409 protein-coding genes, 6 tRNA genes, 14 pseudogenes and 1 riboswitch (2 of these 430 running past the window's edge) are annotated in these 461,373 nt (G+C 64.9%); of the genes and pseudogenes, 194 read left to right on the forward strand and 235 right to left on the reverse strand.

Annotated features, from left to right (window positions below):
* Positions 1 to 4,830 carry the 5' portion of a PE family protein gene (locus AADZ78_RS21670; protein WP_204903336.1) on the reverse strand. It extends 1,548 nt beyond the left edge of the window, so the window shows 4,830 of its 6,378 coding nt (coding positions 1–4,830); the start codon lies at positions 4,828 to 4,830; its stop codon lies off the left edge, out of view.
* 210 nt (positions 4,831 to 5,040) lie between these two features.
* On the opposite strand from AADZ78_RS21670, the gene AADZ78_RS21675 reads away from it, so the two are divergent.
* Positions 5,041 to 5,679: a TetR/AcrR family transcriptional regulator gene (locus AADZ78_RS21675; RefSeq protein ID WP_085252732.1), complete on the forward strand. Its 639-nt coding sequence runs from the start codon at positions 5,041 to 5,043 to the stop codon at positions 5,677 to 5,679.
* Between the two features lie 62 nt (positions 5,680 to 5,741).
* Here the strand turns inward: AADZ78_RS21675 and AADZ78_RS29255 are convergent.
* Together AADZ78_RS29255 and AADZ78_RS21685 are read right to left on the reverse strand one after the other, a co-directional pair.
* Positions 5,742 to 5,873: pseudogene (locus tag AADZ78_RS29255) on the reverse strand (hypothetical protein); the annotation flags it as partial.
* A gap of 261 nt (positions 5,874 to 6,134) precedes the next feature.
* Positions 6,135 to 6,500 carry an AAA family ATPase gene (locus AADZ78_RS21685; protein ID WP_239655071.1) on the reverse strand — a complete coding sequence of 122 codons (366 nt, stop codon included), beginning with the start codon at positions 6,498 to 6,500 and terminating at the stop codon, positions 6,135 to 6,137.
* A gap of 683 nt (positions 6,501 to 7,183) precedes the next feature.
* Here AADZ78_RS21685 and AADZ78_RS21690 point away from each other — a divergent pair.
* Together AADZ78_RS21690 and pth are read left to right on the forward strand one after the other, a co-directional pair.
* The gene (locus tag AADZ78_RS21690) at positions 7,184 to 7,840 is read left to right on the forward strand and encodes a 50S ribosomal protein L25/general stress protein Ctc (RefSeq protein WP_085252735.1); all 657 of its coding nucleotides are present in this window, start codon (positions 7,184 to 7,186) and stop codon (positions 7,838 to 7,840) included.
* A 12-nt stretch (positions 7,841 to 7,852) separates the two neighbouring features.
* Positions 7,853 to 8,428 carry an aminoacyl-tRNA hydrolase gene (gene pth, locus AADZ78_RS21695; protein ID WP_085252733.1) on the forward strand — a complete coding sequence of 192 codons (576 nt, stop codon included), beginning with the start codon at positions 7,853 to 7,855 and terminating at the stop codon, positions 8,426 to 8,428.
* Between the two features lie 74 nt (positions 8,429 to 8,502).
* On the opposite strand, the gene AADZ78_RS21700 is transcribed toward pth, so the two are convergent.
* From AADZ78_RS21700 to AADZ78_RS21735, 6 genes and pseudogenes are all read right to left on the reverse strand, one after another.
* The gene (locus AADZ78_RS21700) at positions 8,503 to 10,137 is read right to left on the reverse strand and encodes a fatty acyl-AMP ligase (RefSeq protein ID WP_085252734.1); all 1,635 of its coding nucleotides are present in this window, start codon (positions 10,135 to 10,137) and stop codon (positions 8,503 to 8,505) included.
* A 225-nt stretch (positions 10,138 to 10,362) separates the two neighbouring features.
* Positions 10,363 to 11,316, reverse strand: a complete 954-nt coding sequence (locus tag AADZ78_RS21705; RefSeq protein WP_085252736.1) for a 4-(cytidine 5'-diphospho)-2-C-methyl-D-erythritol kinase — start codon at positions 11,314 to 11,316, stop codon at positions 10,363 to 10,365.
* Positions 11,317 to 11,505: 189 nt separating this feature from the next.
* Positions 11,506 to 13,136: pseudogene (locus AADZ78_RS29260) on the reverse strand (transposase).
* Between the two features lie 76 nt (positions 13,137 to 13,212).
* Positions 13,213 to 14,157: a 16S rRNA (adenine(1518)-N(6)/adenine(1519)-N(6))-dimethyltransferase RsmA gene (gene rsmA, locus AADZ78_RS21725; RefSeq protein WP_085253254.1), complete on the reverse strand. Its 945-nt coding sequence runs from the start codon at positions 14,155 to 14,157 to the stop codon at positions 13,213 to 13,215.
* A complete protein-coding gene (locus AADZ78_RS21730) occupies positions 14,121 to 15,248 on the reverse strand; it encodes a resuscitation-promoting factor (protein ID WP_204081211.1) in 1,128 nt (375 codons plus the stop codon). The genes rsmA and AADZ78_RS21730 overlap by 37 nt, the downstream gene beginning before the upstream one ends.
* A 144-nt stretch (positions 15,249 to 15,392) precedes the next feature.
* Entirely contained in the window at positions 15,393 to 16,262 is an 870-nt protein-coding gene (locus tag AADZ78_RS21735; protein ID WP_085253220.1) for a TatD family hydrolase, read from the reverse strand.
* A 19-nt stretch (positions 16,263 to 16,281) separates the two neighbouring features.
* On the opposite strand from AADZ78_RS21735, the gene metG reads away from it, so the two are divergent.
* Positions 16,282 to 17,823: a methionine--tRNA ligase gene (gene metG / locus AADZ78_RS21740; RefSeq protein ID WP_085253221.1), complete on the forward strand. Its 1,542-nt coding sequence runs from the start codon at positions 16,282 to 16,284 to the stop codon at positions 17,821 to 17,823.
* Between the two features lie 16 nt (positions 17,824 to 17,839).
* On the opposite strand, the gene AADZ78_RS21745 is transcribed toward metG, so the two are convergent.
* Complete coding sequence (locus AADZ78_RS21745) at positions 17,840 to 19,540, reverse strand: hypothetical protein (protein WP_085253222.1); 1,701 nt, start codon at positions 19,538 to 19,540, stop codon at positions 17,840 to 17,842.
* Between the two features lie 436 nt (positions 19,541 to 19,976).
* Between AADZ78_RS21745 and AADZ78_RS21750 the strand changes: the two genes are divergently transcribed.
* From AADZ78_RS21750 to AADZ78_RS21765, 4 genes are all read left to right on the forward strand, one after another.
* Complete coding sequence (locus AADZ78_RS21750) at positions 19,977 to 21,161, forward strand: NAD(P)/FAD-dependent oxidoreductase (protein WP_085253223.1); 1,185 nt, start codon at positions 19,977 to 19,979, stop codon at positions 21,159 to 21,161.
* The gene (locus AADZ78_RS21755; RefSeq protein ID WP_085253224.1) at positions 21,158 to 22,057 is read left to right on the forward strand and encodes an RNA polymerase sigma-70 factor; all 900 of its coding nucleotides are present in this window, start codon (positions 21,158 to 21,160) and stop codon (positions 22,055 to 22,057) included. The genes AADZ78_RS21750 and AADZ78_RS21755 overlap by 4 nt, the downstream gene beginning before the upstream one ends.
* Positions 22,058 to 22,104: 47 nt before the next feature.
* Positions 22,105 to 23,379 (forward strand): aminodeoxychorismate synthase component I, encoded by a 1,275-nt coding sequence (locus tag AADZ78_RS21760; protein ID WP_204903335.1) that lies wholly within the window; start codon positions 22,105 to 22,107, stop codon positions 23,377 to 23,379.
* Positions 23,380 to 23,507: 128 nt separating this feature from the next.
* Positions 23,508 to 24,875: a hypothetical protein gene (locus AADZ78_RS21765; RefSeq protein WP_239656691.1), complete on the forward strand. Its 1,368-nt coding sequence runs from the start codon at positions 23,508 to 23,510 to the stop codon at positions 24,873 to 24,875.
* A 12-nt stretch (positions 24,876 to 24,887) separates the two neighbouring features.
* Here the strand turns inward: AADZ78_RS21765 and rsmI are convergent, their stop codons facing one another.
* Entirely contained in the window at positions 24,888 to 25,745 is an 858-nt protein-coding gene (gene rsmI / locus AADZ78_RS21770) for a 16S rRNA (cytidine(1402)-2'-O)-methyltransferase (RefSeq protein ID WP_085253226.1), read from the reverse strand.
* Between the two features lie 25 nt (positions 25,746 to 25,770).
* On the opposite strand from rsmI, the gene AADZ78_RS21775 reads away from it, so the two are divergent.
* Complete coding sequence (locus AADZ78_RS21775) at positions 25,771 to 27,339, forward strand: dolichyl-phosphate-mannose--protein mannosyltransferase (RefSeq protein WP_085253227.1); 1,569 nt, start codon at positions 25,771 to 25,773, stop codon at positions 27,337 to 27,339.
* Between the two features lie 66 nt (positions 27,340 to 27,405).
* On the opposite strand, the gene arcA is transcribed toward AADZ78_RS21775, so the two are convergent.
* Positions 27,406 to 28,617 carry an arginine deiminase gene (gene arcA, locus AADZ78_RS21780; RefSeq protein WP_085253228.1) on the reverse strand — a complete coding sequence of 404 codons (1,212 nt, stop codon included), beginning with the start codon at positions 28,615 to 28,617 and terminating at the stop codon, positions 27,406 to 27,408.
* A gap of 69 nt (positions 28,618 to 28,686) precedes the next feature.
* Between arcA and AADZ78_RS21785 the strand changes: the two genes are divergently transcribed.
* On the forward strand, positions 28,687 to 29,283 hold the full coding sequence (locus AADZ78_RS21785) for an alpha-ketoglutarate-dependent dioxygenase AlkB (protein WP_204801987.1): 597 nt from the start codon (positions 28,687 to 28,689) through the stop codon (positions 29,281 to 29,283).
* Here the strand turns inward: AADZ78_RS21785 and AADZ78_RS21790 are convergent.
* The 4 genes from AADZ78_RS21790 to AADZ78_RS21810 form a co-directional block, all read right to left on the reverse strand.
* Entirely contained in the window at positions 29,280 to 29,939 is a 660-nt protein-coding gene (locus tag AADZ78_RS21790) for a DUF5642 family protein (RefSeq protein ID WP_085253256.1), read from the reverse strand. The two genes, AADZ78_RS21785 and AADZ78_RS21790, sit on opposite strands and share 4 nt — an antisense overlap.
* A 27-nt stretch (positions 29,940 to 29,966) precedes the next feature.
* Entirely contained in the window at positions 29,967 to 30,635 is a 669-nt protein-coding gene (locus tag AADZ78_RS21795) for a DUF5642 family protein (protein WP_085253230.1), read from the reverse strand.
* Positions 30,636 to 30,640: 5 nt separating this feature from the next.
* On the reverse strand, positions 30,641 to 31,591 hold the full coding sequence (locus AADZ78_RS21800; RefSeq protein ID WP_139829072.1) for a GNAT family N-acetyltransferase: 951 nt from the start codon (positions 31,589 to 31,591) through the stop codon (positions 30,641 to 30,643).
* 538 nt (positions 31,592 to 32,129) lie between these two features.
* The gene (locus AADZ78_RS21810) at positions 32,130 to 32,381 is read right to left on the reverse strand and encodes a hypothetical protein (RefSeq protein ID WP_085253257.1); all 252 of its coding nucleotides are present in this window, start codon (positions 32,379 to 32,381) and stop codon (positions 32,130 to 32,132) included.
* A gap of 201 nt (positions 32,382 to 32,582) precedes the next feature.
* On the opposite strand from AADZ78_RS21810, the gene AADZ78_RS21815 reads away from it, so the two are divergent.
* Entirely contained in the window at positions 32,583 to 33,110 is a 528-nt protein-coding gene (locus tag AADZ78_RS21815) for a hypothetical protein (protein WP_085253258.1), read from the forward strand.
* A gap of 8 nt (positions 33,111 to 33,118) precedes the next feature.
* Here AADZ78_RS21815 and AADZ78_RS21820 read toward each other — a convergent pair whose 3' ends face one another.
* The 6 genes from AADZ78_RS21820 to AADZ78_RS21845 form a co-directional block, all read right to left on the reverse strand.
* Positions 33,119 to 34,096 carry a helix-turn-helix transcriptional regulator gene (locus AADZ78_RS21820; protein WP_085253232.1) on the reverse strand — a complete coding sequence of 326 codons (978 nt, stop codon included), beginning with the start codon at positions 34,094 to 34,096 and terminating at the stop codon, positions 33,119 to 33,121.
* Between the two features lie 90 nt (positions 34,097 to 34,186).
* A tRNA-Ala gene (locus tag AADZ78_RS21825) sits at positions 34,187 to 34,259 on the reverse strand.
* 51 nt (positions 34,260 to 34,310) lie between these two features.
* A complete protein-coding gene (gene glpR, locus AADZ78_RS21830) occupies positions 34,311 to 35,330 on the reverse strand; it encodes a gephyrin-like molybdotransferase receptor GlpR (protein WP_085253233.1) in 1,020 nt (339 codons plus the stop codon).
* A 137-nt stretch (positions 35,331 to 35,467) separates the two neighbouring features.
* On the reverse strand, positions 35,468 to 36,121 hold the full coding sequence (locus tag AADZ78_RS21835) for a GNAT family N-acetyltransferase (protein WP_204801981.1): 654 nt from the start codon (positions 36,119 to 36,121) through the stop codon (positions 35,468 to 35,470).
* Between the two features lie 21 nt (positions 36,122 to 36,142).
* Entirely contained in the window at positions 36,143 to 37,420 is a 1,278-nt protein-coding gene (gene glp, locus AADZ78_RS21840) for a gephyrin-like molybdotransferase Glp (RefSeq protein ID WP_085253235.1), read from the reverse strand.
* 53 nt (positions 37,421 to 37,473) lie between these two features.
* A complete protein-coding gene (locus tag AADZ78_RS21845; RefSeq protein ID WP_085253236.1) occupies positions 37,474 to 38,385 on the reverse strand; it encodes a UTP--glucose-1-phosphate uridylyltransferase in 912 nt (303 codons plus the stop codon).
* Between the two features lie 75 nt (positions 38,386 to 38,460).
* On the opposite strand from AADZ78_RS21845, the gene AADZ78_RS21850 reads away from it, so the two are divergent.
* From AADZ78_RS21850 to AADZ78_RS21865, 4 genes are all read left to right on the forward strand, one after another.
* Positions 38,461 to 39,054, forward strand: coding sequence for a 5-formyltetrahydrofolate cyclo-ligase (locus AADZ78_RS21850; RefSeq protein ID WP_085253237.1), 594 nt, complete (start codon positions 38,461 to 38,463; stop codon positions 39,052 to 39,054).
* 76 nt (positions 39,055 to 39,130) lie between these two features.
* Entirely contained in the window at positions 39,131 to 39,454 is a 324-nt protein-coding gene (locus AADZ78_RS21855) for an FmdB family zinc ribbon protein (RefSeq protein ID WP_085253238.1), read from the forward strand.
* A gap of 66 nt (positions 39,455 to 39,520) precedes the next feature.
* Positions 39,521 to 40,174, forward strand: a complete 654-nt coding sequence (locus AADZ78_RS21860; protein ID WP_085253239.1) for an SAF domain-containing protein — start codon at positions 39,521 to 39,523, stop codon at positions 40,172 to 40,174.
* Between the two features lie 53 nt (positions 40,175 to 40,227).
* The gene (locus tag AADZ78_RS21865; RefSeq protein ID WP_085253240.1) at positions 40,228 to 41,184 is read left to right on the forward strand and encodes a polyprenyl synthetase family protein; all 957 of its coding nucleotides are present in this window, start codon (positions 40,228 to 40,230) and stop codon (positions 41,182 to 41,184) included.
* 15 nt (positions 41,185 to 41,199) lie between these two features.
* On the opposite strand, the gene AADZ78_RS21870 is transcribed toward AADZ78_RS21865, so the two are convergent.
* The 8 genes and pseudogenes from AADZ78_RS21870 to AADZ78_RS21905 all read right to left on the reverse strand — a co-directional run.
* Positions 41,200 to 42,093: a UbiA family prenyltransferase gene (locus AADZ78_RS21870; protein ID WP_085253241.1), complete on the reverse strand. Its 894-nt coding sequence runs from the start codon at positions 42,091 to 42,093 to the stop codon at positions 41,200 to 41,202.
* A gap of 26 nt (positions 42,094 to 42,119) precedes the next feature.
* Complete coding sequence (gene ubiG, locus AADZ78_RS21875) at positions 42,120 to 42,830, reverse strand: bifunctional 2-polyprenyl-6-hydroxyphenol methylase/3-demethylubiquinol 3-O-methyltransferase UbiG (RefSeq protein WP_085253242.1); 711 nt, start codon at positions 42,828 to 42,830, stop codon at positions 42,120 to 42,122.
* Complete coding sequence (locus AADZ78_RS21880; RefSeq protein WP_085253243.1) at positions 42,827 to 43,957, reverse strand: sedoheptulose 7-phosphate cyclase; 1,131 nt, start codon at positions 43,955 to 43,957, stop codon at positions 42,827 to 42,829. Before AADZ78_RS21880 ends, ubiG begins: the two co-directional genes overlap by 4 nt.
* Positions 43,954 to 44,433 carry an S-ribosylhomocysteine lyase gene (locus AADZ78_RS21885; RefSeq protein WP_085253244.1) on the reverse strand — a complete coding sequence of 160 codons (480 nt, stop codon included), beginning with the start codon at positions 44,431 to 44,433 and terminating at the stop codon, positions 43,954 to 43,956. The genes AADZ78_RS21880 and AADZ78_RS21885 overlap by 4 nt, the downstream gene beginning before the upstream one ends.
* Positions 44,434 to 44,471: 38 nt before the next feature.
* Entirely contained in the window at positions 44,472 to 45,713 is a 1,242-nt protein-coding gene (locus tag AADZ78_RS21890) for a sugar phosphate isomerase/epimerase family protein (protein ID WP_085253245.1), read from the reverse strand.
* Between the two features lie 59 nt (positions 45,714 to 45,772).
* The gene (locus AADZ78_RS21895; protein WP_085253246.1) at positions 45,773 to 46,927 is read right to left on the reverse strand and encodes a lipocalin-like domain-containing protein; all 1,155 of its coding nucleotides are present in this window, start codon (positions 46,925 to 46,927) and stop codon (positions 45,773 to 45,775) included.
* Between the two features lie 6 nt (positions 46,928 to 46,933).
* Entirely contained in the window at positions 46,934 to 49,504 is a 2,571-nt protein-coding gene (locus AADZ78_RS21900; RefSeq protein WP_085253247.1) for an FtsX-like permease family protein, read from the reverse strand.
* Between the two features lie 203 nt (positions 49,505 to 49,707).
* Positions 49,708 to 50,274 (reverse strand): annotated as a pseudogene (locus AADZ78_RS21905) (ABC transporter ATP-binding protein); the annotation flags it as partial.
* Between the two features lie 368 nt (positions 50,275 to 50,642).
* Between AADZ78_RS21905 and mscL the strand changes: the two are divergent.
* Positions 50,643 to 51,092: a large-conductance mechanosensitive channel protein MscL gene (gene mscL / locus AADZ78_RS21910; protein ID WP_085253248.1), complete on the forward strand. Its 450-nt coding sequence runs from the start codon at positions 50,643 to 50,645 to the stop codon at positions 51,090 to 51,092.
* Positions 51,093 to 51,103: 11 nt separating this feature from the next.
* Here mscL and AADZ78_RS21915 read toward each other — a convergent pair whose 3' ends face one another.
* The 6 genes from AADZ78_RS21915 to AADZ78_RS21940 form a co-directional block, all read right to left on the reverse strand.
* The gene (locus tag AADZ78_RS21915; RefSeq protein ID WP_085253249.1) at positions 51,104 to 51,649 is read right to left on the reverse strand and encodes a MogA/MoaB family molybdenum cofactor biosynthesis protein; all 546 of its coding nucleotides are present in this window, start codon (positions 51,647 to 51,649) and stop codon (positions 51,104 to 51,106) included.
* Complete coding sequence (locus AADZ78_RS21920) at positions 51,649 to 53,088, reverse strand: S1C family serine protease (RefSeq protein WP_085253250.1); 1,440 nt, start codon at positions 53,086 to 53,088, stop codon at positions 51,649 to 51,651. The genes AADZ78_RS21915 and AADZ78_RS21920 overlap by 1 nt, the downstream gene beginning before the upstream one ends.
* Before the next feature lie 89 nt (positions 53,089 to 53,177).
* The gene (locus tag AADZ78_RS21925) at positions 53,178 to 54,710 is read right to left on the reverse strand and encodes a HAMP domain-containing sensor histidine kinase (RefSeq protein WP_085253251.1); all 1,533 of its coding nucleotides are present in this window, start codon (positions 54,708 to 54,710) and stop codon (positions 53,178 to 53,180) included.
* Positions 54,710 to 55,399, reverse strand: a complete 690-nt coding sequence (gene mprA, locus AADZ78_RS21930; protein ID WP_085253252.1) for a two-component system response regulator MprA — start codon at positions 55,397 to 55,399, stop codon at positions 54,710 to 54,712. Before mprA ends, AADZ78_RS21925 begins: the two co-directional genes overlap by 1 nt.
* 217 nt (positions 55,400 to 55,616) lie before the next feature.
* Positions 55,617 to 55,790 carry a 50S ribosomal protein L32 gene (rpmF, locus tag AADZ78_RS21935; RefSeq protein WP_085253253.1) on the reverse strand — a complete coding sequence of 58 codons (174 nt, stop codon included), beginning with the start codon at positions 55,788 to 55,790 and terminating at the stop codon, positions 55,617 to 55,619.
* A 114-nt stretch (positions 55,791 to 55,904) separates the two neighbouring features.
* Positions 55,905 to 60,050 (reverse strand): PecA family PE domain-processing aspartic protease, encoded by a 4,146-nt coding sequence (locus AADZ78_RS21940; RefSeq protein WP_204806542.1) that lies wholly within the window; start codon positions 60,048 to 60,050, stop codon positions 55,905 to 55,907.
* 209 nt (positions 60,051 to 60,259) lie between these two features.
* Here AADZ78_RS21940 and AADZ78_RS21950 point away from each other — a divergent pair, with 209 nt between their 5' ends.
* From AADZ78_RS21950 to AADZ78_RS22000, 11 genes and pseudogenes are all read left to right on the forward strand, one after another.
* Entirely contained in the window at positions 60,260 to 61,963 is a 1,704-nt protein-coding gene (locus AADZ78_RS21950) for an acyclic terpene utilization AtuA family protein (protein ID WP_085253112.1), read from the forward strand.
* Positions 61,960 to 63,108: an acyl-CoA dehydrogenase family protein gene (locus tag AADZ78_RS21955; protein ID WP_085253111.1), complete on the forward strand. Its 1,149-nt coding sequence runs from the start codon at positions 61,960 to 61,962 to the stop codon at positions 63,106 to 63,108. Before AADZ78_RS21950 ends, AADZ78_RS21955 begins: the two co-directional genes overlap by 4 nt.
* An 88-nt stretch (positions 63,109 to 63,196) precedes the next feature.
* Positions 63,197 to 64,786, forward strand: a complete 1,590-nt coding sequence (locus AADZ78_RS21960) for an acyl-CoA carboxylase subunit beta (RefSeq protein ID WP_139829053.1) — start codon at positions 63,197 to 63,199, stop codon at positions 64,784 to 64,786.
* A 5-nt stretch (positions 64,787 to 64,791) separates the two neighbouring features.
* Positions 64,792 to 66,831, forward strand: a complete 2,040-nt coding sequence (locus AADZ78_RS21965) for an acetyl/propionyl/methylcrotonyl-CoA carboxylase subunit alpha (protein ID WP_085253110.1) — start codon at positions 64,792 to 64,794, stop codon at positions 66,829 to 66,831.
* On the forward strand, positions 66,828 to 67,994 hold the full coding sequence (locus AADZ78_RS21970) for an acyl-CoA dehydrogenase family protein (protein ID WP_085253109.1): 1,167 nt from the start codon (positions 66,828 to 66,830) through the stop codon (positions 67,992 to 67,994). The genes AADZ78_RS21965 and AADZ78_RS21970 overlap by 4 nt, the downstream gene beginning before the upstream one ends.
* A 10-nt stretch (positions 67,995 to 68,004) precedes the next feature.
* Positions 68,005 to 68,232, forward strand: a pseudogene (locus AADZ78_RS21975) (enoyl-CoA hydratase-related protein); the annotation flags it as partial.
* 189 nt (positions 68,233 to 68,421) lie between these two features.
* A pseudogene (locus AADZ78_RS21980) lies at positions 68,422 to 69,063 on the forward strand (enoyl-CoA hydratase family protein); the annotation flags it as partial.
* 89 nt (positions 69,064 to 69,152) lie between these two features.
* Positions 69,153 to 69,755 (forward strand): DUF1707 SHOCT-like domain-containing protein, encoded by a 603-nt coding sequence (locus AADZ78_RS21985; protein WP_085253107.1) that lies wholly within the window; start codon positions 69,153 to 69,155, stop codon positions 69,753 to 69,755.
* A 107-nt stretch (positions 69,756 to 69,862) separates the two neighbouring features.
* Complete coding sequence (locus AADZ78_RS21990) at positions 69,863 to 70,153, forward strand: hypothetical protein (RefSeq protein ID WP_085253106.1); 291 nt, start codon at positions 69,863 to 69,865, stop codon at positions 70,151 to 70,153.
* Complete coding sequence (locus AADZ78_RS21995; protein ID WP_085253105.1) at positions 70,150 to 71,844, forward strand: alpha/beta hydrolase; 1,695 nt, start codon at positions 70,150 to 70,152, stop codon at positions 71,842 to 71,844. Before AADZ78_RS21990 ends, AADZ78_RS21995 begins: the two co-directional genes overlap by 4 nt.
* Positions 71,841 to 72,503: an LppA family lipoprotein gene (locus AADZ78_RS22000; RefSeq protein ID WP_085253104.1), complete on the forward strand. Its 663-nt coding sequence runs from the start codon at positions 71,841 to 71,843 to the stop codon at positions 72,501 to 72,503. Before AADZ78_RS21995 ends, AADZ78_RS22000 begins: the two co-directional genes overlap by 4 nt.
* A gap of 25 nt (positions 72,504 to 72,528) precedes the next feature.
* Here the strand turns inward: AADZ78_RS22000 and AADZ78_RS22005 are convergent, their stop codons facing one another.
* From AADZ78_RS22005 to AADZ78_RS22040, 8 genes are all read right to left on the reverse strand, one after another.
* Positions 72,529 to 72,912, reverse strand: coding sequence for a type II toxin-antitoxin system VapC family toxin (locus tag AADZ78_RS22005; RefSeq protein ID WP_085253103.1), 384 nt, complete (start codon positions 72,910 to 72,912; stop codon positions 72,529 to 72,531).
* Positions 72,909 to 73,130: an antitoxin gene (locus AADZ78_RS22010; RefSeq protein WP_085253102.1), complete on the reverse strand. Its 222-nt coding sequence runs from the start codon at positions 73,128 to 73,130 to the stop codon at positions 72,909 to 72,911. Before AADZ78_RS22010 ends, AADZ78_RS22005 begins: the two co-directional genes overlap by 4 nt.
* 166 nt (positions 73,131 to 73,296) lie before the next feature.
* A complete protein-coding gene (locus AADZ78_RS22015; RefSeq protein ID WP_085253101.1) occupies positions 73,297 to 75,333 on the reverse strand; it encodes a VWA domain-containing protein in 2,037 nt (678 codons plus the stop codon).
* A complete protein-coding gene (locus AADZ78_RS22020) occupies positions 75,326 to 76,711 on the reverse strand; it encodes a sigma 54-interacting transcriptional regulator (RefSeq protein ID WP_085253100.1) in 1,386 nt (461 codons plus the stop codon). The genes AADZ78_RS22015 and AADZ78_RS22020 overlap by 8 nt, the downstream gene beginning before the upstream one ends.
* Positions 76,712 to 76,814: 103 nt before the next feature.
* Positions 76,815 to 78,383 carry a bifunctional phosphoribosylaminoimidazolecarboxamide formyltransferase/IMP cyclohydrolase gene (gene purH, locus AADZ78_RS22025; RefSeq protein ID WP_085253099.1) on the reverse strand — a complete coding sequence of 523 codons (1,569 nt, stop codon included), beginning with the start codon at positions 78,381 to 78,383 and terminating at the stop codon, positions 76,815 to 76,817.
* A complete protein-coding gene (gene purN / locus AADZ78_RS22030) occupies positions 78,380 to 79,009 on the reverse strand; it encodes a phosphoribosylglycinamide formyltransferase (RefSeq protein WP_085253098.1) in 630 nt (209 codons plus the stop codon). The genes purH and purN overlap by 4 nt, the downstream gene beginning before the upstream one ends.
* A gap of 251 nt (positions 79,010 to 79,260) precedes the next feature.
* Entirely contained in the window at positions 79,261 to 80,571 is a 1,311-nt protein-coding gene (locus AADZ78_RS22035; protein ID WP_204903331.1) for a DUF6350 family protein, read from the reverse strand.
* Positions 80,572 to 80,610: 39 nt separating this feature from the next.
* Positions 80,611 to 81,519 carry a DUF5336 domain-containing protein gene (locus AADZ78_RS22040; protein ID WP_085253097.1) on the reverse strand — a complete coding sequence of 303 codons (909 nt, stop codon included), beginning with the start codon at positions 81,517 to 81,519 and terminating at the stop codon, positions 80,611 to 80,613.
* Between the two features lie 180 nt (positions 81,520 to 81,699).
* Between AADZ78_RS22040 and AADZ78_RS22045 the strand changes: the two genes are divergently transcribed.
* Positions 81,700 to 82,548 carry an LLM class F420-dependent oxidoreductase gene (locus AADZ78_RS22045; protein ID WP_085253096.1) on the forward strand — a complete coding sequence of 283 codons (849 nt, stop codon included), beginning with the start codon at positions 81,700 to 81,702 and terminating at the stop codon, positions 82,546 to 82,548.
* Between the two features lie 61 nt (positions 82,549 to 82,609).
* Here the strand turns inward: AADZ78_RS22045 and sucD are convergent, their stop codons facing one another.
* Complete coding sequence (gene sucD / locus AADZ78_RS22050) at positions 82,610 to 83,512, reverse strand: succinate--CoA ligase subunit alpha (protein ID WP_085253095.1); 903 nt, start codon at positions 83,510 to 83,512, stop codon at positions 82,610 to 82,612.
* 20 nt (positions 83,513 to 83,532) lie between these two features.
* Positions 83,533 to 84,696, reverse strand: coding sequence for an ADP-forming succinate--CoA ligase subunit beta (sucC, locus tag AADZ78_RS22055; protein ID WP_085253094.1), 1,164 nt, complete (start codon positions 84,694 to 84,696; stop codon positions 83,533 to 83,535).
* Between the two features lie 246 nt (positions 84,697 to 84,942).
* On the opposite strand from sucC, the gene AADZ78_RS22060 reads away from it, so the two are divergent.
* Both AADZ78_RS22060 and AADZ78_RS22065 read left to right on the forward strand, forming a co-directional pair.
* Positions 84,943 to 86,031 (forward strand): M23 family metallopeptidase, encoded by a 1,089-nt coding sequence (locus AADZ78_RS22060; RefSeq protein WP_085253093.1) that lies wholly within the window; start codon positions 84,943 to 84,945, stop codon positions 86,029 to 86,031.
* Positions 86,032 to 86,034: 3 nt separating this feature from the next.
* Positions 86,035 to 86,649, forward strand: a complete 615-nt coding sequence (locus tag AADZ78_RS22065) for a hypothetical protein (protein ID WP_204801950.1) — start codon at positions 86,035 to 86,037, stop codon at positions 86,647 to 86,649.
* A 4-nt stretch (positions 86,650 to 86,653) separates the two neighbouring features.
* Here the strand turns inward: AADZ78_RS22065 and pcrA are convergent, their stop codons facing one another.
* Complete coding sequence (gene pcrA, locus AADZ78_RS22070) at positions 86,654 to 88,966, reverse strand: DNA helicase PcrA (RefSeq protein ID WP_085253091.1); 2,313 nt, start codon at positions 88,964 to 88,966, stop codon at positions 86,654 to 86,656.
* A gap of 42 nt (positions 88,967 to 89,008) precedes the next feature.
* Positions 89,009 to 91,033 carry a PPE family protein gene (locus tag AADZ78_RS22075; RefSeq protein WP_085253090.1) on the reverse strand — a complete coding sequence of 675 codons (2,025 nt, stop codon included), beginning with the start codon at positions 91,031 to 91,033 and terminating at the stop codon, positions 89,009 to 89,011.
* Between the two features lie 291 nt (positions 91,034 to 91,324).
* Here AADZ78_RS22075 and AADZ78_RS22080 point away from each other — a divergent pair, with 291 nt between their 5' ends.
* The 4 genes from AADZ78_RS22080 to pgi all read left to right on the forward strand — a co-directional run bounded on the left by AADZ78_RS22080 (position 91,325) and on the right by pgi (position 95,223).
* Entirely contained in the window at positions 91,325 to 91,633 is a 309-nt protein-coding gene (locus AADZ78_RS22080) for a chorismate mutase (RefSeq protein ID WP_085253089.1), read from the forward strand.
* 93 nt (positions 91,634 to 91,726) lie between these two features.
* Positions 91,727 to 92,668, forward strand: coding sequence for an esterase family protein (locus AADZ78_RS22085; protein ID WP_275580677.1), 942 nt, complete (start codon positions 91,727 to 91,729; stop codon positions 92,666 to 92,668).
* Positions 92,669 to 92,677: 9 nt separating this feature from the next.
* The gene (locus tag AADZ78_RS22090; RefSeq protein ID WP_085253087.1) at positions 92,678 to 93,496 is read left to right on the forward strand and encodes an SDR family oxidoreductase; all 819 of its coding nucleotides are present in this window, start codon (positions 92,678 to 92,680) and stop codon (positions 93,494 to 93,496) included.
* A gap of 62 nt (positions 93,497 to 93,558) precedes the next feature.
* Complete coding sequence (pgi, locus tag AADZ78_RS22095; protein ID WP_085253086.1) at positions 93,559 to 95,223, forward strand: glucose-6-phosphate isomerase; 1,665 nt, start codon at positions 93,559 to 93,561, stop codon at positions 95,221 to 95,223.
* A gap of 72 nt (positions 95,224 to 95,295) precedes the next feature.
* Here the strand turns inward: pgi and AADZ78_RS22100 are convergent, their stop codons facing one another.
* The 6 genes and pseudogenes from AADZ78_RS22100 to cobF form a co-directional block, all read right to left on the reverse strand.
* Positions 95,296 to 96,045 (reverse strand): SDR family oxidoreductase, encoded by a 750-nt coding sequence (locus AADZ78_RS22100; RefSeq protein WP_085253085.1) that lies wholly within the window; start codon positions 96,043 to 96,045, stop codon positions 95,296 to 95,298.
* A gap of 90 nt (positions 96,046 to 96,135) precedes the next feature.
* Positions 96,136 to 96,603 (reverse strand): zinc finger domain-containing protein, encoded by a 468-nt coding sequence (locus tag AADZ78_RS22105; protein ID WP_239655317.1) that lies wholly within the window; start codon positions 96,601 to 96,603, stop codon positions 96,136 to 96,138.
* A gap of 159 nt (positions 96,604 to 96,762) precedes the next feature.
* Positions 96,763 to 96,999, reverse strand: a pseudogene (locus AADZ78_RS22110) (DNA-formamidopyrimidine glycosylase family protein); the annotation flags it as partial.
* Between the two features lie 48 nt (positions 97,000 to 97,047).
* Positions 97,048 to 98,736, reverse strand: a complete 1,689-nt coding sequence (locus AADZ78_RS22115) for a PE family protein (RefSeq protein ID WP_085253083.1) — start codon at positions 98,734 to 98,736, stop codon at positions 97,048 to 97,050.
* 116 nt (positions 98,737 to 98,852) lie between these two features.
* On the reverse strand, positions 98,853 to 100,193 hold the full coding sequence (locus AADZ78_RS22120; protein ID WP_085253082.1) for a PE family protein: 1,341 nt from the start codon (positions 100,191 to 100,193) through the stop codon (positions 98,853 to 98,855).
* A gap of 147 nt (positions 100,194 to 100,340) precedes the next feature.
* Positions 100,341 to 101,090, reverse strand: coding sequence for a precorrin-6A synthase (deacetylating) (gene cobF, locus AADZ78_RS22125; protein WP_085253081.1), 750 nt, complete (start codon positions 101,088 to 101,090; stop codon positions 100,341 to 100,343).
* Positions 101,091 to 101,191: 101 nt separating this feature from the next.
* Here cobF and AADZ78_RS22130 point away from each other — a divergent pair, with 101 nt between their 5' ends.
* The 4 genes from AADZ78_RS22130 (at position 101,192) to AADZ78_RS22145 (ending at position 105,414) form a co-directional block, all read left to right on the forward strand.
* Positions 101,192 to 102,097 (forward strand): AurF N-oxygenase family protein, encoded by a 906-nt coding sequence (locus AADZ78_RS22130; protein ID WP_085253080.1) that lies wholly within the window; start codon positions 101,192 to 101,194, stop codon positions 102,095 to 102,097.
* 188 nt (positions 102,098 to 102,285) lie between these two features.
* The gene (locus AADZ78_RS22135; RefSeq protein WP_239656817.1) at positions 102,286 to 103,254 is read left to right on the forward strand and encodes a DUF4873 domain-containing protein; all 969 of its coding nucleotides are present in this window, start codon (positions 102,286 to 102,288) and stop codon (positions 103,252 to 103,254) included.
* 429 nt (positions 103,255 to 103,683) lie between these two features.
* A complete protein-coding gene (locus AADZ78_RS22140; protein WP_085253114.1) occupies positions 103,684 to 104,448 on the forward strand; it encodes an STAS domain-containing protein in 765 nt (254 codons plus the stop codon).
* A gap of 96 nt (positions 104,449 to 104,544) precedes the next feature.
* On the forward strand, positions 104,545 to 105,414 hold the full coding sequence (locus AADZ78_RS22145) for an LLM class flavin-dependent oxidoreductase (RefSeq protein ID WP_085253079.1): 870 nt from the start codon (positions 104,545 to 104,547) through the stop codon (positions 105,412 to 105,414).
* An 11-nt stretch (positions 105,415 to 105,425) separates the two neighbouring features.
* Here the strand turns inward: AADZ78_RS22145 and AADZ78_RS22150 are convergent, their stop codons facing one another.
* Both AADZ78_RS22150 and AADZ78_RS22155 read right to left on the reverse strand, forming a co-directional pair.
* Positions 105,426 to 106,826, reverse strand: a complete 1,401-nt coding sequence (locus AADZ78_RS22150) for a WS/DGAT/MGAT family O-acyltransferase (RefSeq protein WP_085253078.1) — start codon at positions 106,824 to 106,826, stop codon at positions 105,426 to 105,428.
* A gap of 174 nt (positions 106,827 to 107,000) precedes the next feature.
* Positions 107,001 to 107,699, reverse strand: a complete 699-nt coding sequence (locus AADZ78_RS22155) for a GAF and ANTAR domain-containing protein (RefSeq protein WP_085253077.1) — start codon at positions 107,697 to 107,699, stop codon at positions 107,001 to 107,003.
* A gap of 315 nt (positions 107,700 to 108,014) precedes the next feature.
* Between AADZ78_RS22155 and AADZ78_RS22160 the strand changes: the two genes are divergently transcribed.
* Positions 108,015 to 108,932: an SAM-dependent methyltransferase gene (locus AADZ78_RS22160; RefSeq protein WP_085253076.1), complete on the forward strand. Its 918-nt coding sequence runs from the start codon at positions 108,015 to 108,017 to the stop codon at positions 108,930 to 108,932.
* A 128-nt stretch (positions 108,933 to 109,060) separates the two neighbouring features.
* Here the strand turns inward: AADZ78_RS22160 and AADZ78_RS22165 are convergent, their stop codons facing one another.
* Both AADZ78_RS22165 and AADZ78_RS22170 read right to left on the reverse strand, forming a co-directional pair.
* Positions 109,061 to 110,995, reverse strand: a complete 1,935-nt coding sequence (locus AADZ78_RS22165) for a fumarylacetoacetate hydrolase family protein (protein WP_085253075.1) — start codon at positions 110,993 to 110,995, stop codon at positions 109,061 to 109,063.
* Complete coding sequence (locus AADZ78_RS22170) at positions 110,992 to 113,259, reverse strand: ATP-dependent DNA ligase (RefSeq protein WP_085253074.1); 2,268 nt, start codon at positions 113,257 to 113,259, stop codon at positions 110,992 to 110,994. The genes AADZ78_RS22165 and AADZ78_RS22170 overlap by 4 nt, the downstream gene beginning before the upstream one ends.
* A gap of 22 nt (positions 113,260 to 113,281) precedes the next feature.
* Between AADZ78_RS22170 and AADZ78_RS22175 the strand changes: the two genes are divergently transcribed.
* The 7 genes from AADZ78_RS22175 to AADZ78_RS22205 all read left to right on the forward strand — a co-directional run bounded on the left by AADZ78_RS22175 (position 113,282) and on the right by AADZ78_RS22205 (position 120,760).
* On the forward strand, positions 113,282 to 114,187 hold the full coding sequence (locus AADZ78_RS22175) for a carbohydrate kinase family protein (protein ID WP_085253073.1): 906 nt from the start codon (positions 113,282 to 113,284) through the stop codon (positions 114,185 to 114,187).
* A gap of 410 nt (positions 114,188 to 114,597) precedes the next feature.
* On the forward strand, positions 114,598 to 114,897 hold the full coding sequence (locus tag AADZ78_RS22180) for a PE family protein (protein WP_085253072.1): 300 nt from the start codon (positions 114,598 to 114,600) through the stop codon (positions 114,895 to 114,897).
* 15 nt (positions 114,898 to 114,912) lie between these two features.
* Positions 114,913 to 116,145, forward strand: a complete 1,233-nt coding sequence (locus AADZ78_RS22185; RefSeq protein ID WP_085253071.1) for a PPE family protein — start codon at positions 114,913 to 114,915, stop codon at positions 116,143 to 116,145.
* A gap of 434 nt (positions 116,146 to 116,579) precedes the next feature.
* A complete protein-coding gene (locus AADZ78_RS22190) occupies positions 116,580 to 117,524 on the forward strand; it encodes a magnesium transporter CorA family protein (RefSeq protein WP_085253070.1) in 945 nt (314 codons plus the stop codon).
* Between the two features lie 177 nt (positions 117,525 to 117,701).
* Entirely contained in the window at positions 117,702 to 118,748 is a 1,047-nt protein-coding gene (idsB, locus tag AADZ78_RS22195; protein ID WP_085253069.1) for a geranylgeranyl diphosphate synthase IdsB, read from the forward strand.
* Between the two features lie 693 nt (positions 118,749 to 119,441).
* On the forward strand, positions 119,442 to 119,783 hold the full coding sequence (locus AADZ78_RS22200; protein WP_139829048.1) for a hypothetical protein: 342 nt from the start codon (positions 119,442 to 119,444) through the stop codon (positions 119,781 to 119,783).
* 101 nt (positions 119,784 to 119,884) lie between these two features.
* Positions 119,885 to 120,760, forward strand: a complete 876-nt coding sequence (locus tag AADZ78_RS22205; protein ID WP_085253067.1) for a Ku protein — start codon at positions 119,885 to 119,887, stop codon at positions 120,758 to 120,760.
* 7 nt (positions 120,761 to 120,767) lie between these two features.
* Here the strand turns inward: AADZ78_RS22205 and AADZ78_RS22210 are convergent, their stop codons facing one another.
* Complete coding sequence (locus AADZ78_RS22210) at positions 120,768 to 120,908, reverse strand: hypothetical protein (protein ID WP_169726416.1); 141 nt, start codon at positions 120,906 to 120,908, stop codon at positions 120,768 to 120,770.
* Positions 120,909 to 121,179: 271 nt separating this feature from the next.
* On the opposite strand from AADZ78_RS22210, the gene pstS (AADZ78_RS22215) reads away from it, so the two are divergent.
* Together pstS (AADZ78_RS22215) and AADZ78_RS22220 are read left to right on the forward strand one after the other, a co-directional pair.
* Positions 121,180 to 122,295, forward strand: coding sequence for a phosphate ABC transporter substrate-binding protein PstS (gene pstS, locus AADZ78_RS22215; RefSeq protein ID WP_085253113.1), 1,116 nt, complete (start codon positions 121,180 to 121,182; stop codon positions 122,293 to 122,295).
* 271 nt (positions 122,296 to 122,566) lie between these two features.
* Positions 122,567 to 124,657 carry a serine/threonine-protein kinase PknD gene (locus AADZ78_RS22220; protein WP_085253066.1) on the forward strand — a complete coding sequence of 697 codons (2,091 nt, stop codon included), beginning with the start codon at positions 122,567 to 122,569 and terminating at the stop codon, positions 124,655 to 124,657.
* A gap of 8 nt (positions 124,658 to 124,665) precedes the next feature.
* Here AADZ78_RS22220 and pstA read toward each other — a convergent pair whose 3' ends face one another.
* The 3 genes from pstA to pstS (AADZ78_RS22235) are packed head-to-tail and all read right to left on the reverse strand — an operon-like array spanning position 124,666 to position 127,684.
* Complete coding sequence (gene pstA / locus AADZ78_RS22225) at positions 124,666 to 125,568, reverse strand: phosphate ABC transporter permease PstA (protein ID WP_085253065.1); 903 nt, start codon at positions 125,566 to 125,568, stop codon at positions 124,666 to 124,668.
* A gap of 13 nt (positions 125,569 to 125,581) precedes the next feature.
* Positions 125,582 to 126,556: a phosphate ABC transporter permease subunit PstC gene (gene pstC, locus AADZ78_RS22230; RefSeq protein ID WP_085253064.1), complete on the reverse strand. Its 975-nt coding sequence runs from the start codon at positions 126,554 to 126,556 to the stop codon at positions 125,582 to 125,584.
* A gap of 12 nt (positions 126,557 to 126,568) precedes the next feature.
* Positions 126,569 to 127,684 carry a phosphate ABC transporter substrate-binding protein PstS gene (gene pstS / locus AADZ78_RS22235; protein WP_085253063.1) on the reverse strand — a complete coding sequence of 372 codons (1,116 nt, stop codon included), beginning with the start codon at positions 127,682 to 127,684 and terminating at the stop codon, positions 126,569 to 126,571.
* 348 nt (positions 127,685 to 128,032) lie between these two features.
* Between pstS (AADZ78_RS22235) and AADZ78_RS22240 the strand changes: the two genes are divergently transcribed.
* The 11 genes from AADZ78_RS22240 (at position 128,033) to AADZ78_RS22290 (ending at position 138,028) form a co-directional block, all read left to right on the forward strand.
* Positions 128,033 to 128,824 carry an SDR family oxidoreductase gene (locus AADZ78_RS22240; RefSeq protein WP_085253062.1) on the forward strand — a complete coding sequence of 264 codons (792 nt, stop codon included), beginning with the start codon at positions 128,033 to 128,035 and terminating at the stop codon, positions 128,822 to 128,824.
* A gap of 10 nt (positions 128,825 to 128,834) precedes the next feature.
* The gene (locus AADZ78_RS22245; protein ID WP_085253061.1) at positions 128,835 to 129,920 is read left to right on the forward strand and encodes a diacylglycerol kinase; all 1,086 of its coding nucleotides are present in this window, start codon (positions 128,835 to 128,837) and stop codon (positions 129,918 to 129,920) included.
* A 168-nt stretch (positions 129,921 to 130,088) separates the two neighbouring features.
* Positions 130,089 to 130,829: a flavodoxin family protein gene (locus AADZ78_RS22250; protein WP_085253060.1), complete on the forward strand. Its 741-nt coding sequence runs from the start codon at positions 130,089 to 130,091 to the stop codon at positions 130,827 to 130,829.
* 97 nt (positions 130,830 to 130,926) lie between these two features.
* The gene (locus AADZ78_RS22255; RefSeq protein WP_085253059.1) at positions 130,927 to 132,153 is read left to right on the forward strand and encodes an Nramp family divalent metal transporter; all 1,227 of its coding nucleotides are present in this window, start codon (positions 130,927 to 130,929) and stop codon (positions 132,151 to 132,153) included.
* On the forward strand, positions 132,154 to 133,218 hold the full coding sequence (locus AADZ78_RS22260; RefSeq protein ID WP_085253058.1) for a poly-gamma-glutamate hydrolase family protein: 1,065 nt from the start codon (positions 132,154 to 132,156) through the stop codon (positions 133,216 to 133,218).
* An 18-nt stretch (positions 133,219 to 133,236) separates the two neighbouring features.
* Positions 133,237 to 134,061 carry an LLM class F420-dependent oxidoreductase gene (locus AADZ78_RS22265; protein ID WP_085253057.1) on the forward strand — a complete coding sequence of 275 codons (825 nt, stop codon included), beginning with the start codon at positions 133,237 to 133,239 and terminating at the stop codon, positions 134,059 to 134,061.
* A 269-nt stretch (positions 134,062 to 134,330) separates the two neighbouring features.
* Positions 134,331 to 134,837: a nucleotidyltransferase family protein gene (locus AADZ78_RS22270; protein ID WP_085253056.1), complete on the forward strand. Its 507-nt coding sequence runs from the start codon at positions 134,331 to 134,333 to the stop codon at positions 134,835 to 134,837.
* Complete coding sequence (locus tag AADZ78_RS22275) at positions 134,834 to 135,193, forward strand: DUF86 domain-containing protein (protein WP_085253055.1); 360 nt, start codon at positions 134,834 to 134,836, stop codon at positions 135,191 to 135,193. Before AADZ78_RS22270 ends, AADZ78_RS22275 begins: the two co-directional genes overlap by 4 nt.
* A 264-nt stretch (positions 135,194 to 135,457) precedes the next feature.
* Positions 135,458 to 135,530 (forward strand) — tRNA-Arg (locus tag AADZ78_RS22280).
* A gap of 288 nt (positions 135,531 to 135,818) precedes the next feature.
* Positions 135,819 to 136,304 (forward strand): helix-turn-helix domain-containing protein, encoded by a 486-nt coding sequence (locus AADZ78_RS22285; RefSeq protein ID WP_085253054.1) that lies wholly within the window; start codon positions 135,819 to 135,821, stop codon positions 136,302 to 136,304.
* A 944-nt stretch (positions 136,305 to 137,248) separates the two neighbouring features.
* Entirely contained in the window at positions 137,249 to 138,028 is a 780-nt protein-coding gene (locus AADZ78_RS22290; RefSeq protein WP_204903328.1) for a hypothetical protein, read from the forward strand.
* A 127-nt stretch (positions 138,029 to 138,155) separates the two neighbouring features.
* Here AADZ78_RS22290 and AADZ78_RS22295 read toward each other — a convergent pair whose 3' ends face one another.
* A complete protein-coding gene (locus AADZ78_RS22295) occupies positions 138,156 to 139,595 on the reverse strand; it encodes an ISNCY family transposase (protein WP_085251832.1) in 1,440 nt (479 codons plus the stop codon).
* Positions 139,596 to 139,747: 152 nt separating this feature from the next.
* Between AADZ78_RS22295 and AADZ78_RS22300 the strand changes: the two genes are divergently transcribed.
* Positions 139,748 to 140,143, forward strand: a complete 396-nt coding sequence (locus tag AADZ78_RS22300; RefSeq protein WP_204080593.1) for a DUF732 domain-containing protein — start codon at positions 139,748 to 139,750, stop codon at positions 140,141 to 140,143.
* A gap of 244 nt (positions 140,144 to 140,387) precedes the next feature.
* Here AADZ78_RS22300 and AADZ78_RS22305 read toward each other — a convergent pair whose 3' ends face one another.
* Positions 140,388 to 140,930: a PE domain-containing protein gene (locus AADZ78_RS22305; RefSeq protein ID WP_204903327.1), complete on the reverse strand. Its 543-nt coding sequence runs from the start codon at positions 140,928 to 140,930 to the stop codon at positions 140,388 to 140,390.
* Between the two features lie 70 nt (positions 140,931 to 141,000).
* Here AADZ78_RS22305 and AADZ78_RS22310 point away from each other — a divergent pair, with 70 nt between their 5' ends.
* On the forward strand, positions 141,001 to 142,209 hold the full coding sequence (locus tag AADZ78_RS22310) for an IS4 family transposase (RefSeq protein WP_204080107.1): 1,209 nt from the start codon (positions 141,001 to 141,003) through the stop codon (positions 142,207 to 142,209).
* A gap of 206 nt (positions 142,210 to 142,415) precedes the next feature.
* Here the strand turns inward: AADZ78_RS22310 and AADZ78_RS22315 are convergent.
* Positions 142,416 to 142,496: pseudogene (locus tag AADZ78_RS22315) on the reverse strand (PE family protein); the annotation flags it as partial.
* A 317-nt stretch (positions 142,497 to 142,813) separates the two neighbouring features.
* Between AADZ78_RS22315 and AADZ78_RS22320 the strand changes: the two are divergent.
* The 6 genes from AADZ78_RS22320 to AADZ78_RS22345 all read left to right on the forward strand — a co-directional run bounded on the left by AADZ78_RS22320 (position 142,814) and on the right by AADZ78_RS22345 (position 148,200).
* On the forward strand, positions 142,814 to 143,131 hold the full coding sequence (locus AADZ78_RS22320) for a PE domain-containing protein (RefSeq protein WP_239655060.1): 318 nt from the start codon (positions 142,814 to 142,816) through the stop codon (positions 143,129 to 143,131).
* A gap of 202 nt (positions 143,132 to 143,333) precedes the next feature.
* On the forward strand, positions 143,334 to 143,468 hold the full coding sequence (locus tag AADZ78_RS22325) for a PE domain-containing protein (protein ID WP_372510549.1): 135 nt from the start codon (positions 143,334 to 143,336) through the stop codon (positions 143,466 to 143,468).
* Between the two features lie 15 nt (positions 143,469 to 143,483).
* Positions 143,484 to 144,743 (forward strand): PPE family protein, encoded by a 1,260-nt coding sequence (locus AADZ78_RS22330; protein WP_085252618.1) that lies wholly within the window; start codon positions 143,484 to 143,486, stop codon positions 144,741 to 144,743.
* 228 nt (positions 144,744 to 144,971) lie between these two features.
* Complete coding sequence (locus AADZ78_RS22335) at positions 144,972 to 146,207, forward strand: acetyl-CoA acetyltransferase (protein ID WP_085252617.1); 1,236 nt, start codon at positions 144,972 to 144,974, stop codon at positions 146,205 to 146,207.
* Positions 146,208 to 146,209: 2 nt separating this feature from the next.
* On the forward strand, positions 146,210 to 147,724 hold the full coding sequence (locus AADZ78_RS22340; RefSeq protein WP_085252616.1) for a carotenoid oxygenase family protein: 1,515 nt from the start codon (positions 146,210 to 146,212) through the stop codon (positions 147,722 to 147,724).
* The gene (locus AADZ78_RS22345; protein ID WP_085252615.1) at positions 147,721 to 148,200 is read left to right on the forward strand and encodes a VOC family protein; all 480 of its coding nucleotides are present in this window, start codon (positions 147,721 to 147,723) and stop codon (positions 148,198 to 148,200) included. Before AADZ78_RS22340 ends, AADZ78_RS22345 begins: the two co-directional genes overlap by 4 nt.
* 5 nt (positions 148,201 to 148,205) lie before the next feature.
* On the opposite strand, the gene AADZ78_RS22350 is transcribed toward AADZ78_RS22345, so the two are convergent.
* The 10 genes from AADZ78_RS22350 to AADZ78_RS22395 all read right to left on the reverse strand — a co-directional run bounded on the left by AADZ78_RS22350 (position 148,206) and on the right by AADZ78_RS22395 (position 169,625).
* Positions 148,206 to 148,640, reverse strand: a complete 435-nt coding sequence (locus tag AADZ78_RS22350) for a hypothetical protein (protein WP_085252619.1) — start codon at positions 148,638 to 148,640, stop codon at positions 148,206 to 148,208.
* Between the two features lie 35 nt (positions 148,641 to 148,675).
* Positions 148,676 to 149,920, reverse strand: a complete 1,245-nt coding sequence (locus AADZ78_RS22355) for an IS701 family transposase (protein ID WP_085251499.1) — start codon at positions 149,918 to 149,920, stop codon at positions 148,676 to 148,678.
* 211 nt (positions 149,921 to 150,131) lie between these two features.
* Entirely contained in the window at positions 150,132 to 150,905 is a 774-nt protein-coding gene (locus AADZ78_RS22360; protein ID WP_085250995.1) for a VOC family protein, read from the reverse strand.
* 91 nt (positions 150,906 to 150,996) lie between these two features.
* The gene (locus AADZ78_RS22365) at positions 150,997 to 151,434 is read right to left on the reverse strand and encodes a type II toxin-antitoxin system Rv0910 family toxin (RefSeq protein WP_085250996.1); all 438 of its coding nucleotides are present in this window, start codon (positions 151,432 to 151,434) and stop codon (positions 150,997 to 150,999) included.
* A 4-nt stretch (positions 151,435 to 151,438) separates the two neighbouring features.
* The gene (locus AADZ78_RS22370; RefSeq protein WP_085250997.1) at positions 151,439 to 151,618 is read right to left on the reverse strand and encodes an antitoxin; all 180 of its coding nucleotides are present in this window, start codon (positions 151,616 to 151,618) and stop codon (positions 151,439 to 151,441) included.
* A gap of 100 nt (positions 151,619 to 151,718) precedes the next feature.
* The gene (locus AADZ78_RS22375) at positions 151,719 to 160,514 is read right to left on the reverse strand and encodes a PPE family protein (RefSeq protein WP_341343621.1); all 8,796 of its coding nucleotides are present in this window, start codon (positions 160,512 to 160,514) and stop codon (positions 151,719 to 151,721) included.
* Positions 160,515 to 160,792: 278 nt separating this feature from the next.
* Positions 160,793 to 163,180, reverse strand: a complete 2,388-nt coding sequence (locus AADZ78_RS22380) for a cation-translocating P-type ATPase (protein WP_085249003.1) — start codon at positions 163,178 to 163,180, stop codon at positions 160,793 to 160,795.
* Complete coding sequence (locus AADZ78_RS22385; RefSeq protein ID WP_085249004.1) at positions 163,177 to 164,769, reverse strand: serine hydrolase; 1,593 nt, start codon at positions 164,767 to 164,769, stop codon at positions 163,177 to 163,179. The genes AADZ78_RS22380 and AADZ78_RS22385 overlap by 4 nt, the downstream gene beginning before the upstream one ends.
* A 65-nt stretch (positions 164,770 to 164,834) precedes the next feature.
* On the reverse strand, positions 164,835 to 167,966 hold the full coding sequence (locus AADZ78_RS22390) for a PPE family protein (RefSeq protein ID WP_085249005.1): 3,132 nt from the start codon (positions 167,964 to 167,966) through the stop codon (positions 164,835 to 164,837).
* A 120-nt stretch (positions 167,967 to 168,086) separates the two neighbouring features.
* The gene (locus AADZ78_RS22395) at positions 168,087 to 169,625 is read right to left on the reverse strand and encodes a PE family protein (RefSeq protein ID WP_085249006.1); all 1,539 of its coding nucleotides are present in this window, start codon (positions 169,623 to 169,625) and stop codon (positions 168,087 to 168,089) included.
* A gap of 349 nt (positions 169,626 to 169,974) precedes the next feature.
* Between AADZ78_RS22395 and AADZ78_RS22400 the strand changes: the two genes are divergently transcribed.
* On the forward strand, positions 169,975 to 170,607 hold the full coding sequence (locus AADZ78_RS22400) for a TetR/AcrR family transcriptional regulator (RefSeq protein ID WP_239655059.1): 633 nt from the start codon (positions 169,975 to 169,977) through the stop codon (positions 170,605 to 170,607).
* A 19-nt stretch (positions 170,608 to 170,626) separates the two neighbouring features.
* Here AADZ78_RS22400 and AADZ78_RS22405 read toward each other — a convergent pair whose 3' ends face one another.
* On the reverse strand, positions 170,627 to 171,268 hold the full coding sequence (locus AADZ78_RS22405; protein WP_169726220.1) for a CDP-alcohol phosphatidyltransferase family protein: 642 nt from the start codon (positions 171,266 to 171,268) through the stop codon (positions 170,627 to 170,629).
* A gap of 549 nt (positions 171,269 to 171,817) precedes the next feature.
* Here AADZ78_RS22405 and AADZ78_RS22410 point away from each other — a divergent pair.
* Entirely contained in the window at positions 171,818 to 172,450 is a 633-nt protein-coding gene (locus tag AADZ78_RS22410) for a TetR/AcrR family transcriptional regulator (protein ID WP_239656690.1), read from the forward strand.
* A 220-nt stretch (positions 172,451 to 172,670) separates the two neighbouring features.
* Here the strand turns inward: AADZ78_RS22410 and AADZ78_RS22415 are convergent.
* The 3 genes and pseudogenes from AADZ78_RS22415 to AADZ78_RS22425 form a co-directional block, all read right to left on the reverse strand.
* Positions 172,671 to 172,904, reverse strand: a pseudogene (locus AADZ78_RS22415) (CDP-alcohol phosphatidyltransferase family protein); the annotation flags it as partial.
* A gap of 488 nt (positions 172,905 to 173,392) precedes the next feature.
* On the reverse strand, positions 173,393 to 173,599 hold the full coding sequence (locus AADZ78_RS22420; RefSeq protein WP_169726222.1) for a hypothetical protein: 207 nt from the start codon (positions 173,597 to 173,599) through the stop codon (positions 173,393 to 173,395).
* Positions 173,592 to 173,879: a hypothetical protein gene (locus AADZ78_RS22425; protein WP_169726223.1), complete on the reverse strand. Its 288-nt coding sequence runs from the start codon at positions 173,877 to 173,879 to the stop codon at positions 173,592 to 173,594. Before AADZ78_RS22425 ends, AADZ78_RS22420 begins: the two co-directional genes overlap by 8 nt.
* 45 nt (positions 173,880 to 173,924) lie before the next feature.
* Between AADZ78_RS22425 and AADZ78_RS22430 the strand changes: the two genes are divergently transcribed.
* Positions 173,925 to 174,191 (forward strand): hypothetical protein, encoded by a 267-nt coding sequence (locus AADZ78_RS22430; RefSeq protein WP_169726224.1) that lies wholly within the window; start codon positions 173,925 to 173,927, stop codon positions 174,189 to 174,191.
* A gap of 18 nt (positions 174,192 to 174,209) precedes the next feature.
* Here AADZ78_RS22430 and AADZ78_RS22435 read toward each other — a convergent pair whose 3' ends face one another.
* Complete coding sequence (locus AADZ78_RS22435; RefSeq protein WP_085249011.1) at positions 174,210 to 175,322, reverse strand: MBL fold metallo-hydrolase; 1,113 nt, start codon at positions 175,320 to 175,322, stop codon at positions 174,210 to 174,212.
* A 5-nt stretch (positions 175,323 to 175,327) separates the two neighbouring features.
* Complete coding sequence (locus AADZ78_RS22440) at positions 175,328 to 176,059, reverse strand: enoyl-CoA hydratase (RefSeq protein WP_085249012.1); 732 nt, start codon at positions 176,057 to 176,059, stop codon at positions 175,328 to 175,330.
* Positions 176,060 to 176,087: 28 nt separating this feature from the next.
* Between AADZ78_RS22440 and AADZ78_RS22445 the strand changes: the two genes are divergently transcribed.
* Both AADZ78_RS22445 and AADZ78_RS22450 read left to right on the forward strand, forming a co-directional pair.
* Complete coding sequence (locus tag AADZ78_RS22445) at positions 176,088 to 177,605, forward strand: acetyl-coenzyme A carboxylase carboxyl transferase subunits beta/alpha (RefSeq protein WP_085249046.1); 1,518 nt, start codon at positions 176,088 to 176,090, stop codon at positions 177,603 to 177,605.
* Between the two features lie 226 nt (positions 177,606 to 177,831).
* A complete protein-coding gene (locus tag AADZ78_RS22450; protein ID WP_420891249.1) occupies positions 177,832 to 179,190 on the forward strand; it encodes a PE family protein in 1,359 nt (452 codons plus the stop codon).
* Here AADZ78_RS22450 and AADZ78_RS29265 read toward each other — a convergent pair.
* A complete protein-coding gene (locus AADZ78_RS29265) occupies positions 179,156 to 179,323 on the reverse strand; it encodes a hypothetical protein (RefSeq protein WP_169726226.1) in 168 nt (55 codons plus the stop codon). The genes AADZ78_RS22450 and AADZ78_RS29265 overlap by 35 nt on opposite strands.
* Before the next feature lie 80 nt (positions 179,324 to 179,403).
* Between AADZ78_RS29265 and AADZ78_RS22455 the strand changes: the two genes are divergently transcribed.
* The gene (locus AADZ78_RS22455) at positions 179,404 to 180,261 is read left to right on the forward strand and encodes an endonuclease domain-containing protein (protein WP_085249013.1); all 858 of its coding nucleotides are present in this window, start codon (positions 179,404 to 179,406) and stop codon (positions 180,259 to 180,261) included.
* On the opposite strand, the gene AADZ78_RS22460 is transcribed toward AADZ78_RS22455, so the two are convergent.
* Positions 180,243 to 180,788, reverse strand: coding sequence for a TetR family transcriptional regulator (locus AADZ78_RS22460; protein WP_085249014.1), 546 nt, complete (start codon positions 180,786 to 180,788; stop codon positions 180,243 to 180,245). The two genes, AADZ78_RS22455 and AADZ78_RS22460, sit on opposite strands and share 19 nt — an antisense overlap.
* 102 nt (positions 180,789 to 180,890) lie before the next feature.
* Between AADZ78_RS22460 and AADZ78_RS22465 the strand changes: the two genes are divergently transcribed.
* The 3 genes from AADZ78_RS22465 (at position 180,891) to AADZ78_RS22475 (ending at position 184,548) form a co-directional block, all read left to right on the forward strand.
* A complete protein-coding gene (locus AADZ78_RS22465) occupies positions 180,891 to 182,030 on the forward strand; it encodes an FAD-dependent monooxygenase (RefSeq protein ID WP_085249015.1) in 1,140 nt (379 codons plus the stop codon).
* A 39-nt stretch (positions 182,031 to 182,069) separates the two neighbouring features.
* Positions 182,070 to 182,777: a TetR/AcrR family transcriptional regulator gene (locus AADZ78_RS22470; RefSeq protein WP_239655058.1), complete on the forward strand. Its 708-nt coding sequence runs from the start codon at positions 182,070 to 182,072 to the stop codon at positions 182,775 to 182,777.
* 100 nt (positions 182,778 to 182,877) lie between these two features.
* Complete coding sequence (locus AADZ78_RS22475) at positions 182,878 to 184,548, forward strand: FAD-binding dehydrogenase (RefSeq protein WP_085249016.1); 1,671 nt, start codon at positions 182,878 to 182,880, stop codon at positions 184,546 to 184,548.
* A 620-nt stretch (positions 184,549 to 185,168) separates the two neighbouring features.
* On the opposite strand, the pseudogene AADZ78_RS22480 reads toward AADZ78_RS22475, so the two are convergent.
* A pseudogene (locus AADZ78_RS22480) lies at positions 185,169 to 185,763 on the reverse strand (amylo-alpha-1,6-glucosidase); the annotation flags it as partial.
* Between the two features lie 70 nt (positions 185,764 to 185,833).
* Positions 185,834 to 186,067, reverse strand: coding sequence for a hypothetical protein (locus AADZ78_RS29270; RefSeq protein ID WP_249044858.1), 234 nt, complete (start codon positions 186,065 to 186,067; stop codon positions 185,834 to 185,836).
* A gap of 59 nt (positions 186,068 to 186,126) precedes the next feature.
* Between AADZ78_RS29270 and AADZ78_RS22485 the strand changes: the two genes are divergently transcribed.
* From AADZ78_RS22485 to AADZ78_RS22495, 3 genes are read left to right on the forward strand one after another with little or no spacing between them, the layout of a single operon-like run.
* The gene (locus AADZ78_RS22485) at positions 186,127 to 187,104 is read left to right on the forward strand and encodes an MFS transporter (protein ID WP_249044859.1); all 978 of its coding nucleotides are present in this window, start codon (positions 186,127 to 186,129) and stop codon (positions 187,102 to 187,104) included.
* Positions 187,105 to 187,158: 54 nt separating this feature from the next.
* Complete coding sequence (prrA, locus tag AADZ78_RS22490; protein ID WP_204081616.1) at positions 187,159 to 187,869, forward strand: response regulator transcription factor; 711 nt, start codon at positions 187,159 to 187,161, stop codon at positions 187,867 to 187,869.
* A complete protein-coding gene (locus AADZ78_RS22495; RefSeq protein WP_085249018.1) occupies positions 187,870 to 189,210 on the forward strand; it encodes a HAMP domain-containing sensor histidine kinase in 1,341 nt (446 codons plus the stop codon).
* Positions 189,211 to 189,243: 33 nt separating this feature from the next.
* Here the strand turns inward: AADZ78_RS22495 and AADZ78_RS22500 are convergent, their stop codons facing one another.
* The 3 genes from AADZ78_RS22500 to AADZ78_RS22510 are packed head-to-tail and all read right to left on the reverse strand — an operon-like array spanning position 189,244 to position 190,967.
* Positions 189,244 to 189,798: a hypothetical protein gene (locus AADZ78_RS22500; RefSeq protein ID WP_085249019.1), complete on the reverse strand. Its 555-nt coding sequence runs from the start codon at positions 189,796 to 189,798 to the stop codon at positions 189,244 to 189,246.
* Positions 189,798 to 189,977 carry a hypothetical protein gene (locus tag AADZ78_RS22505; protein ID WP_085249020.1) on the reverse strand — a complete coding sequence of 60 codons (180 nt, stop codon included), beginning with the start codon at positions 189,975 to 189,977 and terminating at the stop codon, positions 189,798 to 189,800. Before AADZ78_RS22505 ends, AADZ78_RS22500 begins: the two co-directional genes overlap by 1 nt.
* Positions 189,978 to 189,989: 12 nt before the next feature.
* On the reverse strand, positions 189,990 to 190,967 hold the full coding sequence (locus AADZ78_RS22510) for an OmpA family protein (protein WP_139828516.1): 978 nt from the start codon (positions 190,965 to 190,967) through the stop codon (positions 189,990 to 189,992).
* Positions 190,968 to 191,117: 150 nt separating this feature from the next.
* Between AADZ78_RS22510 and AADZ78_RS22515 the strand changes: the two are divergent.
* Both AADZ78_RS22515 and AADZ78_RS22520 read left to right on the forward strand, forming a co-directional pair.
* A pseudogene (locus AADZ78_RS22515) lies at positions 191,118 to 191,249 on the forward strand (DUF2630 family protein); the annotation flags it as partial.
* A 21-nt stretch (positions 191,250 to 191,270) separates the two neighbouring features.
* Positions 191,271 to 192,857, forward strand: coding sequence for a phytoene desaturase family protein (locus AADZ78_RS22520; RefSeq protein ID WP_204080740.1), 1,587 nt, complete (start codon positions 191,271 to 191,273; stop codon positions 192,855 to 192,857).
* A gap of 41 nt (positions 192,858 to 192,898) precedes the next feature.
* Here AADZ78_RS22520 and AADZ78_RS22525 read toward each other — a convergent pair whose 3' ends face one another.
* The gene (locus AADZ78_RS22525; protein WP_085249022.1) at positions 192,899 to 194,194 is read right to left on the reverse strand and encodes a citrate synthase; all 1,296 of its coding nucleotides are present in this window, start codon (positions 194,192 to 194,194) and stop codon (positions 192,899 to 192,901) included.
* A 136-nt stretch (positions 194,195 to 194,330) separates the two neighbouring features.
* Positions 194,331 to 194,867 carry a TrmH family RNA methyltransferase gene (locus AADZ78_RS22530; protein ID WP_239656689.1) on the reverse strand — a complete coding sequence of 179 codons (537 nt, stop codon included), beginning with the start codon at positions 194,865 to 194,867 and terminating at the stop codon, positions 194,331 to 194,333.
* Between the two features lie 203 nt (positions 194,868 to 195,070).
* Here AADZ78_RS22530 and AADZ78_RS22535 point away from each other — a divergent pair, with 203 nt between their 5' ends.
* On the forward strand, positions 195,071 to 198,250 hold the full coding sequence (locus AADZ78_RS22535) for an AAA family ATPase (protein WP_085249048.1): 3,180 nt from the start codon (positions 195,071 to 195,073) through the stop codon (positions 198,248 to 198,250).
* 95 nt (positions 198,251 to 198,345) lie between these two features.
* On the opposite strand, the gene AADZ78_RS22540 is transcribed toward AADZ78_RS22535, so the two are convergent.
* From AADZ78_RS22540 to AADZ78_RS22570, 7 genes are all read right to left on the reverse strand, one after another.
* Positions 198,346 to 199,320: an acyltransferase domain-containing protein gene (locus tag AADZ78_RS22540; protein ID WP_204080742.1), complete on the reverse strand. Its 975-nt coding sequence runs from the start codon at positions 199,318 to 199,320 to the stop codon at positions 198,346 to 198,348.
* Positions 199,321 to 199,474: 154 nt separating this feature from the next.
* Positions 199,475 to 201,715, reverse strand: a complete 2,241-nt coding sequence (locus tag AADZ78_RS22545; RefSeq protein ID WP_085249024.1) for an MMPL family transporter — start codon at positions 201,713 to 201,715, stop codon at positions 199,475 to 199,477.
* Positions 201,709 to 202,371 (reverse strand): GNAT family N-acetyltransferase, encoded by a 663-nt coding sequence (locus AADZ78_RS22550; protein WP_085249025.1) that lies wholly within the window; start codon positions 202,369 to 202,371, stop codon positions 201,709 to 201,711. The genes AADZ78_RS22545 and AADZ78_RS22550 overlap by 7 nt, the downstream gene beginning before the upstream one ends.
* Positions 202,372 to 202,384: 13 nt before the next feature.
* A complete protein-coding gene (locus AADZ78_RS22555; protein WP_085249026.1) occupies positions 202,385 to 203,686 on the reverse strand; it encodes an aminotransferase class I/II-fold pyridoxal phosphate-dependent enzyme in 1,302 nt (433 codons plus the stop codon).
* A complete protein-coding gene (locus AADZ78_RS22560) occupies positions 203,683 to 209,970 on the reverse strand; it encodes a type I polyketide synthase (protein ID WP_169726227.1) in 6,288 nt (2,095 codons plus the stop codon). The genes AADZ78_RS22555 and AADZ78_RS22560 overlap by 4 nt, the downstream gene beginning before the upstream one ends.
* Before the next feature lie 428 nt (positions 209,971 to 210,398).
* The gene (locus AADZ78_RS22565) at positions 210,399 to 213,026 is read right to left on the reverse strand and encodes a helix-turn-helix transcriptional regulator (protein WP_085249028.1); all 2,628 of its coding nucleotides are present in this window, start codon (positions 213,024 to 213,026) and stop codon (positions 210,399 to 210,401) included.
* An 83-nt stretch (positions 213,027 to 213,109) separates the two neighbouring features.
* Positions 213,110 to 213,676 carry a PE family protein gene (locus AADZ78_RS22570; RefSeq protein ID WP_085249029.1) on the reverse strand — a complete coding sequence of 189 codons (567 nt, stop codon included), beginning with the start codon at positions 213,674 to 213,676 and terminating at the stop codon, positions 213,110 to 213,112.
* A 287-nt stretch (positions 213,677 to 213,963) separates the two neighbouring features.
* On the opposite strand from AADZ78_RS22570, the gene AADZ78_RS22575 reads away from it, so the two are divergent.
* Positions 213,964 to 214,092 carry a hypothetical protein gene (locus AADZ78_RS22575; RefSeq protein ID WP_264033329.1) on the forward strand — a complete coding sequence of 43 codons (129 nt, stop codon included), beginning with the start codon at positions 213,964 to 213,966 and terminating at the stop codon, positions 214,090 to 214,092.
* Positions 214,093 to 214,163: 71 nt separating this feature from the next.
* On the opposite strand, the gene pdxH is transcribed toward AADZ78_RS22575, so the two are convergent.
* Positions 214,164 to 214,790, reverse strand: coding sequence for a pyridoxamine 5'-phosphate oxidase (gene pdxH, locus AADZ78_RS22580; RefSeq protein ID WP_085249049.1), 627 nt, complete (start codon positions 214,788 to 214,790; stop codon positions 214,164 to 214,166).
* Positions 214,791 to 214,878: 88 nt separating this feature from the next.
* Here pdxH and AADZ78_RS22585 point away from each other — a divergent pair, with 88 nt between their 5' ends.
* Positions 214,879 to 216,000, forward strand: a complete 1,122-nt coding sequence (locus AADZ78_RS22585; protein WP_085249030.1) for a citrate synthase 2 — start codon at positions 214,879 to 214,881, stop codon at positions 215,998 to 216,000.
* Between the two features lie 14 nt (positions 216,001 to 216,014).
* Here AADZ78_RS22585 and AADZ78_RS22590 read toward each other — a convergent pair whose 3' ends face one another.
* Both AADZ78_RS22590 and AADZ78_RS22595 read right to left on the reverse strand, forming a co-directional pair.
* Entirely contained in the window at positions 216,015 to 217,439 is a 1,425-nt protein-coding gene (locus AADZ78_RS22590; protein WP_085249031.1) for an Ig-like domain-containing protein, read from the reverse strand.
* A 553-nt stretch (positions 217,440 to 217,992) separates the two neighbouring features.
* On the reverse strand, positions 217,993 to 218,193 hold the full coding sequence (locus AADZ78_RS22595) for a hypothetical protein (protein ID WP_085249032.1): 201 nt from the start codon (positions 218,191 to 218,193) through the stop codon (positions 217,993 to 217,995).
* A gap of 146 nt (positions 218,194 to 218,339) precedes the next feature.
* Between AADZ78_RS22595 and AADZ78_RS22600 the strand changes: the two genes are divergently transcribed.
* Positions 218,340 to 218,798 carry a VOC family protein gene (locus tag AADZ78_RS22600; RefSeq protein WP_085249033.1) on the forward strand — a complete coding sequence of 153 codons (459 nt, stop codon included), beginning with the start codon at positions 218,340 to 218,342 and terminating at the stop codon, positions 218,796 to 218,798.
* On the opposite strand, the gene AADZ78_RS22605 is transcribed toward AADZ78_RS22600, so the two are convergent.
* A complete protein-coding gene (locus tag AADZ78_RS22605) occupies positions 218,795 to 220,507 on the reverse strand; it encodes an FAD-dependent oxidoreductase (protein ID WP_085249034.1) in 1,713 nt (570 codons plus the stop codon). The two genes, AADZ78_RS22600 and AADZ78_RS22605, sit on opposite strands and share 4 nt — an antisense overlap.
* A 6-nt stretch (positions 220,508 to 220,513) precedes the next feature.
* Positions 220,514 to 221,551 carry an AurF N-oxygenase family protein gene (locus AADZ78_RS22610; protein ID WP_139828512.1) on the reverse strand — a complete coding sequence of 346 codons (1,038 nt, stop codon included), beginning with the start codon at positions 221,549 to 221,551 and terminating at the stop codon, positions 220,514 to 220,516.
* A 156-nt stretch (positions 221,552 to 221,707) separates the two neighbouring features.
* Between AADZ78_RS22610 and serC the strand changes: the two genes are divergently transcribed.
* Positions 221,708 to 222,826 carry a phosphoserine transaminase gene (gene serC / locus AADZ78_RS22615; protein WP_139828513.1) on the forward strand — a complete coding sequence of 373 codons (1,119 nt, stop codon included), beginning with the start codon at positions 221,708 to 221,710 and terminating at the stop codon, positions 222,824 to 222,826.
* Between the two features lie 111 nt (positions 222,827 to 222,937).
* On the forward strand, positions 222,938 to 223,705 hold the full coding sequence (gene sepH / locus AADZ78_RS22620; protein ID WP_085249036.1) for a septation protein SepH: 768 nt from the start codon (positions 222,938 to 222,940) through the stop codon (positions 223,703 to 223,705).
* Here the strand turns inward: sepH and AADZ78_RS22625 are convergent.
* Genes AADZ78_RS22625 through AADZ78_RS22635 form a run of 3 tightly spaced genes read right to left on the reverse strand, consistent with a single transcriptional unit; the run spans position 223,688 to position 225,194 of the window.
* Positions 223,688 to 223,954 carry a DUF2537 domain-containing protein gene (locus tag AADZ78_RS22625; protein ID WP_085249037.1) on the reverse strand — a complete coding sequence of 89 codons (267 nt, stop codon included), beginning with the start codon at positions 223,952 to 223,954 and terminating at the stop codon, positions 223,688 to 223,690. The two genes, sepH and AADZ78_RS22625, sit on opposite strands and share 18 nt — an antisense overlap.
* A complete protein-coding gene (locus tag AADZ78_RS22630; protein ID WP_239656688.1) occupies positions 223,951 to 224,766 on the reverse strand; it encodes a TrmH family RNA methyltransferase in 816 nt (271 codons plus the stop codon). The genes AADZ78_RS22625 and AADZ78_RS22630 overlap by 4 nt, the downstream gene beginning before the upstream one ends.
* Positions 224,763 to 225,194, reverse strand: coding sequence for a MarR family transcriptional regulator (locus AADZ78_RS22635; RefSeq protein WP_085249039.1), 432 nt, complete (start codon positions 225,192 to 225,194; stop codon positions 224,763 to 224,765). The genes AADZ78_RS22630 and AADZ78_RS22635 overlap by 4 nt, the downstream gene beginning before the upstream one ends.
* A 136-nt stretch (positions 225,195 to 225,330) precedes the next feature.
* Between AADZ78_RS22635 and AADZ78_RS22640 the strand changes: the two genes are divergently transcribed.
* Complete coding sequence (locus tag AADZ78_RS22640; protein WP_085249051.1) at positions 225,331 to 225,603, forward strand: DUF2530 domain-containing protein; 273 nt, start codon at positions 225,331 to 225,333, stop codon at positions 225,601 to 225,603.
* A 73-nt stretch (positions 225,604 to 225,676) separates the two neighbouring features.
* On the opposite strand, the gene AADZ78_RS22645 is transcribed toward AADZ78_RS22640, so the two are convergent.
* Complete coding sequence (locus AADZ78_RS22645) at positions 225,677 to 226,474, reverse strand: DUF3027 domain-containing protein (RefSeq protein ID WP_139828514.1); 798 nt, start codon at positions 226,472 to 226,474, stop codon at positions 225,677 to 225,679.
* 138 nt (positions 226,475 to 226,612) lie between these two features.
* Here AADZ78_RS22645 and AADZ78_RS22650 point away from each other — a divergent pair, with 138 nt between their 5' ends.
* The 3 genes from AADZ78_RS22650 to AADZ78_RS22660 all read left to right on the forward strand — a co-directional run bounded on the left by AADZ78_RS22650 (position 226,613) and on the right by AADZ78_RS22660 (position 229,741).
* The gene (locus AADZ78_RS22650) at positions 226,613 to 228,286 is read left to right on the forward strand and encodes an MFS transporter (RefSeq protein ID WP_139828517.1); all 1,674 of its coding nucleotides are present in this window, start codon (positions 226,613 to 226,615) and stop codon (positions 228,284 to 228,286) included.
* On the forward strand, positions 228,283 to 228,771 hold the full coding sequence (locus tag AADZ78_RS22655) for a DUF2771 domain-containing protein (protein WP_085249042.1): 489 nt from the start codon (positions 228,283 to 228,285) through the stop codon (positions 228,769 to 228,771). The genes AADZ78_RS22650 and AADZ78_RS22655 overlap by 4 nt, the downstream gene beginning before the upstream one ends.
* A gap of 103 nt (positions 228,772 to 228,874) precedes the next feature.
* Positions 228,875 to 229,741, forward strand: a complete 867-nt coding sequence (locus tag AADZ78_RS22660; protein ID WP_085249052.1) for a DUF559 domain-containing protein — start codon at positions 228,875 to 228,877, stop codon at positions 229,739 to 229,741.
* Between the two features lie 85 nt (positions 229,742 to 229,826).
* Here AADZ78_RS22660 and AADZ78_RS22665 read toward each other — a convergent pair whose 3' ends face one another.
* Both AADZ78_RS22665 and AADZ78_RS22670 read right to left on the reverse strand, forming a co-directional pair.
* Entirely contained in the window at positions 229,827 to 230,831 is a 1,005-nt protein-coding gene (locus AADZ78_RS22665) for a glutathione S-transferase family protein (protein WP_085249043.1), read from the reverse strand.
* A 27-nt stretch (positions 230,832 to 230,858) separates the two neighbouring features.
* Positions 230,859 to 232,787 carry an acyl-CoA dehydrogenase family protein gene (locus AADZ78_RS22670; RefSeq protein WP_085249044.1) on the reverse strand — a complete coding sequence of 643 codons (1,929 nt, stop codon included), beginning with the start codon at positions 232,785 to 232,787 and terminating at the stop codon, positions 230,859 to 230,861.
* Positions 232,788 to 232,992: 205 nt separating this feature from the next.
* Between AADZ78_RS22670 and AADZ78_RS22675 the strand changes: the two genes are divergently transcribed.
* On the forward strand, positions 232,993 to 234,846 hold the full coding sequence (locus AADZ78_RS22675) for a PE family protein (RefSeq protein WP_204903321.1): 1,854 nt from the start codon (positions 232,993 to 232,995) through the stop codon (positions 234,844 to 234,846).
* A gap of 79 nt (positions 234,847 to 234,925) precedes the next feature.
* Here the strand turns inward: AADZ78_RS22675 and AADZ78_RS22680 are convergent, their stop codons facing one another.
* A complete protein-coding gene (locus tag AADZ78_RS22680; protein ID WP_085249057.1) occupies positions 234,926 to 235,333 on the reverse strand; it encodes a cold-shock protein in 408 nt (135 codons plus the stop codon).
* A 162-nt stretch (positions 235,334 to 235,495) separates the two neighbouring features.
* Between AADZ78_RS22680 and AADZ78_RS22685 the strand changes: the two genes are divergently transcribed.
* The 4 genes from AADZ78_RS22685 to AADZ78_RS22700 all read left to right on the forward strand — a co-directional run bounded on the left by AADZ78_RS22685 (position 235,496) and on the right by AADZ78_RS22700 (position 238,857).
* Complete coding sequence (locus tag AADZ78_RS22685; protein ID WP_085249058.1) at positions 235,496 to 235,906, forward strand: YccF domain-containing protein; 411 nt, start codon at positions 235,496 to 235,498, stop codon at positions 235,904 to 235,906.
* Entirely contained in the window at positions 235,903 to 236,985 is a 1,083-nt protein-coding gene (gene moaA, locus AADZ78_RS22690) for a GTP 3',8-cyclase MoaA (RefSeq protein ID WP_085249059.1), read from the forward strand. Before AADZ78_RS22685 ends, moaA begins: the two co-directional genes overlap by 4 nt.
* Entirely contained in the window at positions 236,978 to 237,268 is a 291-nt protein-coding gene (locus AADZ78_RS22695; protein WP_204080251.1) for a MoaD/ThiS family protein, read from the forward strand. The genes moaA and AADZ78_RS22695 overlap by 8 nt, the downstream gene beginning before the upstream one ends.
* 211 nt (positions 237,269 to 237,479) lie before the next feature.
* Positions 237,480 to 237,702, forward strand: a riboswitch (cyclic di-AMP (ydaO/yuaA leader).
* A 9-nt stretch (positions 237,703 to 237,711) separates the two neighbouring features.
* The gene (locus AADZ78_RS22700; protein ID WP_204903320.1) at positions 237,712 to 238,857 is read left to right on the forward strand and encodes a transglycosylase family protein; all 1,146 of its coding nucleotides are present in this window, start codon (positions 237,712 to 237,714) and stop codon (positions 238,855 to 238,857) included.
* 9 nt (positions 238,858 to 238,866) lie between these two features.
* Here the strand turns inward: AADZ78_RS22700 and AADZ78_RS22705 are convergent, their stop codons facing one another.
* From AADZ78_RS22705 to AADZ78_RS22720, 5 genes and pseudogenes are all read right to left on the reverse strand, one after another.
* Positions 238,867 to 239,292 carry a molybdenum cofactor biosynthesis protein MoaE gene (locus AADZ78_RS22705; protein WP_085249079.1) on the reverse strand — a complete coding sequence of 142 codons (426 nt, stop codon included), beginning with the start codon at positions 239,290 to 239,292 and terminating at the stop codon, positions 238,867 to 238,869.
* Between the two features lies 1 nt (position 239,293).
* Positions 239,294 to 239,393: pseudogene (locus AADZ78_RS29275) on the reverse strand (hypothetical protein); the annotation flags it as partial.
* Positions 239,390 to 239,881, reverse strand: coding sequence for a MogA/MoaB family molybdenum cofactor biosynthesis protein (locus AADZ78_RS22710; RefSeq protein ID WP_169726228.1), 492 nt, complete (start codon positions 239,879 to 239,881; stop codon positions 239,390 to 239,392). The gene AADZ78_RS22710 and the pseudogene AADZ78_RS29275, both read right to left, overlap by 4 nt.
* Complete coding sequence (moaC, locus tag AADZ78_RS22715) at positions 239,878 to 240,357, reverse strand: cyclic pyranopterin monophosphate synthase MoaC (protein ID WP_085249063.1); 480 nt, start codon at positions 240,355 to 240,357, stop codon at positions 239,878 to 239,880. The genes AADZ78_RS22710 and moaC overlap by 4 nt, the downstream gene beginning before the upstream one ends.
* Positions 240,358 to 240,365: 8 nt before the next feature.
* Positions 240,366 to 240,569: a hypothetical protein gene (locus AADZ78_RS22720; RefSeq protein WP_139828519.1), complete on the reverse strand. Its 204-nt coding sequence runs from the start codon at positions 240,567 to 240,569 to the stop codon at positions 240,366 to 240,368.
* Between the two features lie 71 nt (positions 240,570 to 240,640).
* On the opposite strand from AADZ78_RS22720, the gene AADZ78_RS22725 reads away from it, so the two are divergent.
* Positions 240,641 to 242,899, forward strand: a complete 2,259-nt coding sequence (locus AADZ78_RS22725; protein WP_085249064.1) for a helicase-associated domain-containing protein — start codon at positions 240,641 to 240,643, stop codon at positions 242,897 to 242,899.
* 8 nt (positions 242,900 to 242,907) lie between these two features.
* Positions 242,908 to 244,542: a DNA repair helicase XPB gene (locus AADZ78_RS22730; RefSeq protein ID WP_169726229.1), complete on the forward strand. Its 1,635-nt coding sequence runs from the start codon at positions 242,908 to 242,910 to the stop codon at positions 244,540 to 244,542.
* 71 nt (positions 244,543 to 244,613) lie between these two features.
* Here AADZ78_RS22730 and AADZ78_RS22735 read toward each other — a convergent pair whose 3' ends face one another.
* Positions 244,614 to 245,759: a thiolase family protein gene (locus AADZ78_RS22735; protein WP_085249066.1), complete on the reverse strand. Its 1,146-nt coding sequence runs from the start codon at positions 245,757 to 245,759 to the stop codon at positions 244,614 to 244,616.
* 1 nt (position 245,760) lies between these two features.
* Positions 245,761 to 246,192, reverse strand: a complete 432-nt coding sequence (locus tag AADZ78_RS22740; RefSeq protein ID WP_085249067.1) for a Zn-ribbon domain-containing OB-fold protein — start codon at positions 246,190 to 246,192, stop codon at positions 245,761 to 245,763.
* A 108-nt stretch (positions 246,193 to 246,300) separates the two neighbouring features.
* On the opposite strand from AADZ78_RS22740, the gene AADZ78_RS22745 reads away from it, so the two are divergent.
* Complete coding sequence (locus AADZ78_RS22745; protein WP_085249068.1) at positions 246,301 to 246,594, forward strand: putative quinol monooxygenase; 294 nt, start codon at positions 246,301 to 246,303, stop codon at positions 246,592 to 246,594.
* Here the strand turns inward: AADZ78_RS22745 and AADZ78_RS22750 are convergent.
* Positions 246,591 to 247,580 carry an LLM class F420-dependent oxidoreductase gene (locus AADZ78_RS22750; protein ID WP_085249069.1) on the reverse strand — a complete coding sequence of 330 codons (990 nt, stop codon included), beginning with the start codon at positions 247,578 to 247,580 and terminating at the stop codon, positions 246,591 to 246,593. The genes AADZ78_RS22745 and AADZ78_RS22750 overlap by 4 nt on opposite strands.
* A 158-nt stretch (positions 247,581 to 247,738) precedes the next feature.
* Here AADZ78_RS22750 and AADZ78_RS22755 point away from each other — a divergent pair, with 158 nt between their 5' ends.
* The 4 genes from AADZ78_RS22755 (at position 247,739) to AADZ78_RS22770 (ending at position 252,365) form a co-directional block, all read left to right on the forward strand.
* On the forward strand, positions 247,739 to 248,008 hold the full coding sequence (locus AADZ78_RS22755) for a metal-sensitive transcriptional regulator (protein WP_085249070.1): 270 nt from the start codon (positions 247,739 to 247,741) through the stop codon (positions 248,006 to 248,008).
* A gap of 532 nt (positions 248,009 to 248,540) precedes the next feature.
* On the forward strand, positions 248,541 to 248,972 hold the full coding sequence (locus tag AADZ78_RS22760; protein WP_085249071.1) for an MmpS family transport accessory protein: 432 nt from the start codon (positions 248,541 to 248,543) through the stop codon (positions 248,970 to 248,972).
* Positions 248,973 to 249,010: 38 nt separating this feature from the next.
* Positions 249,011 to 251,953: an RND family transporter gene (locus tag AADZ78_RS22765; RefSeq protein WP_085249081.1), complete on the forward strand. Its 2,943-nt coding sequence runs from the start codon at positions 249,011 to 249,013 to the stop codon at positions 251,951 to 251,953.
* A gap of 187 nt (positions 251,954 to 252,140) precedes the next feature.
* Positions 252,141 to 252,365 carry a universal stress protein gene (locus tag AADZ78_RS22770; protein ID WP_085249072.1) on the forward strand — a complete coding sequence of 75 codons (225 nt, stop codon included), beginning with the start codon at positions 252,141 to 252,143 and terminating at the stop codon, positions 252,363 to 252,365.
* Positions 252,366 to 252,659: 294 nt separating this feature from the next.
* On the opposite strand, the gene AADZ78_RS22775 is transcribed toward AADZ78_RS22770, so the two are convergent.
* A complete protein-coding gene (locus AADZ78_RS22775; protein ID WP_085249073.1) occupies positions 252,660 to 253,079 on the reverse strand; it encodes a DUF302 domain-containing protein in 420 nt (139 codons plus the stop codon).
* A 284-nt stretch (positions 253,080 to 253,363) separates the two neighbouring features.
* Between AADZ78_RS22775 and AADZ78_RS22780 the strand changes: the two genes are divergently transcribed.
* The 3 genes from AADZ78_RS22780 (at position 253,364) to AADZ78_RS22790 (ending at position 255,523) form a co-directional block, all read left to right on the forward strand.
* A complete protein-coding gene (locus AADZ78_RS22780; RefSeq protein ID WP_085249074.1) occupies positions 253,364 to 253,738 on the forward strand; it encodes a carboxymuconolactone decarboxylase family protein in 375 nt (124 codons plus the stop codon).
* A 376-nt stretch (positions 253,739 to 254,114) separates the two neighbouring features.
* Positions 254,115 to 254,849, forward strand: a complete 735-nt coding sequence (locus AADZ78_RS22785; protein WP_264033332.1) for a peroxiredoxin — start codon at positions 254,115 to 254,117, stop codon at positions 254,847 to 254,849.
* Positions 254,849 to 255,523 (forward strand): PIG-L deacetylase family protein, encoded by a 675-nt coding sequence (locus AADZ78_RS22790; protein WP_085249075.1) that lies wholly within the window; start codon positions 254,849 to 254,851, stop codon positions 255,521 to 255,523. Before AADZ78_RS22785 ends, AADZ78_RS22790 begins: the two co-directional genes overlap by 1 nt.
* A gap of 5 nt (positions 255,524 to 255,528) precedes the next feature.
* Here AADZ78_RS22790 and AADZ78_RS22795 read toward each other — a convergent pair whose 3' ends face one another.
* Positions 255,529 to 256,071 (reverse strand): TetR/AcrR family transcriptional regulator, encoded by a 543-nt coding sequence (locus AADZ78_RS22795; RefSeq protein ID WP_085249076.1) that lies wholly within the window; start codon positions 256,069 to 256,071, stop codon positions 255,529 to 255,531.
* Positions 256,072 to 256,142: 71 nt separating this feature from the next.
* Here AADZ78_RS22795 and AADZ78_RS22800 point away from each other — a divergent pair, with 71 nt between their 5' ends.
* On the forward strand, positions 256,143 to 257,345 hold the full coding sequence (locus tag AADZ78_RS22800; RefSeq protein ID WP_085249077.1) for an FAD-dependent monooxygenase: 1,203 nt from the start codon (positions 256,143 to 256,145) through the stop codon (positions 257,343 to 257,345).
* Positions 257,346 to 257,661: 316 nt separating this feature from the next.
* Positions 257,662 to 258,945, forward strand: a complete 1,284-nt coding sequence (locus AADZ78_RS22805; RefSeq protein WP_085253334.1) for an IS110 family transposase — start codon at positions 257,662 to 257,664, stop codon at positions 258,943 to 258,945.
* Between the two features lie 109 nt (positions 258,946 to 259,054).
* Here the strand turns inward: AADZ78_RS22805 and AADZ78_RS22810 are convergent, their stop codons facing one another.
* Both AADZ78_RS22810 and AADZ78_RS22815 read right to left on the reverse strand, forming a co-directional pair.
* Entirely contained in the window at positions 259,055 to 261,199 is a 2,145-nt protein-coding gene (locus AADZ78_RS22810) for a 3-hydroxyacyl-CoA dehydrogenase NAD-binding domain-containing protein (RefSeq protein ID WP_085248418.1), read from the reverse strand.
* 4 nt (positions 261,200 to 261,203) lie between these two features.
* Entirely contained in the window at positions 261,204 to 262,415 is a 1,212-nt protein-coding gene (locus AADZ78_RS22815; protein ID WP_085248420.1) for an acetyl-CoA C-acetyltransferase, read from the reverse strand.
* A gap of 211 nt (positions 262,416 to 262,626) precedes the next feature.
* Here AADZ78_RS22815 and AADZ78_RS22820 point away from each other — a divergent pair, with 211 nt between their 5' ends.
* On the forward strand, positions 262,627 to 263,820 hold the full coding sequence (locus tag AADZ78_RS22820; RefSeq protein ID WP_085248422.1) for a pyridoxal phosphate-dependent aminotransferase: 1,194 nt from the start codon (positions 262,627 to 262,629) through the stop codon (positions 263,818 to 263,820).
* Here AADZ78_RS22820 and AADZ78_RS22825 read toward each other — a convergent pair.
* The 5 genes from AADZ78_RS22825 to AADZ78_RS22845 all read right to left on the reverse strand — a co-directional run bounded on the left by AADZ78_RS22825 (position 263,817) and on the right by AADZ78_RS22845 (position 268,814).
* Complete coding sequence (locus AADZ78_RS22825) at positions 263,817 to 264,251, reverse strand: SRPBCC family protein (RefSeq protein WP_204080242.1); 435 nt, start codon at positions 264,249 to 264,251, stop codon at positions 263,817 to 263,819. The two genes, AADZ78_RS22820 and AADZ78_RS22825, sit on opposite strands and share 4 nt — an antisense overlap.
* A 654-nt stretch (positions 264,252 to 264,905) precedes the next feature.
* Positions 264,906 to 266,129, reverse strand: coding sequence for an IS110 family transposase (locus tag AADZ78_RS22830; RefSeq protein ID WP_204800883.1), 1,224 nt, complete (start codon positions 266,127 to 266,129; stop codon positions 264,906 to 264,908).
* 638 nt (positions 266,130 to 266,767) lie between these two features.
* Entirely contained in the window at positions 266,768 to 267,223 is a 456-nt protein-coding gene (locus AADZ78_RS22835) for an SRPBCC family protein (RefSeq protein ID WP_139828723.1), read from the reverse strand.
* Positions 267,224 to 267,282: 59 nt separating this feature from the next.
* Positions 267,283 to 268,362: a CaiB/BaiF CoA transferase family protein gene (locus AADZ78_RS22840; RefSeq protein ID WP_085250701.1), complete on the reverse strand. Its 1,080-nt coding sequence runs from the start codon at positions 268,360 to 268,362 to the stop codon at positions 267,283 to 267,285.
* Positions 268,363 to 268,367: 5 nt separating this feature from the next.
* Entirely contained in the window at positions 268,368 to 268,814 is a 447-nt protein-coding gene (locus tag AADZ78_RS22845; protein ID WP_085250700.1) for an SRPBCC family protein, read from the reverse strand.
* A 66-nt stretch (positions 268,815 to 268,880) separates the two neighbouring features.
* Between AADZ78_RS22845 and AADZ78_RS22850 the strand changes: the two genes are divergently transcribed.
* A complete protein-coding gene (locus AADZ78_RS22850; RefSeq protein ID WP_139828722.1) occupies positions 268,881 to 270,569 on the forward strand; it encodes an alpha-keto acid decarboxylase family protein in 1,689 nt (562 codons plus the stop codon).
* A gap of 66 nt (positions 270,570 to 270,635) precedes the next feature.
* Here AADZ78_RS22850 and AADZ78_RS22855 read toward each other — a convergent pair whose 3' ends face one another.
* The 4 genes from AADZ78_RS22855 to AADZ78_RS22870 are packed head-to-tail and all read right to left on the reverse strand — an operon-like array spanning position 270,636 to position 274,404.
* Positions 270,636 to 271,256: a fatty-acid--CoA ligase gene (locus tag AADZ78_RS22855; protein ID WP_085250698.1), complete on the reverse strand. Its 621-nt coding sequence runs from the start codon at positions 271,254 to 271,256 to the stop codon at positions 270,636 to 270,638.
* Positions 271,253 to 272,719 carry a FadD3 family acyl-CoA ligase gene (locus AADZ78_RS22860; RefSeq protein WP_085250728.1) on the reverse strand — a complete coding sequence of 489 codons (1,467 nt, stop codon included), beginning with the start codon at positions 272,717 to 272,719 and terminating at the stop codon, positions 271,253 to 271,255. Before AADZ78_RS22860 ends, AADZ78_RS22855 begins: the two co-directional genes overlap by 4 nt.
* A 16-nt stretch (positions 272,720 to 272,735) precedes the next feature.
* Positions 272,736 to 273,926 (reverse strand): amidohydrolase family protein, encoded by a 1,191-nt coding sequence (locus tag AADZ78_RS22865; protein ID WP_085250697.1) that lies wholly within the window; start codon positions 273,924 to 273,926, stop codon positions 272,736 to 272,738.
* A 58-nt stretch (positions 273,927 to 273,984) separates the two neighbouring features.
* Positions 273,985 to 274,404 carry a lipoprotein LpqH gene (locus AADZ78_RS22870; protein ID WP_085250696.1) on the reverse strand — a complete coding sequence of 140 codons (420 nt, stop codon included), beginning with the start codon at positions 274,402 to 274,404 and terminating at the stop codon, positions 273,985 to 273,987.
* Between the two features lie 131 nt (positions 274,405 to 274,535).
* Here AADZ78_RS22870 and AADZ78_RS29280 point away from each other — a divergent pair.
* Together AADZ78_RS29280 and AADZ78_RS22875 are read left to right on the forward strand one after the other, a co-directional pair.
* A pseudogene (locus tag AADZ78_RS29280) lies at positions 274,536 to 274,655 on the forward strand (enoyl-CoA hydratase/isomerase family protein); the annotation flags it as partial.
* 29 nt (positions 274,656 to 274,684) lie between these two features.
* Positions 274,685 to 275,083, forward strand: a complete 399-nt coding sequence (locus AADZ78_RS22875; protein WP_085250727.1) for a hypothetical protein — start codon at positions 274,685 to 274,687, stop codon at positions 275,081 to 275,083.
* Here the strand turns inward: AADZ78_RS22875 and AADZ78_RS22880 are convergent.
* On the reverse strand, positions 274,999 to 275,700 hold the full coding sequence (locus tag AADZ78_RS22880; protein ID WP_085250695.1) for a TetR/AcrR family transcriptional regulator: 702 nt from the start codon (positions 275,698 to 275,700) through the stop codon (positions 274,999 to 275,001). The genes AADZ78_RS22875 and AADZ78_RS22880 overlap by 85 nt on opposite strands.
* A 199-nt stretch (positions 275,701 to 275,899) precedes the next feature.
* Between AADZ78_RS22880 and AADZ78_RS22885 the strand changes: the two genes are divergently transcribed.
* Positions 275,900 to 277,177 carry a cytochrome P450 gene (locus AADZ78_RS22885; RefSeq protein WP_085250694.1) on the forward strand — a complete coding sequence of 426 codons (1,278 nt, stop codon included), beginning with the start codon at positions 275,900 to 275,902 and terminating at the stop codon, positions 277,175 to 277,177.
* Here the strand turns inward: AADZ78_RS22885 and AADZ78_RS22890 are convergent.
* From AADZ78_RS22890 to AADZ78_RS22905, 4 genes are read right to left on the reverse strand one after another with little or no spacing between them, the layout of a single operon-like run.
* On the reverse strand, positions 277,174 to 277,461 hold the full coding sequence (locus AADZ78_RS22890) for a cytochrome C oxidase subunit IV family protein (protein WP_085250693.1): 288 nt from the start codon (positions 277,459 to 277,461) through the stop codon (positions 277,174 to 277,176). The genes AADZ78_RS22885 and AADZ78_RS22890 overlap by 4 nt on opposite strands.
* 3 nt (positions 277,462 to 277,464) lie before the next feature.
* Positions 277,465 to 278,043: a cytochrome c oxidase subunit 3 family protein gene (locus tag AADZ78_RS22895; RefSeq protein WP_085250692.1), complete on the reverse strand. Its 579-nt coding sequence runs from the start codon at positions 278,041 to 278,043 to the stop codon at positions 277,465 to 277,467.
* On the reverse strand, positions 278,040 to 278,882 hold the full coding sequence (locus AADZ78_RS22900) for a hypothetical protein (RefSeq protein ID WP_085250691.1): 843 nt from the start codon (positions 278,880 to 278,882) through the stop codon (positions 278,040 to 278,042). Before AADZ78_RS22900 ends, AADZ78_RS22895 begins: the two co-directional genes overlap by 4 nt.
* Positions 278,879 to 279,634, reverse strand: a complete 756-nt coding sequence (locus tag AADZ78_RS22905; protein ID WP_085250690.1) for a hypothetical protein — start codon at positions 279,632 to 279,634, stop codon at positions 278,879 to 278,881. The genes AADZ78_RS22900 and AADZ78_RS22905 overlap by 4 nt, the downstream gene beginning before the upstream one ends.
* A 95-nt stretch (positions 279,635 to 279,729) precedes the next feature.
* On the opposite strand from AADZ78_RS22905, the gene AADZ78_RS22910 reads away from it, so the two are divergent.
* The 3 genes from AADZ78_RS22910 (at position 279,730) to AADZ78_RS22920 (ending at position 281,745) form a co-directional block, all read left to right on the forward strand.
* Positions 279,730 to 280,314, forward strand: coding sequence for a TetR/AcrR family transcriptional regulator (locus AADZ78_RS22910; protein WP_085250689.1), 585 nt, complete (start codon positions 279,730 to 279,732; stop codon positions 280,312 to 280,314).
* A 112-nt stretch (positions 280,315 to 280,426) separates the two neighbouring features.
* Complete coding sequence (locus tag AADZ78_RS22915) at positions 280,427 to 281,191, forward strand: hypothetical protein (protein WP_085250688.1); 765 nt, start codon at positions 280,427 to 280,429, stop codon at positions 281,189 to 281,191.
* Entirely contained in the window at positions 281,188 to 281,745 is a 558-nt protein-coding gene (locus AADZ78_RS22920; protein ID WP_239655055.1) for a hypothetical protein, read from the forward strand. The genes AADZ78_RS22915 and AADZ78_RS22920 overlap by 4 nt, the downstream gene beginning before the upstream one ends.
* Positions 281,746 to 281,997: 252 nt before the next feature.
* Here the strand turns inward: AADZ78_RS22920 and AADZ78_RS22925 are convergent, their stop codons facing one another.
* Positions 281,998 to 282,417: a hypothetical protein gene (locus tag AADZ78_RS22925; protein ID WP_085250686.1), complete on the reverse strand. Its 420-nt coding sequence runs from the start codon at positions 282,415 to 282,417 to the stop codon at positions 281,998 to 282,000.
* A gap of 193 nt (positions 282,418 to 282,610) precedes the next feature.
* Between AADZ78_RS22925 and AADZ78_RS22930 the strand changes: the two genes are divergently transcribed.
* Both AADZ78_RS22930 and AADZ78_RS22935 read left to right on the forward strand, forming a co-directional pair.
* Positions 282,611 to 283,393 carry a hypothetical protein gene (locus AADZ78_RS22930; protein ID WP_085250726.1) on the forward strand — a complete coding sequence of 261 codons (783 nt, stop codon included), beginning with the start codon at positions 282,611 to 282,613 and terminating at the stop codon, positions 283,391 to 283,393.
* Positions 283,390 to 283,965 (forward strand): hypothetical protein, encoded by a 576-nt coding sequence (locus AADZ78_RS22935; protein WP_085250685.1) that lies wholly within the window; start codon positions 283,390 to 283,392, stop codon positions 283,963 to 283,965. Before AADZ78_RS22930 ends, AADZ78_RS22935 begins: the two co-directional genes overlap by 4 nt.
* A gap of 17 nt (positions 283,966 to 283,982) precedes the next feature.
* Here AADZ78_RS22935 and AADZ78_RS22940 read toward each other — a convergent pair whose 3' ends face one another.
* Complete coding sequence (locus AADZ78_RS22940; protein WP_085250684.1) at positions 283,983 to 284,291, reverse strand: hypothetical protein; 309 nt, start codon at positions 284,289 to 284,291, stop codon at positions 283,983 to 283,985.
* A gap of 157 nt (positions 284,292 to 284,448) precedes the next feature.
* Here AADZ78_RS22940 and AADZ78_RS22945 point away from each other — a divergent pair, with 157 nt between their 5' ends.
* Positions 284,449 to 284,979 (forward strand): hypothetical protein, encoded by a 531-nt coding sequence (locus AADZ78_RS22945; protein ID WP_085250725.1) that lies wholly within the window; start codon positions 284,449 to 284,451, stop codon positions 284,977 to 284,979.
* Between the two features lie 37 nt (positions 284,980 to 285,016).
* On the opposite strand, the gene AADZ78_RS22950 is transcribed toward AADZ78_RS22945, so the two are convergent.
* From AADZ78_RS22950 to AADZ78_RS22995, 10 genes are all read right to left on the reverse strand, one after another.
* Positions 285,017 to 286,753, reverse strand: a complete 1,737-nt coding sequence (locus AADZ78_RS22950) for an MCE family protein (RefSeq protein WP_085250683.1) — start codon at positions 286,751 to 286,753, stop codon at positions 285,017 to 285,019.
* On the reverse strand, positions 286,754 to 287,971 hold the full coding sequence (locus AADZ78_RS22955; protein ID WP_372510519.1) for an MCE family protein: 1,218 nt from the start codon (positions 287,969 to 287,971) through the stop codon (positions 286,754 to 286,756).
* Positions 287,968 to 289,401 carry an MCE family protein gene (locus tag AADZ78_RS22960; protein WP_239656687.1) on the reverse strand — a complete coding sequence of 478 codons (1,434 nt, stop codon included), beginning with the start codon at positions 289,399 to 289,401 and terminating at the stop codon, positions 287,968 to 287,970. The genes AADZ78_RS22955 and AADZ78_RS22960 overlap by 4 nt, the downstream gene beginning before the upstream one ends.
* Positions 289,398 to 290,516 (reverse strand): MCE family protein, encoded by a 1,119-nt coding sequence (locus AADZ78_RS22965; protein ID WP_085250723.1) that lies wholly within the window; start codon positions 290,514 to 290,516, stop codon positions 289,398 to 289,400. Before AADZ78_RS22965 ends, AADZ78_RS22960 begins: the two co-directional genes overlap by 4 nt.
* On the reverse strand, positions 290,516 to 291,538 hold the full coding sequence (locus tag AADZ78_RS22970) for an MCE family protein (protein WP_085250681.1): 1,023 nt from the start codon (positions 291,536 to 291,538) through the stop codon (positions 290,516 to 290,518). Before AADZ78_RS22970 ends, AADZ78_RS22965 begins: the two co-directional genes overlap by 1 nt.
* Complete coding sequence (locus AADZ78_RS22975; RefSeq protein WP_239655315.1) at positions 291,535 to 292,698, reverse strand: MCE family protein; 1,164 nt, start codon at positions 292,696 to 292,698, stop codon at positions 291,535 to 291,537. The genes AADZ78_RS22970 and AADZ78_RS22975 overlap by 4 nt, the downstream gene beginning before the upstream one ends.
* Before the next feature lie 134 nt (positions 292,699 to 292,832).
* Positions 292,833 to 293,678: an MlaE family ABC transporter permease gene (locus AADZ78_RS22980; protein ID WP_085250680.1), complete on the reverse strand. Its 846-nt coding sequence runs from the start codon at positions 293,676 to 293,678 to the stop codon at positions 292,833 to 292,835.
* Positions 293,679 to 293,702: 24 nt separating this feature from the next.
* Complete coding sequence (locus AADZ78_RS22985) at positions 293,703 to 294,509, reverse strand: MlaE family ABC transporter permease (protein WP_085250679.1); 807 nt, start codon at positions 294,507 to 294,509, stop codon at positions 293,703 to 293,705.
* 338 nt (positions 294,510 to 294,847) lie between these two features.
* Complete coding sequence (locus AADZ78_RS22990; RefSeq protein ID WP_085250678.1) at positions 294,848 to 296,053, reverse strand: CaiB/BaiF CoA transferase family protein; 1,206 nt, start codon at positions 296,051 to 296,053, stop codon at positions 294,848 to 294,850.
* Positions 296,050 to 297,579 (reverse strand): aldehyde dehydrogenase family protein, encoded by a 1,530-nt coding sequence (locus AADZ78_RS22995; RefSeq protein ID WP_085250677.1) that lies wholly within the window; start codon positions 297,577 to 297,579, stop codon positions 296,050 to 296,052. The genes AADZ78_RS22990 and AADZ78_RS22995 overlap by 4 nt, the downstream gene beginning before the upstream one ends.
* 275 nt (positions 297,580 to 297,854) lie before the next feature.
* Between AADZ78_RS22995 and AADZ78_RS23000 the strand changes: the two genes are divergently transcribed.
* The 6 genes from AADZ78_RS23000 (at position 297,855) to AADZ78_RS23025 (ending at position 302,529) form a co-directional block, all read left to right on the forward strand.
* Positions 297,855 to 298,556 carry an SDR family NAD(P)-dependent oxidoreductase gene (locus AADZ78_RS23000; RefSeq protein ID WP_085250676.1) on the forward strand — a complete coding sequence of 234 codons (702 nt, stop codon included), beginning with the start codon at positions 297,855 to 297,857 and terminating at the stop codon, positions 298,554 to 298,556.
* Positions 298,557 to 298,571: 15 nt separating this feature from the next.
* Positions 298,572 to 298,766 (forward strand): ferredoxin, encoded by a 195-nt coding sequence (locus tag AADZ78_RS23005; RefSeq protein WP_085250675.1) that lies wholly within the window; start codon positions 298,572 to 298,574, stop codon positions 298,764 to 298,766.
* Positions 298,767 to 298,787: 21 nt separating this feature from the next.
* Positions 298,788 to 300,152 carry a cytochrome P450 gene (locus AADZ78_RS23010; RefSeq protein WP_085250674.1) on the forward strand — a complete coding sequence of 455 codons (1,365 nt, stop codon included), beginning with the start codon at positions 298,788 to 298,790 and terminating at the stop codon, positions 300,150 to 300,152.
* Positions 300,153 to 300,620: 468 nt separating this feature from the next.
* Positions 300,621 to 301,064: a hypothetical protein gene (locus AADZ78_RS23015; protein ID WP_085250673.1), complete on the forward strand. Its 444-nt coding sequence runs from the start codon at positions 300,621 to 300,623 to the stop codon at positions 301,062 to 301,064.
* Positions 301,065 to 301,150: 86 nt separating this feature from the next.
* Positions 301,151 to 301,924, forward strand: a complete 774-nt coding sequence (locus AADZ78_RS23020; RefSeq protein ID WP_085250672.1) for a hypothetical protein — start codon at positions 301,151 to 301,153, stop codon at positions 301,922 to 301,924.
* Between the two features lie 26 nt (positions 301,925 to 301,950).
* Entirely contained in the window at positions 301,951 to 302,529 is a 579-nt protein-coding gene (locus tag AADZ78_RS23025; protein ID WP_085250721.1) for a hypothetical protein, read from the forward strand.
* Positions 302,530 to 302,602: 73 nt separating this feature from the next.
* Here AADZ78_RS23025 and AADZ78_RS23030 read toward each other — a convergent pair whose 3' ends face one another.
* Both AADZ78_RS23030 and AADZ78_RS23035 read right to left on the reverse strand, forming a co-directional pair.
* Positions 302,603 to 303,775, reverse strand: a complete 1,173-nt coding sequence (locus tag AADZ78_RS23030; RefSeq protein ID WP_085250671.1) for an acyl-CoA dehydrogenase family protein — start codon at positions 303,773 to 303,775, stop codon at positions 302,603 to 302,605.
* Positions 303,759 to 304,769: an acyl-CoA dehydrogenase family protein gene (locus tag AADZ78_RS23035; protein ID WP_085250670.1), complete on the reverse strand. Its 1,011-nt coding sequence runs from the start codon at positions 304,767 to 304,769 to the stop codon at positions 303,759 to 303,761. Before AADZ78_RS23035 ends, AADZ78_RS23030 begins: the two co-directional genes overlap by 17 nt.
* Positions 304,770 to 304,877: 108 nt before the next feature.
* On the opposite strand from AADZ78_RS23035, the gene AADZ78_RS23040 reads away from it, so the two are divergent.
* The 10 genes from AADZ78_RS23040 (at position 304,878) to AADZ78_RS23085 (ending at position 314,754) form a co-directional block, all read left to right on the forward strand.
* Entirely contained in the window at positions 304,878 to 305,378 is a 501-nt protein-coding gene (locus tag AADZ78_RS23040) for a nuclear transport factor 2 family protein (RefSeq protein ID WP_085250720.1), read from the forward strand.
* Positions 305,375 to 306,460, forward strand: coding sequence for an NAD-dependent epimerase/dehydratase family protein (locus tag AADZ78_RS23045; RefSeq protein WP_085250669.1), 1,086 nt, complete (start codon positions 305,375 to 305,377; stop codon positions 306,458 to 306,460). The genes AADZ78_RS23040 and AADZ78_RS23045 overlap by 4 nt, the downstream gene beginning before the upstream one ends.
* A 5-nt stretch (positions 306,461 to 306,465) precedes the next feature.
* Positions 306,466 to 307,461, forward strand: coding sequence for an NAD-dependent epimerase/dehydratase family protein (locus AADZ78_RS23050; RefSeq protein ID WP_085250668.1), 996 nt, complete (start codon positions 306,466 to 306,468; stop codon positions 307,459 to 307,461).
* Between the two features lie 177 nt (positions 307,462 to 307,638).
* Positions 307,639 to 308,091 carry a DUF4189 domain-containing protein gene (locus tag AADZ78_RS23055; RefSeq protein ID WP_085250719.1) on the forward strand — a complete coding sequence of 151 codons (453 nt, stop codon included), beginning with the start codon at positions 307,639 to 307,641 and terminating at the stop codon, positions 308,089 to 308,091.
* Between the two features lie 638 nt (positions 308,092 to 308,729).
* Positions 308,730 to 309,230 (forward strand): hypothetical protein, encoded by a 501-nt coding sequence (locus AADZ78_RS23060; RefSeq protein ID WP_204806496.1) that lies wholly within the window; start codon positions 308,730 to 308,732, stop codon positions 309,228 to 309,230.
* A gap of 748 nt (positions 309,231 to 309,978) precedes the next feature.
* Complete coding sequence (locus tag AADZ78_RS23065; protein ID WP_085250718.1) at positions 309,979 to 310,875, forward strand: aminoglycoside phosphotransferase family protein; 897 nt, start codon at positions 309,979 to 309,981, stop codon at positions 310,873 to 310,875.
* Between the two features lie 349 nt (positions 310,876 to 311,224).
* A complete protein-coding gene (locus AADZ78_RS23070) occupies positions 311,225 to 312,316 on the forward strand; it encodes an amidohydrolase family protein (protein WP_085250717.1) in 1,092 nt (363 codons plus the stop codon).
* A 33-nt stretch (positions 312,317 to 312,349) separates the two neighbouring features.
* A complete protein-coding gene (locus AADZ78_RS23075) occupies positions 312,350 to 313,495 on the forward strand; it encodes an amidohydrolase family protein (protein WP_085250666.1) in 1,146 nt (381 codons plus the stop codon).
* Entirely contained in the window at positions 313,496 to 313,888 is a 393-nt protein-coding gene (locus tag AADZ78_RS23080; protein ID WP_085250665.1) for a Rieske (2Fe-2S) protein, read from the forward strand.
* Complete coding sequence (locus AADZ78_RS23085; RefSeq protein ID WP_085250664.1) at positions 313,885 to 314,754, forward strand: alpha/beta fold hydrolase; 870 nt, start codon at positions 313,885 to 313,887, stop codon at positions 314,752 to 314,754. The genes AADZ78_RS23080 and AADZ78_RS23085 overlap by 4 nt, the downstream gene beginning before the upstream one ends.
* 5 nt (positions 314,755 to 314,759) lie before the next feature.
* Here AADZ78_RS23085 and AADZ78_RS23090 read toward each other — a convergent pair whose 3' ends face one another.
* Positions 314,760 to 315,215: a hypothetical protein gene (locus AADZ78_RS23090; protein WP_085250663.1), complete on the reverse strand. Its 456-nt coding sequence runs from the start codon at positions 315,213 to 315,215 to the stop codon at positions 314,760 to 314,762.
* A 37-nt stretch (positions 315,216 to 315,252) separates the two neighbouring features.
* Between AADZ78_RS23090 and AADZ78_RS23095 the strand changes: the two genes are divergently transcribed.
* The 5 genes from AADZ78_RS23095 to AADZ78_RS23115 all read left to right on the forward strand — a co-directional run bounded on the left by AADZ78_RS23095 (position 315,253) and on the right by AADZ78_RS23115 (position 320,790).
* Complete coding sequence (locus tag AADZ78_RS23095; protein ID WP_085250662.1) at positions 315,253 to 316,548, forward strand: NADH-ubiquinone oxidoreductase-F iron-sulfur binding region domain-containing protein; 1,296 nt, start codon at positions 315,253 to 315,255, stop codon at positions 316,546 to 316,548.
* The gene (locus tag AADZ78_RS23100; protein ID WP_085250661.1) at positions 316,545 to 316,847 is read left to right on the forward strand and encodes a ferredoxin; all 303 of its coding nucleotides are present in this window, start codon (positions 316,545 to 316,547) and stop codon (positions 316,845 to 316,847) included. The genes AADZ78_RS23095 and AADZ78_RS23100 overlap by 4 nt, the downstream gene beginning before the upstream one ends.
* Positions 316,848 to 316,941: 94 nt before the next feature.
* Positions 316,942 to 318,597, forward strand: a complete 1,656-nt coding sequence (locus AADZ78_RS23105) for a thiolase C-terminal domain-containing protein (protein ID WP_085250660.1) — start codon at positions 316,942 to 316,944, stop codon at positions 318,595 to 318,597.
* Complete coding sequence (locus AADZ78_RS23110; protein ID WP_085250659.1) at positions 318,594 to 319,481, forward strand: alpha/beta fold hydrolase; 888 nt, start codon at positions 318,594 to 318,596, stop codon at positions 319,479 to 319,481. Before AADZ78_RS23105 ends, AADZ78_RS23110 begins: the two co-directional genes overlap by 4 nt.
* Before the next feature lie 103 nt (positions 319,482 to 319,584).
* Positions 319,585 to 320,790: a cytochrome P450 gene (locus AADZ78_RS23115; RefSeq protein ID WP_085250658.1), complete on the forward strand. Its 1,206-nt coding sequence runs from the start codon at positions 319,585 to 319,587 to the stop codon at positions 320,788 to 320,790.
* Between the two features lie 208 nt (positions 320,791 to 320,998).
* Here the strand turns inward: AADZ78_RS23115 and AADZ78_RS23120 are convergent, their stop codons facing one another.
* On the reverse strand, positions 320,999 to 321,445 hold the full coding sequence (locus AADZ78_RS23120) for a type II toxin-antitoxin system VapC family toxin (RefSeq protein ID WP_085250657.1): 447 nt from the start codon (positions 321,443 to 321,445) through the stop codon (positions 320,999 to 321,001).
* A complete protein-coding gene (locus AADZ78_RS23125; RefSeq protein WP_085250656.1) occupies positions 321,442 to 321,696 on the reverse strand; it encodes a type II toxin-antitoxin system Phd/YefM family antitoxin in 255 nt (84 codons plus the stop codon). Before AADZ78_RS23125 ends, AADZ78_RS23120 begins: the two co-directional genes overlap by 4 nt.
* A gap of 364 nt (positions 321,697 to 322,060) precedes the next feature.
* Between AADZ78_RS23125 and AADZ78_RS23130 the strand changes: the two genes are divergently transcribed.
* Positions 322,061 to 323,710, forward strand: a complete 1,650-nt coding sequence (locus AADZ78_RS23130) for a PE family protein (protein ID WP_085250655.1) — start codon at positions 322,061 to 322,063, stop codon at positions 323,708 to 323,710.
* Here AADZ78_RS23130 and AADZ78_RS23135 read toward each other — a convergent pair.
* The 5 genes from AADZ78_RS23135 to AADZ78_RS23155 form a co-directional block, all read right to left on the reverse strand.
* Positions 323,707 to 323,904, reverse strand: a complete 198-nt coding sequence (locus tag AADZ78_RS23135) for a ferredoxin (RefSeq protein WP_085250654.1) — start codon at positions 323,902 to 323,904, stop codon at positions 323,707 to 323,709. The two genes, AADZ78_RS23130 and AADZ78_RS23135, sit on opposite strands and share 4 nt — an antisense overlap.
* Positions 323,901 to 325,172: a cytochrome P450 gene (locus AADZ78_RS23140; protein WP_085250653.1), complete on the reverse strand. Its 1,272-nt coding sequence runs from the start codon at positions 325,170 to 325,172 to the stop codon at positions 323,901 to 323,903. Before AADZ78_RS23140 ends, AADZ78_RS23135 begins: the two co-directional genes overlap by 4 nt.
* Before the next feature lie 134 nt (positions 325,173 to 325,306).
* Positions 325,307 to 325,810, reverse strand: a complete 504-nt coding sequence (locus AADZ78_RS23145; RefSeq protein WP_085250652.1) for a hypothetical protein — start codon at positions 325,808 to 325,810, stop codon at positions 325,307 to 325,309.
* On the reverse strand, positions 325,807 to 326,412 hold the full coding sequence (locus tag AADZ78_RS23150) for a TetR/AcrR family transcriptional regulator (protein WP_085250651.1): 606 nt from the start codon (positions 326,410 to 326,412) through the stop codon (positions 325,807 to 325,809). The genes AADZ78_RS23145 and AADZ78_RS23150 overlap by 4 nt, the downstream gene beginning before the upstream one ends.
* A gap of 92 nt (positions 326,413 to 326,504) precedes the next feature.
* On the reverse strand, positions 326,505 to 327,662 hold the full coding sequence (locus AADZ78_RS23155; protein ID WP_085250650.1) for a thiolase family protein: 1,158 nt from the start codon (positions 327,660 to 327,662) through the stop codon (positions 326,505 to 326,507).
* A gap of 202 nt (positions 327,663 to 327,864) precedes the next feature.
* On the opposite strand from AADZ78_RS23155, the pseudogene AADZ78_RS23160 reads away from it, so the two are divergent.
* A pseudogene (locus AADZ78_RS23160) lies at positions 327,865 to 328,398 on the forward strand (PPE family protein); the annotation flags it as partial.
* A gap of 11 nt (positions 328,399 to 328,409) precedes the next feature.
* On the opposite strand, the gene AADZ78_RS23165 reads toward AADZ78_RS23160, so the two are convergent.
* Both AADZ78_RS23165 and AADZ78_RS23170 read right to left on the reverse strand, forming a co-directional pair.
* A complete protein-coding gene (locus tag AADZ78_RS23165) occupies positions 328,410 to 329,576 on the reverse strand; it encodes an acyl-CoA dehydrogenase family protein (protein WP_085250649.1) in 1,167 nt (388 codons plus the stop codon).
* Positions 329,577 to 329,695: 119 nt separating this feature from the next.
* The gene (locus AADZ78_RS23170) at positions 329,696 to 330,994 is read right to left on the reverse strand and encodes an amidohydrolase family protein (RefSeq protein ID WP_085250715.1); all 1,299 of its coding nucleotides are present in this window, start codon (positions 330,992 to 330,994) and stop codon (positions 329,696 to 329,698) included.
* A gap of 288 nt (positions 330,995 to 331,282) precedes the next feature.
* On the opposite strand from AADZ78_RS23170, the gene AADZ78_RS23175 reads away from it, so the two are divergent.
* Genes AADZ78_RS23175 through AADZ78_RS23205 form a run of 7 tightly spaced genes read left to right on the forward strand, consistent with a single transcriptional unit; the run spans position 331,283 to position 336,899 of the window.
* Positions 331,283 to 331,807, forward strand: coding sequence for a carboxymuconolactone decarboxylase family protein (locus AADZ78_RS23175; RefSeq protein WP_085250648.1), 525 nt, complete (start codon positions 331,283 to 331,285; stop codon positions 331,805 to 331,807).
* A gap of 4 nt (positions 331,808 to 331,811) precedes the next feature.
* On the forward strand, positions 331,812 to 333,092 hold the full coding sequence (locus AADZ78_RS23180; protein WP_085250647.1) for an aromatic ring-hydroxylating oxygenase subunit alpha: 1,281 nt from the start codon (positions 331,812 to 331,814) through the stop codon (positions 333,090 to 333,092).
* Positions 333,076 to 333,399, forward strand: a complete 324-nt coding sequence (locus AADZ78_RS23185; protein ID WP_085250646.1) for a hypothetical protein — start codon at positions 333,076 to 333,078, stop codon at positions 333,397 to 333,399. Before AADZ78_RS23180 ends, AADZ78_RS23185 begins: the two co-directional genes overlap by 17 nt.
* A 3-nt stretch (positions 333,400 to 333,402) precedes the next feature.
* Positions 333,403 to 334,617, forward strand: coding sequence for a metal-dependent hydrolase family protein (locus AADZ78_RS23190; protein ID WP_085250645.1), 1,215 nt, complete (start codon positions 333,403 to 333,405; stop codon positions 334,615 to 334,617).
* Complete coding sequence (locus AADZ78_RS23195; protein WP_085250644.1) at positions 334,601 to 335,020, forward strand: nuclear transport factor 2 family protein; 420 nt, start codon at positions 334,601 to 334,603, stop codon at positions 335,018 to 335,020. The genes AADZ78_RS23190 and AADZ78_RS23195 overlap by 17 nt, the downstream gene beginning before the upstream one ends.
* Positions 335,017 to 336,111: an acyl-CoA dehydrogenase family protein gene (locus AADZ78_RS23200; protein WP_085250643.1), complete on the forward strand. Its 1,095-nt coding sequence runs from the start codon at positions 335,017 to 335,019 to the stop codon at positions 336,109 to 336,111. The genes AADZ78_RS23195 and AADZ78_RS23200 overlap by 4 nt, the downstream gene beginning before the upstream one ends.
* Positions 336,108 to 336,899 carry an acyl-CoA dehydrogenase family protein gene (locus tag AADZ78_RS23205; RefSeq protein ID WP_085250642.1) on the forward strand — a complete coding sequence of 264 codons (792 nt, stop codon included), beginning with the start codon at positions 336,108 to 336,110 and terminating at the stop codon, positions 336,897 to 336,899. The genes AADZ78_RS23200 and AADZ78_RS23205 overlap by 4 nt, the downstream gene beginning before the upstream one ends.
* Positions 336,900 to 336,907: 8 nt before the next feature.
* Here the strand turns inward: AADZ78_RS23205 and AADZ78_RS23210 are convergent, their stop codons facing one another.
* Positions 336,908 to 338,083 (reverse strand): acyl-CoA dehydrogenase family protein, encoded by a 1,176-nt coding sequence (locus AADZ78_RS23210; RefSeq protein WP_085250641.1) that lies wholly within the window; start codon positions 338,081 to 338,083, stop codon positions 336,908 to 336,910.
* A gap of 170 nt (positions 338,084 to 338,253) precedes the next feature.
* On the opposite strand from AADZ78_RS23210, the gene AADZ78_RS23215 reads away from it, so the two are divergent.
* The 8 genes from AADZ78_RS23215 to AADZ78_RS23250 all read left to right on the forward strand — a co-directional run bounded on the left by AADZ78_RS23215 (position 338,254) and on the right by AADZ78_RS23250 (position 344,163).
* Positions 338,254 to 338,913, forward strand: a complete 660-nt coding sequence (locus tag AADZ78_RS23215; RefSeq protein WP_085250640.1) for a TetR/AcrR family transcriptional regulator — start codon at positions 338,254 to 338,256, stop codon at positions 338,911 to 338,913.
* 180 nt (positions 338,914 to 339,093) lie between these two features.
* Complete coding sequence (locus AADZ78_RS23220; RefSeq protein ID WP_085250639.1) at positions 339,094 to 340,296, forward strand: cytochrome P450; 1,203 nt, start codon at positions 339,094 to 339,096, stop codon at positions 340,294 to 340,296.
* Between the two features lie 23 nt (positions 340,297 to 340,319).
* Positions 340,320 to 341,159, forward strand: coding sequence for a mycofactocin-coupled SDR family oxidoreductase (locus AADZ78_RS23225; RefSeq protein WP_085250638.1), 840 nt, complete (start codon positions 340,320 to 340,322; stop codon positions 341,157 to 341,159).
* A 12-nt stretch (positions 341,160 to 341,171) separates the two neighbouring features.
* Positions 341,172 to 342,008, forward strand: a complete 837-nt coding sequence (locus AADZ78_RS23230) for an SDR family NAD(P)-dependent oxidoreductase (RefSeq protein ID WP_085250637.1) — start codon at positions 341,172 to 341,174, stop codon at positions 342,006 to 342,008.
* Between the two features lie 119 nt (positions 342,009 to 342,127).
* Positions 342,128 to 342,475 (forward strand): hypothetical protein, encoded by a 348-nt coding sequence (locus AADZ78_RS23235; protein WP_085250636.1) that lies wholly within the window; start codon positions 342,128 to 342,130, stop codon positions 342,473 to 342,475.
* 580 nt (positions 342,476 to 343,055) lie between these two features.
* The gene (locus AADZ78_RS23240; protein ID WP_085250634.1) at positions 343,056 to 343,292 is read left to right on the forward strand and encodes an antitoxin; all 237 of its coding nucleotides are present in this window, start codon (positions 343,056 to 343,058) and stop codon (positions 343,290 to 343,292) included.
* Positions 343,285 to 343,635, forward strand: a complete 351-nt coding sequence (locus AADZ78_RS23245; RefSeq protein ID WP_085250633.1) for a type II toxin-antitoxin system PemK/MazF family toxin — start codon at positions 343,285 to 343,287, stop codon at positions 343,633 to 343,635. The genes AADZ78_RS23240 and AADZ78_RS23245 overlap by 8 nt, the downstream gene beginning before the upstream one ends.
* 87 nt (positions 343,636 to 343,722) lie before the next feature.
* The gene (locus tag AADZ78_RS23250) at positions 343,723 to 344,163 is read left to right on the forward strand and encodes a DUF5990 family protein (RefSeq protein ID WP_085250632.1); all 441 of its coding nucleotides are present in this window, start codon (positions 343,723 to 343,725) and stop codon (positions 344,161 to 344,163) included.
* A 13-nt stretch (positions 344,164 to 344,176) separates the two neighbouring features.
* Here AADZ78_RS23250 and AADZ78_RS23255 read toward each other — a convergent pair whose 3' ends face one another.
* The 11 genes from AADZ78_RS23255 to AADZ78_RS23305 form a co-directional block, all read right to left on the reverse strand.
* On the reverse strand, positions 344,177 to 344,983 hold the full coding sequence (locus tag AADZ78_RS23255; RefSeq protein WP_085250631.1) for an SDR family NAD(P)-dependent oxidoreductase: 807 nt from the start codon (positions 344,981 to 344,983) through the stop codon (positions 344,177 to 344,179).
* 79 nt (positions 344,984 to 345,062) lie between these two features.
* Positions 345,063 to 347,459 (reverse strand): CaiB/BaiF CoA-transferase family protein, encoded by a 2,397-nt coding sequence (locus AADZ78_RS23260; RefSeq protein ID WP_204801791.1) that lies wholly within the window; start codon positions 347,457 to 347,459, stop codon positions 345,063 to 345,065.
* The gene (locus AADZ78_RS23265; RefSeq protein WP_085250714.1) at positions 347,459 to 348,439 is read right to left on the reverse strand and encodes an enoyl-CoA hydratase/isomerase family protein; all 981 of its coding nucleotides are present in this window, start codon (positions 348,437 to 348,439) and stop codon (positions 347,459 to 347,461) included. The genes AADZ78_RS23260 and AADZ78_RS23265 overlap by 1 nt, the downstream gene beginning before the upstream one ends.
* Positions 348,440 to 348,441: 2 nt before the next feature.
* A complete protein-coding gene (locus tag AADZ78_RS23270; RefSeq protein WP_085250629.1) occupies positions 348,442 to 349,557 on the reverse strand; it encodes a M24 family metallopeptidase in 1,116 nt (371 codons plus the stop codon).
* Positions 349,547 to 350,776, reverse strand: coding sequence for a M24 family metallopeptidase (locus AADZ78_RS23275; RefSeq protein ID WP_085250628.1), 1,230 nt, complete (start codon positions 350,774 to 350,776; stop codon positions 349,547 to 349,549). The genes AADZ78_RS23270 and AADZ78_RS23275 overlap by 11 nt, the downstream gene beginning before the upstream one ends.
* Before the next feature lie 2 nt (positions 350,777 to 350,778).
* Entirely contained in the window at positions 350,779 to 351,840 is a 1,062-nt protein-coding gene (locus AADZ78_RS23280) for an amidohydrolase family protein (RefSeq protein WP_239656816.1), read from the reverse strand.
* A gap of 143 nt (positions 351,841 to 351,983) precedes the next feature.
* On the reverse strand, positions 351,984 to 353,168 hold the full coding sequence (locus tag AADZ78_RS23285) for a cytochrome P450 (RefSeq protein ID WP_139828726.1): 1,185 nt from the start codon (positions 353,166 to 353,168) through the stop codon (positions 351,984 to 351,986).
* A 62-nt stretch (positions 353,169 to 353,230) separates the two neighbouring features.
* Positions 353,231 to 353,428 carry a ferredoxin gene (locus AADZ78_RS23290; RefSeq protein ID WP_085250626.1) on the reverse strand — a complete coding sequence of 66 codons (198 nt, stop codon included), beginning with the start codon at positions 353,426 to 353,428 and terminating at the stop codon, positions 353,231 to 353,233.
* A 10-nt stretch (positions 353,429 to 353,438) separates the two neighbouring features.
* Positions 353,439 to 354,095, reverse strand: coding sequence for a TetR family transcriptional regulator (locus AADZ78_RS23295; RefSeq protein ID WP_085250625.1), 657 nt, complete (start codon positions 354,093 to 354,095; stop codon positions 353,439 to 353,441).
* 87 nt (positions 354,096 to 354,182) lie between these two features.
* Positions 354,183 to 355,007, reverse strand: coding sequence for an SDR family NAD(P)-dependent oxidoreductase (locus AADZ78_RS23300; RefSeq protein ID WP_085250624.1), 825 nt, complete (start codon positions 355,005 to 355,007; stop codon positions 354,183 to 354,185).
* 99 nt (positions 355,008 to 355,106) lie between these two features.
* Positions 355,107 to 355,904, reverse strand: a complete 798-nt coding sequence (locus tag AADZ78_RS23305; RefSeq protein WP_085250623.1) for an SDR family NAD(P)-dependent oxidoreductase — start codon at positions 355,902 to 355,904, stop codon at positions 355,107 to 355,109.
* Between the two features lie 171 nt (positions 355,905 to 356,075).
* Between AADZ78_RS23305 and AADZ78_RS23310 the strand changes: the two genes are divergently transcribed.
* Positions 356,076 to 356,846 carry an SDR family oxidoreductase gene (locus tag AADZ78_RS23310; RefSeq protein WP_085250622.1) on the forward strand — a complete coding sequence of 257 codons (771 nt, stop codon included), beginning with the start codon at positions 356,076 to 356,078 and terminating at the stop codon, positions 356,844 to 356,846.
* Positions 356,847 to 356,858: 12 nt separating this feature from the next.
* Positions 356,859 to 357,581 (forward strand): SDR family NAD(P)-dependent oxidoreductase, encoded by a 723-nt coding sequence (locus AADZ78_RS23315; RefSeq protein ID WP_085250621.1) that lies wholly within the window; start codon positions 356,859 to 356,861, stop codon positions 357,579 to 357,581.
* Between the two features lie 9 nt (positions 357,582 to 357,590).
* On the opposite strand, the gene AADZ78_RS23320 is transcribed toward AADZ78_RS23315, so the two are convergent.
* From AADZ78_RS23320 to AADZ78_RS23340, 5 genes are all read right to left on the reverse strand, one after another.
* The gene (locus AADZ78_RS23320; RefSeq protein ID WP_085250620.1) at positions 357,591 to 357,800 is read right to left on the reverse strand and encodes a hypothetical protein; all 210 of its coding nucleotides are present in this window, start codon (positions 357,798 to 357,800) and stop codon (positions 357,591 to 357,593) included.
* 5 nt (positions 357,801 to 357,805) lie between these two features.
* A complete protein-coding gene (locus AADZ78_RS23325; protein ID WP_085250619.1) occupies positions 357,806 to 358,162 on the reverse strand; it encodes a PPE domain-containing protein in 357 nt (118 codons plus the stop codon).
* A gap of 58 nt (positions 358,163 to 358,220) precedes the next feature.
* Positions 358,221 to 359,486 carry an MDR family MFS transporter gene (locus tag AADZ78_RS23330; RefSeq protein WP_085250618.1) on the reverse strand — a complete coding sequence of 422 codons (1,266 nt, stop codon included), beginning with the start codon at positions 359,484 to 359,486 and terminating at the stop codon, positions 358,221 to 358,223.
* Positions 359,486 to 360,604: a PLP-dependent cysteine synthase family protein gene (locus AADZ78_RS23335; RefSeq protein ID WP_139828725.1), complete on the reverse strand. Its 1,119-nt coding sequence runs from the start codon at positions 360,602 to 360,604 to the stop codon at positions 359,486 to 359,488. Before AADZ78_RS23335 ends, AADZ78_RS23330 begins: the two co-directional genes overlap by 1 nt.
* A 163-nt stretch (positions 360,605 to 360,767) precedes the next feature.
* Positions 360,768 to 361,175 carry a hypothetical protein gene (locus AADZ78_RS23340; protein ID WP_275578859.1) on the reverse strand — a complete coding sequence of 136 codons (408 nt, stop codon included), beginning with the start codon at positions 361,173 to 361,175 and terminating at the stop codon, positions 360,768 to 360,770.
* Positions 361,176 to 361,295: 120 nt separating this feature from the next.
* On the opposite strand from AADZ78_RS23340, the gene AADZ78_RS23345 reads away from it, so the two are divergent.
* Positions 361,296 to 362,912 (forward strand): multicopper oxidase family protein, encoded by a 1,617-nt coding sequence (locus tag AADZ78_RS23345; RefSeq protein WP_085250616.1) that lies wholly within the window; start codon positions 361,296 to 361,298, stop codon positions 362,910 to 362,912.
* A gap of 53 nt (positions 362,913 to 362,965) precedes the next feature.
* Here the strand turns inward: AADZ78_RS23345 and AADZ78_RS23350 are convergent, their stop codons facing one another.
* From AADZ78_RS23350 to AADZ78_RS23385, 8 genes are read right to left on the reverse strand one after another with little or no spacing between them, the layout of a single operon-like run.
* A complete protein-coding gene (locus AADZ78_RS23350) occupies positions 362,966 to 363,790 on the reverse strand; it encodes an alpha/beta fold hydrolase (protein ID WP_085250615.1) in 825 nt (274 codons plus the stop codon).
* Positions 363,790 to 364,779 (reverse strand): cyclase family protein, encoded by a 990-nt coding sequence (locus AADZ78_RS23355; protein WP_085250614.1) that lies wholly within the window; start codon positions 364,777 to 364,779, stop codon positions 363,790 to 363,792. Before AADZ78_RS23355 ends, AADZ78_RS23350 begins: the two co-directional genes overlap by 1 nt.
* A gap of 5 nt (positions 364,780 to 364,784) precedes the next feature.
* The gene (locus AADZ78_RS23360; RefSeq protein ID WP_085250613.1) at positions 364,785 to 365,588 is read right to left on the reverse strand and encodes a coniferyl-alcohol dehydrogenase; all 804 of its coding nucleotides are present in this window, start codon (positions 365,586 to 365,588) and stop codon (positions 364,785 to 364,787) included.
* Positions 365,585 to 366,898: an LLM class flavin-dependent oxidoreductase gene (locus AADZ78_RS23365; RefSeq protein WP_085250612.1), complete on the reverse strand. Its 1,314-nt coding sequence runs from the start codon at positions 366,896 to 366,898 to the stop codon at positions 365,585 to 365,587. Before AADZ78_RS23365 ends, AADZ78_RS23360 begins: the two co-directional genes overlap by 4 nt.
* Positions 366,895 to 368,652 carry an FAD-binding protein gene (locus AADZ78_RS23370; RefSeq protein WP_085250611.1) on the reverse strand — a complete coding sequence of 586 codons (1,758 nt, stop codon included), beginning with the start codon at positions 368,650 to 368,652 and terminating at the stop codon, positions 366,895 to 366,897. The genes AADZ78_RS23365 and AADZ78_RS23370 overlap by 4 nt, the downstream gene beginning before the upstream one ends.
* Positions 368,649 to 369,569, reverse strand: coding sequence for a 3-carboxyethylcatechol 2,3-dioxygenase (locus AADZ78_RS23375; RefSeq protein WP_239655049.1), 921 nt, complete (start codon positions 369,567 to 369,569; stop codon positions 368,649 to 368,651). Before AADZ78_RS23375 ends, AADZ78_RS23370 begins: the two co-directional genes overlap by 4 nt.
* A complete protein-coding gene (locus AADZ78_RS23380) occupies positions 369,517 to 371,217 on the reverse strand; it encodes a bifunctional 3-(3-hydroxy-phenyl)propionate/3-hydroxycinnamic acid hydroxylase (protein ID WP_085250609.1) in 1,701 nt (566 codons plus the stop codon). Before AADZ78_RS23380 ends, AADZ78_RS23375 begins: the two co-directional genes overlap by 53 nt.
* Positions 371,217 to 372,080 (reverse strand): alpha/beta fold hydrolase, encoded by an 864-nt coding sequence (locus tag AADZ78_RS23385; RefSeq protein WP_085250608.1) that lies wholly within the window; start codon positions 372,078 to 372,080, stop codon positions 371,217 to 371,219. The genes AADZ78_RS23380 and AADZ78_RS23385 overlap by 1 nt, the downstream gene beginning before the upstream one ends.
* Before the next feature lie 99 nt (positions 372,081 to 372,179).
* On the opposite strand from AADZ78_RS23385, the gene AADZ78_RS23390 reads away from it, so the two are divergent.
* The gene (locus AADZ78_RS23390; protein ID WP_085250607.1) at positions 372,180 to 372,845 is read left to right on the forward strand and encodes an IclR family transcriptional regulator; all 666 of its coding nucleotides are present in this window, start codon (positions 372,180 to 372,182) and stop codon (positions 372,843 to 372,845) included.
* A gap of 13 nt (positions 372,846 to 372,858) precedes the next feature.
* On the forward strand, positions 372,859 to 374,553 hold the full coding sequence (locus AADZ78_RS23395) for an FAD-dependent oxidoreductase (protein ID WP_085250606.1): 1,695 nt from the start codon (positions 372,859 to 372,861) through the stop codon (positions 374,551 to 374,553).
* On the opposite strand, the gene AADZ78_RS23400 is transcribed toward AADZ78_RS23395, so the two are convergent.
* Positions 374,520 to 375,734 (reverse strand): sensor histidine kinase, encoded by a 1,215-nt coding sequence (locus tag AADZ78_RS23400; protein WP_276062981.1) that lies wholly within the window; start codon positions 375,732 to 375,734, stop codon positions 374,520 to 374,522. The two genes, AADZ78_RS23395 and AADZ78_RS23400, sit on opposite strands and share 34 nt — an antisense overlap.
* A gap of 130 nt (positions 375,735 to 375,864) precedes the next feature.
* Here AADZ78_RS23400 and narL point away from each other — a divergent pair, with 130 nt between their 5' ends.
* Positions 375,865 to 376,518, forward strand: coding sequence for a two-component system response regulator NarL (gene narL / locus AADZ78_RS23405; RefSeq protein ID WP_085250604.1), 654 nt, complete (start codon positions 375,865 to 375,867; stop codon positions 376,516 to 376,518).
* Here narL and AADZ78_RS23410 read toward each other — a convergent pair.
* The 13 genes from AADZ78_RS23410 to AADZ78_RS23470 form a co-directional block, all read right to left on the reverse strand.
* Positions 376,444 to 377,766, reverse strand: coding sequence for a hypothetical protein (locus AADZ78_RS23410; protein WP_085250603.1), 1,323 nt, complete (start codon positions 377,764 to 377,766; stop codon positions 376,444 to 376,446). The genes narL and AADZ78_RS23410 overlap by 75 nt on opposite strands.
* Before the next feature lie 54 nt (positions 377,767 to 377,820).
* Entirely contained in the window at positions 377,821 to 379,110 is a 1,290-nt protein-coding gene (locus tag AADZ78_RS23415) for an ATP-grasp domain-containing protein (protein ID WP_085250711.1), read from the reverse strand.
* A complete protein-coding gene (locus tag AADZ78_RS23420) occupies positions 379,107 to 379,871 on the reverse strand; it encodes an SDR family NAD(P)-dependent oxidoreductase (RefSeq protein WP_085250602.1) in 765 nt (254 codons plus the stop codon). The genes AADZ78_RS23415 and AADZ78_RS23420 overlap by 4 nt, the downstream gene beginning before the upstream one ends.
* Positions 379,868 to 380,884 (reverse strand): alpha-ketoacid dehydrogenase subunit beta, encoded by a 1,017-nt coding sequence (locus tag AADZ78_RS23425; protein ID WP_085250710.1) that lies wholly within the window; start codon positions 380,882 to 380,884, stop codon positions 379,868 to 379,870. The genes AADZ78_RS23420 and AADZ78_RS23425 overlap by 4 nt, the downstream gene beginning before the upstream one ends.
* Before the next feature lie 22 nt (positions 380,885 to 380,906).
* Complete coding sequence (locus AADZ78_RS23430; RefSeq protein WP_085250601.1) at positions 380,907 to 381,887, reverse strand: thiamine pyrophosphate-dependent dehydrogenase E1 component subunit alpha; 981 nt, start codon at positions 381,885 to 381,887, stop codon at positions 380,907 to 380,909.
* A 216-nt stretch (positions 381,888 to 382,103) separates the two neighbouring features.
* A complete protein-coding gene (locus tag AADZ78_RS23435) occupies positions 382,104 to 383,321 on the reverse strand; it encodes a sensor histidine kinase (protein WP_085250600.1) in 1,218 nt (405 codons plus the stop codon).
* 115 nt (positions 383,322 to 383,436) lie between these two features.
* Positions 383,437 to 384,402: a thiamine pyrophosphate-dependent dehydrogenase E1 component subunit alpha gene (locus AADZ78_RS23440; RefSeq protein ID WP_085250599.1), complete on the reverse strand. Its 966-nt coding sequence runs from the start codon at positions 384,400 to 384,402 to the stop codon at positions 383,437 to 383,439.
* 10 nt (positions 384,403 to 384,412) lie between these two features.
* Positions 384,413 to 385,675: an MFS transporter gene (locus AADZ78_RS23445; protein ID WP_420847880.1), complete on the reverse strand. Its 1,263-nt coding sequence runs from the start codon at positions 385,673 to 385,675 to the stop codon at positions 384,413 to 384,415.
* Positions 385,676 to 385,814: 139 nt separating this feature from the next.
* Positions 385,815 to 387,371 (reverse strand): glycosyltransferase family 2 protein, encoded by a 1,557-nt coding sequence (locus tag AADZ78_RS23450; protein WP_085250598.1) that lies wholly within the window; start codon positions 387,369 to 387,371, stop codon positions 385,815 to 385,817.
* Entirely contained in the window at positions 387,368 to 388,675 is a 1,308-nt protein-coding gene (locus AADZ78_RS23455; protein ID WP_372510520.1) for an MFS transporter, read from the reverse strand. Before AADZ78_RS23455 ends, AADZ78_RS23450 begins: the two co-directional genes overlap by 4 nt.
* 110 nt (positions 388,676 to 388,785) lie before the next feature.
* On the reverse strand, positions 388,786 to 389,910 hold the full coding sequence (locus AADZ78_RS23460; RefSeq protein ID WP_085250597.1) for a PPE family protein: 1,125 nt from the start codon (positions 389,908 to 389,910) through the stop codon (positions 388,786 to 388,788).
* Between the two features lie 15 nt (positions 389,911 to 389,925).
* On the reverse strand, positions 389,926 to 390,225 hold the full coding sequence (locus tag AADZ78_RS23465) for a PE family protein (RefSeq protein WP_085250596.1): 300 nt from the start codon (positions 390,223 to 390,225) through the stop codon (positions 389,926 to 389,928).
* A 124-nt stretch (positions 390,226 to 390,349) separates the two neighbouring features.
* The gene (locus AADZ78_RS23470; protein ID WP_085250595.1) at positions 390,350 to 391,489 is read right to left on the reverse strand and encodes a thiolase family protein; all 1,140 of its coding nucleotides are present in this window, start codon (positions 391,487 to 391,489) and stop codon (positions 390,350 to 390,352) included.
* Between the two features lie 177 nt (positions 391,490 to 391,666).
* Here AADZ78_RS23470 and AADZ78_RS23475 point away from each other — a divergent pair, with 177 nt between their 5' ends.
* Complete coding sequence (locus tag AADZ78_RS23475) at positions 391,667 to 392,539, forward strand: proline iminopeptidase-family hydrolase (RefSeq protein WP_239656685.1); 873 nt, start codon at positions 391,667 to 391,669, stop codon at positions 392,537 to 392,539.
* An 85-nt stretch (positions 392,540 to 392,624) separates the two neighbouring features.
* On the opposite strand, the gene AADZ78_RS23480 is transcribed toward AADZ78_RS23475, so the two are convergent.
* From AADZ78_RS23480 to AADZ78_RS23500, 5 genes are all read right to left on the reverse strand, one after another.
* A complete protein-coding gene (locus tag AADZ78_RS23480; protein ID WP_204800579.1) occupies positions 392,625 to 393,647 on the reverse strand; it encodes a hypothetical protein in 1,023 nt (340 codons plus the stop codon).
* Between the two features lie 102 nt (positions 393,648 to 393,749).
* Positions 393,750 to 394,544 (reverse strand): enoyl-CoA hydratase/isomerase family protein, encoded by a 795-nt coding sequence (locus tag AADZ78_RS23485; RefSeq protein ID WP_085250592.1) that lies wholly within the window; start codon positions 394,542 to 394,544, stop codon positions 393,750 to 393,752.
* 1 nt (position 394,545) lies between these two features.
* Positions 394,546 to 395,634, reverse strand: a complete 1,089-nt coding sequence (locus AADZ78_RS23490; RefSeq protein ID WP_085250591.1) for an acyl-CoA dehydrogenase family protein — start codon at positions 395,632 to 395,634, stop codon at positions 394,546 to 394,548.
* Complete coding sequence (locus AADZ78_RS23495; RefSeq protein ID WP_085250590.1) at positions 395,621 to 396,526, reverse strand: acyl-CoA dehydrogenase family protein; 906 nt, start codon at positions 396,524 to 396,526, stop codon at positions 395,621 to 395,623. The genes AADZ78_RS23490 and AADZ78_RS23495 overlap by 14 nt, the downstream gene beginning before the upstream one ends.
* Complete coding sequence (locus tag AADZ78_RS23500; protein WP_085250589.1) at positions 396,504 to 397,916, reverse strand: class I adenylate-forming enzyme family protein; 1,413 nt, start codon at positions 397,914 to 397,916, stop codon at positions 396,504 to 396,506. Before AADZ78_RS23500 ends, AADZ78_RS23495 begins: the two co-directional genes overlap by 23 nt.
* Before the next feature lie 106 nt (positions 397,917 to 398,022).
* On the opposite strand from AADZ78_RS23500, the gene AADZ78_RS23505 reads away from it, so the two are divergent.
* On the forward strand, positions 398,023 to 398,304 hold the full coding sequence (locus AADZ78_RS23505; RefSeq protein ID WP_085250707.1) for a 2Fe-2S iron-sulfur cluster-binding protein: 282 nt from the start codon (positions 398,023 to 398,025) through the stop codon (positions 398,302 to 398,304).
* 30 nt (positions 398,305 to 398,334) lie between these two features.
* Entirely contained in the window at positions 398,335 to 398,649 is a 315-nt protein-coding gene (locus tag AADZ78_RS23510; protein WP_085250588.1) for a DUF4286 family protein, read from the forward strand.
* A gap of 3 nt (positions 398,650 to 398,652) precedes the next feature.
* Here AADZ78_RS23510 and AADZ78_RS23515 read toward each other — a convergent pair whose 3' ends face one another.
* The 3 genes from AADZ78_RS23515 to AADZ78_RS23525 form a co-directional block, all read right to left on the reverse strand.
* Complete coding sequence (locus tag AADZ78_RS23515; protein WP_085250706.1) at positions 398,653 to 399,609, reverse strand: TIGR03564 family F420-dependent LLM class oxidoreductase; 957 nt, start codon at positions 399,607 to 399,609, stop codon at positions 398,653 to 398,655.
* A gap of 128 nt (positions 399,610 to 399,737) precedes the next feature.
* A complete protein-coding gene (locus AADZ78_RS23520) occupies positions 399,738 to 400,502 on the reverse strand; it encodes a M15 family metallopeptidase (protein ID WP_139828719.1) in 765 nt (254 codons plus the stop codon).
* A gap of 41 nt (positions 400,503 to 400,543) precedes the next feature.
* Complete coding sequence (locus AADZ78_RS23525) at positions 400,544 to 401,155, reverse strand: TetR family transcriptional regulator (protein ID WP_085250705.1); 612 nt, start codon at positions 401,153 to 401,155, stop codon at positions 400,544 to 400,546.
* Between the two features lie 51 nt (positions 401,156 to 401,206).
* On the opposite strand from AADZ78_RS23525, the gene AADZ78_RS23530 reads away from it, so the two are divergent.
* The gene (locus tag AADZ78_RS23530) at positions 401,207 to 402,919 is read left to right on the forward strand and encodes a CocE/NonD family hydrolase (protein ID WP_085250586.1); all 1,713 of its coding nucleotides are present in this window, start codon (positions 401,207 to 401,209) and stop codon (positions 402,917 to 402,919) included.
* 70 nt (positions 402,920 to 402,989) lie between these two features.
* Here the strand turns inward: AADZ78_RS23530 and AADZ78_RS23535 are convergent, their stop codons facing one another.
* The 3 genes from AADZ78_RS23535 to AADZ78_RS23545 form a co-directional block, all read right to left on the reverse strand.
* On the reverse strand, positions 402,990 to 403,640 hold the full coding sequence (locus AADZ78_RS23535; RefSeq protein ID WP_169726301.1) for a sensor domain-containing protein: 651 nt from the start codon (positions 403,638 to 403,640) through the stop codon (positions 402,990 to 402,992).
* 24 nt (positions 403,641 to 403,664) lie between these two features.
* Positions 403,665 to 404,828 (reverse strand): AAA family ATPase, encoded by a 1,164-nt coding sequence (locus AADZ78_RS23540; protein ID WP_085250585.1) that lies wholly within the window; start codon positions 404,826 to 404,828, stop codon positions 403,665 to 403,667.
* 80 nt (positions 404,829 to 404,908) lie between these two features.
* Positions 404,909 to 407,494, reverse strand: coding sequence for a PE family protein (locus tag AADZ78_RS23545; RefSeq protein WP_264033248.1), 2,586 nt, complete (start codon positions 407,492 to 407,494; stop codon positions 404,909 to 404,911).
* 540 nt (positions 407,495 to 408,034) lie between these two features.
* On the opposite strand from AADZ78_RS23545, the gene AADZ78_RS29285 reads away from it, so the two are divergent.
* The 4 genes from AADZ78_RS29285 (at position 408,035) to AADZ78_RS23560 (ending at position 413,237) form a co-directional block, all read left to right on the forward strand.
* Positions 408,035 to 408,157, forward strand: a complete 123-nt coding sequence (locus AADZ78_RS29285; RefSeq protein WP_353955323.1) for a hypothetical protein — start codon at positions 408,035 to 408,037, stop codon at positions 408,155 to 408,157.
* A 326-nt stretch (positions 408,158 to 408,483) separates the two neighbouring features.
* A complete protein-coding gene (locus AADZ78_RS23550) occupies positions 408,484 to 410,931 on the forward strand; it encodes a PE family protein (RefSeq protein ID WP_204903317.1) in 2,448 nt (815 codons plus the stop codon).
* Positions 410,932 to 411,400: 469 nt separating this feature from the next.
* Positions 411,401 to 412,690, forward strand: coding sequence for an ATP-binding protein (locus tag AADZ78_RS23555; protein WP_085251953.1), 1,290 nt, complete (start codon positions 411,401 to 411,403; stop codon positions 412,688 to 412,690).
* A 187-nt stretch (positions 412,691 to 412,877) separates the two neighbouring features.
* The gene (locus AADZ78_RS23560; protein ID WP_085251952.1) at positions 412,878 to 413,237 is read left to right on the forward strand and encodes a hypothetical protein; all 360 of its coding nucleotides are present in this window, start codon (positions 412,878 to 412,880) and stop codon (positions 413,235 to 413,237) included.
* A gap of 35 nt (positions 413,238 to 413,272) precedes the next feature.
* On the opposite strand, the gene AADZ78_RS23565 is transcribed toward AADZ78_RS23560, so the two are convergent.
* From AADZ78_RS23565 to AADZ78_RS23605, 9 genes are all read right to left on the reverse strand, one after another.
* On the reverse strand, positions 413,273 to 413,968 hold the full coding sequence (locus AADZ78_RS23565; RefSeq protein WP_249044894.1) for a hypothetical protein: 696 nt from the start codon (positions 413,966 to 413,968) through the stop codon (positions 413,273 to 413,275).
* A gap of 6 nt (positions 413,969 to 413,974) precedes the next feature.
* Positions 413,975 to 414,163, reverse strand: a complete 189-nt coding sequence (locus AADZ78_RS23570; protein WP_085251955.1) for a hypothetical protein — start codon at positions 414,161 to 414,163, stop codon at positions 413,975 to 413,977.
* Positions 414,164 to 414,314: 151 nt separating this feature from the next.
* Positions 414,315 to 415,505 (reverse strand): Wadjet anti-phage system protein JetD domain-containing protein, encoded by a 1,191-nt coding sequence (locus tag AADZ78_RS23575; RefSeq protein ID WP_085251951.1) that lies wholly within the window; start codon positions 415,503 to 415,505, stop codon positions 414,315 to 414,317.
* A complete protein-coding gene (locus tag AADZ78_RS23580) occupies positions 415,502 to 418,900 on the reverse strand; it encodes an ATP-binding protein (RefSeq protein WP_085251950.1) in 3,399 nt (1,132 codons plus the stop codon). Before AADZ78_RS23580 ends, AADZ78_RS23575 begins: the two co-directional genes overlap by 4 nt.
* Positions 418,893 to 419,471 carry a DUF4194 domain-containing protein gene (locus tag AADZ78_RS23585; protein WP_085251949.1) on the reverse strand — a complete coding sequence of 193 codons (579 nt, stop codon included), beginning with the start codon at positions 419,469 to 419,471 and terminating at the stop codon, positions 418,893 to 418,895. Before AADZ78_RS23585 ends, AADZ78_RS23580 begins: the two co-directional genes overlap by 8 nt.
* Positions 419,468 to 420,910, reverse strand: a complete 1,443-nt coding sequence (locus AADZ78_RS23590) for a DUF3375 domain-containing protein (protein WP_085251948.1) — start codon at positions 420,908 to 420,910, stop codon at positions 419,468 to 419,470. Before AADZ78_RS23590 ends, AADZ78_RS23585 begins: the two co-directional genes overlap by 4 nt.
* A 758-nt stretch (positions 420,911 to 421,668) precedes the next feature.
* Positions 421,669 to 421,742, reverse strand: a tRNA-Phe gene (locus tag AADZ78_RS23595).
* Positions 421,743 to 421,768: 26 nt separating this feature from the next.
* Positions 421,769 to 421,845: transfer RNA gene (locus AADZ78_RS23600), tRNA-Asp, on the reverse strand.
* Between the two features lie 35 nt (positions 421,846 to 421,880).
* Positions 421,881 to 421,954: transfer RNA gene (locus tag AADZ78_RS23605), tRNA-Glu, on the reverse strand.
* Between the two features lie 125 nt (positions 421,955 to 422,079).
* Between AADZ78_RS23605 and AADZ78_RS23610 the strand changes: the two genes are divergently transcribed.
* Both AADZ78_RS23610 and AADZ78_RS23615 read left to right on the forward strand, forming a co-directional pair.
* Positions 422,080 to 422,152 (forward strand) — tRNA-Lys (locus AADZ78_RS23610).
* 163 nt (positions 422,153 to 422,315) lie between these two features.
* Positions 422,316 to 423,131: a TIGR04255 family protein gene (locus AADZ78_RS23615; protein WP_085251947.1), complete on the forward strand. Its 816-nt coding sequence runs from the start codon at positions 422,316 to 422,318 to the stop codon at positions 423,129 to 423,131.
* Between the two features lie 6 nt (positions 423,132 to 423,137).
* Here AADZ78_RS23615 and AADZ78_RS23620 read toward each other — a convergent pair whose 3' ends face one another.
* Positions 423,138 to 424,058: a class I SAM-dependent methyltransferase gene (locus AADZ78_RS23620; protein WP_085251946.1), complete on the reverse strand. Its 921-nt coding sequence runs from the start codon at positions 424,056 to 424,058 to the stop codon at positions 423,138 to 423,140.
* Between the two features lie 73 nt (positions 424,059 to 424,131).
* Between AADZ78_RS23620 and AADZ78_RS23625 the strand changes: the two genes are divergently transcribed.
* Together AADZ78_RS23625 and AADZ78_RS23630 are read left to right on the forward strand one after the other, a co-directional pair.
* Entirely contained in the window at positions 424,132 to 424,632 is a 501-nt protein-coding gene (locus tag AADZ78_RS23625; protein WP_239656188.1) for a nucleoside deaminase, read from the forward strand.
* A gap of 53 nt (positions 424,633 to 424,685) precedes the next feature.
* A complete protein-coding gene (locus AADZ78_RS23630; RefSeq protein ID WP_085251945.1) occupies positions 424,686 to 425,063 on the forward strand; it encodes an ArsR/SmtB family transcription factor in 378 nt (125 codons plus the stop codon).
* 51 nt (positions 425,064 to 425,114) lie between these two features.
* Here the strand turns inward: AADZ78_RS23630 and AADZ78_RS23635 are convergent, their stop codons facing one another.
* Positions 425,115 to 426,173: an oxygenase MpaB family protein gene (locus AADZ78_RS23635; RefSeq protein ID WP_085251944.1), complete on the reverse strand. Its 1,059-nt coding sequence runs from the start codon at positions 426,171 to 426,173 to the stop codon at positions 425,115 to 425,117.
* A gap of 79 nt (positions 426,174 to 426,252) precedes the next feature.
* On the opposite strand from AADZ78_RS23635, the gene AADZ78_RS23640 reads away from it, so the two are divergent.
* From AADZ78_RS23640 to phoU, 7 genes are all read left to right on the forward strand, one after another.
* The gene (locus AADZ78_RS23640; protein WP_085251943.1) at positions 426,253 to 426,894 is read left to right on the forward strand and encodes a TetR/AcrR family transcriptional regulator; all 642 of its coding nucleotides are present in this window, start codon (positions 426,253 to 426,255) and stop codon (positions 426,892 to 426,894) included.
* Positions 426,895 to 427,041: 147 nt separating this feature from the next.
* The gene (gene desA1 / locus AADZ78_RS23645; protein ID WP_085251942.1) at positions 427,042 to 428,058 is read left to right on the forward strand and encodes an acyl-ACP desaturase DesA1; all 1,017 of its coding nucleotides are present in this window, start codon (positions 427,042 to 427,044) and stop codon (positions 428,056 to 428,058) included.
* An 87-nt stretch (positions 428,059 to 428,145) separates the two neighbouring features.
* Positions 428,146 to 429,348 carry a tRNA dihydrouridine synthase DusB gene (gene dusB, locus AADZ78_RS23650; protein WP_139828899.1) on the forward strand — a complete coding sequence of 401 codons (1,203 nt, stop codon included), beginning with the start codon at positions 428,146 to 428,148 and terminating at the stop codon, positions 429,346 to 429,348.
* A 109-nt stretch (positions 429,349 to 429,457) separates the two neighbouring features.
* On the forward strand, positions 429,458 to 429,883 hold the full coding sequence (locus AADZ78_RS23655) for a DUF6788 family protein (protein WP_085251679.1): 426 nt from the start codon (positions 429,458 to 429,460) through the stop codon (positions 429,881 to 429,883).
* A gap of 59 nt (positions 429,884 to 429,942) precedes the next feature.
* Positions 429,943 to 431,220, forward strand: a complete 1,278-nt coding sequence (locus tag AADZ78_RS23660; protein WP_169726357.1) for an ISKra4 family transposase — start codon at positions 429,943 to 429,945, stop codon at positions 431,218 to 431,220.
* Between the two features lie 201 nt (positions 431,221 to 431,421).
* Entirely contained in the window at positions 431,422 to 433,539 is a 2,118-nt protein-coding gene (locus AADZ78_RS23665) for an LCP family protein (RefSeq protein ID WP_239656684.1), read from the forward strand.
* Between the two features lie 52 nt (positions 433,540 to 433,591).
* Positions 433,592 to 434,263 (forward strand): phosphate signaling complex protein PhoU, encoded by a 672-nt coding sequence (phoU, locus tag AADZ78_RS23670; protein WP_085249656.1) that lies wholly within the window; start codon positions 433,592 to 433,594, stop codon positions 434,261 to 434,263.
* A gap of 4 nt (positions 434,264 to 434,267) precedes the next feature.
* Here the strand turns inward: phoU and AADZ78_RS23675 are convergent.
* The 7 genes and pseudogenes from AADZ78_RS23675 to AADZ78_RS23705 all read right to left on the reverse strand — a co-directional run.
* Positions 434,268 to 434,426, reverse strand: a pseudogene (locus AADZ78_RS23675) (hydroxyneurosporene methyltransferase); the annotation flags it as partial.
* 199 nt (positions 434,427 to 434,625) lie between these two features.
* Positions 434,626 to 435,402, reverse strand: a complete 777-nt coding sequence (locus AADZ78_RS23680) for a hypothetical protein (protein ID WP_139828581.1) — start codon at positions 435,400 to 435,402, stop codon at positions 434,626 to 434,628.
* 66 nt (positions 435,403 to 435,468) lie between these two features.
* Complete coding sequence (gene pstB / locus AADZ78_RS23685; protein WP_085249654.1) at positions 435,469 to 436,245, reverse strand: phosphate ABC transporter ATP-binding protein PstB; 777 nt, start codon at positions 436,243 to 436,245, stop codon at positions 435,469 to 435,471.
* Positions 436,246 to 436,443 carry a hypothetical protein gene (locus AADZ78_RS23690; protein WP_139828580.1) on the reverse strand — a complete coding sequence of 66 codons (198 nt, stop codon included), beginning with the start codon at positions 436,441 to 436,443 and terminating at the stop codon, positions 436,246 to 436,248.
* 5 nt (positions 436,444 to 436,448) lie between these two features.
* Entirely contained in the window at positions 436,449 to 437,567 is a 1,119-nt protein-coding gene (gene pstS, locus AADZ78_RS23695; protein ID WP_372510545.1) for a phosphate ABC transporter substrate-binding protein PstS, read from the reverse strand.
* A 117-nt stretch (positions 437,568 to 437,684) separates the two neighbouring features.
* Positions 437,685 to 438,593 (reverse strand): mycothiol synthase, encoded by a 909-nt coding sequence (gene mshD, locus AADZ78_RS23700; protein WP_085249651.1) that lies wholly within the window; start codon positions 438,591 to 438,593, stop codon positions 437,685 to 437,687.
* A complete protein-coding gene (locus tag AADZ78_RS23705; RefSeq protein ID WP_139828579.1) occupies positions 438,590 to 439,360 on the reverse strand; it encodes a winged helix-turn-helix transcriptional regulator in 771 nt (256 codons plus the stop codon). The genes mshD and AADZ78_RS23705 overlap by 4 nt, the downstream gene beginning before the upstream one ends.
* Positions 439,361 to 439,682: 322 nt before the next feature.
* Between AADZ78_RS23705 and lmeA the strand changes: the two genes are divergently transcribed.
* From lmeA to AADZ78_RS23735, 6 genes are all read left to right on the forward strand, one after another.
* Positions 439,683 to 440,495, forward strand: coding sequence for a mannan chain length control protein LmeA (gene lmeA, locus AADZ78_RS23710; protein WP_085249650.1), 813 nt, complete (start codon positions 439,683 to 439,685; stop codon positions 440,493 to 440,495).
* Positions 440,496 to 440,761: 266 nt separating this feature from the next.
* A complete protein-coding gene (locus AADZ78_RS23715) occupies positions 440,762 to 441,595 on the forward strand; it encodes a sulfurtransferase (protein WP_085249649.1) in 834 nt (277 codons plus the stop codon).
* Position 441,596: 1 nt separating this feature from the next.
* Complete coding sequence (locus AADZ78_RS23720) at positions 441,597 to 441,899, forward strand: DUF1416 domain-containing protein (protein WP_085249648.1); 303 nt, start codon at positions 441,597 to 441,599, stop codon at positions 441,897 to 441,899.
* A 150-nt stretch (positions 441,900 to 442,049) separates the two neighbouring features.
* The gene (locus AADZ78_RS23725; protein WP_085249647.1) at positions 442,050 to 442,697 is read left to right on the forward strand and encodes an FABP family protein; all 648 of its coding nucleotides are present in this window, start codon (positions 442,050 to 442,052) and stop codon (positions 442,695 to 442,697) included.
* 93 nt (positions 442,698 to 442,790) lie between these two features.
* A complete protein-coding gene (locus AADZ78_RS23730; protein ID WP_085249646.1) occupies positions 442,791 to 445,163 on the forward strand; it encodes a hypothetical protein in 2,373 nt (790 codons plus the stop codon).
* Positions 445,164 to 445,250: 87 nt separating this feature from the next.
* A complete protein-coding gene (locus tag AADZ78_RS23735; protein ID WP_085249645.1) occupies positions 445,251 to 446,771 on the forward strand; it encodes a sensor domain-containing protein in 1,521 nt (506 codons plus the stop codon).
* A 47-nt stretch (positions 446,772 to 446,818) separates the two neighbouring features.
* On the opposite strand, the gene AADZ78_RS23740 is transcribed toward AADZ78_RS23735, so the two are convergent.
* On the reverse strand, positions 446,819 to 447,691 hold the full coding sequence (locus AADZ78_RS23740; RefSeq protein WP_085249671.1) for an aminodeoxychorismate lyase: 873 nt from the start codon (positions 447,689 to 447,691) through the stop codon (positions 446,819 to 446,821).
* A gap of 136 nt (positions 447,692 to 447,827) precedes the next feature.
* On the opposite strand from AADZ78_RS23740, the gene AADZ78_RS23745 reads away from it, so the two are divergent.
* Both AADZ78_RS23745 and AADZ78_RS23750 read left to right on the forward strand, forming a co-directional pair.
* Positions 447,828 to 448,919 (forward strand): YgfZ/GcvT domain-containing protein, encoded by a 1,092-nt coding sequence (locus AADZ78_RS23745; RefSeq protein ID WP_085249644.1) that lies wholly within the window; start codon positions 447,828 to 447,830, stop codon positions 448,917 to 448,919.
* A gap of 135 nt (positions 448,920 to 449,054) precedes the next feature.
* Positions 449,055 to 449,240 (forward strand): DUF3073 domain-containing protein, encoded by a 186-nt coding sequence (locus AADZ78_RS23750; RefSeq protein WP_085249643.1) that lies wholly within the window; start codon positions 449,055 to 449,057, stop codon positions 449,238 to 449,240.
* Positions 449,241 to 449,268: 28 nt separating this feature from the next.
* Here AADZ78_RS23750 and purM read toward each other — a convergent pair whose 3' ends face one another.
* From purM to AADZ78_RS23765, 3 genes are all read right to left on the reverse strand, one after another.
* The gene (purM, locus tag AADZ78_RS23755) at positions 449,269 to 450,369 is read right to left on the reverse strand and encodes a phosphoribosylformylglycinamidine cyclo-ligase (RefSeq protein WP_372510546.1); all 1,101 of its coding nucleotides are present in this window, start codon (positions 450,367 to 450,369) and stop codon (positions 449,269 to 449,271) included.
* Positions 450,370 to 450,454: 85 nt separating this feature from the next.
* Positions 450,455 to 451,981 carry an amidophosphoribosyltransferase gene (gene purF, locus AADZ78_RS23760; RefSeq protein ID WP_085249642.1) on the reverse strand — a complete coding sequence of 509 codons (1,527 nt, stop codon included), beginning with the start codon at positions 451,979 to 451,981 and terminating at the stop codon, positions 450,455 to 450,457.
* Positions 451,982 to 452,118: 137 nt separating this feature from the next.
* Positions 452,119 to 452,508, reverse strand: a complete 390-nt coding sequence (locus AADZ78_RS23765) for a sterol carrier family protein (RefSeq protein ID WP_085249641.1) — start codon at positions 452,506 to 452,508, stop codon at positions 452,119 to 452,121.
* Positions 452,509 to 452,527: 19 nt separating this feature from the next.
* On the opposite strand from AADZ78_RS23765, the gene AADZ78_RS23770 reads away from it, so the two are divergent.
* The 3 genes from AADZ78_RS23770 (at position 452,528) to AADZ78_RS23780 (ending at position 456,811) form a co-directional block, all read left to right on the forward strand.
* Complete coding sequence (locus AADZ78_RS23770; protein ID WP_085249640.1) at positions 452,528 to 453,742, forward strand: MCE family protein; 1,215 nt, start codon at positions 452,528 to 452,530, stop codon at positions 453,740 to 453,742.
* Positions 453,743 to 453,767: 25 nt separating this feature from the next.
* On the forward strand, positions 453,768 to 455,015 hold the full coding sequence (locus AADZ78_RS23775; RefSeq protein WP_085249669.1) for a haloacid dehalogenase-like hydrolase: 1,248 nt from the start codon (positions 453,768 to 453,770) through the stop codon (positions 455,013 to 455,015).
* Positions 455,016 to 455,221: 206 nt separating this feature from the next.
* A complete protein-coding gene (locus tag AADZ78_RS23780; protein ID WP_085249639.1) occupies positions 455,222 to 456,811 on the forward strand; it encodes a stealth family protein in 1,590 nt (529 codons plus the stop codon).
* Here AADZ78_RS23780 and AADZ78_RS23785 read toward each other — a convergent pair.
* A complete protein-coding gene (locus tag AADZ78_RS23785; protein WP_085249638.1) occupies positions 456,756 to 457,712 on the reverse strand; it encodes a phosphodiesterase in 957 nt (318 codons plus the stop codon). The two genes, AADZ78_RS23780 and AADZ78_RS23785, sit on opposite strands and share 56 nt — an antisense overlap.
* 100 nt (positions 457,713 to 457,812) lie before the next feature.
* The gene (gene purL / locus AADZ78_RS23790) at positions 457,813 to 460,089 is read right to left on the reverse strand and encodes a phosphoribosylformylglycinamidine synthase subunit PurL (RefSeq protein WP_139828586.1); all 2,277 of its coding nucleotides are present in this window, start codon (positions 460,087 to 460,089) and stop codon (positions 457,813 to 457,815) included.
* A gap of 65 nt (positions 460,090 to 460,154) precedes the next feature.
* Between purL and AADZ78_RS23795 the strand changes: the two genes are divergently transcribed.
* Entirely contained in the window at positions 460,155 to 460,811 is a 657-nt protein-coding gene (locus AADZ78_RS23795; protein ID WP_085249636.1) for an acetyl-/succinyl-CoA transferase, read from the forward strand.
* Here the strand turns inward: AADZ78_RS23795 and AADZ78_RS23800 are convergent.
* Both AADZ78_RS23800 and AADZ78_RS23805 read right to left on the reverse strand, forming a co-directional pair.
* Entirely contained in the window at positions 460,805 to 461,149 is a 345-nt protein-coding gene (locus tag AADZ78_RS23800; protein ID WP_085249635.1) for a VOC family protein, read from the reverse strand. The two genes, AADZ78_RS23795 and AADZ78_RS23800, sit on opposite strands and share 7 nt — an antisense overlap.
* Positions 461,150 to 461,163: 14 nt before the next feature.
* On the reverse strand, positions 461,164 to 461,373 hold the 3' end of the coding sequence (locus AADZ78_RS23805; protein ID WP_085249634.1) for a M18 family aminopeptidase. The gene runs 1,056 nt beyond the window's last position; only the last 210 of its 1,266 coding nucleotides appear in the window; the start codon falls outside the window, past its right edge; it ends in the stop codon at positions 461,164 to 461,166.

Below are 461,373 nucleotides of genomic sequence, written 5' to 3' on the forward strand. Positions count from 1 at the left end.
GCCCCCATTACCGCCGCGGCCGCCGGTGCCGCCGGTGCCGCCGACATCGCCGGTGCCGCCGCCGTTGCCGCCGTTGCCGCCTAACCCGCCGTGGCCGCCGGCCCCGCCGTTGCCGTTGGTTCCGCCGGCTGCCGCGTTGCCGCCGCCGCCGCCGTTGCCGCCGGCCCCAGCGTTGCCGCCGTTGGCGCCGCCGCCCTTGCCGTTGTGACCGCTGCCAGCGTTGCCGCCGGCACCGCCGTTGCCGCCGTGGCCGGCGGTCCCGGCCGTGCCGACAGTGCCGGTGGCCCCGCCCGCGCCGCCGTTACCGCCGTTACCACCGGGACCGCCGCCTCCGGCGCCCCCGCCGGTGTCCGGGACCCCCGAACCGCCATTACCGCCGTTGCCGCCCTGACCACCGGCCCCGCCGTTGCCGCGGGTGCCGGCCGCGCTGCCGGCGCTGCCACCTGCGCCGCCGGTACCGCCGTTGCCGCCTTGGCCGCCCGCGGTACCGGTGTCGGCATTGCCGCTCAAGCCTTGGCCGCCGCTACCACCGGCGCCGCCCGTACCGCCACTGCCCACGGTGCCGCCACTGCCGACCGAGCCAGCCGCACCACCGGTGCCGCCGTTGCCGCCGTTACCACCGCTACCGCCGTCCTGGCTGGCGGTGGAGCCCGCATGTCCGTTGCCGCCGGTACCGCCGGCGCCCCCGGCTCCGCCGTTGCCGCTGGTCCCCGAGGCTCCGCCGGCACTACCACCGGTGCCGCCGGTACCGCCCGCACCGGCGTTGCCGCCGGCGGTAAGGACTGGGCCGCCGTCCACGCCGATCCCGCCGGCCCCGCCGGCGCCCCCGTTGCCGCCATTGCCCACCGCGGCACCTTCGCCGACCGAGGCCGCACTGCCGCCGGTGCCGCCAGCCCCGCCAGCCCCGCCGTCCCCCGCGAGGGTCGGGATCCCCGCGCTGCCGCCCCTGCCGCCCTGGCCGCCGGCCCCGCCATTGCCGCTGACACCGGCGGTGCCGCCGGCGCCGCCAGCGCTGCCACCGATGCCGCCGGTGCCGCCCGTGCCGCCTTTACCGCCAACGTGACCGGAGCCGAGTCTGCCGTCGGCGCCCTGCCCGCCGTGACCACCGACACCGGCGTTACCGCCATTACCCACGAGTCCGCCTGTGCCGACCGCGCCGGCCGCCCCGCCGTTACCCCCGTTACCGCCGTTCCCAGCATTGCCGCCGTGGCCGGCGCCTGCACCGGTGTCGGCGACACCCGATGCGCCGTTACCGCCTGTACCGCCCGCACCGCCGGCTCCGCCATTGCCGCTGGTCCCCGTGGCGCCGCCGGCGCTACCCCCGGTGCCGCCGGCGCCGCCCACACCGCCGTTACCTCCGGCGTGACCGCTACCGGCGTTGCCGTCGGCACCCTGTCCGCCGTGACCACCGACACCGGCGTTACCGCCATTACCCACGAGTCCGCCTGTGCCGACCGCGCCGGCCGCCCCGCCGTTACCCCCGTTACCGCCGTTACCGCCACCGCCGCCGTTACCGGAGCCGACTACACCCGATGCGCCGTTACCGCCAGTGCCGCCGTGACCACCGGCCCCGCCATTGCCGCTGGTCCCCGTGGCGCCGCCGGCGCTACCCCCGGTGCCACCGGCGCCGCCAGTCCCGCCGTTGCCGCCGGCCACGCCGGTGCCCGCCTTGCCATCAATGCCGGCGCCACCAGCGCCGCCGGCGCCGCCGTTGCCGCCGTTGCCCACGGCGCTACCGTTGCCCACCGCGGCCCCGATGCCGCCGGCGCCACCGTTACCCCCGGCACCGCCGGCCCCAGCGCCGGCCGGGGCTCCGCCCGGCACGCTGCCACCCATGCCGCCGGTCCCGCCGGCCCCGCCGTTACCACTGATACCGGCGGTACCGCCGGCGCCACCGGCGCTACCACCCTGCCCGCCGTTACCGCCCGCCCCGCCTTGACCGCCGACGTGACCGGTGGCCGCCTTGCCGTCAGCGCCCGCGCCGCCGACGCCACCTGCGCCGGCAGCCCCACCGCTGCCCACCGTGCCACCGCTGCCGACCGCGCCGGCCGCCCCACCGCTACCGCCGTTGCCGCCGAGGCCCCCGTTACCGCCGTTACCGGCGCCGCTGCCGGTGTCGGTGACACCCGAACCGCCGTTGCCGCCGGTCCCGCCGGCGCCGCCGGCCCCGCCGCCGCCGCTAGTCCCTAAGTCGCCCCCGGCGCTACCACCCGTGCCGCCGCTCCCGCCGAGACCACCTCGACCGCCAGCGTGACCGCTGCCGGTCGCGGCGTCGGCGCCCGCGCCGCCACGACCGCCGTCGCCCGCGGCCCCGCCATTGCCCACCGTGCCACCGCTGCCGACCGCGCCGGCCGCCCCACCGCTACCGCCGTTGCCGCCGAGGCCCCCGTTACCGCCGTTACCGGCGCCGCTGCCGGTGTCGGTGACACCCGAACCGCCGTTGCCGCCGTTGCCGCCGCGACCACCGGCCCCGCCGCTGCCATTAGTTCCTGCGGCGCCCCCGGCGCTACCCCCCGTGCCACCTGCACCACCCACACCGCCGTCACCGCCGGCCACACCGGAATGGGTGTTTCCGTCGATGCCGGCGCCACCGGCACCGCCGGCCCCCGCGTTGCCGCCGTTGCCCACCGTCGCACCCATGCCGACTGTTGCCGCGATACCGCCGGCGCCGCCGTTACCGCCGGCCCCGCCGGCCCCCGCACCGCCCGGCGCCGCGCCGGTCCCACCCACCCCACCCGCGCCGCCATCACCGCCGTTGCCGCTAATGCCCGCGGCAGCGGCCGCGCCGCCGGCGCTACCACCCGTGCCGCCGCTACCGCCGAGGCCACCTCGACCGCCGGCGTGACCGCTGCCCACCGCGGCGTCGGCGCCCCGGCCGCCGTTGCCACCGTCACCGGCGCCACCACCATTGCCCACGCTGCCACCGCTGCCGACCGCCCCGGCCGCCCCGCCGCTACCGCCGTTGCCAGCATCACCGCCAGCACCGCCGTTGCCGGCGCCGCTGCCGGTGTCGGTGACACCCGACCCACCGCTGCCGCCGTTGCCGCCGTGACCACCGGCGCCGCCGCCGCCGCTGGTCCCCGCGGCACCCCCGGCGCTACCCCCGATGCCGCCCGCGCCACCCACACCGCCGTTGCCGCCTACCACACCGGTACCGGCCGCGCCGTCCGCGCCGTTACCGCCGGCACCACCATTGCCCGCGTTGCCGCCGCTGCCCACAACGCCCGCCGCCCCAGGCCCGCCGCCGGCCGCCCCGCCGGTGCCGCCGTTACCGCCATCGCCGCCACTGCCGCCGTCGTGACTATTGCCGACCCCCGCAGCGCCATTACCGCCACTGCCGCCATGACCACCCCGTCCACCGGCGCCGTTGCTGCCGCCAGAGCCGGCCGAGCCACCGGCGCCGCCCGCACCGCCGTCGCCACCGTTGAAACCCGTGCCGCCAGCAGTGACGGCGTTGCCGCCGGTCCCACCATCACCCCCGGCACCACCTTTACCGCCAACGCCCGCACCACCCGCGACGCCCGCCGCACCCGCACCACCGCCAGCCGCCCCACCCGCACCTGCATGTCCGCCGTTACCACCCGCACCGCCGTCGTTACCGTTGCCGCCCACACCCACGGCACCATGACTCCCTGCGCCACCGGTACCGCCCGCGCCGCCAGCGCCCCCGTCAAAGCCGCCGCCCCCAGCCGCGGCGGCGTTGTCGCCGGCCCCGCCCGCACCCCCAGGTCCGCCGCTACCACCCACACCCGCCGCTCCGGCGGCCCCCGCCCTGCCGAAGAAGTTGAACAGGCCCGTGGAGCTGCCCCCGGCCCCCGCGCTCCCGGCAACACCACCGGCCCCGCCGGTGCCTCCGTCCGCTCCGGCCATGCCCGCGCCCAGCCCGCTGCCGCCGGCCCCGCCGGCGCCGCCGGCCCCGCCAACGCCGCCGGCCCCGCCGGTCCCGCCGGTCCCGCCCAGCCACGCTTGATTGGCCCCGCCCGTCCCGCCGTCCCCGCCGTGGCCGCCGACCGCGCCCGGCGCACCGGCCACCCCGACTGCCGTACCCGAAACGCCACCGACCCCCGCTCCGCCGCCACCGCCGGCCCCACCGACACCGCCGGCACCCCAGAGCGACAACAGCTGCCGGTTAGCCCCGCCGGGCCCGCCAGCTCCGCCGTTACCCCCAACGCTGCCGCCACCGCCTGCTCCACCGGCCCCGCCGTTACCGCCGCCAATCAGCCCATTGGCTCCACCGGCCCCGCCGTTGCCGCCGACCCCACCGGCCGTGGTGGCATTCCCGCCGGCCCCACCGGCACCGCCGTGACCCCACAACCCCGCCGACCCGCCAGCCCCACCCGCGCCGCCGTTGGCGCCGTTGCCGCCAGACCCGCCGTTGCCGCCGTTGCCGATCAGCCACCCGCCGTCACCACCAGCCTGCCCGGTGCCCGGCGCGCCATCAGCGCCGTTACCGAACAACGGGCGGCCGGTCAGGTCCTGCACCGGATGAAAGTGCGCCACGGCGGCCAATAGGTCCTGGCCTTGGCCTGCAGCGGCCAGCGGCAGCACATTAGCCGCCTCGGCCGCCGCATACGTCCCCGCACCGGTGTTCAACGCCTGGACAAACCGGGCGTGGAACGACACCGCCTGCGCCTGCACCGACTGAAAGTCCTGACCGAACGTGCCGAACAACGCCGCGATCGCCGCCGACACCTCGTCCCCTGCTGCAGGTAGCAGTTGTGTTGTCGAGGTCGCCACCGCCGTACCGGCCGCTTCGATGGCCGATCCGATACCGGTCAATTGCTCCGCTGCGGCCGCGATTGCCTCAGATGCTGCGATCACGTAGGACATGTGCATCTCCGGGAACAGGCAACCAGACGGGACCCGAGCGACAATATGGTCATATCGACAACGGGCATCTCGACAATATAAGCATATTGTCGAGATTGCGGGGTGATTGGGGATTGTTCAGGACGCGTCTGGGAGTGATCGCGGCAGTCGACATCGTCGGCGTTAGAAATCCACGCACCTTGATGGTGAGGTGTCTAAGCTAGCTGGGTGATGCCCACTGACGTGGGGACTTCGAGTCCGGACGACGGAGACAAACCGGCAAGCATCCAGCGGATCCGCGACGCAGCCCTGGTGTTCTTGGCCGCCCGGGGCGCCGAAACCACATCGCTGCGGATGGTTGCCGACGCGGCGGGGGTGTCAATTGGGTTGGTTCAGCATCACTTCGGCACCAAGGCCAACCTCATCGAGGCGGTGAACGATCATGTGCTGACCGTGCTCAGCGAGACGCTGGCTACCCCCTTGGTGAGGGAGCCAGCAGACGACCCTGTCGCCGACGTCGCAGATCGGGTGATCTTGCTGCTTGCCGAACACACCGAGGTCGTCGACTACATCTCCCGGGCTATCGCCGACAACACCCCGATAGGTGTGCGGATCTTTGACGCTCTAGTGCAAATCAGCACCGAACACTGGGAGCAGCTTCACGAACAGGGCCTCACCCGATCCAACCTCGACCCGATCTACCGCACCCTCAGCCCGCTGACCCTTGTGCTCGGCACCTTTATACTCCGGTCGCACTTGAGTCGACACTTGCCCGAGCCGTTCGACACCCCCGCGCAGTTGGAGAGATGGCGTAACGCGACAGAGGCGATCATCGGGGTTGGCCAACTGCAACGCCCAGGCCACGACTGAGCGCCGTCACCGGGCGTGACTGACTGCCCGGCTCCTTACTCGCGCCGTCCCGGCGCTCGCCGTCACCGGGCGAACGCGGTGTCGAGAATCTCCTGCTGCTCGACGGCGTGCACCTTCGACGAGCCCGACGACGGGGCCGACATGGCCCGGCGCGAAACCCGCTTGATGCCGGCGAGCCGCGGCAGGGTCAGCGGCGTTGCGCACCTTTGCTGTTCGTGTTGCCTGTTCGATAACAGTGCGCACGAACCGTCCGTTAGCGGCGGTATCGATGAGCGCCGCCGCATCGGGTGAGCTTGTGCTAGGTGTGGTGCACAACCACTCAACGATCCTACTGAAATGCGCTAGCGCCTCGGCGTGAATGTTGACGTGGGATCGGCTGGCGAACAGTTCTGCGATCTGTATCAGCTCATCGGGAGTGTTGAGCTGAACTCGAGTTGGTGTGGGAACCGTGAACGTTAACCGGGGTTGGCGGCCAGCATGAGGTTCATTGGCGCGGCGTACCCGGCGAGCGCGATCATGGTGTCGCCGCGGTGATCTTCGGCGAATTTCATCATTGTGTTCAACTCGATGTGGCCGAAGTCGCGTTCTAGGTCAGGCTTGTAAAGCTCGGGTGCTTCGTCGATGAAAAGAGCTCGCCCGCGCGCGCTTTCAAGGACCGCGCTGGTCTTCGCCTCGGTTTCGTCGATGACGGCCCCGACGAGTTGTTTTTGCGAGACTTCGATGAATTCAGGTGATTCGAGAATGCCTAGGCCGAAATACATTTCGCAGATCAGCCGAGCGATGGACGTTTTGGCTGTCCCAGGCGGCCCGACCACGGTCATGTGCAGGGTTTCGCGCTGACCGATCTGGACGCCGCGCTCGGCCGTTTTCTGGTCATAATCTTGGCGTACTTCGGTTCGTTGACGTGTCCTTTGACGCGTTGCAGTCCCACGAATTCTTCGAGCGCATGCTGGCCTACAGCCAGGCGAAGCTGGCCAACCTGTTGTTCACCAGCGAGCTACGACGGCGCCTCGATGGAGCCGGTTCGCCGCTGCGCGCGCTGGCAGCTCATCCCGGCTACTCACACACCAACCCGCAAGGCGCGTCTGGCCGCAAACTCGGCGATGATTTCATGTCGGCCGTCACCCGGGCGATCGCCACCGATGCGGATTTCGGAGCCTGGCAAACGCTGCGCGCGGCCTCGCAGGACTTGCCGGGCAACACCTACATCGGCCCCAGATTCGGTTATGTCGGTCCCACCCTGCCGGTCGGTCGCAGCCGGCGGGCCCAAACGCGACGACCGCCGGCGCGCTCGGGGAGCTTTCTGAGCAGCTCACCGGAACCAAATTTCGGCTCTGAACCGCCCGCGTCACATCTCCGGTGCCGAATTTCCCCTCCACGACACGCATGCGCTAACCTGACCGGGCGTCACGGCGAGGGTCGCTGGGTTTACCAGCACCGTTATCGACGGAGACCGACGGACTGTCGCGATCCTGGCCGTGCCTTTACCCACAGGAGCGACACTATGGCGAAATCCGCAGTCAACCAGCTCAGCGTCACGGTGCGTACCGAGACCGGCAAGGGTGCGTCCCGCCGAGCCCGGCGCGAGGGCAAGATTCCCGCCGTTCTCTATGGCCACGGCGCAGATCCACAGCACCTGGAGTTGCCCGGGCACGACTTTGCGGCCGTGCTCCGCCATTCGGGCACCAACGCGGTGCTGACCCTGGACATCGGGGGCAAGGAACAACTGGCGCTCACCAAGGCGCTCGACATCCACCCGATCCGTCGCACTATCCAGCACGCCGATCTGCTGGTCGTGCGTCGCGGCGAGAAGGTCGTCGTCGAGGTCAGCGTCGTCGTCGAGGGTGAGGCGGGACCCGACACCCTGGTCACCCAGGACACCAATGCGATCGAGATCGAGGCTGAGGCCCTGTCGATTCCCGAGCAGTTGACCGTATCGGTCGAGGGCGCCGAACCGGGCACCCAGTTCACAGCCGGACAAATCCCCCTGCCGGCGGGCGTCAACCTGATCTCGGATCCGGACATGCTGGTGGTCAACGTGGTCCAAGCGCCCACCGCAGCCGACCTCGAGGAAGCGGGCGCCCCCGAAGAAGGCGAGGCTGCAGAGGAAGCGGCTGCCGAAGAAGCTGGCGAAGCCGAGACCGCGGCCGCGTCCGAGTAGGCGGTTCAGTAGATGGCCGAACCGCAATTGGTGGTCGGCCTGGGCAACCCCGGCGACTACTACGCCCGGACCCGGCACAACCTCGGTTTCGTCGTCGCCGACCTGCTTGCCGCGCGTTTGGGCGCGAAATTCAAGGCGCACAAGCGATCTGGCGCCGAAGTCGTCACGGGCCGGCTAGCCGGACGCTCCATTGTGTTGGCCAAGCCGCGCTGTTACATGAACGAGTCCGGTCGTCAGGTGGGACCGCTGGCGAAGTTCTACTCGATCGCCCCGGCTGACATCATCGTCGTCCACGACGAGCTCGACCTTGACTTCGGTCGGGTCCGGCTCAAGTTCGGTGGCGGCGAAGGTGGCCACAACGGCGTCCGTTCGGTGGCAGCCGCGCTGGGTACCAAAGACTTTCAGCGGGTGCGGATCGGGATCGGCCGGCCACCGGGCCGCAAAGACCCCGCAGTGTTCGTGTTGGAAAACTTCAGCGCGGCCGAGCGAGCCGAGGTCCCCACGATCTGCGAGCAGGCCGCCGACGCAACGGAATTGCTCGTCGAGCTAGGCCTAGAACCGGCGCAGAACCGCGTCCACGCCTGGTAACCGGCTCGGCGAGCAGACGCAAAATCCCCCCTCGACCGAAGTGTCGAGGGGATTTTGCGTCTGCTCGCCCAACGCTAGGTGACCAGGGTGACGGAGTTGGCGCGGCGCAGCTTGCCGGACGGGGTCTTCGGGATGGTCCCGGGACCCAGAACCACGACGTTGCGCGGCCGCACGTCAACCTCCTTGACCACCTCGTGGGCCACCTGGTGCTCGATGCGACGAACCTCGGCGGGATCCTCGAAGGCATTCGACTCGACAGCGACGGCGAAGGATTCGCGCGAATGTCCGGCATCGAGCCGCACGGCCACCGCGCAGCCGGGACGGACGCCGTCGACGCGGCCGGCCGCCCGCTCGATATCGGTCGGATAGATATTGCGCCCGGCCATGATGATCACGTCCTTGACGCGGCCACACACCACGACGTGGCCTTCCTCGGTGAGGTAGCCGAGGTCACCCGTGTCGTACCAGCCGTGCTCGTCCTGGGCCGGAATAAAGCCACCCATGGTGAGATAGCCCGGCGTCAGTGACTCACCGCGCAGCTCGATAACGCCGACGCCGCGGGCCGGCATGACATCGCCCTGCTCGTCGATGATGCGGGCTTCGAGGTCTTGCAGCAGCGGACCGAGCGTGGCCAGCCGGCGGGTGTTGCCCTTGGTGGCGGGAACGGCCCGGCGCAGGGCGGCCAGCAGGTCGGCGTCGACCTCGTCGACGACGAGACCGGAATTGCACTTCGAGAACGACACGGCCAGCGTGGTCTCGGCCATGCCGTAGGCGGGCAGGATCGCCGAGGACCTCAGGCCGAACGGCTTGCCCGCATCGAGCAGGTCCTCAACGTCGGCGGGTTCGACGGGCTCAGCACCGGACAGCGCAAACCGCAGGGTCGAAAGGTCGAAGTCGCCGGGCTTGGCCTGGCGACGCAACCGCTTGGCGAGCAGCGCGTAGGCGAAGTTGGGCGCCGCGGTCATGGTGCCCTTGTACTTGTCGATGAGCTTGGCCCACAACAACGTGTCGCGCAGGAAGTCCATCGGCGTGACCTTGACCAGCTCCGCACCGAAGAACATCGGGATGGTGAGGAAGCCCACCATGCCCATGTCGTGGAAGCAGGGCAGCCAGCTGACCATGACGTCCTTGTCGACGTCATACTCGGCGCCGATGAACATCGCCTCGGCGTTGGAGTAGATGTTGCGGTGCGTGATCTGGACCGCCTTCGGCGACCCGGTGGACCCGGACGTGAGCTGCATGAGGGCCAGATCATCCTCGCCGACCTCGATGGGGTCGACCGGGTCCGACGCCAGCAGGTCAGCGACGGTGAGGACCTTGATGCCCTTTTCCTCGAGGACGGGGATGGCCGCCAGGAAGGGCTCGGAGACAATGACGGCCTTGGCCTCGATCATCCCGATGACGGTCATGGTGTCCTCGGCCCACACGGCCAGGTCGGTGCGCGGTGTGGGCTGGTGCAACATGGTCAGGCTGGCCCCGCGCATCCACAGGGCCTGCGCCGTGGGTGCGATCTCCACCGGGAAGCCGGCCAGCACGCCAACCGCGTCGCCGAGCCCGATACCCGCCGCGGCCAGGCCGCCCGCGATGCACCGAGCACGCTCATGGACCTCGCCCCAGGTGTGACGGACGGGCGCGTGCGGTTCACCTGTGACCATGCCCGTCGTCGCGGTGCGGGCGTTGCGGAACATCTTCTCGGTGAACCTGCTCAAGGCAACCTCCTCGGTTCCGGCACTGTCCCCAAGGTCCGGGTTTTCATAGTCCGCCTGTCGGATGTCACATTGCGACAGGCGCGCGCATACAGTTGGGGAGCGGTTAGGTCTCGGTTCGGTGATGAGCCAACGGCCCAATGTTGGGTCGTCACCGCGAGTTATCTTAAGCAACTCTTAAGTAACTGCCAAACGCTCATACGATTTGAGGCAGATTTCACATCGAGGTCACGCTTCTGTCATGGGCGACGGCACGACGCGCGCTCCGGGTATCGGCCCGGTGGCGACCCGGACGGTGCGGCACACGCCCGCCCCCGACAGCTGCGCACCCACGTCGATGGCCGACGCCGCCGAGGAACATAGGAAGGCACACGTTGGGCCCGAGCCAGATACGATGCCGGCCAGCGCGCCGGCCTCCACACCGGCGCGCAGCGCACGCCGCAGCGCCGGGTCCAGGCTGACCGCTGCCGCCTGCATTTCGTTGCCCAGCAGCGGCGCGAGCTGCTCCGGATCACCCGCCGCCAGGGCGGCTAGCACCGGCCCCGGTTCAGCAAGCCGTGGCGGATCCCCGGCATCCCTGAGTCGGTCGAGCTCGGCGAATACCGCCGGGGTCAGTAGCCCGCTCTGCGCGAAGGCCAGCACCCAGTGGAAGGTGTTGCGGGACAAGACCGTCGCCAGCTCCTCACCGCGCCCAGTCCCCAGCGCGGTGCCCCCGTGCAGGGCGAACGGCACATCGCTGCCCAGCCGCGCGGCAAGCATCCGCAGATCGCGGCGGGGCAAGGAGAGCTCCCACAGTGAGTTCATCGCCACCAGAACGGCGGCCGCATCGGCACTGCCGCCACCCATCCCGCCGGCCACGGGGATGGACTTGTTGATCATGATCGACACATCAGGTGCCCGGCCCACGTGCTCGGCCAACAGTTCGGCCGCCCGCCAGGCGAGGTTGCGGTGATCGGTGGGCAATTTGTCGGCGCCCTCGCCGACGAGCTCGAGCGACAGCACGTCGGCGTTGCGCACCGTCACCTCGTCGACCAGTGAGACGGCATGAAACACCGTCGTCAGCTCGTGATAGCCGTCCCGGCGGCGATCACCGACGGCCAGGTAGAGGTTGACCTTTCCGGGCACCCGGACGGTAACCGACCCGGTCGGTACCCATTGCACAGCGGTGCTTCCGTCAGACATTGCCAGCCACCGACACGGCAGCAGACTATCGCTGCAACCGGTGAACCACACGAAGCGGCGGCCCAACAATGGGTGACTAGGACGCCGCTGATGTAATGGCCCCTGGTGGGTTGGCGTCGACGGCGTCCGAATTCTGACCCGTGACGGCATCTGAAAATTGACCCCTTGGATGGTCGGTCGGTGGTGGGGTCAGGCAATCGCCCAGCCCGCGGCTCCGTGGTGTAGGCCCAGGGCGGCCAGTCGGGCGAGGTTGATGGCGCCGGCTCGGGCCAGGATGTCGGTCAGGATGCGTTTGTGTCCGCGGCAGCGGGCTCTTCGGCCACCCCAGGGGCGGTGGGTGAAGTGGCTGATCTTGCGTTCCACCACCGGCCGATAGGTCCGGTAGTCCTGCTGCCAGGCCGGATCTCGTTGGCGCCGCTTTGGCGTGCTGCAGCGCGGCTTCCCGCGGGTGAATGCTGATCACGCGCCCCCGACGGGACTTCGTGCACTCCGCCCGCAACGGACACGACTGACACAGCACACCGAAGCGCGCCACGGGGTGACGCACACCAGCGCGGATGCTCACGGTGTGATCAGCCGGGCAGGTGACGGTGCGGCCGGCCAGATCAATCCTGAACTGGTCTTTGGAATAGCCGTTGGCGTTGCGCACCGGAGGCACTTTGGCGCGCATGTCATGACCCCGCTGGGTCTGCTCATCCAGCGTAGCCCCGCCGGCGTAGGCCGAATCCCCATACACCTCAAACCCTTTGGACCCCGAACCATTCTGTGAGTCGCTACCGTCGTCATCGTCATCGTCCGATTCGGCATCGGCAGGTGCGCCCGCGACGGGTTCGTTCAGCAGCTCGTCGATGACCTCGCGATCGGCGGTGTTGGCCGCGGTGATGGCCACATTGGTGATCAGCTCCTCATCCGGATCCACACTGAGGTGACTTTTGTAACCGTCGAAGGTACGGGCCCGTGACTTGTGCCCGTGGCGGGCCTCGACATCGACGGTGGAGATCAGCCGATCCCGGGCCACCCGCCGGGCGATACGAAACACCCCATCCTCGCCGGCCTCGACGTCTTGGCCGGCCACCAACCCCAGCAGCTGGGCGGCTTCGGCGAGCGGCCCGTCCAACTCGCGGCCATCCAGCACCTCCAACGCCGCCTGGGCATCGCGGGCCAGCGCATCCACCAGCGACTCTCGGGCTTTCGGGTCGTCCCAGTCGCACGGCGGCTTACCCCAGGCTGGCGTAGTCATCGTCGCGGGTCAGCACCTGCCGCACCGCACCCGCCAACGCAGGATCGGCCCGGTCAGCCACGGACAGTACTTTGCGGATCGCGGCCCGCAACTGGATCACCGTGTCCTGAGTGGCCACCGCATCAAACAACGGGGTGGAATCCAACACCCGCCGCCGTCCCCGTAACAACCCGGCCGCTTGGGCGGTGGTATTGACGTCATCGAACAACCGCCGCGGCCGATCGGACTTCCGCAGCCGGTTGCGCATCCCAACGAGCACCGTGGGGTGAAAAGCCTCCGCCCCCACTGTCAACCCGGCAGCGGCCTTCCAACGCAAGTCGAAAGCCAGCCGGTCACACGCTTCCCGATCCGACAAGCCCTCGTAGGCCTGCAACAGCATCACCGTGGCCACCACGCGCGCCGGCACAGTCGGGCGGCCCCGCGTCGAGGCCTTGAACAAGTCGGCGAAATAGTCATCGCCGAACAGCGCGCCGCCGTGCTCGGCCAACAGCCGATAGATGCTGCCCTCGGGCAACTGATCACCCACCAGAAGCATCGCGTCATCGAACCGGCCCTGCCGATTCTCACATCCCAACGCCACCCACCGATCCTCATGGCACACCCGCGCCAAACCCGGTCAGGCACGCCGAAACCCGGGCCACTAAATCAGCAGCGTCCTAGCCCGCCGAAGCCTGCCCCAGCACCGCGTCTTGGCCAGGTTGGCCAGCCGACCGTCGCAACAGTCGGACGAAGTCGTCGATGGTCAGCGTCTCGCCACGACGGGCCGGGTCGATGCTGGCGGCCAGCAATCGGTTCGCCGACTCGTTTCCCGAACCGGCCCACACCGCGAATGCGTTGCGCGATGTCTTGCGCCGCTGCGCGAATGCTATGTCGACCAGCTCAAACACCCGCTCGCGGAAAGTTTCGTCGGTGGGCCACGGCGAAGCCTCGTACCGATCGATCCGGACCAACCCGGAGTAGACGCGTGGAATAGGCCAGAAAACAGTCGGCGACACCGTGCCGCAGCGACGAACCCGTCCGAAGAAACGCACCTTGACGCTGGGCACCCCGTATTCCTTGCCCCCCGGCTCCGCGGCAAGCCGCTCGGCAACCTCGGCTTGCACCATCACCGTCACGACACGGATCGACGGAAATTCGGCGAGCAGATGCAGCAAGGCGGGCACTGCGACGTTGTACGGAAGATTGGCGACCAAGGCTGTCGGGCCTGTCGGCCCCATCTCCAGGTTGTCCTTGCGAACCGACAGGATGTCGCGATTGAGCACCGTCAGCCGCTGGATTTCGCTGTTCGAGTGTTCGGCCACCGTCTGCGGCAGCCGACCGGCCAAGACGGGGTCGATCTCGACAGCCGTGACGGTCGCGCCGCGGTCCAGCAGCGCCAGCGTGAGCGACCCCAGGCCGGGTCCGACCTCGAGAACTTGGTCAGACCGGCTGATCCCGGCGACCGAAACCACCCGTCGCACGGTGTTGGCGTCGTGAACAAAGTTCTGACCGAGCGACTTCCGGGGCCGAAACTCGAGCTCTTTGGCCAGCCTCCTGATCTCGGTGCGCCCGAGTAACCGGATGGTCAGCGCGCACCCGCTCGGCCGCTGCACACCGGCCAGGCGCCCCAGCCCTGCCGCTGCCGCGTCACCTCGGCAACCGCGATCTGCTCTTCGCGGGTGGCCAGGTCGGCGCGGGGGGCATACCGCAGCCCACCGTTGGCCTCCCACGTGCCCTGATCGAACTGCACACCGCCGTAATACCCGTTGCCGGTGTTGATCGCCCAGTTTCCGCCGGCCTCACAACCGGCGATGGCGTCCCAGATCTCTCCGTCGCTTACCGGCGGCACTTCGGTGCCGGGCTTGCTGCCTACCCGTACCACAGCCTCGCGGGCCGGCGACACCACCACATTGGCGATGGGCAGCCGGCCGATCTCGACGCCGTTGACCTTGGCCACCGCGAACGTCACGTCCTGGGTGCCTGGGGCACCGGGATCTTCGACGATTTCCCGGCTGATGTTCATCTCGGGGTCTTCGATGCGACGGGCGTTCGGCGGCAGCGGCAACCGCTCGGTGACCCGCTCGATGCGGTTACGGGTCACCTGGATCTGCATACCGTCAACGATCGGGGACGTCGCACTGGGCATCACCTGATCGCTGTCCAGCAGCGGCGTGCCGGCCGCGGTCAACAACCCCGCGACGTTCGGCGCCGGTAGGTGCACCGTGCGCACCACGCCGGCATCGTTGATTTGCACGGTTTTCGCGGACACGACGGGCAGCGCCATGCCGGCCAGCGGAACGCGGCTCCCACGAGAAGCCGCGGCGGGGGCGGTGTCGGTCATCGCGAGCTGGGCCAGCGCCTCGTCGACGGTCGACGCCGTCGTCCACACCTGCTTGGGATCGTGGCCGTCCAGTGAGATCTCCAATGGCCGGCTGCGCCGCAGCACGATATTGGCGGCGTCATGGATCACCACATCAGCGGCGGGATACAGATCATCGCGATCGCCGACGGCGAACCCGTTCTCCTGGACGATGTCGATCACCCGCGATTTCATCGTCGTCACCCGCATCGCCGTTCCGTCGACGGTCAATGTCACCGTCTTGAACGAGGAGACCGCGTAACCACCGGCGCACGCCAGTGCCAGCAGCAGCGCGCCAACCATGAGGCGCAATATTGGCGATTGGGTTTGGTGAAGTTTTGTAAGCAGATTCAATGTGCGCTATCCCGACCTAGGTAACACTTAACGACCCTCGCAACCGAAAACGACAAAACGGGCCCTTCGGAAGATAGAGCCCACCCGTTCGATCACAAGACGGTAACGAACCGGCCAATGTTCGGCAACTCCGACGCGAGGCTGCTATATGCGATCGGCTACCTCGCATTCCAGTCCATACACCCGACGAGCATTGCTCGTGGTGGCTTGCGCCAATTCCTCAGGCCGACGATGTAGCAGGTCAGCCAGGGCTCGCACGGTGTAAGGCAGGCAATAGGATTCGTTCGCTGCGCCGCGGTAGGGGTGCGGGGTCAAAAAAGGTGCATCGGTTTCGACCAACAGCTGCTCCATCGGTATCAGCGGAACGGCTTCCCGTAGGTCGCGCGCGTTCCGGAAACTCACCGTCCCCGACAGGCTGAGCGACCATCCGGCGGCCACGCACTCGCGTGCCATCGCAGTGTCCGACGAGAAGCAGTGAAAGATCACGGCGTCCGGCGCGCCCTCGGCCCGCAGCACGTCAAGCACCTCACGGTCGGCCTCCCGGTTATGAATCATCAGCGGTTTCCGGGCCCGCTTCGCAAGGTCGATGTGCCAGGCGAAGGCCTCTCGCTGCACGTCGGGCTGTGCACAGCCGCCAAGTCGACCCGGCCAGTACATATCCAGGCCGGTCTCGCCGACGGCCACCACCCGCGGATGGGCCACCAACTCCTCGATCTCGGCGCGGGCGGCGTCGGTGAGCGCGTCGGCGCGAGTCGGGTGCAGCGCCACCGCAGCGTACACGCGCGGATCCCAGTCGGCGGCCCGGGTTACCCAGCGCGCCGAATCCAGATCGTCGGCAATGGTGACCACCGCGACCACACCGACCGCCGCGGCGCGCTCAACGATGGCAGTCACGTCTTCGGCGTTGCGGGCACCACATGCGTCGAGGTGGGTATGGGCGTCGATCAACGGAGCCAAGGGCTCGGGCGCCGGAGGCGGTTCTTGTCTGGCTGGGCGCTTAGAACTCACCCGCACACAATAGGGTGGAGTCCCGATGAAGCCCTATTACGTCACCACCGCGATCGCGTATCCGAACGCGGCGCCGCACGTGGGTCACGCCTACGAATACATCGCCACCGACGCGATCGCCCGGTTCAAACGGCTCGACGGCTTCGACGTGCGCTTCCTGACCGGGACCGACGAGCACGGCCTGAAGGTCGCACAGGCCGCCGCGGCCGCGGGCGTGCCGACCGCGGAGCATGCCCGGCGCAATTCGGACGTGTTTCAGCGCATGCAGGAGGCGCTGAACATCTCCTTCGACCGGTTCATCCGAACGACCGATGCCGACCACCACGAGGCATCCAAGGACATCTGGCGGCGGATGTCGGCGGCCGGCGACATCTACCTGGACAACTACGCCGGGTGGTACTCGGTGCGCGACGAGCGCTTCTTCGTCGAATCCGAGACCCAACTTCTGCCGGACGGCACCAGAATCGCGATCGAAACCGGCACCCCGGTGACCTGGACCGAGGAGCAAACCTACTTCTTCCGGCTTTCGTCGTATGCCGACAAGCTGCTGGCCCACTACCACGCCAACCCCGATTTCATCGCGCCCGAAACGCGGCGCAACGAGGTGATCAGCTTTGTCTCCGGCGGCTTAGACGATCTGTCGATCTCTCGCACCTCGTTCGACTGGGGAGTGCAGGTGCCCGAGCATCCCGACCATGTGATGTACGTCTGGGTCGATGCGCTGACCAACTACCTGACCGGAGCCGGCTTCCCCGATACCGATTCGGAGCTCTTCCGCCGCTATTGGCCCGCCGATTTGCACATGATCGGCAAGGACATCATCAGGTTTCATGCCGTCTACTGGCCGGCGTTTTTGATGTCGGCGGGAATCGAGCTGCCGCGAAGGGTTTTCGCGCACGGGTTCTTGCATCATCGCGGCGAGAAGATGAGCAAGTCGCTGGGCAACATCGTCGACCCGGTTGCGCTGGTGCAGACATTCGGTGCGGACCAGGTGCGCTACTTCCTGTTGCGTGAGGTTCCCTTCGGCCAGGACGGTAGCTATAGCGACGAGGCGATCATCACTCGGACCAACACCGACCTGGCCAACGAGCTGGGCAACCTGGCGCAGCGCTCACTGTCGATGGTGGCCAAGAACCTGGGCGGCGTGGTGCCCGAACCGACAGAGTTCACCGAGGCCGACACCGAGCTGCTGACGACGGCCGACGGCTTGCTGGAGCGAGTGCGCGCGAACTTCGACGCTCAGGCGATGCACCTGGCCCTCGAGGCGATCTGGCTGATGCTCGGCGACGCGAACAAGTATTTCTCCGCGCAGCAGCCGTGGGTGCTGCGTAAGAGCGAGGCCGAGGCGGACCAGGCCAGGTTCCGTACCGTTCTCTACACCACGTGTGAGGCGGTCCGTGTCGCGGCGGTGCTGGTCCAGCCCGTGATGCCGGACTCAGCCGCCAAGCTGCTGGACCTGCTCGGCCAGTCCGAAGACCAGCGATCGTTCAGCGCTCTAGGCGTACGGCTGGCTCCGGGCACGGTGCTGCCGCCGCCGACGGGTGTGTTCCCCCGCTATCAGGGGTGAATAGCTCCATGTCTGGTCATTGGCTGTTGGCTGCGGTCTGGGGATCGCGCGGAACATCAAGCGTTGCAATCGGATAGAAGCCGGAATCGTCGCGGCCATCGCGGGCCAGTTGCATTGGCGGATAGTTCACCACATGTGAACCGTTCGGCTTGTGTTGTTGCCAGTCGATCGCGGCCCGAAGCGTGTAGTGGCCCGGCTGCAAGCCCTTGAGATCAACACGGACCGTCTCGGTAGCAGATGCCGGTGTCGGCTGGTCACTGCTGCGATCTCCCGAATCGGCGACCAAAGCTTTCAGGTCCACGGTGGCGGGCAGCGTCCGAATCACCTGTCCGGTGAAGTCGACCAACCGGTAACCGGGCACCCACTTCTCGGTAGCCGCGGCCGCGCCGTAGTTGGTCCACGCGACGGATATCGTCGCCACCTTGTCCTGCAGCGCCTGCGACCCAGGACGCGCTTCCACCGAGTACCGATAGCCGGCGACGGCGTTGGCTTGGGCCCACAGCACATATAACTTGGAATCCATCGGAGACATCGCGGCCTGGTCCGGGAAGTTGATGCTCGACGTCATTGACACGTGATACCTAATGACGTCGTGCAGGCCCTTCTCGTAATACGCCTGCGGCGTGGTTCCGCCGGGCAGTTTGCACCATTCGGTGATCACCGGCGCTGTTGCGAGCCGTTGCCGAAGCGCGGCGACGAGTGGGTCTCTGGTCTGGACGTAACGGGAACTGTTCGACTCGGCCCAGTTCGGTAGCGGCGCGGAGACACCCAGGCAATCCGAGCGCACGCCAACGGGCGCGGTGAGCCGCTTCGTCACCTCATCGGCGAGCAACCCGCGCACGATTTCGGGATTGTTGGGAGCGACCACCAATTGCGTGTGCGGGAACGCGCCGACATTGGCCGCGACCAGTTGCCGGATGGATGCGGCGGTGATGGTTTGGTCGCTGAATTGGCTGTAATACCCCAGGGCCTTCTCGCTTTCGTCGGGCCCGGGTCCCGGTGCGCCCAGCGCGTCGCGCAGATAAGCGAGGTGGTTTTCGTTGAAGTCGCCATACCCGGCGAACTCGAAGACGCTGAGCCGCTCGTCGCCGTCGTAGCGGCGGCCCAGTGCGGCCAGCAGCTGCGAAAAATCGTTCAGATACGTCGGGTCATTAAAGTTCGGCACCACCTGCGTCACCCCGGCTGCGGAGCCGCTTGCGGGCCCGGGGTAGGCGGTGTTAGTGCCGGGAATCGCGCGCTCCCAATCGGGAATCGCGATGTTGGTGTTGTTCGGATACGACGCGTTGCAGCAGGAGTTGTAGGCGTAGACCCCAAGCGTCAACCGCATGCCCCGTTCGCCGAGCTTGGACAGTGCATCGTCGATCGCGCTGAAGTCGTACTTGCGATCATCAGGAGCGTCGGGGGGCAGGGTGTGCGGATCGGTGGGCTGCAATTGCCGCCACGAGACACGCAAGCTGGCGTCGTACGAGGCGGGCCAGGCCGGATAACGCTGCTGCACGGTTGCGCCCTGTGGGAACAGCGGTTGCATCAGGTCTTCGTACTGGCCGCGCAGCGGATTCGGGATTTCCTGCGCGCTCGACGGTATCGCCGGACTCACCATCGCCGTCAACGGACTGGTGTGGTCCTGGTTACTGCCGCATCCACTGAGCGGCCCACCCAGCACCAGGGTCGCCGTCGCGACAACAACAAGTACTTGTTTCCTAATTGTTCGAACCATTCTCTGCTAGAGCTTGATTGCGCCGGGCGTCAGCGGCACGCGGTCAGCGAGGAACGGCATCGGCATCCAGCGCGACACCAAGTATCCTTGCGTACGCTGACGGACATGTCGCATCAAAGTTGGTGCGGCAGCCGAGGTTTCGGCACCCTCAAGGCTGCGCGGCAACTGGGACCTCCGATGTATGCAACGTTTCCGATATGGGCGACGTGCCCAAATAACGGCGACTAACCCAGTCAACGGACGCGACATTAGCGAGACGAGGGTAGCATGCGGGCCTTCTGCGAAGCCGTCCCGTGAGCGCGCCGAAACGCACCGGAACCCACCGCCAAATGCCCGTCGCCATAGTGAGACAGCTCACAAGTCGCGGCCGTATTGTCACGCCTGGCCGGTCCGTGGTGTCTGAAGGACGTCACCTTCGCACGAACAGGAGAAAACCATGACCGAGCTGCCTGTCCGAAAGAGCCACGTCGTCGTTATCGGCGGGGGCTACGCCGGCACCGTGGCCGCCAACCACCTGCGCCTACGTGCCGACGTCGACATCACTCTGGTGAACTCACGTCCCGTCTTCGTCGAACGGATCCGCCTGCACCAGTTGGCCGCGGGCTCCGGCACCGCCACCGTCGATTACGGCACGCTGCTCGGCGACGGCATCCGGCTGGTCGTGGACACCGTCGACCGCATCGACACCGGCGACCGGAAGTTGCTGCTGGCCTCGGGTGCGGAGTTGACCTACGACTACCTGATCTACGCGGTGGGCAGCACCGGGGCGCTGCCGGCGGTGCCGGGCGCGGCCGAATTCGCCTATTCCGTCGCCGATCTGGAAGGGGCAACGCGGCTGCGCTACGCCCTGGCGGATCTGCACTTCGATGCTCCGGTCACCGTGGTCGGCGGCGGCTTGACCGGCATCGAAGCCGCGTCCGAGCTCGCCGAGCAGGGACGCCGGGTCACGCTGGTCTGCGGCGGCATCCTGGGGCCGTCGCTGAGCGAACGGGGTCGGCGTTCGGTGCGCAAGCAACTGCGCAAGCTCGGCGTCGAGCTACTCGAAGCCGTGGCGGTTCGCCAGGTGCAGTGGAACGCGGTAGTGCTCGCCGACGGCGCAGTGCTGCCCAGCGCGGTCACGGTGTGGACGGCGGGATTCGGCGTGCCCGATCTGGCTACCCGCAGCGGGCTTCGCACCGATGCGGAGGGCCGGGTGCTCACCGACGAATCATTGACCAGCCTCGACGACGACCGTGTCGTCGCCGCTGGTGACGCGGTCGCGCCGTCGGGCCAGCCGTTGCGCATGAGCTGCCAAGCGGCCGGTCCACTCGGGGCCCAGGCCGCAAACACGGTGCTCAGCCGCATCGCCGGGGACATCCCCGCGCCACTGAGCCAGGCGTTCGTCGGGCAGTGCATCAGCCTGGGCCGCTCGCATGGCACCGTTCAGCTCTCGCGCTCCGACGACACCCCGGTGAACGTGGTTGTCGGCGGCCGCAGCGCCGCCTCTATCAAGGAAGCGATCTGCAGGGGCACCGTGTGGTCGATCCGGCGCGAGGCCGCCAAGCCCGGCACCTACTTCTGGCTCAAGGGCGGCAAGCGGCCCGCGCAGCTGCCCACCGACCAGCGGGTCGCGCTCCCATGACGTCAGCGTCAGAAGAGCACGCCGAACGGTTTACCCTGCTGCGGCCGTTGCTGTTCACCATCGCCTACGAAATCCTGGGCTCGGCAACCGAATCCGACGACGTGTTGCAGGACAGCTATTTGCGGTGGGCTGCGGTCGACCTGTCGACCGTGTATGACACCAAGTCCTACCTGGCCCAGCTGGTTACCCGGCAGGCGCTGAACGCGTTGCGGGCCGGCAGCCGTCGTCGCGAGGAGTATGTGGGGCCGTGGCTGCCCGAGCCGCTGCTCCTCGACGACCAGGACCCGTCCGCCGATGTGGTTCTGGCGGAATCGGTTTCGATGGCGATGCTGGTGCTGCTGGAAACTCTGAGCCCCGACGAGCGGGCGGTGTTCGTGCTGCGCGAAGTGTTCGGTTTCGACTACGTCGAGATCGCGGACGCGGTGGGCAAACCGGCCCCAACCGTGCGACAGATTGCACACCGGGCACGCGAACACGTACGCGCGCGCCGCAAGCGATTTAGCGACGTTGACCCGCAGCGCAACGCGGAGATCACCGCGCAGTTCTTGGCCACAGCCGCCAGCGGTGACGTGGAAGCACTGATGGCAATGCTGGCCCCCGACGCCACCTGGATGGCCGACAGTGGCGGCAAGGTGAGCGCGGCGCGGCGGCCGGTGGTCGGCGCCGAGCGGGTGGCCAGAGCCATTGCCGGGCTGATGCGAAAGGCTGGACCGCAGCTGCACGTGGAGTTAGTGACCTGCAACAGCGCTCCGGCGATATTGCTCTATCTCGGCGAAAGCCTCGAGGGGGTGATCACGTTGGAGATTGCCGACGACAAGATCACCAACTTCTACGTGATGCGCAATCCCGACAAGCTGGCGGCCCTGGCCACCGCACGGGCGATCAGCCGCGGCTAACCCGGTCCCTGGCGTGCGAAAGTCCACCGTTCTGTCAAGCTAGGGCGGTGCGGGTCGACCGGCTTGGTGATCTGGGTGACGCAGCTGCGGTGCTGCGCGCGGTCGGCTATGCCACCAGTCGACTCGATCTGGCGCCGCCGGCCGCGCTGACTGGTGAATGGTTTGGTGCGCTGGCGGTGATAGCGCCGAGTGTGGCGGTGCGACCAGTGAACTTCTACGACGCGTTCGCCGGACCAGTCGAGCCCGGCCGCTGGGTAGCACTCGAAACTGGCGCCGTGGGCGGCGGTTGGGTCGGCTATCTGTCCTACCCGGACCCCGGCGCGGACGGGCGGCCCAGCAGAATTCCCGAAGCCGCCGGCGGCTGGACCGACTGCGTGTTGCGCCGCGACCGCGCCGGGCAGTGGTGGTACGAGAGCCTGTCAGGTGCGGCCATGCCGGACTGGCTGGTCGGCACGCTGGGAGCGACCCCGGCGCCGGCCACCCGATCGGCACCCGCGTGCCGAATTGATTGGGAGGCCGCAGACCGGCCAGCACACCGCGACGGTGTGCTGGCGTGCCTGGAGGCGATCGCCGGCGGCGAGGTCTACCAGGCGTGTGTGTGCACCCAATTCGCCGGGACCGTCAGCGGCTCACCGCTGGACTTCTTTATCGACGCAGTGGCCCGTACCGCTCCGGCCAGGGCGGCCTTCGTCGCCGGCGATTGGGGTGCGGTGGCGTCGCTGTCTCCCGAGCTTTTCCTGCGGCGCCACGGTGAGCTCGTGGCGTCCAGCCCGATCAAAGGCACCCTGCCTTTGCAGGCCTGGCCATCGGCGCTGCGGGCTTCGCCCAAAGAGGTCGCCGAAAACATCATGATCGTGGATTTGGTCCGCAATGACCTTGGCCGCGTGGCGACTACGGGCTCCGTCACGGTGCCCGAGCTGTTGGTGGTACGGCGTGCGCCCGGGGTGTGGCACCTGGTGTCCACGGTGTCGGCGCGGGTTCCAGTCGAGTTGCCGAACTCCGCCCTGCTGGATGCCGCGTTCCCTCCGGCCTCGGTCACTGGAACACCCAAACTTCGTGCCCGCCAACTAATTTCGCGATGGGAACAGCACAGGCGCGGGATATATTGCGGCACAGTCGGTTTGGCGTCACCGGTCGCCGGATGCGAACTCAATGTCGCCATCCGCACGGTCGAGTTCGACGCGGCCGGCAATGCCGTGCTGGGCGTGGGCGGCGGCATCACCGCCGACTCCGATCCGGATGCCGAATGGCAGGAATGCCTGCACAAGGCCGCCCCGGTGGTGGGGTTGCCGGCCGCGCTGAACGCCCCGCGGGTGGTTTGATCAGCAAACTTGCGCCGGCTCGGGATGCGGCCGAATTTGGCCGTAACGCCCCCACGAGCGACCGGGTCGGCATAAGCTCCTTGGATCGACCCGTGTGAATCGCGCGTCGAATCTGAGAGGGGTCTTTCATGAGAGTCGCCGTCGTTGGCGTCGCGGCCGCGGCCGCGGTAGGCGCATCGCTGGCGGTTGCGCCATTGACGCTAACCGGGCAGATGCAGCAGATGCACACTCCAGGCGAAGAGACGTGCAGCGCAGGCCAGCAATGCGACAAGCTGGCGTCGGTATTGATGCCGCAGCCGACGGGACAGCCAGGACCCGCCGCAGGCGCAACCGCGGCACCTGCGGTCGTCGAGCCACCCCATGCGATGGTGGCAGGACCACCGCCGCGACCAGAGCCGGCGGTCGCCCGCGTGGTACCCGGGGTAGCAAATCCAGGGGGGCCGGGCGGCCTGTTGCCCGGCGGACCCAACGCGGCCAACGCGGCAGTCCCCGCGTTGCCGCCCCCGGCGGCTGCCCTGCCGGACGCAGGGCTGCCGGCGGTACCCAACCTCGGCATACCAGGCCTCACCATCCCCGGGATCGGCATCCCCGGCGTGCCCGACGTGACCGGCTTGGCCCAAGTCCCCCAAGGGGTGAACGCGGCCACTGCCGTCGTCAACGGCGTCCTCGGCGTCGGAAACAGCGTCGTCGGCTTGGTGAATGCGACCGCGTTGAGCATCACTTACGTCGTGCTTGCCTATAACGCCCTGCAGAACTCCGGCATCCTGCCGGCCGCCAACAACGCCGTGACCGGCGCAGTGAACACGGTGAGTTCGATGCTGCTGCCCGCAGCGGCGGAGGCTCTGCCGACGCTGACCTTGCCCGGACTGCCGGCCATCCCGGGCTTGTCACCCGCGAGCCTGGTCGGGCTGGTGGCCTCGGGTAGCCTGCCCAGCATTGGCTTGCCGAGCCTGCCGGGCGTGGCACCGCAGGATCTGGTAGGGATGGCCGCGGCCGCTCTGCCCGGTATCGGCTTGCCGAGCCTGCCGGGAATGTCACCGCAGGACGTATTGGCACTGGCGACCGGCAGCCTGCCGCAGCTGGCGGCGGTCCTGCCGGCCATCCAGGCGCTGGGGTTGCCAAGTCTGCCGGCCGGTCTGCCGGCCCTACCGGGGCTCGACCCCGCGGCGCTGGCCAGCGCGCTGCCAGCAATGATGGCTGCGGCCGGGATACCCGCGGATCCGGCAGCACTGGCGGCCGCGCTGCCAGGTCTAGCGGCTGCAGGCCTGCCGGCGCTCCCGCCGGGTATACCGACGGATCCGGCGGCACTGGCCGCCGCGCTGCCAGCACTGTTGGCCGGGGCTGGTGTCCCGGGTGGGCTGCCGGCGCTACCCGGCGGTCTGCCGGCCCTGCCGGGGCCGCCCCCGCTGCCGGCGCTGCCATCCGCACCGTCACCGCTGGCGGTGATTCCGCATCCGGTGGTTTGCTTGCCAAATACCCCGATCTGCACGCCTTGAGCTGACGCGCACCTACGATCCTTCCAACTCGCCGGAATCTCGGCGTGTTTGGAGTACCGCGTCGTAGAGCTGGCGCGAGCGCACCCCCGCGTGCGCCGCAGCCACCTCGCTGCAGGCGTCCTTGACGCGAACGCCCGCGGCGACGAGGCGCTCCACCTCGTCGACCAGGGACGCCACGTCGGGTTGCGGGGTCGCGCCGGCCAAAACGACGGTGATCTCGCCGAGCACGCCGCGGTCCGCCCAGATCGCCAACTCGCCCAGCGAGCCGCGCACCACTTCTTCGTGCACCTTGGTCAGCTCCCGGCAGATCGCGGCCCGACGCGCACCCCCGAGCTGCTGCACCGCATCTCGCAGGCAGGCGGCTAGCCGGCGGGGTGATTCGAAGAACACGCAGGTGCGTTGCTCGTCGGCCAACGATGCCAGCCAGGCTCGGCGCGCCGAGCTCTTACGTGGGGCAAAGCCCTCGAAGCAGAACTTCTCCGCCGGCAGACCGGATAACACCAAGGCGGTGGTCACGGCGGACGGCCCGGGCAGGCACTGCACCGGCAAGCCGGCCTCGATGCACGCCGCGACCAGGCGGTAGCCGGGGTCGCTGATCGCCGGCATCCCGGCGTCGCTGACCACGAGCACGGTCGCACCGGCACTGATCGCGGCGACCACGGCGGCCGCGCGCGACGCTTCAACCCGGTCGAACAGGCTGATCACCCGTCCGCCAATCTGGATGTCAAGCGCCTTGGCCAGATTTCGCACCCGCCGGGTGTCCTCGGCCGCCACCACGTCGGCACTCGTCAGCGCGTCGATCAGCCGTGGCGACGCGTCCGACGGCTGGCCCAATGGAGTCGCACCGAGCAATAGGCGGCCAGCGGTCATGACGGACAGCCTACGATCGACACCGATGTCCGCCCCGCCTGCCGAAAGCTCCGTCTTTAACGAGGACTCCGTCGAGCAAAGTGCGATACCCGTCGTCAGCCCTGGGCCGACGCTGCCGATCGCCGATTTCGGGCCGGTAGACCGGCTGCGGGGCTGGCTCGTTACCGCGGTGATCACCTTGCTCGCGACGGTGACCCGGTTCCTGAACCTGGGCTCGCCGACCGATGCCGGCACCCCCATCTTCGACGAGAAGCATTACGCGCCGCAGGCGTGGCAGGTGCTCAATAACCACTGGGTAGAAGACAACCCGGGGTTCGGACTGGTCGTTCACCCACCGGTCGGTAAGCAACTGATCGCGATGGGCGAGGCCATCTTTGGTTACAACGGCTTCGGCTGGCGATTCACCGGCGCGGTGCTGGGGGTGGTCCTGGTGGCATTGGTGACACGGATCGTCAGGAGGGTCAGCCGGTCAACCTTGGTCGGCGCGATCGCGGGATTGCTGCTCATCTGCGACGGCGTCAGCTTTGTCACCGCGCGAACCGCGCTGCTGGATGGATTCCTGACGTTCTTCGTAATAGCTGCGTTTGGCGCGCTGATCGTTGACCGCGATCAAGTTCGGCAACGGATGCACGTCGCTGCGGTGGAGAACCGTACCGCCGATACGGTGTGGGGACCGCGGCTGGGTGTGCGTTGGTGGCGGTTCGGTGCCGGAGTGTTGCTCGGATTGGCTTGTGGGACAAAGTGGTCCGGCCTGTACTTCGTGGCGTTCTTCGCTGCGATGTCGCTGGCGTTTGACGTGGCGGCGCGCCGCCAGTACCAGGTGCCCCGGCCCTGGCTGGGGACGCTCAGGCGTGATGTGGTGCCCACTGGGTATGCATTGGCGCTGATTCCCTTCGCGGTCTACCTGGCCACCTATGCGGGGTGGTTCGCCTCCGAGACCGCGATCGACCGGCATCAGGTGGGCCAGACAATCGGCCCCAACAGCGTGGTCCCGCTGCCCGATGCCATTCGCTCGCTGTGGTACTACACCGCCAAGGCCTTCCACTTCCATGCGAGCCTGACGAATTCCGCGGGCAACTACCACCCCTGGGAATCCAAGCCGTGGAGCTGGCCAATGTCGCTGCGGCCGGTGCTGTATGCCATCGACCAGCAAAACGTTCCCGGCTGCGGCCCCCAGTCATGCGTCAAGGCGGTGATGCTGGTTGGGACCCCGGCCATGTGGTGGCTGGCGGTGCCGGTATTGCTGTACGCGTCGTGGCGCATGTTTGTTCGCCGGGACTGGCGATACGCGGCTGTCTTGGTTGGTTATTGCGCTGGCTGGCTGCCGTGGTTCGCCGACATTGACCGGCAGATGTACTTCTTCTACGCGGCGACCATGGGGCCGTTCCTGGTGATGGCGCTCGCGCTGATTCTCGGCGATATCCTCTACCACCCTGGCCAAGGTAGGGAGCGGCGCACCTTGGGTCTGATCACCGTGTGCTGTTACGTCGCTCTCGTGGTGACGAATTTCGCGTGGCTGTTCCCGGTGCTCACTGGTCTGCCAATCTCACAGCAGACCTGGGACATGGAGATCTGGCTGCCCAGCTGGCGCTAGTGCCGAGCAGACGCAAAAGCCCCTAGAACGAGCCGAATTTGGGGGCCTTTGCGTCTGCTCGCGGTTCTAACTGAGTGGATCACGGGCGGCTGGACAGCACATGCAGCGGGGCCCGCCACGGCCCGTTCCCAATTCGGAGCCGGCGATGGTGAGCACTTCGATGCCCGCGTCCTGCAGGCGGGCGTTGGTCTGCACGTTGCGTTCATAGGCAACGACGACACCGGGGGCCAACGCCAAGGTGTTGTTGCCGTCGTCCCATTGCTCGCGTTCGGCGACGACGGGGTCCAACCCGGTGTGGATCACGCGCAACTTGTCGATCCCCATCGCCTGGGCCGCCGCTTCCAGAAAGGGCGCCGCGTCGCTGATGGTCACACCATCGGCCGTGCGCTGAATCGTGAACGCCGAGAGCGTGTCGACGATGTTGGCGTACATCACCACCGTGTCGGTATCGACCATCGTCAGCACCGTATCCAGATGCATTTGCGCGCGCTTCTGCGCGATCGGCACGGCGAGCACGGTGTCGGCAAGATCATCGTCAAAAAGGCTGCGCGCCAATGCTTCCGCACCGGCCGGGGTGGTCCGCTCCCCCACTCCGACCGCGACCACACCCGGGGCGAGCAACAGCACGTCCCCACCCTCGACGGGAGCGGTGCGCGATTCGTAGGCACGCCGCACACCGGTGAACCGCGGGTGATGGGCATAGATGAGGTCGGTCAACGACGCCTCGCGAACCCGCGCCCGCAGCGCCAGCGAAGGAATCACCACCCGCGGCCCTATCCAGATTGACGAGTCTCGGGTGAACACCAGGTTCGGCAATGGCTCGATGACGAAATCCGCCCCGTGGTGCATCCGAAGCACCAACGACACAGCGGTCCGAGTGTCCGGCGGAAGCTCGTTGAAGGTCATGCCGGCCGTCAACACATGAGCCAGCCTTGCCGGATCGAGGCTGCGCAGGTGCGCCGAAAGCTCTTGCGCCAACGGCATTCCCAACCGGCGCGCATCGACGGCGGAGGCAACCCCTTGCATTCGAGCCGCCCCGCTGTGATACAGCGCCTCGGTCAGCAGGTCCGACAGCAGCAGCACTTCCACACCGCGCGAACGCAGCAGCTCGGCGAACTCGTCGTGCTCGTCCTGCGCTCGCGCCACCCAGGGCAGACCGTCGAACAGCAGTTGGTCATTGTTACGCGGGTTGAGTCGGCCTAGCTCTGCGCCTGGGCGGTGCAGGATCGCGACTCGTAGCGTTCCGACCTCGGAATCCGAACCCAACTCGACACCCACAGGTCAAACGTAGCCTGCGGTCGCGTCACACACCGGATCATCGAACTAGTGTGCGATAGACTCGTGGTCGTGGCGATCGCGGTACAGGGCTCGCTATTCCAACACAGCGAGCGCAGGCAACTCGGTGATGGCGCCTTTATCGACTTCCGCGCGGGCTGGTTGACCGATGGCCAGGACCTGCTGGAGGCGCTGCTAGACAAGGTGCCGTGGCGAGCCGAGCGCCGCCAGATGTACGACCGCGTGGTCGACGTCCCCCGCCTGGTGAGTTTTCACGACCTGACCGTCCAAGACCCGCCGCATCCGCAACTCGCGCGGCTGCGCCGGCGGCTCAACGACATCTACGGCGGCGAACTGGGCGAGCCGTTCACCACCGTCGGGCTGTGCTGTTACCGCAACGGCTCGGACAGCGTCGCCTGGCATGGCGATACCATCGGCCGTGGCAGCTCAGAAGACACCATGGTGGCGATCGTCAGCCTCGGCGCCACGCGCACTTTCGCGATGCGCCGGCGCGGCGGCGGCCCATCGTTGCGGCTGCCACTGGCGCACGGCGATCTGCTGGTGATGGGCGGATCGTGTCAACGCACCTGGGAGCACTCCGTCCCCAAGACATCCGCGTTCGCAGGGCCGCGCGTCAGCATCCAATTCCGACCGCGCGACGTGCGTTAGGCACAGATCGCGGCCGTCGCCGTGACGAGCAAGTCGCGGGCACGTTGCGTGTCGACTTTGGCCAGCGGCTGGTCCGGAATCACCAGCGGATTGGCGATGACGATCACCTGGTAGTCACCGAAGTGCGCGGAGTAGTCGTAGAGCTCGCCGGTGCGCGCGGACCCGCCAACGACCGTCTGTAGCACGCGGTGGATACCCAGCGTCTGCGTCCCGTCAATCTTCGGGGCATCGACCACCTCCATGGCGCCGCGTAGTCGCCCACCGGTGAATGCCACCTTCTTGCAGTCTTGCCCCGGGTCGTTGACCGCCAGCGGCCGGGACGTCTCCACCGCGATCACGACGAACCGGTTGCCATTGCCCTCCGCGGAAACAGCGGCCATGTTGCCCTGAATTCCCGCTGGCATCTCCGGCCCGGCGGCAATCTTCGCGCACTTCGCCGGATCGAAGCTCAACCCCTCGGGCAACTTCCGGGAGGAGAAGAACGCGGGATCGATGGCCCTGAGCGTGACTTCGGTGATTTTGAACTCGGGTCCGAAGCTCGACTTCACCTCGGCAACCTTGGCGATATCGGTTTTGGCGGGTTGCGAGGACTCGGCGCCCGGCGAACAGCCGACCAGCAAGCACGCTGACGCCATCGCGAGCACCACCTTGAACACCGTCGCCACCCTACCCAACGCGGGGGCTCAGTTGCGTAACGTCGACACCGTTTTGACCAGCAGATCAGCGGCAAACTGCGGCGGCAGCGGCGGCAGCATTGAACCGGGGTCGGTGGTCAACGCGGTGAATGCGTAGTAGTCGCCTAGGTAGGCGATGAATGTGTATGTCCGCGAATCGATTTGGGCGCCTGACTCGACGGCCCTGCGAATGTTGGCCACCATGCCAACGGTGTCGGCGCCATCGATATGCGGCGCGTCGATCAGACCGACGTTGGCGGTAGTGTGCCCATCGGACATGGTCCACTGCCCACAGCGTGCGACCACGTTGCGGTCGAGCGTTACGGGCACGGCCACCACGACAGCGTTGACCACTCCCCCCGAGCCCGAGCCGGACACTCCTTGGGCGGATTGGCCAATTCCGTCGCCTGGATCGGCAAGTGTGGCGCACTCAGCCGGTTTCGCCTGTGCATTTGGTGCAGGACCCCAGACCACCCGCGGCGAGACTCCGCCCGGAATGGCACTTGTCACCTCGTAGCCCGGTGGCAGCTCGCGACTAATCCTTTTGATGTTGGCGGGGTTGACGGGGTTGACGGCACGGGCATGGGTCGACGGGGTTGGCGACGACGTGGGTGCGGGCGAGTGCGCGCACGCGGCCACCGGCAGGGCTACCAGCAAGCCAATCCAGAACGGCCGCATGCCTTTCAGCCGACCGCCCCAATCACTTGACGGGCGACCCGTTTGATCTGGTCAGCCATCTCCGGCCCGAAACCCAAGTCATGCAGACCGGGCACATCGATGACGGTGGTGATGATCCCGACATCCTCACGCTGCCAGATCGCGCCATGGCGGTCCAGGATCGCTCGCATCGGTCCATTGTCGGAAAGCATCCGGGCAGAGAATCTTTCGACGCCGTCGACGCTGGCGGCCACGGACAACGCGCCGGTCAGAAAGCTTCCGAGCCCCCGTCCCTGGTACGCGTCGGCGACGGTGAACGCGATCTCGGCGATCGTCGCATCGGTATCGTCACGGACAAAACGCGCGTCAGCCACGGGGTCGCCCTCGTCGGTCACCACCCAGACGAAGTGGTCAACGTAATCGACCTCCGAAAGGTACTGCATCAGAGCATGACTGGGGACGCGAGCCGACATGAACCGCCGGTAGAGGGTCTCACTGGAAAAATGAACGTGGCCGTGCACGGTGCGCTGGTCGTCGCCGGGCAGGACCGGGCGTAGCAACAGCTCGGTCCCGTCACGAATCCGAATTGGAATCGGCGTAATAAAGGCGGCAAGACGCTGTCGAGCCGTGCGCAGCAGCCGCCGCATGATCCCGGGGATGTGCACCAGCCGGGCGAAGGCGTCGTTGTCACCGATCCAACCCGTCAGCGGTTCCATCGTGGTGACCGTCGCCGTTCGTGGAATATTCCGCAGCAGTGCGATTTCGCCGACGATCACCCCCGGCAGTGCCCGCCCGACGACCACGACACCGTCATCGCCAAGGTGCTTGACTTCGGCTCTACCCGAGGAGATCAGCAAGAATGAGACCGCCCGCTCCCCCTGCTTCATCAGCACCTGGCCGGCGGCCGCCCGCAGGGGCGCAACACTTGCCGCCAAGGGCATCAAGTCCTCGGCCGGGCATCCCTCGAAGATGTCCATTCCCGCGAGTTCCGCCACCCGCGCGCCGATCAATTCGGCCACTGCGATATCCGCCCTGCTGCTCCGCGATCAGATCGGACTCAGGTTATGGCGTCGGCTGTTGCCGCGGCAAGATGGACCGAAATGTAGTCTCCGCAACAAGGCCGCCGTGGTGCGGCACGGATTCCGCGACGTATCGGGCGAATCGACGACCGCTGGGGTTCCGACGTTCGCTCACCGGGCGATGAACAGCTCGTTCTTTGCGACCGTCTCCCAAAGGCTATGGCGGCCAACGTCCTTCTACCGCGCCAGTGGCGTTACGACGCGGGCCGGGCAACGCCGCGCGGCGACGGCTCTGGGTTTGCCCACCGCTGGCAGATTGCTCGACGTTGCTTGCGGCCCAGGCAATTTCACCGCGCCGTTGGCCGAAGATCTGCCGACGGGAGGCAACGAAACATTTCATGCTGTCTGCTGTTACGGCCTCAGTGCGGTTGTCGCCGCCGCGAAGCCCGCATCAGAATGCCGGCTGACAGGCGCTAAGACGCAGCTTGGGACAGGCTTAGGACGCGGCCTCGCAAACGCCAAGAAGCCGGACTACCGGCGTGCCCGCTTCATGTTCCAAGACCCACGGATCACCGCCATCGACGGGCTCGGACACCAACTTGATCATCACCGGCCGGCCGCTGCGCTGAGACATCTGGGTACATTCGACCTGAAAGAGGCGGTAGTCGTCACCGTCGCGGACGGCCAGCGAAAAGCCCGGCTCAACGGATTCGACGGGTACCTTCTGCAGATAGTACTTGGTGCTCATGTCCCGACTGTAGGGTTAACCCGACGCGGGATCAGCGTCGCCACGCGTGTCTTAGCGAATGTTCAGCCGAATTTTGGGACTTCATCAGACTTCACGCCGAATCGGTGCGGCCGCAGCGCATTCCGCACCATCAGAGCTAGACACGGCCGCCAGAACGTGATAATCCATCGCAATGCCGACAGCCCTGCCAGGCCTTGCACCGTGACCGTCGCCGCGTTCGTCCTCGGTGTCGTTGCCACGGTACTCGCGGCCGCATCGCTCGCCTGGCAACTAGCTGCCTTCCGGCTCAGAGGCGCACAACCAAAATTGACACCCGTAGTCGGCCTACTGACACCCCACGGGCTGGTCACCAACGACGCCGGCTCCAACGCGAGCGATGCGCTGGCGCGCGCGGCGGACCAACTCCAGCCCGGCCGCTTCGTCCTCGGCGTCAAGGTCGTCAACACCGGGCGGGCACCGTTCCATGTCGACGAGTGGGCGATCCGCGCCGAGAAAGACGGCACATCACTGGGACCCGGCGAAGCACCCGACGGCGGGGCCCGGGTTCCGCATGACATCCCGCCTGGCGCGAGTGCGATTTTCATCACCGATATGCAGCACGCGCAGCGCTTCGCCGATGTGACCAAAGGTCTCGCCGGCCTACCGATTGTGCTTACTGTTTCGTCGGGTGCACGCACATATGTCACTAAACCCGTTGCACCGGAATTGTTTTCGCTCGGAAAATCCTAGGGTAGCGACTATTGGCGCAGCGTGTCGTGCGGACTTTGGCCGTAGGCCTGCCGATAGTAGGCCGCGAACCGGCCCAGGTGGCCGAATCCCCAACGACGGGCAACGTCGGCAACCGTCGTCGCGAGCACGTCGCTCCCGGCAAGATCGCGATGCGCATACTGCAGGCGGACTTTGCGGACGTATTCCATTGGAGTGCACTCGCAGTGGCGCCGGAACGCATACTGCAACGCTCGCGGCGTCATGTAGACGGCGGCGGCTATGTCGGCGACAGAGATGGCGGCCTGGGCATTCTCCTCAATGAATGCGATCGCCCGTCGCACCACCGCCGGCGTGCCGTCATGGCGGTCTTCGGCGGTGGCGTCAAGCGGGGCGTTGTTGGGGAAGGTCGCCAGGGCGCTGGCGGCCAGATAACGCTCGACCGCCCCGGCGATAAGCGGTTGCTCCATGGCCTGCGGATTGGCGGCGACACAGTGGCATACGTAGTCGATGGCGTCGACCATGTGCTGGTTGGCCGCGCGAGACACGGGTGCTGATCCGGTCAGTCGGACCGCTTGCGATTTGGTGCCCGGCGCCAGCGCCGCGACCTTGCCCAACATGTTCCTGTCGAGCATGACGATGGTGTAGTGCGCTCGGTCAACGTGGCCGCCGAATGGCACTCCGTCGGTGACACCGAACGCTGCCACCTCACCCGTGCCGAACGTTCCGGCTTCCCAGTCCGGGTATTGAGCGTCGATGAAGCCGGTGCGGACGCGGCACAGCAGCATCTTGTCGGAAGGTTCGCTGTCGTAGCTCATGTCGTACGTGAGGTATGCGTCGTCGATAGTGACCGACCCGACATGTGAGCGCGAGCAACGCGTCCAGGTTGGCGCGTCCCCGGAACGGGTGCCGATCCGGAACTTCGAAATGGCCGCACTCAGTTTCACCTCGGCCTCACCGAGGTCGTCGGTATCGACGAGCAGCGTGCTCACCGGGTTGCCAGGAACCACTCACAACGAGTACCCCATGTGTGGTGAGCAGACGCAAAAGCCCCCGAAAACGGCCGTTTTCGGGGGCTTTTGCGTCTGCTCACCACACTGTGGAGCTAAGGGGATTCGAACCCCTGACCTACTCGATGCGAACGAGTCGCGCTACCAACTGCGCCATAGCCCCTGATCGCTAGCAGGCTACCAGCCGCGAACCCCAATGGCCGAACCGCGAGGACTACTGGCCGACAGCCCGCGGCAGGTCACGGGGCCAGCCGTAGTTGCGCATCGGCACCGCATTGTCCAAGTGCTCGAAGATGGGGTCCTCGTCATCGATCTCTAGCACCACCGCGCCCGGGCGGCGCAGCCGCGAAGGCACCACGTCGTATTCGCGGTCATGCGCGTTCTCCACGCCGAGCCGCGCACGCGCCATCCGCTGCATCCGGCGGCGCCGGACTTTCTCCTCGATCCGGGTTTGTCGGCGCAGATACCCCAAGTAGAGCACCGTTATCGCGGTGGCACTGCCGCATACCCACCACGCGATCGGCGTCACTTCGAACGCGGCGGTGGCCGAGCCAACCAGGATCACCGCCATCATCATCAGCACGCGCTTGCGGAATGCGTACTTGCGCGCGCTGACCGCAGCGGCGGTCTTTGTTTCGAATCGGCGTCGCCGGGATGCCCCCGGCGTCACCGATGCGAACACATCCTCGTCGTCGTCCTCGTCTCCCCCGGGCTCCAAACCGGACGAATCCTCGACGTACTCGTATTCGTCGTCGGCCCGTTCCTGGTCAGCCTGTGGGTCGGCCGCGGGCTCCGCGACTTCCGCTTCAGCTACTTCATCGAGGGAACCCGCTCCCGCCGGAAGGGCGCCTGAGTCCTCGACGACATCGACGTCCAGATAGTCGGCCTCGTCCGGCTCCTGGGCGGCGGCAACCTTCATCACAACCGGGCGCCGATGGTCCACCTCGTCGGCTTCCTCGTCAAGGTCACTGTCTTGCTCAGCTTGCTGTTCATCGACCGGCTCGTGCGTCCAGTCTTCCTCCGGCTTCCAGTCCGGGTCGCTGCGATGACCCGCGGCCGGACCACCACGCTTGATCAGGCGCGCACTCGCGCCGCCGTTGAGTACCCGGGTCGCCAGCGCCACGTCGCTGGTACGCCGGACCGCGTCGCGTTTGCTGATCAGCATGGGAACCAACACGAACAGCCACAGCACCACGAGCGAGATCCACAACAATGATTGCGGGATGCTTGGCATGATGACCTGCTCCTTTCACCGGCGAGGCGCATCGGTGGCCAGCGCGGCCGGCCCAGGACAATTACACACCTGTAATTTCTCTCCCACAAGCACCACGCGCCACACGTGTCGCGCCAGCCACACCCATGCTCGATCCGTCAGGGCCAGCTGGCGTGCCCGGCCCGCACCAGCGTCGAGGCCACCGACCCGTAGACCTCTTCGACGGTCAGCGCCACCAAGACGTGGTCTCGCCACACTCTGTCGACCTCGAGGTAGCGACGCAACAACCCCTCCTCGCGGAATCCGACTTTTGCAAGCACCGCCCGGCTGGCCGCATTCTCCGGGCGCACCGTGGCCTCCACGCGGTGCAACATGACCGGGCCGAAGCAGTGGTCAAGCCCCAGCGCCAAAGCTCCCGTGGCCACCCCTCCCCCGGTCGCCGAGCTCGGTACCCAATAGCCAATCCAGGCAGACCGCAGCGCGCCATGCGTGACGTTGCCAATGGTCAACTGACCGCAGAACTGCCCGTCGAGTTCGATCACGTACGGCAGCATGCGACCCTTGCGGGCCTCCGAACGCAGACTCGAACACACCGTCGGCCACGCGGCAACCGTGTTGCGGACATTCCAATCGCCGTCGGCACTGGGTTCCCACGGCTCGAGGTGCGCGCGGTCGGCGAGCCGGATCCGGCTCCACTGCGCGCCGTCACGCAACCGCACCGGGCGCAGCCGGATAACGCCCGCCGGAACCCGCAGCGGACCAACCTCCATCGGCCAGCCCGGATGCCGGGAATTTGGGCGCAACAGGCTCACGAGGATTCGGAGTGCACCCGCTCAGCCGTGCTGAGCCAGGAAGGCGACATCGACGATCTCACCGGTGCGAATCTGCTCAGCGCCGCTGGGAACCACGACCAGACAGTTGGCCTCGGCGAGCGTTGCCAGCAGATGCGATGACCCTCCGGGACCGCCACCCAATGCTTGCACCAGGTATTCGCCACTGTCCTGATCACGCATCAGCTGGCCACGAAGATAGCCCTTACGCCCGGCTACCGAGGAGATCGGGGACAGCGTGCGCGCCTGCACGATTCGGCGCATCGGCTGTCGCCTACCCAGCGACAGCCGAATCAGCGGCCGGACCATCACCTCGAAGACCACCAGGGCGCTGACCGGATTGGCCGGCAACAGGAATGTGGGGACGCCATCGCGGCCGAGCTGCCCGAAGCCCTGCACGGATCCCGGATGCATGCCAACCCGCACGACCTCCATGTCACCAAGTTCGGACAGCACCGAGCGGACCGCCTCGGCCGCCGCACCGCCGACGCCGCCGGCGATCACCACCACTTCGGCTCGATTGATCTGACCCTCGACGATCTCCCCGAGTTCCCTGGGGTTGCTGCTGACGATGCCGACCCGGTTCACCTCCGCACCGGCATCCCGTCCTGCCGCGGCCAACGCATAGGAATTGACGTCGTAGACCTGTCCATTGCCCGGGGTCCGCGAGATGTCGACCAGCTCGCCCCCCACGGCCATGACCGACAGACGCGGGCGCGGATGCACCAACACTCGTTCGCGGCCGACCGCCGCCAACAGCCCCACCTGAGCCGCGCCGATGATCGTGCCGGCCCGCACCGCGACGTCGCCCGGCTGCACGTCGTCGCCGGCGCGCCGCACATAGGCGCCCGACGGCGCACCGCGCAGAATCCGAACTCGGTTCATGCCACCATCGGTCCACCGCAGCGGCAGCACCGCATCGGCGAGCGTCGGCAGCGGTGCCCCGGTCTGCACGCGGGCCGCCTGCCGCGGCTGCAGCCTGCTGGGTGTGCGGGAACCGGCCTCGATGGTTCCCATCACCGGCAGGGTCAGCACGTCGCGGCCGTCAAGGTCTCCCTCAGCGAAAACCTCGACTCCGCCGGCATCGCCCACTCCGACAACGTCGACGCTGCGCACGGCGTAACCGTCTATGGCGGCCTGATCGAAACCGGGCAAGGGGCGTTCGGTCACAACTTCTTCGGCACACATCAATCCCTGCGCCTCGGCAATGGCAACACGTATCGGCCTCGGGGCTACCGCTGCTGCCGTTATTCGGGCCTGCTGCTCTTCCACAGAACGCACAGCGCGCCTTTCCGTCGACCCATGTGGCGAACTGGGCCGGTCATATCGGCCGGCTACTGCTCGGTCAGGCCCAATCGCGCCACCAACCATCGCCGCAAGTCCGGGCCATAGTCTTCGCGATCCAATGCAAAGTCAACCGCAGCCTTGAGGTAGCCGCCGGGATTTCCCAAGTCGTGTCGGGAACCGCGATGCACCACAACGTGCACCGGGTGGCCCTCGGCAATCAGCAGCGCGATCGCATCGGTGAGCTGCACCTCGCCGCCAGCACCGCGGTCGATGCGGCGCAGCGCATCGAAGATGGCGCGGTCCAGCACGTAGCGGCCGGCGGCCGCATACATCGACGGCGCGTCGGAGGCCCTGGGCTTTTCGACCATGCCCTTGACCTTGAGCACGTCGGGATTGTCAGCGTCGGGAACTTGCTCGACGTCGAAAACGCCGTAGGCGCTGATCTCATCCGGCGACACCTCGATGGCACACAACACCGTGCCGCCGTACAGGGCCCGCACCTGCGACATCGTCTCCAGCACGCCCGTCGGCAGCACTAGGTCATCTGGCAGCAGCACCGATACGGCGTCCTCGTCGTCGGACAGCGTGGGTTCCACACAGCCGATCGCGTGTCCCAGTCCGAGCGGCTCGGCCTGCACGACGGACTCGACCTTGATCAATGCCGGGGCCCGACGCACCTTGGCCAACATGGCTTTCTTACCGCGAGCCTCGAGGGTGCCCTCGAGCACCAGGTCTTCGACGAAATGCGCAACGACACCGTCCTTGCCCTCGGAGGTGACGATCACCAGGCGCTCGGCACCGGCGGCCGCCGCCTCTTCGGCAACCAGCTCGATGCCAGGAGTGTCGACGACGGGCAACAGTTCCTTGGGCACCGTCTTGGTCGCCGGGAGGAACCGCGTGCCCAGGCCGGCGGCAGGGACGATCGCCGTAAATGGGATCGGTACTTCTGGGCGTGACATCGTTCAAACCATAGCCCCATAAATCTGCGGAGTCGCTGTGGCGGCGTGAAAGCCCGGGCTGCCATCGTTGAGGACATGGCAACCGCGGGCAAGGCAGCGTTGCGCGACCAGCTGCTGGCGGCCCGGCGTCGCGTTGCCGACGACGTCCGCGCCGCCGAGGCCAGAATGCTCTGTGAGCACCTAGAACGCATGGTGACCAGCGGCAGTACCGTCTGTGCGTATGTCCCGGTGGGCGCCGAGCCGGGCTCGATCGACATGCTGGATGTGTTGCTGCGCAGCGCGGATCGGGTGCTGTTGCCGGTGGCGCGCACCACGGCCGACAACACTCCGTTGCCGCTGCGCTGGGGCGAATACCGAGCGGGTGGGCTGATCACCGCGCGCTGGGGGCTGCTCGAGCCGCAACCGCCCTGGCTGCCGGAGACGGCGTTGGCCGAGGCCGACCTAGTGCTGCTGCCGGCGCTGGCGGTGGACCGTCGAGGTGTGCGGCTGGGGCGAGGCCAAGGCTTCTATGACCGCTCGTTGCGCGCTCGGAATCCGCAAACGCACCTGGTCGCGATGGTGCGCGAGGCCGAATTCGTCGACGAGCTGCCCGCAGAACCGCACGATGTGCCGATGACTCACGCACTCACGCCCCAGCGCGGCGTCATCGCGTTGCCATGTGGGGAATGATCCAGCTCACGTGGCGGTTCTAGCACTTGACACGGTAGAGTGCTAACTCAGCGTTTATATCATCCGGAGGTTTTCTGTGCCGACCTACAGCTACGCGTGCACCGAATGCGGTGACCGCTTCGACGTTGTGCAGGCCTTCACCGACGATGCGCTGACCACCTGCACGCAGTGCTCGGGCCGGCTGCGCAAGCTATTCAACGCCGTCGGTGTGGTCTTCAAGGGCAGCGGCTTTTACCGCACCGATAGCCGCGAGCCAGGCAAGAAGGCCAACAGCTCGAGCAACGGATCCGCGACGAGCGAGTCGGGTTCGGGTTCTGGGTCGAGCGAGAAGCCCGGATCAAGCGAAAAGTCGAGCGGCAGCACCACGCCCGCCAAAACCGCCACCGCCGCCTCGAGCTAGCAAGTTATCCACAAATCACGTTGCTGAGCGGCATCGCCGACGCCGCACCGCGCCTACGGTTGCGGCGTGCGGCAATCGCTGAATCCAACCCTGCTCAGCCGGATATCAACATCGTTGCGACCGGACTGGTCTCGAACCGTGCTGGCGCGACGCATCGCCGCCGGCGGACTCGTGGTGTTGGCAGGGTTGGCCACGCTGCGGTCGAATCCAGACGGCGATCGTACCGATGTGGTGGTGGCCGCGCGTGACCTCAGCCCGGGCACCGCGCTGACCGCCGACGATGTTCGGCTGGAGAAGCGTTTGACGACCACGGTTCCCGACGGATCACAAACCAACCTGGGCTCGGTCGTCGGTGCCACCCTGGCCGGTCCGACCCGGCGCGGCGAGATGCTCACCGACGTCCGGTTGCTGGGCAGCCGGCTAGCCGAATCGACGGCCGGGCCCGGCGCCCGCATCGTGCCGCTACATATGGCCGACGGTGCCCTGGTCGACCTGGTCCGGGTCGGCGATGTCGTCGACGTGCTGGCCGCACCGACGCACGACTCGCAGCCCGTTTCCCGCGTGCTGGCCACCGACGCCATCGTGGTTCTGATTTCCGGCCAGCCCAAGCACCAGGCCGCCGACAACGACCGGGTGGTATTGGTGGCGCTGCCGGCGCGGGTGGCAACGACGGTGGCCGGCGCAGCGCTGGGTCAGACGGTAACCCTCATCCTGCACTGAGCACCGCGCCGAATACGCCTACACGACGCCGACAGAGCCCCTAAGTTGTACGCGTGAGGACACCGATGAGCGTGGCCGCGGGCGTAACACTTGGAGACTCGGAATTCGGCGCCAGCGTTTGTAACGGCGTCACCCGAATCGACGAGCTCATCAGCACCGAACTCTCCCAGAGTGAGGAGATTATCCGCGACGCGGTGCGGCCTCCGCTGCATGCCGAAGGCACGCGGCTCAGGCCGCTTTTCACCGTTCTTGCCGCCCAGTTTGGCCCGGATCCCAACACGTGGCAGGTCGCCGTGGCGGGCGCGGCCATCGAATTGATGCACCTGGCGACGCTTTGTCATGACGACGTGCGGGATGAATCCCAGGTGCGCTCCGCGGCATGTCGCACGACCAGCCGCTGGGACAACAACGTCGCAATCCTGGTGGGCGACTACCGGTTTGCCATTGCCTCACGGTTGGGCTCGCGGCTGGGCACCCGCGCCTTCGGAATTATCGCCGAGACGTTCGCTGAGCTGGTCACGGGTCACATGCGCGAGACCCGCGGCACAGCCAACCAGGTTGATCTCCTGGACCACTACCTACAGTGCGTGGGCGAGAAGTCCGGGTCTCTGGTCGCGGCGTCCGCCAAGTTGGGAGCGACCTTTTCGGGCGCGACTGATGAGCAGACCGTTCGCCTGTCGCGGCTGGGCCGCCTAGTCGGCACCGCCTTTCATATCTCCGACGACATTGTCGCCATCGCCAGCAACTCCGACCAACCCGAGCAGCTACCGGCCACTGACCTGGGCGAAGGGCACCAAACGCCCGCCATGCGCAAGTCGCTGGACGGCCCGAACAACAACCTTGCCGAAGTCGTCGCATTGCTCCAAACCGCCACGGGCATGGTTAAGGCCAAGGAAGCCGTCGCCAGCTACGCCGCACAGGCGCGCGACGAGCTTGCCTGCTTACCCGATTGCGCGGCTCGACGGGCATTGTTGGCACTGGTCGATTCCACGGTCTCCCGCCACGAATAGGGGCACGCCCGAGGATTACTTAATCAGAACGAACACTATGACGATGATTAATTGCGCCAGCGGGTAAAAACTGGCGCTGTCAAACAGCTTGGCGGCTTGTCTCCCTTCGCGACTGCGGTGCAGTTGCCAAGCAGGCAAGAGGAGCAAAAAGACGCCAACCGCGGCGCTTGCCAGCACGTAAGGGACACCGAGTTTTAGTGGTGAAACGAATGGCATAAATAGGCTAGCGACGACTGTGATTCCCAATGAGAACAGAACGACGTTACCTGCTGTTCGCGTGCCGAGTTCCAGCGGAATTGTCTTGGCGTTGACTCGCCGGTCTTCCACGGTATCGTTCCAGTCGGCCGGTACATTCTGTCCGCCGATCTCCCAGAAAAAAACCCAGGCGAGTACCAATAAAACCAACGCGGCAGAGGGCGTGCGTTCTACCACAAAGATAGCGCAAACAGGTCCGCTGGATTTCACCAGCCCACTGATCAATGTTCTCAAGTAGGTGACTTTCAGCAGCAGCACATAGACAACTTCCAAAACAGATGCGATGACCAGAATCACCGCGATAACCGGATTAAGAAAATACGAACCAATCATTGCAGCAATAAACCACAGCGCAAACCAAAGGATTCCACTGCGAAAGCTCAGCGCCTGCTGCGCCAACGGGTACCGCAGACCAGACGCCTCGACGGAATAGCCGGGATTGATGCCGCCCGCAAACTTCTCCTCATCTACAGCTTTGCCAACCAGGTCATTCAATGCGTAGATTGCGGTATACGCCGCGAAGCCCGTGAAGACCGCAAGAAGAATGACCCGCCACGCGGGGAAGCTTCCCAACGCAATCCCCGCCGCAAAGGCGGGAGTGGCGAGGTCCAAAACACCATGCGTGGTCCGGGATAGGGCTAAGAAACGCTTCATCCGCGATGACTCCGTTGTCGACTCGTTTAGGTCTTTTTGGTGAAATGCGCCAAGTAGTTGACATCCGCAATCGCCGCGGCGAGTTTGAATTTGCTGGTGAAAGGATTGTAGATCAAGCTAGCGAACCTGACAAAATCCAGACCGTTGCTCCGATTCCAAGCTGTCAATTCCGCCGGGCGGATCAATTTGCTATACGTGTGGGTTCCACGCGGCAGCAGACGCAGAATATATTCGCCGCCGATGATCGCAAACAGGAATGCCTTCGGCGTACGGTTGATGGTCGAGAAAAAGGCGTGTCCTCCAGGTTTCAACGCTTTGGCGCACGCCGCCACGATCTGCTCCGGCTCCGGCACGTGTTCGAGCATTTCCATACATGTGACAACGTCGAAGCGGCCCGCGTCTTTCTCCGCGATCCTTTCGACGCTCTCATACAAGTATTCGATATTCAATCCTTCTCGTCGGGCGTGATCTCGCGCGACGTCCAGCGATTGCAGTGATAAATCTATGCCAGTCACACGTGCGCCCGTTTTCGCTAACGCCTCCGAAAGGATGCCGCCCCCGCAGCCCACATCCAGAACTTCTCGACTTCGAACAGCGACTCTCTCCGTGATGAATTTTGTGCGCAAGGGATTGACAGCATGCAGCGCCCCCATTTCACCCTTCGGGTCCCACCAGATCTGCGAAATACTGTCAAACTTCTCAATCTCGTTTCCGTCTACATTATCAAATGCTGTCATCGTCCTAGGACCATCCAGTTCTCAAGTGCTTTCGTAGCATTCGCTATGTCGTTATACGTAATGTCATTGAGGAAGATGCAGTTCCCAATGCCTTGTGGCATGGGTACGCGTTGCAATCCGTTGCGGTGATAGACGCGCTCCTGCAATGAGCCCCAGAGCTGGTGCGGTTCAAGCAGTGACACGTCCAACACGATTGTGAGTTTTTCGACGAGCTGGAAGATTCGGCTCGTTTCCTCATCGGTCAACAGGTTGCGCGCGCGCGCGATCAAGACCGAAAGGAGCACATCGAGCAACACCGCCTCACCATGTAAAAGGTCCGATTCGTGGCGGGTTTCTAATCCGTAACTAAAGGTATGACCGAAATCCATTTTGCGGTCGAGGTCCGCCTCAAAGAGATTGGGCTCGAGTTCCTCAAGCATCCCGGCGACGGCGCGGTTCAGAATCGTACAGCCCGCATCACTTTGCAAATGGACGTCGACGCTTTCAGGTCCGCAAGTCTCCAATATATGGAATAAGTGTGCATCCGTGATGACCGCCAACTTGATGATCTCGCAAACACCGTTCAGGAGGTGGCGGCGTGGCAGGGTGCGCAAGAAAGATTTGTCGAGCAGTACCTTTTGCGGAGCCTGGAAGGCGCCGAGGCGGTTCTTATTTCCATTGAAGTTGATGCCATTTTTGATGCCTACCGACCCGTCGACATACCCCATCAACGTGGTAGGCACTTTGATATGCGGTACGCCGCGGCGATAGGTGCTTGCCACGAAAGCCGCCACATCGGTCAACACGCCACCACCGATGGCGATGATCGGTTCGTCCCGGCGATGGATGGGGAAGGCATCCAGCTCCCGAACAATGGAGAAATAGTATTCGGCGGTCTTGTTCTCTTCGCCACCGGGGAATACAACGATCTTGGTCTTGATACCATGATGCGTGAAGTAGCTTCGCATGTCATCGCCATAATGTCGATCCACGTTTTCATCAATGACAACGAAGCGGCAACCATTTTTGACCTTCCCCGAGGAGAGCAAAGCCAAATTCTGTGGATCGAAGATGTTAGGCGCGCTGGCAACTTCGTATTCGACTGTGGACGCGTATTTGACGCGCCTAGTGAACAGTATGTCCGTCATACCACCCGCCGCCAGTTTGCTCGTGCATCCAGCACTTTTTTGGCGACGGCCTGGGCGAGTTCCACGCTGTGATTTTTGGCGTTGCCACACTGTTGGACGTTAGCGTAGGGGACTTCACTCGCGACCAATACATCGTTGAGAACAGCCTCGTAGGTGCTGCAGATCGTTTCGGCGTTGCCTTCGTTATAAAGGACAAGGTAAAACCCGGTTTGACAACCCATCAATCCAACAGAGAGAAAGTTCGCCGTCATGTATTTGACAAAGCCATACAGCAGAAAGTGCTCGAGGGAGTGCATTTCCGTCGACGACAAAAATTCCACGTTGGGTTGACTGATACGTAGGTCAACACAATAGACAACATCGCCTCGAGATCCCACATTTGCGGAGCGGAGTTTTACATGCGGTGCCCTCAATAATCGGTGATCGAGTTCGCCGACCGTCTCAGCATCCCAGCCGAGCTGCTTCAGGTCAACCATAAGCGCTCCTGTACTTCCGCAACCGAAGTTACAATTTTCTAAACAAACTGCGACAAGTGTTTGAAGCTGTCGTTCATCGCCTGCTCCCAGGACGCAACGTGGTGGTACAACTCCACTGACGCATAACCGGAGAAACCGTTATCGACCAGCGCCTTGAAACTGGCGGCGAAGTCCATCGTCCCTTCGCCGGGAACCTCATGGAAGTGGACGATACCAGTCAACGTATTCGCGACCATCTTGTCCATCAATAACTTGCCTCGCGTGTCTCTCGTAGTCCGCAAGTACAGGATGATCGGCCGGGCCCGTTCGAGTACGTCATAGCTCAGGCCAGGAACGGAAATGAGATAAGTGAAAATCTCGTCATCATGCGCCGAGACGCTTGCATCAAGTTTGCCGTAGTTCACCAGAGTGAGTTTCTTCGTGATGTGCACAGAGTCTAAAAGATTGTGTAGCTGTTTTTCCTGCGCTTTGGAAGGGGGCTCATCGCAGAAATATATCGGATGATCGGCATCCAGGAGAAGGTAATCCGCGAATTCAGGAAAGTAGATCAGGTAGTTGGCGAAATCAAGATCGGGCTCCAGGTCGTCCGCCATTTTCAGGATTTTCAGGTTGTAACCACGCCGCGCATCGGACACGTGGAGAAAACGGGCGTAGGGCGCGGCCTTCGCCAAGGCGCCCACATAGTCCTTATCGGAGCAGTACAAATGACACATATCCACATGCAGTTGGAACTTCGGCGAGTTCACTTCGTCGATCAGGCTCAGTCCCTGTTCTATCGTTTCGATGAACATGCCCGGTTCCGGCTCGATCAGCAGCGTGATGTCTTCATCGTCACGCACGCTCGCCAGGCATTGATGGATGCTGTCGACCAGCAGCTCACGCGGGTTGGCCGACGGATTCATCAGGTGTTCATCGCGGATGAATCCGCTGCCAAAGGTCACCAGCGGAACATCGAGCTTGCGGGCGAGTTCGATGCCGCGGCGGATCAGGTCGATGCGGCGTTTCCGGCCCGCCAGATCGGGGCTCATCAGGGATGGTTCGTGGGGACGGGAGGGGGTGAAGAAGTGCGAGGCGGTCGCCACGCAAGCGGCTTTGGTCTTCACGGAGGAGAGTCGTTTTTTGATCAGGCCCACATACTCATCGGTAACGTTGAACGGGTTGAAATGGTCCCGGTGAAAGGCTAACTCGATTCCGGGGTATCCAGCCTTGTCTACTTCAGTAATGGAATCCAGAAAATCAACATTGGTTAAGCCAAAGGTGCTGTAACTGAGTTCGATCATTATCCTTACTCCCAAAGTCGATCCTGCGCGCCACCGGGATATGTCCTGTTGTCCAACCGTCAATGCGAGGGCCGCGAATAGCCCGTCATTTCAACATAGCCCCGACCCTTAATGGGTGTATTCCGATAATGTCCGTCAAACGCCACGGCCCCCTCCCAATAGGTAGTTGATAGCGGCGACTCCTGATTGGGCATCAAGGCAGACCCGGAAAGTGTTAAGCCGATCCGATTGATCTCGATTTCCCACCGGACAGGGTACTTGGCGCCACTTTGCTGACTCGTCCAGCGATCCTTCGTTGTCAAGCGCCAATCGGGTAACGCCAGATGGGTCACAGTGCCATCGCTGGCGATAAAAGAACCACTTGATGTTGGCTTCACACGGCCATTGGATTCGCGAATCTGAAACATCATCAAGGCTGAACCGTTGTCAAATTGCAGCGAGAACCAATCCCACCCGACATCGTCGGGATCCAAAGCGCTGCTACCGTACTCATGATCGTTCCAACTCAGGCCACTGACGGTGAAGTTCTGGCCATCAACCGTCACCGTTCCCTGTGTCTCTTGCCGCACGACGGAATAGTAGTACGTGGCGTTTCCGGGTTGCTCGCCTTTGGCACTTAAACCCTGATTTCCGTGCAAAATAGGAGCGAGGGTCGGGCGCAGCCTCAGATCAACGCTAGCGTCGTCCGTTTTCGCAACAATGTGGATTGAATTATTCTCCGCTTCACGGACATACCAATCTTCCAACCACACAGCGTAGGGCTGTGCTCTGGCACCGGCAAGCCCTAGCGCTTCCCGGCTGAATTTTTCAGCAGGATGAAAGGCGCTGTTAGCAATGTCACTCACCGCAAAATGCGCTGAATAGATTTGATCGGTACGCCACGAGGATGCATCGGCCACGGCCGCCGCCTCCCCGGGGGGCGCCAACGCCCGGCGGAAAAACGTGAGCTGGTAACCAAATAGCCGTCCATCAGCGGTCGCCAGGTTGCCGGTGTAATACCACCATTCACCTTGGTAATCGTCGTGCGGCCCGAGGTCGCGGGGAAAGCGTATGACACCCGGTTCGGTCGCCAAGGCATATCCCGCCGTATTTTCATCGGCCAACATGCCAAGTAAGGATCCAGCTGCCGCAGCCGGCTGCTCCGGCCGTTGCCACCACCACCCTGCCGCCACCAAAACAAGGAGCGCAACAAGAACGCAGCCCAGCCTTTTCATATCTTGTTACTCTTCCCGAATAGCCGAGGCGATGCTCAACCGTGCCGAACGCCAAGCGGGATAGACACCTGCCGCCAGTGCCGCGACGACTGCCACCAAGAAGGCCTGGCCGAAGTACCCAAATTCAAACTTCATCTCCAAGGTCCAACCAAATGAACGAACGTTAATGATGTGGATAAGAATCCACGCCAATACAAAACCCGCAGGCAATGCCATCGAACCAGCCATACCGCCCATTAACCCGGCTTCGAGGCAAACCAATCTCCACAATTGACGGCGAGACATGCCGAGCGCACGAAAAACGCCCAATTCATGCACCCGCTCCAGTGCCAAACTCATCAAGGCGCCTAACACCCCAATAATGGCGATTGTTGTGGCCACCAGTCGCAACGCACCGGTGACGGCGAAGCTGCGATCAAATGTAGCCAGTGCCGCATCGCGAAGACTACGGCTGGATTGAATCACAATATCTTTTCGGCCTGCGAACCTTGCATGCAATTGGTCCAGCAATCCATCGACACTCACACCCGGCTTCAGAAGGAGGGCCACGGTCGTCGCATCGCGGTCCTGCCAATGGGACCGATACGTGGCCTGATCCATCAGCACTACCCCGTGATCTGAGGTGTAATCGGAATAAATCGCCAAAACAGGAAAAATTCGTGGTCCCGACTCCGTCATCAGCGTTATCGGCCCTGGCGGAGTCGTCAAATTTTGGCGTGCTACCAATGGTTCCGATAACATTACTCCTTCGCCGGCCAAGAAACGTTTCCACAGCGTGCGCTGATCGCCGCCAATCCAGCGATACGGCCGCTTGCCGTCAGATATATCGCCCGAGACCGCCGTCAAGTCCACCTCTTGCCCCCAGGCGGGGGCGAAGACGGTCGCATAACGACTCGAAATTGCCTCACGTACGCCCGGCCATTCATTCAAAATCCGTACGGCATCCGCCGGCAAATTACCACTGGGGCGAGTGGACGTTAGGGAAGGCGCAGACACGTAGATATCCGTTTGCAAAGTCAGCCCGAGCCAGGTGGCGAACGTTTGCCGAAACGAACCCACCATGAGCGAGACGCCGACAATCACCGAAACGGCCGTCATCAAAGCGGCAATAGCGACCGAGGTTCGGCTCAGTGAGCGCACGATATCTCGTGGGGCCATCCACCCCAGTGGACCGCACAAGCGACCCAGCCCAGGAGCCAGGCGCAACATCACCAACCGGGCAACCGGCGCAGTAATCAGCGCAAACGCAATCAGAACGGCACATAGACCGATGAACCCGAGGACCACGTTCTTGCCCGGCCACCACAACATCACAACACCAAAGCCGCCCATACCGAGACCCGCAGCCCACAACCACGGCACCAGGGTGGTCACTTTGCCTTCCAGGGCGGAGCGGCGCAAGGTACTGGCTGGGGCGCTGCGCATCGCTTCTACGGCCGGTGGCAGCGCGGCCAATAGCGCAGCAAAGATGCCGATGGCCAACCCTTTCAACAAACTTTCAGCCGACAACGCCACCTCACGCACATTGACAACAAAGTAGAGATCGTTGATGGATTGAGTCACCAGGCCAATTAGACCTTCGCCGAGCCAAACTCCGAACAAGAGGCCCAATCCGCTGCCGACCAGTGCCGCGACCAGGGTTTCCGTCATTATCAGCCAAAACAACTGCCCACGAGTGACGCCTATACAGCGGAGAATGCCAAACAACCTACGGCGCTGCACAACATTGAACGTTACGGTGTTGTAGATCAGAAACGTGCCGACGAGCAAAGCGATTAAACTCATCGCGGTCAGATTGACGGTAAAGCCCGTCATCATCTGTTTCATGGTGTTGTTTTGAGCAGCTGCCGCCTCTAGACGCACACCACTCGGCAATCTTTGTTTGATCTGCATGGCAATGGCCTGATCGTTGATAATCAGATCGATATGACTAAGCTTGCCCGGCATGTGAAATAGCTCTTGAGCGGTGGCAATATCCGCAAGGATTAAGTCTCGTAACCGTTGTCCGGTAATTGCATCTGCTGGCGTGATGAGGCCCACTAAGGTGACGGTGGTGGGCGCACCTTGCACTTGTAGGGCGAAGTTGTCTCCCAGCGCTAGATGATACTCTGTCGCCACGTCTCGGCTTAGAATGACCCCATTCGGACGGATGAGGAAATTACTTGCCGCCTCAAGATCTTGCTGCCTCCATAAATCGGGGCGAAAGGGCGGCTCAGCAAAAGGGTCGATCCCCATCAGACGCATCACGCGATTTCCCATTTTGGGAGCCAACACATGCCCTTCGATCACGGGAGCGGACAAATCAAATCCCTGTTTCCGAATATCCAGGTAGACCTGTTGGTCGAGGCTGCCGCCCCGACCACCAGCCAAGCGATGAGTGGCCTTTCCCGTGATTGCCTCGGCAGAGATGTCAAGAGCGCGTTGGGCTGAGCCGTTGGACAGGTCGATGGCCACGATCATGGCCACACCCAGGGCGATACCGAGAACCAACAGAATATATTGAAACGGCCGTTGCCGCACGCGGCGCCAAGCTGTGCGCCACAGCGGTAAATATCCAAATACCGTTCGGTTTTTCATATCAATCACATGATCTGACCCGAGCTGATCCGGTCATTGATTTCAGTTTCTTGCGCCAAGTCGGGCACCAATTTACCGCCATGCAAATAGAGAACTCGATCGGCATGATGAACGACCGCCGGATTATGTGTGGCCATGATTAATGTCTTACCTGCTTGACGAGTGAGATCGAGCAGAAGTGCCAATACCCTATCCCCGGTCTTGTTGTCGAGGTTACCCGTGGGTTCATCCGCGAGGACCAGCACGGGATTGTGCGCCAACGCCCGACAAATAGCCACCCGTTGTTGTTCTCCACCCGAAAGCTTATCGGGAAGACTGCTTTCACGTCCGCCCAGGTCCACCTTTTCCAAAAGGTCGCGAGCAACATTCGCCGCTTTTCGTTGGGGCACCCCGGCTAGCTCCTGGGGCAATGTAATGTTTTCGAGCACCGTAAGCGTGGGGATAAGGTTAAAGAATTGGAAGACGAAGCCGATCTGGTCGCGCCGGAAACGCGTTCGGTCCCGCTCACGCATTTTGGTGATGTTGAAGCTGTCAATTATGACGTCACCCGCGGTGGCCTGTTCGATGCCACTGATGAGGTTGAGCAGGGTGCTTTTGCCGCTGCCGCTATGACCCAATAGCACCACAAACTGGCCTGTTTCAAAATCAACATTGACGTCGTCTAAGACACGTCGTTGGCCTTCGCCCTCTTGAAAAACTCGGCTTACGTTCCTGAGCTGAATGATTGGTTGCGCGTTCATCAAGTCCTTTTGCCGGATACCCGGCAGCATTGTAGCCCTATCGTTCACGGGTGATGGACGTTTTTGACGCGACTGTTGAATCGCGAGCTCACAGGTGCGTTTGAGCCGGATCTCGCCATGGTTACGTGACGTGACGATGTCAAGACGGTCGACATCGATACGGTGCCCGGTGCCCACCTCCCCGGTGGGCAGCAGCGCGGCGCCAAACCGGGCGCTCGTCTCGATCCGGTTCCGCTATCGACGAGCGTGAATCGCGATCCGTCACCAGCTACCCGGCGCATCCGCGGTCGGCAGGCGCAGCGCGCTCACCATCGTGGCAACTCACACCGAATGCGTTAGGTTTTTCTTGGGGTTTCAATCCGGGGGTTAGCAGCCGCCCACTGCAGAAAGGAAGTCCCATGCTCAAAGGATTCAAAGAGTTTCTGTCGCGGGGAAATATCGTCGATCTTGCCGTTGCGGTGGTCATCGGTACGGCATTCACGGCGCTGGTCACCAAGTTCACTGACAGCATCATCACGCCCCTGATCAACCGGATAGGCGTTAAACAGCAGTCCGACGTCGGGATCCTCAAAATCGGCATCGGCGGAGGCCAGACCATCGACTTGAATATCTTGTTGTCGGCGACGATCAACTTCATCCTCATCGCCGCCGTCGTGTACTTCTTTGTCGTGCTGCCCTACAACACGCTGCGCAAGAAGGGTGAGGTCGAGCAGGCGGACGACGCCCAAGTCGTACTGCTCACAGAAATTCGCGATCTGCTCGAGCAAACCAACGGAAGCTCATCCGGCAAGCACGGAAGCGCGACCGTGGCACCTCCGCCCGAGCACGGGCCTCGCGCAGATACCTGACCGCAGCGAACTCAGATCTCCAGGCTGGACAATTGCCCGATGATATGAGCGGCTAGCGGATTAAGCGTCGCCATGCCGTCACGCACGGCATAACGGGAACCGGCGAGGTTGACCACCAACGTGCTGCCGGAGACACCGGCCAGGCCACGCGACAGTCCCGCGTCGGTGATGCCCGCGGAAAGTCCCGAGGCGCGGATGGCCTCAGCGATGCCGAGAATTTCGCGGTCCAGGATGTCGCGGGTAGCTTCCGGCGTGACATCGCGAGGCGTCACACCGGTCCCGCCGACCGACACCACCAGGTCCACCCCGCCAATCACCGCAGTGTTCAGCGCGTTTCGAATCTCGACCTCGTCCGCCTCGACCGCCACCACACCATCGACGACGAACCCCGCTTCCGTCAGCAACTCGGTGACAAGCGGCCCGCTGTGGTCCTCATCACCGTGCGCGGTGCGATCGTCGACGACGACGACTAGTGCCCGCCCGACTACCAACTCCGCACCCTGTTCCATGGGAGCAACCGTATATCCGAGGTCTGACAACTGCGGATCGACCTTCATCACTGTTCCGCCTTGCCAAGCGTGACCTGCACGGTACGACTGCCGCCCGCGGGATCCTGAAAGGTCAGCGATACCTTGTCGCCGGGCGCCTTGGAGCGCACCGCGGCGACCAAGCCGTCGGCGCTGTTGATCGGACGGTCATCGACCTTGGTGACGACGACGCCCTTGGGTATTCCGGCGCCGGCGGCCGCACCGTTTGCCACCACCTCGACAACCTTGGCGCCCGGTACCCCCTTATCGGTGGTCACCTGCACGCCCAGCGAGGCGTGCGACGCTTTGCCGGTGCTGATCAATTCGTCGGCAATGCGCTTGGCCTGGTTGATCGGAATAGCAAAGCCGAGGCCGATCGAACCGCTCTGCGCATCACCGGAATCGGCGCCCAGAGTGGCAATCGCCGAGTTGACGCCGACAAGCTGGCCGCTCATGTTGACCAACGCGCCGCCGGAGTTACCGGGGTTGATCGCGGCGTCGGTCTGAATCGCGTCCAGCACCGTGTTTTGGTTGCCCACCTCACCCGTCGTGGACACCGGCCGGTTGAGCGCGCTGACGATCCCGGTAGTCACCGTGCCCGCCAGTCCAAGCGGTGAGCCGATGGCCACCACCGGTTGACCGACCCGTAGATCCGACGACGAGCCCATCGCGATCGGATTCAGGTTGGAAACGCCCTGAACCCGGACCACTGCGATATCACTGGTGGGATCGGCCCCGACCACCGTGAACGATGCGGTACGCCCGTCGGAGAATGTCACCGTCGTTTTCGGCGGCGGGCCCGCGGGGGGTTTGGCCGCGGCGGCGACGACGTGGTTGTTGGTCATGATCAGGCCGTCGGCCGACAGGATGATGCCGGAACCCTCCTCCGACTGCCGGCCCAGATCGGTCTCCAGCATGACGACACTGGGCACCACCTTGGCCGCTACCTGCTCGACCGATCCCGGCGGCATGTTGGCCGCCGGGACGCTGGGCGCCGCCCCCGATGCCACCGTCCCGCCGTTGCCACCGCCGGGTGACCGGTTGAGCTCGACAACCGAGGCCGCCGCGCCGCCGATACCGGCGGACACCACCGCGATCACGAGCGCACCAACGGCCAACATGCCTGCGCGAGGCCGTCTTTGGGGGATCGCCTGAGGAGGCGGCCCCATTGGCGGCAGCATCCCGGGGATCGGACCCGGCCCGGTGCCACCCGGTATCGGCCCCGGTCCAGTACCACCGGGGATCGGTCCTGGTCCCGTGCCCCCGGGTATCGAACCCGCCCCGGTCCCGCCGAGCGTCTCGTAGGGCTGCCGGAACTGGGCCGTCTGGGACGGCGGGGACTGCTGATAGCGCCAATCGAACTGCTGGTTATACGCGGGCCCCTGGGCATAAGCGGGGGGAACAGGCTGATTAGGCGCGCGGTATCCCGGCTGCTGCGGCGGTGGCGAATACCTCGGGTGATTCGTCATGTCGCTAAGTCGCTCTTCCTCTGCTCGGGCTTAGGTGAAGCTCGGCCATGCACTGCTGCATGGGCTTGGTTTCAACAGTAACTGCACACCTACCTTGCGCGCGCGGACTGAGAATCCTCTGAGATAACGTTCGCCGAAGCCCGAGAGTTCGTCGTCTTGATCACTGGGTCCGTCTTAGCCTCCGCCAGCGACGCCGAGTAGGGCGCGGTCGGCATCGGCCGACCAGGTAACAGCACGTAAATCGAGGTGCCCGGGGGCTGACCACCGGGGTTGGTGTCCTCGACGCGCAGCGATCCGCCGTGATTGAGCACCACCTGTTTGACGATGGCCAGCCCTAACCCCGAGCCCGGCATCGCCCGCGCCGACGTCGATCGGTAGAACCGTTCGAACACCAGACGCCGCTCTTGCGGTGGGATGCCCGGCCCTTGATCCGAGACCACCAGCTCGGCGTGTGACGGATCGAGCTGTGTCAGCCGAACACCGACGTGACCGCCCGGTGGGCTCCATTTCGCCGCGTTGTCCATAAGGTTCAGCGCCGCCCGCGACAGCCCGGCGGCATCGCCGTAGACCTGCCAGGGAATTACCTCGACGTCGAAGTGGATGTCGTTGCGCCGCCGCCTGACCCGCTCCAGGCTGCGGTCGACCACGTCGGCCATGTCCACCGGCTCATGCACCACTTCACCGGCATCGCCGCGGGTGAGGTCCACCAAATCGCCGACCAGCGTGGACAATTCCTCGATCTGCGCCAGCACGTCAGCACGCAGATCGACCATCTCCTGCTCCGGTAGCCGAGGCGCTCCAGGCGCCATCGAGGCAATCAGCAGTTCGACATTGGTGCGCAACGACGTCAGCGGGGTTCGCAACTCGTGTCCGGCGTCGGTCACTAGCCGTGACTGCCGTTCCCGAGACTCGGCCAGCGCCCGCAACATCAGGTTGAACGCCTCGGTGAGCCTCGCCAATTCGTCGCTGCCGAAGACCGGGATGGGCCGCAGGTCGTCGGTGCGCGCCACCCGCTCGGCCGCTTCGGTGAGGCGACCCACCGGACGCAGCCCGGCGCGGGTGACCATTCCTCCCGCCACCGCCGCGACCGCGACGCCGACCCCACCGACGATGAGCAACACCGCGCGCAGTTTGGTCATGACCGCCTCGGTGGGCCTCAAACTCTTGGAGATCAAGAGGGAACTGCCGTTGGGAAGGTGGATGGCAAGGACCCGTTGATCGGCTGCGGTGCGCCGTGACATGAACAACTCGCCGCGGATGACCGCTTTCTCCGGCGATCCGACGGGCAGGGTCTGACCGGGCTGGTTGGCCGTGTAAATCGACCGGCCCGGGTTCACCAGCATCGCATTGACGTCCGAATAGGCCGTGCCCTCGATGGCCTTTCCCGGGTCGGCGGCCAGCGAACCACTGGCGATCAGCAACTGCGCTCGGCTCTGCAGCTGGTTGTCGATGTCGCTGTAGAGGGCGGCCGAGACCACCGCGTAAACCGCGAATGCCATCAGGACGACCGCCATCGCGACCATGGACATCGCCAGCAGCATCACCCGCCACCGCAGGGACAACGAGCTGGTAGTTCTCAGCGGCGCACGCCTAGAACGGACGCGCCGACGCAACCGAATCATCAGGGCGGCGTTTCGCGTAGCACGTAACCCACTCCGCGCACGGTGTGGATCAGCCGCGGCTCGCCATCGGCCTCGGTCTTGCGGCGCAAATACCCGACGTAAACTTCCAGCGCGTTACCAGAGGTGGGAAAGTCAAACCCCCACACCTCTTCGAGGATGCGGCTGCGGGTCAACACCCGGCGCGGATTGGCGATCAGCATCTCCAGTAAGGCGAACTCGGTGCGGGTGAGGCTGATCCGGCGCTGGCCGCGAGTCACTTCGCGGGTCACCGGGTCCAGGGTCAGGTCGGAGAATCGCATGGCCACGGACTCGGCGGCGTCATCTTCGGGTTTGGTGCGACGCAGCAACGCCCGCATCCGGGCCAACAGCTCTTCGAGGGCGAACGGCTTCGGCAGATAGTCGTCGGCGCCAGCATCTAGGCCGGCGACCCGCTCGGACACCGAATCACGAGCGGTCAGTACCAGAATGGGCAGGTCATCGCCGGTGCTGCGAAGCTGACGGCACACCTCCAAGCCGTCCAGCCGCGGCATCATGACATCCAGAACCAACGCGTCAGGTCGATCGCTGGCAATCATGTCGAGGGCCTCGACGCCATCGTGGGCGAGCTCGACCGAGTAGCCATTGAAGGACAGTGACCTGCGCAGCGACTCCCGCACCGCGCGATCGTCGTCCACGACAAGTATTCGCACGCAAACTAGTTTCGTACGAGCGCCTGAGACAGGCCTGAGAGGCGCGCCGCTGTCGTGGGCTTGCCCCGCAAACTCGAATCACATTCGTCACATTGGCCCCCGGCGGGAGGGATGCCCTGCCTACCCACCCCATAGCGACTGCGGCAGTCGCTATGAGATGACACAAAGCGTGCCCGCTCCCGAGAGACTGGTGAAGCCGCTGTGACGAGCGGTACCGTTAGCGCTTGTCGAGATCAATGAGGCCCAGGCGGGCGGCTTTGAGCAGCCTGCGGGGCACTTTGTGCTTGTGGCCTGCAACGGTCACCCCGACGAGCTCGGTCTTGGTGGCCTTCCACTGCGAGCGCCGGCTTCGGGTGTTCGCGCGCGACATCCTGCGCTTTGGTACGGCCATAGTCGAGTCTTCCTCTTGTGTAGGAGCTTCCGCGCGCACGTGGGCACGGCGACAATCGCATCGAGGATACCCGTTGGACACGGCCCAGCCCAATTGCGGGCTGCGGGGTGACCGTCAGTTAAAGGTTGTCGTCCCGATGGCGGTGGGGCTGTAGCTGATGTACACAGGTTGCTGCGCGAACGGGATGTACCCGGTATTCATCACGCCGCCCGAGGTAACAAATGGGCTGTTTGACCCGGTCGTCGTGTACGAGTACAGCAGCGTCTGGCCGTCGCTGGTGTAGACCGAAATTGTCGTTCCGGCCGGCACGAATCCCCCCGAAGGCAGGCCTGCAAGGGATGACGGGATGGTTCCATTGATACCGCCCGAGTCGAACATCACGGGAGCGGTCTGTAGAGCCCCGCCATTGATCTGTACGGCGACGTTGGCGATCGGGGCTCCGGAAACCGTGATACCGCCTGGCAATGTATTGGGACCAAACTGCACCACGCCCGCGGATTCGTTGATCAGCACACCATTGTTGAGCAGCCCTGGCAACGCCGTGATTATGGAGCTGGTGCCGGGGAATCCGTTATTGGGTCCGATACCCAAGACGCCAACCGCACCGGATCTCGACAAAAATTCACTGAGAGTTCCCGGCGACGACGACGTGACGACGTTAACGCCGGTCGGTAAAGTGACGAGGCCATTCCCGAAACTCAACGTCGTCGAGTACGTGTTGTAGTTGTAAGTCAGCCCGCCGGCGTAACCGGCGGTACCCGACCCGATGACAGGGCCGAGGTTCTGCGTCAGGAACGTGTTGTCCAGAACGAGACCGGTGGACCCGGTGTCAAGCAGCACCGGCACCATCTGTCCGCCGTTGATGGAGATGAATACCACCGGCTCGGTGGTATTCACGATCTGCAGCGGAATGGTGGCGTTTGTCAAAGTGGTGCTGCCCGCCGCCGTGCCGCCCGTGGCGCCGTTGAGGCCGGTGCTGCCGTTGTGGCCGCCGAGCAGAGTGCCGAGCCCGCCGGTGCCGCCGGCGCCGTTGGTCCCGAACGTGCCGTTTATGCCACCGCTGCCACCGTTGCCACCGTTGCCGCCATTGCCGCCGTCGGCGCCGTTGCCGCCGGCGCCCCCAGTGCCGCCAAAGCCGGCGGCGCCGCCAGCACCACCCTCACCGGCGTTTGCGCCGACACCACCGGTGCCGCCCTCGCCGCCGTAAGAGCCGGAACCATTGGCGAAGGTGGCAGTGCCGCCGTGTCCGGCGTTCGCGCCGTCGCCGCCTTGGCCCGCGTCGCCTCCGCGACCGCCGTCGGCACCGGCCCCGCCAGTACCGCCGGTGCCGCCGTTGCCGCCAACGCCGCCCGCGCCGCCGTCGCCGCCGTTGTTGGCTTGGGCGTTGAAGTTGCCGCTGGCATCACCGCCGGGGCCGCCGTCACCGCCTAGGCCGCCTTGGCCCCCGGTACCGCCGGCGAAGCCGGTGTCGCCCTGCCCGCCGTCGCCACCAGCGCCTGCGACGCCGCCGGCCCCGCCCGCACCGCCGGTCCCGATCGGCAGCCCTTTCGGCGCGGGCTGCTGGTAGTAGCCACTACCGGGCGCGCCGCCCGCCCCAGCCGCCCCGCCGGCGCCTCCGGCGCCGCCATCGCCCCCGGCGCTGCCGATGCCGGTGCCGCCGTCGCCGCCGCCGCCGCCAGCGCCGCCATTGCCGCCCGCACCGCCGTCGCCGTTGGAGCCGAACAACCCGTGCCAGTCCTCGTCGAGGTTGGGTGGGCTAGCCGCGCCGCCTTGACCGCCTTGACCGCCGGCACCGCCGTTACCTCCGGCGAAGCCGGGGTTGCCGCCGGCCAGGCCGTTGTCGCCGGCGCCTCCGGCGCCGCCATCGCCGCCGTCGCCCCCGGCGCCGCCGCTGCCGAAGAAGACGCCGGCAGCAGCGGAGGCTTCTCTGCTGGAGCCCAGGCCGGGGCTGCCACCGGCACCGCCGTTACCGCCGTCGCCGCCGCTGCCACCGAGGCCGCCGGCGCTGTTGATGCCCGCCCCGCCGTTAGTGCCCTGGCCGCCGGCGCCGCCGTCGCCGCCGTTGCCGCCGCTGCCGCTGACGGTGTTCACGCCGCCGTCGCCGCCGATGCCGCCCGTACCGCCGGCGCCGGCGTTGCCGCCGTCGCCGCCGTCGCCGCCGTTGCCGTTGGCGGTGGCCACGCCGCCGTTGCCACCGCCGCCGCCGTCGCCGCCGTCGCCGGCGGCCCCGCCCTTACTGCCGTTGCCACCGTTGCCGCCGATGCCGCCCGCACCCCCGGCGCCGCCGGAACCCGCGGTGCCCGCGGTCCCGGAGCCATTACCGGCCTGCCCACCGGTGCCGCCACTGCCGCCTTGTCCGCCGTCGCCACCAGCGTGTCCGACGCTAGTGGCGGTGCCGGCGGCGCCGGTACCGCCGCCGCCGCCGGCGCCGCCGGTACCGCCTTGCCCGCCATCGCCGTTGGTGCCGCCGCCAGCGGCTGCACCGCCCGTGCCACCGGCGCCACCGCTGCCGCCGCTACCGCCGGCGCCGGCGATGACGCCCAAGCCGCCGCTGCCGCCGGCGCCGCCAGTGCCGCCAGCCCCGCCGGATCCGGCGCTGCCCGCCACCCCTTGGATGGAGCCCGCACCGCCGCCGCCGGCGTCGCCGCCGGTGCCCCCGGGCCCGCCGTCGCCGCCTCCACCACCCGCCACGCCGGCGTTGCCGCTGTTGTCGATGCCGGCGCCGCCCTGGCCGCCCTGGCCGCCGACGCCACCGGCGCCGCCCTGCCCTCCCGCACCCTGGCTGCCGCCGATCCCGACACCGGCAGCGCCGCCGGCCCCGCCGTCGCCACCCGCACCGCCGGCCGCGCCCTGCTCACCGTTTCCGCCGCCGGCCGCCCCGGCCTCACCTGGGCCGCCTGCCCCGCCGGTGCCACCCACGCCACCTTGCCCGCCGGAGCCGGCAGTGCCGGTCGCCCCTTGGATAGCGCCGGTACCGCCGGCCCCGGCCGCCCCGCCGGTGCCGCCAACCCCGCCAGCGCCGCCAGCACCGCCGGCCACCCCGACGTTGCCGCTGTTGTCGCTGCCGGCACCGCCTTGGCCGCCCTGGCCGCCGAGCCCGCCCATGCCGCCCTGACCGCCCACACCCAGTGCACCACCGGCCCCGCCGGTGCCGCCAGCTCCGCCGGCACCGCCTTGGGTGCCTTGGCCGCCTTGGCCGCCGTCGACACCGCTGACGCCCACAACGCCCTGAGCGCCTTGGCCGCCGGTGCCGCCTTGGCCGCCGGCCCCGCCGCCGCCCGCGGCGCCGTCGACCCCGCCGGTGCCGCCGCTGCCGGCGCTGCCGCCTAGACCGGCGGCCCCGCCGGTGCCGCCCGCGCCGCCGTCACCGGCGCCGGAGCCGGTGTCCGCTGCGCCAACACCGCCTTGGCCGCCCTGACCGCCGGTACCGCCAGCACCACCGTTCCCGTTGATCCCCACAGTGCCGAACAAGGCCGAGCCTTGGCCACCCGCCCCGCCCGCACCCCCGAGGCCGCCGCCGCCCCCGAGACCACCAATACCCCCGGTGGGATTGGTGCCGGCGACACCGACGCCACCCATCCCACCGGAGCCCCCGAGGCCGCCGGCGCCACCCTGGCCGCCAGCACCACCGTTGCCGTACAAGATCCCGCCGTTGCCGCCGTTGCCGCCGGCCCCGCCGATGCCGCCGATGCCGCCGTTGCCGCCGTTGGCCCCGGAAAGGCCCGCCATGCCCGCGGCGCCGACCGCGCCGGCCCCACCGGCACCGCCGTTGCCCCCGTTGCCCAACAGCCCCGCGTCACCGCCCCGGCCTCCCGGCTGCCCGGCGGCGCCTGACCCGCCGTTGCCGCCGTTGCCCCACAAAATCCCGCCGGCCCCGCCGTTTTGGCCGGTGCCCGGCGCGCCGTTGGCGCCGTCGCCGATCAGCGGGCGACCCAGCAACAAGTTGGTGGGCGCGTTGATCAGACCCAGCACGTTGGCGTTAGCTGCCTCGGCGGCCGCATACAAATTTCCCGCGCTATTCAGCGCCTGTACGAATTGCTCGTGGAAGGTCGCCGCCTGTGCGCTGAGCGACTGATAGCCCTGCCCGTAGCTCGAGAACAGCGACGCGATGGCCGCCGACACCTCGTCGCCGGCGGCGGGCATCAATGCCGTGGTCCGGGCCGCCGCCATCGCATCGGCCTCGGCGATCATGGACGCAATATCGTCCAGATCCGAAGCCATCGACAGCAGCGTCGGCGGTGCTGTAATCACGAAGGACATTTCAGTGACCTCTCGGCAGACACCCGGCGCGCTGTCGCGAAAACGGACTCTACTCCGACGGACGGCACAAAACGGACCCTTTCTGGAGCCTCCAGGAGCCGATCCGCACCGATAGCGCACAGGTCCCTGTGGCGTAACGCGGCGATGCTAACCTACCGGTTGGTTGGTTGGTCGCGTTACCGAACAGTCCCAATGAAGAGAGGACGTGCATGGCTCCCGTTTCCAGTGCCGCGCGTATCGCCAACTGCTCGGGCTTTTATGGCGACCGGCTGTCAGCCATGCGCGAAATGCTCACCGGCGGCGAACTGGACTACATCACCGGGGACTACCTGGCCGAACTGACCATGCTGATCCTCGGCCGGGACCGGATGAAAAACCCCGACCGGGGCTACGCCAAGACCTTCCTGACCCAACTCGAGGACTGCCTCGGGCTGGCCTGCGACCGCGGGGTGCGCATCGTCGCCAACGCCGGCGGGCTAAATCCCGCCGGGCTGGCCGACGCGATACGGGCGCTGGCCGAGCGGTTGGGCATCCCGGCACGCATCGCCCACGTCGAAGGCGACGACCTGCAGCCCCGCGCGGCCGAACTCGGTCTCGGCACACCGCTCACCGCGAACGCATACCTCGGCGCGTGGGGCATCGTCGACTGCCTCAACGCCGGCGCCGACGTCGTCGTTACCGGCCGGGTCACCGACGCCTCGGTGATCGTCGGGTCCGCCGCCGCGCACTTCGGCTGGGGGCGCACCGACTACGACCAGCTCGCCGGCGCCGTGGTGGCCGGGCACGTCATCGAATGCGGCGTCCAGGCCACCGGTGGCAACTACGCCTTCTTCACCGAAATCCCGGATCTGAGCTACGCTGGTTTCCCCCTAGCGGAGGTGCATGCAGACGGCTCCGCGGTGATCACCAAGCATCCGGGCACCGGGGGCCTGGTCAGCGTCGACACCGTCACCGCGCAGCTGCTCTACGAGATCACCGGCGCTCGCTATGCCAACCCGGATGTGACCGCGCGCATGGACACCGTCGAGCTGTCCGATGACGGCCCAGACCGGGTCCGGATCAGCGGTGTGGTGGGCGAGCCGCCGCCGCCCACGCTGAAGGTGTCGCTGAACAGCATCGGCGGATTCCGCAACACCATGACTTTCGTGTTGACCGGCCTGGACATCGAGGCCAAGGCCGACTTGGTGCGACGGCAGCTGGAATCCAGCTTGACCGTCAAGCCCGCCGAGCTGGAATGGACCCTGGCCCGCACCGACCACGCCGACGCCGACACCGAAGAAGCCGCCAGCGCGTTGCTGCGCTGCGTCGTCCGCGATCCCGACCCGGCGAACGTGGGCCGCCAATTCTCTTCGGCGGCAGTCGAATTGGCCCTGGCCAGCTATCCCGGGTTCACTGTCACCGCCCCGCCCGGGGACGGTCAGGTGTACGGCGTGTTCACCCCCGGCTACGTCGACGCCGTCAAGGTGCCGCACATCGCCGTGCATCCCGACGGCACTCGCGTCGAGATTCCCTGCGCCACCGAGACTTTAGAGCTGGCACTGGCCACGGCGCCGCCGTTACCCGAACCACTACCCGCCGGCCCGACCCGGCGCGCGCCGCTGGGCCTGATCGCCGGAGCTCGTAGCGGCGACAAGGGCGGCTCGGCCAACGTCGGTGTCTGGGTCCGCACCGCGGAGCAGTGGCGCTGGCTGGCCAACACCCTGACGGTCGAGCTGCTCAAGAAGCTGCTTCCCGAAACGGCCGAGCTTGAGGTCACCCGCCACGTGCTGCCTAACTTGCGGGCGCTGAACTTCGTCATTGAGGGAATACTCGGCCAAGGCGTCGCCTACCAAGCGAGATTCGATCCGCAAGCCAAGGGGCTGGGCGAATGGTTGCGCAGCCGACACGTCGACATTCCGGAGAGCCTTTTGTGAGCATTTGGAACACACCCGAGCGCGACCAGCTGCGAAAGACGGTGCGCGCGTTCACCGAACGCGAGATTCTGCCCAACGTCGACGAGTGGGAGCGCACCGGCGACCTGCCGCGCGAGCTGCACCGGCGCGCTGGGGCCACCGGCCTGCTAGGCGTGGGCATGCCAGAAGCGGCCGGCGGTGGCGGCGGCGACGGCGCCGACTCGGTGATCGTCTGCGAAGAGGCGCATCAGGCCGGCATGCCCGGAGGGGTTTGGGCATCGTTATTCACCTGCGGCATCGCGGTGCCGCATATGATCGCCTCCGGCGATGAGCGGCAGATCGAGACGTATGTGCGGCCCACGCTGGCCGGCGAGAGGATCGGCGCGCTGGCCATCACCGAACCCGGCGGCGGCTCCGATGTCGGACATCTGCGGACCGCGGCCGTATCGGATGGCCATGACTACGTGATCAACGGCGCCAAGACCTACATCACCTCCGGGGTTCGCGCCGACTACGTCGTCACCGCGGTACGCACGGGAGGGCCGGGCGCAGCGGGGGTTTCGCTGATTGTGGTCGAGAAGGGCACTGCCGGCTTTGAGGTCACCCGCAAGCTGGACAAGATGGGCTGGCGGTCCTCCGACACCGCCGAGTTGTCCTACACCGACGTGCGGGTGCCGAAAGCCAATCTCGTCGGCGCCGAGAACAGTGGATTCGCCCAGATCGCCCAGGCGTTCGTCTCCGAACGCATCGGCATGGCCGCGCAGGCGTATTCGAGCGCACAACGGTGCCTGGACATCACGGCGCAGTGGTGCCGCGACCGGGAGACGTTCGGCCGGCCGCTGATCTCCCGGCAATCGGTGCAGAACACGCTGGCCGAGATGGCCCGGCGCATCGACGTCGCCCGGGTGTACTCGCGCCACGTGGTGGAGCGTCAGGTCGCCGGCGAGACGGACCTCATCGCGCAGGTCTGCTTCGCCAAGAACACCGCCGTCAAGGCCGGCGAATGGGTCGCCCACCAAGCTGTTCAGCTGTTCGGCGGGATGGGATACATGGCCGAGTCCGAAATAGAACGCCAGTACCGGGACATGAGAATTCTGGGCATTGGCGGTGGAACCACCGAAATCCTCACCGCACTGGCCGCCAAACGTCTGGGGTATCAATCGTGATTGCACCGCCTCCTCCTCATCGCTCCGTCCCCCTCGCCGCTCCGCGGCTGGGGGTGCCCCCACTGCATCGTCGGCGGTGGTCGTGACCGTGCTGAAGTCCACTCTCGATCCGAAGGCCGCGGCCTTCGCCGATGCCGCGTCGGCGGCCACCGCACGGCTCGACGAGATCGACGCCGAACTCGCCAAGGCGCTTGCCGGCGGCGGGCCGAAATACGTCGAGCGTCACCACGCCCGCGGCAAGCTGACGCCGCGGGAGCGCATCGAGCTGCTCGTCGACCCCGACTCCCCCTTTCTCGAACTGAGCCCGTTGGCGGCGTACGGGACCGCGTTCACGGTCGGCGCCAGCCTGGTTACCGGAATCGGCGCGATCTCCGGCGTGGAGTGCATGATCGTCGCCAACGACCCCACGGTCAAGGGCGGCACCAGCAACCCGTGGACACTACGAAAGATATTGCGGGCCAAGCAGATCGCCTTACAAAACCGACTTCCGGTGGTCTCGCTGGTGGAGTCCGGCGGGGCGGACCTGCCCACCCAGAAGGAGATCTTCATACCCGGCGGGCAGATGTTCCGCGATCTGACGCGCCTCTCGGCGGCCGGGATCCCCACCATTGCACTGGTATTCGGCAACTCCACCGCGGGTGGGGCGTACGTGCCCGGCATGTCCGATCACGTGGTGATGATCAAGGAACGCTCGAAGGTCTTCCTTGCTGGTCCCCCGCTGGTGAAGATGGCCACCGGCGAGGAGTCCGACGACGAATCACTGGGTGGCGCCGAAATGCACGCCCGCATATCGGGTTTGGCTGACTATTTCGCTCTCGACGAGCTCGATGCGATCCGGATTGGACGCCGCATTGTGGCGCGGTTGAACTGGGTCAAGCAGGGGCCCACGCCCAGGCCGGTCACCGAGCCGTTGTTCGATGCCGAGGAATTGATCGGCATCGTCCCCGCGGACCTGCGCATCCCGTTCGACCCGCGCGAGGTGATCGCCCGCATTGTCGACGGCTCCGAATTCGACGAGTTCAAGCCGTTGTACGGGTCGTCGCTGGTGACGGGGTGGGCCCAGTTGCACGGCTACCCGCTGGGCATCCTTGCCAATGCTCGGGGCGTGCTGTTCAGCGAGGAATCACAGAAGGCCACGCAGTTTATTCAGCTGGCCAACCGCTCCGACACACCGTTGTTGTTCCTGCACAACACCACCGGCTACATGGTGGGCAAGGAGTACGAAGAAGGCGGCATGATCAAGCACGGCTCGATGATGATCAACGCCGTGTCCAACTCCACCGTGCCGCACATCGCGCTGTTGATCGGCGCATCCTACGGCGCGGGCCACTACGGCATGTGCGGGCGCGCCTACGATCCCCGGTTCCTATTCGCCTGGCCGAGCGCCAAGTCGGCGGTGATGGGCGGCGCCCAGTTGTCGGGGGTGCTGTCGATCGTGGCCCGGGCAGCCGCCGAAGCTCGCGGGCAGCAGGTGGACGAGGCCGCGGACGCCGCGATGCGGGCCGCCGTCGAGGGCCAGATCGAAGCCGAGTCGCTGCCACTCGTCCTGTCCGGGATGCTCTACGACGATGGGGTGATCGACCCGCGCGACACCCGCACCGTGCTGGGAATGTGTTTGTCCGCCATCGCCAATGGCCCGATCAAGGGGACGTCGAACTTCGGCGTCTTCAGGATGTGAAGCCCATGTCAATCACTCGAGTACTGGTGGCTAACCGTGGCGAGATCGCCCGACGGGTGTTCGCCACCTGCCGCCGGCTGGGCCTAAGCACGGTCGCCGTCTATACCGACCCCGACGCCGGCGCGCCGCACGTCGCCGAGGCCGACGCCAGGGTGCGACTGGCGAAGACGAATGACTACCTCAACGCCGAGGCGCTTATCGCGGCCGCTCGCGCCGCCGGCGCCGACGCCGTGCACCCCGGGTACGGATTTCTCTCGGAGAACGCCGAATTCGCGGTGGCGGTGACCGAGGCGGGGCTGATCTGGGTGGGGCCGCCGGTGGAGGCGGTGCGGGCGATGGGCTCCAAGATCGAGTCCAAGAAGCTCATGTCCGCCGCTGGGGTGCCGGTGCTCGAAGAACTCGATCCCGACACGGTCACCGATGCGCAGCTGCCGGTCCTGGTGAAGGCGTCGGCGGGCGGCGGTGGCCGCGGGATGCGGGTGGTTCACGAATTGTCGGCCCTGCCAGCCGAAGTCGCCGCGGCCCAGCGCGAAGCACAGTCGGCATTCGGCGACCCAACGGTGTTCTGCGAGCGTTACCTGCCCACCGGGCATCATGTCGAGGTTCAGGTCATCGCAGACACCCACGGAACCGTGTGGGCCGTCGGGGAGCGGGAATGCTCCATTCAGCGCCGCCACCAGAAGATCATCGAAGAGGCGCCGTCACCGTTGGTGGAGCGCATACCGGGCATGCGCGCCAAGTTGTTCGACGCGGCCAGGTTGGCCGCCGAAGCGATTGGCTACACCGGTGCCGGGACGGTGGAATTTCTCGCCGATGATGACGGCGAGTTCTACTTCCTGGAGATGAACACCCGGCTGCAGGTCGAGCACCCGGTCACCGAGGAGACCACCGGGCTCGATCTCGTCGAACTGCAGCTCATGATTGCTGAGGGCGGCCGACTCGATACGGAACCTCCTGCTGCCCAAGGCTATTCGATCGAGGCCCGGCTCTATGCCGAGGACCCTGCGCGTGGCTGGCAGCCGCAGGCCGGCCTGATGCACACGATCGAGGTTCCGGGGGTTCGGGCGCAGTTCGAAACCCTGGGACGGCGCACCGGGATCCGGCTGGACTCGGGTGTCGTCGACGGTTCCACGGTGTCGATCCACTACGACCCGATGCTGGCCAAGGTCATCTCCTATGCTCCGACGCGGCGGCAGGCCGCGCTGGTGCTCGCCGACGCACTGGCCCGCGCCCGCCTGCACGGCCTGCGCACCAACCGCGAACTCTTGGTCAACGTGCTGCGCCATCAGGCATTCCTCGACGGCGCCACCGACACGGGCTTCTTCGACACGCACAGTTTGGCGGAGCTGTCGGCGCCGCTGGCCAATCCCGCAACCGTCCGGTTGTCAGCCATCGCCGCCGCCCTTGCCGACGCCGCGCACAACCGGACCGTCGCCAGAGTCTTTGGCTCGATTCCCAGCGGCTGGCGCAATCTACCGTCGGGCTACCAGGGCAAAACGTACCGTGACGATCGCGACACCGACCACATAGTCGAATACCGTTTCACTAGAACCGGATTAGAGCTGCCTGGTGTCGAGACGGTGCAACTGGTCTCGTCCACGTTCGACCAGGTCGTGCTGACCGCAGACGGGGTCGACCACCGCTTCGCCGTCGCACGCTGCGACCAAGATGTATACGTCGATTCGGCACTTGGCCCGGTACACCTGGTCGCGCTGCCCCGCTTCCCAGAACCGGGTTCGGCCGTCGCGCAAGGGTCGCTGGTGGCCCCCATGCCCGGCAGCGTCATCCGGATCGGCGCCGAGGTCGGCGACACCGTCACCGCCGGCCAGCCGTTGATCTGGCTGGAGGCGATGAAGATGGAACACACCATCGCCGCGCCTGCCGACGGTGTGCTCACCCAGGTCAACGTCAACACCGGCCAACAGGTCGAAGTGGGCGCCATTCTCGGAGTGATCGCAAGCGCGGCGCAGCCGGGTGCAGCCGGTCACGACCATCCAGACCCGGCACGAGTGGAAGCGTCAGAAGCAAAAGGAGATTCACAGTGACAGACACCAGCTTCATCGAAAGCGAAGAACGCCAGGCGCTGCGCAAGTCGGTAGTCGCGTGGGTGTCCAACTACGGCGCCGAGTACTACCTGGAGAAGGCGCGCAAGCACGAACACACCGACGAGTTGTGGGCCGAGGCAGGCAAACTCGGCTTCCTCGGAGTGAACCTGCCGGAAGAGTACGGCGGCGGTGGCGCAGGAATGTACGAGCTGTCACTGGTCATGGAGGAGATGGCGGCCGCCGGCAGCGCTTTGCTTCTGATGGTGGTGTCCCCCGCCATCAACGGAACCATCATCAGCAAGTTCGGTACTGACGAACAAAAGAAGCGCTGGATTCCCGGCATCGCCGACGGCTCCTTGACGATGGCGTTCGCCATCACCGAGCCCGACGCCGGCTCCAACTCGCACAAGATCACGACGACCGCACGTCGTGACGGCAGTGACTGGATCATCAAGGGCCAGAAGGTATTTATCTCCGGCATCGACCAGGCGCAGGCGGTGCTGGTGGTCGGTCGCAGCGAGGAAGCCAAGACCGGCAACCTGCGCCCGGCGCTGTTCGTGGTGCCCACCGACGCGCCCGGGTTCACCTACACCCCGATCGACATGGAACTGGTCAGCCCCGAGCGCCAGTTCCAGGTCTTCCTCGACGACGTCCGGCTACCCAGCGACGCGCTCGTCGGAGCCGAAGACGCTGCCATCGCACAACTTTTCGCGGGCCTGAACCCCGAGCGCATCATGGGTGCGGCCAGCGCTGTGGGGATGGGGCGGTTCGCGCTCGGCAGGGCCGTCGACTACGTCAAGACCCGCAGGGTCTGGTCCACCCCCATCGGCGCGCACCAGGGACTGTCACATCCGTTGGCGCAGTGCCACATCGAGGTCGAGCTGGCCAAGCTGATGATGCAGAAGGCCGCGACGCTCTACGACCACGGCGATGACGGCGGCGCTGCCCAAGCGGCCAACATGGCGAAATACGCCGCGGCCGAGGCGTCCTCACGCGCCGTCGACCAGGCCGTACAGTCCATGGGCGGCAACGGGCTGACCCAGGAGTACGGCGTGGCCGCCATGATGACCTCGGCCCGCTTGGCGCGGATCGCGCCGATCAGTCGCGAGATGGTGCTGAACTTCGTCGCGCAAACCTCGCTGGGCCTGCCCCGGTCCTACTGAAGCCTCACAGATGGAAAACCTCGTCGAGTATGCGGGCCCGGCCGAGTCCGGCGCCCCGATGGCCCGGTTGACGCTGAATTCGCCGCACAACCGCAACGCGCTGTCCAGCACGCTGATCAGCCAACTGCACCAGGGACTACGGGAAGCAGCCGCGGATCCGGCGGTGCGCGCGGTGGTGCTCGGCCATACCGGCGGCACGTTCTGTGCGGGAGCGGACTTGAGCGAGGCCAGCGGTGGTGACCCACGTGGCGATCGCGAGGGCGGCGTAGCCGGGCGAAGCGGGTCGCCACCATCTGCACGTGGCGATCGCGAGGGCGGCGTAGCCGGGCGAAGCGGGTCGCCACCATCGGCACGTGGCGATCGCGAGGGCGGCGTAGCCGGGCGAAGCGGGTCGCCACCATCGGCACGTGGCGATCGCGAGGGCGGCGTAGCCGGGCGAAGCGGGTCGCCACCATCGGCACGTGGCGATCGCGAGGGCGGCGTAGCCGGGCGAAGCGGGTCGCCACTATCGACATTCGACATGGCCGTGGCGCGGGCGCGGGAAATGACCACGCTGCTGCGCGCCATGGTCTCCTCGCCGCTGCCGGTGATCGGCGCCATTAACGGGCATGTCCGGGCCGGCGGCTTCGGTCTGGTCGGTGCCTGCGACATCGTGGTCGCCGGCCCACGCAGTACCTTCGCGCTGACTGAGGCCCGGATTGGCGTGGCCCCGGCGATCATCTCGCTCACTTTGCTGCCCAAGTTGTCGCCCCGCGCAGCGGCCCGTTATTACCTGACCGGCGAAAAGTTCGGCGCCAGCGAAGCCGCCGACATCGGATTGGTGACAATGGCAGCCGACGATGTGGACGCCGCGGTGGCCGCGGTGGTCGCCGACGTGGGACGCGGTTCACCGCAAGGGCTGGCGGCGTCGAAGGCGCTGACCACCGCCGCAATACTCGAAGGATTCGACCGCGATGCCGAACGGCTCACCGAGGAGTCGGCCCGGCTGTTTGTTTCCGACGAGGCGCGCGAAGGCATGCTGGCCTTCTTGCAGAAACGTGCTCCCAGCTGGGCACCCGCTGGCCAGTAGCGGTGCGGTGGGCCAGGGGTGCCGGAGGAAGGTTGCAGTTTAGCCAACCCCTCTTGCAGCAAAATCTCTACGTCGTACGCTCGTGGGTGATGAGCAACTCAGCGCAACGTGACGCGAAGGAAGCGCGCGATCAGTCTTCGCGTGCGGCCGACACCGATCGCATCCAAATTGCGCAATTGTTGGCCTACGCGGCCGAGCAGGGCCGCTTGGAGCTGAACGAGTACGAAGACCGGCTTGCAAGGGCCTATGCCGCAACGACGTATCAGGAATTGGATCGGCTGCGGGCCGACCTTCCGGATTCGCCGGTCAACCCCCGCCGGGGCGGCAAGTGCAATCCGGCGCCGTCCACGCTGCTGCTGGCCCTCATGAGTGGGTTCGAGCGACGCGGCCGATGGAATGTGCCGAAGAAGCTCACGACCGTCACGCTCTGGGGCAGCGGGGTGGTGGATCTGCGCTACGCCGACTTCACCTCTACCGAAGTCGACATCCGTGCGTACTCGATCATGGGTGTGCAGAACATCCTGCTACCGCCCGAAGTCAACGTCGAAATCCACGGCCGCGGTCTGATGGGTGGCTTCGACCGCGACGTCGTGGGCGATGGCACACCGGGTGCGCCGACCGTGAAGATTCGCGGCTTCTCACTGTGGGGCGGTGTGGGCATCAAGCGGAAGGCCCGCAGGCCCCGCAAGTAACGCCGAGCAGGCGCAAAAGCCCCGGGCACGCGGAGCGTGCGGGGGCTTTTGCGTCTGCTCGGCGCAGTGAGTGGCCCGCCTTGTAGACGGCTGTAATACTCCGCCCCATGGAAGTGGGGTTACGAGCTATTCCCGGTCTGCTATGCCATGTGGGTAATGAGCTTGCCAACCATGGCGCGTCGCTGGTGGCCTTACAACAGTCCTGCCATGATGCGGCTCAAGGAGCGCACGCGGGTTGGGTTGGGTCGTCGGCGAACGCGTTGTCGGGACTGCTCGACCGATGGGCCAGGATCAGTGCCGCTCACCGCGACCGCTTCGGCGAACATTCCTACGGCATGCGATACGCCGCTGTGAGTTTCACCGAGATGGAGCAGCGCAACGCCATGTCACTGCGATGACGTTGACTCTGGCCGATATTGAGCGCTGGGATCCCGCGGCGATCAGAGCCGTGTTCGATGCCGCGATCAAGCGCTCACACGGCGCCCGCACCGCGTCCGCCGCACTTGGTGAAACCATGCGGATGCTCGATTTCGGCGGCGATGCCGCCGAAGCGGCGCATGCGGAAACGCAACGCACGACGCTTATCCTCGACACCCACGTCGACGCCTGCGAGGCGGTCGGTCGGGCGGCGGAAAAGTCGGCTGAGGAGGTCGCTGCGATCAAGTTGCGCCTGCAGACAATCCGCGAGACCGCTCAGGATTTTCACCTGACAATCAACAACGCGACCGGTGCGGTGTCTCCGCCGACGAACTTGGTGTCGTTCTCGCCTGGCGATCAGCGCGTCATCCTTGACGAAGCGGTCCGGTTGACCGAAAGCATTAACCGGCTTTTGGCTGACGCCGAGTGGGCCGATGAGGATTTGGCGGCCGCGATTCGTGGCGCCGACGGAGATCTGTCACCCGAGCAGGTCGATGCTCAACTCAGCCACGAGCTACCCAAGATGCCGCAGGTGCCACCACCAGGCAGCGATCCCGAGGCGGTCGAAAAGTGGTGGCATGCACTGACCCCGGGCCAGCAGGATCGGGTCAAAGAGTGGTTCCCCAATGCCGTCCGCAACCTCGACGGCATCCCGACCGATATCCGCAGCGAACTCAACATGCCTGTGCTGCAACGCGAAATCATTCGGCTGCAGCACGGCTGGTTAGACCGCAATGGTGTGTGGCACACCGACCCCGAGAAGTTGGCAGACTTGCACGCGCTACGAGATGCGCTTGCCGCGAACCCCGGCACCAGTCTGATCCTGCTGGACACCACTGGTAATCCGCGAAAAGCGTTGGCGGCAGTCGGAATTGGCGATGTCGACAATGCCGAACGGGTCGGCGTCACCGTGGGTGGCCTTAATACCAGGGCGAGCTCAAGTGTGGGGGATATGGTCCGGGAAGCCGAAGCACAGCGTAACAAGGCGAGCGACCTGCGCAAATACGCGGGCACACCAAATTACGATGCAGTCGCGTCGATTGTGTGGCTAGGGTATGACGCACCCGACAGTCTCAAAGACGTGACCCACGACTGGCTCGCACGCGACGCCGCAGGGCCACTCAACAGGTTCTATAGGGGGCTAGCCGCTGCCGCGAATGTCTCGGATAAGCACATCACGGCGTTCGGCCACTCCTATGGGTCGCTCGTGACCAGTCTTGCGCTGCAGCAGGGTGCGCCGGTGAGCGACGTCGTACTGTACGGTTCCCCAGGCACCGAGCTGACCAACGTCTCACAGCTGGGCGTTCAACCGGGGCGTGCCTACTACATGATCGGCGTGAATGACCATGTGTCCGATATCATTCCCGATTTCGGTGCATTCGGTGCTGCGCCGCAGCAGCTGCCTGGAATGACTGAACTATCGACCAGTACCGGGCGAGCCCCAGGGGGCGAATATGGCGACGGCCAAGTTCATGAGCGGGCCTATGGTCACTCCGAATACGCACGCATGGGCAGCAACGGGCAACTACGCATGAGCGGTTACAACTTGGCAGCGGTGTTGGCCGGGCTGCCCGATGACCTCATCACCCCTCGAGCGGTGGGCGTGGATACGCTTCCCGGCGGGTCCGGCCCTTACGAAATACCCCCTCCGATCCCGGTTCACCACGAATGAGCCGAGCACACTGCGCCGTGGCCGCTGGGCTGTTGAGCATATCTTTGCTGCTCGGCGGCTGTATCAAGCCGACAACACTTAACCCCTACGCCAATCCCGGACGCGATGAACTAGATCGCTTGCAGAAGATCGTCAACGGCCGACCCGATCTGGAAAGGGTCGAACGGCAACTAGCCGAGCTGGACGCGGCGATTCGCGCGGCGATCGCGAAATATTCACCGCAGACTCAGTTCTCAAGCACTGCAATCATCCATCCGACCAAAGGATGCAAGGATCCGTTCAACCGCACCATCGGCAAGCAGGAAGAGAGCGATCATTTCTTCGGTGAACCGGCACCCAATAACGAACAATGGGTGCAGATTGTTACCGAGCTGGCACCGGTGTTCTCGGCTGCGGGCTTTCGGTCAAATGATTCCGCGCCCGCCGTACCGCCAAAAACGGGTGCGCCCAACGACTCTCAGATCCGCGATGACGGCGCCTTGATCAACTTGGTGAACCACGGAAAGTTGGTGGATTACAACTACGACACCGGCTGCCGCCTTCCCGCGGCGTGGCGCACCGCTCCGCCACCGCCGGATATGCGTCCCGCGAACGACCCCAACGTGCACTACCCATACTTGTACGGACCGCCCGGCGGCCGAAATGTCGACGCGTACTGAAGAGCCTCGAGCGTAAGCCCGACTGCTACCTGGGCACGACCGTAATCGCGCACCGAGCTTGATTGGAGTTGCTGAGCCGAGCGTCCGCGGTGACTAGCGCACAATCGAGGGTTTCCGCCAGAGCGACGTAGCTGGCGTCATATGCGGACAGGTTCTCGCGGATTTCCCAGATCCGTTCGAAGAGGCCGACTACCGGATAGCGAGTCACTGCGAGGCGGCGCCACGTTTGTAGTGCACTCCATCCGTCGGCCGCGCCAAGCCGATTCCGTTGAACTAGCCTGCGGAGTCCGCTTGCGACTTCCGAATCGATGAGATGCGGGGCGTGTAGGGGCGCGGAAGCGATCAATTGTCGAGCTTGTCCAGCGTTGAGCAGAGCGGCCAGCGCGGCCGAGGCGTCAACTACGATCATCGACCGGCGCGCTCGGCGTCGATACCTGCGACCAGTTCAGTCGTGTCGATCCCGATGTCAGGGAGGTCCGCGAGAAGCGCGGGATGGTCAGCGCGTCGGGACGCCTCGGCGAGCTCACGTATCGCAATCGCGGAGACCGACGTCTTGGCGCGTTGGGCGAGGCGCTCAAGTCGTTCGACGACGTCATCAGGCACATTGCGCAGATAAAGCGTCCTCATGTGCGTGATGCTAGCGCACTGCTAGCATCACGCAAGCAACCTGCCAGCACGTTGTCCTGAGCACCCAAACCGGCCACATCCCGCGAAACACCCGACCCAACAGCCTTCCGAGGAGACCGCGTCAACGCACTGAGCAATCAAGCGGCCGAACTGTGCGAAGCGTCGCCTACCGTCGCCGTCGCCGCGACCGCAGGTAGTCGCCCACCACGGCCGCACCGAGCCCGTCGAGATCAGGCACCACGACGCGTCCCTCGACTCGGCGCGCGACCTGGTCGATGAACCGCGCCAAGCCAGGGTCACTGCCCAACCGGAAGATCGTTACCTGCGCGCCCAGCCGGGCCATGTCGTCGAATCCGCGCACGGTGTGGGCGATCGTCCGCGGATGCGGCGGGTAGTCGAAAAACACCGACGAACCGTCACCGTCAAAGTCCTCCAGGTGAGCGGTCGGCTCACCGTCGGTCACCACCAGCACAACGGGCTGCGCGTTGGGGTGCCGGCGCAGATGCCGACCCGCTAACGCCAGCGCGTGATGCAGGTTGGTGCCCTGCTCGTAGACGCCCTCCAAACCCGTCAGCTCCGCGGCTGTCACCGTCCGCGCATATCGGCCAAATGCAATGATCTGCAACGCATCCGAGCGGAACCGCGTGCACACCAGATGATTGAGCGCCAGCGCCGTACGCTTCATCGGCAGCCAGCGATTCTCCATCACCATCGAAAATGAGGTATCCACCAACAGCGCAACCGCCGCCTGCGTGCGGGTCTCGGTCTCGGAGACTTCCACGTCGTCGACGGTGATGTGAATGGCCGAACCCGGGCCGTCCGCTGAACTTCCCGCCTGCCGCAGCACCGCATTGGTCAGCGTGCGCGAGATGTGCCACGGCTCGGTGTCGCCGAACTGCCAGGGACGAGTCGCCCCGGTCAGCTCGCCGGCCGCACCCGCACGCCGGTGATCGCGTTCGCCGTGGCGACCGGAAAGCTGTTGCACCACATCACGTAAAGCCGTCTCACCGAGCCTACGCATCGCCTTTGGCGACAGGCGCCACTGGCCGTCGGAACCGCGATCCAGAAAACCTTGATTGACCAACGCGCGTTCCAATTCGGCCAAAGTTCGGGCATCAATGGCGGCCTGGTCGCCGAGCTGGCGTGCCAGCGCGTCCAGATCGACGTCGTCCATGGTGGCACCCGGATAGCTTTGCGACAGCTGCTCGGCCAGCTGCTCCAGCTCACCGATGTCGGCCAGCGCTTGGGTGCCCTCGCCCATGCCGAACGGATTGTCGCCGGAGAACTGCTCGGATCCGGTCCAGTCTTCAGCCGGACGCGCGGTCTGCAGATGCGCGTCGAGCCGGCTGAGCGACTGCATCAGCCTAGGGGATCCAAATGCCTGCTGCGCCAAGGCATCCAGTTCGTCACGCTGTTCCTGGGTAAGGCTGTTACGAAATCGCTGCGCGGCGGCGGCGCGCTTGGCCAGCGAGTCCAGCAGTTCCTCGACATTGCGCGGGTTCTCCGGGAAGAACTCGCCGTGCTTGTTCATGAAGTCTTGAAAATCCTGCGGGGTGTCTTCGCCGCGCGCGTGTTTGTCCAGCAGGTCGTTGAGGTCGTCCAGCATGTCGTTGACGCGCTGGCGATCCTCGTCGGTGGCACGTGAAAGTGCCTGCTTCATCCCGGCGAACCGTTGGTCGAGCAGCTCGCGGCCCAGCAAATCTTGAATCTGCTCATACTTTTCGCGGGCTTCCCCGCTGCGCCAGCTGTAATCGGACAGCTCCTGGACGGCTTTGGCCGGCGACGCCGGAAGCGCATCCAGCCGCAGTTCACCGAAGCGGGCGTCGTCGTCCAGGGCGCGCGCCAGCTCCTTGCGTTCGGCCAGCACCGCCTCGTCGAGCAGCTTCTTGATCTCCTGCAGAGTGCCGTCTAAGTTATTGCGGCGCAACAACTCCCGTCGACGTCTGTTCGCCTCTGCCGCCAGCCGGTCGGCACCGGTCAAGTTCTTGGTGCCGCGCCGCAGTAGCTCGGACAGGGCCCGCCGCGGCGAGGTGCCCGCCATGACGTCCTGCCCGATCTGTTCGAGCGCATCCCGCAGATCCACCGGCGGCGCCAGCGGGTCGGGTCCGCCGGTATACGCCGAGTAGCGTGACGAATGCGCTCGTGACGATCGCAAGCGCGGCGAAGCCGGGCGCAGCGGGTCGTCACCATCAGACTTAGCCATAAACGGTTTGGCCCTCCCCGGATACCTTGTCGATTCGCTTCGCGAGGTACAACGCCTCCAAAGCAAGCTCCAGCGCCGCGGCTCGCTCCCCCTCCGATTCGGCGCCCAGTTTTCGCGCGATACGGTCCACGACCGGCAACCCTGGTACCGCGGCCAGCACATCCTTGGCCGACACCCGCTCACCCGTCGTCACCACGGAACCGCCCTCGACGGCGGCCACCAGCGAGCCGACGTCGATGCCGCCGAGCACTCGCGACGCGGTATCGGCGGTCGCACGCCGCAACAGATGCTCGAGCACGGCCTGTTCGCGACCCTCCTCACCGGACTCGAACTCCAGCTTGCCGCGCAGCACGTCGATCACCGTGTCCAGATCGACCACCCGGGCCACCGGATCCGTCTCCCCCAATACCGCGCCGCGGTGCCGGGCCGCGGCGGCGACGGTCTCCGCGGCCGCGATGGCGAACCGAGCCGACACCCCGGATCGCTGGTCGATCGAGCGGGATTCCCGCAGGTACCGGGCAAATCGCGCGATCACCTGGTTCAGGTAGTCGGGTACCTGCGCGCTCAGGTGCGCCTCCTGGGCGATGAGGTCCATTTCCGCCTCCAACTCCAGGGGGTAATGGGTGCGGATCTCGGCGCCGAACCTGTCCTTGAGCGGGGTAATGATGCGACCGCGGTTGGTGTAGTCCTCGGGGTTGGCGCTGGCGACAACGAGTACGTCGAGGGGCAATCTAAGCGTGTAACCGCGGACCTGGATGTCGCGCTCCTCCATGACGTTGAGCATCGACACCTGAATGCGCTCGGCGAGGTCGGGCAGCTCGTTGACCGCGACGATGCCGCGGTGCGCACGCGGGATGAGCCCGTAGGCGATGGTCTCGGGGTCCCCCAGGCTGCGGCCCTCGGCGACCTTGATCGGATCGATGTCGCCGACCAGGTCGGCGACGCTGGTGTCGGGTGTGGCCAGCTTCTCGGTGTAACGCTCGCTACGGTGCTTCCACTTGACCGGCAGGTTGTCGCCGAGCTCGTAGGTCCGCCGGATGGATTCCGGCGTGATCGGCGTATAAGGGTGCTCGCCCAGTTCGGCTCCGTCGATCACCGGTGTCCACTCGTCGAGCAGCCCGGCCAGCGCCCTTAGTAGCCGGGTTTTGCCCTGGCCGCGTTCGCCGAGCAGCACGAAGTCATGCCCCGCGATCAGTGCGCGTTCTACCTGGGGTATCACGGTGTCGTCGAAGCCCACGATGCCTGGCCACATATCATCGCCCTCGGCTAGAGCGGTGAGCAGATTTTCCCGGATTTCCTGCTTAACCCCCCGTTCGCGATGACCGGCGGCACGGAGCTCACCGGCGGTGCGGGGCAGGTTATTCGGCGAAGTCACCACTCCACGCTACGACGCCGCCCTTTCTTCTGGTGACGAGAGTGAATTTCACATCACACTTTTCGGCGTGTCACGTCGTGGAATTCACTGTCGCGCTAGTGGGCCGCTAGTGGGCGAAGTGGCGAGCGCCCGTCAGGTAGAGAGTGATCCCGGCGTTGGCCGCCGCATCGGTCACCTCTTCGTCGCGCACCGAGCCTCCCGGGTGCACGATCGCCTTGACACCGGCGGCGGCCAGCGTCTGCAAACCGTCGGGGAATGGGAAGAACGCGTCGGATGCCGCGACGGCGCCGTCAACCCGGTTGCCGCCACGTTCGACGGCCAGCCGGGCCGCGTCGACGCGATTGACCTGACCCATGCCGACCCCGACGGTCGCGCCGTCGGCGACGATCACGATGGCATTCGACTTGACAGCGCGACACGCCCGCCAGGCGAACACCAGGTCGGTCAATGTCGCCGGGTCGGCCGGCGATCCGGTCGCGAGTGTCCAATTCGCCGGATTGTCGCCGTGCGCGTCGAGTTCGTCGCGCTGCTGCATCAGCAATCCCCCGCTGATCGGGCGCAGCTCGGTGCCCCCGGTCAGCGGCTCGGAGGCCACCAACACCCGGATGTTCTTTTTGCGGGTCAGCAGATCAAGAGCGCCCGGCGCGTAGGCCGGCGCGACGATCACTTCGGTGAAGATGGTGCCCACGTACTCCGCCATCTCGGCGCTGACCTCGGTGTTGGCCGCGATCACTCCACCGTAGGCGCTCAGCGGATCGCATTCGTGGGCCTTGCGATGTGCGTCGGCAACCGACACCGATGAGATCGCGATGCCGCACGGGTTGGCGTGCTTGATGATTGCCACACACGTCTGTTCGTGGTCGAAAGCCGCTCGCCAGGCCGCGTCCGCGTCGGTGAAGTTGTTGTAGGACATGTCTTTTCCGTGCAGCTGCTCGGCCTGCGCCAGGCCCGGCCAGGCGCCCGGGTCGCTGTACAGCGCCGCCTGCTGGTGCGGGTTCTCGCCGTAGCGCAACATCGCCGTGCGGCGCCAGTTTCTGGCGAACCACCGCGGAAAAGACGCCTCGGGATGTTCGGGCGCCAGGGTCGACTGCATCCAACTCGCGACCGCGATGTCGTACTCCGCGGTGTGCTGAAATGCCAGCGACGCCAGCCTTTTCCGCTCGGCGAGGGTAAATCCGCCGTTGCGTACCGCGGCCAGCACCCCCTCATACCCGAGCGGGTCGGTCACCACGGCGACGCTGGGATGATTTTTCGCCGCCGCCCGCACCATCGAGGGGCCGCCGATGTCGATCTGCTCGACGCATTCGTCGATGCCCGCGCCGGATTCGACGGTCTGGCTAAACGGATACAGGTTGACCACGACCAGTTCGAACGCCGCAATCCCGAGCTGCTGCAGCGCTGCGGCATGCTCTGGCTTGCGCAGGTCAGCCAGCAGCCCGGCATGCACTCGCGGGTGCAGTGTTTTGACTCGGCCATCAAGGACCTCGGGGAAGCCAGTGAGCTCCTCCACCGGAGTCACCGGAATCCCTTTGCTGGCAATTGTTTTCGCCGTTGAGCCGGTCGAGACGATATCGACACCAGCCGCGGCTAGGCCTTGGGCAAGCTCGACCAGCCCGGTCTTGTCGTACACGCTGATCAACGCGCGCCGGATCGGCCTTCTCGCCTCGTCGGTCATCCTAAGGTCGCCTTTCGTCCGTTCACCGTCATTCCGCCGGTCGCGATCGCGGCCACCACGTCCACCAGCAGCCGCCGTTCGATGACCTTAATGCGTTCATGCAACGTTGCATCGTCGTCACCGTCGAGCACTGGAACGGGTTGCTGCGCCAATATCGGCCCGGTGTCCGTGCCGGCATCCACCAGGTGCACGGTACAACCGGTGACCTTCACGCCGTAGGCCAGTGCTTCGGCCACTCCATGCGCACCCGGGAACGCCGGCAGCAACGCGGGATGGGTATTGATGATGCGCCCGTAGAAATGTGAAAGAAATTGCGGTCCAAGTATTTTCATGAATCCCGCGGACACGATAAGGTCGGGCGAGTGCGCCGCGGTGGCGTCGGTGATGGCGGCGTCCCAGGCGTCGCGGTCCGAATAGTCCTTGAGCCGCACGGTAAAGACCGGCAGTGCAGCCTTAGCAGCGATCTCGGTGGCCCGGCAGTCGCGATCCACACCGACGGCGACGACCCGGGCCGGGTAGTCGCCGACGGCTGCGTCGATCAATGAGTTCAGCAGCGAACCCGTACCCGATGCCAGTACCACCAGCCGCGCGGGTGCACTCGGGGGCACACGGAGCGGTTCCTGCACACGGGCGAGCCTAGTCTGGCGACGATGCCGGCCGCGCGAGCGGCCGGAGGAGGAGGCGACAATCGAGCCTAGTCTGGCGACGATGCCGGCCGCGCGAGCGGCCGGAGGAGGAGGCGACAATCGAGCCTAGTCTGGCGACGATGCCGGCCGCGCGAGCGGCCGGAGGAGGAGGCAGACAATCGAGCCTAGTGGGTACCTCGCGGGCGTCGAGTCTGCGTCCAGGGCTATATCCGCTCGGCGTGTCGACACCATCAGCGCAGGCTCGGCTCTTCCGGGTTCTCGTCGTCGGACGCCTCGTCCGGTTCGGACGACTCGTCCGGTTCGGACGACTCGTCCGGTTCGGGCGGCGGGGCTGGTTCGGGCGGCGGGGCTGGTTCGGACGGCGGGGCGGGCTTGGGTTTGGGCCGCTTGGGAGTTCGGCTGATCCCGCCCGTCATCAGCACCGTGACCCAACCAACGACGGCGAACCAGAAAAAGACACCGATCACCATGGCGCCTTCGTCCACGCCGACGTCGCCGAAGTTGCCCAGTTGTCCGCCACCGCCGTACCCGAGCAGTCCCATCACTAAAGCCGCGGCGGCCGCCGCAACCAGCAGCTTGGCCGTTGCCGGGACGATGGGTAGGGCGCGGCGAGCACACTGCTGGCCGACCGCGACACCAGACGATGCACCGACGATCAGTAGGGCGACCCACGCCGGCCCGAGCGGTGGCGTGGGGGCGGCCGCCAGGATCGGCAGCGCTGGGACGTCGCCGCCGAACACAGTGAACGAGCTGAACGTCGCGAAGCCAATATGAGCACTCGAGCCGACCGCGACGGCTGAGGCGCCGACGATGACGTTGGGCGCGTAAAGCACCGACAGCACGGTGAGACTGAACTGGCCGAAAATCGAATCCGTGATCCCGTACAGCTCTTGCATTGTCGCCCAGTGAACAACCAGCGAACCCGCGGTCACCACGCCGGAGAGCCCCAGCAACGCCACTACCCCGGCCGCGGCGGCCCGTGCCGAGTCACCCAGCCAGTTGGGCAGGTGCGAGGCCGCCAGCGCACGTCGACCCACCCGGGACCCCACGCCGATGGCGGCACCAATGGCGTGCACCATCACTACGCCGGCGAACGCGCGCAGGGCGCCGGGCGTCTGCAGCTCGGTGATCACCGACGACGCGTCGTGGATCACCGCCAACGCAATGGCCGCCATCAGCAACGGCCCGCCCAGCGCAGCGGCGAACACCCACCGGACCACGAGCCACGACGAGTGCGGTGAGGTGGCCCGCGCCGTAGTACGCGCGGTGCCCCATACCATCAACAAGACCGGCAATAGCGGCATTACGCCCAGTTCTCGGCCACCGATCGAGATCGGCACTTGGTGCACGCCGAGCCACATACTGGCGATGGCGCCCAACGCGCCGGTCATGTCGCTGTTGGCGATCAGCAGCTGCAACAGCGTGACGGCAGCGATGACGACCAGCGCCACCACTGCGGGAGCGAAGGCGACCCTGACGAGGTCACGCGCCTGGCGAGCGCCCGCTGACCGATTCTCGTCGCTTTTTGACACCCTTTTCACTCGCGGCGCACGTGCCCGACTCGGCGCGAGAGCGCCCGGTTAGACCGGCGCCGACCCGGAGGACGACGACTGCTGGCTTTGACCGTAGGACTGCTGCTGCTGACCACCGGCGGGGCTGGAGTAGTTGACCGGAGCCGAACCGGCCGCCGATCCCGCCCCGGCACTGACCGGCGGGGGCGGACTGAAGCTCGGGAAACCCGTTGGCGGCGTCGATGGCCCCTGGTGCGCTGCCTGGGGCGCCTGCTGCGTGGGAGCCTGGGCGCTGAATCCGCCGCTCGCCGGATTCGGGTTGGACGAATAGCCGCCGCCGTACTGCTGCTGCGGCGGCTGCGATCCATACCCGGGCGCCTGTTGCGGGTTGGCCGCGGGCTGTTGTGCGGCCGGCTGACCGTAATACCCGCCCGGCTGGCCCCCGTACTGGCCGTACTGCCCGTACGGGCCGTACTGGCCGTACGGGTCGAACTTGGGCCGCGGCGCGGGCGCGGTGATCACACCCGTATCCAGCAGCAGCGCGCCCACTGCGGCTACCGCCTGGAACACGCTGAAAACCAGGACGACCCACAGCGCCCAGCCGAACGAAAGGGCACCGGGCTTGTTGACGGTCGCCGAGATGACCAGCAGCACACCCAGCACCGCGAGCACCGCGACGACCGACAGGTAGCTCTTTGCCTTGGGTAGCAAACCCACCCCGGCAAGCAGCGCAGCCAGCAGCGCCGCGCTGACCGCCAACCCGGCGTCGCCGGACACCGAACCACCGCCCGCCCCGAGTTCAGAGCTGATGGTGAATAGCGGACCGAAGCTCGCAAAATACGCTGCCAGGCCAAGCGCCACGACCGCGATGCTCAGGTACATCGGAAGCTTGCTCTGTCCCTCACCCGACGAGGCGCCCCCGTAAGAACCGGCGGGCTGCGCGGGCGGATATCCGGGGCTGCCCGGCGAGTAGGTCATGGCTCCTCCTGTTGCTTCCGGTGCCGTCGCGGCGCCACTGTTGCAGTACGACGCTGTGCTTCCAGCGACGCGACTCGACCAACAACGCTAGCGCACCTCCTGGTGCCCCCGCCGAACCCACCGCTAGCCGGCGACCCGGCCGCTTGCCCGTCCTAGGTAGAACACGTTCTAATTCGGTACATGGATTACGGCCTTGTGCTCTTCACCAGCGACCGCGGCATCTCTCCAGCGGCGGCCGCGAAGCTTGCCGACGACCACGGGTTTCAGACGTTCTACGTACCTGAACACACCCATATCCCGGTCAAGCGCGAGGCTGCGCACCCGACGACCGGCGACGCATCGCTGCCTGACGATCGCTACATGCGCACGCTCGACCCTTGGGTGAGTTTGGGTGCGGCGTGCGCGGTGACTTCGCGAGTCCGGCTGTCCACCGCCGTGGCGCTACCGGTCGAGCATGATCCGCTCACGCTGGCGAAAAGCATTGCGACGCTGGACCATCTGTCCGGAGGTCGGGTGAGCCTGGGTGTCGGGTTCGGCTGGAACACCGACGAACTCACCGACCACGGCGTGCCGCCCGGACGCCGCCGCACGATGCTGCGTGAATACCTCGAGGCCATGCGAGCGTTGTGGACACAGGAAGAAGCGGCCTACGACGGAGAATTCGTGAAATTCGGCCCCAGCTGGGCCTGGCCGAAGCCGGTGCAGTCACACATCCCGGTGCTCGTCGGCGCGGCCGGCACCGAGAAGAACTTCAAGTGGATCGCACGAAGCGCCGATGGCTGGATCACCACTCCGCGCGACTTCGACATCGACGAGCCGGTGAAGTTGTTGCAGGACATCTGGGTGGCCGCGGGCCGCGACGGCGCACCGCAGATCGTGGCGCTCGACTTCAAACCGGTGCCCGAGAAGCTCGCGCGTTGGGCCCAACTGGGCGTAACTGAGGTGCTGTTCGGCCTGCCGGACCGTTCCGACGACGAGATTGCCGCCTACGTGGAGCGCTTGGCCGGAAAGCTGGCCACTTGCCTGTAGCGCGAGCAGACGCGAAAGCCCCCAAATCGTGCCGATTTGGGGGCTTTCGCGTCTGCTCGCGCTACAGGGTCTTCAGGATCTCCCGGGCCAGCGCCGCCGTCGCCGACGGGGTCTTGCCAACCTTGACGCCGGCCGCCTCGAGCGCCTCTTGCTTGGCGGCCGCGGTTCCCGACGAGCCGGACACGATGGCGCCGGCATGGCCCATCGTTTTGCCTTCTGGCGCAGTGAATCCCGCGACGTAGCCGACGACCGGCTTGGACACGTTGGCCTTGATGTAGTCCGCCGCGCGCTCCTCGGCGTCGCCGCCGATCTCACCGATCATCACGATGAGCTTGGTGTCGGGATCCTTCTCGAAGGCCTCGATGGCATCGATGTGCGTGGTGCCGATCACCGGGTCGCCGCCAATCCCGATCGACGTGGTAAAACCGAGATCCCTTAGCTCATACATCATTTGGTAGGTCAGCGTGCCCGATTTGGATACCAGCCCGATCGGACCGGGTCCGGTGATGTTGGCCGGGGTGATGCCCACGAGCGACTGACCGGGGCTGATGATGCCCGGACAGTTCGGGCCGATGATGCGGGTCTTGCCACCCTTCTCGAGGTTGTACGCCCAGGCATATGCGGTGTCCTGCACCGGAATTCCCTCGGTGATGACCACCAGCAGCGGAATCTCGGCGTCGATGGCCTCAACGATCGCGTCCTTGGCGAACTTCGGCGGCACGAAGATGATTGACACATCGGCACCGGTCTTTTCCATCGCCTCCGCGACGCTGCCGAACACCGGCAGCTTGATCAGCCTGCCGCCCTTGTCCTCATGCGTGACGGTGGTGCCCGCCTTGCGCGCGTTGACACCGCCGACGATTTGAGTGCCGGCCTTAAGCATGCGTGCGGTATGGACGGTGGCCTCAGAGCCGGTAATGCCCTGGACGATGACCTTGTTTTCGGAGGTCAGGAATATTGCCATGAGTCATCGGGTCCTTTCGCTCAGGCGCTCGCCAGCTCGGCGGCCTTGTCGGCAGCCTCGTCCATCGTCGGCACCAGCGTCACCAGAGGGTGGTTCGCCTCGGCGAGGATGCGGCGCCCCTCGTCGACGTTGTTGCCGTCGAGCCGAACCACCAGCGGCTTGTTGGCCTCGTCGCCCAGGATTTCCAACGCCTTGACGATCCCGGTCGCCACCGCGTCACACGAGGTGATTCCCCCGAAAACGTTGACGAACACGGCCTTGACCTGCGAGTCGCCCAGCACCACGTCCAGGCCGGCGGCCATCACCTCAGCGGATGCACCGCCGCCGATGTCGAGGAAGTTGGCTGGTTTTACTCCGTTGTGCTTTTCACCGGCATAGGCCACGACGTCGAGGGTTGACATCACCAATCCCGCGCCGTTGCCGATGATGCCCACCTGACCGTCAAGCTTGACGTAGTTGAGGTCATGCTCCTTGGCTTTGAGTTCCAGCGGGTCGGTGGCGTCGCGATCCTCGAACTCGGCGTGGCCGGGCTGCCGGAAGTCGGCGTTGCCGTCCAGGGTGACCTTGCCGTCCAGCGCCAGGATCCGGGAGTCAGGGGTCCGCACCAGGGGGTTGACCTCGACCAGGGTGGCATCCTCTGCGACGAAGAGCTCCCATAACTTGGCGATGGTGATCGCGGCGGCGTCGAGCACCTCGGCCGGCAGGTGGCCCTGCTCGGCGATGGAACGCGCGAACGCCAGGTCAACACCTGTGACGGCGTTGACCGGAACCTTGGCGAGCCGTTCGGGTTTGGTGGCGGCCACCTCTTCGATCTCCATGCCGCCTTCCACCGAGCACATCGCCAGGTACGTGCGGTTGGCTCGGTCGAGCAGGAACGACAGGTAGTACTCCTCGGCGATGTCGCTGGCCTCGGCAACCAGCAACTTCTTGACGATGTGGCCCTTGATGTCCAGGCCGAGAATGTTCTTGGCGTGCTCGTAGGCCTCGTCGGGGGTCGCGGCGTATTTGACGCCGCCCGCCTTGCCGCGCCCGCCTGTCTTCACCTGCGCCTTGACCATCACTGGGCTACCGATTTCGGTGGCGATGGCCTTCGCGCCTTCCGCCGTGTCGGTCACCCGTCCTTGTGTGCCGGGTACGCCGTGCTTGGCGAATAACTCCTTGGCTTGGTATTCGAAAAGATCCATGGGCTCACTGTCTTCTTTGACTTACTGCTAGGCCAGTACGGACGCGGTACCGGATAACGGCAACGCGCACTGAGGAACTGTATCGAGACGCCAAACGCGCTCGGCCGTCGCATCCACCCGTGTGGCGCAGGTCACCGAATGTTCACCATTTCAAACGTGATCCAAGTCACATTGTCGGCAGGATTCCAAACTGAGGTTGCCAGTCCCATCCGTCAGCGGATACCGTCTCAGGGTCCAGATAACGTTATGGTCACGATCCGAGGACATTTCAGGTTGTCGCAGCACCAATTTGCCCGCTCTGGCTCCACTGGAGCGGCTCGCGCGCCCCGCGATCGTTGGCTGCACCATCACCGCAATGAAATCACCGAGATCATCGCGTTGGACGACTTCGGCGAGCTCGATGACCTCGATTTTGCCGACCTCGATGAGCTGGATTTCGGTGACGAGTTCAACTTCGACATCGAAGCTCAACTGCTCAGCGCTCCCGAACTCGACGACCTTGACGATTCCGACAACCTGACACCGGAACCGTTGGCGCCTCCGACCGAGGTCCTGGCCCTGGTGACGCTCGAACCCAGTGCCGACCCGCGTTCGAATGCCACCGACGTCATACCAATCCCCCGGCGCGGTGGGCAGCACCGCAAGCAGCCGACCAGCGCCGCCAAGGGACGCCTGCTGATCTCGGCAATGGCTGCCGGCGCAGCGGCCGCGGCGGCGCACGCGGTGACCCATCAGTCGAAGAATCCAAGCACCGAGACGGTGCTGACCGCTAACGCCTCGGCGCTGACCGGAGGGGCGGGCGGCAACGCACCGCGGGGCGTGCAGGTCATCGCGGCCCAGCCGGCCGCCGGTGCCGCGGTGCACAACGCGGAGTTCGCCAGAGGCGTGGCCTTCGCTCAGGAACGCGCCCAGCGCGAGGCACGCCTGCAGCAGCCGCTGTACGTGATGCCCACAAGAGGCATATTCACCTCTAGTTTCGGGTACCGCTGGGGTGTGCTGCACGCCGGTATCGACCTGGCCAACGCGATCGGGACGCCCATCTATGCGGTGTCGGATGGTGTCGTCATCGACGCCGGCCCCACCGCTGGCTACGGCATGTGGGTCAAGCTGCTCCACGCCGACGGCACCGTCACCCTCTATGGCCACGTCAACACCACGCTGGTCAGCGTCGGCGAGCGTGTGATGGCCGGTGACCAGATAGCCACCATGGGCAATCGAGGCAATTCGACCGGTCCGCACCTGCACTTCGAGGTGCTGCAGGGCGGCTCCCAGCGCATTGACCCCGTGCCGTGGCTGGCTAAGCGGGGACTTTTTGTCGGCAGTTACGCCGGCTGACCGGTGACCGCGCCGAGCGACCCCCCTTCGCGCGAAAATCCGCCCAAGGATAAACCTGAGAAAGCGTCGCCCGCCGAACCGCGGACCCGGATCATCCGCCGTGCCCCAACCGGGCCGATACCCCCGATCGCAACGCCCGAGACCGCCCGAATTCCCCGTCGGCCACCGCCTTTGGACGCCACCGTTCGCGCCGGCCGGGCGCATCTGCCGGCCGCGCCGACCACCGAGCCAAGCTCCTGGACGGCCGTCGTCGCCTGCGCGACCAGCATCGTCAGCGGGTGGACCACCTCGGTTGTGGCCACCGATTTGATCATTGGCTGGTGGCGCAGCGATCGGTTGTTCTGCATCGCGGTCGCGTTTCTCGCCCTGGTCTTCGCGATTGCGACCGTCACCGGCGTCATCATGCTGCTGCTGCGCCACCCTCTCGGGCGCTACCTCATCGCGGCGGGGGCGGTGGTCGCGCTGCTGACTTATGGCGGCGTGTTCATCGCGGGGGCCCGTGTTGGGTGGATCGTGCACACGCTACCGGTGCTGCCGATTGCCAGCGTGGTGCTGGCACTGCACCCGCGAACCAAGCGCTGGCTGTACTGGGGCGAACAAGGCGAACAAGGCGAATAAGGCGTCAGAGCTTGCTGACCGGGGCGTGGTTGTGCATCAGCTTTACCCGCCCCGAACTGCCAAAGTCGATCAGCGACATCGCCGATTCGCCGACGCCGGAGACTTCCTCGACACGACCCAGGCCGTACTTGTCGTGCGTCACGCGGTCGCCGGGCTGCAAGACCAGCAGCGGGCGCTTGCCCGCCCCCGAGCGCGTTGGCGACGGGCGCGGGGAGCCGAACCGCCCGGCGCCGCTCACCGGGGCGCTGAACGACGGCTTGGGCGCGGTGCGTCGCCAGTCGATGAGCTCCTGCGGAATCTCCCTCAGGAACCGGGATTCCGGGTTCAGCATCGGCTGACCCCAGGACGAACGGACGATGGCCCTACTCACGTACAGGCGTTGCCGGGCCCGGGTGATGCCGACGTAGGCCAGCCGCCGTTCCTCGGACAGCTCGGTGGGATCGTCCAGGGCCCGCATGTGCGGGAACATCCCGTCCTCCCAACCGGTTACGAACACCACCGGGAACTCCAGGCCCTTGGCGGTATGCAATGTCATCAGCGTGACCACCCCCGCGCTGTGCTCGGGGATTTCGTCGGTGTCGGCGACCAGCGACACCCTCTCCAGAAATGCCGCGAGCACACCGGTGTCCGGTATGTCTTCATTCTCGGGCACGAGCGCGGCGGCGTTAGCTTGGTCGGTGCTGAATTCATGTGCGACGCTGACGAGTTCGTTGAGGTTGTCCAGCCGCGCCAGCTCCTGGGGGTCGGTGGACGACTCCAACTCACGGCGGTATCCACTGCGTTCCAACACCGCCTCGACCAGTTCCCCGAGGTCGTCATCGAGGCGGCCCCGCAACTCGTCAAGCATCTCGACGAAGCCCGCGATCGCCTTCTCCGCACGGGAATTCAGCATCGGCACTTTGCCTTGAGCCGCGGCCTGCAGCGCGTCGGAGAAGCTGGCTCCGGTGTTCTCGGCGTAAACCGCCACACATGCCTCGGCGCGATCACCGATGCCGCGCCTGGGCGTGTTGAGGATACGCCGCATGCTCACCGCATCACCGGGGTTGTCCAGCACGCGCAGGTATGCGACGATGTCGCGAATCTCCTTGCGCTCGTAAAAGCGAACTCCCCCAACGACTTTGTAGGGAATCCCGGCGCGGATGAAGACTTCTTCGAGCGACCGCGACGAGTTGTTGGTGCGGTAGAAGACGGCCACATCGTTGTAGGTGATCTCGCCACGCGCGGCCAGCCCATCGATCTCTTCGGCGACGAACCTGGCCTCGTCGTGCTCGTTGTCGGCGACGTAGCCGACGATCAGCTCCCCGGCGCCGGCGTCGGTCCACAACCGCTTCTCCCGGCGTCCGGAGTTGCGGGCGATCACGGAGTTGGCGGCCGAAAGGATGTTCTGCGTCGAGCGGTAATTTTGTTCCAGCAGAATGGTTTTGGCGTCGGGGTAGTCGCGTTCGAAGTCTTCGATGTTGCGAATCGTGGCGCCGCGGAACGCATAGATCGACTGGTCGGCGTCGCCGACCACGCACAACTCGGCGGGCGGAACACCATCGCTGCCGTCGGGGGTGTCGCGACCGACCAATTCCCGCACCAGCACGTACTGCGCATGGTTGGTGTCCTGGTATTCGTCGACGAGCACGTGCCGGAACCGGCGCCGGTAGTATTGGGCGATCTGCGGGAACGTCTGCAGTACCGCCACCGTCTCCCCGATGAGGTCGTCGAAGTCCAGCGCGTTGGCCGCACGCAGCCGTCGCTGGTATTCGGCGTAAACGGACGCGACAGTGCGCGCCAGGTCATCGGAGTCCTCCGTTAGGGCGGCCAGCGCCCCGTGCGGGTCGATCAGCTCGTTCTTCAGGTTGGAGATGGCGTTGGCCAGCAGTCGCGGCGAATACCGCTTGATGTCTAGACCCATGTCCCGGCCGATCATCTGCAGCAGCCGCCGCGAATCGTCGGCGTCGTAGATCGAGAAGTTGGAGTTGAGGCCTTCGATCAACGACGCCTGGTTACGCAGGATGCGCACGCAGCTCGAGTGAAATGTCGACACCCACATGTACCGGGCGCGGTCACCGACCAGGCTCACCACCCGTTCCCGCATCTCGGCGGCGGCCTTGTTAGTGAAGGTAATGGCCAAGATCTGACCGACCCCGACGCCGCGGACCGCGATCAGATATGCGATCCGCCGGGTCAGCACCGCCGTCTTGCCGGAGCCGGCACCGGCCACGATCAGCAGCGGCGAACCCTCATGCACCACCGCCTGGCGCTGTGGGGGATTGAGAACGTCGAGCAGTTCGTCGGCTGGGGTCGGACGGGGGGTCGCGTGCACACTCATGTCTGCCCAAACTTACCGCCGCAGCCCGACGACTCGTCGGGCCTACGGCTGGAAGCCGGACTGATGTGCGCCCGCATGGTTGTTGCCGGAGCTGTTTGTGCCCGAGTTGTTCCATCCGGAGTTGAGCGTTCCAGTATTGCCGTAACCGGAGTTGTCGGCGCCCATGTTCATGAAGCCCACATTTCCAACGGTGCCACCGTTCGAGAAGCCAATGTTCAGATTGCCCGTATTCGAGAAACCCACGCCGTTTATGCCCGAGTTGAAGAACCCGGTGTTTCGGCCATTGGTGTTCTGGAAGCCTGTCTGGAAGTTCCCGACGTTTCCGTAGCCCTCGCTTGAGTTGCCGGTGTTCTCCCACCCGGACGTGCTGTTCCCGTGGTTGTTGAAGCCGGAAGTTCCGGTGCCGGTGTTGCCGAAGCCGGAGTTTGTAGCGCCGGTGTCGGTCGCGCTTCCGTAGCCGGTATTCACGTCACCCGCGTTGCCGGCACCGGTGTTGACGTGGCCTGAGTTCCAGAATCCCGTGTTGGTATTACCCGAATTTCCGAAACCGGTGTTGCCCACGCCGGAGTTGAAAAATCCGACACTGCTGGAGCCTGAGTTAAACAAGCCCACGCTGCCGCTGGTGCCCGAGTTGAACGCACCGACCGCAAAGCCGCCCCCATTTCCGACGCCGACGTTATCGGCACCGGCGTTCCAGAAACCAACATTTCCGTGACCAGAGTTCCCGAAGCCCACGTTGGTGTTGGTGGTATTCACCCAGCCCGTGTTGATGTTGCCCGAGTTCAAGAAGCCGGTGTTCGTGTTGCCGGAGTTCCCTATCCCCGTATTTGTGTCACCGGAGTTGCCGATACCCCAGTTTCCGTGGCCTGAGTTGAAAAAGCCGACGTTGTTGTCGCCTGAGTTGAACAAGCCGATATTGCCGCTGCCCGAGTTCAACCCGTTTAAGTTGATGCCAAACTCGTTGTTGCCGGTCAGGCCGATGCCGAAGTTGTTGTTGCCGGAGTTGCCGAAGCCGATATTGAACTCGCCGGTATTGCCCAGGCCAATGTTGAAGTTTCCGAAATTGCCTATACCGATGTTGGAGTTGCCGGTGTTGCCGAACCCGACGTTCGAGTTGCCCACCGTCGGCATGGCTCCCGGGCCGCTGTTGCCGAAGCCGATGTTGCTGTGGCCGAAGTTTCCACTGCCGATGTTGAGGTTGCCGGTGTTTCCGTTGCCGAAGTTCGCGCTGCCGCTGTTCCCGCTTCCGATGTTTCCGCCACCGGTGGCCTGAGAATTCCCAAAGCCGAAGTTTCCATTGCCACGATTGCCGGCGCCGAAGTTTCTGCTGCCCGTGTTCCCGCTGCCCATGTTGAAACTGCCGGTGTTTCCGCTACCGAAATTGAGGATCCCGTTGAGGTTTCCGTCGCCGAAGTTGAAGTTGCCTCTGTTGCCGCTGCCGAAGTTGAAGTTGCCGGTATTGCCGTTGCCCTGGTTCAGGCTGCCGATATTTCCCAGTCCCAGATTCGCTAGACCGACATTGCTGACCGGCGAGAGAGCGCTCAGCCCTGCCAACGCCTGCTCCCACGGTGTCAGCGCCTCGGCCACGGCCGACGCCCCGGTGTAGTAGCCGAACATGGCCGCGACGTCCTGGGCCCACATCTCCTCGTACAAGGCCTCCGCGGCTGCGATCGCCGGCGCATTTTGGCCAAAGAGATTCGCGAGCACCAATTGCACAAGCGTCGAACGGTTGGCCTGTATCGCTGCCGGGACCACCGTGGCCGCGCGTGCCGCCTCGAACACGCTCACCAACGTCCGGGCCTGCCCGGCCGCACCTGCCGCCTGCGTCGCCGCCGCACCCAGCCAGCCCGCATATGGGGCGGCGGCCGCCGCCATCGCCGCGGACGCCGGGCCCTGCCAGGCTTGGCTCACCAGCTCCGAGGTCACCGAACCGAACGAATCCGCCGCGGCACCCAACTCACTGGCCAAGCCCTCCCAGGCCACCGCGGCATCGAGCATCGGGGCCGACCCCGCACCCGAGAACATAAGCAAGGAGTTGATCTCCGGCGGCAACGTCGAAAAGTTCATCAGCGCAGTCCTTCCTCGACTGTCTGTTGCGGCGAGTCGCAGCCTACGGCCATATTCGCGCGGACACCGGGCGTTTTCACCATTACTTCCGGTAAGAATCAGGCGGTCAATCCGCGCCCATTTCTTTGCGCGGGTGCCGCCCGTGATGGCAGACTCGGTGCGTGCTCAACGCGCAGCGCCGATTTTTCTACGGGTACCCGCCAGCGGTGCCCGTGGTCTAACTGCTTTCGCAGAGCCCCGTGGTCCGCATCCGGATACGGGGCTCGTTTCTTGTGTGAGGCCCAACACCGGATGAGACCAGACCCCCCACATCACGAGAACGCGGAGTTAGCAGAGATGAACACTGAAACAGTTGACCTACCCGACATCGACGATCTACGGGACGAAATCGACCGGCTAGACGCCGCGATCCTGGCCGCGGTCAAACGGCGCGTGGAAGTGTCCCAAGCGATCGGCAGGGTCCGGATGGCGTCCGGCGGCACCCGCCTGGTCCACAGCCGCGAGATGAAGGTGATCGAGCGCTACGGCGAACTCGGCCCGGACGGTAAGGATCTGGCAATCCTGCTCCTGCGATTGGGCCGGGGCCGACTCGGTCACTAATTGATCAATATTTCCCTCCTTTGCGGGCATTTCTGGCCGGCTGCGGTAGATTCCGCCGAAATGGCTACAGCAAACCCGGTTGGGGTTTCGCAAATGCGTCGGCTGATGTTGCTGTCCGCGGCTACCCTGCTCGCCGCGCTCGGCGGATTTTCCGGTTTTCCCGGAACACCAGCGACCTCCTCCGCGTGGTCACGCAGCGGCGTGGCCATCGAGTACCTCATCGTTCCCTCGCCATCGATGAACCGACAGGTCAAGGTGGAGTTTCAAGCCGGCGGCCCGCACGCGGTGTACTTGCTTGACGGCATGCTTGCCCGCGACGACTACAACGGCTGGGACATCCACCTTCCAGTGTTCGAGTGGTTCGACCGGTCTGGCCTCTCGCTCGTCCTGCCCACCGGCGGTATGGCGAGTTTCTACTCCAACTGGTACCGGCCGGCGGCCGGCAACGGCGGGGTGTGGACGTACAAGTGGGAAACCTTCCTGACCCAGGAGCTGCCGCAGTGGCTGGCGGCGAACAAGGGAATCACCCCCAACGGCAATGCCGTGGTGGGCGCATCGATGTCGGGATCGGCGGCACTGATCCTGGCGGCCAATCATCCCGAGAACTTCAGCTACGCGGCCTCGATGTCGGGATTCCTCAACCTATCCGCCGGACAATGGCCGTCCCTGGTCAGCGCCGCGCAACTGGGTGCCGGCGGCTTTCGCTCCGACGCGATGTGGGGCCCGCCGACCGACCCCGCGTGGGCAGCCAACGACCCTACGGTTAATGCGGCGAAGCTCGTCGCTAACAACACGCGCATCTGGGTCTATACAGGCAACGGCGGGGACTCGGATTTGGGCACCAAGCTGGACGCCACTCTGCTGGAAAGCGCGACCCGGTTGAGCAACAAGGTTTTTCAGGCCCGGTACAAACTCAAGGGTGGGCACAACGGCGTGTTCAACTTCCCGGATAACGGCACCCACACGTGGTCCTACTGGGGCGCGCAGCTGCAAGCCATGCTGCCCGATCTGCAACGAGTGCTGGGCGGGGGTTAACTGGGCCTCATGCCCGAGCGCATCCTGGTCACCGGCGGCACCGGAACCGTCGGCCGCGTGGTAGCCCAGCTTCTGCTCGACTCGGGTGCACACGTACGGATTCTCAGCCGCGGGCGGCGCGCAGGAGGCCCGACGCGGCAGGCCGAGTATGTGATTGGTGACGTGAAGACCGGCGAGGGGCTCACCGAGGCGGTCGCCGGTGTCGATGCCATCGTGCATTGCGTCGACCCGGTGCATCATGTTGTCGACGCCGCGCTCACGGCCGGACACCCGCACCTGGTGTACATCTCGATCGTCGGCATCGACCGGATACCGCTCGGCTACTACCGGCGCAAGCTCGCCGAAGAACGGCTAATCAGCGCTTCCGGGCTGCCCTGGACGGTGCTGCGGGCCACCCAGTTCCACGATCTGGTCGCGGTCATGCTGCGGGGCTTGGGCGCACTGCCCATCATGGTGGTCCCCGCAGGCTTTCGCTTCCAGCCGGTCGATGTCCGTGATGTCGGCGCCGAGCTGGCTGAGCTGGCCCTCGCCGAACCCGCGGGACGGGTGCCCGACATTGCCGGGCCCGTGGTGTTACCCGTCGCAGATTTGGCGCGGCGCTATCTGGCCGCGGTAGGCAAACGCCGACCGGTCGTGCCCATCGCGGTCCCCGGCCGCGTTGCCCGCGGCTACCGATCCGGCGCTAACCTGGCCCCCGACCGCGCCGTCGGGACGGTTACGTTCGATCGCTACCTCGAAGAGCGGTTGGCCGCGGGAACGATGCCCTACAGCGACGCGATTCGGTCCTACCTGAGGTTCCCCCGCTCCCGCGGACCAGCCGCGGAATAGGGTCGAACTATGACCACCGTCGGCGACGATGCAGAGCGAAGCGATGAGGAGGAGCGGCGTCCATGACTTCCGTGCAATCAATTCCTGACATCACCGCCACACCGGCGTGGGACGCCCTGCGCAGGCATTACGAACGGATCGGAGAAACCCACCTTCGCCAGTTCTTCGCCGACGATCCCGATCGCGGCCGCGAACTCGCCGTCACGGTTGGCGATCTCTACATCGACTACAGCAAGCACCGCGTCACCCGTGAGACGCTACGGTTGCTTATCGATCTGGCACGGGCGGCCGACCTTGAGGAACGCCGCGATCAGATGTTCGCGGGTGCGCACATCAACACCTCGGAGGATCGCGCCGTATTGCACACCGCGTTGCGGCTGCCCCGCGAGGCCGAGTTGATCGTTGACGGCCAAAACGTGGTCAAGGACGTACATTCCGTGCTCGACGCGATGGGCGACTTTACCGACCGGCTGCGCAGCGGCGAATGGGCCGGAGCCACCGGCAAACGGATCAGCACCGTCGTCAACATCGGCATCGGCGGTTCCGACCTGGGGCCGGTGATGGTGTACCAGACGCTGCGCCACTATGCCGACGCGGGCATTTCCGCCCGGTTCGTCTCCAACGTCGATCCCGCCGACCTCGTCGCGACATTGTCCGACTTAGACCCTGCCACAACGCTTTTTATTGTCGCCTCCAAGACGTTCTCCACTCTCGAGACGTTGACCAACGCCACCGCCGCGCGGCGCTGGTTAGTCGACGCGCTCGGCGACGCAGCGGTGGCCAAGCACTTCGTCGCGGTGTCCACCAACCGGCGCCTGGTTGACGAGTTCGGTATCAACACAGACAACATGTTCGGGTTCTGGGATTGGGTCGGCGGTCGTTATTCGGTCGATTCGGCGATCGGGCTGTCGGTGATGGCCGCCATCGGCCGAGAAGCCTTCGCCGACTTCCTTTCTGGATTCCATATCGTCGATGAGCACTTCCGTACCGCACCGCTGGACTCCAATGCGCCTGTCCTGCTTGGGCTTATCGGCCTGTGGTACTCCAACTTCTTTGACGCGCAATCGCGTGCGGTGCTGCCGTACTCCAATGATCTGGCGCGTTTCGCGGCCTATCTGCAGCAGCTGACCATGGAGTCAAACGGCAAGTCGACCCGCGCCGACGGCACACCAGTGACCACCAATACAGGCGAAATCTTTTGGGGTGAACCGGGAACCAACGGTCAGCATGCGTTCTATCAACTGCTGCATCAGGGCACTCGGTTGGTGCCCGCCGATTTCATCGGGTTCAGTGAACCCCTCGACGACCTGGCTACCGCCGAGGGCACCGGCAGCATGCACGACCTGTTGATGAGCAACTTCTTCGCCCAAACTAAGGTGCTGGCTTTCGGCAAGACCGCCGAGGAGATCGCGGCGGAAGGCACCCCCGCCGACGTGGTGCCACACAAGGTGATGCCTGGGAACCGGCCGTCGACTTCGATTCTGGCCAACCGGCTTACGCCGTCGGTGCTGGGGCAACTGATTGCGCTCTACGAGCATCAGGTGTTCACCGAGGGTGTGGTCTGGGGTATCGACTCGTTCGACCAATGGGGTGTCGAGCTGGGCAAGACGCAGGCCAAGGCGTTGCTTCCGGTGATTACCGGCGACACGTCACCCGCGCCTCAGTCGGACAGCTCGACGGATGCCCTGGTGCGGCGCTACCGCACCGAACGAGGACGCACCGGCTGATGGCGAGCAGACGCAAAAGCCCCCGAAATCTAACGATTTCGGGGGCTTTTGCGTCTGCTCGCGCCGGGAACGTTAGGCGAATCGTTTGGTCAGCGGCGGCGGTAGTACTCGCATGAGCTGAACCAAAGGGGCCCACGGCCACCACGGCACCGCGGCCCTGCCCGGCTCGCGCTCGATGGCGTCGACGAGTGCCTTGACGCCAGTCGCGTTGTCCACCATCAACATTGTGCTCGCGGACTTAGCCGTCATCTCCGACTCGATATAGCCCGGCTCCATCACCGAGACCTTGATGGGGCCTTTGGCGTATTCGGCGCGCAGCGATTCGCCCAATGAGCTCAATCCGGCTTTGCTTGCGGCATACGCGGCTTTGACGCCGGGCACCCCTTTGTTGCCCAGCACCGAGGAGATGAGCACCAGGTGGCCCGAGCCGCTCTTAGTGAACATCTCCAACGCCGTCTCGATCTGTACCAGCGCCGCCACCAGGTTGGTCTCGATGGTTGCCTTGTTCGCCCACAGCTTGCCCGAGCCCAGCCGGGCACCCTTGCCGATACCGGCGTTGACAATGACGCGATCGATGCCGCCAAGCTCGTCGCGCAACGCGGCGAACACCTTCGGCACCTGCTCGTGGTCGTTGACGTCGAGCTCGGCCACCGCAACCTTGACAGTCGGATATTGTTGCGACAGCTTGGCTTTCAGTTCTTCGAGCCGGTCGGTGCGACGCGCGCACAGGGCCAGGTCGCGCCCCTGGGCGGCGAAGGCTCGGGCCATCCCGGCGCCCAGGCCGGAACTGGCGCCGGTGATGAGGATTTTCTGGCGAGTCACCCCGGCAGCATATCGACCGCCCCCCCAACGTCGAGTTGTTGGGCCGAAACGAGGGCATTTGGCATAACAACTCGACGCTCGAGGAGGAGACTATTTAAGTAACCTTGACAAGCGCCGGTCGGCCAGCACCTTCCCGCCGGTCTGGCAGGTCGGACAGTACTGAAAAGACTTGTCCGCGAAGGACACTTCGCGCACCGTGTCACCGCATACCGGGCAGGGCAGCCCGGTGCGTGCGTGCACCCGCAGCCCGGAACGCTTCTCCCCTTTAAGGGTGGCGGCCCGTTGGCCGACGGACCGGCTCACCGCGTCGGAGAGCACCGACACCATCGCCTCGTGCAGGGCGAGCAATTGCTTCTCGGACAGCTTCCCCGCGGTAGCGAACGGCGAGATCTTGGCGACATGCAGGATCTCGTCGCTGTAGGCGTTGCCGATGCCGGCGATCACCTTCTGGTCGGTGATGACGGACTTGATCCGACCGGTGTTACCGCCCAGAAGCCCGGCCAACTCGTCGCTGCTGATGCTAAGCGCATCCGGGCCGAGCGCGGCAATGCCGGGCACCTTGACCGGGTCGTCAACCAGCCAGACCGCCAGTCGTTTTTGGGTCCCGGCCTCGGTGAGGTCGAAGCCCGGCGCACTACCCGGCGCGCCCAAATGGACGCGCAGGGCGATGGGACCCTTTCCTGGTCGCAGCGGCGCCCCGGCCAGCTTGTCCGACCAGCGCAACCATCCCGCACGCGACAAGTGGGCGATCAACAACAGCTCACCGGCTTGCAGTCCCAGGTACTTGCCCCACCGCTGGGCCCCGACAACGGTCTCACCGTGCAGGGCGTTGATCGGCGGATCGAAGGTCTTCAGCACCGACAGCGCGGCGACATCAACGCGGCCGACCCTCGTTCCAACGGCGTGCCGCCGTAAATGGTCTACCAGCGCTTCGATCTCGGGGAGTTCGGGCACCCGTTCAGTCTGCCGACCACGGCCAGTGAGTGTCCATCCGCCCGGGTGCTACGCGGGTCCGGTGACGCCTGGCGTGCCAAACAGCTGCCCGCGGCGACCGCCTACGCCGCCCACACCGCCGAACGCCGCACCGGCGCCAGCCCCGCCGTCGCCGCCGTTGCCGATCAGCTGAGCATCGCCGCCGGCACCGCCGACACCACCGCCGTTAGATGGCGCTGCCCCGGCGGTGCCGGCGTTGCCGCCTCGTCCGCCGCTGCCGTAGAAAATCCCGCCGTCGCCACCGTCGCCACCGTTGCTGATTTGAACCACGAAGCCGGTCCCGGTATTACCTCCGTTGCCGCCGAGGCCGCCGTGGCCCAGCAGGAAGGCGTCGCCACCGAACCCGCCGAAACCACCCACACCCGCTTGCCCGGGGTTCGTCGCACTGACGCCGCCATTTCCGCCGCCGCCGCCGGCCCCGGCGTTCCCTCCGTTACCGATCAGACCGGCCCTACCACCGCTGCCACCAAAGCCGCCGAAGCCCCCAGTACCGCCGGCACCGGTACCGGACGAGGAGCCGCCAGCAGCCCCGCCGTCACCACCGGTCCCACCGCTGCCGCCGTTACCCCAAATGAACCCGCCGCGGCCACCATTGCCGCCACCTCCGCCGAAGCCGCCGGGACCGCCATGGGTAATGCCGGACTGGCCAGTCCCGCCCACTCCCCCGTTACCACCGGCACCGCCATTGCCGAACAGCCCGGCATCGCCGCCGTTACCGGCAAAGACGTCGAAGCCGCCGAAGCTACCTCCGCTAGCGCCCACTTCGACCAGTGGATTGTCTACAAAGGACCCGCCGTTGCCGGTGTTTCCGCCGGCCCCTCCGTCGCCGTACAGCCAGCCGCCGTCGCCGCCGTTGCCGCCGTTGCCGCCGGGACCGCCCATGGCTCCCGCAATGGGAGCAGCCGGGTTTGTGGCGCCGACGGCAGCCCCGCCGTCACCGCCGGCACCACCGTCGCCACCGCGCCCGAACAGCCACCCCCCATGACCGCCGGCACCCCCGGAACCACCAGCACCCCCATTGAGGCCGACGCCGGCACCGAGATCGAGAGCAGTACCGCCGATGCCGCCGGCGCCGCCGGCGCCACCAACGCCGTACAGCCAGCCACCGGCCCCACCGGCCCCGCCGTAACCCGCTGCCCCGCCGACACCGCCCGAGCCGGGCGAACCGGCGACGCCATTACCGCCGGCACCGCCCATTCCGCCATTGCCCCACAGCCCCGCCGCCCCGCCGTTACCGCCGGGCTGACCGGGCGCGCCGGATCCACCGTTACCACCGTTGCCGTACAACAACCCACCGGCGCCACCGTTTTGCCCGGTCCCCGGGGCCCCGTCGGTCCCATTGCCGATCAGCGGACGCCCCAACAGCGCCTGGGTCGGCGCATTGATCAGATCCAGGAGTGGCTGCAAAGGCCCAACGTTAAGCGCCTCAGCGGTCGTATACGCGGCGGCACCCGAATTCAACGCCTGCACGAATTGCTGGTGAAACGATGCCGCCTGAGCGCTCAGCACCTGGTAGCCCTGGGCCTGGGCATTGAACAACGCCGCGACCGCGGCTGACACCTCATCGGCGCCGGCGGCCAATACCGCGGTCGTCGGTGCCGCTGCGGCAGAGCTGGCCTGCGTGATCGACGAACCAATCCGCGCCAAATCCGTTGCCGCAGAAGCCACTAACTCCGGCGACGCGATCACAAACGACATCGGACACCTCCGTCCGGCGCATCTCCAGCGACACGCCTACGGCGGATCGTATCCCGATCGAGCTGCCGGTTCGCGGGCTTCGGCAAACTTGTCACGAGCCGGACCGGCCGGAACGGCTATGCGGGTCCGTCGGTACCCGGCTGGCCGAACAGCTGCCCACCGGCGCCGCCGGTGCCACCGACCCCACCCTGGCTGGCGCCGGCACCAGCGCCACCGTTGCCGCCGTTGCCGATCAGCTGGGCGTTGCCGCCGTTTCCGCCGATGCCATTCTCGGAGGGGGCGTTGAAGCCCGCGGGAATGCCGCCGCCGAGGCCGCCGTTGCCGCCGCTGCCGTAGAAGAAGCCGCCATTGCCGCCATTGCCTCCGGAGGCACCGTCGCCACCGCCGCCGGCAAAGGTAGCGAGACCGGCAGCAGCTTGCCCGGCGCCGCCCGTTCCGCCGTTGCCGCCGGCGCCGCCGTTGCCGAACAGCCCGGAGTCGCCGCCATTACCGGCCTGTGCCGCGAAGTTGCCGCCATCTACGCCGTCGGTGATGCCGGCGCCGTTCGCGAAGGAACCGCCATTACCGCTGTTTCCGCCGGCACCACCGTCGCCGTACAGCCAGCCACTGTGACCGCCATTGCCACCGTTGCCGGCGGATCCGGCGCTGCCGGCGACGCCCGAGCCAGGGATGGTGGCACCCGTGCCGTTGCCGCCGTTGCCGCCCTGACCGCCAACTCCGCCCCGGCCGACGAGCAGGCCACCAGTGCCACCAAGACCGCCGCTGCCGCCGGCGCCGCCGTCGAAGCCGCTCCCGAAGGCATTGTTGCCGTTGGCGTCGCCGCCGTTGCCGCCGAGGCCACCGGGGCCGCCCATCCCGTAGAGCCACCCACCGGCGCCGCCATTGCCACCGTTGCCGCCCGCCTGACCGGCTTGGTTGGTCCCGCCGTTGACGCCGGATCCGCCGGCGCCGCCGTGGCCGCGATTGCCGAGGAGACCCGCCGACCCGCCGGCACCGCCGTTCTGCCCCGGTGCACCCGACCCGCCACTACCCCCGTTACCCAGTAACCAGCCGCCGTCGCCACCAGCAGCCCCGCTCCCGGGGGCCCCATTGGCGCCGTTGCCAATCAACGGGCGCCCGGTCAGCGCCAGCACGGGGTCGGTGAGGAAGGCCTGGGCCTGTTGCATTGGCGTTGCGTTGAGCGCCTCCGCACTGGCGTACTGCGCCGCACCGGCATTCATGAGCTGGACAATCTGGCTGTGGAACATCGACGCCTGCGCGCTGAGTGCTTGATAGGCCTGGGCGTGGGCACCGAATAGCGCGGAAAGCGCCACGGAGACCTCGTCGGCGCCAGCCGCCAGCACGGCGGTTGTCGGGAATGCCGCTGCGGCGTTAGCCGAGCTGATTGTCGAACCAATACCAGCCAAGTGGCTGGCCGCTGCCTCCAAGTACTCGGGTGCGGCGATCACCCACGACATCGACAACCTCCCGACAACTGTGACGGGCCGACTAGCCGCGAGTGACTCACGACACAGTTACTCATTCGGGAGCAGATGCTATCGCGTCACGGCGGTTAGTATCGCACTTCGGAAAAATTTGTACCGCCGTATCAAAATTGCTCGGGACTAATCAGCGCGTGGCACCCGTAATAGGTAGGTGTCCATGATCCAGCCGTGGCGCGCTCTGGCCTCGGCGCGCAGTGCCGCTATGCGAGGCCCGACTTCCCCGACCGTGCCGGAAATCAGCAGCTCATCGTCGGTTCCTAGATAGGCGCCCCACCAGATGCGAGTGTCCGGCGGGCAGGTCTGAAACGAGCAGTCGGCGTCGAGCATGACCACCGCTGAGCCAGACACTCCGTGCGCGCGCAGTTGTCTGCCCGTCGTGATGAGAACCGGTTCGCCAACGTCGTTGAGCGGGATGCGGTGTCGAGCGGTCAGCGCTTGCACCGCGGTGATGCCCGGAATCACGTCGTAGCTGATATCGGCCTTGGCTGCCACGGCGTCGAGTATGCGTAGCGTGCTGTCGTACAGCGACGGGTCACCCCAGGCCAGAAACGCGCCCACATCATCGGGTCCGAGTTCGTCGGACATGGCCTTCGCCCAGATCCGGGCCCGCGCCGCGTGCCAGTCGGACACCGCGTCGCGGTAGTCGTCATCACGCGAGCGCGGTGGGTCGGGCAGCTCGACAAATCGGTATCCGGGCTTTTCGATGAACCGCGCGCAGATCCCCCGACGCAGCGCCACCAGGTCGCTCTTCGCCTCCCCCTTGTCCATCGCGAAGAACACCTGAGCGTTGTTGAGGGCCTTGATCGCCTGGACGGTCATGTACTCCGGGTCCCCCGCGCCGATGCCGATGACGTGGATGTGCCGACTCACCCCGCCAGTCAACCGAATCGAAACCTAGATTTTCTATGCGACACCACAAGTACCCGGTACCATGGGTACCGTATGCGGCACCCAATGAAGGGACGTCAGCGATGACCTCTACGGTCAAGCCAAGCGCGCCGAGTCGTGAAGAATTCTCCGAGCGTCTGCTCAAAGGCTCGGTCAAGAAGTCCTACGAACCCATCGTCGACATCGACTGGGACGCCCCGCTCGACCCGGACAAGTTCTACCTACCGCCCAAGCTGGTGTCGCTGTACGGGACCCCGATGTGGGACGAGATGACCCGCGAACAGCAAATCGAGCTGTCCCGCCAGGAATTGGTCAACACGCTCTCGGCCGGGATCTGGTTCGAGAACATGCTCAACCAATCGTTGCTGCGCACCATCCTGCATGAAGACCCCACCAGCCGGTCGACACATTACAAGCTGACCGAGTTAGGCGACGAAACCCGCCACATGGTCATGTTCGGCAAGGCCATCGAACGCATCGGCGCCAAGCCGGTACGCCCGCGTCGCTTCCACCGGTGGATAATCAACGCGCTTCCGCTGGCGTTCCAGCGGGGCTCGATGCTGTGGGTGGCAGCCCTGATCGGCGAGGAGATCTTCGACTCGCTGCAACGGCAGATGATGGACGACCCGGAATTGCAACCAATTATCCAGCGGCTCATGCGAATTCACGTCACCGAAGAGGCCCGCCACATTCAGTTTGCTCGTGATGGCGCGCGCAAACGGGTGGCCGAAATGCCTCGGATCAACCGGTGGTTCATGGCCAACATCAACGGCCTCGGCGGGTATTTCTTCCGCTACCTGTTCAGCAATCCGATCCCGTACGCGCGCACGGGTCTGGATCCACGGCGGGCCCGCGCGACGGCTCGCAACAGCCCGCACCGTCACGAAATGCAGATGGCCGGATTCGCGCCGCTGGCAGCGTTTTTGACCGAAGTGGGCCTGATGGGACCGATCGCCCGCAGCGGCTGGAAACGCAGCAAGTTTCTGTGACCGAGTTCCCGCGCCGCATCGTCATTGTTGGCGCTCGGGAAACCGCCGGGCCGCTGGCTGCCGACCTGGTGCTTGCCAACCGTGACGTCCTTAGTTCGGTGTTCGACGACGCGACCGACACATGGGTGCTGACCACGTCCGGCGGCGAGACCGTGCATGCCTGTGTCGTCATCGCCGCCGAGCCCGCGGTGTACGTCCCGTGGATACCGGATATCCCCGGCGTCTTCGCGGGCGAATCCTTTCACGCGGCGGCCTGGGACCCTGATTTCGATCCGGCCGGCAAGCAGGTTGCGGTGATCGGCACCGACGCCGCGGTCGGACACCACATCGGCCGGCTGCTCGAATCGGCAAGATCGGTAACCGCGTTCGCCTACCCACCACGTCGGTTTGTCACCGAAGTGCCGCTGCCGACGACGCGCGCCAGACGCTGGTTGCGCCGCCACGTGCGACATGAGCGGCCTCCGGCGGTCCATGTGGCGGGGTCGGCGATCGACGCGCTGACCTCCTCGGGTATCCGCACCAGCGATGGTGTCGAGCACTGCCTGGACACCATCATTTACGGCACCGGGTATGCGGTAGGCGACCAGACGCTGGTCGGCGCCGGCGGACTGACCATCCGACAGGCCTGGACCGACGGCATGGAGCCATTTTTCGGGGTGGCCGTTCACGGTTTTCCCAACTACTTCTTCATCACCGGGCCCGATATCGGTGCGCAGGGGCGCTACATCGTGGAGTGCATAGAGCTGATGAAACGCACCGGCAGCGCTCGCATGGAAGTGCGGCGCAGCAGCCAGCATGTGTTCAACGAGCGCGCCCAACTCGAACCCGCCGAGCCTCACGCAGTGGCATCCGCATTCGACCTGTCAGCCAGCACACCCGAGGACAGTGACACCTACGACGGCGCCGCGACGCTGGACATAGCCGGCAGCCGCCACTTCGTGCGCGTCCGGCTTACCGGTCACCTCGACCCCATCGACGGCAACTACCACTGGCAAGGCACGGTTTTCGATCACCTACCACAGGTCAAGCACGCGCGGGCCGCCACATTATCGATCGGCAAGTACAGCGCGCCCGCGCGCATCATCGAAGAAACGCCGTGGGGCACGCATTCGGTGGCCGGTGTGGGCACACCACCTTACGCGCGGCGCGGCCCCTGACGGGCGCGATGTGCGAATTCGGCTAGGCTGAGGGTCTCCTAGACAAGAGGTTGGCCACGCGAGTTAAGTGGGTAACCAGCCTGGGTGGCGCGTGCTGCAGCAGACGGCAGACAAGCGAGAACGGCGTGTTCGGCGTAGTGGTGGTCGGTGCTTCGGACGGGCGAGATCGGGACATCTACCCGACCTGCGTCCAGGTTGCAGCGCGACCATGGATTCCTGCGATGCCCCGCACTCCATATGCACCAGGCGGGGCCATTATCCGAAGATAGAGAGTGGGCCGCCGAAGAAGCGGCATCCTCAGCAATTGGCGGGGCAAGAGTTCGAGGAGCAGGAGATGGAGCCGGACGACCGGACAGAACTGGCACGCCGGTTCATGACGTCTCGCCGTTTTGCACTGGGCGCAGTCCCCGATGTGCGGGGGTGGCGCAAGTGAGCGCGGTAGCCAAGTCACCAAGCTCGTTAGCCGTTGCGGTTCGGACTGAGCAGTCGGTCGTCTTCCTGGCGGCCGAGGGTGTACTCGACGCAAACAACTCCGCGGAGCTTCGCGACAGCGTGATGAACGCGATGGTCGACGCACCGTCCGCCGTCATCGTCGACGTCACCGCACTTCAAGTCCCCGACGACGCCGCGTGGTCGATCTTCGTCAGCGCCCGCTGGCAGGCCGATACCCGGCCGGAGGTGCCGATCCTGCTGGTCTGCGGTGGTCGAGCCGCGCGCGAGGCAATCACCCGCAGCGGGACCGCCCGCTTCATGCCGGTGTATGCAACCGAGAAGTCGGCGATAAAGAGCCTCGGCAAGCTCGCGCGTCGCGGCTTCCGACATGCCCAGGCCCAACTACCCGCCAACCTGACCAGCCTTCGCGAGTCGCGCCAACTGGTCCGCGAGTGGCTCACCAACTGGTCGAAACCCAGGCTGATCCCGGTCGCTTTGGTGGTGGTCAACGTGTTCGTGGAAAACGTGCTGGAACACACCGGCAGCGATCCGTTGGTGCGACTCGAATGCGACGGTCCGACGGCAACGATCGCGGTTTCCGACGGCAGCGGAGCACCCGCGGTGCGGTTGCCGTCGCCCCCCAAGGGCATCGACGTATCCGGCCTGGCGATCGTTGACGCGTTGTCCCGCGCGTGGGGCAGCACTCCCACGGCGTCTGGCAAAACGGTCTGGGCCATCATCGGCCCCGAAAACCAGCTGTAAGCCACATCGGCGACATTGAGTGTGCGCTAGCGGCTTTGCGGGTGAATGGCGGGCGCGAATTTTGTGATTCGACCGCCCTGGGCACACACTCGACTCGTGCGGTTCAGCTACGCGGAGGCAATGACCGACCCGACGTTCTACATTCCGCTGGCCAAGGCGGCCGAGGCCGCCGGCTACGACAGCATGACGATCGCCGACAGTCTCGCCTATCCCTTTGAGTCCGAATCGAAGTACCCGTACACGCCGGACGGCGACCGCGAATTTCTCGACGGCAAGGAAATCATCGAGGCCATTGTCCTGACGGCGGCGTTGGGTGCGGTGACAACGACACTGCGGTTCAACTTGTTTGTTCTCAAGCTGCCCGTCCGGCCGCCGGCCCTGGTGGCCAAGCAGGTGGGCTCGCTGGCCGCGCTGATTGGCAACCGGGTAGGCCTTGGCGTTGGCACCAGTCCGTGGCCGGAGGACTACGAGTTGATGGGCATCCCATTCGCTAAGCGCGGCAAGCGGATTGACGAATGTATCGAGATTGTGAAGGGCCTCACCACCGGAGACTACTTCGAATTCCATGGCGAGTTCTACGACATCCCCAGGACGAAGATGACTCCGGCGCCGAGCAAGCCGATCCCGATACTGGTTGGCGGCCATGCCGATGCCGCACTGCGGCGCGCGGCGCGCCTGGACGGCTGGATGCACGGCGGTGGTAGCGACCCCGAGGAACTCGACCGACTCATCGCCCGGGTCAAGCGATTTCGCGACGAGGAGGGCAAGACCGGACCGTTCGAGATCCACGCGATCTCGATGGACGGCTACACCGTAGACGGCATCAAGCGGCTCGAGGACAAGGGCGTTACCGACGTCATCGTGGGCTTTCGGATTCCCTACATCAAGGGACCGGACACCGAGCCGCTGGAGAAGAAGATTCGTCACCTGGAGAAGTACGCCAACAAGGTGATCTCGAGAGTCTAACTGCGACCGCGCTACACCGGTCCGATGGCGTCTTCAAGCAGCTCGAGTTCGCGAGCAAGCTGATCGGTGAGCGTGCTCATTGCGGGGACGACGCGGCGACAGCTGATCAAGCCGAAGGCGATCTGGTCATTGGTGCTGGTGCAGGTGATGTTCAACGCCTGACCATCGACAGGTATCGACATCGGGTAGAGCGCGTCCAAGTGGGCACCGTTCCAGTACAACGGGCCACGCGGACCGGGCACGTTGGAGATCGTCACGTTCGGCGGGCACAGCGGCCCACGAGCGTGTCCCAGCGTCATCGCAAGTGCGAGCGGGGCAGCGCCGAGCGCGCTCATCGCGATCACCTGCTCCCGGCTGCGGCCGGCGATGGCGGCCTTACCCTCTCGCATGCTGGTCCGCACGGCCGACAGCCGCTCGGCGGGGTCGGCCAGGTGCGTGGCCAGCGAACATATCAAGGTCCCGATCTTGTTACCGGGAACCTGACGCATCACGTCGACAACGTCGGCGCCGCGCAGCGAGACCGGCACCATCGCCGTCAGCGGCGCGACCGGCAGCGCCTCGCGGGCGATCAGGTAACTGCGCAACGCCCCGGCACACATGGCCAGCACGACGTCGTTGATGGTGGCATCAGCACGCTTCGCGACCAATCTCAGTCGTTCGATCGGGAATGTGCAGCCGGCGAAAGACCGGGCACTGTCGATCGGCACGTTCAACGGGGTGTGGGGTGCTGCCAGCGTGAGCGGACCTCCGCGGCGGCGGGCTGCCCGCCACGCGGTGTCTGCCAGCGCCGGAACCATGCCCGCAAGCTCCCCGGCCGTGCCAAGCACCGCTCGGGCCAGCGTCAGCGGTCCCAACGGGGTCGAAGGGGCCGGCGGATCCGACGGTCGCGCCTGTTCGCCCACCTCCCACAGTGCGGGCATCTCACGCCGATCTGGGTCCGCACAGACGGTCCGTTGTAGAAGCCGCATCGCTGAGACTCCATCGGCTAGCGCATGGTGGGTCTTGATATACATCGCGTACTGGCCGTTGGGCAGGCCCTCGATCAGATGCAACTGCCAAAGCGGGCGCGAGCGATCCAGCATCCCAGCGTGCAATTGCGACACCAGCTCCCACAGCGCGGCCATGCCGGCTCGCCGCGGCAATGCACAGAGCTGGACGTGGTAGTCCAGTTCGACCTCGGCCTCGGTGCGCCAATACCATTGCCCGAGAGAGCTCAGGGAGCGATGCGGACGTCGTCGCCACAGCGACGTCACTTGGTTGCGCGCCAGCGCGGCGGCGAACGTATCGCGCACGTAGCGCGCGTCGGCGCTCTCGGGGCGACTCAGCAACGCCAGCGCACCCACGTGCATCGGCCGCTTCGGCGTCTCAGCAAAAAGAAACATCGCATCGGCGGCGGACATGGGAAATAGCATGGGCGGCAGAACCTTTCAGGCGACCGACACATCCCCGCCACGGACGGCTGCTTCCCGAGAACGTGTCGGATGCTGACTACCGCCGGGACTGGACGGCCAAAACCCGCCGAAAAGGGCTGGGTACCTCGGTCACATTAGCCACACCAGTGACTACTCGCAACCGGCCGCGTTCGGTCATCGGCGCGCATGCTTCGCCTCGATGAGACGGCGCGCGATCTCGACAACGGCTGTATTCGAGTTCTGCGACAGTTGTGAGAGCAGCGCGAATGCGCGAACGGCGTCGACATTGAAGCGTTCCATCAGCATCCCCTTGGCCTGGCCGATGAGGTCGCGGGAAGCGAGTGCGCTGCGGAATTGCTGGTCGTGGCGCAGCATGCTCCACGCCAGTGCGGCATGAGTGGCCATGATCAATGCCATCTCCACCGATTCGGCGTCGAACGCGTGACGTCGCGAGGCGTAAAAGTTGAGCGCACCCATGTTGTGGCGGTTGACGAACAACGGGATCGTCATGATCGACCGGATCGGCGTTTCGTCGGCAACGTCGCGGCAATAGCCAGGCCAGCGCTGTTCGGTGGTGACGTCGTCGATGCGGATGACCTGTCCCTCCCAGGTTGCGGCGCCGCACATGTCCTTGTGGCGTTGCTGAATTTTGCCTAGCAGGATCGGGTACCCGGCGGTTGCCGACACCGTCCGCACCCCGTCGCGGCTGCCCATCGTGAGTGCAGCATGCTCAGCACCGGGCACGGATTTTACGGCGGTGTCAAGTAGATTGCCGAGGGTTGTGTCGATGTCGTCGGTGGGCTGCTGCTCCTGGAGATTCCGCGCCAATTCGGCGACCTGGAGAGCAATTGCGCGCACGTGACTCGCTGTCATTGTGGTCTTCTCCGATCGAGCGCCGATGGAGGCCATCTCATTTTCACGCCATGTGGTGTTGCTGGCAAGGTCGCGAGGCAAACGGCCAACGAAGGTAAGGCTTACATATGTTCCAGTTAGGCTTGTCAACGCTTTTCGCGAAAGTGTAGACGGCACAGTCGATCCCACTTCGGGGGCACTTCTCCTGGCGCCTTGGCTGAGACCAATCTTGGTCTGCCACACCCCGAAAGCGTTGATGAACGCCGCACGGTACAGCGGGCATTCAGGGATCTGGCCTAACGTGGATTCGGCTGGCCCAATTCCAAAGGAGTAACCATGGCACGAACCGATGACGACACGTGGGACCTGGCTAACAGTGTGGGAGCCACTGCCACCATGGTGGCGGCGGCGCGGGCGGCCGCGAGTCGGCGTCCCCGGCCGGTCATCAACGACCCGTTCGCGGAGCCGCTGGTCCGCGCCGTCGGGCTGGACGTGTTCACCCGGGTGGCCACCGGTCAAGCGGATCTCGACGAGATCGGCACCGGCCTCGGGTTTCCGCGGATGGTGGACACGTTCGCCGCACGCGCCCTGTTCTTCGATACATACTTCGCCGAGGCCGGCGCGGCCGGATTGCGCCAGGTGGTGATCGTGGCGTCCGGGCTCGATGCCCGCCCGTACCGGCTTGGGTGGCCGGCCAGCACGGTGGTGTACGAAATCGACCAGCCCGAGGTGATCGGGTTCAAGACCGCCACGGTATCCAAACTCGGTGCCGTCGCGACCACCGAGCATCGCCCGGTGGGCATAGATCTGCGCGACGATTGGCCGGCCGCGCTGCGTGCCGCCGGTTTCGATCCCGCCCAGCCATCCGCTTGGCTGGCCGAGGGAGTGCTCATCGGCTTTCTGCCGCCCGAAGCCGAGGTTCGGTTGCTGGACAACGTCATTGCGCTTAGCGCCAGTGGCAGCCGGCTTGCCGCGGACTATGGAACGATCACCGGAACTTCGGAGGACTCCGCGGAATTGGCGCGACGGATGACCGAGGGCTGGCGTGCGCATGGGCTGGAGCTGGACATCGCCGAGTTGACCTACCCTGGCGAGCACACCGACGTCGCCGCACACCTGCACACTCACGGGTGGGAGATCACCACCTCGGACCACTCGGATCTCCTTGCCGCGGCCGGCCTCCCCGAACTGGCAGCCGCCGATCAGCACGGGCCCGCCACGCCGCTTCGCTTCGTGAAGGCCGTGCGGGCTTAGCGCGACGACGGCTGCTACCACCTGCTTGCCACACCCGCCACACTGGCCTCCTTGGGGAGGGGTAGTCTTTGTGCCCAAAGAGTGTCTATCCCGACGCAGCGACTGGTGTGACAACTGCGACCAGACGGTTACGATGCGCGGCGCGCCAGCCACTCCGCCTGCATTACCATCAGCCCGAACAACTCCGGCGTCGGAGCATCGGGATCGAGTTCGCGGTAACGCTGGTAGATGTTGACCACGACGCGTTCGGAGTCCAGCCAGCTCGCGTACTCGCCGAGGTCGACGGTGTCGACGGCCTCAGCGAACGACAGTCCGTTGTGGTAGGCCGCATCGGCCTGCTCGACAACGTGAACGAGATAGCCACGCACAGCACGGATTCCATCCGGATCGGTGACCGGACCGTGGCCCGGTATCACGACGGGAGCGTCCAGCGCGATCATCGTGTCGCACGCTGCGACCCAGTTGGCGATCGGCCCGGCCCACACAATCGGTGTGCACCCGATGAACAACAGATCCCCGGCGAACAGCACACCGGCGTCGGGCACATGCACCACCGAATCGGCGGCGGTGTGCGCGGGGCCGAGGTTGCGCAGATCCACCCTCCTGCCGCCGACGTCGATGGTGAGTGCTCGGTCGAAAGTCAGGTCGGCGTTGCGCACCGTGATGCCGCTGAAGTCGAAGTGCGCGAAGCGGTCTCGCGCATACCGAGTCGCTAGTGGGCCAAGGTCGGCGGTTTGGATGCGCGTCAGCATCTCCGGGCCCGCGCCGTGCGCTATCTCCTCGGCGGTGCCCGCCGCGGCGATGATGCGGACCGAGCTGTCCAGCAGTTGAGTGCCGTGGGTGTGGTCGCCATTGGAATGAGTGATCAGGGCATCGGTGATGGGCGAGCGCTCGGTGACGGGTCGCATCGCGGCCAGCATTTCCCGGGTCAGCGCCAGGTCGAACAACGTGTCGACGAGCAGCGACGCGCCATCACCTGCGACCAGACCCGCATTGCTCCAGCCGTATCCCCCGTCCGGCAGTGTCCAGGCCCACACCCGGTCGGCGACCTCGTGCAGGCCGCGGGTGTAGGGCACTTTCGCGGGTGCCGGGTTAATGCGGGGCAGGGCCGGTTGGGCGTCCGGATTCGGCCGGGGGGCCAACGGAATCGGCGCTTCGCTCCGACGAACGGTTTGGCGCGTCTCCCCGAGACCCTCGACCTTGAGGGTCACGACGTCGCCGTCGCGCAACCAGCCCGGGAACGACTCGGCGTTCCTCAGATGCTCGACAAGCGTGCAGGTGGGCACCGTGCCGGAGCCGAACACGTCGCCCGGGCTCAGGGTCACGCCCCGCGAGGCGTAGGAGATGACCTCACCGAAAGTCCAGTCCATCGCCCCGGTGGACCCCGAGCCGATCACGGTCTCGTTGACCAGCGCGGTCACCGATAGGCTCAGCTTGCCGTCACGCCGGTAAGGCGCCAGTTCATCCGGGGTGACCAGATAGGGTCCCAGCGTGACTCCGCTGTCTTTGCCCTTGGCCTGGCCGATCCGTAGCTGCCCCTCCAGCATCTGCAGGTCACGCGCGGACCAGTCGTTGAAGATCATGTAGCCGACGATCGACCGTTCGGCCTGCTCGACCGACAGGTTCTTCCCAGTCGTCCCGATGACGGCCGCAATCTCCAATTCGAAGTCCTGCCACGCACTTCCGGGAGCGATCGGCGCATCATCGTAGGGGCCTAAAACGGTTGCCGGACATGCGAAGTAGAACGCCGGGATGCGGTACCAGGTGTCCATGAGCACCCGGCCCGCTCCCACCGCCTCCTGGCAATTGCGCATGTGGTCCAGAAAGCACAGCGAATCGCGGATCGACGGCGGGCGCGGGATCGGCGCCGCCAGCGACACTTCATCGAGACGAACCACCGCCGTGGGCGACCGCAGGATTTCTTCTCCCGCTGCGTGCAGCCCGTCGGCCCCGCGCCCGATCAGCTCGAGCAGTGTCACTCCCGCGGGTGCGGCATAAATCCAGTCACCGGAAAGGACTCCGCCGCGGTGGTCCTGGTCGCTTCGATACGTCACCCACTTCATTCGCGCACCACCTCACTGGGTTTCTTGTCCGGCCGCAGCCCGCGCCAACTCGTTTGGCGCAACCGGTTGTCCGGGGTCCACTCGCTGTAGCGCACCTCGCCGACCAGTGTCGGCCTCACAAACGTCACGCCCTTGGCGTCGCGCGCGGGAAGCGGTGTATCGAAGGGGGATTCATCGGTATGCAGCGGGGCCAACGTCTTCTTGAGGCTCGCCAGGTCACGTTCGGTGAAGCCGGTGCCGACTCGCCCGGCGAATCGCAATCCGTTTGGGCCGGGAATGCCCATCAGCAGCGCGCCAATGCCGCTGCTGCGTCCACCTTCCCCGGCCCGCCAGCCGCCGATGACGACCTCTTGGGTGTTCCAGTACTTGTCCTTGATCCACGAAGCCGAGCGCCGGCCCGGCTGATAACTCGAGTCGCGCCTCTTGGCGACCACGCCCTCCCAGTCGTGCTTGCGCGAATACTCCAGCGCCTCGGCGCCATCCCCGGGAAGCAGCTCAGGAACGATGAGATCGCATGCGCTGCCTAGTGTTTCCAGTAGCCTGCGCCGATCTCGATAGCGGGCTCGCAGCAGTGAGCGGCCGTCCAAATAGAGCAGGTCGAACGCCCAGAATTCGATGCGGGTGGCTCGGACGCGGTTCTGCATCTCAGTGAAGCTGGGCACTCCGGACTCGTTGAGCGCGACCACTTCGCCGTCAAGCACCAGGTGATGATCGGCGAGACCTGCTGCCAGCGACCGCAATTGGGGATAGTCCGCGGTGACATCACGTCCGCTGCGTGATCGCAGCCGCAGCACCCCATGGTCGGCGTCCACCAATAGCCGGTAGCCGTCCCACTTGCCCTCGAAGGCCCATTGCCCCGCTTTGAGCCCGGCAACCGAACCGTGGGTAGCGAGCATGGGTGCCAGCGTGTCGAACTCGAAGACCTTCTGGTCCTTCATCCGGTGGACCAGCCACTGGTCGCCATCGGTCTGGATCAGCGCATAGCGCCCGGAGATTCGATTGCCGTGCAGGTTGACGATCACCTCATCGTCGCGAAACTTTTCGGCCTCGTAGGTTCCGGAGTCCCAGATGATCACCTTGCCGGCGCCGTATTCACCCTTGGGGATGGTGCCTTCGAATGTGGCGTATTCCAGCGGATGATCCTCGGTGTGCACCGCCAGATGATTCACCGAAGTGGTTTCGGGCAGGTTTTTCGGCACCGCCCACGACACCAGCACGCCATCTCTTTCCAGGCGGAAGTCATAGTGCAGCCGGCGGGCGTGATGCTCTTGGATGACGAACGTATTGTTCTGCCCAACAGTGGGTTTCGCGCTCGGCACCGGTTCGGGGGTCTTCGACGCGTTGCGCATGCCGCGGTATTTGGTCAGACGGTCCCGGCTAGGCAGGTCGGCATCCAGCGGTGCCAGCAGGTCCCCGTCGTGGGCCACCCGGTCGAGCACCTCGTCGTAGCGCAGCTGGCGCAGCCCTGTGTCGTCGAGTTCCTCCCAGGTGCGTGGTGCGGCGACGGTCGGATGATGTCGGCCACGCAGCGAGTATGGCGCGATGGTGGTCTTGGAGCCATTGTTCTGGCTCCAGTCCAAGAACACCTTCCCGGCCCGCAGGCTCTTGGTCATGGTGGATATGACCAGGTTGGGCATGTCCTTTTCCAGTTGCCGCGCAACGCGTTTAGCTAACACCGTGGCACCCGAGCTGGTCACCGGTTCGTTCAGCGGGGCGTAGAGGTGCAGGCCCTTGCTGCCGCTGGTGAGCGGGAACGTGGTCAGGCCGATATCGGCCATCAAGTCCCGGACCCCGCGGGCCACCTCGGCCAACTGGGCCATGGTGATGCCCTCACCCGGGTCGAGGTCGAACACCAATCGTGTTGCCGGGCCCGGCTTCAGCTCTTCAGCCTTGCTTCGTGTCCACTCCGCGACGAACCGCCATTGCGGCACGTGCACCTCCAGGGCCGCCTGCTGGGCGATCCAGGCCAGTCCCGTCGTGCTGTCGATGATCGGGTAGGTCGTGGTACCCGACCGGTGGGTGATGCTGGCGCGCGGCAGCCAGTCCGGCGCCGACGACGCCAACTGCTTTTCGAAGAACGATTCGTGGTCGACGCCGTTGGGCCAGCGCTTGCGTGTCGCCGGACGCCCGGCGATGTGCGGCACCATCACCTCGGCGATCCGGGTGTAGTAGTCGAAGATGTCTTGCTTCGTGGTACCGGTCGCTGGGTAGAGCACCTTGTCGGCGTTGGTGAGCTTCACCCGCTGCTCTGCCACCGAACCCATATTGCCAACGTAACCTGTCCTCATGGGGCGTGGACTGGTGATCGGTGAAGCGCTGATCGACGTCATCGAGACCCAGGTCACCGCCGAGCATGTCGGCGGCAGCCCGTTGAATGTCGCCATCGGCCTGGCCAGGCTGGGCCGCGACGTTGATTTCCTGACCCACATCGGCGACGACGGGCACGGCCAGCGAATCGGAGACTACGTCAAAGCCTCTGGGGCACAGCTTGTTCCGGGAAGCACGTCGGCCGCCAGGACTCCCACCGCGGTAGCTACGATCAGGCAGGACGGCTCGGCCAGCTACGACTTCGACCTGGACTGGCAGCTCTCCGGGATACCGCCCGTTCCGCCGCCGCTCTTCGTGCACACCGGGTCTATCGCCGCCGTCCGTGAACCGGGATGTTTGGCCGTCGCGGCCCTGCTGGACGCCTATCGAGCGTCGGCCACAGTCACATTCGACCCCAATGTGCGTCCCTCGCTGATCGTCGACCGAGATCTCGCCCGGGAACGCATCGAAAAGCTCGTCGAACGCAGCGACATCGTCAAGGCCAGCGAGGAGGATCTGCGCTGGATCAACCCCACCCACAGCCCGGAACACACCGCGCAAACCTGGTTGGCGTCGGGGCCCGCGATCGTTGCGTTGACCATGGGCGGTCGGGGCGCGGTAGCGTTCTGCGCGGCCGGCGAGGCACGGGTGGCCGCCAGGCTGGTTCAGGTGGTGGACACCGTCGGCGCCGGCGACGCGTTCATGGTCGGCCTGCTCGACACGCTGTGGGAACTGGGCTTGCTGGGACGGCGCGCTGACCTGCATCGGATCGGACTGCGCGCGTTGACCTCCGCGCTCGAGGCGGCAAGTACGTCGTCGGCGCTCACTGTTACCCGCGTCGGTGCTGACCTACCGGATCGGGCAACCCTTAGCGCCGCAAGATGATGGACGTACCGAACGCAGGCAGCGACTCCCCGTCGAGCTAGCGGCCTTTGACAAAGCGTCGCCGATCCCGAACTTTCTGTGAGGATTACTTGTCAACGTTGTTTGGGTTGACTGATATTGGTGCGAGTGCCACTATGGCCCATGCATGCTCTATATGCAGCGCGGCGGCATCCTCGTATGCCCTGGCCGTGAGGAGGTGAGAGCGGCATGAGTCGCAGTGATAGTCCATATCCGAATCCGATGGTCATTTCGCTCGAAACCGACCTCGCCTCGGCTTTCACCATCTGAATGGTTTTGCGCCGCTTCAGTTAACACATGCACACGCCCATCGCGTGGGCGCGCATGGTCTTGACGTGTCTTCACACGATCACAGCTTCGGGTTCAGCCTGCTTTCAGCAAGGAGATGTCCCATGTCATTTGTAATCGCACAACCTGAACTGCTGGCCGCGGCAGCCAGCCACTTGCACGGAATCGGCACGGCGATGAACGAGCAGAATGCCGCCGCGGCGGGGCCAACAACGAGCGTGGTTCCCGCCGCTGGTGACCAGGTATCAGCGTTGACTGCAACACAATTCGTCGCGCACGCCGCCCTGTACCAAGCCGTGTGCGCCCAAGCGGCGGAGGTTCACGACCTGTTTGTACGTACGTTGGGTGCCAGCGCCGGCTCGTACGCCACCACCGAGGCCGCCAACGCAATCGCAACCCGGTGAGGGAGGAGCACCGCAATGACAGTAGCGATGGACTTCGGTGCATTGCCACCGGAAATCAACTCCACCAGAATGTATTCCGGCCCCGGGTCGGCGCCGATGCTCGCCGCCGCCGGTTCCTGGAATGTGCTGGCCGCTGAATTGCGTTCGACGGCAGCCGACTACAGCTCGGCGATCTCAGCGCTGACGAGTAAGGGGTGGCGCGGTCCAGCGTCGATATCGATGACAGCCGCAGCCGCACCCTATGTGGCGTGGATGCACACGACTGCGACCCAAGCTGAGCAGACTGCGACCCAGGCTACGGCGGCGGCGCGCGCCTACGAAGCCGCGTTTGCGGCCACGGTTCCGCCATGGGTGATTGCGGCCAACCGAGCACAGCTGGCGTCGTTGATCGCGTCCAACCTGCTGGGGCAAAACACTCCGGCGATCGCGGCCACCGAGGCCCACTACGGCGAGATGTGGGCCCAAGACGCGGCCGCAATGTACAGCTATGCCGGCTCCTCAGCCGTTGCCACCAGGCTGGCGCCGTTCACCGAGCCGACACAAGCTACGAACCCCGCGGGACTGGCCGGGCAGGCTGCTGCAGTCACCCAAGCCGGCTACAGCTCCGCCGACGCGACCACGCACACACTGCTGTCGCAGCTGATCTCCGCCGTACCCACGGCGCTGCAGAGCCTCGCGTCGCCCGCTGCGCCGTCTTCGTCGTCCTCCTCGGGACTCTCGGGGATCGTTGGCATTCTGACTGGGTTCGGGTCGGGAAATTCACAGCTCGACAACTTCTGGAATGCGTGGGGACCCAACGCCAATATCTGGAACACCATCTTTTCGTCCGGGTTCTACATGCCGAGTAACACGCTAGGCGCCTTCACGACTTTGCTCGGCGCCGGTGCGGCTGGGGACGCGTTGGGACAGGGTGCCGCCGGCGGACTCGGCGCTGGGCTGGCAGGACCGCCCGGCGGCGCAGCCGGGCTCGGAGGGCTTGGCGGCGCGGTGTCGGGGAGTTTAGGCAAGGCGGCTGCAATCGGACCACTGTCGGTGCCGCCCAGCTGGACGCCGGTCGCAGCACCGATCAGTCCTGCCGCCTCGGCGTTGGGTGGCACCCCGCTCAACGCCCCTCCGGCGGTCGCGACAGGCATGCCCGGATTCGCGCCGACGGGCACGGCCGGACGTGGGAACGCCGGTGCTGCCCTTGCGGATACCCGATTCTTGGCCCGGCCCCCCATGGTGCCACCCTGGTCGGCCGTCGGGTAACGAACAAGGCGCAGCACGAAATCCGTTCCGCTCGACCAACTCCGCCAAGCCAGCACAGCAACCCAGCACACCGTGATTCCGGGATTCATGGCTTCAGGACTAAGGAGGGATTCAAGGGACCACGCATTTTCATGACCGACCCACACGCGATACGGGAAAGGTTTTCTGACACCAATAGCATTGGTACACAATTTGATTGGAGAGCATGAGATGGTCACAATGTTGTGCACACGTGAGAGGGCGCGCCGACGGCCGAATCTGGAGCGACAGGTGATCTGGTTCACCGTCGGGTTGTACCTATTGATTTGCACCGGGCTATTGGCGATGCACTACGCCCACCCGCAGCATGAGGTCGGGTCGTCATCAGTCTCCCCCGCGCACTCCTCCTACGGGCGATAGACCGCACCCGTTTTGCCGGGAACATTCTTGGAGGAATGATGACCATCCCTGTTGAGACAGACTCGTTGGACACCGAGGCGCTGTGCCGGCACTGGATTCAGCTGTTCGCCTCTGATGCGGCGGCGGCAGCGGGGCTGTGCGATCGCCTGGGCGTTGGCTTTCCGGTTGCGGCAGCCGAACGCCGGATTTGGGAGACCGACAAATTCATCTACTTCTCGGTGGCGGTAAGTATCAAACGCGGCGAAACCATCGATCGGGAGTTGCTCATGTTCGCGCTGGGCGCCGACTATGTGGTCACGCTGCAACCCAGCGAGCAGTTCGACGTTTTCGACCACGCGATCGCAAAGCTGCGCCGCCAACCTCGTCTCGCCGCATCCTCCTATGGGGTGATGTATGCGTTGCTGTGGGCACTCAATGAAGCCTCTGAGCGGGTCATCGACTATGCCAGTGACGTTCTGGAGGCGATGAACGACGAGATCGAAATGGCCACCGAAGGCTACGACGAACGCGGCCGCGGGATCGGGGTGAGTGACATGCGAAAGACCATGGCGCGGATGAACGAAACCGAGGAGATTGTGTCGCGCACGCAGGAGTCCCAACTGCTGCTCGCACGCGCAGCGCGCCATCTGATGGCCGAAACACCGGGCCATGAAAGCGATCTCGATGGTCTGATCAGGATCTTGATCATCGACATCGACGGGGTCAAACAACACGCCAGCTTCGAACACGACAAAGTCCGCTATCTACAGCAGTCGGTCATGACTTGGCTTGATGTGAAACAGAACCAAATCGTGAAGGTCTTCACGATCATCACCGCCGTGTTCTTGCCCCCCACCCTGATTGCCACCTTCTACGGGATGAACTTCACCTGGATGCCCGAACTGGAATGGGAGTACGGCTTCCTCGCCACCACCCTGCTGACATTGATTGCGGCGGTCATTCCGCTGGCTTACATCAAACAGAAGGGCTGGCTGCGCTAAGACCCAGCCTGCTGTCGAGATGAATCGGCCCCCATGCTAGGACCAATTGCAATCTGGCGGTGCGTGGACGCGTAACAAAAACTTGACGGCCGTCAACTTTCGCGCTAGGTTTCCTGCTCAACTATTTGTTGGAGGCGGCACGGGTTTGGTTGTGTCGGAACTTGCGAGGTGTTGTGAATGCCACTGGAGGCGACCAAACCCCGCAACGCTCCGGCCCATTCTGGGATTGAAATTCTCGCGCGTGCTCAGCGCAACTGCGATCCCCTTCTTCGTGCTGCCGTGGTGTCACTTCCTGAACCGCTCGCAACCATGGGGGGCTACCACTTCGGTTGGTGGGATCCGGAACGCTCGTCAACGCCTGCCACGCAGGGGAAGTTTGTACGCGCCGCTCTCACCTTCGCCACCGCAGCGGTGTGTGACGGGTCTGAAGAATCCGCTGCGCCAGCGGCGGCAGCCATGGAGCTGTTGCATAATTTTACGCTAATCCACGATGACGTAATGGACCGTGATAAAACGCGCCGCGGGAGAGCAACTGTATGGAGCGTGTGGGGGATAACCAGCGCTATTCTTCTCGGCGACGCATTGCACTCCTTAGCCATACAATTACTCGCCGAAACAGATTTGATGGAGCAATCCCTGGCGCTCAGCATCATTTCTCGGATCGAGAAGTCGTGCCTGAAACTTTGCTTAGGCCAGTTTCAAGACTGCGCATTTGAAGGACAGGTCGCAGTCACCGTCGATGAGTATCTGCAGATGGCCGGAGCCAAGACTGCGTCGCTGATGGGGACTGCTTGTGCACTCGGAGCACTAAGCGCTCGCGCTGACGACCAAACGGTATCGACGATGGAAAGATTCGGCTACCAGCTCGGGTTAGCATTCCAGGCTGTAGACGATGTGATCGGCATTTGGGGCGATGCTACGAATATGGGAAAGCCTGTGGGTAGTGACCTGGTCCGCCGCAAGGCAACTCTTCCGGTGGTTGCGGCCCTGAATTCGAACTGCGATGCAAGCACGGAACTACGCGAACTTTATCGATCTGAAAGTCCGACGACATATCGCGACGTTGCACGCGCCATCGCGCTTATCGAAGCAGCCGGAGGTCGGGAGGCTGCGAAACACCACGCCGAGGAACGACTAAGAGCAGCGATAGCGCTGCTCCCCGAGGTACCGGCGGCGGCCGAGCTCATAGCGTTGTCGCAGGTAGTGGTTGACAGGAGTCGATGATGGGCCAGATTAGTGTCTCGGCGAACTCATCGAACTCACGGCGACTCGTTGAACCTCCTTGCCGAGCGAATGCACTGGCGTACCTCAAAAATAGCCCCAAAGATATCGATCCAGGTTGGCGAATATCTACCGCAGCAATGGGCACCACGCCTGGCACTCGTGTGTCCTCTGAACCTTGTGAACGTCCGTCTGGATCTGAGGAAAAGGTGCCGTACTCCTTGTCGGACTGGCTCGCACTAAGCCGCGAAGAGGTAGCTCGCAGCGGCGGTAAACATATCGCGACCGCCGTCCTCTATTTCAACGGGACGCGCCGGTGGTTCCGGAGTCAAACGAAGGATGGGCAACTCTACGAAGAAGTCACACAAGAAGCACACCGAGCGGTCAGTCAGCTTTGCTATGAGCACGGGATGACCACCTTGGTGCAGCCTCTGCTCGGATATGACCTGTTGGCGCGCGGCCGAGAGTATATGCGGATGGCCATGGAAGCGGTGGGTTGTTTGGTAACGGACCACTATCGGTCCTGGCTGGTCGAAAACGAAATCCAACTCTGTCTATACGGCGACTGGAGGCGATGCTCTCCATCAAAAGGATCCTATTGACGGACAGGGAATCTACGACGCGTTATTCGAGGCCAAAGCCCTCGCTCAGGCGATCACGGCCTGGAAACATGGAGAGCAATCATACGAGCAAGCCATGACCGCCTACGAGATGGCGGCGCGAGCAGAAACGTATCCCATGTACATGGAGACCCTTCGCCAAGTTAAACGCACTGTTTTTAGTCGGTCTCCGTTGTGGCTCGATAAACTGCTCTTTCGTTGCATTGGCTCCGACACAGAATTGAACCACCGTTATGCGTTATTAACTGTGCGCGCCCTTGCTCCCGCCGAGTTCTTCTCTCCGGCGCTTCTTTTCCGCGCTGCGCTACGCGGCCTTCGCATGCGGCACTTTCGCGGAGCTGGCGTGTTACCAGCGAGCAACCGCCGCGACCGTGACATCGCCGAGTTCCCCCGACACACGCCGCCAGCGACGGACTGACGGTCGATGAACGTCACCCACACCCGGCCGTAGTCGGTCTCGCGGGCGAGCGGCCCGCTCCGTGCTGTTAACCCGCCCGACGATGTGGGCATACTGACTGCATGCGCTCCATCTGGAAGGGCTCAATAGCATTCGGGCTTGTCAACGTGCCGGTCAAGGTCTACAGCGCCACCGAGGACCACGACATCAAGTTCCACCAGGTGCACGCCAAGGACAACGGGCGCATCCGCTACAAGCGCGTCTGTGAAGTGTGCGGTGAGGTCGTCGAATACAGCGACCTCACCCGGGCCTACGAATCCGACGACGGACAGATGGTCCTCATCACCGACGACGACATCGCCACCTTGCCCGAAGAGCGCAGCCGCGAAATCGAGGTACTGGAATTCGTGCCGGCCAGCGACGTCGACCCGATGATGTTTGACCGCAGCTACTTCCTGGAGCCGGATTCGAAGTCATCCAAATCCTATGTGCTGCTGGCCAAGACGCTCGGTGAGACGGACCGCATGGCGATTGTTCACTTCACGCTGCGTAACAAGACCCGCCTGGCGGCGTTGCGCGTCAAGGACTTCGGCAAGCGCGACGTGATGGTCGTGCACACCTTGCTGTGGCCCGACGAGATCCGCGATCCCGACTTTCCGGTGCTCGACAAGCACGTCGAGATCAAACCGGCCGAGCTCAAGATGGCCGGCCAAGTTGTCGAGTCGATGGCCGATGATTTCAATCCAGACCGCTATCACGACACCTACCAGGAGCAGTTGCAGGAGCTGGTTGACGCCAAACTCGAAGGCGGGGAAGCATTTACCGTCGAGGAGCAGCCCAAGGAACTGGACGAAGCCGAGGATGTGTCTGACCTGCTCGCCAAGCTGGAGGCCAGCGTGAAAGCGCGCTCGGACAACGGCAAACAACCGGCGAAGAAGACCGCTGCGAAAAAGGCACCGGCGAAGACCCGGCGGGCGGAGGCCCAGTCGAAATCCTGACCGGCCGCTACGCCGGGCCGTTCTTCCCGCCGTTGCCGAACAGCCGAACAACCGAACAACCACCCGCCGTTGCCGCGTTACCACCGTGACCTCCGTTGGCTCCGGTGGCGCCGTGTCGAAGTCGCTCCAATCGAGACTGGTCAACCACCGGTTGCGTGTTTGGTTCCGCGCATGGTCGACAAATATCGTCGCGATTTCCACGGGGCGATCTGCTCTGGCGGCGGTTGGATCGACGGTGAGCGCTGCTAGGCGTCGCCGGACCCCGATCGGGCGTCAAAGACTTGACCCCGGCGTATGCTCGTCGTGCTGCCGACCCCGAGTCTTCAGGAGGAGCGTCCGTGAAGTTCACTCGATCAGGCAAGGGGCCGCGAGCAGACGCAAACACCCCCAATCCGGGCGGATTTTGGGGGCGTTTGCGTCTGCTCGCGCCGCTAACTCAGCCACTGACACTGCTCGTCGTCAGCACACTGGTGTTATCGGCATGCGGAGGCCACTCCAACAACGCGGCATCGTCGTCGGGATCCGGCACGCCTACGGTCCCGGTGAACTGCGGCGGCAAGAAGAAGATTCTGGCCGCGGGCTCGACCGCGCAAAAGAACGCGATGGAGCAGTTCGTCTACGCCTACATCCACGCGTGCCCGGGCTACACGCTGGACTACAACGCGAACGGCTCCGGCGCAGGAATGAAGCTGTTTCTGGGTGGTCAGACCGATCTAGCCGGCTCCGACTCGCCGATGAACCCGGCCAAGGGGGAACCCGATCGGGCGGCGGAACGCTGCGGGTCGCCGGCGTGGGACATCCCGGTGGTGTTCGGCCCGATCGCGGTCACGTACAACATCAACGGCGTCAGTTCGCTCAATCTGGACGGTCCGACGACGGCGAGAATCTTCAACGGAGCCATCACCAAGTGGGACGACCCGGCGATCAAGGCGCTCAACACCACCGCCAACCTGCCCGCCACCCCGATCCATGTCGTCTTCCGCGCCGATCAGTCCGGTACCACCGACAACTTCCAGAAATACCTTGACGCCGCATCCAACGGTGCGTGGGGCAAAGGCGCCGGCCAGACGTTCAATGGCGGTGTCGGCGAAGGTGCTACCGGAAACGACGGCACCTCGCAAGCCATGAAGCGAACGGATGGCTCGATCACCTACAACGAATGGTCGTTCGCGGTTGGCCACCAATTGAACATGGCCCAGATCATCACCTCGGCGGGCCCGAATCCGGTGACGATCACGGCCGAAACGGTCGGTAAGACGATTGCCGGTGCCACCTTCCGGGGTCAGGGCAACGACCTGGTGGTGGACACGTCGTCGTTCTACCGGCCGACGCAGCCCGGTTCCTACCCGATCGTGTTGGTGACCTATGAGATCGTCTGCTCGAAGTATCCCGACGCCCCGACCGGCGCAGCGGTAAAAGCGTTTATGCAGGCTACAATTGGCGACGGCCAAATTGGCTTGGACGAGTACGGATACATTCCGCTGCCGAGCTCATTTCAATCGAAATTGATTCCCGTGGTGAACAGTATTGCCTGAGCGGGCCCCCGCTCCCGGCGCCCACCCGCTCACCGGGGTTAATTACCAAGCGTCCAAACGACTTTAGGTTATTAAGCGTTTTCTCAGCACAGAACCGTATCCTGGCCGTCGGAACGTCGTTACTGACTCGTGATTCAAGATTCACTATGAGTGGCACAATTTTGTTGTGTGCCTACTCTCCGAGGATTTACCGTGGGTTAACCATCCGTTTGACGACGGCGGCCGGTTCGGCCAGTGACTGTCGGGTGGCTGAGCGAAGGGAGCATCGACGGTGAGCGTCACCGGGCCGGATTCGCGGGTGGGCTCGCGTTTTGGGCCGTATCAGCTGGTACGCCTGATCGGCCGGGGCGGGATGGGTGAGGTCTACGAGGCCGAGGACACCCGCAAGCACCGGGTCGTCGCGCTGAAGCTGATCTCGGCGCAATTCTCAGACAACTCCACGTTTCTGGCACGGATGCACCGCGAAGCCGACATCGCCGGGCGGCTGACCGAGCCACACATCGTGCCCATCCATGACTACGGCGAAATCGACGGCCAGTTCTACGTGGAGATGCGCCTGATCGACGGCGTCTCGCTGCGGGCGATGCTGACGCAATACGGTCCGCTGAGCCCGGCACGGGCGGTGGCCATTGTGCGCCAGATCGCCGCGGCTTTAGACGCTGCGCACGGCAGCGGCATTACCCACCGCGACGTGAAGCCGGAAAACATCCTGGTCGCCAGCAACGACTTCGCCTATCTCGTGGACTTCGGTATTGCCCGCAACGCCGCCGATCCGGGGCTGACCCAGCGCGGCATGGCGGTGGGCACCTACAACTACATGGCCCCGGAACGGTTCACCAGCAACGAGGTCACGTACCGGGCCGACATCTACGCACTGGCCTGCGTGTTGGGAGAGTGTTTGACCGGGGCGCCGCCGTACCGGGGCGACAGCGTCGAACGGTTGATCGCCGCACACCTCATGGAACCTGCGCCCCGGCCCAGCCAGCTACGGCCCGGGCGGATTCCGGAGGCCTTGGACCACGTCATTGCCAAAGGCATGGCCAAGAACCCCGTGGATCGCTATATGAGCGCCGGCGACCTGGCCATCGCCGCCCACGACGCGCTCTCCACGCCCGAGCAGAACCAGGAGGCGAGCATCCTGCGGCAGGGCGACAACGCGACCCTGATGGCCCCCGCCGTCACTCCCGACGTTGCCGGCGGTTGGACCAACTACACCGGCGCGGGTCCCCAGCAGACGCCGCACACTGCTGCACCACCGCCCCAGTACCCAACCGGCGACGAGACCGTGGCTCGACCGCTACCACCGACCCCTAGCGGCTGGCGCTCAACCCCGAAAGCGTCCGACGAGTGGACTCTGGCCGCCCCGGTGCCGAGCGCTGCTGGCATCCCAAGTCAACCGGGGATCGCGCCAGCCGGCGCGCCCGCCGGCCCACCGAGTTTCGGCCAACCATCACAACCTTTTCTGACTACCCCGCCCCGCAAGAGCCGGAAGCCGTTGCTAATCGGCGCGGTTGCCGCGGTCATCCTCATCGCCATTGCCGGGATCACCGCGTTCGTGGTGACGAGGCCGAAAGGCTCGTCCACGCAAGCGACGTCGGGACAAGTCGTGCTGCCGTTCACCGGCCTGAACTTCCGCCTCTCCCCGGGCGGGGTGGCCGTCGACGGCGACGGCACTGTCTACATCACCAACCAAACGATGTATGGCCGGGTGGTCGCGCTGGCGGCGGGCTCCAGCACGCCGGTGGTGAAGCCGTTCAACGGGCTCTACGAGCCGCAGGGATTGGCGGTCGACGGCTCCGGCAAGATCTATGTCAGCGACTTCAACAACCGGGTGGTGGCGTTGCCGGCCGGTTCGAACAACCAGATTGTGCTGCCGTTCGACGGCCTCAATTACCCCGAGGGCGTAGCAGTGGACCCACAGGGCAATGTGTACGTCGCTGACCGCGGCAATAACCGGGTGGTGAAGTTGGCGTCGGGCGCGAACGCCCAGACCGTGCTACCGTTCACCGGCCTCAAGAACCCCGACGGGGTAGCCGTGGACAGTGACGGCAACATCTATGTCACCGACACCGACAACAATCGCGTGCTGAAGCTGGACGCCGGGACCAACAACCAGTCCGTGCTACCGTTCACCGGCCTCACCGCGCCGTGGGGTATCGCGGTGGACGGCGCCGGCAACATCTATGTCACCGAACACGACAACAACGCGGTGGCAAAGTTGCCGGCGGGAGCCACCGCCTCGACCGAGCTGCCGTTCACCGGACTCAACACCCCGTTGTCGGTGGCGGTGGACAAAAACGGGAACGTCTACGTCGCCGACCGCGGCAATGGCAGGGTGCTGAAACTCGCGCAGGGTTCTTGAGTGGTTGGTCAGCGACGTCGGCGGGCCACGAAGCGAATCCCCGCGGCTAGCAAGTTGATCACGGCCACAATGATGATCAGGGTCAGGGCAGCGCCCCAAATGCGCAGGAAGCCGGCGTGTTCGGGATTGGTGAGCTCGGTGTAGATCAGCAGCGGCAGCGAGGCCATGTTGCCGTTGAAGATGTCGACGTTGATTGAGCGGCTGTAGCCGACCAGTACCAGCACCGGTGCCGTCTCGCCGATCACGCGCGCGATCGACAACAAAATGCCGGACACGATGCCCGGCATCGCGATCGGGAAGACGATGTGCACGATTGTCTTCCACTTCGGAACACCCAACGCGTAGCTGGCTTCTCGCAGTTCGTCGGGAACCAGCCTGAGCATCTCCTCGGTGGATCGCACCACTACCGGCAACATCAGCAGCACCAACGCCAACGACACGGCAAATGCGCTCTGCGGAAATCCCAAGGTGGCGATCCACAAACTGAAGATGAACAGCGCCGCCACAATCGAGGGGACTCCGGCGAGCACATCGACCATGAAGGTGGTGACCCGCGCCAGCCGACTGGTTCCGTATTCCACCAGGTACACCGCGGTCATCAAGCCCAGCGGCACGGCCAGTGCGGCTGCCACGCCCGCCTGCACCACGGTTCCGTACAGCGCGTGGTAGACGCCGCCGACGAACTCCTCGGGCAGCACCCCGCGCAGTGAGTGGGTCCACCACGTCGACCGGGTCACGCCGTACCAGCCTCGTGCGATCACGACCCCTAGCAGCCAGAACAGCGGCACCAACGCAATGGCGAACGAGGTGAAGAAAAACATGGTCGCGACATGGTTTTTGATCCAGCGCCTACGGCTCAAAGGTCGGAATACCACCGCTTTGACCGGACGGTCTAGCGCGTCAAGGCTCATCGTGGCCCATCCGTTATCCGTTGACCTTGCCACCCGCGATTGCGCGGGCGGCAGCGTTGACCACGAAAGTCAGAATGAACAGTGCGAATCCCGCCGAAATATAGGCTCCGGTCGGCAGCGGTTCGCTGAATTCCGCAGCCGCGGAAGCAATCTTGGAAGCGAACGTGTAACCGCCGTCGAACAGCGACCAGTTCCCCGGCTTGGCGGCCGAACGTAAGATGATCAGCACCGCCACGGTTTCACCCAGAGCACGACCCAATCCCAGCATTGCCGCCGCTATCACACCGCTACGGCCAAAGGGCAGCACCGTCATCCGCACCACTTCCCATTTCGTCGCGCCGAGCGCCTGCGCAGCTTCGATCTGGATAAGCGGCGTCTGCCGGAACACTTCTCGCGACACCGACGTGATGATCGGCAGAATCATCACCGCGAGCACGATGCCGGCGGTAAAGATCGTGCCTCCGCCGGCCAGCGACACGTTGCCCTGCTTGAACAAAAACAGCCAACCGAGGTTGCGGTTGAGAAAGCTGGCGATCGGCTCCAATTTCGGTGCCAGCACGAAGATTCCCCACAACCCGAAAATGATCGACGGCACCGCGGCCAGCAGATCGACCATCGCACCGAATGGACGCGACAACCTCCTCGGCGCGTATTGGGTGAGGAACACCGCGATGCCGACAGCGATCGGCACGGCCAACACCAGCGCGCTTATCGAACTGAGCACCGTAACCATGAACAAGTCGCGGATACCGAATGCCAGTTTTTCGTCGTCGGCCGTGTCGAATGCGGCACTGGTGAAGAAGTTAGCGTTGTTCGCACGCAACGACGGGACGGCGCGGATGAACAGGAATATCGCGATCAGCAGGATCGCGATCACGATCACCGAACTGGCCGCGGCCGCGGTCATTTTGAACAGCCGGTCCGCCCGTCGAGATGCGCGCGCGTCCACGGCCGCTAGCGCCGACTTGGCCCGGGGGCCTTTGACCACATTGACCTCAGATCAGGCGATGGCGTTGACCGCGGTCGACAGCCTCGACTTGAATGCGTCCGGGATCGGGATATACCCGTTGTCTCCCAAGCCATTTTGGCCGGCACCAATGGTGCTTTGCAGGAATGCCTTCACCGCGGTGCCAACCTGCGTGTCGGGATACTTCGAGCAGACAATCTCGTAGGTCGCCAACACGATCGGGTAGGAACCGGGCTGCGTCGGCCGGTAGAACGAGACCGTGTCGAGCACGAGATCGTTACCCTGCCCGCTGATCGTGGCGCCGGCAATCGTCTTGCCAACCGAGTCCGTGCTGATGGCAACCGCATCCGGTCCGGCCGAGGTGACGATCTTGGCCATGTTCAGGTGTTGCGCTTGGGCGAACGACCATTCGTTGTAAGTGATGGATCCTTCGGTGTTCTTGATCGCCGCCGAGGTGCCGTCGTTGCCCTTGGCGCCCTCACCGACACCGCCCTTGAACGCCTTTCCAGCGCCCTTGCCCCACGCGCCGTTGGACGCGGCATCGAGGTAGCGCTGGAAGTTATCCGTGGTCCCGGACTCGTCGCTGCGGAACACGACGTGGATCGGCGTCGCGGGTAAGTTGGTGCCCGAGTTGAGTCCTTGGATCGCGGGATCGTTCCACGCGGTGATCGCGCCGTTGAAGATCTTGGCCAAAGTGGCGCCGTCCAGGTTGAGCGAACTGACTCCGGTGATGTTGTACGTGACCGCAATAGGGCCGAACACCACCGGCAGGTTCCACGCCGGCGACCCACCGCAGCGCTGCTGCGCGGCGGCCGCCTCCTCCTTGCTCAGCGGGGAGTCCGAACCACCGAAATCTGTTTGACTGCCGTTGAATTCGCTGATCCCGGCGCCCGAACCGTTGCCGGTGTAATTCAATGTCTGGCCCGGGCAAGCCTGTTCGAACGCCTTGACGAACCGGGTCATCGCGTTGGCTTGGGCCGTCGATCCGCTGGCCTTCAGCGTCTTCTTCCCGCCGCAGTTCACGTCGCTCGACCCCGGCCCGCCCGTTGCACCTCCCCCAGTTGCATTGTTGTCGCTGCCACACGCTGTTAAGACCAGTGCACCAGAAGCCAGGACACTCAGCGCGGCGCCAAATCGGTTGAGTTTCAATTCAGTTCCTAACGGTAGAGATGAAACATCTTCGCCGCCAGCCTTAAGCCGCGGCCCGCCAACCAGCCGTTTCCCTCGCAGCATTGAGGCTAGATTAACAACAAGCAACCTCCGATATAACAGTTGATGCTGGCCCAGATCTGGCTCGCGGGCCGACATCAAGTCCTCGAGTTCCCGGTCCCTGATTCAAACAGATTTTCCGCTTCGGCACACCGTGCAAACCCGGACGAAACTCGGCGGCGTTACATATCCACGCCGTTATGACAAACTAGAACCTGTTATAGAAACGCCCCTCCCGAGACGGCGTGGAACATTGTCGTTTCGGCCAACAACTGAAACGAGGCCGCAGTGATCCTCGACAGGTTCCGTCTCGACGACAAAGTCGCCGTCATCACCGGCGGGGGGCGCGGTCTGGGCGCGGCCATCGCCTTAGCGTTCGCCGAGGCCGGTGCGGATGTTGTCATTGCTTCGCGAACACAATCCCAGCTGGACGAGGTCGCCGAACAGGTCCGAGCGGTCGGCCGTCGGGCCCATGTCCTCGCCGCCGACCTGGCCCATCCGGAAGTGACCGCACAGCTGGCCGGCCAGGCGGTTGAAGCCTTCGGGAAACTAGACATAGTCGTCAACAATGTCGGCGGAACCATGCCTAACACCTTGCTGACCACCTCGACCAAGGAACTCAAGGACGCGTTCACTTTCAACGTCGGCACCGCCCACGCATTGACCATCGCCGCGGTGCCGCTGATGCTCGAACACTCCGGCGGCGGCAGCATCATCAACATCACCTCGACCATGGGCCGGCTGGCCGGTCGCGGTTTCGCCGCCTACGGCACCGCCAAGGCCGCGCTGTCTCACTACACCCGGCTAACGGCGCTCGACCTGTGCCCACGCATCCGGGTCAACGCCATCGCACCGGGATCGATATTGACCTCCGCGCTCGATGTGGTGGCCTCCAACGACGCGCTCCGCGCGCCGATGGAGAAAGCGACACCTTTACGCCGCATCGGTGATCCCATCGATATCGCCGCCGCGGCGGTCTATTTGGCGTCACCCGCCGGTGGTTTCCTGACCGGCAAGACACTAGAGGTCGACGGCGGCCTCACATTCCCCAATCTCGACATCCCCGTACCCGACCTGTGAGGAGCCCGTCATGGCAATACCCGTCGTCCAGCTCGGTACCGGCAACGTCGGCATCCATTCGCTCAGAGCGCTCATCACCAACCCGGAGTTCGAACTCACCGGCGTGTGGGTGTCCTCGGATGCCAAGGCCGGTAAGGACGCAGCCGAACTCGCCGGGCTTACCGATTCCACCGGCGTGCGGGCCAGCACCGATCTGAACACGGTACTCGCCACCGGTCCGCAATGCGCGGTCTACAACGCGATGGCCGACAACCGGCTTCCCGAGGCACTAGAGGACTACCGCCGCGTCCTGGCAGCCGGGATCAATATCGTCGGCAGCGGACCCGTCTTCTTGCAATATCCGTGGCAAGTGATCCCCGAAGAACTCATCAAGCCACTGGAAGATGCTGCCCAGCAAGGTAATTCAAGCCTGTATGTCAACGGTATCGACCCGGGATTCGCCAATGACCTGCTGCCGCTGGCGTTAGCCGGCACGTGTCAGAGCATCGAGCAAGTGCGCTGCATGGAAATCGTCGACTACGCGACGTATGACAGCGCCGTCGTCATGTTCGACGTGATGGGTTTTGGCAAGTCGATGGACGAGATCCCGATGTTGCTGCAGCCCGGTGTCCTGAGCTTGGCGTGGGGATCGGTGGTCCGACAACTCGCTGCGGGCCTTGGTATTTCGCTCGACGAGGTCACCGAAATGTACGTGCGGGAACCGGCGCCCGAAGCCTTCGACATCTCGTCTGGCCATATTCGCGAGGGCAGCGCGGCGGCGCTGCGGTTCGAGGTGCTCGGGATGGTCGACGGCCGGCCCGCCGTCGTGCTGGAACACGTCACCCGGTTACGCGAGGACCTGTGTCCCGATTGGCCGCAACCCGCGCAGCCCGGCGGTTCCTACCGCATCGAAATCACCGGCGAACCCTGCTACGCCATGGACATCTGCCTGAGCAGCCGCCGCGGTGACCACAACCATGCCGGGCTGGTCGCGACGGCGATGCGGGTCGTCAACGCCGTCCCGGCGGTCGTGGCCGCGGAGCCGGGTATCCGGACCACGCTCGACCTGCCCCTCGTCACCGGTCGGGGGTTGTATACGCCCGCCTGCCATCAGTAGCACCGACAACCGCGACTGCCCGCTTATCGGGCCGTCACGCGGTAGGCGAGAAACACGCCGAGGCTAAGCGCATCACCGACTCAATCTGTCTCGATACGATTCCACTGGCCGAAAGCCACTAAGGATCCGCGCAACCGTATGAGGCGCCAGTCAAGACAGTAGGTGGGCATGACCGTTACTCCCGATGACACCACCGCGCTGCCCGCGCCGCGGTTCGACGGTGTGCGTGCACTATTCATCAACACAACCCTGAAGCGCTCGCCCGAAGTCAGCCACACCGAGGGCCTGATCCAACGCAGCGCCGGGATCATGCGCGAGCACGGCGTCGAGGTCGACCATTTGCGCGCCATCGACCACGAGATCGCGACCGGCGTGTGGCCCGACATGACCGAACACGGCTGGGAAACCGATGCATGGCCGGGCATCTACCAACGCGTCCTCGACGCTCACATTCTCGTCTTGTGCGGACCAATCTGGTTGGGCGACAACAGTTCTGTGATGAAGCAAGTGATCGAGCGCCTCTACGCGTGCTCGCATCTGCTCAACGAGCAAGGGCAATACGCCTACTACGGGCGCGTGGGCGGATGCCTGATCACCGGAAACGAAGACGGGGTCAAGCATTGCGCGATGAACGTGCTCTACAGCCTGCAACATCTGGGATACACGATCCCGCCCCAGGCCGACGCGGGCTGGATCGGTGAGGCCGGTCCGGGACCGTCGTATCTGGACCCCGGGTCGGGCGGGCCAGAGAACGACTTCACCAATCGCAACACCACGTTCATGACGTACAACTTGATGCACCTCGCGCAGATGTTGCGGACCGCAGGCGGCATACCAGCCTATGGAAATCAGCGCACCAAGTGGGACGCCGGCTGCCGACCGGACTTCGCCAATCCCGACTACCGATAGGCGACTGGCCTGGGAATGGGCCAGCCGGTGGCCGGAGCGAACGGGTTTCGGATAACCTCACTTTCTTATTCGATGATGCGGATCGAAGGTCGGTGAGTTGGCGCAGGACGTCCAAACCTCGGTCAAAACGAGCTGGTATCTACTCGGGCCGGCCTTCGTCGCGGCGATCGCCTATGTCGACCCCGGGAACGTCGCGGCCAACGTCAGTTCCGGCACCCAGTTCGGCTACCTGCTGTTGTGGGTCATCGTCGCGGCCAACGTGATGGCCGGCCTGGTCCAGTACCTGTCCGCGAAACTTGGGCTGGTGACCGGACAGTCACTGCCCGAGGCGATCGGTAACCGGATGGGACGTCCCGCCCGGCTGGCCTTTTGGGCGCAGGCCGAGATCGTGGCGATGGCAACCGATCTGGCCGAAGTGATCGGCGGAGCCATCGCATTGCGAATCCTGTTCGACCTGCCGCTGCCGATCGGCGGGATCATCACCGGCGTGATCTCATTGCTGCTGCTGACGGTCCAGGACCGTCGCGGCCAACGCCTGTTCGAGACCGTCATCACCGGGTTGCTGATGGTGATCGCGATCGGGTTCACGTCCAGTTTCTTCGTCGCCACACCTCCCCCCGACGCCGTCCTGGGCGGCCTGCTACCTCGGTTCAACGGAACCGAGAGCGTGCTGCTGGCCGCGGCCATCCTCGGGGCCACCGTGATGCCACACGCCGTCTATCTGCATTCCGGTCTCGCGCGCGACCGGCATGGGCACCCCGAGCCCGGAGCAATCCGGCGCCGCCTGTTGCGCGTCACCCGCTGGGACGTCGGCCTGGCGATGGTAATCGCCGGCGGAGTAAATGCCGCGATGCTGCTGGTTGCCGCGCTCAACATGCGGGGTCGCGGGGAAGCCGCCTCGATCGAAGGCGCCTACGTTGCTGTCCACGACACCTTGGGAGCGACGATCGCGGTGCTGTTCGCGATCGGGCTGCTGGCCTCGGGGCTGGCGTCGGCGTCGGTGGGCGCCTATGCCGGTGCCATGATCATGCAGGGATTGCTGCACTGGTCGGTTCCGATGGTGGTACGCCGCTTCGTCACGTTATGCCCGGCCGTGGCGATTCTTGCGATGGGCTTCGACCCCACGCGCACCTTGGTGCTTTCGCAGGTTGTGTTGTCTTTCGGGATACCGTTCGCGGTGCTGCCATTGGTCAGGCTGACCAGCAACCACGAAGTGATGGGCAGCGATACCAACCATCGCGGCACGACCGTTGTTGGCTGGGTGGTCGCGGTGATGATTAGTCTGCTTAACGTGATGCTGATCTACCTGACCGTGACCGGCTGAATGCCGGTCCGGCGACACTCTTATTTCGCATACGGGTCCAATCTGTGCGTCCGGCAGATGGCCATGCGCTGTCCCGACGCCGGTGATCCGCGGCCGGCGGTACTCAGCAATCACGACTGGCTGATCAATCAGCGTGGCGTGGCCACCGTCGACGCGTTCGCCGGGAGTCAGGTGCACGGCGTGCTCTGGCAGGTGTCGGACCGCGACCTGGCCACCTTGGACGGTGCTGAGGGAGTGCCGCTGCGCTACCGGCGGGACCGGCTGACCGTGCACACCGACGGCGGACCCGCGCCGGCCTGGGTCTACATCGATCACCGGGTAACGCCGGGCCCGCCCCGGCCCGGCTATCTGCCGCGCATCATCGACGGCGCGGTCCACCATGGGCTGCCGCAACGCTGGGTCGAGTTCCTGCGCCGTTGGGATCCCGCGCATAGGCCACATTGGCATCGGCTGACGTCATCCAACACCTCTGCGCCACAGTCTCTTTCAGAGTTGCTCAGCGAGCCCGGCGTGACCGAGTTCGGTCAGTTGCGGTCGCGGTTCGGTTTTCTTGCCATCCACGGCGGCGGCCTGGAACAGGTGACCGACGTGATCGCCGAACGAGCCGCCAACGCCGCCGAGGCATCGGTGTACCTGGTGCGGCATCCCGACCGCTATCCGCACCACCTGCCGTCGGCCCGGTTCGATCCCGCCGATTCGTCACGGCTCTCCGAGTTCCTCGATCACGTCGACGTCGCTGTCTCACTGCATGGCTACGGCCGGATCGGGCGCAGCACACAGCTGCTGGCAGGAGGCCGCAACCGGACGTTGGCTGCCCACCTCGCCCGGCACATCCGGCTGCCCGGATACCAGGTCGTGACCGACCTCGACGCGATTCCGCCGGAGCTGCGGGGCCTGCATCCCGACAACCCGGTCAATCGGGTGCGCGACGGCGGGACCCAGCTGGAACTGTCGGTTCGGGTCAGAGGGCTGAGCCCGCGCAGCCCACTCCCTGGTCCCGACGGCCTGTCGCCGGTCACGGCCGCCTTGGTGCACGGCTTGGTGGACGCTGCTCGATCTTGGTGAGTGTCGCTTCGACGGAGGTTGTTGGTGGCCAAGGATTTTCGCTTTGCATTGAGCATCCGCTTCATCAAATCGCGTGCCACACTGGAGGACCAAGCCAAGCGCGCGGAAGACCTTGGATACGACGTCCTCTGCGTGCCCGATCACCTGGGCGCGATCGCGCCATTCCCGGCGCTGACGGCGGTCGCAATGGTCACCACGAGAATCCGGCTGAGCATGTATGTGCTCAATGCCGGCTTTTACAAGCCGGCCCTGTTGAGCCGAGACATCGAGGCGCTGGAAGTGCTTAGCGACGGCCGTCTCGAGGTGGGCCTGGGCGCCGGCTACGAGCGAGCCGAATTCGAGGCCGCCGAACTGCCTTATCCCAGTGCCGGAGCCCGCGTCGACTACCTCGAACACATGACGGCCTACCTACGTGATCATCACCCGGCAGTGCCTCTTCTTATCGCCGGCAGCGGCGACCGGGTGATGACACTGGCCGCTCGGCATGCCGACATCGTCGGGCTGACCGGAGCCAAGGTGCGCGACGTCGAGGACCCACTGGCCGAACGAATCGAGTTCGTCCGCGATGCCGCCGGCGATCGGTTCGATCCGCTCGAGCTGAACCTGGTTATCACCGCCGTCCCGCGTGAAGGCGAGAGCATGCCCAATCTGTCGTTGACCCGGAGGAATGCACCAGACTTGTCCGATGCGGAGTTGTTGGCCATGCATTCGGTACTCAGCGGGTCGCCGCGGCAGATGGCCGACAAGCTGTGGGAGCACCGCGAAAAGTATGGCGTCTCGTACTTCACCGTGCAGGACAATCACATTGAGAACTTTGGCAAGGTGATCGCCGAACTGCGCTGACCCGCCGCCCAGCTCAGCCAATCGGCCCTCGGGGACCTGTCGAAAACCACTTGAGTGCTGGTCCCAAGCGGCTGGCTCGGTAGGTTGGGAACGCGGTCACGCGAATCTGGGAAGGCGCCGAAGGTGAAGCCGTGGCCTCGCAACTCTCTTCCTCGACGGCGACACCCCCTCATCGGCACCGACGGGACGTATCCCGTCGCATCGTGCTTATGCGGAAACTGGACGCACGTGCACGGAGAGTGCGCCGCGGCCGCTATAGCATGTGCTATATGGGCGACGAAGCGGATGTGCTGGCGCTGCTCGCAAGAGTCAGTGCCGAGACCGATCGATTGCGGATCCAGGCGAGCAATCAACTGCGGGACGCCGTCGGCCTGGCTGCCGACCGTGGACTGAGCCAGAAGCAGATCGCACATGCCGTCGGCAGAAGTCAGCCCGAGGTGTCGCGGCTGATCAAGAACTATCGGGCTAGCCGATTTCGGCCCAGCACTGCGCTGGGGCGGATAGTCGTCAAGCACCGCGACCAGATCCTCGCCCTCGCTCGGACCTACAAGGCAACCAATGTCCGCGTGTTTGGCAGCCTCGCACGAGGTGAGGACGACGACGCGAGCGACATCGATCTGCTCGTCGACCTCGAACCTGGCGCCGATCTCTTCGACCTTGCCGCACTCGACGTCGAGTTGGAACGATTACTAGGCCGTCCGGTCGACGTCGTTCCCGCCCGCCTGCTCAAGCCCAACGCTGCCGTCACCGCCGCTGCTGACGCGAAGCAACTATGACCCGGCGACGTCGCAAGGATTCACAGCACCTCAAAGACGCCTCTGAACACCTGCAGGTGCTGCGCGAACACCTGGCTCGCGGCTCGCTGGACGACGCGCTGATTCGAGACGCCGTCAGTCATCGCCTCGAGGTAGCCATCGATGCGGTCGCGAAGGTTTCCCCCGAACTGCTCGACGCCGAAGCGCCTGCAGAGTGGCCCAAGATCGTCGCCATGCGCAACCTCTTCGCCCATCAGTACGCCGACCTCGACCAGGAAATCCTGCAGAACACGATCGATAACCGCCTCGAAGGCTTCACTCAGCTCGTCGAGCGCCTGCACGAGACTGCCGACGCGAATGAGCGGCCGATGACGTAAGCGCCGCAATGCATTAACGGCCTACCTACACCGCCGACGACACCCCGCAGAGCGAGCCGCCTAACGCCGGCCGCCACGACAAACGCCCACCACGCACGCCCAAGCGTCGCGTGGCCTTCGATGTGCCCGCTACACTCACACCCGCCACAGCCCGACGACCAGCCAGACCGCCGGGAACGGCACCAGGACGGAACGAATACGACCGAAAACCGGCCAGCGCGTCGACCGGGCTAGGTTTTGGTCAGGTATTCAAAGACGTCCCCGGCCCTCGTAGCTCAGGGGATAGAGCACGGCTCTCCTAAAGCCGGTGTCGCAGGTTCGAATCCTGCCGAGGGCACTCACTGTTTTCACAGGTCAGCGATGGCTTTCAGATATCCGTTGAGTGGTCGCGGCTTGTTCTGGTCGGTGCTGTGGTCGGTGATTGGTTGGCATCAGATGACGCAGCCTGGCAGGTGATAGTCAATCGCGTGGCATCAGCGGCCAACGAGCTCGGCATTTTTCATCAACCGCATCCGATGCAGCGGATCGGCCGGAGACGCGTGCGCAAGAATGGTCCGCCGGCGAGCTATAGTAGATAATGCTATAGTTGGGCATGAGCGGTCGGAGTGACGTCTTGCGGACGGTGATGCACGAAACAGGCACCACACAGTCCGAGTTGTCTCGGCTCAGCGGTGTGCACCAGCCGAGCATCAGCCAGTTCCTCTCCGACAAGGTTGAGCTAAGCGATGAGCAGCTCGACCGACTGCTGTCCTGTATGGGGTACCGACTCGAAATCACCCGCCGACCAGTCACTCCCAAGCTGACACGTTCAGAACGCCGCTCGTGGAAACTGCACCGCGAGCTGGCCAGACACCTGACGCGGTCGACCCTCACACAATGGCAACCCACGATCGAGCGCAACCTGCGACGATTGCGGTCCGGCGTCACTGGCCAGCCACACATGAGAAACCTCGACCGCTGGGAATCGCTCGTGAGAGACGGCAACGTACCCGGCCTGCATCGCGTCCTTACTGGACTCGGCCGCGATTGCATCGAGATGCGCGAAGTCTCGCCGATTGGTGGACTGCTCCCCGATGAGGAGCGCATCCGCGTTCTGCGCACGGTGCACTGATGCGGCGCGACCAGCTTGAGCACGCTATCCGGGCCGCCTGCCAAATCGCTGGCCTGACTGAAGTGATCAACGTCGGCTCCCAAGCGATCCTCGGCACATATACCCGATGATCAGCTGCCCTTTTACGCCACCAGGTCGGTGGAAGTCGACATTCTGCCGATCACCGACGACACGGGTGAAATCGCCCGTCTTGCAGATGAACTCGAGGGAGCAGCGGGCGAGTTCTCCCCGTTTGAGCAGCTTCACGGTTTCAGTATCGACGGTGTGGACCTGCAGACCTCGGCACTGCCAGACGGATGGCGCGACCGACTCGTCAAGGTCCAGAACAAGAACACCGCCGCCTCATCGGGCGGACCTCAAATTCATCGGATGGTGCCGGGACAAGGAAGACTTGTGTGTTGCGAAACTGTGTGCCCTCCGAGAGAAGGACCAGAACTTCGTAGACGCACTGATCGCTGCTGATCTTGTTGACCCGCAAGTGATCGCAACCCGCCTCGTGACCGTACCCGAACGCTATCGGACAGCCTCCCTACGAGCAGCCGCCTGGCTCGCTCACCGCACAAACAGCTTTGAGTAGCTCGTGAAGCCGCTGGACCACCGCGGCCGCGGTGACAGCCGCTCCGACGTCGCCGGCGCGCCTGTGGTTCTCAAACTGCGTGACGGATGCCAACGCCCGTAGCTACATGTTTGCGGAATTCTCAAGCAAATGGCGGACGGCGTCAGCTGGCCCAAAATAGCCGGTTGAAAGTCGCTCATCGGCTCAGCCTCGCCGGCCAGGAGGTCTCCCTTGATGAAGGAGTTGGGCGTGGCTGAGTAGCGGTATCAGGCCGTGATAGCCGTGATTGGTGCGCGGAGAGTGAATCGGGTCAAAGCCGGCGGGTCTGCGATTTTCAAAAGAGCGGCACACTCGGTAGCGACGTCTGCCCAGCAAAGCCGTTGAACGGGTGGACCGACGCAGCAAAGCAGCCGGCGGGTCGGCCGGACTGTGGGGTAACGGTGGAGCAGGCGGCGCCGGCGGAACGGGCACGGCCGGGATCAATGGCGGGGCCGGCGGCGCCGGCGGCAACGGCGGACTGCTCTCCGGCGCCGGCGGGGCCGGCGCCCACGGCGGTGCTGGAATTGCCGGCGGGCCGGGCCTGGCCGGAGGTGCCGGCGGTGACGGCGGAGCCGGCGGCAAGGGCGGCCTGTGGATGGGCCAGGGCGGCGCGGGCGGGCAAGGAGGTGACGGCGGCGCTGGCGGCGTCGGCACTACCGGTCTGACGGGCAGCATCGGCGGCCAAGGCAGTACCGGCGGCAACGGCGGCGCCCGCGGCGATAGCGGTGTCGGCGGCACTAACGGCAGCGGCGGCCGTGGCGGCGACGGTGGCATCGGCGGCACCGGCGGCACCGGCGGCGCCGGCACCACAACTATGGCCGGGGGGACCGGCGGCAACGGCGGCGACGGCGGCAACGGTGGTGCAAACGGAGTAGGCGACATCACCGGCATCCCTGTCGCTGGCTCCGACGGTGTCGGCGGCGACGGCGGCTTCGGCGGCGACGGCGGCGACGGCGGCACTACAGGCGGCGTCGGCGCGAGCGGTGGCGCGGGCGGCAACGGCGGTGCCGGCGACGGAGGAACGGCTGGCACCGGCTCACCCGGCACCCCCGGCACGCCGAACGCGGGTACCTCGGGCGGCGACGGCGGGACCGGAGGGGCGGGTGGCTCTGGTGGGGGGCCCACATAGCTTTGGTGGGCCGCGCCGGTCGGCGCTAGCTACTTCGACCTGAAAAAGTGACGGCCCCTGAGTCTGCTGTTGGTGCGCGAATACCGCGTGACTGTGGAGGCAGAGATCCGTGCTTTGGGGCGTCGGGTCATGCTGCGAGGCCGCTGATCTTGACTAGGTTGTGGGCGAGGACGCCGTGTCCGGTCCAGATTCGGGTTCCTTCGGTGCCATCGATGGAGGAGCGGCTCCAACCGTAGTTTCGTTTGAGAGTGCTGATGCGGCCTTCGCTGCCGGTGCGCCACTTGATTGTTCGTCGGAAGGCTGGCCGGTGTTCCTCGGCTTGCCGAGCCTTGCCGGGTTTGCCTTTTCGCGGTATCACGACCGTACGTACACCGAGGTCGTGCAGGTCGTTTTCGACGCGTTCCTCGCCGTAGCCGCGGTCGGCGGTGACGGTGCCCGGGGTACGCCGGGCGCGTTTGGTGACCCGTTTGACCGCGGGCGCTAGTTGCGGCGCGTCGGGTGGATTGCCTTGCTCCACACGGTGGTCCAGGACGATGCCGTCGTCGTTGTCGACGATCTGGGCCTTGTGCCCGAACTCGACCGGCCGGCCCAGCCTGCCCTTGGCGATCGGGCGGGCATCGCCGTCGTGAAGGCTGACCCGCCGACTCGCCCCGTCCGGGATGTGCCCGGCGACGCGCTGCTGGGTCTGCGCCACGATCTGCCGCGTCGCTTCCAGCAGTTTGGCCAGGTCGTTGACCGCACGCACCAGCCGGCCACGTCGCCGGCCGGCTGCTGCATCATGCTCGCCGCGGGCGCGCAGGTCGGCAGCTTTGACCTGGGCCCGGCGCACCGCCCGCTTGGCGTTGACCAGTAGCCGCTCGGCCTCGCGCGCCGCGGTTTTGGCCAGCACAGCCAGCTCCCCGGTGCTGGTCAGCACCGCGGCCTTGGCCTCGTCGCGGCCCAGCGCGGCGCGAGAGCGCAGTTTCGACGCGATCGCGTGCGCGCGCTTGCCCGCCGCGCGGGAGCGGTCCCGCAGCTGGGTGCGCACCGCGCCCCCAGCGGCCTGGATCCGCTTGCCGATCCCGGCGATCCGGCGCGTCGCCTTGGCCAGCAGACTCGAATCGGTCGGATAGGCCACATTAGCCGGCACCACCGTGGTATCCACCCGAATCCGATTAGTACGCAACAACTTCGCCTCAGCCGCCTTGGCCAACAGCACCTCATTGAGCCCGTCGACCGCCGCACTGCCACACCGGGTGGTCAGCTTCATCAACGTGGTCGGATGCGGCACCGACCCATCCAGTCCGATCCGGCAGAACCGGCGCCAAGTGATCGAATCCGCGACTTCTCGGCACAGCGACTCATAGCCCAGCCGGTAACGGAACTTCAAGAACATCAACCGCAGATAGGTCTCCATCGGCGTGGACGGACGCCCGATCCGTGTATCGAAGAACGGCTCGAACGGGGCGAAGAACACCGGATCATCGAGCAGCCCATCGACCCGCGCCAACTCATCGGGCAACTTCAACAACTCCGCGGGAAGCACTGCCTCCCAAAGCGACACCTGATCGCCTACAGTACGAAACACGATGGCCTCAATCCCTTCCGCAACAAGGGCTTGAGGCCATCTTTCCTGTTCAGCACCATCAACCCGCGGATCAACGCGCCGACTTTTTCAGGTCGAAGTAGCTAGAATGCCGTGGAATCTCGTCGCGACTTCCCAACTAGGAGGGCGATGCCATGGTGGTGAGAACCATAGCGTTGCTAGTCCTTGCCCTCGGGTCCGTCGGGTTGGCCGCGCCGGCCCATGCGGACGCCACTGACGACGCATTCATCACCAACCTGAACACCTCCGGCATGAATTACGGCGCACCCGACAGAGCAATCCAGGTCGCGAAGACCGTCGTCTGCGCCACCCTCAGCGCTAACCCCAACACCAGCAACGCGGATCTGGTCACCAAGGTCACTAACGCCACCAACTGGCCACCGCTCAATGCGGCCTACTTCACGGGAGCCGCGATCCAGGCCTACTGCCCCCAGTACGGCTCCCTGGCTCCCCCGACTGTCCCGAGTAAGGCCCCTACCGCCCCCACTACGGCTCCACCTCCCTCCACGCCGGGAGTTCAATCGGCGTGAACGCGAAATACTGAGCCCACAATGGCCACCGGATCACTGGCGGATAAGCCACCTGGCCGTCTTGGACACGTCGCGGCTGTGACAAATCCCTTACCGTCGCGAGCGTTCGGCACCGAACGACTAGCGCATGCGCAAGCAAACCGCGGCTACGATCCGACGGTAGATCCGCCTGATCACCGTGCCCCGGTTCGCATTAGCCGACGGGCTGGCCCCGACATGATGGCCCTCGCGCACGACTGAGCCGTTAGGTCAGGCGTTCGCCCGGTTGTAGCTCGCTGCCGTCTTGGCGCTGTTGGTCGTCCTCCTCGGGTTCGGTAGCCGAGACCAACCCCGGTTTAGCGGCACCGCCCGCCGGGGCCCCCGCACCCATCCCGCTGCCCAACGGAGCCGCACCACCCATCGCCGACGAACCGGCATTGGCAGCCGCCGACGCCACCGGCGACGACGACGCCTCCACCACCTGCGAGACCACCGGCGTGCGCGCCACCGCCTCGGCCTGGGCAGCCAACGACCCCGCCCCCAACACACCACGACCAACACCCGACCCCCCGGCCCCTGCAGACCGGGTAATCGCCGACCCACTAAACGCCACCGCCCCCGCGGCATTGTCATCGGCATCGCCATACATCCGCGCGATATCGGTCAACGCCGTACCGGTGCGCATCAACTCCTCTTGCGCCGCGGTATTCGACGCCAACATCGACGCGGCCTCCTGCGCAAACGCCAGCACCGCCTGCGCAGACACCTCTTCGGCACCGGCCGGAACCAACCCGCTCAACACCGACATCGCCGCCGTCGAACCAGCACTTAAACCCAATACCGTTCAGTTAAGGTTACATGGGTGTAGTTTATGACCTATGCCTCGTGCGGGTTGGCGGAAGCCTGAGTCGGATCGCCGGTTGTCAGATTTGGTGTCGGTGGGGGTGCTGACGCGGGTGTTTCCCGCAACGGTGGTGGATGAGGTGATCGAGCAGGCCGGTCGCACTCAGCAGCGGCATCGGTCGTTGCCGGCGCGGGTGATGGCGTATTTCGCGATCGCGATGGGCCTGTATTCAGAGGGCTCGTATGAGGATGTGTTGGCCCAGCTCACTGATGGTTTGGCGTGGGCGTCGGGGTGGCGTGAAGAGTATCGACTGCCGGGTAAGTCGGCGATCTTTCAGGCTCGTGAGCGGCTGGGATCGGCCCCGTTGGCCAGCTTGTTTTCCCGGGTAGCCCGCCCGTTAGCCGGACCGCAAACCCCAGGGGCTTGGCTGGCCGAGCGGCGGCTGGTGGCCATCGACGGCAGCTGTCTGGATGTGGCCGACACCCCAGCCAACGACGAGTACTTCAGTCGTCCGGGGGCCGGCGGCAGGGGTGAGAAGGCCGCATTTCCGCAGGCCCGGATCCTGGGGCTGGCCGAGTGTGCCACGCATGCGGTCTTCGCCGCAACGATCGGTGGTTACCGTGACTCGGAGGCCAAACTCGCCGAAAAGCTGCTGGATGCTCTCACGCCGGACATGCTGCTGCTGGCTGATCGCGGGTTCTTCTCGTATGCCTTGTGGCGCAAAGCCCTTGCGACCGGAGCCGACCTGTTGTGGCGAGTACGCACCGACGCCTACGCGCCACAACCGGTGCATGTGCAGGATCTTGCTGACGGCTCGTGGCTAGCGCATCTGCAGTCCAGCGCTGACCGTCGCAGCGAGCCGATGCTGGCACGAGTCATCGACTACACCATCGACGACGGACGCGAAAACTCCACCAGCTACCGGCTATTCACCACGCTGACCGATCCCGAACAGGCCCCCGCCGTCGAGTTGGCCGCCGCCTACGCCCAGCGCTGGGAAATCGAAAACACCTTCGACGAACTCAAAACCCATCAACGCGGACCCCAGGTGGTACTGCGCTCGAAGTCCCCTGATCTTGTCCTACAAGAGATTTGGGGACATCTGTGCTGTCACTACGCCATTCGTACCCTGATGGCCCAGGCCGCCGAACACGCCGGCGAGGACCCCGACCGGGTCAGTTTCACCGCCGCGCTGCGCATCACCCGCCAATCCGTCGCCCAACAGGGCGCATTTCCCCCCTGAGGACCCCCAAGCCGCCGATCAGCACTGGTGGGCCTTCCTGCGCCGCCTGCTCGACCGACTCAACCCCGCCAGGCGCCGACGATCCGCACCACGGGTGATCAAACGCAAAATGTCCAAATGGCACGTCAAACGCGCAACTCACGCTCACTGGCCCCAACCCCAACGCCCACCAGACGTCACGACTCTCCGCCTTAACTGAACGGTATTGCACTTAAACCCTGGCTCCCAATGTCGACCAATTGCGAACCAATGTCGCCCGCGGCCGGGTCGTGGGACATCGAATCCATCTAGCTGCTGCTCCTACCGAATTTTGCGCACCGACCGGCCCGATGCGCACCACGATGCAATCAATTCTAAGCCCCCTCAGCATCGGCTCACCCGCAAAAACTGTGACCCACCCAACCACCCCCACACCCGTGAGCACAATGCGCAAAACCAGGAAATCGCCGCTTAGTCCCACTATCGCCCACAAGCACGACACCCGCACCACAGCGCCGTTGAATTGGTGCCAGCCGAAGCCATTCACCAATGGCCATTCCGCCGCTTTCACCGCCAAGCAGAAAACCTCGGCGCTACGCCATCGAGGAGTACCCAAATGCAATCAATGTCATTTCAACCAGTCGTCGCCGACATTGGCGAACAAGTCGTCAACATCGGTACCAACGCGCTAGAGCAGGCCGCGAAGGCGTCGATGTCGATGATCGGACTCGCCCCCGCCGGGGCCGACGAGGTCTCGGCGCAGGCAGCAATGGCGTTCCACGAAGAGGCCGCCGCGCTGCTGGCGCTAAACCAGGCGGCCCAGCAGGAGCTCATGCGGACCGGCTCGGCGTTCACCCAGATTGCGCAAACCTATACCGAGATCGACGAGGCCGCCGCCGAGGCCTTGGTGTTCAGCGCCCATCCGCCGCGATCCAGGAGCTAGTGAGTTCACTGATTCGAGTGGGCACCGGAGGTCGCTGAAATGCGGACAGACACAGGGCGGATTTCTAATCCACTGATATGGATCGCAGCCAATTCCGGGCCCGTTTAGCAAGCGACGAAGTACCCTGCAGCTAGGGAGCGCCTTCCGGCACGGGTACTTACGACATCTGCATGTCTAATTCCCTTATAGGACAGGCACTTCGGTGTTTCGGCGGCAATACCGACGCGCGGAGTCAGGAGGATCGGAGGCGAATCACCACATGTTCGTGACCACGCTGGCCGCCGGTGCCGGTTCGTATGAGGCCACCGAGGCCGCCAATGCGACCGCTGCCGGTTAGGGAAGGTGTTTGGCAATGGACTTCGGGCAGTTGCCGCCGGAAGTTAACTCGGGCCGAATGTATGCCGGCCCGGGGTCGGGCTCGATGCTGGCCGCCGCCACCGCCTGGGATGGGTTGGCTGCGGTATTGAATTCCGCGGCCGTTGGCTATGGGTCGGTGATTTCGGGCCTAAGCCTAGAGTCGTGGCTTGGTCCGGCATCAGCGTCGATGGCCGCCGCGGCCGCACCCTACGCCTCGTGGCTGCGTACCGCTGCGGCGCAGGCAGAACAGACGGCCGCGCAGGCCAGGACGGCAGCGGCGGCGTTTGAGACGGCGTTTGCGATGACAGTGCCGCCGCCACTGATCGCGGCCAACCGCAGCCAGCTAATGTCCCTGGTCGCCACAAACATCCTGGGCCAGAACAGCCCTGCGATCGAGGCCATCCAGGCGGACTACGCCGAGATGTGGGCGCAGGACGCCGCCGCCATGTACGGCTACGCGGGGGCATCCGAGGCCGCGTCGACGCTGACGCCGTTTACCCAGCCGTCGCAAACAGCCAACTCCACGGGTGCGCCGGCCCAAGCGGACGCCACTGGCGGCACCGATGCGGCAACGCAAGCGGCGTTGCATCAGCTATCTTCGATCGCCCCGCAAGCGCTGCAAGCGCTCGCGTCGCCCGCGCCTTCTGCAGGGATCCCGTCGGCGGCCGCAGTCCAGCCGGCCGCGCCCGTCATCATCCCCACTCCGATAGGGGACTTGGACGTGGTGGCTATGTTCATCGCCGCCGTCGCGACCGCGAGCCTGGCCCTTTCGGCAGTGAACACCACCAGGCCCTGGATATTCGCCTACAACGGACCTCACGGAGGAACTGGCGGCGCGGATGCTGGCGGGCTGGAACCAACCGAGGAAACCATCGCCGATGTGGAGCCCGTTACGTTGACGTCCGCGGCGAGCGCCGGTTGGGGCGGCGCTCCGGCCGCCGCAGGTTTAGGCGAGGCGTCGTTAGTCGGGGCGTTGTCGGTGCCGCACAGCTGGACCATGGCCGCACCGGAGATCAAGCTGGCGGTCGAGTCGCTGCCGAGCAGCGGCTTTAATGCCGTCCCGACCGACATGAGTGGCGCTCCGGCCGGCCTATTGAGCGGTATGGCGCTGGCGAGTTTGGCCGGGCGCGGCCTCGGCGGTGCTAGCACCCGCGCAACCGGCGACACCGCCTCCGCCGACGAGAATCAGCCAAACCGCAAGCCCACGGTCGTCGTCATCCAGAAGCCGCCACCGGCCGGTGGCCCGGCGCGTTAGCGTACTGGCACACCGAAAAGCCCAGCAGCACTCTGCGTTTCATCGGACCACGGACGAGGAACATACGGGGCATCGTCATCGAGATGTTTGTCATCGGCCGCCGGTGGTAATGCACGGAAAGAGGTGGACGCGTTGGCCGGCCTACGTGTCCACCGAGGCCCCGTCGGTTCAGCCCGAGAGCCGACGGGGCCGCCATATTTGGGGACCAGCTGGAGTAGCGTGCCGCGTATGGATGGCACCACGGGCGTATGGATTCTGGGCGGTTATCAAAGCGATTTCGCTCGCAACCTCACTCGGGAAGGCCGCGACTTTGCCGACCTCACCGCGGAGGTCGTCCGCGAGACGCTGACCGCGGCGCGGGTGGATGCCGCCGACCTAGCGGCTACGGGTGTGGTGCACGTCGGGAATGCGTTCGGTGAGATGTTTGCCAACCAAGGCCATCTGGGGGCGATGCCGGCCACGGTGTGCGGCGCCCTCTGGGATACCCCGGCCTCACGGCACGAAGCCGCGTGCGCCTCTGGCAGCGTCGCGACGCTGGCGGCTGTGGCCGACTTGAGGTCTGGCGCCTACGACACCGCGCTGGTGGTGGGCATTGAGCTGGAGAAAACGGTGCCCGGCGACATCGCGGCCCAACATCTTGGCGCGGCAGCGTGGACCGGACACGAGGGTGCCGACGCGCGTTACCTGTGGCCATCGATGTTCGCGCAGGTCGCCGACGAGTACGACCGCCGTTACGGCCTCGACGACGCACATTTGCGGGCGATCGCGCAGCTCAACCTCGCCAACGCGCGCCGCAACCCCAACGCACAGACCCGCGGCTGGACGGTCCCCGACCCGATCACCGACGACGACGCGACCAACCCCATTACCGAGGGCCGGCTGCGCCGGTTCGACTGCAGCCAAATGACCGACGGCGGCGCGGGATTGGTCCTGGTGAACGATGCCTACCTGCGTGCACACCCCGATGCACGCCCGATCGGCCGCATTGACGGCTGGGGGCATCGCACCGTCGGACTGGGTCTGCGGCAGAAGCTGGATCGCGCGGCTGACGATCCTTATGTTCTGCCGCATGTGCGGGGCGCGGTTTTGGACGCGTTATGGCGCGCCCAGGTGACCCTCGACGATGTCGACGGTTTCGAGGTGCACGACTGCTTCACGCCCAGCGAGTACCTGGCCATCGACCACATCGGGCTGACCGGTCCGGGCGAATCGTGGAAGGCCATCGAAAACGGTGAGATCGAGATCGGCGGGCGCCTGCCGATCAACCCCAGCGGAGGCTTGATCGGCGGCGGACACCCGGTCGGGGCCTCCGGTGTGCGGATGTTGTTGGACGCGGCCAAGCAGGTCAGCGGTGGCGCCGGCGATTATCAAGTCGAGGGCGCCAACACCTTCGCCACGCTGAATTTCGGGGGCAGCACCGCCACCACGGTCAGTTTCGTTGTCAGCACTACCGAAGGGGCGTGACTATGGATGTGGAGCTCGTCGGAAAGTTCCTATCGACCCTGCCCGAAGACGATGACCACCCCTACCGGACCGGTCCGTGGCGACCGCAGACAACCGAGTGGGACGCCGACGACCTGACCGCCGTGGCGGGCGAAGTCCCGGCCGACCTGGACGGCATCTATCTGCGTAACACCGAGAACCCGCTGCACCCGGCGTTTAAGACCTACCACCCGTTCGACGGCGACGGCATGCTGCACGTCGTCGGCTTCCGCGACGGAAAAGCGTTTTACCGCAACCGCTTTATCCGAACCGAAGGCTTCGTGGCCGAGAACGAGGCGGGTGGGCCGCTGTGGCCGGGACTGGCCGAACCGGTGCAATTCGCCAAGCGCGAAAAAGGTTGGGGCGCTCGGACCTTGATGAAGGACGCGTCGAGCACCGACGTCATCGTCCACCGGGGTATCGCGCTGACCAGCTTCTACCAGTGCGGCGATCTATACCGGGTCGACCCGTACTCCGCCAATACGTTGGGAAAGGAAACCTGGAACGGCGGATTTCCGTTTGAGTGGGGCGTATCCGCACATCCCAAGGTCGACAACAAGACCGGCGAACTGTTGTTCTTCAACTACAGCAAGCAGGACCCGTACCTGCGCTACGGCGTCGTCGACGAAAACAACGAGCTGGAGCACTACGTCGATATCCCGCTGCCCGGGCCGCGGCTCCCGCACGATATGGCGTTCACCGAAAACTACGCCATTCTCAACGATTTCCCGTTGTTCTGGGACCCCAGGCTGCTCGAGCACAACGTGCACCTGCCGCGTTTCTACCCGGATATGCCGTCGCGCTTCGCGGTGGTTCCGCGCCGCGGCGCTACCGGCGACATCCGATGGTTCGAGGCGGATCCGACGTTCGTGCTGCACTTCACCAACGCCTACGAAGACGGCGACGAGATCGTGCTCGACGGTTTCTTCGAGGGCGCGCCGCAGCCCTTGGACACTGGCGGAACCAAGTGGGACAAGCTGTTTCGTTTCCTGGCGCTGGACCGGCTGCAAACCCGCCTGCACCGCTGGCGGCTCAACCTGGTCACCGGTGCCGTCAAGGAAGAGCAGCTGTCGCAGTCCATCACCGAATTCGGCACAATCAACGCCGACTATGCGGCCTCTCGGTACCGCTACACCTATGCCGCGACCGGCAAGCCCGGGTGGTTCTTGTTCGACGGACTGGTAAAGCACGATTTGCTGACAGGAGGCGAGGAGCGTTACTCGTTTGGCGACGGTGTGTATGGCAGCGAAACCGCGATGGCTCCGCAGGTGGGCGGTACCGGTGAAGACGACGGCTATCTGGTCACCCTCATCACCGATATGAATGCCGACGCCTCCTATTGCCTGGTCTTCGACGCGGCCCGCGTCGGCGATGGTCCGGTATGCAAACTTGTGCTGCCGGAACGCATTTCCAGCGGCACCCATTCGACATGGGTGCGCGGCACGGAGTTGCGGCGCTGGCATCATGCCGAGTCGGCGGCGAGCGCGGTCGGGCTATGAAGGACAAGCCGCGGCGGACAACGCACTGGCCCACCGAGCTGGCGCCGATCGGCTCCATCCGCTTTGCCCGCCGCTCGTCAAATTTCGGAGAGACCGTGCGGTTTTACCATGAGCTCGTGGGGCTGCCGCTGTATGAGGCGTTCGGGGAAAGCTACGGCAGCAACGGTGCGATATTCGGGCTGCCCAGCTCGGAGTTGACCTTCGAGATCGTCGAGGCGGTCCAGCCTGTCACGGTCGATCACCACGATCAGTTGTGCCTATATTTCCCGGACAAGCAGGCGCAACAAACGGCAACCGCACGCCTTCGGGACGCGGGCCTGCAGCCTGTCGAGCAGCACCCGTACTGGGAGGCGACGGGCGCGGTGACCTATCGCGACCCGGATGGCCGCGAGGTCGTGTTCGCTCCCTTCGTGTATGGAGTCAACGAGCCCTCAGACAGCTCCGCCTCGGGCAAGCATGAGTTCCCGTCGGCCTGAAGCCGTCAGTACCGCGACCGGCCGCGGAACGCCGCGGCGGCCACCGCCCACAGCGCACATACCGCCGCGCACAGCGCGCTGGCTGCCCCGATGTAAAGTCCGTATTCCGCGGCTACCGGCGGATTGACATTGAGCTTGTAGTACCACAGCGTGAGCGCCACGATGAGCAGCGAAATGAGCAGCGCGGCAACCGAAGCGACCCGCACCGAAAGGCCTCGGCCCACCATCGCCCCCGCCACCAGGAGCGCCGACGACAGCAAGACGATGAGCTGGCCCGCCCCGAACCCCCGCGGAAGTTCCAGGCTGCCGTGCGTGCCCCCGATGGCGTTGGCCCAGCCGCCACCGTTGACCTGCGTCGTCAGCCACGGCAGCCAGGCGCTGACCGACACGACCACGGCGAAAAGTGCTACCAGCCAACCAGGGCGCAGCCGGCGAGTCATGATTGCGAGACTAGTACTGCAGCCGTAGATCGAGATCATTGGTGTTCGCGGCGTCGGTAGTGGGATTGTCGGGCTCGGTATTGGTGTCGTCTTCGCCATCGTGACCAGGCCAGCAGGCTTGTTAGGGTGCGGTGGGTGACGAGCAGCAGTGCGTCGAAGAGGCGTCGAAACTCGTTGACGGTCAAGGCGATCAGGCCCTCGGGGGTGGGTGCGGTATCGCGTTCGATCGCTGTGGCTACGGCCAGGAAGGCATGGGCGAGCATGGCCAGGGTGGTCCAGCGGTGCCAGGAGCGCCAGCGCCGCACCTGGTGCTGATCCAGTCCGACCAGTCCTTTGGCGGCTTGGAACGATTCCTCGATGCGCCAGCGCTGACCGGCGATGGTGACCAGGGTGCGCAGCGGAACGGGTCGGGGGCTGTAGCAGCGCAGGTAGGCATGCTCGCCGGTGGCATCGTTGCGGCGGATCAGCAAATGATGGTACCCGGTGTCGGTGTCGTCTTCGGCCAGCAACCGAAACCATGCCCAGGAGTACAGCCGTGGCCCGTGCGCGCCGGCGCCGGCGGAGTGTTTCTGCCAGGCATGTGCCGGGATCAGCGCGGGCAGCGCATCGACGCGGATCGGGCCGGCATGGGTGGGCACGCGCCGGTTGGCCGCAACCGCCATCACGTAGCCCAGTCGGTGGCCTCGAATGGCTGCGCGCAGTCGTGGGTCGGCTCCATAGACTTCGTCGCCGGCCACCCACCCCGCGGGTACTCGGGCGGCCACCGCGCGCTCGATCAGTGTTGCCGCCAGCGTTGGTTTGGTCGCGAAACCCCGCTTGTTGGCGGGGATTCCGGCATCGGCGCAGCGTTCATGGTCGTCGGCCCAGCTGCGCGGAAGGTACAGAGCCCGGTCGATCAGCGCGTGCCCACGCGGGGCCGCATACGTCAGATACACCGCCACCTGGGAGTTCTCGACGCGGCCCGCGGTACCGCTGTACTGGCGCTGCACCCCGACGCTGTGCACGCCCTTCTTGACGTCACCGGTCTCGTCGACCACCAAGATCGCACCCGGGTCACCGAACGCATCGACGACGTAATCGCGCAGATCGTCGCGGACATCGTCGGCGTCCCAGCTGGCCCGTGCCAACAGATGCTGCAACCCATCGGGGGTGGTATCACCGCGGTGCTCGGCGATCGTCCAGCAATTCTTGCGGTCCAAGCCCGAGACCATCCCGGCCATGAGTTCACCGGCACGGCGCAACGGTTCGTACCGGGCGAAACGCGGCGCGATCCGATCCAGCACCGCCGAGAACTCCGACTGCCACCGATCAGGGTCTACGCTATGAGCCGCGGCGACCGCGGCATATTGAGAAGTTGTCACAAACTCCGAACAATGCCGCGGTCACCGCGCCTACCAGCGCAGACACGCCAGCATCAGCAATCCCTATCTACGGCTGCAGTACTAGCCGACCCGGCCCGCGCGACCGAGCGTCACGCTGGCGTTGCTCGGCTCAGCTCTGCAGCGAGGACAGGTTGAAGATGACGCCCGTCGGGTCGTTGGCTGCGGCAAGGCGCCCGTAGGGAGTGTCTTCAGCGCCGCGCAGCACCCCGCCACCGTTGTCGGCGATCAGCTGCAGCGTCTTGTCAACATCCTCGGCGCCGAAGAAAACGCTCCACTGCGACGGCACATCCTGAGGCAGGAACCCGGCGCCGTCCATCACGCCGAGTAATTGCTCGCCGTCGAACGACGCTGTGGTGTAACGGAATTCGTCGGTGTCAGAAATCTGCTCGGTCTGCCATCCGAAGACCTTGCGGTAAAAGTCGATGGCGGCGCGGTAGTCGTGTGTCGTCAGTTGGTGCCAGACGGGCGCGCCGGCCTCACCGATCACCTCGAAGCCGCGGTGCTCCAGTGGCTGCCACAACCCGAAGAACGCGTTCGACGGGTCGGTTGCCTGCGCCATGAAGCCCTTCGCAGGTACCTCCATCGGATCCAGGCACCCGGAGCCACCCGCCGTGATCACCGCCGACATGGTTGCATTGATATCGGCGGTGTGAAAGTACGTGGCCCAGGTGTCCGGAGTTTGCCACTCCGGGTTGTTGGCCATCATGCCGGCGACTGGACGGCCGTCCCTGGCGGCATTGATGTATCCGCCGTAATCGGGCCCCGCGGACTCGAACGTCCAGCCGAACACCGTGCCATAGAAGTCTTGGGCACGGTCGACGTCCGATGTCGTCAAATCGATCCAGCAGGGCGCGCCCAGCGGCGCGCTGTCACGGGTGGGCACGATGACCTCCTTGTGTTGTCGGCCCGCATCGGGGTTCCCAGATATCGACTGCCCTTACGCCCGAAACTCATCGGGCTTGACTTTTCGCGGGTCAGGCCGGCGCGAATACCGTGACGAACTTCTGTAGCGATTCCCGGATATCGGTTCTCAACGCGGCGGCCACCACCATGCCGATGGGTCCGAACAGCGCGGGCCCACCGAGGTGCACGTCGAAGCTGACGACCGAGCCGTCGTCTTTCGGTGCGACCTTGGCGATCAACTTGACCTTGACGCCGCCGACTCCGTCGCCGTTGAGCGTCATACCTTCCGGCGGTTTGTACCGCACAATCGTCCATTTGATCCGGTTGGGCATGCCCTTGACCTCGACGTACGACTCGATAACCGTGCCCTTGTCCAGGACTTCGGGCAACTTGGAGCGCCAGACCTTGTGGATCGTCAGCCACTCCTTGAAGCGGGACAAATCCGAGGCGGCCGTCCAGGCCTCCTCCGGCGGCAGCGGCACGTCGATGGATCCAGAGAGTTTCGCCATGTGCTCAGCTCTGCTGGTCGCCCGGTGCGACTACCTTCTTGGCCTGCTCCTGCACCTTGTGGATGGTGTCGGAGTATTTGCCCTGTGTCTTCTCGTCGACGAATTCGCCCGCTTTGGTGATCACCGTCTCGACCTTGTCCGCGTTTTGCGACAGCAGGTTCTTTGCTTTGTCCAGGATTCCCATGCGCACTGTTCCTTCCCCGAGGTTCCCCAGCCGTCCCCGGGGAACCGTACTTTGCTGGTGAAACCCTACTTGCCGGCGGGGTTCCCGACGCAAGCGACCGCTAGTAGGGCACTGTGCCGTTGAGGAAGAGACCCGAGAGTCGGCTGCCGATGTTGTTGACGCCCGAGACGATGCCGGCTACCGCCAGGCCGAGGGCGTTGGTGTTGCTGATACCCGACATGGTGTGGCCCAGGTTGGTCAGGCCGGAAAGGAGCTCGCCGCCGTAGTTTTCAAAGCCCGATACCTGGGAGCCGACGTTCCAGAGTCCTGAGATGGTGTCGCCGACATTGCCGAACCCGGATGCGTTGCCGTCACCGGAGTTGAAGAAGCCCGACGACGGAGCATCCGTGGTGTTCCCGTAGCCCGGGGCCGCGTCGAGGTGGAAGACCGGCACGGTGATGCCGCCGATGTTGCCGGCGATGCCCACATTGAGCATTGTCGAGTCGCTGCCCAGCGTGAGGTTGAGCGGGATCTCGGAGATGGTGATTCGCGGGACCTGGATTGGCTCGAGCGAAGAATCGAGGGGGACCGTAATTGTGATCGGCAGGCCGTCGATGTGCACGGTGAAATGTATATCGCCAGGTAGCGAGATCGGGATCCCGATTCCTCCGGACTCCCCGTCGACGACGAGGTCGAGGTTGACCGGGATCGCGGCGCCGCCGCCGCCGTGGATGGTGAAGGGTTCGACGCTCAGGCCGGTGATGTTGCCGGTGATGGGCAGTTTGAGCACGCCGCTGGCGCCCAGGGTGACCGGGATCGCCGGGATGGTCAAGGTGTAGTCGGCCTCCATCAGCCCCTGACCGTCCCCGCGCCAGAAAAACCCGTTGTTGCCGTCCCCGGACACAAACGCCCCGGTATTCAGATCCCCGCTATTGGCCCACCCGGTATTGAGGTCCCCGGTGTTAAAACTGCCCGTGTTGGTGTTCCCCGGGTTAAACGAACCCGTATTGAACATCCCGGCATTGAAGCCCCCCGAATTATAACTACCCGCATTACCCCACCCGGTGTTAAACCCACCAGCATTCAACAACCCCGTATTCGCCGACCCACTATTACCGATCCCGGTATTGAAACTGCCCGAGTTCGCGATCCCGAAATTCCCCGTCCCCGAGTTGAAGAACCCGATATTACCGCTACCCGAGTTGAACAACCCCACATTACCGCTCCCCGTATTCCAACCCCCGAACCCGACCTGATTCTCCCCCGTCAGCCCGATCCCAATATTGTTGTTCCCCTGATTACCAAACCCGAAATTCCCCACCCCACTATTACCCCACCCCGTGTTGAAACTCCCACTATTCCCCCACCCCCGGTTACCATCCCCAACATTCCCACCACCCACATTGCCGCTGCCGACATTGCCGCTGCCCTGGTTGTGATCACCAACATTGCCGCTGCCCACATTCCCATCACCCACATTCCCATCACCCACATTCCCACCACCCACATTCCCACTGCCCACATTCCCCGCACCCTGGTTGCCCAGCCCCGCACTCAACGCACCCACCCCAGCCACCTGATCACCAGCCATACCCACACCCGACCCCATACCGGTCACCGAGTTAAACCACCCCGACACCTGATCACCCAGGTTGAACAACCCCGACCCCAACGACCCCACATTCCCCCACCCCGAATACCCCACACCACCCGTCGCGACATTGCCCCACCCCGAACCACCACCAGAATTCCCAAACCCCGACCCACTACCCCCACCACCATTGAAAAACCCCGACGACGGCGCACTACCCGAATTCCCGAACCCCGGCCCCGGCGACACCTCCCACACCGGCACCACAATCGGCCCCACCCCCGGACCCGACACCGCCAAATGCAACGGACCATCAACCGACAACGTCAACTGCGGGCCGGTAATCGTTATGGGATCGACAACGAAGGGGCCGACGGTCCCGGTCAGGCTATTCCCGCCACCATTGCTGGATAGATGTACCGTCGGAATGGTAAATGAGTCCACCACGATATTGCCGAGGGCACCGGATACGGGGATGTGCAGGGGGGTGTCGACGGCCAGGTCGAGCCCGATCCTGGGGATGGTCAGGGTGTACTCGGAGGCGAACTGTCCCTGGTTGTCGCCGCGCCAAAAGAAGCCGTTGTTCTGGCTGCCCTGGTTGAACCCGCCGGTATTGAGATCCCCGGTGTTGGCCCACCCGGTGTTGAGATCCCCGGTGTTAAACCAGCCGGTGTTGACATCCCCAGGGTTAAACGACCCGGTATTCGAGGCGCCAGCGTTGAAACCGCCCGTGTTGTAACCGCCCGCATTAGCCCAGCCGGTGTTGAGCACCCCGGAGTTGAACACCCCCGTGCTGAGCCGGCCCGAATTGAACAACCCCGTATCCAGACTGCCCGAGTTCCCCACCCCCCAGTTACCGCTCCCGGAGTTGAACAACCCCACATTGCCCGACCCCGAGTTGAACAACCCCACATTGCCCGACCCCGAATTCCAGCCCCCGAACCCCACCTGACCACTACCGGTCAACCCGATCCCAATATTGTTGCTACCCGTATTGGCCAACCCAATATTACCCAGCCCGCTATTGCCCAGCCCGAAGTTATAGTCACCGGCATTACCGAACCCAATGTTGTACGAACCCAGATTCCCCCACCCAAGGTTATACCCACCCAAATTCCCCGAACCCAGGTTATAACTACCCACACTCCCCGAACCGAAATTGAAATCACCCAAATTCCCGAACCCAACATTACCGACCCCCACATTCCCCACACCCACATTCCCCACACCAACATCGGCCAACCCGAAATTACCCACACCCAAATTCGCCAACCCGCCATTGAAGAAGACCCCCGACAGGTTCTCACCGGAATTACCCACACCCGAGCTCGCCAAACCCAACACGCTGGTATTGGCGATCCCCGACAACGAATCACCCATGTTGGTCAGCCCCGACAGCAGGCTGCCCACATTCTTAAACCCCGACGCTTGCGAAGCGTTGTTCCAGAACCCCGACAACCGATCACCGACATTGCCAAACCCCGACGCGCTGCCGTCACCGGAATTAAAGAAACCCGACGACGGAGCATCCGTGGTGTTCCCGAACCCCGGCTCCGCAGACATATGAAACACCGGAACCGTGATCCCACCCACCGTGCCACCCACATCGGCCACCAACGACGTCGTGTCACCACCCACCACAAAATCGTGGAAGTCTATGGTGTTGATCCTGATCCGCGGGGTGGTGATCGGGCTTATTGAGTCCTCGACGTCTACCAGGATAGAAATTGGCAGTTCGGGGACATGGACGGTGAAGCCCAAGTCGGTGTCGGGGATGCCGACGTGGACGCTGGTGCCGCTGGTGTGTCCGAGGAGGGTGAACCTGGCGTCTAATGGGATTGCGGCGCCGCCGCCGCCGTGGATGGTGAAGGGTTCGACGCTTAGCCCGGTGATGTTGCCGGTGATGGGGAGTTTGAGCACACCGCTGGCGCCCAGGGTGAGCGGGATCGCCGGGATGGTCAAGGTGTAGTCGGCTTCCATCAACCCCTGACCGTCCCCGCGCCAGAAGAACCCGTTGTTGCCGTCCCCGGACACAAACGCCCCGGTATTCAGATCCCCGCTATTGGCCCACCCGGTGTTGAGGTCCCCGGTGTTAAAGCTGCCCGTGTTGGTGTTCCCCGGGTTAAACGAACCCGTATTGAACATCCCAGCATTGAAACCCCCCGAATTATAACTACCCGCATTACCCCACCCGGTGTTAAACCCACCAGCATTCAACAACCCCGTATTCGCCGACCCACTATTACCGACCCCGGTATTGAAACTGCCCGAATTCCCGATCCCGAAATTCCCCGTCCCCGAGTTGAAGAACCCGATATTACCGCTACCCGAGTTGAACAACCCCACATTACCGGTCCCCGTGTTCCAACCCCCGAACCCAACCTGATTATCCCCCGTCAACCCGATCCCGAAATTATTGTTCCCCTGATTACCAAACCCGAAATTCCCCACCCCACTATTACCCCACCCCGTATTGAAACTCCCACTATTCCCCCACCCCCGATTACCATCCCCAACATTCCCACCACCCACATTCCCCACACCCACATTCCCACCACCCTGATTATGATCACCAACATTGCCCACCCCCACATTCCCATCACCCACATTCCCATCACCCACATTCCCACCACCCACATTCCCACTGCCCACATTCCCCACACCCTGATTAGCCCACCCCACACTCAACGCACCCACCCCAGCCACCTGATCACCAGCCATACCCACACCCGAGCCCATACCGGTCACCGAGTTAAACCACCCCGACACCTGATCACCCAAGTTAAACAACCCCGACCCCAACGACCCCACATTGCCCCACCCCGAATACCCCACACCACCGGTCACCAGATTCCCCCACCCCGAACCACCACCGGAATTCCCAAACCCCGACGCACTACCCCCACCACCATTGAAGAACCCCGACGACGGCGCATTACCCGAATTCCCGAACCCCGGCCCCGGCGACACCTCCCACACCGGCACCACAATCGGCCCCACCCCCGGACCCGACACCGCCAAATGCAACGGACCATCAACCGACAGGTTCACCGTTGGACCGTTGATCACGATGGCGTCGAACACGATCGGTCCGATCGTGCCGTTCAGATTGTCCCCATTCAGGTGGATCACCGGAATCGTGAATGGCTGGGTGCTGATATTGCCGAGCGTGCCGGATACGGGGATGTGCAGGGGGATGTCGATGGCCAGGTCGAGTCCGATCCTGGGGATGGTCAGGGTGTACTCCGAGGCGAACTGTCCCTGGTTGTCCCCGCGCCAGAAGAAGCCGTTGTTCTGACTACCCTGGTTGAACCCACCGGTATTGAGATCCCCGGTATTGGCCCACCCGGTGTTGAGATCCCCGGTGTTAAACCAGCCGGTATTGGTGTCCCCCGGGTTAAACGACCCCGTATTCAACACCCCGACATTGAAACCACCCGTATTGTAATCACCCGCATTGGCCCACCCGGTGTTCAACAACCCGGCATTGAACAACCCCGTGTTGAGCCGACCCGAGTTGAACAACCCCGTACCCAAGCTCCCCGAATTCCCCACACCCCAGTTCCCGCTGCCCGAGTTGAACAACCCCACATTGCCCGACCCCGAGTTGAACAACCCCACATTGCCCGACCCCGAATTCCAGCCCCCAAACCCCACCTGACCACTACCGGTCAACCCGATCCCCACATTGTTGCTACCCGTATTACCCAACCCGACATTACCCACCCCGCTATTACCCAACCCGAAGTTATAATCCCCGGCATTACCGAACCCAACATTGTACGAACCCAGATTCCCCCACCCAAAGTTATACCCACCCAAATTCCCCGAACCCAGGTTATAACTACCCACACTCCCCGAACCGAAATTGAAATCACCCAAATTCCCAAACCCAACATTACCCACCCCCACATTCCCCACACCCACATTACCCACACCAACATCGGCCAACCCGAAATTACCCAGACCCAAATTCGCCAACCCGCCGTTGAAGAAGACCCCCGACAGGTTCTCACCGGAATTACCCACACCCGAGCTCGCCAAACCCAACACGTTGGTATTGGCGATCCCCGACAACGAATCACCCATGTTGGTCAGCCCCGACAACAGGCTGCCCACATTCTTATACCCCGAAGCCTGCGAAGCGTTGTTCCAGAACCCCGACAACCGATCACCGACATTGCCGAACCCCGACGCGCTGCCGTCACCGGAATTAAAGAAACCCGACGACGGAGCATCCGTGGTGTTCCCGAACCCCGGCTCCGCAGACATATGAAACACCGGAACCGTAATCCCACCCACCGTGCCACCCACATTGGCCACCAACGACGTCGTATCACCACCCACCACAAAATCGTGGAACTCGATGACGTTGAAGGTGATTCGCGGGGTGGTGATGACGCTCAGTTCATTATCGATGGTTAGACCCAACACGAGTGGGACCCGCGGTATCGGGACGTTCACGTTGGTGTCGATGACAGGTATGTGGACTCTGATGCTCAGCGCATCGGACTCGAAGCCGTTGATTGTGACATCGAGGTCTATGGGAACTCCCGCGCCGCCGCCGCCGTGGATGGTGAAGGGTTCGACGCTTAGCCCGGTGATGTTGCCGGTGATGGGGAGTTTGAGCACACCGCTGGCGCCCAGGGTGACCGGGATCGCCGGGATGGTCAAGGTGTAGTCGGCTTCCATCAACCCCTGACCGTCCCCGCGCCAGAAGAACCCGTTGTTGCCGTCCCCGGACACAAACGCCCCGGTATTCAGATCCCCGCTATTGGCCCACCCGGTGTTGAGGTCCCCGGTGTTAAAGCTGCCCGTGTTGGTGTTCCCCGGGTTAAACGAACCCGTATTGAACATCCCGGCATTGAAGCCCCCCGAATTATAACTACCCGCATTACCCCAGCCGGTGTTAAACCCACCAGCATTCAACAACCCCGTATTCGCCGACCCACTATTACCGACCCCGGTATTGAAACTGCCCGAATTCCCGATCCCGAAATTCCCCGTCCCCGAGTTGAAGAACCCGATATTACCGCTACCCGAGTTGAACAACCCCACATTACCGGTCCCCGTGTTCCAACCCCCGAACCCAACCTGATTATCCCCCGTCAACCCGATCCCGAAATTATTGTTCCCCTGATTACCAAACCCGAAATTCCTCACCCCACTATTACCCCACCCCGTATTGAAACTCCCACTATTCCCCCACCCCCGATTACCATCCCCAACATTCCCACCACCCACATTCCCCACACCCACATTCCCACCACCCTGATTATGATCACCAACATTGCCCACCCCCACATTCCCATCACCCACATTCCCACCACCCACATTCCCACCACCCACATTCCCACTGCCCACATTCCCCACACCCTGATTAGCCCACCCCACACTCAACGCACCCACCCCAGCCACCTGATCACCAGCCATACCCACACCCGAGCCCATACCGGTCACCGAGTTAAACCACCCCGACACCTGATCACCCAAGTTAAACAACCCCGACCCCAACGACCCCACATTGCCCCACCCCGAATACCCCACACCACCGGTCACCAGATTCCCCCACCCCGAACCACCACCGGAATTCCCAAACCCCGACGCACTACCCCCACCACCATTGAAGAACCCCGACGACGGCGCACTACCCGAATTCCCGAACCCCGGCCCCGGCGACACCTCCCACACCGGCACCACAATCGGCCCCACCCCCGGACCCGACACCGCCAAATGCAACGGACCATCAACCGACAACACCAACTGCGGACCCGTTACCCGAATCGTGTCAACCACGATCGGACCAATTGTGCCGCTGAGCCTGCTCCCATTCAGCTGCAAGGTCGGAATCGTAAAAGACGGCACATTTATGTACGGGGTACCGTTCGCATCAAAACTACCGAGAGATCCCGCTATTGGAATATTAAGCGGAATATCCACGGCCAGGTCGAGTCCGATCCTGGGGATGGTCAGGGTGTACTCCGAGGCGAACTGTCCCTGGTTGTCCCCACGCCAGAAGAAGCCGTTGTTCTGACTACCCTGGTTGAACCCACCGGTATTGAGATCCCCGGTATTGGCCCACCCGGTGTTGAGATCCCCGGTGTTAAACCAGCCGGTATTGGTGTCCCCCGGGTTAAGCGACCCCGTATTCAACACCCCGACATTGAAACCACCCGTGTTGTAATCACCCGCATTGGCCCACCCGGTGTTCAACAACCCGGCATTGAACAACCCCGTGTTGAGCCGACCCGAGTTGAACAACCCCGTACCCAAGCTCCCCGAATTCCCCACACCCCAGTTCCCGCTCCCGGAGTTGAACAACCCCACATTGCCCGACCCCGAGTTGAACAACCCCACATTGCCCGACCCCGAATTCCAGCCCCCAAACCCCACCTGACCACTACCGGTCAACCCGATCCCCACATTGTTGCTACCCGTATTACCCAACCCGACATTACCCACCCCGCTATTACCCAACCCGAAGTTATAATCACCGGCATTACCGAACCCAACATTGTACGAGCCCAGATTCCCCCACCCAAAGTTATACCCACCCAAATTCCCCGAACCCAGGTTATAACTACCCACACTCCCCGAACCGAAATTGAAATCACCCAAATTCCCAAACCCAACATTACCCACCCCCACATTCCCCGCACCCGCACTCCCGACACCAATGTTGGCGAAGCCCACATTCCCCGCGCCCAGATTCGCCAACCCCGCATTGAAGATGCTGGCGCGGCCCGCGGCCTCGTACATCGCCGCCTGGGCGGATGCTGCAATAACCGCGCCGGCTGCGGGCGGGCTCTGCACCAGCTGGGTGAATGGCGTCAATGCCGCAGCAATCGCCGAAGCCCCCGCACGATAGCCAAACATCGCGGCCACGTCCTGTGCCCACATCAGCTCATATTCGGCCTCGACGGCCGCGATGGCCGGAGCATTAAATCCCAGCAAGTTGGTGGTCACCAGCGACATCAGCTGCGATCGGTTGGTCAAGACGGCGATCGGATGCACCGTCGCGGCCAAGGTGTTCTCGAATGCGGTGACCATCAATCGAGCCTGACCGGCCGCCTGTTCGGCCTGTGTACCCGTGGCGGTCAACCACGCCAAATACAGTCCGGCCACGTCGCCCATCGCCATCGACGCCGGGCCCTGCCACGACGAACCGGCCAGTTCAGCGGTGACGGCGGAGAACGCGGTCGCCGCCGTCCCCAATTCTGCGGCTAGTTCTTCCCAGGCCTGGGCCGCCGCGAGCAGCGAACCTGCGCCGGCGCCGCCGAATATGCGTGCCGAATTTATCTCGGGTGGCGATACCGAAAAATTCATCGCCGCAGCCTCTCTCAGGCTGCCTTGATAAAGCCGCCCGCCTGCCAATCACAGCCCACGACAACCCGACGGTCCCCGGGATTCGCCCGGTTGTCGCCCAGTGGCTGATAACGCATCAGCATACGGCGGTCGTGGTAGGAACTTGGGCACTTTATCAAAAAAATGACCACTGGTCATACCCCGATTTGTTGCCTTGCTTTGTAAAGTTTTTATACAGGTCGCTGACCGCGACTTTCGAATAGAATTTACTTTGTTAGCTTCACTATCGGTGCTGTCTCCTACTGCCACACTCGCGGTTTCACGCCAAGCATCCTGGCGCGGATCCACCACATCGCCTCGATCGTCGCCACCCCCACCACGCCGATCACTAACGCGACTGACGTCGCCCCCACATTGGACGGGTCGAGCAGAAACTTCTCCCGCGCCAGCGGGAGACTGAAGATCACAACGTAGGCCAACCCCGAGGTAATCACTAGCGCCAGTCGCCACCACTGATAAGGCCGCGCCGCCACCGCCAGCACCCAGAGCGCCGTCATCAGCAACGTGATCAGCGCGGCCGTCGATGCCTGGTCCTGCTCCACCCACGTTGCCTCGCGGCCGTGATAAGCCGCCAGGTAAGAGGCAAAGGTCGCGACGCCGACGATAAGCCCGGACGGCAGCGCGGCCGTCAGCACCCGCCGCACGAAGCCCGGATACGCCCGCTCGTTATTGGGCGCCAAGGACAGAATGAACGCCGGGATCCCGATGGTGAACCAGGCCGCGATGGTGACGTGTATCGGCTGAAACGGAAACAACAGCGGATCGACGCCCAACGGCTTGGCAAACAAGCATTCAATACCGACGAGCACCGCCAATAGCACCGAGTACACCGTCTTGGTCAGAAACAGATTCGCGACCCGCTCGATATTTCCTATCACTCGCCGGCCCTCCCCCACCACGTGGGGCAGCGTCGCAAACCTGTTGTCCAGCAATACGATTTGCGCCACAGCCCGCGACGCCGGACTGCCCGCGCCCATCGCCACCCCGATGTCTGCGTCCTTGAGGGCCAGCACGTCGTTGACGCCGTCGCCGGTCATCGCCACGGTGTGCCCATGCGATTGCAGGGCATGGACCATGGCGCGCTTCTGATCGGGCCGCACCCTGCCAAAGGTGGTGTGGGAATCCAGCGTCTCAGCGAGTTCGGCCAGCTCGGTAGGGAGTCGACGCGCGTCCATGGTCTGGCCGTGCAGCCCGAGCTTCTCAGCGACCGCACCGACCGACACCGCGTTGTCGCCGGAGATCACCTTGACCGACACATCTTGGGCACCAAAGTATTCCAGTGTTTCAGCGGCGTCAGGTCGCACCTTTTGCTCCAGCACCACCAGCGCGACCGGGCTGACCCGGCCCGGTGCGTCGGGATGGTCCACGGCCACGTCGGCGGCGCCCAACAACAGCACCCGCAGCCCTTGGGCCCCAATCCGCTCTCCCCGTTCGGCGGCCGCCGACGCCGGATCGAGCAGCACGTCGGGTGCTCCGATCACCCAGTTACCACGCTCGCGGTATGACACGCCGCTCCATTTGGTCGCGGACTTGAAAGGCGCTGTCGCGGTGGCGATCCAGCCGGGTGGCGAGTGGTATGCCTCGGCGATTGCCTGCATGCTGGCGTTGGGGCGGGTGTCGGCGGCCGCCAACGATGCCAACACGTCGGCAACGGTTACGTCGGTCGCTTCGAAGGCCGCTTCAAGTTCCTCGACATCCGAGACGCGCATACCGCTTTCAGTCAGGGTTCCGGTCTTGTCGGCACAGACCACGTCGACTCGGGCCAATCCCTCGATGGCGGGCAATTCCTGCACCAGGCATCGGCGTTGTCCGAGTCGGACAACGCCGACCGCGAACGCGATCGAGGTCATCAACACCAACCCTTCGGGGACCATCGGCACCAACGCACCCACCATCCGCAGCACCGACTCCCGCCATCCCGCGTGCGTGGTGAACAGTTGGGTGTAGATGGTCAGCAGCCCCGCGGGTATCAGCAGGTAGGTGATGAACTGAAGAATCTTGTTAATGCCGTTGCGCAGTTCGGATTTCACCAAGGTGAACTTGCTGGCCTCGGCGGCCAGTTTGGCGGCATATGCTTCGTGGCCCACCTTGGTGGCGCGGTAGGCGCCGGTGCCGGCGACGACGAAGCTTCCCGACATCACCGCATCGCCGGCGTCTTTGGCGATCGGATCGGCCTCACCCGTCAGCAATGATTCGTCGATCTCGAGGTTCTCCTCGTCGACGACCTCGCCGTCGACCACTATTTGATCCCCGGGGCCGATCTCGATGATGTCGTCGAGCACCACCTCGTTCGGCGATAGCTTGCGTGTTCCGGATTGCCTGCGCACCAATGGTTTTGCCTGTCCGACGATCGCCAACTTATCCAGTGTCTGCTTGGCCCGGATTTCCTGGACCATGCCGATGACGCTGTTGGCGACTATGAGCAGGCCGAACAGCCCGTTGATCACCGAGCCGGTGGCCAGCACGATGAGCAACAGCACACCCAGTATCGCGTTGATCCGGGTGAATACGTTGGCCCTGACGATGTCGGCGATGCTGCGCGTGACGCGTGCCGAAACGTCGTTGGTCTTGCCTTCGGCTATCCGTTGTGCCACTTCGGCATCGGTCAAGCCGCCGGCGCTCGTCATCGGGTGAACGTTCCCAGTTTGTCGGAGTCGTAGTACTCCAGGTTCAGCGTCGCGGTGGGGAACCCGGAGAAGCTCGCCTTGGAAATCGTTCCGGGTGGGGCATTTTCGGTCGACAACGCGAACGCGAAGGTGTCACCGTCCCAATGGGTCAAAGTGAAGGTCTGGTTCTTCGGGCCCAGCGACAGTTGCAGTTGACCGTCGCGTTCGGCCACGGTGGCCGGACCCCAGTAGTCGTTGGCATACACGCCGACGTAGTCGCGTAGCGGCCGGGCCGGTGTCGGGCCGGGCGGGGGCTGCTTGCCCACCAGCGAACCCTCCGGATTGTTCAGCGGGGCAATTTGCTGGCGGTACAAGCTCGCCCAGTTCTCTCGCACTTGGCCGTATTGCACCAGATCCATGAACTCGGCGGTCAACGTCTCCGGCACGCCATACGGAGCGGCATTGGTCAGGGCGATGATGCCGATGTCTTCAGACGGCAGCACTGCGAAGTTCGTTGCGGCGCCCATCGCGAAGCCGCCGGAATGGCTGTACTGCGTGCGACCCGAGGAGGTCACGGACACGTTGAACCCATGACCGTACGTTCCTGCCCTGGCCCCCGGCGAGCCAGCGGCCACCGAGATGACCTGGGGGGTGATTGCGGGCAGCAGGGCCTCCGGCGAGGTTATCCGCTGGCCGTTGTATGCGCCGTTGGCCATGACCATGGTTAGCCAGCGCGCCATGTCGTTGATCGACGAACTCACGCCGCCCGCCGGCGTCTGGGCATCGGGATCGCGTTGGAAACGTGGCTCCCAGTTGTCTCCGACCTTGACGTGGTTGACCGCATGGTTGGGCCGGGCCACGAAATCGGCGAACTTCGAACTCGTGGACGCCATCCCCAGCGGGCGGTAGAGCACCTCGTCGGATAAGTCCTCCCAGGATTTGCCGGCCGCCGCCGCGGCGGCCTCGGCGGCGGCGGTCACCCCGAAGTTGGTGTATGCGTAGCTGATTCGAAAAGGAGCCAGCGGCAGGTACTTGAGCCGCTCGAGCACCTGCTGGCGGTCGTAACCTAGATCCTCCAACGCGTCGCCGGCGTGATCGGGCAGCCCGGAGCGGTGCGAATACAGGTCGGCGATCGTCACATGACTGGTGACGTAGGGATCGCTGAGCGAAAACCACGTCAGCTTCGACGCCACCGGCGTATCCCAGCCGACCACATTGGCACTGACCTCATGCGCCAGCACCGTCGCGCCCACCGATTTCGAGATCGACGCCAGCTGGAAGACGGTGTCGGCGTCCACCTTGTTGTCCGGGCCACCGCCCTTGCTTGCGTCCCTGACGCCGAAACCCTTGGCGTACACCGTCTTTCCGCCATGCACGATGGCTACGGCCATGCCCGGTATGCCGGTGTTTTTCATCAGCTCGGCTACCAAGCCGTCGACCTTTGTCACCGCTGCGTCGATGCGGCCGGCGGGAATGTCCACGCCCGAGACCTCATTGGGCGGGACGTTGGACAACGTGGCCGGCGGCCTGGAGGCTTGCTGCGCAGGACCGCACCCGACCAGCGCCTGCAACATCACTACGACTGCGGCTGCTGCCGCGCGTTTGGTCATGGCCGCCGATAGTAGTCAACCCGGGCCGCCAGGCCCTGTGCGCTGCCGGTTGTGCACCCAGCCAGTTACGGCCAAATGTTGCGGAAGAAACCCGAGATGTCCTTGCCGATGCTGGCCCAACCCGATACCAGGCCGCCGGAGTTTCCGAAGCCCGAACCGCCACCAACACCGGTGTTGAAGAAGCCCGACGACGGGTTGGTGGTCGAGTTTCCTATTCCTGGGCCTGCCGGGATGTCGATGATCGGAACGCTGATGGGGCCGATGGTGCCGGCGACAGGAATGCTTAATGGCGTGGGGCCGACGGTGACGTTCAACGGAATTGCGTTAATAACGATCGGCGGGAGGGTCACCCTGATAAGGTCGAATTGGTCGGCGTCGATTTCGATCGATCCTGGATTAACATGCACGTGTATCTTGATCCCATTGTATACTTCCTGGTCGAAGTTCCCACCCAGTATTTCTCCACTTACGAGGATGCTGTTGACGGTGATAGTTTGGACGCTGCCGGTGACAGGTATATTCAAATTGATGAGCGCACCAATGTTCACTGGGACTTCGGGAATGGTCATCTTGTAGGACGCGCCCACTATGCCTTGGCCGGTTCCTCTCCAAAAGAAGCCGTTATTCATGTTGCCCGAGACGAAAGCGCCCGTGTTGATATCACCAATATTGGCCACGCCCGTATTGGCATCACCAAGGTTGAAATATCCGGTGTTGACGTTGCCCGGGTTGTAGCCGCCAGTGTTGGTGTTGCCTACGTTGAGGATGCCCGTGTTGGCGCTGCCCACGTTGAACAGACCGGCGTTGTAGCCGCCCGAGTTTCCGATGCCGAGGTTTCCGTTGCCGGAGTTGAAGAAGCCGACGTTTCCGCTGCCAGAGTTGAATAGGCCGATGTTTCCGCTGCCTGAGTCCAGGCCGCCGAAACCCAACTGGTAGTCGCCGGTAAGCGCGACACCGGTGTTATAGGTTCCTGAGTTTGCGATACCCCAGTTGGCGGTGCCCGTGTTCCCCAAGCCAAGGTTTACGCTGCCCAGGTTTCCGAACCCGATGTTGTAGCTGCCGTTGTTCCCGCTACCAATGTTGAAGCTACCGTTGTTCCCGCTGCCCAGGTTGAAGCTGCCGTGGTTGCCGTTGCCCAGGTTGAACTCACCCAGGTTTGCGTTGCCGAAATTTAGACCGCCCTGGTTCGCAAAACCCAGATTGAATACGGTGCTGTGGCCCGCGATGGAAGCGCTGGTCTGCCCCGGGTTCGCGAAGAACAGGCCCGACAGATGGTCACCGACATTTCCGAAACCCGAGACAATACCCGGCGTACCAGGACTCAACGTGCCTGTGTTGTACCAGCCCGAAAGGCTGTCGCCCGCATTGAATAGGCCCGATGCCAGCGCGCCGACATTTCCGTAGCCGGAGATTCCCGAGCCCGCCGTGGCCGCGTTCCACCAGCCTGAGGTGTTGGCTCCGAGGTTCCCGAAGCCCGACCCGCCGCCGTCGCCGCTGTTGAAGAAGCCCGACGAAGGGTTAGCGGTCGTGTTGCCAATGCCCGTGCCTGGCTGGGAGTCGAAGACCGGAATGGTGATGGGGCCGGCGCTGCCGGTGACATTCACGCCCAAGAAATAATTCGGGCCACCAATGCGGATCGCAAATTGGGGACCCGTAACAGTGATGTCTCTAAAAGCCCATCCATTTATGTAATGAGCTCCTCCCGACAGAACGATCGGGCCAATATAGCTGTTTGGGCCAATGTTGGAGAGGGCGCCGATGTTAATTTCAGGAATCGTAATAGGCGGGATATGGATATCGCCGGTGTGGCCGGCTACAGGTATGTTCAGCGGAACACTTATCGGGATGTTCACCGCTATCTTGGGAATGGTAATCACGTAGGATCCGCCCAGCTGGCCCTGGTCATCACGGGCCCAAAAGAATCCGTTGCTCCTGTTGCCCGAATTGAATGCTCCGGTGTTTAGATCTCCCGCATTCGCCACACCCGTGTTGGTGTTGCCCGAGTTGAGGTAGCCCGTATTGACGTCGCCGGAGTTAAAATCGCCGGTATTGAAGTTGCCGATATTGAAGTTGCCTGAGTTGTAGTCGCCCACGTTCGCGATGCCCGTATTTGCCAAACCCGGGTTAAAGAATCCGGTGTTGGCGATGCCAGCATTGAAGAAGCCGGTGTTGTAGCTGCTCGAGTTTCCGATGCCGAAGTTTCCGTTGCCGGAGTTGAAGAAGCCGACGTTTCCGGTGCCCGAGTTGAACAAGCCGATGTTCCCGCTGCCCGAGTTCAGACCCCCTATCCCCACCTGGTAGTCACCGGAAAGCGCGATACCCCTGGCGTAGTTGCCCGAATTCGCGAAACCCCAGTTCGCGAAGCCAGTATTCGCGAAGCCAAGGTTGGAACTGCCGGTGTTCCCGAATCCGTGGTTTCCGCTGCCGTTGTTGCCGAAGCCGACATTGAAGTCGCCGTGGTTTCCGCTGCCCAAGTTGAAATTTCCGACGTTTCCGCTGCCCAGGTTGAAATTGCCGACGTTCGCGGCGCCGACGTTTCCCAGGCCCAAGTTCGCAATGCCCACGTTGAAGATGCTTGCTGCGCCTGGGGGATTCATGACAGCGCCGTTGACCGTGGCGGCGGCGCCGGCCACGTTCGGACCAGCCACGTTTGCGCCGGCTATCTGGCCCGCCAGGCGTTGCACCGGCTGGGCAGCCGATGTCAGTGCGGAAGCCACGGCTAAGGCCTCGGAGTGATAGCCAAACATCGCGGCGACATCCTGTGCCCATATCTGCTCGTATTCGGCCTCGGCGGCGGCGATCGCCGGAGCGTGCTGTCCTAGCAGGTTCGACGTCACCAGAGATACCAGCTGAACACGATTGGCCGTCACCACCTCCGGTCGTACCGTCGCCGCCCGCGCCGCATCGAATGCCGCCCCGGCCCGCATCGCCTGCGCGGCCGCCGCGGCGGCGCGCGCTGCGGAAGCGCTCAACCAACCCACGTACGGTGCCGCCGCGGCCGCCATCGCCGCCGCTGCCGGACCTTGCCACGCCGCGCCAGCCAGCCCTGAGGTCAGCGAGCCGAACGAGGCTGCCGCCGAGCCCAATTCGGCGGCCAGCCCCTCCCAGGCCGTCGCCGCCGCGACTATCGGTCCTGATCCCGCACCGCCAAATATTCGCGCCGAGTTGACCTCTGGTGGCAATACCGAAAAATTCATCAGGCCATCCTCCTTATCTGGCCCCCCTTAACCGACCGCCATCGTCGTGGCCTGCCTCGTGCTCAGTAACCCCCACCACGCAGCGACGAGCGGGTCAATCGTGATGGGTTTCAATCCAACTCAGCCGTGTGCTCCCGGCTGACCGACGGCGCCGAAGCTGCTGACGAACCTTCCGCGGCGGCCGCCGTCACCGCCGCCCCCGCCAATCCCGCCATTTCCGCTAAGACTGCCACCGACTCCGCCGTCCCCGCCGTTCCCGCCACTCCCGCCGTTGCCGATCAGGTAGGCGCCGTTGCCACCGGTGCCACCGGTGCCGCCTTCGCCGCCCGTGCCGGTAAAAGGCCCCGAGAAGATGTCGCCGCCGGCGCCGCCGGCGCCGCCGACCCCACCATCGGCGAACAGCGACGCCCCGGCGTTGCCGCCGCCGCCACCGTCACCACCGCGCCCGCCGGCCATGGTGCCGGTACCGCCAGCACCGCCGCTCCCGCCGGCCCCGCCGTTGCCGGATAGCAGCCCGCCGGTGCCGCCGGACCCGCCGACGCCGCCGTTGGCCGCCGTGATGGAGTCGCCACCGGTGCCGCCGGACCCGCCGGTCCCACCTTTGCCCCATAGCCAGGCATCGCCGCCAGCCCCGCCGGACCCGCCCTTCCCGGGAGTGCCGATGCCAGATTGGGTGCTGACGGTGGCTTGCGCGCCGGTACCGCCGTCCCCGCCGTTCCCGGCATCGCCGAAAAACCCGCCGTGGCCACCGTGACCACCGTCACCCCCGTTACCCCCGAGGCCGAGGGAAAACTGCAGTCCCGCGTTACCGCCGTTGCCGCCCCGACCACCAGCTCCGTACAGCTGCCCGCCGGCACCTCCGTCGCCACCGGCCCCGCCGGCTCCGCTGGACTGACCGTCCGTGGTGGAGATGCCACCGGCACCCCCGACCCCTCCGGTCCCGCCGTTGCCCCACAGCCCGGCGTTCCCGCCGGTACCGCCGGCCCCGCCGGCTTCAGCGCCGGCGACGCTGCTGCCCCCGAGCCCACCGGCACCGCCGTTGCCATACAGCCACCCGCCGTTGCCGCCGCGACCGCCGGCCCCGCCTGTGACGTTCGCACCGCTGTTGCCGCCGGCGCCACCGCGACCGCCATCACCCCACAGCCCGGCATTGCCGCCGTTACCGCCGGCCTGGCTGGCGACCGTGCTATTCCAGCCGTTGCCACCGTTGCCATACAGCCATCCGCCGTCCCCGCCGTCGGGTGAGGCCGCCGTCCCGTCGGCGCCGTTGCCGATCAGCGGCCGCCCGGTCAGTGCCTGCATGGGCGCGTTGACCGCGCCCAATGCGTCCAGTTGCACCCCGGTCGCCGCGGCCAGTGCCTGCTGCATTGGGTTCGCGTTGGCGACTTCAGCACTGCTATACAGACCCGCGCCGGTTGCCAGGTTGTGCACCAACTGGTCGTGGAAGGCGGCCGCGTGAGTGGCCAGCGCCTGGTAACTCTGGGCGTGCGCGCTGAACAACGCCGCAAGACCGGCCGACACCTCATCGGCGCCGGCCGCCAGCACCGTGACGGTCGGAGCCAACGCGGCCGCGTTGGCCGCGCTGATCTCCGACCCAATGCCCGCCGCACTCGCCGCCACTGCCACCAACGCCTCGGGCGCTGCGCGAACGAATGACATGCGAAACCTCCCAACGGGGTCCTCGAACGTATCGCGGCGATCTAAAACTGCCCGAGGAATTTCTTTCCTTTGACGAATTGCCGCTATCCGACGTAAAGATAAACACGAGCTTTCGCTCGCATTCAATTCGTTTTCTGTAGTGCAATCTCAGCCCAAAAATCTCTGGTCAGCGCGGATGCATAGGGGGACGCGCCGACAACCGCTCGCATTCAGTTGCTTGGTTGCGGTGGTTGTTCACACTCGTCGGGCACCCGCGCCAGCGTTGCCTAGCGGAAGCCAGACGCTCCGCGGGTCGGAGGTAACGCCTTTTGTCCCCGAAGCGGCCCTTGACGCGCATATCATTGAGCGCGTGCCCCATCTGATCGCTCGCAAGACACCGGCGCAGGAGCGGTCGAGGGAAACTGTCCGACGCATCCTCGACGCGGCCGCAAGGGTTCTCAAAGAGCGCGGGTACGGCGGTGCGTCGACGAATCGGATCGCCGCGGCGGCCGGCATCAGCCCTGGTTCGCTATATCAATACTTTCCCAATAAGGACGCGATCCTGAAGGCGATGGTCGCAGACTATGCCGAGCAGCTGCAGGACGAAGTATCGACCAAATTGCATGATTTATTCAAATCCGACGGCGACCGCTTAGCTCTGGTGCCGGAGGCAGTGCGGATATGCGTCGACACCATGTTTGAACGACCCGAAATTTTGCTAGTAATCTCCGGGCAGCTGCCGGGATACAGCGCCGCGGACGTGATCAAACCGGTGGAAGAACTTATCAGCGAACTCATCAAGGGATATATGATGGCGGTTCCTAATCCGCCCGTCGACCTGGACGTGGATGGCGCAACGTGGGTCATCGTCCAACTCCTTGAAGTGCCGATACGCTACGTCGTCGAGCGCCCACCCATCGACAAGGATGTGTTTATCAACGAACTGACGCGACTGGTGCTTGGTCATCCGATCGCGCAGGCCCTCCCGGGAACCGGCGGTTGAGGGCGGCAACGCAACCGGCCTACAAACCAGGAGCCGGCACCGGCGCCTGCGTCGGTCGACATGGTGGTCTCGCCGACCGCCAATATCCGACCGAATAGTCGACTAGGGAAACCGCGGTTGCGAGCAGCGCGGCAGCGACGACGGCGGAACTCACCATGAGCCAGCCCGGGGTCGGCTGCGAAGCTAATGCGTAATAGCAGGTCAGGGTCACTATGCAGAAGCCCTGAGCGATGCCTTTGATCTTTCCGCTGCGCCGAGTGCCGCCACAAATCCCCGACCGGCGAAGCGAGAGCTGCCGAACCGTCGAAACCACGGCATCGCGCCCGATCATCACCACGAGGAGTAACGGTGGAAAGACGCCGACGGCGACGAGGGCCACTGCCTCGGTCGTGCGTGCCACATGGTCTACGGTGCTGTCGGCCATTGCCCCCAGGCGGGTTGCCACGCCTAACCGACGCGCGAGGTAACCGTCAAGAACATCGCTGACCTCGACCAGCACGCAAAGCGCGACCATCGCCCGTCGCGCGTCGCCGTCCGGAAAATACGAACACAAGAGAAACCCGAGCGCGAGCGGCAGCCTGGCCATCGTCACACCGAACACCAGTCGGCGTGACGCCGTCGCGGACATCCCCACCGGCGGCTCCAACGGCGTGCCCTTCACATCGGCCTCCCAACGCCGTGCGGTTGCGCGCCCACGAGAGGCCCATAGCCAGCTCTGCGAATCGGTCTGGCCAGATTGCTCGAACCAGATACGCCGATGCCCGCCACGCATTTGCGGGTGCTCTTGTTAGCTCGAGCTGACATGTCGTATCTCCTTCCAACTACGGGCCACGACGCAGCGACGAGCGGGTCAATGTCAAACCCATCTCTTGACGACCCAACAGCTCAGCGCAACCCCGTTCCGACCGCATCGCGGGGATCCAAACTGCTCAGGAGTTTCTTCTCTTTGCCGCTATCCAGCGGAAAGATAAACACGAGCTATCGCTCGCATTCAATTCGTTTTCTATGGCGCAATGTTTGGCCAAAAATCCCTGGTCAGAGCGGATGTATTGGGCGACGTGCCGACCACCGCTCGCATTTACTTCCTTGGTTGCAGTGGGTCGCTTCGGGGTGTTTGGGTGGACTTTGGACCGTCGAGGAAGCGAACCACGCCCGTCGGCATCTAAATCCTTCTCCCTAAGCGGCCATTGACTGACCTATCATGACCCCCGTGCCTCATGTGATTGCTCGCAAGACACCGGCGCAGGAGCGGTCGCGAGAGACTGTCAAGCGCATAATCGATGCAGCCACGAGCGTTCTCAAGGAACGCGGGTACGGCGGTGTGTCGACGAATCGGATCGCTGCTGCGGCCGGCATCAGCCCGGGTTCGCTGTATCAATACTTTCCCAATAAGGACGCGATCCTCAAGGCGGTGGTCGCAGACTATACCGATCAGCTGCACGAGCAAGTGTCGACCAAATTGCACCAACTTTTCAAATCCGAGTGCAGGCGATCGGTTCTAGTGCCAGCGGCAATCCGGATATACGTCGATTCCATGCTGGAACGGCCCGAAATTTTGCAAATAATCTCCGGGCAATTGCCGGGTTATAGCGGAGCGGACTTGATCAAACCGGTGGAAAAACTGATCGGCGAAATCATCAGGGGATACATGCTGGCAGTTCCCAATTCGCCCGCGGACATGGACATCGATGCCGCGACGTGGATCATCGTCCGACTGCTTGGTGCGCCGATACGCTATGTCGTCGAGCGACCGCCCATTGCCAAGGATGTGTTCATTAACGAGATGGCTCGACTCGTGCTCGCCCATCCGATTGCGCAGGTCTTTCGCGGAACCGGCGGCTGACGGCCGGCGCCGCAACCGGCCTACAAACCGGGAGGTGACGCCGGCACCGGTCGCCGTAGCGGTCTCGCCGATTGCCTGTATGCGACCGAATAGTCGACTAGTGAAACCACGGTTGCGAGGAGCGCGGCAGGCCGACTGCAGAACGCAACATGAGCCAACCAGGGGCCGGCCGCGAACCCATTTGGTCAGGGCCACTATGCAGAAGCCCTGGGCAATCCCTTTATCTCTCCGCTCCACCGAGTGCCGCCGCCAACTCCCGCCCGGCGAAGCGAGAGCCGCCGAACCGCCGAACCGCCGAAACCACGACATCGCGCCCGATCATCACCACGAGGTGTGAGGCAGGAAAGGCGCCGACGACGAGGAGAGCCACGGCCACGTTCGTGCGCGCCACCTGGTCTACGGTGCTGTCGGCCATCGCCCCCAGCGGCGTTGATATGCCTAACCGTCGCTCGAGGTGACCGTCCGGAAAAGTACCAACACAAGAGAAACCCGAGCGCGAGCGGCAACCTGGCCATCGTCACACCGAACACCAGTCGATATGGTGCCGTCGCGGACATGCCTCCTCCGACAGGTCCGTCGACGGCCTTGCGGAGCGGTTCGGCGAGTTTGGCTCATACCCGATACGCCGATGTCCGCGACTGGTTTGTGGTCGCAGCTGTTAGCTCACGGTGACATGTCGCGTCTCCGCCAACTACCGGCAACGACGCTGCGACGAGCGGGTTCAATCGTGGTGGTGCTCAACCGAATTCAGCCGTACGCTCCCGGCTGCCCGGCGACAGCAAGGCTTCGGGTCAGCCTGTTGCGGCGCCGTCACGGCCGCCAACGCCGTCATGAAAACCGTCCTCGAACGCATCTCGGCGATCGAAAACCGCCGAGGAATTCCTTCCCGCCAACAAGTTGGCGCGATCCGAGGGAAAGATAAACACGAGCTTTCGCTCCCACTCAATTCGTATTCCGTAGCGCCACCCGGGGGACCAACGGCAGCGGCACCAGCGGCACCGGCGGCAACGGCGGCACCGGCGGCAGCGCCAGCGACGGAGGTACCGGCGGCGCCGGCGGTCTGGGCGGCAACGGCGGCGCCGCCGCCAATAACAACTCCGCTGGTACCGGCGGCAAGGGCGGGAACGGCGGCCTCAGCAGCTCAGGCAATCGCGGTGACCGCGGCGGTGGCGGCCAAGGCGGCGCCGGCAGCGCCGGCGGGACTGGCGGCACCGGCGGCATCGGCGGCAACGGCGGCAACGGCGGCGACGCGATCAACGGCGGCAACGGCGGCAACGGCGGCGACGCGATCAACGGCGGCAACGGCGGCAACGGCAGCGCCGGCGGCCAAGGCGGCACCGCAACCAACAACGGAACCTTCGGCGGTAACGGCGGAACCGGCGGAACCGGCGGCCAAGGCGGCGCGGCACTCGGCATCGGAACCGGCCACGGCGGAACCGGCGGAACCGGCGGCGCCGGCGGCCAAGGCGACGGCGTGGGCTTCGCCGGCCGCGGTGGCGCCGGCGGAGACGGCGGCCAAGGCGGCAGTGGAACCGGCGGCGACGCCGGCGCCGGGGGCACCGGCGGCAACGGCGACCAAGGCGGCACCGGCGGAGCCGGCGGTGACGGCCCCGAAACTGGCCTCGGCGGCGCCGGCGGAGGCGGCGGGCAGCACGGCGTCGGAGGCGTCGGCACCCCTGCCGGCGGCGACGGCAGCGACGGCGCCGACGGCCAAGCCGGCCCGCCCGGAAACACCGCCTAGCGCGAGCCTGCTAGCGAATCACAGCCGCCACCACGGGTTGAACCGCAACGGCACGGCCGGGTCAATCCGCTGACCCGGCAACGGCACCGCCACCTGAACACCGTCCGGTTCAGCCGCCTTCAGCACCCGCTCCACCGGCTCCGCCCACGGATGCGGCGCCAGCCGGAAGGTGCCCCAATGAATCGGCACCAACAGCCCTGTGTCGCTGACATCCAGGTGTGCCCGGACCGCTTCCTCGGGGTTCATGTGAATGTCGGGCCACGCCGTGTTGTACGCACCAATGGGCATCAGGGTCAGATCGAACGGCCCGTGGTCCGCACCAATCTGCGCGAAGCTCTTCGTGTAGCCGGTATCGCCGCCAAAGTAGGCGCGATGGCCGGGCCCAATAAGAGCCCACGACGCCCACAACGTGGTGTTCCGGCTGAAGAACCGACCCGAAAAGTGCCGCGCCGGAAGACAAATCACAGTCAACTCGTCGACCTGAGCACCCTCGTTCCAGTCCAGCTCGACGATGCGGTGCTCCGGAATCCCCCACGCCCGCAGGTGGGCACCCACCCCCAGCGGCACGAAGAACGGAGCCCGCTGAGTGCGGGCCAACCCGCGCACGGTGTCGATATCGAGATGGTCGTAATGGTCGTGGCTAATGACCATCGCGTCGACGGCTGGCAGGCCTTCCAATTGCACCGGCGGCGGATGCAGCCGCTGCGGGCCAACGAGATCCGACGGTGAGCACCGGTCACTCCACACCGGGTCCGTCAGCACGCGGTACCCGTCGACCTCGACCAGTGCCGTCGAGTGCCCGAACCAGCTGACCGCGAGCCGACTGGCGTCTCCGCGGAAGATCTCCGGCGCCGCCAACGGGATCGGCGCTGCGGGCCGGCTACCACCGCGTCCACCCACCAATTCCCAAGCAATGAGCCGCAATTGCTCGCGGTCCATGAGGTACATCGAGGCGGGGTCGACATTGACGAAGGCGCCGTCGCGATAGTTCGGAGAGCCCTCCGACACGGCCTGGATCGACGAAGGGTCGGCACCGAGAGCCGCGGGTGCGCCGTGCAGCGCCCGCAACAGCCAGCCACCCACCGCCAGCGATGCGGTACCGGCTGCCAGTCGCAGCGCTCGGCGCGTCATGGCAGTTAAGCCCCCTGGAACTTCGGTGGCCGCTTCTCCACCCGGGCAATCTGCGCCTCGATGACATCCTGGCTGCCCCAAGCCTTGTCGAACAGCTCCTTGTGTTCGGGCCCCGGTTCCTCAATGGAACCGTCGTCGTTGAGCACCCGCTTGGCGTGTTGTATGGCCAGCGGCGCCAGACCCGCGATCTCGGCGGCCCACTCCTGGGCGTCGGCCAGCGTCCCGATCCGGTTGGCCATCCCGGTGTGCAACGCCATCTCGGCGGTCAGCTTCTCCGCGGTCAGCAGCATCGCGCGGGCCCGACCGTGACCGACCAAAGACGACAGCCGACGGATACTCCAATTATCAAGGGCCAGACCGTATTTCGACGTCGGAAACTGAAAGAACGCTTCCGGAGCCACCACCCGAAGGTCACACTGCATGGCCAATTGCAGGCCCGCGCCAATGGCGGGCCCGTTGATGGCTCCGATCACGGGTATCAATGTCTGGTCCAGGACCCGGTGTAGCTCGATGAGCCGGTCAGGGTAGTCGGCGGCGAAGGCGTCTCCGCTCAAGTCAGCCCCCGCGCAAAACGCCGTGCCCTGACCGGTCAACACGATGGCCCGAACGGACCCGTCGCCCGCCTTCAGCACTGCCTCACGCAGCTCCTCGACCAGCTGGGAGTTCAGCGCATTACGCCGCTCGGGCCGCTGCAGCTCGATGGTCACAACGGCTTCGGTCTGAGTAATGCCGATCATGGGGGTCAGGATATATAGCCTCGTCGTTGTGAGTCGTATCACGACCGACCAGCTGCGGGACGCGGTGCTGGATCAGGGCTCTTTCGTCAGCTGGGACAGTGCGCCGCTTTCCGTACCAACCACCCGCGGGTACGCGCGGGACCTGGCCGCCGCCCGCGCCTCCACCGGCCGTGACGAATCGGTGCTGACCGGCGAGGGGCGCGTCTTCGGACGCCGGGTGGCCACCCTGGTGTGCGAATTCGAGTTCCTGGCCGGCTCGATCGGGGTGGCGGCGGCCGAACGGATCACCGCCGCGGTGGAGCGCGCAACCGCCGAGCGGCTGCCGCTGCTGGCATCCCCGAGTTCGGGCGGCACCCGCATGCAGGAGGGCACCGTCGCGTTTCTGCAGATGGTGAAGATCGCCGCGGCCGTCCGGCTGCACAAACAAGCACATCTCCCCTATCTGGTTTACCTGCGCCATCCGACCACCGGCGGGGTTTTCGCGTCGTGGGGTTCGCTGGGCCATCTCACCCTCGCGCAGCCGGGAGCACTGATCGGACTGCTCGGCCCACGGGTCTACGAGCAGATCTACGGCGAACCATTCCCGCCCGGCATCCAGACCGCGGAGAACCTACAGCGCCGCGGGTTGATCGATGACGTCGTTCCGCTCGACGGGTTGCGACGAACGCTGCACCGGGCGCTGAGCGTGATCGCCGACGCCCCCGGCCCGCTACCCGCCCCACCGCAGTCCGAACCGATGCCCAATGTAGCGGCGTGGGACTCGGTGGTCGCGTCGCGGCGACCAGACCGGCCGGGGGTCGATGACCTGCTACGACACGGCGGCACCGACGTCGTGTTGTTGTCCGATACCGGGCCCGACGAGGCGGCGACCATGCTGCTGGCGCTGGCCCGGCTTGCCGGGCAGCCCGCGGTGGTGCTCGGCCAGCGGCGAGGTAGCGGCGGGTCAGAGGGAAGGGTCGGTCCCGCGTCACTACGCGCGGCCCGACGCGGAATGGCGCTGGCCGCCGAACTGCGCCTACCGCTGGTGCTGGTCATCGACACCGCCGGCCCGGCGTTGCCGGTCGAGGCCGAGCAGGGCGGGCTGGCGGGCCAGATCGCGCAGTGCCTGGCCGAGCTCGTCACACTGGACACCCCGACGGTGTCGGTCCTGCTTGGTCAGGGCAGCAGCGGACCGGCGCTGGCGATGGTGCCAGCCGACCGGGCGCTGGCCGCGCTGCACGGCTGGCTGGCACCCTTACCGCCGGAGGGAGCGAGCGCCATCGTTTTCCGCGACACCACTCATGCCGCGGAACTGGCTGCGGCCCAAGGCATTCGGTCGGCTGATCTGCTGGCTTCCGGGATCGTTGACGCAATCATCCCGGAGCATCCCGACGCCGCGGATGAACCGGTCGAGTTCTGCGAGCGACTGTCCAGCGCCATCGCCTCCGAGCTCGACGCGCTGCGTGAAATACCTGCTCCCGAACGCCTCGCCGCGCGCCTAGACCGGTACCGACGCATCGGCCTGCCCCCAACCCGCGACACAAACGTCACGCACACGACACGCTGAAAAAGAGGTACCTGACTTGAATCTGGGCGAAACGATATTCGGCACAAAAATGGCGCTATAGCGACAGAATTTCGCGGCGTATGAGTGATCACTAATACGACATAGAACGTGCAGTAAGAGGGTCCGCCAACACGCCTTCCCGAAAACATCACCAAAAGTCTGGAACGCGCGCTCCGGGTCCGCTAGCATGGAGTCCTAATCTGCAGCCGTCTCGGATTTGGGTGGGATCGGCTCGACAATAACTGCGGCCAGTCAGACGGCGTCGGCGGCGACCACGCAGGTGCTGGCGGCGGCAAGCGACGAGGTATCCACGGGCATCGCGGCGTTGTTCGCCACGCACGGTAAGCAATACCAGGCGCTCAGCGCGCAAGCGGCGGCGTTTCATGAGCGGTTCATCGCCGCCCTGGCGGCCGGTGCGAACTCCTACGCCCTCGCCGAGGCCGCCAACACATCGCCGCTACAGATCCTGGAGCAGAACCTGCTCGCCGTAATCAATACCCCGACCCAGCTGATAGTCGGGCGCAACCTGATCGGCGACGGCGCAGATGCGACCGCGCCGGGTGGCGCGGGCGGCGACGGTGGATTGCTGTGGGGCAATGGGGGCAACGGCGCCCCCGGCGCCGCAGGCCAGAACGGCGGGGCCGGCGGATCGGCCGGGCTGTTCGGCAATGGCGGGGCCGGTGGGGCCGGCGGCGCGGGCGTCAACGGCGGCGCGGGCGTCAACGGCGGTGCGGGTGGCGCCGGCGGAGCCGGCGGCAACGGCGGGCAACTGTACGGCCAGGGGGGCGCCGGCGGCAACGGAGGCGCCGGAGCCCACGGCGGCGCGGGCCTGGCCGGCGGGGCCGGCGGCTATGGCGGCTCCGGCGGCAGGGGCGCGGCGCTGTTCGACACCGGGGGCGCCGGTGGTGTGGGCGGTGATGGCGGCGCCGGGGGCACTGCAACCGCCGAGAACGCCGCCGTGGGCGCTGGCGGAGCCGGCGGCCACGGCGGTGTCGGCGGCGCCGGAGGCTTCCGCGGCACCGGAGACCTAGGCGGCAACGGGGGCGCCGGCGGCCACGGCGGGGATGGCTCGCAGACGGGCGTGGCCGGCGGCAACGGCGGCGCGGGTGGGGCCGGCGGGGCGGCCGGCGCAGGTGGCGCAAGCACCGGCGGTACCGCGGGCGCCTTCGGCAATGGCGGCCAGGGCGGCGACGGTGGCAACGGCGGAAAAGGCGGCCCGCTCCTCTTCCAGACGCCCGGCGGCCAAAACTACAACGGCGGGTTCGGCGGCAGCGGGGGCGCGGGCGGTGACGGCTGGCAATGGCGGCAACGGCGGCAACGGCGGCTCCGGCGGCATCGGCGCCATCGACCACCTCGACGGCGAGGTGACCGGCACCGGCGGGACGGGCGGCGTTGGCGGCCTGGGCGGCCAGGGCGGCAATGGCATCGGCGACGGCAGCAGTGCGGGCAACGGCGGCAAGGGGGGCAACGGCGGCTCCGGCGGCCTCCGCGCCACCAGCGGCGACGGCGCGTCGGGCGGCAACGGCGGCGACGGCGGCCAGGCGGAATATTCAACCGGCACCGTGGCAGGCCAACCCGGTCTTGAAGGCGGCGCCGGCACTACCCACGTCGACATCGGTATCGGTCTCGGCGGCCCCGGCGGCGAAGGTGGCCTCGGCGCCACCCCGTAACCCAGGAAGGCCGAGCCATCGGTTGCCCGCGACACTAACGTCACGCACACGACACGCCGAAAAACGGGTGCCTGACTTGAATCTCGGTGAAGCGAAACCCCCCGGCCGACGACGGCGTCCTACGGTGCATGAGGAAAGTCATCGTGGGCAGCCAAGCCCTAAGCCAAGGCACACTGAGCCGCTACCAGCTGCGAACCCGTTACCGCGCAATCTATCCCGACGTCTACCTCGCCGCGGATACGCCACCGACACTGCGCAGACGCTCAGAAGCGGCATGGCTATGGTCCGGCCAACGCGGTGTCCTCGCCGGGCTGGCCGCCGCGGCACTGCACGGCTCCAATTGGATCGACGACGACGAACCGGTCGAGCTGATCTGGCGCAATCCCTACCCGCCGGAAGGCGTGGTCACCCGCAATCAGCGCCTCGACGACGACGAAATCACCAGCGTTGCAGGGCTTTCGGTGACCACACCCGCACGCACCGCGTTCGACCTGGGACGGCAACCAACCGCCAATGAGGCCGTGGCTCGGCTCGACGCACTCATGCGGGCGACGCCGTTCTCCGTCGAGGAGCCCTTGCTGATCGCCAAGCACCACCCCGGCGCCCGTGGCCTGCGGCAGCTCAGGACCGTCCTCCCCCGAGTCGATCCCGGCGCGGCATCTCCGAAGGAGACGTGGCTAAGGCTGCTCCTGGTCGACGCGGGATTCCCCACGCCGCAGACACAGATATTGGTGGTAGCCAACTACCGCACGGTCGCCGTCCTCGACATGGGCTGGGAACGGTTCAAGGTCGCCGTCGAGTACGACGGCGACCAACACCGGACCAGCCGGCGCCAGTACGTCCGGGACATGCGCAGGCTAAAGGCCCTAGAAGGCCTTGGCTGGATCGTCATCCGCGTGATCGCCGAGGACCGGCCCGAGGACATCCTGCGCAATGTCCGCGACGCGCTGAGCCGCCGCGGATGCCGTCAGCCAAGCCCCAGGTAGCGCTGGATCGTCGGGCCGAGCCACTCCACAACCTCGTCACGGCTCATCGACACGACCGGCGGCAGCCGCAGCACGAACCGGCATAACGCCATTCCCAGGATCTGCGTGCCGATCAGCCCGGCCCGCAGAGCTGCCTCCCCAGCAGGCACCAAAGAAGCGACCAACGGCTCAAGCTGACTCCCGAAAATCTCCCGCATCCGTTGCGCGGCTTCGTCATTGGTGGCGCTAGAACGCAGCAGGATCACCAGCGCCTCGTCCCCCTCCCAGCGGTCGAGAAAGTGCCGCACCAACAACCGCCCAAGTTCGTCGCGGTCGGCCCCTTCAAGAGCAGGAAACCGCAAATCGAACTCGACCGCCGCGGCGAACAGCTTGTCCTTGTTGCCGTAGTAGCGCATCACCATCGCGGGATCGATCCCCGCGTCGGCGGCGATCGCCCGAATCGTGGCGGCCTGAAAGCCCGCCACACCGAACCGTTCGCGCGCCGCCGCCAGGATGACGGCCTTGGTTTCCTCCGACGACCTCCGCATGTCAACAATTGTAGGCCAACAACTGTTGACATCAAGCCCTGGCGGCGTCAGCATGGACTTATGCCAACAAGCGTTGACTAAAACAAACGAGGAGAACCCCCGATGAACGACACCGATGTCCTGGTTGTAGGCGCCGGCCCCAGCGGCCTCACCCTGGCCGCTTCCCTGCTCAATCAAGGCATCCAAGCGGCCATAGTCGACAAATTGCCGGCAGGTGCAAACACCTCCCGCGCGGCCGTCGCCAACGCACGCAGCCTCGAGGTACTCGAGAACCTCGACGTGTCCTGGCGCATGGTCAAGGCCGGACTCATCGCGCCGCGATTCTCGATGCGCCAGGGAGACCGCACGCTGATCCCCATCGACTTCAGCACCCTGCCAACGGACTACCCCTACTCGCTCATGATCTCCCAGGCCGACACCGAGCGCCTACTGGAGCAGCGCCTCAACGAACTTGGGGGTGAAGTGCTCCGCCCGAAGACTCTGAGCCGGATCGCCCAGGATTCGACCGGCGTCACCGCAACCTTTGACGACGGTGAAACCCTAAGGGCCAGTTACGTTGTCGGAGCCGACGGCATGCACAGCACGGTTCGCCACCAGGCCGGCATCGGCTTCGCCGGCAGCCAATTCGCGGAGTCTTTCGCGCTGGCCGACGTTCGCGTGGCGGGCGAGGCGCCCCGCGACGAGGTGATCCTGTTCTACGGCAACGACGGCCTCACTGTGCTCGCACCGCTGCCCGACGGCGTCTTCCGCATCGTCGCGCCGCACCCCGACGCACCGCAATCACCGACGGCCGAGTTCGTCCAGGACCTGCTGGACACCCGCGCTTTCGGACCGGGCCGCACCGAGGTCACCGACCTGCTGTGGGGATCGCGGTTCAAGATTCACCACCGCGTCGCCGATACCTTCCGGGCCGGTCGCTTACTGCTGGCCGGCGATGCCGCCCACGTGCACAGCCCCGCCGGCGGTCAGGGCATGAACCTCGGCATCACCGACGCCATCGAACTAGCCACAGCACTGGCCACCACGCTGCACGGCGGGTCCGACTCGGCGTTGGATGCCTACAGTGCAAGCCAGCGCGCACGAGCACGGCAGGTGCTGACCCTGACCGGACGACTGACCCGGGTCTCCACGTTGCCGCGCCCGTTGCGCCCGATTCGCAACTCGACAATGCGGTTGGCCGCACACGTCCCCGCCGTGCGACGCCAACTCGCCTGGCGGTTGAGCGGCCTGGTGTACCGATGACCCAATCCCGCCCGTCGCAATCGGCGAGGGCGACCAGCCGTGGCCAAAGCCGATCCCCAACGCGCCACAATGTGCATATCCGTATCCGATGTGGCAATGTATCGTTCCTGCAGCGATCCGGAGGCAACCCTGATCACGTCAACAACAACCTCCGCCCCTAAGCCGGCGCGCGTTACCAAACGTCGTGCCGAAACGCGCGCTCGTCTAATCGACGCGGCGTTCCGGGTGTTCGCCGACAAGGGCTATGGGCACGTAACCATTGAGGATGTCTGCGAGGCGGCCGGCTACACGCGCGGGGCGTTCTACTCCCAGTTCGAAAGCCTCGAGGAACTTTTCTACATCCTGTACGACCGGTGGGCAGCCCGCACTGCGGAACAGGTCCGCACCGCCATGGAAGGCGGTGACGCCGTCACCGACCTACCCGGAGTGGTCGAGCGCATCGTCGACAGCCTGCTGCTCGACCGCGACTGGCTGCTCATCAAGATCGACTTCCTGATGTATGCCGCCCGCAACCCCGAACTGGCGCAACGCTGGTCCGTCCACCGCGGCCAATTGCGCAGAGTCATCGAAGAGCGGCTCATCGCCAGTGGCATCGAGTTAAATAAATCGATCGACACGGTCGGCGACACCGCCCGTGCCGTCATCGCCGCCTACGACGGGGTCAGCGTCCAACTCCTGCTCGACAATGACCAGTCCGCCGCCCGGGCTTGGCTCACCCAACTGCTCAACGTTGTCCTGACCCGTTGACACCCCAAATTCCCATGAGTGCTCAACGCCAGCAGGTCGCGGAGGCTTATGCGACCTGGATGTGAGACGCTCCGATACCAACTGCTGGGAGGCTGTCGCTATGGACGCTGACGTCATCGTGATCGGTGCGGGTTTGGCCGGGCTGGTCGCTACCCACGAACTGACCCGCCGGGGCAAGAAGGTCGCGGTGATCGATCAGGAAAACGAGGCCAACTTGGGCGGCCAGGCGTTCTGGTCATTCGGCGGGCTCTTCCTGGTCGACACACCAGAACAGCGCCGCCTGGGCATCAAGGACTCTTTGGAGTTGGCCTGGAACGACTGGTCGGGCAGTGCGGCATTCGACCGGCTCGACGACGAAGACATTTGGGCCGTGAAGTGGGCGCGCGCCTACGTCGACTTCGCCGCCGGCGAGAAGCGCGCGTATCTGACCGATCTCGGGATCGAATTCATGCCCACGGTGGGGTGGGCCGAGCGCGGGGACCTGCGCGCAAACGGGCACGGCAACTCCGTGCCGCGCTTCCACATCGCCTGGGGCACCGGCACCGGAGTCGTGGAGCCGTTCGTGGACTCGGCACTCCAAAGCGCGGCTGACAAGCTGGTGACGTTCTACCACCGCCACCGCGTCGACGAATTGATCATCACCAACGGCATCGCGACCGGTGTCAAAGGCGCAGTGCTGGCGCCCGATGACGCGGTGCGCGGCGCGCCTTCCAACCGTGACGAGGTCGGCGAGTTCCAGCTGTCCGCGCAGGCGGTGATCATCACCACCGGCGGAATCGGCGGCAACCACGAGATGGTGCGGCGCTATTGGCCGGATCGGATGGGCATCCCGCCGGCCTCGATGATCACCGGCGTGCCCGCCTATGTGGACGGCCGGATGCTCGAGATCGCCAATGACAGTGGGGTGCGACTGGTCAACCGCGACCGGATGTGGCACTACACCGAAGGCGTCAACAACTGGGACCCCATCTGGCCCAAGCACGCCATCCGGATCATCCCCGGCCCGTCGTCGATGTGGTTCGACGCATTGGGACGGCGGCTACCCGCCCCCTACCTGCCCGGTTACGACACCCTGGGCACCTTACGGTACCTGCGCACCACGCCCGACATCGCGAAGTACGACCACTCCTGGTACATCCTGACCCAGAAGATCATCAAGAAAGAGTTCGCGCTGTCGGGCTCGGAGCAAAACCCCGACATCACCGGTAAGAGCCGCAAGGCCGTTCTGCAGGAGAGGTTCTTCAACAAGGACGCCACGGGTCCCGTCGAGGCGTTCAAATCGCACGGTGCCGATTTCGTGATCGCCGATAACCTCGAGGAGCTCGTCGAGAAGATGAACGCCCTGACCGACGAACCCCTCCTGGATCCGGCCAACATCCGAGCGCAGATCGAAGCCCGGGATCTGCAGGTGGCCAACCCGTTCTGCAAGGATGTCCAGGTCCAGGGCATCCGCAATGCTCGGCGCGCCCTCGGCGATCGACTCGGCCGGGTCGCCGCCCCGCACCGCATCCTGGATCCCAAGGCGGGACCGCTGATCGCGGCCAAGCTGCATATTCTGACCCGAAAGACATTGGGCGGCATCCAAACCGACCTTGACTCGCGCGCCCTGGGCGTCGACGGTCAACCGATCCCCGGCTTGTATGCCGCCGGGGAGGTCGCCGGGTTCGGCGGCGGCGGGGTGCACGGTTACAACGCGCTGGAAGGCACCTTCCTGGGCGGATGCATCTTCTCCGGACGTGCCGCGGGACGCGCTGCCGCGCAAGACATCTGATCGCGCTCACCGGGAGGTGCGATGAGCTTGCGCTGACCATCGAAGGATGCGTCACACCAGGCACACCAGCCTGCGGGGCTACCTGGCCAGTCGATCCGCGCCAACCCGGTTGGAGTCTTGCTGGTGAGCCGGTCGCTCAGGAGCGCCTGGACGCGACGGTAGCGAGCCGGGGCTACTCCGAACTACGTTGGCGCGCACCATGACTGCAATTGACGCGACTTTCTGCTCCAGCTGTCTTTATTGCTCTCTCGTCACATCCGCAACTCTGGCCTGTGCCGGAGGCTATGGTCTCCCTGCCCACCTAAACGCGACAACTCGGCTTCTGCAGGTCAACGTCACCGCGAAACCCGCACGGCCACCACCAACATGGGCACAACACCGCAGCTCAGGAGATTGTCGCTCACAGCCGGGCACATCGGGTGTCACCAGGCGCAGCGACACATGTGACTGTTGTGACGGTGCGATGTGCCCGATCTATGGTGCGCACCAATTTGAGCCAACACAGGTATCCGACGAACGGTTGACCGTGAGGATGAGACAACCTCAACCAGGCAGCAGCCGCTGCGCACGATTTAGTGGGCCGTCTGCTCGCCCGGCCAAGCGCCCGTCCAGCTACCGAATCAGCGCGGCGGCGTCACCAGCTGCCAGTCGAGGCCGAGACCGTGTGCCTTTACCGTTTCGCCCTCGGCTTCTAGATGCACGGTCGCGCCACCCAGAGGCAGATTCGTCAACGCGATCCTGCCCCACGCCTGCGGCAGCTGGGGCCACACCGACAGCCTGCGGTGTGGCACATGGGGATCGAGCCCCAAGAACGACTACAGCAGCAGTAGCGGCGCGGCGCTGGCCCATGCTTGCGGAGAGCAGGATGTCGGATAAGGCACCGGCGAGGCGAACTGGGAACGGGGGAACCCGCAGCAAAGCTCCGGCAGGCGCCCGCCGAATGTCGTCGCCGCGTCGAGAAGCCCGGTCCTTCCAACCCTGGTTGACCAACCCGCAGTCGGTGGCCCGCTGGTATTCGACGAAGCCGTCGCCATCGCGGTCGCCGTAGCGCTCTGCCCAGGCGAGCGCGGCATCGGCCGCAGGAAGCAGGGACCGAACCACCCCGTCGTCGGCGCCCCACCGCCAGCATTCGGCCAGCAGCATCGCAACGAGCGGGGTGGCGTCGATCGAACCGTAGTAGATGCTGCCGCCGAGTACATCGGCGCTGTTCGCACCCGGTTCGCCACGGGAGCAGACGCGGCGCCTCGCCGATCGCCTGCAGTGCGCCGTCGGGCCTCCGCGAAAATCAAGGGATGTTGAACCCGGACATACCGGCACCGGTCGCCCAGGCGCGGGATCGGGCCGCGCTGCAGGCGGTGAACTTCTTCATGGCCGACATGGAGGCCGGCATGGGCCCGTTCTTGGGTGTGTTGCTGGCCAGCCGTGGCTGGACGACCGGCACCATCGGCGCGGTGATCACGTTGGGCGCGATCGTCGGCATGGTCGCGGTCGGCCCCGCAGGGGCGCTGGTCGACGCCACCTATCGCAAGCGGACCTGGGTCATCGTGGGTCGGTCTTGCCGCGGTTGCCGCCTCCGCGGTGATCCTGACGTCGCCGCATTTCTGGGTCGTCGCCGCCGCCCAGGCCGTCATGTGCATTTCTGGGGCGACGATCGCCCCCGCGGTCATCGGCATCACCCTTGGTGTCGTGGGCCAGGCGGGCTTTACCGGCCAAAACGGTCGAAACCAGGCCTTCAATCACGCCGGCAACATGGCCGGTGCCGCGATCGCGGGGCTGCTGGGCTGGCGGTACGGGTACCCCGCGGTGTTCTGGCTGGCCGCCGGGTTCGGGGTGGCCACCGTCGTGGCGGTGCTGGCAATCCCCGCCGGCCGCATCAACCACCACGTCGCGCGGGGCGAGGCCCGCACCGACCAGGCGCCGGTCAAGGCGATGCGGGTGCTCTGCCAATCCCGGTCGCTACTCGCGTTGGCCGGCGCGCTGGTGCTGTTCCACTTGGGAAACGCGGCCATGTTGCCGCTGTACGGGCTCGCCGTGGTGGCTACCCACGCCAACCCGTTTACCACGGTGGCCAGCACGGTCGTCGTCGCTCAGGCGGTCATGATCGTCACCTCACTGGTCGCGATGAGGATCGCCCAAAGGCGTGGCTATTGGCTGGCCATCCTGATCGCGTTCACCGCCTTACCGGTCCGGGGGTTGCTCGCCGCAGGTGTCATCACGACCTGGGGAGTGATACCGGTGCAGGTGCTCGACGGTGTCGGCGCTGGAATGCTTTCGGTTGCGGTGCCGGGGCTGGTTGCTCGAATACTTGACGGCACAGGTCACATCAATGTCGGCCAGGGCGCGATTATGGCGGCGCAAGGGCTCGGCGCTGCGCTCAGCCCCCTGCTGGGCGGCGAAGTCGCGCAGCATCTTGGATTCCCCGTCGCGTTCCTGATGCTCGGTGGACTGTCGCTGGGATCGCTGATCATCTGGCTCTGGTTCGCACCCATCCTGCGCCGCGCCGGCGCGCCTGACCCCGCGAGCAGACACGGAATCGCCCAAAATCTCCGATTTTGATGGGATTCTGTGTCTGCTCGCGCCTCCCAGCACCATGGCCAACAATCAGGCAAAATAGGCCGCATGGACACTGGTGTGACCTCACCTCGGGTCTTGGTTGTCGACGACGATTCGGACGTGCTCGCCTCGCTGGAGCGCGGCCTTCGCCTGTCCGGATTCGAGGTAGCGACCGCGGTCGACGGCGCCGAGGCCTTGCGCAGCGCCACCGAGACCCGCCCGGACGCGATCGTGCTCGATATCAACATGCCCGTGCTGGACGGCGTCAGCGTCGTCACAGCGCTACGAGCCATGGACAACGACGTCCCGGTCTGTGTGCTGTCCGCACGTAGCTCGGTCGACGACCGAGTGGCCGGCCTGGAGGCGGGTGCCGACGACTACCTGGTCAAGCCGTTCGTGCTGGCCGAGCTGGTCGCGCGGGTGCGCGCGCTGCTGCGGCGCCGCGGCGCCACCGCGACGTCCTCCTCGGAAACCATCACGGTGGGCCCGCTGGAAGTGGACATTCCCGGCCGGCGAGCCCGTGTTAACGGCGTGGACGTCGACCTGACCAAGCGGGAGTTCGACCTGCTGGCGGTGCTGGCCGAGCACAAGACGGCGGTGCTGTCACGGGCCCAACTGCTCGAGCTGGTGTGGGGCTACGACTTCGCCGCCGACACCAACGTCGTCGACGTCTTCATCGGGTACTTGCGGCGCAAGCTGGAGGCCAACGGCGGTCCCCGGCTGCTGCACACCGTCCGAGGAGTCGGGTTCGTACTCAGGATGCAGTAGGTGAACATCCTGCAACGGTTGTTAACCCGTACTCCCTCGCTGCGGACCCGGGTGGTGGTCGCGACCGCCATTGGCGCCGCGATTCCGGTGCTCATTGTCGGCGTCGTCGTCTGGTTCGGCATCACCGGCGACAGCAAAGAGCGGCTGGACCGCCGGCTGGACGAGGCGGCGGGTTTCGCGATCCCGTTCGTGCCGCGCGGCCTCGACGAGATCCCGCGTTCGCCCAACGATCGGGACACCGTCATCACGGTCCGGCGCGGTAGTGTCGTCAAGTCGAATTCCGACATCACGCTGCCCAAGCTGCAACAGGACTACGCCGACACCTATATCCGCGGGGTGCGCTACCGGGTGCGCACGGTCGAGATCCCGGGACCGGAACCGACGTCGGTGGCGGTGGGTGCAACGTATGACGACACCCTCGCCCGTACTAACGGCCGGCATCGTCGGGTAATCCTCATCTGTGGCTTCGCCATCGGCGCGGCGGCGGTGTTCGCATGGCTGTTGGCCGCGTTCGCGGTGCGACCATTCAAACAACTCGCCGAGCAGACCCGATCGATCGACGCCGGCGACGAGGCACCCAGGGTCGAAGTGCACGGCGCCAGCGAGGCCGTTGAGATCGCCGAGGCGATGCGCGGCATGCTGCAACGCATCTGGAACGAGCAGAACCGTACCCAGGAAGCGCTGGCCTCGGCGCGCGACTTCGCGGCCGTGTCCTCGCACGAGCTGCGCACCCCGCTAACCGCGATGCGGACCAACCTCGAGGTGTTGTCCACCCTGGACCTGCCCGAGGACCAGCGCAAGGAAGTGCTCAACGACGTGATCCGCACCCAGTCGCGCATTGAAGCCACGCTGAGCGCCTTGGAGCGGTTGGCCCAGGGCGAGTTGTCCACCTCAGAGGATCATGTGCCGGTCGACATCACCGAGCTGCTCGATCGCGCCGCCCACGATGCCATGCGTATCTACCCCGACCTCGACGTATCCTTGGTGCCGTCGCCGACCTGCATCATCGTGGGGTTGCCGGCCGGGTTGCGCCTGGCCGTCGACAACGCCATCGCCAACGCTGTCAAGCATGGCGGCGCAACCCGGGTCCAGCTGTCCGCGGTCAGCTCGCGAGCCGGCGTTGAGATCGCCATCGACGACAACGGAACCGGGGTACCCGAAGACGAGCGTCAGGTGGTGTTCGAGCGGTTCTCCCGCGGGTCGACGGCGTCGCACTCGGGGTCGGGACTGGGACTCGCGCTGGTGGCCCAGCAGGCTCAGCTGCACGGCGGGACGGCTTCGCTGGAGAACAGCGCGCTGGGCGGCGCGCGTTTGGTGCTGCGCCTTCCCGGCCCGACTTAGCCGCTCTAGGCCGCTCTAGGCCGCTCAAGACGGTCACTTTCGTTGCGCGCTCTTGCGCCACGGCGTGAAAAACGCTCGCGCGGCACACTCTTCGTCTTCGAACCAGACTTGCGCGACGATCGGGTCGTAGCCCGGATCGTCGGGAGTGTAGTAGAGCCTGGTATCCGAGCGCCCCTTCACCAGCCATCCGTCTGGTCCGCTGCCGTCGGCTTCCGCGCGAGCCGAGCCGGGCCCGTACGGCGCAAACCGCGCCCCTGAGACGCTAGCCCGCTTGGCAACCGGAATCCGCTCTGTAGGAACATCTTTCGCGACGGGAATCCTCGCGGTGGGTGCCCCTTTGGCGGCGGGTATTCTCTTCCGCGGCGGGCGCTTGGCGCCGGCTTTCTTCTTCGGATGTGCCCCTGGTCTTTTCGGCTTTTTCGCGGCATCCGGTTTTTTCACCGGAGCCGCCCTGCCGGGCGTCGCTGCCACCCGGGGCGTCGCAAGCACCGGAACCCGCAGATTGACGGGGCGAACCAGCTGCGTGAACGTCAGCAACATCCCGAGCACGAATGACAGGGCGACAAGCCACCAGTGCACCTGACCCATCACGGCGCTCCCGTTTCCTGCGGCAATTCCGCCGTGGGCATTTCCTCTGTGGGTGCTTCCTCGACTTTGGGCGCGTCTTCGTTCTTCTTCTTAATCGACACGGCGACGATGACCCAGGCGACGGCCGAACCGGCCACGAAGGCAGCCAGGTAGCACAACCACTGGATCACGAAGCCCATCCTGGATTCTCCTTAGCTGACCACGATTTCGGCGCGGCGATTCTTGGCCCGGCCCTCGGCTGTGTCGTTGCCGGCGATCGGATTTGTCGAGCCGAGACCCTTGGCGACGACGTGATCGCGCGCAACGCCGTGGGCAATCAGAAAGTCGGCGACGGTGTTTGCTCGCTGGGTGCTCAGCGGAATATTAAGGCCCTCACTGCTGAAGTTGTCGGTGTAGCCGTTGATCGTCACCCGCGCGTTCGGACATGCCTTGAGCCGGTCTGCGACCTTGGTCAGGATCTGAGTGTCGGCCGGGGTCAGGCTAACCCCGTCGTCGGCAAAGAAGATCGGCCCGCCCGTCACGGCGTTGATTGCTGCCTGCAGGTCGGCACACGGCGCGGCGCCGGGCGGTCCAGGCCGCTTGGCCTCAATCTTGTTGGCGATAATCATCCCGGGCCAAGCAGTTACGGCCGCACGCTCGACCGCGTCCTTCTGGTCACCCACTGCGGCAGTCCCCGTCAGCGTGATGGTGTCCAGCTCGACCTTGAGAGTGAAATCGGGAATAGGCACGCTGGCAGTGAATACTGGTTCTGCATTTGAGAAATCGAGTGAATGAACGATCGGGTCGATGCGGATTTGGTCGATGACGTTGACGTCCGGAGTCAGTAAACCTTTGAGCGACTTCATCAGCGCCGCCTTGGCGGTGTCATCGGGAAAGTCGCCGATAAGGGTAATGGTGTTGCCGCTGCGGCTAATCGAAAGCAGCGACAACGACGTTGCAGGAACGCTCGGGGTGCCGCTGGTGGCCGTCAGTGTCGGAAGGTCGCCGGTTGGGCCGGTGACCGCCTCGGGTCGCTCGTAGGCACCGTAACCGATTACGGCTATCAGCAACGGAATAGCAACCAGTCCAATGAACCAGGCAAGGCCCAGTGGCTGCCGCTGAAATTTCGGAGTTCGGCGCGCGTCGGTGGGTGGCGCGGGCGCTTGGCCCACACCTGCCTTCAAACCCACCATGGCTCCCCTCCCTCGGGTCATTAAACAGCCATTGAACAGCCCAAGTACGCGCTACAGGCGATATGCAGCCTACCGAGTCAACGCCCCCGAAACGGCCGATGTCGGGCACACTGGGGCGATGAGTAACGGCGACATTACCGAGGATGCGAGCATGAGCAGCTGCGCCGCATCGAGATTGAACTCGATCGGTGCTGGGACCTGCTGCGACAGCGGCGCGGAACCGGTGGTGACCCGCGCGAAGCGAGCGTCCGTCCGTGCGACCAGATCGAGGATTGCACACGGCTAGAAACTGAACCCGCCATGCCGGTCGCACCGCAATACGACATCGCAGTAGTTGGTGGTGGCCACAACGGCCTGGTCGCGGCCGGGTATCTGGCCCGGGCGGGTCTTCGGGTGCGCTTGCTCGAGCGGCTGGCACACATCGGCGGGGCGGCCGTGTCGGTGCAAGCCTTCGAAGGCGTCGAGGTCCGGCTGTCGCGGTATTCCTACCTGGTCAGCCTGCTGCCGTCAGGCATCGTGGCCGACCTGGGTGTCCCGGTCCGATTGGCGCGGCGTCAGTTTTCGTCGTACACCCCCGACCCGGCTGCGGCCGGGCGCTCTGGCCTGCTGATCGGGCCGCAAAACACGTTCGCTGCGATCGGCGCCGCCGGTGATGAGCACGGGTTCGCCGAGTTCTACCGGCGCTGCCGGTTGGTGACCGAACAGCTCTGGCCGACGCTGCTCGAACCAATGCCCACCCGCGAGCAAGCCCGTCGGCGAGTGCTCGCCTGCGGCGACCCCGAGGCCGCGGCCGCCTGGCGAGCCATGGTCGATGATCCGATCGGAAACGCCATCGTCGACGCGGTGAGCAACGACCTGGTCCGGGGTCTGATCGCCACCGATGCACTGATCGGCACCTTCGCCCGCCTCGACGATGAGTCGCTGCGGCAGAACATTTGCTTTCTGTACCACGTGCTCGGCGGGGGCACCGGAGACTGGGATGTCCCCGTCGGCGGCATGGGCTCGGTGACGTCGGGCCTGGCCGCCGCGGCCGCCCGCCATGGTGCCGAAATTACCACCGGCGCAGACGTTTTCGCCATCGACCCAAACGGGGAGGTGCGTTACCGCCATGACGATTCAGAGCATCTGATCCGGGCCCGGTTCGTGCTGGCCGGCGTCACACCGGCGGTCCTGGCCGGCCTGCTGGGCGAACCGGCGCCGGCAGTGGCCCCGGGAGCGCAGGTCAAAGTGAATATGGTGTTGCGGCGACTGCCTCGGTTGCGCGACGACAGTGTCACAGCGGCGCAGGCATTTTCCGGCACCTTCCACGTCAACGAAACGCTGACCCAGCTGGATGCCGCCTACTCACAGGCAGCTGCCGGCCAGTTACCGGATCCGCTGCCCTGCGAGGCGTACTGCCATTCACTGACCGATCCGAGCATCCTGTCGCCGGAACTGCGCGCCGCAGGGGCTCAGACGATGACGGTGTTCGGCTTGCACACGCCGCATTCGGTGTTTGGCGAGGCCGACCCCGACAAGTTACGCAACGAGTTGGCCGAGTTGGTATTGGCATCGCTGAATTCCGTTCTGGCCGAACCGATTCAGGATGTAGTCAGCACCGATGCGCAGGGCCGGCCCTGCATCGAGACGACGACCACCCGGGACTTGCAACATACCCTGCAGATGACCGCAGGCAACATCTTCCACGGCGACTTGTGTTGGCCGTTCGCTGACGATGAGGGCCCGTTGGACACCCCGGCGCGGCGGTGGGGGGTCGCCACTGCCCACGAGCGGATCCTGTTGTGCGGCTCGGGCGCCCGCCGCGGCGGCGCGGTGTCGGGCATCGGTGGCCACAACGCCGCGATGGCAGTGCTCGCTTCTCTGGCGAGCAGACGCAAAAGCCCCTAAAACCTGCCGGTTTTGGGGGCTTTTGCGTCTGCTCGCCAGGGCTACCGCGCGTCGATCGTGGTGTAGTCGCGCTCCGTGTAGCCGGTGTAGATCTGGCGCGGACGTCCGATCTTGCTGTCACCCTCGTCGTGCATCTCACGCCAGTGCGCGATCCAGCCGGGCAGCCGGCCCAGCGCAAACAGGACCGTGAACATCCGGGTCGGGAAGCCCAGCGCACGGTAGATCAGCCCGGTGTAGAAGTCGACGTTCGGATAGAGCTTGCGTTCGATGAAGTAGTCGTCGGTCAACGCCGCTTCTTCTAGTCCCTTGGCGATGTTCAGCAGGTCGTCGTCGCCGCCGAGCTTGGCGAGGATCTTGTCGGCCTGCTCTTTGACGATTCGCGCGCGAGGATCGTAGTTCTTGTAGACGCGGTGGCCGAAGCCCATCAATTTGACGCCGGCCTCGCGGTTCTTCACCTTCCGGACGAACTCGCTAACGTCATCGCCGCTCTGGCGGATCTGCTCGAGCATCTCGAGCACCGCCTGGTTGGCCCCGCCGTGCAGCGGGCCCCACAACGCGTTGATTCCGCCGGAGATCGAGGTGAACAGGTTGGCCCGCGACGAGCCCACCAGCCGCACCGTCGACGTCGAGCAGTTCTGCTCGTGGTCGGCGTGCAGGATGAACAGCATGTCCAGCGCCCGCACCACCTCGGGATCGGCCTGGTAAGGCTCGGCAGGGAACCCGAAGGTCATCCGCAGGAAGTTCTCCACCAGCGTCAGTGAGTTGTCCGGGTACAGGAACGGCTGGCCGACCGACTTCTTGTAGGCATACGCGGCGATAGTGGGCAGCTTGGCCAGCAGACGAATGGTCGACAGCTCTACCTGGTTGTTGTCCATCGGGTCCAGGGCGTCTTGGTAGTAGGCGCTCAACGCATTGACCACGCTTGACAACACCGGCATCGGGTGCGCATTGCGCGGGAAGCCGTCGAAGAACCGTTTCAGGTCTTCGTGCAGCATGGTGTGCCGCTGGATCCGGTGGGTGAACTCGGCCAGCTGGTCGGTATTCGGCAACTCGCCGTAGATCAGCAGGTAGCTGACCTCGATGAAGGTCGATTTCTCGGCCAGCTGCTCAATTGGATAGCCGCGATACCGCAGAATGCCGGCGTCACCGTCGATGTAGGTGATGGAGCTCTTGGCAGCGGCGGTGTTGACGAAACCGACGTCGAATGTGGTGTAACCGGTCTTCGCCAGCAGTGGGCCCAGCGCAATGCCGTCGTTTCCCTCGGTGGCGCGCACGATCTCCAGGTCGAGCTCGCCCCCCGGATAGCGGAGGGTGGCGGTGTCATCGGTTTCGGCCACGAGAACCCCTTTGCGCTCTGATATGGCTGCCCGCACTGCGTGCGTATACGTATAGGTGAAGGTAGTCGTTATCGTGACGACGTGCCTGCCCGGGGGGTCGGTCTGCTGATCAGGGGGTCACGCGATGGCGGCACATTCACAGCAATCCGGCAAGCGTGTACAAGACCAGGGACGCGGCGACCGCGACATTGAGGCTGTGGCCGGCACCGACCATTGGGATCTCCACCGCGAGATCGAGCTTGTCCACGGCCTCGGGCGGAATGCCATAACCCTCGTTGCCCAGCACGACGACGGTGCGGGTGCGCGCCGCTGGGAGGTCATCGAGTCGTATCGATTCGTCGGTGAACTCGACGCCGACAACCTGAGTCTCGTCAGAATGGCGTCGTAACCATCGGCCGACATCGCCATAGATCCAGTGGATTGCATGATCCTGTCCGCAGGGTGTTGCCCTTCTGGAGCGCTTCGGCCACGCAACGCAAATTTGGCACCACCATGCACGCGCCCACGGCGTCGCAGGTGCGCAGCGAGAACACAGGTTGGCTCCGTATTTGGGCCATAGCGGCGCCCCGACCAGGTGGTTCCAGCATCGGTGCCGACGGGGCCGTCGTTGCCGGTGGATTTCTTGACGGGTGCGGATCCGGGGGGCCGATGATGCGCCTGGGGCGCGGCTCACAGGTGGGCGGGAACGCCCTTCCCGCCGAGTTGAAGATGATTCACGCAATCGATTTTTGGACGTCGTGCCGTGTGGTCATTGCGGCGCCGCGCTTGCCCGGGATCGGGTCCGCGGAATCCGCTCCCAACAGAGAAACCCCCGTCAGCGTCCTGGTGGACGCCCTATCCTTGGGCGATCGGGTAGTCGGGCGGGACGGTGTTCGGATGACGGTCACGTGCGGGACATGCGGCATAGCTCTGCGGGAGAACGCTAAGTTCTGCGACCAGTGCGGTGCCCCCACTGCCGTGTCGGGTGACACAGCCAAGTACAAGCAGGTGACGGTGCTGTTCGCGGACGTGGTGCGATCCATGGACATCGCGGCCGCCGTGGACATCGAGCGGTTGCGCGAAATCATGACCGACCTGGTCGAGCGGTCGGCGGCCGTGGTGCAGCGCTATGGCGGGACCGTGGAGTACCACGGCGATGGTGTGATGGCACTGTTCGGCGCCCCAATTTCCCTGGAAGACCACGCCTTTCGAGCATGTCTGACGGCCCTGGCCATCCAGGAGGAGGCCCACCGGCTGGAGGCCGAGGTGCAGCGGCGCGATGGTGTGGCGCTGGGGCTGCGGGTCGGCCTGAATTCGGGTCGGGTGATCGCCGGCGAGATGGGTTCGGGCTCGCTGGGCTACATCGCGACCGGCGAGACGGTCGGGTTCGCGCAGCGGATGGAATCGGCTGCGCGCCCCGGCGGGGTGATGCTGTCGGAGTCGACCGCCCGGCTGGTCGAGCACGCCGTGATGCTGTCTGAACCCGAATGGGTGCACATCAAGGGTGCCGACGAACCGGTGCGCGCGCGGCAGCTACTGGCGATCGCCCCGCCGCATGGCCTCGTCCGCAGGACTGAGGCCAGCCTGGTCGGTCGGCGCTGGGAGATGGCGGCCTTGGACGCGATGGTCGACCGCGCGATCGACGGCCGCGGGGGTGTCGTGACGGTGATGGGACCGCCGGGTATCGGTAAGAGCCGGGCGGCGCGGGAAGTCGCGGCGCTGGCCGCCGAGCGCGGACTCGAGGTGATTTGGACCTTCTGCGAGTCGCACGCCCGCGACATTTCCTTCAGTGTGGTGGCGGGGCTGCTGCGCGCGGGCATGGGTGTGGCCGACCTCGACGGCGAAACCGCCCGCGCCAAGCTGCGAGAGGCGGCACCCCCGGAGCCCGACCCGCAGGATCTGCTGCTGCTTGACGATCTTCTCGGCTTCGCCGACCCCACCGTGTCGCTACCCCCGATCGACCCGGATGCGCGGCGGCGCCGACTGACCGCCTTGATCAACACCACCTCGCTGGCGCGCACTGGTCCCGCGTTGTTCATTATCGAGGACGCCCATTGGATAGATGCGGTCAGCGAGTCGATGCTCGCCGATTTCCTCACCGTCATTCCGCGCACCCAGTCGATGGTGTTGATCACTGCCCGCCCCGAGTATCAGGGGATCCTGACACGAGTGCACGGGGCCCAGACGATAGCGCTTGCCCCGCTGGGTGATTTGGACACCGCAGCGCTATTGGGTGAACTTCTGGGAGCCGATCCCTCGGTGGCCGAGTTAGCCCGGATCATCGCCGGGCGGGCACGCGGCAACCCGTTTTTCGCCGAGGAGATGGTGCGCGAGCTGGTGCAGCGCGGGGTTCTGGCCGGCGAACGCGGCAGCTACCTGTGTGACACGAGTGCCGCCGACGTCACAGTGCCGGCGACGGTGCAGACGGCCATCGCGGCGCGCATCGACCGGCTGGACTCGGCAGCCAGGCAGACACTGAACGCGGCGTCGGCGATCGGCGACCGCTTCGCCGCGGAGCTACTCGTCGCGCTGGGCATCGATCCGGCGGTCGACGAACTGCTGCGCGCGGAGCTGATCGATCAGGTGCGGCTCACCCCGAACGCCGAATATGCGTTCCACCACCCGCTGATCCACGCGGTAGCCTACGAATCGCAGCTGAAATCCGATCGCGCCCAGTGGCACCGGCGCCTGGCCGTCGCTATCCAAGAACGCGAGCCGGGGTCGGTGGAGGAGAACGCGGCGCTGATCGCCGAACATCTCGAATCCGCCGGCGAACTGTCCGCAGCGTATAGCTGGCACATGCGCGCCGGCGCGTGGTCAATGAACCGCGATCTCGACGCTGCCCGGCTCAGCTGGGAGCGGGCACGCCGCACCGCCGACCGACTACCCGATGACGACCCACACAGCCTGCCCATGCGCATCGCACCCCGTACCATGCTGTGTGCCACAGACTTTCACGCCCGGGCACTCCAGGAAAGCCACAGCCGCTACGCCGAGCTGCGGGAGTTGTGCACCGCGGCCGGGGACAAGGTCTCGCTGGCCATCGCCATGACCGGGCTGGCTACCGAGCTCGTGTATACCGGGCGTTCGCATGAGGGGTCGAGGCTGGCATCCGAACAGATGGGGCTGCTCGAATCGATCGACGATCCCACTCCGATCATGGCGTTGGCGGTCATAGCGTTCGTCAACTGGGCAGACGCCGGCGAATTCGGCGAGATGTTGCGGTGGTCGCAGACCGTCGTCGACCTGGCCGGGGGCGACCCCGTCAAGGGGGCGGGCTTCGGCGTCGGATCACCGCTGGCGGCCGCGTTGGCGGCGCGCAGCGTCGCCCGGTGGTGGCTGGGCCGTCCCGGGTGGCGGCAGGACCTCAACGACGCCCTCGCGATTGCCCGAACGAGCGATCCGACAACCGTCGCCTTCGTCGTCTCATGGACCTACGGAACGCAAATACTCTGCGGGGTGCTTCGGGCTGACGACCCCGCGGTGCAAGCGTGCGAGGAGGCGGTGCAGACCGCGCAACGAGCCGGCAACGATCACGCACTGGGCTTGGCCGAGTGCGCGTTGGGTACCGCCCTGCTGCATCGAGACGCCCCCACCGACCGTCACGCGGGACTCGAGCTCTTCGTACGGCTCCGCGAGTTTCAGCGCGAACATGCTCCCTTCCTGGTCCCGGTCACCGACTTGCTGGTTGCCCGGGAACGGGCCAGGCGCGGCGACCGCGATGCTGCCATCGGGGTGATGCGCGACGCCGTGGACCATCTGCAGCGGGCAGGACGGCTCGGGTTCGGCGTTTGGGGCACCGGCGCGCTCGCCGAGACGCTACTGGAACGTGGCGCCGAAGGCGACTTAGCCGAAGCCGCAGAGGCTTTCGACTGGTTGGCGAGTCTTCGGGCCGATCAAGGTTCGGCGATGCGCGAGATCACGCTGCTGCGGCTGCGCGTCCTGCTGGCCCGCGCCCGTGGCGACAATGATGCCTATCGGGAGTCGGTCGATAGCTACCGCGCGATGGCGGAATCGTTTGGCTTCGAGGGACACATCTCGTGGGCCGAGGGGATAACCAAGGGAAACTCCACTTAACGCGCAACACAAGATTCTCGGACAATCGGGCCTCGGCGGACCCGGCAACGACTGCGCCGAAACCGAGGTTCGCATACCACGATGTCGCCAACGAGTCACCGAATGTGAGCGTCGGCTGGCCCGAGTTGACGGTCCCGTCCACCGCTCGGCACGTCGTCGGCGTAGTGCGCCAGCGATTCCTGAATGCCGGCAATGAGCACTGGGTGCGGACTGGATTCGATGAACGTGCGATAACCATGTTGGTACGACCACCGGACGGCTTCGCCGAACAGGACTGGTTGGCGCAAATTGGCGAACCAGTAGTCTCCGTCGAGGATCGACGTGTCCAGTCCGGCGCCGGTGACCGAGGAGATGAATGGGATATCGCCGGTTCGTGGCCGCAGGCCGGAAAGCGACTCGCGTAGCGTCTCTCGCAGCGCGTCCACGTCGGCGGAATGCGAGGCGTAGTCGACGGCAATCCGCGTGGCCGGCACGTCATCTCGCTCGCATATGGTCATGAGCTCATCCAGTGCCGCCGCGTTCCCGGTGACGACCGTCGACGACGGATCGTTCTGCGCGGCAACGGTAATCGAGTGACGCCATGGTTTGATGAGCTCGAACACCCATCCGCCGGGCCGCGAGATCGAGACCATACCACCGGTTCCCGCGATTGCCCCGATTTCCTTGCTGCACAATGTGACTACCTTAGCGGCGTCTCGCAGCGACAAGGCACCCGAGACATAGGCTGCCGCGATCTCGCCCTGCGAATGGCCCAGTACGGCGTCCGCGTGGATTCCCAGCGCGAGCCAATGCGCAGCAAGCGACACCATCACCGCAAACAGGGCTGGCTGCGCCACATCAACCCGGTCCAGGCCCGGAGAACCCTCACCGCCCCGAACCACCTCGAGCAGCGACCAATCGACGAAATCGGCGAAAGCGGCTTCGCAGAGCCGCAATTGCTTGGCGAAAGCCGGCGCGGAGTCCAACAACTCGATAGCCGCCGTGCCCGTCAGCTGCGAACCCTCGCCGGGGAATACGAAGACCGTTCCCGCGGTGGCAATGGCCTTTCCGGTCCGGCCTTCGTCCGTCATCGCCCCTCCGCGATCGGCGAATTTCGAGGCGAACATCATCGTTGGCTCGGTTCGTAACCCACCTGAGCAGCATGCCGATGCTTTCGTGCTGCCGAATCAGTATGGCGATACTGAAACCCTTGCCGGCACCGAACTCGTTCGGCCACAGCAGATGTCACTCTGCTTGCGCCCGACGGGGCGATACCAGGGCGGCTAGTGCGACGCGGCGATGAACACCGGACAGTGGCGCGGGGACCCACCAGTTCGCACGGCCCAGCACACGCATCAGCGCGGGCAACAGGAGCGTGCGAACCAACGTAGCGTCCACCAACACCGCGATTGTCAGACCGACGCCGAACATCTTCATGAAGGACACGTCGGCTGTCACAAGCGCCGCGAACGAAATGGACATCAGCACGGCTGCCGCGGTGACCACGCGCCCGGTGCGAGCGATGCCGAGAGCGACACTCTCATCGCTGTCCGCGCGGGTGCCACCCGACGCCAGCCAGTACTCGCGAATGCGCGATAACACGAAAACTTCGTAGTCCATCGAGAGACCGAAGGCGATGCAGAACATGAGCACCGGTACATTGACGACCAACGTGCCCGTCGCCGTGGCGCCCAGGCCCGCGAGGTGGCCGTCCTGGAAGATCCACACCAGCGCCCCGAAGGTGGCGGTGAGCGAAAGCGCGTTCAGCACAAGCGCTTTCAGCGGCAGAACAACACTGGCTGTGACCAAAAACAGCACGGCGAAGGTGATCAGGGCGATCACGCCGAGGACAACGGGCAGCCGTGAGGTCACCGACTCCACACTGTCGACGTTGTACTGGGCCGCGCCGCCGAACAATACGGGATGGCCCACCGGCCCTGGCACGGCATGCAGCGACCGCAACTGCTCATTGGAAGCTTCGCTGAACAGTGGGGCGCGGCTCTGCACGGTGAGGAACGCGAAACCGTCGGCGACGCCCGTTGGGGCCGACGGCGGACCCGCTGGTTCGCCGGCCACGAAAGTGCCTGCGGGCGTTGCTACCGCCGCGACATCCGCCACGCGCGAGAGGTCCGCGGCGTAGCCACTCAACGCTTCCGGTGATACGCCCGACATATCAGCAATGACCACGCTGACGTCGGTCACCGGATTCACCCCGAATTCCGCTCGTAGCAAGTCACCAACCTGACGTGAGCTCAAGCTGTCCGGCAATACGCGATCGTCCGGAAAGCCCCACTTGACACCGAGGAATGGCGCACCCAGGAGCAACAGGAAGGCAATGAGCACCACGCTGACCACCACGGCGTGGCGCATGACGGCATGCGCGGTGCGATACCAGAAACGCTGCTCGATCGGGCGTGTCGCCGGCGCCAGCGGCCGCCTCATCAGGTGACCAACGATTTTGCGAACGTCGAATGCATCCAGTCGAGGACCCAGCAGCAAGATTACGGCCGGTGTGATGACAAGAGCGGCCGCGGCCGCGAGGACAACCACAGCGATGCCCGCATACGCGAAGGACCGCAGGAAATACATAGGGAACAGCACCATCGCACTCATCGACAGGGCGACGGTGAGCGCTGAGAACGACACGGTGCGTCCGGCGGTGGTCATCGTGCGCACCACGGCGTCATTGGGGAGCAGACCGCTCGCGATCTCATCGCGATAGCGGCTGACAATGAGCAGCGTGTAGTCGACCGCGAGCGCGAGACCCAGTGCGGCGGTGAGGTTCATCGCAAACAGCGACACATCGGTGAAGAAGGTGACCGCACGAAGCACGGCCAGCGAACCCAGGATGGCGAAAACGCCGACCACCATGGGGACGGCGGCGGCGAAAAGACCACCGAATATCCACACCAGCGCTACGAAGCTCAGCGGGATGGCGATCAATTCCATCTTCACAAGATCGAGCTCGCTCTGTTCGTTGGCCTCGGCGAATGTCAGCGCGCCACCGGCGCGGACGATGGCGCCGTCGCGATCGCGGGGCATCTGGTCGACGAGCTGCCGTGCAGTCTTGGCGAATTCGGCATCAGAGCCCCGGATGCCTGCGATGATTAATCCGGTCTTGCCGTCTCTGCTCGCTAATCCCGGCGCTGCAGCAGGCGGCGCCGACCAAGCTGAGATGACATCCGTGACATCTCGGGATCTCTTCAATACGGAGGTGACCTCGCCGGCCAGCGCGGACGCCGCCGCGCTGTGCACGCCGTTGTCAGCGCTTACCGCGATGACCAACTGCAGATCGGCGTGCTGGAACGTGCCGGCGAGAACCTCCGAAGCCCGAACAGACTCAGAGTCGGGATCGGTGAACCCGCCAGCGGAAAGCGATTTGGTGACCGGCAGCCCAAAGATGGCGGCCAGCGCCAGGAGCAACGTTGCCGCGGCAACGATTCGTTTGGGCGCCCCGCTGGCAAACCGTGCCACGCTGGCTAGCATCGGCCGGCCTCCCTGACGGCCGCCGGTTCAGCACCTTCATCGGCCGGCTCGCAATAGATGAAATAGAACGCTGGACCACGGCGTCCCAATGTTGTCGTTCCCGTGACCACACCTTCGGGAAAGACGTCGGCGTAGAACGGCAGTAACCTCTTTTGGCAGTTGCCATACATCGCGGCCGCCTCTGCGTTCGCGTGTTCGCGCAGGCGGCCGACGAGCGCGTGCGCGGCACCGTATCCCTGCCAAGCCTTTTCGACTCCGAAGTACATCACGTAGATATGGCGCCACTTCGGTCTACCCCGCGCCACCGCCGCTTCGACCATCAGGCCGGCGACGACTTGGCTCCTCATCGCGGCTAGCAGGGCAAGGTTCTCTTTGAGCTTGCGCAGCAGACTCTGCTTGACCCATGACCTCGAATACAACGTGACGCCAACGATCCTGCCGTCGTCGCGGACGGCGACGTCGGCCCCTGCTTGGGGGATGTATCGATGCTTCATCATCGCAGCGAACATCCGTGGTTGGCGGACACGTCGTTGCTCGGCGTCCGGAAACATGAATTCACCTACCACGTCCCCGCTTTGGAAAGTCTCGCCCATCAGCGCCGCCATGGCCGGGATATCCGCCTCGGTAGCAGCTCTGACCCTGATGGTTGTGTTCATCTTCCGACGCTCCTCAGCTGGCGGCCCGGTACTGCCCCAGCAGCGACCCCAGTCGCGCAATCTGGTCCGGGGTATGGTCCGACGACAAGAACAACCGGATTCGGTCCTGCCCGTCGCCCACAGCTGCCTGGGGAATTGGTGACGCGTTGACTCCGTTCTGCCACAACCAGGTTGACAGTTCGATGGTTGCGATCGTGTCGCCGATGATCAGCGGCACGATCGGCGTGCCGGCGCTTGCGCCGGTGTCCCAGCCGGCCTCGTGCGCGACCGCCAGTGCGTGAGCGGCGTTGACGCGCAACCTGTCGACCCGTTGCGGCTCGGCACGCAACACGTCGAAGGCCGCGATCGACGCCGCGACCTGCGCCGGTGTCGGGGGTGCGATAAAGAGGCCCAGGCCCGGACCCAGCAGTCGGATGGCCCACATGAGTTCGCCGTTGCCGGCCAGGAATCCACCGCAGCTGGCCAGCGACTTCGATAGAGTGCCCATCCAGACATCGACCGCATCGCCGGGCAGCCCGTAACGCTCGCGTACACCCCAGCCGTGCTCCCCCACGGTGCCGAAGGAATGCGCCTCGTCCACCATGACCAGACAGTCGAATTCGCGCGCGACACACAGCACCTCGGGCAGTGCCACGATGTCACCGTCCATGCTGTATGCCCCCTCGACTATGACCATGGCCCGCTCCGCGGAGCCACGCATCCGGCGGAGTATGGCGGCCAAAGACTCCGGATCGTTGTGGCGGAACATCACTCGTCGGCACTGCGCCCATTGGGTGCCCGCGACAACGCTGGAATGCACCAGTGCGTCGCACACGGCAAGGTCGGTTGAGGTCAGCAGGAACGCGATCATCGCCGCGTTGGCGAGGTATCCGCTTGTGGTGATGACCGCGTCGTCGACGCCGTAGGCGCCGGCGAGCCGCTGCTCCAGGTCGGAATACAGCGGTATCTCCCCGGATACCGCGCGGCCCGCCGACACCGACATTCCGTACTGGTCGATTGCTTCCTTGGCCGCCGCCACAACCTGCGGGTGATAGCCAAGCCCAAGGTAGTTGGCGGTCGAGAAATTGATCAACTGCCGGCCGAGCATGTCGATCGTCGGTCCACTGACGCCGTCGTGCGGAACGAAGAAGGGGTTGGCAACGCCGCGAGCGGTGAGCTCCGCGAGCGTCTGCCGGGCGCTCCGCGCTTGCTCGATCAGCGGATGACTCTCGAGGCCCCGACGCCGTCGCGCAGGTGGCTGATTCGACGTCCTTCCCGGGCGGTGTCGGTTCATCAGGTCGCGGGCCAGGTCCCGGACATCTGTTTCAGAGTTCACGACACCTCAGCTACGGCCAGGGCCTGCTTCGCGATGGCGGACAATCCGGGAAGCCGTCCGAAATCCACTGCCGGTATTCGAATGTCGAGCGCGGCCGCCACACGTGAGGAAAGCTCGACCGACGACAACGAATCCAGCCCGAACTCCGGGAGGGGCGTGTGGTGGTCGATGGTGTCGGCGGAGACACCGAGAACGGCTGCGAGGTGTTCGGCCAGCATCAACGTGAGCACTTCGAGTCGCTGGTCGGCCGGCAGAGCCAGCAATTCGGCACGGAAGCTCAGGGAGCCAGCACCGTCGCCCAGGGCCGCGGCGAAGTCGGCGAACCGGGTGGAAGACTTCGATGCCGGCTGGGCCGATAGCATCTTCCGCCAATCCAAGCCTGCGACAACGACATTGGGCAAATCTCCGGCAACGCCCAGCAGCGTTGCCAGCAGCGCGGGGACGTGGCCCACCAAAATGTCGCGGTACCCGAGGAAGTGTGTGTAGCGGCGCACCTCGGGTGAGTTGTCGGCCATGCCACCACCGCGCAGCGTTCCCCAGTTCACCGACAGCCCGGCCTTGCCCTGCGCGTGGCGCAGGTGAGCCAACGCGTCCAAGCCGGCGTTTGCCGCGGCATAGGCCACCTGCAGCGGGATGCCGATCACCGCCGACATCGACGAGAACAGCACGAATGCATCCAGGTCAATTCCCGCCGATTCCGTCGCATGGTGCAGGTTCCATGCACCGTCGAGCTTGGCGCCGATCACTCGCCGCAGGGTTTGCGGGGTGATCCTTTCGTATGCGCTGTCCTCCGACACCCCGGCGGCGTGGAATACACCGCGTAGCGGAGGCAGCTGCTCGGTGGCCCTGGCGATTAAGCGGGACACAGCGAGTGCGTCGCCGACGTCGACGGCTTCCAGCCGGATGTCGGCGCTCGAGGCGCGCCACGCCTCGAGCCGCCGCGTGGCGCGGCCCGCACCGGGGCCGCTTCTACTGACGAGGATCAGGTGTCGCGCTCCCTGTGCAACCAGCCAATCGACGATTGCCACGCCGACCGCGCCGAAGGCGCCGGTAACCAGGTAGGTGCCATCGGCGCGGACCGCAAATGTGGGGATCTCGGGCCGCACCGGCGGGTTGCCACCCAGCGTGACCACTACGCGGCCCTGCTGGGTGCCGCGGGCGACGATGCCGAACGCATCCGGAAGCTGGCCGGCGTCATATGTCACCGCGGGCAGGGGGGTGTAGGTTCCGTCGTTGAGCCGCGCCGCAACCTCGGCGGCGATCTCGTCGGCAAAGGCGCGCCGGTAGGTGAACAGCCGGTCGACGTCGACGGCGAAGTATTGCAGGTTGCGGTCGAAGGGCCCGAGCTCGATCACCCCGTTGCGGTAGATGTCGGCCTTACCGATATCGACGACGCGGCCGAATTCCGCTGCGGCCTTGAGGTTTTGCCGGAGCGCTTCGCCGGGTAGCGAGGTGTAGACGACATCCGCGCCGCGACCGTCGGTGAGCCGCATGACGTCGTCGACGAAGTTGGCCGTGCGGGAGTTCACGGTGTGATGCGCGCCCGCGGCGCGCGCGAAGGCCCGTCGTTCCTCGCTGCCGGCACTGCCGATGACGCGGGCACCGAGCCGACGGGCGACCTGGACCGCTGCCAATCCGGTGCCGCCGGCCGCGCCGTGCACCAGGATCGTCTCGCCCCTGCCCAACCTCGCCGCGTGCAGCAGGCCGTAGTGGGCGGCCAAGAATGGAATGAAACTCCCCGCGAGATCAGGTGTCACGCCACGGGTAAGAGGTGCGACCAGACCATCGGCCGGATGGACGGTGAGGTACCGGCTGAACATGTCCGGAACCGACACCAATACGGCAGCACCAATGTCGAAGCGGCTTCCGCGACCTGCGCGAGTGACGGTGCCCACCCCTTCCATACCCACGGTGGTCCCGTAGAACGCCCCGCGCAGATCCTGGGGCGTGAGCACCCCGAGCAGCTTCATCGAGTCCTTGTAGTTCAGCCCGATCGCATCGATGCGTACCTCGATTTGCCCGGGGCCCGGGTCAATTCGCCGCACGGCGCGCAGCGCGAGATCGTCGAGGAGACGCGTGGCCGGCGGCTCCAGGACGAACGACGCTTGGGGATCGATCTGCGGGATTGCCTCCGTGTACGGCGCGACCCGATCGGCAAGGTCGCGGCGACAATAGGGCGCGAGCGCATACCCGTCGCGGAGCGCAATCTCGTCGACAAGCTGTTCGCCGTGCCGGATCTCGGTCAGCATTGCCGGGGTCAAGCCGCTGTGGTCATCCCCGGGCTGCAGATCGATGTGGCGCCAGCGCACCGAGAGTTGTTCGTTCTGCATCACTCGCCGCGCTCCGACCAGCGCGGCGTGCAGCACATTGGGCTCGTGGCGGTCCCCGGGCAGCCGGAAGGCACCCTTCGTCAACAGGATCGCATCGATCCGCAGGTCTGACCCGGAATCGATCACCGTATCGAATTGCCGTGCCACCTCGACTAGTTCGGCGATCAGCGTGACCTGGTCGTCGGTGCCGGCGATCACGACAGCGGTCACGTCGGCTCCGCCCAGCCGTCGGATGGTTTGTGCCACCCGCGTGGGACGAATGGGGACATCGGCGGCCGTGTCATGGCGACGAATCAATCGCCGCAATGGTTTTGAACGTGTCCTCGAAGTCGTGTTGTCGTCGCTTGTCGGAAACATGATGCCATACAACGGTTCAGCCGCGTTGCTTCCGAGGCTGATGCTGATGACCGGCCGATCGACACGGCCGGGAGAGCCGGATAAATCAACGGGTCGCCAGTCGATTTCGTAAAACAGTGTTTCTAATTGGGCCAGCGGTGACGGGGCAGGAATCAGTTCGCCGAAGCGTACGCCGAGCAACTCCAGGAATAGTGTGCCGTCGGGGCCGCACACTGCGATGTCGGCCATTATGTCGGGTCCGCCGCGGCGAGTGATCACAGCTGTCGCAGCCATCGGCGTCGGGCCGTACCGGCGCACCGTCCCGACGGCGACCGGCACCATCGTTCCAGGTGGCAGATCGTCGAATACGGCAGCGCCCTGCAACGCGGCATCGATGACGACCGGGTGCACGAGGTGCATCGTGTCGGCCGGTCCCGATTCGATCGTCGTAACGACCACATCGGCGCCCACCCAGGCATCGACCACCCGCCGGAACGCCGGACCGTATTGAAGACCCCGACTTTCCAGCAACTCGTAGAACTCGGCATGACTCAGGGCCGCGCCGTCGATGCGCGGCACCACAGCCTGCGGTGCTTCGACCGCCGCATCGACGATTCGTCCTGTGCAGTGGACAATCCGGTTGTCGGTGTCGTCGTGGGATGCGAAAGTCAGTCGCATGGTGGCGGGTTCCGCGGCAACCGAGACGGCTGGTACCGCGTGCTCGTCGATGACCAGTGGGGCGAGGAATCGCACGGATTCAACTGTGACGCTTGGATGTTCGGTGCACTCGGCGGCCGCGCTCAAGAAAGCGTCGAGGTACGCCGCGCCGGGCACGACCACCATCCCGTCGACGACGTGGTCCGGCAGCCAGGGCAGCCGCGTGACCGACAGTTCGGTCGACCACGCCATCGGGTGCCGGACGGATCTAGTACCGAGCAACGGACGGTCGTAGACACCACCGTTGCGTTCCAGCACCGCGTGAGGAGCCTCGGCGAGCAGCGTCTTGTGTTGCCAGGGATAACGAGGTAGATCCGCGTGTGGCGCGATCGTTGATTGGCCCGGCGCGGTTCGGCCTAGGCAGCCGGCGCGGTACAGCTCACCGATGACGCCGAGCAGGCGTTCGGGGTCAGGCTCGTCGCGCTTGAGTGTCGCGATGGCCGCACCCGATTCCGCCCTGTTGGCCAATATTGCCCGAATGTTCCCAGACAGCACGGGATGCGGCCCGATCTCCAGGAATACCCGGTGGCCGTCGTCGATCAGGGTGTCGACGGTGTCGCGGAATCGCACACGTCGGCGCACGTTGGCGCACCAGTACTCGGCACCCCATTCCGGTGAAGTGACCCGGCGCGCGGTCACCGTTGAATACAGTGGCCGTTCTGGCTGTGCGGAATGGACATCGGCCAGCGCCGTTGCCAAGTCGTCGAGGATCGGATCCATGAGCGGGCTGTGATAGGGCACCGTTACCTGCAGGCGGCGCACGAAGACTCCCGCGGACTCCAGTTCGTCGTGCAGTGCATCGATCGCCGGGCGCGGACCGGCCAGCGTCACCGAATCCGGGCCATTGACCGCTGCGACCACCACATCCGCAGCGCCCGCTTCCGAAAGCAGCCGCCCCACTTCGCTTTCCGATAGGCCGACGGCCAGCATTTCACCCGTGCCGTCCGTCGTGGCCTGCAGACGCGACCGGTGATAGCTCACCCTGAGCGCGTCGCGAAGGGTCAGCGTACCGCTGACATACGCCGCGCTCACCTCGCCGACACTGTGCCCGACAACCGAAGCGGGTTCGACACCCAGCGCCGAGAGTTCGGCGACAAGCCCGACCTGCAGCAGAAAGTTGGCCGGCTGAGCGTATTCGGTGTGCTGAATGCGGGAATCAGGTTCGGGTCTCAACAGTTCGTCGAGGATCGACCAGCCGGCGATCTCGCGGAATACCGAGTCGATCTCCGCCGCTGTGCGGGCGAAAGGTCCGTCCCTGCCGATCAGTGCGCGCCCCATACCCCACCATTGGGGACCCATGCCACTGAAGACGAATGCCGGCTTCGTTCCGGTCGGCACGGTGGCGCGGCTGATCGGCGTTGTGCCCGTAGCGACCTCGTCGAGGTGTTGCACCAGTTCCTGCTTGTCGCGGCAGGGCAGCACGATCCGGAACTGGTGATGCGCCCGCCGGCTCCATGCGGCCGAGCACAGATCGCCGATCGACGACGCGCCGCCCACGGCGCTCCGCATGGCGTCGGCAGCGGCACGGACCGCGTCTTCGCTGGCGGCCGAGATGGGCAGCAGCGCGATCGACGGACGTTCCGGGGCGACCGCCGACACGTCAGGGGCGTCGGTCAAGATGACATGGCCGTTGGTCCCGCCGTAGCCGAAGCCGTTGACTGCGGCAATGGCTCGGCCCGAGGAATTGGGAAACGGCGTCGTCTGAGTGACGACCTCGACGTTGAGTTCGCCAAATGGGATCGCGGGGTTGAGGTTTTCGAGCCACGCTTGCGGCGGGATGGTGCGGTGCCGAATCGCCAACGCGGCCTTGATCACACCGGCCACACCCGCTGCGGCCTCGAGATGCCCGATCGATGCCTTCACCGAACCCACCAGCAGCGGTGCGCTCCGCGACTCGGCCAGGCCATATGCCTCAGCCAACGCGACGACCTCAATGGGATCTCCGACGGGCGTCCCCGTTCCGTGCGCTTCTACATACCCGATCTGGTGGGGCGCGAGGTCCGCCTGCGCGCAGACTGCCCGCGCGAGGTCTCGTTGCGCGGCCCCGTTGGGAACGGTGATCCCTGTGGTGCGACCATCCTGATTGACCCCGCTGCCCGCGATCACGGCGTAGATGCGGTCCCGATCGCGCAACGCCGCGTCGACGCTCTTCAGCACCAGCATGCCGGCGCCCTCACCGCGACCGTACCCGTCGGCGGCAGCGTCAAAGGATTTGCTTCGCCCGTCGCGGGCAAGAAACTTGCCCTTGCACATCGATACGAAGAGCTCGGGATGGATCATGACGTTCACGCCCCCGGCAAGGGCGGTTTCGCACTCGCCGCGGGAAATAGCCTGTCTTGCCAGGTGAATCGCCACCATCGACGACGAGCACGCCGTGTCGATCGTCATGCTCGGGCCGCGCAGATCCAACGCGTGCGAGAGGCGGTTGGACAGCATCGCCTGCGACGCACCGGTGGCCGTGAAGTGGCTGATGGCGCGGCGGGCCGAGGGCAGGTAGCGGCGGATCTGGTTGTCGATCATGAACCCGCCGACATAGACGCCGACGTCGCGTCCGGAAACCCTGCCCCCCAGCCCCGCGTCGTCAAGCGCCTCCCACGCGACCTCGAGCACCCAGCGCTGCTGAGGATCCATCACCTCGGCTTCCCGAGGGGAGATGCCGAAGAAGTCGGCATCGAAATCCCACGGCGAAAGCGTCACGAATCCGCCATGGCGTGTGTAGGCCCGGCCCGGCGCGGCTGGGTCAGGATCATAGAAGAGATCGGTATTCCAGCGCTCGCTGGGCACTTCGACGACGCCGTTCCCGCGCCGCAACATAAAGTCCCAAAATTGGTCGGGCGTGAATACCCCGCCCGGCAACCGACACCCGATGCCCACGATCGCCGCGCCTTGGCCGACGTCCATCCGCGGTCTCCGTTCCTCCACCTGTGCCCTGGCGAACGACGGCCGCCGCGCCGGGTCCAGTCCGCTACCCGAATCGTCGCTCGTCCTCGACGGGACCATTGCAGTAGCGCGCCACTGCAATCGCTCGTGTTCTCGGCGCGATACCACTTAGCCGCACTTAGCCGCGCTCCTACGTTCCAATTGGCCCCATGTCGAGATGGCGATGACGCGTTGCTCTCGGTGGCCGCGATATCGGCAGTGGCGATATCGCCGCACCCGGGCATCGACGTTTTGCGTTCACCCGTGTCGTCGCTGGCGCCCCCGCCGTAACGATTGGCGGTCGTTATTGCACCGCAAGGAGTTTGCTGCGGTGCTGTATGCCGAACCTGTCCGGCCGATGCCGCAAATCATTGCCGGCGCCAAGCGCGAGCCGTCTGGGCTGTCAGAGCCTAAGTCACTCCGTGTGTGCCCCCGCGACGAGGCACCAGGGCGGCGAGTTCCTCGCGGCTGGTGGTCCCGGTCTTCGACATCGCCCGGTAGATGTGGCTTTCGACAGTGCGTACGGAAAGCGTAAGCCGCTCCGCAACCGCCCGGTTGGACAGCCCCTCACCGATCAGCATCACGATCTCGCGTTCGCGATCGGTGAACGGCAACGGTTCGCTGGCCCGACGAAGCGCCGGAGTCCGGGCGCCGCCGCATTGTTCGGCCAGCGCGCCAGCGCGCGTCGCGCATCCCAACGCCGATCCCCGCAGGTCCCGGCCGCGGTACGCCAGGGCGGCATGGGCGGCCGCATCGATGGCGGCGACGAGGTCCCCCATCCGCTCGAATTCTTCTGATACCGCTGCTAATTCAGTGCCGTCGCCGTCACTCAGTGCGGCCGAGAACCGTGCCGCGACGCCGACACGTGGCCCCTCGACGATCGCTGCAAGGTCACGCAATCTGACCGCGCCCGAATGGTCACCGAACTGCGCGGCGGTCTGCAGGCAGAGCACTTCTGCCGCGAATTGACCCTTGATTGACGCCCTTTCGGCAGCCGATAACACGATGGTGATGGCCTCACTGACGGCGCCCTGGCCCGCAGCCACCCATGCGTGGGCCAGGCTGCGCTCATAGTCCAGCGACCGGAAGGGGCGTCGCTGCTTGTCCAGGGCGGCTAGCGCGTCGGCTGCCTCCGCGGTGGAACCGCATATCGCGAGCGCAGTCGCGCGCGAGATGTGATAGCGGTATCCCCAGCCCAAGGCGTGCGTGGCGGATAGTCCAAGTGCCGAGTGTTCAAGCAATGCACCCGCGGAATGCAGGCGTCCGGCGCCGAGGGCGGCCCGACCCGCCACGGCAGCGCCGAGCAATTGAGCCGCGCCCGGCATGTCGGCCGCCTGGCGACGCACCCGCTCGGCCACGTCAAGGGCGTCCGCAATGCCGCCGGCCAGTAGCAGCGCGCTGACGTGCGAATCCGCGATGTTGAACCTCATGTGCGGAGCATCGAAAGAGCGTGCCGCAGCGCTGTATCCCGCCTCCGCGACGGCTACGGCTTCGGCGGCGCGCCCAGCATCCGCGGATATTGTGGCCAGGACCCAGGCGATCTCAGCGCCAACGACGGCGGGGAGCTCAGCCAAGGTGAGGCTCTTCGACGCATGTAGCGCCGCTGCGGGCTGGTCCGTCGCGAACCAGTACACCGTGAGGAAGGCATCGACATAGCAACGGGCCTGTGGTGCTGCGGTGTGCGCCGCGTCGTCGATGATCTCTTTCGCGCGTGCGGGCTCACCGAGTGCCCACAGCATGTTGCTGGCCCGCAGGAATGCGAGTCGGGCGCGCTCGCTGTCGGTCAACTGGTCGGCGCGAATTTCGGCCAGCACCGCGTCCGCCTCGTCGCCCCGGCCTGACCACGAAAGCGCGTGCGCGCGAATGAAGTTCGGCTCGGGTCCGGCGCCTGCGCGGACTGCCGCTTCGGCAAGTCGATCGGCTAGTGGCAGCTCCGCCAGCCAGACGGCACCATGGGCCGCCCTGACCAGTAGATGGGGATCGGGTGCGAGATCGGAGTCCATGCTCAGGGTGGCGCGGCGCACCACAACCTGGATGTCGTCGCAGTCATCGGCTCGGGCGAGTTCGGCGGCGACGAGTCCGCGCAACCGTCGTAGCCGGGTTGGCGCCGCGCGCCGTCGGCGAACCTCGCCGTAAAGCGGATGCGCCAACCGCACCTGGACGCCGCCGTCTACCGGCTCGAGCGTGATGAGGGCCCGCGTGTCGGCCTTCTCGATCGCCGCCGGATCAGCGACGCGCCTCAGGTGCGCCAGCTCGATGGGCTCCCCGACGACCACCGCGTCGAGCACATCGCTGACCGGCGCGGGCAGGGCTCCGATGCGCGATTCGATCAGCTCGACCAGCCCGGGCGGCATGACGGGATCGCCGAGCCAGCGCCAGTAGCCGTCCTGCCGCATGATTCGAGCGTCAGCGACCTCCTGTTCGACGATGTTGCGGAGATACAAAAGGTTGCCGCGAGTGAGCTTCCACAGTCGCTGAGCGGCACCCGGGTCCACAGGTCCAGCCAAGGTTTCCGACAGCAGCGTCATGGTTTCGTCGAGCGACAGTGGCTGCAAGTCAAGCCGGTCGAATGAGCCGACCGTCCATATCTCTTGCACCGCGGCGGGAAGCGGGTCGCCGTCGCGCACGGTGAGCATCACTTTCGCTGCGCCTCGCTGCACGATCTGATGCAGAACGAATACCGATAGGTCGTCGAGCAAGTGGGCGTCGTCGACCGCCAGCACCACGGTGACGCCCGCCGGCGCCGCGGTCAGCGACTCCATAACTCCGTGCAACAACTGGTGAGTGTCGGTGACCCCGGGCGGCGCCCACGCGGTGAAAGCGCCCAGCGGAATTGCCCGCCCCGCCGAAGTGCCGACCACCCACCGGCCTTCGACTCCCCGTGCAGAGGCGGCCCACAATGCCTCCCGGGCGATCCGGCTCTTGCCCACACCCGCCGCGCCGCAGACGACGATCCCCGAAACATCCGAAGCCGCGATGGCGGCCTCGATCGTCCGCATCTCCTCCGAGCGGCCGACCAGCGGCCACGACAAGCGCACCTCAGCAGCGTACGTGCGAACGTTGCGAATGCTGGCGCATATCGTCGCAAATCGCTCATCCGGACAGTGTCGACCGGTACCTGCTACGCAGTGGGGGAAAACCCAGGGATAATCGCTCGAATAATCGCGAGTGCGAGGGAACTTTCTACGTATGGATAGGAGATCGGTTGCCTGCTAATCACCTCGGTGAACAGCGTCCATATTTGTGAGAATTTCAATAATGGCAAAAGGGGCAACAATGGCCAAAAAAGCGAGAACGCAATAAATGCGAGTAATTGCACCGGAGTTAGCATTATCATATCACTCAAGGCGATCCCAGCGGTCGCGTAATAGCGCACCTCCGCGTCCAACCCCCGCACCAACGAGGCGATCAGCTCCTCGGCGGCGGTGTACGCGGCCGGAGCCGCCCGCAAGTTCTGGACAAACTGATTCTGATACGCGGCGGCATCCCTAGCCACCGCCTGGTAGTCCTGGGCGTGCTCCGAGAACAACTGCGCGATAGCCAGCGACACCTCATCGGCGGCGGCTGGCGCCACCGCAAGGGTCGCTGGGACCGCCGTTATGCGGGCCGCGTCGAGCGTCGAACCGATGGTCTCCAAATCCGCTGCCGCCGCCGTCACCAGCTCCGGCACCACGCTCACATACGACATGTCTGTCCTACCCCTGCGGCATGCCAACCTCTGGCACACCGAGCTTCACCCGAATTGACGGCGCAAGCATCAGTAGTCGACTACTTAACCGCGGGCGGCTCGCGAGCGTAACGGCACTGCGAAAAACCAAGCCCGAAATCGCAGCCACGTTACGCTGGCGGCCCGGGCGCGAGCCCCTTTACTCGTTCTCGACCAGGTATTGATTCGTCCCACCGGTCTCGCCCTCGCTGAACCGCGAGTGTTACTGCGACATCGGTAATGCCGATGAACCGATCGCCGTCGCGTTCGTGGCGTCATGGAAGTCGGTGAAGGTGGCCTGGTGCACCGGCCTCGACGTGTTCGATGTGCAGCGTGAAGAATGCCCGATCGAGATGCGGTGGCTCGTGTACCGCAAAACGGTTGAGGCGGCTAACTAGCGGGACTAGGGCGCGGCCGGGCCGCGCCCAGTATCGCGCCCACGATCCACGTTGTCGGAACGAGGCCGGCCTCAGGGCTGCAGGCGCTCGATCCGATCGCCGATGACCCGAATTCGGTTGTGTAGCCGGTTTTCCCGGCCCTGCCAGAACTCCACCACCTCAGGCGCAATGACGTAGCCACCCCAGTTGGGGGGCACCGGCACCTGTTCAGTCTCGGCGAAGCGTGCACTCACCTCCGCGAGCTGACCAAGCAGCGCCGCACGCGACGCGATCGGCCGCGACTGGTGCGATGCCCACGCACCCAGTTGGGAGCCGCGGGGCCGCTTGGACCAGTAATCCCGGGTCACCTGTGGGTCTACCCGGCGCACCGGGCCGCGGACATGCACCTGGCGCCCGAGTTGGTACCAGGGAAACGTTGCCGACGCGTACGGCGTCGCCGCTAGCTCGGCACCCTTGGCCGAGTCATAGTTGGTGAAAAAGGTGATCCCGGTCTCATCCGCGCCCTTGCATAACACCGATCGGCTGACCGGCCTGCCGTCGGCAACGGTAGCCAGCACCATCGCATTGGGCTCGGCGAGTCCAGCGCGTTCGGCGTCGCCAATCCACTTGCGGAACAACGCAAGCCAACCATCGGCGAGCCAGTCCGTGTCCAGGTCGGGACTGCCGTCGTTCTCGACGAACCCGCCGGCCGCACGCATCTCGTCTGGTCCTGCCACCGCGTCTACGGTACCGGGGCGGCTACCGGCCGGTAGCGTGGCCCCGAAGGTGGGGTGCGAGAATTTGCCCATGACTGTGGTCCCCGAAAATTTTGTCGCCGGCCTCGAAGGCGTGGTGGCCTTTACCACCGAAATTGCCGAACCGGATAAAGACGGCGGCGCGCTGCGCTACCGCGGCGTCGACATCGAGGATCTGGTGAATCAGCGGGTCACATTCGGCGACGTATGGGCGCTGCTCGTCGATGGAAAGTTCGGTAACGGGCTGCCGCCCGCTGAGCCATTCCCGCTGCCGATCCACACCGGCGATGTGCGCGTCGACGTCCAGGCCGGTTTGGCGATGCTGGCTCCCATCTGGGGCTACGCACCACTGCTCGATACCGACGACGACGCAGCGCGTGACCAACTGGCCCGGGCATCGGTGATGGCGTTGTCCTATGTCGCGCAATCCGCCCGCGGGATCTACCAGCCCGCGGTCCCGCAACGAGTCATCGATGAATGCCCCACCGTCACAGCACGTTTCATGACCCGCTGGCAGGGTGAGCCAGACCCACGGCATATCGAGGCTATCGACGCCTACTGGGTGTCGGCCGCCGAACACGGCATGAATGCCTCGACGTTCACCGCGCGGGTGATCGCCTCCACCGGCGCCGACGTCGCGGCATCGCTGTCCGGGGCGATCGGGGCGATGAGCGGGCCGCTACACGGTGGGGCTCCGGCCCGCGTCCTGCCGATGCTTGAAGAGGTTGAGCAGACTGGCGACGCCCGCGGCCTGGTCAAAGGAATCCTGGATCGCGGCGAGAAACTGATGGGATTTGGACACCGGGTCTATCGTGCGGAGGACCCCCGGGCACGGGTGCTGCGGGCGACCGCCGAGCGGTTGGCCGCTCCGCGCTACGAGGTCGCAGTGGCGGTGGAGCAGGCGGCCTTGGCGGAGCTGCGGGAACGTCGTCCCGACCGCGCGATCGAGACCAATGTGGAGTTCTGGGCCGCCGTCATCCTCGACTTCGCCCGGGTGCCGGCAAAGATGATGCCGGCGATGTTCACCTGCGGCCGCACCGCCGGGTGGTGCGCCCACATCCTCGAGCAGAAGCGGCTCGGCAAACTCGTCCGGCCGTCGGCCATCTATGTGGGACCTGGCCCGCGCCGCCCGGAATCGGTCGAAGGGTGGGATCGCGTCCTCACCACCGCCTGACCGCGCACTCCCTGTCAAAGCCCCACATTGTCGACGTCGTAGTGGAAGCCGACCATCGGAGGGCTGTGATCCGACAGCGGCTGTCCCTTGGAATTGAAGAACTTCGGCGCCTCGTTGCTGTACGCGACGGCGTTTAGTGTCACACCCTGACCGCTTCGGTAGAAGATCTTGTCAAGCAGCTCGCATTTGTTCCCGACCATGCAGGGGATTGCATTGGTTGGCGTCATGCCGCCGAACTCCAGCTGCACCCAAGCGTCAGTGAGCGTAAGGTCCGAGGCAAATGTTTGGAGAGCGCTCAGGTCGTCGGAGTACCGGGCGTTGAAGTCGCCGGTGACGATGACCGCGCGGCCCGCGGAGTTCTGCTGGATGTAGTTGGTGATCTGCGCGAGGTTGTCATTGGTAAACCTCCCACCGCCTGTGTTGGTATGCAGGTTGTACAGGTCGATCGTTTCACCCCCCGGCATTTGCAGCTGGCTGTAGGTGAAGCCCTTCACGGTGAGGCAGTTGTCGGCGGAGCATTGCCACCACGTCTGTCGATCAAGCCTCTTCACCTTGAACTGCGCGAGAGTGTTGAGCCCATCGGAGAAGGGCACCCCAATGGGCCACAGCAGGGTGGGCGGCTCGGGCGGTGTTTGGCTGGGCATCTGGGATCTCTTGACGAGGAAATCGTGGTACGCGAAGTCCTCCTGGACGTTCGCGACATAGTAGTTGTTGAGCCGCTGCCCAATCTGTTTGGTGTACAAGAAGCGCGGCAGAATTGCGCTGGACAGCGGGAAGGGCAGCCCCGCGATGTTGTAAGTCAACATGCTGAAGTCACCGCTGATTGTCGTGGTCGGGGTGGCCCCGACGAAGACGGTCACGGTGGCGACGTCGTCGTGCCCATGGAATGGACCCAGATAGCCCGCCAAGCCGTGTACGTGAAGGCTGGTGTCATCGCTGACTGCCACGGTGAAGGTGTCGCTTCCGACAAAAGTCGGGTCGGGCGTGTAGGTGAAGCTGGCGGTTTGCTGGTCTACCTGGACGACGCCATGCTGGGGTCCGCCAGGCACACCACGCTGACGCACTCTGAACGTCATCCTGTTGCCGTCGGGGTCGAACGCGGTGAATGCAACCGGGCCGGTGGTGCCGCCCTGGGGAACGCTGACCTGTTGTGGGGTCGCGACGGGAGTGCGGTTGAAGACGATGGGAACGATCCCGTTTCGGATCGCGGCCAAAGCGTCCAGCAAGGCCTGTAAGAGTTCGTTGGGGTCGATCTGCGGCAAGCTGCCCAGTGGGAACGCCTCGGCCGACGGCGACAATGGCTTCGCCCACGGATCTCCGGTCGCGGAGCCCGAATCCCCCGGTGCGGAGCAACCAATCGCGGGGATGGTTATCGCCACTCCCAGCCCCAGGACAACTGCTAGCGCACCAATCCGGCCGATCCCCCTGGCGTAGCGCATCGATTCTCCTTGTGCCGCTGTTCGCGAAAGGTCGTTGCTCGCAGCGAATGTTCTACCTGCAGCAAAGACATTGTCAATGCGCGTAGTTGGTCGATATCCGGCGTCCGTCGCAAAGTTGTGCACCTTCAAAACGTGCGCCGCCAGGGGCCCCGGCGACCACCCGCGCGGTGCGTGCTGGGCGCGGTAGCGCCCCACCAAGCTGGAACGGCGACGTCGTTTTACAGCTCGGGAGCCGGGCAGGATACCGGCCCGCCAGAATCTTTTGGGTTGCTGTTCGTACCGCCGACGAGTTGAGTTGTTGCGCCGTGTGATCGATGGAACCTGCGGCATCACCGGTGTTCGCCAACAAGCGGACTTGCGCGATAAATCGCTGCTCTAGCTGGCAAATCGTCCGCTTCTGGAGATAGCTGGGCCGGAGCTAGTGGTCCGCCAGACCTATTGGTGACAGACATTTTTTGCGCGGACGAGCACGCGCGATTCATACAACCGTGTGTTCAACGTTCCGGCCTAGCCCGCTCGGGCAGCAGAGCCGCAGATCGGCTCGCGACGGGACTCATTGCACCGTTGAATCGGTGGCCAATGCCGCTTCGGCGAACATGCCTGCCACTTCGAGGGCGCAGACAGCAAGTCGAACCGGCTGTGACAGAAGCGTATTCATGCCGAGACAGAGAATTGCTCGTGTCGTGACGGGAACGTTTTCGGTTAGAGACGGCTTAGAGACGGCGATATTGCCGACGCGGGTCTTGACGGCCACCGCGGCACGGACGGGGGGAAACGATCAGGCTGGCGGAAAGTTGTCGGTGCCCCGCGATTGAATGGCCTTGCGGCGATGACTTTCCGTCGTCGCCGTAGTCAGTACTCGTGAGCCCGTCCGGGATACCAAACCGTAAGGAGACCGTCATGGCGATCAACGTCGAACCCGCAGTGATCCCCCACCTCGTCGTTGGCGACGCCGCCGCCGCCATCGACTTCTACGTCAAGGCGTTCGGCGCTGAGGAACTGGGGCGGGTGCCCGGTCCCGATGGCAAGCTGATCCACGCCGCGGTGCGCATCAACGGCTTCACAGTCATGCTCAACGACGACTTCCCCGAGATGTGCGGCGGCAAGTCGATGACTCCGCGGTCGTTGGGCGGAACTCCAGTCACCATCCACCTGACGGTCACTGACGTCGACGCGAAGTTCCAGCGTGCCCTGGACGCCGGCGCCACCGTGGTGGCGGCGTTGGAGGACCAGTTCTGGGGCGACCGCTACGGGGTGCTCGAAGATCCGTTCGGCCACCACTGGTCGTTGGGACAGCCGGTGCGCGAGGTCAGCATGGAGGAAATCCAAGCGGCCATGGCTGCGCAGGCCAGCAGCTAACCCGCGATCCGCTCACTCAACCGGGCCAGTAGGCGCCGTCCCAGCGGCGGCGCCTGCGCTGCGGTAGCCGCTGCCGCGAGCATCTCGGCAGCGTTGGTGAACTTGTTGCGCGGGCGGCCCTCGTCACGGCCGCGCGCCACCTCGGCGGCGTTGATGGCGCACCATCCGGCGGCGTCGACCACGTCGGGCTGGCGAGCGTGCACCAGCTCCTTAAGCTCCGCCGGTTGGGCCACCGGAGCGGTCAGCTTGCCCGCATTGAAGTCGGCAACAAGAGTCTGAACGGTTTGGCAAGAGCACGACTTGTTCGTGCCGATGAACCCTGTCGGCCCGCGCTTGATCCAGCCGGCGACGTACGCGCCAGGCACCGGCCGGCCGGTGGCCGGGTCGACAACCCGACCGCCATCGTTGGGGACCACCGCCGCCGCTTCGTCGAACGGGAGATCGGGGATCGGCTTGCCGCGGTAGCCAATCGACGTCAGTGCGAGGCCGGCGTCGAGCCGGCGCACCTCATCGGTACCGGTGACCGAGAACTCCACGGCGCTTACCCGTTGCTGACCGAGGACGCGTTGCGGCGTGAGCTGATATGCAAGCCGGATCCGCGGGCGCGATGAGGGCGGCGAGACCCCCTCACCGGCAATGCCCAGGCTGCTCAAGACCTGCAGCTTGTTCCTGGTCACCGAGTCGGAAGCGGACGTAAGGTCGTCGAGCACCCGCTGGTGATCGACGGCGTCGAGTACTACGTCGGACGCGCCCGTGAGTCCGATCAACTCGGGCAGGGTGAACGCCGAGTGGGCAAGACTACGCCGGGCCGCGATCACCACCTCGCGGATCGCCGAGCCGCGCAGCGCCCGCAACGCGTGGTCGGCGATGTCGGTGTGGGCGAGGTCGTCGGGGTCCGCGGTGAGCACACGCGCCACATCGAGGGCGACGTTGCCATTACCGATGATCACGACGCGTTCGTGGCCGAGATCGATAGGCAGATCGGTGAATTCGGGGTGTCCGTTGATCCACGCGACCAATTCTGTGGCGGTCCAGGCACCCGGGAGACCCATACCCGCGATATCGAGCCGGCGGTCATCGGGCGCACCCACCGCGTACAGCACGGCGTGATGGTGACTCAACAGTTCCGCGTGGCTCAGGTGCTTCCCTATCTCGACGTTGAGGTAGAACCGGAAGCGCCGATGCCCTGCGACGCGGTCGAACAGTTGGGTGACCTTCTTGGTGTTCTGGTGATCCGGCGCAACCCCGGCACGCACCAGCCCATAGGGCGTGGGCAGCTTCTCAAACACGTTGACCCGCACGCCATGCTGGACCAGCAACTCATCGGCGGCATACATCGCTGCGGGCCCGGAGCCGACAATGGCCACCGTCAGCGGGTCGCCATGCGCATGGACTTCGGCGGCCGGAATCACCGGGGCCAATTTCGAGGTCGGCGGTAGCTTCACGTCGGCGGGCCGCTTTGGGTAGTACGAGGCGTTGATCTCAACGAACGGCAGCTGTTTGGAATCCAACCTGCTGTCGGGTGCGATCGCGCCAACCGGGCAGGCACTCACGCAGGCACCGCAGTCCACACAGGCCAGCGGGTCGATATAGAGCATTTCCGAGGTCGCGAAGCCCGGCTCGTCCGGAGTCGGGTGGATGCAATTCACCGGGCAAGCGAAGACGCAGGACCCGTCATTGCAGCACGACTGTGTAATAACGTGTGGCATAAAGGATTACGCTGCTGGCGCGGCCGCCAAGCGCTGACGTTGCGGCTCGCTGCGGTAACGTGACGGCTTACCGTCGATCTTGCAGATCCGCCACATCAGCCGGGCAAGTCGGCCCTGCATCAAGCCGGTGTCGTAGGCGAGCATGCGGACGTCGGCGAACATGTCGCGCAACCACTTTCGCGATTCCGGCGACCGGAAGAACAGTTCCTTCTTGACCTCACGCGGGATGTCGAATTCTTCCCAGAATGCCTTGGGCGGAATCAAGATGGCATTGCACAAACTCCGCATGGTCAGCGGAAAGTACAGCGAGATCCAGAACCGCTGCGTCCGAGTCAGATTCGGTAACCGCTTGCGTAGGTACTCGTGAGCGAACGAAATGTGTCGCGCTTCTTCGGCCACATGGATGGCCATCACCCGCTCCATGATCGGATGCAGCGACTTGCCTTCGCGGAGAACCTGCTTCTGGGTGTGGTCAATGGGCTCCTCGCCGGCGAGTACGCCAATGAAGAACGCTACCGGCAATGGCCCGGCCACCAGCGGGATCAACGGTGAGATCCAGCGCAGCCGCCGTGGCATCCCGGGAACATCTGCGCCGATCCGGTTGATCATCTCCTGGAACATCATGGTGTGGTTGCACTCTTCGACGCATTCGTGCAGGCAGTACCGATACTCCGGGGAGCCGTTGGGCATCCAGAACGTGTAGTTCATCAGGCCACGGATCAGGATGGATTCGAAGTGCAGCCCCACCTTGGCCACGTTGGCCTGGCGCCACCTTCCGATCTCGATCTGGCGTTCCTGCGTCTGCGCTTGGTACCAGGGATGGCGGCCCAACGGGTCGGTCGCCGGGAGGATCCACCGGGGATCATTGTCGGTGACAGCGAACTCCGGTGACTCCCAATCGATATCGGTGTACGGGTTGAAGTTTCGCCGCACAGACCCCTCGGACAGTGTGGCGAGCGTTTCCACGTACTCGGCGTCGTCAAGCACCTCCATGTTGCGGCGCCAACGCCGAACCATGCGCGTCCTGGCCTTCCCAGCAGCCATGAGCAGCCTCCTCAATGAGGTTTGTCTCGGGCGTGTATGGAACACGGTACCGCTGGTACCGGGAAATGCGCACTTTCATGTGTCTCAGATCACACGCTGGTCCCTCCCAAAGGGCCGTTCAGCTAGGTCGCAGGGTTGCTCACTACCCTGATGGCCATGGCTGACCAGCTCGAGATTCCCGCTCACCTCAAACCGCGCGACGGCCGCTTCGGATGCGGACCATCGAAGGTCCGTCCAGAGCAACTGCAGGCCCTGGCCACCACCTCGGCGGCCTTGTTCGGCACGTCGCACCGCCAGGCGCCGGTCAAGAATCTGGTAGGCCGGGTCCGCAGCGGGGTGGCCGAGCTTTTTTCGGTGCCCGACGGCTACGAGGTCATCCTGGGCAACGGTGGCGCGACAGCGTTCTGGGATGCCGCGGCATTCGGGCTGATCGACAAGCGCTCGCTGCACCTGACCTACGGCGAGTTCAGCTCGAAATTCGCCTCGGCCGTCGCCAAGAACCCGTTCATCGGCGACCCGATCATCGTCAAGTCGGATCCGGGTAGCGCCCCGAAGCCGCAGAGCGACCCGTCCGTCGACGTGATCGCCTGGGCACACAACGAGACGTCGACCGGTGTCTCGGTGCCGGTGCACCGGCCGGCCGACTCGGGGGGCGCGCTGGTCCTCATCGACGCCACCTCCGGGGCCGGTGGTTTGCCAGTCGACATCGCCGAGGTCGACGCCTACTACTTCGCGCCGCAGAAGAACTTCGCCAGCGATGGCGGCCTCTGGCTGGCCGTCATGAGCCCGGCGGCGCTGGCCCGGGTGGAGGCCATCGCCGCGTCCGGTCGCTGGGTTCCCGACTTCCTATCGCTGCCGATAGCGATCGAGAACAGCCTGAAGGACCAGACGTACAACACACCGGCGATCGGCACCCTGATATTGCTGGCCGAGCAAGTCGACTGGCTGTTGAGCAACGGCGGGCTGGACTGGGCGGTCAAGCGCACGGCGGACTCGTCGCAGCGGTTGTATGCGTGGGCACACGAGCGCCCGTACACCACGCCGTTCGTCGCCGACCCCGGGCTGCGCTCGCAAGTGGTCGGCACCATCGACTTCGTCGACGAGGTGGACGCTGCGGCCGTGGCCAAGACTTTGCGCGCTAACGGCATAGTCGACACCGAGCCGTATCGCAAACTCGGCCGCAACCAGCTACGGATCGCGATGTTTCCCGCCGTGGATCCCGACGACGTCAGCGCGCTCACCGCATGCGTCGACTGGGTGGTCGAGCGGCTCTAACGAAGCGCGTGGCCGCCTCCGCGTGTCAACGAGGTTAACGGGGCTTAGCCCACTAGAGTGCGCACGTATCAGGTCCAGTGCTGACCTGCACGGAGCCTGCGAGGAGAAGCCATGCGGGAACTCAAAGCAGTTGGGCTCGACGCCGACGGCAAATACATCATCTGCGAAGGTGCCAACCCAGCCGAGAGGTTCAGGCTCCCGGCCGATGATCGGCTACGGGCCGCCTTGCGTGGCGAGGCACCGCCGCCAGAACAACCGCCGCTCGACATGCAAGTGACTAACATGTTGAGCCCCAAGGAAATTCAGGCACGAATCCGCGCCGGCGCGTCCGTCGAGCAGGTCGCCGCCGCCTCGGGTTCGGCCATCGCGCGCATCCAGCGGTTCGCCCACCCGGTGTTGCTGGAACGCTCGCGCGCGGCCGAGTTGGCGACGGCGGCCCACCCGGTTTTGGCCGACGGCCCGTCCGTGCTGACGCTGCTAGAGACGGTCACTACAGCATTGGTAAAGCGTGGCCTTAACCCCGACAACCTCGGCTGGGATGCCTGGCGCAACGAAGACGGGCGCTGGACGGTGCAGCTGGCCTGGAAGGCCGGCCGTTCCGACAACGTCGCACATTTCCGCTTCACGCCGGGCGCGCACGGCGGCACCGCCACCGCGATCGACGACGCGGCCAGTGAGCTGATCGACCCAGACTTCAAAACACCGCTGCGGCCGCTGGCGCCGGTGGCCCACCTCGCCTTCGATGCCGTGCAGGAACCCGCGAGGCCGGCACCACCCCCGCCGCCGGCCGAACCGCCGGTCAGCAGCCGACGGGGCAAGCCGGCCATTCCCGCCTGGGAGGATGTGCTGCTCGGGGTTCGCTCAGGCGGCCAGCGCTAGCAGTATCAGCCACCCGGCCGCCACACCTACGCCGCTACCCAGCACAAACCAGCGCAGCACGGGGGTGCGCCGCCAGCCCCACAGGGTCGGCGCCAATCCTCCGGCCGCCACCACGTTGAGCCCCACCGCCAACAGCGGATGCACTCGGACCAGCCCGAGACTCAACACCACAACCGCGGTTCCGGTAACGGCGGCCACGAACCCGGCAACCGTCAAACCCGTTGCCCAGGGCACGGACTCGTCGCTCACGACGCAAGCCTATTCCGCTCGTAGAACGCCAGCGCCGCCGCAGTCGCGACGTTGAGGGAGTCGGTACCTCGCGACATCGGGATCCGCACCCGCATGTCGCTGATCCGCAGTGCAGCCGTCGTCAGCCCGGGGCCCTCGGCGCCCACCAGCAACGCAATCCGCTCGTCGCGTATCGCGTCCATCACCTCGGCCAGCGCGCAGGCGTCACCTTGTGGAGTCATCGCCAACAGCCGGAAGCCACTGTCTTTCAGCATCACAAGGTCGGCGGGCCAGTCTGTGGTCCGTGCATACGGGACCAGCAGGGCGTGACCCATGGAGACCCGGACCGCGCGGCGGTAGAGGGGATCCGCACAGCCGCTCCCGAACACCACCGCGTCGACACCCAGGCCCGCCGCGTTGCGGAAGATCGAGCCCAGGTTCTCATGGTCGTTTACTCCTTCGAGCACCGCGACGGTGCGGGCGCCGTCGACCACCTGAGCGACGCTGGGCTCTGGCACCCGACGTGCGGCGGCCAGCACGCCGCGGTTGAGATGAAACCCGATCACCTGCGCCATGACGTCTGCGGACGCCCGATAGTAGGGGCTGGTGACGCCGGCCAGGTCGTTCTTGAGCTCGCTGAGCCTGCGGTCGGTACCCAGGAAGGCCAGCGGGGTGAATCGAGAGGCCAGCATGCGCTGTACGACAAGCACGCCCTCGGCGATCACCAAGGCCTTTCCGGTCGGGAGGTCGGGACGACGGTCGACGCTGTTCAGGTCGCGAAAATTGTCCAGCCGCGGATCGTCGGGATCGCTGACATCCTCAACGGCACTCACGGGCTTTCGTCGACCAAGGCCGAGATCAGGTCGGCAGCGTTGCGCAGGACGTCGCGTTGTCCGCTGTCCAGCGTGGCCAACCGCTCGGCCAACCATTCCTGGCGCGCGCGCCGGGCCGCCCTGACCAACTCGGCGCCGGATTCGGACACCGAGACCAGCACCTGCCGACCGTCGACAGGGTGCGGCGCGCGGTCTACGAAACCCATGTCGGCCAGGGAGGCGATCACCCGGGTCATCGATGGCGGACGGACCCGTTCCCGGATTGCCAACGCGCCGGGCGTCATCGCACCCTCGTTGGCCAACGTCGTCAGCGCCGACAGCTGCGACAGCGACACCGGCGATGACGGATTCCGAAACCGCAGTTGCCGGGCCAACCGCATAACCGCCAGCGACAAATCGCTGGCCAGCCGCGCGTCGCTGTCAGGCACAGCGCGAGGTTACATCGGAACCTCAGGACTCGCGGTCAGAACCGGCAAACGACGAACTTCTCTCCCGCCAGCGGCTTGCCTCCGGTCGGCCATGTTGCGTTCTGCGAGTTGCCCGCCGCCCGCTATGTTGAACGCGATGAGCGCCGAACCCGACCAAAGCCCCGCGCCACCGCTGCCGGCCGTCCTGCTCGAGGTGTGGCCGGTCATCGTGGTTGGGGCTTTGGGTTGGCTGGCTGCCACGGCCGCCGCGTTCTTGGTACCCAGCCTGGAGAATTGGCGTCCGGTGACGGTCGCCGGGCTCGGAACGGGGCTGCTCGGCACGGGCATCTTTGTGTGGCAACTCGCCGCTGCCCGCCGTGGTGCACGTGGCGCGCAAGACGGACTCGAAACCTATCTGGACCCGAAATAAATCCGGCAGGGCGAACGATTGCGACAGCGCGTTCTCGAACTTGAACGCACTTCTTCGGTGGAACCGCGAAGGACTAGGCGGGAGTCTCTGGAACCGGCTTCGCCATGACGTCGAGCACGCCGTCGTCGTACGGCTCATACGTGGGCGAGCCGATGCCCGCCGGGGCAGGAGTGTCGGAGTGCGCACCACAGCCGTAGTACTTGTCGACGACATGGCCGTCGGCCGACAGTTCGTTGCCGCACACCCCGAACATCGCGCCCAGCGATCCGGCCAGCGGCAGAAAGAAACCGCAGTCGCGGCACACTCGCTTGGTGGACCGCGCCATCGGTGAGTCGGGACCATAGTCGCCGTCGTGCCAACGCTCGGCTGCCTGAGCGCGACCCCAGGCACTCATCACCCAGCGCCGGCCCAGCCCTACTTCGGCAGCGGTCTCGTCAACCTGCGCGTCACCACTGCTGGTGTAGCCCGGAACTAGCCGCGGGTCGTCCTTTGCCGGCGCTAGCAAGTCCCCTGGGCTCAAGTCACCCGGCTGAATCCGCTTCTCCCACGGCACCCATTCGGGCGCCAGCAGGGCCGTCGGGCCGGGAATCAGCACCACCTCGCTGATCGTGGCGTGGTCAGAGCCGGAATAGGTGGCGACAACGACGGCCCACTGCCATCCCTGGTAGCCCGGTAGATGCGCCAGAAACCTGTGGGTCGCGGTGTTCGGGTCCTCATAGCTGACGCCCAAGTAGTCGCCGACCGCCTCCGGGCCACTGAACTCCGCGACAGCCGCCCTGGCCGCCTCGACCGCACCCGTGAGCACCGCCGCCAACCCTTCGGGCCACTCGGCTACGGTCGTCACGGCGGATTCCTCATTGGGTCCGGTCACGCTGTCCCCTCCTCTGCAATGCGTATCCAATACTGCCGGAAGACACGGTGGACGGGCCACACCCGGTTGCCAACGCGAGAAGGCGGCATAGGACAGAATTGAATCGTGTCTGGACGGCGGCGTGATCATCCGGGCCGCATGGCCCCACCCCCGGGCCGCCGGACCCGAAGCGGATCGCTCAATGAGCACCCCGGAATGGCCAATTACCCGGCCAACGACTCCGACTTTCGCCGCGCGCGCCGGCCCCCACCGATGCCCAGCGCCAACCGCTACCTGCCGCCGCTGGGCCAGCAGCCGGAACCCGAACGGGGCGGCGCACCCCCACCGCCGCCGCGTGGTGTCAACAACGGGGAACGGATCACCGTCACCCGGGCCGCGGCGATGCGCAGCCGCGAAATGGGTTCCCGCATGTACTGGATGGTTCAGCGCGCCGCCACCGCCGACGGCGCCGACAAGTCCGGACTGACCGCGCTGACGTGGCCGGTGATGGCGAATTTCGCGGTCGACTCCGCAATGGCCGTCGCGCTGGCCAACACGCTGTTCTTCGCGGCGGCCAGTGGGGAGAGCAAGTCCAAGGTCGCTCTCTACCTGCTGATCACCATCGCACCGTTCGCCGTGATCGCGCCGCTTATCGGTCCGGCGCTGGACAAGCTGCAGCACGGCCGGCGGGTCGCGCTGGCACTGTCGTTCGCGCTTCGCACCGCGTTGGCATTGGTGTTGATTATCAACTACGACGGCGCTACCGGCAGCTTCCCGTCGTGGGTGCTCTATCCATGTGCGTTGGCGATGATGGTGTTCTCGAAGTCATTCAGCGTGTTGCGCAGCGCCGTGACGCCGAGGGTGATGCCGCCAACGATCGACTTGGTCCGGGTCAACTCCCGGCTCACCGTGTTTGGTCTGCTCGGCGGCACCATCGCCGGAGGTGCCGTTGCGGCTGGTGTCGAGTTTGCCTGCACACACTTGTTGCAGCTCCCGGGCGCGCTGTTCGTCGTCGTCGCGATCACGATCGTGGGCGCCTTGCTGTCGATGCGTATTCCGCGCTGGGTTGAAGTGACAACCGGTGAGGTTCCGGCCACGTTGAGCTACCACCGGGATAGCGACCCGCTGCGGCGACGGTGGCCGGAGGAACTCAAGGAAGTCAAAAAGGTCGGCGGCAGGCTACGGCAACCGTTGGGCCGCAACATTATTACCTCATTGTGGGGTAACTGCACGATCAAGGTGATGGTTGGCTTTCTGTTCCTCTATCCGGCCTTTGTCGCCAAGGCGCACGACGCCGACGGATGGGTTCAGCTCGCCATGCTGGGGATCATCGGCGCCGCTGCCGCAATCGGAAACTTCGCCGGCAACTTCACCAGCGCACGCCTCAAACTGGGCAGGCCGGCGGTATTGGTGGTGCGCTGCACAGTGGTGGTAACCGTGTTGGCGTTGGCGGCCGCTGTGGCCGGCAACCTGCTGGTTGCCGCGATTGCCACTCTGATTACCTCGGGGTCCAGCGCAATTGCGAAGGCATCGTTGGACGCCTCGTTACAACACGATCTGCCTGAGGAATCGCGGGCATCAGGGTTCGGGCGTTCGGAGTCGACCTTGCAGCTGGCGTGGGTGCTCGGGGGCGCGCTCGGGGTGTTGGTGTACACGGAGTTGTGGGTCGGTTTCACTGCGGTCAGCGCGCTGCTGATCTTGGGCCTAGCGCAAACGATCGTCAGCTTCCGGGGTCACTCATTGATCCCCGGCCTCGGAGGCAATCGCCCCGTGATGGTCGAACAGGAGGGCCGGCGCCTTGGCGCTTCAGCAGCGGGAGCGATGCCTCAGTGAAACGCGGTGTGGCCGTGCTGATCGCGGTCGTGGTAGTACTGCTGTCGATCGGAGCGGGGGTCGGCACATGGCTATTGGTTCGTGAGCCCGGTCCGCAACGACCGGAAATCAGTGCGTATTTGCATGGACACCTGACCCGGGTCGGGCCGTACCTCTACTGCAACGTGCTCAACCTCGATGACTGTCAGACACCCCAAGCACAGGGCGAACTTCCGTTTAGCGAACGTTACCCGGTCCAACTTTCGGTACCGGAGACGATTTCGCGGGCGCCCTGGCGGCTGCTGAAGGTGTACGAAGACCCCACCAACACAACGACCACGCTATTTCGGCCCAACAGCCGCCTGGCGGTGACCATCCCAACCGTCGACCCGCAGCGCGGCCGACTGACCGGGATAGTCGTGCAGTTGCTGACGTTGGTAGTCGACTCCGCGGGTGAACTACGTGACGTGCCGCACGCGGAATGGTCAGTGCGCCTTATCTTTTAAATAAGCTGCCGAGCGTGGAGTTGTTGGGCAATGTGGCCATGTTTTTGCTCAACAAGTCGACGCTCGACCAAGCATGTCGGTACCGGCGGGCACCGTATCGGGCATGGAGACCCTTAACTGGCCATTCCGAGGCACCGACGCGCTAGCAGCGGGAGTCGTCACGCCGCATCGATTGCGGACCGACTTCGACATGGTTCATCGCAATGTGTACATCCCCCGCGGACAAAAGCTCACCGCTGTAACCCGGGCGGTTGCCGCATGGCTGTGGTCGGGGCGAACCGCGACCGTGGCGGGCCTGTCAGCCGCAGCACTTCACCGCACGGCATGGATCGACGACTGGCTGCCGGCCGAACTCAACCGACGAAGTCGCGACAAGACACCCGGCATCATCTTGCACAGCGACGCCCTCGGCGATGACGAAGTCTGCGTGCGCGACGGGATTCGGGTTACCACGCCGGCCCGCACGGCATTCGACCTTGGACGACGAAAGGGATTGACTACAGCGGTGATTCGATTGGACGCCCTGACCCGAGCCACGGAGGTGAAGGTTGCCGACGTCGAACTATTGGCTGACCGCCATCGGGGTGCTCGTGGGTTGGTGCAGTTACGGCAGGCACTGCCACTAGTCGACGGAGGCGCCGAATCACCCTATGAGACGCGAACCCGTCTGGTACTCATCGGCGCCGGCTTGCCACGGCCCCAGACCCAGATCGAGGTGCTCAACGACTGGGGTGGGGTATTGGCCAGGATCGACATGGGTTGGGCGGAATGGAGGGTCGGCGTTGAGTTCGACGGCGCGCAACACTGGACCGATGCCGCACGGCGAACCCGCGACATCGATCGATTGGCCGAACTCGAGGCCCGCGGCTGGATCATCATCCGGGTCAGCGCCGACATGCTCCGGAATCGGCACGACGTCGTCGTCACACGTGTTCGTCGCGCCCTGCTGGCCGCGGGTTGCCCCCACTGACCCACCGAACGTGGAGTTGTTGAGCGCCAACGGGGTGATTTCGCCCAACAACTCGACGCTGGCCGATTATCTCCGCGCCGACAGCTTACGCGCCGTGGGCGGCCGGCACCCGTTCGTCCTCGACCGGCGGCCCGGGCGGGGTACCGTCACCGAACGGCCTGCCGCCCAAGGCCTCCCGTCCATGGGGCGCTAACCAGCCAGCGAGGTCGGGCCCCTTGGGCACAATGCGGGTGGGATTGATATCCGAATGCACCACGTAGTAGTGCTGCTTGATCTGTACGAAGTCGACGGTGTCCCCGAACCCCGGCGTCTGGAATAGGTCGCGGGCGTAAGCCGACAACACTGGCATCTCGCTGAGCTTGGACCGATTGCACTTGAAATGCCCGTGGTACACCGGATCGAAGCGGGCCAGCGTGGTGAACAGCCGCACATCGGCCTCCGTGATGGTGTCGCCCACCAGGTATCGCTGGGTCGCCAGGCGATCGCTCACCCAATCCAACGCGGCGAATAGCCGGTCATACGCCGCTTCATAAGCCTCCTGTGACCCGGCAAAACCGCACCGGTACACCCCATTGTTGATTTCGGTGTAGATCCGTGCGGACACCTCGTCAATCTCGGCCCGCAACCCTTCGGGGTACAGCTGCGGCGCGCCGTCGCGCTGGTATGCGGTCCACTCGGTGGAGAAATCCAGGGTCATCTGCGCGAAATCGTTGGTGACCACCGCGCCGGTTGGGATGTCGACGATCGCCGGGACGGTAATCCCTTTCGGGTAGTCCGGAAAGCGCTTGAAGTAAGCGTCTTGCAGCCGCGGGATCTTGAGCACCGGGTCGACACCCCCCGGGTCAAGGTCGAACGTCCAGCTGCGCTCGTCATGGGTAGGGCCGCAATACCCAATGGAGAGAACATGTTCCAGACCCAGCAACCGCCGCACAATGATCGTGCGGTTGGCCCACGGACACGCACGGGCAACGATAAGCCGATAACGGCCCGGCTCTACCGGATAACCGTCGCGTCCATCGGCGGTGATGCGGGTGCCGATGTAGTTGGTATCGCGGGTGAACTCGCCCGTTCCGGCGACATACGAGGCCATATCTGCCTTACTCTCGGCACAATGCCGTTAAGAACTCAGAAACCGCCGGGCCAGATTTGTCTCGGTGGACGGCCCCGGTTCCCAGTGCGCAATCCACGGTCCGGTGCCCTCTGACTGATCGATAATTCCCTGCTCTAGCCAGGTGTAGCGGCCTTCCAGAACATCGCTTGCCAACCGGCGGTCGATGCCGTCGGTGTTGGTCCACAAGGCGTGGAACAGTGCCTCGACCCGCAGGGTGGCCTGCTGGCAGAACGCCTCGGCCAGTTCGTATGCCTGTTTGCCCTCCGCCGGATCGGCAACTCGCTGCGCCTCGGCGCGCACACATACCGCGGACATGGCGAACAGCTCCGCACCGATATCGACGATGCGCCCAAGGAATCCTTGCTTTTGCTCCAGACCGGCTTGCCAGCGCGCCATCCCGTAGAAGGTGTTGCGGGCCAACTTGCGTGACGAGCGTTCGACAAATCGTAGATGCGTCGCCAGTGCGCCGAACTCACGGTACGACGTGGGTCGCTGGCCTTCCCCAAAAACCAGTTTCGGCAACCACTTTGCATAAAAACCGCTCGCCCCGGCCGCCGCTGCGGCCTTCTGTCGCAGATCGGCTCTGGGGTTCGCAAGGTCACCGGCGGCGGTCAAATGAGCGTCAACTGCTTCCCGCGCGATGAGCAGCCGCATGATTTCGCTGGATCCTTCGAAGATGCGGTTGATCCGCAGGTCCCGCATCGCCTGCTCCACCGGCACTGCGCGCTCCCCACGTGCAGCAAGGGACTCCGCGGTCTCGTAGCCGCGGCCACCGCGGATCTGCAACAGTTCGTCGACGATCACATCGCCCATCTCGCTGCACCACAACTTGGCCAACGCCGCCTCGATCCGGATGTCGTTGCGCCCCTCGTCGGCCATCTGACCGGCCAGTTCGAGCACCGCATCGAGCGCGTACGTGGTGGCGGCTATGAAGGCGAGCTTGCTGGAAATCGCCTCATGTTTGCCGACCGGCTTTCCCCACTGCACTCGCTCCCGGGACCATTCCCGGGCTATCTTCAGCGACCACTTGGAGGACCCGATGACGACCGCCGGTAAGGCCAGCCGTCCGGCGTTGAGTGTGGTCAGCGCGATCTTCAGGCCATCGCCTTCGCGGCCGATCAGGTTTTCGGCGGGGACTCGAACACGGTGCAGCCTGGTCACCCCGTTTTCGATGCCGCGCAGTCCCATGAACTTGTTGCGCCGCTCCACGGTGATCCCGGGTGAATCGGCCTCGACAACGAATGCGCTGATTCCCCCGCGATGCCCCTCGCTCTTGGGCACTCGGGCCATGACGACCAACAGTTCGGCGACCACGCCATTGGTGGTCCACAACTTCACGCCCTCTAGCTCATAAGCCTTCCCGTCATCGACAGGTGTCGCCGTGGAGGCCAGGCGCGCCGGGTCGGAACCCACGTCCGGTTCGGTGAGCAGAAACGCTGAAATGGCGCCGGCGGCACAGCGCGGCAAGAACTTCCGCTTCTGCTCCGGGCTCCCGGCAAGCTTGAGTGGTTCCGGTACCCCGATCGACTGGTGGGCCGACAGCAACGCGCCGAGACTGGGATGAACGGACGAAACCATCATCAGGGCTCGGTTGTACGCAACTTGGGACATGTCCAGGCCGCCGTACTCGGACGGGATTTTTATGCCGAAGCAGCCCAGCTCGGCAAAGCCCTTCACATACTCATCGGGAATCTGGGCGTCACGCTCGATGACGCTGCCATCAATGCTGTCGAGAAATTCCCGCAGCCTGTCGAGAAACTCTGCGATGCGAGCCTCTTCGGCGCTCGACGGTCTGGGGAACGGGTGGATCAAGTCCAACGGAAACCGGCCGAGGAACAGTTCCTTGGCGAAAGATGGTTTATCCCAACCACGTTCGCGGGATTCTTCGGCAAGGGCTCTTGCTTGCTCCTCGGTGACCTGCGCTTGCTGTGCCATCGCCGCCTCCTGACTAACGAATCACATCGAGGGTGGAGTACCCGGTGCCTGCCCGAATGCTACCCGCCGGTAGCGAAGCCATAGTCGCACGCGGGCTAACGGGGTTTCTCTCCACAGATTGGGTGAATCTGATGACGTCCAGTCGTGATAGCGATACCGTTTGTAACTGCCGATCGGTCAATGACGACCTGGTAGGAGGACAGCGATGTCGTACGTGGTGGCGGTCCCGGAGATAGTCGCTGCGGCGGCAACTGATTTGCAGAAGATCGGGTCAGCGTTAAGCGTAGCCAACGCAGCCGCGCTGGCCCCGACTACCAGGGTGCTGGCCGCCGGTACCGACGAGGTGTCGGCGGCCGTGGCGTCGCTGTTTTCCGGGCACGCCCAGGCCTATCAGACGCTCAGCACCCAAGCGGTGGCGTTTCATCAGCGGTTTATGCAGGCCGTAAACGCTGGCGCGAGCGCGTATGCGATCGCCGAGGCCGCTAACGCCTCCCCGCTGCAGCAAGCATTGAACGTCATAAATGCGCCCACGCAGGCACTGCTGGGGCGCCCGCTGATCGGCAACGGCGCAGATGGGGCGGCGGGGACGGGACAGGCCGGCGGGGACGGCGGCTTGCTGTACGGCAACGGCGGCAACGGCGGGTCCGGCGGGATCGGCCAGGCCGGTGGCGCCGGTGGCAGCGCGGGGTTGATCGGCAACGGCGGGGTCGGAGGCGCCGGAGGAGCCGGCGCGATCGGCGGCACCGGTGGCAACGGTGGGTGGTTGTACGGCAATGGTGGGGCCGGCGGGCTCGGAGGGACGGGGGTGGCGGGCATCAACGGCGGCACCGGGGCGTATGGAGGTGCCGGCGGCAACGCGTACCTGTTCGGTTCCGGTGGTGCCGGCGGGCAGGGCGGCACCGGGGCAGCCGGGGCAGACGGCGTCAACCCCAACCCAACGGGTACGGCCGGAACCGGCACGGTGGGCGCCGACAAGACCACCTCAGGTGCCACCGCCGTTGGCGGAAAGGGCGGCCCCGGCGATGCCGGCGACGCCACGACGACCGGCGGCGAGGGCGGGCGCGGCGGGAACGCCACCTCGACCGGTGGCGGTGACGCCATTGGCGGTGAGGGCGGCATCGGGGGCGACGGCGCCTATGGCGGCGCCGGCGGCGCCGGCGGCAATGCCGATTCCACCGGTAACGCCGCCGTAGGAGGTGCCGGTGGGGCGGGCGGCAATGCCGAGGCCGCAGGCGGCGCGGGGGGGACCGGCGGCAAAGGCGGAGAGGCCCACGCGGGCACCAATTCCCCAAGTAACGCTGAGGCCGGTAACGGCGGTGCTGGCGGCAACGGCCAGGACAGCGCCATTTCTGGCGGCACCGGCGGTGCTGGCGGAACCGGCGGTGCCGGTGGCCGTGCCGGGTTACTGGTCGGCGACGGCGGCGTCGGCGGTGCGGGCGGAACTGGTGGTGCCGGCGGTACCGGTGCCCCGGGTGGCGCCGGTGGCGCCGGTGGCGACGGTGGCGGCGGCAACAGCGATAGCCCTAGCCCTCAGCGCACGGCGTTTGGGGGCGATGGCGGTGTAGGCGGTGCCGGCGCCACTGCCCTCGGCACCGGCGGCAACGGTGGTATCGGAGGCCAGGGCGGTGACGGCGGTGCTAGCGGCATGCTCGTCGGCAACGGCGGCGCCGGTGGCGCGGGCGGCACGGCCGGTGCGGGCGGTGCGGGCGGTGCCGGCGGTGCCGGCGGTGCAGGAGGTGCCGGCGGTTCCGGCACCAACAATGGTCCCGGCCAAGGGATTGGCGGCAATGGCAACAACGGCGGCAGCGGCGGCAACGGCGGCGACGGCGGCAACGGCGGCGCCCCCGGTGCACTCGGCGGCAAGGGCGGGTCCCGCGGATTGCTCTTCGGCCAGGTGGGTACCGACGGCGGCGTTGGTGCCGGCGGCGCGGCCGGTGCGGGCGGCGCCGCAGGTGCGGCCGGCGCCGGCGGGACTGCCGGCGACGGGAAAACCACCGATGGCAGCCCCGGCATCGGCGGCACCCAGGGCATCGCCGGCCAGCCCGGCCAACCCGGCTGACCGACCGTGCTCGAGGCGGCCCACAAGGGATAGGCGTTACCGGTGGCCGAGCCGCTGGTGAGCGTCCGTACCCGCACTCCTACGCGTCGAGTTCCCGCGCCACCGCCTTGACCACCTCGGAAACTCGACGGGCCGTTTTACGGTCCGGGTAGCGGCCCTTGCGCAGTTCCGGCTGCACCGCGCTCTCGAGCAACGTGATCATGTCCTCGACCATGCCGTGCAGCTCATCGGGGCTGTGCTTGTGCTCGACGGGCGCCTCACGGCGACTCCTCGAAAGGCTGGGCGGCGGATCAATCAGCTTGAGGCTCAATGCCTGCGGTCCGCGGCGACCGGAAGCGACGCCGAACTCCACGCGCTGCCCCGCTTTGAGCCCGTCGACACCCGCGGGCAATGCCGAGGACCGGACGTAGACGTCCTCGCCGTCCTCTTGCGACAGGAAGCCGAACCCCTTGTCGGAGTCGTACCACTTCACCTTGCCAGTCGGCACTGGTCTCACCTGCTTGTCTAACGAGTCACTTGGGGGCAACAGAAGACGCGCCCCGCCTGCGCAGGGCGCGATGACGATCTCAGATCCTACTCGGGTGGCTCGCCGGCAAGCACCCCCGTTTATCGGTTACTCGGTAGGCTGGCACTACCGCCTGGAGGAGATATGCGCCTAGTCCTGAACGTTGTCTGGCTGGTTTTCGGTGGCCTCTGGTTGGCGCTCGGGTACCTGGTTGCGGCGCTGGTCTGCTTCCTGCTCATCGTCACCATCCCCTTCGGCTTCGCGGCGCTTCGCATCGCGTCATACGCGTTGTGGCCGTTCGGGCGCGCGATTGTCGAAAAGCCGACTGCCGGGACCGGCGCCCTGATCGGCAACATCATCTGGGTGGTGCTGTTCGGCATCTGGCTGGCAATCGGACATTTGCTGAGCGCGGCAGCAATGGCGATCACCATCATCGGCATTCCGCTGGCGCTGGCTAACCTCAAAATGATTCCGGTGTCGCTGGTGCCGCTGGGCAAGCAGATCGTTCCTGTTACTGCCGGCTCGCCGGCCCGATTCGAACGGGTGGCCTCATGACGCTGACCGCGCTGGGCGTACCGACGGTGCGTAGGGCCGGCGACCCCGTCATCTCGAACCAAGCACCACCCTCGGAGGGTCCCTTGCTGGACACCTTCGGACGGATCGCAACGGATCTGCGAGTGTCACTGACCGACCGCTGCAATCTGCGCTGCAGCTACTGCATGCCCGAAGAAGGCCTGGACTGGCTTCCTGGCGAACAACTGCTACGCCTCGACGAACTAGCCAGGCTGATGCGCATCGCCGTCACCCGACTCGGCACGACCAGCGTGAGATTTACCGGCGGTGAACCATTGTTGGCCCGCCACCTCGAAGCGGTGATCGCGGCGGCGGCCTCCCTGAAGCCCCGCCCAGAAATTTCGCTGACCACCAACGGGTTGGGGCTGGCACGGCGGGCAACAACTCTGGCAGCAGCGGGCCTGGACCGAGTCAACGTGTCGCTCGACAGCGTGAACCGCGCCCACTTCGCGGCCATCACCCGTCGGGACCGGCTCCCCGACGTGCTGGCCGGACTGGCTGCAGCCAAGGAAGCAGGGCTGGCGCCCGTCAAGGTGAACGCCGTGCTGGACCCCATCAGCGGCCGCGAAGACGTCGTCGAGCTGTTGCGATTCTGCCTCCAGCACGGTTACCAATTGCGGGTAATCGAGCAGATGCCGCTCGATGCGGGGCATCAGTGGCGTCGCAACGCGGCACTGAGCGCCGACGACGTCCTGGCCGCGCTGCGGCCGCACTTCCGGCTGCGGCCTGACCAGGCGCCGCGCGGCTCCGCGCCGGCCGAACTCTGGCATGTCGACGCGAGCCCAGCCACACCGAGCGGAAAATTCGGGGTCATTGCCTCGGTGTCGCACGCCTTCTGCTCGACGTGCGATCGCACGCGGCTGACTGCCGACGGCCAGATCCGCAGCTGCCTGTTCTCCACCGAGGAGATCGACCTTCGCGGTCTGCTGCGCGGCGGGGCTGACGACGGCCAGATCGAGGCCGCATGGCGCGCCGCGATGTGGCGCAAGCCTGCCGGTCACGGCATCAACGACCCGAATTTCATTCAGCCCGACCGCCCGATGAGCGCCATCGGTGGTTAACCCACAGGCCCAAGTGTCCGACCAATCGGACGGAATTCAAGTGACCGTCCGCTATTTCGCGGCTGCGCGGGCGGCGGCCGGCGTTGAGTCGGAAACGGTGACGCTGCGGCCCGGCACCACCGTGGCCGAGTTGATCAAAGATCTCACCACCCGGAGTGCTCGGCTTGCGACAGTGTTGAGCCGCTGCTCCTACCTTTGCGACGGGATTGCCGTCCGAGATGACGCCACAGCGTTATTCGCCGGCGACACGCTTGATGTACTACCCCCCTTCGCGGGTGGGTAAAGCGCTGTGAAATATCTCACGTAACGAAAAGATAACAACCCGGCCACGCTTCGATTTCGAGTGCTATGAGCTGCGCAAACACCGAGAATCTCGGGCATTTTGTGCAGTGACCGGGTGGCGAACACAACATTTCTGCCCAGTGACGGGACCGGCGTAAGCCGCTACCGTCTCGGGAGGCAAGTCAGCCCAACCCTGAGTGACTTACCTCCCTCCCTATAACGCGCCGAGCTCCATCCGATAGGCAGAGGGATTCCAACCGCGGATGGAGGCGGGGGACCCACCAGGTCCGCCGAGATCGGACCGGGGCCAGCCATGGCCCCTTGGGGTGAAGCCGAAGTCGTTCACCGAAGTACGACGTTGGCCGGGTGACCTCTCTAGTTCGAATCCAACCCGAACCCGACAGCTGACCTCGTAGGCGTGTACAGAGAGGAATTCAAAGAGTTATGAGTGGACGTCACCGTAAGCCCACCACCTCGAGCGTCAGCGTCGCCAAGGTTGCATTTACCGGCGCGGTGCTCGGCGGCGGCAGCATCGGCAGCATGGCCCTCGCCGGCCACGCCAACGCGGCCACTGACTACGAATGGGACGCGGTAGCCCGTTGCGAGTCGGGCGGTAACTGGTCGATCAACACCGGCAACGGCTTCTACGGCGGCGTGCAATTCACCCAAGGCACCTGGGCATCGCATGGCGGCGGCGAGTTCGCCCCGTCTGCCCAGCTGGCCACCAGAGAGCAGCAGATCGCGGTCGCCGAGCGAGTGCTGGCGACCCAGGGTCGCGGCGCCTGGCCGGTGTGCGGTCATGGGCTGTCGGCGGCCACCCCGCGCGAAGTCCCGGCTCCGGCAGCGCTAGACGGGCCGCTGGATGCGCCCGAAGTTAACGGCGAGCCGGCCCCGCTCGCCGACGCGCCGCCGCCCGCGGATCCCGCGCCCGCTGAGCCGGCTCCCGCGGTGGAACTTGCCAGCAACGACGTGCCAGCTCCCGCCGAGCTACCCCCGCCGGCCGACCTGCCGCCAGCTCCCGCCGAGCTACCCCCGCCGGCCGACCTGCCGCCGGCCCCCGCCGACTCGGCGCCACCCGCAGACCTGCCGCCAGCTCCCGCCGAGCTACCGCCGCCCGCAGACCTGCCGCCGGCCCCCGCCGACTTGGCCCCGCCCGCAGACCTGCCGCCAGCTCCCGCCGAGCTACCGCCGCCCGCAGACCTGCCGCCGGCCCCCGCCGACTTGGCCCCTGCCCCCGCCGACTTTGCGCCTCCCGCGCCGCCGGAAGACCTGCCCCCGGCTCCGGCCGACCTGCCACCCGTGCCTCCCGCGGATGTGGTTCCGCCCGCTCCGGTTGACCAGCAGCCTGCTCCGGCCGACCAGCAGCCCGCCCCGGCACCCGCGGTCGTTGATGCCGGAACGCAACTGCCCGACCCAGCCGCACAGCCGGCGGACGTGCCCCCGCCCGGCGATGTCGCCACCGCGCCCGTGGAAATCCACCAGGTCGCCGATGTCGCCTACACCAAGAAGCTGTGGGAGGCGATCCGGGCGCAAGACGTCAGCGGCAACGACGCGCTCGACGCGCTCGCGCAGCCGTACGTCATGAGCTGACGCCGCAGGTCAGGCCGAACCCACCCATTCGTCGGACCCATCGTCGAAAAACTGGTGCTTCCACACCGGCAGTCGCTCCTTGATGGTGTCGACGAGCTGCTCGCAGGTAGCAAAGGCCGCCCGACGATGATCGGCGGCAACCGCCGCCACCAGGGCCGCCTCCCCGATCTGCAGGAGCCCGATGCGGTGGCTGGCCGCCACAGCACGCACCCCGCTAGATTCGGCGGCAACCTCGGCCACCACGTCAGCAAGGACCTGTGCGGCCGACGGGTGCGCGGAATACTCCAGTCGGGACACCCAGCGTCCGCCGTCGTGGTCGCGGATCATTCCGACGAACCCGACAACCGCTCCAGCGGCCTGATGGCTCACCAACTCCTCGTGCTCGGCCAGAGATATCGGCTCCTCGGTCAGCTGTGCGCGCACGACGGACGTCATCAGCGCCACTCTCCCCCGCAAGCGGGTGGTACCCCCACCTCATCGCTGCGGCCCCCGCAAGCGGGAGGTACCCCCACTGCATCGTCGTCGGCGCGCGTCATCGCTGGTGATCTTCCCCGGCAAGCTGGTCGAGCGCATGGTCGAGCACATCGGCAAGCACCGCGAGGCCGTCGCGAACACCGCCGGGTGAACCGGGCAAATTGACGATCAGGGTCCGGCCGGACACGCCGCACACCCCACGGGACAGCACCGATGTCGGCACCTTCGGCAGACCGGAGCGGCGAATCGCGTCGGCCAGCCCCGGGATGATGTAGTCCAGCACCGCCACGGTCTGTTCTGGGGTCGTATCGGTGTGCGAGATGCCAGTGCCACCGGACGTAATGATCACATCGACGCTGTCGTCAAGCGCGTCGTGCAGCGCCTCGCCTACCGGGTTCCCGTCGGCGACTACCCGCGCCTCGACAGACGAAAACCCATGTTGCTCAAGCCATTCAGAAATAATGGGCCCACATTGATCGGTGTACACACCCTCCGAGGCGCGGGTAGAGGCAATGACGATGCGGGCAGATCGGGCACGCTGGGTGGTCACTGCCGCACCCAGCTTCCACCGCGGCCACCTTCTTTGCGGAGCACCCGAATGTCGTCGATGTGCGCGGCTGGGTCGACCGCTTTGATCATGTCGTACAAGGTCAGGGCGGCCACGCTGACTGCGGTGAGCGCTTCCATCTCGACCCCCGTTCGATCGGTGCTTCGCACCGTCGCGGTGATCTCGATATCCGACTCGCCGACGGTGAAATCGACGTCGATCCCGGTGAGCGCGAGCTGATGGCAGAGCGGAATCAGGTCGCTGGTGCGTTTGGCCGCCAAAATGCCCGCCACCCGTGCGGTAGCCAGGGCATCGCCTTTGGGAAGGCCGCCGGTCGAGATCAACGCCACCACCTGCCCCGTGGTACGCAAGGCGCCCGCGGCAACCGCGGTGCGCCTGGTGGCTCCCTTCTCCGAGACGTCGACCATGTGCGCCGCTCCCTGCTCGTCCAGGTGCGACAACGCGTCTGACCTGGCCATCCCGGCGCCTACCGGTTAACGACCGTCACCGGGTGGACGTAGGGCAAGTCGTCGGCGGAGACCGGAAACACCATTTCACCAAAGGGTGATAAGGCACCCGTGCGGTCGGTCACCAGTTCGCTCACCGCATGGTCGTCCGGGTCGGTGGTCGGCCAACCGTTGTCCACATACTTGTTGTTCTTGCGCGCCTTGCCTTCAGCGATGTCAGCCACGGGAACCATTCTGACAGGTCGCCCACCCACCCGCGGCGCAAGGCCGTCGGTCGGGCCTACGCTGATCAGCAATGACCGAACACACGCCGGACATCCCACTGGGATCCTGGCTGGCCGATTTGCCCGATGAACGGCTGATCCTGCTGCTGGAGCTGCGACCAGACCTTGCGCAGCCGCCACCCGGCAGTATCTCCGCGCTCGCCGCGCGCGCACAGGCCCGCCAGTCGGTCAAGGCCGCGACCGACGAGCTCGACTTTCTGCGGTTGGGTGTGCTCGACGCCTCGCTGGTGCTGCACGCAGATAGCGAGCCGGTGCCAGTCGCCAAGCTGCTGGCATTGATAGGTGATAACGCGCCCCAGTCTGACGTGATCGCGGCGCTGGATGACCTGAAGCTACGCGCCCTGGTTTGGGGCGAAACCGCGGTCCGGGTGCCCGCCGACACGGCCACGGCGTTGCCGTGGCATGCGGGCCAGGTCACGCTCGAAGAGCGTTCGCACACTCGGGACGAGATCGCCGCCGCGATCGACGAGCTGGACCAACCGCAGCGCGACGTGCTGCAGAAGTTGCTCGAAGGATCCCCGATGGGACGCACCCGAGACGCGGCACCCGGCGCGCCGGCGGACCGGCCCGTGCCGCGGCTGCTGGCGACGGGCCTGCTGCGACGCGTCGATGCCGAAACCGTGATCTTGCCCCGCCTCGTCGGGCAGGTGCTGCGTGGTGAACACCCCGGGCCGATGCAGCTGACAGCGCCCGACCCGGTGGTGTCCACCACCACACCCGACGACGTGGATGCCTCGGCGGCCGGCGCGGTCATCGACCTGCTACGCGAGGTCGACGTCCTGCTCGAAAACCTCGGCGCCGTACCGGTAGCCGAACTACGCAGTGGCGGACTGGGCGTTCGCGAAATCAAGCGCCTGTCCAAGGTGACCGGAATCGACGAGCCCCGGCTGGGCCTGATCCTCGAACTCGCCGCGGCGGCCGGACTGATCGCCAGCGGCATGCCGGATCCCGAACCACTCTATGGAGAAGGGCCGTACTGGGCGCCGACGGCGACCGCCGACCGGTTCATCTCGATAGCCACCGCCGACCGCTGGTACCTATTGGCCACCACCTGGCTGGATCTACCGGGCCGACCGGCGTTGATCGGCAGCCGCGGTCCGGACGCCAAACCATATGGCGCCCTGTCGGATTCGCTGTTTTCAACCGCAGCCCCGCTGGATCGTAGGCTGCTACTGGACACGCTTGCCGAGCTGCCCGCCGGTGCCGGTGTCGACGCGGACTCGGCGTCGGCGGCGTTGATCTGGCGACGGCCACGCTGGGCCCGGCGGCTGCAGCCGGGACCAGTAGCGGATCTGCTGACCGAAAGTCACATGCTGGGTCTGGTGGGTCGCGGGGCGATCAGCAGGCCCGGCCGAGTACTGCTGGCCGAGAACGCCGATCCCGGCGCCGTGGTCGATGCGATGACGCGGGCATTGCCCAAACCGATCGACCACTTTTTGGTCCAGGCCGACCTGACCGTCGTGGTGCCCGGGCCGCTGCATCGCGACCTCGCCGAGGACTTGGCCACGGTTGCCACCGTCGAATCGGCGGGCGCGGCGATGGTGTACCGGGTCAGCGAACAGTCGATCAGGCACGCACTTGACATTGGCAAGACCCGCGACTGGATGCAATCCTTCTTCGCCGGCCATTCCAAAACTCCGGTGCCGCAAGGGCTTACGTATCTTATCGACGATGCCGCACGCCGGCACGGGCAACTTCGGATCGGTATGGCCGCGTCGTTCGTGCGGTGCGAGGATCCGGCCCTGCTCGCGCAAGCGGTCGCAGCCCCTGCCGCCGAAGGGCTTGCACTGCGTACCTTGGCGCCGACGGTGGCCGTCTCCCCCGCGCCGATATCCGAAGTGCTCGCCGCGTTGCGCACCGCGGGCTTGGCTCCGGCTGCCGAGGACTCCACCGGCGCCATCGTCGATGTCCGGCCCCGCGGGGCGCGGGTGCCCGCCCCGCAGCAGCGCCGCCCCTACCGCCCGCCGGCGCGTCCAAGCAGTGAGACGCTCAACGCGGTCGTCGCGGTGCTGCGCAAGGTGACCGCCGCGCCGTTCGGCAATATCCGCGTCGATCCTGCCGTTGCGATGTCGCTGTTGCAGCGCGCGGCGCGGGATCGGACCACCGTATTGATCGGCTACCTCGACGCCGCCGGCGTTGCCACGCAGCGGGTTGTCTCGCCAATCACCATCCGCGGTGGTCAGCTGATGGCCTTCGATTCGGCGTCCGGGCGGCTGCGCGAGTTCGCGATCCACCGCATCACCTCGGTGGTACCAGCGGACGAAAGATAATGGAATCTGTGAACCACGGGCCGTTGATCGTGCAGTCCGACAAGACGGTACTGCTGGAAGTAGAACATGAACTAGCCGGCGCGGCACGCGCCGCCATCGCGCCGTTCGCCGAGCTGGAACGCGCACCCGAACACGTGCACACCTACCGGATCACGCCGCTGGCGCTGTGGAACGCCCGCGCCGCCGGCCACGACGCCGAACAGGTCGTCGATGCGCTGGTCAGTTTCTCCCGCTACGCGGTCCCTCAGCCGCTGCTGGTCGACATCGTCGACACCATGGCGCGCTACGGCCGGCTCCAATTGGTCAAGAACCCCGCGCACGGCCTGACGCTGGTAAGCCTGGATCGCGCCGTGCTCGAAGAAGTGTTGCGCAACAAGAAGATCACCCCGATGCTGGGCGCCCGCATCGACGACGACACCGTCATCGTGCACCCCAGCGAGCGTGGCCGGGTCAAGCAGCTGCTACTCAAGATCGGTTGGCCCGCTGAGGATCTCGCCGGTTATGTGGACGGCGAGGCGCATCCGATCGGCCTGCAGCAGGACGGTTGGCAGCTCCGCGACTATCAGCAGATGGCCGCCGACTCGTTCTGGGCTGGCGGGTCCGGTGTGGTGGTACTGCCGTGCGGCGCGGGCAAGACGCTGGTCGGTGCGGCGGCCATGGCCAAGGCCAGTGCGACCACGCTGATTCTGGTCACCAACATCGTGGCCGCCCGGCAATGGAAACGCGAGCTGGTCGCACGGACCTCGCTCACCGAGGACGAGATCGGTGAATATTCCGGCGAACGCAAGGAGATTCGGCCCGTCACTATCTCGACGTACCAGATGATCACCCGCCGCACCAAGGGCGAGTATCGGCATCTGGAGCTCTTCGACAGCCGCGACTGGGGGCTGATCATCTACGACGAGGTGCATCTGCTGCCAGCACCGGTGTTCCGGATGACCGCCGACCTGCAATCCAAGCGACGCCTGGGCCTGACCGCCACGTTGATCCGCGAGGACGGTCGCGAGGGCGACGTGTTCTCCCTCATTGGCCCCAAGCGCTATGACGCGCCGTGGAAAGACATTGAGGCTCAAGGCTGGATCGCGCCGGCGGAGTGTGTCGAAGTCCGGGTGACGATGACCGACAACGAACGGATGATGTATGCCACCGCCGAGCCCGAAGAACGCTACCGGCTCTGCTCGACCGTGCACACGAAAATCGCTGTCGTCAAGTCGATTCTGGAGAAACATCCCGGCGAGCAGACCCTGGTGATCGGTGCCTACCTGGATCAGCTGGATGAGCTCGGCGCTGAGTTGAACGCTCCGGTTATCCAGGGCGGCACCAAAACCGCTGACCGCGAAGCATTGTTCGACGCCTTCCGTCGTGGTGAGATCTCCACGCTGGTGGTCTCCAAGGTCGCGAACTTCTCCATCGACTTGCCGGAAGCCGCTGTGGCGGTGCAGGTTTCGGGAACGTTCGGCTCACGCCAGGAGGAAGCCCAGCGGTTGGGGCGACTGCTGCGGCCTAAGTCCGACGGCGGCGGTGCCATGTTCTACTCGGTGGTGGCCCGCGACAGCTTGGACGCCGAGTACGCCGCGCACCGCCAGCGGTTCTTGGCCGAGCAGGGATACGGCTACATCATCAAGGACGCCGACGCGGTTTAGTTTGCGCGAGCAGACGCTAAAGCCCCCGAAACAACGCTGTTTCGGGGGCTTTAGCGTCTGCTCGCGCCACCCTAGAGCGACAGGATGGTCGCCGACGCGGTGCCCGGCGCGCCGTACACCTGGGCCAGGCCGACGCGCGGGTTGCCCGGTACCTGACGCTCGCCCGACTCGCCGCGCAGCTGTCGCACCAACTCGTGCACCTGCCGCAGCCCTGAGGCGCCGATCGGCTCTCCATTGGCGATGAGTCCGCCGTCGGTGTTGATCGGCAGCTCACCGCCAATCTCGGTGGCGCCGTCGGCCACCAACTTCTCTTGCTCGCCGTCGGCGCATAAACCAGTCTCGGCCATGTGGATGACCTCGGCGCCGGCGTCGGTGTCCTGTAACTGGGCCAGGTCGATGTCTTCGGGTCCCATTCCGGCGGCCTCGTAGGCCGCCCTGGCCGCGTAGACCGTCGGCGAGGAGTCCTCGTCCAAGGGAGCCGACGTGGCGTGCACCTCGTAGGCACCATAGCGGCGGGTGCGAATCTCGCAGGCTCGCACGTACACCGGCTTATCGGTGAACCGGTGCGCCAAGGAGGCGCGGCACATAACAACCGCGGCCGCACCTTCGTCGGGCGCGCAGAACATGTATTGCGTCAGTGGGTAGTTGAGCACCATCGAGTTCAGGATCTCTTCTTCGGGAATCGCTTTGCGACGGAATGCGTTCGGGTTCAGTGCACCGTTGCGGTAGTTCTTGGCGGCGACCTTGGCCAGCGTGGCCTGGGAGATGTTGTGGTCGTGGATGTATTTGTTGGCCTTCATGCCGAAGAACTTGGTGGTGACGAATTGCCCGTTCTGGGCATACCACTGCGGCAGCGCCAATTTCGCGGGGTCGTCGGTGAATGCGCCGCGCGGATGCTTGTCCAGGCCTACGGCGATGCCGATGTCGTACTTGCCCAATCGGATGGTGTCGGCGGTCTGCGCAATGGCGCTGGCCGCGGTGGCGCAGGCGTTGAACACGTCGGTGAACGGAATACCGGTCAGACCCACCAGCCTGGTTACCGCGTCCGGGTTGGACACCTCGTAGCTGCCGCCAAAGCCGAACTGGATGTCCTTCCACTGAACATTGGCGTCCGTCAGCGCGGACTGAATGGCCTCGGCGCCCATCTGCATCGCGGTCTTTTCGAACCGGCCGAACGGATGCAGGCCCACGCCGACGATCGCGACGTCGTTAGTCATCTCAGGCTCCTACGGGTGTGAACGCGAACGTAAGGACCTCTTCGCCTTCCTCGTTTACGGTGAGCGGAACCATGGTGAGCTCGACCTCCTGGCCGAATTTCAGCTTGGCCGGGTCGCTTTCGGTCAGCCTGCCCTCGACCCGGATCACAGCGTCTTGTCCTAAGCCCAGCTGCACCAGGCCCATGCCGAACGGCACAAAATCCTTGCCGGTCGGACCGGCATACGGAGGTCCGGGCGGGAAACCCTGCGTGGTCCACGTCACGACGGTGCCGCGGCGCGGCAACAGCACCTCACTCATCTCTCCGACGCTGCAGCGCGGACATCGTTGCTGCACCGGGAAGGTGGTGGCGCCACAGCTGTCACAGCGACTGCCGATCAGCTGCGGGTTCGGGTCAGGCCAGGTCGAGATGTCGGGGGCGAGTGCCTTCTGCATCGAAGGATCCTCCGTCGTCGGGCAAGAGAATGCTGCACCTCAAACCGTACAACACCGTTCCGGAAAAGTGGAAATCCCGTTCTCTACGCCCGTGGCAGCATGGCGCCCATGCCGATCACCGTGATCCTCGAACTCAAGTTCAAACCCGAAGCGGTCGCAGCCGGACGCGAGCTCATGGCCCGCGCGCTGCAGGATACCCGGGCGTTTGACGGGAACCTCCGCACCGACGTGCTTGTCGATGAAGACGACGAAACGCACTGGCTTATCTACGAACTCTGGGAGACGGTCGAGCACGACGAGGCCTACCGCAGATTTCGCGCCGGCGCAGGTCGACTGACGGAGCTGCCGCCATTGCTGGCCGCCGCCCCTGTCAAATCGCGCTACGTCACGACCGATATCTAGCTCAACGCAGGTATCACTTCGCGTTCAAACAGCTCGATGCCGGAACGGTCATAGGCGGCTTCAGGGAAGTAGCAGATCGCGTACTCACAACCCAAGTCACGGATCTTCGCCATCCGCTCGATCACCTGTTCCGGCGTGCCCGTCGCCGAATCCGGGCCGCTGCCACCGGCGATCATCGCGTCCGCGACGGCCTCCGGGACGTAGCCGACCATCCGGTCGCGGACCCGTTGCAGCCGGTCTTTGACATCGGCGTCCGAAGTCCCAATCAGGGCAGTGAAGTTGGCGGATCGTACGATGGCCTCAAAGTCGGTGCCCAGCTTGCGGCAGTGCTCTGCCAGCACCTCCGACTTGTGGGCGAACGCCGTTGGCTCCGGCGTGAAATTGGTGTACTGCGCGTACTGGGCGGCAATACGCAGCGTCACCTTTTCGCCACCGCCGGCGATCCACAGCGGAATGCCGTTGTCTTGCAACGGCTTCGGAGCCACAATAGCGCCATCGACCTGGTAGTGCTTACCGTCGAAGGTGACCTTGCCGTCGCGCCAGGCGTCGCGCAAGATCTGGACGCCTTCATCCAGCCTGCCCAGCCGCACCCCCGCCGACGGAAACCCGTAGCCGTAAGCCCGCCACTCGTGTTCGTACCAGCCGCCGCCGATACCCATCTGGATGCGACCACCAGAGATGATGTCGGCGGTGGCGGCCACCTTGGCCAGGTAGACCGGATTGCGGTAGCTCATCGCCGTGCACATCTGGCCGAGCTTGACCCGCGATGTGGTCGCCGCATATGCGGCCATCAGTGACCACGCCTCATGCGTGGCTTCGCCCGTGGGCATCGGAACGGTGTGGAAGTGGTCGTAAACCCACAGTGAGTCCCAGGCACTGCCGTCGGCGTAGGTGGCCAGTTCGCGCATCACCGCCCAGTGGTTCTCGGGTTCGATGCCGACAAGATCCATTCGCCAGCCTTGCGGGATGAAGAGACCGAAGCGCATGTCTAGGCACTCTAGTGTGGCGACGATGGAGCCGGAATGGCCTGCTGTCAGGACACCCGAGTCGCGCAGTGGCGCGGGGCGAAGCCCGGTCATAGATCCAAGCCTTCCCGGATACCCCCCGGGATATACTGCGAAGAACAACACGAAGGGGACCCACGATGGTTGGTGACGAGGACAGCATTGCAGCCGTACTGAACCGACTGCGGCGCGCGCAGGGCCAACTTGCCGGTGTGATCTCGATGATCGAGCAGGGCCGAGACTGCAAGGACGTCGTCACACAACTCGCGGCGGTTTCGCGCGCGCTGGATCGCGCCGGATTCAAAATCGTTGCCACCGGCCTGCGCGAATGCGCCACGGGTAAAGGCGCAAAGGGAGCGCGGCCGATGACCGAGTCGGAGCTGGAGAAACTCTTCCTCGCACTTGCCTGACAGCAAGATCTAAGCCACCACCGGTCGAGTTACCGAGTGGGAAGGCAACGGCCCGCAAAGCCGGACATACGGGTTCGAATCGGGCGATAGTCGCAGCTAAGCGCTTGCCCGGTCAGCTCGAGAAGCGCGTCGCCGCGGCTTCGCGCTTTCTGTTTGCCAGTCCCATAGTTCAGTAGTACGTGGGTCATGCCGCAGTAACGAACTTCAATTCACTACGTATGCCGTACGGGGTAGGGTATCTTGGGCGAAACCCTCGGTCAGCGGTGACGGACCAAAAGAGGAGCTGGGCAATGATCGCAACTGGAGTCCGGAGCGCGTTTCGTGAAACCTACCCGACGTCCCTCACGAACTATGAGCCCCCGCACAGGCCGTCGACGCGAACCCATGCTGGTTCAGGCACGCCCGCGTGTCCAAGCGAAATAGCAAGCCGGCGTGCCAAAAGCCATGTTGTTGAGGGCCGAACGACCCTATCGCGCCCAGCTGCTGGCGCATGAAACTACACCGACAAGAACGAGGCACGAGGGAAACTTCAATGTCCACTTTCCTCAAGCGGGCTTGGTTGCCGTTGATCGTGGTGGTGGCGGTAGGCGTCGGTGCGATAGCCGTCGATCGCCTGCGCGGCGTTTTCGGCTCCGACGAAACCTTGTCGTCGACCGGCGGCAGCGCTGACACCATAGCGGCCTTCAATCCTAAGCGGGTGACCTACGAGGTTTTCGGGCCCAGCGGCGCGGCAGGAAGCGTGAGCTATCTGAACAAGAATGCCGAGCCCGAGCAAGCCGACTTCACCAGCCTGCCTTGGACTTACACCTTCACTACGACGATTCCGGCGGTGCTCGCCAATGTGGTAGCACAGGGGAACAGTGACACCATCGGGTGTCGCATCATCGTGAACGGCGATATCCGCGACGAGCAATCCTCCAACGGACATCACGCCCAGACCTTCTGCTTGGTGAAGGCCGCATGAACGTCAAGAACGTCCAGGACGACAACCCCCCACTTCTGATGCGGGCCATCCGCGGATTCGCGATACCCATCATCCTGGCCTGGCTGCTCATGACGGTCGCCGTGAATGTCATTGTGCCGCCAATAGAATCGGTCGCGAGGACGCACGCGCTCACGATGACGCCACAAGACGCACCATCAATGATCGCCGCGAAGCACATTGGGGCGACGTTCGATGAGTCGGATTCGGACAGCATGGTCATGGTTGTCTTGGAGAGCAACAAAGAACTCGGCGACGAAGCGCACGCATACTACGACCGCTTGGTGAATAGGCTGGCAGCCGACGCCAAGCACGTACAGCATGTCCAGAATTTGTGGGGAGACCGGATCACTGCGGCCGGGTCTCAGAGCGGAGACGGCAAAGCCGCATACGTCCAACTCAACGTAGCCGGCGACCAGGGCAGCACGTTGGGAAACCAGTCCGTCCACGCGGTTCGCGAGATAGTCGACTCGTTACCACCGCCCGAGGGGGTCAAGGCAAACGTCACCGGCCCGGCAGCGCTCACGACGGACATGACCGAGGCCGCCGACAAAAGCATGTTCAAGATGATGGGCGTAACAGGCGTGGTCATCATGATCATGCTCTTCGTCGTCTATCGCTCCATCAGCACCGTGTTGCTCGTTCTGGTGATGGTTGGTTTTGAGATGGGCACGGCAAGGGGGGTCGTCGCGCTACTCGGCAACTACGACCTACTGGGATTTTCGACGTTCGTCGTCGCCATGCTGTCGTCCCTGGCAATTGCGGCCGGAACGGATTATGCGATATTCCTGATCGGACGTTATCAAGAAGCACGTCAGGCCGGCCAAGACCGAGAAACTGCTTATTACACGATGTTTCGCGGAACCTATCACGTCATCTTGGGATCGGGGCTAACGATCGCCGGAGCATCATTATGCCTCCACTTCGCGCGGTTGTCCTACTTTAAGGCCCTGGGCATTCCTTCCGCGCTGGGTCTTCTCATCGTGATAGCGGGAGCACTGACTGCGGCGCCGGCCGTTGTCGCCGTCGCAAGCCGGTTCGGTCTGCTGGATCCGAAGCGCATGATCAAGACGCGGGGATGGCGGCGCATCGGCACAGCCACCGTCCGCTGGCCTGGACCGATCTTTGTGGCGTCATTACTCATCGCCCTCGTCGGCTTGCTCGTCGTGCCCAGCATGAAGATCAGCTACAACGACCGCTTCTATATCCCGCCGAATCTCCCATCGAATGTCGGATACGCCGCGGCAGAACGCCATTTCAGCTCCGCCAGACTGAATCCCGACATCCTCATGGTCGAGGGTGATCACGATATGCGGAATTCAAGCGACATGATCATCCTGGACCGGATTGCCAAAGACGTCTTCCGTACGCCGGGAATCGCGAGGGTCCAAAGCATCACCAGACCCTTGGGCGGCCCGATCGAGCACACGTCAATACCGTTCCAGGTCAGCATGCAGGCGCTCCCGATACAACAAAACTTGCAATTCATGAAAGACCGAACGGCCGACATGCTCACGATGAGCGACGATCTCGGCGTCATGATCGGCTCGATGGAACGGATGTATGGCCTGCTGGCGCAGATGAGCAACACCACGCATCACACGGTCGGCGACATGACCGAGATGAAGGCCACGCTGGATGAAATGCGGGACCACTTAGCGGATTTCGACGATTTCACCAGACCCTTTCGCAGTTACTTGTACTGGGAACAACACTGCTTCAATATCCCCGCATGCTGGGCGGCGAGGTCGGTGTTCGAGGCGATCGACGGCGTGGACACGTTCAGCGAAGAGATGAGCACGCTTCTCAGCGATTTGAACAAGATCGATGCGTTGCTTCCCCAGATGCTGACGGAGTTCTCGCCGATAATCGCTGTCGCAAAGTCCATGCGAGGGACCCTGCTAACCCTGCACAGCAGCTTCTCGGGATTAGTCACTCAAATGTCCCGGATGACGGACACCGCAAGCGCAATGGGCCAGGCCTTCGACTCCTCCAAGGCCGACGACTACTTCTACCTACCGCCGGAAGCGTTCGACAACCCCGATTTCCAGCGAGGCCTCAAACTCTTCTTGTCGCCGGACGGCAAGGCAGCACGATTTATCATCACTCACGACGTCGACCCGGCAACTCCCGCAGGAATCGCCGCGGTCAAGCCGGAGCTCAACGCCGCGCACCAAGCCGTGAAGGGAACACCCTTGGCCGACGCCAAGTTCTATCTCACCGGCACGGCAGCGGTTTACAACGATATTCAGACCGGCTCGAGGTACGACCTCATGATCGTGGGCATAGCGGCGCTGACGTTGATATTCGTTGTGATGCTTATCATCACACGAGCCCTGGTTGCATCGTTTGTGATTGTGGGTACGGTGCTGTTGTCGTTGGGTGCCGCCTTCGGACTGTCGGTCCTTGTCTGGCAACATATTTTGGGCCCGGACTTGAACTGGATCGCGCCGGTGTTTGGGTTGATAATTCTGCTGGCTGTCGGATCCGACTACAATCTGCTGCTGGTGTCGCGGTTCCAGGAGGAAATTGGTGCCGGGCTGAGGACGGGCATCGTTCGCTCCATGGGCGAAACGGGTAGTGTCGTCACTGCCGCGGGCCTGGTGTTCGCATTCACCATGATGTCCATGGCCGCCAGCGACCTACGCTCAATCGGCCAGGCCGGCAGCACGATTGGCCTGGGCCTGCTGTTCGACACCTTGGTGGTGCGGTCGCTCATGACGCCATCCATCGCGGCCCTGCTCGGGCGTTGGTTCTGGTGGCCACAGAATGTGCGACCCCGACCGGCAAGTTGCATGCTTCGACCCTTCGGGCCGCGTCGGCTGGTTCGTTCCCTGCTGCTGGGCGAGGATACCGACGCCGAAGCTAGCAACCCGAAGAGCCAGGCAAGTAACGGTTCGGCGCAAACCGACCTGCGTGAGGGGCTGCCCAATGCTGGGGCCGCCCCTTCCGCCGTTCGCTGACGCCCGGCGGCCCGGATCACCGTCAAACCCACCGCTCCGAGGCACTAATGCAGCACTAATGCCCATTGGTTGAGGACTAGTGGCTCCTGTCCCAACTTCGATGATCACCTAACCTCAGCGGTATTTCAGAGCGCGTTCACTTGCCGACGACATGCCCTCGTCGGTGCCCTCAAATAGGGAGATCCATATGTCAGATCAACACACCCACCCCGGATTTGTGGTCGGCGTCGATGGCTCGCCGTCATCCACAATGGCGGTCGAATGGGCGGCTCGTGACGCTGAGATGCGCAATGTGCCGCTGAAGTTAGTGCACGTCGTGCCTCCCCTGGTGACCGCCGGTGGGGGCCGGTCGGACATCGAAGCGCTGACCGGCTTTGCCCGGGCCCGACGTCATCGCTACCAGGACGGATGAATGTCGGGCCCGGCACGTCCAGCCGTGCACTCACCGGGTTGCCTTGACGATGGCGAAGCCATCGGCCCGTGTTTCGGGTGCACTGTGACACCTTTGACTCCTGACTGCACGACCTCGGATGTCAGGCTCGAAATCAGCTGTTCGGGCGTTTCGACTTTCAGACCCACACTGTGCGCAGCGGCGGTGTGCCGATCGCCCCGTCCGCCGATACCGAACCCAAGCGTTTGCTGCTGATTGGAGTGTTGTGCGGAAGCCCGCCCTGCGCCTGGGTCGTGGGCCCGCGTTGCAGGAGGGCTATTCTGTCGGAGCCGCTTGGCCAACCGCGCCCATCGCAGCTTGCAGTTTGGCGGCCGCTTGATCGGCAATTTCCTGCAGCCCTGCCGGCTGGCCGGCGACCTGGACCATGATTTGCGGGTCCATCGCCTCGACCAGCACCGTGTCGGCCTGACTGTCCAGGTCGGTTCGCACCACGACGTTGCATGGCAACAACTGGCCGATCTGGCGGTCTACCTCAAGAGCGCGGTGCGCCAACGTCGGATTGCAGGCACCGAGGATCACATAATTCTCCATGTCTTCGCCAAGTTTTTGCTTCAGTGTGGCTTTGACGTCGATCGTGGTCAGCACGCCGAAACCCTGATCCGCCAGGGCGCGGGTGGTCCGGTCAACCGCTTCCTCGAACGAGGTGTTCAGCTTGGCGCTCAGACCCGTGGTCATCGCTACTCCTCCTTTGGCTGTCTGTTGTGTGCCGGTAATCGATTGCGCGCCCGAACTTTAGGCTAGGCGCAGAAATACCTCTGGGTGACGAGATCCACCGCAGCCGTGGCCCGGCTCATTCATGTTTACCACCGCGGCGAGCTGTCCCTGGAAGCGGCGAAGCCTGATTGAGCACCGCGGTGATGCTCTGACCCCCTTCCTTCACGTCGCCGACTTGCATCGCACCCCAGGGGTACCAACGAAACCTCGGGAATACCCCACGGGGTATTAGCATTGTATGGGTCATGAGCGAACACAGCCACTACCACGACATCCTCAACGAACTCAACCCGAAGCATCGCACCCTACGCCAGATGATCCCTGACGTGTACCGGGGATTCGCGGAGATGAGCAACGGCGCACTGAACTCAGGGACGTTAGAGCGGAAGTTCAAGGAGCTCATCGCACTTGCCATCGGGGTCGTAGCCGGATGCGATGGCTGCATCGCGTCCCACGCCCAGGGGGCCGTTCGCGCCGGAGCCTCGAAAGAGGAAGCCGCCGAGGCCATTGGCGTAAGCATTCTCATGCACGGTGGGCCGGCCACGATTTACGGTGCGCGTGCTTACGACGCGTTCTGCGAGTTCGTCGATGCGGCTGCCGGCACAGGATCGCCGCGGTGAGCGTCAATCACACCAGTCGGGTGCGTGGCCAGCCAACCTCGTTCTAACTCGCGACTGCACTAAGCCGCACGCCGCAGGTCACTCTCCTGTGTAGCCACGGAAAGGATAAATCACATGACCACAGTGCGGACCCGGATCGCTGAGCGCAAGGCCGCCGCAGCGACCTAGCGGCCCCCACCACTTCGACTCGATATGGTGTGCGCCGGCCGGGGCCCCGACGCGCCGGTCCGGGTAATCGATTGGGCACGAACACCCTTTCCCGAAAAGGGACGCGTGGCCTCAATGCCCGATGACCATTGGCCCTACCCACCGCTGCGGCGTCGGGGACATGCTGCAAGGCGGCGACGATAACTGCTTGAGAAAGGACAGCGTGCAAATGACCATCACTACGGAAGCCACTGTCGCGACGACATCGATGCCGCGCATCGGCGAGACAGCGCCCGCGTTCAGCGCTCTGACCACCCAGGGCGAGATCAACTTTCCCCGCGACTATGAAGGCAAATGGGTCATCCTCTTTTCGCACCCAGCCGACTTCACTCCGGTCTGTACAACCGAGCTCATGACCTTCGCATTGATGCAGCAACAGTTCGCGGCCTACAACACCGAACTCGTGGGACTCTCGGTCGACGGTCTCTACAGCCACATCGCTTGGCTACGAACGATCAAGGACAAAATTGCCTTCCGCGACCTCAAGAACATCGAAATCTCCTACCCAGTCATCGAAGACGTCGCAATGGATGTCGCCAAGAAATACGGGATGATCATGCCCGGCGAAGACTCGAGCAAGGCAGTGCGTGCGGTTTTCGTCGTCGACCATAAGGGAACGATCCGCGCGATCATCTACTATCCGCTAAGCCTGGGCCGCAACTTCAAAGAATTGCTGCGTGTGGTCAAAGCGCTCCAGACAGCGGACCATTTCGGTGTCGCAACACCGGCCGACTGGCGGCCCGGCGAACCGGTAATCCTGCCCGCCCCAGGCTCTAGCGGTACCGCGCAAGAGCGGATGGAGACACAGGTTGGCGATGCTCATTGCGAGGATTGGTTCTTCTGCACCAAAGAACTCACGGTCGACGAAGTCGAATCCGCAATCCGGATTAGGCCACATGTCTGATGGTCACTGCCCGACTCCCCGGATGGCGATCGGTCCTTGCCGTGGTCGCCCACCCCGATGACGAGTCGTTTGGTTTGGGCGCAATTCTTTCCACGTTCGCTGACAACGGGGCAAAGCTTGCGGTGTTGTGTCTGACCCAGGGTGAGGCTTCCACGCTTCACGGTGTCAACGGCGAGCTCGGCGATATCCGCGCCCACGAGCTGGCGGCCGCGGCCACCGAGCTCGGTGTTGGCACGGTGGACCTCTTGAGCTATCCAGACGGGCGGTTGGCCGACACGCCCGCCGATGAATTAGCCGCTGCGGTCGTCGATCTCGCAATGCGACTCGGCACGGAGGGCTTGCTGGTATTCGACCCCACCGGAGTCACCGGGCACCCCGACCATCGGCAGGCGACCGCGGCCGCGCAATCCGCCGCGGCCAAAATGGGGCTTCCGGTGCTGGCATGGACGGTGCCTGCCAGCGTCGCGGACTCACTTAACACCGAATACGGCGCAGGATTTATCGGACATCCGCCCACCGACATCGACCTGATCGTGCTGGTGGACCGAGGCAGGCAGTATCAGGCGGTCCGCCGGCATCGCAGCCAGGCGCTTCCGACCAGCGTGCTGTGGCGACGCCTGGAATCGCTTGGTCGCTACGAGTACCTGCGCTGGCTGCCCCACGCCGGCGACTAGCGACCTCAGCGCAATACCCCCAGCGCGGCGAGCGCGGCATCCACCGAGCGTGCACGCAACTCCTCGTAGGGCGCATCGGGAAACTGGATGCAGCAGTCCTGCAGGCCGCCCAAGGCGACCACCGCGCGGGTGGCTTGCGCAAGCGGCGGCTTCGGGCCGAATACCACCCTGCCCAATCGCTCATGCCATGCCAGCACGGTATCGATGAGACCAAGGTCAGACAGCGTCGTCCATTCGGCCAACACCAGCATGAGATCCTGCCGATGCCGGTAAAAGAAATCGAAGTAGCCCTCCAGCAACTCCCGAGCATCGACGCCACCAACGCGCTCCGAATCGGCGACGAACCGCTCACCTTCTTCGATCAGCGGCACCACGATGCTGCGCACCAGGTCTTCGCGCGAGGTGAAGTGGTAGTACAAAGCGGGTTTGGTGATCCCGAGCTCGTCGGCGATATCCTGCAGGCTGGTTCGCTGCACGCCGTGGCGCAAGAACAGCTCGCGAGCGACCTCCTGGATGCGCTGCCTGGTGTCCGACCTTGGCTTGGTCACCCACAGAGCTTAACTGACTTACCGTTAGGTAAGCTCTGTGTTAGGCCTAACTTCGAGCCAGGGAGGTCGACGTGCGGATTCTGATCTCGGGGGCCAGCATCTCCGGCCCGGTACTCGCGTACTGGCTCGTCCGGTACGGGTTCGACGTCACCGTCGTCGAACGGGCGCCGAGCTTGCGCAAGACCGGCGGGCATGCGGTCGACCTGTTCCGGCCGTCCATGGAGATCTCGGAAAAGATGGGTGTGCTCCCGGAGATCGAGGCGCGTGTCACCGGAACGGACGCGTTGACCATGCACCGCGAGGGTGTCCACCGACCGGCCCGCCTCGACCTCACGAAGGTCATCGGCGCGGCATCCGACCGGCACGTGGAGATCATGCGCGACGACCTCAGCGAGGCCTACTACGGCGCCGCGCGCGACAACGTCGAGTACCTATTCGGCGACTCGATCACCAGCATCTCCCCCGATGGCGACGTGACGTTCGAGCACGCGGCACCGCGCAGGTCCGACGTTGTGATCGGCGCCGACGGGCTGCACTCGAACGTACGCCGACTTGTCTTCGGCGAAGACGCGGTACGCACACAGTTCCTCGGCGGCTATCTGGCGGTACAGTCGGTGCCGAAAACCCTTGCGAGCGAAGGCGAAATGATCGTTCACGTCGGCGCGGGCCGCCTCGCAGGGATCTACACGGCCCAACCCCTACAAGACGCACGCAGCTTGTTCATGTTCCGCAGCAAGGCGGAATTGCAATACCACTACCGAGATGTATTGCGGCAAAAAGAGTTACTGCACGACGCGTTTGCCGGGATGCATCCAACGGTAGACGGCTGGCTCGACGAGTTGGACCGCACACCAACGTTCTACTTCGACTCAATCACCCAGCTACAGATGGACACCTGGTCGCGCGGGCGGGTCACACTCGTCGGTGACGCGGGATATTGCCCCGGCCCCGCGGTGGGCGGAAGCACCAGCATCGCGGTGGTCGGCGCGTACACACTCGCCGGCGAATTAGCCCAAGCTAACGGAGATTACGAACGTGCCTTCGCCGCCTACGAAGCCCAGATGGCTGAACCCGTGCGGCGCAGCCGCGCCTTTGCGCGTGCCACTGCCAAGACCATCGTGCCGGCGTCCCGCGCCGGAGTCTGGGCACTGACCCGTGCCGGTCAGCTGATCACGCTGCTTCCCACCGGGCTCACCAAAGCGATCGCGAGGCTGAACACCAAAGGCGCGCGCCTACACGATTCGATGCAGTACAAGGAGTACGCGCCCGTTTGACCCGCGAGCAGCTGCCAAGGGGGCTGCACCCCGGCGTGGGGGATGAAAATTAGTCCGGGGCGTTCGGCTTGGTAGCCGTGGTGGCGGGTTGCTTCTCGGAGCGGGTTGGGTCGACGCTTGTGGGGTGTTTCGGTGGACCCCGTTGCGTCTGTGTTGCCGGTGAGTACGGCGAGCAGCTTGGTGGCGGAGAGCACCCCTGTGGTTGTGCGGGGGCCGTGGATTGTTGCCTGTGAGCACGCGAGAGAGACTCCTGTCTTTGTTTGGCTCTCCCCGAAACACGCTCCACGACAATAGTTCTGGATGGAAGGTGATGGTCATGGAGGTGGTTCATCCGCGGTGTTCGGGCATTGATGTCTCCAAGAAGGACGCCAAGGTATGTGTCCGGGTGCAGGGTCAGGGTCGGCGGGGCACGTCGACGACGGTGAGCACGTGGGGGTCGACCACCGGCGAGATCCTGGCGTTGCGGGAGCACCTGATCGCCGAACGGGTCAGTTGTGTGGTGATCGAATCCACGTCGGATTACTGGAAACCGTTTTATTACCTGCTCGAAGGCCAGCTGAACGTGATGCTGGTCAACGCTAAAGCGGCGCGCAATGTGCCCGGTCGTAAGACCGATGTCTCCGATGCGGCGTGGCTGGCCGATCTGGGCGCACATGGGCTGCTGCGGGCCTCGTTTGTGCCACCGGAGCCGATTCGGGTGTTGCGGGATCTGACTAGGGCGCGCACCACCATCACTCGAGCGCGCACTAAAGAGATCCAGCGGCTGGAAAAGCTGCTCGAAGACACCGGGATCAAACTCTCGGCGGTGATCTCCGACATCGTCGGGGTGTCGGGGCGGGCGATGCTTGAAGCACTCATCGCCGGGCAGCGCGACCCGGCGGTGATCGCCGATCTGGCCAAAGGGCAGATGCGCCAGAAGATTCCCGCGCTCACCGAGGCGTTGCGCGGACGGTTTAACGACCATCACGCGTTTATGGCGCGGCTCTACCTGGATCGCATCGATGCCCATGCTGCCGACATCGCTCGCCTCGATGCGCGCATTGAGGAGGCGATCAAACCCTTTCAGGCCGTCCGGGAACTGCTGATGAGCATCCCGGGCTGGTCGCGAATCGTCGCCGATGTGTTCATCGCCGAAACCGGCGCCGATATGAGCGTGTTCCCCACCGCCGCACACCTGGCGTCGTGGGCCGGGGTGGTGCCCGGCTGCAACGAATCAGCGGGCCGGGTCAAATCAGCCGCCACCCGCCCCGGCAACCATCACCTCAAGGCCGCCCTGGGCATAGCTGCCCTATCGGCCGCGCGTAGTAAAGACACCTACTACAGCGTCCGCTATCGACGCATCGCCGGCAGGCGGCCCGTTCAAACGCGCAGGAAGAAACCACGACGCAACTCCTTGCCCGCCCTGATCGCCCTGGTCAGCCTCGAACACAAGATGCTCACCGATGCATGGAACATGCTGGTAAACGGTGCTTTCTACCGTGACCCCGGTGCTGACTACTACACCCGACACCAGCCCGCGCGAACCAAGACCAAAGCCATCAAGCAACTAGAACGCCTGGGATACAAAGTGACTCTCGAACCACTCACCGAAGCCGCATAACGCCCGGGGGCAGCCACTCACCCGCTTCGGGTCACCTTCATTTTCGAGAGAGACGCAAAAGCCCCCAATTTCGGTGCGAAATGGGGGCTTTTGCGTCTGCTCGCGGTACTTAGGTGAGCGAGTCCGGCGGCAGGAAGCGGTCGCCGTACTTGGCCGCGAGCTCGCGGGCGCGGGCCACAAAGGCGTCCTTGCCCCGGCCGAGCGGACCTTCGTAGCCGACGATGTATTGCGCGCTACCACCGGTCCACGGCGGGAACCCGATGCCCATGATCGACCCGATATTGGCGTCGGCCGTCGACGTCAGCACGTTCTCGTCGAGGCACTTCTGGGTTTCCAGCGCCTCGGCGAACAGCATGCGATCGATCATGTCCTGCAGCGGCGGCTCAGCCGACCCCGACTTGAACGTCTCCCGCAGCCCTGACCACAACCCGGACCGCTTGCCGTCGGGGTACTCGTAGAAGCCGGCGCCCTTCAAGCGCCCGGACCGACCGAGTTCGATCATCTTCTCGACGACGGCCTCGGCCGGGTGCGGCTCATAGGTTCCGCCGGCGTCCTCGACGCCCTTACGGGTGGCGACGGCGATCTTGTGCATCAGCTCCAAGTTGAGCTCGTCGGACAGCTGCAGCGGCGGTGCCGGGTAGCCGGCCTGCGAACCCGCCTGCTCGATCGAAGCCGGCTCCACGCCCTCGCCGAGCATCGCGAGCGCCTCATTGACGAAGGTGCCGATGACGCGGGACGTGAAGAAGCCGCGGCTGTCGTTGACCACGATCGGGGTCTTGCCAATGGCCAGCGTGTAGTCGAACACCCGGGCCAGTGCCTCATCAGATGTCTTTTCGCCCTTGATGATTTCCACCAGCGGCATCTTGTCGACCGGCGAGAAGAAGTGAATCCCGATGAAGTCCTCCTGCCGCTTGACGCCGGTCGCCAGACCGGTGATCGGCAGGGTTGAGGTGTTGGACCCAAGGACCGCGTTGGGCTCGACGATGTCTTCGATCTCCTGGAACACCTTGTGCTTGAGTTCCTGGTTCTCGAAGACGGCTTCGATCACGAAGTCCACGCCCTTGAGGTCGGCCGGGTCGGCCGTCGGGGTGATGCGTGCCAGCAACGCGTCGCTGCGCTCCTGCGTGGTGCGGCCCCGCTCCAGCGCCTTGGCCTCCAGCTTTTCGGAGTAGCCCTTGCCCTTTTGCGCGGCCTCCAGGCTCACGTCCTTGAGTACCACGTCGTAGCCGGCCTTAGCCGAGACATAGGCGATACCGGCGCCCATCATGCCGGCACCGAGCACACCGATCTTGTTGATCGGGGTCTTGCCGATGCCGTCGGGCCGCGATCCGCCTGCGTTAATGGCCTGCAGGTCGAAGAAGAACGCCTGCATCATGTTCTTTGCAACCTGGCCGGTGACCAGGGAAGCGAAATAACGGCTTTCGATGCGGGTGGCGGTATCGAAGTCGACCTGTGCACCCTCAACCGCGGCGGCCAGGATGGCCCGCGGCGCGGGCATCGGCGCGCCCTTGAGCTGCTTGCGCAGGTTCGACGGGAACGACGGCAGGATCGCCGCCAATGACGGCGACGACGGAGTGCCGCCGGGCATCTTGTAGCCCTTCTTGTCCCACGGCTGCTCGTGCGCGTCCGGATTGGCCTTGATCCACGCCTTCGCCCTCGGCACCAGTTCCTCGACCGTCGGCAACACCTCGTCGATCAACCCGAGGTCCTTGGCCTTGGCCGGCTTGAACCGAGTGCCCTGCGCCAGCACGCTGACGAAAGCGTTCTGGATACCCAGCATCCGCACGGTGCGGGTTACCCCGCCGCCGCCAGGTAGCAGCCCCAGCGTGACTTCGGGCAGGCCGAGCTGGCTGCCCTTGACGTCGGCGGCGATCCGGTGATGACAAGCCAGCGCGATCTCCAGGCCACCACCCAGGGCCGCCCCGTTGATGGCGGCCACGACCGGCTTGCCCAACGTCTCGCACGTGCGCAGTTGCTTTTTGACCGTCTCGACGGTGTCGAAGACGTCGCCAGCATCCTCCGGCGTCGCCTGGATCATCGTCTTGACGTCACCGCCGGCGAAGAAGGTCTTCTTCGCGCTGGTGATCACCACACCAGTGATCGAATCCTTTTCGGCGACAAGGCGATCCACCGCCTTGCCCATCGACTCGATGTAGGCCTCGTTCATCACGTTGGCCGACCCGGACGGGTCGTCCATGGTCAGTGTGACGATGCCGTCGGCGTCCTTGTCCCACTGGATTGTGTTGTCTGCCATGCGCTTAAACCCTCTCGATGATCGTCGCGACACCCATGCCGCCGCCAATACACAGCGTGACCAGCGCGCGCCGGGCGTTGCGGCGCTCCAATTCGTCGACCATGGTGCCCAGAATCATTGCGCCGGTGGCGCCCAGCGGGTGACCCATTGCGATGGCGCCACCGTTGACGTTGAGCTTCTCGTCGGGAATGTTCAGGTCCTTCTGGAACTTCAGCACCACCGATGCGAACGCCTCGTTGAGCTCAAACAGGTCGATGTCGTCGACAGTCAACCCCGCGCGGTCGAGCACCTTGCGGGTAGCCGGGGTCGGGCCGGTGAGCATGATCACCGGGTCGGCGCCGCTGGTGGCGGTGGCCACGATGCGTGCCCGCGGGGTCAGGCCCTGCGACTTGCCGGCAGCCTCGCTACCGATCATCACCAGCGCCGCACCGTCGACAATGCCGGAGCTATTACCGCCGGTGTGCACGTGGTTGATCTTTTCCACCCAGTGGTACTTCTGCAGCGCCACGTCGTCGAAGCCGCCCAGCGCGGCGAGGCCCTCGAAGGCCGGCTTCAGCTTGGCCAGCCCCTCCTTGGTGGTGTCGGGCCGCATGTGCTCGTCGTGGTCGAGGATCAGCAGACCGTTCTGGTCGCGGACCGGCACCACGGACTTGGCGAAGTAACCGCCCGACCACGCCGCGGCCGCCTTCTCCTGGCTGCGCAACGCATAGTTGTCGACATCATCGCGGGAGAAGCCCTCGATGGTGGCGATCAGGTCGGCGCCGATGCCCTGCGGAACAAACATGACGTCGTAGTTGGTGGCCGGGTCCAATCCCATGGCGCCGCCATCGGATCCCATTGGCACTCGGCTCATCGACTCCACGCCACCGGCCAGCACGAGGTCATCCCAGCCGGAGCGCACCTTCTGCGCGGCGGTGTTGACGGCTTCGAGGCCCGATGCGCAGAACCGGTTGAGCTGAACGCCGCCGGAGGTGACCGGCATGCCCGATGCGAGCACCGCGGCGCGGGCGATATCGCCACCCTGGTCCCCGACGGGTGAGACGCACCCCAAGATGACATCGCTGATCAGGTTCTCGTCGAGATCGGGGTTGCGCTTGCGCAGCTCCTCAATCAGGCCGACGACCAGGCTCAGTGGCTTGACTTCGTGCAGCGAGCCATTCTTTTGCTTGCCACGCGGCGTGCGGATGGCCTCATAGATGAAGGCTTCTTCGGACATGTCGATTCCTGTTCCAAAAAGGGGGGTTAGGATCCTTCTTAAAGAGTAGGTCCAGTAGGGGCACACTAACAGGGCCGTCGGCCAACCTGTTGGTTGGGCCCGACTTCGCTGGTCAGCTACGCCGAGCGGCACGCCGGAGTGCCCGCCGAGCCCGGCAGCCGCGCCGGCGTGACGCTCGACGGCCGGCCCGCACACAATAAGCTCGTCCATCATGACGGTGTCGCGACTGCGGCCATACGCGACGACGGTGTTCGCCGAAATGTCGGCGCTGGCCGCGAGCATCGGCGCGGTGAACCTCGGGCAGGGCTTTCCCGACGAGGACGGCCCGCCGGCGATGCTCAAAGCCGCCCAAGACGCCATCGCGGCCGGCGTCAACCAGTACCCACCGGGCACGGGAATCCAACCGCTACGCCAGGCCATCGCCGCCCAGCGAAGACGGCGTTTCGGCATCGAGTACAACCCCGACACCGAGGTGCTGGTGACCGTGGGGGCCACCGAAGCCATTGCGGCCGCGGTGCTGGGCCTGGTCGAACCCGGCTCGGAGGTACTGCTCATCGAGCCGTTCTACGACTCCTACTCACCGGTCGTGGCAATGGCCGGCGCACACCGGGTAGTCGTACCGGTGGTCCCCGACGGCCGCGGCTTTGCACTGGACACCGATGCGTTGCGACGCGCACTGACACCGCGGACTCGAGCGCTAATCGTCAATTCGCCGCACAACCCGACCGGCGTGGTGCTGAACGCGACCGAGTTGGCGGCCATTGCCGAGATCGCTGTGGCTGCAGACCTTTTGGTGATCACCGACGAGGTGTACGAGCACCTGGTATATGACGGCCACGAACACCTGCCGCTCGCCGGCTTCGACGGCATGGCCGAACGCACGATCACCATCTCCAGTGCCGCCAAGATGTTCAATTGCACCGGCTGGAAGATCGGATGGGCTTGCGGCCCAGCCAAACTCATCGCCGGAGTGCGGGCGGCCAAACAGTACCTGAGTTATGTGGGCGGCGCGCCATTTCAACCCGCGGTGGCCACGGCTCTCGATACCCAGGACGCCTGGGTGACACAACTACGAAGCACGCTGCAACACCGACGCGATCGGCTGTCGGCGGCACTTACCGACATCGGCTTCGCCGTCCACGACAGCCACGGCACATACTTCCTCTGCGCCGACCCACGTCCGCTAGGGCACGACGACAGCATGAAGTTCTGTGCGGCACTACCCGAGAAAGTGGGCGTGGCCGCGATCCCGATGTCACCGTTCTGTGACCCGGCAGCGCAACACGCTTCCAAGCAAGACGATGTGTGGAATCACATGGTGCGCTTCACGTTTTGCAAACGCGAGGAAACCCTGGACGAGGCGATCCGACGATTGGGCGTGCTGCGCGACGGGCCCGTGTTCTAGCCGTCCATAACCCGCTTGCGGAGTCCCTCCAATGCGGCATGCAGGATTTTCTTACGAGCTATCTTGACCCAAAACTGGGGCAGCGGCGCGGACGGCTCGACAGTGATAGTGAATCGCACCCGGGTCTTGTCGTCACCCTCTCGGCTCAGGTTGTACTCGCCGTGCTGTCCGTGTTGCTGGGCGGTCCTCCTGGCGTCCCACACCATCCAGTCCGGTCCCCAGTGGTATTCGACCAATTCGGTGTCGACGATGCCGGTGATTTTGATAGTGACCTTCACGTGGTGCGGCCGACCGTCGAGATGGGTGTCGATAACTTCGACTCGCTTATGTACAGAAGACCACGACGGCACAGCGTCCATGTCGGCGAGCGCCTCCATGATCACTTCCGGCTGCGCGTCAATGACGATTTCGCCCGATGCTTGAACGGCCACTGCTATTAAGTTAGCAACGCTGTGCGGTGACGGACCACGCCGAAACGCGGATGAGCCCAGCTCAACTATTTTCGGAGTGGCCCGCATCGGCGTCGCCGGTGACCATAAATCGGGCACATCGCACCGTCACAACAGTCACATGTGTCGCTGCGCCCGGTGACACACCCGATGCGCCCGGCTCGCAGCGACAACCGCCTGAGCTGCGGTGTTGTGCCCACGTTGGTGGTGGCCGTGCGGGTCCCGCGGTGGCGTTGACCTGCACAAACCGCGTTGTCGCGGATAGACATCCCAGCGTTGGAAGAGTCAAGCGGCGGTGGGTTGTCGGTTTGGGCCGCAACCCGGCAAACCGGGCACTGAAGAGCGTCAACGACCAATATCGTCAACCCCAAAAGCCGAAAGCAGCACAAGCGATCTCGATCTCCCTTGCCCTGAACAGCATGCGCCGAACGGCGCCGCCGTCAAGGCCCTACGGCCGCTACGCGGTCGGGCTGCGCCCGAACCTTGACCCCGACGCCGACTTCGACGCCGCCCAGCCAGGACCAGGAAGCTTCAAAACAAGCAAAAACAAACGCAGCCGTGGGGTCTTGACCGCGCGGCCCTCTGCTTCGGGAATGACCTGCAGAAACCCCAGTTGTCGCGGGTACGTTGGAAGAGTCAAGCGGCGGTGAGTTGTCGGTGGGCCCAGGCGGTGTCTTCGTTGTAGAGGGTTTGGTGACGTAGACAACCGTGCAGGATGCCCACGAGGCGGTTACCCAAGGCCCGTAGGGCTTGGTGGTGGGTGTCGCCGGCGGCGCGGTGTTGGTCGTAGTAGGCGCGCACACCGGGACTGCATTGCAGGGCGGCGAACGCCCAGCGGTCGATGGCGTCGTAGAGGCGGTCGTTGCGGACGTAGCGGGCCCGCACGAGTTTTTGTCTTCCCGACGCGACGGTCAACGGTGATGTGCCGGCGTAGTTTTTGCGAGACTTGGCGGTGGTGTAGCGGTTCGGGGCGTCCCCGAACTCACCGAGCACCCGGGCGCTGAGGATGACACCAAGTCCTGGCAGGGAGCGGTAGATGTCGGCGTCCGGGTGCTTTTCACAATGCTCAGCCAGCGTGGTTTCCAACTGGCTGATCTGATCGGTGAGTTCGATCAGCACGTTGACCGTGGCGCTGGTGATGGCGCCGCAGGCCTGTGTGACGGCCTCGGGGGCGGCCAGTTGCTCGGTGCGCAGGGCCGCTTGGATCTGGCGAGCGCGTTCGTCGATGTTGCGTTGGCGCCCACCGGCTTTAAGCGCCGATCCGATTTTGCTAAGACTCAACCGGGCACCTTGTGTGGGGGTGGGAGCTCGGCCCAGCACTGCCAGCGCGTCGCGGTCGCGATCCCGGTCGCCCAGACTGGGCAACGCCTCTAGGGCCGCCGGATAGTACTGCAACAAGTTGGCGCGCAGTGTGGCCGACTGGCGCGCCCGCGTCCAGATCAGGCCCTGATGGGCACGGGCCAGCACCTGGATCGCGTCGCCCTGCGAACTATCGGCGCTGAGTGGGCGGTGGTTGTGGCGGTCGGTGCGGACCAGATCGGCCAGTAACTTCGCATCAGCGGCATCGGATTTCGCGCCCGAAACCCCATGGCGGTCCCGGTACCGGGCCACCGACCTCGGATTGACCGCGTACACCTGATAACCGGCCGCGACCAGCGCACCCACCCACACGCCGCGGTCGGTCTCGATCCCGATGATCACCTCGCCGGGATCGTCGGCATGCTCGGCGAGCAACTCGTGGAACTGCCCGATCCCGGTCAACCCCTCAGGTAATCGCGTTGCGGCCAAACGTGCGCCAGCCTCGTCCATCAGATACACGTCGTGATGGTCTTGGGCCCAGTCATCGCCAACAAACAACATCACCTCACCACCTTCTCCTCACTGGATCGAACTACTCTTTGTTCGAGCCTGAAGCCACCCGGCTGCGGCCTAATGGTCCAGTGCTCGCATGGCACAACATCCCAGTAGCGCTACAACTGACCCACGACCGGACCGGGGCAACGGTCTACGCCGAAGGAATCAATCGTTCCTGGTGGGCAATAGTGCTCACCGGCCGGCGGCTCACCAAATCAGCCTCGCCGATGACCATCCATAAAGCACGGTCAACGACTACAGCCGATCCATTCCCATTAGGTGGGCAGGGAGACCATAGCCTCCGGCACAGGCCAGAGTTGCGGATGTGACTTGAGAGCAATGCAGACAGCTGGAGGAGAAAGTCGCGTCAATTGCAGTCATGGTGCGCGCCAACGTAGTTCGGAGTAGCCCCGGCTCGCTATCGTCGCCTCCAGGTGCGCTTGAAAGACCGGCCCACCAGGAAGACTCCAGCGGCGCGCCGCAGGTCGGGGTTAGTGCACAACTCTCGACGCGTCCCGAAGCAAACTCACAAGTCAGCGGGCTCCAGCGATGCCGAGCCGCGAACCAATGAGCCAAATCGGGTATTAAATTAGCAACGCTGTGCGGTGACGGACCACGCCGAAACGCGGATGAGCCCAGCTCAACTATTCGGAGTGGCCCGGATCGGCATCGCCGGTGACCAACTTCTGCAGTCCCCTTGCCGCGGAATCCAACACGTGCTCGCTGGCCCGCTTGACGACGAAACCTGGTATCGGTCCCGCCGGTTCAACGGTGATGTCAAAACGCACCCGCGCCTTATCGACGCCTTCGGGCTTGACGGTGTACTCGATGTGCTGCCCATGTTGCTGAAAAGTTTGACCGGCGTCCCAGCACACCCAATCCGGGCCCCAGTGATATTCGAGAACCTCTTTATCGGTGAGCCCCAAAATCTTGATGGTGGCCTTCACATGGTGCGGGCGACCGTCAGGGTAATAGTCGATCACTTCCACTTGCTTGTGCAGCGGTGACCAGGACGTCAAGACGCGCGGATCTGCGAGCGCCTCCATGACCTTCTCCGGTGGCGCATCAATGACAATTTCGCGCGAGACTTGTACGGCCACTGAGTTCAACGCTAGCAACGTGACCCGACCGAGGGACGGTGTTCGGCCCGATACTTCAATTACCATCCGATTTCGTTCAAGGGTGTGGTGATAGCCGGCGGCGGCCCAACCGGGCCGGGCGGCGTTCGGGAGAACCGGGGTGCGGGCGCGGCCTGCTCAACGCCATGGGCGGTGATGAGCGTCGATCGCGCCGTCAAATGCTCGTTTGTGGCCGCTTCGCTCCAGGTCAGTACCGGCGTCACGCATGCATCGGTGCCGGCGAAGACCTGGGTCCACTCATCGCGGCTTCGGCTGGCGAACCGTTCGGCGAAGATGTCGTGCATCTTTTGGTACGAGCCGATGTCCAGCTGATTCGGCACGTCGCCGGGCGCCAGACCTAACCCGGCCAGCAACGCCGCGAAGAACTGCGGCTCGATGGCGCCGACGGCCAGGTATTTGCCGTCGGAGGTCTCATAGCAGCGATAGAACGGGGCGCCGCCATCGAGCAGAAAGGATTCGCGCTGATCGCGCAGGCTGCCAATGGCCTTCATCGTCCACATCATCTGGGCCAGCACACTGACTCCGTCGACCATCGCGGCGTCCACAACCTGGCCCTGCCCCGACCGTTCGCGCTCATACAGCGCGACCACGATGCCCAGCAGCACCAGCATGGAACCACCGCCGAAGTCCGCGACCAGGTTCAGCGGCGGCATCGGCGGCCGGTCGGCATAGCCGAGCGCCGACAGCGCGCCGGTCTGCGACAGGTAGTTGATGTCGTGGCCCGCCGTCGGCGCCAACGGTCCGTCCTGTCCCCAACCGGTTATGCGGGCAAAGATCAGTCTCGGGTTGACCGCCGCGCAGTCCTCGGGACCGATCCCGAGCCGCTCGCAGGTGCCGGGCCGAAAGCAGTCCAGCAGCACATCGGCCTTGGCGGCCAGCTCCAGCAGCAGCTCGGGCTGCGTCTTGACGTCCAGGTCGACGATCCGCTTCCCGCGGTGCAGCAGATCGCGATCCTCCGACGGCATCTGCAGGCCGCCCGGCCGGCGCACCCGCACCACGTCGGCACCGAGGTCGGCGAGCACCATCCCGGCATGCGGGCCTGGTCCGATGCCGCCGAGTTCGATGACCCTCACCCCGGCCAGGGGCCCCCCGTTGGTCACTGTGACTAGCCGCCTTTCTTGACCTTCAACACCCGGTTGCGCAGTTCCTTGGTCGCGGAATCGATATTCCCCTTGACAGCCCGCTTGAGCACGAAGCCGGGCAGTGGAACGTTCGGGTCCACGGTGATCTCCATCTTGACCAGGGTGGCCTCGGCCCCCTGTGGCACCAGCGTGTACTTCCCGTCCTGCGACTTCTGCTGGCCGGAGCTGACCAGCGTCCAGGTCACCTCGTTCTCGCCCCACGTGTAGGCCACCACCTGTTCGTCGGTGATACCCGCGGTCTTGACCTTCATCTTCACCTGGCTGGGCCGTCCGTCGTCGCCCCTCTCCAGGATCTGTGCGCTCTGATGGGGCTCGGACCACTCGGGCATCGCTTCGAAATCGGCGATGACGTCCAGGATCTCGGAGGGGCTGGCCTCGATGACGATGTCGCGGGACTCTTTGATTGCCATGGCCCGCACGATATCGAACGGACGCCCCGGCCGGAATACCCGCCGGATGAGCGTACGGTCGTGGTCGTGAGCGATCCCACGAGCCCCCCAACCGAAGTGGCCGTCTACACCGTCGGTGACTATCTTCTCGACCGTCTCGCCGAGCTCGGCGTTACGGAGATCTTCGGTGTTCCCGGCGACTACAACCTGGCTTTCCTCGACCACATCGTCGGCCACCCGGCCATCCGCTGGGTGGGTAACGCCAACGAGCTCAACGCCGGCTACGCCGCCGACGGGTACGGACGCTTACGCGGAATGTCCGCTGTGGTAACAACATTCGGGGTCGGCGAACTTTCGGCGACCAACGCGATCGCGGGAAGCTACGCCGAGCACGTGCCGGTGGTGCACATCGTCGGCGGCCCAACCAAAGACGCCCAGGGCACCCGCCGGGCACTGCACCATTCGCTCGGGGACGGCGATTTCGAGCACTTCGTCCGGATAAGCCGCGAAATCACCTGTGCCCAAGCCAATCTCATGCCGGCAACGGCGTGCAGAGAGATCGACCGGGTGCTGTCCGAGGTGCGGGAGCAGAAACGGCCAGGCTACATCTTGCTGTCTACCGACGTGGCGCGCTTTCCCACCGAGCCGCCCGCGGCGCCGCTCCCCCGCTACAGCGGCGGCACTAGCCCGCGCGCGCTATCCCTGTTCACCGAGGCCGCTGCCAAACTGATCGGCGAGCACCAATTGACCGTGCTAGCCGACTTGCTGGTTCATCGCCTGCAGGCGATCACTGAGCTGGAGGCGTTGCTGGCGGCCGACGTGGTGCCGCACGCCACGCTGATGTGGGGAAAGAGCCTGCTCGACGAGAATTCACCCAACTTTATTGGCATCTACGCCGGAGCGGCCAGCTCCCAGCGGGTGCGCACCGCGATCGAGCAGGCGCCGGTGCTCGTGACGGCCGGGGTGGTGTTCACCGATATGGTCAGCGGCTTCTTCAGCCAGCGGATCAGCCCAGCCCGCACGATCGATATTGGGCAATACCAAAGCAGCGTGGGTGACGAGGTGTTTGCGCCGCTCGAGATGGGCGCGGCGCTTGCTGCGCTGACCGGGATCCTGGTCCGGCGCGGGATAACGTCACCACCGGTGACGTCGCCGCCGGCCGAACCATCGCCGCCAACCCCGGCGCGCGACGAGCCGCTCACCCAGCAGATGGTGTGGGACCGGCTTTGCGAAGCGCTCACGCCGGGAAACGTGGTCCTGGCCGACCAGGGGACGTCGTTCTACGGGATGGCCGACCACCGATTGCCCCACGGAGTCACCTTCATTGGCCAACCACTATGGGGCTCAATCGGTTACACGCTACCCGCCGCACTCGGAGCAGGACTGGCGCATCCGGACCGCAGGACGGTCTTACTGATTGGCGACGGAGCCGCGCAACTGACCGTCCAGGAACTCGGCAGCTTTTCCCGGGAAGGGCTCTGCCCCGTGATCGTGGTGGTCAACAACGACGGCTACACCGTCGAACGGGCGATTCACGGAAAGACGGCCCCCTACAACGACATTGTCGGATGGAGGTGGACCGAGATACCCAACGCGCTGGGGGTGGCCAAGCACCTCGCGTTCCGGGCGCAAACGTATGGCGAACTCGACGACGCATTCACCGCGGCTGCGCAGCATAAGGATTGCATGGTGCTGGTCGAAGTGGTGTTGCCACGGCTCGAGATCCCGCGACTGCTCGGCCAACTCGTTGGATCCATGTCGCCGCCGGGGGCCTAGGTTGCCGAACGTAGACTTGTTGGGCACAAGCGGCCTAATTTTGCCCAACAACTCGACGCTCGACGGTTATTCGATCCTCATCATGTTGAGGAACCGGCCGACGAATAGCGGCGGGTAGGCCCCCACTCCCGCCCCGCTCATCCATTGGGCCGCGGCGTCGGGATGGTCGATCCACTCCCGAGCGCCCTCCTCATCAGGAAATTCCTGCAAGATCAGAACTTCGTGCGCATCGTCGAAAGCCTGGAATACCCAAGTCTTCCGGATGCCGGCGGCGGTGAACCGGTCAATCGCACGTCGGACCTCGGCGGTAAGGTTCAACACGTCGTCGACCGAGGCGAAGGCGGCCACCACGACTCCAGGAACGGCCGAAGTGGTCCGCGGCGCGGCGATGAACCTATCGATGATCTCGCCGGCGAAGACCGCTGGAATATCCTCAACACCAACGGCATCGAACCAGTCGATGAAAACCCGCGAGCGGAGCAACTTCACAATCGGCTCACGACTGTGCACCCCGATCATCACCAGAACGCGGCCGTGGTCATGCGTTGAGGCATAGACAAGAACGTGGTGGGCACCAATGTCGGCGAGAGCCGACCTATTGCGCTCGAGTATCGGCCATACCCGGCTCGGGTCCGGAATCCGATAGTCCGACGCGATCACCATCGAATGAATGTCGCCGTCGGTCACCGCAATCGGTCCTTCATCACTTTCCCGGTGGCATTGAGCGGCAAGTCGTCGAGGAACTCGACCGACCGCGGCGCCTTGAAGCCCGCCATCCGCCGACGGCACCAATCAATCAAGTCATCTTCGGACACCGGCGATTTCGGCACCACGAAGGCTTTGCCCACCTGGCCAAGACGCTCGTCGGGAACTCCGATCACGGCAACTTGGGCAACCGCGGGGTGCTCCATCAGGAAGCCCTCGATCTCCGCGGGGTAGGCGTTGAACCCGCCTACGATGAACATGTCCTTCTTGCGTCCGTTGATTCGCAGTCGACCGGCCGCGTCCAGGCTGCCCAGATCGCCGGTGTGCAACCATCCCTCGTCATCGATCGCCTCCGCGGTGGCAACTGGATCGTCGAGATAACCTTGCATGACACTGTACCCGCGGACCAGCACCTCCCGGTCATCCGCGATGCGCACTTCAACCCCTTCGCAGGGCAGGCCGGCGGTGGTGGCCACGTCCTCTAAGGAATCGCCCGGCCTAGACAGGGTGACGTTGCCGGCCTCGGTGAGCCCGTAGCCGGTCATCAACGTCTGGAACGGCAGCTCGTCATGTATGCGACGGACCAGTTCGACGGCGATGTCGGCGGCGCCGGTCACGCCGGCCCGCAAGGTCGACAGCTTGGACTTGTCGCGGACTGTCAGCAACGAGTGGTACAGCGTTGGCGGGCCGGGCAGCATCGTGATGCGTTCGCGTTCAACGAGATCCACTACCCGATCGAGGTCGAAGACCGCGATCGGCAGCATCGTCGCGCCGCGCACGAAGGACGCGATGAGCCCGGCTTTCAAGCCGAACGTGTGGAAGTACGGGTTGATCTGCAGGTAGCGGTCGCCCTCGCGCAGATCCGCCAGTGTCGCCCACTCGTCGTACATCCGCAGCGTTTGGTGATGATTCATCATCGCGCCCTTTGGGCGGCCGGTAGTGCCGGAGGTGAAGATGATGTCCGAGATGTCGCTACCGCTCACGGCCCGCTCGAACGGCGAACCTCCGGAGAGGAAGGCAGATTTCAGATCGATGACCGGTGTCCCCGCGGGCGCAATGTAGTCCTGGCTCAGAAATCCTTTCTGCACCAATACGGCCTTCGCCCCGCTGCGGACGATGATGTCGTCCGCTTCTTCCGTCTTGAACCGGGTGTTGACCGGCACCAGCACGCCGCCCGCGGTGAGCAACCCGAACGCTGCGACGATCCACTCGGCTGAGTTTGGCGCCCAGATGGCGACCCGGTCACCCTTGTCGATACCGATCGACGCGAACGCGCCTGCGGCACAACGCATTCGCTCGACGACCTCGACGAACGTGAGGCGCAGCCCACCGTCGACAACCGCCTCCGCGTCACCGAAGCGGTCCGCCGCGCTCAAGACCATCTCGGGGATGGTCTCCCATATCCGATTGGCCGGCTCCTCCTCATCGCGCTGCGCGCTCTGCATCGTCACCGCCCGGACGTCATGTCGTGACGAGTCGACCGAGGTTGCCGCCCATGATCTTTGCCTGATCCTCAACCGCCAGGTGCGACAGCGCGTTGACGTAGAACGTCGGCTCGGCCAGCCCCTCGGGGTGCGGCCAGTCCGAGCCGTACAACACCCGATCCACACCGACGAGGTTGACCAGATCGTCGATGCCGTCCTCGAAGAACGGGCTGACATGGATGCGGCTCTTGACCATCTCGACCGGGTCACTCGGGAAGACTTCCGGGGCCTTCCGGTAGACCTCGGCCAGGCCGTCCAGCAGCGGGGTCATCCACTTCGAACCGGCCTCCACGATCGCCACCTTCAGCTTCGGATGACGGTAGAGCGCGCCGTGGATCACCCACGAACCCACCGCATCCTGGATCGGCCGCCACTCGTTGAGGATGCCCATCGCATTGGTTTGGAACGGCAGCATTTCCTGTTCGGCGCCGTCCCACTCGGAGGTGTACCGGGAGTAGCCGCTGTCGCTGGAGTGCATACCGACCAGCACGTCGTGCTCGACGACCCGCTCCCAGAACGGGTCGAACTCGGGTACCGCGAACGACCGGGGCCCCCGGAAGCCGGGGACGGGAGCCGGGCGGACCAGGATGGCGCGGGCGCCGCGCTCGACCGCCCATTCCAGCTCCTCGATCGCCTTCTCGACGATCGGCAGGGTGATGACCGGGGTGGTGAAAATCCGGTTCTGGTAGTTGAAGCCCCAGACCTCATCGAGCCATTCATTCAGTGCATGGATCAGGACATGGATGGCAACCGGGTCGTCGCGCAGCCGTTCCTCGAGCAGGCTGGCCAGCGTCGGAAACATCAGGGTGCGGTCCAGGCCCAACTCGTTCATCTTCTCCAGGCGCGGGCCGGGCTCGAAGAACGCCGGAATCGCGCGCATCGGCTCACCGAACAGCTCGCGCTTGGACTTGCCATCCGGGTTGCCGTACTTGAAGTACTCCTCCCACGCGCCCGGCCGGGCGACGACCTCGAAGGTCGGGTTGGGGATGTAGTTGCTGATGTGGCCGCGGATCGCGATCTTGGTGCGGCCGTTGATCTGCACGTACTGGACGAAGTCCTTGTACTCCTTGGGCAGGAACTTGGTCAGCGCCTCCGGCGGCTCGTAGAGATGGTTGTCCGCGTCAAAGATCGGAAACGGGACGTCCTCCCGGTGTGACAGTTGTCCCATGAAATCCTCCTTCGCATTTTGCGAGAATACTATTCTCTACAGGTGCGCAACCGCAACGTCAGCACGTGGCGATGATCTTGAACGTTGCGGTAGTCGGCTCACTCGGTTTGCCGACCGAGTAGCCCTCCGCAGTACCGGTGATCGTGAATTTGTCGCCGCTCAGGCTCATGGCTGCGTCGCCGCCGCCGCCCCGCGAGTACATGCCGATGAACCCGCCGACATTTTGGATCTGTACGGACTCGGCGGTGGCCCGTTCCGCACGTCCATCCACGACGACGGTGGCCCCGGCAGAGTCGCCGCCAATGTGAATCGTCCGGTACCACTGCACCTGCGTGCACTTGACGACATTGAACTTCGCGTCGGTTCCGTTGACCGTGACAGATGCCGTGCCATTGAGCGGGGTATGCGACGGTGAGACGCAAGCCCCGACGGCAGCGGCAGCGAGCGCGGCAACGGCCGCTGCGATTCGGTTCCGCATCGGGCCGCCTCCATCCTCAGTTAGAAAGTTCTTCGGCCTGCGGCGATGATGTTATTCTCCTAATTAGAGAATGCCAATATCGGCTGTCTTCGTCCTAGGAGCAACGACGCATGATGGACCCGGAGTACAGCGGTGTTTCGCCCGACGAGGCGATAGCATCCCTTGCACAGCTGTGGGTTGCCGACGCACACTGGCGGGCCGCGGAGCGGGTGACGAACCGTCAGCGCCCGGAAGCTAGAGGAGCGACATGATGTACAGGTTGTTGTGCGCGGGCTCGGCGATGTTGCTCGCTGTCTTGGTAGGGGGGGCTGGCTTACTGGCGAGCACCGGACCGGCACACGCCGATGACCCGGTCATGCATCACGTCAAGTACACCATCACCGCAAAGAATCCCATCTACGCCAACATCTATTACATCGATCAAGAACCGACGATCTTCTCCGATTACAGCCACGATCCCTACCGCTTCACCCCGAACGTCCAGGCCGACATCGCCCCGGGCAAACCGTGGAGCTACGAACTGAATTTGGCCAAACCCGAATACTGGGCCATGGTCGTCGTCAACACCGGTCCTGAGCCCAGCACGCCGGAGTTTCATTGCGACCTGTCGGTGGACGGGGCCGTCGTCGTGTCCAAGGACGGGCCCAGGGGCGTGCTCTGCTCGATCCGCAATTGGTGAACCAGCCAGGCCTCTGGTACGCCCGCAATCGGCTGCGGCTCGCCTTCGAGGCGGCGCAGATAACTTTCCACCAGCTCCAAAGTTTCGGCGTGACCGGCCGACATGCCCACCGCCTGCTCCAGCACCAGCATCCGCGACAGGCTGCTCATGAGCACGGTGAACACCACCGGGGGCAGATCCTTGCTTTCCACCCCGTAACGCTGCAGCGCGGCCGTCACCGCTCGCTGCTCTTCCTCGCGGAAACGCTCCGCGTAGTAAGCGATTTCGGCCCGCAATTCCTTTCGGTGATTGGCCAGCGCCATGAATTCCATGGAAATCCGGGTAAACGCGGGATCGGTGCCGAACCGCCACAGCGCCCACAACGGCTGGGCCGATTGCAGCGCCCGCGCCTGCACCTGAAGACCCTCTTCGGCGCGGCGGCGGAAGACCGCGACGAACAACTCCTCCATGGTGCGGAAGTAGTAGTGCACCAGCTGAGGTTTCAGCCCCGCTTTGTTCGCTAGCCGGCGCGACGTCACGGCGGCGTAGCCCTCTTCGACCATCAATTGCTCGGCCGCGTCGAGCAGCAGGCCGCGGTTCTTTGCGTCCGGCGCCCCGATCCTGCGGGCCGATGTCATGTCGCCACTCGCTCTCCAAACCCAATGTCGAACACGCCGATCGTACTGTCGCCCGGGGGGCCGCGACCTTGACCACGACATTAACGTCATGCTAGGCAGGTGCTCAGCACGCTATCGGATTTGGGCGGCAGCAGCTCTCGCCGCCTCGCGGTGGGTTGAGCACCATTCGGCCGGGTCAGCTCCGGGAGGAACGCACGACATGACCAGCACCTACGATTCGATCGACTTCTTCACCGACCCGTCCTTGGTACCGGATCCACACCCCTACTTCGACTACCTGCGCAGCCAGAACCCAGTGCTGCGGCTGCCGCACTACGGGGTCGTCGCCGTCACCGGTCACGAGGAAGCCACCGAGGTATATAAGGACCCCGAAACGTTCTCGAACATCGTCGCGCTGGGAGGCCCGTTCCCGCCGCTGCCGTTCCAACCCGACGGGGACGACATCAGCGCCCAGATCGAGCAACACCGCAGCTACTTTCCGATGTTCGAGCACATGGTCACCATGGATCCGCCGGACCACACGAGGGCACGGTCGGTGCTGAGCAAGCTGCTGACGCCGAGCCGGCTGAAGCAGAACGAGGAGTTCATGTGGCGCCTCGCCGACCGCCAGCTCGACGAGTTCCTCAGCAACGGCGAGTGCGAATTCATCTCCGAATATTCCAAACCCTTTGCCACACTGGTGATCGCCGACCTGCTCGGTGTTCCCCAGGATGACCACAAGGAGTTCCGCACCGTCTTGGGCGCCGATCGCCCCGGACGGGTCGGCGCGCTCGACCACGAGTTCATCGGCATCAACCCGCTGGAATGGCTCGACGAGAAGTTCTGTTCCTACATCGAAGACCGGCGACGCGAGCCGCGCGACGATGTGCTGACCCCGATGGCGACGGCGAAGTACCCCGACGGCTCCACACCCGAGGTCATCGAGGTGGTGCGTACGGCGACATTCCTTTTCGCCGCCGGGCAGGAGACCACGGCCAAGCTGCTCAGCGCCGCGCTACAGGTGCTGGGCGATCGCCCCGACATCCAGCAACAGGTGCGTGATGACCGCAGCCTGATTCCAAACTTCATCGAGGAATCGCTGCGCATCGAAAGTCCCGTCAAGTGCGACTCGCGGCTAGCCCGCCGTGGCACCACAATCGGCGGTGTCGACATCCCTGCCGGCACGGTAGTGATGGTGCTACCCGGCGCGGCCAACCGCGACCCGCGGCGATTCGAGAATCCGCACGAGTTCCGCCTCGACCGCAAGAACGTCCGCGAGCACATGGCTTTCGCCCGCGGCGTGCACTCCTGCCCGGGAGGACCGCTCGCCCGCGTGGAGGGCCGGGTATCCATCGAACGCATGCTGGACCGCATGGCCGACATCAGCATCAGCGAGGTTAAGCACGGACCAAAGGGCGATCGCCGCTACACCTACGAGCCGACGTACATCCTGCGCGGGCTCAGCGAACTCCACCTCACCTTCACGCCGACGGGTTAGGCGAGCGTCAACCCGACTATGTAACAAGCAAAGAGACTCACGCCGATCAGCACGACCCAGGCGTCCGTGAGGCGGCATAGCAAGGCGGGAGCTTGGCGCACTTCCATAAACTCCCGAAAGATGATGCGCACCTTGATAAGAGCGATCACGATCACGCTCGACGTGACCACCACACTAGGTCTCAGCGATCCATCGACCGAGTGGTCAATCCACAGATAGGCCAGCGTGAACCCCGCCAGGATCAGCCAAACCACCAGCAGCCTCTTGTTGAATTTCAACTTCACCGATCACCTCACCATGTACAGCAGCGCGAAAATGAGCACCCAGAGGAAGTCGACGGTATGCCAGTAGGTGGCGCACGTTTCGACCAACTCCTGGGATCGCCGGGCCGGACTGCCGAGCTGATACACGATGACACCGAGGACGACGAAACCAATCAGCAGGTGCACGAAGTGGATTCCGGTGAGGAAGAAGTAGTAGGTGAAGAAGTCGTTGCTGTCCAGCCCATTTCCCGTGCCGACCAACCGGGCCCACTCGAAAACCTTGAAGAACAAGAATATTGCGGCGCATGCGACGGTGATATAGACGTCTCGCAGGGCCGCCCGGTAGGCACCGGCACGCGACGACTGGACACACCGCGCCACCGACCAGGAACTCAGCAGCAAGACCAGGGTGTTGAACACACCGATGCGTAGGTCCAGATGCGCCTGGGAGTGCAGGAACAGCTCAGGGTTTCGGGCGCGATAGAACAGGTAGAAGCCGAAATACCCTGTGAAGACCAAAGTTTCGAACAATACGAAAGCCCACATGTCCGGCTGACCCGGCACGAATGTCGCGCGTTTGTTCTCATCTGCGAGGTCGGTCATGATGCGGTCGCCGCCCGCTTCCGCGCCAGGTCGAGCTTGGCTATCGGGAGGGGCCCGGTACCAAAGTCTTCGCGCCGGATCATCTGAGAGAGCATGACGATAAACGTGACTTGGTAAATGCCGAACACGACCATGTTCAGCCACCACGCGATCTGCCCATTCCAGGCCAGTACGCCGCGCTGGAAGATCCAGCAGGGCGCCACGACGACCTCGGTAAGCGCGTTACACAGGTTGAGGTAGCCGAACCATTTGGGAAAAACCCGATTCTTGTCGATCAGAATCGCGAGCATCCAGATCAGCGAGCCAATCAGGAAGACGCCCATGGTGCCGTCGAAAGACAGGAAGGCGAAGTCGTAGAGCCAACCGATCGCCTCGGGATCCCGCTCGGGACGCAGCGTCCCGACGATCAGCGCGATGCACAGGAGCAGCAGGCCGGGAACCGCGCTGAGCGAGTAGATGAGCAGATACGTATACCCGAAAGCGCGGCTGACCGACATGCGGCGCATCGAATACGCAATGAGCGCATTGTTTACCGCAGTCATGCCGGTGATGGCGAATACGACGCCTAAGCCAATCGGTATTCCCAGCTGTCGTTCATGGAACCATCCGACCTGCGTCGCGAGGTCCCAGGTGGGTTGCGGCGGGGGCTGGACTTGCGCTACCACGAAGACCATCGCAAAGAAGAGGTTGTAGAAGACGACCATGATCCACCACGCCACCCACAGTTCGCGCTTGGGGTTGTGCCGCAGGTGCCAGGCAATCCGGCGATGCAACCAGCCGGAGGGAGGCCCAGCCTCGGAGTTGCTGCCCGACTCCGGCTGAGTCATCACGGTACTCATACTCTGTCCAGTTCTCCTGCGCGCCTTGTGATCTCGGCGCGCTCCCGATACACCGCGCGGCCCAGGACGACGCCCATCACGACCACCCACACACCGATGGCGACATTCTTCAACCAGAACGACAACCCACCGTCCCACGCCAGCGGGCCGGACAACGACACGCCGACGAATGCTGCCGGCACCAGAGCCGCCGCAACGAACAGGTTGAAGTGGGCCACCCAGTGCGGCAGTACGAGGTTTGCAGGATCGTCGAAATAGATTGCCAGGGCAAGGATCACGCTTTGTCCGATCAAAAACGGAACCAAGATCGTGAAGGTGATCCAGGCGAAATCGTTGAGCAACTGCGTCAGCTCCGGACTTCGTTCCGGGCGAAAGGCGGCTAGCAGCCAGCAGACATTGGCGATGAGAAACAAGGTGGGACCGCCGGCCACGCAACCCAGCATCGCGTAGGAGAAGATCGGCGTGCGATGGGCCATCCTCCGGATCTGCATCACGATCAGCGTCAGAATCGGGATGAGGCTCGCGCCGAACCAGTTGAACAGGATCATGCTGGAACGGACGCCCGACGGGTTTTCCCGGTAGAACGCCGCGACCTGCTCCGCCGACATCGTCGGCGACATGGGCGGTATAAAGCCGGGAAACAGAAAAAACGCCGCGATCCAGATCAGCACCCCCGGGGGCAGCGTCCATAGCAGGATCAGCTCACCATCGATTCGCCTCGGCGCGACGCGCGCCTCGCCGTCTTCAGACATCGGTGACTCCCTCCGGCGCTGTGATCAACCGTCCGTGAGCCGAAAGTAGCCGATCGGCTAGGGACGGTCAATAGCCGATCGGCTAGGCTCTCGGTGTGGTTCCGAACCAGACCCGGAGCAAGTTCAGATTCGTCACGCGCAGCCCCGCACAGACGCGCATCCTGGACGCCGCGCTGAAACTGATCGCCGAGCACGGTGTCGGCGGCACCTCGCTGCAGATGATCGCCGACGCCATCGGGGTCACGAAGGCTGCTGTCTACCACCAGTTCAAGACGAAGGAGCAGATCGTCGTTGCGCTTACGGAACGCGAACTGGGCGGTCTGGAGGAGGCGCTGGAGGCCGCCGAGGCCCACGACGATTTCCCCCGGGCACGCGAGGTCTTGCTGGGCCGGGTCATCGACATGGCCATTGAGCGTCGCGGCGCGGCGAGCACCCTGCAGTTCGATCCGGTCATTGTGCGGCTACTCGCCGAGCAGGAACAGTTCCAGCACTTTATTCGGCGGCTCTATGGTGTGCTGGTCGACGACGCGTCCGCGGACGCCCGGGTCTCGGCGGCGGTCCTCTCGGGCGCCATCGCCGTCGGCGTCATGCATCCCCTGGTCGCCGATGTGGACGACAACACGTTGCGTGCGCAGCTGCTGCGGATCACCCACCGCCTGATCGGTGCGCCCGAGGCGTAGGTTTCGCCACGGATCCAACCGGCCGCTCGACGACATTCGGATGCCGGAGTGGCCAGCAGCCTGGTGATAACGTGGTTCTCCGTGCACGAACCAACGCGACCGGGGGGTCAACTTGCCGTCGTGGCGGCGTCCACCGGGAGCGCCTGACCCCGACGCCGAGGACGACTCAGGCCGCGAGGAAGCACCCCGTTCGGTCGCCGAGGCAGAGGAAGAAGTCGCCAGGGCGGAGGCCCGGGCCGACGAGGCCCGTGCCCGTCTAGCGCGGCTGCAGCAAGCCTGGGCCCTGGAGAGCCCGGGCGCAGACGACACCGACAAGATCTACGCGGGCGACGCCGACGAGTTCGGGCCACTGTCCGAGATGCCTTATCGCCGGCAGTTGCCCAAGTTCCAGCGTCCCGGACCTAAAGCGATCGCACTCGCGGCGGCATTCGGGGTCATCGGCGCCTCGCTCGGCGGGAGCGTGTTCATGGAGCTGGAGCATCGCGCTCTCGTGCGTGAACAGCACCGCGCCGCCGAGTTCGCCGCGGCCGCGCGTGAGGGGGTCACGAAACTGATGTCGATTAACGCCAATCACGCCAGGGAGGACATCCAGCGCGCCCTCGACGACTCGACCGGAGATCTCAGGGACCAATTACTGCGCACCGGAGTTGCCCTGGCCCAGCAGGTGGAGGAGTCGCAGATCAGCACCAGGGTCATCGTGGACGCTACCGCCGTCGAATCGACGACCAATGACTCGGGAATCGTCCTTGTCGCGGCGAGGTCCGACAATCTCTATCCCGACGACGCAAACCGACCAATGAAGTCGTGGCGGATCAGCGTGCATCTCAGCCGCGAGGGCGGCCAGCTCAGGATGGCGAAAGTCGAGTTCCTGCAATGACAATCGAGCAACCCGGCGGTCCAGCGCGTCCGCCCAGAACGGCCGTGATCGAAGGTTGGATGCACTGGTGTGTGGCATATTGGCGGCCAATTCTGGTGACCACGTTGGTCATTGGCGCGCTGGGACTTGTCGGAGGCACATACTTCTACCGGTACAGTCCCGATCGGCGGATCGGCGATGCGGCGGCCCAACAGGCAATCCGGGCGGCCGCGGACGGCACCGTGGCAATGCTGTCATATTCCCCAGAGAGCCTGGATCAGGATTTCGCCCGGGCGAGGTTGTATCTCACCGGCGACTTGCTGGCGGACTACACCAAGTCCAGCGAGCAGATCATTGGTCCGGCGGCCAAGGCGAAGCAAATGGCGGCTTCCGCCAAGGTGGTTCGCGCCGCTGTATCGGAGCTACACCAGAATTTGGCCGTCGTCCTCGTGTTCGTCAACCAGAGCACCATCACCAACGACGAGCCCCAAGCTACGGTGACTGACAGCAGCGCCCTGGTCACTCTGGCGAAGATCAACGGCTCCTGGCTGATCGCCAAATTCGATCGCCTTTGACGCCCAGCACTCCGCCGAAACTCAACCCATGCACACTCGTCTCGGCGTGTCGCGTGCGTGGTGTGAGTGTCGCGGGTGAATCTGACCATGCCGTAGCTGGCGCGAATCGCCCAGGTCGGTCCACCTCCCCGAAGGCCTCGATGGTGCGCTCCAGGACCGGATTTGGTGCACACTTTTCGAACAGTCATGAAACGAAACCGCAGATGGGAAGCCAAGTCAGGTTTGATGGCATCGCCTTTGATGCCACCGTTCCTAGGTGTCGGCGCGGACCCAGCTCATCATGCCGTCGTGGGCAAAGCAGATCAGAAACAGACCATCGGGCGCCTGCGCGACGTAGTTCTGGTAGTTCTGGCACGCCGCGCCTTCCTCCTTGACTCCCGCCATTGGAGGTGACCGGAACCATCGCGGCTGGTATCTCCTCGGCGAGCCGCAGAACATCAGCCGTCCGGGCTGCCCGGCGGGGGGAACGACACTGTCGTCGACACCGAAGGCGTAGTAGGTGGTGTTGTCACACGGCGCGCCTAGAACCTGATGCGGCATGATGCCGGGGGTACAGGCGGGGTAGTCGCAGACGGTCGGCTCGGCGAGGGACGGCGGCGCCGCCAGCACACCCGTGCCGAGTAGCGCGGCAACTGTTGCCACGATGAATCGCACCCCATTACTTTGCCACATCTAAAAAGGAGCTGAAAAGAAAATTCTCCTAATTGGAGAAGATCACCAGAGCCAATATCCACCCACGCCGGATTGCGTCCGAACCGCACCCGCCTAACGGCCTGACGAGCGAGCATTTCCGCATGTAGAACCGCTAATGCAGCCGCCCGAGGACAGCGTTGAGCCCCGGCCGAAAGTGATAAGCTGTTTCTCCGTGCATGATCCGGAGGGGCCCGACGTCGACGATTCTGATGACCCGACGGACGGCGCCGTAGCTCCCGTTTCGGAGGCGGACGCAGAAGACGAAGTTGCCAGGGCTGAGACGCGCGCGGAGGCGGCTCGGGCACGCCTTTCAAGGCTGCGCGCGGCAGCCGAAACAGGCTCCGAAACAGGGAAAGCCGACGACGACGCCGCTTCCCGGGATGGCGCGCGGCGCCGCACAAAGGAGACCCGGGCACGACTGGCGCGACTAGGGTTGCCGCGGCGTCCGGGTCGACCGGGGTGGCTTCGACGCCCAGGGCGGAGAACAATGGCCGCTGGCGTCGGCATCGTGCTGGTCTCCGCTTCCGTCGGCGCGAGCGCTTACATGGTGTGGCAGCACCGAACTACCGGGCACAAACGGCAGCTCGCCGCTGAGTTCAGCGCAGCAGCCCGGCACGGGGTCACGCTGCTGATGTCGATTGACGCCAACCATGCCAAGGAAGACATCCAGCGCATCCTCGACGACTCTACGGGCGACTTCAAGAGCCAGCTGTCAGTGATGTCAGGCCTGATGGCCGCGCAGGCGGGGGAATCGAAGGCAAGCAGCAAGGCCACTGTGGAAGCCGTTGCCGTCGAGTCGTTGAGTGATGATTCGGCGGTCGTGCTCGTCGCGGCGAGATCCGATATCACCACTGCAGACAACACGACTCGGCCACCTATCGTGTGGCGAATCAGCGTCGGCATCATGCGGGACGGCGGTCAGCTCAAAATGTCGAAAGTCGATTTCCTGCAATGACTGTCGAGCAATGTTCGTCTCTGGATAGCACGGAAACCACACCGTCCGACGAGGTGGGACCGCCAGTCAAGCGCTGGGTCCGCCGGTGTTTGACAAAGTGGCGTTCGATAGTCGCGACAGGGGTGGTCCTTTCCGCGGTGGGCGTCACTGCCGGCCTGTTCTTCATTCTGTACCGGCCGGATCAGCAAGTCGGCGACGCGGCGGCACACCAGGCAATCCAAGCGGCATCAGACGGTGCCGTGGCGGTGCTGTCGTACTCTCCCGACAACCTGGACCGTGATATCGCCAAGGCGAAGTCATATCTCACCGGTGACTTCCTCGCCTACTACACCAAGTTCTCAGAGCAGATCGCTGCGATGGCACTGCAAAAGCGAGTCACGCAGACAGCCAAGGTGATTCGAGCCGCCGTTTCAGAGTTGCACCCGAATTCAGCCGTTGTGTTGGTGTTCATCAACCAGACCGCCACAAGCAAAGAGAAGCCGGAACCGCAGACAACCGCGAGCATCGCCCAGGTGACGTTGGCCAAGGTCAACGGTTCCTGGCTGATCTCGAAATTGGATCCGCTTGCGTGACTTCTGCTTTTGGTGCGTCAATGTCCTTGTCCGCGTGGCTGATAGGCCACAAAACACCGCACTCGGGTAGCGGCGTCGTCCGGATTGACTCCCATACCCACCAAAATCTGAACTATTTGGGCCGGGGGAACACCGCCATCGAAATCCGTCTGGATCACATGGACGCTGGGAAACCAATTTTCCGCACTTACCCCCGGCGGCGGTGGCTTTGCGTCGCCTCCGAGGCACTGAACGTATCCATTGATGCCCGTGTCGGCGTGAGCGGACGACGCCTCCACCAGCACGACCGGGGCCATGAGCAGGACGCCGACACACATGGAACGCATACGCATAAATGCCCAGCCTATCGCCATGGGTGTAAGGCGACATAGACCTTCAACCTGACCTACTACCGCGGTATTATTCTCATCGCGCGAGAACGCCGCAACCGATGCCGCAAGCTGCCATAGGCACTGTCGGATCATTCGCGCCGAGGAGCACATGATGCGTTCAGTTCAAACACTCACCACCGCAACGCTGGTCGCTGCCACGGTATTCGGCGGTTTGGGCTCGGCGCTGGATCCGTCCCTAGCCCGGGCAACAACGAAGGAAGAAGTGGCGATCAACGGGACTTTCCGTGCCACGTCAGTTGGCGATTACGCCCAGAGAAATGACCAGTACTTCGGCGAGCCGACGGTCTACCAAACATGGACCATCAGTTCGACGTGCGAGACATTCCAGGAATGCCACGGCATGGTGACCAGCGACCAGGGATGGAGCGCTGGCCTATATATGAACGATGGGCAGATGTGGAAGGTTAAACGGTCTATACCGGATTGGGAGCGGTGCGAGGACGGTACCGCGTTCCCCGGACAGCAGACCTTCTATTTCTATCCCGTAAACGAATACGGTGGATATCAACTCGGGTCGTCGACCATGGCCGGAAAGGACAAGACGGTCGGCCCGTCCGGTGCCTGCGGACAAAACCAATGGCTTGATATCGCGATGCCGTTCCGCCTGGACAGAATCGGCTGACCGAGCACTCAGCGCGGCGAATCCGTGCGGATCGGCTTCAGGTGGGCAGCAAGTCCTGCCACGTCTTGGGCGCCTTCGGCGCAACGAGATCCGACTGCTGGTACAGCTTTCCGTCCGGACCGACATAACGCCCCGTGTGCGGGTCGTACCGGGTGATCGTGACGGACGGCCCCGCCGCAGGCCCGAATGCGCTTGGCGCGGCTTGCGGACCTGGGCCGCCGGCCGTGCCGGGCGGTGCGGCATCGGGAGGAGTGGGCGGCGCGGGGGCGGCGGGTGGCGTGGGAAGTTCCGCCGCTGAAGGGACATCGAGTGGCGCTATGGGCGAAAGGTCGGCCGACATTCCCGACAAGGGCGCCAGCGGGGGAGGTCCCGACGATGGCACCGGCGGAACAGCCGCGGCAATCGCGCCCGGCGGTGGATTCTCTCCCCGCGGCCCCGGCGGTGTGCCGCGCGGCACCGCCCCCGGCGGCAGCGGTGTTCCCTCGAGCGGGGCGAAGAGTCTGTCGTTGACGGTAACCCGGTCATCGGGCGGGACGCCCTGGGCGATCAGGTTCGGGTCGAATGGATAGGGACCGAGGACGTGCTGGCGCATCGCCAGCGGCATGAAAGGCTCGTCGCTGTTGCAGATTTCGACGGTGGGTGCGCGCTTGCCCGGGTGACCCATGCAGGGATAGTTGCGGGCACCGCGAACCCCGATCGGTGAATCCTGCGGGAGTTTGCAATACAACCCGTCCGGTGTGTCGATGTCGGTGAGATCGTCCGGGGATCGCCATGTGTTGGGTGGCATGAAGCCGACCGTGCAAATAGGCGGATCGTCGATCGTGAGTGCGAAGTCGCCTTGGGCCGTACCCTCGGGATGGTTCTCCGCCGTCGCGGCCTGCTCGATAGCAACCGCCGACGGCAGCAATACCAGCAGCTGCTCCAGGGAGGGGTGGTAGGTGACGCCGATCTGCCCGATGGTAGTCAGGTTGGCCAGCAACACCGGCAGCGTCGGTTTGATTTGTTCGAGAAGCCGGGATGCTTCGTTCGCCGCCTCGGGACCGTTTCGCAGCAGAGTGCGAACGTGTAAATCGTCCTGTGCGAACACGTCCGTAATCCCCGCGAGGCTGCGCGCCCACGTTCTGATCGATTCGGTGGTGCGTGCTTGCGAATCCAATAGCGGCCCAGTGTCTTCGGTGAGGATTCGGGTCTGATCGACGACGCCGTTGGCGTCGCGGGACACCGTCGATGTGGAGTCGAACAGCGATCCCAGGTCGTAACCGGAACCGTTGAAGCCCCGGAAGCCCTCGTCGAGCAATTGGCCGAGTTTGGTCTTCGGGATGCTTTGGACCAAAGCATTGACCTGATCGAGCATCGGCCCCACCGGCTGCGGAATTGTGGTGTTGCGCATAGCGATTACCGAGCCGTCGTGCAGATACGGCGGCGAATCGGTTCTGGGCTGCAGGTCCACGTACTGTTCACCCACCGCGGAGACACTGAGCACCGCCGCTGTCAGGTCCGCGGGGACCTTGGGTGAAGTGCTAAGCGACAGTGTGGCTTTCGCTCCGGTCGGCGTCAAGCTTACCGAGGTGACCTTGCCGAGTTGAACCCCACGATAGGTCACGTTGGAAAACCGGTAGAGACCGCCGGTGGCCGGCAGCTCCAGCGTAACCGTCATCCGACCGATGCCCAGCAGGGTCGGCACTTGGATGTAGAAGAGCACCATCGCAATCACGCCAATGGTTCCCACGATCGTGAAAATCACTAGCTGGATCCGGATGAAGCGCGTCAGCATCTATCCGCCACCTTCCGTGGGTGCTGGCGCAGGTGGCGGGCCGGGCAGCCGGGCACCGGCCGGAGGCGCGGGCAGCGGCAACGCCTCCGGATCGACCCACGGCGGCCTGATGGGGTCATGCATCGGATCATGGGTGTAATTCAGGTAATACGGGTCCCCGGGAGCCGGTACCAACGGCTGATCCAGCTGCCCCCAGTGCGTCCCCAACAGCAGTCCTCGCTTGAGCCGTGGAATCGACAGGTCCAAATCGACGTGCAGGTTGAAGTAGTCGCCTCGGACCGCTCGGTCGACGAAGTTCTGGGTGAACGGGAACACGAACGCCGCCGCGATGGCCGTGCCGAGCTCCGGTCCGACATCGGAAAGCGCGCGCAGCGTCGGCTCCAGGTTTTTGAGATTCTTGACCAGGTCGGCCTGAGAGTCGTTGATCAACCGGGTGGCGGTGTTGCTGAAAACGCGAAGCCTGTCCAAGGCCGCCGTCAGGCGCGGCCGCTCCCTGATCAGCACATCGAGTGCGGGCGGCACCTTGCGCAGCGCCTGGGTGAGAACATCGCGTTGCTCGGCGAATGTGCCGGCAAGCCGGTTCAGCGCCTGGATGGAGTCGACGATGTTGTCCCGCTGGTCGTTCAGTGTTCCGACGAACGTGTCGAGGCGCGTTAGTAGATCGCGTACGGCGCCCTCGCGCCCGGACAGGGCGATGGAGAAATTGTGGATGATTTCCCCGATCTGTCCCAGTCCCCCGCCGTTGACGACCGCTGCCAGCGACGACAGCGTCTGCTCTGTCGACGGGTAGGCCGATGACCGACTGAGCGGGATGGTGGCGCCCGGCTGCAGCCGTCCGGTTCCCTGCTGGCCGAGCGGCGGGTTGAGTTCCAGATGCATCGACCCCAGCAGGCTGGTCTGACCGACGGTGGCTACCACGTTGGCCGGGACAACGACATCGCGCTTCACCGAGATCTCGACGTCGGCGTGCCAGCCTTGCACCCTCATGTTGCCGACACTGCCGACGATGACGTCGTCGATCATCACCGGCGAATTCGACTCCATCGTACCGACATTCGGGAGTTCGACGTGGTAGATGTCGGCCCCCGGCCCGCGTCCGACCGCGCCCGGCAAGGGTAGTGAGTTCAGGCCGTGGAATGCGCATCCGGTCAGCGTCAACATGGCGCAGCAGACAATGACGAGCATCCCCCGCCCCGGCACCCGCACCCGGCCGGTCATGGTTGCCCCCCTTCCGCCGGAAGCAGCATTTCCGACAGGTTCGGCGCCGGTGGTGACGGTTCCATCGGTGTCGTCGGCGGGGGCGGCAGCGGCATCGCCGCGCCCGGTATCCGCGCCGGAGGCACTGCCCCCGGCGGTCCCACGGGATCACCCGGCAGGCCGGTGTAGGCCGACACCGCGGGCGGGATCTCGGGCGGTCCGGGTTTGGGGCCCTCACCGCCAGGCGCCAGGCGCGGTTCGGTGTAGAGGATGTTCTCAGGGTCCATCGACTTCTGCAGGAATATGTTGATCGGGATCGGCAGGCTGTTGAAGTTGAGCACCCGCAGCCCGGGACCGAGGAACATGGAGCACAGCTTGCCCGATTCAACCGCGGTGACGTTTTCGATGGCGCCGACTGCCGTGCAGCCGGGCACCGGCAGCGGAACCATCAGGCCCGAAAACGTGGGATTCGCAAAGTTCATGATCCCGAACCCCCCCACGATGGTTCCGGTGTCGGCGTTGTAGTCGTTGAAGAAGTTGCCGAGCGCATTCGGCGCGGCGTGCAGGACGTTTTCCAGCGGCATGCGCTGATTGACCAGGATCTGCGTGACATCGGCCAACCGGGCAATCTGCTCGCTCGCCTGGTCACGGCTTCCGGCGATGAATCGCTGCACCTCGCCGACCGCCGTGGACAGCTCGGTCAGCGCCGCGTCCAGCTCGGATTTGCTGTCGTTGACCACGCTGGTGAGCGTGGCCAGGCGATCATTGAACTGCACGAGTTGAATGTTGCTGTCGCGCAGCGCGGTGACGAAGGTCTGCAGGCCCTTGATGATGTCGACGATGTTGCCGCTGCCGTTGGCGAGGATGCGGCCCACCCCTGACAGTTGAGCGAGTGTTTGCCGCAGCTTGTCGCCGTTGCCGTCGAGCGCATTGGCGGCGCTGTCGATGAACCGACCCACCGAGGTACCCGAAACACCACTCTTAGGTCCCAAATCCGTTGCCAGCCGCATCAACTGGGTTTTGACCTCGTCCCACTCGACGGGCACCGCGGTCCGTTCGACCGGGATCACCGCACCGTCAGCCATGACCGGGCCGCTGGTCCGGTAGGCGGGAGTGAGCTGAACATAGCGGGCAGCTACCAGGTTCGAGGCAACGATGACCGCTTTCGCGTCCGCCGGAACGGGCACTGAGCGGTCGACCGCGAGGGTCATCTTGACCTGTTTCCCCTGCGGCTCAATGGACTTGATGGTGCCGACCTTGACACCCGACACCCGCACCTCGTCACCGGGGTAGACCGCGGTGGCGGTGGTGAAATAGGCGGTAATCGTCCTTGGGCCAAAGAACGTATTCCGGACGAGCACGGCAGCGCCGGCAACGACGAGTCCGACCAGGACAACCGCCGCCACGGTCACCAGCCGCTTGCGCTGAATCGGAGGAATCCCAGGAATCACTGCGATCCTCCGACCCTGCCGCCCAACGTACATTCGGGGCATACCGGAATACCGTTGTACGGCCACGGAATAAGCGACCGAGGTACCGGCGAAGGGTAGCCAGGACCGCGAGCCGGGTCGAAGGTGCGGAACCCCCAGAGGTAGTCGAGGAATGGCTGGAATATTTGCGGGGCAAGGAAGTTCGGGACGAACGCCTGGTAGGCGTACATGCTGGAGATGCCCTCACCGACCGTGATCTGGAATTTGGCGAGGCCCGGCAGCGCCTTGCTGATGTTGTCGCGGTTGCGTTCCAGCATCGCGGTCAGCGAATTCAGCCTCTGAAGCGTCGGTGCCAGTTCGCTTTCGTTGTCGTGCACCAAGGCCGTCAGCTGTTTGGCCACCGCCGATGTGTTAGCCAGCAGGTCCACGATCTCCTGCCGGCGCGCCACCAATACTTGGAGCAGAGCGTCGGAGTTGAGGATGAGTTTGTTGACCTGCTGGCTGCGTTCGGAGAGAACCCCGGTGACGTCGGCAGCGCTCTTGAATAGCTCACCCAGATTCTTGTTACGGCTATTGAGGGTGCGTGACAGCCGGGTGAGCGCGTCGAAGGCCGGTCCCAATTGGGGCGCGATCTGGTCGAGCGTCGCCGCCAGTGCGTCCAACGACTGGTTCAGCGTCGCGGTGTTGGTTCCGGCGGTGTTCGATGTGAAGTCGCTGACCGCTTCCGTCAACGAGTAGGGCGAAGACGTGCGCGAGACGGGAATGAGAGCCATCGGACGCATCGTGCCGGTGCCGGCGGACTCCACTGTCAGTACCCGCTCGCCCAGCAGGGTGCCGGTGCGGATGTGCGCGGAAGTCTCCGAGCCGAACAGGATGTTGCCCTTCACCGCGAACGTCACCAGAGCATCGCCGTGGCTCAGCTCGATATTCGACACGGTGCCGACCTTCATCCCCGATACCGTCACGGGGTTGCCCGTCGCAAGGCCGCCGGCTTCGGAGAACAACGCCTGGTACCTGACCATCGTCGCCCAGGTGACGAACCGGTCGGGCGACAGGCCCACCAAGATGGTCAGCACAATCAAGACCGCGCCGATGAATCCGGCCCTGATCAACCCAGCTCCGCGATATTTCAGCATCAGGGTTCCGTGCACCTTCCAGCGTCTGACCTAAATATCGGGGCTTTCACCGTTCTGCCCTGAAGATCCGTGCCGCGCAGCTCCAACTGGCAGAGGTAGTACGGGATAGTGGAGCCGTTCACTCCGAGCCGGACCAGCTTGCGGTAGTTTTTTGGCGCCTTCCCGATTGCGGCTTCGAGGCGGTCCTTGTCGTCGTCGAGTATCGGCGCCAGCCGATTCAACTGGTCTATGGTGCCGGCCAGCGGCGGCCGCGCGCTGGTTAGCAGATCCGCCAGCGAGGCGGTTCCCGTGTCGAGGGCCTCGATGGCGGACCCGATGGTGTCGCGGTCGTCCGACAGCCCGCTGACAAGCCGCTCGAGGCGGTCGACCGCGCCGGAGAACTGGGTGCCGTCCTTGGAGATCGTGCCGATCACGATGTTGAGGTTGTCGATCAGTTGCTGCACGGCTTGATCGTTGTCGGCCAAGGCGTTCGAAAACGACGTCGTCTTGGCGAACAGGGACTCGAGAGTCCCGCCTTGACCCTGGAAGACCTGCAACAATCCCGAGGTTAGCGCGTTGACATCGCGCGGATTCAGGCCCTGGGTAACGGGTTTCAGTCCGCCGAGCAGCAGGTCGAGGTCAAGCGCGGGCGCGGTGCGGTCAACGGGAATCTGACCGCCGGCCGGCAGATGCTTGGCCGAGCCCGGACCGTCGAGCAGTTCGAGGTAGCGGTCGCCCACCAGGTTGAGGTAGCGCACCGCCGCCCGGGTGCCCTCGGTGAGGACGACGTTGCGGTCGGTGTCGAACTCCACCACAACTTTTTTGTCCGGCCGCAGCGAAACGCTGTTGACCGTGCCCACCCGGATCCCGGCGACCCGCACCGACTGCCCCTCCTTGAGACGCGACACATCGGTGAACACCGCCGAATACCCGGTCGTCGCACCCGTCCGGTACTGGCCGAAGATGAAGAACAGGGAGGCGGTCAGCATCAGCATCACGACCGCGAAGATCGCGAACTTGATCAGCGTGGCGCGCGTCCTCATCCGGGTTGTCCGATCTGTTGGGGGTTGCGTGGCGGTCCCGCGATCGGCCCGTATAACAGCTGCTTTAGCAGATCGGAGTTGATCAGCACCTGTGGGTTTCCGTACCCCACCGGGTTGGCGCCGATATCGGAAATCAGCTGCTTTGGATGCGAGTTGAACGGTATTCGCGGCAGACCCATGCACTGCGGGCCGCCCGTCGCCGCAACCTTGGGCAGGTTCGTCGGATACCGATAACGTTCGCCGCCCCACGTGATGCTCGCCGATATGTTGATGCTCGGTTCCGACAACGGCGCACCGTGCGAGATCGTTATCAGGCCGCCGAAACCGCAGGTGAACACCTCGTGGTACTCGTTGGTCAGATCGGTGGTCGGCACCAGCAGATGCAACACATTCGTCAGCGGTTCGCGGTTGTGCGACAAGACGTCGTTGCCGATGTCGGCCAAGCCGATCGCGCTGATCAGCAACGCATCCAGGTTGCGCTGCTCGTCGACGATCGTCTTGCTGATCCGGGTCGCGTTGGCGACGGTCTGCACCAGGTTCGGCGCCGCGTCGGCGTAGGCGTTCGACACCGCCGGCAACACCGCGAGGTCATGACGCAACGCGGGGAGGCTCGGCTCCAGCTTGGCCAGAAACGAATCCAAGTCGCTCAGCGATTGGCCAAGCTGTGTGCCCCGCCCACTAAACGCTTTTGCCAGCGCGCCCAGTGACTCGTTGAGCTTCGCCGGGTCGATCTGGTTCAGCACCGACACCAATTGCTGGAACACGGTGTTGATTTCGACCATGACGTGCTCGCCCGCCAGCGTCTGGCCGGCATGTAGCCGTTGCGCCGAGGGCTTGTCGGGCGCTATCAGCTCAACGGACTTCGCGCCGAACACCGTCGACGACGTGATGTCGACGAGCACGTTGGCGGGAATGTATTGCAATTGCGACGGGTATATCGCCAAGTGGAGAGCCGCCCGGCCGTTCGGTAGCGACTCGATCGATTCAACCTTGCCCACCTGCACGCCGCGCATCTTGACCTTGGCGTCCGCGTTCATCACCAGGCCGGCGCGCTGTGAGATCACCGTCACCGGCACGGTTTTGGTGAGGTCGCCACGGAACAGGATCACCGCCAGCGCGAAGATTCCCGCGACCAGCACGACGGTTCCCAGGCCGGCCAGCGGCCGTGCATACGATCGGACGCCGAAGTGGCGGCCGGGTGATGCCGCGACAGGTGAAGCGGCACTGGTGGTTTCAGACCGGTGGACGGGTCGGGGGCCGAAATCGCGCGTCACTTTCCTTTCACCACCTTTCGCTAGCCGGACAGGTTGAAGTTTCCGTTGGCGCCGTATACTGCCAGCGAAACCAGAAGTATCACCGACACCACCACGATCAGCGATGTCCGCACCGCGTTACCGGTCGCGACCCCCACGCCGGCTGGTCCGCCCGAAGCGAAATAGCCGTGGTACGTATGGATCAACAGGATCGTGATCGCCATCGCGATGGCTTGCAGGAACGACCACAGCAAGTCGATCGGGTTCAAGAACGTGGTGAAGTAGTGGTTGTACAAGCCGCTGGATTGGCCGAAGAGCATCGTCGTGATGAACTGGCTAGCGAGGAACGACAGGACGACGGCGATGCTGTACAAGGGCGTGATCGCCATCATTCCGGCCATGATCCGGGTACTGACAAGATACGAGATCGGCCGGATCGCCATGGATTCCAGGGCGTCAATTTCTTCGTTGATCCGCATGGCACCCAGCTGGGCTGTGACGCCGGCACCGAAGGTGGCTGCCAGACCGATGCCCGCGACGATCGGCGCTGCGATGCGAACGTTGATGAAGGCTGCCAGGAATCCGGTCAATGCCTCGATGCCGATATTGCCCAGTGAGCTGTATCCTTGGACCGCCAGCGTGCCGCCCGCGGCGAGAGTCATGAAGCCGACAATCGCCAGCGTCCCGCCGATCATCGCCAAAGTCCCTGCACCCATGCTGATTTCGGCGATGAGACGGATGATCTCCCGCCGGTAGTGAGTGAGCGCGAATGGTATCCCGGCCATCGCTTTGCCGTAGAACAGCGTGTGATCGCCGATTCGGCCCAAGGTGGAGACCGGTTTCTGGACTTGTCGCGTCAGGCGCGGATAGACAGCGCGCAGTGCCATCGCGTGTCCTACACCTCCTTCGCGCTACTTGGTCGAGAACCGGATACCGATAGCGGTGACAACCACATTGACGACCATGAGCGACATGAACGCGAACACCACGGTTTCGTTCACCGCATTACCGACCGCCTTGGCACCCCCACCAGATACCGTGAGCCCGCGATAACACGCGACCAATCCGGCGATCAGGCCGAAAAGCGCTGCCTTGACACACGAAATGATCATCTCCGGAACGCCGGTCAACAACGTGATGCCCGCCGCGAACGCGCCGGGATTAACGTCTTGAACGAACACCGAGAAGATGTAGCCACCCAGAATGCCGATGATGACCACCAAGCTGTTCAGCAACAGAGCAACCAATCCGGCGGCCAACATGCGTGGCGTCACCAAGCGCTGAACCGGATTGATACCCAGCACCTCCATCGCGTCGATCTCTTCGCGGATGGTGCGCGAACCCAAGTCCGCGCACATCGCCGTTGCTCCGGCGCCGGCCACGATCAACACCGTCACCAACGGGCCGACCTGGGTGACCGCGCCGAAGGCGGCACCCGCACCGGACAGGTCGGCGGCACCCAGTTCCCGCAACAAGATATTGAGGGTAAAGCTGACCAGCACGGTAAACGGAATAGCCACCAACAACGTCGGCACGAGCGCGACGCGCGCCACGAACCAAGACTGATCCAAGAACTCGCGCCACTGGAACGGGCGCACAAAGACGAATTTGATGGCGTCCGCCGACATCGCAAACAGGCCTCCGACCGCCTGCATCGGCTTGGAGCCACGGCCCAACGAGATGCCGGGTGACCAGCGGTCACCGCCCTTACTCGCCATCGGTACGGGACCCCTCTCGCCCAACGACACAGCGCTGGCCGCCCACCCCGAAATCCTCAGCGAGCGGCCACATTCCGACCCTACCGCCGGGCACAACAGCCGCTACCATCCGCACGCCAGGCCTCCGTTCTGGTGCCTGAGTTGGGCTTCAAAACGCGGCACGCCGAAACATGCCGCTGGGTCTTGAAGCGTGCGGCGATTATGACTCATGTCACGTCCATGCGGAACAAAAAATCCACAACTGTTATCGAATAACTAGTGCCGCGGGCGGCCAGGCAGGGCCGGTGAGTCTCAACGGAAGTGATGTTCGGCTTAGACATTTCAGGCCAGCTCTGCTCCTAGGTGACCGCGCCGGCCGTCTTGAGTTCGATGATGCGGTCCCAATCCAGCCCGAGTTCCAACAGGATTTCGTCGGTCTGCTCGGCGAATCCGGGTGCTGGGCCGGTCTGCGGAGCGGTGACGTCGAATTGCACCGGGTTGGCGACGAGGTTGAGTTCGCCTGCGCGCACTATATATTCGTTCGCGCGGATCTGCGGGTCGTCCGCCACTTGCAGGGTGTCCTGCACCGGTGCCCACGGGCCGGCAAGAGTCGCAAAGCGTTCGCTCCACTCGGCAAGCGTGCGGGTTGCGATGACCTTGGTCAAGATCTCGACCGCAGCTGCTGTATTGGCGGCGATTTTTTCGGCGTCGGCGAAGCGAGGATCGTCGATCAAGTCCGGCCGGTCAATGTGCCGGCACACGTCGGCCCAGAACTTTCCGGGCTGCATCATCACCAGGGACATGTAGCGGCCGTCTGCCGTCGGGTACACCCCGACGAGCGGGTTGATCGGCGAACCGTGAATGCCGGGCGGCGGCCCTTGCATCAACTGACCGAGGTGGTTCGTCAACGCCACCGTGTGGCCCAGCGACCACACGCCGCTGCCGAGCAACGAGACATCGACGACGGACGGTTCGCCGCTACGCTCGCGCTTGAGCAAAGCCGCCGCGATACCACCGGCGAGGTTGGTGCCCGAAATGGTGTCGCCGTAGGCCGGCCCGGGCGGGTTAATCATCCCGTCGTACCCCATTGGCGTGATGGTGGCGGCGGTTCCGGCCCGGCACCAGAACGCGGTCATGTCATAGCCGCCCTTGACGGCCTCTGCGCCGCGGGGACCCAGCGCGCTGCCGCGCGCGTAGACGATCTTCGGGTTCACCGCCCGGATGTCATCGACGTCGATGCCGAATTTCTGTCGTGCGTCCGGTAGGAAGCTGGTCAGGAACACATCGGACCGGCGGGCCAGCTCGTAGAGCACTTCCTTGCCCCCGGGTACCGACATGTCCAGGCCGATGCTGCGCTTGCCCCGATTGGCGTGCTCGATGTTGGGGTTGGGGTCGCCTTCGACTCGAAGCATGCCGGTCTGCCGAAGTCCCCGCTGCGGATCGCCCGTCACCGCGTGCTCGACCTTGACCACGTCGGCGCCCCATTCGACCAACACGGCACCGGCCGACGGGACAAACCCGTACATGGCGACTTCCAGCACCCGGATACCCTCGAGCGGTTTCATGCCGGGACCCCCGCGTTCGGCCCCGTCGGCACAGCAAAAGTCTTGCGTTCCAAGAACTCCTCCAGCCCGGCCACTCCCATCTCCCGGCCGACACCCGACTGCTTGAATCCGCCGAACGGGCTGTCCGCGCCGAAGTAGTTGCCGCCGTTGATGGAAAACGATCCGGTGCGGATGCGACGCGCCACGGCCAGCGCCCGGTCCTGGTCGCGGCTGAAGACCGCGCCGGCCAATCCGTAGATCGAGTTGTTGGCGATCCGCACCGCGTCGTCGTCATCGTCGAAGCCGATCACGACGAGGACCGGGCCGAACACCTCATCCTGCGCGATCTCGCTGTCGGGATCGACATTGGTGAGCAGCGTGGGTGCATAGAAGAAGCCAGGATCCAAGCGCTGGCCCCCGGTAACCAAGGTGGCGCCCGCGGCCACGGCGCGTTGGACCATGCCGTCGACCTTGTCCCGCTGACGCTCGTTGATCAGCGGGCCCATGTAGGTCTTCGGGTCGGCCGGGTCGCCGTATCGTACCTTGGCGAAGTTCTGCGCGATCAGATCGACGATTTCGTCGTGGCGCTTGTTGGGCACCAGCAGCCGCGACGTCAACGCGCATCCCTGGCCGGCGTGGGTGACCATGCTGAACGCCGCGAACATGCTGGCGGCGGCGAAGTCGGCGTCGTCGAGCATGATCACCGCCGACTTGCCGCCCAATTCCAGGAAGACGCGCTTGACGGTTTCACTCGCCGCGGCCATGATCCGCCGCCCGACGGCCGTCGACCCGGTGAAGGTGATGACGTCGACGTCGGGACTGGTAGTCAGCGCCGCTCCCGCCGCGGCATCCGACGACGTCAGCACGTTCACCACGCCATCCGGGATATCGGTATGGTTGGCGATCAGCTCACCCAGCGCCAGCGTGATCAGCGGTGTGTCCGGCGCTCCCTTGAGCACCACCGTGCAGCCCGCGGCCAGGGCGGGGGCAAGCTTGGCCAGCGCGAGTTGGTTCGGGTAGTTGTAGGCGATGATGGCGCCGACAACGCCGGCGGCTTCCTTTTCCACCCAACGGTGATGCCGCATTCCCCGCGATTGGATCTCGCCGAGGTCTTCGGAGAACTGATAGCCGCGCAACAGATCGGCGTAGAAGCGCACGATGCCGATCGGCTCGTCGAGCTGGGCGCCCTGCGTCAGCGCGCGGGTCGCGCCGACTTCGGCGATCGTCAGCTCACGCAACTCCTCGGCGTGCTCTAACAGCGCCTGGTGTAGCTGGTCAAGGCAGCGGGCACGCGTTTCGACATCGGTTGACCAGTTCGTGGCATCGAAGGCACGCCGTGCCGCCGCGATCGCCGCCTCGGCCTCCGCGACGCCGGCGTCCGGAGCGTGTCCCAGCACCGCGCCGGTGGCGGGATTGATCGACGGGAACGTCTTCGCGGTCGCGACCAGCCGGCCGTCGATCAACAGTCGGCGGTCAGCCCGCGCCGGCGACACGGTGCCTCCCGCGACCTGTCGCGAGACGGCATCGGCCGCGTCCTGCGCTGGCATTGGAACCCCTGGTGTGCTGACGGTCACGATAATTTCATTCTCATCCCTGGCGAATCCTACATTCGGACGCTGAGAACTCAAGAATGTATCAGGACTGGATTGGCCCACTGACCAGCTAAGCAATCGCTCAGCGACGGGCGGTGGAGGGCCGTTGCAGCAGGCCGGGCGTGGTTTCGACGTCCGCTTGCGAGCCGCCGGAATCCGAGAGTAAGGTTCTCATAATTGTAAGGGAGATTCTTTGAGATGGAGACCGTCGCGTTTGTAGAGGCCTCTCGGTGAAGACTGCCGTCGTCACCGGTGGCGGGTCCGGCATCGGGCTGGCCGTCGCGCATCGGCTGCGCGCCGACGGCATCGATGTGGCCACCATCGACCGCACACCATCCGACGCCGAGCTTGCCTACACCGCCGACGTGACCGACCGCGCCCAGATCGACGCCGCGCTCTCGGAGATCCGCGGCCGGCTGGGCCCCGTCACGGTTCTGGTCAACGCCGCCGGCCTGGACGGGTTCAAGCGGTTCACCAACATTTCGTTCCAGGACTGGCAACGGGTGATAGATGTCAACCTCAACGGGGTGTTCCATGCGATCCAGGCGGTGCTGCCCGACATGCTGGAAGCCGGGTGGGGACGGATCGTCAATATCTCGTCGTCGAGCACGCATTCGGGTACCGCATATATGTCGCACTATGTGGCGGCCAAGTCCGCGGTCAACGGGCTGACCAAGTCGCTGGCGCTCGAATACGGTCCTAGCGGCATCACCGTCAACGCCGTGCCCCCCGGGTTCATCGACACCCCGATGCTGCGCAATGCGGCCGAGCACGGGTTCCTCGGCGACATCGAGCAGAACATCGCCAAAACCCCGGTGCGCCGGATGGGCAAGCCGGAAGACATCGCCGCCGCGTGCGCCTTTCTCGTTTCCGAGGAAGCCGGCTATATCACCGGTCAGATCCTGGGCGTCAACGGCGGCCGCAACACCTGAGCTCAAGGAGACACCGTGAAGGTATGGGTTGATCCCGAACGCTGCCAGGGCCACACGCTGTGCTCGATGATCGCTCCGGATTCCTTCCAACTGAGTGAGATCGACGGCAGCTCGTCAGCGGTCAGAGAGGTGGTTCCGGCCGATCAGCAAGACCAGGTCCGCGAAGCCGCGCAGTCCTGCCCGGAGCAGGCCATCGTCCTCACCGATTGACACATCAAGGGAGACAGCACGTTGAGCGTGGACGACGTCGTCAGCGACAGCGATCGGAAGAAGAACCGCTATCAGTTCGATCGGCATGCGGCCGAGTACCGGGGGAAGTTCAAGAGCATCACCGAGGAGATGCACGCCAAGTGCCCGATGGCGTGGACCGACACCTACGGCGGGCACTGGGTCGCGGCTGGCAGCACCGAGGTATTCGAGCTGGCGCGGTGCCCGGCGGTCTCCAACGATCACGACATCCACGGCGAACGACGCGGCTACAAAGGCATTTCCATCCCGACGGCCAGCCGCGTCAGCGCGGTGCGCGGCGGCATTCTGGAGATGGATGACCCCGAGCACCGCACCTACCGCACCGTGCTGAACCCATATCTGTCCCCGGCGGCGGTCAAGCGCTGGGAGCCGGTCATCGACGACGTGACGCGCGCCTGCCTCGACGAGAAGATCGAGACGGGCCACATCGACTTCGTCGACGACCTGGCCAACATCGTGCCCGCCGTGTTGACACTGGCGATGCTGGGCATCCCGCTGAAGAAGTGGAACCTGTACAGCGAGCCCGTCCATGCCGCGGTCTACACCCCGGAGCACTCCCCGGACATCGAGCGCGTCACCGCGATGCACCGGGAAATGGGCCTCGACATGGTCAACAACATGCTCGAGATTCGCGAGAATCCGCGCCCCGGCATCGTGAATGGGCTACTGCAGATGCGGATCGACGGCGAACCCGCGCCGGACCTGGAGATTCTCGGCAATCTCGGCTTGGTCATCGGTGGCGGATTCGACACCACCACGGCGCTGACCGCGCATTCGCTGGAATGGCTTTCGGAGAATCCCGAACAGCGAGAGCGCCTGCGGGACAACCTGGATACCCTGCTCGACCCGGCGACCGAGGAGTTCTTGCGCTTCTTCACACCGGCACCCGGTGATGGCCGGACCTTCTCCGACGATGTCGAAGTCAACGGTTACCAGTTCAAAGAGGGTGAGCGACTGTGGATTTCGTGGGCCATGGCCAATCGCGACCCGGCGTTGTTCGCCGAACCGGACCAGCTCATTCTCGACCGTAAAGGCAACCGGCACTTCAGCTTTGGCATCGGCGTGCACCGATGCGTCGGATCGAACGTGGCGCGCACCGTATTCAAGTCCATGCTCACCGCGGTGCTCGACCGGATGCCCGACTACCACTGCGATCCCGATGGCGCCGTGCACTACGAGAGCATCGGCGTCATTCAGGGCATGCGTAAACTGCCGGCCACCTTCACACCCGGCCGCACCGTCGGTGCGGGCCTCGACGAAACCCTGGACAAGCTGCAACGCATCTGCGACGGACAAGAACTCGCCAGGCCCGTCACCGAACGCAAGGAAGCCGCGGTCATCGACTAGTGGCGATCGCAAAGCGCGGCGTGGCGATCGCAAGCGCGGCGGAGCCGGGCGCGGCGGGTCGCCACAACGCGGTACAGCCGGGCGCGGCGGGTCGCCACCATCGGACTAGTGGCGATCGCAAGCGCGGCGAGCCGGGCGCAAGCGCGGCGAGCCGGGCGCGGCGGGTCGCCACCATCGGACTAGTGGCGATCGCAAGCGCGGCGAGCCGGGCGCGGCGGGTCGCCACAACGCGGCGAGCCGGGCGCGGCGGGTCGCCACCATCGGACTAGTGGCGATCGCAAGCGCGGCGAGCCGGGCGCAAGCGCGGCGAGCCGGGCGCGGCGGGTCGCCACCATCGGACTGAGCCACCTTGCCACCCAACGTCGCGCTGACCACCTGACAGCGGGCCCGTTGACGCGCGCGATTTTTCAGAGTAGGCCTGGGCAGCGTGGCCGCGCTCTATATTCAGTCCGAGCGCGTGCACTAAAGATGGGAGACGCGTCGGTGAAGATTTTTGCAGTGAACCTTGCGCTTGCCATTGCCGCGCTGACTCTTACGCCCACTGCCCATGCGGACATGCAGATTGGCAACTACACGGCGAACACGGACCGGGATCGCGGCCACAACTGGATTTGGGCGATTCGGCCGTGCGTTTCTCGCGCACCGGGATGCCTGACCATCCAAGGAGTACCGCAACCCAACGGGCAAGCGGCGCCTTACAAGGAAGACGCGTACCTGTCCAATGGCCGCTACACGATGACCGTCGATGTGCCAGATGGTGTGCGCTGCGTGGTCCAGTTTTTTCCCTCGCATGACGTCTATTCGTGGGATGCGGTCACACTGAGCGGTGAATTGGTCACCACATACGACACCGGGTGTGGCGGCGGCCCGGGGGGTACCGACACTTATCCCTTCACGCTCGTGCGATGGTAGCCGCGAACGCCTTTGCGTGCGGGAACGAATTCCCGTGCTAAGCCCGTTCGGCAGCGACTCTGATGCAGTGACGGGCGGGAAGCGCATTGGGTGAGGCGAAGCCACCGCCAGAAGATTCGGCTATATCGCAAGCCGACGCGATGGCGTTGCTCGAGGAAGCCGAGGCAGAAGCCGCCGAAGCCGAAGCGTTGGCCGCCGCCGCTCGCGCGCGCGCCCGTGCCGCCCGGCTACGGCGCGAAGTGCGGGCAACGGCCGAAGCCGCCGAGAGCGCTGAGGCCGAGACCGCCGACGAACAAGGCCCCAACGTCGAGGAGACCGTCGAAGCCGCGGCACCGGGAGACCGGTTGGCGAGGTGGCTGAGGGCCGCAAACCGGTTGCCGTCGCTGTCAGCGACTTCCAAAGTGACCACTATCATCCTCATCTGCGCACTTGTTGGCGCCAGCGGGTACGTGCTGTGGCAAGACCGTAACGCCACCGAGCGACGGCAGCGCGCCGCGAACTTCGTCGCCGGGGCCAAGCAGGGCGTAGTCAACATGGCGTCCTTGGACTTCCGTAGGGCAAAGGATGACGTCCAGCGGCTGCTGGACAGCTCCACCGGCCAGTTCAGGGACGACTTCCAGCAGCGTGCAAACGATTTCGTGTCGGTGGTCGAGGAGTCCAAAGTGGTCACGCAGGGAACGATCAACGCGGCGGCCGTCGAATCCATGGACGAGCATTCCGCATCGGTGTTGGTCGTGGCGACATCGTCGATCACCAATGCCGCTGGTGCCAAAGACGAACCACGCGTGTGGCGGCTGCGGGTAACAGTGACCGAAGAAGGCGGACAGTACAAGATGTCGAAATTGGAATTCGTACCGTGACCGGTGAAAGGGATGAAACCCACGACATCGAAGCCACCGATGCGGCGACCACGGCTCCCACTCAAGACGACTCCCCCAAACGAGCCAAACGCGAGCCGCGTGACTGGTCACGCGCGCTGCGCAAGGTGAAAGTCGTTCCTGCGACTCTGACACTCCTGCTGCTGATATCCGCCGGGGTGGCGACGTGGCTGTTCTTTGAGCGCTACCAGCCGAACCGACGGACCGACCCCAGCGTCGCCCGTGCGGTCGTCACCGCGGCCTCCGAGGGAACGGTTGCGCTGCTCTCCTATTCACCCGAGTCGCTCGACAAGGACTTCGCCACCGCCAAGGCGCACCTTTCCGGGGATTTCCTGTCGTATTACAACCAATTCACCGAGCAGATCGTGGCTCCGGCGGCCAAGCAGAAGTCGCTGAAAACCACCGCCCACGTTGTCGGGACCGCAGTGTCGGAGTTACACCCGGATTCGGCCGTCGTCCTCGTGTACGTCAATCAGACCACCACAAGCAAAGACAAGCCCGACCCCGCCATGTCGGCCAGCAGCGTCCTGGTGAGCATGACCCGCGTCAACGGCGCCTGGCTGATCACCAAGTTCGACCCGGTCTAGTCTCTCCGCCGAGCAGACGCAAAGGTGCCCGAAAACCGCGGTTTTCGGGCACCTTTGCGTCTGCTCGCGGTCGCTAGCGGGGCAGTCCGAGCACTCGCTGGGCGATGATGTTGCGCTGGATCTCCGACGTACCGCCGGCGATGGTGCCGGAAAAGCTCCGGGCGTAACGCTCGAACCAGCTGGCGAAATAGTGGTCAAGGTTCATCGGCTCATACGGCCCGGTCAACGCGGGGTGGATCAGCCCGTCGGGCCCGGCCGCTGACAGCGCATGTTCAAACGCGCGCAGCTCCGCTTCCGAACCGAGGAGCTTGAGCACCGACACCGCCGCCACGTCATCTTCGCCGCGCGCGGCCCGCGCCAGGGCCACCGAACCCAAGAGCCGCAACGCCTGTTTGTCCATGATCGTGGTCGCGTAATGGTCGCGATCAAGCTCGGTCGTGGGCCGGAAATCGGCGATCACGTTGTCGAGCCGATCGGCGAAACCCAGCCACATCATCGTGCGCTCGTGCCCTAGGGATCCGTTGGCCACCCGCCACCCGCCGTTCAACGGCCCGACCAGGTTCTCCACCGGCACCCGCACATCGGTGAAGAACACCTCGTTGAAGTCCAGGTCGTCGGCCGAGCAGATCGACGGGAACGGCCGGCACACCACACCTTCGGTATCGGTTGGGATCAGTAATACGCTGATGCCCTGGTGTTTTGGCGCATCCGGATCGGTACGGACAAAGGTCAACAGCACATCGGCGTCATGAGCGCCGGACGTCCAAACCTTCTGCCCGTTGACGACGAAATGATCGCCCTCAAGCACGGCACGAGTTCGCAACGACGCCAGGTCGGAGCCGGCGCTCGGCTCGCTCATCCCCAGCGAGGCCGTGATCTCGGCCCGCAGGATCGGCACCGCCCAACGGTGCTTTTGCTCCGCGCTGCCGAACGACAACAACGACGCGGCAACGATATTCACGCCCTGCGGGTTGAAGCTGTGGTAGATCCGCCGACGGCTGAGTTCCTCCAAGTACGCGAACTGCTGCAGCACCGTGGCGTTGCGCCCACCGAATTCCGGTGGCTGACTGGGTAATAGCCAGCCGCTGTCGAACAGCAGCCGCTGCCAGCGACGCGCCCACTGCGGCATGTGCGAAACCGAGCGGGGACGCTCGCACGTTTCATTTGGCGGCGGCAGATTCTCGTCGAGGAAAGCCCCAAACTCGGCCCGGAACGCCTCGACATCGGGATCAAAAGTCAGCTGCACGGTATTCCTCGGCGATCTGCGCGCGATGCTCGGCCGCACCACCGAGCATCAGCTCACCCGCTTTGGCTCGCTTCAACGCGAATTGCAGGTCGTTCTCCCACGTGAATCCCATTGCGCCGTGCAGTTGTAAGCCATGTCGAAAGACCAGCGACTGGCACTCCCCTGCCGATGCCTTGGCCATCGCGGCCGCCAGCCGACGCCGCGGATCGTCGGCCGCGATGGTCAACGCGGCGAAGTACGCGAGTGCCCGAGCGCGTTCCACGGCGACGTGCATATCGGCGGCCTTGTGCTGGACCGCTTGGAACGAGCCGATCGGTACCCCGAATTGATGACGGCTGCGGACATGCTCGAGCACCAGATCGAGGATGCGTTGGCAGGCGCCGACCATCGTCATCGCCATGCCCGTCAGCGCAACATGGCGTGCTCGCTCTTGGTCCACGGTTATCCGGGCACTGTCAGGAACCCGCACCTCACCGAACGACAAGTCGGCGACATGCAGCACCGGATCGAAAACGGACTCGCGCCGCTTGAAAACCGCACCGGCCACCTGACTGGCTTCGACGAGGAAAACCCCGGCCTCCGTTGCCACCGCCAGCCGGTCGGCACGATCGCCGTCGAGGACATGGCGGGCCGTCCCGTCCAGCACCCAACCGTCGGCGTCCCGGCGTGCGGTCACCCCGCTGTAGACGGCGGTACCCGACACGTGTGGGTCGAACCGATCCGCGGCCAACGGCGCGAACTGGCTCATGGTGGCCAGGAACGGCGTGGGATCGGTGGCGTGACCCAACTCTTCCAATACGATCGCCAGTTCCACGGCCCTGGCCGGGTCGTTTAGCTCGGTCCAGCCAAGGTCCAGATAGACCTTCCATAGTGGACTCGGGTCGACACCCTTCTCGGCGACGCCCCGCACCATCGACGGCGGACATTGCTTGGCGACGACATCGCGAACCGTTTGCTGCCATAGCCGCTGATCAGCGTCGAACTCCAACAGCATCGCAGGCGCCTCCCGTCGTCACCGTTCTCGATGAGAATAACATTCTCAGTAGTGAAAGTAGTAATCTCTGAAACTGGGATGCAGACTGCCCGCAGCGAAGGGACCGCAATGCCGGATGCCGCGACGACACTGTATGAGATCGAGGCGATCAAGCAGCTCAAAGCCCGATACTGCCGCTACCTGGATACCAAGCGGTGGGACGACTGGCGGCAGCTATTCATCGACGATTTCGTGAGCGACACCTCGGCGGCCGGCGGGAAGCTCATCCGCGGCGCCGACGAGTTCGTGTCCTACGTTCGCAACACCCTGGGGAAGCCCTCACAACCGACGGTGCACCAGGTACACGCGCCCGAGATCGAGCTAACGTCGGCGACGACCGCGACCGGGATCTGGGCGCTGCAGGACGTGGTGCGCCTGGCGCCGGGCGTCAACCTCAACGGGCGAGGTCATTACCACGAGACCTACGAGAAGGTAGAAGGCCGCTGGCTGCTCAAGACCTCCACGCTGACCCGGCTGCGTGAGGACATCTTCAATCCGCTGTTCTCGGTACGCATTTCGCCGCGGCTGCGTGATGCCGGCGCCGTGCTGGCGCGCAGGTTCAACCGATGACCGGCCAAACAGTCCTTGTCACCGGCGCATTCGGCCAAGTCGGCAAGCTCTGCACCGAGATGCTGTTGCGCCGTGGCCACACCGTGATCGCGATGGACGTAACCAACGACAATTCGGCTGCGATCGTCACGCGCCCCGGCGCACTGATCCCGACGCACACCGATCTCACCGACGCTGACGCCGTCGTCGCCGTGGTGGCCCGCCACCAACCGGTCGCGATCGTTCACCTGGCGGCGATCGTCGCGCCCCCCTCATATCGCAATCCCGGGTTGGCACGCAGAGTTAACGTGGACGGAACCCGAAACCTGGTGAAGGCGGCGCAAACGTTGGGCGATCCACCGTTTGTCGTGTTCGCCTCCAGCGCCGCGGTCTACGGCGCCCGTAACCCGCACCGCTATCCCGAACGCATCACCGGTGATACCCCAGTGAATCCGATCGATCAGTACGGTGAAGACAAGATCCTGGCCGAGGCCGTCATCACGGAAAGCGGTCTGCCGCATGCCATATTGCGGCTGGGTGCGATCGTCTCGCCCGACGGCGCTGCCAATCTGGACGCCGACTACCTGCTGCTGGTGCGGGCTACCCCAACAGACAACCGCATGCACGCCGTCGACGCCCGCGATGTCGCGCTGGCCTTCGCCAACGCCGTCGACCGTCGGGCCATCATCGATGGGAAGGTGCTCGTGGTTGCCGGCAATGAAACCTACGTCCAGCTGATGAGCGACCTGCAGGACGACATGATGGCCGCCGTCGGCATTGGCCGCCTCGGCCCGTCGGCCGGGCTGCCCGGTGATCCCGACGACGACCGCGGTTGGGCCTTCACCGGCTGGTTCGATACCGCCGAATCCCAAGCACTACTTGACTATCAGGAACATGACTGGCCAGGCACCGTCGCCTGGATCGCGGAATCGATGGGCCGGCGCCGCATTCTGCTCAAGGCGCTCGGTCCGGTGGTCCGCCCGACGATGCGCGCGCTGCTGGTCCTGCAACGCCGGATCGAACGCCGCGGTCCTTACGCCAACCCGTGGACACTCATTGGCCACAAGTTTGGCCCGGACGCGCTCGCACCCACGGCGCGCTGACGTCGATGACCACTGCACGGGCGCAGAAGCTGGTCATCGGCGCCAGCGGCTTCCTGGGTTCGCATGTCACCCGCCAACTCGTTGCCGCCGGCGAAGACGTGCGGGTCATGGTGCGGCACACCAGTTCTACCAAGGGCATCGACGACCTCGACGTCGAGCGCTGCTACGGCGACATCTTCGACGATGCGGCGCTGCGTGCTGCGATGGCAGGCTGCGATGTCGTCTACTACTGCGTGGTCGACGCACGGATGTGGCTGCGCGACCCCACTCCACTATTTCGCACCAACGTCGAAGGCCTCCGGCATGTGCTCGATGCGGCGGTTGCCGCTGATCTACGAAAGTTTTTATTCACCAGCAGCACAGGCACACTGGCGATCAACGACCATCGCGCTGTAACCGAAGACGATCCACATAACTGGACCGACGGCGGTGCCTATATCGAATCACGGGTTCTGGCTGAGGATTTGGTCATGCAATACGCCCGCGACAAAGGACTTCCAGCGGTCGCCCTGTGTGTCTCGACTACCTACGGGCCCGGGGACTGGGCGCCGACGCCACACGGGTCGCTCATCGCCCGGGTCGCCACCGGACGGTTCCCGTTCTATCTCGGGTTCTCCTCCGAGGTCGTCGGCATCGAAGACGCCGCCCGCGCAATGCTTCTCGCCGCTGACCGGGGTCGCGACGGTCACCGCTACATCATCTCCGACCGTTACATGAGCACCCGAGAGATCCACGACATAACGGCTCGCGCCGTCGGTCGACGCCCGCCGCGCATCCCGATTCCACTGTCCGTTTTGCATGCCGTAGCGCGCCTCAACGATCTCGCCGCCAGGGTGCTACGTCGGGACCTGCCGTTTGCCTACGTCGGCATCCGCATGGCGGAACTGATGTCGCCGCTCGACCACAGCAAGGCCGAACGCGAACTCGGTTGGACACCCGAACCCGTCAAAGAATCCATCCGCAAGGCCGCCCGGTTTTTCGCCGCGCGCTCAGCAGAGTAGCGCTTCGCCCGGCTGGTCCCAGACCGCGAGTCAACCACCGCACGCCCAAACCTCACGGGGCCCTCGTGGAGTTAGGAACCGGTAATATAGAGGATGATTTTTTCGAACACGTAAACATTGGGTTTCGTGCGGCTTCGCCCCCACATCCATCGGCGAATCGAACATGAGGCAATGAAGATGTTGAGGTTGTACAGGGGTCATCACGCGACAACAAAGCTTCGGCATCGCATCGCGCTTGCGGTCGCCGCCCTAGCCGGTGCCGGCTTAGTCCTGCCATTGCATTCGGCGGAGGCCCACACCCACAAGCCAGTCGCGCATGCCGACCAGGGTTCGATCGCCGTTGTGCGGCCTGTCCCTCCGTCCACCCGATACGGCGCGATTGCCGTTGCCGATAACGGCGCAATAGGCAAAGCGTGGCGCCACCGAAGTCGAACAGACGCGGATCAAGCCGCATTGAGACAATGTGGCAGCCCTGGCTGCAAGGTGGTCAGCAGGTTCATCGGCTGCGGCGCCGTCGCGCACGATGGCTCCGTCTACCATGGCGGAATCGGCTCGACCCGCCCGGCCGCGGAACAGAACGCCATGACCAGGCTCGGCGGCGGGTGGATCGTCACCTGGGCGTGCAACTAGACGTCTTTGCTCCTGCATCGCCGACCCGCGGGCCGACGCGCCGCCGGGACATGTTGTTCTGATGCTACGAACGGAAGTTCGTCCAGGATGCCAGCTCCCCGCAAACTTTCGTGCGGGCGCCACGAGCCGAAAGAGCGTCAAGGCCGGCCTGAATCCCAGCGTGCTGATCGACGTACTCGACGCGAGTTTGGGCGGGACAAGCGCAAGCCGCGACAAGTGCAGCAGACGATTCGGTCACGCACGTTTGAATACGGCTTTACCGCCGGACTGTTGGTCAACATGTACGATTCTGCGTCGAGGAAGCTAAACGCTTGGCTCACAATCGAAGTCGCTGGACATTGATGACGCCAACGACCACCGGTCTGAAGGCGGTGCGCAGCAGCGGATGCTTCAGTACCGGCGGGCTATCGGCCTGGGCGCAATACCGCACTGCACGTCCGGCCTGTTCGGGTTACCCAGTTGCAACGACACCGGAGAAAGCCTCACGATGAGAATCGTCGTCAATATCAACGAGGGCCGGCTTAGCGTCCCTGACGGGGGACAGAAGGGCCTTATATCGATGTATCCCCGCGAAGGAGGGAGCGGAGTGGTCGTACTCGGACCCGACTGGACCTGGACGCCGCCCTGGGTGAACAATTATGTCCCAATCAACTGACCACGCCGAATCGCAGCGCCAATTCGCAGCCGAAGTGCTGCAAGAACTATTACGACACATCGCGATTAAGAACATTGAGAATGCCGAGACGGGTCACTACGTATATCGGGTTTCCCATGCATGGACCGAAGGTCCGATGATGCACGTGGTGTACAAGGCGCCCCCACTGGATATCACCTGGGGACTCGTCCGCGACACCAGGGAATCCCTCATAGATCCCGGCCCATGGAACGACTTCGACGATCCGGCCTTTTACTACTATCTTCTCGATTTTGAGGAGGGTTGGCCAGGGCCGCTCTCGCGCCAGCCGGGCGATAATCCCGACACCATCCATTGGCGCGGTGATCAACGCGAAGGTCTCCCAGAACGCTTGTCGGACATTCCCGTGTCCTACCGGCATACACCGCCGCCGATACCCGCGGCGGAAACACGGCAGAAAGCCCCGCCGGTTATCGAACCCCGCTGGTACGCGAACCCACGATAGGCGTGGGCCGACGGGGTTGATCACACTGTATCCCCGTGCAGGAGGGAGCGGAGTGGTGGAAATCGAACCGAAGAAGTGGATTTGGACGCCGCCATGGGTGAAGAATTATGTGCCCATCAACTGAGCCCACAGAATCGCAGCGCGAATTCGCTGCCGATGTGCTGCAAAACCTCTTGCGGCGCATAGCAGAGAACAACAACGGCGGCCGTTATACCTTCCTGGTCTCGCACGCCTGGACTGAAGGTTCGACGATATTTCTCGTGTACACGGCACCGCCATCAGACATCACCTGGGGGCTCGTGCGTGACACCAGAGAATCCCTCATCGACCCTGGCCCGTGGAACACCGCCGACGATCCGGCCCTGTACTACTACCTCCTCGACCTTGAAGGCATCCAGCCGACCGGGTCCTCGTCCCACCCGGGAGGGCCGGACACTATCGCGTGGCTCGGTGATCAACGCCAAGGTCTCCCAGAACGCTTGTCGGACATTCCCGTGTCCTACCGGCATACACCGCCGCCGATACCCGCGGCGGAAACACGGCAGAAAGCCCCGCCGGTAATCGAACCCCGCTGGTACGCGAACCCCCCTCTAGGCGCCCACCGTCTACGCTCAACCGACTGAGACAGAATCTGGTCACTCCCGAATCTCTAGGAACGAGACATCTTCTCGGAGAGAGATTGTCGGATCCTGACCCTGAAATCTAGTTGTCCGGTAGGCCTGCGCGTGCAACGCTGCGGATCGTGCAGATGCATCCCGGCCAGTTGTCCGTCCCAATCCTGACGGTTCGCACGCTGATCGCTGAGCAGTTCCCTCAATGGCGGCATCTGCATGTTCAAGCTGTACCGAGTCCGGGCACGGTAAACGCGATCTTCCGCGTTGGCGATCAGTTGGCGGCGCGCTTCTTGCTGGAACCCGACGACGTGGCAACCGCACGCGAGCGACTTCAGCTTGAGGCGGTTGCGGCGGAGGAACTACTCAATCAATCACCATTCGCCACGCCGCGACCGATCGCCATCGGTGAACCTGGTGTCGGCTACCTACTGCCGTGGTCGATCTACACATGGCTTCCCGGTGATACCGCGACTGCCGACAATTGTCGTGAATCCGATACGTTCGCAATCGATTTGGGCAGCTTCATCTCTGCCGTGCGGGCTATAGACACCCGCGAGCGAGCTTACGGCGGCAAGGGGCGCGGCGGCGATCTGCTCTCCCACGACGAATGGATGCAGGAATGCTTGACCCGCAGTGAAGGGTTACTCGACGTCGCTACGTGTCGAGCAATCTGGACCGAGATGCGCGGCATTCCCCGCGGCGACAGCCCGGACCTCATGAACCACGGCGACCTCATTCCCCCGAACATATTGACGGCTGGCGGGCACATTATTGGCGTGCTCGATGTCGGGGGCCTTCGAGCAGCCGATCCCGCACTCGATTTGGTGAGCGCCTGGCATCTCCTGGACACCAGACGCCGCCAGCTGCTTAGGGACTACCTCAGCTGCGACGACGCGGAATGGCAGCGCGGCCGAGCCTGGGCCTTCGAGCAGGCGATGGGCGCGGTCTGGTACTACGTCGAAACCAATCCAACTATGAGCATGGGATGCCGGCGCACTCTTGAACGCATCGTCACCGATATGCGCGCCTGAGCCCTCGTCGCTTCTCAGATGCCGAGATCTACCCGCTCACCCGTGAGACAAGAGCAATTTGACCCCAACGTTGGTCAGGACCGACCGATCATGCCTGTCGCGTCTGGATGTTCGAGGTGCCGGTCGGCGTCGCGAACCAGTCATCAGCTCATCGGTTGACGAATAGGAGAATGATATTATACCTATTGAAGAACAATACTTGCGACGGTGCTGGCGATAGCCGCACCTAGCAGGACAAATGGTTAACCGAAATGCTTACCGTTGATCGGTGGACGCTGGAAATGTCAGGTGATCTATTAGTTGATCGGGCCACGCTCGCTGTGACTGCCAGAGCCAGAGGGTGGCACTCGTGATCGAACATGCCGACGGCACGCGCACGCCAGTCATCGACGCCAGCGTGCACATCTTCTTTCCGTCCAACAAAGACTTGCGCTCCTTCCTGCGGGAGCCGTTCAAGAGCCGCGGCTTCCCCGACTATGAGATGGATTGGTACGGAGCACCGGGCAGCGAATACGCGCCGAACACCGAGGGACCAAACCGCCGCTACCCCGGTTCGGATCCGGAATTCGTTGGCAATGAACTGTTTTCGAAGCGCGGCGTCGACGTCGCGATCCTGCATCCGATGGGACGCGGCATCATGCCGGACCGACACCTCGGCAGCGCACTGCATGCCGCCCACAACGAGATGATGGTGTCGCGTTGGCTGGAACACGACGAACTCGGCGACCGATTCCGCGGCACCATCCGAGTGAACCCCGACGACATTGCGGGCGCGCTGCGCGAAGTCGCGAAGTGGCGTGAGCATCCGCGGGTGGTCCAAATCGGCGTCCCGCTGCAGTCCCGCGAGCTTTACGGCAAACCCCAGTTCTGGCCGCTGTGGGAAGCGGCCGCCGAGGCGAACCTGCCGGTGGCGGTACACATCGAGTCGGGTGAAGGCATCGGGTTTCCACCGACGCCGTCCGGGCACACCTTGACGTATGAGCAATACGTCAGCTTCATGGCGCTGAACTACCTGTACCACCTCATGAACATGATTGCCGAAGGAGTATTTGAGCGCTTTCCCACATGTAAGTTCGTCTGGGCCGACGGCGCAGCGGATTTCGTGACGCCGTTCATCTGGCGAATGGACGTTTTCGGGCGGCCACACCTGGAACAGACGCCCTGGGCGCCGCGCATCCCCAGCGACTATCTGCCCGGCCACGTGTATTTCGTGCAGGGTGCCATGGACGGTCCCGGCGACGTCGAGTTCGCCGGGGAGTGGTTCGGCTTCACCGGCAAGGACGACATGGTCATGTTCGGCTCCAGCTATCCGCACTGGCAGTGCGGCGATATCAGCAAACTGCCCAGAGCGCTGTCGACCGAGCAGCGCGAGAAGGTGTGCTGGCGTAACGCGGCCAACCTCTACGGGATCGACATTTCAGTCGACCTGGCAACGGGCTAGTCGCAGAATGGACAGTGAACAAGGGAGATCACGATGACCTTGACCCACACACAGGAACGTGTGCCCGCCGCCGAGCGCATAGCCGTCCGGTGCGTCGACTCAGATGTCCATCCGGTGCCTAAGCGCGGCGAGATTACCCAGTACATCCCAGAACCGTGGCGTAGCAAGTTCTTCCTCGACCACAAGGTCGGCGAGCTGATCTACTACGACGCCCCCGACTACGCGCACAGCTTCGCGATGCGCGTGGATACCTTCCCAGCCGACGGCGAATTCCCAGGCAGCGACCCGGATATGGCCTTCCGCCAGGCGATCATGGAAGCCGGCTCGGACATAGCAATCCTGGAGCCCGGCGGTCGCACGCCGCGTCTGGGCGAAGCGCACCAGGCGTACTCGTCGGCACTTAACCAGTGGCAGGCCAATCACTGGCTGGACAGCCACAACAACTGGCACCAGCGCTGGCGAGGATCGATCTGCGCGGCCGTCGAAGATCCCGACGGCGCCGCACGCGAGATTGAAAAGTGGGCCGGACACCCGTATATGGCACAGGTTCTGATCAAGGCCGAGCCGCGGCCATCATGGGGCCACCCGAAGTACGACCCGGTATGGGCGGCAGCCACCAAGCACGACATCACCGTGAGCTGTCACCTATCGCGCAGCAATTACGAGATGTTGCCGACACCGCCGGTCGGCTTCCCCAGCTACAACCACGACTTCATGGTGACGTACTCGCTGCTGGCCGCAAACCAGGTGATGAGCCTGATCTTCGATGGCGTTTTCGACCGGTTCCCGACCCTGCGGATCGTGTTCGTCGAGCACGCGTTCACCTGGATCCTGCCGCTAATGTGGCGTATGGACGCGATCTACGAGGCGCGTAAGTCGCGCGTCGAGATAAAGCGCAAGCCGTCGGAGTACGTCAAGGAACACATCAAGTTCACCACGCAGCCGCTGGACTACCCGGAAGACAAGACCGAGCTGACTCGCGCGCTGCAGTGGATGGAGTGCGACAAGATCCTGCTCTACTCGTCGGACTACCCGCACTGGACCTTCGATAACCCGCGGTGGTTGGTCAAGCACCTTCCCAAAGCGGCGCGAGAAGCGGTGATGTTCCGCAACGGCATCGCGACCTATCACCTGCCGGAGACGGTTCCGGTACTCGAAGGTCAAACCCGGGTTTTCTAAATGCCGAACGAGACCACGCGACCCCGCCTCGCCCAGGGCCGCGAGCATGTCGTCGCGACAGTAGACGAAATCCCGCCCGGCACACACAAACTGGTGCCGATCGGACGGCACGGCGTCGGCGTCTACAACGTCAACGGCACGTTTTACGCGATCGCGAATTACTGTCCGCACCAGGGCGGCCCGCTGTGCTCCGGGCGTGCCCGCGGCCGCACCATCGTGGACGAAAGCGCCCCTGGAGACGCGGTCATGGTGCGGGACCTGGAGTACATCTACTGCCCATGGCATCAATGGGGTTTCGAGTTGGCGACCGGCACCACCGCCGTCAAGCCGGAGTGGAGCATTCGCACCTACCCGGTGCGGGTAATTGGTAAAGACGTGCTGGTGATGGCATGACACCCGCAATTGAGGTGCACGGTGGCAACGTCGTCTACGAAATCATCGGCGAATCAGGCGATCTCATCGTGCTCACACCGGGCGGCCGGTTCGGCAAGGACGTCCCCGGCCTGCGTCCGCTGGCCGAGGCGCTGGTCGACGGCGGCTATCGCGTGCTGCTGTGGGACCGGCCGAATTGCGGCGCGTCCGATGTGCAGTTCTACGGGCAAAGCGAATCGCACATGCGCGCCGAAACTTTGCACGGACTGTTGCGCGCACTCGGTGTCGATCGGTGCATCCTCGCCGGCGGCTCTGGTGGGGCAAGAGATTCCATGCTGACCACCATGCTCTACCCAGAGCTGGTCACCAAGCTCGTGGTCTGGAACATCGTCGGCGGCGTCTACGGCATGTACCAGCTCGGCGCGTTCTATGTGCTGCCGAGCATTCAGGCGGTGCGCTGGTCGGGGATCGACGGGCTGTTGAAGGTGCCCGAATGGCGCGAGCGCATCGAGCACAACCCTGCGAACAAGCAACGATTTCTCGACCTCGACACCGACGAATTCCTCGCCGTGATGCTGCGCTGGCTGAACGCCTTCGTTCCCAAGCCAGGCCAGACGATCCCCGGCGTCGAGGACGAAATGTTCGACCGCATCAAGGTGCCCACCCTGATCATCCGCGGCGGCGAGAACGACTGGGATCACCCCAAGCGCACGTCGCTAGAAGTGAGCTGCTTGATCAAAGGATCAACACTGATCGACCCGCCCTGGCCCGAGGACGCGTGGGAGCGCGCGGCCGAGGAGCGCGCGGCCGGCAAAGTGCAGCACTTCAACATGTTCGGCACTTGGGCGCAGGCGGCACCGGCGATACTCGACTTCTTGAGGTCCTGATGCGGCTACCTGGTGCGAATGTGAACCTCACAGTTCAGCGACGCCTCAAGCGCCGTGTGAATACGGCTTTCCGGAACGCGGTCGAGGTCGGCTTCGCGCAGCGTCACGTAGACGACGTCAAACCCCTCGTCGCCAGGAACGCGGACGATCTCGCCACCAAGCCCAAATGCGGACAACACACCGCGGGCATCGTCGTCGGTCCCTCGGCTGACAAAGGTGACCACGCCGGCCACCGGGGCGGTGTTGAACGCTTTGCTGCACAAGTCAATTGCGGCCTGCTTGGCCGCTGCGACGTCGTCACACGCGATGAGCAGTTGCACGTCGCGGCCACGGTCACTTTCGACCACCTCGGCGCCCGTCTCCGCCATGATCCCGAGGAGCGCAGCCATGCCCTCGCGTAATTGTGCCGGGGTGAGCACACGGGTCGGGTCGACGTTGACGCGCACCACCGCAGTCCGCATGCCAGCTAGCCTAACTGCCGAGATCGCGGGTTAGGCCATGAAGACCACAGCAGCACTCCTCACCGTCGCCGCGTGGCCGGGATGCGAACCCCGACTGCTGGGCGAAGGCCAAGGCCGGGAAGACGTCACGGCATATCGAGCGCTCGGTGGTTACCACCCGTTGGCTAGCGCCAAGGAGTTGCTTGACGAAGTCGAATCCAGCGGCCTGCTCGGCCGCGGCGGCGCCGGCTTTCCGCTGGCGATCAAGCTGCGTTCGGTGCGCGACCACGGGCGGGTCGCCGGCGGCTGCGTCGTCGTCGCCAATGGCGAAGAGGGAGAACCGGCTTCGATCAAGGACCGCTGGCTGCTGCGCAATCGGCCGCACCTGGTTCTGGACGGACTGCGCTTGGCCGCGGCGATCGTGGCCGCCGAGCGCGCCTACGTCTATGTGTCCGACCCGGATTCGGCGCGCAGCGTCGAAACCGCGCTGAGCGAGCTGGACTCCAGCTCCCTCCGCATCGGCATCGACCTATGGACCGTCGAGCCGGGATATGTGGCCGGTGAGGAGACCGCGGCCGTTCGCGCAATTAACGGCGGCCCGGCCAAGCCGACAGACAAGCCGCCGCGCCCCTTCGAGTCCGGCGTCGGCGATCGTCCGACGCTGGTGAGCAATGTCGAGACCCTGGCCAACCTGCCGTTCCTACAGCGCCACGGCTCCGCGGCGTTCCGCTCGCAAGGCACCGCGCTGTCCCCCGGTACGTTCCTGGCTACCATCACGGGCGCCGGACGCGCGGCGGGGCTCTACGAGCTGCCACACGGGTTGCCGTTCACCGAACTGCTTGCGCTGCATGGTATTTCGTCAGAACAAGTGCGTGGCGCGCTGCTGGGCGGCTACTTCGCCGGCTTACTCAACCGGACCGTGCTCGATACCACATTGGACCACGAGACGATGCGGCGGTTCGGCAGCGGGCTGGGTTGCGGTGCCGTCTCGGTGATCACCGACGACTGCCCGGTTGCGGTGGCGGCGTCGGTGCTGGCCTACTTCGACCGCGAAAACGCCGGGCAGTGCGGATCGTGTTTTAACGGCACGGCGGCGATGGCGGCCGTTGCTGGGGCGCTTCGCGATTCGGTCGCGACGACGAAGGATCTCGACCGGCTGCGCCGCTGGTCGGTGGTGTTACGCGGGCGCGGCGCGTGCGCGACACTGGACGCCGCCACCAACGTCGCCGCGAGCCTGCTCAACCAGTTTCCCGACGAAGTGGCACGCCATCTCGCCGGCGCGTGCGTGGACTGCCTCAATGGCGCATTTCGCGCCAACCGTCCCTACGAGGCCGAGGCGGTGAGGCATCCGTGAAGATCCGTCTCGACCGCACCGTGTGCGATGGCTTCGGCGTGTGTGCGAAGCACGCGCCCGGCTACTTCTCGCTCGACGACTGGGGATACGCGTCCCTGGTTGGGGACGGCACTGTGCCGGACGAGGACCGAGACGCGGTCATGCGGGCACTGTTGGACTGCCCGGTGCACGCCATCACCGAGATGGGTGACCGACGGCCCCGCCAGTCTGCCCAGCCGTGCACCCCCGCCAGCTCCGAAGATCCCGCCGAGAACGTCAAAACCGAGTCGAACGAAGCGCAGTGGGGGTTCACGCGTTGACGGGCCTCCAGTTAGCGCCGCCGAGTCTGCGCGCAGATCGCACTTCGCCAACATGACCGCGCGCTGAGCGCAGTTTCGACGGAAAGAAGGTGACGTGTCAGCAGCACCGGGACGTCCGCTGCCCCTGGTCACCTATGAGAACGAGTTTTTCTGGACTTCGGGCGCCGACGGCAAGTTGCGGTTCCAGGAATGCCAAGCCTGCGAGGCGCTGATTCATCCGCCTGCCCCGGTATGCCGCTACTGCCGGTCACGCGAAATCGGAGTCCGGGCCGTTTCGGGTAAGGCGACGCTCGCCGGGTTCACCGTGAACCATCGCTTCAGCCTGCCCGGGATGCCGGCGCCGTATGTCATCGCGCAGGTGGCGATCGTCGAAGACCCGCGCGTCCGGCTGACCACCAACATCGTGGATAGCGATCCCGAGCAGCTCCAACTCGGTCAGCCGATGGAGGTGGTGTTCGAGCAGATCGCAGACGTGTGGCTGCCCCTGTTTCGGTCGATCCCGAATGCCCAGCCCAGTCCCCTGCCCGACGACGAGATCGCACCCGAGCGCTTTGGCGAACATGTGCGTCCCATGCTGACCACGGAGAAATTCGAGGACAAGGTCGCGCTCAGCGGTATCGGCATGTCACCGATCGGCCGCCGGTTGATGGTCCCGCCGCTGTCGCTAACGGTGCAGGCGTGCGAGGCCGCGATCGCCGATGCCGGGCTGTCGTTCGCCGACATCGACGGCCTGTCGACCTACCCCGGCGGGGGCAATCTCGCCGGGTTCGGCGAGGGCGGCGTGACCGCGCTGGAGGCGGCGCTGGGCATCCGGCCGACATGGCACAACGGCGGCATCGAGACCTTCGGCCCGGGCGGATCGGTGATCGCGGCGATGCTCGCGATCGCCGGCGGTCTGGCTCGTCACGTGCTGTGTTTCCGGACGCTGTGGGAAGCCACCTACAACGAGCTGATGAAGCAGGGCAAGATCACGCCGAGCATGGGGCGCACCACCAGCTGGCAGTTCCCGTTCGGCGCCACGTCCGCCGCGCACACCCTGGCGATCAACGCGCAGCGCCACTTTCATCGTTACGGCACGACGAAAGAGACGCTGGGCTGGATCGCGTTGAACCAACGCGCGAACGCCGAACTCAACCCGACCGCGGTCTATCGATCGCCGATGACCATGGATGACTATCTGAACGCGCGGCCCATCACAACACCTTTCGGCCTCTACGACTGCGACGTGCCGTGCGACGGCGCCATAGCCGTCGTCGTCTCCGCGGTCGACGCCGCCCGCGACCTGGCCAAGCCGCCGATCTTGGTGGAGGCGGTGGGAACGCAGATCATCGAGCGAATCGATTGGGACCAAAGCACTCTCACGCATGAACCGCAGGTGCTGGGCCAGGCGGCGCACGTGTGGACGCGCACCTCGCTTCGGCCCGCAGACGTCGACGTCGCCGAGCTCTATGACGGGTTCACCATGAACTGCCTGTCCTGGATCGAGGCGCTGGGGTTCTGCGGGATCGGCGAGGCCAAGGAATTTCTGGACGGCGGCAAGAACATTGCCCGCGACGGTCTGTTGCCCCTGAATACCCATGGCGGCCAGCTCTCACACGGCCGCACCCACGGCATGGGTCTGCTGCATGAAGCCGTGAGCCAGTTGCGCGGTGAGGCCGGCGCACGCCAGGTCGCCGATGCCCGGGTCGGCGTGGTCAGCAGCGGTGGCCTCACGCCCAGCGGCGTGCTGCTCTTGCGGGCCGACACATGAGCCCACCCGCGGTTCGCCCCAGGGTGGTGATGGTCGACGGCGTGCCCATGTCGGGCCTGGTTGCGGAGGCGGACGACCCGCGAGCCGTCGTCCTGGCCATCCACGGCGGCGGCACTACGGCGGTCTACTTTGACTGCCCTGGACATCCGCAGTTGTCGTTGCTGCGGTTGGGCGCCACACTCGGGTTCACCGTCATCGCGCTCGACCGGCCCGGTTACGGCAGCTCGGCACCGTACCCGGAGGCGATGCAACGGCCGGAGCAACGCGTCGATCTTGCGTTCGGCGCCGTCGAACGCATCCTCGACCAGCGGGCGCGGGGGGCCGGGTTGTTTGTGATGGGTCATTCGGGCGGCTGCGAGCTGGCAGTGCGCATGGCGGCGAGCCCACGGGGCGTGGACCTACTCGGCCTCGAATTGGGCGGTACCGGAAGGCGATATCAACCCGCCGCCAAGGAAGTCATGAAAGCGGCCGCCCTGCAGGATCGCCCACCCGGGGTGCGGGAGCTGTTGTGGGAACCGATGCGGCTGTATCCGGCCGACATCCCGCGAGGGATCACGAATTCTTCGACGGCGCCGCACTACGAACGCGCCGTGGCGTTGAACTGGCCGCACCAGGACTTTCCGGCGTTGGCGCCCGAGGTGCGGGTCCCGGTTCGCTTCAGCGTCGGTGAGCACGACAACGTGTATCGTGCCGACGCGACCGCACTGGCCGAAATCACCGACATGTTCTCCGCAACAACACGTTTCGTCAGCAACCTGGAACCAGACGCCGGCCACAATCTCAGCCTCGGACACACCGCGGCCGACTACCACCGCAACGTCTTTGCCTTCGTCGACGAATGCAGGGCGTGGCGCTCCTCGGCCGAAGACGTGGAGGCCGGTTGATGCGCTTTTCCGCTCGCCACGAAACCGCTACCGTTGACACTACAGTCAGGCATTCCGTTACTGTCGATCCCAGCCCTCAGCTCGCCGTCGAGGAGGATGCGCAATGACCAAACCGAAGGTCGTATTCGATCCGTTTTCTTTAGACTTCTTCAATGGCGCATGGGATACGTATCGGCGCATGCAGGAGGAGACGCCGGTCTACTACAGCGAGGAATACGACTTCTACGCGTTGACCCGCCATGAGGACGTGGCCGCGGGGCTGAAGAACTTCGAACAGTTTTCGTCGGCCTACGGCATTGACCTGTCGATGGTGCGAACCGGAAAGCCGACGGAGCAACGGTCGATCATTTTTATGGATCCCCCTGACCACCGGCACATGCGCAGCTTGCTCAACAGAGTCTTCACACCACGCGCCATCCAATCCCAGAAGCAGATGGTCGGCGAGAAGATCGACAAGTACCTCGGCAAGGCCAATCCCGACCGGTTCGATGTGGTGCAGGATTTCTCCGGTCCGTTCCCCGTCGAGGTGATCACGACAATGCTGGGCGTGCCGGAGGAGCACGCCCAACGGGTGCGCCACTTGATCGACGAGTCGCTGCACCGCGAACCCGGACAGGTCGAGGTCGGCGAGCGTGGCATGCAAGCCAACATCGAAACCGGGATGTTGTATTACGAACTGCTACAGCAGCGCCGAGCCGAGCCGCGCGACGACCTGTTCACCAAGCTGATCAACGCCGAGATCGAACGTGAGGACGGCGGGAAGACCCAGCTGGATGACATCGAAATCGCCGGATTTGCAACCCTATTGGGCGGCGCCGGAGCGGAGACCGTGACCAAGCTCGTCGGCAACGCGCCGGTGGTCTTCGCGCGGTTTCCGGAGCAGTGGCAGAAGCTGCTCGACGACCGGAGCAAGATCCCCGCCGCGGTCGAAGAATTGTTGCGCTACGAGGCGCCGTCCCAATATCAAGTTCGTTGTTCGACACAAGAAATCGAGCTGCACGGCGTCACGATTCCGGCGATGAAGCCGGTGTTCCTGATCAACGCCGCGGCCAACCGTGACCCTGAGGCCTGGACGGACCCCGACAACTTCGACATCGACCGCGACCGACACGAGGCGCTGAACCTCGGATTTGGCTACGGGATTCACAGTTGCCTCGGTGCCGCGCTGGCGCGCATGGAGAGCGCGATCGCCCTCGAGAAGCTGCTCGACTTCATGCCGCGCTACGAGGTGGACTGGGCTGGCTGCAATCGCGTGCACATGCAAAACGTCGCGGGCTGGCAGAACGTACCGGTGCGGGTATTGCGATGAAGGTCGACGTCGATTGGGACCTGTGCGAAAGCAACGGGGTGCCGCGGCGCCGAATGCAGACCTTCAAGATCTTTGCGTGGCGGCCTGCCCACCAAGGAGCTTCCCGGTAGTCGTCGATTCCATCGAGCAGGGTGGCAGCAACCCGTGGAACCGTCGTGCACGACACCGGGCTATCCGCGCGTCCCCGGTCGGCGAAGGTGAGGTGCCGCTACTCCGGCTCTGGTGTCGCCTTCTGGTTGATGTCGTAGGTTGCTATGCCGAGTTCCAACCATGCGGTCAGCAGCCGCTGGTCTCCCGACGCGGCAACAACATCGTCGTCATCGAGTTGCTCGGCCGACGCGCAGTGCACAGCGTCGTAGCCACGCAGAGACACTCGGTGCACCAGATCAGCCGCGCGGCTCACGACCTGTTCATCGACCTCTATGGCGTCCATTTCAAACCACATCTGGTCAAGGCGCCGACGGCCCTGGAAGTGATCGCCGTCCGTGAGACGTCCCAACCACCGCGCCTGCGCCAGCGCTGCAGCGGTTTCAACGTAGAGCAGCCTCGACGACACAACCACATCGGCATCGTTCCAGAACCGCCGGCACGCCTCGCTGGCTGGCTCGTCGATCAGCAAAGGCACGAAGGCGGAGGTATCCAGATAGCCGATCACCTACGGTGCTCGGCGACCAGGTCGCTGACGATGCCGCCGATGGCCAACGGGGTGGGTGCGGGCTGTTTACGGGTTCGTGCGCGCTGGATACGGCCCTCCGCACGGAGCTGCTCCAGCTTTGTCGGCCGTTGTACCGGCACGATGCGCGCTATCGGACGTCCGTGATCCGTCACGGTTACGGTTCGGCCTTCACGCACCTCCGCCAGGTGTCGGCTCAACTGGTCACGCAGCTCCCGAACGCCGACCTCCACGCCAGCCCGCCCTTCCGATGTGGCCCTTTTCCTCAAGAGCATTGTAGCCACAAAGTGATCACGTCGCCCACAGTTCCGCGTCTGCGTCGTCGAAACTGCGTATAGGAAGGCATTCTCACCGGGTTCTCAAGTGGTGGAGCCCGCGGTGCCGGTGCCGACGGCGGTTTCGGTGTCGACGGCAGCGCAGGCGCACCCGGCGCCGTCCGGCCTAACCGCCTCTAGAACAGCATTGTTGGACTGGGTTGGCGGGCCGCGTGGTGCGGGTTGGGCCGGCCGAAAATCACAGAAATAAGGAAACTGTTGTCGAGGTTCGCGATACGATGCGCAACATTCTGAGTGGCCGATGACCCGCTTGGGGGCAGTGATGTCGTATGTCGTGGCGGCGCCGGAGATGGTGGTGGCGGCGGCAACAGATCTCGCGAGCCTTGGTTCGACCATCAGCTCGGCCAACGCGGCCGCGGCGGCCCCGACCACGGCGCTGGTGGCCGCCGCCGGCGATGAGGTGTCGACGGCGGTCGCGGCCCTGTTCGGGGTGCACGCCCAGCGCTATCAGGCGCTCAGCGCCCAAGCCGCGGCGTTTCACACCCGGTTTGTGCAGGCCCTGACCGCGGGTGCGGGCTCCTACGCGGCCGCCGAAACCACCAACGCCTCCCCGTTGCAGACCATCGAGCAGCAAATACTCGGCGCGATCAATGCACCCACCCAGGCGCTGCTGGGGCGCCCGCTGATCGGCAACGGCGCCGATGGGGCGGCCGGAACCGGGCAAAACGGCGGGGCCGGCGGACTGTTGATCGGCAACGGCGGCAACGGCGGGTCCGGCGGCGGCGCGCATCCCACCGGCGGCAGCGGCGGCACCGCCGGACTGCTGGGCAACGGGGGTAACGGTGGACAAGGCGCGCCGGGCGCGGCCGGCGGCACCGGCGGCAGCGGTGGGCTGCTATACGGCGCCGGAGGGGCCGGCGGCAACGGCGGCAATGCCACCATCCCCGGCGGCACCGGCGGGATGGGCGGCAACGGCGGATCCGCCGGACTCTTCGGTCAGGGCGGTGCCGGCGGCATCGGCGGCCTAGGCGCGCCCGGCGGCAATGGTGTCAACCCCAGCCCCCTCGCCGCGGGCGCCCCGGCGGCCAGCGGCACCCCCGGCGTCAACGGCACAGACGTTGGCGGGCCGGGCGGGCCCGGCTCCAACGGTGTCAGCAGCTCCACCACCGGCCAGCCCGGGGGTGACGGCGGCGCTGGCGGCAACGGCACTTCCGTGGGGGGCAATGGCGGCGCCGGCGGTATCGGCGGCGTCGGCGCCACGGGGGGGACCGGCGGCACCGGCGGCGAGTCGGCTATGGGCATGGCCGGTGCGATTGGGGGCACCGGCGGCACCGGGGGGGCAGGAGGCGCTGGCGCCGCCGGCGGCATGGGTGGCGCCGGCGGGGACGGCAGCAACGGCGGCATCGGCGGCACTGGTGGCACGGGCGGCATCGGCGCTGCTGGTGGCCAGGGCGGCGCCGGCGGTGACGCCGACGTCGCCGACTTTGGTGGCGCAGGCGGGGCCGGCGGCTCGGGCGGTGTCGGCGCCGGGGGCGGCACTGGCGGGACCGGGGGTGCCGGCGGTGCCGGTGGTCGCGGCGGATTGCTCTTTGGTAATGGCGGCGCTGGTGGTGCAGGCGGCAACGCTGGCAACGGCGGCACTGGCGCGATGGGCGGCGTCGGCGGCACCGGCGGCGCGGGTGGCAGCAACGGCGGGGGCGACCAGGGACCCGGCGGCAACGGAGGCACCGGCGGCGATGGCGGTGCCGGCGGCGCTGGCGGCAACGGCGGAAACGGCGGTGCCGGCGGCGCCGGCGGGTTTTTCGGCAGCTCGGGGACTCCGGGCACGGGCGGCACAGCGGGTATCGGCGCCGCAGGAGGCACCCCCGGTGCCGGTGGTGCCGGGGGAACAGGGAGCGTGAACGGCGCTACCGGTGGCCCCGGCCAGCCCGGTGCCACCGGTGCGGATGGCCTCGACGGCCTGCCCGGCTAATCCCCCCAGCTCTCGCTAATCGCCTGCTCGGGACAGCATTCGATGGCCTCGCGGGCGGCGGCCTCCAATTCCGTTGGCACATCGGAAGTTATCGCCACCGAGTAGCCGTCCTCGGTCAGGCTGAAGACCTCGGGACACAGCGTCAGACACATGCCGTGGCCGCGGCAGCACTGGTCGTCAACCCGGACCTTCATGCCGGCGTGAACTCCAGGTGCAGCTCGGTCAGGCCGCGCAGGATGTAGGTCGGAACGTATTGGTAGCGGCGGTCATTCGCCGGACCGTGCTCGCGCTCGTTGATCCGAATGCCGGAGGTCCGATCGAGCAGCCGCTCGACGGCGACCCGGGTTTCGGCGCGTGCCAGCGGCGCTCCGGGACAGCTGTGGATCCCCCGCCCGAACGAGAGATGTTGCCGGGCATTCTTGCGCGCCGGATCAAAGGTGGTCGGGTCGGCGAACCGGCGCGGATCACGGTTGGCGGCCGCTTGCAGCACCATCACCGTGGTGCCCGCCGGCAAGTCGACTCCACCGACGGTTACCGGCACCCGGGACAACCGGAAGTCCCCCTTGACCGGGCTCTCGATGCGTAACGCCTCCTCGATGAAGTTCGGAATCAGGCTGCGGTCCTTGCGTAACTGCTCCTGAATATCGGGGCGCTCGCCCATGGTCTGCAATGCCGCACCCAACAGCCGCACGGTCGTTTCCTGGCCCGCGGAGAAGACGTTGCACGCAACCCGGGCCACGTCTTCGACGTCGGGAATGGAGCCGTCGGGGAAGGTCGCGGTGGCCAGCCCGGTGAGCACGTCATCGCGGGGTTCACGGCGCCGGTCCCGAACGTAGTCGGAGAAGGTCCCATAAAGGAACTCCAGCGGGTTGTGTGCCAGCGCTTCCTTGCCGGTACCCCCGACGCCGCCGCCGGAGTGCCGGCGGATGTTGTTGACGAAGGTCTCGCGGTCCTCTTCCGGCACGCCCAGTAGGTCGGCGATGACCAGCAGCGTGAAGGGGCCCGCGAAGCCCTTAATGAATTCACCATGACCTGGGGCCAGGAACCCGTCCAGGACGCGGTCGGCGAGCGCCCACATGGCATCCTCGTTCTCCTTGAGGCGCTTCGGGGTGATCAGCCGCATCAGCAGGGAGCGATGGTTGGTGTGGGTGGGCGGGTCCAAGGTGGGCAGCTGGTCACTGAAGGGCAGCTCGTCGCGGTGTCGTTCGATGAGTTCGGATACGTCGTCACCTTCGAGCGGTACCGGAAAGCCGGGAAACGGGCCGGTCACCGAGATGCACGAGGAGAATGTTTCGGCGTCGTTCAAGATGCCGACGGCCTCGTTCCAGCCGGTGACCATGGTGACGCCGTGGTGGTTCTCGCGGGTGACTGGGCACTGCCGGCGCAGCGCCTCGTAGTAGGGGTACGGGTCCTCGACAAGCCGGTGATCGCGAAAGAAGTCCATCTCCCTGAAATCGCGCATGAGAACCTCCCTCTCACAGATGAGTATGACATTTCCACAGGAGGGCGCCAACCGCAATGTCGGCCCGACGCTGAGAGTGAAACCACCGACGCGACGCGCCGCCAAGGCGTCGCGAGATGCACAGTCGAGGCAGGTTAGGCGGGCACCAAATCCGCCGCGACCGACGGGCAAGCCATCAGCCCGCTGCGGAAGATTTCGGTCAGGCCGATCGACGTCTGGGGCAGCGCAGCCGCCGCCATCGCCTGCGCCTTGAACGTGCGGGCGGCCATGCTCAGCTGATGGGCTACCTGGCCGACGCTGTCATCCAGCTCGGCCGGCCAGGTTTGGCCCCAAAGCGTGACTTCGGTGACGCCATGATTGAGAGCCCCCAGCACCCCGCGCCGCACCCGCGAGTCGCATCCGACAAGATCCGCCGCAGCCGCCAGGGCCTGTGGGCGGGGGCGAGTACTCACCGAGGCCAAAGCGTCTTCGAGGTCGAGCGTCTGCACCCCGAGGATCTGCAGCGGCCGGTCGTCAGCGGGGTCAGCAACCAAAACGGTGACATCCCATCCCGCCATAGCCCGGTCGAAGAGCCACCCGCCGGCGAACTGCACCACGTCGGCGACGCTGGGTGCGACGACGTCGAGTCGGTATCTCATGTCGTGCTCGACGGGGAAAAGTCGCGCGCCAGTGCCTCGGCGTACTCCTTGAACGTCTCGGTCAGCGGTATCGAAGGATCGAGCAGCCATGTCATTTCCATTCCGTGGATGAAGGCGAGAATTTCCACTGCCTTGACGGCGGGGTTTAGATCGGCGCGATACCGGCCGTCCGTCTGGCCGCGGCGGATGGCATCGGCGACGATGTCGGTCGCATCCCGCTGCCGGGCGACCAGCCGGTCATGCAGCGGGGCGTCAGGGTGGATGTTCTCCACGAGCAGCACCGTGAACGTGCCCACCAGTTCGGGTTCCCGATTGAAGCGATCGGCGACCTGGGCGATCTCACCAAGAAGATCGCCGCCACGGTCGGCGTGCGCGTCATCATCGCGGTCACGCGCGTCCAGCACCGCGTGCAGCAACTGCTCCTTGGATGCGAAATGATGCAACAGTCCCGCGGAACTGACCCCGGCTTCCCGAGCAATTTGGGCCAGCGTCGTATTGCGCCAGCCGTTGCGCGACAACAGTCGCTGCGCGACCTCAAGGATCCGTTGTCTGCGGTCCTCCCCCTTGGCGAGAAGGGTGTCGTACAGCCGTGCTTCGGGCACCGCACTCCTCAAAACCCGTCTCACGAGACAACCTACTGAACATACAGTAGGTTAGTTTGCCCGCGCTGACAATAGGCGACGTGCGCACTCCGTTAAGCGACGAGTTCTACCAGCGTGGCGTTGGCCGTGCCGCCGCCCTCGCACATGGTCTGCAGCCCGTAGCGAATCCCGTTGTCGCGCATGTGATGCACCATTCGCGTCATCAACACCGCGCCGGACGCGCCCAGCGGGTGGCCCAGCGCGATGGCTCCGCCCAAGGGGTTGAGCCGACCCGGATCGGCGCCGGTTTCCGCGAGCCATGCCAGCGGCACCGGTGCGAACGCCTCGTTCACCTCAAAGATGCCAACCTCCGATAACGACACACCAGACTTGCGCAGCACCTTCTCGGTCGCCGGAATCGGACCGGTGAGCATGAGCACCGGGTCGGCCCCGGTCACCGCACCCGCTCGGTAGCGCACTATCGGCGTCAACCCCAGCTCCAGCGCCATCGCCGACGTGGTCACCAGCAGCGCGGCAGCGCCGTCGGAGATCTGCGAGGAGTTGCCGGCGTGGATGACACCGTCGTCGACGAATGCCGGCTTGAGGGCTGCCAGTTTCTCGACGCTGGTCCCGCGCCGCACCCCCTCGTCGGCGAGCACGACGGGACCGTCGGCCCCTTCGTCCGGAAAAACCGGCACGATCTGGCCGGTGAAGACCCCGCTGTCCTGGGCCGCGGCGGCCCGCTCATGCGACAAGACGGAGTATTCGTCAAGCTGGCCGCGGGAGAACCCCCACTTCTTGGCGATCATCTCAGCCGACAGCCCCTGGTTGAACGAGAAATCGCCATAGCGGGCAAGGACTTTCGGCCCATAGGGCATCCCGGTCGCCCTGGCCGCACCTAGCGGAACGCGGCTCATGACTTCGACGCCACCGGCCACCACGACGTCTTGTTGGCCCGACATCACCGCTTGCACTGCAAAGTCGAGAGCCTGCTGGCTGGAACCGCACGCCCGGTTGACCGTGGTTCCGGGGATGCTCTCCGGCCAGCCCGCAGCCAGGACCGCGTAGCGGCCGATGTTGCTGGACTGGTCACCGACCTGGGACACACATCCCCAGATCACGTCGTCGATCACCTCAGGCTTGATGCCGGTGCGTTCCAGGAGTTCGTTCAGGACCACCGCGGACAGGTCGGCCGCATGCATTCCGGACAATCCGCCGTTGCGCCTGCCGACCGGGGTACGCACGGCCTCGACGATGACTGTTTCTCGCACGGTCTACTCCGATCAATCCAATCTCGATACGGCCCACCGACCAGTAAACGACGACCCCAGCTGCGCGGTGAAGGCGACATGTGAATCGGGGGCAATCCGACTTCGGCGGGCGGCGCAGATTCCCCCCGCGTCTTGTGCTTAAGCGCGGCCGCAATTGGGTACCTCCTGATCACCGCTAGACAAGGGACGGGGGATGTTTGGGATGAACTTTTCGGTGTTGCCGCCCGAGGTCAATTCTTGGCGGATGTTTGCCGGTGTCGGTTCGGCGCCGATGTTGCAAGCGTCAGCGGCCTGGGATGGTGTGGCCGCGCAGTTGGGTTCCGCGGCGGAGTCCTTCGCGTCGCTTACCTCGGGGTTGACGGGTCAGGCGTGGCAGGGTCCGGCGGCGTCGGCGATGACCGCCGCCGCGGCTCCATACGTGGGGTGGTTGAGTGCGGCCGCGGCGCGGGCCGCGACGGCCTCGACTCAGGCCAGGACGGTGGCTAGTGCTTTTGAAGCCGCGCGAGCGGCAACCGTTCATCCCGCAGCGGTGACCGCCAACCGCAATGTGCTTGTGCAGCTGGTGTTGTCGAACTTCTTTGGACAGAACGCGCCCGCGATCGCGGCTACCGAGGGCGTCTACGAGGAGATGTGGGCCGCGGATGTGGCGGCGATGGTCGGATATCACTCGGGGGCTTCGACGGTGGCCGCCCAGTTGCCGTCCTGGCGGCAGGGGATGGAGATCTTGCCGCGACTGGCGAATAGCGCTCAGTAACTTTTAGGCAACTTGAGCGCGTGTACACCAAGGAAATTCAGGATCATCTCCTGGCTGATCGGCGCAATCTTCATCAGCCGGGCCTCGCGGAAGTAGCGGGCGACGTGATATTCCTCCGCGTAGCCCATGCCGCCGTGGGTTTGCAAAGCCCGGTCCGCGGCGGCAAAGCCGGCATCGGCGCACAGGTATTTGGCGGTATTCGCTTCGCGCCCACAGGGTTTGCCGTTGTCGTAGAGCCAGGTGGCTTTGCGGAGCATCAGCTCGGCGGCGTCCAGCCTGGCCAGCGCGTCGGCCAGCGGGAACTGGATGCCCTGGTTCATGCCGATCGGCCGGCCGAAAACCTCGCGTTCGTTGCCGTACTTCACCGCTTTGTCGAGTGCGACCCTGCCGATCCCTAACGCTTCGGCCGCGATCAGCATCCGCTCCGGGTTCAGTCCGTCGAGGATGTACTGAAACCCCTTGCCTTCTTCGCCAATTCGGTCCTCGACGGGGATCGCCAAGTTGTCGATGAACAGCTCGTTGGAGCTGACGGCGTGGCGTCCCATCTTGGGAATCGGGCGGATGTCGACCCGGCTGCGGTCGAGGTCGGTTAGGAACAGCGTCATCCCGTCGGTCTTTTTGGTGACCTCGTCATAGCTCTTTGTGCGTGTTAGCAGCAGGATCTTGTCGGACTCCATCGCTTTGGAGATCCACACCTTGCGGCCGTTGACGATGTAGCGATCGCCGTCGCGTTTGGCGAATGTGGAGATGCGTGATGTGTCAAGCCCGGCACCGGGTTCGGTCACGCCGAAGCAGACATGCACTTCGCCGGTGGCGACACGGGGCAACGTGCGCGCCTTGAGTTCGTCGGAGCCGTGCACCACCACGGGTTGCATACCGAAGATAGACAGGTGAATCGAGCTGGCGGCATTCATGGCGCCGCCGGATTTGGCAACCTCCTCGAGCAGGATCGTTGCTTCGGTGATGCCCAGGCCATGGCCGCCGTACTGAGTCGGGATCGTCATCCCCAGCCAGCCGCCGTCGGCTATGGCCCGGTAGAACTCGGTCGGAAACTCGTGCGCCTGATCCTTTTCCATCCAATAGTGATCGTCGAACTTACGCGCCAACTCCGCGACCGACCGGCGAATCAACTCCTGATCCTCAGTGAGCTCGAAATTCATGCCACGCACCTTTTTTGAGCGCGAGCAGACGCAAAAGTCCCCGAAATTGGGCAATTTCGGGGACTTTTGCGTTCCCCCGCGAGCGGGAGGTGCCCCCAGCTCGCCACCATTGGTGCGCCTCAGTCCTGGTTGCCGGTGAGCTCTTTCGCGCTGGCCGCAAACTCCGCGAACGACGAACCCGCCCGCTCGCCCTTGTGGTGGCTCAGTGCCCGAATGGACACGTCGTGCCCCTCCGCCGCCTTGCGCAGCGCGCCGACCGTCGCCTGCTCGGGTGTGATGTGGGTGAACGGGTCGAAGGAATACCAGCGCATCGCGTTCTGGTGAGTCATCTTCTTGATCTCATCCTCGGGCACGTTGTTCAGCGACAGAACGTCCCACAGCTCCTCGGGTGCGCCCGGCCACATGGAGTCGCTGTGCGGGTAGTCGGCCTCCCAACAGATGTTGTCGATGCCAATCATGTTGCGTAGCGCCACGCCCACCTTGTCGCTGATGAAGCAGGTCAGGAAATGGTCGCGGAACACGTCGGACGGCAGCTTGTTGCCGAAGTTCTGGTGCGTCCACGTCGAGTGCATCTCGTAGGTACGGTCCGCGCGCTCCAGAAAGTAGGGGATCCACCCGGTGCCGCCCTCCGACAAGGCGATCTTGAGGTCGGGGTACTCCTTGATCGGCCGCGACCAGAGCAGGTCGGCGGCGGCCTGCACGATGTTCATCGGCTGCAGTGTGATCATCACGTCCATCGGCGCATCCGGCGCGGTGATCGCGAGCCGGCCCGAGGATCCGATGTGGATGTTCATCACGGTGTTGGTGTCGCACAACGCTTTCCACAGCGGGTTCCAGTACTCGTTGTGGAAGCTGGGGTATCCCATCGCGGCCGGGTTCTCGGTGAAGGTCAGCGCATGCACACCCTTCTTGGCGACTCGCCGCACCTCGGCGGCGCACGCCTCGGCGTCCCAGATCACCGGTATTGCCATCGGGATGAAGCGCGCGGGATACGCGCCGCACCATTCTTCGATGTGCCAGTCGTTGTACGCCCGCACCAGAGCCACCGAGAAATCGGGATCGTCGGTGGCGAAGAGCCGCCCGGCGAAGCCGGGAAACGACGGGAAGCAAATCGAGGCCAGGATGCCGCCGGCGTTCATGTCCTTGATGCGCTCGTCGACGTTGTAGCAACCCGGCCGGATCTCGTCCAGACCCGTGGGCTCGATGCCATACTCCTCCTTGGGACGGCCAGCGACCGCATTGAGCGCCACGTTCGGAATGACAGTGTCACGGAACTTCCACATGTCGGAGCCGTCGGGATTGTGCACCAGCCGCGGCGCATCGTCCAGGTACTTCGACGACAGGTGATTCTTGAACATGTTTGGCGGCTCGACGGTGTGGTCGTCGACGCTGATCAGGATCATGTCCTCTTTGTTCATTGCCGGTTCCTTCCCAATCTGATCCAGCCGCATGCGCCAAGCCCCCCAAATTGAAAACTATCTTCTCGCGAAGTGAGAATCAACATCCGTGCGGCGGACGCAGATCGGCGCGTGTGCAACGACTAGGCAAATTGCCCGCTTCGGAGCGTTGTCAGCCCAGCCGTCGCCGCAGTGCCACGGCCAGCTCAACGGTTCCGAACGCGTCAGCATTGACCACGAGACCGAATCGTGCAAGTCTATTGGTTGTAAATGAGAATCTGATTCTCTCTTTTGAGAGGGGAGTCCCGGATGCGCCTGCCGCCGTTGCCCGCCGACCAATGGGACGAGGTTGTCCAACGGTCGCTGGCCGGCATGCTGCCCGTGGAGCGCCGCAACCCGCGAGACGCCGGTAACGCGCTGTCGACATTCGTCCACCACCCCGCGCTGGCCAAGGCCTTTCTCGGGTTCAACATCCACCTCTTGTTCAGCTCCACGCTGTCGCCACGTGTTCGCGAGCTCGCCATCCTGCGCATCGCGCATCGTCGCGACTGTGTCTACGAATGGACGCATCACGTCTCCCTGGCCAAGGACGCCGGATTAGGCGACGACGAGATCGCCGCGGTTCGGCGCGGTGACGCCGCCGACGAGTTCGAACGCGCGGTGCTTGCCGGGGTCGACGAACTCGACGCGAAATCCGAGTTGTCCGACGAGACCTGGGCCGCTCTTGGTAGGCGCCTCGACGAACGCCAGCGCATGGACTACGTGTTCACGGTCGGCTGTTACGCGCTACTGGCCATGGCCTTCAACACTTTTGGTGTCGAGGTAGAAGGGTAGATCCGTGCCACACTTTGCCAAACCGGCTGCGGGAAGCTGGACGCAGAATTACCCCGAATTAGGCACTGCGCCAGTGGATTACACCGACTCGGTTGATCCGGCTTTCTTCGATGCCGAGCGCGAGGCGATCTTCAAGCGGACGTGGCTCAATCTCGGTCGTGTCGAGCGACTGCCGCGCACCGGCAGCTATTTCACCAAGGAGCTGCCGTCGGCCGGCAAGGGCATGTCCGTCATCATCGTCAAGACCAAGGACGGGTCGGTCAAGGCGTACCACAACGTCTGCCGACACCGCGGAAACAAACTGGTGTGGAACGATTACCCGCACGAAGAAACGTCAGGGACCTGCCGGCAGTTTACGTGCAAGTACCACGCCTGGCGGTACAGCCTCGACGGCGATTTGACCTTCATCCAACAGGAGGATGAGTTCTTCAACGTCGACAAGCGCGACTATGGCTTGATACCGGTGCGCTGCGAGGTGTGGGAAGGGTTCATCTTCGTCAACCTCGACCAAAGCGCAAAGCCACTCGCGGATTACCTGGGACCACTGGCCAAGGGCATCGAAGGCTATCCGTTCCACGAAATGACCGAGGTCTACTCCTACAAGGCCGAGGTGGGCAGCAATTGGAAGTTGTTCATTGACGCGTTCGCCGAGTTCTACCACGCCCCGGTGCTACACCAAAAGCAATACACCGCAGCGGAAGCCGCCAAGATCCAGAAGCACGGTTTCGAGGCACTGTACTACGAGCTGGCGAGCCCCCACGGGATGATCTCCACCTGGGGCGGCCAATCCCCGCCGCCGGACCTCAATATGGTGAAGCCGATGGACCGTGTCCTGCGCAGCGGACTATTCGGGCCGTGGGACCGGCCAGAGGTCATCGAGAAGCTCGAAACGCTGCCACCGGGTGTCAACCCGGCGAAAGCCAAGCAGTGGGGCATCGATTCGTGGCACTTCTTTCCGAATTTCATGTTGCTGATCTGGGCGCCCGGCTGGTACCTGACCTATCACTATTGGCCGACCGCCGTCGACAAGCACATCTTCGAAACCACACTGTATTTCGTCCCGCCGAGAAACGCGCGCGAACGGTTGGCCCAGGAATTGGCCGCGGTGACGTTCAAGGAGTACGCGCTACAGGATGCCAACACCCTGGAAGCGACCCAGACCATGATTGGCACCCGGGTGGTAAGAGATTTTCCACTGTGCGATCAGGAAATACTGCTTCGCCATCTACACAAGGTGACCGGGGATTACGTCAAGGAGTACCAGAAGAATGACGCTGCCCGCTGAATTCGCCGATCTGGAACCGTTTCTGGATTGGGATCTGGCTACCGAACCCGAGCGCTACGCCAAGCGGTTGGCCTCGACGATGAGCGACATGCAGGCGTTCTACGACGCGGCATTCCCCCGCATGAACGACGTAATCGCCTACTGCGAAAAGTACCCGCTTGACGATCTGCCCGACGACGCACAGACCCTAATGCACATGATGCAATCACTGATCATGGTGTCGTTTCCGGTGGAGGCCTGGAAACAGCCGCGAGTCCCCGACAGCGGGGCGGCCTGGCTGGAGCTGATCAAAGAGCCGGTGATCTAAGAGGTGCTGACGCTCAAGGCAGCCGGGCTGCTCGAGGTCGACGCCGGGGAGATCGTCCGGCCCGGAATCGTGCGGATCGAAGGCGACCGGATCACTGGAGTGGGCGGAGCCGTCGAGGGCGAGTTGATCGATCTGGGCGACCAGATCCTGCTACCCGGGCTGATGGACATGGAGGTCAACCTGCTGATGGGCGGGCGCGGTGAGAAACCGGGCCTGTCACAGGTCCAGGATGACCCGCCGACGCGGATGTTGCGCGCGGTCGGAAATGCTCGCCGCACGCTGCGGGCCGGGTTCACTACGGTGCGCAACCTAGGCCTGTTCGTCAAGACCGGCGGCTATCTGCTTGATGTCGCGCTGGGCAAGGCCATTGATGCGGGCTGGATCGACGGGCCCCGGATAGTGCCTGCCGGGCACGCGATTACGCCCACGGGCGGACATCTCGACCCGACGATGTTCGCGGCCTACGCGCCGCATGTCCTCGACTTAACGGTCGAGGAAGGCATCGCCAACGGAGTCGACGAGATTCGCCGCGCAGTCCGCTACCAGATCAAACACGGCGCACAACTGATCAAGGTGTGCTGCTCGGGCGGCGTCATGTCACTGACGGGCCCGCCTGGCGCCCAACACTATTCGGACGAGGAGCTGCGGGCGATCGTCGACGAGGCACACCGTCGCGGGTTACGAGTTGCCGCGCACACGCACGGCGCCGACGCGGTCAAAAATGCGGTCGCAGCCGGCATCGACTGCATCGAGCACGGCTTTCTGATTGACGACGATGCGATTGCGATGATGGTCGAGCACGGCACCTACCTGGTGACCACCCGGCGCCTGGCGGAAGCGATGGACGTCTCGCACGCTGAGCCCGAACTGCAGGCCAAGGCCGCCGAGATGTTTCCGCGGGCGCGGAAATCACTGTTGGCGGCCTACGAAGCCGGGGTAAAAATCGCGGTCGGGACCGACGCCCCCGCAATACCCCACGGCCGCAACGCCGACGAGCTTGTCACCCTTGCCGATTGGGGCCTGCCACCGCTTGCGGTGCTGCGGGCAGCCACGGTGATCGCCGCCGAGCTCATCGACGCCACCGACCGGGGACGGCTCGCCGAGGGCCAGCTGGCCGATGTCATCGGGGTGCCGGGAAACCCTTTGGAAGACATCACGGTTACCCAAAGTGTCGGCTTTGTCATGAAAGGCGGCAAGGTGTATGCCAACCAGAACTGACGACTTGGTGGAGATCCAACAATTGCTCGCGCGGTATGCGGTCGCGATCACCCAGGAAGACATCGAGGGACTGCTCGGGGTTTTTACGCCCGATGGAACCTACAGCGCGTTCGGTGACACCTACGGCCTGGACCGGTTTCCGGACTTGGTGGCCGCGGCGCCAAAGGGTTTATTTCTCACCGGAACTGCGGTGGTCGAAGTGGACGGCGATTCGGCCAGCGGCACGCAACCGCTGTGCTTCATCGAACACGCGACGCACGACATGCGCATCGGCTACTATCGCGACACCTACTCCCGTACGGCCGACGGCTGGCGGCTGAAGACCCGGGCCATGACCTTTATCCGGCGCAGTGGGGTGCATGACTCGGGCCGTCCGCATGCTGTCGGCCGTCCGGCCCCGTGAATGTTGCGCAGTTCCGGGCGGATTTGAGCGCCTGGCTCGACGAGAATGACCTGACCCCCGGACCGGACCACTCGCTGCAGGGTCAGATGCGTCAGCTCGCCCGGGTGCATGGTGTGCTGTACGAAGCCGGGTGGATGCGCTACGGCTGGCCAGTTGAAGTCGGCGGGTTGGGCGGCCCCGCGCTGTTGCGCGCGATCGTCGGCGAGGAGGTGGTTGGCCGGCGTCTCGCCGAACCGGGCCCGTACTCAATGATCGAAGTCCTTGCACCCACGATGATCGATTACGCACCAGCAGAACTGGCGGCGGAGATGGTGCCGCGGCTGCTCAGTGGACGCGAGCAATGGTGTCAGGGCTTTTCCGAACCGGGTTCGGGCAGCGATCTGGCGTCGCTGTCCACCCGCGCCGTGCCCCATGGCGACGATTGGGTTGTCAACGGGCAGAAGGTCTGGACCAGTTTCGCCCAGTTCTCCACCCGCTGCATCCTGCTCGCCCGCACCGCGCCGGGCCACGACGGAATTACCGCGTTTTTCGTTGATCTGGACACTCCGGGGATTACCATTCGGCCGCTGCGCACCATGCACGGTGTCGACGAATTCTGCGAGGTCTACTACGACGACGTGGTTGTCCCGAGCAGCCGGATGCTCGGCCGGCCTGGGGAGGGCTGGCGGCTGGCGATGGACCTGCTGCCGTATGAGCGCTCGACCTGCTTCTGGCAGCGAATAGCGTACCTTTACTCCCGGCTTGATCAACTTATCGCGGAGGCCTCAGCTCCTGACGAGTTGAACCTCGGCGCAGCGTATCTCGCGCTACACACCCTGCGCTGCCGTTCGCGTGCCACTCAGCACCGGCTTGCCGACGGAGCGCGGCTTGGGCCGGATACCTCCATTGACAAGGTGCTGCTGGCCACCGCTGAACAACGCCTTTACGACACCGTTCGCGACCTGCTTCCCGGAGCTCTCGAGCTCAACGAGACACCGTGGCGGTCGGAGTATCTGTATTCGCGCGCGGCAACCATTTACGGCGGTACCGCCGAAGTGCAACGCAATATCATCGCGCGCCGACTGCTCGATCTCGGGAACGAGTACACATGACAATCGACCCGGAACTGCAGCTGCTTAGCGACTCGTTGCGAACGACGATGGTGGCCGTTACCGGCGCCAAGCTCGACGCGGCGTTGACAGAGCTCGGCTGGCTCGACATGCTCGACGAAATCCCGGACATCGCAATCCCGTTGGTGTTCAGACTGCTCGGCGAGACCGGCGCTCACGCACCCGTCATCAACGATGTCGTGCTGCGCGCGGCCGGGTGTGCGGGCGACGGTATCGTACCGCTGCCCTATGCCGGTGAGTCCTGGGTGGTCTGGGCACGCACCGACGAGGCCACGTTGGCGCTGGACGCCGAGCTGCCAATTCGGCGTGTGTCCGAAGGCGATCCAGTGCCGCTAGCGGCCGGGCGGCGCGCACTGGGCTGGTGGCTGATCGGCACCAGCCGGGCGATGCTCGCACTAGCACGCCAGCATGCCCTGGACCGTGTTCAATTCGGCCGACCGATCGCATCGTTTCAGGCGGTCCGGCACCGGTTGGCCGAGACACTCGTCGCCATCGAAGGCGCCGAGGCAACGCTGCAAGCAACCGACGAATCGGATGAATTCGCTTGCCTGCTAGCCAAAGCCGCGGCCGGCCAGGCGGCATTGACCGTCGCACGGCACTGCCAGCAGGTGCTCGGCGGAATCGGCTTCACCGCCGAACACCAGCTGCACCGCCACGTCAAGCGGTCGTTGACGTTGGACGGCTTGCTCGGCAGTTCGCGCGAGCTGACCCGTGAGGCCGGCGCTCTGGTGCGGGACAAGGGATTCGCGCCACGGCTGGTTGACCTGTAACCCGTGAGCTAATTGCGCGGCAACCCGAGGATGCGTTCGGCGATGATGTTGCGTTGGATTTCCGAAGTACCGCCGGCGATGGTCGCGGCAAAGCTGCGCGCGTACCGGTCGAATCGGCTGCCGTAGTGGCTATCCAGATTCAGCGGCGCGAACGACGAGGTGACCGCGGGATGCACGAGCCCGTCGGCACCCGCCGCAGCCAGCGTGTCCTCGGCGCCGCGTTGCAATGCCTCGGAACCAAGCAGTTTCAGCACCGACTGGGCGGGCACGTCCTCGTCGCCGCGAACGGCCCGTGCCAGAGCCGCCGAGCCCATTAGCCGCAACGCGTGAGCATCCATCACCAGGGTGGCGTAGCGTTCTCGTTCGAGTGCTCCCGATGGGCTGAAATCGACCGTCAGTTGTTGCAACAGGTTGGCGTAATCCATCCACAGCATGGTGCGTTCGTGTCCCAGGGATCCGTTAGCCACCCGCCAGCCGTCGTTGAGCTTTCCGACGAGGTTCTCGGCCGGCACGTGCACGTCGGCGAAGAAGACCTCGTTGAAGTCGACATCGTCGAAAGCGCACACCGACGCGAACGGACGGCGCACCACACCGGGAGTGTCGGTTGCAATCAGCAACGCACTGATGCCCTTGTGTTTTGGCGCCTCGGGATCGGTGCGCACGAACGTCAGCAGGACATCGGCATCGTGGGCACCCGATGTCCACACCTTCTGACCATTGACCACGAACTGATCGCCGTGTAGCACCGCCCGCGTTTTCAGCGACGCCAGGTCCGAGCCTGCGCCGGGCTCGCTCATGCCCAGCGACGCCGTAATCTCGGCCCGCAGAATCGGTATCGCCCAGCGCTGCTTTTGTTCCGGCGTTCCGAAGGTCAACAATGACGCCGCAATGATGCCGACGCCTTGCGGATTGAAACTTGGATAGATCCGTCGGCGCGACAGCTCCTCTAGGTGCACGTATTGCTGCAGCAGTGAAGCGTTGCGACCACCGAACTCCGGTGGATTGCCGGGCAGCAGCCATCCGTTGTCGAATAGCAGCCGCTGCCACCGGCGCGCCCACTCCGGGACATGTGAGCACGACCGCGGCCGCTCGAACCCCTCGGCCTCGTCCGGCAAATGCCGATCAAGAAATGCCACGAATTCGGCTCGGAATGTCTCGACGTCCGCATCAAACGTCAGCTGCACGCGGCTCCTCGGGCTTCCCAAACACACGTTCAAGAGAATAGTATTCTCGTCGTGAGGAAGTTACAATCTCCAAAATGTCGCCCGTGAGGAGGTCGAGCGCAGCAATGGCACGGCGTTCTCCGGTACAGTCCAACCATGTTCTCCCCTCGCGGCAATCACCTGAGCCGCCCGTGACCAACCCCAGCGAAGAGCCGGCCTGGAAGCAGCGCGCCGTCGAGCGGTCCATCAAGACCGCGAAACTGCGGGCAGCGCAGCGCGTTCAGCGCTTCCTGGATGCGGCGCAGGCCATCATCATCGAGAAGGGCAGCACGGACTTTACCGTCCAGGAGGTTGTGGACCGGTCCCGCCAATCGCTGCGGAGCTTCTACCTGCAGTTCGACGGTAAACACGAGTTGTTGCTCGCATTGTTCGAAGACGCCCTGAGTCGATCAGCCGACCAAATCCGCGCCGCCACGGAGAGCCACACCGATCCGCTCGAGCGCCTGAAAGTGGCCGTCGAACTGTTGTATGAGGCCTCACGTCCCGACCCGACGGCCAAACGGCCGCTGTTCACAGACTTTGCACCCAGGCTGCTGGTGACGCATCCGGCCGAGGTCAAGACAGCGCACGCACCGCTACTGGCGTTGCTCACCGAACTCATGGAAGCCGCGGGCGAGGCCGGTGAGTTGCGCGCCGGAATCAATCCCAAGCGGGTAGCGGCCATGACCATGCAGACCGTCATGTTCATCGCGCAGTCCAGCGGTGGATCCGACGACGCGACAATCCACCCCATCACCGCCGACGAGGTGTGGGACTTCTGCTCACACGGATTCACCGCCCCCAGGGCGTGACCGACTGCTAGCTTCGAGCGCCGCTTCACATGCTGAGCGAATACCACACCCGGCCGCGGCAGCGAGAACGCTATTCTTTGATATTAAGAATGATACATAGCCAAAACGGATTCCGCGTTGACACTCGTTGGTGGGTGATGACAGAGTTCTGTTGCGGCACCCTGCGAGAGGCGATATCCCGTGACGGTCAGCGCAGCTAGCGAAGTCTATTTCGACCCGTATGACGTGGGGCTCAACGCCGACCCCTACCCCACGTTCCGGCGGCTGCGCGAAGAGGCGCCGCTGTACTACAACGAACACCACGACTTCTATGCGCTGAGCCGGTACGCCGACGTCGACGCCGCGATCGTTGACTACCAAACGTTCAGCTCCGCCAGGGGCGCGATACTTGAGATCATCCGGGCGAACATCGAGATGCCGCCGGGCGTACTGATTTTCGAGGATCCGCCGATCCACGACATTCACCGCAAGTTGTTGTCTCGAATGTTCACCCCGCGCAAGATCGGCCAGCTTGAGCCCCAAATCCGCGAATTCTGCGCCCGCAGTTTGGATCCGCTGATCGGAGCCGACGGGTTTGACTTCGTGGCCGACCTCGGGGCGCAAATGCCGATGCGGGTTATCGGCATGCTGCTCGGAGTGCCCGAGGCGGATCAAAAGGCCGCAAGGGATTTCGCGAACGCGCAGATGCGCACCGAGGCCGGCAAGCCGATGAAGACCTCGCCCGAAGACATGCTGAACGGCGAGTTCTTCGGCCAGTACATCGATTGGCGCGCCGAACATCCCTCCGATGACATCATGACCGAGCTGCTGAACGTGGAGTTCACGGACGAAACCGGGACCGTTCGTCGGCTTACCCGCGACGAGCTGCTGACCTATGTCACCGTCGTTTCCGGTGCCGGCAACGAGACCACGACCCGGCTGATCGGCTGGGCCGGCAAGGTATTGGCCGAGCATCCCGATCAGCGCCGCGCGCTCGTCGCCGACCCGTCATTGATTCCTCAGGCCGTTGAAGAGCTGCTGCGTTTCGAACCGCCGGCTCCGCACGTGGCCAGGTATGTCACACGTGACGTCGAGTACTACGGCCACCGGGTGCCCGCGGGCAGCATCATGATGCTGCTGATTGGGGCGGCCAACCGTGACCACCGCCAATTCCCGCCGGACGGTGATGTTTTCGACATTCGGCGCGAGCCGCACCAACATCTAACGTTCAGTGTTGGCACCCACTACTGTCTCGGCTCGGCGCTGGCGCGCCTCGAAGGGCGGATCGCGCTCGAAGAGATCCTGAAGCGCTTCCCAGAGTGGGATGTCGACCTTACCGACGCCAAGCTGTCCCCGACATCAACGGTTCGGGGCTGGGAGACCATGCCAGCCATTCTCGGCTGAGTGATTTGAGAAATGGGGTAGTCATGTCTGGACGCGTTGCGGGCAAAGTCGCCTTCATTACCGGGGCGGCGCGCGGTCAGGGCCGCAGCCACGCGGTGCGGTTGGCGCAGGAGGGTGCCGACATCATCGCGATCGACGTCTGTAAGCCGATCGTGCAGAACACCACCATCCCGGCGTCCACGCCCGAGGATCTGGCCGAGACCGCCGATCTGGTCAAGGGCCTCAACCGCAGAATATTGACCGCCGAAGTCGACGTGCGCGATTACGACGCGCTGAAAGCCGTGGTGGACAGCGGCGTGGAGCAATTGGGCCGACTGGACGTCATCGTGGCCAATGCGGGCATTGGCAATGGCGGCGACACGCTGGACAAGACCACCGAATATGACTGGCAGGAAATGATCGACGTGAACCTGTCCGGCGTCTGGAAGTCGGTGAAAGCCGGTGTGCCACACGTGATTGCGGGCGGCAGGGGCGGTTCGATCATTTTGACCAGCTCGGTGGGTGGGCTGAAGGCTTACCCGCACTGCGGCAGCTACGTCGCGGCCAAGCATGGTGTGGTCGGCATCATGCGGTCCTTCGCAGTGGAGTTGGGCCAGCACATGATTCGCGTCAACTCCGTGCACCCGACCCACGTGCGCACCCCAATGTTGCACAACGAGGGCACCTTCAAGATGTTTCGGCCGGATCTGGAAAATCCGGGTCCCGACGACATGGCTCCGATCTGTCAGATGTTCCACACGCTGCCGATTCCATGGGTGGAGGCCGAGGACATTAGCAATGCGGTGCTGTTCTTCGCCTCCGACGAGTCCCGGTACATCACCGGTGTGACCCTGCCCGTCGACGCGGGTGGTTGCCTGAAATAGTGTTTGGAGTCTATGGACGAATTCCAAGGGCGCGGAGCGGTAATCACTGGCGGCGCGAGCGGCATCGGTTTGGCGACCGCCGCGGAGTTCGCCCGCCGCGGCGCCAAAGTCGTGCTCGCGGACGTCGACCAACCGGGGCTGGAGCAGGCGGTGGCCCGACTAGCCGCCGAGGGGTACGAGGCGCACGGCGTGACGTGCGACGTCCGACAGCTCGACGAGGTCGTCCACCTGGCGGACGAAGCTTTCCGGCTACTGGGCCATGTCGACGTCGTGTTCAGCAACGCCGGCATTGTCCTGGCGGGTCCAATCGCGGAGATGACACACGACGACTGGCGCTGGGTGATCGATATCGACCTGTGGGGAAACATTCATGCCGTCGAGGCGTTCCTGCCGAGGCTGCTCGAACAGGGAACCGGGGGCCACATCGCGTTTACCGCATCCTTCGCCGGACTGGTTCCCAATGCCGGCCTCGGGACTTACGGGGTTGCCAAGTATGGCGTTGTCGGCTTGGCGGAGACGCTGGCCCGTGAAGTCAAGGACAACGGCATCGGGGTATCGGTGCTGTGCCCGATGGTGGTGGAAACCAAGCTGGTCGCTAACTCTGAGAGAATCCGGGGAGCGGATTACGGGCTGTCGGCAGCGCCCGACGCGACCGGCTCAGCGGGTTCGCTTCCGTCACAAGATGAAACCGTGGGCGTCGACGACGTTGCACGCCTGACCGCCGACGCGATTCTGGCCAACAGGCTGTATGTCCTTCCGCATGAGGCCTCCCGCTCCTCTATCCGCCGCAGGTTCGAGCGCATCGACCGCACGTTTGACGAGCAGGCCGCGCGGGGCTGGAGTCATTAGCTTCGCCAACTCGCCCGATGCAGTCGAAAAGCGCCGTCTGGAATAGCCAGGACGTGCAGCGTGGGCTGGCTACGATGCCCGCATGGCGCAGAGCGTAGACGGTCGACCTGGGCGCGGGCGTGCCCATCGAGGTTGTCCGGCAGGTGATCGACGACCTTGACACGGTCTGTCAGTTCGGCGGCGAACTGCAATACCAGGCCGCGCTGGCCGACGCGGAGCGAGCCGTCCTGCGCGATCCCGACCGGTGGATCACTCCAAGAGACCTAGACAAGTACTTCCGCTACGGGCCGCCACCGGCTTGGGCCGACTTTCCATCGAAGAGTCGCCGCATCGGTGTGGGGTTATGGCTTCCGACCGAACTGCTCGACACGGCGGTCTGGCGGTACTTGGAGGAGTTCAATCCGATGCGTGACACCGTGACAACGGTGGAGCGAATCGACTACACAATCCGATTGAGATCGGTTTAGGGCTGGGCGCCCTTGCGTTGTGGCTGTTGACGATTGTGCGAGATTGGCCGGCACGTCGGCGACTCAACAATGCGGTCGCAGCCGACGCTGAGAACCAGATGCTGGCGCGAAAAGAACTGCTAGACATTATGATCCGCGGTGCTCGAACTGGTGAGCTTCCACTCTCGCGAGCACTGATCAGCGACTTACTGACGATCGATGTCGCCAACGCAATGAAAGCATTAGGCGACTCACGAATAAGGCTGCGCGAGTTGGGAGCGGGCGACAATGAATCCGACCAGAGTTAGTTTCAGCGGGCGGTGTCGTGGCACCTTTCGCCCCGCCCTGGCAGCTTGTCAGCATGTGATTAGCAACGGGACAACCCGTGTGGTTCTTTTGGGGCCGTCGCCGGTCTCCCGGAGGTAGTGGATGGCGATGGCGACGCCCCGCTCACAACGTCGCGCAGCTCGACATTGAAAGCCTTGAGCGCTGGCTCGACTCGACAGCTCGGCCAAGCCCAGACAGCAAGCCTTGGTCCTATGCGGCGGCAACCGAGATAGATGTTAGCGCTAGCCTGTGTCTACTCAATAGACTGCTAATCATGTCTACGCCGACGACAACGATTGGGGTTCCCGTTCGGACTCGTGACCGGCTGGCCGCCCAGGCCCGCGAGCGAGGAGTCTCCATTGCCGCTCTGCTCACGGAGCTGGCCACCCGTGCCGAACAGGAGGCGATCTTCCGCGCCGAACGCGACGCCACCCGCGCCGAGGCGGCGCTGCAAGCCGTACGCGACGAGAACCGCGACTGGGACAGCACAGTCGACGACGGCCTTGCCTGAACCGCAGCGCGGCGACCTCTGGCTCGTTGCCCTCGGAGCAACCCGAGCCGGCGAACCCGGCATACACCGCCCCGCTGTCGTCGTCTCCGTTGACGAGATCCTCACAGGCATTGGTGACGAACTCATCGTCGTGGTACCTGTGTCTAGCTCACTCACGCACAGCGCGTTGCGGCCACATATCGCTGCCGCCGAAGGCGTGGATGCCGAAAGCGTCGCCGTCTGCCGCGGGATCCGCGCCGTCGCTCGCACCCGCCTACTGCAGCGACTCGGCACCCTGGCACCCGACACGATGCACCAAATCGAACATGCCCTCGCGCTGATTCTGGGCATCCAGGTCGCCTGAGCCAATGCCGCATTCGGCCAACTTGAAATTGAAGAGGACACCGCGCTCGTCGACGTGGGACCAACCGCATGGCGTCAGGAGGGATGTGTGCAAATCAAGATTGTGGGAACGCAGTTGCCGGGTCGCGAATGTGGACCAGGCGCCGGCTTCCCGGGCTATAGCAACATCCATGTCGGCGTGCAACGAAAGAACCGGCGGGATGAGCTGTTGGATCTGCACGCGGGCGACGCACCGACAGCGGTGTGGACCCTTGACTGCGTGGTCGATGGCACCGATGTTCGTGGGCCCTATATTCAGGGGCCGCCGGGCGGGCGGTTCATCTACTTGAATTGGGGCGCCGTGGATAGTGCCGGACACGTCATGCAGTTTCGCCGCGCAAAACTCATGCTCGCGGATGTACCCGTCGCCGTCCTGGAAGCAGCAGCGGTGTCCGGGCTGTTGGTCGGCAGGCTGGGGCTAACCGACGCAAAAGGCCATCCTGTGTGCGCCCGAGTGCGGCCACCGCTGATCACTTGGACGGCAGAGTAGCTCCGCGGGCAAGCTAACTGGGCCCGAGTTGGTATGCGCCGGTCTGCGGGTTGTGATGCCAGCCGCTCGCAGCGTGCGTGCCGCCGTCGACATGGATCGTCTGGCCCGTGATGTAGCCGGCCATATCGGAGGCGAGAAAGACTGCTGCACCCGCGATTTCGTCGACGTGACCGGGACGTCCCATCGGAACGACATTGCCGATGCCCGTCATCGCCGCTGCCCCGCCGAGTTGTGCCAATCCCTCGGTCAGCGTGATATCCGGAGCCAGCGCATTGACCCTGATACCGTGCGGTGCCAGCTCCAGTGCCGCAGTCTTGGTGTAGTTGATGACACCGGCTTTGGCCGCGGCGTATGCCGCGTAACCCGGTGCGGCGCGGACGCCTTCGATCGACGTGAGGTTGATGATGCTGCCGGGCAGCCCGGCGGCAGTCAGCTGCCGAGCCACGCGCTGGGTGCACAGCAGCACATGGCGAAGGTTGGCTCGGTACAAGGCATCCCAGCCGTTCTCGCTGGTTTCCAGCAGCGGTGATGAGAACACTCCGCCGGCGTTGTTGACCAGGATCGTCACTGGGCCCAGTTCGGCGGTGGTGCGTTGCAGAGCGGTGTCGACCTGGGCGCTGTCGCGCACGTCGGTGACGATGCCCAGTGCGCCAATGGATTCCGCTGCGCGAGCGCAGGTGTCCGGGTCACGTTCCCAAATAGCGACCGAGGCACCGAATGCGGTCATGCCCGCGGCGATGGCACGCCCGATGCCCGCTCCCCCACCGGTGACCACCGCCACCCTGCCAGTAAGCAGAATGTCGGACGGATCAATCGCCACGATTACCTCCCGCGAGCAGACGCAAAAGCCCCCATTTTCCGGCGGAAATGGGGGCTTTTGCGTCTGCTCGCGCCGATAGTCACCGCGGTGCCCGGCCGATCACACCATCCGCCTCCAGCTCCGCGATCTGCTCGCCCGTCAAGCCCAGTTCGGCCAGCAGCTCATGGTTATGCTGTCCCAGCAACGGCGCGGGCCGAACGTGGAATCGGTCAGGGCCCCCGGACAATCTTATCGGCACGGTGCTGAGCCTAGCCGGGCCGTTCACCGGGTGGTCGACGACTTCGAAGAACCCGCGAAACGCTAGCTGAGCCAGCTCGGTCTGGCGGTGCGGCTGCATGACCTTGGCCACCGGAACACCGGCGTGCCACAGGGTCGCGACGATCTCGTCGCCGCTGCGGCGCTCACACCAGGCGGCGAGGTGTCCGTCGATGAGGTCCTCGTGCTCACGCCGGCCAGCTGCGGTGGACAGCGCCGGATCCATTGCCCACGAGGGTGATCCAAGCGCATCGCGCAATCGTTGCCACTGTTCGTCGGTAGCCACCGCGATGGCGACCCGACTATCCAGACGACCGAATTCATCAATGTCGGCGGTGCTGTAGAGGTTCTGCGGTGCCGCCGTTGGTCCCCTATTGCCTGCCCGCTGCAGCACTGCCCCGTACGCGGAATACTCGATGATCTGCTCGGCGGAAATGTTGAGTGCGGCATCGACCATCGCCGCTTCCACCAAGACGCCCTGACCGGTACGGCGGCGGTGCTCCAATGCCAGCAGCAGGGCATTGAGTGCATGCACACCCGCGTTGGGATCGCCGACGGAATAGGGCTCGTAGGGAGGCCGATCGGGGTAGCCGGTCAACCAACTGACGCCGGAAGCGGACTCGATGACGTACGCGAACGCCGGATTGTCGCGCCATGGCCCGTCGAGGCCGAAGCCGGGCATTCGCAACAGGATGGCGTCGGGCCGGATCGATTGCACCGCTGCAAAATCCAGCCCGATCTGGTCCAGCACCCGAGGAGTGAAATTCTCCGCGATCACATCGCAGGTCGCAATCAGCCGGTGTAGCAACTCTCGCCCGCGTGGACTTTGCAGGTCCAGCGTTAGGCCCTTCTTGTTGGTGTTCAGCGCCGCGAAGATCGGCGACTTCTCCCACCACTGGTCTTCGGTTGCCGGCACCCCGGCGATGAGCCGGGTGCCATCGGGGCGACGGGCGGATTCGAGGTGGATTACCTCGGCGCCGAGCATCGCCAGGAAGTGGGTGCAGCACGGGCCCGCCCAGAACGTGGTCATGTCTAGCACCCGAAGTCCACTCAGCGGCAACGCCGTTGCCGGATCCGACGCCGCGGGCGCCGGACGGGTGTTCATACTGGCTGCCTGGTACACCGCGGTGTGCTCACCAAGCCTCGGCGCCGGGCCAGGCTGGCGAAGTTGTGCGGGCCGCATCCGGTATGGGTGGCCCGGCTGCTGGAATCCGTCGCGCGCATTGCACACGAACGAACCACGCTCAGCGAAGTGGTCCAGTGACGCGATATTGGCGCCGTTGGCAACCGGCGCGTTGGGAATCCGGAAAGCCGTGGCGAGTTCCCGGATTTCGTCAACCGAGTGATCGCGCACCCACGCATAGATCTCGTCGGCGTAGAGATTGGCCAGCTCGGTTATCGAAAGCGGCGAGTCCTCGTCGATCCACTCCGGGTGACCTACCATGGCGCACAGGTCAGACCACTGCTGCGCGGTGCCACAGCCGAGGTCGACCAGGCCGTCTGCCGCGGGCGCCACGCCGGGCACCGTGAGCCGCCGGGCGTCGCGCCACGGCCGGCCAAGCACTTCGAAATATGTCACGGGATAGTAGGTCAGACATAGAATCTGCGTCTCCAGCATCGACAGATCGATCAGCTGACCAGCGTTGTGGTACCGCGAGACCAGGGTTGCCGCACTCGCGTAGGCCCCGGCCAGGTACTCCCCGACCTGACCGCCAACGAACACCGGCGCCCGCTCCGGCGCGCCACGTCCCAACCCGATGATTCCGCCCGACCACGCTTGCAGCGTGAACTCGGTTGCGGCACGATCGCGCCACGGGCCGTGCAACCCGAAGGGCGTAATCGACGTGACGGTCAGGTGCGGGTGAAGGCGATGAATCGCATCCGGCGTAAAGCTGTGATACCCGGCCACTTTCGACCCGGCGGACCACACGGCCGCGTCTGCCGCCGCCAGCAGCCGATCAACCAACTCGATGTCGTCGCCGATCTCGGGATCGGCGACGACACTGTGCTTTGACCCGGCCAGGAAATTGAACAAGGCGCCGTCGACGCCGGGCCGGATCGTGGCACCCGAGGCCGACCAGAAACGCAGCGGATCGCCTTCTGGTGGTTCGACTTTGATGACATGGGCGCCGCCGTCGGCGAGCAGTTTGGTGCAGTAGGCACCCGCAATTCCGGTGGAAAGGTCGACGACCGTATAGCCGGCCAACGGTGGTTCGAGCACTAGCCCTGCCTGTTCTTCTTGGAGGCTCGCTTGCGCTCCTTCTTGCTCAGCCGCCATTCCGGTGGGAAGTTGCCGTCGTTGTCTTTGACCGCGCCACCCAGGCCCTGCGCAATGGCGTCATCGAGCATGAACGTGTCGTCGGTATCCGGGCGCGCTTGGCCGCCCATCGATTCAAAGACGCCGCTGAGCACGCTGCCCAGGTATTCACCCTGGAACTGCTTCATGATTTCGAAGAAGACCTTCTGCAGGAACACCGTGTCGGTGGGCCGATTCCGCGCGCAAGCCAGGGCGTACTTCTCCACCTCGGCTTCGAGTTGATCGCGGGGCACCACGCTGTTGAGAAAGTTGCAGTCATGCATCTCAGCGGCGGTGAAAGGCCTTCCGGTAAACACCATTTCCTGAAACTTGCGGATGCCCATGGTCTGCGCCCACCACCACATGCGTGGGCCCCATCCGTAATACCGGAACGACGGGTGCCCGAACAGCGCGTCGTCGCTGGCGATCACCAGGTCCGCGTCGGCCGCCTGATAGAAGTGCCAGCCGTAGCAGTAGCCTTTCACCTCCAGGATGGAGATCTTCTTGAAGTCCTGCAGGCTGCGTATCCCCGAGTTGGGGTTGGCGTACCACTGGCCGACGGTGGCGCCGTGCCGAAATGAACCTTTGGGTGGATAGCTGACTTCATCGGAGCCGACGCGGTATTCGGCCAGCCGTGGCCCTTGGTCGACCATCTTCTGCACCCGCATGACCTCGCTGAGGTCGGCACCCGAGCCCAGATCCTCGCCCGCGCCGCGGACCACCAGCACCTTGACCTCGTCGTCGATGCTGGCGCGGTGCAACAGATCCGCGTAGCGCAGCCGGGCGGCAATGGTGGGCGCGTTGAGTTGGTCCGGTCGGTCGAAGGTGATGGTGGCGATGCGTGTCTTAGCATCCTTGCTGTACCCGATGATCTTTTCCGCCGGAGGCTCTGATCGTGCGGCCATGACTAGGCCTGCCAGAACGGGCTGCAGGTCAGCACCTCGGCGCCGTCGGCCGTGATCAACACGGCTTCGCGGCCGAACACCGCACCGATCCCCGGTTCCCAGACGTAACCCGTTACCGCAAGAACCATTCCAGGCTGCAGACGTTCTCCCGCCGCCGTCTCCGGTAGCTCCGGTGAGATGACCGGCGGGTCGAAGCCCATACCCAGACCCCGGGCCACCGGCATCGGCGGCAGCGGCTCTCCAGCGAGGCCGTAGGCGGCGAGCAACTCGGTGGCTGCCGTGCCCGGCCGGCATGTCTGTAACAACCTGGCCCACAATGTATCCCAGCGGTGGTACAGCGCCGCGTGCGCAGTGCCACCGACCGGCCAGGTCCGGCCAACCTCACCGATGTAACCACCGGCCAGGACGCCGGCGGAAAAGGCCACCAAGTCACCGGACTGAACGCGACCGTTTCCGGTAGCCCGCCGCCACGGGTGATCGCGCGAAGTCACCCACGCGACATCCTGATTCGACGGGGTGCTCACGCCCCCGGCGGCCACCGCCTCCAACAACACCCCGGCCAGGGTCTGTTCGCTGATCCCGGGCCGCAGTTCGGAGACCGCGGCGGCTAAGCCTTTCTCGGCTACCGTAATCGCCTCTCGCAGGGCGCGGATTTCCTCGTCGGTCTTGATCCTGCGGGCCGCACGCATGGCCAGCTCGCCGTCGACCAGCTCGGCGTTGGGAAACGCTGTCGGCAGCAGCTGCGCGAAAACCGGTGACATTGCGTCGGTTCCGACGCGCCGAGCGCTGGCCGCGCCCTCGATACGTTGCAGCGCCGAGATCGTGTTGGCCGGGTTCCACGAGATGCCGTATAGATTCTCGTGGGGGATGTCGTCGGGAACTCCTTCGTCCCAGGTGCTGAGTAGGTGAATGGCGCCGCTGTCTCGTACCAGTACACAGGTCGGGCCGAACGGCCTTGTCCCGGCGACCCACAGCTGCGGCGCGCCAGTGACGTAGCGGACGTTCGCCTGCCGGCCGAGGACCAGCACATCGAGATCGTGGTCCGCCATTTGCGCCAGGGCTCGGTTCCGTCGCCCCAAGCGCAGCGCGGGATCGTCCGGCAGGACTTCAGTTGACATAGGGGTCATACGGGTAGTCGGTCAACCGTGTCGAACCTTCCTCCGTGATCACCAGCACCTCTTCACTGCGGTAGCCGCCGGTGCCGTCCTCCCAGACCACCGGCTCCAAGACCAGCACCATGCCGGGTTGCAGCACGAAGTTCTCGTCGAACTCGTCACCGAGATCGGTTCCAATCATCGGCATTTCGGCCGCATTGACCCCGATGCCGTGGCCCAGGTAGAAGTGCGGCAACCAAGGCCGGGATCCGCCGTTGGCGGCGGTCGCGGCGCGACCCAGATCGGCGGCGGTCGCTCCAGCGCGGGCCACTGCTAGCACGGCGGTCATGATCTCGTGCCATTTGTCGAACTGCGCCTGCTGCCGCGGAGTCGGGTCACGCCCGACGATCCAGGTTCGGCCGAAGTCCGAACAATAGCCACGGTAGGTGATGCTGACGTCGGTCCACAGCACGTCGCCGTCGGCCAGTTCGCGCTCCGTGGTCAGCAACGGCAGCGCTAGGTCGCCATGCGTTGTCCACACACCCTCGGCCTTGCTATGCGGCATCACCTGCCAGATCGGTTCGAGCATGCTGGCCGTGGCACCCAACTCAAAGGCGCGGCGCAGAAAGCCTGCCGACAGGTCGATCTGGCGGATACCAGGGGCCAGCGCCTTGTGCACGTCGACCATCGCCTCGTCGGTGATCCGGATGGCCATGCGGAGGCAGGCCAGTTCGTCGGGCGTCTTGACTACCTTGGCCGCACTCACTACGGATGCGGCGTCACCGGGAACATTGCTGCCAAACAACAGCTTCCGCGCACGAGACATGGCACCGGTGAGCTCGTCGACAGCGAGCACCGCTCCGGCCGGAATCAGGTCGGCCAGCACACGGGCGAAATTCCGTACGCCTTCCTCGAATTCGAGATAGACCGGGCCGTGCAGGTGATCGGGCGGTAGGTCCGACTCGTGTGAGGCGCCCTCACGAAACGGCAGAAACAGGTGCGGCCACTCGTCGTCGGCGAGCACCACGGCTACCGGCCGCTCGACGTGGGACAATCCGGCATCACCCAGCGGCCAACTGGTTCCGGTGGCATAGACCACGGCGTTGTTGCCCAGCAGGATCATGGCGTCGACGCCGTGTTCGCGCATCGCCGACCGAAGCCGTGCGCCGGTTTCCCGGCGCATCCGGGCCAGATCGGGCACTTCGGGGATCTCGATTGCAGGCGGCGCCGACTGCGCGAACATAGTTACAGCCCAAGGAGTTCGGTGATATTGCCGCTGACAATCCGGGCCGCGTTATCCGGCCCGACGGCGGCAACGACGGCCGCCAAGGATTTTTCGGAATAGCCGTACGTGCTTTCGTTGTGCGGATAATCCGACGACCACATGACCTTGTTGACCCCAATGCGATCGATCAACTCCAGCCCCAGCGGATCGACCATGAACGACGCGCTCATGTGCTTGTCCCAGTAGTACCGCACGTCGTGCTCCAGCGGCCGGTTGAACATGTGCTGATACGACGCCACCAGGTGCTCGGCATCTTGTAGCGCCCACGGCACCCAAGCGATTCCGCCTTCGAACCAGCCGATGCGCAACCTCGGATGGCGGTCGAGGATGCCGCCAAAGATGTACTTGGCAAACATTTCCCGGAATCCGTCGATGTTGATCATCATTCCGACGACGACGCTGTTGAACTGGCATGGACTCTTCGGTGGCGTTTCTCCGATGTGGTGGGCTAGCGGAATACCGGATGCTTCGATCTCGTCCCAGACCGCGCTCATCGTGGTGCTCGCGTAGTCGATCGCGTTGTCGTCGTCGTCCCTGCCCGGGTTGAGCGGCATCAGAAACGTCTTGAGCCCCAATGCCTTCAGTTCCCCCAGTGTCCGGCGAGTCCCTTGCGGATCCCACCAATTGATCAGCCCGGCTCCGTAGAAGTGGCCGTTGGAGCGCTGTTGGAGTTCCGCGATGTATTCGTTGTAGATCCGGAACGAGAGTTCGCGAAGCTTCTTGTCGGGGTAGTGGAATAGCGCGAGGATCGCGTTGGGGAAGGCGAGTTCCTTCTCGACGCCGTCGTCGTGCAACTCCTGGATGCGAGCCTCGATGTTGGTGCTGGCGGCGCCCGGCAGGTCGTCGTACTGCATCAGTACCGCGCTGAAATCGCCCGGCAGAAACGACTGCCCCTTGCGCCCGACTTGATAGGCACCGTCCTCGTACCAGATGCGCGGCGCCTTCTCCTTGAGGTCCTCCGGGAACCGCTCGTAGAAGATGTCTGCGGCCAAGGAGATGTGGTTGTCCGCGGAGAAAACCACGGTCCCTTCCGGCAAACCCACGTCGCTGCCGTTGGCGTGGCCATGGCGATCCTTCGGTGCGCCAAAGCCTCCGGGCGGGTAGAGCGAAACGGTCGGCGTCGACATCACGGGCCCTCCATTCGGATCGGCAATTTCGAGCGTACTTACCAGGTAACCGGCAGTTCGTAGACTCCGTAAGCCAGCCGGTCATGCTTGAACGGGATGTCGGCGACCGGGACCGCCAGTGCCAGCGTCGGAACCCGGCGTAACAGCGTTCGGTACACGATCTGCAGCTCCGCGCGGGCCAGCTGCTGGCCAACACATTGGTGCCTGCCGTAACCAAAGGCGACGTTGCGGTCGGCGCCCGAGCGATGCAGGTACAGCCGATCGGGTTCGGAGAACGTCCCCGGATCCCAGTTGGCCGGTGCCAGGTCGATCACGATGCCTTCGCCGGCGCGGATGACCTCTCCGGCGATGTTGATGTCTTCGAGAGCGACGCGGCGCTGGCCATTTTGGATGATGCTGAGGTAGCGCAGCATTTCCTCCACCGCGTTCGCGACAACCTTGGGGTCTTCGGCTTCGCGCAGGACGGTGGCCTGGTCCGGGTTTTCCAGCAGCGCAAGCACACCGAGGCCGATCATGTTCGCGGTGGTCTCATGTCCGGCGATCAGCAAGCCGGTACCCAATTGGGCGGCCTCTCTTACGCTGAGCTCGCCGGCCTTGACCCGTTCGGCCAGATCGGAAACCGCGTCTTCGGCCGGGGTCTCCATCTTGGTCTCCACCAGCCGAGCCAAGTATTTGTGCAGGCCGATAGCGCCTTTGACGGTTTCCGCACCGGTCGCGTAGCGCGCCAGGCCGATGTTGGCGTGGCGCTGAAACATCTCGGAGTCCTCGTATGGCACCCCGAGCAGCTGGCTGATCACCAGCGACGGGACCGGCAGCGCCAGCGTGCTGACAAGGTCCGCCGGCTGGGGCCCGGCCAGCATCGCGTCGATGTGAACGTCGGTGATCTGCTGGATGGTCGGGCGCAGGCCCTCAACCCGCTTGAACGTGAACGGTTTCGACAGCATTCGCCGAAAGCGAGTGTGCTCCTCGCCGTCGGAGGTGAAGACCGATCGCGGGCGCTTGTGCACCGTGGCCAACATCCCGGCGTTCCAGTGCGGAAACCCGGGCGCCCGGTCATCAACGCTGACGCGGGAATCGGAGAACAGCTCCCGGCATTCCTCGTATCCCGTGATCAGCCACGGTGTACTGCCATCCCAGATCCGAACCCTAGACAGCGGCTTTCGTTCCGCCAGCGCCATGACGTCCGGCGGTGGGGCGAACGGACAGCCCGCGGCCCTGGCCATCGGGTACTCGGGGATATCGGTCCCCCAATCCAGCCTCGTCGTCGCCAGCGCGTCGGACACCGTCACTCCTCGATGATCTGGATCGCCAATGCCGGGCAGCAGGCGGCAGCCTTGCGAGCGCCCTCGGCGAGCCCAGCCGGTGGGCTCGCAGTGAGCAGAACGACGACGCCGTCCTCATCGCGTTGATCGAAAACTTCGGGCGCGGTCCTGACGCAGTTGCCCGATGAAGCGCAAATGCCTTGGTCAACAATCACTTTCATTGCGTTCTCTTCACTCGTGCGGAGTCACCGGCGCCAGCCACAGGCCCACGATCGCATCGATGAGGCCCGTCGCGGCCGCCCGCCAGGAATGCCGGGGCATCGATGCGCCCGCAGCGAGCGCGCGCTCAAGATCGGCGCAGGTGTGCATCAATAGGTTGCGGGCCATGATGTTTCGTTCGAATCGCACGTCGACCGGCAGATCGGGAAGGCAGCTGCTGATGCCGTCGACAACCTGAACCAGCGACGGGGAACTGAGCGCGTCCTTGACGATGATGTTGTGATAGGCGGGATCGGTCATCGCCTGCGCGACGAAGCGGGCGTACCAGGTGGGATTGCCGAGGGCCTCCAAGTGCTCGGTGAGCGGTCGCACCAGGCAGGCCACCCAGTCCCGCATTCCCGCGGAATCATCGAGGGCGGCCACCATTTGCTCCCGCAGCCGCTCGACGGGGCCGCGATGCTTGTGCTCGATCGCGCGAACCAGGTCCGCTTTGGTGCCGAAGTGATAGCCGACCGCGGCGTTGTTGCCCTGACCGGCTGCCTCGCTGACCTGCCTGTTGGAAACCGCGAAGACGCCGTGCTCGGCGAACAATCGCTCGGCCGCCGCCAGGATTGCCTCCTGCGTGGAAGTGGCCCGGTCGCTGCGGACCTGCCTGCCGGCTGTGGTCATTTCCCCAGTCAACCGCGTCCACGGGTATTAAGTCAAGCGATTGATTTAAATCGTCACGGGGGTCGCTGGGCGGCCCGTCGGCCGCGTCTAGCGTGACGAGGATTGGAAGCGTGCCGTCAGCGGCGCGACGATGCGCTGGTAGCCAACCGGAGCGATACGGACAAGCAAGTCCAGGGCCTTGGCGTCCGGGCCCACCACTACGCGGCCCTTCTTCTTGCGGACCGCCTTCAGGATGGTCCGCGCCGCGCGTTCGGCACTGGTGGTGGCGACCTTCTCGAAGACCTTGACTCCGGCTTCCTTGTCAACGCCCTCGGCATGTGCGGCGTTGCGCGCGATCGCCGTCTTGACATATCCGGGATGCACCACCGTGACCGCCACGGGGTGGCCCGCCAACGCCATCTCTTGGCGGAGCGCCTCGGTAAAGCCACGAACCGCGAACTTCGCCGAGTTGTACGCGGCCTGACCCGGTACGCCGTACAAACCGAACATGCTCGACATGTTGACGATATGGCCGTCGCCAGACGCGATGAGGTGCGGCAAGAATGCCTTTGTTCCATTGACCACACCCCAGTAGTCGACGTCCAGTACCTTCTCAATGTCCTTGAACTGACTGACTTCTATATCACCCAGGAACGCGATACCGGCAATGTTGTAGATCTGGTTGACCTTGCCGAAGTGGTCCTTGACCGTGTCGGCGTAGGCGAGGAACGCCGCGCGCTCGGTGACGTCGAGCCGGTCAGCCCGCACTTCCGCGCCGTTCCGCATGAGCTCTTTGGTCCGCGCTAGTCCGTCGGCAGCTATGTCGCTGATCGCCAGCCGCGCGCCGGATCGAGCCAGCTCGACCGCCAGAGCCCGTCCGATACCTGAACCCGCGCCGGTGACAACGGCAACCTTTCCGCCGAATCCGCCCATTGTCTGGCTCCTTTGAGTCATGTCCGAACGTCGCCAACGTGCACCATGTGCGAAAACATTGCGGAAAATCCACTCCGAGTGCACGTTCGGCGCACGTGCCTAGTATCGAATCACCTTGCCCGCGACCGTACCCCCGTCGACCGGCAGCACGGTACCGGTGATATAGCGCGACCGTTCGCTGGCGAAATACAGTGCCGCCTCCGCGATGTCGCCGGGAGCGCCCTCGCGCTTCAGCGGCCGGTCGTCGCGCATCGTCTGACGAATCTTCGCCTCGAACCGTTCGACCTCCGCCGGATCCAGATTCGCCGCCGACGTAGCCAGCAACGGGGTGGGTATGTTGCCCGGAGCGATCGCGTTGACCCGAATTTCGTGGTAAGCCAAGTCAATTGCGGCGGACTTTGTGAAATGGATGACCGCCGCCTTGGAGGCGCGATAGGTCATCACGCCGCCGCCGGCCTGGATCCCGCCGATCGAGGTCAGATTGATAATCGATCCCCCACCGTGCGCGGCCATGTGCCGACCGGCATCCCGGGTACCAGTCATCACGCCCAGAACGTTGACCGCCATGATGCGATGGAAGTCGGCGAGATCGTCGTCAAAAAGCCGGCGGTGCATGGTCCCGGAGACGCCGGCGTTGTTCACCATGATGTGCAAACCACCGAACTTCTCGACCGCCATTGCGACCAGTGCCGCGACCTGTCCGGGATCGGCGACGTCGGTCGGCTCGAAAGCGGCCGCGTCGCCGAGCGCGCTCGCCAGCTCCTGGCCCAGGTCTTGTTGGATATCGGCGATCACGACCCGGGCACCCTCGGCCACAAACCGCTCTACGATGCCGCGACCGATTCCCGAGGCCCCGCCGGTCACGACGGCGACTTTGGCCGCCAGTTCGTTGCCCACACGACGAGTTAATCCGCGCGGACAGTGTTAAGTCAAGCAATTGATTTAACGGCGGCTCCGCGGTGCAGGCTTTGCGCAGCCCGTGACTACGGACTCTCCAGGCTCCACCAGTCCCCGGATAGGCCATGCTGGACCGGAGGAGTTCATCGGGAAACGTGGAAAGGCCCAATCATGAAGGTTTTGGTTATCGGTGGCAGCGGACTGATCGGATCGCAGGTTGTCGCCCAGCTCCGCGAGCTGGGACACGAGCCTGTCTCGGCATCGCCGAGCTCAGGCGTCAACACCGTGACCGGCGAAGGCCTTGCCGAAGCGGTCGCCGGCATGGACACGGTAGTGGATGTGTCCAACTCGCCATCCTGGGCCGACGACGACGTGATGAACTTCTTCACCACCTCGACTCGGAATCTGCTCGCGGCGGAGCGGGCCGCCGGCGTGCGGCATCACGTCGCGTTGTCGATCGTCGGCACCGACCGGGTGCCGGGCAGCGGCTACCTACGGGCCAAGGCCGCCCAGGAGAAGCTAATCGAGGAGTCGGGTGCCCCGTACTCGATCGTGCGCGCGACCCAGTTCTTCGAATTCGTCCTCGGGATCGCCGATTCGGCAACCGACGGAGACATCGTGCGACTATCACACGATGCGGCAATCCAGCCTATCGCCGCCAAGGACGTCGCCACCGCAGTCACGCGAGCGGCGATCGGCCAGCCGCTCAACGGGATTACCAATATCGCGGGACCCGATAAGTTCGGCATGGATGACCTCGCCCGTGCTGGCCTTGCTGCACAAGGTGATTCGCGTCAGGTCGTGACCGACCCAACTGCCCCGTATTTTGGTGCCGTGCTCGACGACCGCAGCATCGTTCCCGTCGACGGTGAAGAGGTGACGATCTTCGAGACTCACTTCAGCGACTGGGCCGCCGCTAACCTACCCAGCGCTACTCGTTAGGAACGACGTCCGGTGGAACTAGTGGGCCACACTGCAGTAATCACCGGCGGAACGGCGGGCATCGGACTGGAGTCTGCGCGCCTGCTCGCAAGCCAAGGAGCCGCCGTGATCATCACGGGCCGCAACCGAGCCCGAGGTGAGCAAGCGGCCGAGACTATCGGCGGCAACGCGCGATTCGTCCAAGCTGACATGGCAGACGCCGGGTCGGTGAATTCGCTTGTACAGCAATGCGGCGAGGTCGACATCATCGTCAACAACGCCGCGAGCTTTCCGTCCTCGTTGACCGTCGACCAGGACATGGCCGTCTTTGAGTCGATGTTCGATACCAACGTTCGCGGCGCCTACTTCCTGGTCGCCGGCCTGGTACCCGCAATGCTGCGGCGCGGACGTGGCAGCATCGTCAACATCACCACCATGGCGGCTTTCAAAGGAATCCCCGGCGCATCGGGCTACAGCGCCTCCAAGGCCGCCGTGGAATCGCTAACCCGCACCTGGGCCGCCGAGTTCGGGCCGCGAGGGGTGCGCGTGAACAGCGTCGCGCCGGGTCCAACCCGCACGCAGGGTGTCGCCGCTGAATGGGGCGACATCAACGAAGAACTCGGAAGAGCCTTGCCGCTGGGCCGCACCGCGTTCGCTGCCGAGATCGCCGAGGCCGTACTATTTCTGAGCTCTCCCCGATCCAGCTTTATCACCGGTTCGACCCTGCACGTCGACGGCGGCGGCGCAGCCGTCTGAGCTCTCAGGTCAGGCAATCGATCCCAGCGAACCAAACGCGGCCGGTCCCCAGCTGCCCGGCACCACCAAGCTAACAACCAACTGACCGTGGCCCCACCCGGCCAACGCCTTCACATGGTGACCCGGCGTCTTCTGGCTAACTATGGCGGCCGAGGTCTCCGACGATGTCATACTCACCGGCGAACCGATAGCGGCGGCAAAGGCGGTGACCGGTGACATGGGGCTCAAGCGATACATCGCAGCGGCATCCTGTGCCTACATATCCCCGTACTCGGCCTCGAGGGCCGTGATCGCCGGGATGTCTTGACTGACACATTTCCCGCGATCAGCGATGCCATTCGAGCACGGCTGGCCGCAATTTCCGGCGGGGTCACCGTGGCGGCGAAGGCCGTGTCGGATGTGCTGGCAGCGGTTCTGGCTTGAGCAGTGATGTGCTCAGCCTGAGCCGCGGTACTCGTCAGCCAGCCTAGTGTCCACAGGACCGAACTGTAGGACGCCGCAATGCTATACAAGTCGTCGGCCAATTTGTCCAAGGCCGCCGCGGCGACCAGCATCGGCGCTGAGCCGGGGCCTGAGTGCATTCGGGCGGAATTGACCTCCGGCGGCAAGAAACAAGGGTCGACCGAAATCGTTACGGGACTACCTGCCAATCGTGATCAGGCGACTTGACGGCACGACGGACGGGCGGGGTCCCGACCCGTCCAGTCGGTAGAGTCCGAACACCGCGACGAGCCCCACAAGGATGAGGCCGCTCCACACGAGTTCATCGGCATTCCAGCGGTGCGCGGCGGTCATGAGCGACCCGACCGCGAGATTGCCGACGAGGATTCCGATTCCCACAATGGTGCTGTAGAAGCCGTAGTGAGTCGCCACCATTCGATCGCCCGACAGCGCGACCACGGCGCGCATTTCGAAAGGGAACAACGCCGCGGACGCGATCGCCAGCATGGCCGCCGAGACCAACAACACCGCAACTCCCGCAAGCGTTCCGAACCGTTCGCCGTTCGGGATCACCGCCAGCGGTACGAAGGACCCCGCCAGGATCGCCGCGCCGACCACCAGGCTGCGCCCGGCTCCCCACCGCGCAGCGAACCAACGAGTGATCCGCAGCTGGCCGGCAATGGCGACCAGGCCGGACACCGCAAACATCACAGCCACCAGGACAGCTTGGTGGCCTGGCGCCAGCATCGACGCCTGCATGGGAAGCGCCAGATACATTTGAAACGACAGCACATAGACGCCGGTCATGGCAGCCGCGAACCACAGGAACGAGCGGTTGCGAACGACCATCCGCCAGCCCTGCAGGATCGACCTCTTTTCGCCCTCGAGGTCGGTCAGATGCTGGGGCAGTGCCAACAGCTGCGCGACGGTCAGCACGGCGAACACTGCAGCAGCGCCCAGGACGGTCATCCGGAAGTTCAACGCTAACAACGCCAATCCCACCAGCGGGCCGAGCAAGATCCCCGACTGGTAGAAGATGTTGAACATCGCGAATGCCTCGATTTTGCGGTCACCGGAGTCGGCCGCGACGTAGGCGCGCACCGCGGGGTTGAACAGGGCTCCGGCGAAACCCGTGGCAGCCGACGCAATCAGCAGACCGGGCAGCGATTGGGCAACCGCCAGCAGCGCGAACCCGCCGGTGCGGACCAGACATCCCGCCACGATCAGCGGTTTGTAGCCGAACCGATCGGCGAGCGTGCCGCCCACGAAGAACATGCCCTGTTGCGTGAAATTGCGCACCCCCAACACCAGACCCACGGCCCATGCTGCGAGTCCGAGTGGGCCCGCCAGGTAGTCAGCCAGGTATGGCATCAGCATGTAGAAGCCCATGTTGATGCCGAACTGGTTGATCATCAGCACCCGGCTGGGACGGTTGAAGCTGCGGAACTGGGCCAGCAATCCCATCACGACACCACCTGGGTTGGGTTGATCACTGTGGTGGTGCGTGTCCACCGGCTTACCACCGCGTCTGTGGGCGAGGGGATCTGGTCGGGTTCGGTCGGGGGTTGCCCGCCGAGCAGTTCGTGCTCGTTGCAGTATTCGTCGTTGTAGACGGTGTCGAAATAGCGTTGCGGGCCATCGGGGAAAATCGCGGCGATAGTGGTGCCGGACGGCAATTTTCGCGCGGCCCATCCGGCAACCAGCGCGACCGCCCCGACGCTCCATCCGCCGCTGGCGTAGTGGGTGGCGGCCATGGTGCGGGCCGCCCAGACGGCTTCGGCGGGAGCAACCCAATGCACTTCGTTGAATGCCCCGTAATCGACGTTGCCGGGATAGATGCTCGAACCCAGGCCGCGCATCAGCCTGCTCGACGCGGGCTGGCCGAAGATGGTGGACCCGATGGTGTCCACGCCGATCAACTGCATGTCCGGGTTGAACTCCCGAAGCACTCGTGCCACGCCGGCCGAATGCCCCCCGGTACCCACCGAGCACACCAGGACATCAACGCGCCCAAGCTGGGCGCGTAGTTCACCGGCCAGCGGTCGGTAGGCGTCGATGTTGTCGGGGTTGCTGTACTGGTTAGGGTTCCACGCGCCGGGGTCGGCGGCCATGAGCTGCGCGACCCGGTCTTTGCGTGCCTGTTGCCAGCCGCCGACCGGGTGCGGTTCGGTCACCATGTCGACTCGGGCGCCGTAGGCGGTCAACATCCGCGCGATGATGGGCTCCAAACCCGGGTCGGTGACCAGGGTGACCGGGTGCCGGTACACGTTCCCGGCCAGGGCCAGCCCCAATCCCAATGTGCCGCTAGTTGATTCGATGATTGCGCTACCAGGTCCGAGGTCGCCGCGGGCACGGGCCCGTTCGACCATGTGCATAGCGGGGCGGTCTTTCATCCCACCGGGATTGAATCCTTCGAGCTTCGCCCAGAAACCACGGTCGGAGCCGAAGGGTTGTGAGAGCCCTGGGATCCAGAGCACTGGGGTGTTGCCGACCATGTTGCCGGGGTGGCGATTCCGGCCGGGAGTGAGGTGATACCCCTCGGGGACGAGGGGGTACCGGTCGCGGGTCTGGCGCGACCGCACCGAGGTGCGGTGCGAACGGTTGGGGATGACGATTCGGGGATTGTTCATGGTTGTCGTCGCTTCTGCATGGGCCACGCGTTATGCGCAGCGGTTGATGTGCGGTCAGCGGTCACCGGCAGTGGCGAATGGCCACAATGGCCATGCCAGGCCTGGCGCTGACCAGTCAGCGACGAGCCAGGCAGAAGCGAGTCAACAGGTCTTGACCGGTGCGAGCGGAAATTAGCGCAGCGGGCGGCCCGCGCCCTGCCCGCACGACGAGGCAGGTAAGCACACCCGCGACGCCCACGGCCACCGCGACGGCGGCGGCTGCCGACGCCTGCGCGGCCCACCGCGGAAGCACCGCGGTCGCCAACTGCTCCGGGCACGGCGGCGTGGAGTTGTCCGAGAGGTGCTGGTGGTCGGCGTTGACCGCGAACTCTTTGCCCACGGATGTCACCAGCGGATGGTTTGGATGAGTCGCGTGGCGGTGCATCTGGGGCAGCCAGCATTGAGCAGCTATCGCGGCCACAACCCAGGCCAGGGCGACCGCGGCGATCGCGGATCGCCTAACCACCACGCGTCGGCCTTTCATGGCGCTCACTGTATACCCCCTATGGGTATCATGTAAAGACGACTTTATGGTTGCGCAATGCCCGATGTCCTAGCAGGGTAAGAGCGCGGTTCCGAATCAACTCAAGACGAGGAGCGGTCAATGCCGGTACTGCCAACGAGCGGTCACCCCTTCGACGGAGTACAGCTCAGTAGGCGGGGCTTCATCGGCGCCGGTATCGCCGGCGGGTTCGCGCTGGCCGGGTGCCATTCGAAAAACCAGCCGGCGGGCAGGGCGGCGATGGCGGACGCTATTGCCGCGGCCGAGGCTGCCCGGCCGCACAGTGGGCGGACGGTGACCGCCAATTTGACCCCGCAACAGGCGGTGATCGACCTGGGCGGGCCGATCGTCCACACGCTGGCCTACGGTAACGCCGTCCCAGGGCCCCTGATCCGCGCAACCGTTGGTGATGAGCTGGTCGTGGCGGTGCACAACCGGCTCGACCGCCCGACGTCGGTGCATTGGCACGGCATCGCACTGCGCAACGACATGGACGGCGCCGAGCCCGCCACCCCGAACATCGGTGCGGGCCAAGACTTCACCTATCGGTTCTCCGTCCCGGACCCTGGCACCTACTGGGCCCATCCGCACACGGGGCTGGACTCCGATATGGGGCTCTATCTGCCGGTGATCGTTGACGATCCGACCGAACCACTGCGGTATGACGCGGAATGGATTGTCATCCTTGACGATTGGACCGATGGCGTCGGCAAGAGCCCACAACAGCTCTTTGAGCAACTGACCGATCCGAACAAGCCCACGACTACGACTACTAGTCCTACCACGACTACGACTACCACCACCACGACCACGACCACGACCACTGGGACGACCACTGGGACGACTACGACTACCGGGACAGGGATGCCAGGAATGCCTGGGATGCCGGGGGGCGAAGTCGGCACCAGCGACTTACTCGGCGGCGACGCCGGTGACATCGCCTACCCGTACTATCTGGTCAACGGGCGGATTCCGGCGGCGCCCAGCTCCTTCAGCGCGAAACCCCGCCAGCGGATCCGTATCCGGTTCATCAACACCGCCTCCGACACCGCGTTCCGAGTCGCCCTCGCCGGCCACACCATGATTGTGACCCACACCGACGGTTACCCGGTGCTTCCCACCCCGGTCGACGCCCTGCTGATCGGCATGGCCGAACGCTACGACGTCGTCGTGACCGCGGGCGACGGCGTATTTCCACTGGTCGCGGCCGCGGAAGGCAAGAACGCCCTGGCGCGCGCGCTGCTCTCGACCGGGGCCGGCAGCCCGCCCGATCCGCAGTTCAGGCCGGCCGAACTCAACAAACGGGTGGGTACCGTCGAGACGTTTATCGCCTCAAGCACCGCCAATCTGGGTCGTCCCGAACCGAATCTGAACTTGCCGGTGGTCCTGGGCGGCACGATGGCGAAGTACGACTGGACGATCAACGGTGAGCCCTACAGCAAGACCAAACCGCTGCACGTGCGACAGGGCCAGCGCCCGACCCTCACGTTCGACAACGCCACCATGATGTGGCACCCAATTCACCTACACGGCCATACCTTTCAGGTGATGAAGGCCGACGGAACCCTTGGCCCCCGCAAGGACACCGTCATCGTGCTGCCCAAGCAGAAGGTCCGCGCTGTGCTGGTCGCCAACAACCCCGGCGAGTGGGTCATGCACTGCCACAACACCTATCACCAGGATGCCGGCATGATGACGCTGCTGGACTACACACTGTAGGGCACCCGCGAGCAGACGTAAAAGCCCCTCGTTTCGGCACGAAACGGGGGCTTTTACGTCTGCTCGCGGAAAAAGGTGAGCAGTAACTCGTTGACGGCCGAAGACTGCTCGATTTGTGGGCAGTGGCCGGCTGCCTCGACCACCACCGAACGCCCGCCGTTGATCTGCTTGGCGATTTGCGCGGCCCAACCGGACGGAAGCAGCTTGTCGTTGCCGCCCTCGACGATCAATGCCGGAACATCGATGCGCTCGTACGGCCGTGCGCTTGACGGAACCGCCGGCGGTGGTGCATTGGGACGACGAAACCGGGCCGCTGCCACCGCTTCCCACGCACCGGGCGCGATGCTCGACTCGTAGCGACGCCACACATAGTCATCGTCGGCTGGATAACCCGCGTCGTAAAACAATGCCTCGACGACGCGGCGCATCGCTGGCAGGCTCGCGTCGTACTGCTGAAGGGCCTCAAAGTGCCGATTCTGTTGGATCTCTCCGCCGCCGCAGATGGCGACCAACGTCCGGATCGGCAACAGGGGCGCCTCCGACGTGGCGTCGGTGAGCATGTTGACGGCGCCCATCGAGTTGCCGACGAAGTGGGCGGAGCCAATTCCAAGCACCTCGCAGAAGCGCGCCACATGCCGAATGCGCATGGCTCGGCTGTTGACGAAGTCAATGACCTTCGCCGATTGTCCAAACCCGAGCTGATCCGGCGCCAAGACTCGGTACTGCGCTGCGAGCGCGGCAATGTTGCGCTCCCAGCCCAATTCGGCGTTGGCACCGAACTCGCCACCGTGCAGCAACACCATCGGGTCGCCTTCACCCGCCTCCAGATAGCTGGTGTGCAGGCCGTCGACGGCGATAGTCCGGCGTTGAATCTCCATCACTTGATCGCGATCGGATTCACCGGCGAACCCACGGCTCCCACAAATCTCAAAGGTGGCGCGACGAGCTGGAACTCATAGACACCGTCGGCCGCGCAGTCGGCCGCCAGCGCGGTGAGATCCCAATACTCGCCGAGCATCAGCCCCATGTCACGCAGGCACAGCAGGTGCAGCGGCAAGAACAGGCCCGCGACGCCGGATACCGGGTCTTCGACCTGAAGGTTGTCGGCCGCGACCGCGGCGACCTCGTGATCGTGCAGCCACTGGGCGCATCGCCAATCCAGCCCGGAGTACGGCTCACTCTTGTTACCGGTCATGAGAAACCTTGCCCACCAACCGGTTCGAACCAACACGATGTCGCCCCGCTCGATCGTCACCCGCTGGGCACGAACCACGTCGTCCAGTTCTTCGGGTGTAATCGGGTTTCCGTGCTCGAGGAAGACGTCGGCGCCCCGATGGCGGACCAGGTCGAGCAATACACCGCGCGACGTGATGCCCTTGACGTCGACCTTGTCAATGCCGCAGTGGAAGGCCCCCAGACTGGTAACCGAGCCCGCGGGGAAGCCATTGTAGAGCTGGTCGTCGTAATAGACGTGCGACAACGCATCCCACTGAGTGGCCGCCTGCAGCGGCATGATGATCATGTCGTCGTTGAAGCGAAACGGATTGTCAACGAGGTAGTTTCCCATCTGCTTCGCCGTCGGGTTTTGCTCCCACCCGGGCCCGTACTGGGCCAGTGTGTTCGCGTCGCCGCCGTCCACGGTCATCAGATGGATGGGATTGTGCCGGAATCCGTAGGCGCCCTGCGGTCCTGACGATCCGAAGTCGACGCCCAGGGGGAACACCTTGCCGTGCCGGACCAGGCTGGCGGCCTGCTGAACCTTGTCGGCGGTAATGAAATTCAGCGTCCCGAGCTCGTCGTCGTCTCCCCATCGTCCCCAATTGCTGAGATCGCTGGCGACCCGCCGAAAGTCGGCCATGCTAGCCATGAGCCTTATCCCTCCTCGAGTTCGCGGGCGATCGCAGCGGCCACGTTTCCGCCGTCGACCCAGACGATCTGACCCGAAATATAGCTTGCTGCACCGCTATTCAGAAACAGCAGCACGGCCGCCTGCTCGGCCGGATCGGCGACCCGGCCCAGCGGCTTGGCGATGTCGTCGAGATACTCGGGCCCGTAGGCGCTGCGCAGCTGATCGAGGATCGGCGTTGCGGTGACGCCTGGACCGGTGCAATTGATCCGGATGCCGCGCGCGCCGAGATCGGTGACGCGGCGCATGGTGTAGAGAATGATTGCTTCTTTGGACAATTGGTAGCCGGCGCCCAGCACGTCCGGGTGGCGAACACACCACGCCACGCCGTCCCGCATCGTCGTCGTGTTCAGCAGCGGAGCGACCTGCCGCAGGTGTTCCCGGTACCCGGATGCCGCGAGCGACGACACGCTCACAATGGCCGAGCCAGCCCCCATTTTCGGAATCAGCGCCTCGGTGATATGCCGCAGGCCCAGAAAGTTGATTGTGACGACCCGCAGCGGATCGCCGATTCCCGAGGAGACACCGGCGACATTGAAGAGAGCGTCCACGTCGCCGTCGATGGCCACGACGGCGGCGTCGATCGAAGCCGGATCGGCGAGGTCAACCTCACGGAAGTCGTTGATCTCGACCGTCGGCCGGCGCTTGTCCAGCCCGACGACGTGCGCCCCGAACTCGGTGAGCTGGCGCACCACATATTCGCCGATGCCCGACGAGCATCCGGTCACCACGGCACGACGGCCGTCGTAGCGCCACAGTTCGTCGATCACTTCTGCTGCTGCTCCTTCAAGCGCTGCGCCGCCTGGACACGACCCTCGTTGATTTCCGCCATTGCTTCCGGAATCTCGCTGGCGGTGAACTTACCGCCGCGCCCGGTGGGCAGGCCTCCGAATGAGTAGTTTTCGTCGAACTGCGGTGCGCCAAAAGGTCGTGTTTCCGGTCGGCGCGCTTCGATCTTATCGATGACGGGCGCCAGCCTTGCGGACTTGTCGGCGACCGCCTTTTGGTCGCGCTCGATGAACTCGGGCAGCACCTCCTTGCCCATCAGCTCGATGGATTCCATCGTGCCCTCGTGACTGCGCGGGTTGAGCAGCAGGATGATTTCGTCGACGCCGCTGTCCTCGTAACCGCGCAGGAATTCGCGGACGGTGGCCGGTGAGCCGATCGCGCCACGTCCGGGGCCGTACGCCAGGGTCGGGTCCTTTTCGACCTCTTCGAGGTACCGCTTCCAGACGCCGGTGCGGCCCGGAGTGTGTATTCCGGTCATGTAGTAGTGCATGATTCCGAACGAGAAAAATCCGCCGCCCTGTCCAAGGCGTTCGAGGGCCTGCTCGTCGGTCTTGGCGACCATCATCGACAGGTCACCGCCGATGGCCAGGATATTGGGGTTGATCGCCGGCGTGACCGGGACGCCGTTCTCCTCAAGCTCCTTGTAGTAGCCGTTCACCCGCTCGGTAAGCGGGCCCGGACCGGTGTAGGCGAAACTCAGTGCTCCGATGCACTTTTGGGCCGCCATCTGAACGGTTGCCGGCCGGGTGCAGGCGACCCATACCGGTGGATGCGGCTTCTGCATCGGCTTGGGGATGACGTTGCGCGCCGGCATCTCGATGTGCTCGCCCTTGAATCCCGCGAACGGCTCTTCGATCATGCAACGGATCGCGACCTCGAGGGCCTCCTCCCACTGCACACGCTTGTCGGCGGGGTCGATGCAGAATCCCCCGAGTTCGCCGACGGAAGAAGACTCACCGGTGCCGAATTCGACGCGCCCATTGGACATCAGGTCGAGCGTGGCGATGCGTTCGGCCACCCGAGCCGGATGATTGACCGCCGGTGGCAGGTGCATGATGCCGAATCCGAGCCGAATGTTCTTGGTGCGTTGGCTGGCCCCGGCCAAGAACATCTCCGGCGCTGTGGAGTGACAGTATTCCTCCAAGAAGTGGTGCTCGGTGAGCCAGACGGTGGAAAAGCCGGCCTTGTCGGCCGCCTCAACCTCGTCGAGGCAGTCCTGCAGCAGGATCCGCTCGTCGTCGGGGGCCCAGGGCCGTGGCAGGGCGAATTCGTAGAACAGCGAAATTTTCATGAATGCCTCCCATGAGCATTACGGGTCCCGGTTGCCTGCTGTGCGGCAACGTGTTTGGCTGCGACAAAGCCAAAGGTCATGGCCGGGCCGATGGTGGCCCCGGCGCCGGCGTAGCTGCGGCCCATCACCGGCGCGGCGGTGTTACCCACGGCGTACAGGCCGCGCACCACGGTGTCGTCCGGCCGCAGTACCCGCGCGCAGTCGTCGGTGCGCAGACCACCGGATGTACCGAGGTCCCCCAACACAATTCGAAAGGCGTAGTACGGCGGCGTGCCGAGCGGGTAGAGGTTTGGGTTGGGCAGGGTCGGGTCGCCGTAGTAGTTGTCGTAGGCGCTGTCGCCGCGGTTGAAATCATCGTCGTGACCCTGGCGCGCCAGTTCGTTGAAGCGCGCGGCCGTCATCCGAAGTTGCCCTGCCGGCACGCCGATCCTGGCCGCGAGTTCGTCCCAATTCGATCCGGCCTTGACCACGCCCGACTCCAGCCAGGCCGCCGGTACCTTACGCCCGGTGGGCACCGGTGCCCCGGGAAGCTTTGGTATAGGCAGGTGGCCGGCGACAACATAGCGATTGAAGGACCGGTGATCGGTGATGAGCCAGCACGGGATGTGGGCTACTCCGGACTTCTGGCCGTCGATCATCGCGTGACCGAAATCCATGTACGGTGCGGCCTCGTTGATGAAACGCTTACCCGCGCCGTTGACGATGAACTGCGCCGGCATCATGCGTTCGTTGAGCATGAATTGCATTCGGCCGTCCGGCCATTGGATGGCTGGGAACCACCAGGCCTCGTCGAGGAGATCGGTTGCCGCGCCGACACGCTGGCCGGCGCGGATGCCGTCGCCCATGGCGGCGGGATTGCCGAAGCTCCAATCCTGATCTACCACGGGTTGATGCTCTTTGCGCCAGGCCAAGTCGTGGTCGAAACCCCCGGACGCCAGGATCACCCCACAGCGCGCACCGATTCGCTGCTCGCTGCCGTTGCGCTGCACTAGCGCGCCGGTCACCGATCCGTCGGCGTCGGTAAGTAGCTCGGCCATGGGCGAATCCAGCCACAGCGGGATGCCACGCTCTTTGATCGCCAGGCGCAGCCGCGCCACCAACGACTGTCCCATCGCCGCGATCCGCTCGTTGAAAACCCTTGCCCTGACCATTCGCCAGACCAGCTTCAGGAGCACAACTTTCCCGGCCCATGACTGCCGGATTCGGTAGAACGACCGTAGTTCCTTGGGCCCCAGCCAGATTCCCTTGGGCGCCAGCGCCAGCGGCGTCAGCAACGAATCCTCGTCGGAGCCCAGCTCGCGCAGATCGATGGGTGGAACATTGATCGTGCTGCCAAGTTCGGACGCTCCGGGTAATTCCGGATAGTAGTCGGCATAGCCGGGCTTCCACACGAACTCCAGCCACGGGCTGAGCCTTTCCAGGAAATCCAGCATTTGCGGCGCCGACGCGACGTATTGCCGTATGCGTGCTTGGCTGACGAGTCCGTCGGTGATCTGCCGTAGGTACGCCACAACGCCGTCCGGGTCGGGCGCACAGCCCGCTCTGCGCTGCGCCGGTGCCCCCGGTACCCAGATACCGCCACCCGACAGGGCCGTCGAACCGCCGAAGTAACTCGACTTTTCCACAACCAACACGTCGAGCCCGAACGCCGCCGCGGTCAGCGCGGCTGTCATGCCGCCGCCGCCGGAGCCGACCACGAGTACGTCCACAACCCGATCGAACTCGCTAACTTCGTCGAAGAGCTCAGCACTCATGCGATCGGCGCCGCCGTTCTGATCGCGAACCCGGCGATCAGGTCCGGGGCCTGCTTGTAGTAACGCACCGTGGTCTGGTATTGCCCCGCCGTCGCCAGGGCCGCGAAAGCGGCAACCCACGTGCGGATTTCATGGGCCGACGAGCCGCCCTCGTGCAGCACGAATGAGTTCGACCAGCTGTCGAGGTCGGCGAGGTGGCCTCCGTCGACGACTTCTAGGAAGTGCTGATCCCAGGCCGGGTTGAGGGACTGCAGGTCGCTATCTCCGACGACGAAGTTCTTGGCCGCGTCGATCACGGCGGTCTGGCGGGCCTGGCGCTGCTCGGCCGTCATCGCTTTGCCGTGCACGATGCGTTCTAGAACCGCCGGACCGGCTGTGTCCAGCGTCGGCACCGGCGGGCTATGCGAGAGACCCCCGGATCCGACCACCAGCACCCGACGTTCCAGGGCCGCCAAGAAGTTGCCCACCGCGGTGCCTAGTGCTCGGCACCGATGTAAGGGCCCCAGCGGCGCCGCGATCGCGTTGATGAAGATCGGGAGCACCGGGTGCGAAATCGCAGCGCCAAGCAGCTTCTCCAGCGGCTGGACCGTGCCGTGGTCCACGTCCATGCTGGCCGATACCGCGATATCGACACCCGCACCGAGCACGGCCTTAGCACAGTCCTCGGCAACGTCTTGGGGAACGTCGAGTGGACCAGCATAGGTGCCGTAGTCGCCGACACCGTTGGCGCGCAGGCCGATACAGAACGGCGGCATCACCTTGTAAAAGAATCCGTTGTAGTGATCCGGGGCAAAGATGACGACGAGTTCGGGGTCGTACTCGCTGACGAACTCTCGGGCCTGGGCGATGCCTGCATTCACGTCGTCAAGCAGATCCTGGGGTGGCCCCGGTAGATTCAGGAGCGGGCTGTGCGACATACAGCAAAGGGCCAGTGGCATTGTGGGATTCACCCCCTCCCGGAGTCAGCGCGAGCGCAGCGACTACCGACGCGCTCAACTCCGGCGCGAGCTGAGCGATACACGCGCCGGCGATAAACCGGTCCGGGCGCAGGAACAACACCGATTGTCGGTGGATGTCGAACCAGCTCTTGAGATCACCGGTGCGATCACCCACGATCGCGACATCGGGATCATCGTGTCCGGTCCAGTGCAACTGCACCAAGGGCCGGACGGCGACAAAACGCGCGCCCAGGTCTTTCCAGTGCGCAAACGCCGCATCGCCGAGGATATTGCGCGGGTTGTTGTTCCAGCACAGCACGGAAAACCAAGTGCCCAGCACGTCGTCCAGCAGGACGTTCTGCTGCGTCCGGGTATCGACCCGAGGCTGAATGAACAGCGTCCCGACCGGCGATCCCGGATCCCGGGGTCGCGTATGCGCTACCGCCCCACGCTCGTAACGCGGCATTGGCTTGAACCGCATCTCGAGCACATATCGCTTGAGCGAAGGCACAATTGACGCCGAGCGCACGACGAGGTCACGCGCGATAGTCACCCGACGGTTGGTGGGTGAGATCGCCCGACCCACCATGGTGGAAAGGTCGATCATCGCCCGCGCGTGCTTGCGGCGCTCGATGTCGTAGGTGTCCAGCAGTTCGTCGCCGGCGCCGGTCACCACCGCCGCCAGCTTCCAGCCCAAATTCGCCGCGTCCCGGATGCCGCTGTTGTATCCCTGCCCCTGCCACACCGGCATCAGGTGCGCGGCATCGCCGGCCAACAGCAGGCGTCCGCGGCGGAACGCGCCGGCGATCCGGGAGTGATGGGTATAGACCCGCCGCCGGATCACGTCGACTCGGTCGGGATGGGGTACCAGCCGCGCCAGCATCCGTGTCAAGAACGCCGGATCCTGCGCCTGCTCGTCGGACTCGTTGGCGTGAATCATGAACTCGAACCGGCGAATCCCGTGCGCGATCGAGATCGAGGCATACGGGCGTTCGGGGTCGGCACCGACCTCGCTGTTCGGATGACCGAGCGGATCGTTGGCGATGTCGACGACCAGCCACCGCGTCGACGAGGTCGTTCCGTCGAAGGACACCCCCATCATCCGTCGGGTGGTGCTGCGCCCGCCGTCGCAGCCGACAACATAACGTGCCCGCACGCTGGCTGTCCCGCCGTCTCCGCCGAGCTCGGCGGTGACCGCGTCGCCGTCGTCCCGGCACGCCGTCATCGGACGGCTCCACCACACCTCGACGTGTTCGAATCTGCGTACCCCAGCAAGCAATTCAGCATCGACGAGTGGCTGCACAAAGCCGTTTCGTTTCGGCCAGCCGAAACGAGCATCGGGCGGGGCCATTTCGGCAAGCACCCGGCCCTTGGCGTCGACGAAGCGCAGGATCTGGTTGGGCACGGTGTGCGGCAAGACCCGGTCGATCAGGCCGATCGACTGGAAGGTGCGCAACGCCTCGTCGTCCAGCCCAACCCCCCGCGGGTAGTCGACGAGCGTGGCACGCTCGTCGACCACCAACGTGCGAACATCGTGCAGGCCAAGGATGTTGGCCAACGTCAAACCCACCGGACCGGCGCCGACGACCAGTACGTCGACGTCTACACACTGCCCGGCGGAAACCATCACCGCCCCAGCAGGAAATCGAGATGCAGGCGATTAAAGGTCTTGGCGTCCTCATACTGCGGCCAGTGACCGCAACCCGGCATCAGCTCGAAGCGCGCTCCGGGAATCATCGAAGCGATGCGGCGGCCCTCGGGTACGTCGGCAGTCGGGTCGTGGCTGGTCCAGAGCACCAGCGTGGGTGCGGCGATGGCCCCATATTCCTCGGGGCCCAGCAAGTTTCGGGCCCGGATCTCCGGCTCCTGCAGCGCCATGATGTCGCGCATCGCCGCGACGAATCCCGGTTGCCGATAGATCCGCTGCCGGCTGGCAACCAAATCGTCGTAGTCCTTCGACTTGTCCGCCATCAGCCATTTGATCCGCGCCTGCACGGTCTCCCAGGTCGGGTTCTCGGCCGCGGCCATCGATAAGGTGATGATCCGCTGCATCACCTCCGGATCGGCCTGAGAGCCGCCGGCCGTGTTGAGCACCAGCCGGTCGATCACGTCCGGATGATCGACGGCGGCGCGGGCGGCCACCCAGCCGCCGAGGGACTCGCCGCTGAGGCTGATGCGATCCACCCCGATGGCGCGTACCACCGCCATCACGTGTTCGACATAGTGACGGATTTCCAGCGGATGGCCCGGCTTGTCCGTATAGCCGTGGCCCAGCATGTCGATCGACCAGGTCCAGAAATGCTCGGCGTGGGCGGCCAGATTTCGCACGTACGCTTCGGCGTGGCCGCCCGCGCCGTGTAATAGCACCAGCACCGGCGCCGTCGGATCACCGGCACGCAGGTAGCGGGTTCGGATCCCTCCAGCCAAGAGGTAGCCCTGCTCAAAGGGAACACCTTGGAGATCGCTCCACACGCTTTCGAAATCCGCCACGGTTCCTCTTTGGCGTCGCTTCCAGTGGTTGTGCTAATATCGCACTCTAATGTGCGTTATATATAGAGCTTCGCTCGCGCGTCCGGGTCTGTCAAGGCTGTGACAGGTTCACAGACGCTCGCTCGGGGTCTCACCGCGCTGCAGTTGGTAGCGGCCTCCCCGACGGGGCTCACCATGCAAGAAGTTGCCGACCACGTCGGTGTGCACCGGACCATCGCCTACCGACTGCTGTCGACGTTGACCCAGTTTCGGCTGGTTTCCAAAGGAGAGGACGGGCGGTACCGGCCGGCGGCCGGCCTGGCGGTTTTGGGAGCGTCCTTCGACCACAACCTGCGCCAAGTGTGTCTGCCGACGCTGCGCAGCCTGGCCGACGAGTTGGGCACCACCGTGTCCCTGCTGGTCGCCGAGGGCGACGAGCAGGTGGCGATCGCGGTGATCGTGCCGACCCAGGTCGCCTACCAGCTCGCCTTCCACGAAGGCAGCCGCTATCCGCTGGACCGCGGTGCCGCCGGGATCGCGCTGCTGTCGAGCATGCCCCCGCGTCCGGGGGAACGCGACCTGGTCGCCGCGGCTCGCGAACGCGGCTGGGTGATGACGCACGGCGAGATCGAGCCCAACACCTACGGCCTGGCCGTAGCCGTCCAACGACCCGCGCCGTCCCCGCCAACCTGCATCAACCTCATCTCCCACCGCGAAGACGTGGTGATGCGGGGCAAGGACGCCGTCATCGAGGCCGCAACTCGGTTGTCTGCGCTGCTGAGCTGAAGGGATACCAGGCATGTCGTGGGCCGATGCAAGCGATGTCTCCGATGTTTGCGATGTCATAGTGCTCGGCAGCGGCGGCGCTGGGCTCACCGCCGCGTTGTCGGCGGCGGCCGCCGGCGCTTCGGTGCGGGTGTATGAGAAAGCGCCGACCGTCGGCGGCACCACCGCCGTGTCGGGTGGCATCGTGTGGATCCCGGCCCATCACCGATGCCCCGACCGGGAGCTGACGGTGGCCGACGCGCTGCAGTATTTGCGCGCGCAGTCATTTGGTTCGATGGATGCGGCTCTGGTGGAAACATTCGTGCGGACCGGCCCGGCCATGCTCGACTTCGTCGAGGCACACAGCGGTGTGCGCTTCGAGATCGCCGCCGGCTTCCCCGACTACCAACCCGAGCTGCCCGGCGGACAGCCGACCGGTGGCCGGTCATTGAGCGCGGCTCCCTTTGACCTCAACCAACTCGGCGACTGGGCCGAGCGGATCACGTCGTTTCCCGCCGATTGGTCCAACGTCGGGTTCGACGCCGAGACCAGAGCCCGGTTACATGCCGATGTTGAAACAAGTTCAGACGAGCTGTGCGTGGCCGGCACCGCCCTGATCGCCGGGCTGTTAAAGGGTTTGCTGGACGCCGGGGTGACACCATGCACGAACGCGCGTGCCGAGGACCTGATCGTCGAGTCCGGCAAAGTCACCGGCGTCCGGATCGCCCACCTGGGACCCCAAGCGGGACACAGCATCAACGTCCGCGCCCGACGCGGCGTCATCCTGGCCACCGGCGGATTCGAATGGGATCCGGTTCTGGTGCAAGCCTTTCTTCGCGGTCCCATGCACGGCGCGGTCTCACCGCCGAACAACACCGGTGACGGGCTGCGCATGGCGATGGCGCACGGCGCCGATCTGGCCAACATGGGCGAAGCGTGGTGGGTCCCGATCGTACAAATCCCCGGCGACACCATCGACGGCAAGCAACGCAGTCGCAGCGTACGCCTGGAACGAACGCGGCCGCGAAGCATCATCGTCAACCAGGCCGGTCGGCGGTTCGTCAACGAAGCATGCGATTACAACTCGATGGCCGGCGCCTTCCACTACCTCGATCCCCGTAATGGATACGTCAACGATCGCGGTTGGATTGTCTTCGACTCGGTTCACCTGCAACGCTACGGATTTCTGGGCATCGCACCCGGGCAACAGGTTCCGGAATGGTTCTGTGAATCGGCCGACCTGGCCGAATTGGCCGTCAAGACCGGGATCGACGCCGACGGCCTGCACCGCACGATCGAGCAATGGAACCGCGATGTCGCGATCGGCGCTGATCCCGAATTCGGGCGCGGCTCTAGTGCATACGACGGCTACTGGGGCGACGACCGCGCTACCACCCTAGCCGGAAAGACCCTCGGCCCCATCGACAGCGCCCCCTACTTCGCGGTGCCGGTCTGTGTGGGCGCGATGGGCACCAAGGGCGGGCCACGCACCGACCGTGAGGGCCGCGTCTTCCATGTCAGCGGCGAGCTCCTACCCGGGCTGTACGCCGCGGGCAACGCGATGGCTGGGATAACCGGCCGGGCCTACGGCGGAGCCGGCGGAACCATTGGTCCGGCAATGGTTTTCGGTTACCGCGCCGGCTATGCCGCGGCCTCCGGAAGGTCGATTGATCAGGGGACTCACACCCGATCCAGTCAGGCGCTGAGGGGCAATTCGACGCAGACATGAGTGCCGGCGGGTGTATCCAAAAAAACGAATGCCCCACCAGCGGCGTCAACGCGCGCCCGATGCGAAGCCAGGCCAATATGTCCCTCCCCCAGGCGGCGCGCCATGGTTTCCCCGGTGATGCCCACACCGTCGTCGGCCACATCCAAAACGCATCTCCCATCGGTAAGCCCTAAGGTGACTGATGCATTGGTCGCCCGCGAATGCCGCACCACGTTGGACAGCAGCTCCCGAGCCACACCGAACACGATGGGATCGATGGCATCACGAACCGGGTAGTCGATGTCGCTGGTGATCTTGATGCCCGACCGGGTAGCGGTGAACGTGACCAGCTGCTGCACCGCTGCACCCAACCCAACCTGCTCGAGAACGGCGGGATGCAACTCAAACGTGGCCTGGCGTAGTCGCTCCGACGCACTCTGCAATCCCGCCAACGCCCGGCCCACTCGCTCATCGCCGGGCGACGCGGTGTCCAACTCGATGAGCTCCTGGCGCGCCGCCAACACGTCTTGCAGTGGCCCATCGTGAATGGACTCCGAAATCCGCCGCTGCAACACCTCCGATGCCGTCATCGTCTGGGCCAGCAACTCCTCCCGTAGCGCACTCAACCCGGCGACCGAGCGAGCATGTCGCTCTTCGATGCGGACCACCACCAATGCCGTACCGCAGAGGAACGCGTAGAGCAGGAATCGGAAAATGCCTTCGGGCCACCCGATCGCACGCACCATAGCCGGGTCTTGAAGCACCGCCACCGCGAATCCGACGAGCGTGAAGGCCAGCACCACCGCCGCGCGCCGCGACGACACATCGAGGCCAACCAGCACCGGCAACAAGGTCATGATCAGCAGCGGGTAGATCCCGTCAGTGGACATCAGCTGAAAGCCGGTCAAGGCCAACACGTCGATGGCGGTGAAAGCAAAGGGCTCATACCGGCTCATACCGGCCAACGGACCCAGTCGAACCCATCGCCGGAATGGGGTAAACGCCAACAGTACGGCGCACAGTGCAGCGAACGCGTACAAGCCAATCAACGTGGTCTGCGCGGGCCATTCAGCCCGGTGTGTGCCCACGACCATGGCGGCGGACATCAGCGTCACGACACCGATTCGCAGCACCGAAGCGATGCGGTAGGAGCGCAACTGATGCACCTTACGCACCCGATCCAGTTCCACGTCGCTGGTCATCACCACAGGAACACCGTACTCATCACGAACCGTGGCAATGGTCCCTTCGGAGCAAACTTTCAACATACGCATGACACGAGTCCGGCGATTGTTGATGGCTCTTTGCGAGCAAGCGGCTAAACTCGTCGCCATGGTCGGCGCTGCGACGCCCGAGAAAGTGCGTGTGGTGGTCGGCGATGATCACCCGCTGTTCCGCGAGGGCGTGGTGCGAGCGCTTTCGTTGAGTGGCTCGGTGAACGTTGTCGGCGAGGCAGATGATGGCGCGGCGGCCTTGGAGTTGATCAAGGCGCATCAGCCCGACGTCGCGTTGCTCGACTACCGAATGCCCGGCATGGACGGCGCACAAGTGGCGGCGGCGGTGCGGAGTTACGAGTTGCCGACCCGGGTGCTGCTGATTTCGGCGCATGACGAATCGGCCATCGTGTACCAGGCCCTCCAACAGGGGGCCGCCGGATTTCTGCTGAAAGATTCGACGCGCACCGAGATCGTCAAGGCGGTGCTCGATTGCGCCAAGGGCCGCGATGTCGTGGCGCCCTCGCTGGTGGGAGGCCTTGCCGGAGAAATCCGCCAACGCGCGGCACCTATGGCTCCGGTGCTGAGCGCACGCGAGCGTGAGGTGCTCAACCGTATCGCTCGCGGCCAAAGCATCCCCGCGATCGCGGCCGAGCTGTATGTGGCGCCGTCGACGGTCAAGACCCATGTGCAACGCCTATACGAGAAGCTCGGTGTCAGCGATCGCGCTGCGGCGGTCGCCGAGGCGATGCGGCAGGGGCTGCTCGACTAGCGGTTCGGCGGCCGATTCGACGGCTACGCGGCAGCGGTACTGGACATGGCGTGCGAACACTTCGGCCTGTTCAGGAGTGTCTCCCCGACACACGACGTACGCGGCGTGGGTCATTGCGGCATGCAGGTTGCCCGTCGAGTCCCCGCTACGCAACGCAATCTGGACCTCCACTACGCCGGGCAAGTTAAGAAAGTACTCCTCGTCGGGCATGTCGGCGATCACACCCGAACCGCTGACCGGTATGGCTGCCCACGCGAACGCACCCGGGACCCCGGGCGCGGAGTCGGGCCGGCGCCCGCCCACCTGGTCGGCCAGTAACTCCAAGTTGTCGACGCCCCGACTGAGCTGCAGAATCCGCGGTATCAACAATCCGCCGGGTCGGGCGGCGAACTCGCCTACCAGCCATCGGCCCGCTCGGTCGCGAAATACCTCGCAGTGCCCGAATCCGTGGGTGACGCCCAAGGCCGACACAGCCGCGCGGGTCAGTTCGCCTACTGCGGTCGCCTCGGCAGAACTTGGATCCAGCAACACCGATCCGTAAGCATGGTTGGCGAGGACCGGATTGAAGTAGCGGCCAACCAGGCAATGCACTTCCGCGCCTTCATGGAGCAGCAGCTCGCAGTGGTACTCGGCGTCGACGTCGACAAAGCGCTCGACATGGTAGCCAACCCGTTGTCCGTCGGCCGCAAGCGAGGTCGATCGGATCCATTCCGGGAGAGTTCCGGGTGGGCCGAAGGCTCCGGCGGCCGCCAGTTGGTCGAAATTGCCCCGATTGACCCGATGGGTGTTGATGGTGCCGAAGCCGTGACGCGGTTTGACGACGATGTCGTCGTCCGTTTCGTATAGGAAATCCCGGATCTGCTGCAGGTCGTGGACCACGCGGTGCTCGGCGACCGGGACACCCGCCGCGGCCAGGCGCTTCTTCATTATCGATTTGTCGGTGCACGCCACCGCGGTCTTGTGATCCGGCCCGGGCAGGCCCAGCAGGTCCCTGAGGAAAGCGGCGGCGCGGATGCAGGGCTCGTCGATCGTGGCGACGGCGGTCACGTTGAGCGTCTCGAATTCGGCTGCGAGGCGGGCGAGCGCGGTGTAATCGTCGAAGTGATCGACGGTTCTGATCGGGTAGCCGGGATTGGTGGACTCCCGCGGCTCGCGCACGCTTTCTGGAATCAATGCGATGATCTGTTCACCACGCGTGGCAAAAAAATCCTCCAGCCGCGGACGGTATGCGGACAAAATGACGATCACGATGGTGATCCTTTCGGCGCGAGAACTGCAGTTGGTGGACGGTCGGCGGTGCTGTCAGGCGTCGTCAGCGAGTTCGTAAAAGCCCTCGCCGTCGAGGTAGCGCAGCGTTGCAAGGTCGCGAAGCAACACTTCGTCGATCGCATGCATCAACGTCAGCGAGATGGGGTAGGTGCTGTCGTCGATCGTGCGGTGAAGTTGCTGTCCGGGCTTGACCAAAAGCCGCATGTCGCAAAAGCTTTCCAATTCTTTGATGGCCTCCAGCCCCCGGTAGCCGGCCAGCACGCCGCTACGCGGCGCGACCATCAGCGCCCAGGCGACATTGCGCGCAAGCTCATAGGGGCGGCCGTGGCGTTGCTTGAATCGGTCGGGATTGATGTAGGCATCCACCATCCATTCGGTCTGGGATTCACCGACTGCCATGGCGGTGTAGCCGGGCAGGTCCTGACCCGCGACCCGCGCGCCGACTTCGATCAGGCAGGGCCCGTCGGGAGTCATCTTGATTTCGATATGGCCTGCGCCGTACCGGATGTCGAGGGCATCGAGCACGTCGAGGGCATAGGGGACGAGCTGATCTTGGATTTCGCCGGTGGACGGCAGGATCTGGCACGCCACCACGAGGTCGGCCACTCCGTTGGCACTGATGCGGTGTGTCTTCCAGATGTCGCACACGTGGTGCAGACCATCGCGGCTCACGGTGTTGACCAGATACTCCGCGCCGATCAAGTATTCCTGCGCCACCACACCGTCATTGGGCAGGTTGACCACGTTCTCCCTGCCGTTGAGTCGGCGAAAGGCCAGGAGGGAGTCCTCGGGCGTGGGACACCAGGTGACTCCGTCGTTGGCCGCGCTGCGCAGTGGTTTGAGGATGGCCATGCCGCCCAGTTGGGCGTGCCAGTCCCGAAGCTGGTCTTCGCTGCGCACTTTGATTTGTCGTGCTCCGCGCAGACCGCAGTCCTTGATCCGCTCGATCATGAGGTATTTGTCGCGCCGCGCCGCGCTAAGAGCGGTGCCGTTGGTTGGTGCCCCGGTCAATGGGTGCAGGGCCTCGCTGAGTGCATCGGCGAATTCGACGCCGTGGTCGCAGCCCGCGATGACCGCGACCGGACGAAACGGCAATACGTCGCTTACCGTTTCGTCCAACGAGCCGCGATACATGAACTCGAATTCGAAGGGAAACGGATCCGGACAATTGCGGTAGAGCTTGGGCGTCTCGGGTGTGCTCTGCACCCTGATGGGGAGATAGCCGGCGGCCTGGAACGCCGGCGCAAGCCGTGACGCCGACGGCCCATAGGTATCCACCAAGACGACGTAGCCCCTAGTGTTTTCGTGCGGTGGATGGTTCACTGCGCGGTCCACCCACCGTCGACAGCAAGGGCTTGCCCGGTGATGTACGCGGCTTCGTCGGAGGCCAGCCAAACCACGGCGTTGGCCACATCCTCGGGGTTGCCGAGTCTTCCCATCGGGATGTGGGACAGGTAGAACTCGTCGGCTTGAGGTCCCCGCTCGGCCTTGGCTTGGACCAACATCGGAGTCAGGACGGGCCCCGGGCAGACCGCGTTGACCCGGATCCCTTCGGTCGCGTGATCGATGGCGGCCGCGCGGGTGAGCCCGACCACACCGTGCTTACTGGCGGTGTACGGCGCGGATTGGTAATAGCCGACGACGCCAGCAACCGATGCGACGTTGACGATCGCTCCGCCGGAATCGGTTCGCATGTGGGCGATCTGGTGCTTCATCGACAGCCACACTCCCTGCAGGTTGGTATCGACGATGTGCTTCCACTGGTCGAGTGAGTAGCCGTCGCTGGCCCGGCCGGCTCCCGGCACCCCGGCGTTGTTGCACGCGACGTTCAATGCGCCATGACGATCAACGATCGTGGCGACGAGTCGCGCCACCTCTTCTTCGTGGACGGTGTTGGCCTGGAGCGCTTCGGCCCTGCCCCCGTGGGTCGCGATGAGGGACACGGTTTCCTGCAAGGGTTCGAGCGTGCGTCCGGAGACGATCACCACCGCACCTTCTCGGGCGAATCGGCAGGCCGTCGCCCGGCCTATGCCACTGCCGCCACCGGTGACCAGGACGACCTTGCCGGCATGAAGGTTGCTCATGTGTGGTCGCACGCGTCGATTCGGGAGCGCTTCATTTGCGTCGCCAGCAGCTGCTGGGCGGCCCGCACAATCGTGTCGCCGCGGCTCAGAACCGCCGACTCCAGGTGCGGGCTGGCCGGATACGGCACGGCCAGCGCGCCGACCCGCGCTACTGGGGCGCGCAAGTCATCGAATGCCTGCTCGGCGATGACCGCGGCGATCTCGGCGGTGGGCCCGTACCGCAGCCAGGTCTCAGCGGCCACCACAACGCGGCCCGTCTTGCGGGCCGAGGCAACCAGTGTCTCGGTGTCCAGCGGACGCAGGGAGCGCACATCGACCACTTCGGCGCGCACGCCGCACGCCGAGAGGCTGGCGGCAGCATCGAGGGCATGGCGCACCATCCCCGACATCGCGATGATGGTGATATCGGCGCCTTCGTGGAGCACTCGTGCGGTTCCCAGCGGCGTGACATGCTCCCCTTCGGGAACCAAGTCTTCGGTGCCGTATAAACCTTTGTGTTCAAACACCATAACGGGATCGTCGGATCGAATCGCCGCGGTCAGCAACCCTTTCGCGTCGGCGGCGTCGCTGGGCAGCACGGTGTGGACGCCGGGCAGGTGGGCTGTCCACTGCTCCAGTGATTTCGAGTGCTGGGGACCCGCACCGTTGCCCGGGCCGCCTTGTGTGCGCACCACCAGCGGAACGTTGACGGTTCCACGTGAGATGAAGGGATACACCGCCGCGGCGTTGGCCAAGGTGTCGAGGGCCAGGCAGAGAAAGTCGCTGTACATGATCTCCACAACCGGGCGCAGTCCGGCCATGGCCATTCCGATTGCGGCACCCACAATTCCGTTCTCTGAGATCGGGGTGTCGACCACCCGCCTGGGACCGAATTCGTCTAGCAATCCTTTGGTCGCACCGAAGATCCCACCGTAGACCGCAACGTCTTCGCCGAGCACGACCACCCGTTCGTCACGTCGCATCTCCTGGCGTAGCGCGTCGTTGAGCGCTTCGGCATAGGTCATGGGTGTCATCGGATTCACGTCACGAACTCCTTCATCCGTCCCATTTGCGTGCGGTTTCAACCAGTTCCGCCGCATCCGGCCACGGACTGGCCTTGGCGAAGGCGACCGCCTCCGCCACCAGCCGCCGTGCCTCCCGCTCGACTTCATCCACCTGCTCGGCGGGGACGCCGGCAGCGATCAAGCGTCGTTGGGTCACTACCAAGGGATCCGGCCACTCGTCAGCCTCGGCGGGCTCGCGGTACCCTCCCCGATCAGCGCCGGAGAACACCGCGTTGCGGTAGGTGACGGCTTCGACCAAAGTAGGCCCGCCTCCGGCGCGCGCTCGCTGCACCGCTTCGCCGACACAGTCCCGAACCGCTTCGACGTCGTTGCCGTCGACCTGTACGCCCGGCATCCCATAACCAGAAGCGCGTCGATACAACTGGGTTTCTCGCACGTGTTGGTCCAGGCGCACGCTGAGCGCATACCGGTTGTTCTCCACAAAGATCACCACCGGCAACTGCCATAGCGCGGCCATGTTCGCGGCCTCGTTGAAGGCACCCGAGTTCACCGCGCCATCCCCGGTGACACACAGCGTGACGCGGCCGTCCTCGGCCAGCAACTGCGAATAGGCGTGTCCGACCGCAAGCAGCAGTGAATGGCCGACAATGCCCGAGGGGGCGAGCAGCCCGTACTCCGGATCGGTGATGAGCATGTGGCCACCCCGGCCGCCGCACTGGCCATCGGCTCGGCCCATCATCTCCGCGATGGTCGGGCCCAGCGGTAGCCCAAGACCGACGTATTGGGCGTGCGGGCGATGGGTTGCGGTGGTGACATCGCCCCTGCGCAACGCCGCGGTGGCCCCGATGCCCGCCGCCTCTTGACCGAACCCGACGTGCATGGGTCCCTTGATCAAGCCCTCAACACGCAACTCTTCCAGAGCCACATCGAGCAGGCGCAACACCCACATGCGGCGATACAGTTCCATCCGATCGGGCACCACTGTTACCGACGCCGCACTGGCACATGTCATTGCGCAGCTCCTGACTCGTCAAGGACGACGCACCGGTGGGGCGTTGGCCGACATCCGACGCGTGATAGCGATCATCGCCGTTGTGGTAATGAGCCGTACAGTAGGGACGTTTAGCTGGCCAAACCACCTCTGATCGGTCCGAAATTGGGGGGACGGCCCTACCCCTGATTGGGGGACACGAAAAGGGTCGACGATTTGCCGGCATGCACCGAAGGCTCAGCGCTTCAGTGGCAATTCCACCAACACATGGGTGCCCGCGGGCGGATCCAGAAATACGAACGCTCCGCCGGCGGCGTCGACACGTGCCCGCTGCGATGCCAGGCCGATGTGCCCCTCACCCAATCGGCGCGCCATGATGTCACCGGCGATGCCCACACCGTCGTCGGCCACATCCAAAACGCAGTTCCCATTGGCGATCCCGAGAGTGACGGACGCATGTTTGGCCTGCGAATGATGCACCACATTGGACAGCAACTCGCGCACCACACCGAACATGATGTTGTCGATCGCACTGCGGATTGGGTAATCGATATCGGTATTGATGTCGATGCCCGACTGCTGCGCGCCAAATGCGGCCAGCTGTTGTACCGCAGCGCCCAATCCAACCTGCTCGAGAACCGCCGGATGCAGCTCGAATGTCGCCTGTCGCAGCCGGTCCGACGCACTCTGCAGGGCCACCAACGCGCGTTCCACTCGCTCATCGCCGGGGGCTGCGGTATCCAACTCGACCAGCTCCTGGCGGGCGAGCAACACGTCTTGCAGCGGTCCGTCGTGAATGGCCTCCGAAATCCGGCGCTGCAGCAACTCCGTTGCCGTCATCGTTTGGGCAAGCAACGCCTCTCGCATAGCGCTCAGGTCCGCGACGGATCGGACACGCCGCTCCTCGATGCGGACCACCACCATCGCTATGCAGCACAGGAACGCATAGAGCCCAAAAAGTAAGGCTGTATCCGGCCAGCCAATCGCGCGCACCACCAGGCGGTCCTGAACCCCGGCGATAGTGAACCCAATGACGGTGACGGTCAGCACCACGGCCGCTCGTCGCGACGACACATCAAGGCCAACCAGCACCGGCAACAGGGTCATGATCAGCAACGGATAGATCCCATCGCGGGACAGCAACTGAAACCCCGTCAGCACCACCACGTCGATGATGGTGAAAACGAATGGCTCCAACCGGCCCACCTCGATCCAACGGCTCATCCCGATCAGACGAAACGGCGCAAATGCCAATACCAGGGCAGCCAGCGCAGCGAACGAGTAGAAGGCGACCAAAGCGATTTGGCTGGGCCACTCGTATCGCGGTGAGCTGACCAGCATCGCACCCACGATGAACGCCACAACACCGATGCGCAGCACCGCAACGATCCGATAGGAGCGCAACTGGTGAATCTTGCGCACCCGATCTAGGTCCACGTCGCTGGCGATCACCACGGGAACACCGTACTCATGGCGTCTTCCGCCGGGCGCGCCGCGGCCGGCCAGGGTACGACCGCTCGAGACGCCCCGGGGTGGGGTACGAACCTGCCCGCGGCCACCGTGTCCGGCTTTAGAACCGGGTCTCCGCCTGGCCATCCGGCTCGCCTGGTGTTCGGCTGAGTCCACCAAGGTCATTGCGGTCGGCCTGCGGCCTGGCCTTGGCGTACGCCACTGCGTCAGCCACCAGGCGGCGCGCCGTTCGCTCCACCTCGTCGAGCCGACGACGGGTGGCGCCGGCGGCAATCAGCCGCCTTCGGGTGAAGATCAATGGATCGAGGAACTGCTCGGACCCGGAAAGGTCGCGATAGCCGCCACGATCGGATCCCGAGAAATCGGTCGTCCGGTAGGTGATGGCTTGGACTAACGTGGGGCCTCCGCCAGTGCGGGCTCGGTCCACCGCTATGGCAACAGTTTCGCGGACCGCTTGGACATCGTTGCCGTCGACCGACACCCCCGGCATCCCGTAGCCTGCCGCCTTGCGGTATAGCTGGGCATCTCGGGCATGGCTGCCCGATCGCACGCTCAACGCATCTCGGATGTTCTCGACGAGAATCACTACCGGAAGTTGCCACACCACTGCCACGTTGGCGGCATCGTTGAACGCGGCGGAGTCCACATCGCCATCTCCGGCGACACATAACGTGACCCGGCCGTTATCGTCCAGCCACTGCGTGTAGCCATACCCGATCGCCAACAACGGCGATTGCTCCACGACGCGTGGGGGCGACGGAAGCCCGTCCATGCCACCGGTGCGACCCATCATTTCCGCGATCAACGGGCCAAGTTGATTACCACGACCGACGTGCTGGGCGTGCGGACGATGGGTGGTGATGGCAACGTCACCCTCGTTCAGCCCTGCGGTGGCACCAATAGCCACTGCCTCCTGGCCGAACGCGGTTTGCATCTGTCGGCTGATCAGGCCTTCGCCGCGCAATTGTTCCAACGCCATGTCAAGCAGGCGCAGTACCCACATTCGGCGATACAACTCCAGGTGATCAAGCAGCGACACAGCCGACCGCACACTTGCGCAAGTCATTCGTCGGCTCCTAACTCTCGGCAGGAAACTCGTTGGTATAGGCCAGAACACGTGCCAGTGGCGAGCACAGCGCCGCGCCCAGCAGACCAACGGCCACCGTGCCGACAGCCACCATGGCGCGCCCCCCATGCCCCAGGCTCCAGCAAGTCAGCAGCGGCGCGATCACCGAAGAAATCGCAGTGGTCATCGACCAGATTCCTTGGTAAACACCGCCATTGGCGCGCGGAGTAATCCGATGCACCAGACCCGCGCCGACCACAAACCAGGCGATCTCGCCGGGCGCACCAACGGCCACAGCCGCACTGAAACCGGCGGTGGTGTGCACCAGCCCAGCGGCCGCCATGCACAACGTCACCCACACACCCGCCCCGGCCAGGATATCCAGCCCGGGACCAAGAGCTAACCGTCTGCTCAGCCATGGCGTGAGCAACGGGGTGAGTGCGATAACCGCCAGTGCATTGCTCATCTGCACCCAGCCGTAGGCGCCGGCGCCGAGCCCGCAATCGCGCATCAGCATCGGCACAGCCGCGAAAAATCCCATCACCGCCGTCAGCGTTGCCACGCTTGACATGCACATCAGGAGCAGCCGGCTGTCTGAGAATGCTTGCCGATAACCGGCTTTCCTGGTCGTGTTGTGCACCTGGGCAGGCATCCAGCGAGCCGCCACCATCGCGAAGGTCGCACACGCGATGCCGTTGATCCAATACAGCACCGGAGTGCCCACCCAGCCCGCGATCAAGCCGCCGACCCCACCGGCGATGGCGGCGCCGAGATTCAGGCTCCATCCGTAGCGCCAGCTGTCGAGCTTTGCGCGCTGCCGCGGATCAGGAACCATCTCCGCGATGGCCGCACCCAGAACCGGACGTGGTGCGTCGGACACCAGGCCGGCAACCATGGCCGCCACCAGTAAGGCCGGTACGGTGTGCGCCCCAGCCATCAGCACCAACACCACGGCCGCCACCGACATGGTTGACATGAGCGTCGTCCGTGCCCCGAACCGGTCGATCAGCCACCCGCTCAGCAGTTGTCCTGCTGCCCAACCCAATCCATAGACCGCCAAGACCAGGCCGACGGCTCCTGCGGCGTGGCCCCGTTGCGCCACGTGGTAAGCCAGGAACGGATAGGCGAACCCCGCCGAACGCACCAGCAGGTACCCGCCCAGCAGCAGCCGGATCACCGCCGGATAGCCAACCCGGACCGACTCGGCAGGCGTCACCGCGGGATCGTTGCTGGGCACCCGATCCATGACTGTGATGGCCGCCACGTTGGACACAAAACTCAAGCTAGAGACGTTGGCCCGCGCCGAGTACCGCCGATCGGTCGCCAAACATGACGAACGAGCCGTCCCCCGATCGGGGGACGCCGACGCGTCGAGCGTGCGTCGTTGGCTTCGACTCATCATGATCGCCGACTTAGGCCGCCTGATAGGGCGTCACGCGGAATCGCTCGGCCTCGATTGCTGGCACGGCCGCGGCGGGGCCACGATGCGCTGTCTTCTCCCACAGGAATGGCGCGGTGACCAGTTGGTAGAGAGCACGCCATGCCGCGACCCAGTGGGCCACCCAGTACAGCGGAAGAGCGGCGACGGCGCGCAGATGGCTCCGGCGTCGCTCGGCGTATGCCAGATATGTGGCGAACAGCCAAGTCAACGTGCTTACCAGCTGGACACCCGTTATCGCAATGGGATCGACTTCCACGCCGATCAGACCGGTGTAGCCGAGCGTGTCGGCTATGCTTAGGCCGAAAATTATTGTCTGAGCTAGGAATTGGGCCGGCATACCGAGCACGAAGACGATGAGACTAAATAGCCCGTGGGGACCGAATCGACGAATCGTCTCGAATGGGTTCCGGGTGTGGACAAGCGCGGTCAGCAGAAATCCCTTGTGCCACCGGGTGCGCTGTGAGATCCAGTCACGCAGCCGGTCCGGCGCATCCCCGTAGGTGACGGAGTCGACCACGTCTGATCGATAGCCCAATGCGTGCAGGCGCATTCCCAGATCCGCATCCTCGGAGACGTTCCAGGCATCCCAACCGCCCACTTCGCGCAGTACCCGCGTGCGGAAGTGGTTGCTGGTTCCGCCGAGTGGGAATGGCGCGCCGAGCGCGGCCAGCCCCGGCACCGTCATCCGGAAACGTCGTGCGTACTCCACGCCGAAGCAGTGCGCGAGAAGATTGGTCCGCACGTTGCTGGTTTGCAATACCGCTTGAACGCAAGCCAGCCGGCCGGAATTTGTGGCGAATACCGCGGCGGCCTTCCTGAGCTGATCGGGCTCCGGTCGGTCCTCGGCGTCGAAGATCACCAGCAATTCGCCCTTGGCGACCAGCAATCCGGCGTTGCACGACCGCGGTTTGGTGCGCGGCGGTCCGGGCGGCACCGGCACTATACGCATGTATGCCGGTGGCTTCGCAGCAGCGATGGCAGCCCGGGTGTCGACGTCGGTGCGCTCGACGAGGAAAAGCACTTCAAGCCGATCCGCCGGATAGTTCAGCTTGGCCAGGCAGCGGACCAGATCGCCGATAACCTCTTCCTCGCGGTAGGCCGGGACCAGCACCGTGTAGGTGGGCAGTGCCTCGTCCGCCAATTCCGGGGCCGCTGCCCGCCCGCGACCGTTGCGATGTTGCATACCTGCCATCGCGACGACAAACGACACCAGCACGATTCCCGTTGTGATCGCCAACAAGACGAGTAACAGCACCGACGGCGCCAACACCGCCGCGATGACGCAGGCCGCCGCCAGAGCCTGGGCGGCACGCTTCTGCCACGTCCGAATCCCGTTCCGGGCAGCCATCTTTGGATTTCTGTCGGCGAAGTCGTGGACGATCGCGTGCGCGACGTTGCCTTCCGATTGGGCGAAGACGTTGTCTTGCAACCGAACCGGTAGCGAATGCAGATCAGCCAGCTCGACCTTCGCATCCGAGTCGGTCGGCAACCGTCCGGCCGTCTTGCGTCGAATGTGGTCAACGTTCAAGATGATTGACTCCGCTCCGCTTGTAGTAGTTGGAATGGACTTTGAGCGGTACTCCCTAGCGCGCGCGCCAACGGCAGGCACAAGGCTGCTCCGATCAAGCCAATCACCACCGTGACAACCGCGACCAAGAGGTGACCGCCATGGGTCAGACTGTAGGAAGCCACAATTGGAGCGATCACTGACGCAATGGCCAGCGCCATCGACCAGATTCCGTGGTACCGGCCCCCGCTGCCGGCGGGCGAAATCTGGTGGACGACTCCCGCGGCAATCACCAAACAGGCAATCTCGCCCGGCGTGCACAAGGCCGTGGCCACGATGAAACCGGGCGTCGTGCGAGCGAGCGCGGCGGCCCCCATGCACAGGGCCGACCACACGCTGGCAATGGCCAGAATGTCGAGCCTCGGGTTAGCGCGGCCGACGATCTTGCTAAGCCACGGCGTCAGGGCCGGGGTGAGGACGAGACCCGTCAGGGCACTGGCCAACTGCGCTCCACCGAATTGGCTGGCATCCAGCCCTCGATCGGCCATCAACATCGGCACGGTCGCGTACAACCCCCTGATCACCGTCAGTGTTGCCAGGCCTGACAGGAACACCAACACCAGCCGTCGGTCTGTAAATGCCTTCCGGTAGCTGACGTCTTTGATCCTTCGCACCGCCCGAGCGTGCAGGTTCACAGGGTTTGTCCGGGCCGGGACGCAGTAGGCCGCCACCACCGCGAAGATCGCGCAGACGACACCGTTGATCCAAAACAGCAGCGGCACGCCCGACCAGCCGACAAGCAGACCACCCACTCCGCCAGTGATGGCGCGTCCGACACCGACGATCCAGCCGAAACGCCAGCCGTCGATTGTCGCTCGCTGTCGGGGATCCGGAATGTGCTGCACGATCGCGGCGCCCAACACCGGGCGCACCGCGTCATAGACCACGCCAGTCACCAAGGCACCGAGCAGTAATGCGGGCATGGTGCGGGCCCCGGCCATCAGCATGAGGACCGCAGCCGCGATCAGCATGGTGGACACCAGCGTCACTCGGGCCCCAACCCGGTCCACCAACCACCCGCAGACCAGCTGGCCGATGGCCCAGCCGACGCCAAACGCGGCCAAAACCGCGCCGACGGCTCCCGCGCCGAGCCCGTGCTCAGCCACGTGGTAGGCCATGAACGGATACGCAAATCCCGCCGCGCGCACCACCATGCTGCCGCCGACCAGCAACCAAATCACCGGCGGATAGCTCGCGGTGATCTTGTTCGCAGGGGCTGCCGGGACGTCGACGTCACAGTCCGGGGTGGCCGTCGTTGTCGTCACAACCGGAACGTTAGGGACGATTACATTTCGGTAACTCCACCGATCGGCCCGAATGGCGGCGGATGTTCGTCCGCTGATCGGGGGACACTTCCGGCTGCTATTCGAGGAGGCTAGCCGACCAAGTCCGGCAGCACCCGCAGCGGCGTGATGCCATCTTGCGCGGCGTTGGCAGCCGCATCGGCACGGCCAGCCGCACTCGATAGCGGCATCCCGCCCAACAGGCCCGGAGCAGCCGATCCAAGCGAAGGGGCGGCATTCGTAACGGCAGCCGGTAACGCCGCCACCGCTGCATGGCTCAGCGTCGGGGCGGATGCGGCCCAGGCCGGCGGCACCGACAGCAACCCGACCGTTGACGCCTCACCCAAACCGGCTGACACCGCACCGGTCAGGCCTACCGAACTCAGCGCTCCCGTCGCAGCCGAGCCCAGTGAGGTCGCGATCTCGCTGCCGATCGCAGCCGCCGCCGGGAACAGACCCTTGATCGTCGACATCGCCGACATCATCAATCCGGCCGACGAGGTGCAGACAAAGAATGGAGTGCCGAAGATGCTCATCACCGTGTCCAGATCCTGGATCCAGCCAGGGAGCACTGACCCACCGTCACCCAACGCGGCCGAGGTCAGCTCGGACAACAGTGTGGTGATGTTGGTCGCCACGGCGTAGCCGGTGGCCTGGGCGACGGCGGCGGCCTGGCTGGCCGGTCCCGCCGGGTTGACCGGCTGCGGCGGTTGGGTGAAGGGCATCAACCTGGTAGCGGCGGCCGAGCCGGCGACATAGCCGTACATCGCGGCCGCGTCCTGGGCCCACATCTCCCCGTATTGGGCCTCGGTGGCCGCGATGGCCGGCGTGTTTTGGCCAAGGATATTGGTGGCGATCAGGGTCATCAGCTGCGTGCGGTTGGCCGCGACCAACGCCGGGTGCACCGTCATCGCGTGGGCCGCCTCGTGGGCCGCGGCCGCCGCTTTGGCCTGGCTGGCAGCCTGCTCGGCTTGGGCTGCGGTCGCGTTCAGCCATGTCACATAGGGCGCGGCAGCGGCCGCCATCGTGATCGCGGTGGCACCTAACCACGGACCGCCGATCAACCCGGTGATCGCCGAGTCGACGGCGATCGCAGTGGAGGTCAAGTCGATGGCCAGACCATCCCAGGCGGCAGCCGCGGCTAGCATCGATCCGGCTCCCGGGCCGGCGTACATTCGCCCCGAGTTGATCTCCGGGGGTAACGCCCCGTATACCATCGCCGCCGATCCCTCTCAGCGGGCTGCGATCGCGTTTGCCGCCTCGGTCGCCGCGTAGGAACCACCACTGGTCTGCAGGGTGGTCACGAACATTTCGTGAATCGCTGCGGCCTGCTGGCTGACCGCCTGGTAAAGGGCACCGTGAGCGGCGAACTGTGCAGCCGTCAGGGCCGACACTTCGTCTGCGGCAGCCGGAACGACGCTGGTGATCGGAGCCACCGCGGCCGCGTTGCTCGCGTTCATCGCGCTGCCGATCGTCTGCAGGTTGCCCGCCGCGGCGATCAGCATTTCCGGTTGGTTGGTCACGAATGACATAGCCACAACAGTGCCGCCAAGACACGATGATGTCTGTCGGCCGAGCGGTCACCGTCAGGGATGATTCACACTGTCCACCGATCGAGGGAGGTTTGTGTCCGCCACCTGGGGCGATGACCTCCGGTCAGGGTGCCGGGACCTCGATGACCGTCGCCGAACCCATGCCGCCACCCGCACACATCGCTGCGACCCCCACCCCGCCGCCGCGCCGACGCAGTTCGTGCACCAGCGTCACCAGCATCCGAGCCCCGGTCGCGGCCACGGGATGGCCCAGTGAGCAGCCGCTGCCGCTGACATTGACCCGGTCCGGATCCAGCTCGAGTATCTTCACGGTGGCCACGCACATCGACGCGAAAGCCTCGTTGATTTCGAACAGATCCACGTCGGAAATCGATAGCTGAGCGCGCGCAAGCGCCTTCGGGATTGCCTCGACCGGAGCCAGCCCGGTCGCCGCGGGGTCGACGCCAACCGAGGCCCAGGACACCACTCTGCCCAGCGCGGGCAAGCCCAGCCGGTCGCTGGCGATGGTCAATGCCGCGGCGCCGTCGTTGGCTCCGCAAGCGTTGCCCGCGGTGATAGAAAAGCCCTCGATCTCCGGGTGCAGCGGCTTGAGTGCGGCCAACTTCTCCATGCTGGTGTCGCGGCGCGGATGTTCGTCGACCGAGAAGAGCCCGTGCGGTGTCTCGATGGGCACGATTTCCTCTTTGAAGCGACCCTCGTCGATGGCGGCGATCGCGTTGCGGTGCGACCGCAGCGCCCATGCGTCCATCTCCTCACGACTGATGCCGGCTTTGACCGCGGCGTTCCAGCCGACGGTGATGGACATGTCCAGGTTGGGCGCATCCGGCTGGTTGGGGTGGGTCGGCGGGAACCAGTCGACCCAATCGCCGTCCACCGGCAACCGGGACCGCGGCGACGTAGATGCCGAGTTCACACCGCCGGCAATGACCAGTTGGTCCATGCCCGCTCGCACGCTGGCCGCCGCACTCTGCACCGCCGCCTGGCCAGCCGCACAGTGCCGATTGTTGGCTAATCCCGGTACCTGGGTGAGGCCAGCGGTAATAGCCGCATGGCGCGCGATCACGCCACCGCCGTAGAGACCCTCGCCGAGGATCACGTCGTCTATCTGTGTTGGATCCAGTTCCGCCGCGGCTTCGCTGACCACGTGGTGGGCCAGGTCAAAAGCGGTGGTGTCGCGCAGGGTTCCTTTCCCGGCCGTCCCGATGGGAGTGCGCAAGGCGGACACGATCACGGCTTCAGGCACAGGTCTTCTCCACTCCGGCGGTACGCAATCATGAGAATCTTATTCTCTCAGTTTGAGAGTACGAGTTGCAAGGAGGGTCGCCCTTCCGCGCGAGCAGACGCAAAAGCGCCCTGGAACGAGCGTTCCAGGGCGCTTTTGCGTCTGCTCGGCAACACTGGTGCCCCCTACACTCCTGCTGTGGCGCACGCGACGGGGACGATCGCGGTCCCAGGCGGAACTGTCTGGTTCAAGCGGGTTGGCGGCGGCCCAGGCCCTCCCCTGCTGGTCGTACACGGCGGGCCGGGTCTACCCCACAACTACCTGGGCTCGCTGCAACGCCTAGCCGACGACCGCGATGTCATTTACTGGGATCAGCTGGGCTGCGGGAATTCCGAACGCCCTACCGACACCGACCTCTGGACAATGCAACGCTCGGTGGCCGAGATGCAGACCGTGGTGCAGGCCCTTCGCCTGACCCGCTTCCACATCTTTGGCAACTCATGGGGTGGGATGCTGGCCCAACAGTACGTGCTCGACTCGCCGGCGGGCGTCACCAGCCTGACCGTCTCGAACAGCGCCGCGTCGATACCCCAGTTTGCCGAATACGTAACCGCGTTGAAGTCTGGCTTGGACACGACCACTCAATCCGCCATCGACGATCACGAAACTGCGGGCACAACCTCTTCCGCCGAGTACCAAGCCGCGATCCGGACCTGGAACGACACGCATCTATGCCGCAGTCGCCCGTGGCCCGACGAACTCGAAGACGCATTTAGGAATTCGGGTACCGACATCTTCGCAACAATGTTTGGGCCCAGCGTATTTCGCATCGTCGGCACAATCCGAGAGTGGGACGTGGTCGACCGTTTGGCCGAGATCACGACACCGACACTGCTGCTTGCCGCCAGATTCGACGAATTCTCCCCCGACCATATGTGGGAAATGCATAAGCGAATCGCCGGCTCGCGGTTTGAGCTCTTCGAATCGAGCGCTCACCTGCCGTTCATCGAAGAGCCCGACCGGTTCGATCACGTGATGCGCGGCTTTTTGCGGCTTCACGATGGCGTTTGATGATGTTTGATCGTGTGTTTCGGCCGGCTCGAGCCTGCCGCCCACCGCTGCGTGTCGACCCCTGAGCCGATAGCAGGCTACCCGGTCAGCACACCGTAGGATCTGCCTCCGAGGTGAAATTGACCTCAGGTCCGGTGGGCCGGTATCGATCGGGGAGTTCGGGGATGCCATAGCGGCTCCGGAGCTCGATCAGCGGCTCTCGCGCCACGTCGAAGAAGTGCCACCCCGGGTCCAGAACGTCGATGGTGGTCTGCTCTCCGCGCCGCCAGGCCACGAGAAACTTCCACGGGTCCAATGCACCATGCTGTGCGCCGATCCCGTTCACTTCCCGCCCGATGTGCCATTGCAAAATGACCGGGAGCAGGTGAGCGGTGAAGGCATCCTGGGCGTGCATGCGCCCGGTGTAGGTGCTGACGAGCAACTCACCCTGCATCGAGGTGTCATAGCCTGAGAGCACGTGCAGCGAATCGTGCGGGATCGCGAATGCCTCGTGGAATGCGCCCTGCTGGCCCGGGAAGCGGAATCCATGCTGACGAAAGTGCACCCAGAGCGCCCGCCCGAAGCTGCCCGGCGGATATCCCTCAAGCTCCTGGTAGCGCGCGTACAAGCGTTTGTCGGCGTCGCTCTGCCCGTCGTAAGGCTGCATCCGGGGCTCGTCCCCTGGTTCCGCCAGACCGGGAAAGGTTGCTGCATTGCGCACGACCATGTCCTGCATCGCCTCGTCGAGGCGCCCCTCAACGATGTCACCCAGATCGGCAACCCAGGACGCCTCGACGCCCAAGTGGGATGCGTAGGTCAATGCCGCCAACACCCGCTCCGCATCCAGCTGCCCGTCTGCGAGTGCCGCGACAGCGATGAGTTCCGCGCTGATATCCGCAACGTCGCGGCGCCCGCCGATGATTGCCGCCAGCTGATCCGGCGCGACCGCGGCCAAGCCGTCGACCCCGCCATCTCCCGGACCGATCGGCCAACCGAACAGGACCGCCGCCGTCGCATCGACGAGCTGTTGCCCGCAGGTGCGCCCCGACTTGCCACCCAGCGACTCGATCACCGATGTCATCGCGGCAAGCACTGCGGTAGTCACATTCTCGTCCACATCCTCGAACAAGGCCGCCTCCAGAAGGATCCACCGTCCTCGCCGGTGGTGCCGCAGTTGACGCCGTCCCACCCTACCGCCGCCTCGCCGACCCGATGGATCGGCGACGGGTGCTCATGGCCTCGTAGTGGAGCTACCAGTGGAGTTCTCGCCGGCCGCCAGCTTGGCGACGATCGTCTGGAAGTCCTCGGTGGTAAACGACTGGTGCTCGGCCGAAAGCGCGTAGTCCAGACTGGCCAGCACGGCGCGCTCCAAGTGAATGTTGAGCACCCGCTTGGTACTTTCGACCGCTTGCTGGGGCAGCTCCATGATGCGTTTCGCACAGGCCAGCGCTTCGGCGACCGGGTCGTCGGCAACGTGGTTGGCCAAGCCGAGCTCGACGGCCCGTTCGGCGCGAATCTTGGTTCCGGTCAGGGCGTACTCCTTGGCCAGCATCAGACTGATATGCAGCGGCCACGTCAGCGGTCCGCCGTCGGCGGCCACCAACCCGACTTGCACATGGGGGTCGGCGAGGAAGGCGTCCTTGGCCATGTAGACGATGTCGCTCAGCGCGACCAGGCTGCAGCCAAGCCCGACGGCCGGGCCATTGACGGCCGCCACCACCGGAATTCGGCAGCGCGCCATGCCGAGCACGATGTCGCGTCCGTGCGCGATGGTTTTGGCCCGCAGATCGGCGTCTTGGGCCAGTTCGGCGAGGTACGAGAAGTCGCCGCCGGCTGAAAACGTCTTGCCGGCGCCGGTGAGTACCGCCGCGCGGGCCGTGCGGTCGTCGCTCAATCGGGGCCACAGCTGCGCGAGGCCGACGTGCAGATTGTCGTTGACCGCGTTCAGGGCATCCGGACGGTTCAGCGTGATGATCCGCAGCGCGCCATCGGCGCGCACGTCGATTTCGGTCGGCAGGTCGTACACGTCAGACTCCCAGTCCCAAGATTCGTGAAGCGATGATGTTCTTCTGTATCTGCGAGGTACCGCCCATCACGCTCTGGGCGCGGCTATACAGGTAGGCGTTGAACAGGTCTGGGTCGCCGGTGCCGCCGACGGCCAAGGCGGCATGTCCCACGGACTGTTCGACCCAGGTCATCAGCAGCTTGTCCAGCGATCCTTCGGGGCCGTGCGAAACTCCGTCGAGCTGTTCGGACAGGCGGCGCCGGACGTGGTGGGTCAGCATTTCGGCCTGGATGGCTGCCCATGCGAGCTCTTCGGTTACCTGACCGTCGTGGCGCGCCAACAGAGTTCGGACGAGCTTGTTGTATCTGGCCGCGTAGCCCAGTGTGGACGGCTCACGCTCGTGGCCGACGACGGTCATGGCCACTGCCCAGCCGTCGCCAGGGGCGCCGACCATCCGGTCGGCCGGGACCGTCGCACCGTCGAAAAACACCTGTCCGAATTCGTTGCTGACGCCATTCATCATTTGCAGCGGACGTTGTTGCACGCCAGGCTGTTTCATGGCGATGACGAACGCCGATAGGCCGCGGTGTCGTTTGGCTGACGGGTCGGTGCGAGCCAGCAGTAGACACCAATCGGCCACATCCGAGTAGCTGGTCCAGATCTTGTGCCCGCGCACCACATAGTTGTCGCCCTCGCGGGTGGCGGTGGTGGTCAGCGACGCCAGATCCGAACCTGCGCCGGGTTCACTGAATCCCTGGCACCACCGCTCGGTGCCATCGATGATGCCGGGCAGGAAGCGTCGCCGAAGTGCGTCGCTGCCGTGCCTGCCGATTCCGTAGACCAGGTAGCCGACGCTGGGGCGCGGCGGGGCGCCGGCGCGCGCCAGCTCTTCGTCGACGACGACGTCGTACACCGCAGGCAGCGCCTGGCCGCCGTACTCGCGGGGCCACGACAACCCGAAGAAGCCCTCTCGGTAGAGGGCCCGATGCCAGTCGGCCTGACGGGTCCAGTACTCGTCACCAGAGCCGGAAAACTCCTTGGCGTGCAACGAAAGCCAGGATCGAAGGCGTTCCCGGAAGGCGGCCTCTTGCGGCGAGTCACGAAAGTCCAAGGTCGATCTCCTCCCACCTTGCCGGCCACAGCTCGGTCGAGGTCAGCGCCCGGCGCAGGTACACATGCACCAGGCAGTCCCAGGTATTGCCAATCCCGCCGTGCACCTGCACCGCGGTCTCGCAGACGGTCCGGGTAGCGCGCGCGCAGTAGACCTTCGCGATCTGAGCGGCCCGGATGGCTTGCGCCGGTTCGAGTTCGTCAACCGCCCAGGCGGCATGCCGTAGCACGCTCACCGAGCCTTCAATCAGCGCAAGGCTTTCGGCCAACAAGTGGGCGATGGCTTGATATGAACCGATCTGTTTACCGTACTGTTCACGCACTTTCGCGTAGTCGCAGGCGACCGCGTGCGCACCGCGCGCATCTCCGACCAGGTCCGCCGACGTGCCCACCAGAGCCAGCGCCTGCCACCGTCCGGCGGCTTCGGCCGTCACCTCGCCCAGAGCCACCGGCGATCCCGCAATGCGCGTGCTGGTTCTGGTCAGATCCGCGCCGGCGGGGATGCCGTCCAGCTCGGCCGTCAGAACCGTCGTCCCCGACAACAACAATGCCCGCCGGTATCCACGGGCATCGATGGCGATTTCGCCGACCGCGATGGTGACGTCGCCGACGTCGGCGTCGAGGTGGCGAGCCAGGTCGTCGGCCAGGATCGGCCCGAGGAACGGCGCATCGACCAGCCTGCGCCCGAATTCCTCTGCGACAATAGCTACTTCGACGCCGGACGCTCCGTCGGAACGCAACGACCGCCAGCTCGTCGTATGAATCTGCTTGTCCAGACGCGCGATTCGCTTCTCGTCAGCCAGATCTTGCACCGCCGCGGGCCCGAGATCATCGGCAAGCTTGGCGGCGGCGTCCCGTAGCTGGTGCTGTTCAGCCGTCAGGCGTACATCCATAGCACTCCTTCAGCTCTCGGCGCAGCACCTTTCCCGACGGCAGGCGAGGAACGTCGGGCACGAATACGACCTGGCTCAGTCGCTTATAGCCAGCTAGCTTCGCGTCCACCCGGGCGGCGAGCTCGGCGGCGACGGCGGGGTTGCCCGGGGTGTGGGTCGCGACCGCGGCAACGACCGCCTCCCCATTGACACCGTCGGGAACACCGAATACCGCGCAGTCTTTGACCGCCGGATGACCGTGCAGCACCGTCTCGATCTCGGCAGGCGCGACCTGAAACCCGCGCACTTTGATCATCTCTTTGCAGCGGTCGGTGATCCGCAACCAACCGTCGGCGTCGAGCCAGCCCACGTCCCCGGTCCGGTACCAGCCGTCACAGAACACGTCGGCGGTCGCCGCGGCCGGCAGGTAGCCGGCCATCAACGAATTCGACCGTGCCTGAATCTCACCCGCCTCCCCTGGCCCGACCGGCTCGCCGGTGTCCAGCGACACGACCCGCAGCTGCACACCCGGCACCGGGCGCCCGACGGCGTCGAGCCGCACCCCGTCGAGCGGATTGCAGGCGATCACGGGCAATTCCGTGGTGCCATACGCGGGGACCCACCCGATGCCGGTGCGCCGGGTCACGGTCTCGGCGATGCTGGCCGTGACCGGCGTGGCGCCCCACATGATGAACCGCAGCGACGACAGGTCGTAGGACTCCAGCTTCGGGTGCGAGGCGATGGCCAGCGCTATCGGGGCGACCGCCATTTCGATTGTGATGCGGTCGTTTTCGATGTGGCGCAGCATCGCGTCGATATCGAATCGCGGATGCAGCCGCACCCTGGCTCCGGTGCGCAGCGCCGTGAGGATGTTGAGCAAGCCGAGGATGTGTGCTGGTGGCGTGGCAACCTGGATGCGGTCGCGGCGCGTCAGCTGCAATGCATTGCGCCAGTGTCGGATTGCCGCGTCCAACGAAGCGTGGGTGTGGCGAACGGCTTTGGGCAGGCCGGTAGTGCCGGAGCTGAACACCAGCAGCGCGTCATGCTCGGGCGCCGGCAGGCCGCGCACCGGATCTGCCGCACGGATCGGTTCATCCAAATGCAGCATCGGCATCAGACCAGCCAGCACCGGATGGTCACCGACTGCGTGCTCCGGATTGGTCACCGCCAGCGCATGCTCGACCTCGTCGCGCTTCCAGGCGGTGCCGATAAGCACGGCTGACGCACCCAGTTGCCAGATCGCACTCAGCGCCGCGACGAATTCGGGCCGGTTGGACGCCATGACCGCGACCCGACCGCCGGCGCTGACACCCAGCTTGGTCAGCACCGCGGCAAGCCCGCCGGCCAGTGCGCCGAGGTCAGGCAGGCTGAATTGGCGTTCCTCGTACACGAGCGCGCCCGGCTCGGTCACGTCGCGCTTCCCTTTCGTGCGGTCGCGAGAAGATCCTATCGTCTTGTGAGAATAGTATTCTCTATAGTGAAGAACGCAAGTGTAAAGCCTGTACAAGAGGGTGGTCATGACGGAGCCTGGCACGGTGACGATCTACCTGGAGCGCAAGAAGGTGTGCGTTCCGCTGGTGCCCGGCGAGACGCTGCTGGAAAGCGCCCGCCGGGCCGGGCTCGACCCGCCCTTCAATTGCGAGGCCGGCAACTGCGCGACCTGCATGGCCAGGATCACCGAGGGCAGCGCAACCATGCGAGCCAACGACGCTCTCGACGACGACGAAGTGGCCGAAGGTTACATTCTGACCTGCCAGGGCATACCCGAAACGGCGTCGATCACCGTGCGCTACGAATAAGTCACAAGCGACCACAAGGAAGAAGCGGCCATGGCTAAAGGGATCATTCACGTCGAGAGTCGACCCAGTTCGCCAGATCGCGACCAGGAATACAACACCTGGTACGACGAGGTCCACATACCCGAACTCGTGGCGCTCGACGGCTTCGTCTCGGCGCGCCGGCTGCGACCCGTCGACGGCGACGGGCCCTACGTCGCTCTCTACGAAATCGAGGCCGACGATCTGCAGACCGTGCTACAGAACATGCTCGACAATGCGCGGAACCTACATATGTCCGATGCTCTGCAATTCGATCCGCCGCCGGTCATGCGCCTGCTCGAGGTGACGAGCGAATACCACCCCTAGCGCTCAGCGCACCTGTCTCGCGAGTGCAGCGATCATCTCGCGGGTGCGACGCTTGGAGGCGACGAGTTCGTCCCGGTTCTCGCCGATGGGCAACAGCCGCACCGATAGATCGGTCACGCCCGCGTCCGCGAAGCGCCGGAACCTGGCCAGGATCGCCTCCTCGTCTCCGGCCGCGCAGATATCGCCGACGTCGTGGGCGTCGCCGTAGCCGAGCAACCGCTGATAGTTCGGCGAAACCTCGGCCTCTCCGAGGACCCGGTTGGCGCGCTCGCGGGCTGCCTCGACTTCTCCTGCGCTGCATAGGCATACGGGAATGCCCGCGACGATCCGAGGCGCCGGTCGGCCGGCATTGTCTGCGGCCTTGGTGATCCTCGGGACGACGTGCTCGGCCACCGCGCGTTCGTCGGCCATCCACAACACGGTGCCGTCAGCGCGCTCACCGGCCAGCGTCAGCATCACCGGTCCGAGCGCGGCTACCAACACCGGCAGCGGTGCCACCGGCGCCAGGTCGAGCGGGTTATGCACCCGGAAGGTGGCGTTCGCCACGTCCACCGGCCCGGGGTTGGCGAACGCGGCGTGCAGCACCTCAAGGTAATCCCGGGTGAACGCGGCGGGCCGCTCGTAGGGAAGGCCGAGCATGTCGTCCACGATCCAGTGGTGCGAGGGTCCCACCCCCAGCACCAGTCGACCACCCGTGGCGGCATGCGCCGATAACGCCTGACGGGCCAACGCAATTGGGTGCTGCGCTTGCAGCGGCACAACCGCGGTGCCCAGTTCGATCCGGCTGGTACGCATCCCCATCAAGGCCACCGCCAGCAGCGCGTCGAAGTCATTGGGGATCTGCGGGATCCACGCGCTGTCGAGGCCGGCACTTTCGGCCCAGTCAATGTCGGCCAGCATCCGGGTGACCTTGCGCGCGGAATCCCCGCGTTCGGGTCCGACCATCACTCCGATGCGCACGGCTCCTCCACGAACTACCGGATCTGCATTATCCATACGTGAATAACGTACTTGCAAAAAAAGAGAATGCCAATACCGCTAGTTGTGCGGGCCTCGACGCACGTCTAAGTCGGCGTCGTTCATGGCGCTTAGTTGACCGGCACGTTGAGAATTGGGCGGCTTACCCCGGCGCCCGGACCGTCGAAATGCCACCACTCACTGGGGTAGACGGTCAAACCGCCATACTTCATGGCATCGCGCAACCGGGCCCGGTTCGCCTGTGCTTCGGCACTGACGTCCTGGGTTGCGAAAGCCTTTGCCCGCGAGGAAAAGTCGTCGAAGTCGGTGCCCATATCGGCCAGACAGAACCCGGCCGCGCGGCGCTCCGACGGGCACGGCTGCTGTGGGCTGGTAAACGTCACATCAACCGAACGGCCCGCCTCATGACTGGTCGCATATTGGCCCGGGCGTGCCACCCATACCGGGTCGGGGACCACGTTGAACATCCGAACCTGAACGTCGTGCGGGCGGTAGCAATCCCAGAAGACCAGCAACTGTCCGTGCGCGCGCAACGCCGACGCAGCCGCCGCCAGGCCGCGCGCCATCGATTCGTGCACGAGACACCTGGCGTCGGCGGGATACAACCGCGTATGGGTGAAATTGTTGGTGGTTGCATAGCGCAGGTCGATCACCGCGTCGGCAACAACACTCCGAACATCGACGAACCCGGCCGCGCGCGCCGCGTCACTGACCGGCGGCACGCCGGGAGTCGACGGGGCGGTGGTACCGGCAGGGCGCAGGGTGACCGTCCCCGCGACCGGCGAACCCGTGCGGTCGACTTGGCAGCCGGCAACGGCAGCCGCGACCATTCCGGCAGCGGCCGCGAGCAGTGCTAACCGCACCCTTCGACGCATGTGCTTATTGTCCCGGTCATCTAGCCGGCGCCGGCGCTCGGTCAGCTGATGTCGCCGTCGACGTAACGCTGCAGGTTGGGCGCCATCGCCGCCACCACCGCGTCATCGGGCATCGACGCAATCGGTTCGATCTTCCAGACGTACCGCAACAGCGCGAACCCGATCAGCTGACTGGAGATCAAACCGCTGCGACGCAGCCGTTCATCCTCGTCGTCACCGAGGGTCGACTCGCCAATCAAGCTGCGCTCGACGAGCAGCCGGAGCTTTTCGCGGGTCTTGGTTTCATGTGCGGCGGTCAGCACCACCGCCCGCAGGGCCGGACCGACTTCCTCATCCGTCCAGATGTCCAGCACATTGCGGATCAGTTGCCTGCCCAGATCGGCCTTGGGCGTCGCCCACGTCTTGACGACCGAGTCGAGAAACTGCTGTGGCGGCGCGGTCGCCGCGTCGAGCAGGCCTTCCTTAGAGCCGAAGTAGTGATAAATGAGCGCGGGGTCAACGTCGGCGGCGCGGGCGACGGCGCGGATTGCCGTTCCGGCCCAGCCGTGTTCGGCGAATTCCTCGCGCGCCGCGGCCAGGATGCGCGCCGCCAACACGCCGCGTTCGTCGCGTGGACCCGGGGTGATCGATCGTCTCGCCACAGACGCCACCATACCGTGCAATTTCATCTTGCGTTGAAACTAGTTTCAACATACCGTGAAACTATGCACACGACACTCAATGGTCCGCAGACCACCGGTCGGCAATACCGCAACCTCAGCGAACCGCGCTACGCGAAGCGCAGCGACATCAATGCCACGGTCACCATGCGCGACGGCACCAACCTGTTGGCCGACGTCCACCGCCCCGATTCGGACGGCCGCTTCCCCGCGCTGATCGCCGCCTCGCCCTACCCCAGGCAGATGCAGGATCTCGGCGCCCCGGCCGGATTCATCGAGGCCGGCGCGACGGACTTCTGGGTGTCGCGTGGATATGTGCACGTCATCGCCAACGTGCGCGGCACCTGCGGATCCGGCGGCACCTTCGGCTTCTTCGACGCGCAGGAACGCCGGGACATGTACGACCTCGTTGAGTGGGTCGCCGCCCAACCCTGGTGCGACGGCAACGTCGGCATGATCGGCATCAGCTACTTCGCGATGACCCAACTCGCCGCGGCGGTCGAACGCCCGCCCCACCTCAAGGCGATCTTCCCTCTTGCCGTGACGGCGGACGCGTATGAGGCCGCCAACCACCACGGCCTGTTGAGCTCGTCGTTCGTCACACCCTTCCTCGCGATGATCGGGCTGACCTCCGAGCGCAGCGACAAGCTGTGGCGCAGCAAGCCCGTCGGTGTGGCCCGCCGCGTGCTGAACAGCCCACGGCTGCATAAGAAATTCGCGACGGCCAACGGGGAAGCGGCGGTGACCATGCTGCGCCAACTCATCAGGCTGCCGCACGACCCACACCCATGGGACGAGTTGTGGCTGGAATCGGTGGTCAAGCATCCAACCCGCGACGAATGGTGGGACGAGCGAAATCTGTTGCCACTGCTGAAAGAAATCGATATTCCGGTGTACCTCGGATGCGACTGGGAGAACGTGCCACTACACTTGCCGTCGACGTTCTACACGTGGAAAGAGCTGTCGGACAACGCATCTGTGCGAATGAGCCTGCTCGGCAAGTTCGGCCTGACCTGGCCCTGGGAGAGCCTGCACACCGAGGCCCTGGCCTGGTATGACCATTGGCTCAAGGGCCGCGACACCGGGATCACCGACGGCCCGCCGATCCGCTACTTCCTGCCCGGCGCCGACGAGTGGCGCACTGCGGACTCGTGGCCGCCCTCGGCCGCTCCGCACCGCGAACTCGCCCTGCGGGCCGACGGATTGTTGGAGGCCGACGAGGGTAAGCCGGGCGCTCGCGAATTCATGGTGCTGGGATCGGGTTTAGGCCGCGTTAAGCCCAGCCCGATCGATCCGCCGTCAGTGCTGACCTGGACCAGCGCGGCGCTGAGCGAGGATCTGGATGTCGTGGGCGAGAGTGAGCTGCGGCTGGTCGCATCGGCGACCGCGATTGACACCGCATGGATGGCGACGCTGCAGGACGTGGCGCCGGACGGGCGGACCACTGACGTGACCGCGGGCTGGTTGCGTGCCAGCATGCGCGAGGTCGACGAGGCGGCCAGCCGCCCCGGCGCACCGGTGTTGCCGTGCCGCAATGCGCTGGCAGTGCCGTTGGGCGAAGATGTCTTCTACCGAATCCCGTTGGTTCCCAACGCTCGACGGTTCAAGAGCGGCCACCGCATTCGATTGGTGCTCACCAGCGATGACCAGCACGCGTCGGCGCCAGCGATAATGAAGTTCCGTCATGCCAGCGTGGGGACCAGCAGCCTGAACACCGTCCGCTCATCCTCGCGGCTACTGATTCCGGTGCTGGACTGATATCGCGGGCGCCATCACCCTTGCGGTTGATCGAAATTGGCTCCGCCAGAGTCGATTTGGATGAGGAGTACTAGCCGAGGCGGTCCGTGGTCGTCTGAAGGATGGCGGTTGCGATCCGCTCCGCTGGCTCCAGACCCACCACACCGACGGATATCAACACCGACGATTTCTCCCGATACACATGGCTCCAAGCTTCGGCGGTGATCCGCAGGGTGGACGGATCCGGCTTGTCCAACGCGAAGTCGTAGTCGGCGTCGTGCAAGTCAATGCACGCTTGCAGGGACGACTCCAGCTGATGCAGCGCACCGCGCGCGGTATGCGAGTCGGGGTACACGGCGACGGCCTGACTCACGGATTGGATCATGGCGGGCCCGCCTGGCTTGAGATCGTCGGTGATGCCGTGGTACCCGGCGCTGCGGAACTCTGACCAACCGCTGCCGAAGGTGACATCGCTGGTTCCCGCCGCCCGACAGGGTCCCGGAGCGTTCAGGTCTCCTTGTGGTGGCTGACGTAAGTCCGCGTGTGAATGTGCGGTGAGCTCCTCAAAGTTGGCGATGCGCCGTACATCTTCGACACTGACGATCAATGCATCGGCACGTGACACGGGTGGGGAACTCGGCTGGGCCGACGTGCCGCTATGCGAGCACGCCGTGATCGTGACCAATGCGCAGCATGCAATGACCGCAAATCTGCCGGCGTTTGGCTTCATCGTCGACGCCATGGTCAATATCTTAGGGGCGCGTGCTCATCTTGGTGGCCAATGCCACGACGGCTGGTCAAGGAGGTTCTGGCCCGCGATCCGAGTCTCACCAAGCTCTTTTGTCAAGCGCACGGTGTGCACGTCGGCGGCCGCTTGCAGGGCTGCGACCAGGGACTCGGAGTGGGTGACGACGATGATCTGGCTGCGGTTGGCGGCCGTGGCGACCAGCGAGGCCAACGCCGGCAACAGCTCGGGATGCAAGCTGGTCTCGGGTTCATTGAGCACGAGCAACTGTGGTGGGCGCGGTGTCAGCAGGGCCGCGGTCCAAAGCAGATAGCGCAGCGTGCCGTCGGAGAGCTCGGCCGCGGCTAAGGGGCGCAGCATTCCGGGCTGGTGCAAAACCAGTTCGAAACGAGTATCCATGTTCCGGATTTCGATTCGGCAGCCCTCGAACGCACGGTCAATGGCTTCGCTGAGCGCGACATCGTCGCCAATCTCGCGAATCGTTTGTATGGCAGCGGCCAAATCAGCGCCGTCGTGGCCCAGCACCGGTGTACGCGTGCCGATTCGGATCTGCCGGGCGGGCGCGTCGGCGTCGGTGCGCAAATGATCGTAGAAGCGCCAATAACGGGTGCGCTCGCGCATCTGGATCAGCTCCGGTGCGCGTACCGGATCTGCCAGCTCACTGAGCATGGAATCAAACGGCCGCAGCACGTCGGCGATCACATGCCAGTTACCGTCGCCGTCCCGCACCCGCGCAGTGGGGCCACCGCGCTCCGCTATCACCGCGGCTTTGCGCCACACTGGCCCGACCCACAGCGCCTCCACCTTGACCTCAGGATCGAGCCCGAACGCGGTGTTCGTTGTAACGGGAAGCCCAAAGTCCATCGCATAGCCGAAATCGTCTCCGGCAAAGCCAAGCCGCAAGCTGGCCGGGCCGGTGCGCACCGTTCCTTGAACCTGATGACGCCCCTGCCGCACCGACTTGCCGATCACCGCAGGCCCGGCCCACATCGTTGAGCTCAACCCACCCTCGCGGGCTAGCGCCGCCACCGCTCCGTTGCGAGCCGAGTCGGCGAGCAGACGCAACGCTCGATAGAGGTTGGATTTGCCGCTGCCGTTGGGACCGGTAACGGCATTGAGCTGCCCCAACGGAACGACGAGCTGGCGCAGCGAGCGGTAGTTCTCCACCGCGACCGTCGCCAACACGCGACCACGCTATTCCAGGGCCCGCCTACCTGCAAAAGGACATTCCGCGGTCGGTGTTTCGGGTCGGGGCGGCGCAGCGGTTAGGGCAAGCCGTCGATTCCGTTGAGCCCCAACCATTCTCCCCCACTGCCGCCGGTGCCCCGGCCGCCCAGTGATCCGCCGGTCCCGCCGTTGCCGCCGTTGCCGCCGTTGCCGATCAGCACGGCGTTGCCGCCCGCCCCGCCGACACCGCCGGGCCCTCCGAAAAAGCCGTCGCCGCCCATGCCGCCGGCACCGCCATTGCCCAGCAGCCGTCCAGCCTTGCCGCCGGCACCGCCCGGACCTCCAACGGTTGTGCCGGGGCCGCCGTCCCCCCCGATCCCGCCGTTGCCGAACAGCAGGCCGGCATTGCCGCCGGCTCCTCCCGGAGTTCCAACATCGAGTGCGTCGGTGCCGCCGGCCCCGCCGTTACCGCCGTTGGCGATCAGCAGGCCGCCATTGCCGCCGGCCCCGCCCGACCCGCCGAACGCGCCGAACCCGCCGTACCCGCCGACCCCACCGGACCCGCCGTTGCCGAACAGCAGGCCGCCATTGCCGCCGGCCCCGCCGTCACCGCCGCCGGGGTCGAGGAAGCCGAGGAACCCGCCGAACGAACCACCTGCCCCGCCGGACCCGCCGTTACCGAACAACAGGCCCGCATTGCCGCCGGCCCCGCCGTCGCCGCCGCCGTCCAGGCCCAAGCCGCCGCCCCCGCCGTCACCGCCGCCGGCTCCGACCAAACCGCCGAGCAGACCACCGGCTCCACCCATCCCGCCGTCGCCGCCGAGACCATTACTGCCCACGCCGCCGGGCCCGCCGGGACCGCCGGCTCCGAACAAACCGCCAGCCCCGCCGATACCGCCGGTTCCGCCGGCACCGCTGCTGCCACCTGCGTACCCGCCGATACCACCGGCGCCGCCGTCGCCCAATAGCCACCCGCCGGCTCCCCCGGTCCCGCCGGCCTCCGCGTTACCACTGGCTGCGCCGGCACTGCCGCCGGCGCCGCCGGCGCCCAACAACCCAGCAGCCCCACCATGGCCGCCCTGCTGGCCGGGCGCACCCGAGCCTCCAGCCCCCCCATCACCCAGCAACCAGCCGCCAGGCGCCCCGTCTTGTCCGGTGCCGGATGACCCAGGCGCGCCATTGCCGATTAGCGGGCGGCCGGTAGCCGCCTGGACGGGCTCGTTGATCGCGTTGAGCGCCTGTTGCTGCAGAGTGTGCCAAGGTGACGAGCTGGCCGGAGCGTTGAATCCGTCCAGGCCCAACAGCAGCCCACTGGTACCCCCGATAGGCATGCTGGGGTCGATCCCGCCGACGCCGGCGTTGCCGCCGTTGCCGATTAGCACGGCATCGCCGCCAGACCCGCCGGGACCACTGCTAAGGACGCCCACACCGCCGGCGCCGCCAACGCCACCATTGCCAATCAGCTGCCCTGCCTGGCCACCCAACCCGCCAGCCTCGCCGATAAGGCCGGTGCCGCCGGCCCCGCCGGCCCCACCGGACCCCAGCAGGCTCGCGTCGCCGCCGGCACCGCCCACCCCACCGACACCAAGCACGCTGGATCCGCCGGCCCCGCCGGCACCGCCGCTAGAAGCCAGCAGTCCGGCGTTGCCGCCGTGCCCACCAGCCCCGCCGGCGCGGCTCAAGCTAAATTCACCATTGCTGGATCCGCCGGCGCCGCCGGCGCCGCCGTTGCCGAACAGGAGGCCGGCGTTGCCGCCGATCGCACCAGCACCCCCGTTGCCGCCGACGCCGGCCCCACCGGCACCACCGGCACCGCCGGGGCCGGCCAGCAGGCCAGCGTTGCCGCCGGCCCCGCCGTCACCGCCGACTATGCCGGGTCCGCCGATCCCCCCGTTACCGCCGCCCGCGCCGACCAGCCCGCTCAGCAACCCTCCGGTGCCGCCAGCCCCGCCGGCCCCACCGGTGCCGCTAAAGACGAGGCCGTCGCCGCCCGCGCCGCCGGCTCCGCCAGCCCCGAACAGCCCGCCGGCCCCACCGGTCCCCCCGGCGCCAGCGCTGGCCGACGTCCCGCCGATACCACCACGGCCACCGACCCCGCCGTTACCCCATAACCAGCCACCAGCACCGCCCGTCCCCCCGGTCCCACCGGGGCCAGTCGAGATGCCGCCGCCGGCACCGCCCGTGCCCCCGGTTCCCAACAACCCGGCAGCCCCACCACTACCGCCGTTCTGCCCGGGCGCTCCCGAGCCGCCAGCCCCACCATCACCGAGCAACCACCCGCCCGGCGCGCCGTCCTGCCCCGTCCCCGGCGCCCCATTGGCCCCGTTGCCGATCACCGGACGCCCGGTCAGCACTTGCGACTGCGCGTTGAGCGCCTCAACCAAGCCCGCCAACGGCGAGGCGTTCGCGGCATCGGCACTGGCATAGGCCCCCGCACCTGCGGTCAAGGCCCGGACAAACTGGTCATGGAATCCCGCCGCCTGCACGCTAAGGACCTGATAACCCTGACCGTGGGCGGAAAACAGGGCCGCAAGCGCCGCCGACACCTCATCCTCGCCCGCGGCCAATAACGCCGTCGTCTGCGCTTCCGCGGCCGCATTGGCCGCACTCAGCGTCGAACCCAGCCTGGCCAAATCCGTGGCCGCCGCCCCCAACATGTCTGGCACCGCGAAAACAAAAGACATCCCAGACCTCCTCGGACAGGCCGCCGCGACCGCGGGACTATCCGATCGCCATCGATGTACTAGGCAAGGCGCGACAGCCCGCAGGTTAGTTGACAAGTGTCAAGTTGACACTTGTCACACTGTAGCGAGGTTCGCGATGGGCATACACGGTTTCGCCAAATTCGCAGATCCAAGCACCCTCGAGCCTGGCGGGGGCTACCGGTGTCGCCGACGCCAGTTGGACATGACCAGGACGCGCCGCGGTACGGATGGCCCCATGGGGTACGTGCTCGCGCAGCCGCGGGCTGCGAACCCGGGGCGCTAACCGGCAAGCCGGCGCTGGCGGACCCCATACCTCAATTGGGTCATGTCCGGTCGCGGAACGGCGACACGTTCGCCGGAGTACGCGGCCAACTTTGTCAGCAAGTACCTTACGCCGAATTTCCCTGTTGGCCTTATCCAAGCCCGGCCTATGGCAGCACGGGAATATCCGGATCGCGGTACCGGCGACGCGTCAAGCACATGTCAATAGCCCGGGGGTCACGATCCTGAAACAACGGGATCCAACAGCAACTTGCTGCTGGAAATACTGTCAATGTTCTGAGCTATTCTCAAGGCGCCAACATCGCCTCCCCGGAAATGCGATTGTTGCCCTGTGACCTCACGCAGACTTCCCCTCCGTAAGGGCCAGGTGCGTGGACCGCGAATCACGTTGCAACACCACATATTTAGACCAGAATGCCGGCCTGTCGCGGTCCGCGAAATGCGCGAGTGTGCGGATGCGACCAAGCTTCCCCGGGTACCCAGATGTGATCGATCGGAGCCGTCGGCGGCGGTCGTCTCCTGGGGCCTGAGAGTTCGTTCAACGATCAAATCTCGGCGCCCAACCGTGCCTTTCAGGCATGCCAAAGATCTACGGATAGTGTCGAATTCCCTGCCGGGGCGCTACGATCCGCCTATCGGTAATGCCAGACGACAATGAGATCACACGGGCTCTGTGGAGGCGTCAGATGTCGTTTGTATTTGCAGCGTCAGACGTGGTGGCGATGGCGGCAGAGAATCTCGCGGGTATTGGTTCGTCGCTGACGGTGGCCAATGCGGCGGCCGCGGTCCCGACAAGCGGGCTGCTAGCCGCCGCTGGGGATGACGTGTCGGCGGCCATTGCGGCGTTGTTTTCCAGCCACGCCCAGCAGTATCAAACGCTGAGTGCTGAGGCGGCAGCGTTTCATAGCCGGTTTGTGCAGGCGCTGACCGGGGCCGTGGGCGCGTATGCGACCGCTGAGGCGGCTAATGCCCTCGAGCAAGGCATGCTGGGTGCGATCAATGCGCCCGCCGCCGCGTTGTTGGGCCGCCCTTGGATCGGCAACGGCACCAACGGGGCCCCGGGGACCGGGGAGGCCGGTGGGCCTGGCGGGTTGTTGTTGGGCAACGGCGGCAACGGTGGCTCAGGTGCCCCCGGCCAGGCCGGGGGTGCCGGTGGTGCCGCCGGATTGATCGGCAACGGCGGGGCCGGAGGTGCCGGAGGTGCCGGCGCGTCGGGTGGCATTGGCGGTGCGGGTGGGTGGCTGTGGGGTAGTGGTGGGACCGGCGGGGCCGGCGGCTTCGGCGGGGGGTCCGGTGGGCCGGGTGGCAACGCGCTGATGTTCGGCATTGGCGGCAACGGCGGACCCGGCGGGGCCGCCAGCGGAACCGGGAACGGCGGGGCCGGCGGCGTCGGCGGCGCGGGCGGTGCACTGGTAGCTATCGGTGGGGCCGGCGGTGCGGGCGGGGCCGCTACCAGCGGAACCGGCGGCGCCGGAGGTGCCGGCCGCGACGCGTTGGGCGTGTTCTTTGGTCTGGGCGGGGCCGGCGGGCACGGCGGCAACGCCTCCACGGGAACCGGCGGCGCCGGCGGTGCCGGCGGCTCGGGCGGCGCCAGCAGCCCCTTCGGGATCGACATCGCCATCGGCGGTGCCGGCGGGCACGGTGGCGCCGGTACTACTGGCGGCGCCGGCGGCGCCGGCGGCCTCGCGGGTTCCTCGGGCACCGTTTTTGCGCTCGACTTGATCTGGGCCGGCGCCGGCGGCAATGGCGGCGCAGCTACCACTGGGATCGGCGGGGCCGGCGGTGTTGGCGGCCTCGCTGTTGCCCCCGACGTCATCGGGTTCGGCGTGGCCTACGGCGGCGCCGGTGGGGTTGGCGGTGCCGCCACCGGGGTCGGCGGCACCGCGGGGGCCGGTGGCGGTGGCGGCATCGGCCTCGCGGCGGTGGGCGCGGGCATCGGCGGCGCCGGCGGGGTTGGCGGGGCCGCCACCGAGACCGGCGGCAGCGGCGGCGCCGGTGGCCACGGCTACGGGCTGCTGGGCGGCGTGGGCGGTGCCGGCGGGCACGGCGGCGCCGCTCCCGCTGGTACCGGCGGCAATGGCGGTGGCGGCGGCACCGGCCTAGGGTTCGTCGGCACCGGCGGGAACGGCGGCAACGCCGGCACCGGCGTCGGGGTTAATGGTGGCAATGGCGGCAACGGCGGCACGGCCTACGGCGCATTCGCGGCAATCGGCGGAGGCGGCGGCGCCGCCGGCGCCGCTACCAGTGGAACCGGCGGGTTCGGCGGTGGTGGCGGCAGCGCGGAAGGCCTGATCTTTGGCATGGGCGGTGCCGGCGCCGCTGGCGGCGACGCTTCCACGGGTATCGGCGGTACCGCCGGTGTCGGCGGCACGGGCAGCGCCCGCAGCCCCTTCGGGATCAACATCGCCATCGGCGGTGCCGGGGGGCAGGGCGGCGCCGGCGGCACTGCTGGCGGTGCTGGCGGCCACGGCGGCGCCAGCGTTTCCTTCGGATACGCTTCACTCGGCTTAGGCCTTGGCGGCGCCGCCGGGGCTGGTGGGACCGCCACCGGGACCGGCGGCACCGGCGGGGCCGGCGGTTTTGGGGGCGTCGCCCTTGCCCCCGCCGATCTTGTCGGGTTCGCCGTGCTCCACGGCGGCGTCGGCGGGGCTGGTGGGACCGCCACCGGGGACGGCGGTACCGGCGGGGCCGGCGGCGGTGGCGGGTTCAGCGCCGCGATCTGGGGCGCGGGCGTCAGCGGCGCCGGCGGGGATGGTGGTGCCGCCACCGGGACCGGCGGTACCGGCGGCAACGGCGGCGACGGCGGCAAGGCCGAACTGGTTGGGCTCTCCGTGGCCGGTGCCGGCGGTGCCGGCGGCGCCGCCCCCACTGGTACCGGCGGCGACGGCGGTGCCGGCGGCGGCGCCCTCGGATTGATCGGGGCGGGTGGGAACGGCGGCAACGCCGGTACCGGCGTCGGAGCTGCCGACGGCGGCAACGGCGGTAACGCCGGGCTAGTTATCAACGGCAAGTTCAACCCGTCGCTATACGGCGACGGCGGCAACGGTGGCAACGGCGTCAACGGCGGAACCGGCGGCACCGGTGGCAGCGCCGGCCAGTTTGGCGGCACGCCGGGGAAGAACGGGTCGCCATAGCTGGTAGACCGAACCCGGTGGCCAGGGGCGGGATCGAACCGCCGACCTTCCGCTCTTCAGATGGAATGAATTGCGGGACAAGCTCGTCCGCGCTGGCCGGCAGGACCAGCTGGACCAGCGAGCGGTCGTTCAACCACTGGTTCTGAGACTGACGGCGGATAGCCGGCGGATAGATTTCGACTCTTATCGAGGGCCTCGACACGCTGCACCATCGCGGTGTGCGTATCGGAATGACCCGACGGAGCGCCGCGCTCACCGCTCGTCCGACATTTGGCATGCCGCCTACCACCACACCACAGCCAGCCCTGAGCAGCCGGCGGCCACATGGTCGAGTAGCCACAAGCCGGATGATGGTCGACAGATCAAGACCGCAGCTCCGACAAAACCAGATCTGATGATCGACAAAACAGGATAAACAAGTCGACAAATCAGGATCCAGTATACGACAAAACAGGAGTACAGTGACGGTGTGGTGCATGATGATGCTGGTCACGAGCTGATCGAGCGGCACATGCTGGAACAGTTGCGCGAGGTCGCAGAGTACACACGTATCGTACTGGTCAATGGTCCACGGCAGGCTGGTAAGACGACGCTCCTTCAACAGCTCCACGCTGAGCTGGGCGGATGGCTGCGTTCGTTGGATGTTGACGTCGAACGCGCGTCGGCGCGAGCCGATCCGGACGGGTACGTCATATCCGCGCCGCGCCCGACGTTCATAGACGAGGTCCAGCGCGCCGGGGATCCGTTGATCCTGGCGATCAAGGCGGCGACCGATCGTGACCGTCGGCCCGCACAGTTCTTCCTGTCGGGGTCGACCCGATTCCTGACGGTGCCGACGATCTCGGAATCACTGGCCGGACGCGTCGCGATCCTCGACCTCTGGCCGCCGTCTGTCGCTGAGCGTGCAGGTGTCCGGGCGGAGATCATTGCGCAACTGCTCACCGAACCCCAAGTGGTCCTGGGCATGGAGCCCGCCCCCGTCACGCGACATGAGTACCTGCAGCTGGCCTGCACGGGTGGCTTTCCGGAAGTTGTGCAGCGGCCGGCGGGTCGCGCCCGCAGCCGGTGGTTCTCGGATTATCTGCGCACGGTGACGCAGCGCGACGTGCGTGAGCTGAAGCAGATCGAGCAGACGGAGCGCCTGCCGCGGTTCATGCGCTACCTGGCCGCCATCACAGCGCAGGAGCTGAACGTGGCCGAAGCGGCGCGGGTCATCGGGGTCGACGCGGGGACGATCCGTTCGGATCTCGCGTTGTTCGAGACGGTCTATCTGGTACATCGCCTTCCCGCCTGGTCTCGGAATCTGACCGCAAAGATCAAGAAGCGGTCCAAGATCCACGTCGTCGACAGCGGCTTCGCGGCCTGGTTACGCGGGCAACGCCCCGACTCCCTGGCCAGGCCAACCGCCGAGGGCGCGGGGCCGATCATGGAAACATTCGTGATCAACGAGCTGATGAAGCTACGTGCGGTGGCCGATCTCGAGGTTGACCTGTATCACTTTCGCGATCGAGACGGACGGGAAATCGACTGCATCCTCCAGACACCAGACGGTCGCGTCGTCGGTGCCGAAGTCAAGGCCTCGGCGACAGTGAACGCCCATGATTTCCGACACTTGTCCTTCGCGCGCGACCGACTCGGCGACGAATTCATCACCGGCGTTGTCTTCTACACCGGTGCCCGGGCCCTGCCGTTCGGCGACCGGTTGATGGCTCTACCCATCAATCTCCTCTGGAACGGACAATCCCTCTCCAACCGGTAACCCGCATGCCCACTTGCCTTACAGCAAACACAGGTTCGGCCACCAATCATCGCGGGCAAGGGTCCATAGACCGGAGTCGCACCGCGAGTCGCGGCATTGCTCGCCTTATCAAGGCTCTAGTAGCTTCGTAGCCGATTCACCGCGTCGTGATCGCCGCTGCCGTTCGGCAGCTGCCACAATCCGAGGAATGGTGAACGTGCGGCCGCGCCGTCATCGAATGCGCAAGCCGGTCCGCTTGGACTCTGCGCGGCAGTGGGTTCGCTCTGGGTCCCGGATCACCGTTGGAACATACGCGAGACGTTATGGCGTCGACCGATACACCGCCTATGACGAACTCAACGCAATCGGGTTTCCGCTTCCGGCCAGCGCCCAGAAATGGGCGCAGCGACCACCCCCGGTACCGCGCAAACGCCGGCGCACCGATGAGGTCAACGACGCTGAAATGGACTGGGTCTGGGTCGGCGACCGTCGAATGTTTGTCGTCGACTACACGCCCGGCGGCGCGCCATTCGGCTGTTACGAAGACGACTTCACCGAATTCCCGTAGACGGCATGCGCCTATCGGCGTCATCGGCACCGTCTTCACCACGCTGTCAATCGGCTCGTTCTCTCCTCCCGTTCACCATCGGCAGGAGCGGTAATCGTATAGCCCAGCGACTCGAGTTCGGCCACAGCGCAACCGGGCGAGTCACGCACCACAGCGCGAGTCTGGATACGTCGCCACCTTGCCCGGCCCTCACGGATCGATTCCTCCCACCCTTCACCGCCTTCGAAGCCGCAATCACAAATCAAGAACTCGATGATGTCCTCCAGGCACGGGCGGAACCTCTCACCGCCCATCGGGATGTGTAGCGACTCGATGCTGTGTGGTGTCTTGTGGTCGAGGCGAGACAAGATATGCGACAGTGCACCACGGTGTGCCGTCAACTGAACATGTGACCTCGGCTTGCTCCGCGCGTCACGGTCGTAGTCCCACCGGATGATCGGAGCCCGGTCCACCTTGGCCTTCAGGACGAACGACGAGTGCTCCACCGCGATGTGAGTACCGTACGAGTCCACACAGAGCTTGTAGTTCGCTGATAGTTCGGCCAAACCACCCTCCAGACCATCGCCAGGGCCCCGCAGCGGCAGGGTGGCATCCACGACAGAACGCAGCCGATCCGCCGAGGCCATTGTGAGGTCGATCGTCCATCCCGTTGGGAAGCAATTGGCAGCATTCGCGACGTCGTCGACGAATGCATCTACCTCATCATTGAAAGCGTCATGCGTCAGCGCCATCGCTGCTTAGGAACTTGTCTCGCCCAAGAGAAACGCGATTGATTCAAGCTGCTCCCACGCGTCATGTTCGTCGCCGACGAGTGCGTAATTCATGGCCCGGTCGCGTACCTCCGCCAACGTCATACCCAGCTTCTCAAGGATCAGATCCCGGCGGGCTCGAAGTTCGTCGTCGGACAGCGCCGCAATCCTCGTCATCTGACCTCTCCAACCAGTAGCCAGCACGATGTCACCAGTGTTGCACCTGGTGTGTCGCGTTTGTCGCACATTGTCGCGCCTGTCATGACATCCATAGTGCGCGAATCGACCGACAAACTTCACCCCGAGGTAGCGGAAATCAACAGGGATACTACCCGTCTGCACCATTGCCGAATACCCGGTGACCAGCGAAAACACCTGGTAGCCGTTGCTCGACCCAATGCCAGTCGATTCGCTCCTGTTCGAGGCGAACTCGTTCCCCCAATCCGTCCCCGACCAGTTCCGAATAAAGGTCCCGCTCGTCAGGCGTCAGTCGCGTGAGGACCGACTTGGCCGGACGATCTTCGGTCACCCATCGGTCGCGATGGTCGAGCAGCGTCTCACGGTCCATCAGCACCGAGCGCGCTCGTGGGAGCCACGCCCGTAGACGGTCGAGAATGGCGAATCCGTGGGTATCGATGTCTCCCCAGTACAGGATGTCGGCTCCTGTCAGCAGTCGCAGCCGCCCGACCCCGTCGACTTCGAACCCTTTGCCCCAAATCACGACGCCGTCTTCAGGGACCTCGACACTCAGATAGCTGATCTCGTTCTCGACGATGACCGCGACCCGCGGGTCGACCGTGAGCTGTGCCAACTCTTCGGAACGCACCGCCAACTCAGAGAGCGTCGGGCCGGGGAAACCCAGCGAGGGCGAGGGCCGCAGCCGAACCAATCCCGGCTTCGACCGAAGACCCAGACCCGCAACGAATCCCGATGCTGTCGACGAAACGCCAAGCATCGCCGCCAAAACCGGTCGGTGCCTCTCGGCGAACTTAGTGTCAACGCCGGGCGCACTGATCTCGCGCAGATACCGATTCGATTGCCGGTGACCGTCGAGCCAAACGTAGGCAGCGATCAGCTGTGACATCTCAGGTCCGAGGCTAAGCGCGCGATGCGGATGCTCAACGACCCACTCTCGAACCCGCGGATGTTGATCTGCGAGAACCAGAAGCTCGTCGAAACGACGGACCAAGCTCCCCACGCCCAACAGCGCCCAAGCCTGCTCGATGGAAGACACCACCGCGCGAACAGGCAGCCGATTACGGCCGATCTGCCTGCCACCGATCGATTGCCACTGAAGTGAGTATCGGCCGTCGTCACGACGGCCGGCGTCAAGCGCAGCCACCCAGTCGCGCGCCGCGGCGATGTCGTCACCGACCTGCGACGGCTTGGGGCCACGAAGCGGCACCTCGATCGGCTCAAACGCATCACCGTCGGCGTACGCACGCAATAGCGACCCGTCATCCCACCGCCGTCTGACCCTGGCAGCAATGTCATCTGGTGTCGTCCACCCGGCGCTCATGGCCGCCGTCCGTCACGTCGTTTCCGGTACTCCTCGATCGTCATCGTCTGCAGACGCGAGTAAGTTCCGGTCGGATTGTCGACGAATCCGATCGCCTTCACGTACGGCTCGATGACGTGAACCTTCTGCAACGGCGTGATGATGAGAAGTTGCAGTCCGAGCGTCGCGAAGAGGTCCAGTGCGTAGCGCGTCGAGACATCCGAACCGCGCCCGAATGCTTCGTCGATGACCGCGAACCGGAAGTCGCGTGACTGCTCGGCACCCCACTCGAGCCCAAACTGGTAGGCAAGCGACGCCGCCAGGATCGTGTAGGCGAGCTTCTCCTTCTGGCCCCCGGACTTGCCGTCGGAGTCGCTGTAGTGCTCCCACTCGAGGTCGGTCTCGACGTCGCGCTCGGAGGCCGAGAAGACGAACCAGTTACGCACGTCGGTGACCCTTCGGGTCCAGTTCTTGTCGGCTTCGGCGTAGCCATCGCGGCCGCGGAAGCGCTCGATGATCCGCTTCACGTCGAGGAAACGCTGCTCAGAGTACTGGTCGCCGTCAACTGCAAGGCTGTCATTGGTCAGGTTGCGCAAGTCTGAACGGAACTGGGCGACATCCTGATTCGTGGTGGGTTCCTTCTCCAGTTTGATGAAATGACCGGGGTTGTAGGGCACCGCGCCGAGCGCCTCGTTGATGCGGTGGACCCGTTCGTCGATCACTGACGCCTGCCGGTTGAGCCAGTTGTTGAACCCCGCCAGCTCCTGGATGGCGTTCTTGTTGAGCTGTTCTTTGAACTCGCTCTCGAACCGCGGCAGATCGTCGGTCGCGACACGTTCGCGGAACGCCAGGAAGTCATGGCGGGCCTCGACATTGGCGTCCATGTCCGCGCGCAACTCAGGCCACCGGCGCAGGACTTCAGCCATGTACTGACCCAGGTTTTGTCCGTAGCCGCCGAGTTCCCGGGTGAGTTTCTCGATACGCCGATGGAGATCGGCAGACAAGCTCGTCTCGGTCTCGGCGCAGTCCGCCGCGCGCGTCGGACGGTGTTGCCCGAGGCGTTCATCGAGGGCCGCATACGACGCGCGGGCAGTTACCAGCTCTTGCTCCGGCTGCGCTTCAATAAATTCGTCGTCGCGCCTTTTGTCTTGCTCTGCTTGGGTTTTCTCCGCGGCCGTGGTGGCGAGCCTGCCAGTGAGTTTCTTAATCAGCTCCGCTACGGCGACAGCCTGCTCGGCGTTGCGGTTCAGTGCGTGGGTGATCTCCTCCAGTCGCGATGAGCCAGTCTGTAGCCGAATCCGTTCGGCGTCATGTTCGCTCGCGCGCGTCTCGGCCTCGTCAACGTCAAGGTCGAGCCAGGAGCGAAATCCTTCGACACGAAGAAGCGCGTCCAGTTTTCCCTGCAGAGCCTGTCCCTGCTCGGTGAGCCTCGCGAGCTGAGTCTCGGCCGTTTCGCGCTCTACCTCTAGCTCGGCGAGCTCGGTACGCAGCGCGGCGATCTTTCGTTCGTTGGCCCAGCCGAGGACCCACCGCCGGGGGTCGTCGACACGATGGCGGTCGTCTTTCTCGTGGCGCTCGCCGGAGCGCACTTGACCCTCACGGGTGACAGCCCGCCGCTGACTGCGGAACTCCTCAAGACTTGCTGTACAACGGAAGTCGGCCCGTTTCGTGAGTTCATTAACGAGGTATTCGCGGAACGGGCCGTCCTTGACGTCGACGCACTCAGCTAGTAGCAGCCCGTCATGCTCCGGCGGCTGGAGGCGAACCCGTTGCCGGGAAACCCTTTCGTAGACCAGCTTAGCTCCGATCACCTTGCCACCGCGGCCGTGAAATGTAAGCCGTCGACCGTTCACCCACGCGGCGACAGCGTCGTAGTGCTGCTGTGGCACCAAGAGCGAGAGGGCGAACCCACGCAGCACTCGTTCGGCTGCGCCCCGCCAATCGGAGTGCTCATCGAATACGTCGAGGAGTTCGCCCGCGTAAGGCAGGTCCTCGGGTGTCAGCCGCAGTGCCGCGCACAGCTCTGCGCGCACCTCCACCTGCTCGACGGGCAGGTTGCTGGTGCGTTGCTCCAGGCTCGCGAGTTCCTCGGCGATGACGTCGCACTTCCGTTGTAGCTCCCGCTCACGCCCGATCGCGTCGGCAGAGGCTGCGTCCACATCTCGTTTGGCGGCGGCAAGCCGCGAGCGTTCGGCGGACACCAGCGCCGACAGCGCCGCGAACTCCTCGCTGTCAGCGACCGGATCCAGCCCTGCGTCGGAGACCGCGGCGTCGAACAACGTCCGTGTGCGACGGCGTGTTTCGGCCTGGACTCGGGCCTCAGTGGCAAGTCGCTCCAGCTCCCCGATCCGATCCCCGCCGGCCTTGGCGCGCTCCTCGATGAGGGATTCGCGTTCATGGTTGAGCTTCTGTTGTTTGGCTTCGGCGGCGTCCTGCTCCCGCCACAGGGCAGATCCTTGCGTCTCAAGCCGTTCGATCTCGCCGGCAAGCAGCTTCGACCGAAGCTCTGCGATATAGAGCCGGGCGGCGGATCGCTCGCGCTCTCGAGTGTCGCGCTCGGCGAGCGCCGCGTCGTACTTCGCCGCCGTCTGTACTACGGGCTCAAGAGCGTCGAGTTGCTCCCGCGCCCGCTTGACCGCATCGTGTGCCTTGGTGAGGTCCTCGAAGTGGGCAATGATGTCGCGGACACGGTCGGTCGAATCGCTCGGTTCCAGCATGTGGTCACGCACGAAGTCGTTGAGGTTGCCAACCGACTTCATCGAGACGGTTTGGTGGAACAGCTCGAGTGCTTGCTCCGATCGGATTCCAAGTAGCCGACGCAACGAGGTTGCGTACTTGGGGAATTCGTCGAAGATGTCCGCTCCGGCGGCACGCAGCCGCTTACGCAGATCACGCAGATCGGAACCAAAGTCGGCGAAGTCCGACGCGATCGACAGTTCTTTTGTAGCGGTGACGAAGAACCGGTAGGGCTGTCCGGTGCTCTCGCGCTGCTGGAAAACCTGGGCCAAGGTGACCGTCTCGTCGTAGCCATGGTTGGTGAAGACCCCGAGAATCACCGAGTATGTTCGCCCGTTCTCGCGCAGCCCCTTGGCGCGGGATTTCCCGGTGGCCTCGTTTCGCTCCGACTTGTAGTGGCCCTCAACGTACGAGCGCAGGGTGCGTTCCCTGGCGTCGGCACCGGCGGCCTTGTTATAGGCGGCCCTGTGGGACGGCACCAATAACGTGGTGATTGCGTCGACGATCGTCGACTTGCCCGAGCCGATGTCACCGGTTAGCAGCGCGGTATCGGTGTTGGGAGTGAACCGCCAGACCTGGGAGTCGAACGTGCCCCAGTTCAACACCTCCGCGCCCTGCAAGCGGTAGCCCGCCCGTCGCGTATCACCGAGTTCGACCGTGGAAGAGGGTGTTTCACTCATCGTTGGCCACCGCTCCCGCGTACTCGCGCAGCTTGGCCGAAAAGTCTGACAGGGTCTGGGCGTCGACGTACGCCTTGAGGATTCGCCGTACCTCCCACTGGTCGCGTTGACCGCGCAACTGACGCAAGAAGCCGAGTTCGGCGGCCTTCTTGACCGTCGCCTCCGCCTGCTCCACGACTCGTGCGTCGTTCGTGGACTCAGCCTGGAAAAGCCGCAGCATCTCAACGATCTGGTCGGTGGTGAGAACCAATCGACCCTCACCGCCTGTCGTCTCGAACTCGACGAGCCGTTTGCGCAACAGCACCAGGAGCAGGCTGACGTTGTACGTCAGTGCCCGCCTGCGCACCAGACGCGGCAGCACCTCATCGCCGTCTTCGGACGGCCGGGAGCGAAGATAGGCGTAGCCCTCGGCGTCATCGACCACCACGTCGACGCCGATGGTGCCGAAATGGTCTCGCACGCCAGCGCCCGAACGTTCCAGCGTCAGCCAGGTGTCCTCGTCCGACTCGCGGTAGACGACCCCTTGCATCAACCGGATGATGGCGCTGGCGATTGCATGCTCGTTGCTCATCGTCGCCGCACCGTCACCTTCGGCAGCCTCGCTCGCTTGGTGCAATCCGGGTCGGCGGGGTCGGAGTACTCCAGGAGCGTCTCACCGGCGTCGTCCATGTCGACCGCCACGTCCTCGTCGTTGAGTGCGAGGTAGCCGACGATCTCTGCCGCACCCTGCTCGATGGGGTGTACCGCGACCACGTCGGACAAGAGAGCCGAAGAGTTCTCAGGCAGAACATCGCGGATGGTCTCGATCAAGCGTGCCTGGTCGATGAAGGTCTGCGTGAAGAGAAGGTCGGTGTCGACCTCCTCGGACGCCGATGGGATGACGCTCTCCACCGCGACCGCCGCGGGCGGCTGATAGAGCGGACGCTCAAAAGGAAGCGCGATCTCGATGCCTGGCTGATCGAGTTCAAGCCCGAAGGTCGGCGGGTTGTCGCGCAGTTCCAGAGCAACACTCTCTACTGCCCGGACCAAGTCGACGACACGCCGGTTCTCCAGCCAAACCTGGTCATCGAGGAAGCGGCGCAGTTGTTCGGATATCTGCCGGACAGTGCGCTGCGCTCGATCGGCAGCTTCAGACCAATCGTGGTGAATACCGCGAATCCGATCGTCGGCTTCGATGGTCTCGAGGGTAGAAACCTTGGCCAGGAGATCGGCAAGTTCGGCCTGGCGCGACTCGGAGAGAAGGAAGTCGTAGAACGCTTGGAAGCTCCGACCCTGGTCTGAGCCTGTGATCTCGGAGCGGCTTCCGACCAGCTCGGCGAGCAGTTCGCCCTTGGACCCCTCCCAGGCCGCGATCTTCTCTCGCGCGGCACGGTCCAGGCCGCGGAAATTCTCTTCAACCTCGCGAAAGTCCGAGAGCAGTTCCCGCGCGGTGGTGGCGAGCTGTTGGTAGCGGTCGCGGACTCCGGTCGCGTCCAGCACCTGAACAACCCCGGCCTCGACGGCCGCCATCTCGGCGTCGAGTTCGTCGCGGCGGCGCCGCAATTCGGCCAGCCGGACATCGGGTTCAACTTCGGTTCCGTGCACGATCTGTCGCAGCAGATCGACCACGGTGTGCAACCTGGACTCGGTCCCCACGAACGACCTGCCTTTGAGGCCAATGACCCACGCGTATGCCTTCTCGAACGCCGGTGTGACCTCGTAGTGGACTTCGTCATCGCCGGTTGGGTAGAACCGCCGCAGATACCCCGTGCCGGTGGCCGCCCAGTCCTCCAAATAGGACCGAGCGTCTTTCGGGAACCGTTCCTGCCCGTTCTCGGTCGAGATCTCGATGTTCAGCGCGTACATGTGGTCGTCCAACGCGGCCGCGACCTGGCTCACTGGGCAGGCGCCACGGTTGCCCTCGACGAAAAACATCCCAAGGAAGGACAAAATCAGCGTGGAGTTGCCGGCACGCAGCAGTCGCCAAGCGGGATGCCGCTCCCGCAGTGCGTCAATCGTTGCGTATTCCACCAGCAAAGCTTATGGAATCCCACCGACAGATTCGGGCGCACTCGCCCACCAGCACACGCGTGCGAGTTTGCGATTGAGGCCGAGATTGCCGATATCCGCCAACTCATTCCGCGACTGGCCACCCGGCGCGTCGCCGATCTCGCCTAACGCGGAAATCGGTCCCACACGCCGACAATCCGCCGTGGGCCAACAGCATTATCGACCGGGCGTCTGGACCATGTTCACCCACCGGATCAGAAACACCGGTAGTCCCTCGACTGGCAACACGGTCGTCGCTTCAACGTGGCACCGACAACCGCCTATCACGAAATACGTTATTCCACTTGGCTTTTAGTGGTTCTCGCTGATTCGCCAGGCGCCCGACCCGTCGGCGCTATGCCGGCGGATTTCGCCGCGTCTTGTTCACCAATCCCTTCTCGACGCCCCTGCCGCCGTCGCAAGACCTGACTCAACCGCTTACCGGCCCGTGCCGAGGAACCGCATATCAGAGCCGTGCGGTTCCAACGAGGACCTTCAGATATGCGAGCGGAAGGTCCCAACGTGTGGCGGATTTCGGCGGATGAAATGCAACCGCCAGCTGTAGTCAGCCCCACCAAAACACCCTTGAACTGCGCACATCCTCGTGGCCAGGGTCGTGATCGAACCGCCGACCTTCCGGTTCCCGGCGGATACTTGGCGGATTTTCGGCCCGACCATGCCCGACGTCCGAGCCCATTCGAGTCCGGAAAATATAGGTTGACCAGCGAATTCAACCCTAGTGGCCAGGGGCGGGATCGAACCGCCGACCTTCCGCTTTTCAGGCGGACGCTCATACCGACTGAGCTACCTGGCCGGAAGGCAGCATGTGCCTCGCCGCATTGGCGACCCTGACGGGACTTGAACCCGCGACCTCCGCCGTGACAGGGCGGCGCGCTAACCAACTGCGCCACAGGGCCTTGCTGTGCTGTACCAGCAGCACCGCGTAGCAGAGTACCCCCTACGGGATTCGAACCCGCGTTACCGCCTTGAAAGGGCGGCGTCCTAGGCCGTCTAGACGAAGGGGGCCAGAACCGAATCTCTCCGGGGCACTCGCAACGTGGTAACCGTTGGGAGCCACGTCAGCTTAGGTCACCCCGGGCCCAATCCTCAAACGAGCTCCGTGTGACTACGCAGTATTCTGAACCTCCGCGGCCCCTATAGCTCAGTTGGTAGAGCTACGGACTTTTAATCCGCAGGTCCCAGGTTCGAGTCCTGGTGGGGGCACTGAGCAGGGGCGCCGAGCACGGGCTGTCGCGTTCCTGCGGTTGCGCGACCAGGCGTCTCCTCAGCCACGTTGCAAATCTGAAAGCACCGACCGATAGGACGCCTGCCGAATGCACGGTCAGGTGGCGTTCGGACGCTCACACCGCTTGGCTATGCTCGCGACATGCTTCCCGACACAAATCAGGATGGAATCCAACCCAACGCGCCCGTCGCCCTGGTGACCATGGAAATCCGTCACCCGGCAACGGATTCCCTCAGCGAATCGGCGAGCCGGGAGTTTAAGCAGCTGCTCATCAATGACTTGCCGATCGAACGGCAGGCGCAGGACCTCAGTTGGGGCATGACAACGCCAGGTGCGCCCCCGACGCCCGTTGCGGATCGCTTCGTCCGCTACGTCAACCGGGACAACACGGCTGCCGCCTCCCTGAAGAACCAGGCCGTGGTCGTCGAGACCAGCGCCTACAGCAGCTTTGAGACTTTTAGCGACCTTGTGTTGCGGGTCGCCGACGCCCGTGCGCAAGTCTCGTCAATCGTTGGGGTCGAGCGCATCGGTCTGCGCTACGTCCTTGAAATCCGAGTCCCAACGGGTTTCGACGGCCGCGTCGAATGGAGCAACTGGATCGACGAACAACTGCTGGGACCGCAGCGCTTCACTCCCGGCGGCCTAGCCTTGACGGAGTGGCAGGGTGCCGCGGTCTTCCGCGAGGCGCAACCTGGGAAGTCGCTCATCGTGCGCTACGGCCCCGGTGTCGGCCAGGCCCTCGATCCCAGTTACCACCTGCGCCGCACCACGCCGACCCAAACCGGGCCATTCTTCCTCATGGACATCGACAGCTTCTGGACTCCACCAAGCGGTTCCATACCCGAATACAACCGAGAGGCGTTGATCTCGACATTCCAGGACTTGTATGGCCCGGCGCGTGTGGTGTTCCAGGACATGATCACCAGCCGCCTGAAAGACGAGCTGCTACGCCAATAGGTCCGGTCAGGCCCCGGAAGGTCTAGGCGCGAACACCCCGCTGCTGTAGGTGACATCGGCAAAGGCCTCAGCGAGTTCATCGTCGGGGTAGACAAAGCCGTTTGCCTCGTGCAGCTCCTTGACCGTGTGGGACGAAGTCTGCCAGCCGTTGCGAGCCAGATGGTCGATGATGTGGCTGCGCTTGCCGTGGTAAACGAGATCGTTGAAGTCGACCTCGAACCCGAGTTCACTCATCCGGTCATGGTGTGAGCGCCATCGCTCATCGGCGAAAATCGCTGTGTCAGGCACGAATTCAAACGCCAGCCGGCTGTCTTGAGCACTCAAAGCGGTGATGTTGTCGAATAGCCCGTCCTGTGCTTCGTCGGGCAAATAGACGAGCAGGCCCTCGGCGCTCCATACGGCCGGAGATTTCGGGTCAAATCCTGCCGCCCGCAAGGCCGCTGCCCAGTCATCGCGCAAGTCGACAGCAACCGTCCGTCGCTCGGCGGTCGGCTCGGCGCCGAGACCGCTCAGCGTCGAGGTCTTGAACTCGATCACCTCCGGCATGTCGACCTCGTAGACGACGGTGCCGGCCGGCCACGGCAATCGGTAGGCGCGCGCGTCGAGACCGGACGCGAGAATCACCGCCTGGCAAATTCCGCGCTTGGTGGCGTCAAGAAAGAACTGGTCGTAGAACCTGGTCCGACAGGCCATGCCCCTGGCCATCCGCGCCGGATCGAACTCGGAGTCCTCCTCGACGGGAATCTGCCCGTCCACCAACCGAACGTAAACGTCCATACCCACCGCTCGCACCAGCGGTGCCGCGTACGGGTCATCGATGAACGAATATTCCGGGTCAGAAGCCAGCGCCCGCTGCGCGGCGACCATCGTTGCCGTAGCTCCGACACTGGTCGCCAGATCCCAGCTATCACGATCGGTGCGCACCATGCTGCTCCTCTATATAGATAACCTAGTTAGTATCCCAGGTCTCCCGACGACACCGCCGACTACCCTTTCGAGGGTGACCGACTTCGCCCAACGGACCATCGATCTTGCGCGCCAGAACGTCGCCGATGGCGGCCGCCCGTTCGCGACGGTCATCGTCAAAGATGGCGAGGTACTCGCCGAGAGCGCCAATAAGGTTGCTCAAACCAACGACCCGACCGCTCACGCCGAAATCCTGGCCATTCGTCAGGCGTGCACCAAGCTGGGCACCGAGCATCTCGTTGGTAGCACCATCTATGTGCTGGCTCATCCCTGCCCGATGTGCCTGGGATCGCTTTATTACTGCTCCCCCGACGAAGTCGTGTTTCTCACGTCGCGCGACGCGTACGAGCCGCACTACGTCGACGACCGCAAGTATTTCGAGCTCGCCACGTTCTACGCCGAGTTCGCCAAGGAGTGGCGGGACCGACGCCTCCCGATGCGCTACGAACCCCGACCCGCCGCAGTAGACGTCTACCGGTTCTGGCAAGAGCGCAACGGCGGTAGCCGCACCGCGACCGTCATCCCGGCCGGGTAGCGCGCCATCGCATCGGCACAGCGGCCGACAGCGCATCGCGCTATTGTCTGCGTATGCATGCAGATAATAGACCTCATCGGTTGCCGGATGACCAGGTCGGCCTGGTGGTCGAGGTGTTCCGGATGCTGGCCGACGCCACCCGCGTGCAGATTCTGTGGTCGCTGACAAATCACGAGATGTCGGTCAATGAACTCGCCGAGCACGTGGGCAAGCCGGCGCCGTCGGTCTCCCAGCACCTTGCGAAGTTGCGGATGGCACGCCTCGTGCGAACCCGCCGGGACGGAACCACGATCTTCTACAGCCTGGAGAACGAACATGTGCGCCAGCTAGTCATCGACGCCGTGTTCAACGCCGAGCACGCCGGTCCCGGGGTGCCCCGTCACCACCGCGCCGATGCTGGACTGAAAGCGGTCGCCGACGATGCCGGCTAAGCGAATCTAATAGCAACACAACATATTTCCCGCAAGGCGAGACAACCAGGGTCAGACCGTAGGGCAGTAATGCATCGGGTTGTCACGCTCGTCTAGCGGCGGCAGATTGCGCGCGGGCGTCTGCACCAGAGGTGCGTCGGCCGGGATGCGTGCGGTGGCGCGGTCCAAGCCGGCACGGGCCCGCGGGTGCTTGCGGTATCGGCGAGGCACCAAGGCGAAGATCAGACGGACAATGTCGCCGAAGCGTCGGTGCAGCCATTCGTCATGCCGCGACCATCCATAGCCCATCAGCTCGCGGACCGGCCGATCGTAGAGGCCCACCGTCAGCCAAACGATAAACGGCGCCAGCAACTTGCGCTGCGCGGCCCATAACCGATCCGGGATCCGTTGAGCGAACGGAGGCTTGGGCAGTTCGGTAAGATCCAGCACGGCACGTGCGGCGTAGTTGTTCTCCAACACGTTGCGGCACATGTGGTCCCAATAGACCTGGAATTCCTCCCAGGAAGCGGGGACCGGCCGCATGCTCATGCCGTACATCCGATACCAGTCGATGTGTTCGTCGAACAACTGACGCTTCTGCGCATCGGTCAGCCCGCCACAGAAGCGTTCGGCCACATGGATAGTGCCCACAAAGAACGTCGCGTGCGCCCAGTAGAAGACGTCGGGGTTCAGTGCGTGGTAGCGACGGCCGGCGGAGTCGACACCCTTGATGGTGACGTGGTAGTCGCGCACCTCCGCTCCGGTGATCGGTGCCCGGTCGCCGTCGAAAACAACGCCGGCGATCGGGTACAACGACCGCATCAGGCGCGGCCAGCGCTCCCGGAAGAATGTCGAGTGGTCCTCAACCGCCGCACCCAACTGCGGGTGCATGTTCTGCATGGATCCAGCCCACGGGCCTTGTAGCATGCCGCGCCAGTCCCCGAAGTACCGCCACGTCAAGGAATCGGGGCCTAGCGGCGCCGGCGGGGCCTCGTAGCCCAACGACGACACTGGACAGCCGCCGGCCACCGCGTCAGACCCCCGCGGCATTGCAACCTCGCCATCGCCGCCCGCAATTGAGCCCACCTTGGTGCTGGTCAGCGGGCATTGCGCCGACGTATCTTGAGTCACTGTGATTTTCCCCTGCCCTCAGCGTCAGCGTCAGCAGTTCTGACTACACGCGTTGTCACTTTGAGAGTTTAGGAGCGACGTGCAGACGGGTCAAAGACGGGGCCGCTGGTCCGGTGTCCCCCTCGAGGATCGCAACGCGCTTCGTCGCGACAATCTCATCGCTGCCGGCGTGCAGTTGCTCGGCGGGGAAGGCGGCCCCGCGCTGACGGTGCGTGCCGTCTGCCGCAAGGCCGCGCTGACCGAACGCTACTTCTACGAGAGCTTCGCCGACCGGGAACAATTCGTGCGCGCGGTCTACGACGACGTCTGTACCCGCGCGATGGCGACCCTCACGTCCGCCAAGACCCCACGCGAAGCGGTCGAGCAATTTGTTGCGCTGATGGTCGACGATCCGGTGCGCGGGCGCGTGTTGTTATTGGCACCGGCGGTAGAACCAGTCCTGACCCGGTCTGGGGCGGAGTGGATGCCCAACTTCATCGAGTTGCTGCAGCGCAAGCTGTCCCGAATCGTTGATCCTGTTCTGCAGAAATTGGTGGCCACCAGCTTGATCGGCGCCCTAACGGGGCTGTTCACCGCGTATTTGAACGGCCAGTTGGGAGCGAGCCGCGCGCAATTCATTGACTACTGCGTCGACATGCTGCTCAGCACGGCTGCGACCTATGTACCGCGGCGCGAGCACGGCGAGGCCGAGGTCCGGGCTGCGGCCGGGCCACACGACTGATCCAGGTCGCGAGCGAGACCTTGGCGACCCCAGCTTCGCCGTGTCCGCGATTGCGCCTGACGTGCCACGCCGGGACGCAAACTTGATGCTACTGGGAGACACAGATATATTGAGTGCAACCCATAGACACAGATAACTGGAGGGATCATGTCAGCCACGCTGACCGACCTACAGCTGCTGCACGAACTTGAGCCGCTGGTCGAGGAGAAGCTCAACCGGCACCTGAGCATGCACAAGCCCTGGAACCCGCACGACTACATCCCATGGTCGGACGGCAAAAACTTCTATGCTCTCGGCGGCCAGGACTGGGATCCCGAACAGAGCAAGCTTTCCGACGTTGCCCAGGTGGCAATGGTGCAGAACCTCGTCACCGAGGACAACCTGCCGTCTTACCACCGCGAGATCGCGATGAACATGGGCATGGACGGCGCCTGGGGCCAGTGGGTCAACCGCTGGACCGCCGAGGAAAACCGGCACGGCATCGCGTTGCGCGACTACCTGGTGGTGACTCGTTCCGTCGACCCGGTCGAGCTGGAGAAGCTTCGCATAGAGGTAGTCAACCGGGGCTTCAGCCCGGGCCAGAACCACCAGGGTCAATACTTTGCCGAGAGCGTCACCGACTCCGTCCTCTACGTCAGCTTCCAGGAACTGGCCACGCGGATTTCGCACCGCAATACCGGCAAGGCCTGTAACGACCCCGTCGCCGATCAGCTAATGGCTAAGATCTCGGCCGACGAGAACCTGCACATGATCTTCTACCGCGACGTCAGCGAGGCCGCGTTCGACCTCGTTCCCAACCAGGCGATGAAGTCGCTGCACCTGATTCTGAGCCATTTCCAGATGCCCGGCTTCCAGGTACCGGAGTTCCGACGCAAAGCCGTGGTCATCGCCGTAGGGGGGGTCTACGACCCGCGTATCCACCTCGACGAGGTCGTCATGCCGGTGCTGAAGAAATGGCGCATCTTCGAGCGCGAGGACTTCACCGGCGAAGGAGCCAAGTTGCGCGATGATCTTGGCCGGCTGATCAAGGAACTCGAGATGGCCTGCGACAAGTTCGAGGTGTCCAAGCAGCGCCACATCGAGCGGGAAGCCCGTACCGGTAAGAGGGTCACCGCCCACGAGCTGCATAAAACCGCAGGCAAACTGGCGATGAGCCGTCGGTAGCCCGGCGACGATGCAGAGCGCGCAGCGCGATGAGGAAGAGGCGGGCAATCCAACCCAGCCCGGCGACGATGCAGAGCGCGCAGCGCGATGAGGTGGGGGTACCCCCAGCCGCGAAGCGGCGAGGCGGAGAGGCGGGCAATCCAACCCAACCCGGCGTTGCGCATCGGTCCGATTCCGCTCGCCAGCCCGGTTGTGCTGGCCCCGATGGCCGGCGTGACGAACGTCGCATTCCGCACGCTGTGTCGTGAGTTAGAGCAGTCGAGGGTCGGCACGGTCAGCGGACTGTACGTCTGCGAGATGGTGACCGCACGCGCGCTCGTCGAGCGCCATCCGGTGACCATGCACATGACGACGTTCTCCCCGGATGAGTCCCCACGCTCGCTGCAGCTCTACACCGTCGATCCCGAAACCACCTACGCGGCGGCCCGCCTGATCGCCGACGAGGGCCTTGCCGATCACATCGACATGAATTTCGGCTGCCCGGTCCCCAAGGTGACCAAGCGCGGCGGCGGCGCGGCGCTGCCGTTCAAGCGGCGGCTGTTCGGCCAGATCGTCGCCGCGGCGGTCCGTGGCACCGAAGGCACCAATATTCCGGTGACCGTCAAGTTCCGCATCGGCATCGACGACGCTCACCACACGCACCTGGACGCCGGCCGTATCGCTGAAGCCGAAGGTGCTGCCGCGGTCGGCCTGCACGCCCGGACGGCGGCACAGCGCTATTCCGGCACGGCCGATTGGGAGCAGATCGCCCGGCTCAAACAGCAGGTTCGGACGATTCCAGTATTGGGCAACGGCGACATCTACGACGCCAGCGATGCGCTGGCAATGATGGCTACCACCGGGTGCGACGGCGTTGTCATTGGCCGCGGCTGCCTGGGCCGGCCATGGCTTTTTGCCGAGTTATCGGCCGCGTTCACCGGCAACCCACCACCCATCCCGCCGACGCTCGGCGAGGTCGCCGACATCATCCGCCGGCACGGCGCCCTGCTTGCCGCGCATTTCGGCGAAGACAAGGGCATGCGCGATATCCGCAAGCACGTCGGTTGGTATCTACATGGCTTTCCGGCCGGCTCTGCCTTGCGGCGAGCGTTAGCGCTGGTCAAGACGTTGGACGAACTTGACTGTCTGCTGGATCGGCTGGACGGCAATGTCCCGTTCCCGGACGCCGCCACCGGCCCGCGTGGTCGCCAGGGTTCACCCGCCCGGGTTGCCCTGCCCGACGGTTGGCTGAACGATCCCGATGACTGCCATGTGCCCGAAGGGGCCGACGTCATGCATTCGGGTGGTTGAACCGAGACGCTCTTGAAATCGGGTGTGCGACACGAATGTAGGTGCTCGGGATTGCGGCTGGTGGCGCGATAGTCTGGTTGTGGTATAAACAACCAGACTAGGAGCGTGGATGGTGGATCCGTCGTTGGACGATCTGGAGGGGCAGCGGACCAGGCTCTACGAGCAGCTGGCCGCGACGGGCGATTTCCGGCGCGGCTCGATCAGCGAGAACTACCGTCGCTGCGGGAAACCCAACTGCGCGTGCGCGCAACCGGATCACCCCGGGCACGGGCCGCGGTATCTGTGGACGCGCACCGTGGCCGGGCGCGGTACCAAGGGGCGGCAGTTGTCGGCCGAGGAGGTGGACAAGGTGCGCGCCGAGCTGGCCAATTACCACCGCTTCGCGGCGGTGAGCGAGCAGATCGTGGCGGTCAACGAAGCCATCTGTGAGGCGCGCCCGCCCGGTGCGGCCGGCACGGTTTCGTCCACGGTCGACACGCAGGCCGAAAAAGGGGGCTCCGAGAGGCGCTCGAAGCGGAGTTCGCGGCCGAGGTAGACCGGCTGGCCGCGCTGGCCGTGCGGTCGCTGGGTACCTCAGGGGAGGATTTGGAGGCCGTGGAGCTGGCGATCCGCACCGCGATGACCCGGCTCGGTGCCTCGCTGCTAGGCCGATTGCTGGCCGCCGACACCGGCCACCGCGGACCCCGGATCGACTGCAGTGCAGGTCATGCGGCCGAGTTCGTCGGCTACCGGACCAAGACGATCCAGACCGTGCTGGGGCCGGTCGAACTGCGCCGCGCCTACTACCACTGCGGCGGGTGCGGGCGCGGCCTCGTTCCGCGTGACGACGTGCTCGGTGTTACCGGGGCGTCGCTGTCGCCGGGACTGCGCCGGATGGTGGCCCGCGCCGGGGCCGCGCAACCGTTCGCCACCGCGTCCGACCTGCTCGCTGAGCTGGCCGGAATCCGGTTGAACCCCAAGCGGATCGAACGCAGCGCCGAAAACGACGGTGCCGCCGTCGCGGCGCGCATCGCCGCCGAGTCGGCCGCCATCGCGGCCCGCCGGGTGCGCGTGCTGCCACCGGCGGTGCTGCCCGACAAGCTCTACCTCGCCATCGACGGCACCGGCGTGCCGATGGTGCCCGCCGCCACCACCGGGCGTGCCGGCAAGGCCCCCGACGGGCGGGCCCGCACCCGCGAGGTCAAACTCGCCGCCCTGTTCACCCAGACCACCGTCGACACCGACGGCCGGCCAGTGCGCGACCCGGACTCCACCAGCTACCTGGCCAGCTTCGCCCCCGTGGCCGAATTCACCACCCTGGTGGCGGCCGAGGCCCGCCGCCGCGGCGCCGATGCCATCCGCCAACTGGTCGTCCTCGGCGACGGCGCGCCCTGGATCTGGAACCTGGCCACCGCGATCCTGCCCGCGGCCACCCCGATCGTGGACCTCTACCACGCCCGCGAACACCTGCACGCCCTCGCCGCGCACCTCACCGGCGTCCTCGGCGATGAGCACCTGGACTGGTTGGCCGCCCGCCTGGCCGACCTCGACGCCGGCGACATCGAAACCCTGGTCACCCAAACCGAGCGGCTCCTGCCGCAACTACCAGACGACACCGCCCACCAGACGGCAAGAGCACTGCCGTACTTCAAGACCAACGCCCACCGGATGCGCTACGCCTACTTCCGCGCACACGGCATGTTCGTCGGCTCCGGAGTCGTCGAGGCCGGCTGCAAATCCCTCGTCGGCCAGCGACTGAAACTGTCCGGCATGCGCTGGAACATCCCCGGCGCCACCGGCATCCTCACCCTGCGCTGCCAACAGGCCAGCGGTCGCTTCGACCGCATCTGGACCCAGCCGCACAACCAGATCGCCGCCCACGCCACCGCATGACCAGCAGGCCAACGGTTCAACTCAAGATCAACTTCGATTACCTATAAATCTGTCGCACACCCCTTGAAATCGCGTCTTCGCCGATATGTCAGTACGATGTGAGCCTTACGGAACTGCGCAGCGCTGATCAGGTAGCGCTGCGCTCGCGCTTGTGCACAGCACACCTGACGTCCGCATCAGACCTTCGGAGGCCGGTAGGACATGAGTGACGGCGAACACGACGCCACTCGTGGCCTTCGGCGCGCCTTCGGGGCCCGTGCCGATGCTGAATGGCATACCGCACAAGCGCGGCAAACGCCAGGCGCCGCGCCGTGGGAACGGTTCTCTGCGCCGGCGGTCGATATAGATCGCAGCCGACGGTCGGCTCCGCCACCCGAGGAACCCGAAGAACCAAAACAGCCCGAGGACACGTCGAGAGTCGGAAGTCACGTCGGCGGTGGGGTCAGTGTGGCCGAACTGATCGCAAAACTCGGCGCTCCTGTTCCTGCCCATCCCACTCACCATCGCGTCGCCCCGGACCCTGAACCAGGCCCTGAGCCGTCCGACGCCGACGACCAACTGGACACTCAGGTCATCCCCATCCCGGCCTACGCTCTCGAGCTCCAATCGGAGCTTCCCGACCTCGGAGCTACCCACCATCGCGCTGACGACGAGATCCACGTCAACGCCGAACAGCCCACCAAGGCCACGCGCATCCGTCGAACGAAGACGTCCAGGGCGCCGAAAACCCGCAAGTCAAAGCCAACGTCGCGGCGCCGCCCGCTGTTGCTGGCCGGACGCTCGCTGGCGGCGTTGGTTGCCCTGCTGGCTCTGGCCCTGACTGGCGGGGCTTGGCAGTGGAGCGCGTCGAAGAACAGCCGGCTGAACATCGTGAGCGCGCTCGACCCGAGTTCGGGCGACATTGTCGACCCCAACGCGCAGTACGGCGATGAGAACTTCTTGATCGTCGGAATGGACTCTCGCTTGGGTGCGAACGCCAATATCGGCGCCGGCGACACCGAGGATGCGGGTGGCGCGCGGTCGGACACCGTAATGCTGGTCAACATTCCAGCGAATCGCCAACGAGTGGTCGCGGTGTCGTTCCCGCGTGACCTTGCCATCAACCCGATCAAGTGCGAAGCCTGGAACCCTGAGACCGGCAAGTACGGACCCATCTACGACGAGAAGACCGGAACCATGGGTCCCAGGATGGTTTACACCGAGACCAAGCTGAACTCGGCGTTCTCCTTCGGTGGTCCGAAGTGTTTGGTGAAGGTCATTCAAAAGCTGTCGGGGTTGAGCATCAACCGGTTCATCGCGGTCGACTTTGTCGGTTTCGCGCGTATGGTCGAGGCGCTTGGCGGCGTCGAGGTGTGCTCCACCACCCCGTTGCGGGACTACGAATTGGGCACGGTGTTAGATCACGCCGGACGCCAGGTCATCGACGGGCCGACCGCGCTGAATTATGTGCGGGCCCGCCAGGTCACCACCGAGAGCAACGGCGACTACGGGCGCATCAAACGCCAGCAGTTGTTCTTGTCGTCGCTGCTGCGTTCGATGATCTCCGCGGACACCTTGTTGAACCTGAACAAGCTCAACAACGTCGTCAACATGTTTATCGGTAACAGCTACGTCGATAACGTCAAGACCAAAGACCTGGTCGAGCTCGGTCGGTCGCTGCAGCACATGGCGGCCGGGCACGTCACGTTCGTCACGGTGCCCACCGGTGTGACAGACCAGAACGGCGACGAGCCCGCGCGCACGTCCGACATGAAGGCGCTTTTCACCGCGATCATCAACGATGATCCGCTGCCATTGGAAAACGATAACAACGCCCAGATGTTGGGAACCTCCCCAACCTCGGGGCCGACTACCCCGCCCACCACCAAGAAGGCGCCCCCTGGCGCGACGAATGAGACTCAGCGCGAGCAGGTGACAACGACCTCTCCGCAAGAGGTCACGGTTCAGGTCTCCAATGGCACCAGCACCGCCGGCCTGGCCACCGCCGCCGCTAATCAACTGAAACGCAACGGCTTCAACGTGATGACGCCGGACGACTACCCGAGTTCGCTAAAGGCCACGACGGTGTTCTTCGCGCCGGGCAACGAGCAGGCCGCCGCCACTGTGGCCGCGGCGTTCGGCGGTTCAAAGGTCGAGCGGGTTACCGGAATCGGACAGGTGGTTCAGGTCGTCCTGGGCCCAGACTTCAGCTCGGTGACCACGCCCCCGCCCAGCGGCTCCTCGGTCAGCGTTCAGATAAGCCGCAACTCCACCGCCACTCCCACCAGACTCCCCGAAGATCTGACGGTCACTAACGCCGCCGACACTACCTGCGAGTAAAGCCTGGGAAGCGCGGCGGCGTTTCCCGTATCGAGAACGTAGGCTTTGTTCCATGCGGACCGCCTACCATGAGCAACTCTCGGAATTGTCCGAGCGGCTCGGCGAGATGTGCGGGCTGGCAGGGATCGCCATGGAGCGGGCAACACAAGCGTTGTTGCAGGCCGATCTGGTGTTGGCCGAACAGGTGATCTCCGACCATGAGAAGATCGCGAGCCTGAGCACCCGCGCCGAGGAGAGCGCCTTCGTCCTGTTGGCCTTACAGGCACCGGTCGCCGGTGACCTCAGATCTATCGTCAGCGCCATCCAGATGGTGGCCGACATAGACCGCATGGGTGCGCTGGCCCTACACGTCGCCAAGATCGCCCGCCGGCGACATCCCCAACATGCATTGCCAGAAGAGGTCAACGGCTATTTTGCCGAAATGGGCAGGGTCGCAGTCGAATTGGGCAGCAGCGCGCAAGAGGTGGTGCTGTCTCGCGACCCGGAGAAGGCCGCGCGGATCCGCGAAGAAGACGACGCGATGGACGATCTGCACCGGCATTTGTTCACGGTGCTGATGGATCGGGAGTGGAAGCACGGTGTGGCGGCCGCCGTCGACGTTACGTTGCTGGGCCGGTTCTACGAACGCTTCGCCGACCATGCCGTCGAGGTGGCACGCCGCGTCATCTTCCAGGCGACCGGCAGATTCCCCGAGGACGATACGCCGCCCTCTTCGTCGAGCTGACGTTCTACAGCCGCTCTGCCTCGATCACATGCGTGGGCGAGTGCGTCGGAACGACACGCAGCAGTCGAAAGCCGGCGGCCGAGAAGAGCTTCTCGATTTCGGCGCGGGTTCGTTCGCGTCCGCCGTTGTACAAGACCAGCATCTCGAGGTCGAGGAGCTTCGCGAAGCCGGGGGCGTTCCGCCTTGAAAAAGAACGCCTCGGCGGCTTCCCTCTAGGACGAAGTTACGGTGTCCCGCGAAGTTGATTTGCGGTGTGAGCTGGGCCGATGGGTGATTGTTGCGGATCTCTGTAGACAGAAACTACAGCGTGTCGCTGCCACCGACTTGCGAAATTCGCCTGTTAACGTGCATACCCGGACGAGTCAGAGCGGGAGCGGGTAGCACGAAAGTCGAAACATGAACGCGGCCAGAGCAAACGCCTGGCAATACGGTACTTCAGCTTGACGACCTCGACACTGAAACCAGGGCGACGACACGCCGAGAAGGCCCGCCCAGGTTTCAGTTTCGATGCCGGAAGGATGGCTGCGGCCCCACGGTGACCAGTGCTCCCCAGGAGCCCTGTAGCCAGAACGACTCACCCGCTGGTGGGTGAACCAGACCAGCGTTGCGCTCACGACAGGATCGGGCGCAGCGGCGGGCCCGTCGCAGGGAAGCAGCGTGTTGTGACCAAACTCTTCCTTGAAGTGGTCAAGGAACGTCGGCTCATACGCTTGGTCGGAACAGGTGGCCTGTCGCGCGATCATGGTCTTCTGGAACGTATCCGAGAGGGGCCGGATCTGGCGCAGGAAGGCCGCCCGTTTGGCCGGGTCATTCAATGTGCCGTCGTCGACCAGCTGAAATATCGCTCCTTGACTGGCGATGCGCATCCGTTCTTCGTTGCGCTCAATGAGCTCGGCGAGAGACGAAACCCCTTCGGAGTCATCGTTTTTGGCGGCGGTTCGACCGAGCGTAATGGCCAACGCGTCCAGACCATCGCGGGCGGCGACAGCGAGCCGGTAGACACTATTTGCTGGGATGCTGACGGCATCTCCCGCCTTGATGAAGCGGCCGCCGAGAAGGCGTGCAGCGCCACGGAATACGAGGAGTATCGTGTCGTGCGTGGTGCTGCGCTCGACGATCTCGCCTTCGCCGGCCTCCATCCACGCGAGCGAGAACCGCCCTCCGGTGGGTAGCAGCGCCCGCAACCCGCCCGGTTGGAGCCTCACCTAGCCAAAGCGGCCGGAGATGTAATCCTCAGTAGCCTTCTGCGTGGGATTGGAGAAGATCTTCTCGGTGTCGTCGATCTCGACCAGGCGGCCGGGCTTTCCCGCGCCTTCGAGGTTGAAGAATGCCGTCTGGTCACTCACCCGCGCAGCCTGCTGCATGTTGTGAGTCACGATGACGATGGTGTAGTCCTGCTTCAGTTCACTGATCAGCTCTTCGATCGCCATCGTCGAGATGGGGTCCAGCGCCGAGCATGGCTCGTCCATGAGCAACACATCAGGTTGCACCGCGATGGCCCGAGCGATACACAATCGCTGCTGCTGCCCACCGGACAATCCGCCGCCGGGCTTGTCCAACCTGTCCTTGACCTCGTCCCAGAGATTGGCGCCGCGCAGGGAGTATTCGGCCGTGTCGTCGAGCACTTGGCGATTGCGGACACCCTGCAGCTTCAGGCCGGCCACCACATTGTCGCGAATTGACATCGCGGGGAACGGATTAGGTCGTTGAAACACCATCCCGATTGCCCGACGCACCCCGACGGGGTCAATGCCCGGCGCGTATATATTTTCATCGTCGAGCAGCACCGTGCCTTCGACGCGAGCGCCGGGGATCACCTCATGCATCCGGTTCAGCGTGCGAAGCACCGTAGTTTTGCCGCAGCCCGAAGCGCCAATGAATGCCGTCACGCTGCGCGGCAGAACCGACAGTGACACATCGGCGACCGCGTGAAACGACCCGTAGTAGATGTTGACCTCCTTGAGGTCCAACCGTTTGGCCACTTACGCTCCTGCCGACGACTTCTTACGGGCGAATATCTTCGCGACCGCCATGGCTCCGATATTGGTGGTTGCGACGACCAAGATCAAAGTCAGCGCAGCGCGCAGCCACAAGTTCACCGCACCCGCGTTTGCTGGGTTGGGCGTTGTCACTGTGATCCCGTCGATATTGTCGTCTGCCGAGGCCATCCGGTTGGTCAAACAAGTCAGTGCATCGCGTTGATCGCGGCGACCAGGCGCGCCTTGACTTTATCCGGCAACGGAACGTAACCGGCCGAAGAGAGGCCGGCTTGGCCGTCGTTGACGGCGGTGGTGAGGAATGCCTTGATCGCGGCTGCGGTGTCCGGCTCGTATCCCCCGGAGCACACGATCTCGTAGGTGGCCAGCACCAAGGGGTAGGTATTGGGCTCCCGCAAGCCGTAGATCGAGTTCAGCTCCAGTACGAGATCATGGCCACTGGCCGCGAACGAGACGGCGTCGACGGCATTGCGGGCGGTTTCATCGGTAAGCGGGACCACGCCACCGCCGGTGTTGAGTTGCGCGAATGGCACGCGGGCGTGATCGGCGAAGCCCTTTTCGATGTATCCGATCGCGCCCGAGGTGGTCTGCACCGCCTGGATCACCCCAGCTGACCGTTGCACACCTTCGCCGACGCCGCCGCGAAACTCGGTGCCAACACCCTTGGTCCAACTCTGCGGCGCGGCGGCGGTCAGATACTTCTGAAAGTTGTCGGTGGTTCCCGACGAGTCGTTGCGGTAGATGGGTGTGATCTTAGTGTCGGGTAGCGCCACACCAGGATTGAGTGCGGCCAGTACCGGATCGTTCCACATTCGAATCGCGCCGCTGAAGATCTTGGCCACCGCGTCAGCATCAACGATCAACGTTTGAACGCCAGCCACGTTGTATACCAATGCAATTGGCCCAAACACCAACGGAAGATCCCACGCTGCGTTGCCGTTGCACCGCTTGGCGGCCGGGTCAAGCTGCGCAGCGACCAGTGGCGAGTCCGAGCCGGCGAAATCGACATGGCCGGCGATGAACTGCTCGCGCCCGACGCCCGACCCGGTCGGGTTGTACGACACCTTTTTGCCCGGACACAGCTGGCCCCACACCTGGTTGAACAACGCGATGGCGTTCAGTTGAGCGGTTGAGCCCTCAGCCGTCAACGAATTCTTACCCCCACAGGCAGCCGGGCGGGGGGCTGCTGGCGACATCACCGCGGAGCCGCTCCCATGGTGGTCATCACCGCCGCAGGCGGCGAGAACCCCTCCGCATATCGCCGCAACAACCACCGCCATTGCCCTGCCCACCGTGTCGAGCCTCACCCGATCTCGCTTCCGAACCCATTCTCGACGGTTGCCGGCGCTGCTGGCCGTCTCCCACAGGGAGATTGCCAGGTCACAGTAGAAGTATGCCCGGTTGCAGACATCGACTGGTTTCGGTCAGGTATCCGTCGCAGCCAGCGCGTAGGCCGTGTCGACGCTGTAGGTCGTGAAACCCAGGCGTTGGTAGGTCCGCACCGCGGCTGCATTGTCGGATTCCACGTAGAGCATCACGGTGGGTTTGGCTGCATCGGCCAGCCGTCGTGCCAGCGACGCGAGCCCAATCGACGTCAACAACTGCCCCAGGCCGCGACCCTGTGCCGATGGGTCGACACCTAGGACGTAAACCTCACCCAGACCCGGGTGGTCGCGGTGCACTTTGGTCCAGTGGAAGCCCAGCAGCCTGGCGGGTTCGCCGGACCTGTCGTCGAAAGCCAGGAACAAACCCGCCGGGTCGAACCACGGTTCGCTGCGCCGCTCGGCCAGCTGAACTTCATCCCAGCCACCCTGTTCTGGGTGATGTGCGAAGGCGGCGTCGTTGACCCGCAGCAGCTCGGCGTCATCCGATGCGCCCGCGTAAGTGCGGACCCGCAGACCGTCGGGGATCGCCGGTTCGGAGATATCACGCAAGGGGCGTCGCATTTGCATCAGTTCGCGGACGGGGATCAGACCCAGCGCGGACGCGGTCGCCTGGGCGGGGGGCAGCGTGCCGTGCGCCCAGAACTGGTTGTGCCCGCCGGACTTGGCCAAGGCCGCTCGTACCATCCCGGCGCCGATACCACGACGTCTGGCCTGCGGCAGCACCACTAACTCCGCCATCGAGCCACCTGGACCGAGGTTGAGGTAGCCGATGATTGCGTTGTCGGAGTCAGCGGCCAGCAGATGCCCGGTGCGTTCGTGACCCAATTCCCGCAGCACCTGTTCCCCCACAGGCGCTACCCCATCGAATTCGGTTGCCGCCGTGATCAGCTCGCGCACGCCTTGCTGCTCATCGGCGGTCAATGCGGAGCGCCAGCCAGGCGTTGTCACTGACTGCGCAACGGGTCGACCAGCGGGTCATGGAGATCATCTCGCTCGGGTTCGTTGTCATCGTCGGTGTCGGGTTCTGATACTGGAGCTCGACCGCGCGCTGGCCGAACCGCCTTATATCCGACGTTGCGTACGGTGCCGATCAACGCTTCATGTTCGGGCCCGAGTTTGGCACGCAGTCGTCGTACGTGGACGTCGACGGTCCTTGTGCCGCCGAAGAAGTCATATCCCCATACCTCGTGCAGCAGCTGCGCGCGAGTGAACACGCGGCCGGCGTGCTGCGCCAGGTATTTCAACAGCTCGAACTCTTTGTATGTGAGGTCGAGGGGACGGCCGCGCAGCCGGGCGGTGTAGGTGCCTTCATCGATCACCAACTCGCCCAGGCTCACCTTGCCCACGCTTTCTTGGTCAGCTAAGCCTCCACGGCGCCCGACCACCAGCCGCAGCCTGGCGTCGATCTCGGCGGGCCCGGTAGTCGGCAGCAATATCTCGTCGAGCCCCCAGTCCGCGCTGACCGCCACCAGACCGCCTTCGCTCACCACCGCCAATACCGGGGCTGACCGGCCCGCTGTGCTCAACAGACGGCATAGACCGCGCGCGGCCGAGAGGTCATGGCGCGCGTCGACAAGCACCGCGTCGGCGTTTCCCGCCTCCAGCAGTGAGGAAGCCTCCGCAGGCGCTGTCCGCACAGTGTGAGGAAGCAGCGACAGCGAGGGCAAGACCGGCTCGGGATACAGCTCCGAGGTCAGCAGTAATAACTCCAACAAGCCCCTCCAGCGTCGTGGGAAAGGCATCTCCCAGATTCATCGCGCCACGTGACGTTAGCGGCCAGCTGATCTAACGATAACGTGCCACCTGGTCTTTGGCCCGGTGACGATGCGTTCCGCAACGGAACGCTGAGGAACCGGGCAATCAAGCTGGGCCCGGTGACGATGCGTTCCGCAACGGAACGCTGACTGTGAACCGGCGGCTTTGAGTGTGCACACAGGGTGGAAAATCCGCGATTCCTCCTCCCTAGACGCACGCTCAAAGCCATCAGCGCACACTCAAATCAGTAAGCGCCGACCCAGCCCGCTGATAGGCCACAATATGCGGATGCGCAAGGTGCTGATCGGTGTGACCGCCGCGACGATCGTCGCCGTCGTCGTCATCCTCGGCGCCGTCGGAGTCGACTTCGGCGCCAGCATCTACGCCGAATACCGGCTCTCGATCAGCGTGCGCAAGGCGGCAAATCTGGGGTCGGACCCCTTCGTCGCAATCCTTGGATTTCCGTTCATCCCGCAGGCGATGCGTGATCACTACGACGAGCTGGAAATCAAGGCCTTCGCCGTCGAGCACGCGACGGTCGGCAGCGCCACCCTCGAGGCCACCATGCACTCAATCGATCTGACCAATTCGTCCTGGCTCATCGGCCCCGATGCAAAGCTGTCGATGCGCGAACTGGAGAGCCGCATCATCATCGACTCCACGCACCTGGGGCGCTACCTGGGGATTAGCGACCTGATGGTGCAGGCACCGCCTCAGGAGAGCAACGACGCCACCGGCGGCACGACCGAATCAGGGATATCGGGCAGCAACGGCCTGGTATTCAGCGGCACTCCGAAATCGGCGAACTTCGATCGCCGGGTCAGCGTCTCGGTAGACCTGTCAATGGCTCCCGACGACCAGACCACCTTGGTGGTGACCCCCACCGGCGTGGTGACCGGGCCGGACACCGCAGACCAACCCGTTCCGGCTGACAAACGGGACGCCGTGGTGCACGCCTTCGCCGGCCGGCTACCGAACCAAAAGCTGCCGTTCGCGGTGGCTCCGAACACGGTGGGTGCGCGGGGCTCGGATGTCATCATCGAGGGCATCACCTACGGAGTCACGATCTCGCTCGACGGGTTCAAGCAGTCATGAGGGCCGCAGCAGTAGCCCGCTGTTGGCTTGATCACTATGTCATTGGGTAAGCTGACCGACGTGTCAGCTCGCACTCAGCCCCTGCGCACCAAGCGCCGCACAGCGGATTTGTGTCGCATCGCGGGCTGTTGTTGTTGCTGTTGCTGTAGCCGCTGATTAGCCGCGCCCATCCACGCAGCACTCGGAGCCTATCCTGACGTGTTTCCCGTTCCGTGTAACAGGCGCATTCACACGCTTTAGCCAGACGAATCGAAAGGACCAAAACCATGGCACGCTCCGATGTCCTGGTCTCCGCCGACTGGGCTGAGAGCAACCTCGACGCCGCCAATGTCGTCTTCGTTGAGGTGGACGAGGACACGAGCGCCTACGAAGGCAGCCACATCACCGGCGCGATCAAGCTGGACTGGCGCACCGATTTGCAGGACCCGGTCAAACGCGACTTTGTCGACGCCCAGCAATTCTCCAAGCTGCTCAGCGACCGCGGCATCTCCAACGACGACACCGTGATCCTGTACGGCGGCAACAACAACTGGTTCGCGGCCTACGCCTACTGGTATTTCAAGCTGTACGGCCATCACAAGGTCAAGCTGCTCGACGGCGGCCGCAAGAAATGGGAGCTCGACGGACGCCCGCTGTCCAGCGACCCCGTCAGCCGGCCCGCGACCTCCTACACCGCGGCCGCACCGGACAACTCGATTAGGGCGTTCCGCGACGAAGTCATCGCCGCCATCAACGTCAAGAACCTGGTCGACGTGCGCTCCCCCGACGAGTTCTCCGGCAAGATCCTGGCGCCCGCGCACCTGCCGCAGGAACAAAGCCAGCGACCCGGGCACATCCCAGGCGCGATCAACGTGCCGTGGAGCAAGGCCGCCAACGAAGACGGCACCTTCAAGTCCGACGAGGAGCTGGCCAAGCTCTACGCCGACGCCGGTCTGGATGGCACCAAGGAAACGATTGCCTACTGTCGAATCGGGGAACGGTCATCGCACACCTGGTTCGTTTTGCAGGAGCTGCTCGGGCATAGGAATGTCAAGAACTACGACGGCAGTTGGACGGAATACGGCTCCCTCGTGGGTGCCCCGATCGAGTTGGGAAGCTGATATGTGCTCTGCGCCAAAGCAAGGACTGACGTTGCCCGCCAGCGTCGACTTGGAGAAGGAAACGGTGATCACCGGCCGCGTGGTGGATCGCGACGGGCAAGCCGTCGGCGGCGCGTTCGTGCGCCTGTTGGACTCGTCCGACGAGTTCACCGCGGAGGTCGTCGCGTCGGCCACCGGTGATTTCCGGTTCTTCGCCGCGCCGGGATCTTGGACGCTGCGCGCGCTGTCGGCGGCCGGCAACGGTGACGCCGTGGTGAAGCCGTCGGGCGCTGGCATCCACGAGGTAGACGTCAAGATCGCCTGACAGGCTAAGTCCGGCCGGTCCCCGGAAGCCATCTCCGGCGAATAGACTCGTCGCCGTGGTGCTGTTCTTCGAGATCATGCTGGTCCTAGCGACCGTGGTCATCGCGTGGTTTGCGCTGTATGCGCTGTATCGGCTTATTACCGACGAGTCGTGACCCCTGACGACCCCCCGGGTTCCGGCGATCGTGCAGTCGCCGCTGCCGCCGAACGCGCCAAGATAACCGCAACCCGCAATATCCCCGCCTTCGACGACTTGCCGGTCCCCACCGACACCGCGAACCTGCGCGAAGGCGCCAACCTGAACGACGCGCTGCTGGCACTGCTGCCGCTGGTGGGTGTATGGCGCGGCGAAGGCGAGGGCCGCGGCCCCGACGGCGACTACCGATTCGGCCAACAGATCGTCGTGTCGCACGACGGCGGCGACTATCTGAACTGGGAAGCCCGGTCCTGGCGGCTCAACGAGTCGGGCGACTATCAAGAACCGGGTCTACGCGAGACGGGCTACTGGCGTTTCGTCAGCGATCCCGACGACCCGAGCGAGTCCCAGGCGATCGAGTTGCTGTTAGCGCATTCGGCCGGTTATGTCGAATTGTTCTACGGGCGGCCGCGGACCCAGTCGTCGTGGGAGCTAGTGACCGACGCGCTGGCCCGGAGTCGGTCAGGCGTGCTGGTCGGCGGGGCCAAACGGCTCTACGGCATCGTCGAGGGCGGAGACCTCGCCTATGTCGAGGAACGCGTCGATGCCGACGGCGGATTGGTGCCGCACCTATCGGCGCGGCTGTCGCGGTTCGTCGGATAGCCGGAGTAGCCCGGCCGATGTTGCCTTCGGCCGGTGATTCTGCCTACTGTTCGACGTCCGAGCAGCCGATGTCCGACGAAAGGAAGTCGACGGATGCCGCGTACCAGGACAACTCCGCCCGTGGCGCGGTGGACCGTGTCCGCAATTGGGCTGGTGTTGCTCGGCTACTTGGCCGCGCTGGCGCTACAACCCCGAATCCTCGACGTGCTGCCGCCGTGGCTGGCGTGGTTCGGGCGCCCGGGGTCGATGCCAACGCTCGGGATTGTGGTGGTCGTGCTTATCGCGGTGTGTGTGCTGACCTTTCGGTCGGACGGCAGCCACCGATTGGTGGGTGTTTCGTTCACCGTGATTGCAGTCCTCATCACTATGAGCGCGGTGCTGGGCCTTAGCTCGTATTGGTCGTGTCACGACGCAAACCATCCGGCGTTTTTCACCCCGCTGATGGCAACCGCCCAGCTGGTCAAGGGTGGCATTGGCGACTATTCGCTGAGCGGACGAACCTGTCCCAACCCAACCCCGGTCGGTCTGGAGCTGGCACGGATAGCGGCGTTGTCGGCAATCTTCACCGGCTTGGGCGGTGTCGTGGTGGGCGTCTTCCGGTCCCAGGTGGACCGGCTCCGGGCCAACCTTGCCGACTCCGTCACCGCCATCGTGGGTATCGACAACGACACCCAAGCAATAGTCAGTGGCGTCGCACACACGCTGGACCGACGCAGCACGTTGGTCGTCATCACCAGCGCCGGCGACGACCGCGTACAGCGGGCGCGCCGGCAGGGTGCCCGGGTGGTGTTGGTGGATTTCAACACGCCGTCGAGCCTGGTGTCGCTACGGCTGTGGCGCCACCTCGGACGTTTGTATCTGATGGCGCCCGACCCGGCGACCAACCTGTTGTGGCTAGACCTGATCAGCCGTCGACTGGCCGAGGTCGGCACCAAACAGCGGTTACCCCTCATCGTGCGCATCGATGACCCGTGGTTGGCCGAGGCGTGGCGTGCCCAACAATTCGGCGGATCCGACACCCGGTGGGCGGCCGATGTGGTCGGCAAGTACGAGATAACCGCCGGCCGGCTGCTCGACAGCATCATCGCGGCAAGGACCATTCAACGTGTGTTCGTATGCGGCACTTCGCAATTGACGCTTGCTTTGTGTGCGGATCTAACCCGTCGCGCCCTGGAACGTGATTTCTACAGCCCACCCGGACAGCCCCCGTTGCCGGCGCTCACCCTGGTCGAACGAAATGCCGACGAGTACCTGGAAGATCACGAGTTTTACCGGCAGCAAGCGGGATTCGTGTCGGATGGACCGACGATCGACGCGGTGACGGAAGCGCCGACGGTCCCGACCATGCTGCGTCTGCTCGGCGATGTTGACCCGCTAACCAGCGCCGTGATTCTGGTCGACAGCAACGCCTCAACGACGGGTACCAGGTTGGCCGCGCGCTTCCCCGACATGCCGGTCTACGCCTGGGATCTCAACGCCCATGCGGCCGACGAGGATTCGTCGCAGATCGTCGGCCTGCTGCAGACCTACAGCCTGGCGCTGGACACCCGCGAAGGCCAGATCCAGGATGCGTGGGAGCGCGCGGCCAGGCTGATCCATGAGCGTTATGTCGCGACGGTCGACCCGAGTTGGCCGCGGGGCCCGGCGGCGGTGCCGTGGACCGAACTCGACGAGTTCTATCGCGGGTCGAACCGGCGTCAGGTGCGCAATGCGCTGTGGATGGTCGAACAGATCGCCGGACATACCTGGAACACCTGGGGCAGCCCCCCGGCGCAACTGTCTGGGAGCGACATGGCGGATTCGCCGCCGCTGGAGCAGCTGGCTCTGATGGGCTTCGACCACTACTCCGCGCTGAGCATGGCGAAGGCAGAACACGAGGACTGGTGTCGCTACTACCGCCGCAACGGCTGGAAATACGGTACGCCCCGCGATGACTCGCGCAAGATTCACGACAAGCTGGTGGATTGGTCCGTGGTTGAAAGCAATCCGGATCTGCTCAACGCCGCGATACGCAGCTTGGCAGCCACGCTGTGGAGCCTGCGTCAACTCGGCTATCGATCACGTCCCCTATGGCAATCGTTCACCAGGGTGGGAACCGTTGTCGCGGAACAACGAAACGTTCCGTGGACGTGGGAGTCGGATTCCGGTCACACCATGAAAGCCGACGCCGGAGACTGGGCGGTCCAGGTAGACGGAAAAGTTTGGTCGGTGCGCGACGATATCTTCCGCGACACCTACGAGCCGGTCGGCGACGGGAAATGGCGCAGAAAAGGGCGGGTCCAAGCGCGGCCAGCGCTTGCGGGCGAAACGATCAACACGCTGGAGGGTCCCACGGTCGCAGCCGATGGCGACTGGGTGGTGCGCGGCGTTGACGGCGAACAATGGCCGGTTCCCGGTAAAGAGTTCGCCGAGCGTTACGCGGAATTTCACCCGCCCGCGGACGCCCACGCCGCCGACGGCGGCTGACCCGATTGCTGCGGATAACACCATGCGCTACCGTCGCAGCACGGATTTGCCGTGTTAGCTCCTGCGTCTCAGTTGAGGAGACCAAGAATGGCCATATTCATCAGCTACTCGAGCCAAGACAGGTCGTCGCTCGAAGCCCTGACGACCGCGCTGAAGCGTGCTCAGCAACAGGTCTGGTTCGACCAAGAGTTGGGCGGTGGCGACGCGTGGTGGAACGCGATCCTGGAGCAGATCCGGTCCTGTGAGGTATTCATCGTCGCGCTGTCTAACAACTGGCTACAGTCCAAGCCCAGTCAGGCGGAGTTGCGCTACGCGCAGGCCCTGAATCGGCCGATCCTTCCCGTCAAGGTGGGACCGGTCGACAGCGTTCGGGTTAACCCCGTCTCGACGCTGCAGATCATTGACTACCAGAAACCGACCGTTGATGCCGGCATTCAACTGGTCACTGCGATCCATGCGCTACGCGACAAGGCTGGGCCGCTTCCGTCGCCGCTGCCGGATGAGCCACCGGTGCCGTTCGGCTACATCATGCGGTTGGGCAACACCCTGTCGGAGAAGGAACTCAGCCCGCAGCAGCAGCTCCAATTGTTGGTGGAGCTGCGATCCGGGCTCGATGAGGACGGCGACGACCCCAGCGCGCGAAGCGACATCGCCCAGCTGCTGCGCATGCTGCGCATGCGGCACGATGTCACCTACCGCACTCGGAGCGAAATCGACAACGTGCTGGCCGAGATCGACGCCAAAGACAAACCGACAGCGGGCCCGTCGCCAACTCCCGCCGCCAAGACAGAACCGCAGCCGCCCGCGGGCGCAGGCACCGCGCCGGCGACGCCGCCGCGCCCACCCGCGGGGCAACGCCTCTCGCCCACGCCGCCAAGTGCCACGGCCGGCGGTGGATTGAATAAGCGGCTGCTGATCATCGGCGGTGCCGCCCTGGCCGCCGTCGTGGCGATCGTGCTGGTCGCGGTCTTCGCCACTCAGGGAGGGGGCGGGCAGAAGCCGGCTGCAAAGGCCGGCGGCTCGGCGGCCGCGGCGCCGGCCTCGTCATCGCGCATCGAGTCGGTCCTGCTCGGCGCGGACGAGATCGGCACCATTTTGGGCGACCCGAACATGGAATCCTCAGGACGCGGCGATCAGCTGCGCGCGCAGCAGGGAACGCTGTCAAACCCCGACTGTCTGGGGACTTTCGAGCCGCTCGAGGAGAGCCTGTATCGGCCCTACGGGCCCACCTCGGTGCGCAGCGAGGTGCTCAAGACGGCGGGAAGCGACGCGGGTCACCGGGTGGTCGAAGCCGCGGCGATCTTCCCGTCGGCCGAGAAGGCTCGTGCGTTCGTCGAGGCGTCGGCGGAAAAATGGCGGGCGTGCGCCAACCAGACCGTCAGGTTCAGCAGCTCGGGCAAAGCGGCCGAGTGGAACGTCGGGGAGGTAACCGGGGGCGCACCGACGATCACGCAAGTGCGCACACTGGCCGATGGCAGCGGCCGGACCTGCCAGCATGCGCTGAGCGCGGTGGATGATGTCGTCATTGACGTCCAGGCCTGCGGGCCGGATATCACCGACGGAGCCGGCAAGATTGCCGAGCAGATGGGCAACAAGGCCAAGAAGTAGCCGCCGTCGGTCGTGCAGACATGGAACGGCCCAGCGTGGCTGCAGTCTCAGCGATCGCTGACGATGGCGGCGTCCACCAGTTCGGCGAACGCCGCGGCGATCGGGGCAGGCGGCAATCGCCGGCCGTCAAGCGTATGCACGCGGGCAGCTAGGGTCATGCTCGAGATCAACCAGATTCCCTGGGCCTCAAGGAGATCCGCGATCCGTAGCGCTCGGTAGTCGCAGTCGTAGCCCTTGGCGCGGGCGACCTCGAACAGCGCCTGTTGTGTGGTGCCCCGCAGAATCGGGTACCACGGCGGCGGGGTCAGTAGGCAGGGGTTGCCGCCCGCCCGGTCGTCGCTGTCGGTGGCGATCACCACCGTCGAACGTGGGCCTTCCAGTATGTAGCCGTCCGAGCTGACGAAAATCACGTCGCCGGCGCCCCGTCGGGCGGCGTGGCGCAGCACGGCCATGTTCACCGCGTAGGACAGTGTCTTGGCGCCGGCCATCAACCAGGGCATCGAGTCGACCCCGACGGCCGGCAACCCGCGATTCAGCGTGATCGCCGATATGCCATCGCGCCGGACGGTAGCCACCCGCTCGGGGACCGGGCTGACCATCACGTACGCCGTCGGCGCCGAACCGCTCTCGCGGCCGCGGCTGTAGATCAGTCGCATCGCACCTTCGTCATTGGTACCCCTTACCCAGCGCCGTGCGGCCACGTCGATCGCGTGCCGCCAGCTTCGGAGGTCCGGTTCCGGCAGATCCATCAGTTTGGCTGATTGAGTCAGCCGCTGCAGGTGCGGCTCCACCAGGCAGGCGGCGCCGTCGCGCACCAGCAGCGTCTCGAAGACACCATCGCCGCGCACCGCGGCCAGGTCGTCGGCGTACAGCAAAGGCGTTCCCGACTCGAGGATGTCGCCGTCGAGCGTGACCACCACACCAGCCATGAATGACGAGCCTAATGGCCGGCCGTGACCGCCGGACGTGGTGCGCAGCTCCGTAGAGTTGTTGTGTGACCCCCGCCGGCGACGATATGGCGCGCAGCGACAAAATCGGTGAGGAGAAGCGGCGCAAATGACAGCAGTTCCTGCCCCGAATCCCGGACCCGACGCGGGTGCGATCTGGCATTACGGCGATCCCCTGGGCGAGCAACGGGCGGCAGACACCGATGTCGTGCTGGTGGACCGCTCGCATCGAGCCGTACTCACGCTGACCGGTAGCGACCGGCAGACCTGGCTGCACAGCATCTCCACACAACACGTCAGCGCACTGCCGGACGGCGCCAGCACACAGAATCTCAGTCTCGACGGCCAGGGCCGAGTCGAGGACCACTGGGTACAGACCGAGCTAGGGGGCACCACCTATCTCGATACCGAGCCGTGGCGGGGTGAACCGCTGCTGGACTACCTCCGCAAGATGGTGTTCTGGTCCGACGTCACCCCAGGCAGCGCGGACATTGCGGTGCTGTCGCTCCTGGGCCCGCGGTTGGCGGACCGGCCCCTGCTTGACGCACTGGGCTTGGCTGCACTGCCCACGGAGACGACGGCCGTGCCACTGGATGGTGGTTTTGTGCGCCGGATGCCGGGCTCGCCTGCCGGCCAAATAGAACTGGACTTGCTGGTGTCCCGCAAAGAGTCGACCGACTGGCAGCAACGGCTGACGCGGGCAGGCGCGCGGCCGGCCGGTGTGTGGACCTACGAAGCGCACCGGGTATCGGCCCTGCGGCCGCGACTGGGCGTGGACACCGACGAACGCACCATTCCCCACGAAGTGGGTTGGATCGGCGGTCCGGGTGAAGGCGCCGTCCATCTCGACAAGGGTTGCTATCGCGGGCAGGAGACCGTCGCCCGGGTGCACAATCTTGGCAGGCCGCCCCGAATGCTGGTGTTGCTGCATCTCGATGGGTCCGCCGATCGGCCGTCCACCGGTGACGCGGTCCTGGCCGGCGGTCGCACAGTCGGACGGCTGGGAACGGTGGTCGAGCACATCGACCTGGGTCCGGTGGCATTGGCCCTGGTCAAGAGGGGCTTGCCGGCGGACACCGCGTTGGTGACGGGTCCGGAAGCCGACGTCGCCGCGGTGATCGACATCGAGTCGGTGCCACCCGCCGACGACGTGGGCGCCGGACGGCTGGCCGTCGAGCGGTTGCGCGGACAAACCCGATAGCGTCCACACGGCAGGCAGGCCGCACCCACGCCCACCCACAAGGCACGGTAAACTAGCGACAGGACAATAACGACACTAAGAGATCGGAGCCGCCTCCTCGTAGGCCGCTCCGTTATTTCGCGAGGGGGTTCCCCCATGGGCCGCGGCCGGGCTAAGGCAAAGCAGACCAAGGTTGCTCGAGAACTGAAATACAGCTCCCCCCAGACCGACTTCCAGCGGCTTCAACGCGAGCTGTCAGGGACGAGCACCGACGAATCAGACCGGGTGGACGGCGACAACCCCGACGATGCTTGGTACGACGAGGACGACTGGCGCCGTTAGAACTGTTTGCCCACTTTAGGGCCGGTTCTTAGAATCTCGGGTGCTGCCCGACCAGCTTGGCCCGCGGGCCTGCCTTTCCGCCCTTGCAAACGGTCCCCAGAACCCAGCAGTTCAGGTGCCGCGCGGTCAGTATCGCCAAGGCGCGGTCGGTGTCTTCGGGGGCGACCACAGCGATCATGCCGACGCCCATATTGAACGTCTTTTCCATCTCGGCCCGCGTGACCCGGCCACGCTGCGCAATCATGGCGAACACCGGGGCGGGTGTCCAGGTGCCGCGGTCTACCTCGGCGACCAGCCCGTGCGGGATGACACGCTCCAAGTTGCCGGCCAGCCCACCGCCGGTGACGTGACAAAACGTACGGACATGCGTCTCGGCGGCCAGCGCCAAACAGTCCTTCGCGTAGATCCTGGTGGGCTCCAGTAGTTCTTCGCCCAGGGTGCGACCGAACTCCTCCACGTATCCAGCCAGGTTCATCCGGTCGATCTCCAGCAGAACCGCGCGGGCCAGCGAGTAGCCGTTGGAATGGAGACCGGACGACCCCATCGCGAGGATGACGTCACCGGGCTTGACGCGGTCGGGCCCGAGGATGTTGTCGGCCTCGACCACGCCGACGCCGGTGGCCGAGAGGTCGTAATGGTCCGGTTCCATCAAGCCAGGGTGTTCAGCGGTCTCGCCGCCCAGCAATGCGCAGCCGGCGCGCACGCAGCCCTCGGCGATGCCGCTGACGATCGCGCTTAGTCGCTCGGGCACCGTTCGGCCGACGGCGATGTAGTCCTGTAAGAACAGCGGCTCGGCGCCGCAAACCACCAGATCATCGACCACCATAGCGACCAGGTCGAGGCCGACGGTGTCATGCTTGTCCATCGCTTGCGCCACCGCGAGCTTCGTGCCAACACCGTCAGTGGAGGCTGCCAGCACGGGTTCGCGGTAGCCACCGCGCAGGGCGAACAATCCGGCGAATCCGCCTAGCCCGCCGCGCACCTCAGGTCTGGTGGCCTTGGTGGCTAGCGGCTTGAACAACTCGACAGCGCGGTCACCGGCTTCGATATCCACCCCGGCAGAGGCGTAGGTGATGCCCTGGTTGCTCGAACTTCGTCCGGAGGTTTCAGAGCTATCTAGGGGTTCCATCATCGCGATAAAGGCTACCGGGCCGCGCGCACCGCCGGTATCAGCAGCCGCTGCAGTCATACCGACCGCTTACGGCAGCCGTTCGTCAGTGCCGAACTGGGACTTCATCGGCAGCCAGATCACCCAGCGCGGCGCCGCGAGCCGCATTAGCGAGCATGTGCTCGATGACGTTCTTGCCCAGTGCGGTCTCGCCGGGCAGCTCGATCGGGTACGCGCCGTCGAAGCAGGCCGTGCATAACCGTGAGGCGGGTTGCTCGGTCGCGGCGATCAGACCACGCAGCGAAATGTAGCCCAACGAGTCGGCGTTTATGGCATGCCGGACCGCCTCGAGCATCTCCCCCTCGTCTTCGACTGCGTTGGCGATCAACTCAGCCGGCGACGGGAAGTCGATGCCGTAGAAGCATGGCCACTTCACCGGCGGTGAAGCGATTCGCACATGCACTTCGAGGGCACCGGCCTCGCGCAGCATTCGCAGCAGGGCGCGCTGGGTGTTGCCCCGCACGATCGAGTCGTCGACGACGATGAGCCGCTTGCCGCGGATCACCTCTTTGAGCGGGTTCAGCTTCAGCCGGATGCCGAGCTGCCGGATCGTCTGTGACGGCTGGATGAATGTGCGTCCGACATAGGCGTTCTTCATCAAGCCCTGCCCATAGGGAATGCCGGACTCCTGCGCGTATCCAACCGCGGCCGGGGTGCCAGACTCCGGCACGCCGATCACCAGGTCGGCATCCACCGGGCATTCACGAGCCAACCGACGACCGATCTCCAGCCGAGAGGCGTGCACCGACCGGCCGGCGATCGTGCTGTCGGGCCGGGCCAGGTAAACGTATTCGAAGACGCAGCCTTTCGGCGTGGGGTTAGCGAACCGCGTGGAACGCACCCCGTCGGCATCGATCGCGAGCAACTCTCCGGGCTCGATGTCACGAACAAACGAAGCGCCGACGATGTCGAGCGCGGCCGTTTCGGAGGCCACCACCCAGCCGCGATCCAGCCGTCCCAGCGACAGCGGCCGGACCCCATGCGGATCGCGGCAGGCATACAACGTGTTTTCGTCCATGAACGTCAGGCAGAACGCTCCGCGAACCGTCGGCAACAAATCCAGCGCCGCCTGCTCCAGCGTGGAATCGGCGGCCCCATGGGCCAGCAGCGCGCCGAGGATGTCAGAGTCAGTTGTCGCCGGGGCCGGGCAGCGCGTGGCGATCAAACCCGCATCGCGTGCGCGGGCCGCTAGCGCAGCCGCGTTGACCAGATTCCCGTTGTGTCCCAACGCAACCCCGGTGCCGGCGGCGGTGTTGCGGAATACGGGTTGGGCGTTTTCCCACGTCGTGTCGCCTGTCGTCGAGTACCGGCAGTGTCCGATGGCGACGTGGCCCTGCATGGCCGCCAAAGTCTGCTCATCGAACACCTGGCTGACCAGGCCGAGATCTTTGAAGACCAACACCTGGGATCCGTCGGCGACCGCGATTCCCGCGGCTTCCTGGCCGCGATGCTGCAACGCGTACAGGCCGTAGTAGGTGAGCTTGGCGACATCTTCACCGGGGGCCCAGACCCCGAATACACCACACTCTTCCCGGGGTGAGTTCAGGTCCTGCTCGGGCTGCTGGACGGTCACGGTTTGGCGGCTCCCTGGGGCGCGATTGGTGACGATATGGAGTCTACGGGCACCATGGCCCCGTCGCCGAATCAAACGCGCGTGTTAGCACCGGACAACTGCCCATTGCCCACAAAACCGCAGTTCAACCCCCTATTTCAGGTCAGATCCACAAGCGGCAACCAATGCTGGATTTCGCGGGCTCGGGACCCGGAAAGGGTCAACGCCCCCGTCTGCGTCGCCTCAGCCAGCCGCAGCAGGCCGGTGGCTAGCAACAGCCACGTCCGCGGATCGGTTTCCACGACATTGGGCGGGGTGCCGCGGGTGTGCCTTGGCCCGAACACGCACTGCACCGCGACAAACGGCGGAATTCGGACTTCCACGCTGGCGCCGGGGGCCAGCGCAGCGAGACTGCGCGCGGTGAGCCGCACCGCCGTCGCCAGAGCGTCCCGGTCGGGCGCCGGAGACTTTTCGTCGCGCAGCCAGTCCGCGATTGCCAACACGGACTGGCGAGTGGTTGCCGGATCGGTCTTATTGCGGGTGCCCATAGCTTAGGGTCTCAGAATCATGGAGCGTCGCCGTCTGCGAAGTCGGCCACCGTACCGAACCATCGGGCTGATTGCGCTGATGGTGTTGCTGCTCGCCGGTACGGCGTTGTACTGGCAGTTTCGGGGGAACTTCACCCCGAAGACGAAATTGACGATGAGAGCTCCGCGGGCTGGTTTGGTGACGGATCCGGGCGCGAAGGTCACCTACAACGGCGTGCAGATCGGCCGGGTGGCCAGCATTTCGGAGATTGCGCCCGACGGCGTGCCAATGGCTCAACTGGTGCTGGATGTGGATCCGAAGTACCTCAGCTCGATTCCGACCAATGTGGTCGGCGAAATCAAGGCCACCACCGTCTTCGGCAACAAATATGTGTCCCTGAAATCCCCGGAAAACCCTGCACCACAACACGTCACATCGTCGACGACGATCGATGCGACAAGGGTGACAACGGAGTTCAATACGTTGTTCCAGACGCTGACCTCGATCGCCGAGAAAGTCGATCCGGTCAAGGTCAATTTGACGCTCAGCGCGGCCGCTCAGGCCCTCAGCGGGCTGGGCGACAAGTTCGGCACCGCCCTGCTTAACGGCAACGTGACCCTTGATGAAGTGAACCCGCGGATGCCGCAAGTCCGCCACGACATAGCGCAGCTAGCGGCTCTGGGCGACATCTACGCCTACGCCGCACCCGACCTGTGGGATGCGCTGAACCACGCGGTGCCCACGGCACAGTCCGTCAACCGCCAGCGGGATGATTTGGACGCGGCGTTGCTGGCGGCGGCCGGATTGGGCAATACCGGCTCCGATGTCTTCGGGCGGGCCGGGCCATATCTGGCGCGGGGGGCGGCCGATCTCGTTCCCACCGGCCAGCTGCTGGACGAGTACAGTCCCGAGATTGTCTGCACCATCCGCAACTACGACGAAGTGGCGCCTAGGATACGCAAGGCACTCGGCTTTAACGGATATGCGCTGGGGGCAGCCTCGTCGGGCGCCATCTCGGGCGCGCCTAATCCTTATATATGGCCGGAAAACTTGCCCCGGATGAACGCACATGGGGGACCCGGTGGGCGACCAGGATGCTGGCAAAAGATCACTCGCGACTTGTGGCCCGCTCCGTTTCTGGTAATGGACGTCGGCGTGAGCTTGGCACCGTACAACCACTTTGAAGTCGGTTCACCGGTCGTCAACGACTACGTGTGGGGCCGCCAGGTAGGCGACAACACCATCAATCCCTGAAGATTGGCACATGACACTGCTGCCATTGCGGACGCTCGTTGCTGTGATTGGTGGCCTCCTGGCGCTCACGGGATGCACCGACGGACGTCCAGGTGCAACCAGGCCCGGCCCCGGATGCCCGATCCTGGCCGCCGATCCCGGATGGTATGGCGATAATCGAGACCGGATTGACGCCATGATTAGGCAACTGGGCACCTGCGGTAAGGCCGGATCCGTCACCAACGGCGCCCCTTTGGCGTTGTTCGACTGGGACAACACGATGGTGCGAAACGACATCGGCAACGCGACATTCTTCTGGATGGTGCGCAACTCCAAAATCCGTCAACCCGCCAACCGGGACTGGACCACCACCAGCGCATACCTCACACCGCGAGCCGCCGCTTCGCTGGCCGCCGCCTGTGGCGAACTCGCCGATCCCGGCCAGCCGTTGCCCACCGGCGCCAACGCTGGATGTGCGGACGAGCTGGTGTCGGTCTACACCAACCGCGAGACCCGCTCAGGGGCAACAGCATTCGGCAACTTCAATCATCGCCGCATGCAGCCCTCCGATGCCTGGGCAGCGCAACTGCTGGCCGGCTGGAGCGAGACGGAGGTAACCGGATTCGCCGCTGCGGCCCGCCAGGAGAATCTGGACGCCCCCGAGAAGGCCGAGCAGACGGTTGGCACATCCCACCAGATCGGCTGGGTGCGTTACTACGCACAGATGCGAGATCTCGTCGCAACCCTGCAGGCCAATGGATTCGACGTGCGTGTCGTCTCCGCCTCGGCCGAGCCGATCGTCCGGCTCTGGGCCGCTGACGTCGGTATCGCCGCCGACCGCGTGATGGGTGTTCGCACCGTATACGACGGCGACGTCCTGACGGCGCGCCTAGCGACGTGCGGCGGTGAGCCATCGATCCCCTACAACGAAGGCAAGCGCTGCCGGGTCAATGAGCAGGTGTTCGGCGTGCCCGACGCGGCGGCATTCCAGCAACTGCCACAGGGTCGGCGCCAGGCGTTCGGCGCTGGCGACTCCGACGGCGATGTGACCTTCATCTCGGACGCCACCGCATTGCGGCTGGTTCTCAATCGCAACCAGATCGAGCTGATGTGCCGGGCCTACGCCAACTCCGACGGCCGGTGGCTGGTCAACCCGACATTCATCCAGGCGCTTCCGATGAGCCCGCCGTATCCGTGTGCTACCCAGGGTTTCGACGAGCCCGACGGCGGCCAGGGACCGCTGTTGCAACCCGACGGCAGCATCGTCCCCGACCAGCCCGACCGGGTATACTGACCATGACGCACATGCAACGGGCACGTTTACAGAAGATGTCGAAGACACGCTAAATCTGCTGTGCTGCAAGCATTATCAACATACCGCACAACTTCATGTGAAGTCCGTGCAAATGCGCTGACTCCACCATGCGCTGACGTCCGATCTATGAGATCCTCTCGGTGCCGTAGTCACATTTCCCCCAAGGTCCCTAAGGCGGTGTTCCGATGCCCAAGCTCATGTCGCGCGACGGCGGTCGGCCCGCCATGAATCCCATCATCGTCACCCGGCGCGGCAAGATCGCGCGTCTGGAATCCAGCCTGACCCCGCATGAGGCACAGATCGAGGATCTGGTGTTTCTACGAAAGGTCTTGAACAAGGCCGATATTCCGTTTCTGCTGATCCGCAACCACAAGAACCGGCCGGTGCTCGCGATCAACATCGAGCTGCGCCCAGCGTTAGAGCGTGCGCTGGGCGCCGCCTGCGCCGCGGAACCGATGTACGCCAAAACCATTGATGAACGCGGCCTTTCCCCGGTTCTGGTGGCCACCGGTGGGCTCTCTCGGCTGGTCGACCCGCGCATCGTGCGGTTGTATCGACGACGGATTGCGCCTGGAGGATTTCGCTACGGGCCAGCGTTCGGGGTGGAGCTCCAATTTTGGGTGTTCGAGGAGACCTTGATCCGCTGCCCGGTGGAAAACTCGCTTACCCGCAAGGTGCTGCCACGCACTGAGCTAGTCCCGACAAGCGTCAAGCTGTACGGGTACAAGTGGGCCACCATCGAGGGGATGTTCACGCCGCACGCCAGCGACGTGACATTCGATATCGACCTGGTGTTCTCCTGGGTCGACGGCAGTGATCCGGAGTTCCGTGCGCGGCGCGCGGCGCAAATGTCGCAAGTCGTGGTCGGTGAAGGCGACGACGCCGAAGCGCGGATCCGGCAGATCGACGAGTTGAAATACGCACTGCGTTCGGTAAATATGTTTGCTCCGTGGATCCGCCGCATCTTCATTGCGACGGATTCGTTGCCGCCGCCATGGTTGGCCGAGCACCCCAAAATCACCATTGTGCGCGCCGAGGACCACTTTTCCGATCGTGCCGCGTTACCCACCTACAACTCGCATGCGGTGGAAAGTCAGCTGCACAACATCGCCGATCTCAGCGAGCATTTCCTGTACTCCAATGACGACATGTTCTTTGGCCGACCGCTCAAGGCCAGCATGTTCTTCTCTCCGGGAGGTGTCACCCGGTTCATCGAAGCCAAGACCCGGATCGGGCTGGGCGCAAACGATCCCACGCGCAGTGGCTTCGAGAATGCGGCCCGGGTGAACCGCGAGTTGCTGTTCGAGCGGTTCGGGCAGGTCATTACCCGCCATCTCGAGCACACCGCGGTGCCGTTGCGCAAGAGCGTGCTGATCGAGATGGAGCGAGAATTCCCAGAAGAATTCGCCCGCACTCAGGCCAGTGCGTTCCGGTCGGGCACCGACATCTCGGTGACCAACTCGTTCTATCACTACTACGCGCTGATGACCGGACGCGCCGTCCAACAGGAGAAGGCCAGAGTCCGCTACGTAGACACCACCAGCTACGCGGGCTTGAATCTGCTTCCTGAGTTACGGAAGCGACGCGGTTACGACTTCTTCTGTCTCAACGACGGTAGCTTTCCCGAAGTCCCAGCCGCCGAGCGTGCCGAACGGGTTGTCAACTTCTTGGAGCGCTACTTTCCGATACCGGCGCCGTGGGAGAAAGTCGCCGCGGACGTCAGCCGGCCGAACTTTGCGGTGCCGACCGTGTCAGCACCAGCGGAGGGTGCTTGAACAGTGAATCGCGCCGCGACGGCTCGATGAATATGCCGCTGTCGGTGATGTTGCGTTTGGCTTGCGCGGGCGAAACAAACGTGCCCACAGTTTGTCCGCCACCAAGCGGAATCACCGAGTGCACGACGGTGTCTTGGTAGACGTGTACCAGGTTGCAGCCCTGAGCGCCGTCTCGGCCGCGCGTTCCTCCAGTGGCAACCGTGAGATCCTGCGTGTAGCACGTAGCCGACGCCACCGACACCGGAATCCCGACGAAGGTCGCATTCGTGGAGTAGTGCAGGTGCCCGGCCAAAATGGCGCGCACGTCGCTTCCCTTGAGCACCCGACCCAGGGAGGCCTGATCGCGCAGCTCCACGGTGACGGCCATGTCCAACACACTCGGAATCGGCGGATGATGCAGCGCCAAAATGGTGCCGTCCGGCGCTGATGTCGCCAATTCTCGGGCTAGCCAGTCCAGTTGCGCCGCGCTGACTTCGCCGTGATGATGTCCCGGCACCGAGGTGTCCAACGTGATGACGCGCAGGCCGTCGATCATCCGCACGCAGTCCAGCGGCGCCATCGAAGGCGCCTCGTCGAGCAGGAACTTGCGCATTTCCGCACGGTTGTCATGGTTGCCCATCACCCAGACGAGCTCGGCACCCAGCTCGGCGGCGAACGGCTCAACCAGGTCGCGAAGCTTGCGATATGCCTCCGGCTCGCCCTTGTCGGCCAGATCGCCGGTGAAGACGATCGCATCGGGACGGAGCCCGGAGTGATTTAACTGTTGAAGCAGGTCGCCAAGCCGATCGTCGGCATTTACCGCTCCGTAAAGCGGGCGATCCCCTGCGATGAGATGAGTGTCGCTGATATGTAGGAGAACGTAATCCGGCCGCGGATGCTCCGCGGCCCTAAGTCTGTGCACCGGAGGTGCCACACCCTTCCATCAATTGTTGGTTTTGGTCGCGAGCCAACAATCATAGCGGCGCCGCCGACGACATCCGCGCAATTGTGAGCTGTGCCACCTATCCGAATAAGCGCGGCAAGACCACCTCGGACGTCTCGCGCAGCTCGGCCAGGGAAACGGTGAACAGATCCTGAACCTCGATCTCATCCGATGCCTGGTCGACGACACCGATGCGGGCCGCGGGCAATCCCCGCGCCTCACACATCGCACGGAACCGGCTTTCCTCGGTGCGTGGCACGGCTACCAAAACCCGACCCGCCGATTCGGAGAACAGCAGTACAAACGGATCGGCATCCTCGGGCAGCACTATGCGGCAACCGGTTTCACCCGCCAGCGCCGATTCCACAATCGCTTGGGCCAGGCCGCCTTCGGACAGGTCATGCGCGGCAGATACCAATCCATCTCGTGATGCCGAGCTCAACACGTCTGCCAGTAGCTTCTCGCGCGCCAGGTCCACCGTGGGCGGCAGCCCGCCCAGATGGTCGGCGGTCACCTGCGCCCAGATGGAGCCATCGAATTCGTCGCGAGTGTCGCCCAGCAGCATCAGGGTTTCGCCCGGCTCGGTGCCGAATGCCGTGGGAATGCGTCGGGCGACGTCATCGATAACGCCGAGCACGCCGACCACTGGCGTGGGCAGGATCGCCGCCGACCCGGTTTGGTTGTAGAAGCTGACGTTGCCGCCAGTCACCGGAATCCCAAGGGCTGCACAGCCATCGGCCAGCCCACGCACCGCCTGCGCGAATTGCCACATCACACCGGGATCTTCGGGTGAACCGAAGTTGAGACAGTTGGTGACCGCGACCGGGGTGGCGCCGGTCACGGCGACGTTGCGGTACGCCTCGGCCAGCGCGAGTTGGGCACCCGCGTAAGGATCCAACAGGGTGTAGCGACCCGACGCGTCGGTCGACACCGCGATGCCGCGGCCGGTGGACTCGTCGACGCGCAGCATGCCGCCGTCCGCATGCTCGGCCAGCACGGTGTTGCCGCGCACATACCTGTCGTATTGCTCGGTGATGAACGCACGGCTACATAGGTGCGGACTGCCCAGCAGCGCAATCAAAGTCGCGCGCAACTCGTCCCCGGTCTTGGGCCGTGGCAGACCGGTGGAGCGGTCCGCGTTCAACGCGTCCTGGTTCTCCGGACGGGCGACCGGGCGTTGGTACACCGGCCCTTCGTGGGCAACGGTCCGCGGCGGCACGTCGACGACGGTCTCGCCATGCCAGGTGATCCGCAACCGGTCACCGTCGGTGACCTCGCCGATCACAGTGGCCAGCACCTCCCACTTGCGGCACACCGCCATGAAGGCGTCGACGTTTTCCGGAGCGACCACCGCACACATCCGCTCCTGCGACTCGCTGCAGAGTACCTCGGCGGGAGTCATCTCCTTGGCCCGCAACGGCACGGTATCAAGCTGGATCGCCATGCCACCGTCGCCGGCAGATGCCAACTCCGATGTGGCGCAGGATAATCCGGCTCCCCCCAGATCCTGGATGCCGATCACCAGGCCCCCAGCGTAAAGCTCCAGACAGCATTCGATGAGCACCTTCTCCATGAAGGGGTCGCCAACTTGGACCGACGGCAGCTTCTTGCGGGCCGCTCCGCTGCTGTCTTCAGCGCCAAAGGTGTCCGAGGCCAACACCGACACCCCACCGATGCCGTCCAACCCGGTGCGCGCGCCGAACAGGATGATCTTGTTGCCGGTGCCTGAGGCGAACGCCAAATGCAGATCCTCCTGGCGCAGTACCCCCACGCACATCGCGTTGACCAACGGGTTGCCGGCGTAGCACGCGTCGAAGACGGTCTCGCCGCCGATGTTGGGCAGGCCCAGTGAGTTGCCATAGCCGCCGATGCCGCGGACTACGCCGTCGACCACCCGGCGGGTATCGGGAGCGTCGGCGGCGCCGAATCGCAGTTGGTCCATGACGGCCACCGGTCGCGCACCCATGGCCATGATGTCGCGGACGATGCCGCCGACGCCGGTGGCTGCGCCTTGGTAGGGCTCGACGTAGGACGGGTGGTTGTGCGATTCCACCTTGAAGGTGACGGCCCAGCCGTCGCCGATGTCGACGACGCCGGCGTTCTCGCCGATCCCCGCCAGCATGCTGGCGCGCATCTCATCGGTGGTGGTCTCACCGAAGTAGCGCAGGTGGACCTTGGACGACTTGTACGAACAGTGCTCGCTCCACATCACCGAGTACATCGCCAGCTCGGTGTCGGTGGGCCGGCGTCCCAGGATGTCGCGAATCCGCTGGTACTCGTCGTCTTTGAGGCCCAGCTCGTGAAATGGTTGCGGTTGGTCGGGGGTGGTGGCGGCGTGGTCGACGGTGTCAATCACGTGGGTGCGCGCGCTCGTCACGGAGACAGTCTAGGGTGGCGCCGAAAGTCCTACATAATGCTCCAATGTCCCGCCACTGGCCGCTGTTCGACCTGCGGATCACCACGCCGCGCCTGCAACTGCGCCTTCCCACCGAGGAGCTGATCGACCAGCTGATCGACACCATTCTCGAGGGCGTGCACGACCCCGACCGCATGCCGTTTTCGGTCCCCTGGACCCGGGCGCCGCGGGCCGACCTGCCCTTCAACACGCTGTCGTATGTGTGGCGCGAGATGGCCCGCTTCACACAGGACGACTGGGCGCTGCCATTCGCGGTTGTCGTTGACGGCAGGGCCGTCGGCATGCAAGACCTATCCGCCAAAGATTTCCCTGTCGCGCGCCAGGTTGAGTCCGGTTCATGGCTTGGATTGGGTTACCAGGGCCGGGGCTACGGCACCGAGATGCGGGCAGCCGCATTGCATTTCGCGTTCGCCGAGCTTGGGGCTCAGGCCGCGACCTCGGCGTCGTATGTCGATAATCCGGCCTCGATCGCTGTTTCCCGCCGCAACGGTTACCGCGACAACGGCGTGGAGCAAGTGGTGCGCGAGGCAGTCTCCGGAAAAGAGGCCGTGCAGCAGTTGCGGTTCCGGTTGATCCGGGAGGACTGGCAACGGCATCGGACCGTCGAGGTGCAAGTCGAGGGTTTCGACCGCTGCCGGCCGCTTTTTGGTCTTGACTACTGAGCTACCACGCAGAACACGTTGCCCTCGGGGTCGGCCAGCACCACCCAGCGGAAGTTGTCGAACTTGTGCCGTTCCAGCTCGCTAGCGCCAGCCGCCGTCAGCCGGCACACTTCGCCGTCCACATCCGCGGCAACGAAATCGAGGTGCACCCGGTTCTTTCCGGGCGTCACGTCGGGCACCTTCTGGAATCCCAGGCGGGGTCCTTCCGGCGGGGTCACCGCGATGAACTCGCCGGGCGCGAGCTCATGCGTGGTACCGCCGAACTGCTCGGCCCACCAGCCGGCCAATTTCGCCGGGTCGCTGCAGTCGAACGTGACCATCTCTACGGTGAGTGCCATAGCCGGATGGTAGGTCAGCCGTCCGACAGAAACGCTTGCAGTGCCGCCGAGTAGGCGGCGACATCGTGAGCGCCCATCAGTTCCCGCGCGGAGTGCATCGCAAGCTGAGCGGCGCCGACGTCGACGGTGGGGATTCCGGTGCGAGCCGAGGCCAGTGGCCCGATCGTCGACCCGCACGGCAGGTCGGCGCGGTGCTCGTAGCGCTGCAGCTCGACGCCGGCCTG

The sequence above is a fragment of the Mycobacterium riyadhense genome (genome assembly GCF_963853645.1).
Lineage (GTDB): Bacteria > Actinomycetota > Actinomycetes > Mycobacteriales > Mycobacteriaceae > Mycobacterium > Mycobacterium riyadhense.

Excerpts from the sequence above, each read along its gene's own strand:
- sucD (WP_085253095.1), bottom strand. The coding sequence starts at position 83,512 with ATGGCAATATTCCTGACCTCCGAAAACAAGGTCATCGTCCAGGGCATT.
- AADZ78_RS22770 (WP_085249072.1), top strand. The coding sequence starts at position 252,141 with ATGTCAGATCAACACACCCACCCCGGATTTGTGGTCGGCGTCGATGGC.
- AADZ78_RS23560 (WP_085251952.1), top strand. The coding sequence starts at position 412,878 with ATGGTGAACGTGCGGCCGCGCCGTCATCGAATGCGCAAGCCGGTCCGC.
- purH (WP_085253099.1), bottom strand. The coding sequence starts at position 78,383 with ATGACCGACGAGGCGAGAAGGCCGATCCGGCGCGCGTTGATCAGCGTG.
- AADZ78_RS22320 (WP_239655060.1), top strand. The coding sequence starts at position 142,814 with ATGTCATTTCAACCAGTCGTCGCCGACATTGGCGAACAAGTCGTCAAC.
- AADZ78_RS22900 (WP_085250691.1), bottom strand. The coding sequence starts at position 278,882 with ATGAGTACCGTGATGACTCAGCCGGAGTCGGGCAGCAACTCCGAGGCT.
- AADZ78_RS22945 (WP_085250725.1), top strand. The coding sequence starts at position 284,449 with ATGCGTTCAGTTCAAACACTCACCACCGCAACGCTGGTCGCTGCCACG.
- AADZ78_RS23045 (WP_085250669.1), top strand. The coding sequence starts at position 305,375 with ATGACCGGCCAAACAGTCCTTGTCACCGGCGCATTCGGCCAAGTCGGC.
- AADZ78_RS22080 (WP_085253089.1), top strand. The coding sequence starts at position 91,325 with ATGAGACCAGACCCCCCACATCACGAGAACGCGGAGTTAGCAGAGATG.
- AADZ78_RS21755 (WP_085253224.1), top strand. The coding sequence starts at position 21,158 with ATGACGTCAGCGTCAGAAGAGCACGCCGAACGGTTTACCCTGCTGCGG.
- AADZ78_RS22845 (WP_085250700.1), bottom strand. The coding sequence starts at position 268,814 with ATGGCAATCAAAGAGTCCCGCGACATCGTCATCGAGGCCAGCCCCTCC.
- AADZ78_RS23300 (WP_085250624.1), bottom strand. The coding sequence starts at position 355,007 with ATGGGCGGATTCGGCGGAAAGGTTGCCGTTGTCACCGGCGCGGGTTCA.
- AADZ78_RS22895 (WP_085250692.1), bottom strand. The coding sequence starts at position 278,043 with ATGACCGACCTCGCAGATGAGAACAAACGCGCGACATTCGTGCCGGGT.
- AADZ78_RS22980 (WP_085250680.1), bottom strand. The coding sequence starts at position 293,678 with ATGGCACTGCGCGCTGTCTATCCGCGCCTGACGCGACAAGTCCAGAAA.
- AADZ78_RS23110 (WP_085250659.1), top strand. The coding sequence starts at position 318,594 with ATGAGCCCACCCGCGGTTCGCCCCAGGGTGGTGATGGTCGACGGCGTG.
- AADZ78_RS23620 (WP_085251946.1), bottom strand. The coding sequence starts at position 424,058 with ATGGTGCGCACCGATCGTGATAGCTGGGATCTGGCGACCAGTGTCGGA.
- AADZ78_RS22340 (WP_085252616.1), top strand. The coding sequence starts at position 146,210 with ATGGATGTGGAGCTCGTCGGAAAGTTCCTATCGACCCTGCCCGAAGAC.
- AADZ78_RS22705 (WP_085249079.1), bottom strand. The coding sequence starts at position 239,292 with ATGACGTCCGTCGTGCGCGCACAGCTGACCGAGGAGCCGATATCTCTG.
- AADZ78_RS22585 (WP_085249030.1), top strand. The coding sequence starts at position 214,879 with ATGACTGTGGTCCCCGAAAATTTTGTCGCCGGCCTCGAAGGCGTGGTG.
- AADZ78_RS23170 (WP_085250715.1), bottom strand. The coding sequence starts at position 330,994 with ATGAACAAAGAGGACATGATCCTGATCAGCGTCGACGACCACACCGTC.
- AADZ78_RS22860 (WP_085250728.1), bottom strand. The coding sequence starts at position 272,719 with ATGCAGAGCGCGCAGCGCGATGAGGAGGAGCCGGCCAATCGGATATGG.
- AADZ78_RS22830 (WP_204800883.1), bottom strand. The coding sequence starts at position 266,129 with ATGTTGTTTGTTGGCGATGACTGGGCCCAAGACCATCACGACGTGTAT.
- AADZ78_RS23750 (WP_085249643.1), top strand. The coding sequence starts at position 449,055 with ATGGGCCGCGGCCGGGCTAAGGCAAAGCAGACCAAGGTTGCTCGAGAA.
- AADZ78_RS22285 (WP_085253054.1), top strand. The coding sequence starts at position 135,819 with ATGCACGAAACAGGCACCACACAGTCCGAGTTGTCTCGGCTCAGCGGT.
- AADZ78_RS22175 (WP_085253073.1), top strand. The coding sequence starts at position 113,282 with ATGGGGCGTGGACTGGTGATCGGTGAAGCGCTGATCGACGTCATCGAG.
- AADZ78_RS21900 (WP_085253247.1), bottom strand. The coding sequence starts at position 49,504 with ATGAAAAACCGAACGGTATTTGGATATTTACCGCTGTGGCGCACAGCT.
- AADZ78_RS23140 (WP_085250653.1), bottom strand. The coding sequence starts at position 325,172 with ATGCGCGATTTCAGGGAGATGGACTTCTTTCGCGATCACCGGCTTGTC.
- AADZ78_RS23420 (WP_085250602.1), bottom strand. The coding sequence starts at position 379,871 with ATGAGCAACCTTCATGCCGGCAAGGTCGTCCTGGTCACCGGTGGCGGC.
- AADZ78_RS22740 (WP_085249067.1), bottom strand. The coding sequence starts at position 246,192 with ATGCAGAAGGCACTCGCCCCCGACATCTCGACCTGGCCTGACCCGAAC.
- AADZ78_RS22590 (WP_085249031.1), bottom strand. The coding sequence starts at position 217,439 with ATGCGCTACGCCAGGGGGATCGGCCGGATTGGTGCGCTAGCAGTTGTC.
- AADZ78_RS22000 (WP_085253104.1), top strand. The coding sequence starts at position 71,841 with ATGAGCCGAGCACACTGCGCCGTGGCCGCTGGGCTGTTGAGCATATCT.
- AADZ78_RS21850 (WP_085253237.1), top strand. The coding sequence starts at position 38,461 with ATGGCAACCGCGGGCAAGGCAGCGTTGCGCGACCAGCTGCTGGCGGCC.
- AADZ78_RS22005 (WP_085253103.1), bottom strand. The coding sequence starts at position 72,912 with ATGATCGTAGTTGACGCCTCGGCCGCGCTGGCCGCTCTGCTCAACGCT.
- AADZ78_RS22185 (WP_085253071.1), top strand. The coding sequence starts at position 114,913 with ATGACAGTAGCGATGGACTTCGGTGCATTGCCACCGGAAATCAACTCC.
- AADZ78_RS21885 (WP_085253244.1), bottom strand. The coding sequence starts at position 44,433 with ATGGTTGACCTGAAGCAGCTCGGCTGGGATGCTGAGACGGTCGGCGAA.
- AADZ78_RS23630 (WP_085251945.1), top strand. The coding sequence starts at position 424,686 with ATGCATGCAGATAATAGACCTCATCGGTTGCCGGATGACCAGGTCGGC.
- AADZ78_RS22665 (WP_085249043.1), bottom strand. The coding sequence starts at position 230,831 with ATGGCCTCGTATGTCGCCGGAACGGGCGAGTTCACCCGCGATACCAAC.
- AADZ78_RS22245 (WP_085253061.1), top strand. The coding sequence starts at position 128,835 with ATGGCAATACCCGTCGTCCAGCTCGGTACCGGCAACGTCGGCATCCAT.
- serC (WP_139828513.1), top strand. The coding sequence starts at position 221,708 with ATGGCTGACCAGCTCGAGATTCCCGCTCACCTCAAACCGCGCGACGGC.
- AADZ78_RS23265 (WP_085250714.1), bottom strand. The coding sequence starts at position 348,439 with ATGGCCGCACGATCAGAGCCTCCGGCGGAAAAGATCATCGGGTACAGC.
- sucC (WP_085253094.1), bottom strand. The coding sequence starts at position 84,696 with ATGGATCTTTTCGAATACCAAGCCAAGGAGTTATTCGCCAAGCACGGC.
- AADZ78_RS22865 (WP_085250697.1), bottom strand. The coding sequence starts at position 273,926 with ATGGGACAACTGTCACACCGGGAGGACGTCCCGTTTCCGATCTTTGAC.
- AADZ78_RS23730 (WP_085249646.1), top strand. The coding sequence starts at position 442,791 with ATGCCGCGTACCAGGACAACTCCGCCCGTGGCGCGGTGGACCGTGTCC.
- AADZ78_RS22955 (WP_372510519.1), bottom strand. The coding sequence starts at position 287,971 with ATGACCGGCCGGGTGCGGGTGCCGGGGCGGGGGATGCTCGTCATTGTC.
- desA1 (WP_085251942.1), top strand. The coding sequence starts at position 427,042 with ATGTCAGCCACGCTGACCGACCTACAGCTGCTGCACGAACTTGAGCCG.
- AADZ78_RS22965 (WP_085250723.1), bottom strand. The coding sequence starts at position 290,516 with ATGCTGAAATATCGCGGAGCTGGGTTGATCAGGGCCGGATTCATCGGC.
- AADZ78_RS23165 (WP_085250649.1), bottom strand. The coding sequence starts at position 329,576 with ATGAATTTCGAGCTCACTGAGGATCAGGAGTTGATTCGCCGGTCGGTC.
- AADZ78_RS23065 (WP_085250718.1), top strand. The coding sequence starts at position 309,979 with ATGCATCCCGGCCAGTTGTCCGTCCCAATCCTGACGGTTCGCACGCTG.
- pstA (WP_085253065.1), bottom strand. The coding sequence starts at position 125,568 with ATGAGCCTTGACGCGCTAGACCGTCCGGTCAAAGCGGTGGTATTCCGA.
- AADZ78_RS22205 (WP_085253067.1), top strand. The coding sequence starts at position 119,885 with ATGCGCTCCATCTGGAAGGGCTCAATAGCATTCGGGCTTGTCAACGTG.
- AADZ78_RS22200 (WP_139829048.1), top strand. The coding sequence starts at position 119,442 with ATGACCGCCTACGAGATGGCGGCGCGAGCAGAAACGTATCCCATGTAC.
- lmeA (WP_085249650.1), top strand. The coding sequence starts at position 439,683 with ATGCGGATGCGCAAGGTGCTGATCGGTGTGACCGCCGCGACGATCGTC.
- sepH (WP_085249036.1), top strand. The coding sequence starts at position 222,938 with ATGCGGGAACTCAAAGCAGTTGGGCTCGACGCCGACGGCAAATACATC.
- AADZ78_RS21705 (WP_085252736.1), bottom strand. The coding sequence starts at position 11,316 with ATGTCTGACGGAAGCACCGCTGTGCAATGGGTACCGACCGGGTCGGTT.
- AADZ78_RS22385 (WP_085249004.1), bottom strand. The coding sequence starts at position 164,769 with ATGACCAAACGCGCGGCAGCAGCCGCAGTCGTAGTGATGTTGCAGGCG.
- AADZ78_RS23205 (WP_085250642.1), top strand. The coding sequence starts at position 336,108 with ATGACAATCGACCCGGAACTGCAGCTGCTTAGCGACTCGTTGCGAACG.
- AADZ78_RS22870 (WP_085250696.1), bottom strand. The coding sequence starts at position 274,404 with ATGCGGAACCGAATCGCAGCGGCCGTTGCCGCGCTCGCTGCCGCTGCC.
- AADZ78_RS22970 (WP_085250681.1), bottom strand. The coding sequence starts at position 291,538 with ATGAGGACGCGCGCCACGCTGATCAAGTTCGCGATCTTCGCGGTCGTG.
- AADZ78_RS23425 (WP_085250710.1), bottom strand. The coding sequence starts at position 380,884 with ATGACACCCATGACCTATGCCGAAGCGCTCAACGACGCGCTACGCCAG.
- pth (WP_085252733.1), top strand. The coding sequence starts at position 7,853 with ATGGCCGAACCGCAATTGGTGGTCGGCCTGGGCAACCCCGGCGACTAC.
- AADZ78_RS22700 (WP_204903320.1), top strand. The coding sequence starts at position 237,712 with ATGAGTGGACGTCACCGTAAGCCCACCACCTCGAGCGTCAGCGTCGCC.
- AADZ78_RS23525 (WP_085250705.1), bottom strand. The coding sequence starts at position 401,155 with ATGGTGGCGTCTGTGGCGAGACGATCGATCACCCCGGGTCCACGCGAC.
- AADZ78_RS23090 (WP_085250663.1), bottom strand. The coding sequence starts at position 315,215 with ATGCGGACTGCGGTGGTGCGCGTCAACGTCGACCCGACCCGTGTGCTC.
- AADZ78_RS23665 (WP_239656684.1), top strand. The coding sequence starts at position 431,422 with ATGAGTGACGGCGAACACGACGCCACTCGTGGCCTTCGGCGCGCCTTC.
- AADZ78_RS21845 (WP_085253236.1), bottom strand. The coding sequence starts at position 38,385 with ATGTCACGCCCAGAAGTACCGATCCCATTTACGGCGATCGTCCCTGCC.
- AADZ78_RS22540 (WP_204080742.1), bottom strand. The coding sequence starts at position 199,320 with ATGACGGACGAAGGCCGGACCGGAAAGGCCATTGCCACCGCGGGAACG.
- AADZ78_RS21915 (WP_085253249.1), bottom strand. The coding sequence starts at position 51,649 with ATGAAGGTCGATCCGCAGTTGTCAGACCTCGGATATACGGTTGCTCCC.
- AADZ78_RS22745 (WP_085249068.1), top strand. The coding sequence starts at position 246,301 with ATGCCGATCACCGTGATCCTCGAACTCAAGTTCAAACCCGAAGCGGTC.
- AADZ78_RS23530 (WP_085250586.1), top strand. The coding sequence starts at position 401,207 with ATGCACACGACACTCAATGGTCCGCAGACCACCGGTCGGCAATACCGC.
- AADZ78_RS22380 (WP_085249003.1), bottom strand. The coding sequence starts at position 163,180 with ATGACGAGCGCCGGCGGCTTGACCGATGCCGAAGTGGCACAACGGATA.
- AADZ78_RS22330 (WP_085252618.1), top strand. The coding sequence starts at position 143,484 with ATGGACTTCGGGCAGTTGCCGCCGGAAGTTAACTCGGGCCGAATGTAT.
- AADZ78_RS22390 (WP_085249005.1), bottom strand. The coding sequence starts at position 167,966 with ATGAATTTTTCGGTATTGCCACCAGAGGTCAACTCGGCGCGAATATTT.
- AADZ78_RS23745 (WP_085249644.1), top strand. The coding sequence starts at position 447,828 with ATGACAGCAGTTCCTGCCCCGAATCCCGGACCCGACGCGGGTGCGATC.
- AADZ78_RS22885 (WP_085250694.1), top strand. The coding sequence starts at position 275,900 with ATGACCAGCACCTACGATTCGATCGACTTCTTCACCGACCCGTCCTTG.
- AADZ78_RS22505 (WP_085249020.1), bottom strand. The coding sequence starts at position 189,977 with ATGGGCTTCGTGATCCAGTGGTTGTGCTACCTGGCTGCCTTCGTGGCC.
- AADZ78_RS21690 (WP_085252735.1), top strand. The coding sequence starts at position 7,184 with ATGGCGAAATCCGCAGTCAACCAGCTCAGCGTCACGGTGCGTACCGAG.
- AADZ78_RS22790 (WP_085249075.1), top strand. The coding sequence starts at position 254,849 with ATGGTCACTGCCCGACTCCCCGGATGGCGATCGGTCCTTGCCGTGGTC.
- rpmF (WP_085253253.1), bottom strand. The coding sequence starts at position 55,790 with ATGGCCGTACCAAAGCGCAGGATGTCGCGCGCGAACACCCGAAGCCGG.
- AADZ78_RS22045 (WP_085253096.1), top strand. The coding sequence starts at position 81,700 with ATGGATTACGGCCTTGTGCTCTTCACCAGCGACCGCGGCATCTCTCCA.
- AADZ78_RS23325 (WP_085250619.1), bottom strand. The coding sequence starts at position 358,162 with ATGCACTCAGGCCCCGGCTCAGCGCCGATGCTGGTCGCCGCGGCGGCC.
- AADZ78_RS22570 (WP_085249029.1), bottom strand. The coding sequence starts at position 213,676 with ATGTCGTATGTGAGCGTGGTGCCGGAGCTGGTGACGGCGGCGGCAGCG.
- AADZ78_RS23780 (WP_085249639.1), top strand. The coding sequence starts at position 455,222 with ATGCCCAAGCTCATGTCGCGCGACGGCGGTCGGCCCGCCATGAATCCC.
- AADZ78_RS22670 (WP_085249044.1), bottom strand. The coding sequence starts at position 232,787 with ATGGCACAGCAAGCGCAGGTCACCGAGGAGCAAGCAAGAGCCCTTGCC.
- AADZ78_RS23135 (WP_085250654.1), bottom strand. The coding sequence starts at position 323,904 with ATGAAGGTCCGGGTTGACGACCAGTGCTGCCGCGGCCACGGCATGTGT.
- AADZ78_RS23505 (WP_085250707.1), top strand. The coding sequence starts at position 398,023 with ATGACGGAGCCTGGCACGGTGACGATCTACCTGGAGCGCAAGAAGGTG.
- AADZ78_RS23375 (WP_239655049.1), bottom strand. The coding sequence starts at position 369,569 with ATGTCGCACAGCCCGCTCCTGAATCTACCGGGGCCACCCCAGGATCTG.
- AADZ78_RS23585 (WP_085251949.1), bottom strand. The coding sequence starts at position 419,471 with ATGAGCAACGAGCATGCAATCGCCAGCGCCATCATCCGGTTGATGCAA.
- AADZ78_RS21750 (WP_085253223.1), top strand. The coding sequence starts at position 19,977 with ATGACCGAGCTGCCTGTCCGAAAGAGCCACGTCGTCGTTATCGGCGGG.
- AADZ78_RS23735 (WP_085249645.1), top strand. The coding sequence starts at position 445,251 with ATGGCCATATTCATCAGCTACTCGAGCCAAGACAGGTCGTCGCTCGAA.
- AADZ78_RS23175 (WP_085250648.1), top strand. The coding sequence starts at position 331,283 with ATGCGCCTGCCGCCGTTGCCCGCCGACCAATGGGACGAGGTTGTCCAA.
- AADZ78_RS21990 (WP_085253106.1), top strand. The coding sequence starts at position 69,863 with ATGGAAGTGGGGTTACGAGCTATTCCCGGTCTGCTATGCCATGTGGGT.
- AADZ78_RS23565 (WP_249044894.1), bottom strand. The coding sequence starts at position 413,968 with ATGGCGCTGACGCATGACGCTTTCAATGATGAGGTAGATGCATTCGTC.
- AADZ78_RS23465 (WP_085250596.1), bottom strand. The coding sequence starts at position 390,225 with ATGTCATTCGTGACCAACCAACCGGAAATGCTGATCGCCGCGGCGGGC.
- AADZ78_RS23400 (WP_276062981.1), bottom strand. The coding sequence starts at position 375,734 with ATGACCAGCGACGTGGAACTGGATCGGGTGCGTAAGGTGCATCAGTTG.
- AADZ78_RS22335 (WP_085252617.1), top strand. The coding sequence starts at position 144,972 with ATGGATGGCACCACGGGCGTATGGATTCTGGGCGGTTATCAAAGCGAT.
- AADZ78_RS23765 (WP_085249641.1), bottom strand. The coding sequence starts at position 452,508 with ATGGGCACCCGCAATAAGACCGATCCGGCAACCACTCGCCAGTCCGTG.
- glpR (WP_085253233.1), bottom strand. The coding sequence starts at position 35,330 with ATGCCAAGCATCCCGCAATCATTGTTGTGGATCTCGCTCGTGGTGCTG.
- AADZ78_RS23580 (WP_085251950.1), bottom strand. The coding sequence starts at position 418,900 with ATGAGTGAAACACCCTCTTCCACGGTCGAACTCGGTGATACGCGACGG.
- AADZ78_RS22685 (WP_085249058.1), top strand. The coding sequence starts at position 235,496 with ATGCGCCTAGTCCTGAACGTTGTCTGGCTGGTTTTCGGTGGCCTCTGG.
- AADZ78_RS22600 (WP_085249033.1), top strand. The coding sequence starts at position 218,340 with ATGGCGATCAACGTCGAACCCGCAGTGATCCCCCACCTCGTCGTTGGC.
- AADZ78_RS22535 (WP_085249048.1), top strand. The coding sequence starts at position 195,071 with ATGACGGTCACGTGCGGGACATGCGGCATAGCTCTGCGGGAGAACGCT.
- AADZ78_RS21795 (WP_085253230.1), bottom strand. The coding sequence starts at position 30,635 with ATGCGGCCGTTCTGGATTGGCTTGCTGGTAGCCCTGCCGGTGGCCGCG.
- AADZ78_RS23035 (WP_085250670.1), bottom strand. The coding sequence starts at position 304,769 with ATGCTGTTGGAGTTCGACGCTGATCAGCGGCTATGGCAGCAAACGGTT.
- AADZ78_RS21810 (WP_085253257.1), bottom strand. The coding sequence starts at position 32,381 with ATGAGCACCAAGTACTATCTGCAGAAGGTACCCGTCGAATCCGTTGAG.
- AADZ78_RS22550 (WP_085249025.1), bottom strand. The coding sequence starts at position 202,371 with ATGAACACAACCATCAGGGTCAGAGCTGCTACCGAGGCGGATATCCCG.
- AADZ78_RS22365 (WP_085250996.1), bottom strand. The coding sequence starts at position 151,434 with ATGGCGAAACTCTCTGGATCCATCGACGTGCCGCTGCCGCCGGAGGAG.
- AADZ78_RS22950 (WP_085250683.1), bottom strand. The coding sequence starts at position 286,753 with ATGCTGACGCGCTTCATCCGGATCCAGCTAGTGATTTTCACGATCGTG.
- AADZ78_RS23520 (WP_139828719.1), bottom strand. The coding sequence starts at position 400,502 with ATGCGTCGAAGGGTGCGGTTAGCACTGCTCGCGGCCGCTGCCGGAATG.
- AADZ78_RS22875 (WP_085250727.1), top strand. The coding sequence starts at position 274,685 with ATGTTGCTCGCTGTCTTGGTAGGGGGGGCTGGCTTACTGGCGAGCACC.
- AADZ78_RS23380 (WP_085250609.1), bottom strand. The coding sequence starts at position 371,217 with ATGGTTTCCGCCGGGCAGTGTGTAGACGTCGACGTACTGGTCGTCGGC.
- AADZ78_RS22040 (WP_085253097.1), bottom strand. The coding sequence starts at position 81,519 with ATGACCTACTCGCCGGGCAGCCCCGGATATCCGCCCGCGCAGCCCGCC.
- AADZ78_RS23015 (WP_085250673.1), top strand. The coding sequence starts at position 300,621 with ATGGGAGACGCGTCGGTGAAGATTTTTGCAGTGAACCTTGCGCTTGCC.
- AADZ78_RS22435 (WP_085249011.1), bottom strand. The coding sequence starts at position 175,322 with ATGACGCGCCGAGCGCTGCGACTGGCAGCCGGTACCGCATCGCTGGCG.
- AADZ78_RS22650 (WP_139828517.1), top strand. The coding sequence starts at position 226,613 with ATGGCCCCACCCCCGGGCCGCCGGACCCGAAGCGGATCGCTCAATGAG.
- AADZ78_RS21950 (WP_085253112.1), top strand. The coding sequence starts at position 60,260 with ATGGCTCCCGTTTCCAGTGCCGCGCGTATCGCCAACTGCTCGGGCTTT.
- AADZ78_RS21995 (WP_085253105.1), top strand. The coding sequence starts at position 70,150 with ATGACGTTGACTCTGGCCGATATTGAGCGCTGGGATCCCGCGGCGATC.
- AADZ78_RS22310 (WP_204080107.1), top strand. The coding sequence starts at position 141,001 with ATGCCTCGTGCGGGTTGGCGGAAGCCTGAGTCGGATCGCCGGTTGTCA.
- AADZ78_RS22990 (WP_085250678.1), bottom strand. The coding sequence starts at position 296,053 with ATGAAACCGCTCGAGGGTATCCGGGTGCTGGAAGTCGCCATGTACGGG.
- AADZ78_RS22305 (WP_204903327.1), bottom strand. The coding sequence starts at position 140,930 with ATGTCGGTGTTGAGCGGGTTGGTTCCGGCCGGTGCCGAAGAGGTGTCT.
- AADZ78_RS22350 (WP_085252619.1), bottom strand. The coding sequence starts at position 148,640 with ATGACTCGCCGGCTGCGCCCTGGTTGGCTGGTAGCACTTTTCGCCGTG.
- AADZ78_RS21675 (WP_085252732.1), top strand. The coding sequence starts at position 5,041 with ATGCCCACTGACGTGGGGACTTCGAGTCCGGACGACGGAGACAAACCG.
- AADZ78_RS22660 (WP_085249052.1), top strand. The coding sequence starts at position 228,875 with ATGGAGACCCTTAACTGGCCATTCCGAGGCACCGACGCGCTAGCAGCG.
- AADZ78_RS23130 (WP_085250655.1), top strand. The coding sequence starts at position 322,061 with ATGTCGTATGTCGTGGCGGCGCCGGAGATGGTGGTGGCGGCGGCAACA.
- AADZ78_RS23800 (WP_085249635.1), bottom strand. The coding sequence starts at position 461,149 with ATGGCACTCACCGTAGAGATGGTCACGTTCGACTGCAGCGACCCGGCG.
- pdxH (WP_085249049.1), bottom strand. The coding sequence starts at position 214,790 with ATGCGTGCGGCCGGCGGGTTCGTCGAGAACGACGGCAGTCCCGACCTG.
- AADZ78_RS22375 (WP_341343621.1), bottom strand. The coding sequence starts at position 160,514 with ATGAATTTTTCGGTATCGCCACCCGAGATAAATTCGGCACGCATATTC.
- AADZ78_RS22275 (WP_085253055.1), top strand. The coding sequence starts at position 134,834 with ATGACCCGGCGACGTCGCAAGGATTCACAGCACCTCAAAGACGCCTCT.
- AADZ78_RS21775 (WP_085253227.1), top strand. The coding sequence starts at position 25,771 with ATGTCCGCCCCGCCTGCCGAAAGCTCCGTCTTTAACGAGGACTCCGTC.
- mscL (WP_085253248.1), top strand. The coding sequence starts at position 50,643 with ATGCTCAAAGGATTCAAAGAGTTTCTGTCGCGGGGAAATATCGTCGAT.
- AADZ78_RS22985 (WP_085250679.1), bottom strand. The coding sequence starts at position 294,509 with ATGGCGAGTAAGGGCGGTGACCGCTGGTCACCCGGCATCTCGTTGGGC.
- AADZ78_RS22060 (WP_085253093.1), top strand. The coding sequence starts at position 84,943 with ATGGTCACGATCCGAGGACATTTCAGGTTGTCGCAGCACCAATTTGCC.
- AADZ78_RS22155 (WP_085253077.1), bottom strand. The coding sequence starts at position 107,699 with ATGACAGCGAGTCACGTGCGCGCAATTGCTCTCCAGGTCGCCGAATTG.
- rsmI (WP_085253226.1), bottom strand. The coding sequence starts at position 25,745 with ATGACCGCTGGCCGCCTATTGCTCGGTGCGACTCCATTGGGCCAGCCG.
- AADZ78_RS23460 (WP_085250597.1), bottom strand. The coding sequence starts at position 389,910 with ATGGTATACGGGGCGTTACCCCCGGAGATCAACTCGGGGCGAATGTAC.
- AADZ78_RS23145 (WP_085250652.1), bottom strand. The coding sequence starts at position 325,810 with ATGAGATACCGACTCGACGTCGTCGCACCCAGCGTCGCCGACGTGGTG.
- AADZ78_RS22785 (WP_264033332.1), top strand. The coding sequence starts at position 254,115 with ATGACCATCACTACGGAAGCCACTGTCGCGACGACATCGATGCCGCGC.
- AADZ78_RS23350 (WP_085250615.1), bottom strand. The coding sequence starts at position 363,790 with ATGGAGATTCAACGCCGGACTATCGCCGTCGACGGCCTGCACACCAGC.
- AADZ78_RS23550 (WP_204903317.1), top strand. The coding sequence starts at position 408,484 with ATGTCGTTTGTATTTGCAGCGTCAGACGTGGTGGCGATGGCGGCAGAG.
- AADZ78_RS23720 (WP_085249648.1), top strand. The coding sequence starts at position 441,597 with ATGTGCTCTGCGCCAAAGCAAGGACTGACGTTGCCCGCCAGCGTCGAC.
- AADZ78_RS21880 (WP_085253243.1), bottom strand. The coding sequence starts at position 43,957 with ATGACGGACATACTGTTCACTAGGCGCGTCAAATACGCGTCCACAGTC.
- AADZ78_RS23510 (WP_085250588.1), top strand. The coding sequence starts at position 398,335 with ATGGCTAAAGGGATCATTCACGTCGAGAGTCGACCCAGTTCGCCAGAT.
- AADZ78_RS22120 (WP_085253082.1), bottom strand. The coding sequence starts at position 100,193 with ATGTCGTGGGTGATCGCCGCACCCGAGTACTTGGAGGCAGCGGCCAGC.
- AADZ78_RS22775 (WP_085249073.1), bottom strand. The coding sequence starts at position 253,079 with ATGACCACGGGTCTGAGCGCCAAGCTGAACACCTCGTTCGAGGAAGCG.
- AADZ78_RS23270 (WP_085250629.1), bottom strand. The coding sequence starts at position 349,557 with ATGTCAACTGAAGTCCTGCCGGACGATCCCGCGCTGCGCTTGGGGCGA.
- AADZ78_RS22935 (WP_085250685.1), top strand. The coding sequence starts at position 283,390 with ATGACTGTCGAGCAATGTTCGTCTCTGGATAGCACGGAAACCACACCG.
- AADZ78_RS23340 (WP_275578859.1), bottom strand. The coding sequence starts at position 361,175 with ATGAAAGGCCGACGCGTGGTGGTTAGGCGATCCGCGATCGCCGCGGTC.
- AADZ78_RS22805 (WP_085253334.1), top strand. The coding sequence starts at position 257,662 with ATGGAGGTGGTTCATCCGCGGTGTTCGGGCATTGATGTCTCCAAGAAG.
- idsB (WP_085253069.1), top strand. The coding sequence starts at position 117,702 with ATGCCACTGGAGGCGACCAAACCCCGCAACGCTCCGGCCCATTCTGGG.
- AADZ78_RS22160 (WP_085253076.1), top strand. The coding sequence starts at position 108,015 with ATGGCACGAACCGATGACGACACGTGGGACCTGGCTAACAGTGTGGGA.
- AADZ78_RS23080 (WP_085250665.1), top strand. The coding sequence starts at position 313,496 with ATGCCGAACGAGACCACGCGACCCCGCCTCGCCCAGGGCCGCGAGCAT.
- AADZ78_RS22460 (WP_085249014.1), bottom strand. The coding sequence starts at position 180,788 with ATGCGGAGGTCGTCGGAGGAAACCAAGGCCGTCATCCTGGCGGCGGCG.
- AADZ78_RS22270 (WP_085253056.1), top strand. The coding sequence starts at position 134,331 with ATGGGCGACGAAGCGGATGTGCTGGCGCTGCTCGCAAGAGTCAGTGCC.
- AADZ78_RS22820 (WP_085248422.1), top strand. The coding sequence starts at position 262,627 with ATGACGGTGTCGCGACTGCGGCCATACGCGACGACGGTGTTCGCCGAA.
- phoU (WP_085249656.1), top strand. The coding sequence starts at position 433,592 with ATGCGGACCGCCTACCATGAGCAACTCTCGGAATTGTCCGAGCGGCTC.
- AADZ78_RS23295 (WP_085250625.1), bottom strand. The coding sequence starts at position 354,095 with ATGACCACAGCCGGCAGGCAGGTCCGCAGCGACCGGGCCACTTCCACG.
- AADZ78_RS23395 (WP_085250606.1), top strand. The coding sequence starts at position 372,859 with ATGTCGTGGGCCGATGCAAGCGATGTCTCCGATGTTTGCGATGTCATA.
- AADZ78_RS21920 (WP_085253250.1), bottom strand. The coding sequence starts at position 53,088 with ATGACGAATCACCCGAGGTATTCGCCACCGCCGCAGCAGCCGGGATAC.
- AADZ78_RS23440 (WP_085250599.1), bottom strand. The coding sequence starts at position 384,402 with ATGACTTGCGCAAGTGTGCGGTCGGCTGTGTCGCTGCTTGATCACCTG.
- AADZ78_RS21745 (WP_085253222.1), bottom strand. The coding sequence starts at position 19,540 with ATGGTTCGAACAATTAGGAAACAAGTACTTGTTGTTGTCGCGACGGCG.
- AADZ78_RS23570 (WP_085251955.1), bottom strand. The coding sequence starts at position 414,163 with ATGACGAGGATTGCGGCGCTGTCCGACGACGAACTTCGAGCCCGCCGG.
- AADZ78_RS21800 (WP_139829072.1), bottom strand. The coding sequence starts at position 31,591 with ATGGACATCTTCGAGGGATGCCCGGCCGAGGACTTGATGCCCTTGGCG.
- AADZ78_RS23085 (WP_085250664.1), top strand. The coding sequence starts at position 313,885 with ATGACACCCGCAATTGAGGTGCACGGTGGCAACGTCGTCTACGAAATC.
- AADZ78_RS21925 (WP_085253251.1), bottom strand. The coding sequence starts at position 54,710 with ATGATTCGGTTGCGTCGGCGCGTCCGTTCTAGGCGTGCGCCGCTGAGA.
- AADZ78_RS22610 (WP_139828512.1), bottom strand. The coding sequence starts at position 221,551 with ATGGCTGCTGGGAAGGCCAGGACGCGCATGGTTCGGCGTTGGCGCCGC.
- pcrA (WP_085253091.1), bottom strand. The coding sequence starts at position 88,966 with ATGAGTGTGCACGCGACCCCCCGTCCGACCCCAGCCGACGAACTGCTC.
- AADZ78_RS22395 (WP_085249006.1), bottom strand. The coding sequence starts at position 169,625 with ATGTCATTCGTTCGCGCAGCGCCCGAGGCGTTGGTGGCAGTGGCGGCG.
- AADZ78_RS23535 (WP_169726301.1), bottom strand. The coding sequence starts at position 403,640 with ATGGCGTCGACGATGAAGCCAAACGCCGGCAGATTTGCGGTCATTGCA.
- AADZ78_RS22260 (WP_085253058.1), top strand. The coding sequence starts at position 132,154 with ATGCCGGTCCGGCGACACTCTTATTTCGCATACGGGTCCAATCTGTGC.
- AADZ78_RS22880 (WP_085250695.1), bottom strand. The coding sequence starts at position 275,700 with ATGACATCGGCCCGCAGGATCGGGGCGCCGGACGCAAAGAACCGCGGC.
- AADZ78_RS21965 (WP_085253110.1), top strand. The coding sequence starts at position 64,792 with ATGTCAATCACTCGAGTACTGGTGGCTAACCGTGGCGAGATCGCCCGA.
- AADZ78_RS22370 (WP_085250997.1), bottom strand. The coding sequence starts at position 151,618 with ATGGGAATCCTGGACAAAGCAAAGAACCTGCTGTCGCAAAACGCGGAC.
- AADZ78_RS22455 (WP_085249013.1), top strand. The coding sequence starts at position 179,404 with ATGAGGAAAGTCATCGTGGGCAGCCAAGCCCTAAGCCAAGGCACACTG.
- AADZ78_RS23040 (WP_085250720.1), top strand. The coding sequence starts at position 304,878 with ATGCCGGATGCCGCGACGACACTGTATGAGATCGAGGCGATCAAGCAG.
- AADZ78_RS23495 (WP_085250590.1), bottom strand. The coding sequence starts at position 396,526 with ATGGATGTACGCCTGACGGCTGAACAGCACCAGCTACGGGACGCCGCC.
- AADZ78_RS22465 (WP_085249015.1), top strand. The coding sequence starts at position 180,891 with ATGAACGACACCGATGTCCTGGTTGTAGGCGCCGGCCCCAGCGGCCTC.
- AADZ78_RS22780 (WP_085249074.1), top strand. The coding sequence starts at position 253,364 with ATGAGCGAACACAGCCACTACCACGACATCCTCAACGAACTCAACCCG.
- AADZ78_RS22810 (WP_085248418.1), bottom strand. The coding sequence starts at position 261,199 with ATGGCAGACAACACAATCCAGTGGGACAAGGACGCCGACGGCATCGTC.
- AADZ78_RS22760 (WP_085249071.1), top strand. The coding sequence starts at position 248,541 with ATGTCCACTTTCCTCAAGCGGGCTTGGTTGCCGTTGATCGTGGTGGTG.
- AADZ78_RS22300 (WP_204080593.1), top strand. The coding sequence starts at position 139,748 with ATGGTGGTGAGAACCATAGCGTTGCTAGTCCTTGCCCTCGGGTCCGTC.
- purM (WP_372510546.1), bottom strand. The coding sequence starts at position 450,369 with ATGGAACCCCTAGATAGCTCTGAAACCTCCGGACGAAGTTCGAGCAAC.
- AADZ78_RS22920 (WP_239655055.1), top strand. The coding sequence starts at position 281,188 with ATGACAATCGAGCAACCCGGCGGTCCAGCGCGTCCGCCCAGAACGGCC.
- AADZ78_RS23115 (WP_085250658.1), top strand. The coding sequence starts at position 319,585 with ATGACCAAACCGAAGGTCGTATTCGATCCGTTTTCTTTAGACTTCTTC.
- AADZ78_RS23060 (WP_204806496.1), top strand. The coding sequence starts at position 308,730 with ATGTCCCAATCAACTGACCACGCCGAATCGCAGCGCCAATTCGCAGCC.
- AADZ78_RS22815 (WP_085248420.1), bottom strand. The coding sequence starts at position 262,415 with ATGTCCGAAGAAGCCTTCATCTATGAGGCCATCCGCACGCCGCGTGGC.
- AADZ78_RS21940 (WP_204806542.1), bottom strand. The coding sequence starts at position 60,050 with ATGTCCTTCGTGATTACAGCACCGCCGACGCTGCTGTCGATGGCTTCG.
- AADZ78_RS23330 (WP_085250618.1), bottom strand. The coding sequence starts at position 359,486 with ATGGGATTGCTGGCCCAGTTCCGCAGCTTCAACCGTCCCAGCCGGGTG.
- AADZ78_RS23365 (WP_085250612.1), bottom strand. The coding sequence starts at position 366,898 with ATGAAAATTTCGCTGTTCTACGAATTCGCCCTGCCACGGCCCTGGGCC.
- AADZ78_RS23185 (WP_085250646.1), top strand. The coding sequence starts at position 333,076 with ATGACGCTGCCCGCTGAATTCGCCGATCTGGAACCGTTTCTGGATTGG.
- AADZ78_RS22735 (WP_085249066.1), bottom strand. The coding sequence starts at position 245,759 with ATGACTAACGACGTCGCGATCGTCGGCGTGGGCCTGCATCCGTTCGGC.
- AADZ78_RS23370 (WP_085250611.1), bottom strand. The coding sequence starts at position 368,652 with ATGAGTGCTGAGCTCTTCGACGAAGTTAGCGAGTTCGATCGGGTTGTG.
- AADZ78_RS21985 (WP_085253107.1), top strand. The coding sequence starts at position 69,153 with ATGAGCAACTCAGCGCAACGTGACGCGAAGGAAGCGCGCGATCAGTCT.
- moaC (WP_085249063.1), bottom strand. The coding sequence starts at position 240,357 with ATGGCCAGGTCAGACGCGTTGTCGCACCTGGACGAGCAGGGAGCGGCG.
- AADZ78_RS22075 (WP_085253090.1), bottom strand. The coding sequence starts at position 91,033 with ATGAACTTTTCGACGTTGCCGCCGGAGATCAACTCCTTGCTTATGTTC.
- AADZ78_RS21765 (WP_239656691.1), top strand. The coding sequence starts at position 23,508 with ATGAGAGTCGCCGTCGTTGGCGTCGCGGCCGCGGCCGCGGTAGGCGCA.
- AADZ78_RS23225 (WP_085250638.1), top strand. The coding sequence starts at position 340,320 with ATGTCTGGACGCGTTGCGGGCAAAGTCGCCTTCATTACCGGGGCGGCG.
- AADZ78_RS23715 (WP_085249649.1), top strand. The coding sequence starts at position 440,762 with ATGGCACGCTCCGATGTCCTGGTCTCCGCCGACTGGGCTGAGAGCAAC.
- AADZ78_RS22500 (WP_085249019.1), bottom strand. The coding sequence starts at position 189,798 with ATGGGTCAGGTGCACTGGTGGCTTGTCGCCCTGTCATTCGTGCTCGGG.
- AADZ78_RS22755 (WP_085249070.1), top strand. The coding sequence starts at position 247,739 with ATGGTTGGTGACGAGGACAGCATTGCAGCCGTACTGAACCGACTGCGG.
- AADZ78_RS22010 (WP_085253102.1), bottom strand. The coding sequence starts at position 73,130 with ATGAGGACGCTTTATCTGCGCAATGTGCCTGATGACGTCGTCGAACGA.
- AADZ78_RS23795 (WP_085249636.1), top strand. The coding sequence starts at position 460,155 with ATGTCCCGCCACTGGCCGCTGTTCGACCTGCGGATCACCACGCCGCGC.
- AADZ78_RS23680 (WP_139828581.1), bottom strand. The coding sequence starts at position 435,402 with ATGGAGGCCGGCGAAGGCGAGATCGTCGAGCGCAGCACCACGCACGAC.
- AADZ78_RS23770 (WP_085249640.1), top strand. The coding sequence starts at position 452,528 with ATGGAGCGTCGCCGTCTGCGAAGTCGGCCACCGTACCGAACCATCGGG.
- AADZ78_RS22640 (WP_085249051.1), top strand. The coding sequence starts at position 225,331 with ATGAGCGCCGAACCCGACCAAAGCCCCGCGCCACCGCTGCCGGCCGTC.
- AADZ78_RS22190 (WP_085253070.1), top strand. The coding sequence starts at position 116,580 with ATGATGACCATCCCTGTTGAGACAGACTCGTTGGACACCGAGGCGCTG.
- AADZ78_RS23575 (WP_085251951.1), bottom strand. The coding sequence starts at position 415,505 with ATGAGCGCCGGGTGGACGACACCAGATGACATTGCTGCCAGGGTCAGA.
- AADZ78_RS23055 (WP_085250719.1), top strand. The coding sequence starts at position 307,639 with ATGTTGAGGTTGTACAGGGGTCATCACGCGACAACAAAGCTTCGGCAT.
- narL (WP_085250604.1), top strand. The coding sequence starts at position 375,865 with ATGGTCGGCGCTGCGACGCCCGAGAAAGTGCGTGTGGTGGTCGGCGAT.
- AADZ78_RS22725 (WP_085249064.1), top strand. The coding sequence starts at position 240,641 with ATGACCGAACACACGCCGGACATCCCACTGGGATCCTGGCTGGCCGAT.
- AADZ78_RS23290 (WP_085250626.1), bottom strand. The coding sequence starts at position 353,428 with ATGAAAGTGATTGTTGACCAAGGCATTTGCGCTTCATCGGGCAACTGC.
- AADZ78_RS22560 (WP_169726227.1), bottom strand. The coding sequence starts at position 209,970 with ATGGACGTCGGCCAAGGCGCGGCGATCGTGGGCATCGGGTGTCGGTTG.
- AADZ78_RS23195 (WP_085250644.1), top strand. The coding sequence starts at position 334,601 with ATGCCAACCAGAACTGACGACTTGGTGGAGATCCAACAATTGCTCGCG.
- AADZ78_RS23320 (WP_085250620.1), bottom strand. The coding sequence starts at position 357,800 with ATGTCACCGGTCACCGCCTTTGCCGCCGCTATCGGTTCGCCGGTGAGT.
- AADZ78_RS23285 (WP_139828726.1), bottom strand. The coding sequence starts at position 353,168 with ATGGCCAGGGCCGCGGGCTGTCCGTTCGCCCCACCGCCGGACGTCATG.
- AADZ78_RS22345 (WP_085252615.1), top strand. The coding sequence starts at position 147,721 with ATGAAGGACAAGCCGCGGCGGACAACGCACTGGCCCACCGAGCTGGCG.
- AADZ78_RS22090 (WP_085253087.1), top strand. The coding sequence starts at position 92,678 with ATGCCCGAGCGCATCCTGGTCACCGGCGGCACCGGAACCGTCGGCCGC.
- AADZ78_RS22675 (WP_204903321.1), top strand. The coding sequence starts at position 232,993 with ATGTCGTACGTGGTGGCGGTCCCGGAGATAGTCGCTGCGGCGGCAACT.
- dusB (WP_139828899.1), top strand. The coding sequence starts at position 428,146 with ATGAGGTGGGGGTACCCCCAGCCGCGAAGCGGCGAGGCGGAGAGGCGG.
- AADZ78_RS21870 (WP_085253241.1), bottom strand. The coding sequence starts at position 42,093 with ATGAAGCGTTTCTTAGCCCTATCCCGGACCACGCATGGTGTTTTGGAC.
- AADZ78_RS22995 (WP_085250677.1), bottom strand. The coding sequence starts at position 297,579 with ATGCCAGCGCAGGACGCGGCCGATGCCGTCTCGCGACAGGTCGCGGGA.
- moaA (WP_085249059.1), top strand. The coding sequence starts at position 235,903 with ATGACGCTGACCGCGCTGGGCGTACCGACGGTGCGTAGGGCCGGCGAC.
- AADZ78_RS22130 (WP_085253080.1), top strand. The coding sequence starts at position 101,192 with ATGACCTCTACGGTCAAGCCAAGCGCGCCGAGTCGTGAAGAATTCTCC.
- AADZ78_RS23050 (WP_085250668.1), top strand. The coding sequence starts at position 306,466 with ATGACCACTGCACGGGCGCAGAAGCTGGTCATCGGCGCCAGCGGCTTC.
- AADZ78_RS23355 (WP_085250614.1), bottom strand. The coding sequence starts at position 364,779 with ATGGCTAGCATGGCCGACTTTCGGCGGGTCGCCAGCGATCTCAGCAAT.
- AADZ78_RS23545 (WP_264033248.1), bottom strand. The coding sequence starts at position 407,494 with ATGTCTTTTGTTTTCGCGGTGCCAGACATGTTGGGGGCGGCGGCCACG.
- AADZ78_RS22545 (WP_085249024.1), bottom strand. The coding sequence starts at position 201,715 with ATGCTAGCCAGCGTGGCACGGTTTGCCAGCGGGGCGCCCAAACGAATC.
- AADZ78_RS22765 (WP_085249081.1), top strand. The coding sequence starts at position 249,011 with ATGCGGGCCATCCGCGGATTCGCGATACCCATCATCCTGGCCTGGCTG.
- AADZ78_RS23095 (WP_085250662.1), top strand. The coding sequence starts at position 315,253 with ATGAAGACCACAGCAGCACTCCTCACCGTCGCCGCGTGGCCGGGATGC.
- AADZ78_RS21895 (WP_085253246.1), bottom strand. The coding sequence starts at position 46,927 with ATGAAAAGGCTGGGCTGCGTTCTTGTTGCGCTCCTTGTTTTGGTGGCG.
- AADZ78_RS22165 (WP_085253075.1), bottom strand. The coding sequence starts at position 110,995 with ATGAAGTGGGTGACGTATCGAAGCGACCAGGACCACCGCGGCGGAGTC.
- metG (WP_085253221.1), top strand. The coding sequence starts at position 16,282 with ATGAAGCCCTATTACGTCACCACCGCGATCGCGTATCCGAACGCGGCG.
- AADZ78_RS23655 (WP_085251679.1), top strand. The coding sequence starts at position 429,458 with ATGGTGGATCCGTCGTTGGACGATCTGGAGGGGCAGCGGACCAGGCTC.
- AADZ78_RS23075 (WP_085250666.1), top strand. The coding sequence starts at position 312,350 with ATGACCTTGACCCACACACAGGAACGTGTGCCCGCCGCCGAGCGCATA.
- AADZ78_RS22520 (WP_204080740.1), top strand. The coding sequence starts at position 191,271 with ATGCCGGTCGCACCGCAATACGACATCGCAGTAGTTGGTGGTGGCCAC.
- AADZ78_RS22085 (WP_275580677.1), top strand. The coding sequence starts at position 91,727 with ATGCGTCGGCTGATGTTGCTGTCCGCGGCTACCCTGCTCGCCGCGCTC.
- pgi (WP_085253086.1), top strand. The coding sequence starts at position 93,559 with ATGACTTCCGTGCAATCAATTCCTGACATCACCGCCACACCGGCGTGG.
- AADZ78_RS23345 (WP_085250616.1), top strand. The coding sequence starts at position 361,296 with ATGCCGGTACTGCCAACGAGCGGTCACCCCTTCGACGGAGTACAGCTC.
- AADZ78_RS22475 (WP_085249016.1), top strand. The coding sequence starts at position 182,878 with ATGGACGCTGACGTCATCGTGATCGGTGCGGGTTTGGCCGGGCTGGTC.
- AADZ78_RS23310 (WP_085250622.1), top strand. The coding sequence starts at position 356,076 with ATGAAGGTTTTGGTTATCGGTGGCAGCGGACTGATCGGATCGCAGGTT.
- AADZ78_RS23230 (WP_085250637.1), top strand. The coding sequence starts at position 341,172 with ATGGACGAATTCCAAGGGCGCGGAGCGGTAATCACTGGCGGCGCGAGC.
- AADZ78_RS22115 (WP_085253083.1), bottom strand. The coding sequence starts at position 98,736 with ATGTCGTTTGTGATCGCGTCGCCGGAGTTAGTGGCTTCTGCGGCAACG.
- AADZ78_RS22605 (WP_085249034.1), bottom strand. The coding sequence starts at position 220,507 with ATGCCACACGTTATTACACAGTCGTGCTGCAATGACGGGTCCTGCGTC.
- AADZ78_RS22180 (WP_085253072.1), top strand. The coding sequence starts at position 114,598 with ATGTCATTTGTAATCGCACAACCTGAACTGCTGGCCGCGGCAGCCAGC.
- AADZ78_RS22440 (WP_085249012.1), bottom strand. The coding sequence starts at position 176,059 with ATGATCGGCATTACTCAGACCGAAGCCGTTGTGACCATCGAGCTGCAG.
- AADZ78_RS22905 (WP_085250690.1), bottom strand. The coding sequence starts at position 279,634 with ATGTCTGAAGACGGCGAGGCGCGCGTCGCGCCGAGGCGAATCGATGGT.
- AADZ78_RS22015 (WP_085253101.1), bottom strand. The coding sequence starts at position 75,333 with ATGGCTAAGTCTGATGGTGACGACCCGCTGCGCCCGGCTTCGCCGCGC.
- AADZ78_RS23275 (WP_085250628.1), bottom strand. The coding sequence starts at position 350,776 with ATGTTCGCGCAGTCGGCGCCGCCTGCAATCGAGATCCCCGAAGTGCCC.
- AADZ78_RS21890 (WP_085253245.1), bottom strand. The coding sequence starts at position 45,713 with ATGATCGAACTCAGTTACAGCACCTTTGGCTTAACCAATGTTGATTTT.
- AADZ78_RS23430 (WP_085250601.1), bottom strand. The coding sequence starts at position 381,887 with ATGACATGTGCCAGTGCGGCGTCGGTAACAGTGGTGCCCGATCGGATG.
- AADZ78_RS21685 (WP_239655071.1), bottom strand. The coding sequence starts at position 6,500 with ATGACCGTGGTCGGGCCGCCTGGGACAGCCAAAACGTCCATCGCTCGG.
- AADZ78_RS23240 (WP_085250634.1), top strand. The coding sequence starts at position 343,056 with ATGTCTACGCCGACGACAACGATTGGGGTTCCCGTTCGGACTCGTGAC.
- ubiG (WP_085253242.1), bottom strand. The coding sequence starts at position 42,830 with ATGACAGCATTTGATAATGTAGACGGAAACGAGATTGAGAAGTTTGAC.
- AADZ78_RS22925 (WP_085250686.1), bottom strand. The coding sequence starts at position 282,417 with ATGTGGCAAAGTAATGGGGTGCGATTCATCGTGGCAACAGTTGCCGCG.
- AADZ78_RS22250 (WP_085253060.1), top strand. The coding sequence starts at position 130,089 with ATGACCGTTACTCCCGATGACACCACCGCGCTGCCCGCGCCGCGGTTC.
- AADZ78_RS22940 (WP_085250684.1), bottom strand. The coding sequence starts at position 284,291 with ATGCGTTCCATGTGTGTCGGCGTCCTGCTCATGGCCCCGGTCGTGCTG.
- AADZ78_RS22170 (WP_085253074.1), bottom strand. The coding sequence starts at position 113,259 with ATGGGTTCGGTGGCAGAGCAGCGGGTGAAGCTCACCAACGCCGACAAG.
- AADZ78_RS23615 (WP_085251947.1), top strand. The coding sequence starts at position 422,316 with ATGCTTCCCGACACAAATCAGGATGGAATCCAACCCAACGCGCCCGTC.
- AADZ78_RS22150 (WP_085253078.1), bottom strand. The coding sequence starts at position 106,826 with ATGCTATTTCCCATGTCCGCCGCCGATGCGATGTTTCTTTTTGCTGAG.
- AADZ78_RS22750 (WP_085249069.1), bottom strand. The coding sequence starts at position 247,580 with ATGCGCTTCGGTCTCTTCATCCCGCAAGGCTGGCGAATGGATCTTGTC.